The sequence below is a fragment of the Dyella sp. M7H15-1 genome, from assembly GCF_004114615.1.
Lineage (GTDB): Bacteria > Pseudomonadota > Gammaproteobacteria > Xanthomonadales > Rhodanobacteraceae > Dyella_B.
Window position 1 is genome coordinate 1,899,088 of the sequence record NZ_CP035300.1, and the last position, 461,373, is coordinate 2,360,460.

Below are 461,373 nucleotides of genomic sequence, written 5' to 3' on the forward strand. Positions count from 1 at the left end.
GAGCTTTTCCAATCCCTGCGCCAGCAGTTGCACCGTGGATGTCTTGCCGTTGGTACCGGTCACGCCGATCACGCGCATCGACTCGGACGGACGGCCAAAGAAGCGCGAAGCGATCTCGCCTACAAAGGTACGCAGGCTGTCGATCCACAACACCGGTACGCCAGGATCATTGTCCAGCGCAGACGGCGGCGCTTCAGCCAGCACGACGCTCGCGCCGCGCTGCACGGCGCCATGCACGAATTCAATGCCGTGCCCACGCGTACCGCGCAATGCGAAGAATGCATCGCCACTGCGCACCTGGCGCGAGTCGAGGGCAAGTCCGGATACGACCATCGGCCCTGTGGCCGTTGTCTCAGCGATGCCTTGCAGCAGATGGTCCAGACGTTGGCCGGTCATGGGTCGACGGCCTCCACGGTGGATCGGTCATCTGGCGTGTTTTGCGCTGGAGCGGTACCGGCCAACCCACCGCCGGCCTGCAACGGACCGCCGGCATACCAGCGACCAATGTTATCCGGTGGCACATCAAGCAGACGCAGCGCGCCAGTCATCACACGCTGAAACACCGGCGCGGACACCAGGCCGCCGTAGTAAATGCTGGACTTGGGATTGTTGATCACCACCACGCCGACCAGACGCGGATCGGTGGCCGGCACAATGCCAGCGAACAGCGAGTTGTAGTTGTTCTTCGCATAGCCGCCCCCCAACACCAGATGCGCCGTGCCAGTCTTGCCGGCGACGATGTAGTTGGCGATCTGCGCACGCGTGGCCGACCCGCCCGGCGCCGTCACCGTTTCCAACATGTTGACAAGCTCGCGCGCGATAACTGGCGAGATGATCTGCATGCCCGCATCGGCGCCACCCTTAATGAAGGTAGGCGTATGCCGTATGCCATTATCCGCCAGCGTGCCGTAGGCCACGGCCAGTTGCAGCGGCGTAACGTTGAGGCCGTAACCGTAGCCCATGGTGGCTTTTTCGATCGGACGCCAGCCGCGACTGGTCTTGAGAAAGCCTGCCGATTCACCTGGGAAACCGCTGCTGGTGCTCTCGCCGTAACCGAAGGCGCGATAGGTGTCGTAAAGGAATTTACTATCCAGCGACAGTGCAATTTTTGCCGCACCGATATTGCTGGACTTGGTCAACACGCCGGTGGGCGTAAGCACACCGTTGCCGCCCGATTCGACGTCACGGATGTCCTTGCCCATGAAATACCAGTGTCCGTTGCCGGTATCGATCATCGGCGCGGTGGGCGTGTATTTGCCACTGGACAGACCTGCCGCCATGGTGAACGGCTTCATGGTCGAGCCCGGCTCGACCACGTCAGTCACGGCGCGATTGCGACGCTGCGCGGGCGCACTACCGGTGACCGCGTTGGGATTGTAGGTAGGCAAGCTGACCATGGCGAGGATCTCGCCGGTGTGTACGTCCAAGATCACCATTTCACCGGAATCAGCGCTGAGATCCTCCAGTTGCTTCTTCAGCTCGCTGTAGGCGAGGAACTGAATGCGGCGATCGATGCTGAGCGTGAGATTCTGCCCCGGCTGCGGCGCACGCACCTGCTCCACATCTTCCACAATGTGGCCCATACGGTCGCGAATCACACGCTTGGCGCCCGGCTTGCCCGCAAGCCAGCTATCGAAGGCCAGCTCCAGACCCTCCTGGCCGTGATCGTCGATATTGGTGAAGCCGAGCACGTGTGCGGTCACTTCACCGGACGGGTAATAGCGCTTGTATTCACGCTGGCCGTTGACGCCGGGCACACCCAGATCGAGCACGGCCTGCGCCGCGTCCGGGCTCATCTGCCGGCGCAGATAGGCGAATTCGCGATCGGCGCGTTGTTCGAGATAGTTCTTCAGATCATCGGGATGAGTGCCCAGCGCCTGCGCGAGTGTGGGGATACGATCGGTGTTATCGAGCACTTCCGACGGCACGACCGTGATCGACACCATCGGCGTGGACACCGCCAGCGGCTCGCCGTTGCGATCGAAGATGGTGCCGCGCGACACCGCAATCGGCACCACGCGCAGGAAACGCGCATCACCCTGGTTCTGATAGAACTGCTTGCGCACCACCTGCAGGTCGAAGGCTCGCGCGACCAAACCCAACGATGCGGCACCGAGGATGCCGACCACCAACAGCATGCGGCGGCGTGCACTCGGCCCCATGCCTTGGCGGCGCGCGGCGGGTTTGGCGCTGGGACGTGGAAGCCAGTTCATGGCTGTCGCACCAGTTGCACGTCCTGCGGACGCGGCATGAGCATGCCAAGCTTGGTGCGCGCTTCATTATCAATGCGACGCGGTTCGGCCCAGGTTGCCTGCTCCAGTTCGAGCTGGCCGTATTCAATATTCAGGGCGTCACGCTGGCCCTGAAGCTGGGTGAGCTGCACGAACAGCACTCGACTCTGATGTCGCGTCCACACCACGGCAATCGCGCTCACCAGCACGGCGATCAGCAGGATCATCAGGAACAACAGACCGACCACTCTCATGCGCGGCCTCCCTCTGGGAGCTTTTCCGCCACGCGCAACACCGCGGAACGGGAACGCGGGTTGTCCGCCTGCTCGGCTGCAGAGGGAAACTGGGCCTTGCCGACCGCGGCAAGACGTGCAGGCGCTACCATCAACGGAGGTCCACGACGACTGCCTTGCACACGGCCGGAATGATCGCGAATAAACAGCTTCACGGCGCGATCTTCCAGTGAGTGGAAACTGATTACCGACAAGCGGCCAGCGGGCTTGAGTCGATCCAGGGCCGCATCGAGACCGCGCTGCAACGCGTCCAGCTCACCATTGACACGGATGCGCAGGGCCTGAAAGCTGCGCGTTGCCGGATGCTTGCCCGACTCGCGACGGCCCACTACACGTTCGATCAACGTCGCCAGTTCACCCGTGCGAGTCATCGGCGATTCGTTGCGATGCTCGACGATGACGCGGGCGATCTTGCGACTGAAGCGCTCCTCGCCATAGGTCCACAACACATCGGCGATCTCACGCTCATCGGCGTGGGCAAGGAAGTCAGCGGCACTCTCGCCCTGAGTGGTGTCCATGCGCATGTCCAGCGGCGCATCCGCCATGAAGCTGAAGCCGCGGGCAGCTTCGTCTAATTGCGGTGAGGAAACGCCCAGGTCGAGCAGCACACCATCCAAACCCTCCGAGGTCTCATCCCATTCGGCCAGCGTAGAGAAATTGGCATGGCGGATCGACACGCGCGAGTCACCCGCGAATTCCTTCTGTGCCGCAGCAATGGCCTGCGGGTCGCGATCCATCAGCAGCAAGTGTCCGCCAGAGCCCAGGCGCGACAACACGGCGCGGGCGTGACCGCCGCGTCCGAAGGTGCCATCGAGATAACGCCCGTCTTCCCGCACGGCGAGACCCTCCACCGCTTCATTCAGCATCACAGGGATGTGTTGCGGTACTTCGGAGCCTGAATTCATGTGCCCAATGGCCACTGAACACATGAATTCAGGTTCTTAGCCATACCGCACTCCCGCTCTTGTTCGCATTCATCCCGCACCCTGCCCGTCACCGGTCAGAGCCGCAGGTCCGTCATGTCGTCGCTGATCTCGTCTTCGCCGATGGTCTGGCGGATCTTGGCCAGGTGGGCCTGTTCGCTCCACAGCTCGAACTTGTTGCCCATGCCTAACAGAACTGCCTTCTTCTCGATCCCGGCCGCCATGCGCTGGCTGGCCGGCAACAGGATGCGCACCGCATTGTCCGGCTCAACCATGGCAGCCGCACCGACCAGCTTCATCTGCAAGGCGCGATGCACGGCCTTGACGCTCGGTAACGCATTCACCTGGTCGCGCACCCGCTCCCATTCGGCATGCGGGAACAGCCACAAGCAACCCGACTCGAACGGGTTGTAAGTGATCACCAACCGATTGGCACAAGCACCTGCGACTAGCTCCCGATACGCAGTCGGGATAGCCAACCGGCCCTTGTCATCGACGGTGATGGCGGTTTCGCCCTGAAACACAGCCCGTGAACTCCACGAAATCCCACGATTTCACACAGGTACCCACGATAGTCTCGACCCATGCGACTGTCAAGGATTTTTTGCTTGTGAATCAAGGAGAAAGGCAGCAGTGCAGCTAAATTTCCAGCAATTTCTAGGAAGCACACAGAGGTGCTTGATCGCTGTGATTTTTTTGTCTTAAAGCCGGGAACTGGGAATCGTCAATCGGGAACCGCGGGAAGCACCGATCGGGCAGCTGGGCACTCAGTCGATGTATACGGCTTTATGCGCTGTTTACCTACGGAAGGATTTCAGGGAAGGAAAGCTGCGGAATCGGACCGGGAACCGGGGGAGGCGCTCTTAACCATTCCCGATTCCCGATTGACGATTCCCGCAGAAAGAGGTGGAGTCAGCCTGTAAGCCGGGTTCTGTACGCCTTGCGACGCGACAGTCATTCCTCTCGGCCAGGCGTCACCGCCTGGCTCCAGCGACCTACCCGGGAACAACGCGGGCCGCGTTATCGTTCCCCTATTTGGTCTTGCTCCGGGTGGGGTTTACCGTGCCACGCGACGTTGTCCCCGCGCGCGGTGCGCTCTTACCGCACCGTTTCACCCTTACCTGTGCCCTTGCGGGCCATCGGCGGTTTGCTTTCTGCTGCACTGGCCGTCAGCTCACGCTGCCCAGGCGTTACCTGGCACCCTGCCCTGCGGAGCCCGGACTTTCCTCGATGCGCTTGCGCGCGACGCGACTGTCCGGCCGACTCCGCAGGCGATTATAGCGGGACAAGGGAAAAGCACGCCATGCACGTGCGCAGCGTCACCCCGAATCCCGCTCATACAACGCCTTGCGCGAAGCCCCGGTGATCGCCGCGGCCAGCTTAGCCGCCTTCGCCGGCGACAATTCCTCGCGCAAGATCGCAAACACACGCTGACCCTCGGCCAGTTTTTCATCCGCCTCTTCGCCGCGCCCGGCTATCAGGATCACGCATTCGCCGCGCTGTTGATTCGGATCCTCTTTCACGCGTGCCGCCAACCGCGCCAGCGGTTCGCCGATCACCGTTTCGAACAGCTTGGTGAGTTCGCGCGCCAACACTGCCTCGCGTTCGGCACCCAAAACATCCTGCATATCGGCAAGGCTTTCCGCCACGCGATGCGAGGATTCGTAAAAAATCAACGTGCGTAGATCACCCGCAAGCGCCTCGAGCCGACTGCGGCGAGCCGCCGATTTGGGCGGCAGGAAACCTTCGAAGACAAAACGATCGCTGGGCAAGCCTGCGACAGAAAGCGCAGCAATCGCCGCACAGGCACCCGGCACCGGCACACAACGGATGCCCGCTTCACGCGCTGCCCGTACCAGACGAAAACCGGGATCGCTGATTAACGGCGTACCCGCATCGGAAATCAGCGCGACAGACTCACCCTGCTCCAAACGACGCACGATGGCCGCCACCACTTCACGCTCATTATGTTCATGCAAAGCAATCAACGGCGTATCGATGTTGTGTTGGAGCAACATGGGGCGGCTGTGCCGAGTGTCTTCCGCCGCAATCACAGTGACATGGCGCAAGATTTCAATGGCACGCGCAGAGATATCGTCGCGATGCCCGATAGGCGTGGCCACCACCCATAGGCAGCCAGTCTGTTCTAAAGACATTGTGAAACCCCCTTGCGACGACACAGCAATACGATCGGCTATGATCGCCTAATCCCCCCTGTTCGCGAAGATTCGAGGAAGTCCATGCGCTTGAGTCGTCTTGCCCTGTCAGGACTGCTGGTTTCGCTCGTATTGAGTGGCTGCGTTCCTTCGGTGGCGCCTCGTTCACCTGCTGAAATCACCGCGGCCCAAAACGCCGCCGACCTGGCCAGGCAAGGACAATTCGACAGAGCCGCGCAAGCCTATCTGACCCTGGCCACGCAAGCGCCGCGTCGTGCCGACCACTACAACCTGCTCGCCGCGGAGGCCTATCGCGAGGAAGGCGCACTGGATCGCGCCGCACCGATCACTGCCGGCATTCAGCGCAATGAACTCACCGAAGACGAACCGGCACGCCTGGATCTGCTGCGTGCGGAGATTGCATTGCGCCAGCGCGACCCGGCCAAAGCACTGCAACTGACCACGCAGCCCGACGTCACCTTTCCGGCCAACCTGCAACCACGCATGTTGATGCTGCGCGCGGATGCCCAGGCCGATACCGGCGATTTGTGGGACGCCGCTCACACTCGCATAAGCATGGATAGCTTGCTGCAGGGCGCCGATCGCGCGCAAAACCGTGATCAAGCCGTTTCGCTACTCGCTAGACTCGGCGCCGCACCACTGCAGCAACGCGCAGCCGCTATGCAACCCAACGACCCGATGCTGCCGTGGATCAATGAAGCACTGGGCCGACTTGGCGTGACCGTAGCCCAGGCGCTGCCCAACCTGACCCAGCCGGTGGGCACACTGGTACCGGGCAACGGCGCCAACGTGCACGAAGGCTATAAAATGCCTGCCCAGGTTGCGCTGCTGCTGCCCAATAACGATGGCTTGGTTGGCATAGGCGCGGCGATTCGCGAAGGCTTTTTCGCGGCCTACTATCAGGCATCCGACACGCATGCCCCACGAGCCACTGTTCGCGTCTACGACAGCGGCGGCAGTGCCGCCAGCGCCATCAAGGCCTATAACCAGGCCGTTTCGGATGGCGCGCAACTGGTCGTAGGGCCGCTGACACATTCGGAAGTCATGGGCGTACTGGGCCAGTCGTCGCTGCCGGTTCCCGTGCTCGCACTCAATCATTCGGAAAATAAGAGCCTGCCCGCGGGCACTGCCAGCGAATTCGCGCTGATGCCCGAGGACGAAGGTGCGCAGGCTGCCGATCACATGATTGATCGTGGCGTGCGCAGTGCGTACCTCCTCACCTCTCATGATGACTTCGCCAGGCGCGCGGGCGCGGCATTCAAAGCTGAATTCGCGACTAAAGGAGGGCAGGTTGCCGGCGCTGCCCAGATTGCCTCCGGCAACGTCAACTATGGTGGTGCCATCAACGCATTGAACGCTGATAATGCAAGCGCTGATGCCGGCATTTTCATCAGCATGCGTACCGAGCAGGCGCGCTTGTTGCTGCCCCAATTGCGCGTCGCACGCATCAATCTGCCAGTGTTTGCCACCTCGCATATCTATGGCGGTAGCGATAACCCCACGGCAGACCGCGATCTGGAAGACGTCGAGTTTTGCGATGCTCCATGGTTATTCGACGCACAGACTGGCCTGCCCAATTACCAGGATGTCGCTTCGCAATTGCCAGCGGCACGCGGGGCAACCGCCCCATTGTTTGCCTTTGGCATGGATGCGTGGAATCTGGTTCCTTACATCGACTGGATGCGCAATCATCCCGGCAGCTATCTGTCGGGCGCCACCGGCCAGCTTGCCGCTGATACCTTCGGTCACGTCAATCGCGTGCTAACCTGGCTGAAATTCCAGGACGGCGTTGCCCGCCCAATGGATGGTAGTCTGCAAATGGACAACGCACCCGGCGACCCAGCACCTGCAGGCAGCGCACCAGCGCCAGCCAGCAGCGACCCCATGCAGCCGGCCGACTGATGCGGGTTACCGGAGCGGTGTTCGAGCAACTGGCGTGCCGTGAACTCGAACGTGCCGGGCTGAAACTACTCGAGCGCAACTACACCACCAGATATGGCGAGCTGGATCTGGTGATGCGCGATGGCGATATGCTGGTTTTCGTTGAAGTACGTCATCGAATCCGTGCCAGCCACGGCGATGCGCTGGCATCGATCACGGCGACCAAGCAAATGCGACTGATCCAGACAGCCCAGCTCTGGCTGGCTGCGCATCCGCAGCATGCGCAGCGCGCTTGCCGGTTCGATGTGGTCAGCTATGACGGACCTGCAAACCGCGCACAGATGAATTGGTTGCGGAGTGCCTTCGAAACCGGCTGACGGCTTTGGCATCCCTAGCGATTCTGTTGGGTTACGCTGCGCTAACGCAACCTATGCCGCACGCCGCGAGAAGATCAGATGCACACCAAATGCCATGAACACGGCACCGGCACAACCATCGATCCAGCGACTGATGCGCAGATAGCCGCGACGCATCACCGGCAAGGCGAAACATCCCGCTACGAACGAGAACCACAAGAAAGTCTCGGCTACCACCATCGCCCACAGCGCCCAGCGCGCATCCGAGCTGACACCCGTGCCGACGAAGGCCGAAAAGATGCTGCCGAAATAAATCACCACCTTCGGGTTGGCGAGATTGGTGAACAGACCATTGCGCATGGAGCGCCATGCACCCACGAACACCTGAGCGGGCTCTGTTGCCTGCGTTGGCGAGGATTTGGCCAGTGCCGCGCGCAACATCTTCACCCCCATCCAGCACAGATACAGACCACCGGCGACGGCAATCAGGTGCTCCAGCCAGATCAGCTTGTGCAGTAGTAATTGCAGCCCAAGCAACGCCAACGCCGACCAGATCGTCACACCCAGCGTAATGCCGGCCACACCAGCCATCGCCTCATGCCGGGAACGGCTGACCGCGGTCTGCGACACGAAGAAGAAATCAGGGCCAGGCGTGATCAGGGCGATGATCTGGACAATCGCAATCGTGATGAACAGGCTCATGGGCGCACTCCAGGCAAACAGGTGTGCAGTTTAAGACAACACGGATCAAGTATCGCTGGTCATGATGTCTGGAAGGCCCACGAGGTGTGCAGATCAGCATGGATGGTCGCGGACGCGCATTGGATAATATTTTCGTCGAACGGCTGTGGCGCACGGTCAAGTATGAAGACGTATATCTGAAAGGGTATTCCACGATGGCCGAGCTGATGATCGGCCTGACGAACTACTTCGCGTTTTACAATGCGGAGCGCCCGCACCAGTCCCTTGGCTATGAGTCGCCGGACACGGTGTACGCCACGAGGAATGGCGGCGGTGCGCTGATCATCGACAAGTACGGCAAGGATGATGTATCCATGTCGAAAACAGGGCAGCGCTGTTCCGCTGCGGATGAGGTTGTGGAAGCAGCTTAAACTGGACTAAAAACTGTCTTGACAGTGGGGTCCACTTTAGGCTTGATGCCGCCCAGGATAATAATGCTGCGACGCCCCCCCTGGAATGCGTCTGCTGGCATGAAGAACGTTATGCTGCAGGAGCTCGACGACCTAGTCAGCGGTTGTCGGATACTGAAGGGAGGCGTTATTGGATAAATCAATTTTTCGGTCCGAAGGCATGCGATCTGAGGCGTGGTTCAACCTTGCGTTACACGATCTGACGAGGAAGGGCGTGAAGCGATAATAGGACTCTGTTGCAATAAGAGCCTGTTCATAATCGTTTCTCCATCTCCGAAACGATTGGATCAGTGGAAGTCTCAACGCCAAACGCTTTTGCTCGTCGTCCCGGCACAGGCCGGGACGACGAGCAAAAAAACGAGCATTTCGCGCCTGAGGAAATGTGATTAAGAGACAGGCCTGATCCGGGGAAAATCCATGTGGGAAACCTGCCCATGAGCCTGAAGTTGCGACTCATCGCCATGAACTTCCTGCAGTTCTTTGTCTGGGGCGCATGGTTGATCACCATCGGCGCCTACTGGTTCCAGAATCGCCACTGGTCGGGCTCCGAGTTCGGGGCGATTTTCTCCACCATGGGCATCGCCTCGCTGTTCATGCCCTCGATGACAGGCGTGATCGCCGACAAGTGGATTCGCGCCGAACGCCTCTACGGCACCTTGCACATCTTCGGTGCGGGTGTGCTTTGCCTCATGCCAATGATCGACAACCCGCAAACGCTGTTCTGGGTGATGTTGATCAACATGATGTGCTACATGCCAACCATCTCGCTGGCGATCACCGTGGCCTACAATGCGCTCAAGCAGGACGGCGTGGACGTGGTGCGCGTGTATCCACCAATCCGCGTATGGGGCACGGTGGGTTTTATTGCCGCCATGTGGATGGTGAGCCTGCTACATCTTGAAACCACCACCGGCCAGTTTTACGTCGCTGCGGCAGCCGCGCTGATACTCGGCATCTACGCCTTTACCTTGCCGCCCTGCCCACCTCGCCTGCGCGGCAAAGATTATCACTCATGGCTGGATACGTTTGGCCTTACCTCGTTCACGTTGTTCAAGCACGGCAAGATGGCGACCTTCTTCATCTTCGCCATACTGCTGGGCGCAGCGCTGCAGCTGACCAACGCCTACGGCGACACCTTTCTGCATGATTTCGCCCACGTCGATGCATACAAAAACTTGGTGGCAGTACGCTACCCGGCCATCATTATGTCGATTTCGCAGGTGTCCGAAACGCTGTTCATCCTGGCCATTCCGTTCTTCCTGAAGCGCTTTGGCATCAAGACAGTGATGCTTATCAGCATGCTCGCCTGGACCCTGCGCTTCGGCCTGTTCGCCTTTGGCGATCCTGGTCTAGGCCTGTGGATGATCGTACTGTCGTGCATCGTCTACGGCATGGCCTTCGACTTCTTCAATATCTCCGGCTCGTTGTTCGTGGAAAGCCAGAGCGATCCAGCCATCCGCGCCAGCGCACAAGGTCTGTTCATGCTGATGACCAACGGCATCGGCGCCGTGCTGGGCAGCTCAATCAGCGGCGTGATCATCGACCAATACTTCACCCGCCTGGATCACTCGCTGGACTGGCACGGCATCTGGATCACCTTCGCCACCTATTCGCTGGCGGTGGCGGTACTGTTCATGCTGCTGTTCCGGCACAAGCATGAGCCGGAGACTTTGGCTAGCGCTATTGTGCACTAGCCCGACTTTCGCAACTGGCCGCCAATTTTCCCGATTTTTCTGGGTCCGGCAGCATGCGCCGTGAGGGAGATCAACACGTTACAGAGGCCCGAAGGGGCAAAACCGCGTGTAGTGGCGACCTTGCCTATTCCCTTGTCCGCCGCCGTACCTACCATCGATAACCATGTACCTCAAATACAGCCGGCAGCAGTGGGTGGGAGCTCGAGTCCCGCAAGGGACGCATGGGCCGACGATGGCCGGGCGGGAGTAGTGGAGCCAGTCCGTGGCTCCTTTTGCCGATCATGAAATGGCTCTATTGGGGCGATCACTGACACTCCATTTCGCTTGCTGTGCAAGCAGCTTGGCAGGAGGAATAATCAGCGATAGTAGACGCTCAAAACCCTGTTGCGGGTGCGCCAAGGCGCACAAAGCAAAACGCCTTCCCATAAAGGAAGGCGTTTTTAGGATAAAATCCCTGGCGGTGACCTACTCTTGCATGGAAGTCCACACTACCATCGGCGCAGCTGCGTTTCACTTCCGAGTTCGGGATGGGATCGGGTGGGGCCACAGCGCTATAGCCGCCAGGGAAGGGGTAGAAGCAGCGCATGTGCGCCAGCTTCTGTCTGGTTTGACGCCCTTTTGAAGAGTCCACCATGGATGGCAGAGTTTGCTCTCCGCGACAAGGACGTCGCGTCTAATAAAGCGTAAACGAGTGACAAGCGTCTGGTGAAGTTCGTCGAGATGGTTCGTTAATGGTCATGCTCTTTTGAAAAACCTGGCCAGGGATGGCCAGGCTCGTCACAGAAGGGCCTGTATACGAAGCGTCTTGGGGTTATATGGTCAAGCCGCACGGCTCATTAGTATGCGTTAGCTCAATGCATTGCTGCACGTCCACATCGCACCTATCAACCACCTAGTCTTGATGGGGCCTTTAGGAGACTAAAGTCTCGGGAGATCTCATCTTGGGGCGTGCTTCCCGCTTAGATGCTTTCAGCGGTTATCACTTCCGTTCATAGCTACCGGGCAATGCCATGGGCATGACAACCCGAACACCAGCGGAACGTCCACTCCGGTCCTCTCGTACTAGGAGCAGCCCCCCTCAAATCTCCAACGCCCACGACAGATAGGGACCGAACTGTCTCACGACGTTCTGAACCCAGCTCGCGTACCACTTTAAATGGCGAACAGCCATACCCTTGGGACCGGCTACAGCCCCAGGATGTGATGAGCCGACATCGAGGTGCCAAACACCGCCGTCGATATGAACTCTTGGGCGGTATCAGCCTGTTATCCCCGGAGTACCTTTTATCCGTTGAGCGATGGCCCTTCCATACAGAACCACCGGATCACTAAGACCTACTTTCGTACCTGCTTGATCCGTCGATCTCGCAGTCAAGCACGCTTATGCCTTTGCACACAGTGCGCGATGTCCGACCGCGCTGAGCGTACCTTCGTGCTCCTCCGTTACGCTTTGGGAGGAGACCGCCCCAGTCAAACTACCCACCATACACGGTCCCCGATCCGGATTACGGACCTAGGTTAGAACGTCAAGCACTTCAGGGTGGTATTTCAAGGTTGGCTCCACCAAGACTAGCGTCCTGGTTTCATAGCCTCCCACCTATCCTACACAAAAGAACTCAACGTTCAGTGTAAAGCTATAGTAAAGGTTCACGGGGTCTTTCCGTCTTGCCGCGGGAACGCTGCATCTTCACAGCGATTTCAATTTCACTGAGTCTCGGGTGGAGACAGCGCCGCTGTCGTTACGCCATTCGTGCAGGTCGGAACTTACCCGACAAGGAATTTCGCTACCTTAGGACCGTTATAGTTACGGCCGCCGTTTACTGGGGCTTCGATCAAGAGCTTCGCCTTGCGGCTGACCCCATCAATTAACCTTCCAGCACCGGGCAGGCGTCACACCCTATACGTCCACTTTCGTGTTTGCAGAGTGCTGTGTTTTTGATAAACAGTCGCAGCGGCCAGGTTACTGCGACCCGCTAGTGCTCAGTCACGCATGTGACCACACCGGCGGGCGCACCTTCTCCCGAAGTTACGGTGCCATTTTGCCTAGTTCCTTCACCCGAGTTCTCTCAAGCGCCTTGGGATTCTCACCCTGCCTACCAGTGTCGGTTTACGGTACGGTTGGCTGTAGCTGAAGCTTAGTGGCTTTTCCTGGAAGCGTGGTCTCAGTCACTTCGCCCAATTGGGCTCGTCTCGGTGCTCGGTGTATGGATGCCCGGATTTGCCTAAGCATCCCACCTACCGCCTTTCCCCGGGACAACCAACGCCCGGTAGACCTAACCTTCTCCGTCCCCACATCGCACTACAGTCCAGTGCTGGAATATTAACCAGCTTCCCATCGACTACGCTTTTCAGCCTCGCCTTAGGGGCCGACTCACCCTGCGCCGATGAACGTTGCGCGAGGAAACCTTGGGCTTTCGGCGTGCGGGCTTTTCACCCGCATTATCGTTACTCATGTCAGCATTCGCACTTCTGATACCTCCAGCAGGCTTCTCAACCCACCTTCGCAGGCGTACAGAACGCTCCTCTACCGCGCACATTGCTGTGCACCCCGAGCTTCGGTGTCATGCTTAGCCCCGTTAAATCTTCCGCGCAGACCGACTCGACCAGTGAGCTATTACGCTTTCTTTAAAGGGTGGCTGCTTCTAAGCCAACCTCCTGGCTGTCTATGCCTTTCCACATCGTTTTCCACTTAGCATGTACTTGGGGACCTTAGCTGCGGGTCTGGGTTGTTTCCCTTTTCACGACGGACGTTAGCACCCGCCGTGTGTCTCCCGTACAGTCTGTCCTGGTATTCGGAGTTTGCCATGGTTTGCTAAGTCGCGATGACCCGCTAGCCATAACAGTGCTCTACCCCCAGGAAGATTCATACGAGGCGCTACCTAAATAGCTTTCGAGGAGAACCAGCTATCTCCGAGTTTGTTTAGCCTTTCACTCCTATCCTCAGCTCATCCCCATCTATTGCAACAGATGTGGGTTCGGTCCTCCAGTGCGTGTTACCGCACCTTCAACCTGGCCAAGGATAGATCACTCGGTTTCGGGTCTACTGCCAGAGACTATGCGCCCTATTCAGACTCGGTTTCCCTTCGCCTCCCCTAAACGGTTAAGCTCGCCACTGACAGTAAGTCGCTGACCCATTATACAAAAGGTACGCAGTCACCCTTGCGGGCTTCCACTGCTTGTACGTATACGGTTTCAGGGTCTATTTCACTCCCCTCTCCGGGGTTCTTTTCGCCTTTCCCTCACGGTACTTGTTCGCTATCGGTCAGTCAGGAGTATTTAGCCTTGGAGGATGGTCCCCCCATGTTCAGACAAGGTTTCTCGTGCCTCGCCTTACTCAATTTCATGCAACCTGCCCTTTCGCCTACAGGGCTATCACCTGCTATGGCTGGCCTTTCCAGACCCTTCGGCTAAAACATGCTGCACTTTTGGGCTGCTCCGCGTTCGCTCGTCGCTACTGACGGAATCTCGGTTGATTTCTTTTCCTCCGGGTACTTAGATATTTCAGTTCCCCGGGTTCGCTTCCAACACCTATGAATTCAGTGCTGGATACTGCTTACGCAGTGGGTTTCCCCATTCGGACATTGCCGGATCAAAGCTTGTTGCCAGCTCCCCGACACTTTTCGCAGGCTGCCACGTCCTTCATCGCCTCTGACTGCCAAGGCATCCACCGTATACGCTTGGTCGCTTGACCATATAACCCCAAATCGCCTCGCAGCCATTCGTGTCATACGCCAATCAACTCTTCGTCGTTTGCCTCAACGACACATCTCGGTTTGGCGACATAAGTCTTGACTTATGTCATCCAGGTTTTACCAAGACGCTTGTCACTCGTTTACTTTTTCAAAGAACACAATGCCGGCCTCAACGCCGTACCGTTTCAAAATCTTTTGTGTGCGCTACACATCCGCTTGCTTTTCGCGAAACTGGTGGAGCCAGTCGGGATCGAACCGACGACCCCCTGCTTGCAAAGCAGGTGCTCTCCCAGCTGAGCTATGGCCCCGTAACCATGGGTTCTTCAAGTTTGCAGTCGCTTTGTTCGAAGCGGCTTTTCCTTGAAGAGTCCGGCCAGGGATGGCCGGGCTGTTGCCGATGGATCAGCACCCTAGTAACTGGTGGGTCTAGGTGGACTCGAACCACCGGCCTCACCCTTATCAGGGGTGCGCTCTAACCACCTGAGCTACAGACCCATAAAGCTGTCACGAACTTCTCCTTACGGAAAAAATCGTTCACGCCGTCGGCGTGCGGATGTGCAGGTGTCTTGTGTGGACGTCTTGCGGGGATGGTTCTGTCGTTCTCGAAAGGAGGTGATCCAGCCGCACCTTCCGATACGGCTACCTTGTTACGACTTCACCCCAGTCATGAATCACTCCGTGGTCGTCGCCCTCCTTGCGGTTAGGCTAACGGCTTCTGGAGCAACTCACTCCCATGGTGTGACGGGCGGTGTGTACAAGGCCCGGGAACGTATTCACCGCAGCATAGCTGATCTGCGATTACTAGCGATTCCGACTTCACGAAGTCGAGTTGCAGACTTCGATCCGGACTGGGATCGGCTTTCTGGGATTGGCTTCACCTCGCGGCTTCGCAACCCTCTGTACCGACCATTGTAGTACGTGTGTAGCCCTGGCCGTAAGGGCCATGATGACTTGACGTCATCCCCACCTTCCTCCGGTTTGTCACCGGCAGTCTCCTTAGAGTTCCCACCTTTACGTGCTGGCAACTAAGGACAAGGGTTGCGCTCGTTGCGGGACTTAACCCAACATCTCACGACACGAGCTGACGACAGCCATGCAGCACCTGTGTTCGAGTTCCCGAAGGCACCCTCTCATCTCTGAAAGGTTCTCGACATGTCAAGGCCAGGTAAGGTTCTTCGCGTTGCATCGAATTAAACCACATACTCCACCGCTTGTGCGGGCCCCCGTCAATTCCTTTGAGTTTCAGTCTTGCGACCGTACTCCCCAGGCGGCGAACTTAACGCGTTAGCTTCGACACTGATCTCCGAGTTGAGACCAACATCCAGTTCGCATCGTTTAGGGCGTGGACTACCAGGGTATCTAATCCTGTTTGCTCCCCACGCTTTCGTGCCTCAGCGTCAGTGTTGATCCAGATGGCCGCCTTCGCCACTGATGTTCCTCCCGATCTCTACGCATTTCACCGCTACACCGGGAATTCCACCATCCTCTATCACACTCTAGCGACTCAGTATCCACTGCCATTCCCAGGTTGAGCCCGGGGATTTCACAGCAGACTTAAGCCACCGCCTACGCACGCTTTACGCCCAGTAATTCCGATTAACGCTTGCACCCTTCGTATTACCGCGGCTGCTGGCACGAAGTTAGCCGGTGCTTATTCCTCAGGTACCGTCAGCTTCACCGGGTATTAACCGGTAACATTTCGCTCCTGATAAAAGTGCTTTACAACCCGAAGGCCTTCTTCACACACGCGGCATTGCTGGATCAGGCTTGCGCCCATTGTCCAATATTCCCCACTGCTGCCTCCCGTAGGAGTCTGGGCCGTGTCTCAGTCCCAGTGTGGCTGATCATCCTCTCAGACCAGCTATCGATCGTCGCCTTGGTGAGCCATTACCTCACCAACTAGCTAATCGAACATCGGTCCATCCAACCGCGCGAGGTCTTGCGATCCCCCGCTTTCTCCCGTAGGACGTATGCGGTATTAGCGTAAGTTTCCCTACGTTATCCCCCACGTCTGGGCAGGTCCCGATGCTTTCCTCACCCGTCCGCCACTCGCCACCCGGTATTGCTACCTGTGCTGCCGTTCGACTTGCATGTGTTAGGCATGCCGCCAGCGTTCAATCTGAGCCAGGATCAAACTCTTCACTTAAGTTTTCGACCATCCGAAAATGGTCTATCTTTCTGAAGCGTTGTCCTAACCTTAAAACGTCAAGCTTTTGAATTGACTCTTAGGTTAGACGCTTGCATTGGTTTGGACAGATCGTCCATCCACCACAAGGCGCCCACACAAGTCACCTGCGCACACTGTCAAAGATCAATCTCTTGCGACCTTTTCTTCAGATCGCTACCTGAACATTTCGTCCCGGGTGAGCCGCTCATTCTACATCCCTTTCGACTTCCGTCAACACCCAACTTTTGGAAAGTTGCTTCGAGCGGAGGGCGCCTTCAACGAAGAGCTGCTCGTTGAATGGGGATGGAATCATAGCGCCTGTCCGGGGAGCTGTGAAGGGGCAAAGCGAACTCAATGACGAATGAGTGCCCTCCCTCACGACCACAATCCATCCACACATGGTCTCAGCGAGGCTGGGAATTTCGGCAAGCCCCTTCGCTAGGGGGCATCTTGCAGACCGCCCCGACTCGCACAATGAGGGCACTAAATCGGTCCATTTCCCGAGACGCGCTGCTATCAGGGAGGTGGAGTGGAATAGCCGGACTGAAGGGATTCCAGGCCCCGAGGCCCTCCCAACTGACCCTCACCAGGCTCATGAACCGGCACCAGGCCTGCGCGATAGGGAATCAGTGCTTCAGGACATAGCTTTTCGAGAGCGTCCCAGTCGTCTTCAAAGGGAATGAATTGCAACATGACTGCTCCTCGGGGGAAAGGGTTCACGCTAGGATCATTCCAACAGGAGAAACAGCCTGCGCACTGGCGAAATCGGGCGATTTGCAGGCAGCTCGCGGCGATTCAGTCAATTTCGATCATCTCGAAGTCGTCCTTGGTCGCACCGCAATCCGGGCACGTCCAGGTATCAGGCACATCACTCCAACGTGTACCGGGATCAATGCCTTCCTCCGGTAACCCCAGAGCCTCCTCATAGATGAAACCGCAGACTACACACATCCATTTGCGCAGTGCGGTGTCGGTAGAAGTTTGATTCATGGATTGCGTCACCAGAGCTTAGGTTAATGCAGCATTCTCGCAACTCCTTTGCCAACACGAAAGCGGGGCAGATCAAACGCCTGCTCACGTAGCCACACTCAATGCGACACAGCGTCACGTGCGACAGGTAGCAGTAGCGATAGACAGCATCAGGCCGGACAATGGCACGACATCGGCGGTAGGAACGAACGATGATTCATTGCCATTTCGACGCCATGCCCCCAAGCCTCAGCTCACTTCCTTCCCTGATTGAGTTATCCATGACGAATCACGAACTGTTCCAGCGCGCCTTGTACCGGATACCCGGTGGCGTGAACTCACCGGTGCGCGCCTTCAAGTCGGTGGGCGGTGAACCTTTTTTCACCAAACGTGCCGACGGCGCTTATTTGTGGGATGTAGAAGGAAACCGCTACATCGACTACGTCGGCTCATGGGGCCCGATGATTGTGGGGCACAATCATCCGAAAGTACGCGAAGCCGTCGAACGGGCTGTGCGCGATGGCCTGTCGTTTGGCACGCCGTGCCCAGCCGAAGTCACCATGGCGGAAACCATCATCAAGCTAGTGCCGTCCGTAGATATGGTTCGTATGGTGAATTCCGGCACAGAAGCAACTATGTCCGCCATCCGCCTCGCTCGCGGTGCCACCGGCCGTAGCAAGATCGTGAAATTCGAAGGCTGCTACCACGGCCATGGCGATAGCTTCCTGGTGAAGGCCGGCTCGGGCGCACTCACCTTCGGCATACCCACATCACCGGGTGTCCCCAAAGCCAATGCGGATCTCACACTGACGCTGCCCTACAACGATCTCGCCGCAGCGCAAGCACTTTTCGTCGAGCATGGCGCGGACATCGCCGGCCTCATCATCGAACCGGTCGCTGGCAACATGAACTGCATTCCGCCCAAAGAGGGTTACCTGCAAGGTTTGCGAGAACTGTGTACGCGCCATGGCGCTTTGCTGATTTTCGACGAAGTGATGACGGGTTTTCGCGTCGCGCTTGGTGGCGCGCAGGCACATTACGACATCACTCCTGACCTCACCACTTTCGGCAAGATCATCGGTGGCGGCATGCCTGTGGGCGCCTACGGCGGTCGTCGAGACCTGATGGAACAGATTGCACCGGCCGGGCCGATCTACCAGGCAGGCACCCTGAGTGGAAATCCCGTCGCCATGGCCGCTGGTCTGGCCATGCTGGAATTGGTGCAAACGCCCGGCTTCTACGACACACTGGCGGCACGCACACGCCTACTCACGGACGAATTGCAAGCCGTAGCCGATGGCGAAGGCGTTCCCTTCAGCACCAACCGAGTGGGCGGCATGTTCGGAATGTTCTTCACACATGAAAAAGTGGGCAGCTACACTCAAGCTATCGCGGCAAATTTGGCAATGTTCAATCGCTTCTTCCACAGCATGCTCGAACGCGGCGTGTATCTAGCACCCAGCGCTTTCGAAGCCGGGTTCCTTTCATCGGCGCACAGCGATGAAGATATCGCCGCGACGCTGGATGCAGCACGTGCAGCGATGCGCCTGACCCGTACCGGCTGATCACAATGAACAACCGCACGCCCTTTGCCGATCAGTTCAATCCCGCTGCGCAAACAGGATGGCGTGCGTGCTGGTTCCATATCATTTTCGGACATGAGGATGCAGCAGGACGCCGTTTTGATGTATTGCTGATCATCGCTATCCTGGGCAGCATCACCGTGGCAGTATTCGATAGCGTCGCCCAGGCCCATGTACAATACGGTAAATTTTTCTACACACTTGAATGGCTGTTTACGCTGGCTTTCACACTGGAATACGTGATGCGCATTTTGGTGGTCGATCGACCGTGGCGTTACGCGCGAAGCTTTTTCGGCATCGTCGACATGCTTGCAGTGCTGCCCACATGGATCAGCCTCGTCGCCGCGGGAAGCCAATATCTGCTGGTTGTGCGCGCGCTGCGCATCCTGCGCATCTTCCGCATCCTGAAACTCACGCGCTACGTCGGCGAGGCGGATCTACTGTGGTATACGCTGATCCGTGCTCGCCGCAAGGTCTTGGTGTTTTTCAGCACAATTGTCACGTTGGTGCTGATCTTCGGCGCGCTGATGTATTTGATCGAAGGACCCGAGGACGGCTTTACTTCTATCCCCACATCAATGTACTGGGCGATTGTCACCATGACTACGGTGGGCTTCGGCGACATTACGCCGAAGACCACGCTGGGCAAGATGCTCACTTCCATGATCATCTTGATTGGCTACAGCATCATCGCTGTGCCCACCGGTATCTTTACCGCGGAGTTGGCTGCGGGTATACGTACCAGGCGCAAATATCGGCCTTGCACGCAATGTGGTCAAGCTGATCATGAGGGCGATGCGCGTTATTGCAGAATTTGCGGCATCGAACTACCCGCCGAAAACAACTGACCTTACGCCAAGGCGCGCCATTACCACACGCCAGTATTCCGCATCGACACCCACGGCTCGCGCGGTGGCATGTGGCCGTCCTGCAGCAACTCAATCGAAATAAGATCCGGCGAACGGACAAAGGCCATGTGACCATCGCGCGGCGGCCGGTTGATGATGTAACCCATCGATTGCAAATGCTCGCAGGTAGCGTAGATATCCTTGACGCGAAACGCGAGATGCCCGAAGTTTCGCGCCGAACCATAATCCTCTTCTGAGTCCCAGTTATGGGTCAGTTCCACTTCGGCCTCAGGATTTTCCGGCGCCGCTAGATAAACTAGGGTGTACTTTCCTTCCGGCACATCCAGTCGGCGCACTTGCTTGAGCCCAAGGCCCTCGCAGTAGAAACGCAGCGAAGCATCAAGGTCACGCACGCGGACCATACTGTGCAGATATTTCATTGTGATACTCCTAATCGTTGTTGCTTGGACAATACCAATTATTGCGCCACAAACGCGTTCAATGCTGCGCGAAGGCGCGTCAGGCCATCAGCCATCTCTTCGTCCGTAATGTTCAATGGCGGCACGAAGCGCAGTACGTTCGGCCCTGCCTGCAACACAAGCAAGCCGTGCGATGCGGCGAAATCAAGAACTTCGCCAGCCTTACCACGATACTTTTCCGATAGCACAGCACCTAGCATCAAACCACGTCCGCGAACATCCGAGAACAAATCTAGCTCTTTGCCAAGCGACGCCAGCGCTTCGCGAAGCATTGCGGATTGATGCCGCACATTTTGCAACACTTCGGCCGACGCCAATTTGCGCAGTGCAACGCGTGCTACCGCAGCAGCCATCGGGTTGCCGCCAAAAGTGGTGCCATGCACGCCAAACTGCATGATCTCCGCCACTTTCGGACCCGCCAGCATCGCCCCAATGGGAAAACCGCAACCCAGGGCCTTCGCCAAGGTCACGATGTCCGGCTTCACATCGTCCTGCATGTGCGCAAACAAAGTACCGGTACGCCCCATGCCACATTGGATTTCATCCAGCACCAGCAAGGCGTCATACGCATCGCATAGTTCGCGCACTCGCTTCAGAAAGCCAGGCGCCACAGGCTGCACACCACCCTCACCCTGCACTGGCTCCAGCATTACTGCCGCAATGTCACCGGCAGCAAAAGCATGCTTGAGCGCATCGGCATCGTTGAAATCCAGATAGCGGAAACCACCTGGTAGCGGCTCATAACCTTCCTGATATTTCGATTGCGCGGTCGCAGTAACCGTGGCGAGCGTACGTCCGTGAAAAGAACCGCGGAACGTGATAATGACGCGCCGATCCGGCGTACGCCTTTGTGCGGCCGCCCATTTGCGAACCAGCTTGATCGCTGCTTCATTGGCTTCAGCACCCGAATTACACAAGAACACACGTTCGGCAAAACCGGAGACCTCAACCAGTTCTTGTGCGAGATGCAGCGGTGGCTCGGTATAGAACACATTGCTGCTATGCCAGAGCTTGCCAGCTTGTTCTGTCAACGCAGCAAGCAGATCGGGATCATGATGACCGAGTGCGTTGACGGCAATGCCTGCGCCGAAGTCGATGTAATCGCGCTTCTCTGTATCCCACACCCGCGCCCCCTTGCCATGATCGAGCACGAGTTCGCGCGGCTTGTACACCAGCAGCCAATAGCGTTTGCCGAGATCGATGAGAGATGGCACGGGAGACTCCTGCATTTAATACATGACGTACTTCTGGCGCGACCGCAATGACCGTGCCACGGGATGAGTTTTGGGGTGATCTTCATCCTAGTCAGCACACCTGACTAACGCCAGCCTTTCCAACATACGCCCGCGTTGTGCACCCTGACACGACCTGTATCACCGTTGCTACTCCCGAAAAAATCGCGTCACAGCAAGGCTTGCGGGCATCTCTCAACCATGTCAGCTGTCACTGCCTGTTACAACCGCTCCGCGCCACTTAGACGATCTGTCTACGTTAGACCGTGATTTTGCAGGGTTTTCGATGCCTGGCACGGTGTTTGCCGTTTATTTAGCGACACGAAGGGGAGGTTCGCCCATGGAAAGCACTCACCCGCTGATCCAAAGCAAAGCATGCCGTTGCGCATCCATCGCTGGATTGATTGCGATAGCGATGATGCCCGCCATCTCGTTTGCCGACGGCGCGCATGTTGGCCAGAAAGCCGGCCCAGGTGACATCGTGCTGATCCGCAATGTCGCGGCTCGCCCCGCCGATCGGAACCCGATCGCGCCGGGTATGGCCCTGATGGTCAATGCATCGCCCAACCCCCAACTCAACAATTCGCTCAATGGCGGTGGGGGCGAGATGAGCGATAGCGAGATCGCCGACCTCACCGCCAGCGTCAGCGCCCGCGGTGCCAGCCCGGGTCAAAGCAGTATGCAGCGCTCATTGAACGCGGCACTCGGCATCAATACCGGTGGCAACAGCGCAGGCGCGGCCAATAACGGTGTCAGCAACGTGGTGGGCAGCCCCGGGCCGGGAGGTGCAGCCGCGACCATCACCGACAACACGCGAGCTATTGGCGACCAAGTCACCAGTGCCGTCTCGCAGATTTCGCTGGTCGGCGGCCACTGAGGGCGGGGTGATGAAACGTACTCTCAGTCGCCTTGTCTGGTGTGCGGCCAGTCCGCTAACTGTCGGCATGTGCGCCAGCGCATTCGCGCAAAGCACCCCACCGGAGAGCTATGCGGCGATGCTCAACTACCTCGACAACGACACCATCGGCGGCAATGCTCTGCAAGACACGTCTGGTGTCAGCTCGGTCAACACGGCGGCTGGCAACGGCAACCTGCAGGGCAATTTGCATGCGTTCGCCACAGGCACGCAATCCGACGCACTGATTCAAGCTCAGCAACACGCACGCAACTATTCACCCGGCGCAATGCTTTACGCGAGCGCCATCATCGGCGGCCATGCTTATGACAACGGTCAAGGCATCGCTTCCATCAACCAGGTCAGCGGCAACAGCAATACCCAATTGAATGGGGTGGCCGTGGCGCTGGCCAGTCAAGGCATACGCGAGGCGACGGACAGCAGTCTGTCGGCCGCCGTCTCCGCGTCGGCAGAGGGGCAATCACCGTCGAATCCGCATGCGCAGGCCAGCGGCACGCGGAGCGTGGAAGTCGATCCGTCCGCAATGGAAGGGTTCAACGGTGTGATGCAACTCAACCAGGTCGCGGGGTCCGGCAACGCATCGGACAACTTGCTTTTGCTGTCCGCACCACCTTCCTCGCATTGATTAAAACCTGAAATACCCAGTCATCTGGAGAGAACACCATGAACGCAAATTTTAGAAGGACTTTGATCGCATTGACCGTGTTGAGCGCCTTCAGCGCATCGATGGCGTATGCGGATGACAGCGGCACCAGCGTGCAGATCACCAAGAAGGTGTCGCTGACGTCCAATATCAACATCAACGGCAGTCCGACCGTCAACGGCAGCATGAGCATCAAATCGGCAGCGGTTGCACTTTCCCAAGGCACGCAAAGTTCGAGCGACAACTCGGTCACCAATAAGGTCGGGGTCGTCAACGATTCCAACATCAACGGCGACGTCGGCAACTCGGCATCGGGCAATCTTGGTGTGAACCAGGCCGCAGGCGACTTCAACGCCCAGGGCAACAGTGCGGCCATCTCGGCGGCCGGCTCTGATGCAGACTTCACTTTCGGTTGCGAGGGAAGCGGTTGTGGGGGCGACGATTCCAACAGCGCAGGTGAAATGGCAGATGCTGAAACATTTGCCAGTCAAACTTTGTCGCATGTCAACACGTCAAATCAAGGCACCACCAACAACACCAGCATCAGCGGCAATGCCTTTAACGGTGCGTCGGGCAATATTGGTGTGAACCAAGTTGCAGGCGATAACAACGAGCAACTGAACCAGCTTGCCGCCGCCACCACGTCGAACAACGTGTATGCGCTGGCAACCTCAACGCTTGACCAGGAATGGTCCGGCAACAAGGTCTCGAACGACCCATACGACGAATTCTGCTTCAGCCAGCAAAACACCAGCAACAACGCCAACCTGTCGGGTGATGTACTCAGTGGCGCCAGCGGCAACATCGGCCTGAACCAGGCTTCAGGCACTGGCAACCTGCAGAGCAACAGCCTGTCGATGGCAGTGGCAAACACTAAGTAAGAAGTTGGTCTAGCGGAATGTGCCGTCACTAGACGGCAACGAGGGCGGTAACCCGGCGACATGCCGCCGGGCACCATGTGGAAGCCCCCTGCCCGTCCCCTGCGGGCAGGGGGTCTTCCCTTCGCAAGGACAAGGGGACGGGAAACATGCGACTTGCCGGCTTGAACATGATTGGCTTGCTCGGGCTCGCCACGGTTTGCCTGAGCACACAGGCTTACGCAGGCGACGTGAGTTTCTCCGGTGTGCTGCCGAATGGTGCGCCATACACCACGCGCGTCAGCAGCATGCAGGAACTGCATTACACCAACATCGTGCGCCAGCACACCGACTACAGTTGCGGTGCAGCGGCACTGGCAACCATCCTGCGCTACGGCTATCACCTGGACGTCGACGAAAACGTCGTCATTGACGGGATGCTTGGTGTGGCCGATCCGGTGCTAGTCAAGCAGCGCGGTTTTTCCATGCTGGACATCAAGCACTATGTCGAGCTGCTTGGCCTTCGTGGACGTGGCTATCGTGTCGACATCGCACATCTTCGCTCATTGCGCGTGCCAGTGATCGTGCTGATGGATGTCCGTGGCTATCGCCACTTCGTTGTTCTGAAGCAGATACGCGATAACCAAGTCGAGCTCGCCGACCCCATTCTCGGCAACCGCACCATGCGACTTGACGACTTCATGAAAGCATGGCCATCGCATGTTCTGTTTGTGGTGATAGGAAGTGATTTTGACCGGCATACCGTTCTTCTTCAGTCGGTCGACAAGCCTAGTGCAAGAAGCCTTTTTGCACGCCAAGGTAGCGGCGCCATCACCGACGCCGAATTGCTTGATTTCGGCTTCACCAACGCCGATCTGAATATGTTTTGAGGGATCCGGTCATGTATAAGCGTTCACTCATCTTTGTCGCCATCGCACTCGTCATGAGTTGCCGATGCGTTTTCGCGCTTGCCAACGACACCAGTGGGAGTCGCCTTGGCGCGGGCATCCACGATGTCACCGATGAAGAACTGTCCACCATGCGTGGACGCTACATCGTAGGCGACAACACCGTAGTGTGGTTTGGCGTGGAAATGATTTCCACCTTTCAAACCAATACCGGGCAGGTGGCGCAAGGCACCATGACCGTGGGCATGAACTTCAGCAAGAACCCCAATTCACCCCAAGTGACCTTTGTTCCAACAGTCACCATCACGACACCGAATACTCCGCTTCCGACAGCTTCTACGGTGCAATCCACGGTCAGTCGAAGCGTGCAGAGCGGCGGCCTCGCGAATGTCGGCGGCTTTGTTCAAAGCGTGCAAGTTGCCGGCGACAACAACGCCACGGCCAACGTCACCCGTCTGAACATCCAGAGTGGCGGTGGTGCGCCAAACGCTTCCACCACCAACACTACCAGCACCACGACAGGCTCAACCAATGGATCATGGTCAGCCGCCAGCGTCAACACCAGCGGACCGATGGCCAACACAAGTTCATCAACGACGAATATCGCACCAGACAGCAACACCGCGTACACCAGCAACACTTCTTCGAACGGCACGACAACTAACACGGGCATAAGCACGCCCACGGGTCGCTCAGCGACCGTCGGCGATGCATCGGTGTCATCCACCTATTCAAACGATAGTGCCGAGATGACCACTACGATCGCAGGCCAAGGCTCCGCGTCGCAATGGATTCATGCGGGAAGCCTGGGCCAGACCATCGTACTGACCACCGATAACGCGATCGTCACCAATCAAATGATTGTAAATCTGGTAACGCAACAGATGAATTCGACCCAACAGCTCGCGCATACGCTGGCACAGTCGGCCACTCTGACCCATCTCAACGGCCACTGAGCGCATGCCCTAGCCCAACATGCACTCCCACACAGGGGACAGCATCATGTGCAAGACACTTTTGACCACAGCGGTGGCGTGCAGCTGGATTTCCGGTTTCGTGAGTTTTGCCGCCTTTGGACAGGATGCCCAGTCCACCGCGCCCGGTCAGGCGACGAGTGCCAAAAATCAGGCGGATGTACAGGAGCTCGTTCGCCAATTGCAGATGCTCAAGGTCAGTTACGCACAGGAAGTGCGGCGACTGCGTGTACTCGATGCCGAAGTACAGACATTGCAGTCACGCCTGGCCGGCAAGATTCCGGTTGCGCCATTGCCGGCGGAAGCGGCCTCCAGCAACGAATCGCCATATGCGGCAGGCACCGGCAATAACCCATCGATAGAAAACACACAGGCCGCATCGACCACGCAATCGGCACAAGTCAGCAGCTCGACGCAAAGCCGCAGTGTCCAAGACGTACTGGAGCAGCAACAGAATGCCTACTTCAGCCGCAAATTCACACTTGAGGATGACCTGACCTACAACCACTACGATCGCGCCGAATTGACGCTCAACGGCTTCCTGGCGCTGAACGCGATTTTTCTCGGCAATATCGCGATTGACCGCGTCACCTCTGATTCGCTGACCAACGACCTGATCGGACGCTACGCCATTACGCCTAGGCTCAGTGTCAACCTGGACGTACCTTTCGTCGGGCGCGCCACGGATTACCAACAGGGCGGCGCAGGCGGTTCAGCCGCCACGCTGGATGAGCACAATTCCACCGGCAAGGGTTTGGGTGACGTCAATTTCTCAGTCAATTACAAGATACTCACCGAGACAGCGCATCGCCCCGATACTGTACTGACGCTGGGTGTCACTGCGCCAACCGGCCAGGCACCTTATGGCATCAAATGGGTGAACGTTGCCAGCTCGCAATACGAAGAATTCGCGATTCCGACCAAGCAACCTACGGGCAATGGCGTGTGGCAGGCTACGGTGGCCTCGTCATTTGTGAAGACGATGGATCCGGCGATCGTCTTCGGTAATGTCGGCTTCATCCATTCCTTTACGCGCAGCTTCAACGATATCGATACGGATCCCGAAGTCGTTACGCCAGGCAGTGTAAAATTATCCAATGTCTATTATTTCGGCGCGGGCATTGCTTTTGCGTTCAATGATCGCGCCAGCTTGAGCATGTCCTTCAGCGATCGCATCAATGGCAAAGATTCCCTGCGCGCAACCGGCGGCCCATGGACGAAAATTATCGGTAGCCAAGCCAACGCAGCAACATTGAACCTGGGCTTCACGTATGCGCTCAGTCCGCATACGACGATCGTGACGATCCTAGGCATGGGTATGACGCCGGACGCACCGGATTTCACGCTGACGTTCAAGATTCCCTATATGTTCTAAGAGCCAAAACAGCAGCGTGGGCCCCTGACCTGCGCACGGCTCTTTTAATGCATGTCTTCCAGAACAAGCTGATGCTTCTTACATAGTCTATAGATCGTGACGCGTGACACCTTGAGGCGACGCGCGCATTCGCTGATGTTGAAACGGGTCTCGCGCAAACAAGCCACGACGGCATCACGCTCGGCCGAGGTGCGGGTAAGGCCGAGGCTGGAGTGACCGGAACGGGTGGCGACGGCATCTTGCAGATCGAGGTCGGCTATGCTGATTTGCGCACCCTCCGCCACCACCGCCGCACGCTGTACGCGATTCAACAATTCACGCACATTACCGGGCCAGGCGAAGTCGCGCAACGCCTTGCGCGCTGGTGCGCTGAATGTGCGCGCATGGCAATCATGCTGTTTGCGGAACGCATCCAGGAACAGTTGCGCGAGCTGCAACACGTCGTCTGCGCGCTCGCGCAGTGCCGGCATGCACAGGCGAAGCACGTTGAGGCGGTAATATAGATCTTCGCGAAAACGTCCTTCTGCAACGGCTTTTTCCAGATCCACGTGAGTCGCCGCCAGCACGCGCACGTCAAGCTTGATCGATTGTGTGGAGCCGACACGCTCCAAAGTGCCCTCCTGCAGCAATCGCAGCAAGCTGATCTGCGCATCCGACGGCAGATCACCCACTTCATCGAGGAACACGGTACCGCCTTCCGCGGCCTCGAAGTGGCCGATCCGGCGCGCATTAGCTCCCGTGAACGAACCACGCTCGTGACCAAACAATTCCGACTGCACCAGGTTCGCCGGCAGTGCGCCACAATTAATCGCCGCGAAAGGGCGGTTCCGACGCGGCGACAATTTGTGCAAGGCCCGTGCGGCGACTTCCTTGCCGGTACCGGTCTCTCCGGTAATCAACACCGGCAAGGCCACCGGCGCGTATTTACGCAGGCTCGCTACCACAGTCATCATCGCCGGACTCGAACCAATCATGCCGGGCACATCGGAGTAGGCGATGGGCAGCGGGGTATCACCCGCCAGATTGCCTAGCGTCTCTATCAGGCGCTGCATATCGATCGGCGCCGTGAAGAAATCGATGCACGCACGCAACACGCGCTCCACTTCCGGGGTCTGCACTACGGTGTCGACCGAAAGTAGGACGAGCCAGGGAAGCCGTGGATGATTGGCCATGAGCTTCGCCATTTGACTCAAGGTATCGACATCAGCCTTGCGCAGATCCGCCATCGCAACGACGATGTCGCCACGCCGGATGCCAACGCCAGCTCCCTGGGCATTCGCATCCGCTACACGCGTATGCCAACCTGCCTGTGCCAGGCAGGTTCTTTCAACGCCGATAGGTTCACCGAACCACACCACACACCGAATCGACGTGTCGTCCGTCATCACAACGCCCCCTCTAGGATTGCTGGTCTATAGCCCTGTCCATCCCAGATAGGCCTGCCCCAACCTCTAACCAGCCTGCGCCAAGAAAATGTGATGCAGTTCGCGTAATGTACACCAATTCCTTCTCAAGAATTATGTCTTGAGCAGGTATATGCATTGACGGCAATACCCAACGACAAGAACTCCGCAGTTATAATCTTGATCACAATGAACACATTGGCGCCGTCGCGCGCCGCACGCAACGCGATCGCCAGGCCCGTGCCACGCAAAGCGCCGGTGATGAATAGGATCTTGCCGCCAGATGGCTCATGTCATCTCCTATCAGGCTTTCTGGAAACGCGGCAGGATATCGCGCAACACGGCCAGTCGCCGGATCGGGTCAGTCATTTCCAGCAAATGCTGTTGCTCATCCCCAGCCAGCGGCAACAGCTCGGCAAGACGAAAACCAAGCCAGCCCGCGTCGCCATACGAAGCGCGCGGTGCGTGCCGCCATTGCGTCCCCACGGTCTCGATCAGGCGCTCCAGGATGGTCTGCAGCAAGGCAAACTCCACCGGCACCTGCTGCGTACCCTCATCCGGCCAGAGCGCTACCTCGCCACGCAGCAGACCATCCGACCGTACCCGTGTGTGCAGTACGCGAAAGCGCCCGCCTCCTTCAGTCACTATGCCGAGCAGGCCGTCGGCGCGGTGATTGAAATCGGTAATCTGCGCCAACGTTCCGACCGCGGCGGGACTCGCTGGAGCCCCCACTTCGTTACCGTCCAAAATCAAACACACACCAAAAGACGACTCTGCTCGCGTGCATTCGCGAACCATGTCGAGGTAGCGCGGCTCGAAAATGCGCAATTGCAGTTGTCCTCCTGGATAAAGGACAGTGCTGAGGGGGAACAACGGTATTTCGGTGTAGGGAAGCAGAGCAGCCATGGAGCTCATGATAGAGCCTGTCAAAAGCAGAAGCTCGGTGAGCTGTCACAAGCTCAGCACCAGTATGTACTCCAACTAGTTTAACGGATGCAGGCCAACCTTACGTAAAGCAGCCCAAAGTGCAGCTTCATTGCCTTCTTTAGGCCAGCCAGCAACGATGTCAACCACATTTCCATCTTTGAGAAAGTAAAACGTGGGCGTATCCCAGGATGTAATCATGGACCAATCCTCGCGGCCGTATGCGAGCATTGTCGAACCACCTTGGTGATTCGAGCTCCACTCTCGAACGAGGTCGAACTCTATTTTGCGAGATGGAGGCACGAGCCAAATAGCATGCTGATCGAAATAGTTTTTCAATAACGCATTGGACTCAATATAATCGGATGCATTTCTAGAAAAATGACACAATGGATGAGAAACGATAACGATTTTCACACCATCATTTATGTTTACTGACTGCAGCTTTAAGCCGCATCTCTCCTTATCTACGATAAATGCCCTTGATCCCTTAATTTTTGGCGATACAATCACATGAGGAATTTTCTCAGCATACCTTAAATTGTGATTTTTAATTAATTCACTCGCCTCATCAAACATCCTTAGTGAAATATAAGATTCATACAGATCCAAATAATGCCTATCGTGCGCAAGACCTCTTCTTTGCAAAACATCAACATCCATCCTCATATATTTAACATACCTAATATTTTGCGTGAAAAATGCAGCTACATTTGATGACCTGTACAACAACTCCAAATCATCACTCGATAGATGCTCAAGACGAGCATCGTTTTGATATTCAAGAAAAAAAGAATCATATTTGCTTTTTATTTCTCTTATATTCACATTACTATCTTTATCTGAATTTGCGATACTTATTAAATAATTGTACTCATCACTCATAACGCCATCAGCCGAACCGGATTTAACATTAATCGGAAATAGTGAAATAACTAGCACCAACATAATTACACATCCAAATTTAATCCTTTCCATAATTGCACCGTAGCTTGATCATGAAATGAATTCGCGCATATGTCTAAAACGCAATGGGCATTCGAAACATACGCGCGAAATGGACTCGCAAGAAAGATCAGCAATTGCTAGTGCAAATCATGCTCATCGACTGAGCGCACGAGCCATGCCCCACACATCGATATCCGTCATGATCGCAACCTGGCAAAGGAAGACCTGGCATGTTACCTCCATTACATTGACCGAGGGGTGCATTAGGCATCCCCATAATTAGCCTATCCGTATCATTCATCACTCGAGCCCTTTTCATGAATGACACCGTTCGTTGAATGCCGAAGAGACTCAACACCTCATATATTTGAGATGGCGTCATCTCTGCCTCGAGGTCGGCATAGCTAAACGATGAAACCCCTTTTTCATTAAATTGAAGACTGGATAGAAAACGGCTCTTTGCCGCAGGACTTAGATAATTAAGCGGCGAGCTGTCCACGGGGGTTCTTGCAATACATGCTTTTAAATCATCGATAGCCTTAACAGGCGCCAGCTTTGCAGCAATTTCATTACTTTGCATCACATACTGGCTTGCACTTACGTCCACTTCTAAGGCAGAGACTTCAACGTTCTTCTGTGCGTAAGCTGAGAAACTTACGCTCCCTATAACCACTCCAACTACCAGTGCCGATGCTTTTATCCACGACGCTTTCATGTTTCCCTCCTATCCCTTGCAATGCATTTCAACGGAGTCACTACATCTGGCACAGACGTACGCCAGAGAGAGGCGATTAAGAGCGGAGATCACATTCTCAAACGCCTAGCGAGCAAGCTGCTCCTGAAGCATCAATTAAAAAAATAGGGAAGAACCTAAAACGTTGTCAGAAAAACCTCAATTGCTCAATGAAACGACGCGGCGCGTTTTCGAAACCGCCGTTGGACATGAACACCACATGGTCACCCACGCGTGTTTGTGATTTCAGCGTAGCAAGCAAGGCATCGACAGTGGACGCCGTGCTGGCACGGCCATGCAGCGCGTCGGTGACGCGGCTGGCATCCCATGGCAATTCAGGGCGATGCAGAAACATCACCACATCCGCATTACTCAGCGACGGCGCAAGCGCTTCGGCGTGCGCACCCAGGCGCATGGAATTGGAGCGTGGCTCAAGCGCAACTAGAATGCGTGCCTTGCCCACTTTCGCGCGCAAACCAGCCAGCGTGGCGGCAATGGCGGTAGGGTGGTGCGCAAAATCATCATAGACGCGCACGCCGCCGACTTCGCCCACCACTTCCATGCGACGCTTTACGCTTTCAAAAGTAGTGAATACCGGCAGCAAAGCGCGCGGATCAGCACCCGCCGCTGTTACAGCCGCCAGTGCGGCCAACGCATTCATCACGCTGTGATCGCCCAATAACGACCACCTGATCTCGCCGATCGCCTCGCCCTTGTACTGCACAGCAAAGCTCGAACCGTCCGAAGCAATCAATGTGGCCTGCCAATCACCCTTGCCGATGCCGAAGGTTTCCACCGGCGTCCAGCAGCCCATCGCCAGCACTTCGCTCAAATATGCATCGTGCGCGTTGACGATCAACTTGCCGTTGCCCGGCACGGTACGCACCAGATGATGGAACTGACGCTGGATCGACGCGACATCCGGGAAGATGTCCGCATGGTCGTATTCGAGATTGTTGAGAATGGCGATGCACGGACGGTAATGCACGAACTTCGAGCGCTTGTCGAAGAACGCACTGTCGTATTCATCCGCCTCGATCACGAAGTGCCGACCCTGCCCCAGCCGCGCGGAAATGCCGAAATTGCCGGGCACGCCGCCGATCAGGAACCCCGGCGCGAGCCCCGCGCTTTCCAGCAAATGCGCCAGCAGACTGGTGGTGGTGGTCTTGCCGTGCGTGCCAGCAACCGCCAGCACCTCGCGCTCGACCAGCAAGCGCTCGCCTAGCCATTGCGGGCCGGAAACGTAGCGCAGTCGCTGGTCGAGCATGTATTCGACGGCAGGATTGCCGCGCATCATGGCATTGCCGACGATGACGAGGTCAGGCGTGGGTTGCAGATACTCGGTTTTATAGCCCTGCATCAGCTCGATACCGAGTGCTTCGAGCTGCGTGCTCATCGGCGGGTAGACGTTGGCGTCGGAGCCTTCCACCGTTTCGCCGAGTTCGCGCGCCAAGGCAGCGACGCCGCCCATGAAGGTGCCGCAGATACCGAGGATGTGCAGACGCATGCTATGTAAGTGTGCCTAGGCCAGATGTTACCCCCTCTCCCCTCCGGGGAGAGGGTTGGGGTGAGGGGTCAATCGTGCGATACAGGCGCGCCTTTGTGATGAAGGACTACGAAATCGCCTCGAGGTGAGCTTGAAGATCATGGCAAGCGTAGCCCCTCACCCCAACCTTCTCCCCATTCTTGATCAATAACGGGGAGAGGGAGCTAAAAGCATCAGCCGCTCGCCGCCACCGTCTCGTTCGCCAGCACGCACTTCACGCGCGCGGTGACTTCATCCAGCTTACCCACGCCGTCCACCACCTGCAGCTTGCCGCGGCGAGCGTAGAAATCGGCCACCGGCGCGGTCTGTTCGGCATAGACCTTCAGACGGTCGCGGACCACGACCGGATCGTCGTCCTTGCGGTGCTCGGCGGCGAAGCGGATTTCGCAGCGCTTGATGATCACTTCGCTCTGCACTTCCAGCTTCACCACGGCATCCAGCGGCTGGCCGATCTTGGTGAGCAGGTGATCCAACGCGTCGGCCTGCGCGAGGTTGCGCGGATAGCCGTCGAGGATGAAGCCGGCTTTGGCGTCCGCTTGCGCGAAGCGCTCTTCCAGCATGCCCAGCAGCAGGTCGTCGGAAACGAGCTGGCCGGCATCCATGACCGCCTTGGCCTTGAGGCCAAGTGGCGTACCCGCCTTGACCGCTGCACGCAGCATGTCGCCGGTCGAAATGTGCGGCACGCCGAGTTCGTCTTTCAGCCGGATTGCCTGGGTACCCTTGCCCGAACCGGGCGCACCAAGGAGGACAAGTCGCATATGACTCCACAAGATCCCAAGTTCTGCCGCACACTGCGGCAGTTACGTGAGGACTACTTAGATGAATGCAGGTCAAGGTAACGTCTGTGTTGAGCGACGTCAAACGACGCACGTCCCGATTTCACGCCAAGTGGCTGATAAATATCCGATCCGTGACTGGAGTCATGTTGTCACATACCACCTGAAAATCGCCCGGAGAATGCCTGATGAAATCCAAAGCCCACCCTGCCACTGGCCGCCTTCTGTACGCCCAATCCGGCGGGGTGACTGCCGTGATCAATGCGACAGCGGCGGGTGTCATCCAGAACGCCCGCGCTCATGGCATCAGGGTCTATGCGGCACGCAACGGCATCCTTGGCGCCTTGCGCGAAGATCTGATCGACACCGGCAAGGAAACCACCGCTGCCATCGAAGCCCTTCGCCACACGCCGGGTGGCGCCTTCGGCTCCTGTCGGTACAAGCTGAAATCACTGGAAACCCATCGCGCCGAATACGAACGACTGATCGACGTGCTGCGCGTGCACGACATCCGCTGGTTTCTTTATAACGGCGGCAACGATTCGGCTGATACCGCGCTGAAGATTTCCCAGCTCGGCAAGGCCATGGGCTACGACATTCGCTGCATTGGCGTCCCCAAGACGGTGGACAACGATCTCGTCGTCACCGACTGCTGCCCAGGCTTTGGCTCGGTGGCGAAGTACACCGCCGTGTCCACGCTGGAGGCCAGCCTGGATGTGGCCTCGATGGCGGATACCTCGACCAAGGTATTCATCCTAGAAGTGATGGGTCGCCACGCAGGCTGGATCGCCGCTGCCTCGGGACTTGCCGGCGAAGGTGCCGACGCACCACCACACATCATCCTGTTCCCGGAACGCGTGTTCGACGAAGCCGCCTTTCTCGCCAAGGTGAAAGCCACGGTCGAACGCGTGGGTTGGTGTACGGTGGTTGCATCCGAAGGTATTCGCAATACGCAAGGCCAATTCCTGGCCGAAGCTGGCACGCACGATGCGTTCGGTCATACCCAGCTCGGTGGTGTCGCACCGGTGCTCGCGGCGCTGGTGAAGGAAAAACTTGGCTACAAGTATCACTGGGCCTTGCCAGATTACCTGCAACGCTCGGCGCGCCACATGGCTTCCAAGACGGATGCCGACCAGGCGTATGCGGTAGGTAAGGCTGCCGTGGACTACGCGCTGGCGGGCATGAATGCGGTCATGCCTGTCATCGTGCGAACGTCCGATTCGCCTTATCGCTGGAAAATCGAATCCGCTGCGCTGGACAAGATCGCCAATCGCGAGAAAAAGATGCCAATGGGTTTTCTCACACGTGATGGCTTCGGCATCACTGCCGCGGCGCGGCGTTATCTCGCACCCTTGATTCAAGGGGAAGCGTCACCGCCTTATGGGCGTGATGGCTTGCCGAAATATGTGCAATTGAAGAACGCAGCCGTGTCGCGCAAGCTGCCCGTCTTCAACACGTAAGGACTTTAGGCCGGCATCATCGACGATACCGATTTCGGGCTTGCCGAAGATAGCGCTGATTGCGCTGGAGCGACTCGTCGTCGCCGTATTCCATCCAGCGGTGATGCGCTTCACGCCATGCGTCAAGCCATGCTTCCGGGAAGTTATTGTCGGCCCTCAGCCATGCCGCCTCAAAATCAAGGCAGGCTTCGGCGAACTGATCATCGCGATAGGCACTGATTGCCAGCAGTCCAATCAGCTCTACGTCGCCCGGGGCAATCACTCGCAGGCACTTGGCATAGACGCGGCGTTCCTCATCTTCATGCATCCCCAACAATGCCCTCAGCGCGCAACCCAGCGCAGGTATGGAGAGTGACGGCACCGCGGTAAGCGGGCGTGCCAGTTTGAGCGCGCGAGCATAGGCACTCCCTTGCTCGACTGGTCCCTCGGCCAACTCCGCTTGTTGCAATGCTAGCTTGCTGGCCTGCAGGCGCAGCGTGTCGCTGGCCATATCCAGTCGCGGCTCGAGAACGGCAGTCGTTCGCTCCAGCAAATCTCGCTTGCCCGACTCACTCTCGATCGAAAGTCGACCATTCACCATCTTGATCCATGCCATGGCGTAGAGGCTGTCGGCCGAATCGCTCTCGATGAGTCTCCCAAGCACCTGATCTACTTCATCGTAACGCTCCCGCGCTGCGCTACCGACCAACGGCTCAGCCATCGCGCATAGTAGCTCGACCCACGCCGTCAGCACATCAGGCGATTGTTCGCAGGACATCATCTCCGCATAATCGGCATGCAGTTCGCGCAAACGCAGTCGTCGAGCGGCGACATTGGGATGCGTGTAATGCACCTCTTTCAGCTCGGCCCGCAACAAGGCTGCCTGCCAACGCGGACGATCCGGCGTACCGACGCATGCAGCCAGACCGAGGCGCAATATGACGATGCATTCCTGCAAGCGGCTGGATATTTCCGCAGCGGTCATTCCCGGAATCTCCGCGCCCAGCAACTTTTGCAGCGACCATGCAACACCCGAATCTTCCGTTGCATCCATAGCTAGCGCTTCGCGCAGCACGTTCTCCGCCTCGGCAATGGCATTAGCGTCCACAGTCGGTTCCAGCAGGGCATGTCGACTCATGGCATCCCCAAGCATGCCTAGCTGGATCAGGCGCATGGCGTTGTTCGTCATGTCGAAGCCGTTCAAGGCATTGATGCAGGATTGAAGCAGCATCCCTTGCGCTATTTCGTCAAGTTCGCGGTCGACCTGCGCAATCAGGCAATGCCCAAGACGCAGCCGTGCTATGGCAGCTTCCGGCGTGATGGCCAGATATGCCTCCAACGCACGGGCGGCCGCCGCATAATCCGCACCGTGCCGATTGAGGTGGATCATTTGCCAGCGGATATCCGCGTGAAGCTCAGCAAGCTCCAACGGCGCAGGGTGGGGATGATCAAGGTAATAGACATCCACAAACGGATGCCACTGCTCAGCGCACATCGATATCTGCGGCTCGCCATTCAGTCCTTTTTCTTGGAGATAGGGTTCGATTATCGCAAGCGCCTGTTCTGGCTCGCCTTGCTCCAACAACACGGTGGCGCGCCGCAAATCCCTGGCGGGTGAATGGCCATGGTTCTCCGCCCGGGTCGAGGAGACAGGCATGGCATCGAAGGCTAGCGGCTTCATATCAATCACAAGATCGATGTCGAGCACGTGCTGTGTACCAGCAGAATCGTCCGGTATTGGCTCGGTTACAGGAGCGATGCTGTCATCCCGCGATGCAACTACCGTATCCACTGATGGATGTTGAGATATGTCGCGCTCATCTGGATCTGTGAGTGTCCACTCCGAGGTCGTGAAGGGATCTACATGGCGCTCTCTTGATGCAGATGGCAAGTTCGCCATACGCTTGTGGCGTTTAAGCAGCACGACGCTCAATAAGACGCCAAGCGCCAATCCGATTAAAAACATCAAAGTCAACAACACGTATGAAGTCCTCGTAACAACAGGCGTTATCCGCTCCTCCGACGCGGGCGTTGCGTAACTCGTGAGAGCACGCTGCTGACCCGGAGCCGACACATTCGCTGCCATCGGCTCGCCCGGCGATGACGTTACAAAGGCCGGACTGCTGGAATCAGCAGACCCATTGTTGGAAGCCGTTTCAACAGGCGCTTCTGCGAGGGTGTTCGCTACATGCCTGGCAGCCGGATCGGCTGTGTTGGCCGCACCCGAAGCAACGGAATGACTCTCATCATCGACCTCCGTTTGCGTATCCGCAGGGCGCCACCCTGTCTGCTCACTCGCGAACGGCGAGTGCAAGCTTGCGATGTCATCGTCCCGCCAGGCTGCAACCTGAGGCAGTTCGGAATGCTGATCCGTTTGTTTCCTCGCCGAACTGGCTGGCGGGACAACGCACGCTGCGATGCCAATACTGAAAGCCGCAACGATCAGTATCGGGATGTACAGCAAAAACCGCGATGACTTCGGCCGTGCCTTGTCGCTTTCAGGGCATTGCCTTGTGTTGTCGCAATGCCCCATGGCACGTGCTCGCTCAGAGTTCTGGCAAGTGTCCAAACTCGGCTGGCGCGTCGCGATCACGTTCTGGTGCGTCCAGCCTGGGAAGATATTGAGCTTGTTACCGGAGAGATTGGCCGAGTTATACAGGTAAGGAAGATGCGACCAGCAGCGATAACCGTGTGCCTTCAACGTTTCAATCTCGGTTACGGCCAACTCCATCGTCGACAGTCGAAAATAGATGGCAGGCTTGTGCTGACGCAGCGCCTCGACCGCGCCAGCAAGTACCGAAATCAGCGTACCTGGTGCATTCACCTTCAAAAGATGCAAATTGGGCAGCTCCAGCGAATCCACTGCAACCATATGCGTGCGCTCTTCCGGCTGATCATTCGAGGATGCGAGCTCCAATTTCCCGGAGCGTTCGCCCAGACCGACATGGTGCGGATAGACATTGCGCAAGTTATTGAGGCCCACGGCGTTGCACAATGCAATATGCTCCAGGCGACGCGGCTCGGCCACATGCACTTGACCGCTGTCGCCAACCAGGGCCGACAGATACAAGGTATGCACGCCATACTCGGCTCCATACTGCAATGCCACGCTGCCTTCGTCCAACAACATACCGATGACATCCAGTTCCTGTTCCATCCATTCGCCGTATTTGGAAAGCGAACGGGTCACTACATCGTCCGATTTACGGGTCTGCAAGATGCCATAACGCGTACTCCAGAGAGGGACACTCCCCACCCTGGCAGGCGCCTTGGCTGATGTCTGGGTCGCAACGACTATCTCGGACACCGTAGTTTCGCTCGCGTCGATTTCTTCATGGCTCATGAAATGGCTCCCCATTGAAGTGAAAGTATGGATGATAGGAATGCATCGAAACACCAGCCGGCGCTGGACGGCGCGATGGCCAATCGAAGCCTTGCAACAGGCAGCCGCCCATCACGCTACTGAAAGGACGAAAGCAGGTTAATCAGCCGCCCTGACATGGCATATGGGACGATGCTTAAATGATTTTTTAGAATTCTTTATGGATTTTCCTTGCAAGGTGCGAGGCCCAGACCTGTCACGGCAGTCAGCTGCATCAGCTTCCCATAACGCTTCTTTCTAGATGAAGCCCCATGCGGTATTTAGTCGCTCCCTTCCTCGTGCCATAGGACACTCAATAAGGAAGGAGCTCAGACAGGATGCACACGCCGGGCTACATCAGCGCTTTGCGCAGACCACTGCCAGCCGCTGCGCCGCACAACACGAAATCCGCATGCCTCTGCCTATACTCTGGCCAACACCTGCAATGAGGTGATGACGCTGGCTGCACGCCGCAGCCGGCACGATGGTTCACAACTGATGGGGAGGCAACGATGCTGCAGCAGTATGGCTTGTGGATCGCGTTGGCTTGCGCGATCGTGGCAATTTTGTACGGGGCGTTTTCGGTACGTTGGGTGCTGGCGAAGTCGCCAGGCAACGAACGGATGCAACAGATTGCCTCGGCTATTCAGGAAGGCGCACGCGCTTATCTCAATCGTCAGTACCGCACGATCGCCCTGGTGGGGTTGATACTGCTGATCATCATTGGCTTTGCGCTGGATTGGGGCACGGCGATTGGTTTTGCCATCGGCGCGATCCTTTCAGGTGCCACGGGCTACATCGGCATGAATGTCTCGGTGCGGGCCAATGTACGCACCGCCGAGGCAGCACGTGGCGGCCTGGCATCCGCGCTGAATGTCGCTTTCCGGGGCGGCGCGATCACCGGCATGCTCGTCGTAGGACTGGCGCTGCTCGGTGTCACGGGCTACTACGCCGCGCTGATTCACTTCGGCTATGACACGGAACGTGCCTTGCACGCCATGGTAGGCCTGGCCTTCGGCTCCTCGTTGATCTCGATCTTTGCGCGTCTGGGCGGCGGCATTTTCACCAAAGGTGCCGATGTTGGCGCGGATCTGGTCGGCAAGGTCGAAGCCGGCATTCCGGAGGATGATCCACGCAACCCCGCTGTCATCGCCGATAACGTGGGTGACAACGTCGGCGACTGCGCCGGCATGGCGGCGGACTTGTTCGAGACCTATGCGGTCACGCTGATCGCCAGCATGTTGCTGGGCGGCGTGCTTGGTGATCAGGCTGGGTCGAATTCGGTGTTGTATCCGTTGCTGCTCGGTGGTGCTTCGATCATCGCGTCAGTGATTGGCACGTTCTTCGTACGCGCCGGGGTCGGTGGCAAGATCATGAGCGCGCTTTACAAGGGCGTGATTGTATCGGGCGTGCTGGCTGCGCTCGCGTTCTGGCCGATCACGTCCATCCTGATGGCCGATGCCACGTTGGGTGTCACCCGCCTGTACGGCAGCGCGCTGATTGGCTTGGTGCTGACAGCGGTGATCGTGGTGATTACCGAGTACTACACCGCCACGGAATATGGCCCCGTGCGCCATGTAGCCCAATCATCCACGACTGGTCATGCCACCAACATCATCGCCGGTATTGGTGTCTCCATGAAATCGACGGCACTGCCGGTGCTCGCTGTGTGTGCAGCGATCTGGGGTGCGTTTGTGCTGGCAGGCCTGTATGGCATCGCGGTTGCCGCCACCGCCATGTTGTCGATGACAGGCATGATCGTCGCGCTCGATGCCTACGGTCCGATCACCGATAACGCCGGTGGCATCGCCGAAATGGCCGAGCTGCCTGCAGAAGTGCGCGGCGTAACGGATCCGCTCGATGCCGTAGGCAACACCACCAAGGCGGTCACCAAAGGTTACGCGATCGGTTCGGCAGGTCTGGCGGCGTTAGTGCTGTTCGCCGACTACACGCACCGTCTTGCGCTGGATCATCCAGGACACACATTTACCTTCGATCTCTCCGATCACCGCGTGATCGTCGGTCTGCTGATCGGTGGCTTGATTCCATACCTGTTCGGCGCCATGGCGATGGAGGCGGTCGGTCGTTCGGCGGGTGCGGTGGTGGAAGAGGTGCGCCGTCAGTTCCGCGAAATCGCCGGTATCATGCAAGGCACGACCAAACCCGATTACTCGCGTGCGGTGGACATGCTGACCAAGTCGGCGATCAAGGAGATGATGATTCCGTCGCTGCTGCCGGTGCTGATCCCGATCCTGGTCGGGTTTCTGCTGGGACCGGTGGCACTGGGCGGCTTGCTGATCGGCACCATCGTCACCGGCCTGTTCGTGGCGATCTCGATGACCACTGGTGGCGGTGCCTGGGACAACGCAAAGAAGTACATCGAAGACGGTCATTTCGGTGGCAAGGGCTCCGATGCCCACAAGGCCGCTGTCACTGGCGATACGGTGGGCGATCCTTATAAGGATACTGCCGGTCCTGCAGTAAATCCGCTGATCAAGATCATCAATATCGTGGCACTGTTGCTTATCCCGCTGCTCTAGGGATGCTCTGATTTATTCCACGTACCCGTCACCGCATTGTCCGCGCGTGTGGCTACGGCCCAACGGTGAAGGCAGACTGGCTGTCTGTCGAGACGTTGGGCCGTAGCCACACGTGCAGACAATGCGGCCCCCACATCTTGAATTTAAAGGACAGGGTGACGTCCAGAAGGACCGCAGGCTGTGCCGCGCGTCTTGCACAGACGGCCAGCCCTGCGACACGCAGCACAGCCTGCGGGCCTTCTGGACGTCATGCCGGGGGCGTGGAATAGATCAGAGCATCCCTAGATGCCTATCTGCCGCATCAGGGCTGTAAGGCAACGCTGAATAAGCATCGCCGTCGTCACCAGCCCTGATGCGATTTTGGCCGTGCATGTCAATGATGATTGACGGTAACCATGACCGCCGACTCATCCGCGTACTTGACTTCCCTCACTGGCATTTTCCCGCCGGATCGGCATGCTAGCCATTCCGCGTACTTTTCCATGCGCGTCCAACCACGGAGCGGCAACATGCGTTTGAAGACAATCATCCGGCTGGCATGGGGGCTTGCCGCCATAATAGGTGGCATGACTCAGGCACACGACACATCCCCAGCACCCAGCGCAGCCGCCAGCAACGACGATCCTTATCTTTGGCTGGAAGACATCCACAGCGAACGCACCATGAACTGGGTCAAAGCCCAGAACGCCGTGACACAGAAGCAGTTCGCCGACAGCCAACCATTCACGCAAACGCGCGATCGCATCCTGGAAGTGCTCGATTCGGACGCACGCATTCCCTACGTCACGCGTCGCGGCGAGTATCTCTACAACTTCTGGCAGGACAAAACGCATCCGCGCGGCCTCTGGCGCCGTGCCACACTCGCCGAATACCGCGAGCCTGATCCCAAATGGGAGTTGCTGCTCGATATCGATGCGCTGAACAAGACCGAAGGCAAACACTGGGTATTCAAAGGTAGCGACTGCATGAAGCCCGACTACAACCGCTGCCTGCTCAGCCTCTCGCCCGACGGCGGCGATGCGGTGGAAGTGCGCGAGTTCGATATTCCCAGCAAATCCTTCGTGAAAGATGGCTTCCGGATTCCGGCCGCCAAGACCCAGGCAAACTGGATCGACGAAAATCACCTCTACATCGGCACCGATTTCGGCCCTGGCTCGATGACCACCTCAAGCTATCCCCGCATCGCCAAGCTGTGGACGCGTGGCACGCCGCTCACTTCGGCAAAGACGGTCTACGAAGGCAAGGCCGAAGATCTGGTCGTCAGCGCCGCGCACGATCGCACTCCCGGCTTCGAGCGCGATTTTGTCACCGTAGCCACCGATTTTTTTCATAGCGACACCTATCAGCTCAAGGATGGCAAGCTGATCCATCTCGACGTGCCTACCGACGCCAATGTCGACCCGCATCGCGAATGGCTGCTGCTGCAACTGCGCAGCGCGTGGACTGCCGGCGCCACCACCTATCCCTCAGGCGCGCTGATCGCCACGAAGTTCGACGACTTCATGGTCGGCAAGCGCCAGTTCACTACGCTGTTCACGCCGGATGACCACACTGCGTTATCCAGCTACTCATGGACACAACACCACCTCATCCTGGACATCATGGACGATGTGAAAAGCCGCCTGGATGTGCTGACCCCGCAAACCCATGGCCATTGGACCCATGAGGATATGCCCGACGCCCCCCAATTCAGCACCGTCAGCGTGATCGACACCGATCCGGACCACAGCGACGAATACTGGCTCAGCGTTACCGGCTTCCTTGCACCGTCCTCGTTGCAGCGAGGAGTGCTTGGTGAAGGGCCGGCGCAAATCATCAAGCAAAGCCCGGCCTTCTTCGATGCGTCAAAATTCGGCGTCAGTCAGCATTTCGTCACCTCGAAAGATGGCACCAAAGTGCCTTATTTCGAAATCGCGCCGAAGAACCTAAAGCTGGACGGCAGCAACCGGACCCTGCTCTATGGCTACGGTGGTTTTGAGATTTCACTGCAGCCCGTCTACAGCGGTAGCGTGGGACGTAGCTGGCTGGAACGCGGTGGCGTGTACGTGATCGCCAACATCCGTGGCGGCGGCGAATATGGCCCGCGCTGGCACCAGGCCGCGCTGCAGGAAAATCGCCTGCGCGCCTATGAAGACTTCGCTGCCGTGGCGCAAGACCTGATCAAGCGCGGCGTCACCTCGTCGGCCCACCTGGGTGCGGAAGGTGGCAGCAACGGCGGACTGCTGATGGGCAATATGCTCACCCTATATCCGCAGTTGTTCGGCGCCATTGCCTGCGAAGTGCCGCTGTTGGATATGAAACGCTATGTTCACCTTTCGGCCGGCACGTCATGGATTGCCGAATACGGTAACCCGGACGATCCCAAGCAGTGGACCTTCATCAAGAACTTCTCGCCCTACCAGAACGTCAAATCCGGCATGACGTATCCGGATGTGCTGTTCTATACCGCTACCAGCGATGATCGCGTAGGCCCCGTGCAGGCCCGCAAGATGGCCGCGAGGATGCAAGCCATGGGCTACGAGAACGCATGGTTCTTCGAAAACACCGAAGGTGGCCATGGCGGCGGCGCAGACAATAAGCAGACCGCCTATATGCACGCACTTGCCTACGATTTCCTCTGGGATCGCTTGAAGTAACCGCTTGGTGCATAAGGGCCGGGTGGCGAGGGATAGAATAACCTCGCCATTCTCTCTTCACTTGCTTCCTTGCCATGACATCGCGCCCCACGATTCGCCCTGAACTTCGCGAGTGGATCCTTTCCACCACCCACGCCGGCCATAGCGTCGAAACCGTCCTCAAGCTGATGCAGGAAACCGGCTACGATCCACGCCAGAGCCGCAGTATTGTCGCCAGCGTGCTCAACATGCCGATCACAGCACTCGACGTCCATGTCCATGCGCCTAAGCAACCGCAAGGCCGTCGCACGCACCATCCGGAGGCGCCGCAAGTTGCGGTCGATGGGCGCATCATCGATGTCCCCCTGAGCGTCGATTCACCCGCATTGCGGATACTGGGCAATCTGCTTTCCCCCGAGGAATGTGACGCACTGATCGAAGAAGCCAAGCCTCGCTTGCAGCGCGCGAAAACCGTTGACACTTCCGGCAAACAGCAGATCGATGCACGCCGCACCAGCGAAGGCATGTTCTTCACGATCGGCGAATCACCGCTGATCAGGCAGGTCGAGCAGCGCATTGCAACCCTGCTCAGCATTCCAATCGATCATGGCGAGGGTTTGCAGGTGCTGCACTATCTGCCAGGCCAACAGTACGAGCCCCATTACGACTGGTTCGATCCGCAACAACCCGGTTTCGCGGCCATCACCGCTAAAGGTGGCCAGCGTATCGCCAGCCTGGTGATGTATCTCAATACACCCGCGGCAGGCGGTGGCACAGCGTTTCCGGAGGTCGGACTGACCGTAACGGCGCTACGCGGCTCAGCCGTTTATTTCTCCTACGACACAGGCGATACAGCTTCCTTGCATGCCGGCCTGCCTGTGCAGAAGGGCGAGAAATGGATCGCGACCAAATGGCTGCGGGAACGTCCGTTCCAGAAATCATTGTGATGAGAACTTGCGAAACCCGATCTTGGTGCGCCGCGACAAGCTTTGCCGTATCCTGAGAGGCTTTCCACATTTTTGGATACACGTAAGGAGTGCCCGATGGGCTTGGATCTGGTTAGCGCCGGCCGCGATGTGCCGAATGAAATCAACGTCGTCATCGAAATCCCGAAGGACGCCGAGCCGGTCAAGTATGAAGTTGACAAGGCCAGCGGAGCCATCTTCGTGGATCGTGTCCTGTCCACCCCCATGCGCTATCCCTGCAACTACGGCTACGTGCCAGGTACCCTCGGTGGCGATGGCGACCCGCTGGACGCGCTGGTGATCTTGCCGTTGCCGCTGGTACCGGGCTCGGTGATTCGCTGCCATCCGGTCGGCATGCTCAAGATGACCGACGAAGCCGGTTCGGATGAGAAGCTGGTGGTCATTCCGTCGAAGAAAATCTTCCCGGGCTACGCTCACATCGAAGACATCAAAGGCGTGTCGGGCCATTGGCTGGAGCGCATCGGCCACTTCTTCGAGCACTACAAGGATCTGGAAAAGGGCAAGTGGGTGAAGATTGAAGGCTGGGCCGGCGCCGCTGAGGCCAAGGCCGAGATTCTTGCCGGCGTGGAACGCCACAAACAGCACAAAGACTGATTCGATCTTGTTCATCACGTAAAAGCGGCGCATCACCCCTGGGTGATGCGCCGTTTCTTTTTGCCAGCGGTTCGCCCCCTGTCTTGTTTCAGGGTGTAGTCGACCTCTGGCGAGCGCTGGTAATGGGAACACTGTTCCCGTTCTTCTGCTTGCCAGGCTCAGGACGTCCCCACTCTGGACCTTGATCCAGCCCCTCCCCAATGAGGAGGGGAGAGAATGCGGGTATTACGCTTTGTGATAAACCTCAGCGCCCTGTGCGCGGAATTCCGCCGCCTTTTCGGCCATACCTTCATCGAGCGCAGCAGCTTCATCCACGCCATGCTCAGCCGCATAATCGCGTACATCCTGGGTGATCTTCATCGAGCAGAACTTCGGACCACACATCGAACAGAAGTGCGCGGACTTGTGCGCATCCTTCGGCAAGGTTTCATCGTGGAATTCACGCGCCTTGTCCGGATCCAGGCCAAGATTGAACTGATCATCCCAGCGGAATTCGAAGCGCGCCTTGCTGAGTGCATTGTCGCGCACTTGTGCGCCAGGATGCCCCTTGGCCAGATCGGCCGCATGCGCAGCAATCTTGTAGGCGATGATGCCATCACGTACATCCTGTTTGTTAGGCAGACCAAGGTGTTCCTTCGGCGTGACGTAGCAGAGCATGGCGGTGCCGAACCAGCCGATCATCGCCGCACCAATGGCGCTGGTGATGTGGTCGTAACCAGGCGCGATGTCGGTGGTGAGTGGCCCCAACGTGTAGAATGGTGCTTCGTGACACTTCTCCAGCTGGCGCTCCATGTTCTCCTTGATCAACTGCATCGGCACGTGGCCGGGGCCTTCGATCATCACCTGCACGTCGTGCTTCCAGGCAATCTGAGTCAGTTCGCCCAACGTATCCAGCTCACCGAATTGCGCGGCATCGTTGGCATCCGCCACGCAGCCGGGACGTAGACCATCGCCCAGACTGAAGGACACGTCGTACACCTTCATGATGTCGCAGATTTCCTCGAAATGCGTGTAGAGGAAATTCTCCTTGTGATGCGCCAAGCACCACTTGGCCATGATCGAACCGCCGCGCGAAACGATGCCGGTGACGCGCTTGGCCGTGTGCGGTACGAAACGCAGCAGCACGCCCGCATGGATGGTGAAGTAATCCACGCCCTGCTCAGCCTGCTCGATCAAGGTGTCGCGGAACAGTTCCCAAGTAAGTTCTTCGGCCACGCCACCGACTTTTTCCAGCGCCTGGTAGATCGGCACGGTGCCGATCGGCACCGGCGAGTTGCGGATGATCCATTCGCGTGTTTCGTGGATGTTCTTGCCGGTAGATAGATCCATCACGGTGTCGCCGCCCCATCGGATCGACCACACCAGCTTTTCCACTTCTTCCGCGATACCGGAGGATACGGCACTGTTGCCGATATTCGCGTTGATCTTGGTAAGGAAGTTGCGGCCGATGATCATCGGCTCGCTTTCCGGATGGTTGATGTTGGCCGGAATGATGGCGCGGCCGCGCGCTACTTCGTCGCGCACGAATTCCGGTGTGATCAGTTTCGGCAGCGAGGCGCCAAAGGATTCGCCCGGATGCTGCTTACGCAGCACGCTGTTCTGCAAGGCTTCGATGCGCTGGTTTTCGCGGATGGCGATGTACTCCATCTCCGGCGTGACGATACCGCGACGTGCGTAGTGCATTTGTGTAACGTTGGCGCCGACCTTGGCGCGTAGGGGCACGCGGATATGGCTGAAACGCACCTCGTCGAGCTTGGCATCCGCGGCGCGCTGGCGACCGAAAGCAGAACTCAGGCCCGTCAACTGTTCCACATCACCGCGCTCGGCAATCCATGTCGCACGCAGAGCCGGAAGACCGCCGGCCAGATCGACAGCGTAATTCGGATCGGTGTATGGACCGGATGTGTCGTAAACCGTGATCGACGGGTTGGTTTCGCCACCAAACAAGGTGGGGGTCTGCGCCTGATCGACCTCGCGCATCGGCACCTTCAGATCGGGACGACCGCCCTGCACGTAGATCTTGCGCGAACCAGGAATCGGGCGCGTCACTGCTTCGGAGAGTTCTTGTGCGGCACGCACGAGATCGGAGGGCAAGGCATTCATCGGCATTCGTCCAGTGCTGAAGTGGAATCCTGAAGCGATGGCGCCAATGCACGATGTTCTGTGTGGCGAAGCTCCCTCCACCGGTGCTAACCGGATCAGGTTCGAAGGGACTCTCTCAGCCGACTGCAGCCGGCACCCCCGCTTCCAGGAGGCTATTTGACCACGAAGGTGGGTGGGAAACGAGTACGACGATTCAGCGCGGCGCGTAGGCGCGCAAGAACATGACCACGCCGGCGCGGGCGTTTTCCTCGATTTCGCGGACATAGGTCTGCACGCATTCAGCGCAGCCGAACATGCGGCGCATCATCATGTCGCCCTTAATCAGCGAGATGAACTGGACAACAGCACGCGATACGTCTTCGATATCCAGCTTATGGGCATCAACCGCCTGCTGCATAAGACGCTCTAGCAGTGCGCGGCTGCGCATGGGGCCTTCTTCCCACATCAACTTGCCGTAGCGCGGATTGCCCTGGCGGCAGTCGCTGAGAATGGCGCGGAAGGTGCCCACGGTTTCCGGATCGCAATCGAACCGGGCATGCACTTGGGCAATGCGGTGAAGCGTGTCGCCGATATCAACGCTCGGATCAAAGCCGTAGGTCTCTTCGGGGAGCAAGTCCTGGACACGTGCGCGAATCACTTCGCGGAACAAGTTGTCTTTATCACCAAAGTGACTATAGACGGTCAGCTTGGATACACCGGCTTCGGCGGCAATGGCATCCATGCTGGTGCCGGCGAAGGCGTTGCGTATGAACAGAGCCTTGGCGGCGTCGAGAATCGCCGCACGCTTTTCCATGTCCTTCGGACGGCCAGGCCCGTGCGGTTTAGTCAGCAGGATCGAGTTCATGGAAGCACCTTCACAAATCAAAAAACTCAATTTATTATACGGATCGGTTTAATTATTTTTTGGATCATACCGAATAATTGTCCGATGTGCGCAACTACCCCAGAAATGGCGCTTAGCGCCGCTTATCACAAGGCCCAGCGCCTGCTGCTGGTCATGTGGCTGGAACGCGGCCGGACAACCCAGAGATTTGCATGACTTACATCAGATCATTGCGATGACTTCCGGCACTTCATGCAACAGGGCCCTGCCCGCACCCTAAACCATTGTCGAAACAGGGTCTAAACGCTTATCCTTTTTGATCTTTTTTCGATCCACATAGGCTTGTCTTTCATGGCGATGAACTTCGATCAGGCGCGTCAAAACATGGTTGAAAACCAGGTCCGCCCCTGGGAGGTGCTGGATGGCCGCGTGCTCGACGTACTGGGTCGCGTTCGCCGCGAAGACTTCGTCGCACCCGCACATCGCCAGCTCGCGTTCGCCGACTTGTGCCTACCCATCGGGCATGGCGAAGTGATGATGAAACCCGTTCTCGAAGGACGTCTGTTGCAGGCGCTGGCGTTGAAGCCGAAAGAGCACGTGCTGGAAATCGGCACCGGCTCTGGCTTCTTCACCGCCTGCCTGGCCAGCCTGGCCGCACGCGTCACCAGCGTGGACATCCACGCCGCTTTCACCGCCACGGCCGGCCAGCGCCTGCATGCCGCCAGCATCCGTAATGTGCTGCTCACCACCGGCGAAGCCATTAACGCCTGGCAACCGCAAGGTACGTTCGATGCAATGGTGGTAACCGGCGCCGTCTATCGTATTCCCGATCGTTTCCTGGGCTGGCTCAAACCGGGTGGCCGTCTGCTCGCCATCCGCGGCGAGTCGCCGGTGCAGCAGGTTGTGCTGCTGACGAACGAAGGTAATGGCCGTTATCAGGAGGAAAGCATGCTGGAGACGGATCTGCCGTATCTGGCCAATGCCGAACCTCCCCGCCGTTTCGTTTTTTGATTTTGCCACCGACCCCGATACCTACGAGGCGAACCATGCGCTTGAAGCTTCTGACCCTTGCCCTGTCCTTGGCTGCAGTATCCCTGCCCAGCCATGGCGAGGATTTGCTGGATGCATACCGTCAGGCGCGTGCGAACGACCCTGTGCTAGCGCAGGCCGACGCTACCCGCCTTGCCGTGCACGAAGGTATTCCGCAGGCACGTGCCCTGCTGCTACCACAACTTAATGGCACTTACAGCCTGCAGCAGCAGAGCAGCGCCGGCTCGCTCAGTGGGCTCACTACCCAGAACCCGGGACATCTGCGCACCCGCTCCGTTGGCGTGGAGCTGGATCAAACCATCCTCAATCTGGCGGACATTGCCAATTTGCAAGCCGCGCACTCGACCGCCGATGCGCAACAGCAGACTTACGAAGCCGCCACACAGGATCTGTTTGTCCGCGTCATCACCACCTACTTCACCATTCTCAATGATGAAGAGCAGCTCAAATACGCCAAAGCCAACGAGGAAGCCTATCGGGTTACTTACGATCAGGCCGAGCAACAGTACAAGGTAGGTATTGCCGCGATCACCAACGTGTACCAAGCCAAGTCGTACTACGAGGCGGCAAAAGCGACCACCATCAGCACGCAGAACACGCTGGACAACGATCGCCAGGCACTCACCGTGATCACCGGTCAGCCAGTCGGCGAGTTGAAGAAACTGCGCCCCGAGCTACCGATGGATACACCCGTGCCAGCCGATCCGCAGCAATGGGTGGACAGCGCACTGAAGAACAACCCAACCGTGTTGTCGGCGCAGTACTCCGTCGATGCCGCCGAACATAGCGTCAATGCGGCACGCGCAGGCCACCTGCCGACCATCACGGCCAGCTTGAGCCGCGCCAAGAGCACCTCCTGGCTGGAAAATGGCAGCTACAACGCCATCGGTAACGGCCGCTATGGCAATACCATCGGCGTGACGCTGTCGGTGCCGATTTTCGCTGGCGGGGCCACGCAGTCGAAGGTCCGTCAGTCGATCTATCAACGCGACGAAGCACAGGACTCGCTAGAGCTGACCCGCCGTCAAACCCAGCAGAACACAATCAATTACTACAACTCGGTGATTGCCGGCATCAGCGAGGTGAAGTCGGGCAAGGCCGCGGTGGAGTCCGCGCAAGAAGCACTGGATGCCACCAAAGCCGGCTTCCAAGTGGGTACGCAGATCATGCTGGACGTGCTGACCGCGATTCAGCAGTTGACCCAGAACGAAAGCACCTACTCGGCTTCGCGTCATCAACTGGTATTGAACCGCCTGCTGCTGCGGCAGTCAGCCGGCACGATCGATTACAAGGACATGGAATACGTCAACTCGCTGTTGCAGTAAGCCAACGCAGAAAAAAGCCGGGGAAACCCGGCTTTTTTCATCCAGCGAGGAAGCAGACAATGCTGGACAAGCTCGCGGCGTTCTTCGAGCGTCATTTCGGGCTGAATTGATACCATGACTGATACCGCATCCCAGACCGCACTGTTCGAGGACGACTACCTGCTGCGCGAACTTGGGCAGGTCGCGCACGTGCCGCAGGTAGCGCTGACGGAACTGGTGGCGAACGCATGGGACGCCGGCGCTACAAAGGTGGATTTGATTCTTCCTGCCGTCGCTGGCGGCATGCTGACCGTCACCGACGATGGCCATGGCATGACCCCTGCGCAGTTTAAAAAACGATGGATGACGCTGCGCTACGACCGTGAAAAACATCAGGGATCGAACGTCGAGTTTCCGTCCGGTCGAACCGCTCGCCCACGCCGGGCCTACGGCCGCAACGGCGTTGGGAGGCACGGACTACTTTGCTTTGCCGACGAATACAAGGTGCAAACGTGGCGGGGCGGCGCACTGGCAACCTTCGTCGTCGGCACCGAATCCGGCCCCAGTCCCTTCGTGCTGCGCAGTGAAACCTTTGGTCAGCGGACTGGCAGCGGCACGCGGCTTTCAGTGCAGGTGACGAGAAAACTGCCGGACGCCGATGAAATCTTGACTGTACTGGCCGCGCGATTCGTCCACGACCCGGAGTTTGAAATCCGAGTCAACAACACGCAGCGTTCGTTTTCCGAAATCGCAGGCCGCGTCAGCGAAGAAGCACTTGACCTCGGGAACGGTCGCAGCGCCACGGTCATCGTGATCGACTCAACCCGACTGAACCATTCTTCGGTACATCAGGGCGTGGCTTTCTGGGTGCAACAAAGGCTTGTCGGCACGCCATCGTGGTCTATCGGGCAGGTTGCGTCTTTCGATGGACGCACCCGTTTCGCGCGTCGCTACAAGGTTATAGTCGATACGCAGGGCTACGAAACCGATGTGGAGCAGGACTGGACGGCATTCCGCTCGACCGATGCCGTCCGCGAGCTATACCGCTCCACTGCCGAACATATCGACAACGTGGCCCAAACGCTTGCTACAGAAGTCGTCGAGGCGACATCCGAGGATGCTCTGACACAAAACCGGACGGAACTGGCAACCTTAGGACAAGGTGCACGACTGGAAGTCGCAGAATTCACCAAGCTCGTAGCACAGGAACATCCGACCGTTTCACCGGACTTCCTCGCCACCGCCGTCAAGGCCGTCATTCATCTTGAGAAAACCAAGAGCGGTACGGCGCTGCTTCAAAAACTCTCGGAATTACCTGCCGACGACGTCAATGGCCTGGACAAGCTACTCTCCGAATGGACGGTCAAAGATGCTTTGCGCGTTCTTGATGAAATCGACAGCCGCATCAGCGTCATCGAGACTATCCGGCGCTTGGCGGATGATCCGAATACTGATGAACTGCACACGCTGCATCCGTTGATACTGCGGTCACGGTGGCTGTTCGGGCCTGAGTTCGAGTCACAAGAGTATTGCTCGAATGTCACACTGAAAACCGTAGCCAATGAGCTATTCAAGAATGCGGAAGCGCACTTCATCAATGACCGCAATCGCCCCGATATCGTCGTCTTGCCGGACAAGACGACGTGGCAGATGACGGGAGTCGAATCCTTCGAGCCTTCGGACAGCACGCTCACGCAGATGCAACACGTGCTGGTGATCGAGTTGAAAAAGGGTGGATTTGAGCTGACTCGCAAGGAAATGAATCAGGCGGATGGCTACGTGCAGGATATCGCTTCATCTGGAGCCATGTCTGGCACCCCTTTCATCTCTGCATGGGTTGTGGGGCAGAAGGTCGCAGCGGGTGTTGCCCGTGAGAAAGAGATTAGCAACGAAAATCGAAGATATGGCCGTGTCCGTGCCGTGACATTCGGATCGCTGGTGGATACCGCCAATGCCCGGTTGCTCAAGTTGCGTACTACGCTGGCTGACCGCTACGGCGATGTATCCACGGACAGTCTGCTCGCGCGAGTTTTCTCGACGCAGGAACAAACAGGCTGGACGTTTCAAACGAATGTCACCGATGCCAGCCGCAAGTAACGATTCACGCCCTGGGTTTGACAACCGCCTGATCATGAGAGCGGAGCCAGCGAATGGTTAACCTCTACCCGAACCTCAATTCTAAAAAGGCGCTGATCTGGCGCATCGTGCACCGCGACAATCTGCCGTGGATTTTGGATAACGGCCTTCACTGCGGCAATGGCGGTGTGCAGGCTCCGAATTGGGTGAGCATCGGAAACCCGGAACTGATCGACAAACGCGCAAACCACCCCGTGCCCCTGCCACCCGGCGGCTTTCTAAACGACTACGTACCGTTCTACTTCACTCCCTTTTCGCCGATGCTGCGCAACATCCATACCGGTTGGGGAGGTATTCAAAAGAGGCTCAACGAGGAGATATTGATCCTCGTTTCTAGCCTGCATCACGTTGCAGCAAAAGGATGGCCGTTCCTGTTCACCGACAGTCACGCCTACTATCAGTGCGCGAACTTCTATTCCAATCTGAACGATCTTGACAAGATCGACTGGCCACTGATTCAGGCGAGGGATTTCCGGCGCGATCCGGACGACCCTGCCAAATTCGAGCGGTATCAGGCCGAAGCGCTGGTTCATCGACACTTGCCGATCACTGGCTTGCTAGAGCATGTCGTCATAAGATTCTGAGCCACATGACGAGGCAGCGAATTTGCACAGCGGCAAGGAAAGAGGACAGATTCTTCGCGTAGCGTGTCGCCACACCACGCCACTGTTTCAGGTACAAAAACGCATTCTCAACCAGGTGGCGATGACGATACAGGTACGTGTCGTAGTCGCGCGGCTCTTTTCGGTTTTTACGTGGCGGAATATGCGCCTGCATGCCTTGCTCATGAGCCTGCTCAACAATGGCATCACTGTCATAACCTTTGTCGGCCATGAGATGCTCAGCAGGAATGTCTTTGATCAGTTCCGCAGCCTGCGAACAATCTGCCCGGGTACCCTCTGTAACAAGAATTCGGACTGGCATACCATGCGCATCCACGGCCAAATGTATCTTGGTGTTGCGCCCCCTTTTGTGAGACCTATGCCCTGATTGCCGCCACGAGCTCCCGCTGCATGAGGATGAACCTTGCAGTGACTGGCATCGATCATCAGCCACTCAAAGTCCGGCTCATCCATCACACGTTCCAACAGACCTTCCCATGTGCCGTTATCGCGCCAGCGACAAAAGCGCCGATGGGTATTCTTCCAATCGCCGTACTCGGGTGGTAAATCTCGCCACGGCGCTCCGGTGCGAAGTATCCAGAACACTGCGTTGATGAATTGCCGATTATCTTTGGCTACACGCCCCCATCGGCCCGCTTGACCCGGCAAATGGGGTTCAAGCAAACCCCATTTTTCATCGGAAATGTCATGGCGTCGATAGGCTGCAGTCACAGAGGATTCCATCCAGCAAGATTCGATGGCGGGTAGTTAACCATATTTCAACACCTCATGACGACAGGCTCTAGGCATTGTGTGTTATGCAGATAAATTGATGCGAACCATCGAGCAGCAGCTTCAGGCTCGAAACCTGAACCTGCCGGTTTATGTCCGCACCGGGTGGTATTTCTGATGATCACGTTCACGCAAGGTAACCTGCTAGAGGCCCGCGCCGAAGCGCTGGTCAATACTGTCAACACCGTTGGGGTGATGGGCAAGGGCATCGCGCTGATGTTCAAGGAGCGTTTTACCGAAAACTTCCGCAGCTACGCCACGGCCTGCAAAGCCAAGGAAGTGCGCACAGGCAAAATGTTCGTCACCGAAGTCAACGAACTGAATGGCCCGCGCTGGATTATCAACTTCCCCACCAAGCAGCACTGGCGGGGTGATTCGAAGATCGAATGGATCGCCGAAGGACTGCAAGACCTACGCCGCTTCCTGATCGAGAATGAGGTCAAGTCCATCGCCATCCCTCCGCTGGGTGCAGGCAATGGCGGGCTAGACTGGGCCGAGGTGCGCCCACAAATCGAGGAGGCTCTGGCTGGCCTCGATACCGAAATCATCGTGTTCGAGCCAACCCAGAAGTACCAGAACGTGGCCAAGGGCAAAGGCGTCGAGAAATTGACCCCGGCCCGCGCTCTGATCGCCGAGTTGGTGCGCCGCTACTGGGTATTGGGCATGGAATGCAGCCTGCTTGAAATCCAGAAGCTGGCGTGGTTTCTGGAACGTAGCATCGAGCGCGCAGGCCTGACACCCCTGGATCTGCGCTTTGTGTCACACAAGTACGGTCCCTACGCCGACCGTCTGCGCCACCTGCTGGAAGGGCTGGATGGCAGCTACCTACATTGCGACAAGCGGATCGGCGACGCTGACCCCCTAGACGTGATCTGGTTCGACGACGGGCGCAAAACCTTCGTCCAGACCTACCTTAAGAGCGAGGCCAAGGAATACGCCCCCGCACTGGAAACCACAGCGGCCTTGATCGACGGTTTCGAATCGCCCTTTGGTATGGAACTGCTGGCGACGGTGGACTGGTTGCTGACGAGGGAAGGTGTCCAGCCGACGCTGCCCGCCGTGCGTGAGGGCCTGCGCCACTGGCACGGTGACCCTGATGCGGCTGCGCGCAAAGACAGGCTGTTCGACGACCGAGCCTTAGGCATCGCGTTGAAACGGCTCGCACCAAATGCAACCCTGTCGCCCTGAGTTTCCATGCAACCCTGTTCTACAACACGCTGTCGCTTCGACTACATCGACCCTTATACGGTTTTCAAGTACAAGGATTGCAGTTAAGACAAGAAGTGAAAATACCCCTAACCTCTTGTTTAGCTTGAAGTTCACCTGACAGCTTTTTACCGTAACATCGTGGCAGCAGACATTTTTCATTCCTGCAGCATGTGATCAATCAGCTGCATCACCCGGCCTACCGCACCGCGTTCACTGTCGAATACCACACGCGCCTGCCGTCCCATATGTTTGCAGCGCGTTTCGTCCAGCAGCAGCTCCAACACTTCCGCACCCAGCGCTTCGCTTTGCAGCACGCGCTTGGCGCCATCACCGCGGATCAGGGTCAGCGTAATTTCCTCGAAGTTAAAGGTATGTGGCCCTACCAGCACTGGTCTGGATAATGCCGCAGGCTCCAGTACGTTATGACCGCCAATCGGCACCAGACTGCCACCGACAAAAGCGAGATCCGACGCCGCGAAGAACGGCATCAGTTCGCCCATGGTGTCGATCAGGAAAACCTGATGCGCGGATCCCGGCACACGATCGGCACTACGCGTTGCCGTGGCAAAACCAAGCCCGCGCACCGAATTCTCGACCAGGCGAAAGCGTTCCGGATGGCGTGGCGCGATCAGCAGCAAGGCATCCGGTATGCGCTTGAGTATGCCCAGATGCGCTTCCAGCACGGCCAATTCTTCGCCTTCGTGCGTGCTGGCCGCAATCCACACCGGACGCAAATGTCCCCACTGCTGACGGAAAATCTCGCCACCTTCCAAGGCGGCCTCTGGCACCGGCATGTCGAATTTCAGATTGCCGCTGACCGTGACCAGCGCAGGATCAGCCCCCAGCAGTCGATAACGCGCCGCATCGGTGCGTGACTGCGCGGAAATCTGGCGCACGCAGCGCAAAGCCGAACGCAACAACGCACGCATCGGTGCATAGCCTCGCAGTGAACGCCCAGACAGGCGCGCGTTGACGATCATCAAGGGAATATCCCGCCGATAGCAGCCGAAATACAGGTTCGGCCAGATCTCGGTTTCCACGATTAGCGCCAGGCGCGGTCGTACCTGCCGCAGGAACCGATGCACGGAAAACGGCAGGTCGTAAGGCAGGTACACATGAAACACACCATCGCCAAACAACTGCTGCACGCGCGCCGACCCGGTCGGTGTCACGGTGGTCACCACCAGCGGTGCATTGGGGTAACCCTCCCGCAATGCTTTAATCAGCGGCTCCGCCGCATTGACCTCACCGACTGATACGGCGTGCACCCAGATGCTGCCATGCAGATCTGGCGCCTTGAAAATGCCGAAGCGTTCCGGCCAGCGCTGGTGATAATTGCCGTAGCGCATGCCACGCGTCAACAGCCGCATCACGATGATCGGCGTGGCGAGGTACATGAGTATCGTATAAAGGTAGCGCAACGGACATTCCTAGCTGGGACGCGGAAGTATACGGGCCCAGGGACGAGGGTTGAGTGGCAAAGATGCAAGCTCTTACACGTCGGCCATTGTTTGGACGCTCACCCTGCTCCTTCGTTCCAGCCACTACAATGCATCGGATGCCTGGAACGCCCCGACCTGTCTTTACTTGCGCCCTGCTCTCCCCACACCTCTGGCCAGCGTGGATCGGTGTGAGTGTCATGAAACTGCTGGCCATGCTGCCCTTCAGCATGCTGATGGCGATGGGCCGCGGGCTGGGTGCGGTAATCGAACGTTATCCGTCGCCACGGCGCAAGGTGGCTACCACCAATATTGCGCTTTGCTTTCCCGAGCTTGATGCCAAGGCGCAAGCCAAGCGGGTGGATGCGCACCTGCGCGACATCGGCCTGATGCTGATCGAATTCGCATTGGGCTGGATGGGTTCTGATCGCGCCATGGCGAAAATTCCAGTGCGGTTCGAAGGTCTGGAACACCTCGAAGCTGCACATGCCGCTGGGCGCGGGGTACTGCTGGTGGGCGGTCACTTCTCGCACCTGGAGCTGTGCGCGCGGCTGGTCTCGCAGCGCATCCGCATTGCCGGCATGTACCGGCGCATGGACAACCCGGTATTCGAGTGGACCGTGCTGCGCGCGCGCCTAGGCTATGCTCGCGCCATGTTTGAGAAGGACGATATCCGCGGCACGGTGAAATACCTGCGCACGGGAGGCACGCTTTGGTATGCGCCGGATCAGGACATGCGCAGCAAGGACAACGTCTTCGTACCTTTCTTCGGCGTCCCTGCCGCGACCATCACCGCCACCCACCATCTGGCGCGCATGTCCCATTCGGTGATGATCCCCTTCTTCCACCGCCGCCTGCCCGGCAGTCAGGGTTACGTACTCAAACTCGGTGCGCCACTGGAGAACCTGCCCAGCCAGGATGCCGAGGCCGATACCGCCCGCGTCAACCGCAGCATCGAGCAGATGGTGCGGGAAGCGCCGGAGCAATACCTCTGGGTACACAAGCGCTTCAAAACGCGGCCCGAAGGCTTTCCGCCGATTTATTGAATATCGACAGGCAAGCGACAGCCTTGCCCGGTAGATAAGCAGGTTGGCTTGTTCCCGCACCTGTCTGCATGCCCAACCACCGTTCCACCAAGTGTCCGGCCATATCAGCTCGTGGCACCGATTGCCGTAAGCTTTTGTGTCCGAATGACAGGGGGTGCGCATGAGCGCTACTGAGGGATCAAAGGCACAGACCTGCCCGATTTTCATGTACCACAACATCGCCCAGGCGCCGAACGACCTGCGACGCTGGCGTAGCCTGTACGTGAGTCCTGGCGCCTTCACACGACAGATGTGGCTGCTCAAGCGGATGGGCTACATGGGCCTCTCCATGACCAACGCCATGCCTTACCTGCGCGGCGAGAAGCTAGGTCGCATTGCTGTCATCACGCTGGACGATGGCTACGCCGACAACCTCGAATCGGCGCTGCCCGTGCTGCAGCGCTATGGCTTTACCGCCACCTGTTACGTCGTGAGCGGCAGTATCGGCCGCTACAACAATTGGGATGCGGACAAACTCGGCATCCGCAAACCACTCATGACGCCCGAGCAACTCCGTGCCTGGCACGACGGCGGCATGGAGATCGGTGCGCATACCCGCAGCCATCCGCACCTGACCCAATGCAGTGATGCGCAACTGCGCGATGAGATCGCCGGCAGCAAGGCGGATCTGGAAGATCACTTGGGCGTACTGGTTACCCAGTTTTGCTATCCCTATGGCGACATGGACGACCGCGTTGCCGACGTCACTCGTTCGACTGGCTACGACGCCGCCACCACCACCCAGCGCGGACGCGCTGCCGCAGGCATGGACCTGTGGCGCCTACCACGCGTGCAAATAGCACGACACCACATGCTGCCGCAGTTCGCCATGCGTGCCTTTACCCATTACGAGAACCGTCGCGCATGAAATTTCTCTTCGTCGGCACCAACCCGGAGAACACCGGAGCGGCCACACACTTCGTTGCCCTCGTGCAGGCCCTGATCGAAGCAGGACATCAGGTCAGTGCCGTGGTGTATCCGGATGGATTGATCGCCAATAACCTGGCCGATTCGGGTGCACGGCTCTATCCGGCCAAATTCCGCAACGCGTTTGACCTGCGTGGTTACTACGCCACGCTCAAGGCGGCGCGTGATCTCGAGCCGGATTGGCTGGTTGGCAATTTTGGCAAGGAATACTGGCCATTGATCCTGACGAGCCGCTTGCTAGGGGTACCGGTCGCACTGTTCCGTCATCGCACTCCGGCGATGGGCCGCTTCTCCGGCTATCTGGTGCCACGCCTGGCGCAGCGTTTTTTTGCAGTCTCCAACCATGCTCGCCAGGCGTACCTCGATCGCGGCGTGCCGCCACAACGGGTGCGTGTGCTGTACAACCCGGTGAACATGGCGTGGTGCCAACCCGATGTGGAGCGGCGCAAAGAGATCCTGCACAAGCAGGGCATTGCGCAAGATGCGATCGTGCTCGGCTATTTTGGCCGCATGCACGAAACCAAGGGCATTTTTACCCTGCTCGAAGCACTCGATGGCGCGATGGCACAGGAACCGCGGCTGCATTGCATGTGGCTGGGGCACGGCACGGGTTCGCAAGCACTTGGCGAACGCATCGAAGCCGGCTCGTTCGCACACCGGCATCACATGCTTGGCTGGATCGACGACGTGCATCCGTATTACAGCGCCATCTCGATGCTAGCTTTCCCCTCGATCGCCTCCGAAACCTTCGGCCGCGTCTCCGTCGAAGCACAAGCGGCTGGCGTGCCGGTGCTCGGCAGCCATGTTGGCGGCGTTCCCGAAACCCTCTCGCCAAACGTCACCGGCCTGCTGTTGCCATCCGGCAATGTCGTGGCATGGCGCAATGCCATTCTGCGGATGTGCGATCCGGAAGTGCGTGAACCCATGGGCGTGGCTGCACGCGACTTTGTCGACCGCCACTTCAACACCCGGGTGATTGCGGATGAGTTTGTCCGCATTCTCAATGATGGTTGAAATTGGTTCACGCGCCATGGAGCGGTCCCTCTCGCACAGCATAAAGCGCCGCACACCACAGGCCCAGCAGCCAGGCGAACAGCAAACCCCACCAGGCCGAATAGAAAGCCAGGTGGGTATTGATGGGAAACAGCATCACAGTCAGCGATACCGTCACCGGAAACGCCGCGGCGCGCCCGGCTTTGCCTGCACGCCGCCACGCTCGCCAGGCCAGACCAACGCCTGACAGCCATAACAGCAAGCCGACGATGCCCGTCTCGGTAAGAATTTCCAAGACGATCTGATGCGCGTGACAGGCACCCGCGCCCTCACCGCAACTTTCCGCCACCAGGAAGTGATCATTGGCGGGCGCGAATTGCGGATACGCGTAACGGAAGTCCCGCACACCGACACCCGTAACAGGATGGGCCGCAATCATCACCACGCTGTTGCGCCAGATCTCCAGCCTGCCGGTCGTCGCTTCATTGAGATCCTGCGCGTTGCCGCCCAGAACGGCCAAGGTACGCTGCATGCGCGCGTCGAAGCGTGTCGAGGTTTTCCAGGCGATACCACCGGCCGCCAGCAAGACCAAGGCCACCATTGCGCAGGCCGCGACAAAGCGCAACGGCGAACCAACCTCGCGCCACAGGAAAATCAGGCTGGCCAACCCAAAACAGATCCATGCCGCACGCGACCCACTGAGCATCACCGGCCCCAGCAACAGCAGGAATGCGATCAGCAAACCACCCTGCCGCCAGCGCTCCCGTGCGGCCCACAATGCAAAGGGTGAAAGCACGGCCAAGGTCGGGCCCAGCTTGGGATCGTCCGCGCCAAAAATGCCGGAGATACGTTCCAGCTGGGCGTGGCCGCGAAGGCTCCACCCCGTGAGCATCTGCATCCAGGCGTCTAGCATCCAGAAAGCGATGACAACCGCGATCGCAAGGTAGAAAGCATGAAGGCGCGACTGATCGCATACGACATAACAGGCATACACGCCCAGCGGGACATAGCGAAGCAAGCCCAACACGGTGGCCCAACTCTTGCCCGGCATGATCGCCATGAACGCCGAAAGTAGCGCCGCACCGATATAACAAGCCAGCAATGGCACCAACAGACGAACTCCAGCGTTCGCACGCCATCCCCCTGGATCACGACGCACTGCCAGCAGCAGGCCGACTACACACAGGAAGGTACCCAGCTCGGCGCTCCGCCCGAACGGCAGCAACGCAACCACCACCCACAGCGGCAGCCATGGCGGGTGCAACAGGGTCTTCAGCGTGGAGGAAAAGGAGTTCATGCCGAATCCGGAACTGGGATCCATGCATTGTAGGCGAGTCCCTTTAGGCCGCTACTTCCTCATAAAGCGCCAGGGCGGCGCGCTGCATGTCGATCAGGCGATAGCGTTGCAGCGGAGGAATAGGCGGTGCCACGCGCAGCAATTCAGCCGCACGCTCTACCAGACGCTCACGATCACCCGGCGGCACACGGCCGGCAGGATAGAGTTCGGCCAACAACTCGCCAACACCACCATGAGCGTAACCAAGCACCGGGCGGCATAACGACAAAGCTTCCACGACGGTGCGGCCAAAAGCTTCCGGCTTGTTCGACAACTGCAAGATTAGCGAGGACATGGGGTAGATATCGCGCACGTCCTCACGCGGTGCGGTCAGCACAACCTGTCCAGCGATGCCGCGGGCATGGATCAGGCCCTGCAATTCGCGCACATAGTCCGCGCGACCGGCCTCGATCACACCTAGCAGCAGTAGGCGCGTTTCGATGCCGCGCTGCTTGAGTTCGGCGACCAGCTCGATCGCGTCGTGATGGCCTTTCAGGCGCGTGCCGCGAGCAGGCAAGGTGAGCAGCGGCGCACCAGCCAGACTGGGAAATTCGGTGAAGAAAGCCTTTTGCCAGGCTTCGTCCGGGCGGTGACCATAGGGGAAGACTTCCGGATCGATGCCACGCGGAATGATGCGGATACGCGCGATATCCAACGTCTGGTAATGGCTGATCAGGTAATCGCGGACCGTCTGCGAGACCACCACGATGCGCTCGCCGCGCAGCATGATGGCGCTATAGCTTCCGGGCGAGTTGAGTCCATGCACAGTGGTAATGAAATGGGGCCGGGGCGACAGGCCCCTGATTGCCCACCAGCCCATCCAGGCCGGCAATCGCGAACGGACGTGGACAACATCCGGCTTCAATTCGCGCAGCAGATGCCGCAACCGTCCAAGCTTGACCAGCGTGGACAGCGACTTGCGCCCTATATCCAAGGTGATGTGCTCGCTGCCTTCCGCTTCGAGCTGGGCCGTCATGCGACCACCGGCGGAGATCACAACGGAACGATGGCCGGCCTGCACCAGCGCCTGTCCCACCTCCAGCACTGAACGCTCCGCCCCACCTGCGCGCAGCGCAGGGATGAGCTGCACAACAGTCAGCACCCTGACCGGCGTGGCGGCAACGGACATGGTTCCCTCATTCGCGACTCTCATCCAACAGAACAAGCACCAATCGTGCCGTGTAGCGCCTTATGCACCAGGATGTCCGCCCGCGCTTCAGTCGCGCAGAACATAACGTGCACCGCAGTAAGGACATACAGACTCGCCGCCATCCTCAGCGACAGGCAGATAGACCTTCGGATGGGAATTCCACAACGCCATGCCAGGCATCGGACATGACAACGGTAGGTCCGAACGCGTCACTTCGTAACGATTTTCGGCATTCGCCAGTATGGGCTTAGCGTTGGTGAGGAAACCCGACATGGGCACGCTCCGGATGAAACTTGGGACTAACAATGGTAGCAGGGCCTTGACGGCATTTGCCCCTCTGCCATCACAGGGTGCACCCCGATCTTGTTACGCTACCATACCGGCGAAGGCCCACTGCTGCCCAGGGAAGATCACACTAATCGATAGCTTGCAAAACATCGGATGGATGAACCCCTCTCCCGGGAGAGGGTGCTTGCAGGCCTGAGGGTCCGTGCGAAGCGAGAAATTCAGTTCTCGCACAAGTCTTTGTTTTCGCGCGCTGGTCGCACCCTCACCCCTCTCCTGAAGGGAGAGGGAGAAAGGACGCTTACTGCGCAGCGTCAGCCTCTGGCGCCTGGCCTTCGGTAGTAATGGTGAGCTGAATCTCGTCGCTCACCTTCGGCACATAGGCGCCCAGACCGAAATCGGAACGCCTCAAGGAGCCGGTGGCATTGAAGCCGATCGCCTGCTGACCGGTCATGGGATGTGTGCCTACGTTGTTGAGCGTGGCATTGAGCACGACCGACTTGGTCACGCCGCGAACAGTCAAGTCACCCGTCACCTTGTAGTGCTTTCCGTCCACCGGCTGCACGCTGGTGCTCTTGAAGGTGATGGTCGGGTACTTGTCAGCATCGAAGAAATCCCGCTGCTTCAGATGCTTGTCCAGCGCCGGCACGTGCGTATCGAGGTTGCTCAGCGGTAGGGTCACTTCCACCGTGGATTTGGACGGATTCTGCTGGTCGAACACCAGCGCGCCGTCGCCAAGGCCGATATCCGCAACGGGGTTGGAGAACCCGAGATGGCTCCAACTGAACAGCACCATAGTGTGACCGGGATCGAGCTTGTACGTTACCGGCGCGGCCTGGGTCGACATCGCTGCGCCGAGCAGTCCGGCCAGCATCACATAGCGAAAATTACGCATTGAAGAATCTCCTGCCTCAATCAATAGGGGGTCAAGATGGTGTCCGCAGTGATTTCGATCATCGCGGACGAATAGCCCGGGTGGCGCCCTGCGAAGCTTCCATTTCAGGAAGCTCTGCAAGAATCAGCATTATTCCACCTGGCAAGCTTCGTCAAACGACAGCCGCGGGCTACGCGGGAACAGATCGCGACTGGCGTCGCCGTAGCCGATATTAATCAGGAAGTTCGACTTGATCTTGGTACCGGCAAAGAAGGCGTCGTCCACGCCGGCATTGTCGAAGCCTGACATCGGGCCGCAATCCAGACCCAGCGCACGGGCTGCCATGAGCACATAAGCACCCTGCAGGGTCGCATTGCGGAATGCGGTACGTTCGATCAGCTCCTGGTTGCCAACGAACCAGCTACGTGCATCGGCGTGCGGGAAAAGTTGTGGCAGCTTTTCGTAGAACTCGTGGTCATTGGCGATGATCGCCGTGACGGGTGCGGCCAGTGTCTTGGCTCGATTACCCTCGGAAAGCCACGGCTTGAGCTTCTCCTTGGCCGCCGCCGACTTCACGAACACCACCCGCATCGGCGAGCAGTTGGCACTGGTCGGGCCGAACTTCGCCAGTTCGTAGAGCGCGTGCAACTGCTCATCGCTCACCGGCTTGGGCAGGAAGGCGTTGTAGGTACGTGCGTTGCGGAACAACTGGTCCAGTGCCACCTCGGCAAGCTTATCGCTCATCGGTATCCTCTGTGTGAAGCGCGCCGGTGGCGCGTGAAGTACAAAGTGTAAGCGGAAGCGGGATGACCCAGCGGTAAACCAGGCGGAACGAACTGTGCACAATCCGACGACAATCGTCTTAACCGGGATGGTCCTTATCATGAAAGCGAGCCGCGCGTGAACGAGACAGCACCGGCAGGCGAATGCTGGGCCATCACCGACCACGCTGCCGGCAATCAGCGCCAGGCGCTGGCTTTAGCCGAGCGGCTAGGCATGCCAGTGCGCCATCTGGTGCTATCGCCCCGCGCACCCTGGTCCTGGTTTTCGCCCCACTTCGTGCTCGGCGGCCGACTGGCCCTGCCCCGCGCACAACGTGACATCTTCGCACCGCCGTGGCCTGACGTGGCGATCGGTTGCGGCCGCAGTGCCGCCCTACTCACGCGGATGCTGCGCAAACTGGCGAGCGGCCATTGCCATGCTGTACAGATTCTCGATCCACGCATCACCCCCACGCATTGGGATACGGTCATAACACCCCGCCACGACCCGCTTAGCGGCACCAACGTGCTGCAACCGCTGGGATCACTGAACCCCATCGACGATGCCTGGCTGGAAGATGGCCGCGAAGCCTGGCCAACGCTTGGCAAACTGCCCTCCCCCCGCGTTGGTGTGTTGATCGGCGGACCGCGCAGCGGCATCCGTATCGACGCTGACTACGCACGGCATTTGGTGGCTCGATTGTTGGCGCGTCAGCACGCAGAGGGCGGCAGCCTGCTGATACTTGCCTCTCGCCGCACCCCGGATGCCGTCATGGAAGTGCTACGTGCAGCAGTACGCGATGTTCCCGGACTGTTCTGGTCGGGGGCGGACGACAGCAGCAATCCTTATCCCGGCGTGTTGGGTTGGGCTGATCGGCTAGTGGTGACACCCGATTCCGTGAATATGCTCAGCGAAGCCTGCTCGGTTGGCTGTACAGTGCAAACGCTGGTGTCCTTACCGCTACCGGGCAAGCTTGCACGTTTTCATCAAAGCCTTCGCGAGACCGGGTTGCTGCATGATCTGGACAGCCATTCGCCAGTGCGTCAGACGCCGTTTCGTGAAACCGAAGCCATTGCGGCAGAAGTGCGCAGACGGATGCTTGCCGTTTGAGCAACGCCCTGATTTATTGAGAGCCTAGGAGCAACACCACCCTACCTTCCATGCTCCGAACTTAAGGCACCACTAAAAATCAAACCCAAGCGTTCGCGTCACCGTATTCACATCGCTGCATAGCGTATCCAACGCCTCATCACGTGACGCGATACGCGAACGCAAATCCAGCGTGCATAGCAATGCACGTCGCAGGAACTCCGCATGAGCACGGCTGAAGCAGTTGGCCTGCGTTGCATCCAGCAAACCGGCTCCTCGGCAAGCCTCGATCAAGCCAACATTGGCAGTAATGGACAACAGGCCCGGCGCGTGATCGGCGTGGGCCAGCACCATGCCCTGCAGAGCGAACTCTATATCCAGCAAGCCACCATGGCCTTGCTTCAAGTCAAATTGCAGCGCATCCGATCGGTCCCGCTCGGTACGCCAGCGTTGCCGCATGCTGCTGACCTCGGCGAGCACCGCGTTACGATCACGCGGCACGACAAGCGTGCGGCGGCGGACTTCGGCGAGTTCGGCATTCAGCACCGGATCACCCGCCACCGGCCTTGCACGCAATAACGCCTGATGCTCCCAAGTCCAGGCCCGGCTTTCCTGATAAGCCACGAACGATTCCAGGCTCCCCACCAGCAAGCCTTTCGAACCATCCGGCCGCAGGCGCGTATCCACTTCATACAAGCGCCCTGCGCGCGTCAACACAGTCAGCCAGTTCATCACTCGCTGGGTCAGGCGCTGGTACCAGCGCGAACCATCGAGCGGGCGCGGACCGTCGCTCATGGCCTGCGCACGCTGGCCATCGAAGACAAACACCAGATCCAGGTCGGAGGCAAAACCCAGCTCTTCGCCACCCAGGCTGCCGTAGCCCAATACCGAAAACCCTGAGCCCTGACCGGGAAGCCGGCCATGCTGAGCAATGATTTCGCGCTCGGCCAGCGCGGTCACCGCATTGACCACCGATTCGGCCAGTGCACCCAGGCGGCGCGCCGTGGCCACTGCATCCGCACGACCGTCGTTGAAAGCCAACCCTAGTCGAAACGCAATGCTCGATTTGAATTCATTGATGCGTTCCAGCTCCGCCTCGGCTTCGCGCTCATCCAGTGTCGTTAGCACATGCGCGATCTCGGCACTGATATCAGCACGCTTGAGTGGCAACTGGTCGATACGCGGATCCAATACGTCATCCAAAAGCAAGGGCTGGGCGATCACCCGCTCCGCGAGAAAGGCGCTGTCGGCAAAAAGCTGCGCCAGACGTTTGCGTGCCGCGGGTTGCTCCTCCAGCAGTGACAAATAAGAAGGACGGCGCGCTACGGTCTGCACAAGCCGACACAAACGCAACAGACAAGGCACCGGAGCGGCTGTATCGCGTGCGACGGCGAGCAACTTCGGCATCAGATGATCGAGCCATTCGCGCGCGCGCGCCGACATGGCACGTAATGAAGCGCCCTGCTGCAACTTGAGCAAAGCCTCGACGGCATCCCCGCCAGGCACGAAACCGGATGCCTCCAGCACGCGTGCATCCAGCGATTCGTCGCAAGCGCGCTGCCACAACACGGCATCCGCCGCTGGCACGTTAGCCTTCGCACCACCCTCGGGCATCAGCATGGCAGCAAACTCCGTAGCGACAATCTCGCGATGCCTGGCCAATGCTTCCACCAACGGCTCCCACGCAGGGTAATCCAATCCCAAGGCAAGACGTTCGCGACTAAGGTCATCCTCGGGCAGGTCATGTATTTGCGCATCGCGCATCATCTGCACGCGATTTTCCATACGACGCAAGAACACGTACGCCTCACGCAGCGCACGCGCACGCACGGCGGGGATATGCCCACGTGCCTCGCAAGCGGTGAGTGCCGGCAGCAAGCCACGCACGCGCAGACTTGGTTCGCGACCGCCGCGGATAAGCTGCACCAATTGCACGATGAACTCGATCTCGCGAATGCCGCCCGGTCCAAGTTTGAGATTGTCAGCTAGGTCCTTGCGTGCGACTTCGGCATCGATCAACGCTTTCATTTCGCGCAGTCCGGCGAAAGCGGTGTAATCGAGATATTTGCGGTAGACAAAGGGCCGCAGCATTTCCTGTAGTTGTTTGCCGGCGCCACGATCACCCGCCACGGTACGCGCCTTGATCCAGGCGTAGCGCTCCCAGTCGCGACCTTCGCGCTGGTAGTACTGTTCCATGGCGCTGAAGGGCAAAGCCAGGCGACCAGCATTACCAAAAGGTCGCAAGCGCAAGTCTACGCGTGCGCAAATGCCATCGGTCGTCGGCTCATGCAGCAAGCGCACGAGCTGGCGCGCCAGGCGCACGAAATACTCGCTGTTGTCCAACGAGCGCGTCCCGTCACTCTCGCCACCATGCGGATACGCCAACACCAGATCAATGTCTGAAGAGAAATTCAGCTCATTACCGCCCAACTTGCCAAAGCCGATCACGATCAATCGCTGCAAGCTCCCATCCTCACCACGCGCACGACCATAGCGCGAGGCGAGCGTGCGCTCGGACCATTCCAGCGCACTGCCAAGCAAAGCTTCATAGAGCACACTGGTGGCGGAAAGGATTTCCGGCAACTCGTCCAACTGATTGACGTCGCGAAACACCAGCCGCAATGCCTCGGCGTGCCGGAAGCGGCGCAACACCGCCATGCTAGCTGCTTCGTCCGCGCCAAGTTTCAAAGCAGCGATGCGCGACGCCGCATCGCTGCCCAAGCGCAAGCGCTCCAGACCTTGCGGAGCCAACAATTGCGGCTGGCTCCGCAAGGTCTCGAAGGCAAAGTCACTGGCCAGCAAGGTACGGCGGATGCGCTCCGCCACACCAGCATCGTCATGCAACGGCACACCAGCGGCACGGCAACAGGCGGCCAGTTGCGCGTAACGATCATCGATCAGGGCGCGCAAGTCGAGGGATTCGGTGAGAACAGTAGTCACGGCCATGCGCTCATTATGACCGGATCGCACGGCGCCACCGAATAGATCGACGTCCGTCTGTAGGTTATGGTGAAAACCCCAACATCGTCACTCTGATCGACATGGCCATGCTTGGGTTTTCACCTACATCAGCGCATCCCCACGCTGCGATCCTGCCCCATGATGGCATCAACACCGACGCTGCACTGGCACGGCGTCACGCCATTCGCTTACAGTTCTCCCGCCTTGATTGATGCAATTTATCGACATGGCAGTCCAGCGAGCGTGAGCATGTCTAAACAGCACAAACCCGAACAAGAGCAAGCAACCACCCATCCGCTCAAGCAAGGCGAAGCCGGCGACGAGGTCATGCAACTACAGCAGCAGCTCGGCCGGATCGGCTATCACGACATCGATCGCAAGCTGCATGCCGATGGTGTTTTTGGTAAGCGTACGCGCAACGCGGTCGAGGCATTCCAATACGATTACGGCTTGGTCGTCGACGGTGTAGCGGGCAACAAAACGCAAACCGCTTTGAAGCATGCAGAGCGTCGGCAACAACATCTGTCTGTGCGAGCTTTCAACAATGATGCCGATTGACTCATCCGCAGCGGATCGGGGTTAGTGCCATTGGGCTAATAGATGACCCTCTGATTGATTCTTAAACACCCGTCACTACGGAGTGTGTCACGTGGCTTGCAACACGCTTTGCGAACCTTCTAGACGTCATGCCGGGTGCGCAGGAATCAATCATAAGGTCCCTAGCAACCAACTACCGGCGGACTGCGGGGCCTCGTCGAAGTAGTAATCGTGAATTGCCTTCAGGATATCGCGCCGCTCGATAAACCCGTCATTATCGCCATCCAGTCGACGCGCAATCTCCTGTGCGTCATCGGTGGACACATTCATCAACGAAGTAATCCAGCGTACATGCTCGGCGCGACTGAGCCGCCCATCGCGATCGCTGTCGGCAATATCCATGATGGCATCGAGAAAAGGCTCATACCCCTGCTCGAAGTTGGCTGGAGTCTCCAGCAAGCCAGACGCGAACGCTGCCTTGTACTCGCTTTCCGTTAGCTTCCCGTCACCATTGCTATCGGCGGCAACAAGCTGGTGATCCCATACGCCCAGACACAATTCGTTGAGCCTCTTCCGGGCCGCATCGCCTGACTTCAGCCCGAACTCGTCACTCATACGCTTCGCAGCTTCCTCAAAGTCGGAGCGTTCGACATAGCCGTCCTTGTTCAGATCATAGGTGCGGAAGCGGCGAGCAAGTTTTCGGTTCAGGAAGTCGCTGATTTTCACGGAATGCTCCACTCTGGCACGCACCTTATGCGCTATGGCGCGTTGTTTGCGAATGGTGACGATCCTAACGTGAATATTCAGTGTTGCCTTAACCGCAATGGCACTAACTTAAGCATCGTCGCCCCGACAAAGGCCGGGGCCCATGACTTTGCGAGGCCAAAAGTCGCTGAGTCCCGGCCTTCGCCAGGATGACGGCCATAAATTTTCGCAGTATTCGAGCGATGTGCGGCTTAAGTTAGTGCCATTGGCCTTAATCGTTCACCCCGTTTTCAATCTTTACACCTGAGTAGTTGGCGAAGTCGCGCTCGTTATGGGTGACAAGTACTACGTCGAGCGCGACCGCATGCGCTGCGATCAACTTGTCCAGATAGTCCTTTTTCGCTCACAGGTTGCTTCGCGTATGGGGCCGTAGGTTACTGCCGCTGCCGCACCGAACGGCATTACTGGAATGTCCTCGATAAGTGCTGCCAGATTGAAACAGACAATGGAACTTACTTGCTGGCTGCAGGCTTCTGGGCCTCGGCATTTGGTTTGGTCTGCTCGGCGGGACGAACGACGTAGCCGATCGGCTGCCAGTTGGAACCGCTCTTGGCCATCGATACGGTTTCGACTGTGGCTGCATTGGCGAACTTAGTGGCATAGACCACGTTGAGGTATTCGCCCGCCGGCATGCCCTGTGGGTTGTCCACCTTGGTCACGGCATACCAGGAACGGCTCTGCTGAGCGCCAGCTTGCTTGCGCACCTCGCCGATGTACTTGGTCCAATTGGCCTGATTGACATTACTCTGCATCGCGGGGGCGCTAGCCTTCCACATGGCGTCCGCTTGATTGGCATCTGCCTGTGCAGCCCACTTGCCCGCTGTGGCAATGGCTTTTTCAAGTCCCGAGGGGGCCTGTTGGGCGAACGCTGAACCCGCACCAAGCAGCGCAACCGACAAAATACATCCACGGATCAGGCGCCCGGACAGCGAGGGCTGGTTGATGGTGCTGAGCGTCATATGAAATCTCCTGTCAAAAGAGTGAAGCCATTCATCTTGAATAGCCTGCTATGCGAATGAAATTGCGCGCTGGTGTGCGCGCAATTCATCATGTCACAGCATCCCTTTCCTAACCCTCAGATTTGGCCGAAAACCCGGTCCGAATACAGCTTCGTTCGTTAGTTACATGCAAACTGTCCTGAATCCGCCCTGACATCAGGGTGCAGTCCGACAACCGATTCATGTCAACCACGTTACAGTCCACATCCCTGGCATGACAGGTCGCTGGACTGCATGGCCCTCGCCACCTTCTCAACCTCGAAACGCAGTATCGCCATCCGGGCAGCCCTGGTGGTAGCAATGACGGCCGCCTTCATCCTGCTTACCGGCTTGATGGACGGCAATGATGGTGTGTCGGCCTCGCAACTGCTCGCACAGCCCGTCTACCCGCTGGCCAACGCCATGCCGGGACTGCTGTTGGCCTTGGTGTTGCTGGTGCTGACTCGCCGTGTCCTTTTTTCATTTGGGCTGGCCTACCTAACCCAGGCTGTGATGTACAGCGTCAACGCGCTCAAGGTTGCCAACCTCGGCACACCACTGCTACCGGCGGATTTCCGCATAGTCGGCCAGTTGAGCAAGGGCGGGATGCATGTGCTTGGCAGTTATCTGCCGCACAGCTCATGGCCGTACCTCGCCATCCTCGGCGGGATAGCTGCAATCGTGGCGACATGGCGCCTGGAGCCGCCGCTGTTTGCTCGCCGGACGGGCGGCAAGCGCATCGTCGCCGGCAGCCTGCTTGGCGCCACCTTGCTTACCCTGCTGGCTGGCATGCCAGGTTGGGGCAATGTGTACAACGGTCGCGAACTCTGGCTGGAGCCGTGGTCGGCAGCGGCAACCACCAGCCATTCCGGCCTGGTCAGTTCACTGATGATGTTCCATTTGCAGGATCGTCGCAGCAAGCAAAAGGCCGACCCCCATGCGGCAAGCCAGTTGCTTGCCTCCACCAGCGATCAGGTGCGCGCCCGCATGCAGACACCCGTGGATGAAGGTTGTGCCCTGCCCGACATCGTGGTGGTGCAAAGCGAATCGTTCTTCGACCCGAGCATCATGCGTGGTTATCAGAACGCCAAGCTCACACCCAACCTTTCCCGTCTTGCGGCACAAGGCATGAGCGGCCCACTGCATGTGCCGACCTTTGGCGGCGGCACCATTCGTACCGAATTCGAGGTACTCACCGGTCTGTCACTGCGCTACTTCAGCAACATGCAGTTCCCATATCTGCAGATGTACGACAGGGTTGTACCAAGCATGGTGCGCACCTTGCGTTCGCATGGCTATGAAACCGTAGCGATCCATGGCAACGACCCTACCTTCTGGAACCGTAACACCGCATTCAAAACGCTTGGCTTTGATCGCTTTGTTTCGCAATCCGACTTCCCGACCCATGCGGCGATGGATGGCAAATACATGGCTGACAGCGCGATGACCGACGAAATCATGGTGCAGCTCAAGGACTACGGCCCACCGCAATTCCTGTTCGCGATCAGCCTAGAAGCACATGGCCCGTATGACGTCACGCCGAAAGACCCTGCCGCACGCAACGCTATCCCCGTGCCCGCCTCGGTGGATGTCAAGGACAAGGTTGAAGTCCAGAACTACATCTATCACATGCAGCACGCCGACCAGGAGCTGGGACGCCTAGCAGCATTGCTCGCCAAGCGCAGCCGTCCGACCTTGCTGCTGTTTTACGGCGACCACTTGCCGGGCTTGAACGACGCCTATCGCGCCATGAACTTTATCGATGGCCAGGACATGCTGGGCCAGGCCGGCACATGGCTGCTAATCGATCCGCGCAACCCGGGCCATCCGCAGCGTGTCGACATGGCCTCGTGGATGTTGCCGGGCTTGCTGCTTGAACGCGCCGGCATCCACGACGATGCATACTTTGCACTGAGTCAGGTGCTGGCCCCCTCACTGGCAATGCTGACCCGCGCCCCCGGCGCGGTGCCGCCACCCATCGATGCGCAGCAGAAACAGTTCGATAACGACATGGCCAGCGTCGCCATGCTGCGCATGAACGGCAGGCTGGACAAGCTGTTGCCGGCAAGCCTGCTACCCGCCAACACCGCCGTGGCGAAGCAGGATGACGAAGATCAAGGGGTACCTGCTTCGGCAGCGATGGGAGTCCATCACTGATTCGATAGCGGGTGGGTTTGCTGCAGAAAAAACGGCGTCTTGGCAGGCGCTTTTTTGGGGTGTTGTAGGTAAGCTTGCCGGCTCGCGCGTCGCCGGTCATCAGCTTGTCGTTGTCGTCAAGCTGCTGGATATGTGCGGGATTACCCTTCATCACGATGCGGCTGACCTGCGTGTCGGCATCGAGATAAACACATACGCGATGTCACCGGTAGCCTTCATCGTGCCCTGCGTGACGACCACATGCCCGGTCAGTGTGGTCATCGTATTGGGCGCATTGAATCCATTCACCGAATCTTGCGTGGCGTTCATGGGTTGGTTGCGATCGCCCGTCTTCGCATGCGCACAAGACAGGAAAAGGATCAGCATGAACGCAGCGCACGACCGGACAACAAGGTCGCCATGGCGAGGGCCCGCATCACGCACAGGCTTCATGCAAGCTGTCTCCGATTCGGTAATGGAACTCATTTTACGGCCAGCCGAGCGTAAAGCGAGCAGTCTGCGCCCATTTCGTGCCAGTCTAATGTTTGCTTGCACAAGCCTTGTGCCGGAAGCACTCCACCAGATGGTCGTTGACCATGCCAGTGGCCTGCATGAAGGCATAGCAGATGGTGGTGCCGATGAAGCGGAACCCGCGTTTTTTCAGATCCTTGCTCATCTGGTCCGATACGTGCGTGCTGGCAGGTACCTCGCTCCGGGTCCGCCAGCGGTTATGAACCGGCTTACCGCCGACGAATGACCAGAGGTAGGCATCCAGACTGCCGTGCTCGTCGATGGCCGCCAGGGATGCCTTGGCGTTATCCCGCGTGGCGGTCATCTTGAGGCGATTGCGAATCAGGCCGGGATCGAGCAACAGCTTTTCCAGATCCCGGTCTTTCATCGCGGCGACGCGGGCAATGTCAAAGTCGTGGAAGGCTTTCCGGTAATTGTCGCGCTTGTGCAATACGGTCCGCCATGACAGCCCGGCCTGCGCGCCCTCCAGACACAGGAATTCGAACAGGACCTGGTCATCGTGCAACGGCACACCCCACTCGGTGTCGTGATAGTTCTGCATCAACTCACCATCGGCTGCCCAATGACAGCGAATACGCGACGCCATTGCCGCTCTCCTTTTTCCACACACCGTCGTGTTCGGGGATAGGCAGCATAACGCCACATCCACTGACGCAGTGATGGTTTTTTTCAAATACTGATGCCAGATCGATAGCGTTGGAGCCAGTCATGCAGCACAAAATAGATTCACGGAAGCGACAGGCGTAGCGACTACCAAGGTAGTACGTCGATATCCACGTTACCGCCCGTCAGCACCAAACCTATGCGGCGACCCGCGAAACGCTGGCGTTGCTTTAGCACTGCCGCCAATACCGTGGCACTTGATATCTCCACGACCAGCTTGAGGGTCTGCCAAAGCAATCGCATCGCCTGGATGGATTCCTCATCGCTGACAGTGATGATCTCCACCTGGTGTTCACGCAGGGCATGAAAGTTCGGTTCGCCGATCAAGGTGCGCAGCCCGTCGCAAAGGGTATTTGGCGTGAATGAGTCGATGCGGGCGCCGCGCGCCAGGGATTGCGCAGCATCATCGGCGCCGGAGGGTTCCGCGCCAAACATGGCAATGGCCGGGTCAATGCCGTGCGCGGCAATCGAACACCCTGCCGATAGACCACCGCCACCCACGGGCGTGATGATAGTGTCCAGTCCTCGACTTTGCTGTAGCAGCTCCAGCACCAGCGTGCCCTGTCCGGCTATCACGTGCGTATCGGCATAAGGATGAACCAGCGTTGCACCTGTAGTCTGCTGCACTTGGGCTGCCTTCGCTTCGCGCGCAGCAATCATTGGTGCGCAGCGATGAAGGATCGCGCCAGCCTTTTCGATCGCTTCGAGCTTTGCACGCACAGCGCCGTCCGGCACCACGACATGAGCGGCGATACCACGTGTGGCGGCCGCCATGGCAAGTGCGTTGCCATGATTGCCGGACGAATGCGTCACCACGCCGCGCACAGCCTGCTCCTCTGTCAACGACCACACAGCATTGCATGCACCACGAAACTTGAAGGCACCACCACACTGCAAGTTCTCGCATTTGAAATAGAGCTGCGCACCGAGCATCTCGTCGAGTGCCGAATGACGCAGCACTGGCGTGAGGATCGCATGCGGCGCAATGCGCGCCGCTGCATCATGAATCTGGTCAAGACTCGGCAGCGACACGCTCATACTGGCTCGATCTCCACGCCGCAAAGAAATTGCCTTTCTGTCCCGGGCTCCAACCGAATGGCATCCGCACAGTCGGCTACGACAACCTCATACGGCCCCAACCGCGTCCTTTCGATACTGAATGCACTCATTCGGTTGTCCTGCTAGAAAGATTCACATGTTAGCCTGATATACCCCTGCTCTTCCTGCACATCCATGACTCTTGCCAACAAACCTACTTCCAGTCCGATCCGCCTGCGTGACTATCGACACCCCGCCTGGTCGGTGGACAGCGTGGAACTCGATGTCGACCTGGGCATCGATACCACGGAAATCACCTCGCGCCTGACTTTGCGCCAGGACATCGCGCAGGCGTTGCCGCTGCGCCTGGATGGCGAAGGTTTGGAGCTGCTGGCGATTTCACTCGATGGTCGTTCGCTCGATGCCACGCAATACCGCCACGAACACAATGTGCTTGAAGTGCCGGGAGCACGTGATGGCAGTGTGCTGGAAACGCGCGTGCGCATCCGGCCTGCAGCGAATACAGCGCTCGAAGGCCTGTATTTGTCGGGTCCACGTGAAACCGGGTTTCTGCTGACCCAATGCGAAGCGGAAGGTTTTCGACACATCACCTTCTTTCCGGATCGGCCAGACGTGCTTGCTCGCTACACCGTCACGCTGCGGGCCGATCGCGAGCGCTTTCCAGTGTTGCTCGCCGGCGGCAACCCGGATGGCGCAGGCGAGCTTGCCGACGGTCGCCACTGGGCACGTTTCATCGACCCGCACCCCCGACCCTGTTATCTGTTTGCCCTGGTTGCCGGACAGCTGGACAGCATTCGGCGTGATTACGTCACCGCCGAGGGCCGCAAGATCACGTTAGTGATGTGGTCCGAAGCCCATGTCATTGACCGCTGCCATTATGCGCTCGATGCACTGGAACGGTCGATGCGCTGGGATGAGCGCAGCTACGGACGCAACTACGATCTGGATGTCTTCCATGTCGTCGCCACGCATGATTTCAACATGGGCGCCATGGAGAACAAGGGGCTGAACATCTTCAACGCGAAGTATCTGCTTGCCAACCCGGACAGCACCACGGATGAAGAATATCGCGCCGTTGAAGCCGTGGTTGCGCACGAATATTTCCACAACTGGACGGGCAATCGCGTCACTTGCCGCGACTGGTTCCAGCTTTCGCTCAAGGAGGGCTTGACGGTTTTCCGCGAACAGCAATTTTCCGCAGAGATGAACTCGCCATCGTTGAAGCGCATCGAAGACGTGTCGCTGCTGCGCCGCACGCAGTTCCCGGAAGACGCGGGCCCGCTCGCCCATCCGGTACGCCCCGCGGAATACCGCGAGATCAACAATTTCTACACCGCGACGGTCTACGAGAAAGGCTCCGAGCTGGTGCGCATGCTGGCGGGACGCCTGGGCCAGGACGGTTTTCGCCGCGGCATGGATTTGTATTTCGAACGCCACGACGGCAACGCAGCCACACTTGAGGATTTTCTTGCTGCATTGGGCGACGCCAACCACATCGACCTGATGCCCTATCTGGCGTGGTACGCCCAATCGGGCACACCGCGACTGCACGCCAAGGGAGAATATGATCCAGCACGGCACGAATATGCGCTGACACTTTCGCAACAGACACGCGCCACACCCAGACAATCCGAAAAAATACCCCTGCCGATTCCGGTCAAATTGTCCCTGTTCGATCACAGCGGCCAGATGCTGGCTTTGCATCTGGACGGCCACCATGCCGGCACGGAAACGGTGGTGGTGGCCGACAAGGCTTCGCAGCGCTTCGTTTTCCATGATGTGCCATCGCCACCGGTGCCTTCGTTGTTGCGGGGGTTCTCCGCACCCGTGGTGCTGGAATGCCATTACACGCCGGCAGAGCTGGCCTTGTTGCTGACGCACGATGCCGATGGCTTCAATCGCTGGGAGGCCAGCCAGCAACTGGCGACACTCGCCTTCGATACCTTGCAGGACGCCACCGACTCATCCGCCTGCAAGGCCTGGTGCGACGCGTTGGCCGCCTTGTTCGAAAATCCCGGCATCGACGATGCCTTGCTGGCGGACCTAATGACACCTCCGGGAGAAATCGAATTTGCTGATCGGCAAAGCGAGGTGGATCCGGCAAAGATTCACGCGCTGCGCCGGAATCTGGAACATCATCTGGCGCGACGCCTTGGCGTATCGGCGCTGCTTGATCGTTATCAGGCACTCCATGCCGACGTCGGCCAGCAACTCGATGCTGCCAGTCAGGCAAAGCGCCGCCTGAAACGACGTGTGCTGGAGCTGCTTGCCTTGGTCGATACCGATCAGGCACACACACTGGCAGCACGCCAGTACTCGTCCGCAACTGGCATGACCGACCGCCTTGCGGCACTGGGCGTATTGGTACGCGCTCGTGCGCCGCAGGCTCCCGCCGCGTTAGCCGACTTCCGCCAACGCTACGCCGACAATCCGCTTGCACTGGATAAGTGGTTTGCAGAGCAGGCGAAAGTGCCCGGCGACGACGCGCTCGCCGGCGTCATGGCGCTGGAAAGCGATCCGGCTTTCACCTTGAAAAATCCAAACCGCGCGCGCGCTCTGTTCGGCAGTTTCGCCAGCGCCAACCCCAGCGGATTCCACCGTACCGATGGTGCCGGTTATCGCTTGCTTGCCGAGCGGCTGGCGCAATTGGATGCGCTCAACCCTCAGATTGCCGCGCGTCTGGCCACAGCGTTCAACGGATGGCAGCGCCTGGAATCCGTACGTCGCGAGGCGGCACGCGCTGCATTGGAAAAGCTGGCCCGACATGAAGGCCTATCACGCAACCTCAACGAGATCATTGGTAACGTGTTGCAGCGTTAAACACAGATACGCAACAGACATGCCAGTTTGTGAGGTAGATCACGCAACATTTCACCCCATCACGCTATGACCTTTTGTGTCACGAGCTGCCGTTTACAGGCATATATTTGCGTTTCAGTCACCCCATGTTCACGCGTGCGGGGTGATGATTTCCTCTCGTGTGGGGGAGCGGCGTAGCTGCGCTGCCCGTAGAGTCACCAGTTTCTGGCGCCCGGCAATACGGTCACACTGGATTCCCCCTGTTCCTGAGACCGCCGGGCGCCAGATCTCTCTCGCTACCAGAGATCGAGATCACTAAAGAACGACGGCGCCCAATGGGCGCCGTCTTGCTTCCTATCCCGGTACGCGAATGGACCCCTGCCGTCCTATCTCAGCGCGCATATCGCGCGGCATCTGCCCGTGAGAGTGCACTGAACTTGAAGCAGAAAACATGCCATCGCTGCGTCAGTCATGCCTGATAACAGTGCTGGAGGTATCATAACCCTTTGTCTATCCCTGCATTTCGGGCCATCCCATGCTTCACCCCAACTCTTACGATGTCATCGTGATTGGCGGCGGCCACGCCGGTACTGAGGCCGCCTTGGCTTCGGCACGCTGCGGCGCCCACACCTTGCTGCTGAGCCACAACATCGAAACGATCGGCCAGATGAGCTGCAATCCAGCGATCGGCGGCATTGGCAAAGGACATTTGGTCAAGGAAATCGATGCCTTGGGCGGTGCCATGGCCCAGGCTGCTGATCACGCTGGCATCCAATGGCGTACGCTGAACGCATCCAAAGGCCCTGCCGTGCGCGCCACACGCTGCCAGGCGGACCGGACGTTGTACAAAGCAGCGATCCGGCGCATGGTCGAGAGCCAACCCAATCTGGATCTGTTCCAGCAAGCGGTGGATGACCTGCTGATCGAGAACGGCCGCGTTACCGGTGTAGTGACACAAATGGGCCTTTCTTTCCGCGCCAGGTCCATAGTGCTCACGGCGGGCACTTTTCTGGCCGGCAAGATCCACATTGGTCCAGCTCACTACGCGGGCGGGCGGGCCGGTGACCCGCCCGCCACCACGTTGGCCCAACGCTTGCGCGAGCTGCCGGTGGCAGCCGACCGTCTCAAGACCGGCACTCCGCCACGCATTGACCTGCGCAGCATCGATTTCACCCATCTGGAAGAGCAGCCCGGGGACGACCCCGCCCCGGTCTTCTCCTATCTCGGTTCGCGTGCACATCACCCGCGCCAAGTGAGTTGCTGGATCACCCATACCAGCGGACACACCCACGAGATCATCCGCGGAGCCCTGGATCGCTCACCGCTATACACCGGCCAGATCGAGGGCATCGGTCCGCGCTACTGTCCGTCGATCGAGGACAAGGTGGTGCGGTTCGCCGAAAAGAACTCGCACCAGATCTTCATCGAACCAGAAGGACTGGAGAGCTTCGAGATTTACCCCAACGGCATCTCCACCTCGCTGCCGTTCGACGTACAGCTCGACCTAGTGCATTCGATCAAGGGTTTTGAGAAAGCGCACATTACTCGTCCTGGCTATGCGATCGAATACGACTACTTCGATCCGCGCGGCCTGCATCCATGGCTGGAAACCAAAACTATTCCGGGCCTGTATTTCGCTGGCCAGATCAACGGCACCACCGGCTATGAGGAAGCGGCGGCACAGGGCCTGATTGCCGGCCTGAACGCCGCGCTTGCCGTGCAGGGCAAGGCACCGTGGTATCCGCGCCGTGACGAAGCTTACATCGGCGTGCTGATCGATGACCTGACCAGCAATGGGACGATCGAGCCCTACCGCATGTTCACCTCGCGCGCGGAATACCGCCTGCATCTGCGTGAAGACAATGCCGACCTGCGCCTGACCGAAACCGGCCATGCGTTAGGTGTGGTGCCACGGGAACGTTTCGACGCGTTGCGCACCAAGCGCGAGGCGGTGGAGCGCGAAGTGCAGCGCCTTGGTGCGTTGTGGGCTGCTCCGAACAACGCACTTGGCGCGGCCATCGAGCGCCAGCTCGGTATCGCCGTCAGTCGCGAAACCAACGCGCTGGATCTGCTGCGCCGCCCTGAACTGGATTACGCGAAGCTGACCACGGTCACCGAACTCGGCCCCGCGGTGGAGCATGAAGACATCGCCGCCCAGGTCGAGGTGCAGACCAAGTATGCCGGCTACCTGGAACGCCAGCGCGAGGAAATCGAACGTCAGCGCCGTCACGAGAATACGATGATTCCAGCTAGCTTCGATTACGACAAGGTACGCGGCCTGTCCGCCGAAGTGCTGCTGAAACTCAAACGCAGCTTGCCGACCACCATCGGCCAAGCGGCACGTATCAGCGGTATCACGCCTGCGGCGATCTCGTTGTTGTTGGTGCATTTGAAGCGACGTGATGCGGCGTGAAGCCCCATCCATCGCCCTCACATGGCATCATGCGCACCTGCTTAGCGAGGAGCGCCTAGATGGAAGTCTGGATCGGTCGGCAGGGCGAACGCCACGGCCCCTATCAGGAAGAACAAATCAAGGAATGGCTGCGTAGCGGCCAGCTCAGCCGCGACGATCTGGGCTGGTACGACGGCCTGGCTGACTGGCAACCGCTGTCGGTGCTGTTTCCGTTGGAGAAGCCCACGCCACCGCCTGCCCAGGATATCTACGCGCCACCTCCGTTGCAGCAACCACAGTCCAGTGCGCCGGCGTTCGCCTACGCCGGCTTCTGGAAGCGCGCACTGGCTTATTTCATCGACGCTTTCGTGCTGTATTTCCCGTTCTCACTGCTGGAAATACCCTTTCACATGCGCACCGCATACGAGGCGCTGGCTCAGCAAATCTCTCCCGGCACGGATCCACAAGTCGCGCTTTTGGCCTATCGGCACTTCTATAGCGAGCAGTGGCCGTACTTCCTGACTACGCTGGTGATGAGTTGGCTGTATTTCGCCATTTGCGAAAGTTCGTCCTGGCAAGCCACCGTCGGCAAGCTGGCGCTGGGCATGCGTGTTACCGACCTGAACGGCGCACGCATTTCATTGGGGCGTGCGCTGGGGCGTTATGGCGGCAAGTTCATCAGTGGTCTCTTGCTCTGCATGGGTTTCCTGATGGTCGCCTTCACGCAGCGCAAGCAAGGACTGCACGATATGTTCGCCAACACACTCGTACTCAATGGCCGCGCCAGCGATGTGAAGCACAACACCCCACCACCGAAGGACGACGAGGGATCATTCCACGCTTGATTTTGCGCGTGAATCTGGGCGTTGGAACCGCGCATCACCGTTTTCTGCTGATTGAGCGCATCTTGCTATCATCCAGCCCTTCGTAAACCATACGCCGGCACTCTGCCGCTGGTGCAAGGAAGTATTGCTTCATCATGCTCAACATCGAACAACGTATTGCCCAGGACATCGCCGCCAAGCCAGAACAGGTACACGCCGCGGTGGATTTGCTTGACAGGGGCGCGACCGTGCCGTTCATCGCACGCTATCGCAAAGAAGCCACGGGCGGTCTCGACGATACGCAATTGCGCCTGCTTGAAGAGCGCCTGCGTTATCTGCGCGAACTGGAAGAACGACGCGAAACGATTCTTGCCAGCGTCACCGAACAGGGCAAACTCACCGATGCATTGAAGGCAGACATCCTTGGCGCCGATACCAAAGCGCGCCTGGAAGATCTTTACCTGCCCTTCAAACCCAAGCGTCGCACCAAGGCACAGATCGCACGCGAAGCCGGCCTGGAGCCGCTGGCGCTCGGCCTGCGCGAAGATCCCTCGCAAACACCAGAAGCCTTCGCCGAGCAGTTTGTCGACGCCGAAAAGGGCGTGGCGGATGTGCGCACCGCACTCGACGGCGCACGCGCAATTTTGATGGAAAGCATTGCCGAAGACGCACAACTGCTGGGCGAACTGCGCGACTGGCTATGGGAAAAAGGGCAAATCCGCGCCAAGGTCGTCGAAGGCAAGGAGCAGGGAGGCGCGAAGTTCCGCGACTACTTCGATCACATGGAAGCGATTGGCAAGATTCCCTCGCACCGCCTGCTTGCACTGATGCGCGCACGCAACGAAGGCGTCATCGAACTGGAACTGATTCCGAATGTCGATGCCGAACAAGGCCATCTGGAAGGCGAAGGACGCGTCGCCTCGCAGGCGGGCATCATTGATCGCGGACGCCCTGCCGATGCGTGGCTGCGCGAAACCGTGCGCCTGACCTGGCGCGTGAAACTACACCTGCATCTGACACTGGACCTGTTCGGCCGCGTACGCGAAGGCGCGGAAGATGAAGCCATCCGCGTATTTGGCGACAACCTCAAAGACCTCATGCTGGCTGCGCCAGCAGGTGCGAAAACGGTGATGGGCCTGGACCCAGGCATTCGCACCGGCGTGAAAGTGGCAGTGGTCGATGCCACCGGCAAACTGCTCGCCACCGACACGATTTATCCGCACGAACCGCGTAATCAATGGGACCAGTCACTCGCGCGCCTTGCCATGCTGAGCAAGCAGCATGGCGTCAACTTGATTGCCATTGGCAATGGCACGGCGTCTCGCGAAACCGATAAGTTGGCCGCTGAATTGATCAAGAAGCATGCGGATCTGAAGCTTTCCAAAGTCGTGGTGAGCGAGGCTGGCGCATCGGTGTATTCCGCATCCGAGACAGCCGCCAAAGAATTTCCCGATCTGGACGTGAGCTTGCGTGGCGCGGTGTCGATCGCACGTCGCCTGCAGGATCCTCTGGCAGAACTGGTAAAGATCGAACCGAAAGCGATCGGCGTTGGCCAATACCAGCACGACGTCAACCAAGTGAAGCTGGCACGTGCGCTGGACGCCAAAGTGGAAGACTGCGTGAACGCAGTCGGCGTCGATGTGAATACCGCTTCTGCTGCACTGCTTTCGCGCGTGGCTGGCCTTACATCCAGTGTCGCTGAAAATGTAGTGAAACACCGCGATGCCAACGGCCCGTTTGCGAATCGCAAGGCATTGCTGAAAGTACCGCGCCTAGGCGACAAGGCCTTCGAGCAGTGCGCAGGCTTCCTGCGCATTCCCCATGGAGACAATCCACTGGATGCCAGCTCGGTGCACCCGGAAGCTTATCCGGTGGTGGAGCGCATCATTGCGCAATGCGGCCGCGAAGTGAAAAGCATCGTCGGCGATATCACTTTCCTACGCAGCCTGAAGGCCGAGCAATACACCGACGAGCGCTTCGGCGTTCCAACCGTGCGAGATATCCTCAAGGAATTGGAAAAGCCCGGCCGCGATCCTCGTCCCGAGTTCGTTGCGCCGAGCTTTGCCGAAGGCGTGGAGGATCTGAAAGACCTCAAGCCCGGCATGATCCTCGAAGGCCGCGTCACCAACGTGGCCGCATTCGGTGCGTTCGTCGATATCGGCGTACATCAGGATGGCCTGGTGCACGTCTCCGCGCTTTCGCACACCTTTGTGAAAGATCCGCGCGACGCGGTGAAAGCCGGCGACATCGTCAAGGTGAAAGTGATGGAGGTGGACATTCCGCGCCAGCGCATCGGCCTTTCCATGCGCCTGGACGACGAGCCTGGGCAGGTGCGTAGCGGACGCCCAGCGGGTGGCAACGACAGCCGTGGCGGAGCACGCGATAGCCGCGGCCCGCGTCCGGGTTCCACCGCCGCACCAAAGCCTGCTGCAACACCAGCCAATAGTGCATTTGCAGACGCCCTAAACCGCGCTCTGAAGCGTTAAATGCGCGAGATTAGGCGTTTCAAGCGCCTAATCCATGGACCCCATCATCCGCGAAAGCACAAGACACGCGCTTTCAAGTTCCTGCGATGCGCGGCTTGTTTGCGGCGCAGCATGCGCCAACATATGGCTTGCATTAACGTAACTCGACTATAACAAACGCAGGAGCAGGACCCACATGCTTTACTCGCGCAAGCTTGCCGGCGCCGTTGCGCTGGCCCTTGGTCTCGTTAGCATCACCCACGCCACTGGAAATCCAAATTCGACCTTCAGCAACGTCATCGCATTCGGCGACAGCCTGAGCGATGCTGGCAATATTTCCTTGTCGGAGGTACCGAGCTTTCAACCTCCACAGAAATTCACCACCAACCCCGGTACGATCACCGTGCAGAACATCGCAGCCGGCCTGGGCTACACGCTGACGGCCTCGCTCGCGGACGGTAACGACTATGCCTGGGGCGGTGCGGGCATCAACAACAATTCGCCTGGCACGCCGGCGGGTGTCCCGACCATCACCACGCAGGTCAATACTTATCTCGCCGGTCATCCCTCCTTGGATAGTCGCGCGTTGTACACGATGTGGGGCGGCGCCAATGATATTTTCTACGCAACCACCACGCCAGCCACCGCACAGACGCAGATCATCGCGGCGGCTCAGCAGGAAGTGAAACTGCTTGGCGAACTGCAAGCCGCTGGCGCGAAGAACATCCTGGTGTTCAACCTGCCCAATGTTGGCCTGTCGCCTGAAGCCACGGAAGCTGGCTCATCGGCGGCTTCCGCACTGACGACACTCAGCATTATCTACAACGGCCAGCTCAACTCGGGCCTCGGGCAGCTTGGCAAAGGCATTATTCCAGTCAATGCCTTTGCCCTGCTCAACCAGGTCATTGCCAATCCCGCAGCCTACGGCTTCAGCAATGTCACGGAGCCTGCCTGCGGCGTAGGTTCCAACTCGGTGTTGTGTGGCCCGCAAGGTTCCGGCCTGCCTTACACCTACGCACCAGGTACAAATAACAGCTATCTATTTGCCGATGGTGTGCACCCCACCACCGGCGCCGACCGTATGCTGGCGCAGGTGGTGTTGTCCGAGTTGGCCGCACCTCAGCAGATTTCGTTGCTGCAAGAGGCTCCGCTGGCGGCCATCACCACGCAGACCTCGACCGTGCGCACCCAAATGATGGCCGATAATTTCGGCAGTCCCACGCGCGCCTTTGCCAGCATCAACTATTCGAACCAGCAATTCGATCAAAGTGCCGGCGCCCCGAAGACCACCAGTAACAATGTGGATCTGACGCTTGGTGTGGATGTACACGCCAACGACTACATCTCGACCGGTGTCGCACTGGGCATCGGTGAACACTATGCCGACGTGAGCGGCGGTGGTGGTTATGACTTGCAGGCCCTCACCGGACTCGGCTACCTGACCTGGCACGATGCAGGCGCCTACGCCGGCATCTACGGCGATTTTGGTCAGGCCAGTTATACCAACATCAACCGTGTATTCATGGTGGGGGACTACCGCACGCATGAATCCGGCAAGACGGATGGTTCGTATTACGGGCTCGGCCTGCATGGCGGTTACTGGTTCGATGTTGGCAGCTTGAAGACGGGCCCGTTCGCGAACTTCGAATACCAGAACATCCACATCGACGGTTACAACGAAAGTGGCAATGATGCCACCGCCATGTGGTTTGGTCGCCAGGAACGCAATGCACTGATCAGCACACTCGGCTGGCGCCTGCAAGGACATTGGCAGTACAACGCGGTGAATCTGCAGCCCTATGTCGAACTGGGCTGGAATCACGACAGCCGCGCCAGCACCGACATGGTGACGGCAGGTCTCAACAGCATGAACGGCAGCTTCGAAATGGCCGGCTTCACGCCTGACAAGAACTGGGGCTCCGCCAATGTGGGTTTGGTAGCACAGTTCACACCAAACTTGTCCGGCTGGATCGCCTACAACGGCCACTTCAGCGACAACAGCCAGCGTTACAACGCCATCAACCTGGGGATGAAGTTCGGCTTCTAAGCCGGTATCGCTGGCAACAAAAAAGCCGTCCGCAATGCGGGCGGCTTTTTTGTTGCCACGCTTGGCGTGACCGGCTTATTTGCCCTTGCCGCCTGTCGCGAGATTGAGGATGTCCTTCGCCTGCTGTCGCAGATTGGCGGCATCGCTATCGCTCAACGCTTCGGTACTGCCGCCAGCTTCGTGCGTCTTCAACACCAGCGAACCATCATCATCCCAACCGGCGGTATCCACCGAGGTAGGCTTGGCCGACTGGTTGGCTTTCTTCTGCTGCTGCGCCACCCACGGCTTACCGTCCTTGTAGGCGAAGTCGGTCTTGGTGAAGCCCTTGTCGCCGTAGTCGACCAGTTCGCGGATGAATTTCAGTTCGGTGCCGTCACGGAACACCTGCCAGGAGCGCGATGCATTCGGCTCAAGCTTGGTGCCGCTGGAAACCTTCATGCCACCGATCTGCTTCTGCACGCCCTGGAAGGCCGCAAGCAATTTTTCACCAGGGGTCTGCTCAGGAGCCAGCTCGATCGCGATGTTCGACGTAGGGTGACCCTGCGTGAGCACCGGCGCCTGCAACGGCATGGTGTAGTGACGATCACCGTCGGTCAGCTCGGCCTGCACGATGTACATGTCGTTGGGCGCCACATTCGACGGATTGAAATTCAGCTCGAACGGCTGCGGAAAGGTGGTAGCCGGGGCGACCATCTTGGTCGCCAGCGGAGCCGAGCCCTGGGCCGTCACATCAACCAGACTGATCACCAGCTTGCCTTGATCGGAGGGCTTGATGTCGCCACGAAGAGTGATCGTGCCTGAAACGCTGGTAGCGGCGGCGACAGCCGCCGTAGCCGCCTTGCCGTCCGTGTCAGCCGAAGACGACGGGCTGGAAGAATTATTGCAGCCGGCCAGTGCAACCGCTGCCACTGTCATCAGCGACCAAACAACGCTGCGCATGGGATTGAAACCTCAGGTATGGATCGAATCGAACGATTTGTCTGCATACGCACGCGCAGCCGACATTCACAGGGAACTCAGAGAATAGCCCAAACTTAAAGCGTGGAAAAGTCAACGCAGTGTGAATTCCATTCGCATGCGTATGTAATTATTGGATTTAATTCTCCCAACTCTCCCCTGCCCCTTTTGAACACATCCGTAACATCGGATGGGCGAGCCCTTCTCCATCCGGGAGAAGGTGCCGATCGCCAGCAGCAGGTAGCACGGATGCGTATTTCGGCCCATCGTGACCGCCCATTTCGGTAAGGCGTGACCGGTCATTTCGGTAAGCCGTGACCGCCCGTTTCGGTTGATCGTGACCGATTTTCGACGGTCACCGAAATCAGCGGTCACGGCTTACCGAAACGCGCCCCTCGTTGTGCATAACTTCAACGCAACGGCATCCTCCACGGCTTTTTGGAGTGGCGATGCCGACCCCGCGAGTAGCTATGCGCAAGATCAAAGAATGTCTTCGACTGAAGCTGGAGTGCGACCTCTCGCACGAACGCATCGCCTTGGCCTTGGGTCTGTCCAAGGGCGTGGTCAGCAAGTACGTGAAACGTGCCACGGCCGCCGGACTGGACTGGCCCGGCCTGTCCGCCATGGACGACAACGCGATTGCCGCCCAGTTGTGTATGTCACCACCCGCCGTGCGTGGCGAGCGGGCACCCATCGATCTGCCATGGGTGCATCGGGAGTTGCGCCGCAAAGGCGTCACGCGACAATTGTTGTGGCAGGAATACTGCGACGCGAACGCTGGCCGTCTCACGTACCAATACACCCAGTTTTGCCAGCACCTCCACGACTACACGGCCTCGCTGCGCCGCTCGATGCGTCAGTTGCACGTTGCCGGTGAAAAGCTGTTTATCGACTACGCCGGCCCCACCCTTGGCGTCGTCAACCCCGACACCGGCGAGCTGCGGCGAGCGCACATCTTCGTGGCCGTGCTGGGTGCGTCCAGTTTCACCTATGCCTGCGCCACACCGGGCGAAACGCAGATCGACTGGCTGCGCGGCTTGACGCAGGCGTTGGCATTTTTTGGTGGCGTGCCGGCGCTGGTGGTACCTGACAATCCGCGCGCGCTGATCACCCAGCCGGATCGCTACGAGCCCGTGCTCAACCGTGCTACGCAGGCGTGTGCAGAGCATTACGGCATGGCGATCCTGCCGGCCCGCCCACGACGCCCGCAGGACAAGGCCAAGGTCGAGGTCGGCGTGCAGGTGGTCGAGCGCTGGATCCTCGCGCGCTTGCGCCATCCGTGCTTTTTTACCTTCAGCGCTCTCAATCACGCCATCGCCGACCTGCTGACGGACTTGAATGCACGGCCGTTCAAGAAGCTCGACGGCTCGCGCCGTTCGTGGTTCGAGACGATCGACCGTCCCGCCCTGATGCCCTTGCCGGCGCAACCCTATGAGCCGGCGCGCTTCAAGCCGTGCAAGGTCAACATCGATTACCACATCGAGGTCGATGGCCATTACTACAGCGTGCCGCATAGCCTGGTACGCAAGACCGTCGAGGCGCGCATCACCGACACCACCGTCGAGATCCTGCATGCCGGCCAGCGCATCGCCAGCCACGTCCGCTCCCCGGCGCGCGGACGCCACACCACCGTCGCCGACCACATGCCGGCCGCACATCGTGCGCATCGGGAATGGTCACCCGGTCGCTTCCTGCACTGGGCCGACACGATCGGCGCGGCAACCCGTCAGTTGGTCGAGCACCTGCTGACCGAGCGCCCGCATCCGGAGATGGGCTATCGCAGTTGCCTGGGGCTGCTGGCGCTCGCGCGCCAGTACGGCGACGACCGCCTGGAAGCGGCCTGCGCACGCGCGTGGGCGATCGGTTCGCGCACGCGCAAATCCGTGCAGTCGATCCTGCACAACAAGCTCGATCAACACCCCTTGCCCAGCGCCATCGCCCAAACCGACTGGGTCACACCCGACCACGTCAACCTGCGTGGCCCCACCTATTACCGCGATCCACCCACCACTCACTGAAAAGGAGACCACCTTGTTGATCCATCCCACCCTTGAACACTTGCGTGCCCTCAAGCTCGACGGCATGGCACAGGCGCTGGAAGAACAGCGCCTGTTGCCGGCCTGTCACGATCTGCCGTTCGAAGATCGGCTCGGCATGCTGGTCGATCGCGAACGCCATTGGCGTGACGGTCGACGGCAGGAACGATTACTTCGTGTGGCCAAGCTCAAACACGCCCAGGCCTGCCTGGAAGATGTGCAGTACAGCGCCGACCGCGGTATCGACAAACGCCTGATCGCCACCTTGTCCGGCGGCGACTGGATCCGGCAGGGGCAAAGTGTGTTGCTGACCGGTCCGACCGGGGTTGGTAAAACGTGGCTGGCGTGTGCGCTTGGACAACATGCCTGCCGCCAAGGCTTCCCGGTGCTGTATCAGCGTGTGCCACGCCTCGCCGAGATGCTACGCATCGCCCACGCCGACGGCAGCTTCGGTCGCGTGTTTGCTCAGTTGGCGCGCATCGACGTGCTAATCCTTGACGATTGGGGCATGACACCGCTCGATCAGGCGGCGCGCCATGATCTGCTGGAGGTCATCGACGATCGCGGCAACGGCAAATCGACCCTCATCACCAGCCAGCTACCGATCGAACACTGGCACGCCTGGCTCAACGATCCCACCCTCGCCGATGCCATCCTCGACCGTCTCGTACACCGCTCTCATCGCATCGTGTTGAAGGGCGAATCGATGCGCCGAAAGTCCTCCGCCAAGCCAGCCGCCGATACCTCATCGTGACCGGTCCAGTTACACTCGAGTGCACCGCACAATGACTGGCGCTGACCGGTCACGATCAACCGAAATACGCGGTCACGATCGCCGAAATCCGCACACGGATGCATATCGTCATCTTGCAGGCAAAACCGCCCGTACGAGCCACTTGCCTCGATGGTTCCACCCAGCTCAAGCCTGCTCAGCAGCTTGGTCGCCGCGCCACCATCCACGTAGCTCACCGCAATGTCGATGCATTACACCGGCGAACTACCGTCGCCTACGGCCGCCATCGATTAGCTGCGCTTGGTCGCCGTACCGTTGTCGTACTTGAGGGCTTTGTAACCGCCAAAGCGTCGTGGGATATGTCTCAGGCGTGAGGTCTTGCTCACGGAGTGGCAGGTTCAATGAGTTACTGATCTGGATGATTAAAGATTGTGCCGAGGGATTGGCGAGATGGTTTCTCACGCTGAAGATACATTCTGTCAGATACGTTTTCGGAGGGATATCGCCTAAGCCGTCAACGCTGATGTCTTCCGCACGCTCAACCAAGGCATCCAGCACCGCTTGAGTGCCCGCCGTCGGCTGCATGTTTTGCAACCCAGACAAAGCGTTGCCGATGTTTTGGGCACCTAAGGCGGGTGCCTGGAGAATGTACCGTTCCATGGCCTGCAGCACCGCCTCGGTGCCGTCCGTCTGCGACATGTTTTGTAGCCCGTATAGGGCGTTACCGATGGCTTTGTCAGATAAAAAGGGGATGCGGGAAATGTGCAGGACTATGGCCCTCAGCACTGCCTCGGTGCCAGCCGTCTGCGACATGTTTGCAGCCCGTACAGGGCATTGCTAATGTCTTTGGCATCTAAGGAGGCTGCCGGGGAAATGTGCGGGGCTATGGCATGAGTGTGCGTGGGTTTGTCGGCGCAGCAAAGCGATAAGAGGTGGCTGGCGCTGCACTAGGATTTGCATGGAGGCTTCTAAACGCGGCGCCGTCAATTCCGCGAGCGGGAGACCGATTTGTGCAGTAAAACGGTCTCGGTATGACTATCCACGGCGAGCGTGGCGCCTACCGTGCCATGCTCCAGGCAATTGAGGTGCAACAGTTGTTCCAGATAAGCCTGGCGCGCTTGTCCTTGGGGAAGGGTGTCCAACGGGACGTAGACAAACAACTTCGCGGCGGTTTCCACTACTTCCAGGAAAACTTCCATGCCATCTGGCAGGCGCAAGGCAGCGGTGCCTTCATGGCTTAAGGTAAACCCGGCAATACCATGGTGGTGGGCAAACTCAGTCAACACGGCCTGGGCCGAAGGAGCAGGGAGAGTCATGTGTATGTACCAGAGATGAGTGTTAGAGCGCCGCTAAGACTATCTACAAGATGAAAATTCGATATCAGGTAAACACCTTAGCTGGCGACGAGCGTCTGCTTCGCTCACCTCATCGGTATCAGCGCGAAGAAATGTATTTCTCGCGACGAATCTGCGGAATCGGCAAACCGAATTCCTTCAGTGCATTGAAAGCGGCATCGACCATGTTGGGATTGCCACACAGATAAGCGATGTCCCGCTCCGCGGCAGGAGCGATTTCGACCAGCAGGCTCTACACATGACCGATGATCTTGTGCGAAAACTGAATCGCTCACTTCGCCCGGACCTTCAGGCCTGCCGGCCCACCCATCTAATGTTACGGATGGGTAATCGGATGCCTTGGAGGCCCGAGACGGGAAAACATCCTTGAATACCCCACATGAATACCCCTACACCTCGTCAGAAACATCCTTCTATATAGGTCAGACATACCTCCTTGAGCGCTAGGCATCCTTCAAGGAACCTATGTTTCGGCGGGAAAGATGGCTTTTTGGGAGGTCGTTCTTTCTTGCCTCGCGAAATCTTCTGGTTTCCCTTCATTACACAGGTTGGAGGCACCTCGCAGTTTTCTGCACCGAAAGCACCTACGTGTCAACCCAGTCAAAGCTGACGCGTTTGTGCGAACGAGGATGATGTTGGCGTGATTTTTCGCAACTTTGTGCGACATCCATCAAAGAACCACGCCAAACAACTTTTCTCTAACACTTGCTCCACAGGTCCGTGCAAGACGTTCCAGTAAGAATCTGCCGGCAGGCGCCCTCTGAATTACTGCGGAAATTTGCGATGAATCTGCTACCCAATACCCATCTCGAATCTACTTCCACGTTTGCCGACCGCATTAAAGTGCTGATTCAGCGCGTTGGCAGCGTGACGGAAATCGCACGGATGTGCGGCTTTTCGGAAGGCGTCGTACGAAGTTGGCGAGACGGCAACACCGATCCCTCACGTGCACGCTGCGTTACCTTGGCACACACGTTGGGCATATCCCTGGTATGGCTGGTCGCCGGCGAAGGTTCAATGCAGATCGACCCGAATGACCTCGTGCCTGATGACAATGCCACCAACAGCGCGGAAGCCGCCTCACCCCCCAGACATCGCTCCAAGTTACGCATGGCGGTAGATAGCCTGGAAACCCGTGGTAGCTTGATGGATGCACAGCGACTCAACACCGCGCTGCACATTCTGCAATCGGAGCTGGATCTGGCCGAAAGCAGCGTGACACTAGCGGAAAATTCGGACATGTTAGCTGAGTTGTACGACATCCTCGGCCCAGGCGGCAACGATGTGGACGCCACGGCGATGGTGGCTTTCAATCACCGCCTCGCTGAGCGTTTGAAGGTCAAGCGCAGTATGCCCAGTCGCTTGTCGGCCTGAAAACACGCTAATCCCATCCTGAAAACGGCGGCCTCTGGCCGCCGTTTTTTGTCTGCGTGTCCTCCAAAACTATCTTCGCGCCCTCCAGCCTCGCCTATGCCAGGACGGGATCATCAGCGTGCGAAGGCATCGTAAATAATTGTTTTATAACAATAATATCGCAAGTTATGGCGAACTTATGACATGAAATTCACATTTCATCTTGCGTTTTCGTATGAACCTGCCTTAACGTGGAAATGACGTCGCCCCAGTTTGACGGCCGGCGACACAAAACGGTGCACCCACTCAAGACAGTCACGCGTGGGGGCCATTTCCATAGTTCCAGGTGGTTTAGCCAAAGGGAGATAGGACGGCTAGCTATCTATTTGTAAGGGTGTTTGTTTTGAAGAAGCAAAAAACGATACTGGCCGCCGCGATTGCGACGGCACTTATGTTGCACACCTGGGCTGTTTCCGCACAGGACATCGCCCCGACGCAAACGGACCAGGCCGATTCGAAAAAAGCCAAGAATCTGGAAGCCGTCACTGTTACTGGCTCGCATATTCGCAGTGTGGACGTGGAAACATCCCAGCCAGTTTTCACCATGGACCGCCAGGCCATTAAGGCTACTGGCTTGACCAATGTCAGTGACATCCTCGCTCGGATGCCGTCGGTTGGCACGCCGGATATCACCCCACAAGACACGCTTGCCAGCGGCTCCGATGTAGGCGGCACTTACGTCAACATGCGTTACCTCGGTTCGCAGCGCACGCTGGTGCTGGTCAACGGCCATCGCTGGAGCACCACTCTCAGCGGCATGACGGATCTCTCGACCATTCCGGTGTCTATGATCGAGCGCATCGACGTGCTGAAAGACGGTGCATCGTCCGTGTATGGATCAGATGCGATCGGTGGCGTGGTCAACATCATCACCCGCGATCGCTACAACGGCGGCGAAGCCAACGTTTACTTCGGCGAGAACGGCGGTGGTGACGGCCAGCAGAAGAATGCCGACTTCACCTGGGGCCATACCACCGAGAAGAATTCGTTTATCGTCAGCGCTGCATATCAGGATCTGTCCCCCGTATGGGACAACAAGCGCGAACTGACCAAGTATGCCAACGGCCCCCGTCATCCTGACGATGGCTGGGGTATTGGCCCCTGGGGGCGCGTGCTCGATCCAAATAATGACAACACCTATGTCATCAATCACGGCGCTACCGATACGGCGAATTTCGGCAATTATCACCCCTACGACTCATCCAGCCTCGCGGACAAATACCGCGTATCGCAGGACATGACGTTCCGTGCAGGCAACAAGCTGAAGAACCTATATGTGCAGGACAGCTACAAGTTGACCGACAACATCACGCTGCGTGGCTCGGCCACCTACAGCACGCGTGACAGCTCCAGCCAGCTTGCGGGTTATCCGCTTTCCACGGATGCCACTGGCCTGACCATCAATCCGAACAATGCGTACAATCCGTTCCCCGGCAACGCTACCGAATTCTGGCGCCGCACGGTGGAAATGCCGCGCATCACCTGGTCCAACTCCCGTCTGGCGCATGTGGACGTAGGAGCGGAAGGTTTCTTCACCTTTCTCAATCACGATTGGAATTGGGATGTCGGTTACATCTTTTCGCAGACGCATGTTCGTCAAATCAGCTCGGGCAACATCTATCTGCCGAATGCCGAAAAGGCACTGGGGCCGACCACGATCATTAACGGCCAGGTCGCTTGCGCCAATGCGGCTGATCGTGCTGCAGGCTGCGTGCCATGGAATGTGTTGGCCGGCCCTGGTGGAACGCCACAGTCTGTCTGGAACTACGTGAACTCGATCGGTACCAGTCGCCAGTTCGCCCAGACCGACGATATCACCGCCAACGTGGGTGGTGGCCTGTTCGATCTCCCGGCAGGTACGGTCAACATCGCCGGCGGTATCGAGCATCGTCGTGAAAAGGGCTCCTATCACCCGGATCCGAATGACTCGGCTGGCCTGACCACCAACCTCGCTAGTGCGCCGACGAATGGCCGTTACGACGTCAACGAGGCTTACCTGGAGCTCGACGTGCCAGTGCTGCGCGATCTGCCCGGCGCCCAGGAATTCGGAGTCAACGTCGCCAGCCGTTATTCGCATTACAGCAATTTCGGCAGTACCGTGAACAACAAGTACAGCGTGCGTTGGCGCCCGATTGAAGATCTGTTGATTCGCGGCACATATGCCGAAGGCTTCCGTGCACCGACCATCAATGATCTGTACAGTGGCACCGGCCAAAGCTTCGAAACCTTCTTGGACCCGTGCGACACCGCGTTCGGCGCAGCCGCGACCAATTCGACTGTAGCAGCACGTTGTGTGGCGGCGGGCGTGCCCGCTAACTATCGCCAGAAGGATCAGGCAGGTAATAACATCACCAGCAACGCCGGTGGCCAATCACCGACTGCCTTCCTCTCGGGTTCCAACTCGAAGTTGAAACCGGAAACCTCGGTGACCCGCACGTTTGGCCTGGTATACAGCCCGCACTATGTGGAAGGCCTGGATTTCACGCTGGATTACTACAACATCCGCCTGACCAACGCGATTGAAGCGGTGGATGCCAGCGACATCCTTTCCTATTGCTACATCCAGAACGATCCGAGTTTCTGCAATCGCTTCACCCGCAATCGTGCAGGCGTGATCACCAGCCTCAACGAGAGCCTGGCCAACCTGGGTTCGATCACTACCGAAGGCTATGACGTCGGCATCCACTATCGCCTGCCGGAAACGCGCTTTGGCAGCTTCCGCATCGCGTCGGACAGCACCTACCTCAGCAAATACGACACCACCAGCGGACCAGGCCAGGCACCCCATACGTTGGCCGGCTATATGGACAATGAAGTGGGTTTGTATCGCGTCCGCTCCAATCTACAAGTGGATTGGGCGTACAAGCAGTTCGGTGCGAGCTGGACGGTGCGCTACTACTCCGGCCTGAAGGATAGCTGCTGGAGCGTGAGTCCAGCGGTGGAATGCAGTAACCCGACCTACACTAATCCGTGGATCGGCAGCTTTGGCATTGCACAGAAGGGCTCGGTAGCATTCAACGACCTGCAGTTGCGCTACACGGCTCCGTGGAAGGGCACCTTTACGTTCGGCGTGAACAATATCTTCGACAAGAAGGGACCGTTCTACTACAACGTGACGCTGTCGGGTACGGGCAGCCCGCCGTACAACCCCGCGTTCGACTACGATCGTTACTTCTACGTGTCGTACAACCAGAAGTTCTGACTTACGCTGCAAACTCCCTCCCCTACTTGTGGAGGAGGGAGTTCGCGTTTGAAAAGTCTGACGAAAAGTTACAGGCGCGCAATATCCGCAATCGCGGTGAATTGCGCCTTCAGACGTCCCAACAGAGCGAGTCGATTGGCTCGCACCACCGGATCCTCGGCATTGACCAATACGCCATCGAAGAACGCATCGACCGGCGCCTGCAATTGCGCCAGTCGTACAAGCACCGCGGTGTAATCGCGGCGCTGCAGCGCAGTGGCATTATCTGACTGTGCCGCTTCCAGGGCCTGTAACAACGTGCGTTCCGCATCCGCCTCGAAATGAGCCGGATCGACATGGCCTCCGATGCTCTGCGCACCGTGTTCTTCTTGTTGTTTGCGCAGGATGTTCGCCACACGCTTGTTCGCACTTGCCAAGCTTGGCGCTTCGGGACAGCGACCGAATTCGACCACAGCGCGCAAACGATGATCGAAATCCACCAGGCTGACAGGCATCACCGCTAGCACGGCTTCGTATTGCTCGGTGGTGAACCCCTTTTCCGCGTAGTAGCCACGCAGGCGCTCCAGCACAAAGTCATTGAGCTCGGACACAAGCGTGGCACGACGCTGGCCAGCATCGAATGCCGGCACCTTCCCATCTTTGTCCGGCTTGATACCTGCGACAAGTGCAGTCTCCGGCAACCACTCGAGTGCCTCGACAAACAACGCCTTGTGATCGAGATCGAGGCCGCCTTCGATCAGCGTACGCGCAAGACCCAACGCCGCGCGACGCAGCGCGAATGGATCTTTGTTGCCGCTAGGCTTCAGGCCGACCGCAAAGATGCCGGCCAGTGTGTCGACACGCTCGGCTACCGCTAGCACCTGGCCCACCTTGCCTGCCGCAATCGTGTCACCCGCAAAACGTGGCTGGTACACGCCATCCAGTGCATTGGCCACTTCGGCCGGCTCATTTTCATGCTGCGCGTAGTAGCGCCCCATCACACCCTGCAATTCCGGGAACTCACCGACCATGCGCGTCAACAGATCGCATTTGGCGAGGCTGGCCGCGCGAGTGGCCTGCCCGGCATCTACGCCTACACGATTAGCGGTGATGCGTGCTAGCTCAGCCACCCGCATGCTCTTGTCCCATAGGCTGCCGAGGGTTTGTTGGTAGGTGACGTTCTTGAGGGCTTCCTGATAGCTCGCGAGCGGTGCTTTCAGATCCTCATCCCAGAAGAATTTCGCATCGGCAAAGCGTGGGCGAATCACGCGTTCGTAGCCTTTGCGAATCTCACCGGGTTGCATGCTTTCGATATTAGCAATGCCGATGAAATGCTCGGTCAATGCACCTTGCGCATCGAATATCGGTACGAATTTCTGGTTCGCCTCCATGGTGGTAACCAGCGCTTCCGGAGGTACGCTCAGGAATTCACGCTCGAAGGTGCAGGCAATGGCAACCGGCCATTCGGTGAGGTTGGCGATTTCATCGAGCAGCGCATCGTCAAGGCGCGGTACTCCACCGGTCTCTTTTGCGGCACGCGTTACTTCATCGCGAATACACTGACGACGCTCTACCGGATCGGCCAGCACCTTGGCCATGCGCATGGCGTCCAACCAGCTATCTGCATCCGCGACATGCACCGGCTGCGGATGCATGAAGCGATGCCCGCGTGACTGCCGCCCACTGCGCAAGCCAAGCACTTGACCATCGACGATATCCGAACCATGCAGGATGACCAACCAGTGCACCGGACGTACAAAGGTGTAATCATGATTTGCCCAGTGCATTGGCTTGGGGATGGGCAGGTCTTTGAGGGCTTCGTCGATGATTTCCGGCAACAGTGCAGCCACCGACTGACCCGGTTTGATCGTGCGAAAAACGAACCATGATCCTTTGTCGGTTTCCAGTTTCTCCAATTGCTCAACACTGACCCCACACGACTGCGCGAAACCGATCAGCGCCTTGCCCGGATTGCCGTCGGCATCCAAGGCTGCATTTACAGCGGGGCCGCGACGTTCCAGCGACTGCTCCGGCTGTGCCATCGGCACATCGGGAATATGGACCGCCAGACGGCGAGGCGTGACATACAGACTGGCCTGTTCCAGCGACGCAGCAACACCACGTTTGCTCAAGCCGTCGCAGATACCGCGCAGGAACGACATACCCAGTTCATCGAGCGCTTTCGGTGGCAGCTCTTCCGTGCCTAGTTCGATGAGCAATGACTTGACGGTGCTCATGCGGCCTGCTCCTTCCGCTGATTCTTGAGACCCGGAAAACCGAGCTTTTCACGTTGCGCCACGTAAGTCTCTGCCACTGCACGCGACAAGGCGCGTACGCGCAGGATGTAGCGCTGACGCTCGGTCACGCTGATCGCGCGCCGTGCGTCCAACAGGTTGAATGTGTGGCTGGCTTTCATGACCTGCTCGTAAGCGGGCAAGGGCAAACCTGCTGCGATCAATTTGCTTGCTTCGCTTTCGCACACGTCGAACCAGCGCAGCAGTTCAGCAACATTGGCGTGCTCGAAGTTGTAGGTGCTCTGCTCCACTTCGTTCTGATGGAACACGTCACCGTAGGTGACTTTGCCGTGAGGACTTTCGGTCCAAATCAGGTCGTAGACGTTATCCACGTTCTGCAGGTACATCGTCAGGCGCTCCAAACCGTAGGTGATTTCCCCGGTAACTGGCTTACACTCCAGACCGCCTGCCTGCTGAAAGTAGGTGAACTGAGTGACCTCCATGCCGTTCAGCCACACTTCCCAGCCCAAGCCCCACGCACCAAGGGTGGGCGATTCCCAGTTGTCCTCCACAAAGCGCAGGTCGTGCACTTGCGGGTCTAGGCCCAACTCCTTCAACGAGTCGATGTAAAGTTCCAGAATGTTGTCGGAGTTGGGCTTCATCACTACTTGGTACTGGTAGTAATGCTGCAAGCGATTGGGGTTTTCACCATAACGACCGTCGGTAGGCCGTCGCGAGGGTTGCACATAGGCGGCCGCCCACGGCTCGGGCCCCAGCGCACGCAGGAAGGTAGCAGGATGGAAGGTGCCTGCGCCCACTTCGGTATCGAGGGGCTGTAGCAGCACGCATCCCTGCTTCGCCCAGTAGTGATTGAGGGTCTGGATCACATCCTGAAAGGTAGGGGCAGACATGGCTTTCCTAACCTAAGTGTAAAGCGCGGTAGTATAGCCGCAGCGCATCATTTCGCTGTTTTTCCCAGCAATCGGTGCTCATTCGAGAGATTCCTGCTTATGGCCGCAACTCAACAAATCGCTTCCCTGCTTGGCCGCCGCGGTCGATTGGCCCTGGACGATGTGCTGGCCGCCCTGGTGGTGGACGGTCATCTGTCCGCCGAGGACGCCAAACAACTGCGCATGGGCAACCGTGTGGGGCGCAGTTCGGTCGAACTGAATCCGCTGGTGGTGATCGCCAACGCCAAGTTTGTCAATCAGCGCGATCCGGGTCGCCCGCTGAGCCTGGAAGGGCTCACCGAATGGTTGGCCGGCCAGGCCGGTCTGCCTTACCTGAAAATCGATCCGATGAAAATTAATGTGGCGGCGGTCACGCAGGTGGTTAGCCACGCGTACGCCCAACGGCATCGCATCCTGCCAGTGGCCTCATCCACTGGCGAAGTGACGTTCGCGACCGCCGAGCCTTTCGACAACACGTGGTCCAAGGATCTGGCGCAGATGTTGCGCCGGGATGTGCATCGGGTGGTCTCCAGCCCGATCGACATCAACCGGTACTTGCAAGAGTTCTACGGGGTCCAGCGCTCGATTCAGCTTGCCAAGGATGCCAAGAACCAGGGCGGTTATGACACCAGTGCGCTGCTCAACTTCGAGCAATTGCTGGAGTTAGGCAAGGCAGGGGAAGTCGGCGCTGATGATCGCCACGTGGTGCATATTGTCGACTGGTTGCTGCAATACGCATTCGAGCAGCGTGCTTCCGATATTCATCTGGAGCCGCGACGCGAGGCGGGCCTGATGCGTTTTCGCATCGACGGCGTGATGCATAAGGTGTTCGAGCTGCCGCCACCGGTAATGACTGCAGTCACCTCGCGTATCAAGATTCTTTCGCGCATGGACGTGGCGGAAAAGCGCCGTCCGCAAGACGGCCGCATCAAGACACGCGCTATGTCTGGACGCGAAGTGGAGCTGCGTATTTCCAGCATGCCGACCGCATTCGGCGAAAAGCTGGTGATGCGTATTTTCGATCCGGATATCGTCGCCAAGGATTTTTCGCAACTTGGTTTCTCTCCTTCTGAAGATGCGTTGTGGCGTAGCCTGGTCGAGCGGCCGCACGGCATTGTGTTGGTGACGGGGCCGACAGGTTCGGGCAAAACCACCACGCTGTATTCAACGCTGAAACATCTGGCCACGCCGGATATCAACGTCTGTACGGTGGAAGATCCCATCGAAATGGTCTCGCCGGAATTCAACCAGATGCAGGTGCAGCCTTCGATTGATTTGGATTTTGCGGCAGGAGTACGTACGCTGTTGCGTCAGGATCCAGACATCATCATGGTCGGCGAAATCCGCGATCTGGAAACCGCGCAGATGGCAGTGCAGGCATCGCTGACCGGCCATTTGGTGCTTTCCACCTTACATACCAACGATGCACCGAGCGCCGTGACGCGTCTGCTCGATCTTGGCGTGCCGCATTACCTGATCCAGTCGACGGTGAGCGGCATCGTTGCGCAACGCTTAGTGCGTACCTTGTGTCCGCACTGCAAACTGGAAACGCAGCAAGATCCACATGAGTGGACGGTGCTCACGCATGGTTGGTCGATCCCGGTTCCTGAGCGCGTATTCCGGCCGGTGGGCTGCCTGGAATGCCGCAACACCGGCTTCCTCGGACGCACCGGTATCTATGAAATGATGCAACTGAGTCCGCGATTGCGCAGCTTGATCGGTGCCCAGCTCGATCTGATCAAGTTCGGTCAAGCTGCGTTGGCGGAGGGTATGCGTCCATTGCGCATCTCGGCAGCCGACCAGGTCGCACGTGGTTTGACCACAGTGCAAGAGGTACTCACCGTCTTGCCACCGGTTGAGCATATTGAAGATTCCCCACTTGAATGATTTCGCCTGACTTGTCAGCCACTCCATGAAACCTGTTCTGATGAAACCTGTTCTGATCATCCGTACCGGCCAAGCTCCCGACAACATCCGTGCCCGCCACGGTGATTTCCCCTACTGGTTTCGACTGGCCGCACAACTGGAACCGGAGCAGGTACGAGTGGTCAACGTGGCCGCAGGTGAGCGCCTTCCGTCTCCGAAAGAGGTGGCCGGCGCCTTGATTACCGGATCTGCTGCGATGGTGACCGAACGTGCCCCGTGGAGTGAGAACACGGCAGGTTGGATCCGCGATGCCATGGATGTCGACCTGCCACTGCTCGGTGTCTGCTATGGCCATCAGCTCATGTCCCATGCCTTGGGTGGACGTGTCGATTATCTGCCTGGAGGGCGAGAGATCGGCACTGTGTCAATCGAATTGCTGCCCGATGCCAGACAGGATCCATTGACGGAGCACGTGCAGCCCACATTCCGCGCACATGCCACGCATGAGCAGAGCGTTCTGGAGATTCCCCTGAGTGCCAAGGTGCTGGCAGGTTCCGAACGTGATCCGCATCATCTGCTCCGCTACGGACGCAATGCGGTCAGTGTGCAATTCCATCCGGAGTTCAACGCAGACATCATGCGCGCTTATATCAAGCGGAAGCATCACGATATGCGACGGGAAGGGTTTGATCCGCAGCATACTTTCCGCCAGGTTGCCGCAGCGCCGATCGCCCGGCGTCTACTGAAGATGTTTTCGCGACATCACGGACTGAGTCGCGGCGCGCGTTGATCGATTCAGCGATGGCGCGGCGGCATCGGAAATGGTGTCACCTTTTGGCCATCCGCCGCATCGCGAATCGCCAGTGCGCCCTTGCGTTGTAAAGTTTCTTGTTACGCATGACGCCATTTTACCGACGCATGCGGCGCATGATCGCGCCGCGTGACATCAGGGCAAAAACCACCCCGAACAGAAATCCCGCCAAATGAGTCCACCATGCGTAACCGCCATAGCTCGGACCCACATAGCTGAATAGCAATTGCAGCAACGCCCAGATACCGATCAGCAGGAACGCTGGTACCCGCACGAATTCCAAGTAAAAGCCCAGCGGAAGAACCAAGCCCAAACGGGCGTGCGGAAACAGCGATACGTAGGCACCGAGCACGGCGGAAACAGCTCCACTGCAGCCGATGATGGGCCTTCCCTCGCCTGCCAGCGACAGCGCACCGGCAAAATTGGCCACCACGCCTCCCAACAGAAACAGGATGAGAAAGCGTACTGACCCCAATGCACGCTCAGCCGGAACGCCAAAGATCATAAGGAACAGCAAATTGCTCAGCAAATGCAACCAGGCCACATGGATAAAGAGCGCCGTCACCAAGCGCAACAAGGCTGGATCGCGCAATTGCTGCCAAATTGGCTGATGAGCATCGAAGATATGGGCCGGGACCGTGCCCCATTCCAGAAGAAACGTGTTCCGGCGGGGCTCCGGCATCAACGCGAGCACCATGAAGGTAACGACACAGACGAAGATCAGCAGCGCCGCAGCCCAGTGCAAGCGCGGTTGACGTCGGGTCTCAACGTTGACGAACACGCCCTTCTCCTCGGCAAGTGTGTCGGTCGCACTAATCTAGCGACGCATCATATCGGCGATAAACGTGCCCGACTCCGTTCCTGCTTCTGCACGTTCCTGTGGTGGTATGGAACATCCTAACCCGACTTTCGCAACTGGAACGCCAAAAAAACATAACGTGTCGATCTCATTCGCGGCGCATGCTGCCGAACTCAGAAAAATCGGGAAAATTGGCGACCCGTTGCGAAAGTCGGGTTAGAAATCCATGATTGAACGACCCAAGAAGTAGAAGCCCCGCACGAGGCGGGGCTTTGTTTTGCTGTAGCGAGTGCGAGAGGCGGACTTAGAAGTCCATGCCACCCATACCGCCCATGCCGCCGCCCGGGGGGTTGGGCTTTTCTTCCTTCGGCAGCTCGGCCACCATCGCTTCGGTGGTGACGAGCAGGCCGGCCACGGAAGAAGCGTTCTGCAGAGCCAGGCGGGTGACCTTGGTCGGATCCAGGATGCCGAACGCGATCATGTCGCCGAACTCGCCGGTGGCGGCGTTGTAGCCGAAGTTGCCCTTGCCTTCCTTGACCTGATTGACGATCACGGACGGCTCGGCGCCCGCATTGGCGACGATTTCGCGCAGCGGCGCTTCCAGCGCGCGGCGCGTGATGGCGATGCCGTGGTTCTGGTCTTCGTTCTCGCCCTTGAGCTTTTCAATCGCCGTCAGCGTGCGGATCAGCGCCACACCACCGCCAGGCACCACGCCTTCTTCAACGGCGGCGCGAGTCGCGTGCAGGGCGTCTTCCACGCGGGCCTTCTTTTCCTTCATTTCGACTTCGGTGGCAGCACCGACCTTGATCACCGCCACGCCGCCAGCCAGCTTGGCCACACGCTCCTGCAGCTTCTCGCGGTCGTAGTCGGAGGTGGTTTCCTCGATCTGCGCCTTGATCTGCTTGATGCGGGCTTGGATCTTCGCCGCTTCGCCGGCACCGTCGATGATCGTGGTGTTTTCCTTGGTGATCACGACCTTCTTGGCGCGACCCAAATCTTGGATAGTGGCCTTCTCCAACTGCAGGCCCACTTCTTCGGAGATGACCTGGCCGTTGGTGAGGGTGGCCATGTCTTCCAACATCGCCTTGCGGCGGTCGCCGAAGCCCGGCGCCTTCACGGCGGCAACCTTGACGATGCCACGGATGGTGTTGACCACGAGGGTGGCCAGTGCTTCGCCTTCGACTTCTTCGGCAACGATCAGCAGCGGCTTGCCGGCCTTGGCCACGCCTTCCAGCACCGGCAGCATTTCGCGCACGTTGGAGATTTTCTTGTCGTGCAGCAGGATGAAGGGGTCTTCCAGTTCGACCTGCTGGCTCTGCTGGTTGTTGATGAAGTATGGCGAGAGGTAGCCGCGGTCGAACTGCATGCCTTCGACCACGTCGAGTTCGTTCTCAAGACCCGAACCTTCTTCCACTGTGATCACGCCTTCCTTGCCGACCTTCTTCATCGCGGTGGCGATGATGTCGCCGACGGCGACGTCGGAGTTGGCGGAGATGGTGCCGACCTGGGCGATGGCCTTGTCGTCGGCGGTGGGCTTGGAGAGCTTCTTCAGCTCGTCCAGCGCCGTGATCACGGCCTTGTCGATGCCACGCTTCAGATCCATCGGGTTCATGCCGGCTGCCACGGCCTTCAGACCCTCGCGCACGAACGCCTGGGCCAGCACGGTGGCGGTGGTGGTGCCGTCACCGGCGTTGTCGGAGGTCTTGGAGGCGACTTCCTTGACGATCTGGGCGCCCATGTTCTCGTAGGGATCGGCCAGTTCGATTTCCTTGGCGACGGATACGCCGTCCTTGGTGATGGTGGGAGTGCCGAAGCTCTTCTGGAGCACGACATTGCGACCCTTCGGACCCAGGGTGACTTTCACGGCGTTGGCAAGGGTGTTCACACCCTTAAGGATGCGTGCACGGCTGTCTTCACCGAAGCGAACTTCTTTAGCGGCCATAATTTTTTTGCCTCAAAAAAATTGAATTAAGTACGAAAAATCTTGCGAAAGAACTGCGGAAGGAGCCAAAGGCGACTGGTTACGCACTTTTTGCTTCCACGCCTATCGCGCCAAATCAACCCTCGATCACCGCAACGATGTCGTCTTCCTTCAGGAAGACCAACTCTTCGCCATCGATCTTGATATCTTGTCCGGCGTACTTGCCGAACAGCACCACTTCATCCGTCTTGACTGACATCGGACGGACCTTGCCGTCGTCCAGGATCCGGCCTTCACCGGCAGCGAGGACCTTGCCGCGGGTCTGCTTTTCGGTGGCGCTATCGGGAATCACGATGCCGCCGGCGGAGACGCGCTCCTCTTCCAGGCGCTTGACGATGACACGATCGTGCAACGGACGCAGTTTACTCATGGGAAAAACTCCAGCTTTGGCTTGAGGTTAGAGATGGTGGCGACCCCGGCGGCCAGCCTCTTGAAGGCGACTGCTAGCACTCGGGAATTATGAGTGCCAATTCTAGCCTCCAAAAAAACCCCAGGTACAGGGGCCGGCTCGGGTTCCGCAAACCGGAATAGGGGTGGGTGAACCGCTTTCAAGGGTTGTTGTGAAAATTTTTCTGAAGTGCCGCCTACTGCTCCACTCGCCTATCGACAGCGAGGCCCGGAACGTCAACGATTACACCTTGCATCATCAGAAGGCATTGGCCGTGAGTAACGAGCGCTCGCTTCGCGAGGAAATAATCGCCTACGGGCTGAAGCTGACGCCGTCCGGGCTGAGCCAGGGCACGTCGGGCAATCTGAGCATCCGCTTCGAAGGGGGATTCCTGGTCACGCCCAGCGGCGCGCCCTACGAAGACATTATTCCCCAGGACATCGTTTTCGTTGACATGAATGGCTGTTACGACCACCCCCGACGTCCATCGAGCGAGTGGCGCTTCCACCGCGACATTTACGCCGCACGACCGGACGTGGGCGCCGTGGTTCACGCCCATCCACCCTACAGCACCGCGCTTGCGATGTGCCGGATGGATATTCCGGCAGCGCACTACATGATTGCAGTAAGTGGCGGAGATTCGATCCGTTGTGCCAGCTATTACACCTACGGCACGCAGGAGCTGTCCGATGCAGTCATGCAGGCCCTAGATGGACGCCTGGCCTGCCTGTTGGCAAATCACGGCATGATCGCAGCAGGGGCCACGTTGGAGCAGGCTATGTGGCGCGCAGTGGAAGTGGAGACGCTGGCGCGGCAATACGCGCTAGCGCTGCAGATTGGCAAACCTTCACTGCTCAGCGACACGGAAGTGACGCAGGTGTTGGAAAAATTCAGCAACTACGGCCTGATGTCACGCAAAGAATCACCCGACTGAGCATTATTTCCTTTCGTAACCGGCGCCGCTTTTAACTTGACAAAGCCGTTGTTTCGGTACAATGCATACCAAACCCTTCTTCTCCCCCTGGCAAAGCGAAGCATTTATATGTTCTCGCAACCATCGATTCCCGCTGATCAAATACGTACGCATTATCTTGCGCCATTTGGCCTTACTGTCTTGTTAAGACAAGGCGCGCCTGGGCAAGCGGTTGACTCGTTATTAATCGGCACACCTGAACAGTTTGGGATGATCCTATTTGTGTCGTCACTCGATGCCGAAATTTATCGATTGCATGCGCAAACGCTAGGCGAAAATTGGATACGGCACCCTTTTGAGACTATTGCGTTCCAATACGCAGTTCAGCGCCTAGGAGTGGCTTCAATTTATCTTGCCTTTGGTTTCTTTGGAAATAGCCATAGGCAACTCATACTAGGAGCATCCGGATGTTTGCTGTTACCGTATTTCGCACAATTATTCGGTCCGCTAGAGCAACCGAACGAACCGACGACTTTTCAGTTTTCCACGCAAATCTTTAACGCCATCGAGCATGAATGGGCATCCATCGGCGAACCTTATTACGCACAGACCGTCGATAAACTCAATCGTATGGCGATAACGCAGCATGGTGCGAACGAGCTGCGAAAATTGGCAGAAAAAGCTTTGTACAAGGCTAGTTTCAGTCTTCGCACGACAAACGAAGAATCTCCAACCTGGGCTTTATATGTACCCAATGCCGATTCATGGCAAATCGGCTCAAAAGAAGACCCATTCGACTTACACTAAATACGCCATATTGTATTCATTTCCGATCATACTGAAAAATTCATATTCAATCGGAAGCATCCCAAAACGTTCGCCTCGCGATCTGTAACCATGACATCCACATGCGCATCTACGGCGCCATGGGACAGCACACAAGTTCCCCAATAACAATCGATCACTTGCTTTTCTTCTAATAGGCTTGAATCCTCCGTCGCGGGGCGACGTATAGTGATATCGTCATCTACTTTCAGCTCCGGCTTGGTCAACGTGTTCTCGTTAGCTAACTTTATATTAGTCAGCATGGCCGAATACTCAGCCCGCATAGACATCGTAGTTGGCCGTATCCGTAAATAGGTACCGTTTGGAACATTCAATAGAATCTCGCCGCTGTTACGTCCCATTTGCTTTGGCGCATTTGGCACGATCACATAACAGCACTTTGCCTCCGCCACCGTGGGTGTATCTGGTTCGCGACTAGGCTCAGCGCCTTGAGAAAGCAGTGCATGAGCATCAATAACCATAATCACATCAGTCACTGATGCCGCCGTCTTATCATCATGATGTGTTCGTGAGGTTAACAAAGACATAGACTCTAGCCTCGTAGAGTTGGTTCGCCCACAGGCGAACCAACCTAAATGACGAAAATGAAGTATCAGGAATTTCTAATGGTGATAAATGGATCCCATTGATAGCAGCCTTTAAGGTTTCCATCACGATCCAGGATCTGGAATTGAAAATGATAAGTTACTCTCCCGGTTGATAGCGTTTCAGCCGTCCAGAAGTAATTCTTAACCGTCTGCTTGTTGGGCTTTTTGGGGTCTTGAGCATTAGGTACAGGCACAGTGACCGTAGCTTCGCGTGGCGCAGGCGCCGTGATGAGCTCTTTGTTCGCGGTACCCACAAATTTATAGAAAATAACTTGCTGTTCGAATCCGAGCGACATGGATGCTTCACGCCACCTAACCACATCGCCTACAGCTGCTTTAACGTCAAGCTCACCACCTGCTTGACCGCTAACGACTTGGCCTTGTGTCACTGTCATATAGATATACTTCGGGTCGATGACTGGTGGATTGTCCATACTGTTGTTCGGACCATATTTGTCGAGTATGGCTTTGGTATCAATCGATGCAAGGACGTCTGTTACTATAGACATAAACCCTCCTAGTAGTTGGCTTTGGTATTAGCGGCTTTCCACAGATATGGCCAAATCGCTTAACTATTTATAAGCAATTACATCAACCGTCTACCGGCGGCATAGCTAGTCACATCTGTCACGCTCCATAAATTTACTTGCACCCTGATATGCCTAAACGCGATAGCTGTGGTTACCACTATTATTAGACTGCTACTTTTTATGTGATTAGTATGTGACTACTTGGCTGGCCCTGAAGAATTGGAAGTCATGGGGGCATGGTCGAAAAAACATAAGGCCGCAGTACGAGCGTCGAACGCCGACTGAGCCATAATCGTCTTCATGCCCGCGTGTGCGCCCCTGATGCTGGAGTTGGAATGCGTTTGCCTCGTTACAGCCGTGCCGCTGCGCACCTGCTAGTCCTAATGATCTTGTTGCTGTGCGCTTCTGTCACCGGGGCCCAGGAGGACACCCATAACCTGCTACCTGTGACGGAGGCCTACAAGCTCACTGCCGACAGCAGCACGCCCGGCGTGGTGAAGCTGCACTGGGCCATCGCACAGGACTACTACCTCTATCGCGGACGAATGAACTTCAAGGGTGGCGATGACGTCACCCTCGGTGCCGCGCAACTTCCCGATGGCGAAAAGCACGATGATCCGTATCTCGGTCCAGTCGAGATCTATCACCACCACGTCGACGCCACCATTCCCTACACACTCGCGCCCAGTGCCATCAGACTCACACTGAGCGTACGCTATCAGGGCTGCCACGAAATCGAACCGAAGATCTGCTATCCGCCGCATACCGAACAGCTCGACCTGCCGATTCCCGCCAGCGCAGCAAGCCCGGGTAATAAACTGAGTGACTTGCTGGATTCACGTCCTTCAGCACTCACCGGCGACAGCAATGCCCCGCTGCCGGCCGAGCAGGCCTTCCAGTTCAGCGCCATTGCACAGGACTCGCGCCACCTGCTGTTGCGCTGGACGATGCCCAAGGGTTATTACCTGTATCGCGACCAGACCAAGCTGTCGCTCAAAGATGCGCCGCAACTCACGCTCACGCCGACGTGGCCCGCTGGCACACCACACCAAGATGCGCATTTCGGCAATACTACGGTGTATTTCGATGATGTGACCTTGCCAGTGACAGTGAACGGCGAGGTGGCATCATTCAAGACCCTTGCCCTGATCGCCAGCTTCCAGGGGTGCCAGGATGGCGGTCTGTGCTACCCGCCGATGACGCGCGAAGTGAATATCGATTTGGCCAGCGGCAGCTCTGCGACGGTTGAAACCGTGCAAGACCCTGCTCCGCAGAGGCCACTAGCCAGCGCAAAAGCCGACTCGCTCAACGTCAGCTTCTGGTCCGCACTGCTACTCGCCTTTGGCGGGGGTTTGATTCTGAACTTGATGCCGTGTGTGTTGCCGGTGCTTTCAATCAAAGCGCTTGGCTTGCTGGAGAGCGCCGAGAACCCGGCACGTCGCCGCATGCATGCGCTGATGTATACGGCCGGCGTGCTGGTCAGTTTCGTCGCGTTGGGCCTGGTGATCATTGCACTGAAAACCGCATGGGGCGCGCATTTGCAAAGTCCGCTGGTGGTGGCAGTGTTGTCGCTGATGATGCTGGCCGTCGCTCTATCAATGTCAGGCGTCGTGCAATTTGGGGCCTCTTGGGGCAATACCGGCAGCACGCTGGCGAATCGCTCGGGGCCAGCCGGCGATTTCTTCACCGGTGTATTGGCTGTTGTAGTGGCAAGCCCGTGCACCGCGCCTTTCATGGGCACTGCCCTGGCCTATGCGTTCGTTGCCCCGGTGCCAAGCGCCATGCTGGTTTTCCTGGCGCTCGGTCTCGGTCTGGCCCTGCCTTTCCTTGCGGTAGGCTTTATTCCCGCGCTCTCGCGGCTACTGCCGCGCCCTGGCCGCTGGATGGAAACGCTGAAGGAAGTGCTGGCGTTTCCGATGTACCTCACCGCCACATGGCTGGCATGGGTGCTGGCAAATCAGCGCGGCGCAGATGCCGTGGGCCTGCTGCTGGTCACCGCCGTGCTGCTGGCGATGACGCTATGGTGGTTTGAGCGTAGTCGTGAACGCGGCGCATTCAGTCGCGTGCTGGTTGTGCTGCTGGCCCTGATGACGCTGGTTCCGCTGTACTACCTCAAAACCCTTCCGCCAGCTGCCCGAGTTTCGGGCGGCAATGCCACCACGGTCGCTTTTTCTCCGGAAAAACTCGACGAACTGCGCAAAGCCGGCACGCCCGTTTTCGTGGACATGACCGCGGACTGGTGCGTGACCTGCAAGGCGAACGAACATGCCGTGCTCAGCGGCGATGGCTTTCAGGCGCTGCTCAAGCGCACCGGTACGGTCTACATGAAAGGTGATTGGACCGATGAGAACCCAACCATCACGGCCTTCCTGCAGGCATACCACTCGCCAGGCGTGCCACTGTATGTGGTGTTCCCCAAGAACGGCCCGGGACGACAGTTGCCGACAGTATTGACGCACTCACTGGTGGAAGAGGCGTTGGTGGAAGCGGCCAAGTAGGCCGCTCCATCCGTGCGGTGAGGCTCTATGACTTTGGTTTAGGCCATGGAACCGTGCGCTTCATGTACTCATCGAACAGCGGCACGGTAAATTCCGTATCCCCATGCGCTGGGCTGTAGATCATGCCTTTCTTGATGAGGCCATTGCGCACCGGCCCGATACTCTGCACTTTCACACCGAGCATGTCCGCAATGTCGCCAGAGCGCTGTGGACCAGACCCAAGCTCGGCCAGTGCACGCATATAGTTTTTTTCCGCGGGCGTCGTGCGGTCGAAGCGCACTCGAAAAAAGCCGGTATCCAGTCGCCGTATGGCACGCAAGGTCGCCTCGCGCACGTCGTCAAGATCAATCATCGGACCATTGGACACATTCCAAGCCTGATAACCCCATTCCTGCAGGAAGTAGGCATAGCCTTTGGTGACGCGCCGAATCTCGTCGATGGCGTCAGCGGTAAACGCTGCGTTCTCGCGTTGCACCGGCCCTTGCAGGGCATCTGTTGCCGCGTCCGCGTCCAGGGCATCAATAGGTGGGTAATCGAATAAACGTTCCGCGTAGGATTTCGATTTGCCCGCCAAACCGACTAACTGAGGCAAACCGGCGCCAATGAACGCGACCGGCAATTGATGCTGCGACACTCTGTGCATCGCCATGATCAGCGCACTAAGCTCTGTCTCTCTGAGGTACTGCAACTCATCCATGATGAGCACGACAGGCGTGCCGCGATCGGCACCCGCTTCGCCTAGCGCCTCGATCAAATCCGGCAGATCGTGTTCGAGGTCACCACTGTCCCCAGTTCCAACTTCCGGGTCGACGTCAAGGCTGATTTCGATGTCGCCTGCTTTTACCTTGACGTTGCCAAGAAAGCTGCGCAGTACGCGCAGACCGCGTTTCACCTGCGTGCTTACTCGCCCCATCATGTCCATGGTCAACAGCGCCTGTCGCAGTTTCGGCGCAAGCAGTGCGGGCAGCGTCTTGTTCTCGTGGACTTCGATGTAGATAGCCACGTAGCCTGTGTTTTCAGCCGTGGCACGGATACGGTTCAGCAGAACGGTTTTGCCCACACCGCGCAGGCCGACCATCAGCAGGCTTTTTTCGTATCGCCCTTGCTTGGTCCGATGGAGCAACAACTCAGCCTGGTCGAGCAAGGCGGAGCGGCCGGCCAGCTCAGGCGGCGGCGTGCCGGCTCCGGGCGAGAAAGGATTGCGGTTCTTGTCCACTGACTAAAATTGTATGGCGAGTTTACGCGAGTATACAGATGAGACTATAAACTTCCTACACATCCCCGGCTCGACGCAAAGCCATCCCCTACAGGAAGCCACCTAGGACGCGATCTACGCATGCTCAGCCGCACCCATCTCCTGATCCTCTCCCTAGCCTTGCTCGCCGCCATTGCCGGTGGCTGGCTGCAGCGCCAAAACCATCCGACACGCGCTCCGACTGGGGTTCATGTCGCGAACGTCGGCGATCTTCGCCCGGACCTGGCGCTGCTGGACCTCCACGGCAAGGAGCACCGACTATCGGAATTCCAGGGCAAGCGCGTACTGATCAACTTCTGGGCAAGCTGGTGCGCTCCTTGTTTGGCCGAGATGCCTGAGCTGGACGCTGCCCAGCACAAATTCCGCGATCAGGGAGCAATCGTGCTGGGTATTGCCATGGATGCGCCGACCCGCGTACAGGCCTTCCTTGCCAGCCATCCGGTTGATTACCCGATCCTGATCGGCCAACTGGATACGCCCAGCACCTCTCTTCGCTTCGGCGACACCGACGAGGTGTTACCTTTCAGCGTGTTGCTGGACGAACAGGGCCACGTACTCGCCACTCACCGTGGCCCGCTCGACCATGCATTGCTCGCCAGGTGGCTATCACCCGCAGTCGCGCTGTGAAGCGGCTTTCGGATTGCATACGCCCACGCACGGTTCAGCTCGCGCTTCTCCTTCAAACATCGCCGAACTACGTCGAACTGGACAACATCCTCGACAGAGCGCACACTGCGCGCGTTCTGAGGCGCCCGGGGGCGGCCTGGAGTCCATCATGGCGAAGCTGCTGGTCCTGCACGGACCCAATCTCAACTTGCTTGGCGTGCGCGAACCGGAGATCTACGGCCGGGACACACTCGCTGATATCAACCATCGGCTGGCGCAACACGCACAAGCGGCTGGGCACGCGCTGGACTGGTACCAGTCCAATGCCGAGCATGAGCTGATCGGGCGCATCCATCAGGCTCGCGACGAACAGATTTCCTACATCCTGATCAATCCGGGTGCCTTTACCCACACCAGCGTTGCCCTGCGCGATGCCCTGGCCGCGGTAGCCATTCCATTTATCGAGCTACACATGAGCAACGTGCACGCCCGCGAGCCGTTCCGCCGCCACTCCTACCTGTCCGACCTGGCGATGGGTGTGATCTGCGGCTTTGGCAGCGACAGCTATCGCCTGGCACTAGATATCACCCTGACCAAGCTTGAAGCAAAGCAGGCCGGCCAGTTCACCCGCACCCCTTAATCTTTCACCTTCCGGCCACCCAAGCTGCGGCCCCCAAACCCTGAGAAGGCAAGACCTATGGATCTGCGCAAGATCAAAAAACTGATCGACCTGCTCGAGGAGTCCAACCTCGCCGAACTGGAAATCAAAGAAGGCGAGGAAGTCGTCCGCCTGTCGCGCGTCCCCAAGGGCAGCGTCACCGTCGCTGCTGCACCGACTGCCGTGCATGCTCCGGCCCCAGCAGTCGTCACTCCGGTCGTGACCCCTGCCGCAGCACTCGTCGCCGACCAGGTCGCCAACAACCTGCCAGCCGGTCACGTGGTCAAGGCGCCGATGGTCGGCACCTTCTATGCCTCGGCCAGCCCGGGCGCCCCAGCCTTCGTGAATGTGGGCCAGCAAGTGAAGGCCGGTGAGACGCTTGGCATCATCGAAGCGATGAAGATGTTCAACCAGATCGAAGCCGATGTCGGTGGCACCGTGCAAGCGATCCTGATCGATAACGGCCAACCGGTGGAATTCGATCAACCGATGTTCGTGATCGCCTGAAAAGCTGGGAATCGTGAATCGGGAATCGTTAAAGCGTCCCCACGAAGGCTTGGACGTTTGGCAAAGGGCGATGGCTCTCGTCGAACTCATTTATGCGTGTTCCTCGAAGTTCCCGGATGCTGAAAGGTTTGGACTGACTGCGCAGATACGCCGCGCAGCAGTTAGCGTCCCTTCGAACATAGCCGAAGGCGCCGCACGCCGCTCGACCCCTGAACTCCTCCGATTCCTTTCCATCTCGCGTGGATCACTTTCTGAACTTGACACTCAATGGCGTATCGCCACCCGACTTGGTTATATCAAACCTTCAGCCGATATCGATGAGCACATTGACGATGTCTTTTCCATGCTGACCGGCCTGATGAATTCGCTCCAAGCACGAGGATCCGCCCGATGACACGGCTTTTTCCGATTTGCGATTCCCGATTTACGATTCCCGGCGACCTATTCCCATGAAGCTAGAAAAAGTCCTCATTGCCAATCGCGGCGAAATAGCACTACGCATACTTCGCGCATGCAACAGTCTTGGAATCAGAACTGTCGCAGTGCACTCCACGGCAGATCGCAATCTCAAGCACGTGGGTCTTGCCGATGAAGCCATCTGCATTGGCCCTGCACCCTCGACCGACAGTTATCTCAATATTCCGCGCATCATCGCGGCCGCGGAAATCACCGACGCCAATGCGATTCATCCGGGCTACGGCTTTCTTGCCGAGCGCGCGGATTTTGCTGAGCAAGTGGAACAATCCGGCTTCATCTTCATTGGCCCGACGGCCGACGTGATTCGCATGATGGGCGACAAGGTCGAGGCCATTCGCGCGATGAAATCCGCAGGTGTGCCATGCGTGCCCGGCTCGGGCGGGCCACTCGGCGACGATGTCGAAGAGAGCATGCACATTGCGCGCGAGATCGGCTATCCCGTAATCATCAAAGCATCTGGCGGCGGCGGCGGCCGCGGCATGCGCGTGGTGCGCACCGAAGCGCATCTAAGCAATGCCATCACCATGACCAAGCAGGAGGCCAAAGCAGCCTTCGGCAACGATCAGGTGTACATGGAAAAATTCCTGGAGAATCCGCGTCATGTGGAAATCCAAGTGCTTGCCGACGGCCAGGGTAATGCCATCCATCTGGGCGAACGCGATTGCTCGATGCAACGTCGCCACCAGAAGGTGGTGGAAGAAGCACCCGCACCAGGCGTTACACCCGAACTGCGCGCACAGATAGGCAAGGTGTGCGTGGATGCCTGCCTACGCATCGGTTATCGCGGCGCGGGCACGTTCGAATTCCTGTTCGAAAACGACCAGTTCTACTTCATCGAAATGAACACGCGTATCCAGGTGGAGCATCCCGTGACGGAATGGATCACGGGCGTGGATCTGGTACGCGAGCAGTTGCTGGTCGCCGCCGGCGAAAAGCTCTCGATTCGACAGGAAGACATCAAGATCCACGGGCATGCGATCGAATGCCGCATCAATGCGGAAGATCCCGAGACCTTCATGCCCTCGCCGGGCACGGTGAAGCGTTTCGAAGCACCAGGCGGCCCCGGCGTGCGCGTAGATACGCACTTGTATGACGGCTACAAGATTCCGCCAAACTACGACTCGATGATCGGCAAATTGATCGTGCACGGCCCAGATCGCGAAACAGCGATTGCACGCATGCGCCTGGCGCTGGCCGAAACGGTGATCGAAGGCGTCAAATGCAATATTCCGCTGCAGCAGCGCATCATGAACGACGTCGGATTCCAGCAAGGTGGACAGAACATCCACTATCTGGAAAAGCGCATGGCGGAGCATTAAGGAACATCCGCACAGCGGCCATTAAGGCAACGCGCTTCTCACCCCACCCTACGGAACGCCGATGCCCTGGCTCGAACTCTCCCTGATCGCCCGCGCCGAACAACAACCTCGCGTGGAAGAAGCACTGGACGATTTGGGTGCGCTCTCGATCACACTCCAGGATGCCGACGCGGAAACACCTGACGAACAGGCCATCTTTGAGCCCGGCGTGGGTGAACTGCCGTTGTGGCCGACGATCACCCTGAATGCATTGTTCGACGCCGATACCGACCGGCGTGGTCTCGCCAAAACACTGAGCGAACGGCTGCCCTGGCTGGAGCCCGATCAGCTTAGCTTCCGCGATGTTGCCGACGAGGACTGGGAACGCGCGTGGATGGACCAGTTCAAGCCGATGCTGTTCGGTCGCCGACTGTGGATCTATCCATGGAACATCGAGCCGCCCGAGGACGACAGTGTCGTCGTCCGCCTTGACCCGGGCCTGGCCTTCGGCAGCGGCACGCACCCGACCACAGCACTATGCCTGGAATGGCTCGATGGCCTCGACCTGGCCGGCAAGCACGTGATCGACTACGGCTGCGGCTCGGGCATCCTGGCCATTGCGGCGCTCAAGCTTGGCGCCGCCTGTGCAGTGGGCGTGGACAACGATCCGCAGGCACTCACCGCATCGGCCGACAACGCCGAGCGCAATAACGTCGCCGAGCGGCTGACGCTGTTCTTGCCCGAAGATTTCGCCGACGAACCGGCCGATGTTTTCATCGCCAACATTCTTGCCGGGCCTTTAGGCGAACTGGCGCCCACGTTTGCCGCAACCACAAAACCCGGAGCACCGTTTGCTATCTCCGGTATTCTGCAAGGCCAGCAGGATGAACTGCTTGCCTGTTATGGCGAATGGTTCGATGCACTGCGCGTGGATACGCGTGAAGACTGGATCCGCATCAGCGGGCAACGACGCCCTATCCCCTTCGGGAAGGGGCTGGGGTAAGGGACGCAATCGTGCGTCAACGGTGATTCGAAGTACGCTCCGATATCGCTTGGTGCAAGCCCCGACCCCTCACCTCAATCCTCTCCCCCAAGGGAGGAGGCGAACGCAAAAGCCACATGTATACACAATGCCCCGAATGCCTGTCCGTATTTTCAGTGGATGCGCGCACGCTCGCGCAGGCACACGGCTTTGTCATGTGCGGACATTGCAGTGCAAGCTTTGATTGCATCAGCACACTGGCTGATCACTTGCCGCCGGAACCGTTTGCCGAGCTTCCCTCGCATGAGCCCAGCGTGGAGCCCCCGACAGTCGGGCGGGTGGTGTATCGGCCACAACCGACGTCGCCGGAAACGGCTACGTCGGAAGAAACATTGCAGCCCCTGCGCGACGAATTCGCCAATCTCGTCGTTACGCCACGTTTTGCCTGCGATCAACGCATCAACAAGCCGCACCGCTGGCCGTGGATCATAGCTTGCACGCTTTTGCTACTCGGCCTGCTCGCACAGCTTGCGTGGGCCTTGCGCGATAGCCTGATTGCTGACGCTACCGTCGGCCCCCTGCTGCAACAGGCATGTACCGCACTGCCATGTCAACTGCCACCCGTACGCGATCTCGACAAGCTGCGCTTGTTGGCACGCGACGTGCAATCGCACCCCACCGTTCCCGGCGCCCTGCTTATCAGTGCGACGCTGCGCAACGATGCAGGCTTTACGCAGCCATGGCCTGTTGTCGTTATTCACCTTTCCGATGGCAATGGCAAAGTCATTGCCATGCGTCGCTTGAATCCGTACGAATACCTCGATGACACCGACGCATTGCGTCGCGGACTTGCCCCCGGTGCTAGCACAGCTTTGGTCTTTGAGGTAGAGGATCCGGGTCATCAAGCCGTCGCCTTTGAACTGGGTTTTGAATAGACCCGCTTAGTGCCTGTTCGGCATAGCCTTATGATTTTTCTTGCCCGAAGGCTCTTAATTTTGTCGCCCGTCGCGAGTACACTCGATCCCTCGCGTAAAAGTAAAGCGCGACTGCCGACCCGCCGCGAAAGCGGTAACTGCCATAAACATGGCAACGGCCACTGCAGCCGTTGCGAGAGTACGTGAGGGGAAATGTCCTTGAACGCCGTCAGACTGCCTGTCAACGAGGCCGCTCGTGAAACCTCGTCGCAGAGCGCACTGAGTGAATGCGTCAGCCGCACCGTACGCCGCTATCTTGCGGACATCGGCGACACGTCATGTGACGAAGGTCTGCACGCACTGGTGACTCGTGAAGTCGAAGGTCCGCTACTGCGTGAAGTACTGGCATTTCACGATGGCAACCAGAGCCGCGCAGCAACTGTGCTCGGCATCAATCGCGCTACCTTGCGCAAGAAGCTTGCGGCCCACGGCCTGCTCTGACGCTTCGGTTCTGCACGTCGTTTAGACGTCCAAACAACCTGCCCCAAAACCCAGCCAAGCATGGCCGGCCGCGCTATACTGTTCGGCTTCAAAGCACTGGAAGCCGCCATGTCCGCACCTACCGTCACCCCCATCCGCCGCGCCCTGATCAGCGTTTCGGACAAAACCGGGCTGATTGAACTGGGACGCCGCCTGGCCGCCGCCAAGGTAGAACTGCTCTCTACTGGCGGCAGCGCCAAGGCTCTGCGCGAAGCGGGCATTGCAGTCAAGGATGTCAGCGAGCTCACCGACTTTCCCGAAATCATGGACGGTCGCGTCAAGACCTTGCACCCCAAGGTTCACGGTGGTTTGCTGGGCCGTCGCGGTATCGATGACAAAATCATGGCCGAACTGGATATCGCTCCGATCGACCTGCTGGTGCTGAACCTTTATCCGTTCGAAGCCACCGTCGCCAAACCCGATTGCACGCTGGAGCAAGCCATCGAGAACATCGATATCGGCGGCCCGGCCATGCTGCGTTCCGCAGCCAAGAACTGGAGCGATGTCGGCGTACTGACCTCGCCCGACCAATATGAGGAAACTCTAGCCGCCATCGAGCAGCACGGTGGCTTGAGCCGAGCAACACGCTTCAAGCTTGCCGTCGCTGCCTTCAATCGCGTATCCAACTACGACGGCGCCATCAGCGATTACCTGTCGGGTCTGCATCTCAATGACGCGCAGGATGCCATTGCCAGTCGCGATGCATTCCCAGGTCAGGCTAATGGTCGCTTCGTGAAGCTGATGGATCTGCGCTACGGCGAAAATCCGCATCAGCAAGCGGCGTTCTATCGCGATCTGTATCCGGCGCCAGGCACGCTCGCCACGTTTCGCCAGTTGCAAGGCAAGGAGCTATCGTTCAACAACATCGCCGATTCCGACGCTGCGTGGGAATGCGTGCGCAGCTTCAGCAAACCGGCCTGCTCGATCGTCAAACACGCCAATCCGTGCGGCGTCGCGGTAAGCCTCGATGGCATCGGCCGTGCTTACGATCTCGCCTATCAAACCGACCCCACCTCGGCCTTCGGCGGCATCATCGCCTTTAATCGTGATGTGGATGGCACGACAGCGCGCGCTATCGTCGAGCGTCAGTTCGTGGAAGTCGTGCTGGCGCCGGGCTATGCGGATGATGCACTGAAAGCCTTCGCGAAGAAGGGCAATGTGCGCGTATTGGTGATCCCATCGCCGGCCAGCAATGATCTGAGCCAGGCACATCCGGGCAATGATTCACGCCGTGTCGGCTCGGGCCTGCTGATCCAGACGGCCGACCGCGGCATGGTTACCACCGACGACCTGAAAATCGTCACGCGCCGCGCACCGACTGAGGTGGAGATCAACGATCTGATCTTTGCCTGGAAGGTAGCCAAGTACGTCAAGAGCAACGCCATCGTCTACGCCCGCGATCGCCAGACCATCGGCATCGGTGCCGGCCAGATGAGCCGCGTCTACAGCGCGCGCATAGCCGGTATCAAAGCAGCGGATGAAAAACTGGAAGTACGTGGTTCGGTGATGGCGTCCGACGCCTTCTTCCCGTTCCGCGACGGTATCGATGCCGCCGCCGCAGCAGGCATTTGCGCGGTGATCCAGCCAGGCGGCTCCATGCGCGACGCGGAAGTGATTGCCGCTGCCGATGAGCACGACATGGCCATGGTGTTTACCGGCATGCGCCATTTCCGTCATTGACGTAGGGGTGCAAACCCCAACGTCACCATCGTCATCGACATGACAGAGTTGGGGTTTGCATCCCAACCTACGAATCATTCAAGCGACTCGGCAAGCACGAGCCTCTCGCGGCGTTGTGCATAACGCCGCGCCAGCACCACACACGTCATCAGACAGGTTCTATCACGGCATTGAATCAGGATCCGCTATCTTCCGACGACGAGGCCGAGGCCGGTTTACTGCCTCCCCATTGCATGATCTTGTACATCACGGGCTTGATGGGAGGCTGGCCGTTTTGGTCCAGAATCTTGCCATCCGGGTCCACGTTGTAGATCTGCTGCGGACCGAACTTGGGCGTCACCACCACCATGTAGACCTTGCCGTTCTCGCGGTATTCCTGGATGGTGTTGTCACCTTCCTGGCGTACTTGCACGTCCGGCACCGAATGACCCTTTGCGTCCTTGTTCGCTGGCGTACCCGGCATCTTCGGCATCGGGATCGGCTTGCCGGGGAGATGGCTGGGTTTAAGCTCGGCGGGGCTGGTTGCCGGTTCGGCCATGGTGGCGGCTTCGACCGGCGGGGCCGTTGCCGGATTCACACCCGGATCGTTCATGCCAGGCGGCGGCGGGGCCGGAGCGAAATGAGGGGCCGCTGACGAGGACGAAGAGGTCTGCGCAAAGACCGGCGAGGCAGCCAGGATAGCCAAGGCGTAAAGACAGGCAGCGTATTTCATGTCGATGACCTCGTTGGGGGTTTGAATAATAACAGCGCTGGACGCACCTGCCTGTGAACCAGCCCCGGTCGCGACCGTGCAAGAATACAAGGATGCCAAACCTTACGCTTATCGACGGCTCCTCCTATCTGTTTCGCGCCTTTCATGCGCTACCGCCATTGAGCAATTCGCAAGGCGAGCCTACCGGCGCCTTGTTCGGCGTGGTCAACATGCTGCGCTCCATACTCAAGGCCAAACCCGACTACGTGGCTTTTGTCAGCGACGCCTCGGGGCCAACATTCCGCAACGTGCTGTATGACAAGTACAAGGCCAATCGGCCACCGATGCCCAATGAACTGCGGGCGCAGATCGAGCCGATGCTAGCGATTGTCAGAGCGTTGGGCTTTCCAATCCTGCGCGTCAGTGCCGTGGAAGCGGATGACGTCATCGGTACGCTCGCCAAACAAGCCCATGAGCAAGGCATCGACGTACTCATCTCCACCGGCGACAAGGATCTCGCCCAGCTCGTGCGCCCCGGCATCACCCTGGTCAACACAATGACCAACACCATCATGGATACGGCCGGCGTAGTGGAAAAATTCGGCGTGAAGCCAGAGCAGATCATCGACTTCCTCAGCCTTACCGGCGATACCGTCGACAACGTGCCGGGTGTCAACAAGTGCGGCCCCAAGACCGCCGCGAAATGGCTGGCCGAATATGGTTCGCTGGATGGCGTGATCGCCAACGCGGACAAGATCAGCGGCAAAATCGGTGAATATCTGCGAGAGGCACTGCCGGAATTGCCGTTGTCGCGCGAACTGGTCACCATCAAAACCGACGTGACTCTGGAAAAGACAGTCGAGCAACTCACGCTGCATGAGCGCGATACGAATGCGCTGCGCGAATTGTTCACGCGCTACGAATTCAAGGCGGGGTTGAAGGAGTTGGAGGGGGAAGGAGCGGGACTCGGGACTCGGGACTCGGGACTCGAAAAAGCCGCGCCATCTCCGCCACCCCGCGAAGGGGTTCCAGGATCTTCAGCTCTTGCTAGTCCCGAGTCCCGAGTCCCGAGTCCCGCTCAATACGAACTCGTTATCACCGAAGCGAGGTTCGATCAATGGATATCGCGCCTGCACGACGCACTCCTTATCGCTTTCGACACCGAAACCACCAGCCTTGATTCGATGCAGGCGGATATCGTCGGTCTGAGCCTGTCGGTCCAGCCAGGCCATGCCTGCTATATCCCGCTAGGCCACGACTATCCCGGCGCCCCCACGCAACTGTCGCGCGACAAAGTGCTGGCAGCACTGAAACCCATCTTCGAAGACCCCAAACGCCCCAAGGTCGGCCAACACGCCAAGTACGACATGAACATCCTGTCGCATTACGGCATCGTGGTGCAGGGGCTGAAGCATGACACCATGCTCGAATCCTATGTGTGGAATGCGACCGCCACGCGCCACGACATGGATTCGCTGGCCCGCAAATACCTCGGCTACGAGACCGTGAAATACGAGGAAGTCGCCGGCAAGGGCGCCAAGCAGATTTCCTTTTCGCAAGTCGATCTGGACACTGCCTGCCGCTACGCCGCCGAAGATGCGGATATCACCTTGCGCTTGCATCGCGCGTTATGGCCGCTGCTGGAAAGCGAACCGAAGCTGCTTAAGGTTTACGAAGATATCGAAATTCCGCTGGTGCCGGTGCTGGCCGGCATGGAACAGCACGGCGTATTGATCGACGTGAACGAACTGCGCAAACAAAGCCAGCAACTCGGCAAGCGCATGCTCGAATTGCAGCAGGAAGCATGGAAATCGGCAGGACGCGAATTCAATCTGGACTCGCCCAAACAACTGCAAGCGATTCTGTTTGACGAACTTGGCTTGCCGGCGAAACTGAAAACACCGACCGGGCAACCATCCACCAACGAAGAGGCGCTGGACGCCATCGCCGACGACCATCCCCTGCCTCGCCTGATCCTGGAATACCGCGGTCTGGCCAAGCTGCGCTCAACCTATACGGAGAAGCTGGCGGAGATGGTCAATCCGCGCGATGGCCGCGTGCACACCAGCTATCACCAGGGCGCCGTCGCAACCGGACGCATCTCTTCCAACGATCCCAACCTACAAAACATCCCGGTGCGCACCGAGGAAGGCCGACGCATTCGCCAAGCCTTTATCGCGCCGAAGGATTGGCTGGTGATGGCCGCCGACTACTCACAGATCGAGCTACGCATCATGGCGCATCTCTCGGGCGACGAGGGTTTGGTGCGCGCCTTCCAGGAAGGCGGCGACATTCATCGCGCCACCGCAGCGGAGGTGTTCGGCCTTGATCCCAAAGATGTCACCAGCAATCAGCGCCGCGCGGCCAAGGCCATCAACTTCGGCCTGATGTACGGCATGAGCGCATTCGGCCTGGCGCGCCAGCTCGGCGTGGATCGCGGCGAGGCCAGCGATTACATGGCGCGCTATTTCTCGCGCTATCCCGGCGTGCATGCCTTTATGGAGACCACGCGCGAACGTGCGCATCGTGACGGCTACGTGGAAACACTCTTCGGCCGCCGCTTGTATCTGGAAAACTTGAGTGCCCGCAATCAGGCATTGCGCGCCGGCGCCGAACGCGCCGCCGTCAATGCGCCAATGCAAGGCACCGCGGCGGACATCATCAAGCGCGCCATGATCACCGTCGCCGCGTGGCTCAAGGACCGCGACGATGCGCACATGCTGATGCAGGTGCACGACGAACTCGTGTTCGAAGTACGCGCCGGTGCCGTCGACAGCGTGCGCGAGGCCGTGAGAGAGCGCATGTCCGGCGCGGCCACCTTGCACGTGCCGCTGATCGTGGATATCGGTGTCGGCAAGAATTGGGACGAGGCGCATTGATCAGGGCATTCTTCCGACGACGTCGATCCATTTGGACGTCTGTATGCCGAAGGTCATGGGGCGTTGTCACGCAGATGAATCGCGGCTGACCAATTCCGAATTTTTATACCCGCTCGCGCAACTTTTCGCTCTTGCCCGCACTCCAACGTTTCGGATGCACGCAACGGCATCCCCGGCGCCCACCTCCCTGGGTTGCCATCCGGAATCGGACCTCTCCCCTGGGCTCCGCTTCCACCAGCCCCGAGAACTCCCCCTAGTTCTCGGGGCTTTTTCTTTTTACGCGTTCTATACGCGGACCGGCTTTTTCGCTACCCGCTTCTTATGCGTCGGTGCCTAGAGTACGTAGCTGTGAGGCACTGAGTGACGATGATGGACGTTATCTACCTACTTTTCAGCTTCGTGTTGGCTGCTGCCACGCTGGGCTTTCTGTTGCTCTGCGACCGGCTGGGATCGCATAGCTAACGGCACGCGACCCAGCCACACAGCTCTCTTCAAGCTCGTCTTAGCGGAGCAAATCCCATGAACTTCTTCTACGGACTGGCCGCCGTGATCGCAGTGGCGCTGACGGTCTATTTGTGTGTGGCGCTGTTGAAACCGGAGTGGTTCGAATGACTGCCAACGACTTTATCCAGATTGGCATTTATCTGGTCGTCCTCCTGCTGCTCATCAAACCGATGGGCAGCTACATGGCGCACGTGTATGCCGATCAACCCCATCGCATCACCCGGCTAGGTGGTGGCGTGGAGCGGTTTATCTATCGTCTTTGCGGCGTGGACGCTAGGGAAGACATGGGCTGGAAACGTTATGCGCTCGCCATGCTGCTGTTCAACGTGTGTGGCATGTTGATGGTGTACCTGCTGCAGCGAGTGCAGCAGTGGCTGCCGCTGAATCCCCAGCACTTCCCGGCCGTCGCCCCGGACCTGTCCATCAACACGGCGATCAGCTTCATCACCAACACCAATTGGCAGGCGTACTCGGGCGAGTCCTCGCTGAGCTACCTGACCCAGATGATGGGTCTGGCGGTGCAGAACTTCATGTCCGCCGCTTGCGGCATTGCCGTGGCGATCGCCGTGATCCGTGGCTTTGTGCGTAAAACGACCCAGCTTATCGGTAATTTCTGGGTCGACCTGACGCGCACCACGCTGTATGTGCTGATACCGATTTCCTTCGTGCTGGCCCTGCTGCTGGTGTCGCAGGGTGTGATCCAGAACTTCAAGTCGTATGTCGATGTGCCGGTGATGCAGACCACCACCTATGCCAACCCGGTGACCGACGCGGCTGGTAACCCCGTCAAGGATGCGTCAGGCAACCCCGTCACCAAACCGGCACAGCTCACCTCGCAAACGTTGCCGATGGGGCCGACGGCCTCGCAGGTGGGGATCAAGATGCTGGGTACCAACGGTGGCGGTTTCTTCAACGCGAACTCGGCGCATCCGTACGAGAATCCCACGCCGTTCTCCAACTTCCTGGAGATGCTGGCGATCTTCCTGATTCCCGGTGGCCTGTGCATCACCTTCGGCGACATGGTGGACGATCGCCGGCAGGGCTGGGCGATTCTCGCCACCATGCTGGTGATCTTCATCCCGTTGACGATGGGTGTGACCGCCGCAGAGCAGGCCGGCAACCCGATCATGCACGGCTTGATGGTTGATCAGCACGCGTCGGCCTTGCAGCCGGGCGGCAATATGGAAGGTAAGGAAACGCGCTTCGGTATCGTGGCCAGCACGCTGTTTACGGCGATCACCACCGGTGCATCCTGCGGTGCCGTGAACAATATGCACGATTCGCTCACCTCGCTTGGCGGCCTGGTGCCGATGTGGTTGATCCAGCTCGGCGAGGTGGTCTTCGGCGGTGTGGGTTCGGGCCTGTACGGCATGCTTGCCTTCGCCGTGGTGGCGGTGTTCATCGCCGGCCTGATGGTGGGGCGTACGCCGGAATACATCGGCAAGAAGATCGAGGCGCACGAGATGAAGATGGCCAGTCTGGCCGTGCTGATTCCCTGCGCACTGGTGGTGATCTGCACGGCCATTGCAGTGCTGGTTCCTGCCGGTACGGCGGCGGTCGGCAACCCCGGGGCGCACGGCTTCAGCGAAATTCTCTACGCAGTGAGTTCGGCGACCAACAACAACGGCAGCGCGTTCGCGGGTCTTTCCGCCAATGTGCCGTTCTGGAACGTGTTGCTCGGCGTGTGCATGTTCCTGTCGCGCTACACCCTGGCGATCGCGATGCTGGCGCTGGCTGGTTCGCTGGCGGCAAAGAAGCATGTTCCCGAATCGGCAGGCACCTTGCCAACCCACACGCCACTGTTCGTCACCCTACTGGCAAGCGTAGTGATCATCGTCGGCGCACTTACCTTTCTGCCCGCGCTGGCACTCGGCCCGATTGCCGAGTTCCTGATGTCCGCGCACTAAGTTTTTTCACTCCCTCTCCCCTCTGGGGAGAGGGTTGGGGTGAGGGGTAGGGCTTGTGGGAAACAACGAAACCTCGTTGGACCCCAATGCTTACTTCTTGCCAATAGATAGATCACGCGAGGCTTGCCCCTCACCCCGACCCTCTCCCCGGAGGGGAGAGGGAGCAAAAGCAAAACCTGGAGTTCACTAATGACTTCCCATGCCCACGCTGTCCGCACTTTCGACCGGACCTTGATTCTGAAGGCCGTCGCGGACGCTTTTCGCAAGCTGTCGCCGCGCATGCAATTTCGCAATCCGGTGATGTTCGTGGTGTTCGTGTGCAGCGTGCTGACCACCTTGCTGTGGATTCAGGCGTTGACCGGTCACGGCGAAGCGCCCACCGCCTTCATCTTCCTGGTCAGTATCTGGCTGTGGTTTACGTTGTTGTTTGCCAACTTCGCCGAAGCGCTGGCGGAAGGCCGCGGTAAGGCGCAAGCGGCAGCCCTGCGCAGCACGCGCAAGGACGTGATCGCCAAGAAGCTGGCCGAAGCCAAGCGCGATGCTGAAATCACCTTCGTGCCTTCCAACGAATTGCGCGCCGGCAACGTCGTGCTGGTAGAAGCGAACGAGCAGATTCCCGGCGACGGCGAGGTGGTGATCGGCGCCGCCAGCGTGGACGAAAGTGCGATCACGGGTGAATCCGCGCCGGTGATTCGCGAGTCCGGCGGAGACCGTAGCGCCGTTACCGGCGGCACCCGCGTGCTGTCGGATTGGCTGGTGGTCAAGATCACGCAGAACCCGGGCGAAAGCTTTCTGGATCGCATGATCGCGATGGTGGAAGGCGCGGCGCGGCGCAAGACGCCGAACGAAATCGCGCTGACCATTCTGCTGGCCAAATTCACCCTGATCTTCCTGCTCGCCTGCGCCACCCTGCTGCCGTATTCGATTTACAGCGTGCAGGTGGCCGGCAAGGGCAATCCGATCACGCTGACCGTGCTGGTCGCGCTGCTGGTATGCCTGATTCCCACCACGATTGGTGCCTTGTTGTCGGCGATTGGTATTGCCGGCATGGACCGCATGATCCGCGCCAACGTGATCGCCACGTCCGGTCGCGCGGTGGAAGCCGCCGGTGACGTGGACGTGCTGTTGCTGGACAAGACCGGCACCATCACCCTCGGCAACCGCCAGGCTGTCGCGTTTCATGCAGCGCCGGGCATCGAAGAACACACCCTGGCCGATACCGCACAGTTGGCCTCGCTGGCCGACGAAACGCCGGAAGGCCGCAGCGTGGTGGTGCTGGCCAAGGAGAAGTTCGGCCTGCGCGGACGCGATCTGCAATCGCTGCACGCTGAATTCGTACCGTTTACTGCGCAGACGCGTATGAGTGGTGTGGACATGGGCGAGCGCCGTATCCGCAAGGGCGCACTGGATGCGGTGGAGCGCTATCTGACCAGCCTTGGCAGCCATCTGCCGCCGGCGGTCAAGCGCATGGCCGAAGACATCGCTCGCCGTGGCGCCACGCCGCTGATCGTCACCGAAGGCGATCGTGCACTGGGTGTGATCGAGCTGAAGGACATCGTCAAGGGCGGCATCAAGGAGCGTTTCGCCGAGCTGCGCCGCATGGGTATCAAGACGGTGATGGTGACCGGCGACAACCCGCTCACCGCCGCCGCGATTGCCGCCGAAGCAGGCGTGGACGATTTCCTGGCCGAAGCCACTCCCGAAGCCAAGCTCAAATTGATCCGCACGATGCAGGGCGAAAGCCGCCTGGTAGCGATGTGCGGCGACGGCACCAACGATGCGCCGGCACTGGCCCAGGCCGACGTAGCGGTAGCGATGAATACCGGTACACAGGCGGCGAAAGAAGCCGGCAACATGGTCGATCTCGATTCCAACCCGACCAAGCTGATCGAGGTGGTGGAGATCGGCAAACAAATGCTGATCACGCGCGGTTCGCTGACCACGTTCTCGATTGCCAATGACGTGGCCAAGTACTTCGCCATCATCCCGGCAGCCTTCGCCACCACCTACCCGGCCCTCAATGCGCTGAACGTGATGAAGCTAGCCACACCGCAGAGTGCCATTCTGTCGGCAGTGATCTTCAACGCGCTGATCATCATCTTTCTCATTCCATTGGCATTGAAGGGCGTGAAATACCGCGCGCTCGGTGCCGGTGCGCTGCTGCGCCGGAACCTGCTGATTTATGGCCTGGGCGGCATCGTGGTGCCGTTCATCGGTATCAAGCTGATCGACATGCTGCTGGTCCTGTTTGGACTCGCTTGAGGAGATAAGGAAGGTATGTTTTCCAAGAAGGCTCTTGTCACATCGATCCTGCTGACCGTCGGCCCCATGTCGCAGGTACTGGCGCAATCGACCAACGTCAGCACTATGCCGACCAGCAGCCTGCCTGCTTCACCGGCCGCCACGCTAAGCGGTGATTGCACCCATGGTTTTTTTACCCGCCTGATGGCCGCCTATCGTGAAGACGCGCAACCGTCCGATCCGAATGCCCCTGCACCGGCACGTCGCGGCATGGATTCGCCGTTTGATTCGCCGCCGTTCCCGAATTCCGAATGGCAGCTCGGCGGCGTGGATGAACCGATCGGGGTGCCGGATACGAACTCCCCATATCCGCTGGAAAAAGCGCTGGGTTGCACCAAGTTCGGCCAATGGATGCAGCTCAACCGCATCGAGATGTACGGCTGGATCAATCCGTCCGCCAACATCAGCTCGTCCAGCTTCACCAACTATCCGTTGTCGTACGCAACACGCCCGAATCGCGTGGAGTTTGACCAGTTCCTGTTCCGCATCGAACGTTTGCCCGACACGGTGCAGACCGATCACATCGACTGGGGTTTCCATTTCGATAATTTGTGGGGCTACGATTACCACTACACCACGATGAAGGGTGTTTTCAGTAATCAGTTGTTGAACAACTCCAGCGTCAATCAGCCGTTGCCCGGCAAAGTCTACGGTGACGATCCAATGATCTGGTATGTCGATCTGTATATTCCCTGGATCGCCCAGGGCATGCAGATCACGGCCGGGCGTTATCTGTCCCTGCCGGATATCGAAGCGCAGTTCTCGCCGGAAAACTACCTGTTGACGCACTCCATCCTGTACACGGCGGACGCATACACCAACGTCGGCATCATCACCACCACCAAACTCAACAACCGATGGACGCTGCAGCTTGGCATACATGGCGGCGACGACTCGGCGCCCTGGAACAGCTCCAGCCGCGCCAGCCTGCAAGCGTGCGTGCGCTGGGTATCTGCGTCTAACAACGACATGCTCTATCCCTGTGTCGAGTCTTACAACAACGACAAGCAGACCTATAACAACCTGCAGGAATTCGTCACCACGTGGGGCCATCGCTTCAGCCACCGCGTCCATATGCTGACCGAGGCTTACTACATCTACGTGAAGGACCAGCCCGGTGCGCCCATGGGCGTGCCTGGCTATCCGCTGGGCCAAGCTCCGAACTTCCCTATTGGCAACAATCCGGCCTACGGCGTCGTGAACTATTTCAACATCGAGTTGAATCCCAACAACATGATCTCGATCCGCAACGAGTTTTACGATGACAAGCAGGGGCAGCGCACCGGGTTCGCCACGCGTTATTCCAGCCACACCATCGGCCTGACGCATTGGGTCACGCAGGATCTGGAGATCCGGCCGGAGCTCCGCTACGAGCGCGCCTACGATTTCCCCGCCTACAACGGCGGCAAGAAAAACTATCAGGTGACCGCGTTGATCGACGCGATCCTGCACTACTGAGGTGACAATCATGAGCCGGTTGATTCGCAATGCCCTTTCCATGCTGCTGGTGATGACCGCCATCACCGGCGTGGCCTATCCACTGGTCGTCACTGGGGTGGCGCAGGTGCTGTTCCCGCACCAGGCCAATGGCAGCCTGATCATGCGCGACGGCAAGCCGATCGGCTCGGAGCTAATCGGCCAGAGCTTCGACGACCCCAAGTATTTCTGGGGTCGTCCGTCTGCCACGACGCCACAGCCGTATAACGGCACAGCTTCCAACGGATCCAACCTGGGGCCGACCAATCCGGCGCTGCACGATGCCGTGCAGCACCGGATCGATGCGCTGCATAAGGCAGACCCAAGTAACAATACTGCGGTGCCGACTGACTTGGTCACGGCTTCGGGCAGCGGCCTTGATCCGGAAATCAGCCCGGCCGCGACGCAGTATCAAATTGCCCGCGTGGCACGTGCACGCAAGTTGAGCGTGGATCAGGTGCAACGGTTGGTAGCGAAACATACGCAAGGGCGCCAGCTTGGTTTGCTAGGCGAGCCACGGGTGAATGTGTTGCAACTGAATTTGGCGCTGGACAAGTTGCAGGCGAAGTGATGTTCGCGATTCTTCGTAGGTTGGGGTGCAAACCCCAACATTGCCATACGCACATACAACCCGATGTTGGGGTTTGCACCCCAACTTACGTAAGATGCCATGGCCATGACCGAAGCCTCCCGTGACGCGCGTGCCGATGCCCTGCTCGATGTCGTGCAGGAAGACAGCAATCGTCGCCTGAAGATTTTCCTCGGTGCCGCACCTGGCGTGGGCAAAACCTACGCCATGCTCTCGGCTGCGCGCGAACTCAAACGCCAGGGCGTGGATGTGGTGGTGGGACTGGTGGAAACCCATGGTCGCGCCGAAACCGCCGCCTTGCTTGAAGGTTTGGAAGTCCTGCCGCGCCTTACCCTGAATTACCAGGGACGCGATTTCACCGAGTTCGACGTGGACGCAGCGCTGGCGCGCAAACCGGCGACTCTGCTGGTCGATGAGCTAGCTCATCGCAATATCCCGGGCAGTCGCCATGAACGACGCTGGCAGGATATTGCCGAGTTGCTGGATGCCGGTATCAAGGTTTACACCGCGCTCAACGTCCAGCATTTGGAAAGCCTCAACGACCAGGTGCGGCGCATCACCGGCATTACCGTGCGTGAGACAGTGCCGGATGCCTTCCTCGACCGCGCTCGCGATATCGTGCTGGTCGACCTGCCCCCGCGCGAGCTGATTGGCCGCCTACGGCAGGGCAAGGTCTATGTGCCGGAAACGGCTGCCGCCGCGCTGGATGCGTTCTTCTCGCCCACCAACCTCGGCGCGTTGCGCGAACTCGCCGTGGATACGATGGCAGGCCATGTCGACAACGATCTGCGCGAACACATGCTGGCCCGCGGCAGTGCCATGCCGGTGCGACGCCGCGTGATGGCGGCGATCGACGGTCATGCGCAAAGCGAGTACCTGGTACGCATTGCCAGGCGCATTGCAGAACGACGTGGTGCGCCTTGGAGTGTGGTCTTTGTCGATACCGGTGTCGCGCTGGATCATACCCGGCGCGAACGTATCGACACGGCGATGCGCCTGGCGCGTCGACTCGGCGGTGATGCCACTGTACTGCGCGGCCATGCCATTGCAGATGAACTGCTGGTGCATGCTGATCGCGAAGGCGTCGGTCAGATCATTCTCGGCCGTACGCGTGAGCGCGTGCTGGCACGCATGCTGGGCCGTTCGCTGACACAACAACTGCTGCGTCGCGGTGCGCATCTCGAATTGACGATCATCGCAACGCCGACGGAACGGATACGCGCACGCAAGCGCCTACACCTGATGCCTGCGCATGGGCGACGAGACGAATATGTGTTCGCCACCGTCGTGATTGCCGCAGCGATCGGATTGGCGTTTATCGCCGACCGTTATCTTTCGGTCGCCAACCTTGCGCTGATTTTTCTTACCGCGGTCATGACGGTCGCGGTGCGCACGCGCATGGCGGTTGCGGTCTACACCGCAATACTCTGTTTTATCGGCTACAACTTCTTCTTCGTACCGCCACGTTACACACTGGCCATTTCCAATCCAGACGACGTGCTGGCAGTGACCTTGTTCTTGCTGGTTGCGCTCATCTGCAGCCGGCTTGCCACACGACTGGCCAGCCAGGTGGAGTCATTGCGTGCGGCCCATGACTATTCGCATACGCTATTGACCCTGGGCCAGCGACTGGCCTCGAGCCCGGATGCGGACACCGTGCACGAGGTTGGCGCTGCGGCACTCGCCCATGGCTTGCGCTGCGAAGCGGCGATTCTGTCGCGCGATGTGGAACATCACCTGCAAGTAACCGCCAACAGTTCGCGCACGCTGAGCTTGACCACGCAGGATATGGCCGCTGCGGAGTGGTGCGAACAACACACCGAGCCCGCCGGGCGCTTTACCGACACGCTCAACGCGGCGCGTTGCTGGATATTGCCGTTGGGTACCGATGATCGTCATCTTGGCGTAGCCGCTTTGCGCTTTGAAAACGGCATCTCGCCGGATATCGATCGACGCAGCCTCGCGCTCGCCATGGTGCAGGATATCGGCCAGGCGCTGGAGCGTGCGCGACTGGCTTCCGAGCTTGAAGGCGCGCGCGTGCAGGGCGAAACCGAGCGTCTGCGCAATGCCCTGCTCTCTTCCGTGTCGCACGATCTGCGCTCACCGCTCGCTTCCATGATCGGCTCGGCGGGCACACTATCCAGCTACTGGGGGCAGTTGCCAGTGGACGAGCGCCAGGAACTGCTCGACGCCATTCTTGGTGAAGGCCAGCGGCTGGACCGCTATATCCAGAATCTGCTGGACATGACACGGCTCGGCCACGGTACGTTGAAACTCAATCGCGACTGGACGGATGCCGCTGAAATCATCGCTTCGGCGATCACGCGCTTGCGCAAGCTATTTCCCGAACTGCGGGTGGATACGATCCTGCCGAACGAAACGGTGCTGCTGTTCGTGCATCCGGCATTGATCGAGCAGGCACTGTTCAACATCCTGGAAAATGCTGCACGCTTCTCCCCACCAGGCGATGCGGTGCGCGTGATCGTGCGCGTAGCAGGTGACCGACTGTTTATCGACGTGGTGGATCGCGGCCCCGGCATTCCCGAAGAAGAACGTGCACGCATCTTCGACATGTTCTACTCCGTCGCGCGTGGCGACCGCGCCCCGCAAGGCACCGGTCTGGGGCTGGCGATCTGCCGAGGCATGATCGGCGCCCACGGCGGCAGCGTAGAAGCCTTGCCCGGCGAAGGCGTTGGTACCACCATTCGCATCAGTCTGCCCTTGCCCACCCCTAAACCATGACTGCCGCCCATCCATGCGCTCTAGTCATTGACGACGAGACGCAGATCCGCAAGTTTCTCGATATCGGCCTGCGCGCCGAAGGTTATGACGTGCTGCTCGCAGGCAACGCCGCCGACGGTCTGGCACTGGCCGCGACGCGCAACCCCGATGTAGTGATTCTGGATATCGGCCTGCCCGATCGTGAAGGGCACGACGTGCTGGCCGAGCTGCGCCAGTGGACCCAGGTGCCCGTATTGATGCTGTCGGTACGCGATAGCGAGCAGGAAAAAGTGAAGGCGCTCGATGCCGGCGCGAACGATTACATGACCAAACCGTTCGGTATCCAAGAATTGATGGCTCGTCTGCGCGCCTTGTTGCGCAATCGCGTGGTTGGCACCGAAGCACCGCCACGCTACGAAGACGAACGCTTGCACATCGATCTTGGCTTGCGCGAAGTTACGCTGGATGGTGCACCGCTTTCGCTGACTCGCAAGGAATACGCTGTGCTCACCATGCTGGTGCGTCACGCCGGACGCGTGGTGAGTCAGCAACAGCTATTGCGCGAGATATGGGGCGGCACGCATGTGCAGGACACGCACTACCTGCGCATCGTGCTGGGCAAATTGCGGCAGAAACTTGGTGATGATCCGGCGACGCCGAGATGGCTGAGAACCGAACCTGGCGTGGGTTATCGATTCTTGCCGGGCGGCGGATAAAAACATGCTGGTATCGCTGCCTTTGGCGGGTAGTTCCAGCCGATTGACGCACATCCCGTTGATGGCGATGTCACTGCGATGACCCAAACCTCCTGTTTTCATCACGGCGGTTACATGCCTGGGCATTTCCAGGAGTCGTAAGGGATGGAGTGTGTCTTGAGGTACTCTCTGACTTGCGGATCCAGCTTTACGTATTCCCCGTTGTATTCCCCTTGATATGACCCCTTCGGCTCGATGTGCGCGCGAGTGCAAAGCACTTCCACCGGTTCGCTGGTAGTGCCCATGACCCACACCTTGATCCATCCCCCGGGCGCAAGGCCAATGCTCAGGAATCGTTGATAGTCGTAACGGTCTGCCACCAGTATCGAAGGAGCCTTGCTTAGCATCTGCTGTCGCACGGTTTCTGGAATGTCGATAATCGCGCTGTACGTTTGCGGTTCCACCAGCGATTGCCAGCGCACGTAGATGCGCTTGGGCAAGCCGGCGTTGTAGATGTCTCGACCCGATCCTGAACTGATCCGCGTGCCCCAGCCTTCCGGATCGCCACGATAAGCCAGCGAAACGATGCCTTGCATCATGCCGAAATAAAAGCGTCCCTGCGTGTCTTCAATATCGGCCGTCTCTAGCCATACCTCCATGCGAGCTGGTGCGCGAAAACCTAAATACCAACTTTCGTAAGGCAAGCCGTTGCGCGATGCATGCTGCGCCAGTGCGCAACCGCTCAGCAACAGCACCAGCGAAGACAACAGATACTTGAACATCAGCGATCCTCGTTGGGTAGCACTACGCGCAGGCTGGTATCGCTGCCATTGGCGGGTGGTTCCGGGCGGTTGATGCAGAGCCAATCGATGGTGCGGTGGCCGCGAGAATTTCAACTCACCTTCCTTTCTCACAAGGCACTACATGCCTGGGCATTTCCAGGAATCGTAGGGTAGCGGAGGGTGACCGCTCATGTATTTGGCGATTTCCGGTGACATGGGGCGGTATTTGCCTTGGGATTGTCCTTGATACGGCCCCTTCGGCTCGACATATCCGCGGGTGCAAAGCACTTCCACCGCGTGACTGGCTGGACTCTTTACCCACACCTTGATCCATCCGCCCGGAGCAAGACCGATGCTTAAGTCGCTTCGATAATCGTATTCCTTTGCATTGAGTACCGATTGCACCTTGGTCAGCATCATGCGGCGCACCGACTCGGGAACGTCAATGATCGCGCTGTACGTTTGCGGTTCCACCAGCGACTGCCAGCGCACGTAGATACGCTTGGGCAAGCCGGCGTTGTAGATGTCTCGGCCTTTTCCAGAGGGAATCTTGCTTCCCCATCCTTCCGGATCACCATAGCGGGCTAGCGAAACAGTGCCCTGCATCATGCCGAAATAAAAACGTCCCTGCGTGTCCTCAATATCGGCTGTTTCCAGCCATACTTCCATGCGATCCGGTGCTTGAAAACCTAGATACCAACTGTCGTAAGGCAAACCATTATGCGATGCGTGTTGAGCCAATGCGCAACCATTCAGCAACAGCACAAGCGAGGCGAACAGATACTTGAGCATCAGCGATTCTCGTTGGGCAGCACTACGCGCTGACTTGTATCGCTGCCTTTGGCGGGTGGTTCCGGCCGGTTGATGTAGAGCAGGTCGATGGTGCGACCGCCGCGATAATCCGAGCCTTCGCTTGCTTTACCGAGATTCCAGTTGGCGGATTGATGCAGATAGGCACGGGCTAACAGCGTTTCTTCGTCCTGGAGAAGTGGCTGGCCTGCCAGAAGCTTGACGGAGATGGACATCAACTCTGGTGGCAACGCATAGGCGGGCTCACTGTCATCAATGGCATCCAACGGAACGCCCGCTTCTTCAGCCAGCTTGTACATCACCCGCAGCGGGATCAACTGGTAGCGCCAGTCGATCGGTCGATCCAGCCCCAAGGTGGCGTAGGCGACCGGTTGACGCGTCCGCACCACGCTGCCATGGGCGGGGGGCGCCTGTTCCATCTCGATCCAGGCGTTGGTCGTCAGACAGCGGTCTTCGATGTCGCCCAGGCGCGCTTTCCAGCGTGAGCGTTCGGCCTGCGCCTGTTGCCAGGCGCGGGTGTGTTCGGGGAGCGGCCGATAGCTACGGCCGTTGATTTCTATCGGTGTTTCCACGCTGCGCAGTGGCTTGATCAGCATCAACGGGCCTTCGTGCATGTCACGATAGCCGCCGCCGATGTCCGAATGGACGCCTGGCAAGGCGATTTCGCGGTGTTGCGGCGCGACGGTGGTGAGCATGAAGTTGGCACGGTGTTCATCGCGCGCGGTCAGTTGCACCACCTGGCGGGCGCAGCCGGCTGGCAGGGCGACGTTGATCGGGTCGCTGCGGCCACTGCGCACATTGAAACCGTCTGCCAGGCTGGCGTGCGCAACGACAGTGTCGAACAGTCCCACGAAACCGACGCGAATGTCCTTGCTGGCATCGAAGCCCTGGGCCAGCCTAGCCTGGGTGGCCGGCAGCTTTTGCGCTAATGGGCTGGGCTGTGCGTGGTGGATCTGGTTGACGAAATGGCGCGCTGCCGCGGCGCCACGACTGAAGCCGAATACGTCGAATTCCAGTGCGTCGATGGACAAACTTGGTTCAAGCTCAGCGAAGCGTTTGACGGCGTTTGGAATGGCTTGTACTAACGTCTGCTCCACCTTGGCCAGAATACCCGTGCCTCCAATGCCGAAGCCCATGCCCAGCAGATCGTCGCGCTCACCGGTGACGGTGCCGATGCCTTCGACGTAGATAGGGATGAAATATTCCCGCTGGCCCTCAATCAACGGCTCTTTCGTACTGTCCTGATACAGGTTGTACAACCGCCACACATTGGTATATCCCCCGCCGTAACTGCTGCCGGCATCGGCCATATACGACTGGCAGTGATCGGCAATCGCCGCCTGCTCCTGCGCGCTCTGCCCCAGCGCACTGCCGGTGGAAGCACGGCATTGCGTGGACAGGTCGGTGTTGCCGGCGTTGTTGAGGGTGCCATCGAAGAACACGCCGATGCGCAGCGTACAGCGGCGTTCGGCCGCCTTTTCTCTCTCCATCTCCTGTTCCGGCGGCGGCGGTCCGGCAGAAGGGCGCGCGGGTGGCACTGCCATGGGTGCCTCGAAGGCGGCCTGGACAAACCCGCTCACCGAGTCGGCGTCACCGCTATTGTCCCAGATGGATGAGATGCGCCCATACACGGCCACCAGTTTTGGTGGGCGCTCGCAATTGCACAAGACGATATCGCCTTCCACGGCTTCGTGCGCCTGAATGGTGTCGTCGTACATGCGCAGATTGAACCCCGGAGTGCCAGGGCCGGCTGCTATTTTCCCTGCGATTTTGCATACACCGCACCATGCGCTGTGCCCGAGAAAGGCTTGATTGCGCATCCGTTGATCCGGGCCTTCGATCCGGCACTCGGGTGATCCTCGCATGACTTGGCTGTCATGGCCGTTGTCGAGCGGGTCGCCCTCAACGATGTGATAGAACCTGCGCATGGCCCTTCCGTATATCTGTTTGGACAATGGGAAGCAGATATTGCGCTCACCAGGAAGTCATCGGAATCCCGCTTGCTTCCTCGTAGGGAAATGCTTTTTCGTGGAATTCGGCGCTGCCGCGCTCGCCCTTCCTCGCCAAGAAAGGCAAAAACCGATTCGCGGCTACCATAGTCCGGTGCAGATCGGACCCTACCGCATCGACCCGCCGGTGGTGCTGGCCCCATGGCCGGTGTCACCGACAAGCCCTTTCGCCTGCTGTGCAAACGGCTGGGTGCGGGGCTTGCCGGGCGGCGGGTAAAAACATGATGGAATGGCTAAACGTTAAACCACCCAGAGAAAGGGTGGAAGGCGAGGGTAATTCCCTCTATTTTTACGATTTCGACAATCATCTATTTGAACTGCACACAGGGACGTTGGAAGGCCGGCTCGTGCGCTATCGTGTAGGCGGTTAGAGAGACGTATCAGCGAATCATGTCACGTTGTGGTTCGCATGCGCTCACCCCTACACAACCGTTCGATGCGTTCAACACATCACGGCCGCAAGCGTGGCACACCATGCTCATCGCGCTCTTCCATCGCCATGGGGCGCGTATCGAGTCGGCCGCCCACCACGTTGCCGGCGGGCAATGATTCAGTGGCTTCACCACGTGTTGTGGCCATGGCATTGCGGTAGCAGCGCTGCGCCAACGTCGCGTCACCCAGCCCAGCGTACATAGCGCCCAGCGCTTCCCATGCGTTGGCACTGGGCGCTAATGCAAAGGAGCGTTCCAGATACTGCCGCGCCTTGCCCCACTGGCTCAGGCGCACGCACATGCGTCCCAGCGCCAGCAGCAGGCCGGGATCGTTGGGATGGGCTTCCTGCCAGGCTTCCGCGCGGCGCAGGCGGGCTTCGAGATCGCCGCCCGGCAGCGAACCGTAGGTTTCGGCCAGTTGCGAAGACCACTCGCGGCGTAGCGCCGATTCCACGACATCCATTGCCGGCAGTACCTGGCCAACGCTTGCGGCTTTGCGCGCGTAGGCATCAATGACAGCTACTGCGCGGCGTTGCCCTTTCGGCCATTGCGACCAAAGCGTATTCAGGGCTGCGCCGTCCGGCGCCGCGTTGACACTCGCCACCAGCACTTGTGTTTCCAGCGCGTTGTACGCCCGTGCGCCAAGCACACCGCTTTTTTGCAGCGGCTCGAGCGCTTCGTATGCACGGCGTGTATCGCCAGCGTCCAACGCAGCGAGCGCGTATTCGCGCCAACCACCGGGACTCAGGCTGCCGCTGTCGGCTTCCGGCGTGAGCAAGGTCAATGCCTCCGCAGGTTTGCCATCTCGACGCAGAACGCGTGCCCGCAGTACCCGTGCTGCGCGCGGTGCAACTTGTGCGGCGTCATCCAGCAATCCGAGCGCACGGCCATGCTCGCCGCGACGCGATGAAGCTTCCGCAGCGGCAAGCAAAGACGGACCGCGCAGCTTGTCCAGTCGCGAGGCGCGGCTGAGATCGCGCTCCGCTTCGCTGTGACGCCCTTCCATCAAGGCCACCAGGCCATCGGCGAGACGTTGTTGACTCAGGCGACGATGGCGGCGCGAGACCGCCCCGAACGGCCAGCGTGCGAGACGCCACAGCATGCTGATGACGATCCACGCAAGTAGCAGCAACACAACCGCCGCCAACAGGCTGGTCTGCGCAGTAACGCCGCGGAAACGCACCAACACATATCCCGGATCCTCGGCGACCCAATGCCAGCCGAAGGCTGCCACCGCGGCGGCTATCACCAGCAGCAGAATCCATCGCCACAGTTTCATGGCTTGGTCCCGGCAGCGGGTGTGGCGGTATCGGTTTTCGGCTTGAGTACATGCACAGCGCGCAGGTTGCGCAGTTCGCTCAGCGCTGCACCCAACTTCATTGGCATGGCCGGCTTAAGCTGGCCACTGAGTGTGGCGATACGATCACGCGCTTGTTGCACCGTCGGCGATGATGGATCGAACTGCGCGGCAAGACCCGCATCGGCGCGCTTCAGCGCGCTGGCGCAGGCATCGTCGTCCCACGCGATCAACGCCGCTTGCGCTTGCGCGAGATCAAGCGCCACCATTTCACGCGCAATACGCGCGTCGCCGATATCGATCGGTGTGCCGTTATCGCGCTGAATCTGGATCACGCTGGACAGCGCGTGGCGGATACGCGCCCATAACCCGTTGTTGCCGGAAGAAGGCTGATCCAGTGGTTTCAGCGGCAGGCCGGGGAGGTCGTTGCGCAGTTGCATCACGCTATCAAGCATCTGTTGGCGATCGCCGGACTGGCTCTTCACCAGCGCTTCATGCTCGGCGTCGATGCTTTGGCGCACGTCATTGAAGGCGCTGTCACTGACGGCTGCCAAAGTCTGGCTGGCCAGCGCATACGCCTGGGCCGCGCCTTGGGTGTCATGGAACAAGGTGTTGCGTTCGGCACCCATGCGCAGCAAGGCTTCGGTTTCGTCCAGGCGCATCGCATCCTGGCTGGAAAGTGTTTTTTCGGAGAGATGGCCAACCGCTTCTTCCAGATCCCGCACACGCTGGTCTTGCGAGAGCAATGCTTCGCGCAGGGAACGATTGACCTGGTCGACATCATTGAGACGCTGCATCAGCTGATTGTTCTGCCCGGTGGCACCAGAAAGGGTGTGCTCCAACGTGGTCACCCGGTCTTGCAGGCTTACGGTGGTGCGCAGTGCTGCCGAGCCAATATGGGTGAGCTGCCATTGGCGCCAAGCGATATAGCCCACGCCGACGATGGCCATCAGAGCCAGCAGCAAGGACAACGCCAGAGCTCCGCCGTTGGAGCGGGCAGGTGCCGGCGGCTGACTCGTACGCGGGGTCTCGGAGGGCACGCCAGTAGGCGCGGCGTTGCGTTCGGGGGGGAGTTCGTCCTGGCTCATGCGCGCATGCTAACAGCCCGCGCGGTCCGCTTCGTAGCGCGTGTGTGAACAAACCTTCATGGCCGTGGCCAACATGTCGGCCGGCCCGGCCGATGCAGCCATCTGCACCTGTTTGAAACCTGCCGCGCGGGCCTGCTCGGCCAGGCGCTCGCTGCTGACGATGGTGGTGAGGTGGCACAAACGTTGCCATGCCACATCAGGCAGGCGCTCCATCAAATGCTGCATGGCTTCGCCGCTGGACAGTAGTACACATGCCGAAGACGGCAGATGCAGAACGGCATCGATGTGACGCCGATGAAGGCGTGGCGCACCCCGGCGATATACATACACTTCGCGCAGCGAGGCACCTCGCGCGGCGATTTGTTCCTGCAGCAAACCACGCCCGCCGGGTGCGGTGACAAGCGCGACATGCCTTCCCTGTAAGTGCTCCATGACGGGCAACTGCAACACGCCCTCACTGGCCTGCCGTTCCGCAGGCATCTGCGCATCCATGCCATGGCGGCGCAATGCGCCTGCTGTGCCCTGCCCGACTGCGATTACCACACCATGTGCATCGCATGGTCCCAACGCCATGGCGTAACGCACCGCCGCAGGACTGGTGAAAATCATGAATTCATCATGCTGCGCGGCACGCCATGCCGCGCGTAGCGCTTCCGAAACGGGTACCGCATGCAGCGACAGCCCAGGCAATAGCAGGGGCGTTCCACCCAGCCTGCGAACCTGTCGCGCCAGCGCACTTCCCGTCCCTGCCGGACGTGTGATGACCATCGTGCAACCGGCCAGGGTGGCATAGGGCAGCATGGGTGGATTTACGCCGGATTTCATCGGAATCGCATGGTTTTTGGGAGGGCTGGATCGGGAGTCTAGCCTTACACTGTCGCCTTCCCCTCCCCGATGACGACGGCGATACTTATTCAGCGTTGCCTTTATTCACGCTTGCGGCATAGTTCGAAGCGAAGCGTCGCGTCGCTGCGGCAGAATAGGATGATTTGGGGAGAGAGTGAGCTTATGCGTCGTCTTGTTGTCGGCCTGATTCTGCTATCGACCGTGCTGCTGTCCGCTTGTGCCACCGACAAGCGTGATTACGCCCTCAGCCACACCATGATCGCGTACGCCAATGCCGTGCGCTGGGACGGTCTGGAGGCAGCCGAGCCATTCGTTGATCCCAAGGTGCGCGAAGCCCACCCGATCACCGACCTGGACCGCGCGCGCTTTAAGCAGGTGCAGGTCAGCGACTACGACGATGGCAATGGCCCGGTCCCCTCGGGGGAAAACGAGGTACGCCAGAACGTGCAGATCAGCCTGACCAACGTGCATACCCAGACGGTCCGTACCATCGTCGACCGGCAGTTGTGGCGGTATGACCCGAAAAAGCAGCGCTGGTGGCTGGAGAGCGGTATTCCGGATATCACGCAGAGGAACTAAGCCGCCCCGCACAGAGGTTTTTCACCTCTGCCCGCTCTGTCTGGCGACTCGCCTATAATTGCCGTTTGCCTGCAACCAGCCCGGCCTCTTCATGAACGATTTCCTGCACAAGCTGCCTCAGTTCCTGGGCAACCACCTCGAGCTTTCCCTGCTATTCGCCGCGCTGGTAGTCGCGCTGATCGTCACCCAGATCTTGGTGCTGCTGCGCAAGTACAAGGAGCTGACCCCGGCCGGCCTGACCCAGCTCATCAACCGCGACAGCCCGCTGCTGATCGACCTGTCGGCCATTGCCGATTTCGAGAAAATGCACGTGCCGGGCGCCAAGCACGTGGCCATGAGCCAGTTCGATCCAGAGAACAAGGACCTGGCCAAAGCGCGCGAGTTGCCGGTGGTGGTCATGGACAAGGATGGTCGCAACAGCAACGGCGCCGCACAGCGCCTGATCAAGGCAGGCTTTACCCATGTCTACACACTGGGCGGCGGCGTACTGGCTTGGCAGCAGGCGCAGTTGCCGATAGCCAAAGGCAAGAACTGATCAGGCTTCGGCAATTCCTGCTCGTCCGACAAGAATCTGCGCCAGTACATCTGGCGCGTAATCGAATGAATCGTAGTAAAGCCGATCTTCGGGCAGCCCCGCATCGATAAACAGCTTGCGTCCGGCATCGATCATCGCCGGCGGTCCGCTTATGTAGACATCGTGGCCGGAAAGGTCCGGCCGGTCTTCCAGCACGGCCTCATGCATCAGCCCCTCGCGCATACTCGCCAAGCGGGCCTGTTCCGGATCGGAGAGCACCGCGTGGAAGCGCAAGTTGGCGGCGGTCGCCGCCCATTTTTCAGCGAGCGTGCGCAGGTAGAGATCCACCTCGCTGCGCGCGCCCCAATACACATCGATCGAACGGCGGGTGCCGAGCGCCAGGAAGTGCTCGAGAATGGCTTTCACCGGCGCGAAACCCGTGCCCCCAGCCATAAAGACCATCGGCCGCTCCGAATCCTCGCGCGGCACGAAGGTGCCCAGTGGCCCCTCGATGCGCAGTGTGTCGCTCTCCTTCAGCACATCGCTGACCCACGAAGTGAAACCGCCACCGGCGACATGACGAACATGCAGTTCGATCACACCATCCGCCTGCGGTCCGTTGGCGATGGAAAACGGCCGGCGACGCCCACCGTCCAACAGCACATCGAGGTATTGCCCGGGCAACCAGTTGAGGCGCAATTCGTCCGACGCAGGCTGCAAATGCAGCCCGATCACATCCGGGGCAAGCTGCCACTTGCGGCGGACCCGCACCGTAAGCCGGCGGCGCGTCACATCTTCCACCGAAGTCACTTCGCGCGCTTCCAGCACAAGATCACTGGCAGGCACGGCCTGGCACAGCAGCACCGCATGATGCACACGATCGTGCACATCCAACGCCATGGGCGGATTGCGCGGGTACTCGCAACGACCTTCCATCAGCACCGCCTTGCAGCTACCACATACGCCGGCACGACACGAGTATGGCAAGGCAATGCCAGCCCGCTGCGCGGCTTCCAGCACGGTTTCGCCGGACATCACGTCGAAACGGCGGCCGGAAGTCCTGAGAGTAACGGTAAACACGGAGCGCATTGTCGCCGCTGGGCGGGTCAGCGGACAATGCAGGCTCTCTGTACAGGTATCAACCCTATGCGCATCTGGAAGCAGGACACCGACCTCGCCCGCCTCAATAGCTGGAGCAAAAATACGCTGATGGAAGCAATCGGCATCCACATGACCGCCATCGGCGACGACTGGCTGCAGGGGACGATGCCGGTGGACCCGCGCACGCAACAGCCCTACGGCCTGCTGCACGGTGGCGCATCCGTAGCGCTGGCGGAAACGTTGGGCAGCAGCGCGGCCATGTTGACGCTGGATCCGGAAAAGGAACGTGCGGTGGGGCTGGACATCAACGCCAACCATGTGCGTGGCGTGACGAGCGGCTTCGTCACCGGCACGGCGCGTCCGCTGCATCTTGGGCGCTCGACCCAAGTGTGGGAAATCCGAATCGAGGACGAGGCGGGCAAGCTGGCATGCATCTCGCGCTTGACCATGGCAGTGGTACCGGCGACGGCGGTAGGTACGCGTTAGCGCATGAGTGACGAAACCCCATACACCCGCCTCACCCCCGATCTCGTGCTCGACGCCGTCACCGCCTGCGGCTTGTGGCCAGACGGCCGGCTGCTGGCGTTGAACAGCTATGAAAACCGCGTGTGGCAAGTGGGCCTGGAAGAGGTATCCCCAGTGATCGCAAAGTTCTATCGGCCAGGCCGATGGAACGATGCCGCGATCCTCGAAGAGCACGCGTTTGCGCGAGAACTGGCCGAAGCAGAATTGCCGGTTGTCGCACCCAGCACATTCGCCGGTCGCACATTGCTGCATCACCATGGTTTTCGCTATGCGTTATCACCGCGACACGGCGGCCGTGCGCCATCGTTGGAATCGGCCAGCCAATTGGAATGGCTCGGCCGGCTGATCGCACGCATGCATAACGTTGGCACGCGCACGGCATTCGCGCATCGCGGACGCATCGATCGCGACACGCTCATTGCGCACCCCATGCAGGCGGTGCTCGCTTCCTCTTTGCTGCCTGTCACGCTCCACGAACGCTATCGCCACGCCGTCGAGCGCGTGGATCGCCTTGTCGCTACCCGCTTCGAGACCGCCGGCCCGGTGCGCATGCTGCGCCTGCATGGCGACTGCCATCCGGGCAATGTGCTGTGGACGGATACGGGGCCGCATTTTGTCGACCTCGACGACGCACGCATGGGCCCTGCCGTGCAAGACTTGTGGATGCTGGCGCATGACGAACGTGCGATGGGAGCACTGCTCGAAGGGTATGCTTCGATGCGCGATTTCGACGATGCGGAACTTGCGCTGATTCCTGCCCTGCGCGCCATGCGGCAGGTCCATTACGCAGGCTGGATCGCAGCACGCTGGCTTGACCCGGCATTTCCGGCGGCCTTCCCGTTCGCTGCCGAGCCGCGCTGGTGGGAACAACACATAACGGACCTGCATGAGCAAGCGGATGAACTCGAAAAATGCGAGTAAGTGAATAAATGAGTACCGTTGGCCTTGATCTGGACTTTCGGGGCTCGCGTGTGCCACGTGCATGTTGCAGCGGCTATGCCGTACAAGTAGGAGGGAATTCATGGATCGCGTTGGATGCATCTTGGCAATGGCGCTAAGTGACTTAGAAAAGTTCGGACAAAAGTAGACTTCCGAGTCGCGAATTGGATCGAGGAGTTCGAGATTTCGCCGATTTTTCGCACCTATCACTACGACGGCCTGTCGGACGAAACGACGCTCACCGGCCCCGACACCGGCGTGACGGCCAAGACCTATGACGCCGCCGGCAATGTACTGACCGCCACCAACTCCTGAGCATCACGCATCCCAGCGGCAACCAGGTGAGTTACAGCTACGATGCGGACGGCCACATCAGCGGCGTCACCGCCACCACCGCCAACGGCACCACCACCCTGGTCAGCAACGTCACCTATCTGCCGTTCGGACCGATCAGCGGCTATACGCTGGGCAACGGGCAAATGATCACGCGCAGCTACGACGCCAATTACCGGCTGACGGACCTCGTCGGCCCGGCGTTCACCTTGCACGTGGCGCGGGATGCGATGGGCAATATCACGGCGACCGGCAACAGCCCCGGCGCCAACCCGGCCACCGAGACGTACAGCTACGACCCGCTGTATCGCCTCACGGCCGTCACGGAAGCCGATGGCAGTACGCTGGAGAGCGTGACGTATAACCCGACCGGGGATCGGTTGAGCAAGACGGGCAGCGGCCTGGCGACGGGCGCTTACGGCTACAACCCTGGCACCCATCAGCTCATTGCCACAGGGAATGCGGCGCGCAGTGTGGATGCCGGCGGCAACACCACCGCGATCAACCAAGCTGGCAGCACGTATGGATTTGGTTACAACGCGCGCAACCGAATGGCGCTCGCTCAACTCAACCAGAGCACGGTTGCGAACTACGCCTACAACGCTGCAGGCGAACGGGTGACCAAGACAGCGAGCGGGTCGACGGAGCGCTTTAATTACGACGAAGGCAGCCAGCTACTGAGCGAGTATGGGGCGACCAATCGGGAATACGTCTATCTCAGCGATATTCCGGTGGCAAATCTCGACACGCAGGGAACTACTACGTCAGTAGCCTATGTCACGGCGGATCAGCTAGGCACGCCGCGAGCTGTCACCGATAGCAGCGGCAACGCGATGTGGACGTGGGTCTATCGGGGGAATGCGTGGGGTGAACAAGCACCCACAAGCAGCGGCTATACATACAACCTGCGCTTCTCGGGGCAGTACTTCGATGAAGAAACGAGTCTGAATTACAACCTCAATCGTGACTATGATCCGAGCACGGGACGATATATCGAAAGCGATCCGCTTGGGTTGAGGGCTGGACTGAACACTTACGCCTACGGCTTAAATAGTCCGCTGAGCAACGTGGACCCTCTTGGACTTTCAACCATGGTGGTTTGCAGGCCAATTGAAGACTGGCGAGTGAAATGGGCTGGTCTCGTTCACTGCGCTGTTTTTGTTTGGCACCTAGATTGCAACGGACATCGCGTTATTGATCGGCAATATAGTTTGGCTGGCAATACACAGCCTTTTAAGCAGGGAAGTAACGCTCCCACTGCCGTTGATGATCGAGCTGCTTCTATCAAGGAGACGGAGGGGCAAATGGTGTATCTGATTGGAACATACCGCCACCCCCGGGTATGACCAACCAGCAATTTGATCAAGCTGTGACGCAGTCTGAAAACTCTTACCCTGATTCCGTGAGCTCCCAACGCGCAGTGCACATGGCCTCTGGGTTTGGGAGTGATCTTTGACTCACCCGGCGGGTGAGTGGACGTCTTCGATACGCCACTCCCATGGCATCCCGCGATCGATTACGCTGACGCACCACCCGTCGACACGATCGCTTTCATGCAGCCCACGTCCTTCGTTGTTCGTCAATCCACCCGCGACCTAACCGCGATGTCGGGTTTGGCCTTTGTGGGCATCGCACTGCACCGCTTTGCCCAGATCGCGCAACACATAGACCCGAAGTTTCCCACGCGCCAGGGTTTGCCAAGCAGCCAGATTCTGGCCGGTTACATCGGCTTGCTGGCCGAAGGCAAAAGCGACTTCGAGGCGATCGAAGGCAAGCGTGGCGATCGATTCTTCGCGCAATCGCTGGGCCTGTCCGGTGTGCCGTCGGCGGCGACCTTGCGTCAGCGCATGGACGCGCTGGGCGTGGCCGGTTCGGAAAGCGTCGATGCGTTCGCTGCGGGTGCCGCTGCTCAAGCGTGGCCGGGCGCATTTCTCGCCCGTGATCACCGGCCATGTGCCGCTCGATCTGGACGTATTTTGCCTGGACAATTCCGATAGCAAGAAGGAAGGCGTCGGACGCACCTATGCCGGTTACGACGGGTTCGCGCCCATCGCGGCCTATTTGGGCGGGGAAGCCGGCTATTGTCTGGCGCTGGAGCTGCGCGATGGCACCCAGCACAGCGCCAAGGAAACCCAGTACGTGCTGGAGCGGGTGATTCCACGGGCGCGGGCGTTGACCAGCGCGCCGATCCTGCTGCGCTGGGATTCGGGTTTCGACAGCGAGCGCATGTTCGTCACCGCGCTCGAACAAGGCCAAGGCCGCGTCGATGTGTTGGGCACATGGAATCCACGCAGCTTCGATGTCGAAGGCTGTGCGGCGGACAAGCGTGCCGATGCCACGACGGCGTGGGTGTCGCCCCACGAGGGCAAGCGCATCACCACCTGGGAAACCCAAGGGCGAATGCTCACCTTGGCCGATGGCCGCAGCGTGCGCTTGCGGCGCATCCTGCGTCTGACCGAGCGCACGATCAAAGCCGACGGCACTGCACTGTTGTTTCCCGAAGTGGAGATCGACGGTTGGGAAACCACCCTGGCCGAGCCGATCGAAACGATCATCGCGTTGTACCAGGATCACGGCACTCACGAGCAGTTCCACAGCGAGTTCAAGAGCGACCTGGACCTGGAGCGCTTGCCGAGCGGCAAATTCAACACCAACGCTCTGGTGCTGAGCTTGGCGGCAGTGGCTTACAACTTCCTGCGTCTGATCGGCCAGCAAGCGCTGCTGGGCAAGGATGTCCCGCTGCGTCATCCGGTCAAACGTCGACGCTTGAAGACGGTGATGCAGGAGATGATGCGGATAGCCGCGCAACGGACCCTGCACGCGCGACGGGTGACGCTCAACTTCGACCGGCACTGTCCCGTGTTCAAGGTGTGGCGGACGCTCTATGTCACCTGGACCGCCGACGACTGGCTGCCGCCTGTGGCGGCGCGCTGCACCTAGCCCGGGCCTGGCCAGCAACTCATCAATCATCCCTACGCGCGAACGATCGCGAGGTGTGCGGCTGCACGCAAGCATGGAAATGACCCCGGCGATGCCTGCAAGCGGCGGTGTAAAAGCCCGCGCGCCGCGGTGAGTGGTTCTTTTCCTGACATCCGATAGCCGAATGCGGCATCACCATCGCGCTGATTGCCTCCTTGGACGGCCAAGCGGAATCATGCCGAGGAGGGGTCACGGAATCAGGTACAAAATCGTTTTCTTGCAGATATTTGTTTCCGTTAGAGGCATTAATGGAATCCCCCACATTTGCACTACCTGCCGGATTACCCGGGGTCCCAGAGCAAGAGCACGGCCTGCCTTCACCGCCGTCCGTAATATCGCCCGTTCCAGTATTTACAGTCGGATCAGCGGAACAGTAGTACTCCGCAGAAAGCCACGGGGAATTGGACATCCAAAAATGCCAGTAATACGAATACCCTGTGGTATAGAGCCCTGTCATGCCAGGATAATTCGGCACAGGAGCAGTGAAGCAGTAATAAATGATCTGCGATTGGGTATCAACCTGACCGCTACTGCATTGGAATGCAACAAGCGCTTGTTCAAGCTGGAGGCATGCAGCGGCATCTGCATACACATTGTTCGACATTCACGGCGCGCTAATAAGCAGCAATAGTGCAAGCGTAACCCGTCGTTTCGTATTGCGGGAGGAACGTGAAGGGACATTATCGGTGCAAGCATCCTCCAGAGAAGGGTGTAGGCACCTAGAACTTTCACTAGGCTCGATCATCCACGCTTTATAGAAGTAGGCGACGAAGGAAAAAAACACCTGCAAAACGCCACAAAAGCGATTCAGTGCAATCACAGCAACCGGGATCAGGTTGAACGATGAATAATCAACCCGGCCCCGATAGTTCGAATGGGATGTCTGTACGGCATCCATGGCCAACGTCCCCATCAGTTCGTACCGTTGTAGTTGTCGATCGTCTGTACCAGGCGATGTATGGCGCTGTTCAAGCGCCTGTTGATCCCACTTACGCATACGGCAATACGATGCGGAAATCCGTACCTTGTCCTGGCTGACTGATGACGGTGATGAAGCCGCCATGCCGTTCGACCACCGTTTTCACGAACGGCAAACCCAGCCCGACACCCATGTCCGCGCTGCTTCCGCTACCACCCACCTGGAAGAACGGGTCGAACAGATGAATCAGGTCGTCTTCGGCAATACCGATACCCCGATCGATGATATGCAACACCATGCCTTCCTCGCCTTGGTCAACGATGCGCACGGTAATGGCGGTATGCGAAGGCGAGTATTTCAGCGCGTTGTCGATCACATTAACCAGGGCACGGATTAGCATGTCCGGGTTACCCATCAGCAAGGTGTCTTCCAGGTCGCACTCCGGGCCGATCAGTTCGATGGTCTTATGCTCGGCTGCCATCCATAGCTGATCGACCGCTTCGGTGGCTATGTCCAGCAAGGCAATCGGTGCAAAGGTCTCGTACCGGATCTGTTCGGCGCGCGAAAGCTGCAGGAAATCTTTTGCGACACGCAGGGAATAATCGGCTTGCCGACGCAGGTTTTCGAGAAAGGCGGGGTCGTTCGGCGCTTCGCGACGCTGGCCTTCTGCGCGTTCCTCAATCAATGAAAGAATGGTGGAAAGCGGGCTGCGCAGGTCATGCGCGATATGGCGCAAGGCCGCCTTGTCATGCGTGACGCCTTCCTTGATACCGGCGATGTCGATCAAGCAGACCAGAAAGGAGGCGCGACCTTCTTCCACGCCGGGATACAAGGAAGTATCAACACTGGCATAAGGCACGTAGAGCAACATGTGTTCGCGTCCGCCGAGCGTGACCTCTTCACTGGCGCTCTCTTCGCCATGGCAATACGCGACTACCAGCTGCTGCACTTCGTCCAGCGAAAGGGCGGCATCGTCTTGACGCGCATCCGCAGCCAGCAACTCCGCGGCCTTGGCGTTCCACACTGAGATCTTCTGGTCGACCACCACGAACACGGGATACGGCAACTGGTTGATCATGCTGACGAAGGTGTTCTGCAAACTGCGAATTTCCCGCAGAGCCTGACGCACTTCGCGCAAGGGATCGCGCTTGCGCTCCAGCGCGATCGGCTTGGCATCAGGCAGCTCCGTCACACCCATCGTGGCGGCCACCGCCCGCAATTTGCCAATCTCGCGCTTCAGCAGATTCTGAGTGCGACGCAAACGCTCCCACGCAAAGTGCGTATAAATGAAAACGCATACCAGCGGCAGCAATCCAAGGCCCATCCAGCGATGCAGTCCAGCCAGCAGTGCCATCGGAAACAGGAACATCAACACGAACCAGCCGAACGCTGCGACATGCATCCAGTAGCCGGGCACGCGCAGGCAGATAAACACCATGCCTAGCGCGATGGCAAGGTAGATCGGCACGGCTACCGCACCCGGCAACTCACTGGCCATGTTGCCGCTGACGACGGCATCCGCCATCAGCGCATCCAGTTGTGCACGCGATGCTGCATCCATATTGAGGGAAGAAATCTGAAAACCCGCGTCCTCACCCATCACCTCGCCCACAAACACTATGCGGCCGGCGAAGGTTTCAGCGGGCACTTTGCCATCTATGACATCGGCAAAGGAGTAGGAGGGAATTTGTTGCGAATGGCTCAACATCACCAGCACGGCGTGCGTACGCATGGAGGCCAGCGATAACGTATAGGAACGCAGGTGCACGTGTGGCAGTTCAAGCACGTGCTGCACACCTGCCACCCGAACGGCTTCCATGACGATGTTCGGATGTCCACCCAAGGTTTCCGGAAGCCGTGGCACAAACCCGGTCACCACGCCATAGTGCCCCAGCGTGATATGACGCTGGCCGCGTCCCGCCGCTGCCTTGCTCAAGGCAGGCGGCCATAGGTCTACGCTGGAACCTGACGTATTGGCGGAAATCGGCAGCACCACACGACTATTGCGCGTCATGGCCGTCGCCAGTTCATCGGTATGCAGGTCTGCCGCCAGCGTGTAGTCGAGGGTGATGCTTGCTGCGCGATCGAGACGCTGCAACAAGGTGGCAGTGCGTGACGTCAAGCCATCCGTGCCGTATTCACTCAGTGTCTTGTCGTCGATCAGCACCACTGCAACCTGATCGGAGCTTGGGTACGCGAATAAGCGCGTTGCGGTATCGAACAACACCTTGTCGAGAGCTCCGGACATGGAGGCACCCATTGGGTGCCAACTGAAAGCAGCCAGCAACAGCAGCGCACCGACGATGAGAATGCGCGCCTGGGTAGTGCGCGAGAGGCGTCGCATATTGGGCTTGCTCGATAACAACTGACGCCCCCGATTTCCTGTGATGGAAGCCCGGACATGATTGGCACACCACCACCCTTGCCGCGCAAGGATGGTGTCCGGTCATGCATCAGATAAGAAGAAAGCCGCACTCAATATAGCGGGGAGGCATGCGGAGCAGAAGCCCGCAAACCACGTGCCGGCGCCCGTTTACGCCCTGCTTGCAGCAGTTCTTCCAAGCGATAGCCGCGGTTGTAGACGGTGGAAATCAACATACCGTTCTTGGAGCGCAGATGCAGCGATTTGCGCAGCTTGCTGACATAGGTAGCAATCGTCGCATCATACTTAGAATCGTTTTCGCCCCAGATATTTTCGCGCAGTTCTTCCTTGGTCACCGCGCAGCCGACGTTGCGGAAGAAATGCATGGCCAGCGCAAATTCGCGGTCCGACAGATTATTCACCAGAACCTGTCCATCCACACCGTCCACCAGCACGCTGCCTGCATCGGCATCGAGGGTGTAGCGCCCGACCTTGATCTTTCGTTCGCGCAAATGCTCGGGGTAATACTTGCGTGCCTGCGCGCGGATGCGTGCCACCAGTTCGGCTTCGCGGGCGGGCTTGACGATGTAATCGTCCGCTCCGGCATCCAAACCCTGCACGATGCTTGCCTCGTCGTCGTGCTGGGTCAGCATGATGATCGGCACATGTTGATGCTCGGGGGTGGTACGCGCCCATTTCAGGACATCGATGCCGCATTTGCCTGGCACATCCCAATCGAGCAGCAGCATGTCGGCCGGCTCGCTCTGGAGCATGCTCACGAAACTGTCGCCATCATGGCGGATCACGCTTTCATAGCCCGCCTTGTGCAACCAATTGGAAACGGAATGGGCAAGTTTGACAGTGTCTTCGAGAATGGCGATGCGCACGGTCGTGTCCTCACGCAATGAAAGATTCTTTCCGGATCGGCCCTTGCAACCACTGGCGCTGTTCTCACTGGCGCCTTCGTTCTGATGGCGCCGGCTGAGTCTGGCATCCCCTGCGAGGATGGACAAATCATACGAATCCTAAAGCCATTCAGGGATAGGACTAGGCTTAAATATTCTCAATGAAATGTGAAAAAACAAGTGGTTATACGTAGAAAATGGCAACGCCTTGTTATTTCACATCATCTTCACGGACTGGATCCCCACCTCCTATCTCTGGACGTCCCGAAACCAAGCAGGGACGAGTTACCTCCGCTTCTCTCTCGGGATTAGCGTCGAATCTCAACTGTGCGATTCGACTCAGGTGTTCCACGGAGGAACAGGCACATTGACGTTGCAGAGCAAAAAACGGGGGATACCTCAAATGCCCCGGAGAGCTCACGAAGTCAAGGTTTGGGCGTAAAAACCTTTTTGACATCATAACCATGCATGTGCCTATGCTCGCTTCCATCAGATAATTCGACGATGGTCCTGCGTGTCCTCCCATTTTCATCTGCAATGACCGAACCTATGTACCCCTTGACTTCAGGCGCTACAAACCCATGCTCTGATAGCTCGTTGGCCAAGGTTTGTGCGTAAGCTTCCTGCTTATCCTCACCCTTACCCCCCGTTTTGGTAGTGTCATCCAATGTGCCACTATCGAATAAAGTAAGTCTGCGCGCCTCAGCCGAATGACAAGTAAGCGTCTCAAATTTGCTAAAACCTGCAGGCAGCGTTCCTTCCAGTTTGGCTGCAATTTCTTTCGCAGTAATAAACTCAAGCATTCCTTGCTCTACGACCCGTCGCCGGGCCGGCTACAATGGGTGGATGCAGATCACTTTGAATGGCCATCCGCACGATTGCGGCCAAGGCGCCACCGTCATCCAATTGCTCCTCGAAACCGGTTATGCCGGTCGCCGTGTCGCGGTGGAGGTCAACCACGAGATCGTGCCGCGCAGCATGCACGAGAGTCATGAACTGCGCGAAGGCGATCAGGTGGAGATCGTCCACGCCATCGGCGGCGGCTGATCCGATCCGACACCTTCTTCCTCGCGCCCAGATGTGATGTAGCCCTATGAATATCAAGACGCTTGACAACACCGACCCCCTGATCATCGCCAGCAAAAACTACGGCTCGCGCCTGCTGACCGGCACCGGCAAGTACAAGGACTTGGACGAAACTCGCCGCGCCACCCAGGCCGCGGGCGCCGAGATCGTCACTGCCGCCATCCGCCGCGTGAACCTTGGCCAGGATCCCAACGCACCGAGCCTGCTCGATGCCCTGCCCCCGCACGAATTCACCCTGCTGCCCAATACCGCCGGCTGTTATAACGCGGTCGATGCCGTGCGTACCTGTAAGCTGGCGCGCGAGTTGCTGAATGGCCACAAGCTGGTGAAGCTGGAAGTGCTGGGCGACGAACGCACGCTGTTCCCGGATGTGGTGGAAACCCTGAAGGCCGCCGAACAGCTCGTCGTCGACGGCTTCGACGTGATGGTCTACACCAGCGACGATCCGATCCTGGCGCGCAAGCTGGAAGAGATTGGCTGCGTGGCAGTGATGCCGCTGGCCGCACCCATCGGCTCCGGCCTTGGCATCCAGAACCGCTACAACCTGCTGGAAATCATCGAGAACGCCAAGGTGCCGATCATCGTCGACGCTGGCGTGGGCACCGCTTCCGATGCGGCGATCGCGATGGAACTTGGCTGCGACGGCGTACTGATGAATACCGCCATTGCCGGCGCCAAGGATCCGGTGCTGATGGCCCATGCGATGAAGCTGGCCATCGAAGCCGGCCGTGCCGCATTCCGTGCTGGCCGCATTCCGCGCAAACGCTTTGCCTCGGCTTCCAGCCCGATCGACGGCACCATCGGCTGATGAGCGATCGCGCCGACCACGACGCCACCCCCTACATGCGCCGCATCCGCAGTTTCGCGCTGCGCGAAGGCCGCATGACGCCAGCCCAACAGCGTGCGTTCGATGACCATTGGGCGCGTTTCGGTATCGACTACTCAGGCACTGCGCAAGATTTCAACGCGCATTTCGGTCGGCATGCCCCGCTTGTGCTGGAAATCGGCTTTGGCAATGGCGAAGCGCTCGCCTGGGCCAGCGAGCATGACCTGGTACGCGACTACCTCGGCGTGGAGGTGCATGGCCCCGGCGTCGGGCGGCTGATGAATGCCCTGGCCGCGCGGGATGCCGCCCATGTGCGCATCTACAAGCACGACGCCGTCGAGGTGCTGGAACACGAGATTCCCGCCGGCACGCTAGCCGAGGCCCGCATCTGGTTCCCCGATCCCTGGCACAAGAAGCGCCATAACAAGCGTCGCATCATCCAGCCTGATTTTGTTGCCCTGCTCGCCACGCGCATGACACCCGACGGATTGCTGCACCTGGCCACCGACTGGGAGCCCTATGCGCAGCATATGGTCGCGGTGATGGAAGCCTCGCCAGGCTGGCGTAATACAGCCGGCCCCGGGCAGTACACCGAAAAGCCGGATTGGCGTATCGAGACCCACTTCGAACGACGTGGCTTGAGGCTCGGCCATGGCGTTTGGGATCTTCTGTACCGCAAGGCCTGAGCCCCGGGCTGGGTGACCCCAACCATCCACCGACGCCCGCAATGCGGCAACGGTTCACCAGCTAAGCACCCCACACGCTTATACTTTCCTGTCAAACAGGGACGAGTCCTCGCGTGAAGCAACTGCTGCCCAACTTCCAGCCTTGTCCAGCGCCCGACAGGGATGATCGATAGTGGCGCTAACCCTCACCCCCGAAATGATCCTGGTACTCGGGCTGGTGTGTTTCACCATGCTCATGTTGGTGCTGGAGTGGGTCCGCGCTGACATGGTGGCCTTGCTGGTGGTGGTGGTGATCGGCCTGACCGGACTGATCCCTTCTGACCGCGTTTTCAATGGTTTTGCCGGTAACGCCGTGATTGCGATCATCGCGATCATGATCATGGGCGCCGGACTCGACCGTGCCGGCGTGCTCGGCCTGACCGCCCAGTTCGTGATGCGCATGGCACGCGGCAAGGAATCTCGGCTGGGTGTGGTGATCAACTCGGTGACCAGCCTTTTCAGCGCGGTGATTCCGAGCCAGGCGCTCGCCGCCCTGATGATCCCGGTGACCAGCCGTCTCTCCGCACGTACCGGCGTGCCGATCTCACGGCTGCTGCTGCCGATGGCGTTCTGCATCCTCACCGCCACCAACACCACGCTGATCGCCAACTCGCCGCTGATTGTCCTCAACGACCTGATCGCCAGCGCCAACGCCAACCTGCCACCGGGTGCGCAAACCGTGCCCAAGTTCGGTCTCTTCAGCGTGACGCCGATCGGTTTGACCCTGGCGGTGGCAGGCATCCTGTTTTTCTACTTTTTCACCCACAAACTGCTGCCAGATCGCGAGGACGAACGGCATAAAGTAACGCCGGGCCGTACCGAAAGTTACTTCGCCGAGACTTACGGCATCGTGGGTGAAACCGCCGAACTGACCGTCACCGCGGAAAGCCCGCTGGTCGGCATGAGCATCGGCGAAGTCGAGCAACTGCACGGCGCACCGCTGATCCTGGCGATCAAGAGCGGCAGCGAAGCGCGCATGGCACCGCCGGCTGACCAGGTGATCTGGGTCGGCTCCATTCTTGGCGTGCTGGGGCCGCGCGAAGAACTCAACCGCTTCGCCAACAACCAGCTCTGCAAGTTGTCGCCGCGCATGCGTCAGTTGGGCGAGCTGTTCAACCCCACGCGCGCCGGCATTTCCGAGGCGGTGATTCCGCCCAGCTCGCGCTTCCTCAAACAGTCGGTGGGCGATCTGCGTTTGCGCAAGCGTTATGGCATTTCGGTACTGGCGATCACGCGCGGCGATCACGTCTATCGCGATGATCTGCGCGCCGTCAGCCTGCGCACCGGCGATACATTGGTACTGCATTCGAGCTGGAAAGCCTTGCAGGAAGTGTCGGAAGACAAGGATCTGGTCGTCGTCACCGACGTCCCGCGCGAAGAACAGCGCCCCAACAAAATCTGGCAGGCGGTGGGCTTTTTCCTGCTGGCGAAATGCCTCGCCCTGTTCACCAACCTCGATCTTTCCGTGGCGATGATGACCGGCGCCATCGGCATGCTGCTCAGTGGCGTGTTGAATATGGATGAGGCGTACAAGGCCGTAAACTGGAAGACGATCTTTGTGACCGCCTGCCTTATTCCACTGGGCTGGTCGATGGACGCCACCGGCACCGCTGCATGGGTTGCACAGGAAGTGTTGCTGCACCTCGGCCGCGCCTCGCCGTGGATCCTGCAAGGCTCACTGGCCATTCTCACCTTGCTGTTCTCACAGGTGATGTCAAACGTGGGCGCCACGGTGATGATGGTGCCGGTGGCGATCAGTGTGGCGGTTGCCACGGGTGGCAACCCTTCTGCCTACGCGTTGATCGTTGCGGTGTCCTCGTCCAACACCTTCCTGCTGAGCTCCGGCCACCCGGCCCTGATGATGGTGACGGGGCCTGGCGATTACAGCAGCAGGGATTTCATGCGTGCCGGCATTCCGCTGACGTTTATCGTCCTGGTGATCACGTTAATCGCCATTAATCTGATGTATCGCTAAAATCGGCGCTTGTGTGCGCGGATGGTTTGCGGGAATGCTCCGCGCAGTCATAGCCCGCGCCAGCGGGAATATCGTGCGGTCGGGTTAACAGGGATTGACTAGCCTCGCTGTTGTGAAAATGTCTCCGCTTGCGCGGGCATGACGGTCATATTCAATCAGTTATCTGGGAGCTCCCGTGACAACCCATCATCGCGACCCTCGCCTTGCCGTCATCGGACTTGGCTACGTCGGCTTGCCGCTCGCCGTGGAGTTCGGCCGTTTGTTCGACACTGTCGGTTACGACATCGATGCCGCACGCATCGATGCGCTGAAGCTCGGGACGGACGGCAATCAGGAAACCACCGTCGAGGAACTTGCCGCAGCGAAACAACTACGCTTCGCTACCGACCTGGAATCCCTGCGCGACCGCAACGTCTTCATTATCACCGTGCCGACGCCGGTGGACGAGCACAAGCGACCGGACTTCACTCCGCTGATCCGCGCCAGCCAGATGGTCGGCGCGGTGTTGAAGCATGGCGATATCGTGATCTACGAATCGACTGTGTATCCAGGCGCTACCGAAGAAATCTGCGTGCCAGAACTCGAACGTGCTTCCGGCTTGCGCTTCAATCTCGATTTCACCGTGGGTTATAGCCCGGAGCGCATCAATCCCGGTGACACGCTGCGTAGGCTCACCACGATCCCCAAGATCACTTCCGGTTCCACTGCGCAAGCGGCGGATTTTGTTGACGCGCTGTACGCGCGCATCATCACCGCCGGCACACACAAGGCGCCGAGCCTGAAAGTGGCCGAAGCGGCCAAGGTCATCGAGAACACCCAGCGCGATGCCAATATCGCTTTGATCAACGAATTCGCGCTCATCTTTCACCGCCTTGGCATCGACACGCAGGATGTGCTAGCCGCCGCGGGCACCAAATGGAACTTCCTGCCCTTTCAGCCTGGATTGGTTGGCGGGCATTGCATCGGCGTCGATCCGTACTACCTGATCCAGAAAGCGCAATCCACCGGCTACTACCCGGACATCCTATTGGCCTGCCGCCGCATCAACGATGCGATGGGCCAGCACGTCGCCAGCGAAGTGATCAAGCTGATGGTCGGCCAGGGCCACGCGATCCGCGGCAGCCGCGTGCTGGTGCTCGGGCTTACCTTCAAGGAAAACTGCCCTGACCTGCGCAACACGCGTGTGGTCGAGCTGGTGCGCGAGCTGGAAAGCTACGGCGCATCGGTCGATGTGTACGATCCGTGGGCCGATGCGAACGAGGCTCACGACCATTACGGGCTGAGCCTGCTGCCGGAGATCGAGTCAAATGGCAGCTATGCCGCGGTGGTGCTCGCTGTCGCTCACCAGCAATTCAAACCGGGCGGCGATTACGACATGCGTGCGCTGACCATGCCCAACGGGGTGGTTTACGACATCAAAGGCATGCTGCCCAAGGATCAGGTCGACGCACGGCTGTAACGCCGGAGCGAGGTGATCCTTAAGGCAGCGCTACCTTAACGGTCGAGCATTATCTCTCCCTGCTCCACTCGCACCGGTACGTCGTGCAGGCTTTCACCCTTGCATGGGCCGCCGATGCACTCGCCGTTGTCGACACGGAAGCTGGCGCCGTGTGCCGCACACACCAATACGCCCTTGGAAACCAGGAATTTGCCCGGCGCCCAGTCCAAGCGACGACCGGCATGCGGACAGATGTTGAGCCAGGCGTTCACGCGCTCGCCCTGGCGCAGCAGGATCACGCTTTCCTCGCCTTCTGGCATCAGCACATCCACCGCTATTGCTTCGCCGTCGTGCATATCATCAAGCCGGCAAAGACGGCGCAGGGAGGTTGCTGTATCCATCGGCACTTGCCTTGGAGGCCAGAAGGCCTCATTGTCACACACGTAAGTCATTGATTTTACCACACGGATTTTTAACATGCGCATTGTTTTACCGCTGATGCATCGTCGCCGTAATCCGCTAGCCCAGGCATTGAGTCTGGTCCTGGGCCTGCTCGTCATCGGTGTCCTGATGGTGTTTGGGCTGGCCGTGGCGGGCGTGCTGATGGTCGGCGGTGCGTTGTGGCTGGGGTGGCGTCAGTGGAAGCGCGGCGGCCTGACGCGCTCGTCTGCCCGCCAGGCACGAGAGCCGGAAGTGCTGGAAGGCGAGTACGTGGTGATCCACCATTCGCGTCCTGCCACCCATCATGGAAGCCGGTAAAGATCAGAGCATCCCTAGCTCCATGCGAGTAACTCACAGCTCGCGCAATGCCGTGGTAACCGGCAAACGTGCTGCCCTGAGTGCCGGGAATAAGCCGCCGACAAAGCCGATCGCCAGCGCCCACTTCAAACCTTCCCACAACAGTCCCGGCGTCACCTTGAAAGTAAACGCCAGTTGCCCGGTGGTACCGGTCGCCAAGGTGGAAGCCGTCCAGCCGTTGAAAATCAGCCAGGCCAGCAAGCCGCCGATAAGACCACCAAGCAGGGCCAGCAACATGGTTTCCAGCATCACCGCGACGACCACTGGCACGCCACGGAAACCCATGGCACGCAGCGTGGCAATTTCCCGCGCGCGGGCAGCCACAGCGGCGAACATGGTATTGAGTGCACCAAAGATGGCGCCGATCGCCATGATCAAACCCACGGTAATGCCCATCACGCGCATCACCTTGCTCATGCCTTCGGATTGCTTGCTGAAGTAGTTGAGCGTGGTGTCCACATCCACTTGCACGCGCGGATCGCTGGCCAGCGTCGCCTTGAACGTATCCATCGCTTTGGCGTCGGTGAGCTTGGCGAACACGGAAGTGCGACTGCTGCCACGGCGATAGGTTTCCGCCACGACCCCGGCATCGCCCCAGATTTCCGAATCGTAGGCATCGCCGGATGCAAACACGCCCACCACATTCCAGGTTTGCGCGCCGAGCTTCACTTCGTGCCCAGGCTGCAGACCCACGAACTGCCGCTGCGCCCCCTGTCCGACCACCAGCTCGCGCATGCCAGACTGGAAGGCACGACCTGCAATGATCTTTGCATTGGGACGTATCGCCCACGCCTGATCGTCGACACCACGCACTTGCACACTGCCCTCATCGTCTGGCCCACCGCCTCTCACCGGCAGATTGGCCGCCACCACGATCTCGCCCGAAGTCATCGGCTTGCCCTGTTTGTCGCGCGCTATGCCTGGTGCCTGTTCGATGACCAGGATGCTGTCATGCGTCAACACCGAACTGACTTCACTGGCCGAGCCGCCACGCAATACGATGGCCGTATCGTCACTGCCGGTCTTGCGCAACGTTTCGCTATAGCCCTCGCCCATGGCTAGCAACGCCACCAGCACACCTACCACGCCGGCAATGCCAATCACCACCACCGATGAAGACCCCAGCCGCTGCCTGAGCGTGCTGATACCTACGCCTGTCACCGAGGCCGCCTGCCGACCACGCCGGCTCAATCCCATCCATGCAGCGAACAGCACCACCAGGGCCAGCACGGCATACCAGGGCAACTGCGCCCATACCAGCAGCGCCACCACCAAGACCACTAACACGAACAGATTGAATAGAAATCTCATGATCACGACTCCCGTCACCGACCGGCCAGTGCATCGACAATATTCAGGCGCATCGCCCGCCATGCGGGGATGGCACCGACCACCGCACCAATGGCCAGCATCAATGCGATACCCAGCAGCCAGCTATCCGCGCCTACCGTAGGCAGGTTCAGCATGCCGCCACTACCCGCGCTGACAACGGGAATGAGCATTGCCGCCAGTGCGATGCCGACTACTCCTCCGAGCAGCACCAACAACACCGACTCCGCCAACACCATGGCCAGCACATCACGATCGGAAAAGCCCAAGGTTTTCAACACCGCCAATTCCGACGTGCGCTCGCGCACCGCCTGCATCATGGTGTTGCCCGTCAACAGCAGCAGCGTGAAGAACACCGCGCCCATGATCGAACCGACGATCAGGCCGATATCGGCCAGTTGCTTCATCCACGACGCTGTTGCCGCCGCTTCGGTCTGCGTGCGGGTTTCATGATCTGAATTGATCGATATCGCATCAATGGCCTTGGCAATTTGATCGGCCTGGTTGACGTCGTTGACGCGCGTCACGTACCAGCCCACATGACCATCGTTGTAGCCTTTCATCACGGCATCATCGAAATATTTCCAGTGCATCAGGATCATCTGGCCATAGAAAGCCACGCTCTGGTCGGCGGGATGCATCACACCGACAATGTCGAAGGTCCAGTTCTTGCTGCCGTCCTGCTGCGGAAAAATATTCGACTGCAACGGAATCTTGTCACCTACTTTCCAGTGGTATTTTTCCATCAGCTTTTCGCCCACCAGAATGCCCGTCCGCGTGTTCAGATAGGCCTTTCGCGCGTCGTCACCGACCTGCACTTCCGGATACTGATCGATGTAGTTGTCGCTCACGGCAAAGGTGAATACCTGATTGTGCGGATCCTGATACGCACCGCCAAACCAGTTCGCATAGGCGACCGACTTCACACCATGCACCCCGGCGATCTTGTCACCCAGACCCTGTGGCAAGGTATCGATGAAGGACAGCTTGGAACCGGTCTGCAGGCGCTGCGCACCGTTGGCACTCTTGCCAGCCTGATCGAACGAAGTACGCACCGCGTCGAGCATGCCAAACAGCAAGAAGGCCGCTGCGATCGAGACCAGGGTAAGCACCGTGCGGGTCTTGCGCCGGAATAATGCTGCCCAGATGAGATGAAAATATTTCATGGAAAAACTCCTCTGCGACTTCCCTTCTACCCGTCATGGAGACGGCACCCGAAGGGCGGATGAGGGGTCAAGGCTGGCGGCAAACTACGCCACCACTTGTTCGACCAGGGTGCCCTTGTCGAGGTGCAAGGTCTGGTCCGCATATTCGGCTGCCTTCGGATCGTGCGTGACCATCACGATGGTCTTGCCATGTTCACGATTGAGCTGACGCAGCAGGCCAAGCACTTCTTCCGCCGATTGACGGTCCAAGTCGCCCGTCGGCTCGTCACAGACCAGCAAATGGGGATCCGACACAATGGCCCGAGCAATCGCCACGCGCTGCTGCTGGCCGCCCGACAGTTCAGCCGGCTTGTGCGAGGCACGCTCGTCCAGGCCCACCAGTTGCAACGCGATGGCGGCATTCTTGCGCCGTTGTGCTGAAGAAAGCTTGGTCAGCAGCAGCGGCAGCTCAACATTCTTCTGCGCGCTCAACATCGGCATCAGATTGTAGAACTGGAACACGAAACCCACGTTCGACGCACGCCAGCGCGCCAGTGCACCGGCGCCGAGTTGGTCGATGCGCTGGCCAGCTACGGTAATGCTGCCGCCGGTTGGCGTATCCAGGCCACCCACCAGATTCAACAAGGTAGTCTTGCCTGAGCCCGAGGGTCCCATCAGGGCAAGGAAATCACCCTCCGCGATGTTGAGATTGATGTGATGCAGCACCTCAACTCTCTGTTTGCCGCGCTCATACACTTTGGAAAGATCGCGAATTTCGATCAACGTAACCATAGCTACAACCTCCTAAGTGGATCTCGCAGTGCCGACGCATCAGAAGCCGGCTGTCATTCGTGATTAATGGACTTGCACGTTTACATCCGAACCGTCATGCAGGGCATCTGATGGCGACACCACCACGTCATCGCCTGGATTGACCGCAGCGGGAACCAGACGCATATCGCCGTAATGCTGCGAAGACGGCTGCACGGCCTGACGATGTGCCTTGCCATTCGCAACGATGAAGACGCTGTCGCTACCGTCACGCTGGACGATCGCCTTCGCCGGCACCAGCACGCCTTTGGGCGCCTGTGCAGCAGAAACAGTCGGCGCGTTCTCCAGGAAAGATACGCGCACACCCATGTCCGGCACGATGCGTGCATCCTTCTGCTCCAGCGCCACGCGCACCTTCACGGTCGCCTTGCCGCGATCGGCTGCCGGCACGATGGCAATCACGTGCGCGGGAATCTTCCAGTCCGGATACGCATCGAGCACCGCTTCTGCCGGCATCTTCGGGACGACACGGCCGATATAGGCTTCATTGACATCGGCATCCACTTCCAGCGAATCCATGTCCACGATGGTGCCGATACCCGTGCGCGTGAAACCGCCACCGGCTGAGAACGGCGAAATGATTTCACCGACCTGTGCATCCTTGGTGGTAATCACGCCATCGAATGGTGCACGCATGGTGCAGTAGTCGAAATTCACCTGGGCCTGCACGGTATTGGCATCGGCCGCCACCGCTTGCCGCTGTTGCGAAACCCGTTGTGCGCGCGTGCTGTCGGCAAGCGTACGCGCCTGTTCCGCCGCCTGCTTGGAAACCAGGCCCTGTTTGGCAAGCGCCTCATCGCGTGCCGCATCGCGCAGATTCTGCGTGAGCTGGCTCTGGTACTGGTCAACCAGTGCATGCGCAGCCTTGGCCTGTGCCGCGGCGGTATCCAGCGCGGCCTTGTACGCGCTGTCGTCCAGACGTGCCAGCACCTGATCTTTCTTGACGCGATCGCCTTCTTCAATCAACACCGCGGTCAAGGTGCCAGTGATCTGCGCGGATACGGTGGCCTGCCGACGCGCCGTAACGTAACCCGTCGCCTGCAATACGGCACCGACGGATGGATCGCTGCCTGCCGCGATGGCCTGCGCGACATGCACGGGTATAGTGCGATGGCTGAACCACCAGCCGCCGCCGGCACCGAGCACCAGCAACACGGCCACGATGCCGCCAACGATCCATCGCCAAGACCCTACTCCGCCCGCCGAATGTTCATCGCGCTGATGGCGCTCAATCTTCAATTCCTTCAGTAGATCGGTATTGGCCACGCTATGGTCCTGTTGTCCCCGATGTTTACACGATAGTAGCCCCGGTTATGTCCCCTCCACTGGCGCTCATCAATCTATGTCAATGACACCTGTCATGTCCCATGACGTACAGGCAGCCGCCGAATAGACAATGAGTGGGTCCGCCGTGAAATTCTCATGGAGGGCACGCCGATGCTTGCGCGTCACTGTCTCCGCCGCGAGCAGCGCGTGTTGAATACCTGTCATGACTAGCTTCTTACCGGGGAACATATTCAAAAAAGGTATGCCGATGGCAGACTCCACCGAACCGTATCACAGAAAAACGGAACGTCATCAGCCAGGCCACCGTGTCTGACTCATAAACCGCAACGTTTCCCGAGCGAGTAAAAGCGGCAAGATCAAACCTCAAACATTCGACCCCACGGACTTCTGTCAACCCCACCGTGCGTGAGAAGCAACTCTCTGTCACCGCTCCAACCACTAATCCGCTCTCCGCATAATGGAACACCTACGTCGCCATAGAGAAATCTGACACATAAAGAGCATCTTTCCCTCGAGTTGCTGTCATCCAAGTTGCATTGATCACTCGGCACATTGCGAACCAGTTTATTTCAAGGCGGCCTCACCCCATGAGGTTCGCCTTGAACCCTAAGCTCGCCTTGAACCCTGCTACGTTTTAAGGAGCATCCGTCAGTGAAGGCATTTGGCATCCCTGGATCGTCTGATTACGACATCACTCTCGATCATGCACATGGCGCTGACTTCTCTGTCAGTGAAGGTATGACTGTTTACGAGGCATGGATTCTCTTTTCCCTTCCATTGATAGGAGACGTGACGAAGCTACATAGAACACATGGGTGCGACGGTTTTAGGCAATAAGGGGATATAACTGATGGCAATAACGACAACACGCCAAGGAAAGGGGATACAGCGAAATGTCTTACCGCGAGTGCGTCATCCTGAGCCACCGCGGGTTCTTGCTGATGACTGTACCGTCAACATTTCGCTGAGATTGGCGTCACCCATTGTTCGCTTGCTGGATGGATTGCTCTCGGGGCAGGAATGCGACGGTTTGATCGCCCTAGCCACCCCACGCTTGCAGCGATCACTGGTCATTGCCGGGAGCGGCCGCGATAACATTCATCGTGCCCGTACTAGCGATGGCGTATTTCTTGATATTGGCGAGACGCCACTCATCAAACGCTTGGAGGAACGCATCGCCGCACTGCTTCGCATCCCAGTGAGCCACGGTGAAAAACTCCAGATACTACGTTACCTGCCCGGCCAGCAATATCAGCCACATCACGATTGGTTTGATCCCGACAGCGCCAGCTACGAGGCCGTGACGTCGCATGGTGGGCAACGCGTGGCCAGCCTCGTGATGTATCTCAACACCCCGGAAATGGGCGGTGGAACTAACTTTCCAAATATTGGCCTTGCAGTCACTCCGATAAAGGGATCCGCTGTGTATTTTGCTTACAAAGAGAGAGAGCAGGCGACTTTGCATGCAGGCATGCCAGTTCTCAAGGGGGAGAAATGGATAGCGACGAAATGGCTGCGCGAAAGACCGCTTGACGCCGGCTGATACGAGAAAAGCATCGTTTAAAGCCAAATCCAGGTGATTGCAAAGGAGGGGGAATGGAAGCTGAGTTGGAGACCGAGCATCTGTCCATCGAACTCAGGCGCGGGATGATAACACTGGCCGTCCTGATTCAGCTCCGCTCTGAAAATCATGGTTACGGCGTGAAGCAGGCTCTATCGCAGCTAGGTATGTCGTTGAAGGAGGGCACGCTCTATCCCATGTTGCGTCGATTAGAAGCGCAAGGGGCATTGAAGAGCCGTTGGGATACGAAGGGGGACCGCATGCGTAAGTATTACTCTCTTTCGGAGCAAGGTGTTGTCATGCTCAACGCTATGCAAAAACAGCGCGCACTGCTTGTTCAAATCATCGAAGAGTTGGAAAAATCGGCCTTCGATGAGTTTGCGAGTGCGCGTTCTAAGACACAACCGGAGCTGGAATGAGTCCTTTCGACAAATACGCCAAAACGCTGTCCTATTTTCTGCCCGCGAGGATGCGCGACGAGGTTGTTCGTGAAGTCATGAGCAATCTCTATGAAGAGTTGGAGGCTGAAGCGAAAACGGATCAAGAAGGCGATCGCGAGCAGATGATGAAAAGGATATTGACGCGAAAGCCCCCGGCTCGTGCGCTTGCCGGATCTTTTGTCGAAAAACGTCACGAACTGATTGGTGGGCGTGTCTATCCCGTATATAAATGGACGCTCTGGGCATCCCTGATCACCACGCTAATAACTATTTCTTCGCTTTCGCTGATGGATGGCTTTCGATGGGAAATGCTTGGTGAACTTGCGATCAGCTCGGTAGTGGTCTTCACCATCATCACTCTCATATTCGTGGCGATAGATCAACTCGAGCCCCTTCGCCATGTGGCCGAATCCATGTCAATGATCCGGACTCAGGAGTTTACGCAAGTCAAAACCGCCGTTCTGGATGTCACCAACCTGCCGCCACGCTACCGGCTTCATCGCCGCGTGCTGGCCATCGTACTTTTGTTCTGTCTTAACGTAGTGCCAGATCAGGTAGGTCTGGTTATGCTGATCAGCGAGCCGCATTTTCGGGTGTCAACGTATCCGATCCTGTCCTTGCAGTTTCTTGGCGTGCCAAGGCTGGTTATTAGCGCTTGGTGTGTCACCATCATACTGGTGGATGCGTTTTTGGCGTGGAAGAAGTCTTCGCGCTTCGAATTGATGACGGATATGTTCTTGCAATGTGCCGGCCTCTTGGTCGGCCTTTTCCTGCTTATCAATGGTCATATTTTCGCCATACCACATCCAGCGCAAGTCGCTAGCTATCCGAATGATTTGCGCATTGCAATGAATACTGTGGTCGCGCCGCCTTTGTTTCAGTCGCTGATGATCATCTTTTGGCTGGGTTGGCTGGCAAGGGCCTGGGGATTTTTTCAGAGATTTAGGCTCCATGTTTTATCCAGCGTGCTGTAAGCCAAGGTGTCTGCATTTTCTAGCGCGAACAAAAGGAACCAAGGAACGAACGATGGGCTATATGGGGCTGGTGGTGTCGGGACTTCGTTATAAGCAATCACAAATAGTAGTAACCTTTGTATGCATATCGATTGCGTTCTTACTGTTTGGGGTGCTGATTAGCGTGCAACAAACTTTTACAGCGAGTCGCAGCGAGGCATCATCTCATCGCGTGCGAAGCCAGGGCAGCAGTGCCATGACCGCGCCTATCCCCGTGAGCTATGCACAAAAGATTGCTTCCGTACCAGGTGTCGCTTCGGTGCTCTATGTCAATGCGGAGCCGGCCGCCTACCAAGACGATCCGAGGCATCTGTTATTGCAGGCGGTCTCCGCGCCTGATCTATTTGGGACTTTTCCCGAGCTGAAAGTGCCGGATGACCAACGCAGGGCATTCTTTAACGATAAGCAGTCGCTGTTGGTCGGTCCGGACATACTCAAGCGTTATGGCTGGCAATTGGGCCAGACGGTGACACTTCAAACCAACGTGCTGGACACAGCCGGTTCGGCGAGCTGGTCTTTTCACATCAATGCGGTCTATCACAGTGACGATCCAAAAGTGCCTGGCGATCTCACATTCGTTCACTACGCTTATTTCAATGACGCGAGAATAGGTAACAAGGATGTCGTGATCGGATTCGTCACTTCCATTGACGCACCTGATCAAGCTACGCGTATTGCATCCGAGATTGATCAACTCTTCGCCACATCGTCACCGAGACTCATTACGCATCCAGAAAATCAAGAAATGGAAAATCAGCTCACTCAACTCGTTGATTTCAGCAAGATCACCGTGATGGTGGCAGGACTCGTATTCATGTCCATGTTGCTGCTTTCGCATAACGTATGGCATGAACGGGTGCAAATGCGTCGGGTCGAGCTAGCCACGATGAAGGCCCTTGGGTTTCAGCCAGGTAGCGTATTAGCGCTAGTCATTGTGGAAGCGATGACACTCACCTTCGCCGGCGCATTTTGCGGACTGGCAATGGCGATGGGCTTGGTAACCGCGCTTCGTCCGCATGTGGAAAATTTCCTTCCAGGATTTCATTTCCCCCTCCCTGGCATTGCTTTTTATGCCGCCATGGCGATCGGATTTGCCGTGCTTTCGTCCGGGCTACCCGCGTACAAGGCCAGCCGCCTTCCGCTTCGCCCAAGTTCTCGCGATTAAGGGGGAGACACTGTGAAAGCCGTGTTGAGTCGATTCTTGTCGTTGCTCGTCATGTCGATCCACTCGCTTCCGTCAAGGACATCGTCGTCGATCGTCGCGGTCGTTGGATTTGCTGTGACGGGAGGCGTGTTGGTGTCCGTCCTTGCACTTGCCAGCGGCCTGTCTGGCTTCTGGCGGTCGGCTGGATCGGATGATGTCGCCATCATCCTAGCCAGAAGTTCGTTTTCCGAAGTTGGAAGTCGCTTCGCTCGAAACACGGCCGCATTGGTCCAGCAAATGTATTTCGAGAACATGATTATCTCGTGCAGCAGGCGGATCGTTTCAGGAAGTTGGCACTGATTCCAGGATTGGCGATCGTCCTGGTAATGGGAATCGCAGCGATGCTCGCTGCGGTCAATACCATGTTGTCGGCCATCCAGAGCCGACTGAGGGAGTTGGCAACGCTTCGAGCCATTGGATTCGACCCCATCACTGTTGCCGCGCAGTTACTGACCGAGGCGCTGATACTTGGCTTTCTGGGAGGAGCAATTGGGGCATTGACCTCAGTCAGTTTTCTGCATGGTCAGTCTGTGCTTACCTCCAACGGCTTTAGCGCCATGGCGATCAGCTTATCCGTACGCCCCGAAGCGGCCCTTGCTGCGATCGGCGCGGTGCTCTTATGCGCGCTAATCGCTGGTGCGTGGCCGGCGATCCTCATATCTAGAATTTGTATCGCGGATGCGTTGCGCAAGACCTGATATTTGGCATCAGTTACGAAGAGGCGTGAGTATGCGAGAGCTTGAGCATGTTCGCGATTGAGCTGACAACGATTTCCGTGGGTCACTATTCGCTTCCTTGCCACCATTCGCTGCTAACTTTCCTATATGCGCTACGTCATCGATCCCCCAACCCTCCCCAGTATTCCTGTCATCGGACGCGAAGAACGCTTTCCTGTCCGCCGTGTGTTCTGCATCGGCCGCAATTACGCCGAGCATGCACGCGAAATGGGCGCGAGTGTGGATGCTTCGGCACCCATGTTCTTCTGCAAGCCGGCCGACGCGGTGGTTACTGATGGTGCCGACCTGCCCTACCCCCAAGCCACTGTTAACCTGCACCACGAAGTGGAAATGGTGGTGGCGCTGAAGACAGGCGGCCGTGATCTGGATGCTCACCAGGCCGCCGAAGCAATCTTCGGTTACGGGGTGGGACTGGATCTGACTCGCCGCGATCTGCAGGCCATCGCCAAGGCCAAAGGCCATCCCTGGGATGTCGCCAAGGGCTTCGACCATTCCGCGCCGGTATCCGCGCTTCGCATGGCCAGCGAGGTCTCCCCCGGTGCGGAGACCGAAATCAGCTTGCAAGTGAATGGCACGTTGCGCCAGTGCGGACATCTGGGCGAGATGGTGCATAGCGTGGTCGACATCATCAAGACATTGTCCACGCTGTTCGAGCTCAAGCCTGGTGATGTGATCTTCACAGGCACACCGGCCGGGGTGGCGGCGCTTGAACGCGGCGACCGCTTTCATGCGGAACTACAGGACATTGCCACGCTGGATGGCAAAGTCGCCTGAGGGCCACCGTAACAAGCACTTCTAACAGCCTGTTAAAGTCCACACCGCCATCAGGCGCACAACCTTGGGGAGACAACAATGGGCATGCTGCAGGAATTCAAAGCATTTGCGATGCGTGGCAATGTGGTCGACATGGCGGTCGGTATCGTCATTGGTGGCGCGTTTGGCAAGATCGTTTCGTCGCTAGTCAGCGACATCATCATGCCGCCCATTGGCTGGATCACGGGCGGCATCGACTTCTCGGCGATGAAGTGGGTGATACGTCCGGCCGACAACAGCAACCCCGCGCACAAGGTCGCCGAGATCTCCGTCAATTACGGCAGTTTCGTCAACACGGTGATTGCCTTTGTAATCGTCGCGTTCGCCATCTTCATCCTGGTCAAGATCATCAATAAGATGCACATCCGCACCACCTCAGCGACTCCGGCGGAAGTGGCCCTGCTTACCGACATTCGCGATCTGTTGAAAAATCGGCAGTAAACCCTTGCAGCTATGACTTCCGGCCTAAGCATCAACTGGGACGGGCTCCATAATGGAGGTTGGTCATCGGGAGTCTTTCATGCGCCGTCCTGCTCTCACCTTGCTCGCCGCCAGCCTGATGCTGGTCTATGGATTTGCCGGCGCCACGGATGCGCCCACCACGATTCCCGCCGCCGCCGTGCAGACTGCCGAGCAGCTACGCGACAAGGCGTTGCATGATGACACCGCCTACACGACGGTCGAGGCCCTGACTACCGAGATCGGCTCGCGTCTGGCCGGTGGCGTGAACGATCAACGCGCCCGGGAATGGGCCATCGCACGCTTCAAGGCACTTGGCTTTGACAAGGTCTATACCGAACCGGTGACCTATCCGCTGTGGGTGCGTCGCAGCGAGCACGGCGCCATCGTCGCCCCCTTCCCGCAACCATTGACGCTGACCGCGCTGGGTTACTCCCCGGGTACGCCCAAGGGTGGGCTGACCGCGGAGGTGATGCCGTTCGCCAGCCTGGATGCCTTGAAGGCCGCCGATCCGGCCACGGTGAAGGGCAAGATCGTCTATATCGGCTTTCGCATGCACCGCACCAAGGACGGCCGCGACTACGACCTCGGCTCCGGCATCCGCATGCAAGGGCCAGTCGTGGCCATGGGCAAGGGAGCGGCGGGTTTCCTGTTGCGCTCGGCGGGAACGGATGCCAGCAGCCGCACCCCCCATACGGGCCTGACCGGCTTTACCGATCCAGCCAAATCGATTCCAGCGGCAGCGCTCTCCAACCCGGATGCCGATCAGCTCGAGCGCGTGCTCGCCTACGGCAAGCCGGTCACGGTGAAGCTGGATCTGGACTGCGGCATCGAAGGCCAATACACCGGATACAACGTGATCGGTGATCTTGTTGGCCGCAAATATCCGGATCAAGTGGTCGCCATCGGCGGCCATCTCGATTCCTGGGATCCGGGCACCGGCGCCATCGATGACGGTGCCGGCGTGGCGATTGCCCTGGGTGCCGCCAAACTGATTCACGATCTGCCGCAGCGCCCGGATCGCACGGTGCGGGTGATCGCCTTCGCCAACGAGGAAATGGGTTTGTGGGGCGGTCGTGCGTATGCGGACAAACATGCCGCCGCCGTGGGCAGCTTCCAGCTCGGTTCCGAATCCGACCTCGGCGCGGCGCCAGTCTGGCAGATGAGTGCCAGCGTAAAACCGCAAGCACGCGGCGCTATCGAGCAGATAGCCAAGGTGCTTCAGCCAATTGGCGTAGCCTACGACGCCAAGCAGCCGGGCGGAGGCGGCTCCGATCTTTCACAGATGCACCGCAAGGGCATGGCTGCGTTGACGTTGGCCCAGGACGCCACCTACTACTTCGACTGGCACCACACCGCGAACGACACTCTGGACAAGATCGATCCAAAGCAGCTTGCGCAGAACGTGGCGGTGTATGCCGTATTCAGTTACATGGCCGCACAAGCGGATGGCGACTTCGGTTCGGCGCCGGGCGCGTTTGCCCACGATGGCGCGGAGGAATAAGCGCGCCGGTCAGGTCGCGTTCAAAAGCAGGTGCGGCCTTAATCCTCTTTGAGGGGTTCGACCGGCGCTTCGGTGACATCGAGCGCCTGCAGGTTTTCCTTGATCCGGGTCATCACGTCCATGGCCTGGGACATTTCCTCGTAGGTAACGCCCGCCGTACATTCACGGCGCAGCTCATAGGCAATGCGCTCCATATCATCGATCACGTCGCTGGCCTGTGCCGTGATGTAAAGACGCCACGCCCGTCGATCCTTGGGATCCGGCCGACGCTCGACAAAACCCGCCGCCTGCAGCCGGTCGATCACACGCCCCACGGCGATGGGCTCCATTTCCAGGAAGTCGGCCAACTCGGTCTGACGCAGGCCCTCGCGGTGGTGCAACATCTTGGTGGCGCGCCACTGGGCGCGTGTCAGGCCGAATTTCACCGCGCGCCGATCGAAATGCTTGCGGAACAACAGGGTGACGTCATTCAGCAGGTAACCAAAGGAAATATCTTCCGTTTTTGGCATGATTCAGCACTCTGGGTGTCACCGTTCACATAAGCTAAGCATAAGCCCAAAGATGCCTATGATTGTCATCACTGCCAACCTTACCCGACTGGCCCTTGACGCCATCGTGAATGCTGCCAACCCGAGGTTGCTGGGTGGCGGCGGTGTGGACGGCGCCATCCATCGTGCAGTCGGACCAGCGCTGCTGGCAGCTTGCCGCACATTGCCCGAGGTCGCGCCCGATGTACGCTGCCCTGTTGGCGAGGCTCGCATCACACCGGGCTTCAATCTGCCGGCCCGCTATGTCATCCATACCGTAGGGCCAGTGTGGCACGGTGGCCATGCCGGTGAAGCCGCCTTGTTGGCGAGTTGCTATCGCTCAAGCATCGCATTGGCGATGGAGCACGATCTGCACAGCATCGGTTTTCCGGCGATCAGTTGCGGCGTGTACGGCTATCCCCCCGAGCAGGCTGCGCGAGTGGCGGTTGCCACCTTGCTGCGGATTTCGGCGATCGTGACCGCGTATTTCGGTTGATCGTGACCGGTCAGCGCCAGTCATTGTGCGGTGCACTCGAGTGTAACTGGACCGGTCACGATGAGGTATCGGCGGCTGGCTTGGCGGAGGACTTTCGGCGCATCGATTCGCCCTTCAGCACGATGCGATGAGAGCGGTGTACGAGACGGTCGAGGATGGCATCGGCGAGGGTGGGATCGTTGAGCCAGGCGTGCCAGTGTTCGATCGGTAGCTGGCTGGTGATGAGGGTCGATTTGCCGTTGCCGCGATCGTCGATGACCTCCAGCAGATCATGGCGCGCCGCCTGATCGAGCGGTGTCATGCCCCAATCGTCAAGGATTAGCACGTCGATGCGCGCCAACTGAGCAAGCACGCGACCGAAGCTGCCGTCGGCGTGGGCGATGCGTAGCATCTCGGCGAGGCGTGGCACACGCTGATACAGCACCGGGAAGCCTTGGCGGCAGGCATGTTGTCCAAGCGCACACGCCAGCCACGTTTTACCAACCCCGGTCGGACCGGTCAGCAACACACTTTGCCCCTGCCGGATCCAGTCGCCGCCGGACAAGGTGGCGATCAGGCGTTTGTCGATACCGCGGTCGGCGCTGTACTGCACATCTTCCAGGCAGGCCTGGGCGTGTTTGAGCTTGGCCACACGAAGTAATCGTTCCTGCCGTCGACCGTCACGCCAATGGCGTTCGCGATCGACCAGCATGCCGAGCCGATCTTCGAACGGCAGATCGTGACAGGCCGGCAACAGGCGCTGTTCTTCCAGCGCCTGTGCCATGCCGTCGAGCTTGAGGGCACGCAAGTGTTCAAGGGTGGGATGGATCAACAAGGTGGTCTCCTTTTCAGTGAGTGGTGGGTGGATCGCGGTAATAGGTGGGGCCACGCAGGTTGACGTGGTCGGGTGTGACCCAGTCGGTTTGGGCGATGGCGCTGGGCAAGGGGTGTTGATCGAGCTTGTTGTGCAGGATCGACTGCACGGATTTGCGCGTGCGCGAACCGATCGCCCACGCGCGTGCGCAGGCCGCTTCCAGGCGGTCGTCGCCGTACTGGCGCGCGAGCGCCAGCAGCCCCAGGCAACTGCGATAGCCCATCTCCGGATGCGGGCGCTCGGTCAGCAGGTGCTCGACCAACTGACGGGTTGCCGCGCCGATCGTGTCGGCCCAGTGCAGGAAGCGACCGGGTGACCATTCCCGATGCGCACGATGTGCGGCCGGCATGTGGTCGGCGACGGTGGTGTGGCGTCCGCGCGCCGGGGAGCGGACGTGGCTGGCGATGCGCTGGCCGGCATGCAGGATCTCGACGGTGGTGTCGGTGATGCGCGCCTCGACGGTCTTGCGTACCAGGCTATGCGGCACGCTGTAGTAATGGCCATCGACCTCGATGTGGTAATCGATGTTGACCTTGCACGGCTTGAAGCGCGCCGGCTCATAGGGTTGCGCCGGCAAGGGCATCAGGGCGGGACGGTCGATCGTCTCGAACCACGAACGGCGCGAGCCGTCGAGCTTCTTGAACGGCCGTGCATTCAAGTCCGTCAGCAGGTCGGCGATGGCGTGATTGAGAGCGCTGAAGGTAAAAAAGCACGGATGGCGCAAGCGCGCGAGGATCCAGCGCTCGACCACCTGCACGCCGACCTCGACCTTGGCCTTGTCCTGCGGGCGTCGTGGGCGGGCCGGCAGGATCGCCATGCCGTAATGCTCTGCACACGCCTGCGTAGCACGGTTGAGCACGGGCTCGTAGCGATCCGGCTGGGTGATCAGCGCGCGCGGATTGTCAGGTACCACCAGCGCCGGCACGCCACCAAAAAATGCCAACGCCTGCGTCAAGCCGCGCAGCCAGTCGATCTGCGTTTCGCCCGGTGTGGCGCAGGCATAGGTGAAACTGGACGCACCCAGCACGGCCACGAAGATGTGCGCTCGCCGCAGCTCGCCGGTGTCGGGGTTGACGACGCCAAGGGTGGGGCCGGCGTAGTCGATAAACAGCTTTTCACCGGCAACGTGCAACTGACGCATCGAGCGGCGCAGCGAGGCCGTGTAGTCGTGGAGGTGCTGGCAAAACTGGGTGTATTGGTACGTGAGACGGCCAGCGTTCGCGTCGCAGTATTCCTGCCACAACAATTGTCGCGTGACGCCTTTGCGGCGCAACTCCCGATGCACCCATGGCAGATCGATGGGTGCCCGCTCGCCACGCACGGCGGGTGGTGACATACACAACTGGGCGGCAATCGCGTTGTCGTCCATGGCGGACAGGCCGGGCCAGTCCAGTCCGGCGGCCGTGGCACGTTTCACGTACTTGCTGACCACGCCCTTGGACAGACCCAAGGCCAAGGCGATGCGTTCGTGCGAGAGGTCGCACTCCAGCTTCAGTCGAAGACATTCTTTGATCTTGCGCATAGCTACTCGCGGGGTCGGCATCGCCACTCCAAAAAGCCGTGGAGGATGCCGTTGCGTTGAAGTTATGCACAACGAGGGGCGCGTTTCGGTAAGCCGTGACCGCTGATTTCGGTGACCGTCGAAAATCGGTCACGATCAACCGAAACGGGCGGTCACGGCTTACCGAAATGACCGGTCACGCCTTACCGAAATGGGCGGTCACGATGGGCCGAAATACGCACTTGCGCGCTGTGCTTGCTACACACCCCCATATGGATGTGCGGCTTTGTTGTTTCGACGATCGCATGGCGACGATCTGGCGGAATGCGCTTAATCAAGCTTGAAGGGGTAGAGCGGAGGCAAGGGTGAGTCCTCGCTTGACTCGCCTTCGCGGCGCCATACAAATCCCTGCGCAAAAACTTCTGCCAGAGGAGTGGTGTCTTCGGCGGACGCCCCGGCGTACTGCAGGCGTTGCAAGCCATCGATGGCTGCCCGTTGTTGTTCCGAGGCAAGCGCCTGGGACACCTGTCCAAGGTTTTGCAGACCGGGACGCTCGCTGCGCGCCCAGGCCAAAAGACGCCGGGCTTGCGCCGTGCGGTCCTTGCCGCGTGCTGCTTGCATGAACGCGTGACGCGAAGAACGCACTGAATCGCTGTGCCCAGAGCCCTCACGCAGCGCATCGGAAGGAACTGTCTTGCGTCGACGCCACCACCCGAAGGCGACGACGCTAATTACCCACAAACCGATGCTGCCGATCGCAATCCAGCGCCAAAGTGTAGGCGACGATGGCGCTGCGACATTCCCAACAGCTCCAACACTACTGGCTGTTGCGGGGACGACATTCGCCACTGCAGTGTGTGCCACCGATGCGGGGGTCGCCGGTGCGTTGTTTGCTGACGGCAACACGGTTAGCGTATGCGCAGGTAGTGAGGCGACCTGCTTCTGGCCGGTCTGCACGTTGAACCAGGTCAAGGTCATCGCCGGAATGGTCAACGTGCCCGTACGCTGCGGAAAGATCGCAAAACTGCGTTCGCGATGCCCAGTCAGCCACTGGCCATCGTCATGGGTGGTGTCGATGGTTTGATCGGGATACACCGTTCCGCCATCGATGGTGGGAAGGCTCAGTGGCGGCAAGCTATCGGCTGGCACGCCAACCGCCTGGATGCTCATGTGCAAATTGATCGGCTGTCCTACCTGCGCCTTGTCGTCACCTGGCAAGCCTTCCAGTTTCAGCGTCAAGGCGCGTGCCGGCAACCATGTTGTCGAACCCCAATCCGACGGTGGCGCCTGCACATTCACAATAAGTGGGGACGAATCGGCGGTGACCGGCGAGGTATTTCCAAACAGCCCGCCCTGACCGAAGAAGCTGCCCGGATCATTCGGATTAGCAGGGTCAACGGCTTCGCCTTGGAACTCGATCGAAGGAATCGTCAGCGAACCGGCTCGTTGTGGAATCAACGCGTAACGCCGCTCGATGACGTGATAGCGCCTGCCATTGCGCACGGCTTCATCATTGGTATCGGCACCGAGTTTGCGTATGTCCGTACCATCGGGATGCGGGTCGGGCAAAGAGCCGCTGTTCAAATTGACATCGAAGAACAGACGCACGGTGTATAGCAATTGCTGTCCGACATAAACATGATCTGGATTAACGGCAACTTCGATAAAGATATCTTTGCGTGTATCCGCGCTGGCAGCGTTATCTGGCGAACCGACATGCAAGGTCAGTGGCGCTGTCTGACTGCCTGCTATCGATAGCGATGGAATCTGCAGATCACCCATGTGTTTGGGGCGCAAGGCGATGCCGATTATCAGCTCCGCACTTGGCCGACCATTCATGACCGTGAGCGTGCTGTTGGTGGATGTGCCCAGCACTTCGAAATCGTTATCCAGCACACTTAGATCCGGCGTATTGGCACTCATGCTGCCGTCGATGCGCAGATTGAGCGTTACCGTTTCGCCAAGGTGCACGTCATTGCGGTCCAACGAGGCTTGCACGCTGGCTGCCACCGCGCTGAGCGGCAACAACAGGCAAAGCAGCAGCAACCAGCGATAACTCATGGTTGATCTCCAGCTTCCGGTTGCTCGCCCATGCGCTCCCGGTATTCCAGCTCAAATTTGCGGCGCAGCAAGGCGCCCGGGTCGTCGGGCACGCGCTCCAGAGCGTGGCGCACATCGTTGGGGAGCTTGGACAGCGGGTCATCGCTATCGACGGCTCCCAGCTCGTGCGCTTGCGGCGCTTTTTGCGTCTTGCGTCCCTCTTGGGCGAGCGCCTGATTCATCTGCTGCTGCAAGCCTTGCTGTGCTTTGTCCGCCTGCGCTCGTTCGCTGGACGAGGGCGGTGCAGGAGCCTGCTTCGACGCATCCTGACCGGATGAATTTTGCTGGCCTTGTTGCGAATCCTGGTTTTGCTGCTTATCGGTTTGCTGCGAACCTTGCGACGCATTCGCACTGTTCTGCCGCAGGTTGGCCTTGCCTTGATCCTGTTGGTTGTGGCCTTGCTGATCTGGGCTGTTTTGCTGGCCGTTGTTCTGTTGCGGTCCGGATGATTTGTCACCCTTCCGTGGCTGATTCTGAGGATTGTCGCCCTGCTGTTGACCGGACGATTGTCCTGCATGGCCTTGCTGGCCACCTTGCTTGTTCTGATTGCCCTGCCCACTGCCAGCGCGCTGTTGCTGCTGCGATGAGCCATTCTGCGGCGGCTTGCGCATGGCTTCTTCCACGGCCTTGCGATTCGCCCTCGCATCGTCGTTGTGCGGATCGAGTTTCAGCGCTTGATCGTAGGCCTTGATGGCATCGGGATAACGTCCCAGCTTGGCAAGCGCGTTACCCAGATTGTATGGGGCATCCGCGCCCTTGGCTTGTTCGAGTGCTTGAGCCGCGGCGGCATAATCTTTGGCGCGATAGGCCGCTGCGCCACGCAACGCCGGATCTTGCGCCAATCGCTGGGCTTTGGCAGCGTCGCCGCGCTGCAAGGCACGCGCGGCTTGCTGATCGGGACGCTGCCACCAATCTTGCCAGCTCATAGCCTGCGCGGGACTGGACCAAAGCGGCAGCAACGCCAGCGGCACCAGCAAAACCCAGCCGCGCCGGAAAGCCATCGCCGCCACCAGCAACAACGGCAGGAGCAGCCATGGTCCGCGATCCTGCCACGCGTCACCACTGCGACCTTCGGCTACCAAGGCATGCTGGATCGGCTGTAGCGCGGCGTGCAATGCGGCGATATCGCTACCATTGTCGTTCATGGCCACGTAGACACCACCGCCTGCCCGAGCAAGGGCGCGCAAGTTTTCATCGTTACGGCGCGCCACAACCATGTTGCCTTGGTCATCATGCAGGAAGCTGCCATCGGCCTGCGGAACCGGCACGCCCTGGTCCGTTCCTATGCCCAAAACGGACACACGCACTCCGGATGACAGAGCCTTGCGTGCCGCGGCCAGTGCCGCGGCGTTCGCATCATCGGTCAGCAATACCAGTGAGGCGCTGCCCGATTTGGCGTTCTGGATCAGTTGCACGCCTTGCTCGATAGCAGCGGCCGCATCGTTGCCATCGACTGGCATGGTGTCCGGCCCCATAGCATTGAGCAAGTCATCCAGGCTATGCGCATCGCTGGTCAGCGGCGCGACGACAAAGGATTGCCCCGCATAGCCGATCAGCGCGTTCAAGCCATCTTTGTTTGCAACGAGCAGGTCGCGTGCCTTGTAGCGAGCCCGCTCCATGCGGCTGGGCTGCACATCCCGTGCTTGCATATGTTGCGACAGTGAAATAGCGATGACTTGCGCGGCATGATGGGTGTACAAAGGCTCGGTAACACGACTCCAGGTAGGGCCAGACAGCGCCAACACACCTAGCGTCCAACCCAAGGCGAACAAGCACGAGGGCCAACGCGTACGCTGAGTGCGACCGCTCAGCAGATGGGGAAGCAACTCTGCATCAGCCAGACGACTGAGTTCACGCTCAGCGGTATCCCAGCGCGAATCGAACCACAGCACCAGCGGCGGCGCCAACAGACCCCATAGCCACTGTGGCTGCAGGAAATGGAATTGATTCAGGACCTCGCTCACGCGGCAGTGCTCCGCAAACGTGGCCACAACATGCCCAGCAACAAGCACAGCGCCGAAGCGATAAGCGGTAGCCGGAACAGCTCATGCCGCAAGCGCAGACGGGGACCCTGTTGTGGCATCGGTTCCAGTGCATCAATGGCGCGATAGGCATCGGCAAGCTGATTGCCATCTGTCGCACGATAGAACTGCCCACCCGTCTCGCGTGCGATGTAGGTCAGCATATCGGCATCGAGATCGGCAGAGGGATTGATCACGCTGTCACCAAACAGTCCCGGCACGGTCATGCGGGTAGCTCCAATGCCGATGGCATAAATGCGCACGCCGGCCGCTTTCGCTGCTTTCGCTGCATCTTGGGGCGAGATGCTGCCGGAATTGTTGACGCCGTCAGTGAGCAGGATCAGCACGCGCGCTTGTTCCGGTAGCGCGGCAAGGCGCTTGACGGCTACGGCGATGGCGTCGCCAATGGCCGTTTCGGTACCCGGCAAGCCTACTGTGGCACTCTGCAGTTGCGCACGCACGGCATGGAGGTCATACGTTATCGGCGTAACAAGAAACGCCCGGGTCCCGAACAGCACCAGTCCCAGTTCATCACCTTGACGACGCGAAATGAAGTCACCCGCAATGGCCTCGACCGCGCCGAAACGGCTGAGTTGTTGACCCCCCAGTTGCATATCTGGCGTTTGCATGCTGCCCGAAAGGTCAACGGCAAACATCATGGCCCGGCCACTATGTTGCTGGGGTTGCGGTGGCCCCAGTGTCTGCGGCCGTGCGGCCGCGGCGAGCAGGCACAGCCATCCCAAAACCAGCAACCACGACCCCGCACTGCGGGTTGTAACGCCATCACCAACACGCCATGCCAACGACGCGTGAGGCAAGTGCAACGCCCGCCCTGGCTGCGCTGGTTGCAACGCGCGCCACGCAAACCATGGCAACGGCAAGAATGCGAAAACCCATGGCCAGGCGAACTCAGACATCTCCCCTCTCCATGACCTTCATGCGGCGTAGCGCGACATCCAGCCATCGCTGAGCTGCTGCCTGAACCTGCAGACGATCGAATTCGGCGTGTGGTTGATACATGCGCGCGTCCAACGTCATCAGCGCATCCAGTGTTGCGTCATCCACCGGTATGTACGCCAGCACCTGTCTCCAGCGATCACCCTGGATGAGGTGCGCATCGGCGGCATAACGCCGCGCGGCACGGCGCAATAGCTGATGCAGGGCTGCTGCATACGTCGCATCATCATCCGCATGGCGTTTCGCAAGCAGCTCGATCTCAGCGAAAACGCGGCCACGAATCGCTCGCCTTCCGTGAGTGCGCCGATAGAGCAACCAGCCAGCAATAGCGATCAGGCAAACTATGCCCAAAAGCACCCACCATCCAGGCGCGGGCGGCCACCATGGTGGCCCGGGAGGCACGTGGATATCTCGCAGAGCCAGACTATCTTGTGCCTGCGGAGGAACACCGATCATCGCTTGCCTCCCGCATCACGCAACAATGCAGATACCGATTCGAGGGGATCGGCAGCCGTATCGATCATGCGATACGGGATGCCAAGCGACTGCGCCATCGCCGCAAGCCGGACTTGCCCTGCCCCCAAACTTTGCTGGAAGGACTCGCGCTGACGCGCCGACTGGAGTACGAGCGTGCGACGTTGCCCATCATGTTCGATCGGATAGTGTCCCGAAGGAATCGGCGTGAGCTCAAGCACATCAGCGACGATCAACACCCGCACCGCGGTGTGCCACATCATTTCCGCCAGACGATTGCGCGAGATCTCATCACTGCTTTGGCCATCCGTTATCAACAACACGCGATTGGCGCCACGCTGGAGCCGAATCACATGCTGCAAAGCTTGCGAGAGCGACTCGGACGCACCAAAGAAGCCGTCCCTTTTTGCCAGTGCACCGCACACATCCAGCGCACCGTGCACACCGGCTCGTGGACGTTGCAGGTGCCGGTCACCACCAAACTGCATTAATCCGACACGCTCGCCCGCATGGACGGCATACCAGGCGGCCAAGGCGGCAGCGCGCGCCGCCTGGACGGATTTGAAGCGCACGCGGGTTCCGAAATGCATGCTGGCGTGCTGGTCCAGCAAGATCAACAACTGCCCTTCGCGCTCTTCCTGGAACAGCTTGGTATGCAAGCGGCCACTGCGCGCCGTCAATCGCCAATCGAGGCGACGCACATCGTCGCCCGGCTGGTATGCCCTCGATTCGGCGTAATCCATGCCGCGACCATAAAGGCGGCTCGACTGAATGCCGACCCGGGTTGCGCGACTGTCCTGCGGAGGCAATCGCAAACGCTGCACGCGGCCGCACAACGCGATCAGCTCAGCCAGCGATACGCGCACCCGGCCATCGCCATCCTTATGATGCTGGACCACGGCATTCACGGCAGCGGCACGAGATCCAGCAAACGGCCGATGACTTTTTCGCTGCGAACACCTTCGGCTTCCGCTTCGTAACTCAACAACACGCGATGACGAAGCACTTCGTAAACAATGGCGTGAACGTCTTCCGGCAACACAAACTCGCGCCCCGCCAGCCATGCGTGAGCACGCGAGCAGCGATCAAGTGCGATGGTGGCGCGCGGACTCGCACCCCAGGCGATCCAGCGCTTCAACTCCGGGCCATAACGACCCGCATCTCGCGTTGCGAGCACGAGCTGCGCCAGATATTGCTCCAAGGCTGGCGCCATATGCACGGCCAGCGCGGCTTCGCGTGCCGCAAAAACATCCTGCTGAGCCACCACTGTTTCGACATGTGCCGGCTGATGTAACGGCCTGGTTGCCTGCTCACGCGCCAGACGCAGAATGGCGAGTTCCGATGCCGCATCCGGATAACCGATGGTTACATGCATCACGAAACGATCGAGCTGTGCTTCCGGCAATGCGAAGGTGCCTTCCTGCTCGATCGGATTTTGCGTGGCCATGACCATGAACAGTTCAGGCAAGCGCCAGGTATTGCGCCCGACCGTGATTTGCCGTTCCGCCATCGCCTCCAGCAACGCAGATTGCACTTTTGCCGGGGCGCGGTTGATTTCATCGGCCAACACGATGTTGTGAAACAGCGGGCCACGCTCGAATTCGAAGCTGCCCGTCTGGGGCCGGAAGATATCCGTGCCGGTCAGGTCCGCCGGCAACAGGTCTGGAGTGAACTGAACGCGATGGAAGTCCGCTTCGATACGCCCGGCTAAGGCTTTCACTGCCGTGGTCTTGGCCAACCCGGGGGCGCCTTCGACCAGCAAGTGCCCATCGGCGAGCAGGGCGATCAGCAGGCAATCGATCAACCTTGGCTGACCTATGATTTGGCGCTGCAAATCGTCACGGAGTCGGGAAAACGCTTGTTGCAGACGTCCGGGAACGGGGACTTGGGGCATATCCATCCGAAAATCCTGTACTGCTTCGTGCCAGGTCAGACCACGACGAAGTAGGAAAGTTTGGTGGTGAATGTTGTTTTAACGGCAAGGGGCAGCACAGAGGCCGCCCCTTGCTTCATACCGATCCGGCCTGAGTTATTGCAGGCTATCGCTCAGGATGCGTGGCGTCACGAAGATCAGCAATTCATCCTTGTCGTTGATGCGCTGCGTGCTGCGGAACAGGAAGCCCACGCCAGGGATATCACCCAGCCACGGCACCTTGTTGATGTTGTCGGTCTTGGTAATTTCATAGATGCCGCCCAGCACAACCGTCTGACCGTCATCCACCAGCACCGAGGTATTGAGCGAGCGCGTGTCGATCACCGGCACCTGACCGCTGCCCGGGACGGGGATGTAGTTGTGCAACGAATCCTTGTTCACATTGATCGCCAGATACACGCGGTTGTCGGCGGTAATGGTCGGCGTCACCTTCAGTTCCAGCACCGCGTCCTTGAAGGCTACCGTAGCCGTACCGCTGGCACCACCGCCGCCCACCGAGTTCTGATACGTGACGTAGCCGATTTCCTGACCCTGACGGATATCCGCTTCCTGCTGGTTAGCGGTGATCACACGTGGACTGGAGACGAGCTGACTACGACCTTCGGCCTGCGCGGCGGACAGCTCCAGGTCCAAGGCGTAATTCTTGCCTAGGATACCGGCGGCAATGGTTGAGACGGTGCCGGTTGTCGGTGTGGCCGGCAGATTGACCTGCTGAAAGTTCTGCAATCCGTTGTAAGTCGTAGTGGTGGTGCCACTGCCAGTCGACGCCGCCGGCAGAAGGCCGCTGCCCAGTGACAGTGTCTGGCCGCTTGGGTTGACGTGCCTGCCATTGATACCCCACCGCACGCCCAGGTCGCGCTCGAAGTCGTCCGTCGCAATAACGATGCGCGATTCGATCAGCACCTGCTGCACTGGTCGATCGAGCTGGGAAATGATGGTGCGTAGTTCAGCCGTCTTTTCGGCCGTATCGTTGATGAGCAGCGTGTTGGTGCGCTGATCGAAGGTAACGCTGCCGCGCGGCGAGAGGAACCCGCGATGTTCCGAGGCAGCACTATTAATGCCGCCACCAGCCACGCTTTGCATGCTGCCACTGGTCAGCAACTTGGCGATGTCCTGCGCCTTGCCATAGCTAATCGGCACATAGGTCGTAATCAGCGGCGCCGTGTCTTCCGCCTTGAAGCGTGCATCAGCCAAACTCTGCTCGTAATCGGCCAATTCCTTCTGCGGCGCAATCCAGATCACGTTGCCGTCGCGGCGCTTGTCCAGATCCTTGGCGCGCAAGATCACGTCGAGCGCCTGATCCCAGGGCACATTGACCAGTCGCAGCGTAACACTGCCACCTACCGTATCCGAAGCCACCAGGTTCAGGCCGGAGTAGTCGGCCAGCAACTGCAGCGCAGAGCGCACAGGGATATCCTGAAAGTTGAAGGTCACGCGGTTACCCGTATAGACAGGTTGAGCGAAAGAACCGGGATGGGTGTTCCTGTTGCTCTGCTTCTTCGGCGTTACTTCGATCACATACTGGTTACCCGTCTGGTACGACGAGGTTTCCACATCGCCGCTGTAGGCGATGTCCATATGTACGCCATTGAGTGTGGAACGCGGCGAGATGGATTGCACCGGCGTCGCAAAATCGAGCACGTTCAGACGCTGGGCCTGACTGGCCGGCAACTGTACGTTGTCGATGTCCACGGCAATGTTGTTGCCCTGGTTGTGCAGGCTGGCGTTGGCGCCGGCACCGTTAAAGTTGATCAGCACACGCCCGGAACCATTGGTGCCGCGCTGGAAGTCGATGTTGGTGATCGCTGGACCATTCAGTGCCGAGGGTAGCGCTTTGGACGGATCAATCGTCGATGCCGTAGTGACCGGCTGGGTCTGTGCGCCATTGTTTACCACCAACACCAAGCTGTTGCCTTCTACGTGCGACTTGTAGGTCGAGGACTGCATCAGCTCAACCACAACACGGGTGCGACCACCCGCGGAAACAGCCGATACCCCGGTTGTGGCACCGACACCGATGTCCTGGTGACGTGCCGCATCGTTGGTCGTATTCGGGAAGTCGATCGCGATGCGCGGCGGATTGTTCGTGGTGAAAATATTGGGTTGCGGAAGCTGATTGTTGTCGAAGCTCATGCGCAGCTCGACACGACCGCCAGGCAAGCTCTTGTAGGTAATGTTTTGCAGCGTGCTGGCCGCTGCCGTTGTGTTGGCCCATGCAGCAGCGCCCAACACCATCATTGTCATCAGGCAACGGCTCGCCAGGTGCATGGCACGGCTCCGGACTGGTTTGATTGGATTAGTCATTGCATCAGCCCCTGTTTTCTATTTCGCGACAAGCGCGATGCTGGCCGGACGTTCCATCCAGCCGCCATTGCCGTTTGAAACCAATTCGACCAGATCGACGTGATCGCTACTGATGGCAGTGATGCGACCATAGTTCTGGCCCATGTATTCATTTGCGTGCACGCGATGAATCACCCCACCTGGGTCCTTGATCAGAGCCTCCATGGTGGCACCAGCACCGATCGTGCCAACCATCCTCAGGCTATCCAGCGCGTAAGCCTCAAGCGGCTGTCGGGCGCGGCCTTCATCCGGACGAGGACCATTGCTCTGATTCAACTCATCCGGACTCGGACTGAACGGATCACGCTTGTCCTGGTCGCTGTAGGTAAATGTTTCGAAGGTCTTGATCACCGGCAGCGGCGGAATCGGAGCGCCACGCCTGGCCTTTTCCTGCGCAACCCATTCGCGCAGATCCGACATGCCACGGGTGCAGCCCGCGAGCGCCAGCACGGCCCCCATCAACAGCAAGGCCTTAGCCAAGTGCGCGAGCTTCATGACAGACGGGTTGCTCATTTCTGCTCCCCCACTTTTTTGCCCTTGGCGCTCGTTTCGCCCGTTTCGGAATCATCCAGGTAGCGGTACGTCTTCACTGTGCCTTGCAGTACCAGCAATTGATTCGGTCCGGGTTCGCCACCCTTGGCAGACGGGTTGAGCGGTGCCAACGACACATCGTGCATGGTAAGGATCACCACGCGCGGCAGCGAAGCCACGCCACTGATGAAGGTACCGAACTGATGGTAGGTACCGATCATCTTGAGCTGGATCGGCTTCTCAGCGTAGAAGTCCTTCAGTATTTCAGTACCCGGCTGGAACAGCTCTTGTTGCAAGCCGGCCGACAATGCCGTTTGCGAAACATCCACCAGCAGTTCCGGCATTTCGGTCTTGCTGGGGAGCTGGCGCAGCAACTGGCGCAGCATGTCTTTCATTTCGTCGAGCTGCTGTTGCAGCGCTTCGAGATTGACTGACTTGGCCTGCTTCTCCGAAAACTCCTGCTTGAGCTTTTCTTCCTTGGCGGCCAGGTTTTGCAAGGTGTCCTGCTGGTCGTTGATAAAGACATACCAGCCGATAAAGCCGATCACCAGGAACAGCAGTACGGTAAACAAGGTCTTGACCGACTTCGGCCAGCCGCCGATGTTGTTGCGATCCAGACTGCGCAAATCGTTGAGGAGTTTCATTATTTGGCTCCTCCCTTGATCGACACAGCGTTGGGTTGAGTCGGCGCCTGCGCCGCGGCCGGAGGTGTCGGTGTCATGGCCGGCTTGGCCTGGGGATTCACCGGTACCACCGGAGCTGCATGGATGCTGCTGGTGCTGGACGAGGCAGGTACCGCCCCACCCTGTGCCGCACCATCATCCTTCGGCTTTTGCAGGACCACGGTCAGCCCAAAGCTGTAGGGCATGCGCGAGGCGTCATGACTGTTCTCGGTCTTGCTCAGATCCGTCTGCCCCATCCATGGCGACGCTTCGATGTTGCGCATGTATTCGGCGACGCTGGCGTTCGATTGCGCCACGCCACCCAGCATCATCTGATCGCCGGTCTGCTTGATCGAGGTGAGGCGCGCACTGCCTGGAATGGTCTTCACTAGTTCGTCGAACAGATGCACCATCTGCGAGCGATTGGCCTGCAGTTGCTCGATGATCTGTTTGCGGGCTAGCAACTGCGCGCGCACTTTTTCCAGATCATTGATCTTGGTCAGGCGTGCATCGACCTGTTTGATTTGGTCCTGCAAATAGGTATTGCGCTCATTCTGGTTGTCGATGCGCATGCTCATCCACAGACCCCACAGCAGCAGGAATCCGATCGCGGCCAGCGCTGAGGCGCCAAGCTGCGTGAAAAACTCGCGCTGACGCTGTTTGCGACGCTCTGCGCGCCAGGGAAGTAGGTTGATGCGTGCCATCAGTCGAAACTCCTCATGGCGAGTCCGACCGCGATCATCAGAGCCGGTGCATCCTGGGTGAGCGACTGTGCCTGCACCCGGCTGGACAGCGACATGCGGGCCAGCGGATTGGCGACGATGCAAGGCAGGCCAAGCTGCTCTTCCAGCATCGCGCTGATGCCTTCGATCGACGCACAACCACCCGCCAGCACGACCTGGTCGACCTTGCTGAATTCGCTACCGGCGTAGAAGAACTGCAGCAAGCGACTGATCTGCTGCACCAGCGACTCCTTGAACGGCAGCAATGTTTCGGTCTCGTAGGATTCCGGCAGACCACCTTTGCGCTTGGCGCGACCGGCTTCCTCGTAAGAAAGGCCATAGCGGCGCATGATTTCGTCGGTGAGCTGCTTGCCACCGAACACTTGCTCGCGCGAATAGATGGTGCGCTGGTTCTTGAGCACGGAGAGCGTGGTCATGGTGGCGCCGATATCGACCACTGCCACCAGCGCATCGCGGCCGACATTCAACTGATCGGCGATCAGCGTGAAAGCGTTCTCCATCGCGAAGGCTTCCACGTCGATCACCTGCGCGGCCAAGCCGCCCAGATCGAGCGCGGCCACGCGCATATCGACATTCTCCGTGCGCGACGCAGCCAACAGCACGTTGTTCATTTCGGGACTGTCGCGCACCGGACCCAGCACCTCGAAATCGAGACTGACTTCCTCGATCGGATACGGGATGTACTGGTTGGCCTCGACCTGGATCTGACCCTCAAGATCCTCGTCAGAAAGCTCCACCGCCATCGGCACAATGCGCGTAATCACGGCCGAGCCGGCTACTGCCGCCGCCGCATGCTTGATCTTGGCGCCGGAGCGCGTCAGCGCGCGGCGTACCGCCTCACCGACCGCCTCGACCTCGACGATGTTTTTCTCGACGACGGCATTGGGGGGCAGCGGCTCGATCGCGTAGTGCTCCACGCGATAGCGGCCTCCAGTCTGGCTGAGCTGCAGCAGCTTGACGGCGGTCGAACTGATATCGACACCAACAAGCGGCGGCTTCTTGGGTGTAAAGAGCCCCACGATGATTCCCCCTTGACCCCTGGCGCTTCCGCCAGTACCCGGCAGGATTGCCGGGTCATTTAATCCAAAAATTAACGCAATAGCAACGGCCTACATGATCTTCTTCGAGACTTTTGGCGTGATGGCCTGCACATTTGGACTAACCCGACGGATACCGCGATTAAGGTTTTGCTAATCCATCGCTAATGTCGCACATACTGCAACATCTATACTCTTAACCGTTTTGACTCAAGTCTCGATTGGAATGATCTGATTCGTTTTGCGCAATGGCATGATGCCCGACAGCTTGCAAGGTGTAGCGCAGCGATAACGTGAGTGAGGATTACCAGATCGCGCGGCACATCTGCCAAAACCCTCCTGGCATCGCACCACTCTTTTATAATCAATACGTTGGGACTGACCCCGTCTGTCCGCATCACATAAATCAACATGACGCGAATTCTGAAAGCCCTTCTGCGCTGGTTCCTGATTCTCGGTTTCAGCGGGCTCCTGCTGATCGCTGCGGCCGCCGGTGTGGCTTACTGGCTGGTCGCCCCCCGACTCCCCTCGGTGGCGGTGCTTAAGGATTACCACATGCAAGTGCCGCTGCGCATCCTGAGCGCCGATGGCAAGTTGATTGCAACATTTGGTGAGACGCGACGCATCCCTGTGTCCATCGACCAGGTACCGGACATGGTCAAGCACGCCGTGCTGTCGGCGGAGGATGCGGATTTCTACACCCACCCGGGTGTGGACTGGCGCGGCGTGATGCGCGCCGGCTTCCATGTGCTGGCTTCCGGCGGCAACAAGACCCAGGGCGGCTCCACCATCACCCAGCAGGTGGCACGCAACTTCTTCCTGAGCCCGGAAAAGCTGTATTCGCGCAAGCTGATCGAGATGTTCATCGCCCTGCGCATGGAAGGCGAGCTCAGCAAGGACCAGATCCTGGAGCTTTACCTCAACAAAATGTTCCTGGGGCACCGCTCCTACGGCATCGCCGCGGCGGCCGAATATTACTATGGCAAGCGCCTGGATCAGCTCACCGTGGCCCAGTCCGCAGCGATCGCCTCTACCTTCCAGCTCCCCTCGGCGGTCAATCCGCTGACCAATACGCAGCGGCTGATCGCTCGCCGCAATTGGGTGATCAGCCAGATGCTGGAGCACAAATACATCACCCAGGCGCAATACCAGGAAGCCATCAACGCGCCGGATGACGCCGCGCCACATGAGCAGCCGATCCAAGTGGAAGCGCCCTACCTTGCCGAGATGGCGCGCCTCCAAGCGCTGGACCGCCTTGGCAACGATGCGTTGACCGAGGGGTATGTGGTCAAGACCACCATCCTCAGTACCCGCCAACAGGCTGCCGTGACTGCCGTGCGCGATGGCCTGTCCATCTACGATCACCGTCACGGCTGGCGTGGCCCCGAAGCGCATCTGGAACTGTCCACGGGTGCTAGCGATGCGGACTACGGCAACCTGCTGTCCAGTTACTACGATCTCGCCGGCCTGACGCCGGGACTGGTCATCGCCTCCTCGGCCAGTGAGGCCTCCGTCTACCTGCCTGATAAACAAACCATCAAGCTCAATCTCGCCACCGTGGCTTGGGCCCGCCCTTATATCAATGAGAGCCGGGTCGGCGCTGCGCCTAAGACTGTCAGCGAGGTACTCAAGCCCGGCGACATCATCCGCATGATTCGCGACGACAAGGGTGTGTGGCAGCTCACCCAGATTCCCAAGGCACAGGCTGCCATGGTGTCACTGAGTCCTGAGGACGGCGCCATCCAATCGCTGGTAGGTGGTTTCAACTTCCAGCGCAGCAAGTTCAACCGTGCCGTGATGGCCGCACGCCAGCCGGGCTCAAGCTTCAAGCCATTCATTTATTCGGCGGCCTTCGAGCGCGGGTATACAGCCGCGTCGATCATCAACGACGCGCCGCTTGCCTTGCCCGATCCCTCCCAGCCGAATGGCCTATGGACACCCTCCAACGACGATAACAAGTTTGCCGGCCCCATCCGCTTGCGCGAGGCGCTGATCGAGTCGAAGAACCTGGTTTCGGTACGTTTGCTCGACGCCATCGGGGTGCGTTATGCACGCGACTACATCACCCGCTTCGGCTTCCCACTGGATGCCTTGCCAGCCAACCTGTCGATGGCGCTGGGCACGGCCTCGGTGTCGCCGTTGAGTATGGCGCGCGGCTATGCCGTGTTTGCCAACGGCGGCTATCTGGTCACCCCGTACTTCATCAACGAGATCGATGATCGCGACGGCAAGCCCGTCTATGTCGCCAACCCACAACGCGCCTGCGCCAGCTGCCAGGCACGCCTGCTGCAAAACACCCCGCCCGCGCCGCCGCCAACCAGCATGTTGACGAATGGTGTTCCAGCCAGTTCATCCAGCGCTCCGCCGCCCGCCGTGGCCACGGCGGGCGAAACGTCGCTGCCGGCGGATGCGCACAATGGCGAGACCTCGCCCATGCTGGCACCGCACGTGATCGACATCCGCAACGACTATCTCGTTACGTCCCTGATGAAAGACGTGATTACCTCCCCAATGGGCACCGGCTACGCAGCCAAGGTGCTCAACCGCCCGGACCTGGCCGGCAAGACCGGTTCCACCAATGATCATCGCGATGCCTGGTTCGTGGGCTTCAACGGTGACCTGGCGACTGCCGTGTGGGTGGGTTTCGACGATTTCACCTCGTTGGGCAAGGGCGAATTTGGCGCCAAGGCGGCACTACCGATCTGGATCGACTATATGGGCAATGTCCTCAAGGATCTGCCAGAAAGCAGCCTGCCCATGCCACCCGGTATCACCACGGTACAGATCAACCGTGAGAGCGGCTTGCCGACCGGACAAGGCGATCCGGACGCCATGTCGGAAATCTTCAAAGTCGAGGATGTCGACCGCCTGCATAACCAGGCCATGCAACAACAAACCCAGGATCAACAGCAGGCCAATGACATCTTCTGACGCCTGACGAGCCGTTCAGCAACAGGCTTGCTGCAGAAACCTGTACTCCAGGGGTCGAGGAAGTGCAACAAAGCATCTTCTCAACATCCTGATCATTTTCCGGTAGTCTTGCCTCGGACGCGCAACAGAGGGCCGGGACAATGGCACGAGGCGAGCACCATCGCATCCACGCACACGACCGTGTGCAGCGCAACCGGCTACGCGTCGCTCAGGAGGCGGCGCGGCTGATGAGCGAACACGGTATCCGCGACTTCCATCACGCCAAACGCAAGGCCGCCGAACGATTGGGCGTCCTTGACGAACAAGCCCTTCCACGCAATCACGAGATCGAACAGGCCCTACGCGAACACCAGCGTATTTTCCAAGGCGAGAGCCAGCCACTATTACTGAAAAGCCGCCATCGAAGCCATGCACTTTCTGCAACGTTTCGAGCCCCGGCTGGTGGGCGCTGTATTGGAAGGTACGGCAGATGCCCATTCCGCTGTTTGCCTGCATGTGTTCAGTGACGATCCGGAAGCCGTCGGCATCTATCTGCGCGAACACGGTGTACCGATAGAAACGCAGACCCGTCGCTTACGCGTGAGTCGTGAGGAGCAGGTGGAATATCCCGTACTGCTGTTCGCAGCCGACAAACTTCCGTTCGATCTCACCGTACTTCCGCTCAATGCATTGCGTCAGGCTCCATTCGATCGCATCGACGAGAAACCCATGCGTCGCGCCTCGCTACCCATGGTCGAAATCATGCTGGCCGAGGAAGAAAACGAGCAGATGGCATGAGCGTAACCATGATTCAGAACCTGCCGGCCCTAGTCACCCTACTGACGGTTATCCTGCAATTTGGCACCATGTTTGCCGTGGGGCACGCACGCGGGAAATACCAGATCCATGCACCAGCGATCAGCGGACATCCTGCCTTCGAGCGCGCCTATCGCGTGCAGATGAACACGCTGGAATGCACCTTGATGTTCCTGCCCACACTGTGGCTGGCCGCGCATTACGGTTATGTGATATGGGCAGGGGTGGCAGGTCTGGTATGGGTCGCGGCACGCATCTGGTACGCACTGGCCTACCTGCAGGACGCGAGTAAGCGCGGGCCAGGATACATGGTCAGCATGGTGGGCTGGGGCGCGTTGGTGATCATGGCCGTGTTGGGATTGGGCCGTGCGATGCTGGCCGGTTGACGCTGCGTATCATGGTTGTATGGCCGATCAAGCCAGGCGAAAACGTTTTGCCCTCATCACCGGATGACACAGCAAGCGCGCCTGGCGTGCTTTACGCACTTGGCCTGATCGTGGTGTATTTCCTGCTGCAGGTAGTCGCAGGCGCAGCCGTCAGTCTGGTGGTTGGATGGCTGGAGAAATCGCGGCATCCGAACCTCTCGCAGGCTCAAGTACATGAGCATGTGATGACCTTGCTGCAGCGGCCGGACAGCAATGCCTTGCTGGTTATCCTTACTTTGCCGGTGATCGTCTTGCTGATGCTGTGGTTCGTGTATCGCACTTGGCCTGCGCTATGGGCGCGCCCTCATTCGCCTGGTTTCGGCTTGACGACACCCTCATCGGCAAGCTGGTATCCGGTTGCATTGCTGATCGGACTGGCGATGCCGCCCCTCGGCGCTTTGCTCACGCAACTGCTGGCACATGGTCACGCGGTAACGCAAAACGTCGAGGAGCTCAGCCGCCATGCTTCCGGCAATCTGCACCTGCCACTGGCGATCATCGCCGTCACCGTCGGACCGATCATCGAAGAGGTGATGTTTCGCGGCGTGCTGCTGTCGGCGCTGATGCACCGGCTATCGACGCGCTGGTCGGTGGTCATCTGCGCCGCGTTGTTCGGCGCCGTGCATCTGGGGGGACTGGATTTCCAGTGGTATGCGGTGCCGAACCTGATCCTGCTGGCCGTAGCGCTGTGCTGGCTGCGCCTGAAATCGGCGTCGCTATGGCCAGCGATTCTCACGCATGGCGTTTACAATCTGTTCGCACTGATCGCGTTGTTTGCCGCTACGTAAACCCTCATCGTCGTCCCGGCCCGCGCCGGGACGACGAGCGAAAAGTGGACATGTCGCGCTCACGCAAATGTGATCAAGAGACAGGCGCAAGCGAGGGCTAAATGTCTTTTGCAGGGTCGCTAAGCCCCGGCATGTACCAGGTCGGTGGAGTGGAAGTTCTTCAGCAAACGGGTTGTCTCGAACAACGGCAAGCCCATCACCCCGGAATAGCTACCCTCCAGGTATTCGATCAAGGTCGCGCCACGCCCCTGTATGGCATAGGCTCCCGCCCGGCCAAAGGGTTCATCGCTGGCGACATAAGCGGCAATAGCCGCTTCATCGAGTTTTGTAAAGCGTACGCGCGATATACACACATCACCCTGTTCGCGCCCAATCGCCACCAGCCACACGGCGGACATCACCTCATGCGTGCGCCCGGACAGGCGTTGCAACATCGCTACCGCATCGTCGGCATCGCGTGGCTTACCAAAGACGTCGCCATCCAGCACCACCTCCGTATCCGAGCCGAGCACTACCGCATTCACGCGACCAACCGCGGTCAGATGTGCCAGTCCCGCCTGTGCCTTGTCGCGTGCGACACGAGAGACGTAATCCTGTGGTGACTCGCCTGGCTCCCTCTGTTCTGGCACATCGACATGCAATACCGAAAAAGCGATGCCCACCTGTTCAAGCAACTCACGACGGCGCGGTGATTGCGAGGCCAGATAAAGCACGGAATATCTCCGTCGTCGAGGGTGAAGACAAGCATGGCCGCAAGATGCTGCGAAAAAATGGCATATAACGCATTGTGATGAACGAGAAATTGCGCAATATCTCAATCATAATGCGATCCATGCCAAGCCGGGATAACCGGCGCGTTATCACCCTTTCCAGAGAGACCATTCATGCGCATCGGTGTGCCGAAAGAGATCAAAAACCACGAGTACCGCGTAGGCCTTGTCCCGTCATCTGTGCAAGAATTGATGCACAACGGCCATCAGGTGATGGTTCAGAAAGATGCGGGGCTCGGTGCGGGCTTGACCGATGCCGACTACATAGCTGCTGGCGCCACGATCGTGGATTCTGCTGACCAGATCTTTGCCGACGCCAACATGATCGTGAAGGTGAAGGAGCCGCTGGCGGCGGAGCGCAAGAAGCTCCGCAACGGCCAGATCCTATTCACTTACTTGCACTTGGCCCCCGACGCGGAACAGACTCACGACCTGGTCGCCTCCGGCGCCATCTGCATCGCTTACGAAACGGTCACCGCATCCAGTGGGTCACTGCCGCTGCTGACGCCGATGTCAGAAGTGGCCGGGCGCCTGGCACCGCAAGTAGGCGCACATTCGCTGGAAAAAGCCCAGGGCGGACGCGGTGTGCTGCTCGGCGGCGTACCGGGTGTGCCGGCGGCGGAAGTGGTGATCCTGGGCGGCGGTGTTTCCGGTACGCATGCGGCCACCATTGCGGTGGGCATGGGCGCCAAGGTGACCGTGGTCGATCGTTCAGCAGAAGCGCTGAAGCGGCTCGCCACGCAATTTGGCACATCCATTTCCACGGTGTTCTCCACCCGCTCGGCCATCGAGGAGCTAGTGCGCCGCGCCGACCTCTTGATCGGCACCGTGCTAGTGCCGGGCGCCGCCGCTCCCAAGCTGGTAACGCATGACATGGTGCGCACGATGAAGCTAGGCTCGGTGATCGTGGACGTGGCCATCGACCAGGGCGGCTGTGTGGAAACCTCGCACGCCACCACCCACTCCGATCCCACCTATGTGGTCGACGGTGTAGTGCACTACTGCGTGGCCAACATGCCGGGTGCGGTAGCGCGCACCTCGACGTTCGCGCTCAACAACGTCACCCTGCCGTTTGCACTGTCGCTGGCCAACAACGGCTGGAAGAAAGCCCTTGCGCAAGACATGCATCTACGCAACGGCTTGAACGTGTGCGAAGGCAAAGTCACCTGCGAACCGGTGGCCCAGGCGCATAACCTGCCCTACGTGAAAGCCGAGACGCTGATCGGGCTGTAATGTCGACCATGCGAAATCCGCGTCCTCCCCTGCCATACGCCTGTCTCTTGATCACATTTCCTTTGGCGCGAAATGTTCGTTTTTTCGTTCGCCGTCCCGGCCCAGGCCCACTGCGGTAGCGGATGCGGAGACTTGCGAGACATCGGATGGGTGAACCCCTCTCCGGGAGAAGGGGCTCACGCCCTACTCCCTTGCGCACATCACGCGACCGCCTGTGCGCAATCCATCCTTGCAGCGATACAGATAGCGCCAATTCAAGACATCCGGCATGTAGGTCTGAGTTTCGCTGAAGCCCAGTTCCAGCAACTGCTTTTAACCATCAAACAGCGGCACCCGTATGTCGAGATCGCGAATGCTGGCCTGGTGAATCGTGAAGTTCATGCTCATTCCGATGGCAGGGCATCCCACCGTGTCGACTTGCGTTACGCGCGATGGTAAGGATGGCCGGCAAGCAAGGTCGTTGCGCGATACAACTGCTCGGCCAGCACCAGCCGTACCAGCATATGCGGCAAGGTCAGCGGGCCCAATGACCACTTTTGATCGGCGCGTGCCAAAACGTCAGGCGAGTGGCCATCCGGTCCACCGATCAGAAACGCCAGATCACGCCCAGCCATGCGCCATGTCGCAAGCTGCCTGGCGAGCTCTTCGCTGGACCACGTTTTGCCATGGCCATCGAGAGCAATCACATGGATATCGCGCGGCAATGCGGCAAGGATGGCGGCGCCTTCATCGTGCATGGCCCGCGCATCATCACGGCCCTTGCCGCGTGCGCCGGGCTTCAGTTCGATCAATTCGAGGGGCAAATCGTGGGACAGCCGTTTACGGTATTCGGCAAACCCTTCTGCAACCCATGTAGGCATACGTTCGCCGATGGCGATCAGACGGGCACGCATGCCAGATTTTATCAACCCGTAGCCAGGGCAGCTTCGCCCTCGGCGTCGCGGTCACCCACGGTCCACAGGCGTTCGAGCCCATAGAACTCGCGGATGCGCGGCAGCATAACGTGCACGATCACGTCGCCCAGATCCACCAGCACCCACTCCGCTTCCTGTTCGCCTTCGACACCCAGTGGCATCACGCCCGTCTGTTTGGCGAACTTGACCACTTCGTCGGCGATGGATTTGACGTGGCGTGCCGAGGTGCCGGAAGCAATCACGAGCAGGTCGGCGATGGAGGTTTTGCCGCGTACATCGATCTCACGGATGTCCTTGGCTTTGAGATCTTCGAGGGCGGCGATAACGGACTTGCGCAGGTCAGCCGTGGTGACAGCCTTGGTATGGCGGATGGTGGTCAAGAGTTGGGGCCTCTTCGGCGTTTCGGCAGCACGGGATCGCGCAAGCGCAGTATATCCGCCTTGTCATGACGGAACGTCAAGCGCTTATTACCGTTATGTCTTCGAACGTTTGATCCGGGTAACCTACGGCCGAGAGTGCGCTGGTGACAGCAGCCGCCCGCCCATGGCGGCATTCAGGCCAACCACGATCACCACCGCCAGCGCGTGCACCAGCAGGTCCGACGCCGTGGCATCGAAGTTATGCACGATCTCCAGCAGGCAGGCTGACGCCGAAGCGCTGGCCAAACCCACCAGCACCGCCGTCAGCACTGGTCGCAGCGGACAGGCGCGTCGCAGCAGCCAGATCAACAGGCCCGACAGCGGGATCGAAAAGCCAACGATGAAGATTAGGCAATCGTTGGCGCCGTGCAGATCCATCACAGGCATGCCGGGAATGTGCGCACGCAGACAACCCAGGCCACTGGCGCCGACCCACAACAAGGCACCCGGCACCGGTACCCATGCCCATAACAAGGAGCGCCCCGGCACCGCGAGTACGAAGGCTGCGATGGTCGCCGTGATGGCAGTGAGCACCGCGCCGCAGGCAGCCCAACCAAGATCCGGCGCAACCACCCAACGATGCAGCATGGTGCGGGCGCCATGATGCATAAGCAGCACCCCGGCCATGACCACCACCACCGCCAGCCAGCCGAGCGCGCGCCGCCACGGCGGCAGCAAGCGCCGCACCGGCGTCAGCTCGGCGCCGAGCGCGTCGATCAGAGCTTGATGGCGTGATGCATTAGACATCGGGTTCAGGCTATCCATTCAAACGGTCACGCAAGGTTTTCAGTGCGCGGTGCAGATTCACTTTCAAAGCACCAGTCTTGCGGCCGGTGCTTTCGGCGGCCTCGGCCAGCGAGCGCTCCTTTAAACCAAGCTGCTCGACCGCCTCGCGCTGACCGGGCGGCAAGGTGTCGATCGCCTCGCGCAAGCGCTTGGCCTCCTGCTCGCGTTCCGTACCAACACTGGCATCGTCGCGATCAGCATGGGTCTCGTAGGCTAGCTCATCATGCACTTCGCGCCGGCCGTGCCGGCCATGGCTGCGCAGCACATCGATGGCGCGCCGGCTGGCAATGGCCGACAGCCAAGCATCATAAGAACGTGCCGGGTCGAAGGTATGGCGTACGCGATGCACGGTCAGCAGGGTTTCCTGCACCACGTCATCCAGCGCATCCACGGCCACGCCCTGCCGCCTTGCCACCGCACGAATCAAAGCCACCGAATCGCTCAACAGACGCGAGTAGGCGCGCTGGTCGCCGGCTTGCGCGTCGGCCATCCACGCTGCCCGCTGCCGGTCAGCCTGTTCGTTGGCACGGATGGATTCGGTGGACACAGCCTTGACAGTACCCGCGGCCCTGTTTGGAAGCCCGCGTAGTAAGGCCCACGGACCTTCAAAGGTCAAGGCATCGACGGTCAGGGACTGCGGCATGAACGATCCAGCACACTGCTACAAAGCACCTATTCGCCACACTAGTGACCGGGGTTACACCGCAGGCAGAGCGGGGCACACTTTGTAACGGCTTCGCACCAAGCAGCGAATACTCACTAGAAGCCGAAGCCAGAGCCGATTTCATGATCTTGCTGATCCTTGCTTTCCTGGGTGGCGTGCTGACCATTCTCAGCCCGTGCATCCTTCCCGTATTGCCGTTCGTATTTGCCCGCGCCGACCGGCCGTTCGCACGCAACAGCCTGCCGATGCTGCTCGGCATGGCGCTCACGTTCGCGCTGGTTGCCACTTTGGCTGCCGTCGGCGGCGGTTGGGCAGTGCGCGCCAATCAATATGGACGTTACCTTGCACTGGCCATGCTGGCGGTGCTTGGCTTCACACTGCTCTCCACGCATGTCGCCGAGTGGACCACCCGTCCTTTTGTAAAGCTGGGCAATCGACTGAGCGCACGTTCGGAAACGCAACACGATTCCATATGGTCCGCCGCAGGATGGGGTGTAGCCACCGGCTTGCTGTGGGCTCCCTGCGCCGGCCCAATTCTGGGATTGCTATTGACCGGCGCGGCTATCCATGGCGCCAGCGTGCAAACCACTTTATTGTTGCTTACCTATGCAGCCGGCGCGGCCGTTTCCCTGGCACTCGCACTACTGATTGGAGGCCGCGTATTCGCCTTGATGAAGCGCTCGCTCGGTGCGGGGGAATGGATACGTCGCGCATTGGGCGCACTGGTGCTTGCTGGCGTGGTTGCCGTTGCAATGGGGGTCGACACAGGACTGCTTACACGCATCTCGTTGGCGAGCACCAGCGACATCGAACAGACACTGATCAACGCTGTGCGCCCCACGCCCGTTGCAGCATCACCCACTCCCAAAGTGGGCGACGCATTGCCGATCGAGGGCGAATTTCCATCACTCGCCGGCGCCACGCAGTGGTTCAACAGTTCGCCACTTACCCCTGAATCGTTACGCGGCAAAGTGGTGCTGGTGGATTTCTGGACCTACTCCTGCATCAACTGCATCCGCTCACTACCTTATGTGAATGCCTGGGCGAAGAAATATCGTGATCACGGACTGGTGGTGATCGGCGTGCACTCACCGGAATTCGCCTTCGAGAAAGATCCTGCCAATGTTGCCAGGGCGATCAAAGATTTTGGCATTGGCTACCCGGTCGCCGTGGATAGCGACTACGCGATCTGGCAAGCCTTCCACAACGAATACTGGCCGGCACATTACTTTATCGACGCGCATGGGCAGATTCGCGCGCACCATTTCGGCGAAGGCGACTACATGGGCAGTGAAGACATGATCCGCCGCCTGCTAACGGACGCAGGCTACAAAAATCTGCCTGGCGGCCATGTACAACCTGGCGCCACCGGCGCGGAAGCGGCCGGCTCCGGCGATGCCATCCGTTCACCGGAAACCTATGTAGGTTATGCCCGCAGCGAGCATTTCATCGGTGGACAGATGGCGCACGACGATAGCTGGCAGTACCGCGCACCCAACACATTGCAAATCAACCAATGGGCGCTCAACGGCAACTGGACAGTCGGCGCACAAAGCGCCGCGCTGGATAAAACCGGTGGCGGCATCGTGTATCGCTTCCGTGGCCGCGATCTGCATCTTGTGCTTGGCCCAGGCAAGGATGGCAAGCCCGTGCGCTTCCGCGTCACCCTCGACGGTAAGGCACCGGGCGACGATCACGGCGCGGATACCGATGCCGATGGCAACGGCACCGTCACCCACCAACGCTTGTATCAGCTCGTGCGCCAGGCACACGGCACGGGTGAGCGCGTCTTCGAAATCACCTTCCTCGACCCAGATGTACACGCTTACGCCTTTACCTTCGGCTAAGAGATGCTCTGATCTATTCCACGCACCCGTCACCGCACTGCATGAAACAGGAGATTCCCATGTCTTCCACACTCGACCCCAAGACCATGGATCGACGCTTTTTTTTGCTGACGGCATTGGGCGGTGGCGCCGTGCTTGCCGTGGGCGGCATATCAGCCATACGTCTGCTCGGCGGCAAGAGCAACGGCTCGATGACTGCTGCGATACCCGCCGCCGCGCCGATGCAGGATATGCTGCTGGAATGCTTTTCCGACGACGATGGCCACCGTCTTGCGCCGTGCCACGTACGCAAGCTGGTGCTGACGGAAGCGCAATGGCATCAGCGTCTTTCCGATGCGGCATTCAACGTCATGCGCCGAGCCGGCACTGAGATGGCATTCAGTGGCCCGCATGAAAAACCGCAAAGCAAGGGCATCTATCGGTGTGCCGGTTGCAACACAGCGCTGTTTGATGCGGCAACGCAGTTTGATTCCGGCACAGGTTGGCCGAGTTTCTGGCAGCCGATGGCGAAGCAGAATGTGATTGAAAGTCACGACACCCGTTTTGGCATGATTCGCACAGCAGTCAGTTGTGCGGGATGTGACAGCCATCTTGGGCATGTATTTGACGACGGGCCGGCGCCTACCGGGCTGCGGTATTGCATGAATTCGGTGGCGATGAATTTTGTAGCGTTTCGGGTGAGCTAAGTCGATCAACATATTTCACCCATCGAGCAATATCAGGTATTTGCCGTAGGAAATATAGATTTCGAGGTGAGAACATGCTTCAGCAGAAGAGCTGCATCTCAAGCTATAGCTTTCGGATGACTCAGCGACAGGATAAATCGCCGACCCTTGATCGCTTCAGACACATTATTGCAACCACAAGTGCTTGCATAGAAAGAGTTATTTAATAAATGAACCCCGCAATTTCAACTGGACTTACTGGCACTTATCAGGTAGCGCAAGCACTGGCATCAAAAGAGCCGGCTCCATCGACAAATAGTGAACCCCAAGGATTGAAGGCTCTCTCGGATCCAAAAATATTCGCATTGGATGCCCATGACATAGACCGTCGTAATTCGGTCATGGAAACATGTCGATCCCTAACAAATCATTCAGATGCCCCGCATCGTATATGTGAGATAAATATTGTTAAGGCACATGACAATCTAAGTCTAGAATTCAGCGACGATCCGTCGACAAAACCAATAGCTACCCTAACCGATATTCAGGCCGACTTTAAGAACGACGCCCATGCGAAAGCGCAGATCGTTGATCTGGCAGAAAACGTATTGCAGCAGTCAGGTCAACTTCAATATCTCAATGATAATATCGATTCCTTCACAAAAGAAGGATTCCATCCGGTTATAACCATCGATTATTATGGCGATAGAAAAACCGACGTAAATACAATAGGCTTCCATAGAGATTCCACGGATTCGACGCTTTTTGTGGATTTGATATATAATACTAACCACCCCATTGATGGTCCTGAATATTTAAAAAGCGGAACGTTGGATCAAGACTATTTCAAAGAATTTGTCCAACCCAATATGCCGACCACCGCATTAGAGCACATCAACGCGGAAAGCATTGAGCATGATGGCGCGAATCAAAAAATTAAGTTGTGCCGAATTCCAGCAGACGGAGTGGTCGGCTTCACTGATGCACTTGTTTTTCATTCAACACCCCAAGAAGCGAGTCGAGCCGTTCTTAAAGAAGATCTCTTCGGTCATTTGAACAATGATTCAGGCAACAATTCCGATATTAATGAATATGCATTCAAACACGCATATCGTTTAGAAAACCCTGGATCAATTAAAGGTGAAGAATTAGAAAATCTTGAAGAATACGTGGAAAATATTTCTCCATGGAATAAGAGAAATTTCGATGAAATTTCAGAAACATTCAGGCCTATTGCAAAGCTTATACTAAACTCGCGTGACGGTGATAAGATATATAAAATTGACGTACAAGAAGCCATGATCGAACATGGTTTTGGTGTGGAAGCTGCTCAAGACTACGCAGATACACTTTATCACAGGACCCTTCGTCAAAACCCACTAGATGAAGTAGCGCTAATCAATTGTGGAAACACCTGTCATTCGCGATTGACCTCTACATCTTTTCCGCTCCCCGGAAAAATGGAAAGAGAGAAGAGTCTTGAGCGCACTGGTGCTCAGGGACGCAACCAAGCGCCATTAAATAACGGTGCACAACCCAGAGAATTTTTACGTCTTTGGGTACAGTTCAAAAAGAGTGATCCTACGTAAAGCGCAAGCACATTCAATGCATCAACGCCCCACGATACGGCGCCAACAACGCTGGATCATCAAACAGACCCGCTGGCAACAGATAGCGCGGATCTCGCCCTTCCGCCAGCAATTCGCGAATGCGCGTCGCGGAAACCTCCAGCGGCGTCACCATCAATTCGATCACGCGTCCCGCAGGCTGCCCACGAATCACGTTCAAGTCTTCGGTACGGCGCGGTGCCACAGTACGCTCCAATTCCACTGGCATGCACGCATCAACGCCTGGCCGGTTAATCATACCGATATGTGTCACATCAAAAAGATCTCGCCAGCGATGCCAACTGCGCAATCCGGCGAAAGCATCGGCGCCAAGCAGCAGCACCAGCGGACGATCACCCAACTCCCGGCGAAATTCGTACAACGTGTCGATGGTGTAGGAAGGCCCGTGGCGATTGAGCTCGCGCGTATCCAGCGTCAGGCGTGACTGCCCGCACAATGCCGCCCGCAGCATCCCGACGCGTTGTTCCGCACTCGCCGTAGGAGGGGAGCGGTGCGGCGGCACGCTGGCCGGCATCAAGCGCACCTCGGCATCAAGCAGTTCAGCCGCTTCCCAGGCAACGCTGAGGTGACCGATGTGGATCGGATCAAACGTGCCGCCAAAAATCGCGAGCGGTTTCATGCAGACGCGTCCTGCTTTTTACGCCCTCGCCCCTACGGGGCGAGGGTTGGGGTGAGGGACTGGGGTTCGCCTTAAACGGTAACCAAGGCCGCAGTGCTGCTGAAAAGCACGCATTATTACGACATCTCGCAAAATTGCCCCCTCACCCCAACCCTCTCCCCAAAGGGGAGAGGGAGAAAAACGGGGGTTGCGTGCTTTCATGTCAGCACCTGCGCTGCCCGTGCCTCGGCCATCGCCGCGATCAAGCGCTGCGCTTCCAGCCACGCATCGCCCGCCTCACGCCCTTTGGCAATGCGGTCGATGCGCGCGGCGCGCGCCAGGCATTGCATCCAGTGTTCGCGTGGCGCTCGGCGAAGCGCCTTGCGAAAAAGCTGCTCGCGTGCCGGCCACAAACGTTCCGCGCGCGCTTGCGCGGCGAAGTCGTGGGCGTTGGCCAGACGCAAGGCGAGCTGAAGCTGGTTGACCAACCAGCCCATCAACGCAATCAGTTCATCACCTTCGGCGCGCAAGCCATCGAGGATGCGCAAGGCGCGTGCGCCGTCGCCACCCAAGGCGGCATCGGAGAGTTTGAAGGCATCGTAACGGGCGCTGTCCGCAACCAGATGCTCCATCTCGTCGGCATTGATTTTGTCCTGCCCGTGCAATATCGCCAGCTTGTCGATTTCCTGCGCGGCGGCAAGCAGGTTGCCTTCCACGCGCTCGGCCAGCAGCGACACCGCCTCGGGTACGGCAGTCAGTCCGCGCGAAGCAAGGCGTGCGCCGATCCACGCTCGCCATTCGTTGGGGCGCGGTGCATTGAACACCACCATGCTGCCAGTGCTGTCTACCTGTTTGGTCCACGCGCCTTCATGCTTGTTGCTCCATTCCGCCGCGGTAATCAGCAAAGTGACATCGGGTGGCGGGTTGGCGCAGAACGCGGTGATCGCCTTGGCGCCTTCGGTGCCAGGGCGACCGGAGGGAAGACGCAAATCAAGCAGGCGCCGGGTAGCGAACAAGGACATGCTGACGGCAGAACGCGCCAGTTCGTCCCAATCAAAATGCGCACTCACGTCCAGCACATCGCGCTCGGTGTAGCCAAGCTTGCGTGCTTGCGCACGCAAGGCGTCGGCGGCCTCCAGTACCAATAATTCCTCACCGGCGAGCAAGTACACGGGACCCAAACTGTTGCTAGCCAGGACCTTTTGCCACTGCGCGTGGTTAAGTGGCATACGGTTTATTGATTATCCGCAGGTGTGGTGTTGTATTGCGTCGGCTCCTGCGTGGTACTGCCCGTTGCCGGCAGAGGACCGGCAGCCTTTGCCGCAGCCTCTTCACCGTGCTTGGCAACGGCTTGCAGGCGGAACAGCAACGCCTGCACGGCGTCGTCGACCAGACTGCCCTGAATCTGCTCCATCTGCGACTGCGTGCCGACCGGCTGGCTGGCGTCGTAGCTGTATTCACGCTGGAAGTCCATGGTCTCCATCGGCACGATCGTGTCGCCCTTCGCATCCGAGGCAGTAAACGCCACGTGGTAGCGCACCGCGAATTCAGTCACCTGCGCAATGCCGTTCACAGTCAGGCTTTGCACGTTGAAGTTTTGTGCCGGGACATGAAGTTCGGCAATGCCAGGGCCCGATTTGTCTTCCACCACCACATTCGAAGCCAACAGGGCACGCGCCAGCTTGCGCTGAAAGTCGCCGCCACCACCGACCGTAAGGTGCACGCGCTCCATGCCTTTGGGCAAGGCGGCACTACCGCGCAAGTGGAACCCGCAGGCGGTGAGTGCGAACACGGACAGCAGCGAAACGATTTTCAGCGTGCGGTTCATGAAGTCATCCTGCAACGATGTTGACGATCTTGCCGGGTACTACGATCACCTTGCGCACGGTCTGCCCTTCCAGAAAAGCCGCCACATGGGGATTGGCGCGCGCCAAGGCTTCGGCTTCTTCTTTCGAGGCACCGGCAGGCACGTCGATGGTACCGCGCAGCTTGCCATTGACCTGAACGGCTAGGGTCAGCGAATCGCGCACCCGCGCAGCTTGGTCCACCTTCGGCCATGACTGGTCATCCAGCACGCATTGCGGATGGCCCAGCGCCTGCCACAGGGCATGGCTGACGTGCGGCACCACCGGGTTGAGCAGCAACACCATGGTTTCCAGCACTTCGTGGCGCACGGCACGCCCCTGGTCGCTTTGGTCAGTGAACTTGCCGACGGCATTGAGTAGTTCCATCAACGAGGCGATCGCCGTGTTGAACGCGTGGCGGCGACCGAAGTCGTCACTGACCTTCTGGATGGTTTCGTGCAGCTGGCGACGAAGGGCTTTCTGACCGGCGTCGAGCGCAGCGGGATCGACTTCCGGATGATTCAGTTGCCTGACGTGCGTGAGCACTTCGCGCCAAAAGCGACGCAGGAAGCGCGCCATGCCTTCCATGCCGGCTTCGCTCCATTCCAGCGATTGCTCCGGCGGTGCGGCGAACATGGAGAACAGGCGTACGGTATCGGCGCCGAATTTTTCCACCATGATCCGCGGATCGACGCCGTTGTTCTTGGACTTGGACATCTTTTCGGTGCCGCCGATCCGCACCGGTTTGCCGTCCGCCTTCAGCACTGCGCCGGTCACACGCGCCTTTTCGTCACGATGGATTTCGACGTCGGCGGGATTGATCCAATCCTTCGAACCATCGGCGTTTTCGCGATAGAACGTCTCGGCAATCACCATGCCCTGGCACAGCAGATGGGTGGCCGGCTCATCCGATTTCACCAGTCCCGCATCGCGCATCAGCTTGTGATAGAAGCGGAAGTACAACAGGTGCAGGATCGCGTGTTCAATGCCGCCAATGTACTGATCCACCGGCAGCCAGTCGTTGGCGCGCTCGTCCACCTGGCCGTTAGCACCCGGGCTGGTGTAGCGCGCGTAGTACCAGCTCGACTCCATGAAGGTGTCGAAGGTATCCGTTTCGCGCTCAGCGGCACCGCCACATTGCGGACAGGTGGTCTTGCGCCATGCGGGATCGGCCTTGATCGGCGATTGCACGCCTGAGAACGCAACGTCTTCCGGTAGCACCACTGGCAGTTGCTCTTCCGGCACCGGCATCGCCTCGCACTTGGGGCAATAGATCACCGGAATCGGGCAGCCCCAGTAGCGCTGGCGACTTACGCCCCAGTCGCGCAGACGCCAATTAACGCGGCGCAGACCCTTGTCCTCGGCTTCCAGTTTCTTGGCGAGGAAAGCGAAAGCTTCGCGATAGTCCTTGCCATCGAGATCGCCTGAGTTGACCACGCGCATGTCGGCACGGGTCTTATCGGCATACCAATCTTTCCAATGCTGCGGATCGTAGTCGGCGTCAACGCCTTCGACCGCGATCACCTGCCTGATCGGCAAGTTGTATTTGTGGGCGAACTCGAAATCGCGTTCGTCGTGACCGGGCACGGCCATGACCGCGCCGGTGCCGTAGCCCATCAGCACAAAGTTGGCGACCCACACCGGCACCTTGTCGCCGGTGACCGGATGGATGGCGAACAGGCCGGTGGGCATGCCACGCTTTTCCTGGGTTTCCAGCTCGGCTTCGGACACACCGCCGTGCTTCAGTTCATCCAGAAACGTAGCCAGTTGTGGATTGTTTTGTGCAGCCTTCAGTGCCAACGGATGCTCGCCGGCGATCGACACGAAAGTCACGCCCATCAGCGTGTCCGGGCGCGTGGTGAACACGGTCAGCGGCTCGACTTCCGTCTCTGCTGCAAGATGTTCCACCGCAAAATGGATTTCCAGACCTTCGCTGCGACCGATCCAGTTGCGCTGCATGGTCTTGACCGCATCCGGCCAGCCGGGCAGCGTGTCCAAACCATCGAGCAATTCCTGCGCGTAATCGGTGATCTTGAGGAACCACTGTGGGATCTCGCGCTTTTCCACTAGCGCACCGGAGCGCCAGCCGCGGCCATCGATCACCTGCTCGTTGGCCAGCACGGTCTGGTCGATCGGATCCCAATTCACCACCGCATTCTTGCGGTAGGCCAGGCCCTTTCTCATCAACCGCGTGAACATCAACTGTTCCCAGCGGTAGTATTCCGGACGGCAAGTGGCGAATTCACGCGACCAGTCGATGGCATAACCCAGCGACTTGAACTGGTCACGCATGTGGTCGATGTTCTTGTAGGTCCACTTGGACGGTGCGGTGTTGTTCTTGATCGCAGCGTTTTCCGCCGGCAGACCGAAGGCGTCCCACCCCATCGGCTGCAGTACGTTCTTGCCGTTCATACGCTGGAAGCGGCTGATCACATCGCCGATGGTGTAATTGCGCACATGGCCCATGTGCAGCGCGCCGGACGGGTACGGCAACATGGTCAAGCAGTAGTATTTAGGACGGGAGGGATCTTCCTTCACTTCGTACGCGCGCTGCACAGTCCAATATTGCTGGGCAGCAGACTCCACCGCCTGCGGGTGGTAATCGTTGGGGGAACCCTGGTCTTGATTGTCCTGCATGATCCGGCGCCGTTGTGCGTTTTCGCCAGCGCAAGGCGTCTATCGCCCTGTGCTACGTTGAACGCGGCAGACTAGCAGAAATGTGTTATCAGGGCGCGCGCTCACCATCAAGGACAGACCGCCGAGCCGCCAGCCGCCCATGCCGGTGCAACGGCCGCGATTTGCCCAGCCAAGTCGGACAGGGCCTGCTGATGGGCGGCAACCAATCCATCGTAACCCTGCCCGGGAGTTTCGCTGATACGGCTACTGCAAGTGAGTACGGCATTGCCTTTCAGCAGGCGGATCGACCAGGTCGCGTCGATCAATGCGTAGTTGCCCGGGGAAGATTCAAAACGGTGTAGCTCGACTTTGATGCGCAGCACCGGCTTGCCGCCCACCGGTAAGCCGCTGCCGATGTCCCGCGCATCCAAGCGATGCGACAAATCGATGGACAGCGCGCCGCGCACCTCGTCAGCTAGCGGCCCGATCCAGCGCTCGCCATCCAACAAAGCCACGGCCTGGCCACCTTGCCGCACCACCAACTGCGGCACATCCACCTGCGCGGGAATACCCACCGGCAGCAGTTCGAACTGGAAGCTGGCCGGTGGCACTACCGCATCGGCCTGCGTGTTGTCCGGTGCAGGGACCAGCGTGTAGTAGTGCACCGGCGCCGATGCGCAAGCCGACAACACTGCCGCACCAAACACCACCAGCAGGTGTCGCATACGAGTCATGGCTTGCTCCCTTGCTGCGGCTTGGTGGTGGAGGAACCGGTGTCCGCCGCGGGTGGTGCGTCTGCACTGCGCCCACGGATCAGCGAACTGGGATGCGTACCCAGGTAATCGGTCAGCGTGCGTAGTGAACGGGCCATGCGTTGCAACTCCTGCAGCGTGCTGCCGAGGTTCTGTTGCAAGGGTGAATCGGGCGAGAACGCGTTGTTGGCCGTACCGAGGGTCTGGTTGGCCCCCTTCAGCGTGTCCTGAAACTGCGGCAATACTTGGTTGTTGACCTGGTTGAGTGTCTTGTTGAGCGAGACTAGGGTCTGGTTGAGGTTGTTGCCGATGCTGTCAAACGGGATCTTCCGGATCTTGTCCACGATCTCCGCTAACTGCTCCTGCAACTTGTCGAAATTACCTGGTGCGGTGGGAATTTCCAGTGGACGCACACTCGGATCGTAGGTGGCCTTGGGCGCGTTCTTCAGGAAATCCAGCGAAATGAAGAGCTGGCCGGTCAGCAGATTGCCAACCTTCGCCTGCGCGCGCAGGCCATGCGCCACCAGCGTACCTATCAGATGGGACATGTCGTCGTCGTCACCCTGCGAACGGGCTTGCGCCATCAGTTTCTGATGCGCCCGACCAAGGCGATCCGGATACACCACCGCCCCTACGTAGATCGGAAAGTGCCCGGTCTTTTCGTCGTAATCCATGCGGATCGACACCACGCTGCCGATGTTCATGCCGAGGAACTCCACCGGCGCATCCACGGCCAGGCCACGTAGCGGCTGGTCGAAACGCATGCGGATGTAATGCGGCTCGCCATCCGGCGGCGCCATCGCATGGGCCTGCGTGTCGAATAGCGTGAAGACCGCATCTTGCGGCGCAACTTCCGCAGTAGGATGGGGCCCCGGCGCATCCAGGAAGGCCACGCCACCGGCCAACACGGTGGCCAGTGATTGGGTATTGAGCTTCAGACCATCCGCACCCAGCGACACATCCACGCCGCTAGCATTCCAGAAGCGCGAGTCGGTGGTTACGAATTTGTCGTAAGGACGCTCTACGAAGACTTGCAGGGTCACACCTTTACCGTCGTCATTGAGTTTGTAAGAGGCCACGCGTCCCACTTGCAGGCGGCGAAAATAGACCGGCGAGCCGATATCCAGCGAGCCCAAATCGCCGCTATGCAAAATGAAGCTCTTGCCTTCCGCATCGTGCGTGACGGAGGGCGGCGTCTCCAGACCAGCGAAATCCGTCTGTTTCTGCTTGGAGTTGCCTACGTCCACACCGATAAAGGAACCTGACAGCAGGGTATCGATGCCGGATACACCACCCAGCCCGATGCGCGGGCGGACCACCCAAAAGCGCGAATCGGCGACGGCGATGCCAGCCGCTGTCTTATCCAAATCCACGTTCACCACCACCTTGCGGCGATCGGAATTCAGGCGAATGGTGCTGACTTTGCCGATCACTACGTTCTTGTACTTCACCACTGTCTTGCCAGGGTCCAGCCCTTCGGCCGTCTGGAAGGTGATGGCGATGGTCGGCCCCTGCTGCATCCATGCATGGATGACTAGCGACAGGCCCACCAAGGCCGCCACGATCGGCACTAGCCAGATCAGCGACGCATTGACGCGGCGATGCCGTATCACCGGCTCCGGTAGGCCATCGCTCATGGGGGTCTTGCTTTCGTCAGTCATCTTCGTCCTTGCCATCCCAAATAAGGCGTGGATCAAAATTCATCGAGGCCAGCATGGTGAGTACAACGGTAAGACCGAAATACACGACTCCGGGCAACGGCTCCACCGCGCTGAAGAAACCAAACTGCACCAGGGCCGTGAGCAGCGATACCACGAACACATCCAGCATCGACCAGTAGCCGATGAACTCGACCAGACGATAAAGCCTGGCTCGCTGCGCACGAGCCCAATGGCTGCCGCGGTGCACGCTGAGCAACAAGGTGCCCATCACCAGAAATTTCATCATCGGCACCACGATACTGGCGGTGAAGACGATCACCGCAAGATCCGGCGATCCTTTCACCCATAGCTCCATCACGCCACTGAGGATGGTGTTGTCATCGACACTCCCCAGACTTACCGTGCGCATGATCGGCAACACATTGGCCGGAATGTACAGGATGAAGGCAGCAATCAGCAGCGCCCAGGTGCGTGCGCAGCTATCGGGCTTGCGCCGGTGCAGCGAGGCGCCACACCTGGGACAGGCCGCATCCGGAACCTGCGTGTCACGGCAGACCAGTCCGCATACGTGACAGCCGATCAGGCCTAACTCATGCGCACGCGGCATGGCGTTCATGGCGCGTCTTCCGGAATCTTGTCCCACAACTGGCGCACATCGATGCCGGAAAAGATGGTGATCAGGATGGCCAGTACCGCATAGGCAAACACACCGGCATCCGGCGTCACATCGAAATAGAGCTGCGCCTTGACAATGGATACCAGCACACCGAGCACAAACACCTCGCTCATGGTCCACGGCTGGATGTAGTGCAATACCACCATCACCTGTCTGAACCCGGGCGCCCGGCGCCCCCATCGCGCATAAATGAGCAGCCAACCCAGCGCCAGCATCTTGCACAGGGGGAAAAAAAACAGCGTGCCGGCCGCCAGCACCGCCACCACCTGCGAGTGCTCGCGCCACATCATCATGATGATGCCCCACAATCTGGCGTGAATCTGCTCGCCATTGAAACCCAGCGTAATGATGGGCCAGACGTTGGCCTGCACGAACACCACCATGACGGTGGCGACCAAGGCCAGCATCGCGTCAAGGCTCAGCCGCTGATGCCACTCCAGCACCGCATGGCAACGCGCACAACGGGCCACATCGCCACGCACCAGCGGGCGCCGGCGATGCACTGTGTCGCAATGCTCGCAAACCAGCAGCGACGAGGTGAGTGCCGGCTGGATTTGCCCGTTACTGGAAGAAGGCAGGGTCATGCCGGTAATTCTCGCAAATCCGAGGCAACCGTGGCGCACTTGATATGCTCCGCGCAGCCCCGACCTGTGTGGGAATCATCTTGAGGAGCCATTTGTGAACGCCGCTGTCGCCGCCTCGCCTGTTTTCGACGTGACCCCGGACAATTTTGAAGCCGATGTGCTGCAAGGCTCGCTCAAAACCCCGGTGCTGGTGGACTTCTGGGCCACGTGGTGCGGCCCCTGCAAATCCCTCGGCCCGTTGCTGGAAAAGCTGACCACTGAATACAACGGCGCCTTCCGCCTGGCCAAGGTCGATGTCGACAAGAACCAGGAACTGGCGGGCATGTTCGGTATCCGCAGCATTCCCACGGTGATGCTGGTGAAGGACGGGCAGATTGTCGACGGTTTCGCCGGTGCCCTGCCGGAAGGGCCGTTGCGCGAATTCCTATCCCGTCACGTGCAGCCAGTCGATCGCGATGTGGATGAAGCACCCGAAGATATCGCGCCGGAATCGCCGGAGCAGGCCATCCACCGTTTGCAACAAGAACTAGCGACTGACCCGAGCCGCCCTGAACTGAAGCTCGACCTGGCGGTTGCCCTGGCGCAGGCGGGTCACGCTTCCGCCGCGGAAATCGAACTCAACGCCCTGCCCGCCAACCTCGCGACCGACTCCCGCGTGGTTCGACTGCGCAGCCAGCTCGATTTGGTGCGTTCGCTAGAAGGCCAGCCTTCGCTCAAGATCTTGCAGCAGCGCGTGCATGCCAATCCGCAGGATTGGGAAGCACACGATCTGCTGGGCGTACGTCTGCTGCTAGGCAACGACCCCACCGCGGGCCTCGAACACTGGTTGCTGTTGCTGGAAAAAGCGCGCGACTGGAACGAGGGGCAGGCGAAAAAGCGTTTGTTGGCCGCGTTCAATACGCTTGACGATGCCGAACTGGTTGGCCGCTATCGTCGCCGGATGGCCTCGCTGTTGTTCTGATCATGGTTGGACCACTGAACATAAGTCGTGCAAGGCTGGAATTCTTTTTCGAACGGTCGCCGTGGTACAGCCTGCACGGGCAGGCACAGGGGCCTGCCCCTACGACCCGTCATGCGGGCACCACCTCAAACGGCCGCATCATTTCATTCGCCTCGTGTTCCAACAGGTGGCAATGCCACACATACTTGCCCACGTAACCGTCGAAGCGCACGATGATGCGTGTGATCATTCCCGGCCACGCCTGCGCCACATCTTTCCATCCCGCCTCTTCCGGCCCTGGCGGCTGCGCCGGACCGGTGTAGCGAATGGTTTTCGATTCCAGCCATTCGCCCTGATCGAACGGCCGGCGATCCAGAATCTGGAAACGCACCAGATGCAGATGGATCGGATGCGTATCGTCGGTGAGGTTGATAAAGCTCCAGGTTTCGGTGCTACCCAACACCGGCTTTTCGGTGACGGGTTCGTGCCAACGCTTGCCGTTGAGCAACATCATCATGGGTTCGGCGACGCAGTCGTCATATTCGTCCAGCGTCATCAAGCGCTGGTGGGTTGCCACGGATTCGGGCATGCGCGGCACGTCGCGTAGTACGGCCGGCACAACACTGGCGTCGCGCACACGACTGCTGCCGACGCGAAACTGCATGATCGGCAGCGCGTCGTTGATTAGCTCGACCTGTTGCCCGGCCATGGAAGAAAAATCGATCACCAGATCGACGCGTTCGGCCGGCGCCACCAGCGTGCTTTTCTGCGTCACCGGCGCAGCAAGCAGTCCCTGGTCGCTGCCAATCTGCTGGAACGGCCGGCCACCCGCCAGTTTCAAATGGAAGAAGCGCGCGTTGGCGGCATTGAGCACGCGGAAGCGATAACGGCGCGGCTCGACATCGAGATACGGCAGCAGCGTACCGTTGATCAGCATGGCATCGCCGAACACTTCCGACACCCATGGCGCTTGACTGTTGCCGGATACGGGGTAGTAAAGTTGCGCATCTCTGGTGAGCAGGCGATCGCTTAGCGTCAACGGAATCTCGTATTCGCCATGGGGCAGGCCCAGCGATTGCTCGTGATCGTCACGCAGGATCAAGTTACCGAACATACCTGCATAGATATTCAGGCGATTGATGCCCATTGCGTGATCGTGATACCAAAGCGCGGCCGCATCCTGCTTGTTCGGATAGGTGTGCAGGCGCGACTGGCCTGGCACATACCAGTCGTCCGGATAACCATCGCTTTCCGTTTGCACGCGTGCACCATGCACGTGCACAATGGCGCGCACTTCGGGCTGGTCTTTCTCGGCGCCATGGATGTTATGGTCGATGGGCAGGAAATGTCTGGTCGGCAACGCGTTGCGCCACTCGATGCGCATAGGCTTGCCACTTAGCGCCTCGATCGTCGGCCCCGGCATGCTGCCGCCGTAGGTCCACACACGTGTCGACGGCAAATCGCGATGCAGGCGCTGCTCCGTTTCCTTCATGTCGACGCGTACCCGCTTGCCCTGATCGGCTCGCAACACCGGCGGCAAGGGCAAGCGATCCACAAACGGTTTCAGCTTGGTGGGATCGAGCAGCAACGGCACCTTGGCCTCGTCCGCCACCCTGTGCTTGCACAAGGCGCCGCCACCCATCTTCGGCCTCGACATGGACGGCATGTCGTGCGCCGGCATGCACATCGGCCAGGCGCTTGCACCCAAGCCGAGCATGGACCATTTCAGAAAATCGCGACGGGAAGAAGACACGATGGATTTGTCTCTCAATCAGTTGGGGACAACCGGCTCGCCCGTCTGCTCATTCAGGAACAGGCGGCGATTGACCGGGAACGGCAGGTTGAAATCGAACATGCCATTGATCGAGCCGGACACGGCATCGAAGGAACCGCCGCCTAGGCGCTGGCGATCCAGCCAGTTGTCTTCGATGAAGCGGGTGATCGAGGTTTGATCGGTCAGTGTGTGGTCGACGTAGTTATGCCGTGCCCACGGCGAGATCACCAGCAACGGCAAGCGCGGACCGAAGCCGCAGCGGCCTTGCACAGGCTGGCCGTTGCTGTTCACGCCCGGCAGCGTACCGTGACCATTGCAGATGCCCGAACCGTTCAATGCGTCCTGGCTGGTCTGCGAGGCATTAGCATGCGGGGCAGCCTGATGGTCGTACCAGCCGTCGGAGTCGTCATACGCGATCACCACGGCGGTATCGCGCCACTCCGGTTGCTTCTGCAGGAAGTTGATCACGGTGGTGACGAAGGTCTGTTCATCGAGCGGATCGGAATAACCCGCATGACCATCCTGATAGCCCGGCGCCTTCAGGAAGCTCACCGCTGGCATGTTGTGCGCCTGCACCGCCGCGTAGAAGTCGTTGATGTCGTACTGGTGGTTGGCCACATCACCGTGGTGACCGATCATCGCCACCGACGTCGGACGCACGTGGTTCGGGTTGGCGGTGCTGGTGTAGTACTGGAACGGCTGGTGATGCGGAATGTAGTCCGCCTTCACCGTTTGCGTCACGGTCGACAGCGTGCTGCGCTTGCAACCAGTCGTGTTGTTGGCATTGACCGTACTCAGATCGAAGCCACCTTCGAAGAAGCCCCAGGTGATGCCCTTGGCGTTGAGCAGGTCACCGATGTTCTTGCCACTGAAGTGCACCCGAGCGCCGCTGGAGGTGGAGCACACGTCATCGGTCGGGTCCGCATCGCTCAGCAGCGTATAGCCACCCTGGCCATCCGCCACGATATCGCCACCGGCGGCAATCTGGTCGACTACACCGTTGGTCTGACCAGAGATCAGATTGATCGCCCCCGGCGTGGACGGGCCAAACGTGCTGCCATAACTGTTGTCATTCAGCGCGAAATGCTGCGCATAGTTCCAATAGGCGGTAACGGTGTTGCCGTCGTAATAACCCATCACCTGGCCATTGCCTTCTTCGTCCATGGGAGCACCCGGCAGGGTCTCGCCCGAACCGGTGTATTCCGGAAACAGGTCCATCGCGCCGTTATCGAAAGCCTGCTGTTCCGGCTGGTAATCATGATCCTGGTCGGCTGTCGCGGCCTGCGTGCGATCCAGGCGGAACGGATTGATCGCGCCCGTGCCATTGCCCGTGTTGGAAGCGTTCGAGTTGTTGCTTAGCAGTTGCGACGTCAGCCCGTTGACTCTGGGCGTGAACGGCGCGGGGTAGAAGGCCGGCTCGCCCGGCAGGTTCTGGGCGTACGGGTAGGTGCCAAAGTAATGATCGAAGGAAACGTTTTCCTGGAAGATCACCACCAGATGCTTGATCGGGGTGGCAGCGCGCACATAGCCATCGTGATGGAAATCGGCGGAATCGGGCCCCTGAGCAGAGGATGCAACAGACAGCGTAAGCAAACTTGCGGCAAGACAGACAGCAAGACGAGTGCGCATGGCAGTCTCCGGTGACGGTCGATGGGCACGCTCCCCTAAGCGTGATAACCCGCGAACATACGCAGCTCGAATGACAGCCTTGTAACAACCAGAAGACGAACATGCCTTCCGATGTAACGCCCGCCGCCAAAGCGCATCAAACGCAAAGGCTTGCTGCCGACACAAACACCTCATCAGTGCCAACCCCATGAAGACGTTGGCACAGCCCTACATCCACCCCTGACCTTTGACACTATGTCCTTCCATGACCTTTGACCTAGCGTGGAGGGTCATGGCCGGAATCGGGGAGTGTCCACAAGAACGGCCAGCATGACCGGAAGCCACTCGCGGGCGATCCACTAAACACACAAGAGGGATATCCATGACCTACAAGCATTTGAAGCCGCTATTGCTCGCCGCGAGCGTCACGTTCGCCCTGGCCGCGTGCGGCAAGCAGGAACAGACGCCAGCACCAGCCCCGGCACCTGCCGCCAGCGCACCGGCTGCCGCCACCACAGCCAGTGCTGTCGCCAAGCCGACCAGCATTTTCGACGTGAGCGAACTGGACAGCAGCATCAATGCCTGTCAAGACTTCAATGGCTTCGTGAATGCCAAGTGGATCGCCGCCAACCCGATTCCGAATGACCGCACGAGCTGGGGCGCCTTCAACGAACTGGCCGAGAAAAGCCTGAACATTCAGCACGACATCGCCGAAGCGGCCGCCAAGGACGCCGCGCAGGCCAAGCCGGGTTCGATCGAGCAGAAGATCGGTTGGTTGTACCAAGCTGGCATGGATCAGGACACCATCAACAAGCTTGGTTACGACCCGATTAAACCGAAGCTGGATCAGATCGCCGCGCTGAAGACGCCGGCCGACATCGCCAAGTTCATCACCGACCGCTTCGCCGATGGCGATCAGCAAGTGTTCCAGTTCGGCTCCGGCGCCGATTTCAAGGATGCCAAGCTGCAGATCGGCTTTGCCAACCAGAACGGCCTGGGCCTGCCCACACGCGACTACTACACCGATCCCAAGCAGGCGGGACTGCGCGACGCGTACAAGGCCTATATCGCCAAGTCGCTGGAATTGGCCGGCGTGGCCGAGGCCGATGCAAAGCAGCAGGCCGACGAGGTGCTGGCCTTCGAAACCCAGCTCGCCAAGGCTTCGCTCTCGCCCACCGAGATGCGCGACCTGGACAACCAGTATCACTTCATCACCGTCGACGCCGCCGACAAGATCACTCCACACTTCCATTGGCAGGAATTCTTCAAGGCGCAAGGCCTGACCATCGACAAGGGCTTCTCGCTGTCGCAGCCGAAGTTCTTCGCCGAATTCGACAAGCTGCTGGCCACCGCGCCGATCTCGCAGTGGCAGGCCTACCTGCGCTTCCACGCGATTGACGACGCCTCGCCCTACCTCAGCACCGTCTTCCAGGACAATCACTTCGATTTCTACGGCAAGACGCTCTCTGGCCAGCCGGAACAGAAGCCGCTGTGGAAGCGCGTGCTGGGCGCCGTGAACGGATCAATGGGCGAAGCGCTGGGTCAGCTCTACGTCGCCAAGGAATTCACGCCTGACGCGAAGGAGCATGCGCAGGAACTCGTCACGAATGTGCGTGAGGCATTGAAGAACCGCATCGCGCATCTGGACTGGATGAGCGAGGAGACCAAGCAGAAGGCCATCGACAAGTGGAACAAGTTCCTGCCCAAGATCGGCTATCCCGACCATTGGCGTAGCTGGGATGGCCTGGACATCAAGCAAGGTGACTACTACGGCGACGTGCTGGCTGCCGCCAAGTTTAACTACCAGTACGACATCGACCATATCGGCAAGCCGACCGACCGCACCGAATGGGGCATGACCCCGCAGACGGTTAACGCCTATTACGACCCGAGCACCAACACGATCAACTTCCCGGCCGCGATCCTTCAGCCACCGTTCTTCTATGCCAATGGCGATGACGCGATCAACTACGGCGGCATCGGTGCGGTGATCGGCCACGAATCCAGCCACGGCTTCGACGACCAGGGCGCGCAGTTCGACGGTGACGGCAACAAGGCCGACTGGTGGAGCGCGAAAGACAAGGCGCAGTTCAAGGACCGTACCGGCAAGCTGGTCGCGCAGTTCAACACCTATGCACCGCTGAAGGACAAGCCGGACTTGCACGTCAACGGCCAACTCACCCTAGGCGAAAACATCGCCGACCTCGGCGGCCTGAACGTGGCTTACGACGCACTGCAGGAAGCACTGAAGAAGAACCCGACCGAAGCGCAGGAGAAGATCGACGGCTACACCCAGGATCAGCGCTACTTCCTGAGTTGGGCCCGCGTGTGGCGCAACAACATCCGCGAGAAGCAGGCCGAGCTGTACCTCAACATCGACCCGCACGCTCCCGCCAAGCTGCGCGCGATCGGTGCGCCGTCGAACATGACAGCCTTCGCCGAAGCGTTCCAGTGTAAAGCCGGCGATCCGATGGTTCGCGACGACGACAAGCAGGTGAAGATTTGGTAATCGATCGACACATCGCAACTTGAAAGCGTTGCGACATACAAAACCTAAAGGCCCAGCATGCCCATGCTGGGCCTTTCTTTTGCGAGGCGTATCGCAAATTCCCCACGCGAAAAGCTGCCCATCCGCTTCACAACCTCGTAACAAGATGTGATAATAAAAACGATTCGCATTTACTGAACTCGAAATAGGGGCAGCAAGCGGGATTGAGGCGCCGCCGCGGAGCACCGCTCCAGCAGCGCACTTAAGCAAGCCAACCACCTGTTCGGTATCACTTTTTCCTTTTGCTGACTTGGTTACCATGCCCGCTAACTTCCGCATCTCTCCCCTGCACGCCGCCCTGCTGGTTGCCCTGACCCTTCCCGCCGCCGCGCATGCGCAATCCGTCACTTCCGTCGATACCTCCAGCACCCCGCAAGCCACGCAAAACACAAACTCCCAGAACACCCTCAAAAAGCCCCAAACCCTGGGCTCGGTGCACGTCACCGGCAGCATCGTCAGCAACGACTATGACACCGACACGTCCACCGTCGGCGCGAAGATGCCGACGTCACTGCGCGACATTCCGCAGTCCGTCGTGGTGGTGAACCGCGATCTGCTCGATGCACAGGGTGCTACCTCGCTGCAGGATGCGCTACACAACGTGCCCGGCATCACCATCGGCGGTGCGGAAGGTGGCCAGATCGGCAACAACATCAACCTGCGCGGCTTTACGGCGCGCACCGATATCTATCTGGATGGCTTCCGCGATCCGGGCCAGTACTACCGCGATGTGTTCGACCTGAATGCTGTCGAAGTGCTCAAGGGCCCGTCGTCCATGTTGTTCGGTCGTGGCTCCACGGGCGGCGTGATCAATCAGGTCACCAAAGAGCCGGAGCTGAAGTCCTTCGGTCAAGTGACCGCCACCGCCGGCAGCAGCGATCGCTATCGCGCTACGGCCGATTTCAACCAGCCACTTTCCGACACCGCTGCCGTACGCGTGAATATCTACGGTCAGGACATGCACACTACACGCGATGTGCAAAAAAACCAGGATGCTGGCATCGCCCCTTCGGTGCGCTTGGGTATCGGCACGCCCACGCAGATCACGCTATCGGCCTTGATCCAGCGCAACCACGACATGCCTGATTACGGTTTGCCGCCTATTAACGGCCGGCCGGCCGACGTGAGCTACAAGAACTGGTACGGCCTTACCGACGATCGCACCAACCAGAGCGTCAACGAATTCAACGGCCGCCTGGAGCATGCCTTCTCGGACAACGTGAAGCTGCGCACGCAGTTGATGTACAGCCACTACACCACCGATGCGCGCGAAACTGCTGCAAACAGTGTGGTGACCACCACCGGAGTGATACTCAACAAGACCCTGGGCAATCCCACCCCCCTGCCGCTGCAGGATCTGTATGTGCAGCTCGCCAGTCACGATCGCGTGATCCACGACAAGATCCTCGACAGCCAGACTGACCTCTCCACCCAGTTCGACACCGGCAGCCTGCAACACACGCTGATCACCGGCGTGGAATTGGCGCGCGAAACCTACAACAACCAGGGCTACACGCGTAACGGCCTGCCCTTGCTCTCACTGTTGAATCCGGTGCAGGAGTCGACACCTTCCAACGTCACCACCACGCTGGGCAATTACGCCCAATCCGTGGCTAAAACGGCAGCGATCTACGCCAACGATACGATCAAGTTCAACGATCAATGGATGGTCGTAGCCGGCGTGCGTCGCGATGAATTCGATGCACATATCCGCAACACCATCTCCCTGCCCGGCTACGCACAACAAACGGTGTACTTCACCAGCGTGCGCGGCGGCCTGATCTATCAGCCGGATGAAAAGCAGTCGTACTACGTGTCGTATGGCACGTCATTCGATCCCTCATTGGAACAACTCACTCTGACCAACGGCACACAGAATCTGCAGCCCGAGAAAAACCGTTCCTACGAAATCGGCGGCAAGTGGAACCTGATGGACGACGCGCTGGCCATCAACGCTGCGCTCTACCATCTTGAGCAGACCAACGCTCGCACGCAGACATCCTCCGGCGAATACACACTGGACGGCAACATCCGTGTGCGCGGCGCGGAGTTTGGCATGGTCGGCCACCTGACCAAAAACTGGCAAATCTTCTCCGGCTACAGCTATATGGATGGCAAGATCGTGAAAGCGCTGGACGGCACGCAGGGCAACATACCCGCCAATACCCCACGCAACACCTTCACCACCTGGACCACCTACACCTTCGCCGAACACTGGGAAGCCGGCGGCGGCCCCACCTACATGTCGCAACGGTATGCCGCGAATACCAACAAGGTGAGCGTAGGTGGCTATACCCGCTGGGATGCCACCGTGGCCTACCATCAACCCAGCTACGACATCCGCCTCAATGTGCTCAACCTGACCAACAAGCGTTACTTCGACGCCTTGATCCCGTCCGATGGCGGCCGTTCGGTGCCGGGTATCGGACGCACGGAAATGGTCACGTTTACCTATAAGTTCTAAAGTTGCTCCACCGTCGCCCCGGCACAGGCCGGGGCCCAGCGTCTTTTTTCATAAAGACGCAGAGCCTTGCACGATGACGCCTGAAAACCATGTGAGACCTTTGCATGCTGGTGCACACACCCTCTCTGCTCAATAGCGAACAAGTCGCGCATTTCCATCGGCAACTCAACACCGACAACGCGCCATGGGTAGATGGCCGTGTCACCGCAGGCCATCAGGGCATCCATGTCAAACAGAACCAGCAGATCGCCGAAGGCTCGGCCCTGGCGATCGAGCTGGGCAACATCGTGCTCGCCGCGCTGGAACGACATCCGCTGTTTATCAGCGCAGCGTTGCCGAACCACGTCTACCCACCGATGTTCAACCGCTACCAGGGTGGCATGCATTTTGGCAGCCACATCGACGGCTCCATCCGTTTGCTTCCCAGCACCGGTCAGAAAATTCGCACCGATCTCTCTGCCACCCTCTTCCTCGCAACGCCCGACAGCTACGACGGCGGTGAGCTGCTGGTGGAAGACACCTACGGCACCCAAAGCGTCAAGCTCCCCGCCGGCGATATGATCCTCTACCCCGCCAGTAGCCTGCATCGCGTGAACCCCGTCACACGCGGCACCCGCCTCGCCTGCTTCTTCTGGGTGCAAAGCATGGTGCGCGACGACGGGCAACGCACATTGTTGTTCGATCTGGACAATGCCATTCAACGACTGACAACAACGAATGCCGATGAGGCTTCGCGGGTGAAGCTCATGGGTTGCTATCACAACCTTTTGCGGATGTGGTCGGACGTTTGAGCGTCCCTCCATATTTTGACGACAAGTGGCGCGAATCTGCCGATAGGCGGTCGTTCCATCAAGGCATTCTCCTACAAGATAATTAGCCCGTCATCCGAGGGAATGCGTGGGTGAATGGGCGTGTTCCGGAGTATCGCCGGCGCAAAGCTGACCCGGATGAATAGAGGGGTTCCGGACACCGTCCGGCAGTGCGGTCAGTTGCTATTTTCAGGCACGACAGGGGCAATCCATGAAACCGATGCATGTGCATCGCAGGCAGACGAAGGGATTCACGGTGGTGGAACTGGTGGTGGTGATTGCCATCATCGCCATCATTACGGTCTTTGGCATTCCCTCTTACAAGAGTGTCATCACCCAAAACCGCATGGCGGGCGAGATCAACGATCTGGCTACTGACGTCGAGTTGGCGCGTTCTGCCGCGGTCAAGCAAGGCTTGACAGTGACCATCTGCCCATCGACCGATCCTACGGTCAGTCCTTCCGGTACAACACCGTCGTGCACCGCCAATACCGAGTGGAACACTGGATGGATCGTGTTTACCGACGTCAGCGGTAATCAAACTTTCAATACCAATACAGGCGACGTGCTGCTGCACGCCCACGGCCCTTTCACCGGTACCGACACACTGGTTTCTACCTCGACAAAGGTGACGTTGCAATTCGTTACCTTCAACCGCATGGGCGGCACGGGCAGCTTTAGTACATCGCCCACGGATGCCAACACCGGCACGCTGACCTTGCATGACGCCACCAACAACGTGAACTGGCGCCGCTGTGTGCAGTTGTCCGAAGCGGGCACCATCACCGTGAATTCACCGCAAAACAGCACCCAGAGTCAGTGCCCATGATTAAGGCAACGCTGAATAAGTATCACCGCCGTCACCAGCCCTGTCTGTCCGCATCCCTTCGGTCCGCCGTCTCGATAGACAGCCAGTCTACCTTCGCCGTCGGCCCTATGGCCTGCGAACAGACAGGGCTGGTGACGGCGGTGATACTTATTCAGCGTTGCCTTAATCTTGCCTCTCATCGGACGCGCGGCTTCACCTTGTTGGAAGTGCTGGTCGCACTAGTGATTCTTTCCATCGGCCTGCTTGGCTTGGCAGCGATGCAGGCTTCTGCGTTATCCAGTACGCACGGCTCGCAATTGGAATCGATGGTGGCGATTCAGGCGCGCAGCCTGGCCGATGCGATGAGCGCCAATCCCGACTATTGGGCCAACACCTCGCCGACGTTTACCGTTACCGGCACAGGAAGCGCCTCCGACTCATCCAGCGGCCTGACCTTTACGGGCAGCCCGCCTACCTACTCGGGAAGTTGTTTCAACACCATTTGCCCAACCTCTGCCGACGTAGCGGGCTACGACGTGCAGCTATGGGCAAACCAATTGCTGCTGCAGGTGCCGGGCTCCAAGGCCAGTATCGTCTGTTCGGCAAGCGCCCCAGTGGGTTGCAGCATCACGATCACCTGGACAGAGAAGTCGGCCGCCGCCGTCAACCAGGGCACCACCAATGCATCGGCTACCACAAACATGTCCTACACGCTGGTGAACCAGATCTGAGCCATGAACATGCATCGTCACAACCAGCGCGGCTTGAGTCTTATTTCATTGATGATCGCACTGCTCATCGGCAGCTTCCTGCTTGCCGGCCTGTTCGACGTCTGGTTCCAGACACGCACGACGTTCAAGACGCAAAATCAGATGTCACAAGTGCAGGACAACCAGCGCATGGCACTGATCGTCCTGGCTAACGCGGTGCAAACGGCGGGGTATTACCCATTGTCAGCGAACTATGGCACCAACCCACCCACTCCGCTCTATACCCAGCAGAACGTCTTCAACGCCAGCTCGCCCTTCACCGTCGCAGGGCAAGCCGTTTACGGTACCCATTCGAGCACAACCCCGACCAACGATACGCTGCAAGTGCGTTTCATGGCCGATACCGCCGCCAACGCAGGCAATACATTGGACTGCATGGGCCAGGTTGATACGGCGCAGACAGTGGTCACCGAAACCTTCGCGATCACCAACAGCAACTTGACTTGCCAGCTCAGCACCCAGACCTCACCCGCAACGATCATAAGCGGTGTCGAAGGCTTGGAGGTGTTCTACGGCGTCGCTACTAACCATGACAATTCGGTCACCGAGTACCTGACGGCCGATCAGGTAACGAGCCATGCCATGTGGGCCTATGTGCAATCGGTCAACCTGCAACTCACGTTCGTCAATCCGCTCTACGGCCAGTCCGGCGTACCCGGCCAGACATCGGCAACCCTGTTACCGATTAGCCGAATCGTTTTGTTGACGCAGAACGCCAAGTGATGGCAGTGCAGTGATACTCAAGAGAACGTCCATGACTACCGCATCTCCAACCCTAATTCGGAAAGAAGGCGGCTTCGTATTGATCGCGAGCCTGCTGATGCTGCTCGTAATGACCATACTGGCCGTGAGCATGTATCACAGCTTCAACGAGCAGGAAAACATCGCCTCCAATACCAAAGAAAAAGGCCGTGCCTTCCAGCTTGCCCAGAGCACACTGCAGTATGCGGAATACATCTTGGTACATAACTCGGCAAGCCTTGCTGCTCCGATCAACTGCCCGGCCAGCACGCCACTGACCACGCTTACGATCTGCTCGAACTCAGTCAACATTGCGAACCCCTCATCGTCCAGCAATCCCATGACGCTGAGCAACGGCATGGCGTACAGCAGCCTGGCTCCCGCGATCACCCTATCGACAACGGGCGGCAACAATACGTATTACGCCGACCCTCAGTTCTACCTTGAGTATCTGGGCCCAGCAGCGGGTGGTCTTGGCGGCCAGGTCTATCAGGTGACGGCACTCAGTTATGGCAGCACGCCCAATGCAGTGGCTGTGGTACAGAGCACTTACGAGCTGTCATCCAGCACCAAATGCCTGTCTTGCACGGAATAAATACGGAGCGCGAACAAGATGAAACCCGTACGAATAGTTGCGAGCTGGCTGGCGCTTATCGGGCTTGCCGCATGGCTGCCTGCAACCCATGCGCAAACGTCCACCGTCAGTGTGCAAGACAGTTTCACCGGTACATCGGCCAACCTCAACTGGATCCCGTCCAGGGGGGCGTGCCTGACAGCCGGCAATGGCACCGGCAGCATTCCCGCCTGTAACGGTCTGGCCTATTACGGCAATCAGATCCAGGCCGGCCTGACCAATAATGCTGACCCGGTGGGCAGTGGTGCACTGCGCCTGACCAACGGCTGTGCCGGCGGCCCCACGGGCACGTGCTATGGCAACTTGAGCGGGTCCATCATTTCGAATACACCTTTTTCCTCGAACCAGGGCATCCAGGTGACCTTCACCACTTACGCCTATAGCGGCAACGCAGGCGGTACGGCGGGTAACGGTGCGGACGGTATCGGCTTTTATTTGCTGGATGCCTCCAAGGTGTCATCCAGCACCAGCGGCGGCACCACCACCTATGCCCCGCAAATTGGCGCATTTGGCGGTAGCCTTGGCTACAGTTGCTCGAACGTCAACAATCCCTATGACGGCATGGTGGGCGCATACATCGGCCTGGGCATGGACGAATACGGCAATTATCTCAATGGTGCGGTGACCGGCCTTGGTTATACCTATAACGGCGACAACACGGCGACCGGCCAGCAAGCTACGACCAGCAATGGCGGCAATGGTGTGCAGTATCAGCCGCAGCGCATCGGCTTGCGCGGTTACGGCGGCATTTACCTGAGTGAGCTACAGGCGCTCAACTCCCAAGCCACGGAAAACGACGTAAAAAACACCTGTGAGAACGGCGGCAGTTACAGCTATACGACGAACGGCGTCAACCAGTACTCGTACACCTATACCTATCCGCCCCACGGCAATTACACCACGCTGACCACGACCACCTACCAGTACACACCCACGCTTAGTTCAGGCTCACACAACTATCAAGCAAACAAAAATGCCTGCCAGTCGGCCCAGCCCGCCAATACCTCCAGCGGTGGCGCCGGCTCCAGCTCAGGGACAGCTATCAGCGTCCCCGGCGGAACAGCACTCTTTCAGCAAACTCCCTCCACGACCAGCACAGTCACGAATGGCACGGTGCAAGCGGGCGGCTACACCTGCAATACAACAACGACCGTCGCCACCACCACGTATAGCTATGCGGCTACGACGCCTACAGCAAGCGCAACGGTATTGGGCACGACAACCACCAACAATGACGGTTGGAATGGTTCAGGCACACCTTTTGTGATGGTCAGTGGCATCTACTATCCGGTATCGATATCGACCTCGACATCGCATACGGCCGTCAAAATATTTCCCGACTACGCCGCCATCCCTAACGCGTATGTCAACCTTCCCAGCACCTCGCCCATCGCCGATGAAAATGCGTTGACACGCTCGGCGGCGATACCCATTGCCTACAAGCTGCAAATCACCCAGACCGGCCTGCTGAGCCTGTGGTACAGCTACAACGGTGGCAACTACGTGCCGGTACTGACCTCACAGGATATTTCTTCGTCCAACGGCACCATGCCGGCGAATTTCCTGCTCGGCTTCGGCGCCTCCACCGGCGGCAGCCAGAACGTCCACGAAATCACCTGCTTCCAGGCCACGCCCGCAAACCTGTCGGCCAGCTCGGCTGGCATCAACACCCAGCAAACCGGTGAAGTGCAAACCGGTACGCAGGTGTACCTGGCGTACTACCACCCCAACAACTGGTGGGGTGAGTTGAATTCGCAGAACTTAGTCGTCAACAGCAGCGGCACGGTATCGATTTCCAGCACGGCCAATTGGGACGCTTCGTGCGTGCTTACCGGCGGCAACTGCACGGCAACGGGCATAAACAGCATGACGGCGCAAGGACCGAGCAGCCGCACCATGGTCACTTGGACCGGTGGTCCAAATGACAATGCCAGCAGCCCGAGCGCGGCACTCTTTAGTTGGGGTAACCTGACCTCGAATGAAAAGGTGTGGCTAGGATCCAACGACAGTGGTGTCACGAACGCCAGCACGGTGGCGCAGGATCGTGTCAACTATCTGGGCGGTGATCGCACCAACGAGGTCACACAATCTGGTTCGTCGGTCGTCAACTCTGCCGGCTCCTATGATGATTTCCGTGCGCGCACCAGCGTGCTGGGTGACATCATCGATTCCAGCCCCACCTGGGTGGGAGCGCCCTCGGCACCGTATCCGAACACATGGTCGGATTTACTTTACTCTTCGATGACACCATCAGAGAACAGCACGGGTGCGACCACCTATGGGACGTTCACGAGCAACGAAGCCTCACGCCTGAACGTGGTCTACGCCGGCTCGAACGATGGCTTCATGCATGGTTTTGAATCGGGCTACTACGCCGCCAACGGCACTTACGCATGCTCGGGAACCACCAGTAACGGACTCGACAATCTCTGCACCAACGGCACCGCGAACGATGGCAAGGAAGTGCTTGCCTACATACCGGGAGCCGTGCTTTCGACCATTCACAACGCGACCACCTCGACCCTGGATTACTCCTCCGTCAACTACGCGCACAATTTCTTCGTGGACGCCACACCGGGAACGGGTGACCTGTTCTACAACAATACCTGGCATACGTGGCTGGTGAGTGGCTTGGGCGCCGGCGGCAACGCCATTTTCGCGATCGACATCACCGATCTTGGCACCAACCCCTTTGGCACCGGCAACGTGATCGGGGAGTGGAGTACGGCGGTTACCACCACCCCAGCCAACGGAAGCACGCCGGCAAGCACCTCCGTCGCCACCACGCTTGTGTGTGCCACCGACACCTCCACCAGCAAATGTGGCAAGGACCTTGGCCAAACCGTCAGCACCCCGGAGATCCGCCGCTTGCACAACGGGCTATGGGCGGTGATCTTCGGCAACGGCTTCAATAGCGTCACGGGCCATGCCGGCATCTATGTGATGATCGTCAACAGTAATGGTGTCATCAACACCAGCAGCGCAAGCACATCCACCGTGTATTTCCTGGATACCGGCGTGGGCAGTACCAGCAACCCCAATGGTATTGGCTCGGTCTCCGCGGTCGATCTCGACGATGATCACATCTCCGATTACGTTTACGCGGGTGATGCCTACGGCAACGTGTGGCGTTTCGACCTGACCGCCAATACCCCTTCGGGATGGGCGGTGTCCAACTTCGGCAACAGCTCGGCCACGCCCTTGTTCACCACGCCACCCACCAAGACGGTGTACACCGTCACGACCCATAGCAACGGCAGCACAAGTACATCCTCGCCAACGATCACAACCCTGTCGACGGTGCCCGTGTCGCAACAGTCAACCTACCCCTACGGTACCACCAGCACGACCAGTGGCAGCACGACAACGTACACGGTCATCAGTCCACAGCCAATTACCACCCAAGTGGCCGTGGTGGCCACGGTGGAACCCAGCGCAAACTCCAGCATTCCTTACATATTGGCGGAATTCGGCACTGGTTCCGTTCAGTCTCAATCCGTGACGTCCAGCGCCGTCTATTCACCCGGACCGCAAACGCTGTATGGCATCTGGGATTGGGACATGGGCATCGCGGGCACCCCGGGCTCCAGTTATGCCGGCCTGACCACATCGACAGGCGTCCCCGCCAGCGGCGCGCCGACGGCATCTTCGCCCATCACGCAAAACACGTTGCAACAACAGACGGTCACCAGTACCACGATCGCCTCCGGCTCCACGACCATCCTGGGCTATCGCACGATCAGCGAAAACGTGGTGTGTATGGTCGGCATGACATGTACTACGGTCAATTCAAGCGGCAGTACCGTTACCGCAGCCGGTACCGACTACGGTTGGTATCTGCCTCTGCCCGGGTATAACGGCGTACCCTGGGTGGGTGGCAACAACCAGACCGAACAGGTTGTCTACAACCCCATCGTGGTCGAGGGCGCCTTCATCGTGAACACAACGATCCCGGCAAACAACTCGCCATTGACCTGTAACGTGGTCACGGCATCGGGCTGGACCATGGCCTTGAACCCAGCCACGGGTGGCGGCTTCACCCAATCGTTCTTCTCCGACACCACCGGCAATGTCATCAGCGGGTCCATCAGCGGCATCGCGCTCAATGCAGTGGGCAGTCCGTCGGTGGTCACGGCAAACGGCAAGCCTTACCTGGTCAACCAGACCGTTAGCACCATCCCCACGATCAATCAGATCAACCCCCCAGGTGCGCAAAACGGGCAGCGCCTGACGTGGCTGCAACTGCATTGAGACAAAGTGAAACTGTCATGGCCAAGACATTCGACAAGGCAAACGTTTATCGCGGCTTGATAGGTGCTGCGAGGCGTCGTCCCGATGGCTTCACGCTGATCGAAATGATGATCGTGGTGTGCATCATCGCGATCCTCGCCGCCATTGCCATTCCTGCTTACAAGAAGCAGATCATGCAGTCGCGTGAATCATCCGCCAAGTCGGCACTGCTCGATTTGGCGCGTCGCGAGGAAACGTTCTATTCCACCAATAACTACTACACCGCCGAGATGGCGACTCTTGGTTACGCCGGCGTGACCAGCAATGCCATTAAGGTTCCCAACAACAGCAACGAGGCCTATTACAGCGTGACGATCACCGCGCCAGCCTCCGGCGGCACCACGGCCGCGACCTTCACTGCCACCGCCGCTCCGGTTGCGGGCAGCACTCAAACCAGCGATCCATGCGGGACATACCAGATCGATTACCTTGGTAATCAAACGAACTCGGGAGGAACCGGGACGACCAGTGGCGGGCTCAGTTGCTGGTAACGGCAAAGCGTGAGCTTCATCCGTCAATGCCCACTGTGAATAGGTCAGCACAGCCTGCCATTCCGCGAAACAATCTTCACGCATCACCTACTCGATGTAGCCGGCACTGTCCAGGACAAAACGGGGTGGAACAAAATAGGGCTGAACAGGCGACATGGCGCCCACCTGCCTTAAGCATGCTTGCGGAAGTAGTACCAACCCATAGTCGCCAGCAACAATGCAGGCAGGATATTGGCCACCAGCGGCGGGATGCCGTACACCGTGCCAAAACTCACGATCGCCTTCTGCACGAAATACCAACTGATCGCCAGGATCATGCCCATGAAGATGCGCTTGCCCAGGCCACCCGAACGCAAAGCGCCGAAGGCAAACGGCATCGAGCACAACACCAACGCCAACACATTGAACGGGTAGGTGATGCGACTCCACAGCGGAATTTCGTACGGTCGCGTGTTCTCGCCGTTTTTCTTCTTGTATTCGATGATGTGCTGCAAATCGCGTATGGCTAGATATTGCGGCTGCACGAGTGACTGTTGCAGCACTTCCGGATCCAGCTTGGAATCCCAGCGTTCGCTGCTAGAGGTAGTGCTATATACGCCCTTGTCGTCGAGCGTGGTGGTGCGCACGTGATCCAACACCCATTCCTTGCCCACTTGCTCGGCCGTGTTGGCTTGGTCGAAGCGGCTCAACTGCTGGCCATCGGGCGTTAGGGTGAAAACACGCACGTCCATGAGCTGCACATAGGAGTGATCGCCCGCATTGCGCAAAGCGCTGTTCTTGGCATTGATGATGCGGTCACCATCACGCGCCCACAAACCGCTGCTGGTTAGTCCCAAATTGCCGCCGGACCGCAGGCGCAACTGCAACGCCTGGGCCTGCTGATCGCCCCATGGACCAATGGTTTCGCCCATGATCACCACACCGACAATCAACACCGCCACCACACCTACCGCCGACACCGCAATACGCAGGCGCGACATGCCGGCTGCACGCAATGCGGTCAGCTCGCCCGTGGAAGCCAGGCCACCGAGACCAAGCAATCCGCCAATCAGCGAAGCAAAGGTGAACATCTCGTACATGCGGCGCGGGATCGTCACTACGATGTAGAAGATCGCGTTGCTTAGCGTATAGCCATTGCGGCCGATGTAGCCGAGCTGGCGCACGAACTGGATCATCGCATCCAGGCCGATCAATACCAGCCACACCAGCAGCATCGAGCCGAGTACGGTCACGCCGATCAGCCAATCCACCCGCTTGATACGCACAACCGCCATCAGGCGCTCGGCTTACGCGGCTTACGCGCGACATAGTGGTTACGAAATGCGTTTGCGGCAATCACAAACAAGGCCAGGCTGAGCAGCCACATCGGCCAGGGATGATGCCAATGACCTTTGGCGAGCTGCCCCCGACAAAGCGCCAGCAGGTTGTAATACAGGAAGAAACCGAGCACCGCGATCAGTATACGCCCATAACGCGGTTCACGCGGCGTTTGACGCGACAGCGGCATCGCCAGCATCAGCAGCGCCAGCGTCATCATCGGTACCACCGTACGCCAGGCGAACTCGGCGCGCGCATCCGGCGTGGGATTCTTGATCAGGTCGATCATGCCCAGGTTGTGGATGGGATCGGTTTCGTCATCGGACTGGATCGCCGACAACGCGTTGTCATTACGCACATACCGCATGCGGCGCCAGTTGTCCGCACCCAGCTGAATTTCATACTGCCAACCGGTGTTCAAGGCGAGGTAGCGGTTGCTGGAGTCGCTGTTGGAATACAGGTGGCCATTCTTGCCGGTGGCCATTTTCATGGTCAGGCTGCCGTCCTTGTTGGTACGTTCCTGGGCAATGAAGGTGTTACCAAGCTTCTGGCCATCACGGCTGAGGTAATCCACCAGGATGATGCCACCTTTGCCCGGCAGCTCGGTAAAGCGGCCTGCATCCAGGCCAGCCGCAATGATGGAGCGGTTGGCGGCCGCGACCAGATTGTCTGACGTGTGCGACGCCAACGGCCCCAGCCACATCGCCACCGTGCTTACCGCCGCGATCATGAGCACGGCGATGATCGACATCGGACGCAACAGGCCACCCATGCCCATGCCGGACGAGGCCAGCACGTGCATCTCGCTTTCGCGATACATGCGACCAAAGGACTGCAGCACGCCCAGGAAGCCGGCCAGCGGCAGCATGGTGGACAAACTGTCCACCATGTTCAGGCCCAGCACCTGGAACATCACGCTGGCCGGAAAGCTACCTTTGGCCACCTGCTCAAGCACGTGCGCAAAGGAAGTGCCAGCCATGATCACCAGCAGCACGATGACTGTGGCGCCTACAGTCTGGCCCAGCTCGCGCAGGAAGTATCGGTCTAGGATGCTCAGCATGCGATAGAATAGTGGGTTCCATGCCCCTTCCGTGTTGGAGAGGCAAACCTTAAGTCTAGCCGGTTCAGCGCGCGCCGGCTTCCCGCAGGAAATGACGATGACGCTTCAATTCAGCCTTGACACCGCCGCTCCCGAAACCGCCGAAACCCCTTGCATAGTGGTCGGCGTCTACGAAAACGGCCTGCTGACCAGCGCTGCAGCGCGCGTGGACAGTGCTACCGGCGGCGCCATCAAACGCCAGGTGGAAAGCGGCGATATCAACGGCAAGGCCGCCAGCACCACCGTGCTGTTCGCGCCAGAAGGCATCAAGGCCAAACGCGTGCTGGTAGTTGGCCTGGGTTCGCAGAAAACCTTCGACGCTGCCCGCTTCCAGAAGGTGAACCTGGAAGCCGCCCGTGCGCTGACACGCCTGCCGATCGGCAGCGCCATGTCGTTTCTGGCCGACGTGGACGTGCCCGGCCACGATGCCGCATGGCGCGTGCGCACCGCCGCGCTGGCCGCCGATCACGCCGCCTACCGCTACACCGCCACGCTCAAACCGCGCGAGAAAAGCAGTCAGCCCGAACTGGGCAGCATTGCCTTCGCTAGCGCCGAGAACGCCCCAATGGGTATCGACCAAGCCGCCGCCATCGCCGAAGGCGTACGCTTTGCCCGGGAATTGGCGAACCTGCCGCCGAACATCTGCAACCCCGCCTACATCGCAGAACAAGCCGTGACATTTGCCGAGGCGCATGACAGCGTGAGCTGCACCGTGCTCGACCACGAGGAGATGGAAAAACTCCGCTTCGGCTCCCTGCTTGCCGTCGGTCGCGGCTCGGCCAACAAGCCCAAGCTGATCGCGCTTCAATACAAGGGCGGCGCGGCAGATGAAAAGCCCTACGCCTTCGTCGGCAAAGGCATCACCTTTGACACCGGTGGCATCAGCCTCAAGCCCGGCCCGGGCATGGAAGAAATGAAGTTCGACATGGGTGGTGCCGCAGGCGTGCTGGGTGCCTTTGTCGCGGCCGTGAAGATGGGCCTGAAGCTCAATTTGGTATGCGTGGTGCCCGCCGTGGAAAACATGCCCGACGGCGACGCCTATCGTCCGAGCGACGTGCTTACCAGCCTGTCCGGCATCACCATTGAAGTACTCAACACCGATGCCGAAGGCCGCCTGATCCTGTGCGATGCCCTCACCTACACCGCCCAGACCTTCCAGCCGAAGGCGCTGATCGACGCTGCCACATTGACCGGTGCCTGCGTCATTGCCCTGGGCAAGCACGCCAGCGGCCTGATGAGCAAGCACGACGATCTGGCCGAAGAACTGCTCAGCGCCGGCGAAAACACGCTTGATCGCGCCTGGCGCCTGCCGCTATGGGATGACTATCAGGCCCAACTCGACTCCGGGTTCGCCGATGTCGCCAACATCGGTGGCAAGCATGCAGGCGCCATCACGGCGGGCTGCTTCCTGTCGCGCTTCACCGAGGGTCAACGCTGGGCACACCTGGATATTGCCGGTACCGCATGGGACGAAGGCCGCAAAGGCCTGGCCACCGGCCGCCCGGTGCCGCTGCTGGCGCAGTGGCTGATCGACCGAAGCGAGAAGTGAGTGGTGAGGAGTGAGAGAAAAGCAGCCACGTACCGCTTTATCCTCTTCTCTTATTTCTCACTTCCTAGTCGATCTCTTTAAAACATGCCTCGCGCCGACTTTTATCTGATCGCCAAACCACGCTTCAGCGAACAACCCTTGTTGCTCGTGTGCGAACTCGCGCGCAAGGCGTATGTGGCGCAGCAGCCCACGCTGATCCTGACGCGCGATTTCGCCCAAGCCGAAGCACTCGACGAACTGCTGTGGTCGTTCGACGAAGACACCTTCATCCCGCATCAGCTTGCCGGTGATGACGACGACGAACACACCGCCGTGCTGATCGTGCCACCCGGCGTGGATACGCCCACGCGTGCACTCTTGATCAACCTGCGCGAAGAATGCCCACGCAGTTGCGGCGACCGCGTGCTGGAAGTGGTGGCCGCCGACCCAGTGGAGCGCGATGGCTCGCGTGTACGCTGGCGGGAGTACCAACGGCTCGGATTCGACGTCAACAAATTCGACATGTAAGGAACATCCATGAGCCTGCGCAGTGACAACCGCCAATGGGGATCGGTGGCCAAGTTTTTCCATTGGATCGTTGCCTTGGGAATTCTAGGCAATGGCGTGTGGGGGCTGCTGATGACCGGCATGTCGCCATCCATGAGCAAGATCAACATCTATGCCCTGCACAAGTCGATCGGCCTGACGGTGCTGGCGCTGTTCTTTCTGCGTGTGGCCTGGCGCCTGTTCGATCGCGCCCCGCCGGATGAACCCGCGCCGCGCTGGCAGCGTATCGCCGCGCATGCCACGCATGTCTTGCTGTATGGCTTCATCATCGCGTTACCGTTGAGCGGCTGGCTCTACAACTCGCTACATGGTTATCCGCTGCAATGGTTCAAGCTGTTCAACCTGCCGGCGCTGGCGGACAAGAATCCGGACATGGCGCATACCATGCACGCCGTACATGAATACCTGTTCTACCTATTACTGTTAGTGTTGATCGGCCACGTCTGCGCAGCGCTGAAACATCATATTTTGGACCGGGACAACGTATTGCGCCGCATGCTGCCGTTTGGTCGCGTACGCTCCGGCAAGCCTCCCTCAGGAGAAACCCCATGAACCGCAGCTATTCTCTTTTGCTTGTATTGTTGCTGGCACTTGCCCTTCCCTGCGCCGCCAAGGCGGCCGATTACGCGGTGCAGCCCTCGGGCAGCACATTGGGTTTCGCCAGTAGCTTCCAGGGCAGCAACTTCGATGGCCAGTTCGGCAAATGGACGGCCACCATCAACTATGACGCCGCCAAGCTCGCTACCTCGAAGTTCGATGTCACGGTTGACCTGTCCAGTGCCAAGACCGGTGACAGCGATCGCGACAATGCTCTGCCTGGGTCTGACTTCTTTGACGTAGCCAAATACCCACAAGCGCATTTCGTCACTACCGGCTTCCGCCAGCAGGGCGGTCAGGTGATCGCCGATGGCACGCTGACGCTGCGCGGCGTTACCAAGCCGCTGAGCCTGAATGTGACCTTCAAGCCGCAAGGTAGCGGCGCCACACTGGACGTCAGTGGCTCAGTGAATCGCCTTGACTTTGGTGTCGGTGGTGGGGAGTACAAGGACACATCGGTGATGGGTGCGGATGTAAAGGTGACCGCACACTTGATTCTCACTGCGAAGTAAGCACCGGCCAGTACCCATAGATGGGGTTATACCCAACCCACTGCTACGGCTGCTCGATGAAATCGCGCACCGTGGTTTCGTCGAACGGCCAGTCCAGTTCCCTTCCGTCGCGCAGATCACGCAATACCGGCACCCGCGTGCCGTAGCGTTCCGCCAGCTCGGTGCTATCGTCCACCCAGACACTATCGAAATCCGGCGCGCGCGCCTGGGCCAGCACCTCCAAAGCCTGGTCGCACAGATGGCAATAGTCACGTTGATAGAGCACCAGATAAACCATACGTGCGCTTGCGGAATGCCCTTCAGGGAATGCCCGCGTAGAATACTGAATTCATCCCCGTCACCGCAGTGCACCCATGGCCGTCAGCGCTTTCGACATCTTCAAGATCGGCATAGGCCCGTCGTCCTCCCACACCGTCGGTCCCATGCGCGCGGCAGCCCGTTTCTCCGAGCGCTGGCTGGAAGAGAAAGGCGTGCTTGACCGCGTTGCGCGGGTCCGTTCAGAGCTGTATGGATCGCTGGCCATGACCGGCCGTGGGCACGGCACGGACAAGGCGGTGCTGTTGGGCTTTGAAGGCGAACATCCCGATACGGTGGACCCGGACCGGATTCCAGAAATCCTCAGACGCGTGCGCACCAGCCAACGCATCCGCATCCTGGGCAAGCACGAGATCGATTTCGAAGAGAAGCGCGACCTCATCTTCAACAAGCGCCAAAAGCTGCCCTTCCACACCAATGGCATGCGCTTCTCCGCCTACGATGCCGACGGCAACGAACTGGCCACGCGTGATTACTACTCCGTGGGCGGCGGGTTTGTGGTCAATCACGATGAAGCAGCGGAAGACCGCATCGTGGCCGATACCACCGAGCAACCTTATTCGTTCGGCACTGGCGAGCAATTGCTGGCGTTATGCGCACAGCACGGGCTGACCATTTCCCGGTTGATGATGGAGAACGAGAAGGTCTGGCGTACTGAAGCAGAAATCCGCGTGGGCCTGCTGAATATCTGGAAGGCCATGCAGAGTTGCGTCGAACGCGGCTTGCGCTCACCCGGTGTGTTGCCCGGCGGCTTGAAGGTCACGCGCCGCGCACCCGCCATGGCCGCCGAGCTGCGCAACCAACCGGAGGCATCTCTGAAAGATCCGCTGACCATTCTCGATTGGGTGAATCTCTACGCGTTGGCAGTGAATGAAGAAAATGCCGCTGGCGGCAGGGTGGTCACCGCGCCAACCAACGGCGCGGCAGGCATCGTGCCGGCGGTGTTGCATTACTACCACCGTTTCTGTCCCAAATCCGACGAAAACGGTGTGATCGACTTCCTGCTCACCGCCGCCGCGATCGGCATTCTTTACAAAGAAAATGCCTCCATTTCCGGCGCCGAGGTCGGTTGTCAGGGCGAAGTCGGTGTGGCCTGCTCCATGGCCGCTGGTGGACTGACTGCCGCACTGGGCGGCAGTGTGCTGCAAATCGAAAACGCTGCTGAAATCGGTATGGAACATAACCTGGGACTTACCTGCGATCCGATTGGCGGCCTAGTGCAGATTCCCTGCATCGAACGCAATGCCATGGGTTCGGTCAAAGCCATCAACGCCAGCCGCATGGCGCTGAAGAGCGACGGCAAGCACCGCGTTTCGCTCGACAAGGTGATCAAGACCATGCGCGATACCGGACGCGATATGAAAGATAAATATAAGGAAACGTCGCGCGGCGGTTTGGCGGTGAATGTAATCGAGTGTTGAGAAGCTTTAGCACCCTCAATTGACCAACATTTCCGCATTCGTTGCAATAGCTGCAAGAAATCGTCATAGCACGCGTGCACCGCCTCCATATGAGAGCCAATCGCACCGTCGGAGGACTTGAGAAAAAACATGGGCTTATGGGCATCCATCGCCATCGGCATAAGACTTCGATAATGCTTGAGCAATGCCAATGCATAGGGGTGCCGCTCAGGAGTTAAGAATTTAGACCCAGGGGACTCAATCTAATACCGACTCACGATAGACTGCGGGAATCCTATTTAGCCAACGCTGGTAGGCCTTGACTGGACGACTATCGCGAACGCCATGTTGCATAACCACATAACCGCCGGGCGCCATCTGTCCAGAAGGAGCCTGTATATTTGCAGCCTGTGGTAACTCGAACAGCCGTTTCTGCCAGCCTTTACGCCACTCGCGCAGCGTGGGCCCCAGATTTTTCAAACCTTGTAGCGAAAACAAATCGGGGGCGAGCGGTAGAATCACTCGCTCTGCGGCAATGAGTGCCGAACGATTGATGGCCCCCAAATTAGGGCCTACGTCGATCAACACCAGCTCCGCTTTTGTTGCATCTGCTGCATGAAGAATGATTCGGTAAAACGCAGTAATGACCCGGAACGCCGCCTCCTCACCATCCAAGCATTTGGGCCAATTCTCCGAGAGTAAATCTTCAAAACGTGACAGAGCGAGATTTCCCGGCAACAAGGCCAACCCCTCTCGAATGCGCTCGACTGCGGGTGGTGCTATGTCCCCGGTACGACCCATCAATGGTCGCAAGTTACCGGAAACTGTGCCTTCGCCATCATTGCTCCAGAGCTGCTCAAGACGCTCCTCGTCCAAGAACATCGCACTCAAATTGGCTTGAGGATCAAGATCAACCACTAGAGTCTCCATTCCCCGATCAGCACTTTTTTATGTCCGCGCAATGCGCTTACTGGCGCAAGCATATGACGTTATGTCGACACATCGTTTTGAAACGCGTTTCGCCCTATTTCTCAAACGTAATGCTGGCCACCGCACCATTGGTATCCGTCCGTGGCCGCATCGATACATCCCAGCCATAGAGTTCGCACAATCGTCGCACGATGGCCAGGCCCAAGCCCGCACCGCTGCCACCCGCGCCTTCGCCACGCACACCACGCTGAAACAGGCGCTCGGCATCTTCCGGCTTGATGCCCGGCCCTGTGTCAATGATGTCGACCCGGCCTTTTTCCACTTGCACGGTAACGCGACCTTCCAGCGTGTACTTGATGGCATTGCCGATCAGGTTGGTCAGTGCCACGGACAGCACCGATGCGGGTGCGTTGACACTGACGGGATTCTTTTCGATCAGCTCGATCTCGATCGGCTTGTCCCGCACTTGCGGACGCTGGCTTTCGATGACGTCGGAGGCAACTTTGACCACCTCCGTGACTTCACCTCGCGTCGGACCGCGGCGTTCGGCTCGCGATAGCAACAACAACGCCTCGATCAACTCAGTCGCCTGACGCGACGCGCGTTCGATGCGCTTGAGGCGTTCACGCAGCTTGTCAGTGAGATCGGGCGATCCCTGCAACAACTCAGTGGTGCTGGAGATGACCGCCAATGGCGTGCGCAACTCGTGGCTCACGTCCGAATTGAATTCGCGATCGCGCTCGACTATCGCCGTAAGGCGAGTGGAATACTCATCCAGCACTTGGGCCAGCTCGCCGACTTCGTCGTCCGCGAAATGAGGCGCCAGCGGCTCCGCGCGACCTGTCCTGCGGAAATCGCGCAAACGGTTGGCCAACTCGCTGACCGGCTTGAGCACTTTGCGCGATAGCCATAGGCCGATCGCCAGCGACAGCAAACTAAACAGGATGACCGCTGAGACTAGCGAGGTAATGAGTTGCCGTTTGCCCAGATCTTCGCGGCTGATGTCGTAGCTGATGAAACCGATCAGTCCATACTTGCGCGCAACGGCCAGCTTGTAATGACGTGGACGGCCATCCTTGCCCATGTCCTGCATGTCGTAGACACCGGACGCAAGGTTCTGCCAGTCAAGCCGCGCCTTGTAGATAGTGCGGTCACTAAACATCCATGCATCGATCAACCTGGATCCGACCGGTTTGCTCGGGTCGGCGTGCGTAGATTCAACGGCTTGGTCAACGTCGCTTTGCAGGCTTGCATTGACCAACTGGTTTTCGACCTTGGCGCGCACATACAACGACGCGATAGCAAACAACGCACTGAGACCGAATCCAAACAGCGCGAAGGAGACAATGAGGCGAAAGCGCAGCTTACGCCGGGACTGCATCCGGATCGACCATGCGGTAACCGATGCCATGTCTGGTGTGGATCAACGCCTTGTCGAACGGCTTGTCGATCGCGGCACGCAGGCCATGGATATGTACGCGAAGGCTGTCGCTATCGGGCAGTTCCTCACCCCACACCTTCTGCTCGAGGTCTTGGCGGGTCACCACCGAAGGGCTGGCTTCCATCAGCGCCTGCAGCAGCTTCAGGCCGATCGGGTTGAGCTGGATCGATTTGCCCTCGCGGCTCACCGTCAGAGTGTCCAGGTTGTAAGTGAGATCAGCTACCTTCAGCACTCGGCTCTGCGGGCCTTTGCCGCGGCGTGCCAGTACTTCGAGGCGGGCAGCCAGTTCCTGCAGGGCGAATGGCTTGGTCATGTAGTCGTCGGCACCGGACTCGAAGCCTGTGAGCTTCTGCTCTAGGGCATCACGGGCGGTCAACATCAACACCGGGGTTTGTTTGTGGGCCTCATGGCGCAGCTTGCGGGCGACATCCAAGCCATCCATACCCGGCAGGGTGAGGTCTAGCACGATCACATCGAAATCGTGCACCACCGCCAGATGCAGGCCGGTGACGCCATCTCCGGCGAAATCCACTACATGGTCCCGACCCTCCAGATAATCACCAATATTGGTCGCGATATCGCTGTTGTCTTCAATCACCAGAACGCGCATGCGTCTCTCCCGCTACGCAACCGGCGCACAGGCCGGAGGAGGCACAAGCTTAACGAGTGCGGACGGCAAATGTTAAGCCGGATACTGAACGAAGGTTGGCGACCTGCTCGCCGCCCGGACTCGCCGACTGGAAAGAGGCAAAGAAAAAGCCCGGACGCTACGACCGTAAGTCGCTGCATCCGGGCTGAAGCTACTGCCCCGATACCGTCGTCTGCTGTCACCGGACCTTACGATTGAAGTGGCGAGCAAACAAACAGTGCGACCTTTATAAGGGTGAGGGGGTTACGTGATAGTTAACCGGCGCTCATTGCTGAGTTAACGTCGAAAAAATCAAGGAAAGGCGAACTCATTTCGCCCGATTCCCACTCTCCTTGCTGCGCTTTGCCGCTCTCCCGGCATGCCGTTCAAGATGCTTGATGATGTGCTCGGAAACGTTCACACCGGTTGCCGCCTCGATCCCTTCCAGTCCCGGGGAGGCATTCACTTCCAACACCAGCGGGCCACGGTTGGAACGCAACAGGTCGACACCCGCGATACCCAACCCAAGCGCCTGTGCGGCATTCACCGCGATATGCTGTTCGTCAGCAGTCAACTTGGCCGCCACAGCCGTGCCGCCGCGATGCAAATTAGCGCGGAACTCGCCAGGAACCGCGTCGCGCTGCATGGCCGCCACCACGTGGCCACCGACCACGAAGCAGCGCAGGTCGGAGCCCTTGGCCTCGGCGATGAACTCCTGCACCAGAAAGTTGGCGTACAGGCCGCGAAACGCCTCGACCACACTTTGCGAAGCACTGCGTTTTTCCGCCAGCACCACGCCGGTCCCCTGGCTGCCTTCATTGAGCTTGATCACGTGCGGCGGCTCGCCCAGCATGTCGAGCACATCGGTGGTGTCATCCGGGTTGTCACCAAAGACCGTCACCGGCATGTCCAGCCCTTTCGCGGCAAGAATTTGCAGACAGCGCAATTTGTCGCGCGCGCGCAGCACTGCATCGGAGGAGTTGGGCGTGTAAACACCCATCATCTCCAATTGACGCAATACGGCGGTACCGTAAAACGTGCTCGACGTGCCGATGCGCGGAATGGCGGCATCGATGTCGTGTAGGGTCTTGCCCTTGTAGCGAATCTTCACTTCACCCGGCGCAATGCGCACATAGCAGCGCAACGGATCGAGCACCCGCACGACATGGCCGCGCTCGCGCGCTACATCAACCAGGCGCTGCGTGGAGTAAAGCCGCGCATTACGCGACAGGATGGCGATTTTCACGGTTTGTCCACCATCGTGTGCGCAGGCCTGGGAAGGGTATAGGAAAGAGCAGGGTCGACTGTAAAGCGTCCGATCAAGGCGGTTCGCCCCAATAACATAGGAAATAACATATGTCGGCGATCGGTCAGATTTATGTCAACGTCGAAACGTTGGCCGGCAAGCATCACCTCGGTACGAATGAACCACCGCTCGCTGCGGCCACCACCGGTATCCACTACCACACGCCGGTCGCAGGCCGGGGCTTCGCACTGCACTTGATGCGCGGAACGCCGGCCAAGCCCCACCACAAAGCGCAGCCATGTATCACCATCGCGCGTGAAGGTTTCCAATTGGTCCACATGCAGTGAACTGCTGCGCGCACCGGTATCAAGCTTGGCTTTGAGTACAGGTATGCCGAACTGAGGCAACGCCAGCCGCTCCCGCCAACCAAGGGTCATCACGTTCGCCATGTCAGCTCACGCTGTTGGATTTGGAAGATCCCGGTGGAGCCGAAGGTGGTGTGGAGCAGGTGAAAGGAACAATTCATTCACCCTAAGCCCATGACAACATTTAATTTTTCTATCAATGGCTGAGCGAACGTAACCTATAACGATACCGACAAAGCTTAACATTCAACCTGAGAAAAACACCATCCTGCCCTTCCATCCTCTCCTCTGTTGGCTAGGTGGCATCAACCGTTTCGATCGGCTCGGCGAGGATGGCGCGCCAGGAGTTCACGGAATCAGGTAAGCAGTTCCCGGTGAGCGATTACCAAAGCCTTTCCCATACGAAAGGGACTGGCGGCGGTGGCGTACAACATCCTGCGACTGATGGGCCAGCAAGCGCTGCTTGGCAAGGATGCGACGCTGTATCAGGTATTCACCTGATGGATCGCGATGCCCGAGTACCGAAAATGACTACTTATGCAACGCAATAGCCAGGCACAAACAAACGCCCGGCAATCCATGGCTCCCTATCCATCACTCATGTAACCCGCATGCACGCTTAATTTTGCAACTGATCTCCACCTCACCCACCGGGTGATCGGTTGCCATGGGTGATCGCTATTGAGCGACTACTTTCAGAATTTAGTTCAGCGATCGGGCTGCCTGAATTGTCGTTTGATTAAAGATCCCATGGCCTATGTCAAGGATAGATGATCACCATCCCAACATCTGTAGAACAAATTTTCACATTCCCACTAATGTAAGGAGCATTACATGACCACAACATCCAACGGAGGACCAGGGGGACCGCGCCTGTCTCGGCGCAGATTCCTGGTTGGAACAGGTTCCGTCCTGGGCGCAGCGGCGCTCGGCGGCTTCAGTGCCCCACGCGCTGCCGCCGCCGGCACCCGGTACAGCACCTCCATCAGCAACGGCGCCCACACCCAGGCGCTGGTCATCGGCACCGGCTACGGTGGCTCGGTCGCTGCGCTGCGACTGGCCCAAGCGGGCGTCGGCGTCGAGATGATCGAGATGGGCATGGCCTGGGACACCCCAGGCTCGGACGGCAAGATCTTTTGCGACATGACCAGTCCGGACTACCGCTCGTACTGGCTGCGCACGCAGACCAAGTGCCCGGTGAACCACTTCCTCGGATTCCCCATCGACCGGAGCATCCCAAAATACACCGGGGTCCTAGACGCCGAGGATTTCGCCGGCATCACGGTGTATCAGGGCCGAGGCATCGGCGGTGGCTCCCTGGTGAACGGCGGCATGGCCGTGACGCCGCAGCGTGAGAACTTCGGCGCGATCCTGCCATCGGTCAACGCCGACGAGATGTACAACGTCTACTACCCGCGGGCCAACGCCGGGCTCGGCGTCGGGCTGGTGGACCCGACGTGGTTCAACACCACCGACTGGTACCAGTTCGCGCGCGTGGGCCGGAAGCAGGCCGATCGCTCCGGGTTCCCGTTCGTGTTCGTGCCGGACGTGTACGACTGGGACTACATGAAGCAGGAGGACACGGGCACCGTCCCGCGCTCGGCCCTGGCGCAAGAGGTGATTTACGGCAACAACTACGGCAAGAAGTCGCTGCAGAAGACGTACATACGCGCGGCGCTGGCCACCGGCAAGGTGAACATCTCGCCGCTGCACAAGGTAACCTCCGTGTCCCTAGCCCCCAACGGCGGCTACGTGGTTCTGATGGACCAGCTAGACACTTCCGGGAACGTCATTACCAGCAAGATGGTCACCGCCGACAAGGTGTTCTTCGCCGCCGGCAGTGTCGGAACCAGCAAACTGCTAGTACGCCTCCGCGATACCGGCGAGTTGCCGAACCTGAACGGGCAGGTCGGCCAAAACTGGGGCGACAACGGGAACATCATGGTGGGGCGCGCGAACCAGATCTGGGACCCCACTGGAGCCAAGCAATCCACGATCCCGTGCGGTGGCATCGACAACTGGGTCGCTGGCGGGGCATTCGCCGAGGTGGCCCCACTGCCTGCCGGCCTGGAGACGTGGGCGTCGCTGTATCTGTCGATCACGAACAACCAGCACCGCGCGCAGTTCACCTGGAACGCCGGCACGCAGCAGGTGGATCTGAGCTGGCAGCGGGCGTGGAAACAGCACGGAATCACGATGGCGAAGTCCATCTTCGATCGCATCAACCACACGGAGGGCACCATCTACCGCACCGACCTGTTCGGGGTCCACAAGACCTGGAACGACACCCTGACCTACCACCCCCTCGGCGGCGCGGTGCTGAACAAGGCCACTGACAACTACGGGCGGCTCGTCGGTTATCGGGGCCTGTACGTCATAGACGGCGCGCTGATCCCCGGCAACACCAGCGTCAACCCGTTCGTCACGATTACGGCGCTGGCCGAACGCAACATCGAGAACATCATTGCCAACGATGGTTGAGTGATGACCTGAACCGTGGTCTTTTGCGGTCTTCTGAGTAAAACCTGATTCCGTGAGCTCCTGACTCGCACCCCGCATTGCCCGCTTGCTTTGCGTGAGATCACCCACTCACCCGCCGGGTGAGTCAAAGATCACTCGCAAACCCAGACTCCATGCGCACTGTGCGTTAGGAGGTTACGGAATCAGGTAAAAATCTGGAGCGGGTGAAGGGAATCGAACCCTCGTCAGTAGCTTGGGAAGCTACAGCTCTACCATTGAGCTACACCCGCAACGCGTCCGTCGATGGTAACCGGCGGATGCCGCTTTTGGAATCCTGGGCGCGCAGATGAACCGGAGACCTGATTAGTACTGAGCATTGGAGAGGGCCGATGTCACTTGGTCATACTGGGGTAACTGTCCTTGCGGGCCTGTAGCTCCAGAACAACTGTTGATCGGCACCGTTAACGGATGAACCAAGAATGGTTGTGATGGGTTATCCCAGCGTGCCTACAATACTCACTTCCTTCGTCTCCGGAATTTCGTTGTACGACAACACATGCAAGCCCGCTGCAAACAGACGTGCGTAACGCGCAAGAATCGGGCGCAGACGCGGAATCACCAGCAGCAACGGCGAGATGCCCTGCTGCTTCAACTGCTCGCGTACAGCCGGCATGTTGAGTTGCATTTGGCCCAGTACATTCGGGTCGATCGGATAGTTGTCTAGCACGATGCGCCCGCCGCCCGCCTGTTCGGCACGACTGAGGTCGGCAAGCAACATGCGCTCCAGCTCCGGCGTCAGGCTGAAGCCCTTCACCTCTGGCTGCACGCCGGCAATGCCCGCGACGATTTGGCGGCGCAGCGCGCAACGCACCTCGGCCACCAACAACACCGGTTCCTTGGTGGTTTCGGAGGCTTCCACCAGGGTCGCGGCAATCGCTCCGATATCTTTCAGCGACACATTTTCAGTCAGCAACAAACGGAACACCTTGCGCAACTGGCTGTGCGTCATACATTTGCCCAACGCATCGCTCAACGCAGGGGCCAGTGCCGTCAAACGCTCCAGCATCGCCGTGACATTGTCGAAACTGAAAAGCTCCGATAGATGATCGTGCACCACTTTGGAGACATGCGTGGCGATGACCGTGGCGCAATCCACCACCTGATAACCCAATCCCAGGGCGTGTGCCTTTTCGCTCGGCTCGATCCAGGTGACGCGCATGCCGTAAGCCGGGTCCACACCTGGCACGCCATCCAGATCACCGTAAACAGATGGTGATGGAATCGCCATCAGGCGATCGGCATGCACCTGTGCCTGCTCGACCACCGTGCCGCTGAGGATGATGGAGTATTGCGCAGGCGGCTGACCGAGATCGTCACGTGCACCTATCGGGGGCACCAGAAAACCCAGGGTTTCGGACAGGCTCTGGCGCATGCCGCGCAAACGCTTGGTAAGCGGCGAACCTTGTGCCTCGTCGATCATGCCCACTAGCTTGTAACCCAGCGACACGGATACCGACTCCACGTACGGCAAACTGGCCCAATCCAGCGCGGGCTGGTTGGGGGCGAGCGGCGCCGCCTCCACCTCGCGCACCGAAGTGTCTTCGGGCTGTCCCTGCTTGCGCTGCAAGCGCCAGCCGATGAAGCCCAGCAGTGCGGCAAAACCAAGGAAGGTAAGCGCCGGCATGCCCGGCAGCAGCGCCAGCAGGAACAGCAGGCTCGCACCGCCGAACAGCACATTCGGCGAAGCCAGCAACTGCTTGCTGAGCTGCTGGTCGAGATCACCATCCGAACTGATACGCGTGACGATGATCGCCGCGGCGGCCGACAACAGCAGCGCCGGAATCTGCGCCACCAGGCCGTCACCGATGGTGAGCAGGCCAAACAGGTGGAATGCTTCGGATGCACTCAGGCCGTGCATCAGCATGCCGATCGCCACACCGCCGATCAGGTTGATGATCAGCACCAGGATGCCGGCGATGGCATCACCACGCACGAACTTGGACGCACCGTCCATCGACCCGTAGAAATCCGCTTCGGTGGCGATTTCGGCGCGACGCTGCTGCGCCTGCTCCTGGGTGATCAGGCCAGCGTTAAGATCGGCGTCGATCGCCATCTGCTTGCCGGGCAGCGCATCCAGGGTGAAACGCGCCGACACTTCGGAAATACGCTCCGACCCCTTGGTCACCACCACGAAGTTGATGATCATCAAAATGACGAACACCACCAGGCCGACCACGAAGTTGTTGCCGATCACTACGTTACCGAAGGCTTCGACCACGTGACCGGCCGCATCGGTGCCGTTATGGCCGTTGAGCAGCACCGCGCGCGTGGAGGCCACGTTGAGCATCAGGCGCATCAAGGTCGCACCCAGGATCACGGTGGGGAAAGCCGAAAAATCCAGCGGCTTCTTCACCGTCACGCTGACCAGGATCACCACCACCGCCAAGGCGATGTTGAACGTGAACAGCACGTCCAGCAACATCGGCGGCAACGGCAGGATCAGCATGCCGAGGATGATCAACAGCGCGATCGGTGCGCCGAATTTCTGCTTGCGCAGGTGGATCATGAAAGCGGTCATCATATTCATGGCTGATGTGGATCGGATAGGTTTTGGGGAATGTCGAAATCAGTGGGCAACAACGGCTGGGCCGAACGCTGCCCCTTGCGGAACGCCTTGATCTGCAGCACGTAGGTCAACACCTGCGCCACCGCGCGATACAGCACCGCGGGAATCTGCTGGTTGACCTGGCTGCTGCGGTAGATGGCGCGTGCCAGCGGTGGCATCTCCAGCACCTCGACCTTGTGCTCGCGCGCCACCTGGCGGATGAACAACGCGGTCTCATCGATGCCCTTGGCCAGCACATAGGGCGCTTGCGCCTTGTTTTCGTCGTACTTCAGCGCCACGGCATAGTGGGTCGGATTGACTACCACCACATCCGCATCCGGCACCATCTTGCGGATGCTGCGGTGAGCCATCTGGCGCTGCAACTGACGAATGCGGCTCTTCACTTCCGGCCGGCCTTCGTTGTTCTTGTGTTCTTCCTTCACATCTTTCTTGCTCATGCGTTGTTCGCGCATGTACAGCATTTTTTGCAGCGGCACGTCGATCAGCGAAAAAGCGATCAGGATCGCGCTGAGCACCAGCACCGAATCCATCAACAAGGTTGTGCCGCCGTGCAGCGCGTCGACCATGGGCACGCCCTGCAGGCGCGCGAAACCATCCAGATTGGCACGGCATAGGTACCACAGCACCGCACCGACAGCGATCACCTTCACAAGGGTGGTGCCAAGCTGCGCATAGTGCTTGCCCGACACCAGCCGCTTCAGATTGCTCAGCGGATTGAGCCGGTTGAACTTGGGCGCGAAATTCTTCGGCACGAACATCCAGCCGCCCGGAATCATCGACGCCGCGATCACGCATAAAGGCACGGCCAGCAGCGGCAACACCATCTTCGCGACCAGGAATAGTACGCTCGGAAACATCAGCGAGCTGGCGTTGTTCACGGCATCCAGCCCGTCATCCAACCCGTCGAAACGCGCCAGCGACAGCGCGAACAAGTGGCGTAAGTCAGCCAGCCAACTCGGCATCAGCATGATCAGGATCTTCAGCGCGACAAACAGCCCCGCCGCCGTGCCGATATCCTTGGAACGTGCAACCTGCCCTTCTTCGCGTGCCTTGCGCAGCTTTTGCGGGGTGGCCTTTTCAGTCTTGTCGCCGGTGCTAGCCTGCATTTCTTACACTCCTTCGTAGCGAGGGCGTCGAGCCGCCGGCCTGAGGCACGATGCGGGCCGAGGGCGAGTGCAGGCGTACTCGACCGTACGTCAAGCTCGCCCTCGGTTCGCAGCGCGCCTCAGGCCGAGTGGATCGGCGGCCGCAGTAGAAGGAGTGTGAGAAATGCAGGCTCATCTGACTCATACCTTGCCTCCCCGCGCGGCCATGCTATCGAGCAGGTCCAGTACGTGCGCCATCATGCGGCTGAAATGTTCGGGCACCGCCGGTACCAGCACGATCACCAGCAGCAAGCCAAACAGCGTGTAGATCGCAAAGCCAAGCGAAAACAGATTCAGCGTTGGCGCGACACGGCTGAGAAAGCCCATACCCACCTGCACCACCATGATCGCGAAGACGATCGGCAAGGCCATCATCAACGCCACCGCAAACACCCAGCCCACGGCGTGCGCCATGTGTTGCAACGATGCCGCGTCCACGCCACCGCTGCCGATCGGCCAGATGTGGAAGCTGCGCGACAACACCTGCGTCACCACCAGATGGCCGTCCATCGAGAAGAACAACAGCATGAACAGTACATACAACAGGCTCGACATCGCATCGCTCTGTGTACCGTTGACCGGGTCGTTCAACATCGCCATCGATAGGCCCATCTGCGACGAGATCAAGGTACCCAGCACCATCAGTCCAGCCAGCACCAGATGGAAAGCGAAACCCAGCACCGCGCCGACCATGATTTGTTCGGCCATCGCCGCGATGCCCGGCACCGAAATCGGATCGACCTGTGGCATCTCCGGCAAGGCGGGTTGCGCCACGATCGCCAGCGCCAGCGCAATCAAAGCGCGGGCGCGCATCGGAATCATCGCTTCACCCAACACGGGCGCGGCGGCCAGCGTCGCCATGAAGCGGCAAAACGGCCACACAACAGCCGCGACCAGCGCAGGTAGCTGTTGTATGAGCTGTTCCATGGCTATCCCACCAACTGCGACGCTTTCTGGAAAATGGTCACGGTGTACTGCATCAGCTTGTCACTGACCCAGTACCCCGTCAGACCAATCGCCGTGAGCGTCACCATCAGGCGCGGCAGAAAGCTCATGGTCTGTTCGTTGATCTGCGTGGCGGCCTGGAACAGGCTGACCAGCACACCCACCACCAGACCCGGCGCAATTAGCACCATCAGAATCAACATCACCAGGCGCAGGGCGTCGGCAATCAGCTCAGCGGCAATATCCGGCGTCATGGTAAGAGCCTCTTTAGGGTCTCGGCGTAGCCCGCGTTGCTACGGTGCGTCCGCCAGGTGGTAGTGCGCGGCGCAGCGCTTGCCTGGCTGGCAAGCCAAGCCGCGCACTGCCGCATGGTGGATGCACCGTGGCAACCCGAAGGGCCGGGTCGGTTTGCCCGCCGGGCTGCGTCCTCACTCAGTTGTGTATCGACATACACGCCTTCGTTCCTCCTTGCCCGTCAGGCAAACAGATCCCGGCGCGGGCCACGCCGAGACCCTAAAGCGGCTCTAAAAGCTCTTGATGCTGGTGATCAGCGTACTAACCGTGAGCGACCAACCGTCCACTAATACGAACAACAGCAGCTTCAGCGGCAGCGATATCACCAGTGGCGACAACATCATCATGCCCATCGCCATCAGAATCGACGCGACGATGATGTCGATTAGCAAAAAGGGGATGAACAGCATGCATCCGATCTGGAAGGCTGTCTTCAGTTCACTGAGCAGGAACGCTGACAGCTTCACCACGAAGGAATGCTCCATCGGGTCTGCCACTTCCGGCGCATTGGCCAGCTTGGCAACGTGTGCCAAGGTGGCCTTGCTGGTCTGCGCCAGCATGAACTTGGACAGCGGGTCTTCCGCTTCGCGCAAGGCGTCCTGCATGCTGATCTGATCCTGGTCGTAAGGCACCACGGCCTTGTCCCAAACCTGTTTGGCCACCGGCTGCATGGTCAGCATGGTCAGTACCAGCGCGACGCCGGTGATGATGCGTGGCGGCAGTCCCTGCTGCAGGCCAAGGCCTTGGCGCAACAGCGACAACACAATCGTGTAACGCAGAAAGCTGGTCATGGTGAGCAACAGCGCGGGCACCAACCCGAGCAGCGTCATCAACACCAAAATCTGGGTCTTCACCGTAAACGGCTTGTCGCTGCCATCGTTGATGGAGATGCTCAGCGGTTCAGCCAGTGCAGGCTGCGCAATCAACAATCCAGGTACCAGCACAGCCAGAGTCACCTTGACGCTCTTGCGCAGCCAAATCTTCATGACGTGAGCGCCTCAAGATCTTCCAGCTCGACGATCTTCAGGCCGTAGTTCTCGCCCGAGACCACCACTTCGGCACGACCGATCTGCGCGCCATTCACCTTGATCGCCAGTGGCTCGCCGGCGAGGCGATCCAGTTCGACCACCGAACCCTGCTCCAACGCAGCCAGCTCGGATAGCGACATGCTAGCGGCGCCTACTTCCAGGGTCAGACGCACGGGAATCTTGCGCAGCATGCGCATGGAGGGGCGGCGCGGTGTTTCCAGCGCGGCGGGCGCTTCCAGCATGTCCAACTCGTCCAGGTTCAGGTCAAGATCGTCCACGTGTTCAAGGCTCATATCGGTTTCACTCAGCGTTTTCGAAAGAAGTAAGGCAAAGGGTGCCGCCATGTTCGGCAACAGCGGCATGGAACAAACAGGTGTCGCCTACCATTACCTCGGCGGTATCAGGCATGCGCACCGGCAATACATCGCCGGGTGCCAGACGCATCACGTCGTCCAGCAACCATTCTTTGGTCAGCATGCGTGCCGACAGCCTGATCGGCAGACGTTCGGCCAGTGGCGTTTCGTTTTTCGCCACGGGTGTGGCCGTAGCGCGGCGCGGTGCGGCAGCGGCAAAGATCAGACCCAACCAGGCGTCATCGACAGCGATTTCGAGCAGGCCGGCGATGCCAAGATGGCGTTCCTCCATCTCGATACGGATGATGCGATCACTCATCGCCGGCATACGCAGGGGTTCCGGTACAAAGCCGACATCCATCGACGGCATCACGCAGGTGCGCAATACATCGAGCAGCGCCAAGCCCGTTGCGGCACCAAAGCGGCGCTCGGTTTCGATTTCAGGCGAGTTCTCGTCGATCTTCATCGCGCCTTTGTCGCCATAGTGATAACCCAGCATGGCGAGCAACAGACGACGCTCCAACCGCACCGACAACGTGCCCGCCGGCGTGATGTAAGTACGCCATGACGCGTCACCCTGACCTGCCACATACGAACCGATAGCAACGTGGTTGATGACAAACCCCGCGCCATGGCGATGATTGAAGCGGCCCGCCAGATGGCGATCGAGCTGGCGCCCGAGGCGTTGATTGAAATCTTCCAGCAGATGGAACGGCCGACCCAGCGTGCACGGGTCCAGTACCTGATGACGGCGCTCTGCCGTGGAAGAAGGATGGCGGCTGGACATCGACACGGCGTGCTTACCCTCGATAGCTCGACTAGGACGCCATTCTCGGTGGCTCAGGGCGAGGGGCTAAGCAATCTCAAAGCAATCAAAATCAAAGCGTTCACATCGCGTAGGTTGGGGTGCAAACCCCAACATCGTCATCCATCACGAATCTCGATGTTGGGGTTTGCACCCCAACCTACACAAGCTAAAAAAAGCCGGTTCTTGCGAACCGGCCCTGGCCTTCCATGGAACCTTGTTGCTCCCTGATTACTGGATCAGCGACAGCACCATCTGGTTCATGCTCGAAGCCTGCTTGAGCATCGCCGTGCTGGCCTGCAGCAAGATCTGCTGCGAGGACATGTTCGCGCTTTCCGAAGCGTAGTCCACGTCCATGATGCGGCCCGTGGCGTCGGTGGTGTTGCCCACCATGTTCGCCAAGTTGTTGAAGGTGTGCTCAAGGCGGTTCTGCACCGCACCCAGCGCGGAGCGGATGCCACCCACAGACGCCAGCGCGTCGTTGATCAGGTCGATCTGCCCGTTCGCGTCATCGGTAAGCTCTGTACCCGCAATACCGCTGGTGTAGGAGGCCGAGATCGCGCCGAAAGATGTCTTGACGCCAGTCAGCTCGGTGCTGACGTCCACGTCCATCGTCTCATCGCTGGTGGCGCCGATCTGGAAGGTGATGGCAGCGGTCAGCTTGCCGGCGGTGTCAAATAACTTCTCGCCACCGTACGACGTGTTCTTCACAATGTTGGCCAGTTCCTTGCCCAATGCATCGTATTCGGCCTGCAGCGCGTCGACGTCGGCTTGTGTCGAAGAACCGTCCGCCGCCTGCGTGGCAAGGTCCTTCATGCGGTACAGGATATTGGTCACTTCATTGAACGCACCTTCAGCCGTCTGCAGCATCGAGGTAGCGTTCTGGGTGTTCTGCATCGCGACCTTCATGCCGCTGGTCTGCGCCTGCAGACGGGTGGCGATCTGAAGACCGGCCGCGTCGTCCTTGGCGGAGTTGATGCGGTAACCCGTACCCAGGCGGGTCATCGAGGTGGAAAGAGCGCTCTGCGTGTTCGCCAAGTTCTTCTGGATCGTCAGCGCGGAAGCGTTGGTATGCAAGCTCAACATGGTCGTATGTTCCTCTAAGGGAGTGTTTGGTTCGATTAGGGGTTTGATGCGACCTCGGTGGGCCACGATGAGTAAAGACGACAGTTGAGGAGGAGGTTTTAAGCGGTTCGAGAAAATTTTTTGCGAGCTTCTGATGTTGGGGTTTGCACCCCAACCTACGAACCGCTTTGCACCATGCGTTGAATTTGCTTGGCCACGTTGACGAGTTTGTCCTCGTACGCGGCATCGGTGGCGTAACCGCCCTGCTTGAGACCACGACTGAATGCACGCGCATCGTGTCCGGCGTTCAACGCTGCCGCGTAGCGTGGGTTGTCTTTCAGCAATCGCGTGTAATCGTGGAAGGCGCTGTCGTAACTGGAGTAGGCACGAAAGTTCTGGGCAAGCCGGACATCCTGGCCATCCAAGTGTTCGACCGTCATCGCGCTAACGGATTTACCTTGCCAACGCTTGCCGGCCTTGATACCAAACAAGTTGTAGACGCTACGGCCTTCCGACTTCACCGGCTGCAGGCCCCAGTTGGATTCCAAGGCGGCATGCGCGGCGATGATGTGCGGCGAAGTGCCAAGCTGCGCGCCAGCCTGTTCGGCCCAGGGCGCGATTTCTTCCAGGAAGGCCAGGCGCTGTGCTTCGTTGGTATACACGGATGCCGATCCTGCCTTATGCACGGAGGCCGAGTGATCGCCCGCCAGATATGCCGCCAACCATGCCTGCCCACCTGCATGGAGCTGCGAGGGAAGCGATGCCATCGCCAGGGTGGACGATGATGATTGAGCGAAACCGTTTTCGATGGTGTCGCGGATCTCGGCATGCAAGCTGCCGTATGCAGACGAAAATCCGGCCCCGCTCGCAGCGGGCCGGATCGGCAAGGCCATGTCGTCAAAACGATGGCTGGCGGAAAAGGCCGCTGATTCAGCCCGGAGCATAAGTGTGCTGTTCCCCACGCAGTACGCGCTGCATGATGTCGTATTGGGAGGCCAGCAGCTGTCCATTGCGCAAGGTCGATGCCTTGCATTGCATAGCCAGTTGTTTCAATTCGGCGCAACGCTTTTCCAGCGCCTGACGCGCCAATTTGCTCTTGGCCGCCGGCAGGCGATTGGCAAGCGTGGTCGCTACGTGGAGCAGTTGCATGCGCGCGCGGCGGCGCTGATCAAGCCGCGCTACTTCCTGGGCGATGGCATCGCCAACCTGCACCAACGACGTAGTGTCCAGCCGCTTGGCTGTCTGGAATTGCTCGTCGAGCATGCCGGACAGTTTGCGATAGGCGGCCAATTCGCTATCGAGATCTTCGAGCGCGCGCTTCAACATGGTGGCTTACCTTTTGCCACCGTGGATAGACATGATCAGACTGGACAATTTGTCGGCGTCGAAACGAATCGCGCCGCTTTGCATGGCTGCCTTGATCTCGGCGATGCGGGTCACATCGAAGTCCGGCGCGGCTTGGCGCAGGGCATCGTGTGCCACCTGCAGCGTGGCGAAATCCTCGCCCGCGCGAATCTCAGGCTGCGCTGCGGTCGGAGTCGCCACCGGCATGCCAACCGGTGTCTCGGACGATCTGACCGAAGCATTCTGGATTGCTGCGATGTTGGGGATGTTGGTGATTTGCATGGTGATGACCTTGCCCACCGGGCATTGGAACAGGTAAAAAGTTGGTTGGTGACGGTAGTAGACGACCTTTCAGCGTGTTTCGTTAAATCCTTTTGTAGGTTGGGGTGCAAACCCCAACATCGCCATCTCTCACAAACCACGGTGTTGGGGTTTACACCCAACCTACGAGGCGGCATCGATCCCCTCCATCAATGGGACGACCGACGTTGGCCTGCCGAACATCTGCTCCATCATCCGCGCCCGCTCCTGCGTCAGCACCAGGAACTCAATGCGGCGATTGAGTGCGCCACGGGGATCGACGGGATCCAGCGGAGCTCGGTCAGCCATGCCAACCACCTGCAACAGTTGATCGATGGATAACCCACCCTGCAGCAAGCTATTGCGAGCAGCCATGGCACGCTCGCTGGATAAATGCCAATTGGAACGCAGCATGGGATGGGGATATTTCCGCGCGTCGGTGTGGCCGACCACCAGCATAGGATTCCCAACCTGGGTCAACAACTGTCCGATGCGCTGCATCAAATCATGGAAAACCGGGTCTGGCACCGCACTACCCAGTTCGAAGATGCCGCGCCGGTGGGTATCGTGCAGCATAATGCGCAAGCCGGAAGGCGTGATGACAGCCTGCAGATTGGCCTGCAGATTGGCATCGCGCGCCGCCTGTTCCACAGCGGCTGCCAAGGCCCTCAATTCATCGTCGGAGCCGTACTCCATCGGCACGCCATCGCCCTCGTGGCCATCTTGCGCCTGCGGCATGGCTACCAGCGGCTCCATCAGACTGGGCTGTTCCGGTCGCGGCACATCGGCCTCGAAAATGCCCGTGCCACCGTCATACATCGCGCTGATGTGAAGCTTGTGGATCGCTTCTTCCTTGTCACGCGTGGTGAGAATCCACAGCACCATGAACAGGCACAGCAAGGCCAGGCAGAAATCGGCGAAAGCGACTTTCCAGTTACCGCCATGGTCCTCATGATGGGCACGGCGGGAAACCTTCTTGACGATAGTTTCCTCCTGGCGTCGTCCCGGCTTTGCGGCAGCGGTACTCACGCACGTGCTCCGTCAAGCTGATTGATCCAGCCTTCCATCTGCACGAAGCTCGGCTTGCTGCTCAGCGGCACCAGACGGCGACCTGCATCCACCGCCAGCAACGGCGGCTTGCCGCCCGCATAGGCCACCAGCACCACTTTGACGCATTCCAGTTCGGACACTTCATTCTTGACCACCTGCTGGATCATGTTGCTGAGCGGATCCAACACGCCGTAGCACATGAACACACCCAGGAAGGTACCCATCATCGCCGCACCGACCTTGTGCGCGATGATGCCGGCGGTGGCGCCATCGGCCACGCTGCTCATCGCCATCACCACGCCGAGCACGGCGGCGATGATGCCGAAGCCTGGCATGGCGTCGGAAATCTTGCGCAGGGATTTGGACGGCTGTTCCAGGTCGCCATGGATCGCTACCAGCTCCTGGTCCAGCACGCCTTCCAGTTCGTGCGCGTTGATCTTGCCCATCGCCATCAGGCGAAAATTGTCCACGATGAAGGCCAGCAGCTTGGGCGAAGCCAGCACCATGGGATAACGCTTGAACAACGGGCTTTCGTGCGGCGCTTCGACGTGGGCGTCGAGTGCTTTCAGATCGCGACCGACCTGCAGCAGCTCATACATCAATGTCAGCAACTGACGTTCGAACGCCTGCTTGGCGGTGGACTTGCTGCCCGTCATGATCTTGCACAACTGGCCCATCAACTCTTTGAGTACATGGGGAGGATTACCCAGCACCAGCGCGCCGGTCGCCGCACCGATGATGATCAGGATTTCGATGGGCTGCCACAGGATGGCGAAGCTGCCGCCCATGAAAAGAAAGCCGCCGAAGACGCAAACCAACACGATAAAAATGCCGATGAGCTGCTGCATGGTTCTTTCCTTATCACACTGCGCGATCAATCGCGCATCAGGAACGCCCGCATCTTGCCGAGCGCTTTCTTGTTGATCTGGCAGATGCGGGCGGTTGTCAACTCAAGTACTTGCGCAATCTGACTCAAACTCAGTTCGTATTCGTAGTACAACTGGATCACTTGCTGCTCGCGCGTATCCAGCATGCGCAGGGCTTCGGCCAGGCTTGATTGGTCGATCACGGCTTGCTCTGGACTAGCCTGCATACCTGCTACGTCACCTTGCGTAGCAACGATTTCATCGAAGCTGGCGAACGCCTGTGCGTTATCGGCCAACTCCAGTTCGTCGTATTGCTCAGCGGAAATGTCCAGCGCGGTGCAGACTTCCTCCCGCTTCGGTTCACGCCCCAGCTTGCGGCGCAATTCGCGCTCGGCCTGACGTAGCTTGTGCGCCGACTGGCGTGTCGCGCGTGAGCGCCAATCCAGACGGCGCAATTCGTCCAGCACCGCGCCACGCACGCGCAACGAGGCGTAACTACCGAAGCCTTCGTCCGGCTCGCCGTAACGGCGCAGTGCTTCAAGCAGTCCCATCAAACCGATCTGCTCCATGTCTTCGGCATCAAACACGCCGCTGACCTGCGAGGAAAGGCTGCGCACTACACGCTTGACCAGCGGCGCATACGTCACCAGCCAACGCTGCTCCTGGGCCTTGCTCATCTTTTGCGCCGAACGCTGGACACGCGTGTAATCCGTGTCCGGAAAACCGGCCGGCGCCGATTCGGTGTTACTTAGCATCGCGTAAAATTCCATAAGGCTTACTCAAGCATCTGTCTGCCGATTTGCACACTGGAGAACGGCACTTTGCCGACTTCGCCATATGCGTTGACATAGGCTTCCTGCAGTACGGAAGTAAGTTGGTCCACGTCCATGCCACGCATGTCATCCATGCTGTAATCGGAAAGCGCGCGGTAAGCCGTGCTGCGCAACAGCGGAAGCTGGTCTTTCACTTGCTTCTCACGCTTACCGTCTGTCTGAAAGATCAAATCCAACGCCAGGTAGCGCGAACGCGCTGCGTCAGGGGCATTCAGCATGACGATCAGCTTGTCCAGCGTCACGAAGCGCGAGTCCGGTGTGGCAGCCTGCGCCTGGCCTTCGATCTGCTTGGCTGGCGTGGTAGCGGCTGCATGATGTTTGGCGAACGGACCAACACCCGACAGCCACGCGGTAACCCCGCCGCCCGCAACCACTGCAAACGCTATTGCGCCAAGAATGGCCAGTTTCGTTTTCATGCTCTGTCACCTCGTGATTCCGTGGCACGCTTCCACGCGGCATCAAATCCTTCGTCGGTGGCATCGGCGGCCAGGGCGCGCCCCGGCGTCTGCTGAGGGGACGAATCGCCATCGCGGCCTTGCTGCTGTCCGCCGCGCTCACCGTGGTCGGCGTGGCGGCCATGACTGATCTGCACCGTCACATCATTGAATTGACGGCTGTTCAATTCCTGCCGCAGGCTGTCGCTGATAACCTGCAACTGTTGTGCAACCTCCGCCTGGCTTGCGCTGATACGCACATGCATAGCGCCGACTTCATGTCTCAATTCAATGCGTACACTGCCGGATAAATGAGGATCCAAACGAATGACCGCGCTTTGGATGCCCTGACCCGCCTGCACGCTGATGCGTTCGCCGAGCGCGCCGAGCAGCTTTTGCTCGGGCGTATTCGCCACGGGTACCGGCATCTGTTTTGCGGACGCCGTTTCCAGCGATGTCGTTTGCGGCATGGCCTGCGTCAACGTGGCTGGCGTGGATGTGGCCGCGTCGGTGGATACTGCACGCGCCATCGGCGCCGCGAGTAGTGGTTCGGCGTGATCACCACCCTGCTGCGGCTGCGTCACCACACGTGCCGTCCATGCCTGCATCACGGGATACGCGGCTTGCTCCTGACGCGCCACCGTATCGACAAGCAACGACGGCGCCACGGCCAGCGGTGCATGATCGTTCGCCAATGCCACCCGTCTAACCATCGTCACGGGCTGAGACGGCTGCGCCGGCGAGGACAGCGCGAGCACGGATGGCACCGCCATGGACGGAGCACGCACCTCGCCAAAACCTTGCACCCACTCATCCATCAACGCTGCGTGCGACGGGCCCCACATCTGCGCAGCCACTTGTTGCGGATCGATATCAGCCAGCGCGGGCTCCGCCTCGGTCTGCTGATCCGGCAACCGCTCAAACAACTCTGCAAGATCAGCATTCGCAACAACTTCCTCCATCGGCCATGGCACCTGCGCATCGCGCCATGCGATGGCGTCGATCGGAAGATCACCGATGGGCGGTACGATGGCGTTGTCTGGCAACACAGCAACAGGGGTCGCAACCATGGAAGCCAACGACAGGTTCATGACGTCATGTCCTGCGCATCGTCGTACTTGGCATAGGCCACCCACGCCGAACGATGGCGGTTAAACTCCGCCATCTCGTCGGCAAGCTTCTGCTTTTCCTCGGCGATCATACCCAGCGTGGCGCGGATCTCCGCCTTGACGCCATCGAGCGCGCGGTATTCGGCAGCCTGCCAGTTGGCATGCGCGGTCAGTTGGTCGGCCAGTGCGCGAAGCTGGCGGTCTTCTCGGGCCAGGGCGACCCAATCGTGAGCTTTGCAAGCAGCGCGTAGACGCGCCGCGCTAAGATTCAGGCGGCTGGACATCGATGTGTGCTTCATGCGGTGCGATCCTCTACTTTCTGCCATGCATCGCGCAGCGTGGTGACCAGTTCGATCACTTCATCCACGATGGTCGGATCCAACGAGCAGCCGGCTTGATTGAGGCGTGCCGTACCGTAATCGTAAAGACGGCCAAGCTGTATCACGGCCTCGCCACCTAGCTCGAAATCGAGCGAACTGGTCAGCGCGGCGAACATGTCGATGCATTTGTTGATGCTGTGGCCCTTGGCCTCGAAACGCGAGTGCTCGATGTGCGCGCGGGCGCGCACCATTTCATCAAGCAAACCATTCATCAGCACCAGTACCAGTTGTACCGGTGACGCGCCTGCAATCTGGGCATTCAGAGTGGCCGCGCGATAGGTTCCGTAGCCAACGTGATCCATGATCATTTCTTTCCAGTATCGGGTTTCAGCGCCTCTAGCAAATCCAGCGTGTAGTTCATTTGCGCGTCGATCACGTAAAGGCGATTGAATTGATGGAGGTAACGCTCATAAACACGAGTGTATTGAGCCTCCAGAGCGGTCTCGCGCTTGCTCAATTGATCCTGAATCTTTTCCATCGAATCCTGGCGAGACTGAATCTGACCGTTGGTGGTGGACAGCCAGCTATCCAGATAGCCCTCGAATTTACCCAGCAAACCAGTGCTGCTGTCACCAAACAGCTTGTCCAGCGCGGCTGGGTCGGCCGCCAATGCTTCGTTGAACTTGACAGTATCGAACTTGAGCACGCCGGTGCGATCAGTGGAGATGCCGAAGTCCAGCAGCTTTTGGCCCTCTACGCTCTGGCGCAGCATGTCGCTCAAGCGTTGCTGCAAGGTGCGAATCCCCGCATCGCCCGCCATGGGGCCGGCCGAACCCGGTGTACCGTTACCGGCATAAGCCAGATCATCCAGAATTTTCTTGAGCGCGTTGTAGGCGTCAACGAAGGACTTCACATTCTCTTCGGTTGAGCTTCCGTCGCGCGAAATGGTCAGCATCAGCGCGGGGTCGCCCGCATTCATCGCCTGAGTGAAGGTGACGCTGACACCCTGGATGCCGGTGAAGGTATTGGCGCTTTGCTCCACTCGCGTGCCGCCTTCGCCACCGATATAGAACACCGCATTGCGCGCCGCGGTCATTTCGTTGGCGCCATCCAACGCATTGCGTAGTCCGGCATGGCCAATGCCGTTGGTATTGAGGCTGATTTCGCCCTCTGTGCCGGCCTGGCCAGAACTGAGCACTAATTGCTGTTCGCCGTTGACCGTGACCACCGACGCACTGACCTTGCCACGGTTGCCCACCGCTTCATTGATGGCGCGCGCCATTTCGGCCGAGGTGAGGTTACCGTCGGCATCGGCCCTGGCGTCGGTCAGATCGACCTCGAAGCTCTCGCCATGACCCAGTTCGACGACCAGCGTCCCCGCCTCATCCACCGGCACCGCGGGAATGCCCTGCACGGAAAGCTGGTGCGATGTCGCTAATTGCTCGACAAAGAAGGCGTAGCTTCCTGGCTGTGCGCTGCTGCCGACGGACACGGTGCCCATGTTGGTATTCGACAGCACGCCCTGGTACTTGATCATGCCACCCGCCGAGGATAGGCCCGTCAAGGCGGCCTGAAAACCGCTCAGCGCGCTGCGCAGCTTGGTCAACGCATCGCTGGCACGGGTTGCGTTAGCCTTCTGCGCATCCAGCCGGTCAAACGCATTCATCATGAACAGCTCAGCGAAATACAGCGCGTTTTCAGTAGGTTTTTGTGGATTGACGATCATGACGTGCTTCCGTTTGCTGGATAGTGGATTCCATGTGCATGGAGACGGGCGCGGGACCATGCCTGCGTGGCAAGCTGATCTTGTTGCTTCTGTTCGCGCGTGTGCTGTTGTTGATGCAGCGCGTGGCGCTTGTTTTGCAGTACATGACCAAGGCTGCGATGCTTCAGGGCGGCCGTGATCAGAGCCTGCCGGCTGACCTCGATGTCCGCATCGTGGCAGGCCAGGTCGCGGCGATGGTGGCTGATCAAATCGATCAGCGATGCCTTGTAATGCGCACTGTTGCTGGACAACACCGGGCAGCCCATGTCCGAGGCGGCGGCGGTGGCCAGCAGGTGCTCCATGCGCTCCAGGTTATTCACATAGCGCACGCGCACGGCCTGCTGGCTCGCTAGCTCGCTGGTGAGCCGATCCACGTCGCGTTCGCGCAGTTCGACCAGCCGCGACAGACTGTTTACGGTGCGCTCCGTGTTCATATCAGCAGCGCTTCCATCTGCTCCATCGACGTGGCAAACGGCGCGGCTTCGTGCATGCCTTGCTGCAAATAGGCCGCCATCTGCGCGTGAAGTTCGACCGCGCGGTCGGTCCGTGGATCGGCGCCGGCCACGTAGCCGCCCAGCGGGATCAAGTCGCGCACCTGCGCGTACCGGCTGAGCAGGTCACGCCATTCGCGCATGCTGCCAAGATGTGATGCCGACACCACGTGCGTCATGCAGCGACTGACCGAACGCGTGACATCGATCGCGGGATAGTGACCTTGCGCAGCAAGATCGCGCGATAACATGATGTGGCCGTCGAGAATCGCTCGCGCGGTATCGACCACCGGATCCTGCTCGTCATCGCCTTCGGCCAGCACGGTGTAGATCGCACTCATACTGCCTGGTCCTTCGCCGTTGCCAGCGCTTTCCACCAGTGACGGCAACAGGCCGAACACCGACGGTGGATAGCCGCGTGTCGCAGGCGGCTCGCCCAAGGCCAGTGCCATTTCACGCTGCGCCATGGCGTAACGGGTCAGCGAATCGACCAGCAGCAACACATTGCTGCCATGGTCGCGGTAATGCGCGGCAACGGCATGACACAGTTCGGTGGCCATCAGGCGCATCAGCGGCGATTCGTCCGCCGGCGCCACCACGACCACCGCTTTCTTCAAACCTTCCGGACCGAGCGAATGTTCGATGAACTCGCGCACTTCGCGCCCACGCTCGCCGATCAATCCGACGACGACCACATCGGCTTCGGTCTGCCGCGTGATCATACCGAGCAAGACACTCTTGCCCACGCCACTGCCGGCGAACAGACCCACACGCTGCCCGCGACCCAGGGTAAGCATGCCGTTGATGGCGCGCACACCGACATCCAGCACACCCGATACAGGTTGCTTCTTCATCGGGTTGACGCGTGGCGGATGCAGGTTGAGCGGCTGATCGCCAAGCAATGGCCCCAGGCCATCGATCGGCTCGCCCAATCCGTCGATGACGCGACCGCGCCAGGTGGGGCCGATATGCAGACGGCGCTCATCCGAATCGGCCACCACGCGTGCGCCGGCCACTAGGCCGTGCTGCTTGCGGAAAGGCATGAGGTACGACACGTCGTTGCGGAAACCCACCACACGCGCATCCAGCCAGTCACCAGACGTGGTTTCGATACGCGTGCGCTGTCCGGTCTCGAATGCGTAACCAGTCGCTTCCAACAAGATACCGGATACGCCACTGAGCCTTCCTACTTCACGGGCGACCGGAACGTCGTCGAGTTTAAACGCCTGCCCTAGCATGTCGCGCGGACTACGCGACATGCTAGGGCAGGCGTTTTGGTTCAGTGAACGGATCATTCAACCCCCGTCTCCGCGAACATCACGGCGTGGATCTGTTCAATGCATGCGGCAAGGCGTTGCGCGCAACCGACATCCAGTTCGCGGTCGCCCGCGCTGATGCGGCATTCGCCGGCTTCCAGTTGCGGATCGGGAACGAGTCCGTAGCTTTTGGCGCGTCGTGGCGCAGCCTTCAACACGCGCTGATAGTCGTTCGGATGCAGGCGCACCTCGACCGTTTCCGCCGGCTTGGGGAGTTCGGCCAGCGCTTCGTCGATCAAAGCCAGGATTTGCTTCGGCGCGGTTTCCAATTCCGCACGAACGACCTGCCGAGCAACCTGCTCGACCAACGTAACTAACTGCTCCCGCGATGCGGCTTGAAAATCTTTCTGCATCTGGCCGAAACCAGCCACCACCGTTTCCAACGGTTCGCTGATAGCGTCGAACGCCGCACGCGCTTCACGCGAAGCACGTTCGCTGCCCATCTTACTGCCCTCGGCATAACCGGCCGTATGACCCTCGTCGTAGCCGGCCTTACGGTATTCCTCCAGCACCTCTTCCGTCAGTGCCGAATCGGCGGCTTCGGCCTCGACCAGCGCGTGCGGATCGGCTTGCAGACGTGCAAGCGACGGAAAGTGATGGGTGCGATAGGCTTTCATCACACCACATCCTCCGCCAACAGTTGCAGGGTCACTTCGTCTTCGGCCGCCATGTCGCGCAGCCGCGCCATGATCTCGCGGCGCGCTTGGTCGACGCGACTGAGCGGCATGGAAGGTGTACGACGCAGCATGTCTTCGAAGGCCTGCACCTGACGGCCCGGCATGGCGCGCATGAGCGCTCCTTGGATTTTCGGATCGGCACCCTTGAGCGCGACGCCCCACAGCTCGAAATCGGTCTGTTCGAGGATGGCGGCAATAGTGGCGTCGTTCTGGTAGGCGAGGATCGGGAATTGGTAGATGCGGTCTTCCACTTGCGACACCACCTCCGGATCGTGCGCGCGCAGCAGCTCCACCACCTGGGCGCGGTCGCCTGGCATGCGGTTGATAATGTCGGCGGCCTGGCGCACGCCTTCCACCGCCGTGCTCTGCGTGCCGAGGTTGTCGATGCAGTCATCGACCACGGCCTCCAGGTCACGCAGCAGTTCGTGGTCGATTTCTTTCAACTTGGCAATCTGCAACAACACCAGATCGCAGCTTTCCGACGGGAGCGCATGGATGACCTGGCTAGCCTGTTCTGATGGCAGGAACGCCAGGAACATGGCCTGCATTCGCACGTGCTCGCGCGACAAGCGTTCAGCCAGCCATTGCGGTTGCGCCCACTGCAGGCGCGCCATCTTGGGACCGATCACATCACCATAAATGTGGTTGAGCACGCTGTTGGCGATCACGCTGCCCAGCGCCATGTCCAGCGAACGTTGCAGGAATTGGCGGGACGCGCCGCGCACGCTGCTCTGTTCGCGGAAGGCGTCGAAAAAGTTGCCGAGGGTGTCCTGCACCGCATCCACCTTCACGCCGTTCATGCGGGCCATCACCAAGGTGACATCCAGCAGTTCTTCGCGTGACAGGCAGCGCAGGACAGCGGATGCCGCTTCTTCACCCATGCTGAGCAAGGTGATCGCCGCACGCTCGACCGGACTCAATGCCACGCCGCGGGCCGGCGCATCGAACAGATTGCCGAATTTGTGGTTGATCGAGTTATCCATGTTTGCGAATCCACGGTTTGATGACGTCAGCGACACGCTCGGGGGCCTGCGCGGCGAGTACCTTCAGATGCTCGACCAGCACGTCGGCGCTGGAACCAACCGGCGGCAATGGGATCTCGTCTTCGGTCAACAGCGAGGACGTCTGTGCAGTCGTCGCTATGTCGGTCTTGAGCGCGTCGCCCTCAGCCACGTCTACGGAGTTGTCGTGGATTTGTGGGTTCTGATTCACCACCCATTGACGCAGGATCTTGATCAGCGGACGCAGCACCAGCAGGAAGATCAGCAAGGCGAGCAGCGCATAACCCGTGTAACCACCCATGGTCAGCATGTGCTCGGGCTGCTTCCACCACGGCAAAGGCGCATCCACGGCGGGCATGTGGAAATCGAGCGCGGAGACGGTGAGTTGGTCTTCGCGTGCTTCGTCCCTGCCGATACCGCTTTGCAGGATGCTTTCGATCTTGCCGAGCTGCTCGGACGTCCACACCTTGCCATCCGGCGAAGCCGCATTATTCAACACCACGGCGACGCTGACACGCTTCACACGGGTCGGTGCACGCTTGATCTGCACCACGTTGCGGTCATACACATATTGGCGCGTGATGGCATTGCGCTTGGAAGTCGGCTCTTTCTTGTCGTCCGCCGCTTGCACGTTGTTGCTGGTCGGATTGGGGCGATTGGAAAGCGAACCGGGCACCCCCAAGGCCATCTGGCTGTTGTCCTGTTCGTCGCGTGTGGCTTCGTTGGTGATGCGCGGATCTTCGCCGTACTGCTCGTGCATTTCCTCAATGCGGTCGTTATCGGTTTCCACCATCACGCTGGCTTTGAAATTGCCTTCGCCCAAGCTCTGGGCGAGCAGGTCGCGGATATTGCGCAAGGTCTCTTCGCGCACGCGCGCGCCGACTTCACCATCCATCACGGACAAGTCGTTGGGATCGATGGTGGAAGAAAGGTAATTGCCATGCTGGTCGATCACTGCCACTTTCGCGGGATCGAGATTGGCCACGCTGCCCGATACCATGCCGATGATGGCACCGATCTGCTCTTTGCTAAGCTTGCGCCCCGGCTTGAGTGTCAGCACGACCGACGCCGAACTCTTGTCGCCGTCGCTGAAAATGAAAGAAGAAGACTTGGCGATCGACAGATGCACGCGCGCCGATTCCACCGGATCCAGGCTCATGATGCTCTTGATCAGCTCACCTTCCAGGCCGCGGCGAAAGCGCACGTCCTGCACGAACTGACTTACGCCGAGCGGATCACTCTTGTCGACCTGCTCAAGCCCTTCCGGCAAGCGCGCCACGACACCCTTAGCGGCGAGCAGCATGCGCGCACGGCTGAGCTTGGATTCAGGCACCAACACCTGGCCGCTTTGCGGGTGAAGGCGAAAGGGAATGTTTTCCGATTCCAGCACCGACATGGTTTCCGACGCGGACACATCTTCACGCGCACCGAACAGCGGCTTGTAGCTGGCATCGCTACGCCACATGAACATCATGGCAAGCGCGGTAAGACCCATCGCCAGCACGAAAATCGGCAGCAGCTTCACCAGCGTGGCGGAAGAAGGCAGCTTGACGCCCTTGCCAAACCCGGAAGCCATGGTTTTGAGTTTCGCGATCATGCTTCAGGCCGCCCCTTAGACCTGCATCTTGATGATGTCATCGAAAGCAGCCATCAGCTTGTTGCGCACCTGCATCATCATCGAGAAGGACAAGTTCGCTTCCTGGCTGGCCAGCATGGCTCCGATCAGGTCGTCACTTTGTCCGGATTCGACCGCCGAAACCTTGAGATGGGCCGCGTGCTGCTGGCCATCCATATGCGAAACGGCATGCTTCATCGCCTGCGCGAAACCCACACCCGACTCACCGTTGACGCCCGGCGTAAAACCCGAGGTCAAGCTCATACGCGAGGCGGTAATGGCTTCCAGCATCGGACTGGACAGTTCGATCTTCATGAGGAATCCCGGCGAAAAATAGGCGATTTGAGGTAACGGAGCGCATTGTCCCGGCCGGGATACCGGGTCGTTAGCAATCTCAAACGAATTTCAACCCTGATATGCGGGCTGATCTGATGATCGCGCTCGAGAAACAGATGAAGGCCCAAGGATTGACGCAAACCGCAGCAGCCAAGGTTCTCGGCGTCAGCCAGTCGCGGGTATCCGACATTGTGCGTGGCAAGGCTGAAAATTTCAGCCTGGACATGCTGGTCACCTTCGCCGCTCGCATGGGCAAACCCGCACGGATCGTGCTGTCACCCTAATCGAATCGCTTAAGCGAGTGACACACGCGTGACTGTGGTGTTGTTTGGCCTTGCGCGTCACGCCGAGCCTCGCGTTGAGAAAGAATCGCCCGTTGCGCCCTTCCTCGATTGGGGTGCACTCACTTCACCGGCGCCATCCATGAACGGCTTGGAGATTCGCCTCGATCTGGGTGCCGGTCTGGCGTTGACGATCGCGAGGCGCTGATGTTTTTCCCCGAAGGTCAGATCCGGATCACTTTCCACATCGCCGACTTTGAATGGCAGACAACGTCCGTAGGAAGCTTATATGTGTCCTGTTGGGACTCCGTCTTTGCCATGCTCTGTGCGCGGACACCACATGCCACACTGCACAGAGCCAAGCCAAAAATTTGAATGAAGCGGTGCATATCAATTTCCTCGCATCCTATAGGGCATCCGATTACACACAGGAGGCGAGTGCCTCTTAAAAAGGCCCCGCTTCGCGGGGCCTTCGCTTGGTGTAAGCGAATATTCAAGACCTTCGCCCGTCACCGCGAACATGTGCCCTGCTTCTTCATTGCGCCGGGTACGGATATCTAATTTCCCGAACGAAACGAGAATCCCACGGACACCAAATACCCTTCTGCAGAAAACCGCTACCGGGAACACCTACAAGGTCCAAATGCTCTTCGACTTCAAACGCTGTCGCGCTACAGTGTTCAATATTATTACTGAAAAGCTTGAGAGAGTCTGGATTGAGGTGAAAAGGGTATTCCTCATTGTAAGCAACCCTTCCTCTTACAATCTTCCCTTCTATATGCACCGGATCACCATGCCAAGTGTTACCTTCAATAATGCTTGCAATTTGATCCGCCAAAACCGGATTGTTGACAGCCACGACAAATTCATGAGGACCAAATGCAGTCGATGCGGAATTCGTGGCGTTAGGAGTTACAAAAGAAAAATAGCGCGTCTGCGCCTGTGTGATACCCGAAAAACTCGTCGCTGCTATAGCTGATGCCAATGCTACCAGTAGCATTTTCTTCGCTTTCATACATTCCTCCTTGGAGAGAGCACAAAGTTTTCGTCACTACTCGTAGGTCTACGAGCCGCCTTAGGCTAGGATGCACGACGTAGTCACATCGTGATCGATCGCACGCATTTTTTAAGAGCACGCGCATCAAGCCGTCCTAAAAGCAGAGAGCCCGACCGGAACATATGTCCACTGGTGTGGCAAATGGGTGAAGTCGGTCAAGACGAGCTGGAGGAAACTCAGGGATGTGGCAGGGCTGTCCAGATGGTTCGCGCCAAAGGTGATCCGCCATACGATGGCCACCGAGATGAGGCGCCGTGGCGTGCCTTCTTGGGAGGTCTCGGGCCAGATATCAGCCACAAGCGCGCCGGCACTTCGGAGATCCATGCCAAGTTCGATCCGGATTATTTAGGGAAAGCGGCGACGGCGCTGGAAGCGATGATGCAAGACCTTGCCGCGCTTGTACCCAAATTAGCCTGGGTCATAGCGGGGCCAGTAAAAAAAGCCAGCTTCCCAAGCGTTGACACAACCTCTTGAAAAGACTGGCTTTGAATATGGTGGGCGGTACAAGGATCGAACTTGTGACCCCTTCCATGTCAAGGAAGTGCTCTACCGCTGAGCTAACCGCCCGGGAGCCGCGAAGTATACGGGAACGAAATAGGGCTGAAAAGGCTGCTCACCGCGCCGCCCGTTCCCGCAACTGATGGATCTGATCGCGCAGACGCGCAGCCTCCTCGAATTCCAGATTTTCTGCATGCTTGCGCATATCGGCCTCCAGCCGCTTGATCATGGCCGAAGCCTGATCGGCACTGAGTCTGGCGTAATCGGCGGCTTCCTCGGCCACGGCCAGGGCCGCACGGCCGCGAGTGGATTTGCCCCGGCCACGGCCAGTGACTTCGCTGCGGGCACCTTCCATGATGTCGGCGATCCGCCGCACCACCGATTTCGGGGTGATGCCGTGGGTTTCATTCCAGGCTTGTTGCTTCTCGCGGCGACGCTGGGTTTCCTCCATCGCCGCCTTCATCGAGCGGGTCATTTCATCCGCGTAGAGAATCGCTTTGCCACGCACATGACGAGCGGCACGACCGATGGTTTGAATGAGCGAGCCGGTGGAACGCAGGAAGCCTTCCTTGTCGGCGTCAAGGATGGCAACCAGCGAGACTTCAGGCATGTCCAAACCCTCGCGCAACAGGTTGATGCCAACCAGCACGTCGAATTCGCCCAGGCGCAGATCGCGGATGATTTCCACGCGTTCGACGGTTTCGATGTCCGAGTGCAGGTAGCGCACTTTCACATCGTGCTCGCTGAGGTATTCGGTGAGGTTTTCCGCCATGCGCTTGGTGAGCGTGGTAACCAACACGCGGTCGCCCATCGCAACGCGTTTTTTCGCTTCGCCGAGCAGATCGTCGACCTGGGTGCGCACCGGACGCACTTCCACTTCCGGATCGATCAGTCCGGTGGGACGCACCACCAGCTCGATCACGGCATCACCGGATTTTTCCATCTCGTACTTGCTCGGCGTGGCAGAGACGAAAATGGTGCGTGGTATGCGTCGCTCGAATTCCTCGAAACGCAGTGGCCGGTTATCCATCGCAGACGGCAGGCGGAAACCGAATTCGACCAAGGTTTCCTTGCGTGAGCGATCGCCTTTGTACATGGCGCCGAGCTGCGGCATGGTGACGTGGGATTCGTCTATCACCAGCAGCGCATCGGCCGGCAGGTAATCGAACAGGGTCGGCGGCGGCTCGCCCGGCGCGCGGCGCGTGAGGTGACGCGAGTAATTTTCGATGCCCTGGCAATAGCCGACTTCGGCCATCATTTCCACGTCGAAGCGGGTGCGCTGATCCAAGCGCTGCGCCTCGACCAGACGGTTTTCCTTGTAGAGATATTCCAGGCGATCTTTCAGTTCTTCCTTGATCGTATCGATCGCATTGAGAACACTTTCGCGTGTGCTGGCGTAATGGGTCCTCGGATAGACGGTGTAGCGCGGCACCTTGCGGATGGTTTCACCGGTCAGCGGATCGAACAACGCGAGATTTTCCACTTCACCATCGAACAACTCGATGCGCAATGCTTCGGCTTCCGATTCGGCCGGGAACACGTCGATGATTTCGCCGCGCACGCGGTAGCTGCCGCGGCGCAGTTCCATTTCGTTGCGGGTGTACTGCAGTTCGGTCAGTTGGCGGATCAGTGCACGCTGGTCGATGCGCTCGCCACGCGCCAGGATCAAGCGCAGCGAAAGATAATCCTCCGGGTCGCCCAGACCGTAGATGGCCGACACCGTGGCAACAATCAGCGCATCCTTGCGCGACAGCAGCGCCTTGGTCGCGGCGAGTCGCATCTGCTCGATGTGATCGTTGATCGAGGCGTCTTTCTCGATATAGGTATCGGACGCGACGACATAGGCTTCCGGCTGGTAGTAGTCGTAATAGCTGACGAAGTATTCCACCGCATTACGCGGAAAGAACTCCTTGAATTCGCCATACAACTGTGCCGCCAGGGTCTTGTTCGGCGCCAACACAATGGTAGGGCGCTGCACCTTCTCAATCATGTTGGCGATGGTGAAAGTCTTGCCCGAACCGGTGACACCGAGCAGGGTTTGCGCGGCCAGTCCCGCATCGAAGCCTTCGACGAGACGCTTGATGGCCTCGGGCTGGTCACCGGAGGGTTGGTAGTCGGAGACGAGTTCGAAGCGGTCGCGGTCGGTCATAGGCTTACTCTGCGGGCGCGGAGGGGCATTTTAAATACTGGATGCTGACAGGAGCTGTCAGCAAGGGCTCACCCGGCTGGTGGCCAGTGATGACTGGCATCCGGAGAATGGCGGTCTAGCATGGCCCGTATGACGTTAAAGAAGGGCTTTGGACTGATCGAACAGATCGTGGCACTGGTCGTGCTTGCAGTGCTCACGGCCATCGCCATTCCGGCCTTTCACGACCTCGTTGGCCGGCATGAACTGCACGTAGCGCAAACCGACTACATCGCCGCGCTTCAGCACGCGCACGATCTGGCCGTGAATGATCAGATGCGCATTGTTTTTTGCCCGAGCAGCAATGCGCTTACCTGCAATAACGACAGCGTATGGATCAGCGGCTGGTTGATCGGTCGCGATCCGCAGAACAACGGGCAACCCGATGGGGTGCCGCTATACGCAGGCGGCAGATATTCCAGCAGACTCAACATAGTAGGGAGCGACAGCAAGAAGAGTATCCGCTTCCAACCGGATGGTACCGTGGGCAGCAGCAATCAGACGCTGACAATCTGTCTGCGCAACGATGCATCGCAGGCGCTGAGTGTAGTGATCGCACGGCGTGGACGTGTGCGCGGCGAAGTGGCGACAGCGGCTAATGCGGAAAAATGTGTCGGCGTTGATTAAAAGCATCCGATTACACACATCCGAAACATCAGATGAGTGATCCCTCTCCCTCCGGGAGAGGGTGTCGGCAGGCGGGTGAGGGTCCGGACGAAGCGAGCGATTCAGTTCTCGCACAAGTCTTTGTTTTCGCGCCCTGGCCGCACCCTCACCCCAACCCTCTCCCGGAGGGAGAGGGGCTCACGCCCACTCATCCAGCCTGACATCGAAAAAAGATGTGTGTGATCGGATGCCCATGGGTCCGGGCACTATTCATTTTTTGCAAGGCCCTTCACCGCTTCCATTATCAGAATGAAATAACCAAGGCGATGATCGAGATATTTGACATGAACGGTCGCGCCAGCACGACCGACGTCAAACTAACCACTCAACCAATTGGCCATTTGAAATCTACGAGCGTATCGTTGTAATCGTTATCGGTTCCATCTTCAGCGCCAACCGTGATGAAATTTGTGTCACTCGCGATCATTGATCGCGCCATCTGCATATCACATGGCTTTCCATTGGCAGTGACCGTAACCTTGATTTTTCCGCTCCCGGAGTTCAGGGTCTGATCGCCTATCAACTTGTAAATGCCTGACCCGGTGAATTGGGCCTTTTGACTGCCGTCCACATAGATGGTCGCCAATTGATTGCCTGACGAACAGGCATGCGCAGTCACACCAAACTGGGTATTCGGCGGAATGCTGAATTCATATTGCTGAGGCATGGCTCAATCTCCTTAAAGTTAGCGTCATCTGCCCTTCTCCACGGACTCAAACTCTCCACACTCGCCCGCGAAAAACCCTGCAGAAAAGGGCCATCGCAGTTGCCGATTTGATGCTGCACTGCGGGGATATTTAGTGTATGGATCTATTCGTCTAGCGGTGGTGACGAATCTGTTTGCGCACTTTTCACGAAACAGGCATGCCTAGTCACTTGCGCGGAAGGAAGTTCCTCTAGCTGCCAAGCTCGATTTAGAGATGCTCTGATTTATTTGTATTACACGTCTGCAAGACGGACATATCCTGTCAATGGCAACATCGCGCGCCGTACCATCCACACCTTCGATAGCGCAAACAGTGTCAGTACCTGCGCGGTGTTCTTGATCCATCCCTTCCCCTTTTTCGCCGCTACCGGCAGGCGACACACCCACCTCGATAAGGCAGAATGGATGCATCCACGGCATCGTTCCCGCCATGTCCACCCAACCCTATTCGCTACGCGCCAGCGTGCTGCAAAGCCTCACCGCAACCAAGCGTCCGGATGTGCCGCTGTGGGTGGTGATACGCAATACCACAGCCGTGGTGTTGCCCCTGGCGATCGGCATGCTCACCGAGCATCCCGAAGCCGGGCTGGCGGTTGCCGCCGGCGCACTGAACACCATGTTCTCCGACCAGCCCGGCCCTTATCGCCAGCGGCTATGGCAGCTTTTCCTCGCATCACTGGCAGCAGGGCTTGCCTCGTTGTGCGGATTCTTGATCGGTGGAGATCTGATTCCGATCACCCTAGCTACGGCGGCCTTCGGTTTCTTCGGCGGTTTGCTGGTGATGTTTGGTACCGACATCGCGCGCGTGGGTATGACCAGCATGATCTTGCTGGTCGTGACTGCGGCATCCCCATCCTCGTTTCATGAAGCGCTGACCGGCGCGGCGCTGATCTTCACGGGTGGTTTGTTGCTGGCCTTGTTCTCGGTTGCCGCATGGCCATTGCAACGTTATCGCCCGGAACGTTACGCATTGGCCACCGTTTATCGCGGCCTGGCTACTTTCGCCAAAGAACCTTCGCAGGATGATGGCGACGTACCAGCATTGACCGACGCCATGACTACGCTGCAACAGACCTTGCTCGGCCGGCATCACGCACGCGGCCGTGCGATGGAAGCCTTTGCCGTGTTGCTGGAACTGGCCGAACGCATCCGGCTTGAACTCATTGCGATGACCGACATGCATGGCGCTACCCACATCATCGCGATGTTCCGCGCCGATGCCGCACGCGTGCTGGTCGCGATTGCCGAAGCACTGGAAGCCGGCGAGTCACCTGAACAAGCAGCGCGCGCCTTGCAGACACTGCAAACCAGCGAGCGCGCCCTGCTCGACCATCACACGCGCAACGACAGTGTCGCCACGCATATCCATGCCCTGTCCGGACAGTTGGCCGCGGCGGTGCGCAATGCGAACTGGGCCGGTTCGCGCGGTGAAATACGCGCCGCCGCGGCAGAAACACGTTTGCCCAGTGCACTGCGCGGCAACTCGGCACTCGGCGCCTTGCGCGCCAACCTCACCACGCATTCGATGGCTTTCCGCCACGCGATGCGCTGCGCGGTATGTCTGAGCATGGCGCTGCTTGTTTCACGCATCTGGCAACTGCCGCACGGCTATTGGTTGCCCATGACCACCGCCATCGTGCTGCGCCCGGATTTTGCCGCCACCTTCAACTTCGGCTTGCTACGCGTACTGGGCACCATCCTCGGCCTGGTGATAACGACGACACTGCTGCGCGTCACGCCGCATGATGTCTGGACGCATCTGGCCTTGATGGCTGTGTTGTGCATGGCATTTCGCTATCTCGCCACTGCACACTACGGTATCGCCGTGGCGGCACTGACTGGCACGGTCGTGATTTTCCTTTCCTTCGAGGGTGTGAACTCCGACACCGCCATGCTGGACCGTGTGCTCAACACGGCACTTGGCAGCGGCATGGCTCTGCTTGCCTACGTGATATGGCCTACGTGGGAACGCCGGCGCGCACGCGCCGCACTGTCCGTCATGCTGGAAGCCTACGCCGGATACCTGCATGCACTGGCCCAACCGGAACGTCGCGACAGCCATCGCGAAACTCGCACCGGCGCGCGCACCGCACGCACCAACGCCCAGGCATCACTCGATCGCATGGCGGCTGAACCGGGCACGCCGCTGTCATTACTGGAGCTGGCCAACGCGCTGTTCCTCAACGGCAACCGGTTGGCGCGTACCGCAATGACCCTTGAAGCCTTGCTGCACGATTGCGACAACCTGCCCGAACAGGCGGAAGTCACCCACTTCGTCGATCGATCCGCTGCGCAGCTGCGCGCCCTGGCCGTTGCTCTGCGTGACAACCAGTTGCCGCCACCCGCACCGGAGCTGCGCCAGCTTCAGCGCAGCCTTTCCACGTTGCTGACGATGGCCGATGACAAGCCGCGTGCGGAGCAACTAGTGCGCATCAGTGATCGACTGGCCGACAACATCAACACGCTTGCCTATGTGGTGGGACGCGGGCCGCAGGAAGCGGCTGCGGCGCGGGGTAGCAAGCACGTGCATCCGTGCCCCCCTCAGGGGTGAGCGCAGCGAATCATCCCATGTCTTCGATGCACTAAAGGCACGGGACGAATCAGGATGAGTGCGTGTTTCATGGCAACCTACAAAAGCAGAAAGGGCCGTGTTACCACAGCCCTTTCCATGATCACTGCAACGCAGCCGATTACTTCTTCAACAAACCAGACAGCGTCTTGCCGAGATCCGCCGGCGACTTCACCGTGGTGACGCCTGCCTTCTCCAGCGCCGCGAACTTGGCCGCGGCCGTGCCCTTGCCGCCAGAGATGATCGCACCGGCGTGACCCATGCGCTTGCCGGCCGGAGCCGAGGCGCCGGCGATGAAGGAGACCACCGGCTTCTTGACGTATTCGCCGATGAATTCAGCGGCTTCTTCTTCGGCGCTGCCGCCGATTTCGCCGACCATGATGATGCCTTCGGTCTGCGGATCGTCCTGGAACAGCTTCAGGCAGTCGATGAAGTTCAGGCCGTTGATCGGGTCGCCGCCGATGCCGATGCAGGTGGACTGGCCCAGGCCTTCGTGGGTGGTCTGGAACACGGCTTCATAGGTCAGCGTGCCGGAGCGCGACACGATGCCGACCTTGCCCGGCTTGTGGATGTGACCGGGCATGATGCCGATCTTGCATTCGCCCGGGGTGATGATGCCGGGGCAGTTCGGGCCGATCAGCACGGTTTCCGGATGCTGCGCCAGCACGTTCTTCACGCGCAGCATGTCGAGCACCGGGATGCCTTCGGTGATGGTGACGATCACGCGCACGCCCGCGTCGATCGCTTCGAGGATCGAATCGGCAGCGAACGGCGGCGGCACGAAGATCACCGATGCGTCGGCGCCGGTGCCTTCGACGGCTTCGGCCACGCTGTTGAAGACCGGCAGACCGATATGCTCGGTGCCGCCCTTGCCCGGGGTGACGCCACCGACCACCTTGGTGCCGTAGTCGATCGCCTGTTCGGCGTGGAAGGTGCCCTGCTGGCCGGTGAAGCCCTGCACGATCACCTTGGTGTTCTTGTTGACCAAAACGCTCATGGTTTACTCGCTCCTCACTTCGCGGCGGCCACGGCTTTCTTCGCCGCGTCGTTGAGATCGTCAGCCGGCGTAATGGCCAGGCCGGAGTTGGCCAGCAGCTCGCGGCCCTTCTCGACGTTGGTGCCCTGCAGGCGCACCACCACCGGAATCTTCAGGCCCACTTCCTTCACTGCGGCGATGATGCCCTCGGCGATCATGTCGCAGCGGACGATGCCGCCGAAGATGTTGACCAGGATGGCCTTCACCTTGTCGGAAGAGGTGATGAGCTTGAATGCCTCGGTCACGCGTTCCTTGGTGGCGCCGCCGCCGACGTCGAGGAAGTTGGCCGGCTCGCCGCCCGCCAGCTTGATCACGTCCATGGTGGCCATGGCCAGGCCCGCGCCGTTGACCATGCAGCCGATGTTGCCGTCCATGGTCACGTAGTTGAGGTTGTGCTGCACGGCCGCCGCTTCGGCGGCGTCTTCCTGGGTGAGGTCGCGCATCTTGGCCAGGTCCGCATGACGGAACTCGGCGTTGTCGTCGGAATTGACCTTGCCGTCGAGCGCGGCGAGGTTGCCGTCTTCGAGAATGGCGAGCGGGTTCAGCTCGACCAGCGACAGGTCTTTCTCGTTGAACAGCTTGTACAAGCCCAGCATGATCTTGGTGAGCTGGGTGACCTGCTTGGGGTTCAGGTCCATCGCGAAGCCGAGTTGGCGGCACTGGTACGGCTGCAGACCTTCGACGAAATCCACCACGATGGTGTGGATATCATCCGGCGTTTCTTTGGCAACCTGCTCGATGTCCACGCCACCGTGTTTGGAGGCGATGAAGGTGACGGCCTTGCTGTCGCGGTCGACCAGGATCGACAGGTACAGCTCTTTAGCGATATTGGTGGCATCGGTCACCAGCACCAGATTCACCGGCAGCGCACGGCCAGCCGACTGGTAGGTTTCCATGTTTTTGCCCAGCATGCCCTTGGCGGCGGCATGGACATCGTCCAGGCTCTTGCAGAACTTGACGCCACCGGCCTTGCCGCGGCCACCTGCGTGGATCTGGGCCTTGACCATCCATTGCGAACCGCCAAGGTGCTTGGCGGCGTCGACAGCGGCGTCGGGGGAGTTGGCGACTTTGCCCGGCGGCACGGCGATGCCGTAATGCGCGAACAGCTCTTTGGCCTGGTACTCGTGGAAATTCATTCGATACCTCGAGTGAATGGGGAAGAATCGAGCCTATACGGTAGCCACAGCACAGGCTTGGGAGGGCGGACGGCGGTGAAACGGCACTGCCGGCGTGCAGTGCGCTGAAGCCATGGGGGATGCTCTGATCAATTTTTTGTGGGTGCCACCGCTGCTGTCCGATTGCAGACCACAGGACCATCGGCGAAGGCAGGCTGGCTGGCTGGCTGTCGAGACGATAGTCCGAAGGCATGCAGTCGGACAGCAGCGGTGGCACCCACAAAAAATTGATCAGAGCATCCCTCGCATGGCGAAAACCGCGCAATACGGCTAGGTATTTTCGCGGAAGCAGCCTTCGATGGAAAGGGGCGGATCATGAGATTTACTTCCTCTCCCCTTGAGAAGAGGATTGAGGTGAGGAGGCAATCTTGCGAAAGTGGTGCATCGAAGTTCGCTTCGATGTTGTTCTGTTGCAAGATTGTCCCCTCACCCCAACCCTCTCCCCAAAGGGGAGAGGGGCAACCAACCTCTCTCCCGCGAGTGTCCAAACCCGTGTCCAGCCGCGCGATGTCCGACTCGCCCAACAGCACGACGACCCACCACGAACTGTTGTTTCTGAATTATTTCAGGCTGGCCCAGGCACTGGTCTATATCGGGCTGGCCTTCACTCCGACCAGCGTGGGTTGGCCTCATCAAGTCAATAGCGGCATGGCCCACGTCATCGCTGCGACCTACCTGATGTTCGCACTGGTCGTCGTCTCGATCACCCACCGAAACCGCACACTGGGCTGGCCGGGAATCCTGGGCACCTTGCTGGTGGATATCGTCGCCGCCGTGCTGGCGATTGCCGCCATGAACGACGCCCACATCGGCATCGCCATGATGCTGGCTGTCAATCTGGCCGCTGGCGCCCTATTGCTGCCCTTGCGCCTGGCGTTGTTTCTTGCGGCGCTCGCCACGCTGGGGGTCTTGGGCCGCACACTTTTTTCCCTGCCTCATCTGGCCTTAGCCGATGATCGGGACCTTCTCGAATCCAGCCTGTTCGGCATGGCCTATTTCGCGATCGTCGTACTCTGCAACGTATTGGGTCGCCAATTGCGCGCCAGCGAAGCGTTGGCCGAGCAACGTAGCATCGACCTGGTCAATCTCTCGCAGGTCAACGAGCTGATCATCCGGCGCATGAAAACCGGCGTGATGCTGGTGGACGATGCCAATCGCATCCATCAGATCAACGAATCGGCGTGGATGTTGCTGGGCAACCCTTCGTCCGACCAGCGCGATCTCGGACGCGTGGCGCCCGAACTGTCGCGTCGTCTATATCACTGGATGACCTCCGGCAAGCTGGACGAAACCGCTACGCAACTGGCCGACGGCATGCCGGAAGTGATTCCGCGCTTCAGCCGCCTTGCGCCGAATGACGATTCGCTGGTGCTGATCTTTCTCGACGATACGTCGCTGGTGTCGCGTCGCGCGGAAGAACTGACGCTCAGTTCGCTGGGCCGGCTTTCGGCCTCGATCGCGCACGAAATCCGCAATCCGCTGGCCGCCATCCGCTACTCCGCGCAGTTGCTGGCCGAATCGGAAGAGATGAATCCCACCGACCTGCGCATGGTCGAGATCATTAACAACCACTGCCGCCGCCTCAACGAAATCATCGAGAACATCCTGCAATTGTCGCGACGCGAACGTTCGCGCCCGGAAACCTTGAATCTTGGCGACTGGGCGCACGGTTTTGTCGACGAATACAAACAAGGCAATGATCTGGGCGGCGATTCACTGCGCGTGATCGACAACAGCGCCGCGCCCGTGGCTGCCGTGGCCGACCCGCAGCAATTGCAGCAAGTCGTCTGGAACCTCGTGCAAAATGCGCTGCGCTACGGACGCATGCCTGGCGAACCGGCGCGCGTGATGGTGGTAATACGGCATGGCGAACATGGCGTGCCGATTCTGGAAGTGATCGATCGCGGCCCCGGCATTGCGCCGAAAGTGGCGGCACAAATCTTCGAACCCTTCTACACCACCCACGAATACGGCACTGGGCTTGGGCTTTATCTCGCCCGGCAGATGGCAGAGGCAAATCAGGCGGCGCTGGAATATGTGCGCGTGGCGGGTGGGGGGAGTTGCTTCAGGCTGGTGTTGACGCCGCCGGTGAGGATTGAGGCGGCTGGCTGATGGCAAGTTCAGATGAAGAAGATCAAGCAGAAGATGCCAAGGAGTGAAGGCGTGCCAAGTCACGATGCGCCAGCCATCGCCATGGACCCGGCACACCAAGGATCCACCGATCCGTGGCGCCTGATGCACACGCATCGCCCCATGGTCATCGAACAACCCACGCTGGAAAGCCTGTTTGCCCTGGCCAACGGCATGCTAGGCGTGCGCGGTGGCCTGGAAGAACAGTTCAGTCCAACCCAGGGCAGCTTTCTGACCAGCGTGTGGGAGCGCACTCCGATCGAGTACCACGAGCGCTTTCCTGGCTTCGCCCGCACCAGCGATACGCGCATCCCGGTGCCGGATGGCACGCGTATCGGGCTGCGGCTTGGCGAATCCCCGGTCGACCTCGACGAAGGCGAATGGCTGGACTTTGAACAGACGCTGGACCTGCGCGCCGGCTGCCTGCAACGCAGGCTGCAGTGGCGCTCCCCCACAGGTGTCACCCTGCGGATCAACGCGGAACGGATCGTTCCCCTGCACACACCCCATCTGCTCTGTATCCGTTACCGCGTCACCTCTATCGACTACAGCGGTCCGATCGCCCTCGAATCGGCGCTGATAGCGAACAGCAAAGCTACCGAGCAAGGCGATGATCCGCGCATGGGCGCACACGTTGCCGGCGGCTTGAGTATGACCATCGCCGATGCGGACCACACCCTTGCGTCGATCTGCCAGCGCACCCAAAACAGCCACATCCGGCTCGCCAGCGGCCAGCGCCATCGCATCCCCGAGTCGGGCCTCGGCTTTGCCCGCGCCATCATCGAAGACATACAAGGCGTGCAGCAGCATTACGCTGCCGAACTGCGCCCTGGCAGCAGCGTGGTACTGGAAAAATATGTCGCTTATGCCTGGAACCATCCTGAAGGCGGCGACACGCAAGCATCCTTGCTCGATAGCATGGCGATCACCCTGGAGAACGCGCTAAAGCAGGATTTCGATGCGCACCTCGCCGATCAAGCCAACGCCTGCGCTGTGTTCTGGCAAGAAGCTGATCTGCATATCGACGGCGACGCTGCCGTCGAGCAGGCCCTGCGTTTCAACCTGTTCCACATCCTGCAATCCACCGGGCGTGACGGTAGCGGCAGCGCGGCGGCGAAAGGCCTCACCGGCGAAGGCTACGAAGGCCATTATTTCTGGGACGCCGAAGCCTTCATCCTGCCCGCACTGGCGTTGACCTCGCCGGAACAAGCACGCAGCATGCTCGATTATCGCGTGCACACGCTGGATCGAGCACGTAACCACGCACGCGAAATGAATCACCCGATTGGCGCGCTTTACGCGTGGCGCACCATCAGCGGCAACGAATGCTCGGCCTACTTCCCCTCGGGCTCCGCGCAATATCACATCAACGCCGCCATTGCCTTTGCGATACAACTATACGTGGATGCCACCGGCGACGTGGATTTTCTCGCACAAGGCGGCGCGGAAGTGCTGTTCGAAACCGCACGCCTGTGGTTGCACGCCGGCAGCTACAACCCGCGTCGCCATAACGCGTTCTGCATCTGCCAGGTCACCGGCCCAGACGAATACACCGCGCTGGTCGACAACAATTACTACACTAACCATATGGCGCAGCAACACCTGCGCCATGCCGCCGCGGCGGCATCGCAACTGGCGAAAGAGCGTCCACACGATTACGCCCGCATCATCACGGCGATCGATCTTTCGCAGAAAGAAATCGCCGATTGGCTGGCCGCCGCCGACGCCATGTACCTGCCCGTGGATGCGGAATTGAACATTTTTCCGCAGGACGACGGCTTCCTCAACAAACCGCGCCTGCCCATCGCCGATCACGGCGAACGCGAACATCGCCCGCTATTGCTGCAGATGCACCCGTTGACGATCTACCGCCACCAAATATGCAAGCAGGCCGATGTACTGCAAGCCTTCGTGCTGGCCGGCCACGCGATCGACAAGGCCACCAAGCGACGTAACTTCGATTACTACGAAGGCGTCACCGTGCACGACTCCACCCTGTCGGCCTCCACCTTCAGCATCGTCGCCGCGGAAGTGGGCTACGCCGACAAGGCTTATCGCTACTTCCTCGATACCTTGCGGGTGGATCTCGACAACCTGCATGGCAATACCTCGCATGGCCTGCACATGGCGGCGATGGCCGGTAGCTGGTTGGCGGTAGTGTGGGGCTTCGGTGGCATGCGTCCGGTCAATGGGCGTCCGGCTTTCGCACCGATGCTGCCTGCAGCATGGCGCAGCTATCGATTCGGCTTGTGCTGGCGGGGGCAGCACATTCGTGTAGTGGTGGATGCTGGCGGTGTCACGTACACACTTACGCAAGGCAGCCGTGTGGAAATCCTGCACTGCAACGTACCGTTTACCTTGAACGCCGGACACCCCCTTCACATGCCGCGGACGTCCATTTCGTCCAACCGCAAGCTAAAGGGCGTCATCTTCGACCTGGATGGTGTCATTGCCGATACCGCGATAATCCACCACGCCGCGTGGAAAAAACTTGCCGCGGAAATCGGCATTCCGTTCGACGATGCCGTTGGCGAACGATTGAAGGGTGTCGATCGCCGCGCTTCGCTGGATATCCTGCTTGAAAAAGCTTCACGACCCTACTCCGAAGGGGAAAAAGAAGCGCTGGCGACGCGCAAGAACGCGTATTACCGACAGCAGATCGAACGCTTCGGCCCTCACAACCTGTTGCCTGGCGCGCGCGCCGCGATCGAATCCGTGCGCCGCGCCGGCTTGAAAATCGCACTGGCGTCGGCCAGCCGCAATGCACCGCTTTTGCTGGAAAAACTCGGCATCGCCGATTTGTTCGACTATGTGGTCGACGCCCATCACATCCACCGTGCAAAACCCGATCCTGAGATTTTTCTGACCGCCGCACGTGGCCTCGGTCTGGCACCGAGCGAATGCCTCGGCGTGGAAGATGCCGCAGCGGGGATTGCCAGCATTCACTCTGCGGGAATGACCGCGGTGGGCATTGGCCATCCGCAAGCCTTGGCTGACGCAGACATGCTTTTGCCGGACGTCGCCGCATTCGACATCCGCCGATTGACCGCGACATCATGAACTGCCTGAGTCCAAGGATGCCTGCCGTGTGATCACTCGGTTTTTCCTACGTCATCCTGGGCATTGACACCACGTACACATACAGTGCTTTGCGACTTGCGAGTGTGGCGAGTATCCTGCACGTCAACCCACCCTCGCCTTCGAATCATGAGCCAACAGACCGTACTGGTCATCGACGATGAACGCGACATCCGCGAACTGTTGACTATCACGCTAGGCCGCATGGACCTGAAGGTCCATGCCGTCGGTACAGTGGCCGAGGCGCAAAGCGCCCTGGCCGAGCACCACTACGATCTGTGCTTTACCGATATGCGCCTTCCTGACGGCAGCGGCCAGGAAGTCATCGAGCTGATTGCCGCCGATTACGACGACACGCCGGTAGCGATGATCACCGCCTACGGCAACGTCGACGCCGCGGTGACCGCATTGAAGGCCGGCGCCTTCGACTTCGTATCCAAGCCGGTCGACATCCAGATGTTGCGACGGCTGGTGCGCACAGCACTGAAACTCGCCGAGGAAAAGCGCACCGGCACCAGCCCCAGCAGCGTAGCCACTGGCTCCAGCTCCCGCCTGATCGGCGACTCGCCCATCATGCAACAGGTGCGCGGCACCATCGGCAAACTGGCACGCAACCAGGCCCCGGTGTACATCGCCGGCGAATCGGGCGTGGGCAAGGAACTGGTCGCACGACTGATCCACGAGCAGGGACCGCGTGCCACGGGTCCGTTTGTGCCGGTCAACTGCGGCGCCATTCCTTCCGAGTTGATGGAAAGCGAATTCTTCGGCCACCACAAAGGCAGCTTCACCGGCGCCGTGGCCGACAAGGAGGGCCTGTTCCAGGCCGCCCACGGCGGCACACTATTCCTGGATGAAGTGGCCGAGCTGCCGCTGCATATGCAGGTGAAGCTGCTGCGCGCGATCCAGGAAAAGGCGGTGCGCCCGATCGGCGCCCGCGAGGAAATCGCCGTCGACGTGCGCATCCTGTCGGCCACGCACAAGAACCTTGCCTCGCTGGTCGACCAGGGACAGTTCCGCCAAGACTTGTTCTATCGCATCAACGTGATCGAGCTGCGCGTGCCGCCGCTGCGCGAGCGCCGTGGCGACGTACCGTTGCTGACTGACTTCGTGCTGCGCCAGTTGGCCATCAAAAGCAAGAGCGACACGCCGACCCGCCTGCTACCAGAAGCCCGCCAGGCACTGGAAGAATACGACTTCCCCGGTAATGTGCGCGAATTGGAAAACATCCTCGAACGCTCCGTGGCGATGTGCGATGGCGATCGCATCGATGCCAGCGACCTGATGCTACCGCAACGTCCACCACGCCATGGCACGGAAGCACTTGCCGCCGCTGCCGCCAATGCCCATCACACACCGCCTGGCCACGCGCACACGCCCATCGCCGCATCACCGGCACAAACCTCATCCAGCGAGCTGGGATTGGACGACTACATCAGCAATCTTGAGCGCACCGCGATCATGAAAGCGTTGGAAGAGTCGCGCTACAACAAGACAGCAGCGGCACGGAAGCTGGGCATTACCTTCCGTGCATTGCGCTACAAGCTGAAGAAACTCGGGATCGATTGAGAGACTCATCGGCGAAAAGCACCCCATTGATCTCAAACCGAGTCTCGAGTCCCGCGCCTCGAGTCCCGCTTCAACGCATCACGCACCGCTTGCAGCAATGCCTTGGTGCTTACCGGCTTGTTCAAGCGACGCACGTGGCCCGGTATCTGGAAAATCGGCGGATCATCCGCGCGGCATAGCACCAGCACATCCTTGCGGTAGCCATATTCACTCAACGCAACAAGAGTCCGCTCGCTGGTGTACAAGCTCATGTCGGCGTCCATCACCACCAAATCGGGCAGGCCACAGGCCTCGATCCACTGCAAGGCCGCGGTACCGCTCTGGCTGGCATGCACTTCGTAGCCCCAGGTATCGAGTGTATCGGTCAGTAATGTGAGCTGCCCGGCTTCTTCCACCACCAACAGCACATGCTCGGCATTGCCGTGCAGGCTGATATCACCATCGACAAGAGCCGATGCATCGGCCGCCGGATGCGATACCGGAATGTACAGATCAAAGCAACTACCTTCACCCGGAATGCTGTCCAGACGCATCACGCCACCGTGGCTGTAGACGATACGGCGGCAGGAAAGCAGCCCCAGTCCGGTACCACCCTCCTTGGTGGTGAAGAAGGGTTCGAACAGCCGCTTGCGCACGTCTTCGGACATGCCCTGACCGGTGTCGCTCACTGACAGACGCACGTAGTCGCCTACCTGGGCTTCTTCGTATTCCAGAAAGAAATGGCTCTCCAGCTTCACCTTGTTGGTGACGACACGCAGCACACCACCATGGGGCATGGCCTGTATCGCATTCAGACACAAGTTGAGCAGGCATTGCTGCAACTCGGTGTGGTTGCCTTCAAAGCTCAACTCGGGATCGACCACCTCGATATCGAGCTGCACCGAGCGCGGCACGCTTCCCTGCAGTAACAGCGCCAGCGCATCCATCAATGCCCGCGCCCTAACGTGTTCGGCACGACGTGCACCGCGCGCGAACGACAGCATGGACTGCACCATCTCCAAGCCACGCCGGCCACAGTCGCGCACAAGCTCACCGAGCCGCGCCAAACGCGGATCTTCCTGGTAATCCAGCAAACTGTCGCCAGCCAGCAACAAGGGTTGCAACAGATTGCGCAAGTCGTGGCTGAGACCGCCGGCCAGCATGGCTAGGCTTTCGAAGCGCTGCACTCGGATCAGTTCGGCCTCGGCATGCGCGCGAGCACGCTGCTCCTCGGCTTCATGCAGGGCACGGCGCACGGCGCTGGCCAGTCGCGCCGGGTTCTGCTTGAGGATGTAATCGGTCGCCCCCTCACGCAGCGCCGCAATGGCCGCTTCTTCGCCAAGCGTGGCCGATACGTAGATAAAAGGTGTTTCCGGGCTGTGCGCGCGCAACAACTCCAACGCACGCTGCCCGGAAAAACCGGGCATGCTCAGATCCGACAGCACGATATGCGGCTGGAATCCCTGCAGGCTGTCGACAAAGGCCGACTCGTCATCGACCAGGCGAACGTCGTAATCGATGCCATCAGCCTGCAATTCGGTGAGGATCAGCTCGGCATCAAGCGTACTGTCTTCCACCTGCAGGATACGTATGCGCGGCAACGATCGTTGGTGGTTGGACTTGTCCGGCATCCCTGAGCCTTCTGGGTCAACCTGAACATCATAGTTCAGGAGTGGTTGGAGAAGCGTGGAAAGAGAGAGAGTAAAGCCAAAACCGCGATGCTCTTCTCACCTGTCCTCGCCTGGCTCCTCATTCCTGCCCTGGCGCCTGGTTCAACACCGCCCAGAATTGCCCCAGGGTGCGAACCGCCTGAAAAAACTGTTCCACATCCACCGGCTTGATGACGTAGGCATTCACGCCCAGGTCCCAGCTCCGCGCAAGATCGCTTTCTTCACGCGATGATGACAGGATCACCACCGGCGTACGCCGAAAGCGTTCGTCCGCGCGCATCTGCTTAAGCACGTCCAAGCCAGTCATGCGCGGCATCTTGATATCCAGCAAGACCACCAGCGGATCATCGCCCTGGCGGCCGGCAAAGGCGCCGCGGGCGTAGAGCCAGTCCATGCATTCCTCGCCATCCTCCACGTGCGTCACCGGGTTGGCCAGGTTGGCTTCGCGCAGGGCGTCCAACGTCATTTCGGCATCGAAGGGGCTATCCTCGACAAACAAGATGGTGCGCAATGGACTGTGCTTCATAGTAGTGATGGTTATCCATTTACTGACGGCGGCTCCACCGCCGGCAGCGTGAAATGAAAGCGCGCACCGGCCCCCGGCTCGCCCTCTGCCCAGACCCGACCGCCATGACGCGTCACGATGCGGTGCACATTGGCCAGACCGATACCGTTGCCAGGAAAATCGCTAGCCTTGTGCAAACGCTGGAATACACCGAACAGCTTGTCGACGTAACGCATATCAAAACCGGCGCCATTGTCGGCAACGGTGAATTCAAAATCGCCGGCATCATCATGACGCGCGGTGATATCGATTTGCGCCGTGTCGCGCTGGCCGGTGTATTTCACCGCGTTGCCGACCAGGTTCTGCCAGACAGTGCGCAACATGTTTTCGTCGCCGACGACGATCGGCAACGGATCGATCTGCCAGACGATATGCCGACCGGGCGCCTCCCATTCAGCCAGCGCGCGCGCCTCTTCAACCAGCGAATGCATGTCCACGGCCTGCAGTCGCAGCGCACCACGCCCCAGACGCGAGAACACCAGCAAATCATCGATAAGCTGCGCCATGCGCTGGGATGCATCGCGGATCACGCCTAGATAGTGATGCGTGGTCAAGTCGGCTTCCGTGCCCAGGTGAGTTTCCAACTTCTGTGCAAACGCCGTGATATGCCGCAGCGGCGCGCGCAGATCGTGGGACACGGAGTAACTGAAGGCTTCCAATTCGCGATTGACATCGGAAATCTGCGCCACCTTGCTTTCAAGCTGCTGGTTGAGCTCCTTCACCTGCTGTTCGACCAGGGCACGCGCGGTCACATCGTTGACCGTCAGCAACAAGGCAGGACTTTCGCTGTCCTGCTGCTGCAAGCGGCGTGCATTGATCACCACGTGACGCTCGACGCCGTCAACGGTGCGCTGGCTCAGCTCGTAATCCCAAAGTTCGCGGTCGCGCAGCAGCACGTCGCGCAGGCGCCGCTGCAGCACTCCGTTGGTCCACGCGCCCTGGCCGAGGTCATCCAGGTATTCGGCACGACTGTCTTCGGATACCCCATACAGCTCGCTGAAGGCCGCGTTCACCAACAAGGTGCGCAGACTATTGTCGAGCAAGGCAATCGGTTCGCGCACCGCCTGCAGGATCATTTGCGAACGCTGCACCGCCTGACGCTCACCCACTTCGGCGCGCAGGCGCTGGCCAATCTGCCGTTCCGAGACCACCACCACGATCGCCAACATCAACACCTGCGCAACCGCCGTCAGTGCTAACACCATGCTGTTGTTGTAAGACTGATTTCTGGCCGCTTCATGCCGCAACTGCAGTTGCTGCTCGGCGTTCGCGACGATCTTGTCCGCGATGTCATTAATACGGAACAGCGTGCTCGCGTCGCGCAGCGCCTGCTCGGCGCCGATAGGATCGTTCTGCTTGTAGCGCTGCAAGGCTTGGTGCAGCAAAGCAAGGTGGCCGTTTTCGACAGCGTTGAACCGATCGACCAGGTGCTCCTGCTCAGGATTATCCATCGTCATGCGATGGAGCCGCTCCAGCAGGCCCGCCACCGTCCGCTCGACGTTCTGTACGATCGACTCCGCGCGGCCATAGGGATCATTCGACAGCAGGTGCTGGATGGCCGATTCGCTGCTGTAAGTCTGGTTGGCAATGCGGTAGACCAGCGTCTGCACCTCGGCCGAGCGCGTGACAAGCTCACCCGCCGCCAGCGACTGCTGCGCGCCGCCACGGGTAATCATGTGGGGCAAAGCGACAATAACCACTACGGCAAACAGCAGACCGCCGGTGCGCCAACGCAAAGCAGCTACTTGTTGCACCCTCCCACGGATCATCGACGGCCCTTGATCGACATGCGCTCCGGCATGATGCATGCATTCTGCGCATGTTTATCCCTACTGACTAGTCCAAAATGCCCTCTCTCCCTCTGCCCGAGAGTACTTGGCATGCTGCACTGCGTAATTCCATTTTCGCCGATTCGGGTAAATTTGGATCGTTCCAAACATCGAAAATCAAGCTACGTAAGGACAGACTCTTAAAATGGGGAACACACCGCCGGTCGGCCGCAAGGTCACCCTCAGTGACATCGCCGCGGGCTGCGACGTCTCCCGCGCTACCGTTTCGCTTGTCCTGCGGGGTAGCCCGTTGGTCAACAAACACACGCGCGCCCGCGTGGAAGAAGAGTTGCGGCGCCAAGGCTATGTCTATAACCGCGCCGCCGCCAATCTACGCCGGCGCACCTCTTCCAGCATTGCACTGGTACTCAACGACCTAGCCAACCCGTTCTTCGCGGAATTTGCCGCCGGCGTTGACGACGTGTTGGGCAACGCCGGTTATGTCACCTTGTTGGGTAGCAGCAGTGAATCCACGCAGCGCGAGGTCGCGGTGCTGGGCTCGTTGATGGAGCACGGTCCGGCCGGCATCATCCTCTCGCCGGCGGAAGACAGCGATGCACAACAGGTGCTTGCCGCGGTCGGCGCGCAAACACCGTTGCTATTGTTCAACCGCGAAGTCAGCGGCGACGTCAGCATGTGCGATCACTGGGATCGCCTGTTCCTGGACAACCAGCACGGCGCACGTCTGGCGACTGAGCATCTGATCGAGCAAGGTCACCAGCGCATCGCGTTCTACGGTGGCCACCGTCATTCCAGTTCATGCCAGGAACGCCGCACCGGCTACACCGAAGTGATGAAGGCAGCAGGCGTGCCAGTGGAACCACACTGGATGGTGGAATGCATGCCCAACCGCCTGGATGCGGTGGCTCAGTGTGAACACTTGTTCGCCAACGGCGCGGCGCCGACAGCAGCGGTTTGCTACAACGATGCCGTGGCACTCGGCCTGATGCTTGGCCTTCATCAACGCGGACTGCAGCCAGGCCGCGATTTTGCATTGACCGGCTTCGACGATATCGCCGAAGCCGCTGTCAGCGCACCACCTCTGACGACACTGGCGGTCACTCCTCGCGCCCGTGGACGCCAGGCGGCCGAGCTGATCATGCAGCGTTTGCAGGAGCCCTCCGCCTCGCCCCGTCAGACCATTGTTCCGGTGCAATTGCTGGTAAGAGCCAGTAGCTGTCCACCGCACGCCTAACCTACTGGAAATTCATCATGGCTCTTACCGCACCTACTGCGCCGTCCTCAGCAACGACGACGGCTTCCGACAACCGCTACACCTATTACCCGCTGACACTGAGCGTGATGACAGCGGTGTTTTTCATGTGGGGGTTTCTAACCTGCCTGAATGACATCCTGATTCCACATCTGAAAGCCGTGTTTGAGTTGAACTACGCCAAGGCGATGCTAGTGCAGTTCACGTTTTTCGGCGCCTACTTTCTGATGTCGGTGCCGGCTGGTCGCGTGGTAGCCCATCTTGGGTACAAGAAAAGCATCGTGGCCGGCTTGATTGTCGCCGGGATCGGCTCGGTAGGTTTCTGGCCTGCCGCCAGCTTGCGCTTGTATCCCGCTTTTCTCGGTGCGCTGTTCGTGCTGGCTACCGGCATTACCCTGCTGCAGGTGGCGGCCAATCCCTATGTCGCGCTACTTGGACCCGAAAAAACCAGTTCCAGCCGCCTTACGATGGTGCAGGCGCTGAATTCGTTCGGCACCTTTCTCGCCCCCTGGTTTGGCAGCCTGCTGATTCTCTCCACCCAAGTGAAGAGCAGCACCGAATTGGCAGAACTTTCGGCCACCCAGCAAATGCTTTACCGCACCCAGGAAGCGCAAGCCGTGCAGATGCCATACATCGGCCTTGCACTAGTGCTGGTGCTGCTTGCGATAGTCGTCTGGCTGTTCCGCATGCCCGTGCTGGCGGAAAGCACGGAACAGGCCGATACCAGCAAGCACACCGTGCTCCATGCCATCCGTTATCCACATGTACTCTTTGGCGTGCTGGGCATCTTCTTTTACGTGGGTGCCGAGGTATCGATCGGCAGCTTCATGGTGAACTACCTTTCACAGCCCAGCATCGGTCACATGAGCGAGCAGAACGCCGCGCACTATGTGTCGCTGTATTGGGGCGGTGCGATGGTAGGCCGCTTCCTGGGTTCCGCACTGCTTGCTGCGTTCTCGCCACGCAAACTGCTGTCGACCTTCGCCGCCATCAACATCCTACTGTTGCTCACCACTATCACGACCAGCGGCGCAGTGGCGATGTACAGCATCGTCGCGATCGGCCTGTTCAACTCGATCATGTTCCCCACCATCTTTGCACTTGGCATCGAACGCATGGGACCGCTGACCGGCAAAGCTTCGAGCCTGTTGATCGCGGCCATCGTCGGCGGGGCGCTGGTGCCTTATCTGCAGGGCCTGTTAGCCGACCAGATCGGCATCCAGCACGCCTTCTTCCTGCCGTTACTGTGCTACGCGTACATCGTTTTCTACGGGCTGAACGGATCGAAGATTCGCAACGCCCCCGTACAAGCCCCATAGCCGCCTTGCATCTAGGGATTTCTTGATGACACGTTCCATCCTCTGCTTCGGCGAGGCCCTGATCGACATGCACGGCGAAGGCAGCGATGGCCATGGCTTTGCGCGGCACTTCCTTCCTTTCGCGGGTGGCGCACCCGCCAACGTTGCGGTGGCATTGGCCAAACTAGGATGTCATGCACGCTTTGCCGGCATGCTGGGCATGGACCGCTTTGGCGATTTCCTATTGCACAGTCTGCAACAGGCTGGCGTGGATACCGCCGATGTCGCACGCACTGGCGAAGCGAATACAGCACTGGCATTCGTGACGCTGGATGCGCGCGGCGAGCGCAGCTTCAGCTTTTACCGCTCGCCGTCGGCCGACCTGCAGTTTCGCGCCGAGCATTTCCGTGCCGAAACCTTCGACGACACCGCCGTTTTCCACATCTGCTCCAACAGCCTGACCGACCCAGGCCTGGCTGCTGCAACACGGGAAGGCATGCAGCGCGCGCACCACGCCGGCGCACTGGTGAGTTTCGACCTCAATCTGCGCCCGGCCCTGTGGCCGCACGGCAGCGAACCACGTGCGCAAGTGTGGCCAGCGCTGCTGCAAGCCGATGTGGTGAAACTCAGCGCCGAGGAATTCGACTGGTTGGCCGTCGATGGCGAACAGGTACTGCTCGATCGCTTGTGGACCGGCAACGCACGCCTGTTGGTGGTGACTGACGGCGCGCACCCGTTGCGCTGGTATCACCCAGACGCGGATGGCGAACTACCCTGCTACAACGTGCCGATGGTCGACAGCACGGGTGCTGGCGATGCCTTCGTTGGCGGCTTGCTGTATCAATTGACCGAACAGCACATCACCCGCGATAACATCGGCGCCTGGCTCGCCACCCTGCCGCGCCTGCACGCGGCGCTGCGCTACGCCAGTGCCTGCGGCGCCATCGCCGTAACGCGGCACGGCTCGTTCGCGGCGATGCCAAACACCACCGATGTAGAGCAGTTCATGGAGATTCACGCGTGAGCACGCCCCCCTTGCCAAACTTTCGCTCCGAAGCCTTCCTGCGCGAACACATCGCCAAGACCATGGCGTTCTACCATCCGCGCTGCATCGATCCGGCAGGCGGTTTTTTCCACTACTTCCGCGACGACGGCACCCTCTACGACACCCACCATCGCCATCTGGTGAGCAGCACGCGCTTTGTCTTCAACTACGCGATGGCGGCGATCGAATTTGGTCATGAGGATTACCTCAAGGCCGCATACCACGGCCTGCACTATCTGCGCGACGCACATCGCGATGCGTCCACCGGCGGTTATGCGTGGACCCTCCGCGATGGCAAACCCGAAGACCGCATGAACCATTGCTACGGCGTAGCCTTCGTGCTGTTGGCCTATGCCACCGCCGCCAAGGCCGGCATCCACGAAGCCAAAGCATGGATGGACGAAACCTGGGACTTGCTTGAACATCGCTACTGGGATGCGCAAGCCAATCTGTATCGTGACGAAGCCGACGCACACTGGCACTTCAGCAACTACCGCGGCCAGAACGCCAACATGCATATGTGCGAGGCGATGCTAGCCGCCTATCAGGCCAGTGACGAACCGCGCTACCTGGACCGCGCATTGACCCTCGCCCACACCATGACGCAGCGCCAGGCCAAGCTCGCCGATGGCCTGGTATGGGAGCACTACAAGGTCGACTGGAGCGTGGACTGGGATTACCACCGCGACCATCCCAAACACCTGTTCCGCCCCTGGGGCTTCCAGCCCGGCCATCAGACCGAATGGACCAAACTGCTGCTGATCCTCGAATCACTGCTGCTGGAACGCCATCGCGAGGAAAAGTGGCTGATACCTACCGCACGACACCTGTTCGACACCGCGCTCAAGCACGCCTGGGATCCAGTACACGGTGGCATCTGCTACGGCTTTGCGCCGGATGGCAGCGTCTGCGATGGCGACAAATATTTCTGGGTACAAGCCGAATCGCTGGCTGCCGCCGCACTGCTGCACGCACGCACCGGCGATACGAAGTACGACGAGTGGTACGGCAAACTCTGGGCCTACGCCTGGGAACACTTCATCGATCACCCATACGGCGCCTGGTACCGCATCCTTACCCAGGACAACAAGAAGTACAACGATGAAAAAAGCCCCGCCGGCAAGGTGGACTATCACACCATGGGTGCATGTTACGAAGTAATAGCACTGATCCGTGCGGGTGGAACGCCGTAACCCGATTCGGGTTGCTTGCGCCAGAGTTCCGGTTATCCATGTCTGAAGAGGGCCAGTCTTGCAACGCGATCCGCGTAGGTTGAGGTGCAAACCCCAACAACACGTTTACGGTGAAGTGAATAAATAAAAAAAGCCCTTGGTCAAAGACCAAGGGCCAAAAGGAACCTAAGACGTGTGGAAGCGCCTAGGGTAGTTCAGATGCCGCATCCGGCACGATCAGGCCTTGGTATGCCGCGGGAGGTGTCCGGCAAGGACTCTTTGTAGCATCCACCGTGCAGGTTGCCGTACTGGATGTCAGCGTATAGGTGAAACGGTTGTTATTCACGTCAATACCTCTGAACGTGCACGTACTGCCGTTGGGTTGCGTGAAGCCGATCGAACCTGGCGTGCCTCCAATGTTGTTGCTGGGGGCGTTACTACCATTGACTTTGTCATTCAATGCGCAAACCTTGTCGACGCTACTGAATGCTTGCCATCCATTTGCAAAGGCCAAGTTCTCCTGAGTACCACCGCCACCGCCACCGCCACCGGCACCCGGATTGGGGATGACCAAGATAAATGGATTATTGGCGTCCGGCTTAATGACACTACAAATATCGGGCCCGATCTTATTGTCGTCATTATGACTAATGGCGCAGTTTTTGAAATCCAGCCCCGTGCTGGAAGGAACTACATCCACCGACAAGGAGGCATCGCCCAACGAGGCGACGACATGATTGAAGACACCGTCTGTGTGTTTACCATCAATGCCGACAGGGCACGAGGCAGCACCATTGCCATCCAATTTACAGCCGCTCAATGCGCCAGGCTCACCCTGACTTCCGCTCGAAATGTTAGTCCAACCCGCACCGAAAATAACAACCTGCTGCTGGTCAGGATTAAACATTTCGTCATACGACAGCCCCTTCGAGCCACCAATGGTCATGATCAATCGGGTGCCTGGTGAGCGGATATTGGCTCGATCATCGTCAATGGAGAAGCCGTAGCCGTAAAAGCCCATCACCTTATGCACAAACCAATCGATGACATTAAGGTTGTACTTGGCGTTCGGGCCGGCTGGATCAGGATGCAGCAGCTCCGTGTTTTTCTCATCGGCAGGGGTCGGCACACCGCGCATGATGGACTTGTAAGTGTCGCGGATGTCGTCCGGCAGATAATTGGGCAGTGTCGGATCACTAGAAAAGTTGTAACCCAGCAAATTTTCAATGACGACTTTAGCGCTGGCAAAATTGTCAACGCCGGAAATCACACCCCGCTGCTGCAGATTGCTCGCCGCGGCAGCGAACACTTTCTGCACGGACTTAGCAAAATCATTGCAGAACGTATCGCCTTGGCAACCGGTGGCGAATTGGCCTGGCACAACCACCTGCTCGACACCATCTGCCGCAGGTACGTTGAAATGACCGGCGCCATTGTTCACGTTCAACCACGCTAGCCAACGCTCAGTGAGTACGTCGGACACCCACGGCGTACCTACAATGGGTTGGCCGTCAATAGAGGTAACCAACATGGTACCGTTTTTGGGTGGATTGACGAGATATGATGATGAATCCGCCAAGACAAAGCTGTTATAAGCCGTTGGGATCTTAATCAGCGCACCCACGTCTTGTTGGTAGAAGTCCCAGCCCACCGTTTTGTCGTTGGAGAAATAATGACCCGTCAAAGTGCCATTCACGAGCTTCTGCAGCTTTGCTTGCATATCAGCAACTGAGCTGGTGGTACCCGAATATCCCATGACCGCCACATCATTGTCATCCGTAGCCTGCAGCGTGACAGGTAGACTTAAGTGATTCACGCCAGAATAGTCATAATCAATATATCCGGCGTCTTTTCCACCATCAATGGTGTATTCCATCAACTGATTTGGATGATCTTCGCGAAAAGCATCCGGCGTGGGCGTAATCAGTACAACATTCCCATGCGGGGTTTTCGAGCCATGCGCTTCAAGATCCGCCGCGCTTGGCTCCTGTGGCAGATTGGTAGGCGCCTGGCTAAATACAAGAATTTGTCCGGCATCGCCCATATCACCGGGAATGGTCACGGTAGCCTGGCTGTTGGCAGCAACACCGTTTGCGCCATGAACATAGATGCGCTTTTCTTGGCCGGAGCTCGCATTTCTCACCACGGGATACATGGTTTGACTGGTATTATTGAAAATAGTCATGTCCACGTCAGGACGTGTATCAGCCGCATAGACGGCACCCACCGAACAGTAAGCGGCGCACGCCAGCGCCAATGAAATTCTATTAAGCTTTTTCACGCAATTAAGACTCCTAAAGGATGGTCTGAACCATTTACATTACAATTTACATTATCTCCCCATTTAACGAATACCGCTAAGGAGGGGGCGCCCCTTTCCCGATTGCTTCATCATGACCGGCCTTACTAAGTGTCGCAAGTTTGGCCTCAGTTTCCGCCAACTTTTCCTGAAGATTCTTGTACTCGTCGCTCATCTTATCGATCTGTTCTTTCTGACTAGAGATCGTTTGATGTTGACGCTCAATCTTGCTTTCTTGCTCTTGGTTTTCTTTGCCGAGTTTGCTGTTCCGTTCTACTTCAGCACTGATCTTCGCATTCTTATTGTCAATATCCTTGCGCAAATATTTATTCTCATCGCGTAAGTCTTTATTCTTACCGCGCAAGTCTTTTTTATCACCGATTAATTTCGTGTTCTGATTGCTAAATTCCGTAATAGTCGCTTCCTGTTCCTTGATCAAAGCTTCGGATTTTTCCTCAGCTTCCTTGGATTCGGCAGTGGAAGCGAAGGTCGCCATTCCATTCACAGCAGCGCCTACCATCGCACATGCGGCACTTATTTTACTAGCCGTAGTGCCGACCTGCCTCATCATTTCAAACGCGGGAACAGTCGCTTCAACAGCACAAGCTACAATACGAAAGGCGCCCCCCCCATATGTTCCATACTTTTGCGCTGATTCGTCGTTGGTAAAGCACTGGGCCATGCCATAAATCATGTTACCGAGCGAATCCGAGCCGCATGGAAATGGAGTATCTTTACATAGATTGGCGATAGCGAGTCCGACATCCGCCATCGCAATGCCAGTCAACATGCCTGGAGTAATGACCTCGGCCACGGTTAGTGACTCCGTGGTCGTGCTACCAAGGGCGAAATAAGCGGCACCTACCATCGCAGCGTTTACGCCAAGCGTGCCGAGCCTTATTAAAAAATCGCGTTCTTGCCTCGTACAGCCGCAGCACTTTTCGTCACCCCTTCCCCCAGATATCTGGATCGCAACCTCACTTTCAGAAGAAGAAGAAGAAGAAGGAATCACTAAACCCGCAACGTCATGACGCTGATCGACCTGCAAGGACTGACCAGAGCCCGTAGACAAAGAAGTAGAACCGTAATGGGTAGATGGCCCTGAAGGATTAAGTGAGTTGCGCGGACTAGGATTTACCGAATGCATAATAATTACTTCTAACTATTTATTTCCAACAAAAGACTCTTTGCGCAGGCTAACAGAACGTCGTCCCGGCTATTCTCATTACGGTCGTGGCATAAGGTAATCACCATATCCAAAGCATCACGCGCACCATTGATCTCACCAAGCGCTTGCATGCACTGTGCCATTCGATAGATAACGCGCGGATTGCTTTGCTGCATAAACATGGCACGCGTATAGAAGTTCAGCGCATGCTTGTATTCACCTTGTTGATGAAATACGTAACCCAATGCAAACATATACGTTGGATCGTTGGGTTGATGTATGACAAGAAAGGCAAAATCACGCGTGGCGGCTTGCCAGTCACCCGCATGCCACGCATCAAAAGCGCGGCGATAGACCGCTTCCAGATCCGAAGCGCTTAAGCCACGCAAAGAGGCCAGCGTTCCGCGGCCTTCTATAATTTCCCGGCACCAATGCAGTAAGACTTCGGCATCTTGCACCGGCATCGATTTTAAGATGGTCATGCCTGATGCTTCGTTCACTTGCGTACCATTCACTTGCGTACCAACCTTTTAAGCTTGCCATTTACATTTTTTACGCAGCCCACCAAGGCTTACCTTGTCAATGTTGAGCATCCGTGGCAACCGGCGCCATCCGGCAAACACCTGAGCTGAAGCCTCGGGATAATCAGGTCACACTTCATTCAGCACAAGCGAAGGATTTACTCAAGCATCTTGAGTGCGGTTAATTCCTCACGTAATGCCTCATATGCTTGGACCGCCTCGGTATGGCCCTCTTCCAAGGCTATGGAAAACCCCGATATGCCGTCCGCATCTTTTGCTTCAAGCAGCGTGACGAGGGACTGGACTCGAGCTTCCTCGGGTAATTGCTTAAGCAGCTCTCCGTAGGCGCGGATCGCCTTCGCATGGCCCTCTTGCAAGGCCATGAAAAGCCCTGGTGTACCGTCCAGATCTTTTGCCTCAAGCAGCGTGACAAGGAATTGGTCTCGGGCTTCCTTGGTTAATTGCTTGAGGAGTTCCCCGTAGGCGCCGATCGCCTCGGCATGGCCCTTTTGCAAGGCCATGAAAAGCCCCGGTATGCCCTGCGCATTTTTTGCTTCTAGCAGCGTGGCCAGGAATTCGGTCTGGACTTCCTCGGGTAATTGCTTGAGGAGTTCCCCGTAGGCGCGGATCGCCTCGGCATGACCGCTTAGCAAGGCCCTAAGAAGTCCCGGTGTGCCTTTCGAAGCTTTTGCTTCAAGCAGCGTGCCGAGGAACTTGGTTTGGTCTTCCTTGGGTAATTGCTTGAGGAGTTCCCCGTAGGCGCGGATCGCCTTGGCATGGCCATTTTGCAAGGCCATAAAAAGCCCCGGTGTGCCGTTCACAGCTTTTGCTTCAAGCAGCGTGATGAGGGACTGGGTTCGAGCTTCCTCGGGTAGTTGCTTGAGGAGTTCCCCGTAGGGGCGGATCGCCTCGGCATGACCGTTTTGCAAGGCCATAAGAAGCCCCGGTGTGCCGTTCGCATCTTTTGCTTCAAGCAGCGTGATGAGGGACTGGACTCGGGCTTCCTCGGGTAGTTGCTTCAGGAGTTCCCCATAGGCGCAAATTGCCTCGGCCCGACCCTCTTGCAAGGCCATAAAAAGCCCCGGTGTGCCGTTCACAGCTTTTGCTTCAAGAAGCTTGACGAGGGCCTGGGTTCGAGCTTCCTTGGGTAGTTGCTTGAGTAGTTCCCCGTAAGCACGGATCACCTCGACATGACCCTCTTGCAAGGCCATATAAAACCCCGGCGTACCATTCATATCTTTTGCAGCGAGTAGCCTTACTTGTGTTTCCACATCTAACTTAGCGAAGTCCTCAGACAGGCCGGCCAGATCCACCGAGAAGTTGCCACTCAGCAGGTGCCACATCACCGCTGGCGAAAGTCCTTCACAGCGACTGGTCAATGCCCTGCCTTGGCTTGTTTGCAACGGCGGTTGCTGAGCAGCCTGAGGGCTGCACACGTGCACTAACGCACAATCCTCATCGTTCCTAAAATAGGATGAGTAGTACGAATCATGTTGACCATCCCCATCGATATATTGCCGTAAGGTCTGGCCGTTTAACTTACTTAAGTCATCCACCTCGCAGCGTACGGTGGCGTCCGTCATGTTGGGATCATAAAACGTGACGACATAGATTTTTTTGTTGTCGTCCTGCGGATGCGGTTTCACACGCAGCCGAATGGCCATCGAATGGTTGCTCGACTCGACTAGCAGGCCACGCACACCCGCGCCACTCGGAGAATCACTTTCGATCTTTTTGAATTGCTCCATCAGCAAGCTATCCAAATGATCGGTCTTGATCAGGTGCGCTTCCTGGGCATCGCGCCGCATCGTTTCATAATCGGCGTCGGTCCCATTTTCGGGCACATGCTGAGCGATTTGTTCGACCGATTCGAAAGGGTTTAAGTCGACTTTGCCAGCTTCATCATGCAAGCAGTCGTAGAGATATTGGACCGCTAAGTGGCAGCATTCGATGTCTATCTCCGGCGCGCCGGCTGGTGTGGGAAAGGTGGCAACGCCGTTTAGGTTCGCTGGCGGGTACGCGTTCTTTTTAGACAGATACGGCACGCTTTTACCAAACGGCAGGTCCGGTCGTTGCACCTCATCGTTATAGACAGGAAACGCCGCATGGTGTCCGGGAGAGGGGCTAATCGTGCGGATCATCGTCATGCCTTCGCCTGGCTTGACCACCCGAACCGAACCGCCGTCCACCGTCAGCATCCCGTTCTTTAGCGTTAAGTCCGTATCGCCGGTGACGGCCACCACGGCGCCATCGGGCAAGTGCACGACAGCGCCTTCCGCCGCGTGAAGTTGCGTATCGTCTTCTTTGAACATCGCAGTAGCGCGCGCACCCACCGTGACGTGTGAATGCCGATACACCATGATGGTGGACTCACCCTGCGCATTAACCGTCGCATCGCGATGCGCGTGTACGGTGGACCTACCAAAGGCATTCACCGTTGCGCCTGGATTAGTCCATACGGTCGCATCGTCTTGTACCGTGACCACGGAACCCCGTTGGGCCGTCACCCGCGCGTGATCCTTGACCAGGGCTAGACCCTTGACGGCCTTCTGATTGCAGCCTTGTACCGTTTCTTGCGGTACAGCGTGTTCCTGCGAGCTCAATGAATCGCTGGGCGGGGAAAGATTAAAGGGATTTATGTTCATGTCATGGTTAGTTTAGTTCTTGGATTAAATATCTTCCTGATTCCCCATATCACGCATCCAAGGTTGCGAGGTGGCAGTGCAGAAATGGCGTATTCGCTGCGGCCACAATGCGCCATGGCATCAACCCAACCAGATCAAAGCGACGGCTGAAGCAGTAGCAGAACTCAAGCAGATAGCGTTGCAGGCATCAACTCCTTGAGTAATGCCTCATATGCTTGGATCGCCTCGGTATGGCCCTCTTGCAAGGCTATGGAAAGCCCCGATGCGCCGTCCGCATCTTTTGCTTCAAGCAGCGCGACGAGGGACTGGACTCGAGCTTCCTCGGGTAACTGCTTGAGCAGCTCCCCGTAAGCGCGGATCGCCTCCGCATGGCCCTCTTGCAAGGCCATGAAAAGCCCCGGTGTACCATCCGCATCTTTTGCTGCAAGCAGCGTGACGAGGAACGGGGCTCGGCCTTCCTCGGGTAATTGCTTGAGCAGCTCCCCGTAGGCGCGGATCGCCTCCACATGGCCCTCTTGCAAGGCCATGAAAAGCCCCGGTGTACCATCCGCATCTTTTGCTTCAAGCAGCGTGGCGAGAACCCGGGCTCGGGCTTCCTCGGGTAGTTGCTTGAAGAGTTCCCCGTAGGCGCGGATCGCCTTGGCATGGCCCTTTTTCAAGGCCATGAAAAGCCCCGGTGTTCCCTTCGCACTTTTTGCTTCGAGCAGCGTGGCCAGGAATTCGGCCTGGACTTCCTCGGCTAGTTGCGTGAATAGTTTCCCGTAGGCGCGGATCGCCTTGGCATGACCCTGTTGCAAGGCCATACAAAGCCCCGGTGTTCCCTTCGCATTTTTTGCTTCGAGCAGCGTGGCCAAGAATTCGGTCTGGACTTCCTCGGGTAGTTGCTTGAGGAGTTCCTCGTAGACGCCGATCGCCTCCGCATGGCCATTTTGCAAGGCCATATAAAGCCCCGGTATACCGTCCGCATCTTTTGCTTCAAGCAGCGTGGCGAGGAACTGGGTTCGGCCTTCCTTGGGTAGTTGCTTGAGGAGTTCCCCGTAGGCGCGGATTGCCTCGGCCCGACCCTTTTGCAAAGCCTTGAAAAGCCCCGGTATACCGTCCGCATCTTTTGCTTCAAGCAGCGTGACGAGGAACTGGGCTCGGCCTTCCTCGGATAATTGCTTGAGCAGCTCCCCGTAGGCGCGGATTGCCTCCGTATGACCCTCTTGCAAGGCCATGAAAAGCCCCGGTGTACCATCCACAGCTTTTGCTTCAAGCAGCGTGGCGAGGACCCGGGCTCGGGCTTCCTCGGGTAGTTGCTTCAGGAGTTCTCCGTAGGCACGGATCGCCTCGGCATGGCCATCTTGCAAGGCCATGAAAAGCCCCGATGTGCCGTCCGCATCTTTTGCAGCGAGTAGCCTTACTTGCGTTTCCATATCTAACTTGGCGAAGTCCTCGGACAGGCCGGCCAGATCCACCGAGAAGTTGCCAGCCAGCAGGTGCGACATCATCGCTGGCGAAAGTTCTTCACAGCGACTGGTCAACGCCCTCCCTTGGCTTGTTTGCAACGGCGGTTGCTCAGTGGCCTGATGGCTGCACACACGCACTATCGCACAGTCCTCACCGCCACTAAAATAATCCTGATAGCGCGGATTATGCTGGCCATCCCCGTCGATATATTGTCGTAAGGTCTGGCCGTTCAACTTGCTTAAGTCATCGACCTCGCAGCGTACGGTGGTGTCCGTCATGTTGGGATCATAAAACTTGACGACATAGATTTTTTTGTTGGGGTCATCCCGATCCTGTTTCACCCGCAGTCGAATGGCCATCGAATGGTTGGTCGACTCGAGCAGCAAACCTCGAACACCGGCGCCTGCCGACGACGTGTTTTCGGTTTCGATCTTTTCGAATTGCTCCATCAGCAACTTACCCAAATGATCAGTTTTGATCAGGTGCGCTTCCTGGGCATTGCGCCGCATATTTTCATAATCGGCTTCGGTCCCGTTTTCGGGCACATGCTGAGCGATTTGTTCGACCGATTCGAAATGGTTTAAGTCGACTTTGCCGGCGTCATCATGCAAGCAGTCGTAGAGATATTGGGCCGCCAAGTGGCGGCATACGATGACTTCCAGCGGTGAGTCGGCTGGTGTGGGAAAGGCGACGTCGCCGTTTAGGTTCTTTGGCGGGTACGCGTTCTTTTTAGACAGATACGGCACGCTTTTATCAAACGGCAGGTCCGCTCGTTTCACAAAAAAGTTATAGACAGGGAACGCCGCATGGTGTCCAGGAGGGGGACTAACCGTGCGGATCATCGTCGTGCCTTCGCCTGGCTTGACCACCCGAACCGAACCGCCGTTTACCGTCAGCGTCCCGTTCTTTAGCGTTAAGTCCGTATCGCCGGTGACCGCCACCACGGTGCCATCCGGCAAGTGCACGACAGCGCCTTCCTCCGCGTGAAGTTGCGTACCGTCTTTTTCGAGCACCGCGGTGGCATGCGCACCCACTGTCACGTGCGAATCCGTACGCACTATGACAGTGGACTCGCCCTGCGCATTAACCGTCGAATAACAATGCGCGTGTACGACGGCCTTATCGAAGGCATTTACCGTTGTGTCTGCATGGGCCCACACGGTCGCATTGCCTTTCGCCGTGACTGCGGCACCCCGAAAGGCCATAACCTCGGCGTGGTCCGTGACGAGGGCTGGACCCCTGACGACCTTCCGATCGTGACCCTCTACCGTCTCCTGAGGCACGGTGTCTTCCCGCGCGATTAACGCATCGGTTTGCGGGGGAAACTTAAAACGATTGATGCCTTCCATATGTTCATCTCACAGCTAGTTCTTGGATTAAATATCTTCCTGATTCCCCATATCACGCATCTAAGGTCAATGGCACTAACTTAAGCTTGTCTCGCCATCACTCGCCGCAGGTGAGAACGCGTAGGTTGGGGTGCAAACCCCAACATCGGGATGCATGTACGCATGGCAATGTTGGGGTTTGCACCCCAACCTACGCGGATCGCTTCGCAAGACTTGCCCGCTTCAGACATTCGACCTTTCCTGAATAGTCGTGCGCGAAAACGGGAATAACGGCGAGACAGGACTTTCCCAGGAACTTAAAGGGCGCTTAAGTTAGTGCCATTGCATCTAAGGTTGCGAGGCAGTGCAGAAATGGCGTATTCGCCGCAGCGACAATGAGCCATGGCATCAACCCAACCAGATCAAAGCGACGGCTGAAGCAGTAGTAGAACTCAGGCAGATAGCATTGCAGACATCAACTCCTTGAGTAAGGCCTCATATGCCTGGATCGCCTCGGTATGGCCCTCTTCCAAGGCTACGGAAAGCCCCGATGTACCGTCCACATCTTTTGCTTCAAGCAGCGTGACAAGGACCTGGGCTTGGGCTTCCTCGGGTAATTGCTTGAGTAGCTCCCCGTAGGCACGAATTGCCTCGGCATGGCCGTTTTGCAAGGCCACTTGAAGCCCTGACACACCGTTTGCATTTAGCCGCTTGACCAGAAGCTTGGCTCGGGCTTCCTTGGGTAGTTGCTCCAGTAGCTCCCCGTAGGCACGGATCGCCTCGGCATGACCGTTTTGCAAGGCAGCATAAAGCCCCGTCGTGCCGTCCGCACCTATTGCGTCAAGCAGCTTGAAGAGGGACCTGTCCCGGGCTCCCTTGGGTAGTTGCTTGAGGAGTTCTCCGTAGGCACGGATCGCCTCGGCATGGCCAGCATGCAAGGCCATGAAAAGCCCCGATGTACCGTCCGCACTTTTTGCTTCAAGCAACTTGACGAGGCTCACGTTCCCGACTTGCTTGAGTAGTTCCCCGTAGGCACGAATCGCCTCAGCATGACCGTTTTGCAAGGCAATATAAAGCCCCGATGTGCCATTCGCAATTTTTGCTTCAAGCAGCGTGACGATAGGCTTGGTTGGCGTGACGATAAGCTTGACTGGCGTGACGATAAGCTTGACTGGCGTGACGATAGGCTTGGCTGGCGTAACGATAGGCTTGGCTGAGACTTCCTCGGGTAATTGCTTGAGGAGTTCCCCATAGGCACGGATCGCCTCGGCATGACCGTTTTGCAAGGCCATATAAAACCCCGGCGTACCATTCATATCTTTTGCAGTGAGTAGCCTTACTTGCGTTTCCACATCTAAATTGGCGAAGTCCGCGGACAGGCCGGCCAGATCCACCGAGCAGTTGTCGCGCAGCAGATGCCACATCACCGCTGGCGAAAGTCCTTCACAGCGGCTGGTCAATACCTTGCCTTGGCTTGTTTGCAACGGCGGTTGCTCAGTGGCTTGATGGCTGCACACATGCACCATCACGCAGTCCTCGTTGCTACTAAAATAGTGCTGGTAGTACGGATCATGTTGACCATCCCCATCGATATATTGCCGTAAGGTCTGGCCGTTCAACTTGCTTAAGTCATCGACCTCGCAGCGTACGGTGGTGTCCGTCATGTTGGGATCATAAAACTTGACGACATAGATTTTTTTGTTGGGGTCATCCCGATCCTGTTTCACCCGCAGTCGAATGGCCATCGAATGGTTGGTCGACTCGAGCAGAAGACCTCGAACACCGATGCCTGCCGACGACGCGTTTTCGGTTTCGATCTTTTCGAATTGCTCCATCAGCAACTTACCCAAATGATCGGTCTTGATCAGATGCGCTTCTTGGGCATCGCGCCGCATATTTTCATAATCGGCTTGGGTCCCGTTTTCGGACACATGCTGAGCGATTTGTTCGACCGATTCGAAATGGTCTAAGTCGACTTTGCCGGCGTCATCATGCAAGCAGTCGTAGAGATATTGGGCCGCCAAGTGGCGGCATGCGATGACTTCCAACGGTGAGTCGGCTGGTGTGGGAAAGGTGGCGACGCCGTTTAGACTCGCTGGCGGGTACGCGTTTATTTTAGACAGATACGGCATGCTTTTATCAAACGGCAGGTCCGCTCGTTTCACAAAAAAGTTATAGACAGGGAACGCCGCATGGTGTCCAGGAGAGGGGCTAACCGTGCGGATCATCGTCGTGCCTTCGCCTGGCTTGACCACCCGAACCGAACCGCCGTTTACCGTCAGCGTTCCGTTCTTTAGCGTTAAGTCCGTATCGCCGGTGACCGCCACCACGGTACCATCCGGCAAGTGCACGACAGCGCCTTCCTCCGCGTGAAGTTGCGTACCGTCTTTTTCGAGCACCGCGGTGGCATGCGCACCCACTGTCACGTGCGAATCCGTACGCACTATGACAGTGGACTCGCCCTGCGCATTAACCGTCGAATAACAATGCGCGTGTACGACGGCCTTATCGAAGGCATTTACCGTTGTGTCTGCATGGGCCCACACGGTCGCATTGCCTTTCGCCGTGACTGCGGCACCCCGAAAGGCCATAACCTCGGCGTGGTCCGTGACGAGGGCTGGACCCCTGACGACCTTCCGATCGTGACCCTCTACCGTCTCCTGAGGCACGGTGTCTTCCCGCGCGATTAACGCATCGGTTTGCGGGGGAAACTTAAAGAGATTGATGCCTTTCATAGATTCATGTCACGGTTAGTTTAGTTCTTGGATTAAATATCTTCCTGATTCCCCATATCACGCATCCAATGCGCTCCTTTTATCGGCTGACGCTTCCCTTCACTTGCCGGAACCCTGCAAGGCATCCCACAAATTCTGCGGAAGAACCATAAAAAGCCCAGGTGTACCCTTCGTATCTTTTGCTTCAAGCAGCGTAACGAGGAGCCGGGTTCGGGCTTCCTCGGGTAATTGCTTCAGGAGTTCCCTGTAGGCGCCGATCGCCTTGACATGACCGTTTTGCAAGGCCATGAAAAGCCCCGGCACCCCGTTCGCAGCTTTTGCTTCAAGCAGCCTGGCGAGGAGCCGGGTTCGAACTTCCTCGGGTAATTGCTTGAGCAGTTCCCCATAGGCGCCGATCGCCTCGGCATGGCCGTTTAGCAAGGCTATGAAAAGCCCCGGCGTACCCTTCGCATCTTTTGCTTCAAGCAGCCTGGCGAGGACCTGGGCTCGGGCTTCCTCGGGTAATTGCTTCAGGAGTTCCCCGTAGGCGCGGATTGCCTTGACATGGCCGTTTTGCAAAGCCATGAAAAGCCCCGGCACCCCGTTCGCAGCTTTTGCTTCAAGCAGCCTGGCGAGGAGCCGGGTTCGAACTTCCTCGGGTAATTGCTTCAGTAGCTCCCCGTAGGCGCCGATCGCCTCGGCATGACCGTTTAGCAAGGCTATAAGAAGCCCCGGTGTACCGTTCGCATCTTTTGCTTCAAGCAGCCTGGCGAGGACCTGGGCTCGAACTTCCTCGGGTAATTGCTTCAGTAGCTCCCCATAGGCGCCGATCGCCTCGGCATGGCCGTTTAACAAGGCTATGAAAAGCCCCGGTGTACCCTTCGTATCTTTTGCTTCAAGCAGCGTAACGAGGAGCCGGGTTCGGGCTTCCTCGGGTAATTGCTTCAGGAGTTCCCTGTAGGCGCGGATTGCCTTGACATGGCCGTTTTGCAAAGTCATGAAAAGCCCCGGCACCCCGTTCGCAGCTTTTGCTTCAAGCAGCCTGGCGAGGAGCCGGGTTCGAACTTCCTCGGGTAATTGCTTCAGTAGCTCCCCATAGGCGCCGATCGCCTCGGCATGGCCGTTTAGCAAGGCTATGAAAAGCCCCGGCGTACCCTTCGCATCTTTTGCTTCAAGCAGCCTGGCGAGGACCTGGGCTCGGGCTTCCTCGGGTAATTGCTTCAGGAGTTCCCCGTAGGCGCGGATTGCCTCGGCATGGCCGTTTTGCAAGGCCATGAAAAGCCCCGGCACCCCGTTCGCAGCTTTTGCTTCAAGCAGCCTGGCGAGGAGCCGGGTTCGAACTTCCTCGGGTAATTGCTTCAGTAGCTCCCCGTAGGCGCCGATCGCCTCGGCATGACCGTTTAGCAAGGCTATAAGAAGCCCCGGTGTACCGTTCGCATCTTTTGCTTCAAGCAGCCTGGCGAGGACCTGGGCTCGAACTTCCTCGGGTAATTGCTTCAGTAGCTCCCCATAGGCGCCGATCGCCTCGGCATGGCCGTTTAACAAGGCTATGAAAAGCCCCGGTGTACCCTTCGTATCTTTTGCTTCAAGCAGCGTAACGAGGAGCCGGGTTCGGGCTTCCTCGGGTAATTGCTTCAGGAGTTCCCTGTAGGCGCGGATTGCCTTGACATGGCCGTTTTGCAAAGCCATGAAAAGCCCCGGCACCCCGTTCGCAGCTTTTGCTTCAAGCAGCCTGGCGAGGAGCCGGGTTCGAACTTCCTCGGGTAATTGCTTCAGTAGCTCCCCATAGGCGCCGATCGCCTCGGCATGGCCGTTTAGCAAGGCTATGAAAAGCCCCGGTGTACCCTTCACATCTTTTGCTTCAAGCAGCCTGGCGAGGACCTGGGCTCGGGCTTCCTCGGGTAATTGCTTCAGGAGTTCCCCGTAGGCGCGGATTGCCTCGGCATGGCCGTTTTGCAAGGCCATGAAAAGCCCCGGCACCCCGTTCGCAGCTTTTGCAGCGAGTAGCCTTACTTGCGTTGCCACATCTAACTTAGCGAAATCCTCAGACAGGCCGGCCAGATCCGCCGAAAAGTTCCTGTTTAGAAGGTGCCACATCACCGCTGGCGAGAGCCTTTCACAGCGATTGGTCAACACCTTCCCTTGGCTTGTTTGCAACGGCGATTGGTCAGTGGCCTGATGGCTGCACACGTGCACACTCACACAGTCCTCGTTGTTAAAATAACGCTGGTAGCACGGATTATGCTGACCATCCCCATCGATATATTGCCGTAAGGTTTGGCCGTTTAACTTGCTTAAGTCATCGACCTCGCAGCGTACGGTGGCATCCGTACAGTTGGGATCATAAAACTTGACGACATAGATTTTTTTGTTGGGGTCATCCCGATCCTGTTTCACCCGCAGTCGAATGGCCATCGAATGGTTGGTCGACTCGAGCAGAAGACCTCGAACACCGATGCCTGCCGACGACGCGTTTTCGGTTTCGATCTTTTCGAATTGCTCCATCAGCAACTTACCCAAATGATCGGTCTTGATCAGGTGCGCTTCTTGGGCATCGCGCAGCATATTTTCATAATCGGCCTGGGTCCCGTTTTCGGACACATGCTGAGCGATTTGTTCGACCGATTCGAAATGGTTTAAGTCGACTTTGCCGGCGTCATCATGCAAGCAGTCGTAGAGATATTGGGCCGCCAAGTGGCGGCATGCTATGTCTCTCCGCGGCGCGCCGGCTGGTGCGGGAAAGCTGGCCTTGCAGTTTAGGTTTGCTGGCGGGTACGCGTTCTTTTTAGACAGATACGGCACGCTTTTATCAAACGGCAGGTCCGGTCTTTGCACCTCATCGTTATAGACAGGGAACGCCGCATGGTGTCCGGGAGAGGGGCTAACCGTGCGGATCATCGTCGTGCCTTCGCCTGGCTTGGCCACCCGAACCGAACCGCCGTTTACCGTCAGCGTCCCGTTCTTTAGTGTTAAGTCCGTATCGCCGGTGACGGCCACCACGGCGCCATCGGGCAAGTGCACGGCAGCGCCTTCCTCCGCGTGAAGTTGCGTACCGTCTTTTTCGAGCACCGCGGTGGCATGCACACCCACTGTCACGTGCGAATCCGTATGCACCATGACGGTGGACTCACCCTGCGCATTAACCGTCGAATAGCAATGCGCGTGTACGATGGCCTTATCGAAGGCATTTACCGTTGAGCCTAGATAGGCCGACACGGTTGCATTGTCTTTCGCCGTGACTGCGGCACCCCGAAGGGCCAGAACTTCGGCGTGGTCCGTGACGAGGGCTGGACCCCTGACGACCTTCCAATCGTGACCCTCTACCGTCTCCTGAGGCACGGTGTCTTCCCGCGCGGTTAACGCATCGGTTTGCGGGGGAAACTTAAAGAGATTGATGCCTTTCATAGATTCATGTCACGGTTAGTTTAGTTCTTGGATTAAATATCTTCCTGATTCCCCATATCACGCATCTAAGGTTGCGAGGTGGCAGTGCAGAAATGGCGTATTCGCCGCAGCGACAATGAGCCATGGCATCAACCCAACCAGATCAAAGCGACGGCTGAAGCAGTAGTAGAACTCAGGCAGATAGCGTTGCAGGCATCAACTCCTTGAGTAAGGCCTCATATGCCTGGATCGCCTCGGTATGGCCCTCTTCCAAGGCTATGGAAAGCCCCGATTCGCCGTCCGCATCTTTTGCTTCAAGCAGCGTGGCGAGGAACCGGGCTTGGGCTTCCTTGGGTAGTTGCTTGAGTAATTCCCCGTAGGCACGGATCGCCTCCGCACGGCCCTCTTGCAGTGCCATGAAAAGCCCCGGTGTATCGTCCGCATCTTTTGCTGCAAGCAGCTTGAAGAAGTTCCAGACCTGGACTTCCTTGGGTAATTGCTTGAGGAGTTCCCCGTAGGCACGGATCGCCTCGGCATGGCCCTCTTGCAAGGCCACGAAAAGTCCCGGTGTGTCGTTCGCATCTTTTGCTTCAAGCAACGTGACGAGAGGCTTGGCTCGGGCTTCCTCGGGTAATTGCTTGAGGAGTTCCCCGTAGGCACGGATCGCCTCGGCATGACCCTCTTGCAAGGCCACGAAAAGTCCCGGTGTGCCGTTCGCACCTTTTGCTTCAAGCAGCGTGACGAGAAGCTTGGCTCGAGCTTCCTCGGGTAATTGCTTGAGCAGCTCCCCGTAGGCACGGATCGCCTCGGCATGACCGTTTTGCAAGGCCATGAAAAGCCCCGGTGTGCCGTCCGCATCTTTTGCTGCAAGCAGCGTAACGAGGAACTTGGCTTGGGCTTGCTCGGGTAGTTGCTTCAGTAGCTCCCCGTAGGCACGGATCGCCTCGGCATGACCCTCTTGCAAGGCCATGAAAAGCCCCAGTCTGCCGTTCGCACCTTTTGCTGCAAGCAACGTGGCGAGGAACTGAGCTCGGGCTTCCTCAGGTAGTTGCTTCAGTAGCTCCCCGTAGGCACAGATCGCCTCGGCATGACCGTTTTGCAAGGCAACATAAAGCCCCAGTGTGCCGTTCGCACCTTTTGCTGCAAGCAACGTGACGAGGAACTTTGCTCGGGCTTCCTCGGGTAGTTGCTTCAGTAGTTCCCTATAGGCGCGGATCGTCTCGGTATGGCCATCTTGCAAGGCAATGAAAAGCACCGATGTACCTTTCGCATCTTTTGCAGCGAGTAGCCTTACTTGTGTTTCCACATCTAACTTAGCGAAGTCCTCAGACAGGCCGGCCAGATCCACCGAGAAGTTGCCACTCAGCAGGTGCCACATCACCGCTGGCGAAAGTCCTTCACAGCGGCTGGTCAATGCCCTGCCTTGGCTTGTTTGCAACGGCGGTTGCTGAGCAGCCTGAGGGCTGCACACGTGCACTAACGCACAATCCTCATCGTTCCTAAAATAGGATGAGTAGTACGAATCATGTTGACCATCCCCATCGATATATTGCCGTAAGGTCTGGCCGTTTAACTTGCTTAAGTCATCCACCTCGCAGCGTACAGTGGTGTTCGTCATGTTGGGATCATAAAACTTGACGACATAGATTTTTTTGTTGGCGTCCTGCGGATGCGGTTTCACACGCAATCGAATGGCCATCGAATGGTTGCTCGACTCGACTAGCAGGCCACGCACTCCTATGCCGTTCTGAGACTCCTCTTCGATTTTCTTAAATTGCGCCGCCAGAAAGCCACCCAAATGATCGGTCTTGATCAGGTGCGCTTCCTGGGCATTGCGCCGCATATTGTCATAATCGGCTACGGTCCCGTTTTCGGACACATGTTGAGCGATTTGTTCGATCGATTCGAAAAGGTTTAAGTCGACCTTGCCGGTTTCAGTTTCATCATGCAAGCAGTCGTAGGCATATTGGACCGCTAAGTTGCAGCATGCGATCTTGCTCTGCGGCACGCCGGCTGGCGCGGGAAAGGTGGCGACGCAGTTTAGGCTAGCTGGCGGGTACGCGTTCTTTTTAGACAGATACGGCACGCTTTTATCAAACGGCAGGTCCGGTCGTTGCACCTCATCGTTATAGACAGGGAACGCCGCATGGTGCCCGGGAGAGGGGCTAACCGTGCGGATCATCGTCATGCCTTCGCCTGGCTTGACCACCCGAACCGAACCGCCGTCCACCGTCAGCATCCCGTTCTTTAGCGTTAAGTCCGTATCGCCGGTGACGGCCACCACGGCGCCATCGGGCAAGTGCACGACAGCGCCTTCCGCCGCGTGAAGTTGCGTATCGTCTTCTTTGAACATCGCAGTAGCGCGCGCACCCACCGTGACGTGTGAATGCCGATACACCATGACGGTGGACTCACCCTGCGCATTAACCGTCGCATCGCGATGCGCGTGTACGGTGGACCTACCAAAGGCATTCACCGTTGCGCCTGGATTAGCCCATACGGTCGCATCGTCTTGTACCGTGACCACGGAACCCCGTTGGGCCGTCACCCGCGCACGGTCCTTGACCAGGGCTGGACCCTTGACGGCCTTCCGATCGTGGCCCTGTATCGTTTCCTGCGATACGGCGTGTTCCTGCGAGTTCAATGAATCGCTGGGCGGGGAAAGATTAAAGGGATTTATGTTCATGTCATGGGTTCATTCCACGGTTAGTTTATGGATGCCTGGGTGGAGCGTGCCATCCCCAGAAACTTAAGGGGCGCTTTAGTTCGTGCCATTGAGCCTTAATTCCTCCTAATCAGTGTCAAATCTCAGCCAGGTGCGTTGGCGAGTGCCGCTGAATGTTTAGTTCGTCGTCCCGGCGAAGGCCGGACGGAGTGCTCAGCGCGAAGAACGTCCGAAGGGGTGAGCGAAGCGAACCACTCAGTGTCTTGGGCTTTAAAAGTCGCTGGGCCCCGGCTTTCGACGGGGCAACGGATGTGAAGTAAATCGCTTGGCTGAAATTCGACACTAATCAGGTAATTCCTTGAGTAATGCCTGAGTAGGCCTGAATTGCCTCGACATGACCCTCCAGCGAGGCCACCTGAAGCCCCGTCATACCGGTGGCATCTTTTACTTCAACCAGCGCGACAAGGAACGGCGCTTGGGCCTCCACGGGTAGTTGCTTGAGTAGCTTCGCGTATGCGCGGATCGCCTCGGCATGGCCGTTTTCCAAAGCCACGTAAAGCCCTGGTTTACCGTTCGCATCTTTTGCTTCAAGCAGCGTGACGAGGTACTGGTCTCGGGCTTGTTCGGGTAGTTGCTTGAGGAGTTCCCCGTAGGCGCCGATCGCTTCGGCATGGCCTTCTTCCAAGGCTATAAGAAGCCCTGGCGTACCGTCCAGATCTTTTGCCTCAAGCAGCGTGACGAGGAATTGGTCTCGGGCTTCCTTGGGTAATTGCTCGAGGAGTTCCCCGTAGGAGCGGATCGCCTCCGCATGACCATCTTGCAAGGCCATGAAAAGCCCTGGCGTACCGTCCAGATCTTTTGCCTCAAGCAGCGTGACGAGGAATTGGTCTCGGGCTTCCTTGGGTAATTGCTCGAGGAGTTCCCCGTAGGAGCGGATCGCCTCCGCATGACCATCTTGCAAGGCCATGAAAAGCCCTGGCGTACCGTCCGCATTTTTTGCTTCAAGCAGCGTGGCGAGGTACTGGACTCGAGCTTCCTCGGGTAATTGCTTGAGCAGCTCTCCATAGGCGCGGATCGCCTCCGTATGACCCTCTTGCAAGGCCATGAAAAGCCCCGGTGTACCGTTCGCTTTTTTTGCTTCAAACAGCATGGGAAGGAACTGAACTCGGTCTCCCTCGGGCAGTTGCTTGAGGAGTTCCCCATAGGCGTGAATCGCCTCAACATGACCATCTAGCAAAGCAACATAAAGCCCCGGTGTACCATCCGCAGCTTTTGCTTCAAGCAGCGTGACAAGAGACTGAATTCGGGCTTCCTTGGGTAATTGCTTGAGGAGTTCCTCGTAGGCGCCGATCGCCTCGGCATGACCCTCTTGCAAGGCCATATAAAGCCCTGGCGTACCGTCCAGATCTTTTGCCTCAAGCAGCGTGGCGAGGTACTGGACTCGGACTTGCTCGGATAATTGCTTGAGGAGTTCCCCGTAGGCGCGGATCGCCTCGGCATGACCCTCTTGCAAGGCCATATAAAGCCCTGGCGTACCGTCCGCATCTTTTGCTTCAAGCAGCGCGGCGAGGTACTGAACTCGGTCTTTCTCGGGTAGTTGCTCGAGCAGCTCTCGGTAAGCACGGATCGCCTCGGCATGCCCCCTTTGCAAGGCCATGAAAAGCCCTGGCGTACCGTCCGCATCTTTTGCTTCAAGCAGCGCGGCGAGGTACTGAACTCGGTCTTTCTCGGGTAGTTGTTCGAGCAGCTCTCGGTAAGCACGGATCGCCTCGGCATGCCCCCTTTGCAAGGCCATGAAAAGCCCTGGCGTACCGCTCGCATCTTTTTCCTCAAGCAGCATGGCGAGGTACTGGACTCGGGCTTGCTCGGATAATTGCTTGAGTAGTTCCCCGTAGGCGCGGATCGTCTCGGTATGGCCCTCTTGCAAGGCCATGAAGAGTCCCGGTGTATCATCCGGACCTTTTGCAGCGAGCAGTGTTATTTGTGTTTCCACATCTAACTTAGCGAAGTCCTCAGACAGGCCGGCCAGATCCACCGAAAAGTTGCCATCCAGCAGCTGCCACATCACCGCTGGCGAAAGTCCTTCACAGCGACTGGTCAATGCCCTGCCTTGGCTTGTTTGCAACGGCGGTTGCTGAGTGGCCTGAGGGCTGCACACATACACTAACGCACAATCCTCATCGTTCCTAAAATAGGATGAGTAGTACGAATCATGTTGACCATCCCCATCGATATATTGCCGTAAGGTCTGGCCGTTTAACTTGCTTAAGTCATCCACCTCGCAGCGTACGGTGGCGTCCGTCATGTTGGAATCATAAAACGTGACGACATAGATTTTTTTGTTGGCGTCCTGCGGATGCGGTTTCACACGCAGCCGAATGGCCATCGTATGCTCGATCGATTCGACTAGCAGACCACGCACACCCGCGCCACTCGGAGACTCGCCTTCGATCTTTTCGAATTGATCAATCAGCAACTTACCCAAATGATCAGTCTTGATCAGATGCGCTTCCTGGGCATCGCGCCGCATCGTTTTATAATCGGCTTCGGTCCCGTTTTCGGACACATGCTGAGCGATTTGTTCGACCGATTCGAAAGGGTTTAAGTCGACTTTGCCGGCTTCATCATGCAAGCAGTCGTAGAGATATTGGGCCGATAAGTGGCGGCATGCGATGTCTATCTCCGGCGCGCCGGCTGGTGCGGGAAAGGTGGCGACGCAGTTTAGGCTAGCTGGCGGGTACGCGTTCTTTTTAGACAGATACGGCACGCTTTTACCAAACGGCAGGTTCGGTCGTTGCACCTCTTTGTTATAGACAGGAAACGCCGCATGGTGTCCGGGAGAGGGGCTAACCGTGCGGATCATCGTCATGCCTTCGCCTGGCTTGACCACCCGAACCGAACCGCCGTCCACCGTCAGCATCCCGTTCTTTAGCGTTAAGTCCGTATCGCCGGTGACGGCCACCACGGCGCCATCGGGCAAGTGCACGACAGCGCCTTCCGCCGCGTGAAGTTGCGTATCGTCTTCTTTGAACATCGCAGTAGCGCGCGCACCCACCGTGACGTGTGAATGCCGATACACCATGACGGTGGACTCACCCTGCGCATTAACCGTCGCATCGCGATGCGCGTGTACGGTGGACCTACCAAAGGCATTCACCGTTGCGCCTGGATTAGCCCATACGGTCGCATCGTCTTGTACCGTGACCACGGAACCCCGTTGGGCCGTCACCCGCGCACGGTCCTTGACCAGGGCTGGACCCTTGACGGCCTTCCGATCGTGGCCCTGTATCGTTTCCTGCGATACGGCGTGTTCCTGCGAGGTTAACGCATCGGTTTGCGGGTGAAACTTAAAACGAGTGATGCCTTCCATATGTTAAAGATCATGTCACGGTTAGTTTAGTTCTCTGAAGGTCAATGGCCCTAACTTAAAGAAATTAAGGATCTCAACAAGCAAGCGCCGTCTGTAACTCATCCACGCGTGGTGCGGCGATAGCACGCAAGCGTGCGTTGTCCGAGCGGAGCAGTCCATAGCACTGCACATCACAATGCCTGCCCTCGTGATGAAACAATTCGCGCAGCGTCCCCTCATGGCGAAAGCCAAGTTTTTGCAGCAAGCCGCTAGAACGCCTATTGTCGACCAACACCCACGCCTGGACCCGGCGCACAGGTTCGGTCATGGCACCCGCGAATACGTCTGGCAACACCGCAGCCAGACATTCGTACATGAAACCCTGCCCCCAGCAAGCTGGCGTCAGCGCGTAACCTAAGGTTACGTGCTGAGCCAGGTGATCCCATTCCGTAAGACGCAGGACCCCGATCAGTGTTCGCTTTCCCTGTGGACGCAACGCGAGAATGCGACCTTGTTCGGCAGGCAGATCACGGGTCTGCTCGAACCATTTACGCGCCGCTCCACGCTCACCAAGCGGCTGCAAACCGGTAGGGAGCGCCACGCGAGGGTCGGCGTACAATGTGTAATAGCTCTCGAAATCCGCATCACACAATGCATTCCATTCGAGCCGCTCGGTGCCTCCAATCACATCACTCTCCCACTCAACGGCGGCTATAGCGCAGCCACGGCTGCCCGTCTATTTCCACGGGCTTGGCGCCTTCGGCCACAAACAACTCGGCCAGCCGGCGCCGCGTCCGATCAAGCTCGGGCTGCCTGGAAGCAGGCAGGATCAGAGCTTCCACAACCCGTACCGCAGGCACACTTTTGAGCAGTCGCTTGATCAGCGCTAGCATCGAACTCACCGCCTGACCATCCTCCGAGCGTGTGGCGAAGTCGCACAATACCAGCCGCTCCTCTTCCTGCCGGTAGGTCAGCGAAAAGCGCTCGGTGACGATCGTCTGGCCTAGCAGAAAATCGCTACCTAGGAACCGTTCGGGCTTGGGATCGAATCCGGCGGCCTGCAGATAACGGGTTACGGCGTCCAAGAGCGTCTCCGTCAGCGATGCAACGCGCTGGTCAATTTATCGTGAATTTGCGCAACCATTTCCAGCATCTGCTTGAGGTCGGACGATGCCTGACGGGCCATCTCCAGCGTTTGGTCCGAACGCTTTTCTGCGCCATCAGCAAGACTGCGCTGGAAATCGGCCAGGCTAGACAGCTCCTGGCCTTCCCTGGACAGCTTCTTGGCATCCCGATCAAAGCCGCTCTTAACCGCTTCACCAGAGGCGTTGCCAAGTTGGCCCCAGAGCGTGTTGCCTGTCTTCAAACCGAACACACTCAAAAAAGTCCCGATAAGGCCTGCCGTGAGCTCGCCGTTAGCACTCTTCATGCCAGCCTCGTAGTCCTTTTCGATACCGGTCATTTTGGTGTCGTACGAAGTCAATGCGATCTCGTAGCTATTTTTCTGCTGATTTTCGTTGTACTGACGCTGCGTGTCGCGCAACTCGCGAAAAAGCGCGGCCATCTTGATCGCGAGATCATTGATCAAAGCGAAGGCGTCCACGCCCTGCGTAGAAGCGCTGCTCGACGATGCCGCATAGGTACGGTCGACGCTCTCCGTGGTGCCCGTGTTGGAGCGATCGCTGCTGGTGATAGAAGTATTCATATATGTGTTTCCTAGTAAAAAGTGAATGTGTTTACGTGGTGGCCTAATGACATCTGTCATCGCCCTCCCGCGAAGCGCCTCGGATTAACCGGGCGCCTCGCCGGAACGGCTCTTTGCCAAACATGGCCTTAGGCAACTTGAGCAGCGATATTGCTAAGCAATGCGCCCGTTTTCTGTATCTGATTCGAGGCGTCAGCCTGTGCTTGGCCGGCGCTGTCGAGCAAGTCCTTCATGCTCTCCAGTTGACGCTTCTTCATTTTCTCGAACTCATCGAGCAGGAATTGCATGAAGTCGCCTTGGGCCATCAACTCCTTGATCAGCTTCTGTAGCTCTGCCCTCTGCTTGTTGATGTCCGCCATGGCGGCGGTATTTACAATGTTTGTAGTCACACCAGCTGCGGCCTTGATTTGGTTACCGGTACTTTCATACACCAACTTCATCGCATTCATACCGAACGTCCGGGCGATCTGCTTGGCGATCTCCTTACTCAGCGATTCGACGGCCACTTCGGCGCCGGACTCTACTGCTTTTTTGACGACCTTTTCGGCCGCCTTAGTCACCAGCTTCGCCATCTCCTCCTTGTTAAAAGCCAGAAGCACTTGGCTGAAGAAGCTTTCTTGGAGTTCCTTGGTCGCTTGCTTGACTACCTTTTCGGTAACGTCTTTGCCGAACTGTTGGAGCAGGGTTTGGAAAGCCGGTCCGCTAATATCCTCACCTATTTTCACCGCATACGCGATCATCTTGCCCCAACCATAAGTCGACGCCTCTTCCACTTTCTTGGCTGCCACCTCGGCGACCTTTTTGCCCACCATCACGGCCTTGCCAACGCTAAAGAGATCGACGGCAGCACCCAAGATTTCGAAGGAAAGCTGAACCTTGCCGGCGTCCTCGGCGAGCTTTTTCCACTTCTCAGCATTGTCAGGGTCTGCCAATGCCATGGTCTCTCCAAATGCCTTGACGACGCCTGCGCAACCCGCCGTGAAATCCGCGGCGCCGCCGGCAAAATCGCCAAAGGCCATCTTGACGACACCGCTGATGATTTCAGCCACCGCGATGATCCAATCGACGATCACGGCGAAGATGCCAGCCTTCTGCGCCTTCTGTTGATCCTGGATCGACGTGTCGATTTCTTTGCGGAGATCTTCGTTCTGGCGCAGACGCAATGCCTGGGCACCCTCTTCGCGAATTTTAATAGCCTCGCTCTTCAGCTTCACGACGTCACCCAGCCCCGTTACGCATAACTGCGTCAACGCCAGCTTCATCGCTTCCGGTGTCATGTTCTCGAAGTTGGACAGGCTGTAACCCTTGCCACCTGCCGAGCCCGTGACCGCCGGACTGTTGGCGGTGCTTGCCGCCAAAGTTCTACTACCATAGCTAACAAGTGTGCTCACCACCTGATCGAATGCGTATTCCGCCGCGCGAAGCGTCGTGGACTCACGCGGCTTGGCGGGTGCGTGGTAATCCTGTGTCTTGGTGCGACCGTCGCGCTCCTGCTTGGCACGCCCTTCAACCTGCTGAAGGCGCGCGCCATGGACCCGCTTTTCGCCTATCGGGGACAGCTCAATATCGCTGTCGTCCTGGAATCCCCCGACCGATAGCGGGGAACTTGTAAAATCAATAATTTTCTTATCAAAGACTGTATTCATTGGATGCTCCTGCTTGCATGATTTTCTACCTCGCGCTTCAACTCGGCATATTCCGGCTTGTCCGAACACCACTTCATGGAGGCCGAAAACGCTTTGGCCGCCGCCTCGCCATGACCCATCAACTGGTAGCTCAAGCCGGCCAGATAGGGTGGACGTGGATCGCTTAGCCGCAATACCCCGGCCCGGCCAAAACACCTGGCCGCTTCGCCATGCTCGCTGAGCTTCTGGTACGTCAAGCCCAGCGCGAACCAATAGTCGAACTGCCAATGGCTCAAGCGGACCAGCAACTCGTAATAGCACTTGGCTCCCACATAGTTCCCCGCCTCGAACAACTGCGTTGCATAGGCATAAAGCTTATCGAGATGATTGGGATCGATATCCATCAGCGCCTGCAAGGTGCCACCCTCGGCAAAAAAACCGCGTATAACTTCAATATCATCAATATCATCATTCATAAGATTTACCTGCTCTCGGTGAAACGTGGTTTCGCCATCAGACATGGGGCATACCGCCTTGCAAGCTCGTGCGAGTCACTGTTCGCATGCGCTAAAAAGCTTCGTCGTCGACGACAGCGCCGTGTAGAACATTCTCCTGTAGAACAGAGTGTTCCGCGTACGGAGAAATGCCCTTTATGCCGGACCGAATCGAACACCCCAAGCTGTCCCGGAAAACCGCAACAGCCTGGGGATGCACTCGATCGATTAACGAACGCCCTGCACAACGCCCTTCAAGGCTTCGTTTTGCGACTGCTGTCCGCTGCTGATCGCATTGATGCACAGGTTCCAGTTCTGCATGATCTTCTGGCCCTGCAACTGCAGCGTCGAGGACTTGTCGCTACCGGCCGACGCATCGGCGGTCAGCGCTGACTTGATGCTGTCCAGATCGCCCTTGCTTATGCCTGCACCGTTTTCGTGCCCGATGCTCGCCAGGAAGTCCTTGATGTTCATCGGCTTGCCGTCGCTACCGACGGTGACGGTGATGCCGTGGTTGTACATGTACTCGACCACTTCCGTCGGCAAGTCAGCCGTACCATCAGCCTTGATGATCTTGGCGATCGCCGCGTCCACCAAATTGGCGATCCTGGTCGATTCGCGCGCACGGGCGTTGGACGTTTCCATCTGGTTGAAGACATCCTGCATCTGCGTCTGGATAAGATTCATCCAGTCAAAGAACATGTTCTTGAAGGGGGTGAATACCGCATCGCCCTGGCTCGACTTTTTATCCAGATAATCGGCATAGTCGCCATTGGTAGCGGCCGCGCCGTAGACCTGAGCGTTGGCAGAAACAGCGTTGTTATTGACTTGTTGTGACATAATAATTTCCTCGTAATGATTTAAATGAACTTCCGCCCCTTAATCGGGACCTTTCTACTTTTCAATGATGCCGGCGATGCCGGCGTGGTTCGCACTCCTTGCGTAAACGATGCCTTGAGCGCACTGAAGCTTGTGTGCAGACGCTCAATATTTCCATTAATGTGTTGCGCCAGCTCGCCGATATCACTGCCCGCAACGCGTTCGAGCTTGGCGATACGCTGGCGCGCTTCGGCGCTGGTGGACGCACGCTGACGTAGCTCGGCGATGGCGTCCTGCAAATAATGCAGATCGTGGATCATCTGGCCAAGCGGTTGCTTGCGCTTCTCCAGGTCCTGCATGATGTTTTTGATGATGACATGATCCGCTACGGCCATGTTGTCCTCGTCGTGGAAGCACGCTTCCGGTTTAATGGGGTGGTTGGCATGCCCGCATAACGGGCTTCCAGAAATACGCCATTCCATGGCTGGTTGATGTCCACATCGCCTTTGTTGATCACGCATCCATGCATGGGATGGAGCGTTGCGACGTGATACATTGTTATAGCTAGCTACCCGACAAGGTGATCAGGTGAAGACCTGAAATGCAGCGTTGTTTTAAACCCAGGGTTAAACCTTGGCGTCCACGCACACGGCCCATCCGTCGTCCCATCCGATCAGCCGGCCTTGCGCCACCAGTTGGTCCCCGTGCATCAGTCGTAACTGGGGATGGCGGGCGCATTGCAGGGTCACTGGCTCTTCCGGTGCCCAGTGGGCCAAGTCGGTACGGGGTATGTCGGCATAACCCACTTCCACATCGATGCGTAACATGTGGCCGGGCACATCACTGACGCCGGTAGAGCAATCCAGCACGCATGCCGTGCCGTCTTCCTGAATCTGGATGCGGCCAGGACTGCGCAAGGGATGCAACCAGAACGTATCCAGACCGCCTCCGCTGCCGTCGATACGCAATGCGTCGCCGATCGCCACCTCGGACCATTCATCCTCGTGCAGCGTGCACCAACCCAGGCTCAGTGCCAGGGTATGGGCTTGGTCCTGCGCGGGCTCCAGCGCATGCAGCAGTGGCTGAATCCAGTCCCACGGTGCATCCAGGATCGTCAAGGGCAAACGCCGCGTGTCCGCACTCATGATGAACTGCCAACGCACGTCGATCGGTGCCGTGGTCGCGTGAATACTGGCCACATCGCAAGGCGGAAGGCCCACCCTTTGGAGCAGCTCGTTGAGAGGGATCAGCGTCCAGTTGGCAAGCACCGCTGTCCACGCCGGCCCGACGGCAGCGAAGTTGGGAATATCCAACTGTGGGGCGAGCCAGGCGCACCAGCTTTGCTCCGGCATCCAGAACGACAGCGGCCTGCCGTCACACTGCGTGTCCAAGCGAAGTCCCGCACCACCCACGCTTTGGTAGGCCGCGCACAAACGTGTTTCATCGAGGTCGGCGAACGCGCCGATACGGCTCAATTGAAAAGCATCCAGGGTGTTGTGTAGACGATTAAGCATCGGTAGGCTCAACCTCCACCGCTACCGAAACGCCGAGCGCTTCGCTCAGTGTTTCCGTCAACGCATCGCCATGCTGCGCGATGCGTTGCCGCAACGCTTCGGTGGGCGCTTTCACACGCAAATGCAGGCGGTTATCGTACCAGTTGGCCTGCACGATCAATCCCGCCAGCGGACCGGTGCTGGCACGCAGGGCCAAGGCTTGCGTGCCGACGGACGGCAGTGGTGCTGCCACCGGCGGCGGCGCATCGGGCACCTTCGGCCGTGCGTTGACGGCGGCACGGCTTGTATCGTCATCATGCTGAGGCGGCGTAGGCGGCAACCATGACTGGGCTGAAGCCGGCGCAGGACCTGCCAACGCGACGGCCTGGTCGAACATGGACTTGAAACGATTGACGTTATGTTTGTCGGGCGAACGTTGCCGCTCACGCTCGTCGCCGCGCGAGGCGGGAATATCACGAGATCCTACGGATACCATTAACTTGATTCCACCATATAGGCGAGCTTTTCTTGCTCGCGCAGGTTTTTGCGCAAGATGCCTTCTTGTTCGGTGCGGCATTGCGCAAGCCGATCTTTTTCGGTGTCGATGTCCGCCACCTGTTGCTGCAGACGTTTGTTTTCGACTTCCGTCTTGGACAGGGCGATGCGCAACTTACCCAATTCGCTCTGACTGAACTGGCCTTGACGCGCGGACAGTTCCCGCCATTGTTCGTACAACGCAACACGCTTGGCCTTGACCTGCTCCAGGCGCGTCATCAGCTCATCTTTTTCCCGGTCCAGCCGAGCTAGCTGGGCGCGCAGCCCCTGCTCACGCCGCCGCTTGATTTCCAATAGGCGCATCAACATGGCCCACCTACCGCTTTCTGGAGTGCCTTCAGCGTTTTAGTAAAATCGCAGTACTCCTCCACCGGCTGACGCAGGAATTCGTTGATCTGGCCACGCCTCCGTACTGCATCGTCCACATCGGGATCCTGACCTTCGCGATATTCCCCCACGCGCACCAGCAATTCGATGTCTTGCCAGGCGCTGAGCAGGCGACGCAGCCGCGCGGCGGCCGCGCGGTGCGGTGCTTGCGTCACCTGGCTCATGACGCGGCTGATGCTGGCCAATACATCAATGGCCGGGTAGTGATTGGCTTCAGCAAGCTTGCGCGAGAGCACGATATGACCATCGAGGATGGAGCGCACTTCTTCGGCCAGCGGGTCGGATTTGTCTTCCATCAGCACGGTGTAGAAAGCGGTAATGCTGCCGCGGGCGGCCGGCCCGGCACGTTCCAACAGACGCGGCAAGCGGGCGTACAGGCTGGGCGGATAACCACCTGCCACCATCGGCTCGCCAGCGGCCAGCGCGATCTCTCGCACAGCGCGCGCATAGCGCGTGAGCGAGTCCACCAGCAGCAGTACTTTTTTGCCTTGGTCGCGGAAATATTCGGCGATGGTCGTGGCGGTGGCGGCGGCTTTCAGGCGCTCCAGCGCGGGCCGGTCTGAAGTAGCCACCACCACCACGCTGCGTGCTCTCGCCGAAGCGGGTAGCACATGTTCCAGAAACTCGCGCACTTCGCGGCCGCGTTCGCCAATCAACGCAAGGACCACCACGTCGGCATCCGTACCCCGGCAAAGCATACTGAGCAAGGTACTTTTGCCACAGCCCGCGGGGGCGAAAATGCCAAGGCGTTGCCCTTCGCCGACCGTGAGTGTGCTGTCGATCGCCCGCACGCCCATGGGCAAGGCGGTATCGATGATGCTGCGCTCCATCGGGTTGGGCGAATCCGCATCGATGCCGCACCATTGCTCAACCGGCGGCATCGGCAAACCGTCGATCGGCCGGCCGAGTGCATCCACCACTCGGCTGAGCAATTCAGCACCGACCCCTACTTCCGCGCAACGCCCGCTAGGTTGCACCAGCATGCCGATATTGAGTCCGCGCGGCTCTCGATAAGGCGAAAGCAGGGCCTCCTGCCCCACCACCGCGACAACCTCGGCCAGCGTCTGGTTGGGTAGCTCGCACAACTCGCCCAGGCCCACGCCGGGAAGGTGGGCGCGCAGCAGCGTGGGGTTCACCTCTTGCAGGCGGCCTATCGTTCGTACGCCGCGGGTTATCGACAGCGTCGGCACTTCCAGGGCGTCGAGGATCCGATCGTAATCAGGCAAGCGCATAGTCATCACCTATCAATTCGATATGACCCAACACTTTGAGTTCGGCTTCGTCGTCTAGCTCCTGGAACGACAAGACGGCCAAGCCGGACAACTCACGCTCGATCAGTTTGCGTACAAAACGTCGCACATCAATGGCCGTGACCAGTGCGGTGGCGGATCCGTTCTTGGCGACGGTGGCTTTGATTTCTTGCAGGATGGACTGACTCTCTTCCGCACTGAGCGCCGAGTACGAACCCGCAGCCGTCTGCCGGATGGATTCGCGTATCGTCTGCTCGATCTGCCCGCCCAGCACCCAAGCGCTGATCCACGGCTGCCCACGCCGATGACGACCCACGATGTGCCGGCGCAACGCCATGCGCGCATATTCGGCCAGCATCACCGGATCTTTCTCGCGCGGCGCCCATTCCACCAGTGCCTCGAAAATGGCGCGCAAATCCCGGATCGATACCCCTTCGGCCACCAATCGCTGCAATACATCGGCAATGCGCCCAATCGGCAGTTGGCGCTGCAATTCTTTGATCAGCTCGCCATAGCTGGACTCCATCTGATCCATCAGATAACGCGCCTCCTGCACACCGATCAGCTCGGAGGCGTAGCGGTCCAGCGCCAGCGACACCACGTGAGTCACCGCATCGTGATCGCGATACACCTTCACTCCCGTCGCCTCAAGCACCGGCTGTTGCTCCACCGGCGCCCATTGCAAGCGATGCCCGCCAAAGGGCAGCGTGTCGTGCGCGACCGCCTGGGACAACCTCGCCGAACTGGCATCGGCCAGCAGCAACGGCTGCATGGTCAACGTCAACACCGGCTCCTGATAGAGCAGAAAACTAAAGCTTTGCGGCGACAGTCCGGCATGTGCTTGCAGGACAATTTGTGGCAAAGGCAGACCAAGCTGCTCGAGCTTGCTTTGACGCAGCTCGATCAGCGCCTGGCCAAGGCGGCCGCCACGCGCGAGGTCTGGGTGCACGCGCAACAACAGAGGTGTTGCACCAACGGCGGGTAGCTCGGCGGCGCCTTCATCACCCGCATGACCCTCTGCCGCCGCGCCAGTGCCCGCCCCCGCGCCACCACCGCCTGCCTTGCGGCCCGACATAAACGCACCACCGCCGATCATCGCGGCAATCGCCAGAAAGATCAGCGTGGGAAAGCCCGGCAAACAAGCGAACACCACCAGCACCGCCGATACGATCCACAGCGCGCTACGATGCCGCATGAGCTGGCTCGACAGATCGCTGGCCAGATTGCGGCGCTCCTCGCCCGGCACGCGCGTGACGATGATGCCGGCGGCAATGGAGATCAGCAGCGCCGGTATCTGCGCGATGAGTCCATCACCCACCGACAGGATGGCATAGGTGCTGGCCGCCTCGCCGGCCGTCATACCGTGCATGAATACACCCACGGTGATGCCGCCGAAAATATTCACCAGAATGACGATGATCGACGCAATCGCATCGCCCTTGACGAATTTCATCGCACCATCCATGGCACCGTAGAGCTGGCTTTCCTTCTGTACCATCTGGCGCAACCGACGCGCTTCATTGGCATCGATAATGCCGGCGCGCATATCGCCGTCGATGCTCATCTGCTTGCCTGGCATGGCATCGAGCGAAAAGCGCGCCCCCACCTCGGCCACACGTTCGGAGCCTTTGGTGATCACGATGAACTGCACCACCGTGATGATGGCGAACACGATCAGGCCAACCGCCAGATTGCCACCGACCGCAAAGTTACCAAACGTATAAACGATCTCACCCGCATCATGCTGCAGCAAAATCAAGCGACTGGTGCTGATGGTTAGCGCTAATCGGTACAGTGTGGTGATCAGCAGCACCGACGGAAAGCCAGAGAACTCCATCGGCTCACGGATATACACCGCCATCATCAACAGCACGATGGACAAGGTGAGATTGAGCGCAATAAGCACGTCGACCAGCACGGTCGGCAACGGCACGATCATCATGAAGACGGCGACCAGCAGCATCGCTGCCAGTATCAGATCCTGCCGCGACTTGAGCGCGCCCAGCCAGTTATTAAGTGTTTGCATGAATACCCACGGTTACGCGGTTGAGCAGCCGTTGCTGCAGTTTGCCCAACTGATGCCAAAGTTCGGCGCCGCTCCCCGCCGGAGCGGTTGCGGCCAGCCATAGTTGATTGCGTGCCAGCCACGTACGCATCGGTACGCCGTTGGCGGCTTCGGGTTGAAGCAGCAGCATCAGGCGCAACAAGGTAGGCACGCTCTGCGCGTCCGGCACTTGCCTAGCAACAGTGAGCTTGGCGCGTCCATTCTCCCGCTCCAGATAAAACACATCCTTACCCTGCTGCACCATCATATTTTCGCGGGCGGCCACCCGCTCCACGCTCATCAGGCGGAGCCAATACTCCACCTGACGCTGCCATTGCAACTCCATGAGGGGCTCCATCAGATCACGATGGTGGCATCTTGCGATCACCATGGCAGCGCACCCATCGGGTCAATACCTGAATTGCCGAACCTGCCAAACCTAAACGGCTATTCAGGTATTCACCGGATGGAGGCGCCGTGCCCAAGTACCAATAATGGCCACTTTCGCAACGCGATAGGCAGCCACAAATGGCCGGCAGCCTATGGCTCTCGTTACATCACCATGATTGAAACTAAAAATGGAACCTAAAATTAAACCATTCCTATCCCATTTTACTCCAGCCACATGCGGCCATTCGGGAGGCGACAAATCACTCATGGCCGAGCCATTAGCCATGTTAGAAACGTTAAATGACGTGAAACATCATAATGATGAACTCATCAACAAGGCTAGGAACTTGACCAATAAGCTGTCCTGTAACAAATCCTTGGACAAAGAGAGCCGGATTCTTCTGTCCTGCGAGATAACCCCATACTCAATAGCCGCGGACAAGCTCGCTAATAAACTCGATGGACAAGTATTGGGTGACAATACAAACAGGATCAAACCTAAACTCGAGAATCTCAATAAAGAACTGGATCGGACGTCGCAGAATATTGTTAACCTGCATCATGCCGCCAGCGATTCAGACAAAGCCGCCGAGGCACTCAAATGCGTTGCAACGACAGCAGCGACATTCGTTGTTTCGACCACTGTACTGTATGCGCCCCAGTTGAGGGACTTGCTTAAGCCGGAAACCCTGCATTCGGACTACTTAAGCGCAATCGACGCGGCCAACGAGGCCTCCAACCATTTCAGTGCAACACCCTGCAAAGACGAGCTTACGAATTTGACTCGTTCGCTGAACGAGGTAAACCGTAAAATTGAAGGGCTTGAGCGTGGGCTACACCTCCCGGTGCGCCGTCCCATCGGCGACGCACGGCCCAAGACTTTACCCTTTCACGATGAACTTTAAGCGTCCTCGTCATCAGAGTAGATGGCGGGGGAATTCGTCCGCAACGGCGGTAGGCCGGCACCTACAAACGGCCGGCAGCCTATGGCTTGCATCACATCACCCATGATTGAAATTAAAAATGGAACCTAAAGTTAATTCATCCTTACCCAGCAATTGTCCATCCTTACCCAGCCATTGTCTAACTAGACTCACCGGCCATTCGGCCGGTGAGACGCTCGCCTCGTTAACGTACATGAAGAAGCGTAATATCAAACTCATCGACAAGGCTAGCGACTTGGCCCAAAAGATGGTCGGGAACGAAGGCCAGGACAAAACAAAGCAACATAGTCTGACCTATGCGACGGGCTTATACAAACAAGCCGTGACTGACTGCTATGAACAATTAGATAACCGATCATACCTAGAGAGAGTGGGCAAACTCAGTGCTGGACTCAAGCGAGTTAATAACGCACTGAATGAATTGTCGCAGAATATTGTTAACCTGCATGATCCTAACCTCGATTCAGACAAAGCCGCCCTGGCACTCAAAGACATTGCAACGTCAGCAGCGAATTTAATTGCTTTGACCGTCCTGCATGAATTAAACTCGACGAACTCATATAAGCCGGTCTACATGCACCCGAACTACTTATCAGGTGACTACTCAGACTCGGTCGCCCAGGCCAACGAAGCCCCCCAGTCCAGTGAACTCTACAAAGACGAACTTACGGATTTGACTCGTTCGCTGAACGAGGTAACCCGTAAAATTGAAGGGCTTGAGCGTGGGGAATACCTCCCGGTGGGCCATCCCACCGGCAACGAACGGCCCAAGGTTTTACCCTTTCACGAAGATCTTTAATGGATTCACCTTCGTGCTGAGACGATGTTGCCAACAGGCCAGGCAGGGGCTATTCGCCTGGCTAACATTCATAGCGTGAATACTGTGTTTATCACCGTCAGCACGCCCAAAAAACGTGGGCCAGGCGATGGAGTACGTCTGGTTCCTGCCCTTATTCAAGTACAGTCCATGCCTACCTCTGCCAGTAAAAGCTCTTCGCCGATAGAACCAAGCAAACGTGCGCCAGCCGAGCGTGAACGTGTTATAGCAGACGCTTATTTCTGTGGGCTTATGGTATCGGAAGGATGCTTTGCGGAGGAGCTGAGCAAAATTATTCGCAAATATGGCGCAAAGGATGAAGACATGGTGCAAGCCTTTTTCAAAGGCTACGAGCTAAAGCAGCGAGTGAACGGTCTCAGCGCATAAATACCTTCCTGTCAAGGTTTAGTATGCGAGTGCTCGGCATGCTAACACCCAAACGAATCGGGTGGTCCGCAGCGACGTTGAGCATGACTCCAACCTGCCCTCTCACCATCATTGCTTCCTCTATACGGATGGCCGCAGGGCAGGCTGGAAAGCTAATCAGGTCATTTAACGAGTTCCATCCGGATCAGGCAGATTAACGTTTTTGGTTTGTTGATTAAGTACAGGGGCTACCCGACACGATTGCTTGGAGGCCGTAAGCACGCAGGTCACATCACTAGGCAGCAGCTTGAACGTAGCATCTGCAGGCGCACTGGACGAAGAGCCCGAATTACTGAGTTCAAGTACGCAACCCTGTGCCGTTTTGAAAGAGATTGAAAATGACGAAGGATTGAAGTTGTCAACCTTACAGGTGGTGGCGGGCCCTACACTGGTCCATACGGCACCACTCTGTGATCGACCCAGATATATCTGAAATGTACCTCCGCCGCCGCTTGGAGTGCCTGCTGGACCTTCCTGCTGGGGCTGAGGGAAGGTAACCGTAACGGTCTTTTTATCGGTGCTAAATGTCACAGGCGCTGCACTACTTATACAGCCCTGAGTACATGTCAGAGCACCGGAAGCAGTCGTAAACGATGCCTTATAACTAAAGACATTATTAGACGTATCCATGGCTTTAAAAGAGCAAGACCCATTCTGTGACAATTTGAAACCAACTGCACCCGCGATACCGCCAATCTTGGTACTGGGAATGGATTCGCCATTGATATTTGTATTCAATGGGCAATCGCTGCTGCTAAAGCTTCCCCATCCGGTCGGGAAAAAGATCGTGGATGGGTTATTGCCACCACCACCATTACTGCCACCACCAGCACCCGGGTCAGGGATTGTTAGAAAGAAGGGGAAAGTCGGATCATGGTTAATGACGCTACAGATATGGGTATTAATCTGAGCGCTGCCATGGTTGTTGACTTGGCAATGAGTAAAGCCTAGATCTGTTGATGAAGACACCAGATCTAGCGACAGCGAAGACCCTGAGCTACCTCCTAGCCAAGCTACAACGTGGTTGAACTTACCATTTTGGTGAGTTGCGTCAACGCCGACGAAACATGATCCGGCGCCCGCGGAACCTAGTTTGCAGGTACTTAGCGCCCCGGTCACATCGCCATAGTTATCGCTACCACTGGATATGCCAGACCAGCCTGCACCAAAAATGACGGTTTGCTGATGAATAGGATCGAACGGTTGGTTAAATGGCAACCCGTTGGGGCCGCCGATAGTGATGATTAGCTTGGTTCCAGGTGAACGGATGTTGCCGCGATCGTCATCGATGGAAAAGCCATACCCATAAAAGCCTAGAAGCCTATGTACGAACCAGTCAATTACATTTAGGTTGTATTTGGCGCTGGAACCAGCCGGGCTGGGATGCAACTGGGACGTTAAATTAGGATTCCTTTCATCAGCCGGTGTTGGCGCCCCTCGCATAATAGCTTTGTAGGCGTCACGTACGTTATCGGGCAGGTAGTTGGGTAACTTTGGATCGCTGGAAAAGCTGTAGCCCATGAGGTTCGTCATAACGACCCTGGCGTCAGCAAAATTATTAACGCCATGGATAATAACTCCACGATGTTTTAGGTTCGCTGCTGCAGCATCGAATACCATTTGCACGGTGCCAGCAAAGCTCTGACAGAAGCTGTCGCCCGTACACCCGGTAGCAAATTCACCAGGTACGATGACTTGTTCGACTTGATCCGTGGCAGGCACATTGAAACTGCTGCCCGTATATTTACTACTCAACCATCCTAACCAACGTTCAGTTAGCACATCGGAGGTCCACAGCGTACCAACTCGAGGGGCACCGTCAACGTTAGCGACCAACTTCGTGTTGTTTTGCGGCGGATTGACCAGATACGATGAAGTGCCAACCTCGGCAAAGCTGTTGTAAGCGGTGGGAATTTTAATCAATGCTTGCGGGTTCTGGCCGTTATAGTAATAGTTCCAGCCCACTTTATGATTCTTGGAGAAGTAATGACCGGTCAAACCGCCGCTAATCAAAGCGCTGAGGTTTGATTGCATTGTGTCCAGGTCAATGGTGGTTCCTGCGTAACCGCGGACGGCCACACCGTTGTTATCCGTGGCCTCTATGGCAAAGGGTATGGTTAGCTCATCAACACCCGAATAATCGAAATCGATGTTGCCTGTATCCACACCGCCATCGATGGTGTACTCAAGCAATTGGCTCGGCTCATCAGCACGGAAGGCGTCGGTCAGCGATTGGGTGTATATGATATTGCCTAAATCGGAGTCCTTAATACCTTTGCTATGGAGTATAGCTGCCGTGGGTTCGCCCGGCATATTTGTAGGTGGCTGGCTAAATATAAGAATTTGACCAGCGTCCCCCATGTCCCCGGTGATAATGGCTTTTGCTTGGCTATGGGCAGGAATACCGGATGCGCCACGAATATAAATTCGCTTTTCCTGATGATTGACCACATCGCGAATAACAGGATACATGACCCTGTTAGTGTTGTTGAAAATGGTCACAGGTACATTAGGACGCGTACTTTCTGCATGTGTCATAGCCGTTAGGGTGTAAGCGATGCACAGCGCCAAGTATGAAGGTAGCGCAACCGGTTTCATGACTGAAATCCCCTGTTTTGTAAATGCGAAGAGAGCCGATGCCTTCTAAGAGTTGCACAATAGCCAAGACGAGTGGGTTGAGATTTCAATTCAAACAGGCCATTTAAATACCTGTAAAAAGAAATCTACCTTAGAGATGCTACCTCCTTTTTTAAAAAGGGAAGCAATAGTTGCGATAGTTAAGATACTCACTCGGTGACGATGGCACAAGAACCCGGAGCCTATCGTTTACGCCGTGTATTTGATCCTTGATGCTCACAGTCCCGGCCGAAAAATTGTTACAAAAGTGATACACCTGCAGCTGATGGGTGACTCGATTCCGTGAGCTCTTTCGCCATCCGATTACACACATCCGAAACATCATATGAGTGATCCCCGCTCCCCCCGGGAGAGGGTGCCGGCAGGCGGGTGAGGGTCCGGGCGAAGCGAGCGATTCAGTTCTTGCACAAAATCTTTGTTTTCGCGCGCTGGCCGCACCCTCACCCCAACTCTTTACCGACCTCCTGCAAAGTGCGCAGCACATGGAAGAGATCGATCGACCCATCCATCTGATATTGCGCCCACCCTTTGGCGAGTGCCGCCGATATCGGGGCTGTCTCTTGATCACATCTTTTAGTTTGCAGTTTGTTGCAAATAACCAACAAAACGAGACGGACCCGTCCCCTCTCCCCTCTGGGGAGAGGGTGAGGGGCCGGGCTTGAGGGAAACTCCAATGGCTACGCGCAAGCTTCGCTGCGGATTTCGGCGATCGTGACCGCGTATTTCGGTTGATCGTGACCGGTCAGCGCCAGTCATTGTGCGGTGCACTCGAGTGTAACTGGACCGGTCACGATGAGGTATCGGCGGCTGGCTTGGCGGAGGACTTTCGGCGCATCGATTCGCCCTTCAGCACGATGCGATGAGAGCGGTGTACGAGACGGTCGAGGATGGCATCGGCGAGGGTGGGATCGTTGAGCCAGGCGTGCCAGTGTTCGATCGGTAGCTGGCTGGTGATGAGGGTCGATTTGCCGTTGCCGCGATCGTCGATGACCTCCAGCAGATCATGGCGCGCCGCCTGATCGAGCGGTGTCATGCCCCAATCGTCAAGGATTAGCACGTCGATGCGCGCCAACTGAGCAAGCACGCGACCGAAGCTGCCGTCGGCGTGGGCGATGCGTAGCATCTCGGCGAGGCGTGGCACACGCTGATACAGCACCGGGAAGCCTTGGCGGCAGGCATGTTGTCCAAGCGCACACGCCAGCCACGTTTTACCAACCCCGGTCGGACCGGTCAGCAACACACTTTGCCCCTGCCGGATCCAGTCGCCGCCGGACAAGGTGGCGATCAGGCGTTTGTCGATACCGCGGTCGGCGCTGTACTGCACATCTTCCAGGCAGGCCTGGGCGTGTTTGAGCTTGGCCACACGAAGTAATCGTTCCTGCCGTCGACCGTCACGCCAATGGCGTTCGCGATCGACCAGCATGCCGAGCCGATCTTCGAACGGCAGATCGTGACAGGCCGGCAACAGGCGCTGTTCTTCCAGCGCCTGTGCCATGCCGTCGAGCTTGAGGGCACGCAAGTGTTCAAGGGTGGGATGGATCAACAAGGTGGTCTCCTTTTCAGTGAGTGGTGGGTGGATCGCGGTAATAGGTGGGGCCACGCAGGTTGACGTGGTCGGGTGTGACCCAGTCGGTTTGGGCGATGGCGCTGGGCAAGGGGTGTTGATCGAGCTTGTTGTGCAGGATCGACTGCACGGATTTGCGCGTGCGCGAACCGATCGCCCACGCGCGTGCGCAGGCCGCTTCCAGGCGGTCGTCGCCGTACTGGCGCGCGAGCGCCAGCAGCCCCAGGCAACTGCGATAGCCCATCTCCGGATGCGGGCGCTCGGTCAGCAGGTGCTCGACCAACTGACGGGTTGCCGCGCCGATCGTGTCGGCCCAGTGCAGGAAGCGACCGGGTGACCATTCCCGATGCGCACGATGTGCGGCCGGCATGTGGTCGGCGACGGTGGTGTGGCGTCCGCGCGCCGGGGAGCGGACGTGGCTGGCGATGCGCTGGCCGGCATGCAGGATCTCGACGGTGGTGTCGGTGATGCGCGCCTCGACGGTCTTGCGTACCAGGCTATGCGGCACGCTGTAGTAATGGCCATCGACCTCGATGTGGTAATCGATGTTGACCTTGCACGGCTTGAAGCGCGCCGGCTCATAGGGTTGCGCCGGCAAGGGCATCAGGGCGGGACGGTCGATCGTCTCGAACCACGAACGGCGCGAGCCGTCGAGCTTCTTGAACGGCCGTGCATTCAAGTCCGTCAGCAGGTCGGCGATGGCGTGATTGAGAGCGCTGAAGGTAAAAAAGCACGGATGGCGCAAGCGCGCGAGGATCCAGCGCTCGACCACCTGCACGCCGACCTCGACCTTGGCCTTGTCCTGCGGGCGTCGTGGGCGGGCCGGCAGGATCGCCATGCCGTAATGCTCTGCACACGCCTGCGTAGCACGGTTGAGCACGGGCTCGTAGCGATCCGGCTGGGTGATCAGCGCGCGCGGATTGTCAGGTACCACCAGCGCCGGCACGCCACCAAAAAATGCCAACGCCTGCGTCAAGCCGCGCAGCCAGTCGATCTGCGTTTCGCCCGGTGTGGCGCAGGCATAGGTGAAACTGGACGCACCCAGCACGGCCACGAAGATGTGCGCTCGCTGCAGCTCGCCGGTGTCGGGGTTGACGACGCCAAGGGTGGGGCCGGCGTAGTCGATAAACAGCTTTTCACCGGCAACGTGCAACTGACGCATCGAACGGCGCAGCGAGGCCGTGTAGTCGTGGAGGTGCTGGCAAAACTGGGTGTATTGGTACGTGAGACGGCCAGCGTTCGCGTCGCAGTATTCCTGCCACAACAATTGTCGCGTGACGCCTTTGCGGCGCAACTCCCGATGCACCCATGGCAGATCGATGGGTGCCCGCTCGCCACGCACGGCGGGTGGTGACATACACAGCTGGGCGGCAATCGCGTTGTCGTCCATGGCGGACAGGCCGGGCCAGTCCAGTCCGGCGGCCGTGGCACGTTTCACGTACTTGCTGACCACGCCCTTGGACAGACCCAAGGCCAAGGCGATGCGTTCGTGCGAGAGGTCGCACTCCAGCTTCAGTCGAAGACATTCTTTGATCTTGCGCATAGCTACTCGCGGGGTCGGCATCGCCACTCCAAAAAGCCGTGGAGGATGCCGTTGCGTTGAAGTTATGCACAACGAGGGGCGCGTTTCGGTAAGCCGTGACCGCTGATTTCGGTGACCGTCGAAAATCGGTCACGATCAACCGAAACGGGCGGTCACGGCTTACCGAAATGACCGGTCACGCCTTACCGAAATGGGCGGTCACGATGGGCCGAAATACGCACTTCGCTGTTTAAATCGCGCACGAAACAAACTATTTCGCAAGATTTGCCCCTCACCCCAGCCCTCTCCCCGGAGGGGAGAGGGGGCCGCGACGTCAAACTTGTGATCAAGAGACAGGATATCGTGGGGGACGTGCCATCGTTATGGTACGCATCGTTCCTCCCTGCCCCCTTTCGCCAGCACTTAGGCATTGACATATCGAGCAGCGCCGCCGATCCAGCGTTCGATCAACCGCCCCGCCCGTTCGGGATAACGCGCCAGCATCTGTTCACCGACATGTTGCACGGCTGGCAGCAAATGTGCATCACGCGCGAGATCAGCCATGCGAAAACTAAGTTGACCGGTTTGACGCGTACCCAACACTTCGCCAGGTCCGCGCAGTTCCAGATCTTTTTCGGCAATGCGAAAACCATCGTTGGTTTCACGCATGACCTGCAATCGCTCGCGCGCAAGCTGCCCCAGCGGTGGTTGATAGAGCAACACACAATTGGACGCAACAGCGCCTCGGCCTACACGTCCACGTAATTGATGCAATTGGGCCAGGCCGAGGCGTTCGCTGTTCTCGATCACCATCAAACTGGCATTGGGAACGTCCACGCCTACCTCGATCACGGTGGTGGCGACCAGTACGGCCAGTTCGCCTGCCTTGAACGCATCCATCACCGCCTGTTTTTCCTTGGGCTTCATGCGTCCATGGATCAAACCGACCTTGCAGTCGGTCAACGTGTGCGTGAGTTCGGCATGGGCTGCCTGGGCTGCCTGCGCGCGTAATTGCTCGGACTCTTCGATCAAGGTGCAAACCCAGTAGACCTGACGCCCCTCCATGCAAGCCGCGTGAATGCGTTTTATCACGTCCATACGACGTGCACTGGAGATGGCGATCGTCTGCACGGGCGTACGCCCCGGCGGCAATTCGTCGATTGCGGAAATATCCAGGTCAGCATACGCGCTCATCGCCAGGGTGCGCGGAATCGGCGTAGCAGTGAGCACAAGCTGGTGTGGCACCCGTTCGCCCTCCAGCCCCTTGTCACGCAAGGCAAGACGCTGCTGCACACCAAAGCGATGCTGTTCGTCGACAATCACCAAGCCCAGTCGCGCGAATTCAACGCCTTCTTGCATCAAGGCATGCGTACCGATCACGATCGGTGCACCTTCCGCAATGCGTTTCATCGCTTGCTGGCGCGCCTTGCCCTGTTGTTTGCCTGCCAGCCATTCGACGGCGATATCCATCGGCGCCAACCAGTGGCGGAAATTTCGCAAATGCTGTTCGGCCAGCAGTTCCGTAGGCGCCATCAGTGCCACCTGATAACCCGCTTCAACAGCCGACAACGCGGCCGCACACGCCACCGCCGTTTTGCCTGAACCGACATCGCCCTGCACCAGGCGAAGCATCGGGCGTGGCTGCGACGTATCTGCCGCCACTTCTCCGTTCACACGTTGCTGCGCCGAGGTAAGCTGGAACGGCAAAGCTTTTAGCCAGCGCTTTTGCAATTCACCGCGACCGCTCAGCACAGGCGAGCGACGTTCGCGCATGGCTGCACGCAGTCGCTTCAGGCTCATGTGCTGGGTTAGCAATTCTTCAAAAGCAAGGCGCTGCTGAGCAGGATGCCACCCCTGCGTGAGTTGATCCATCCGCGCATCCGGCGGTGGACGATGCACGTACAACAACGCTTCACGCAGTGACGTGAGCCCATATTCCGCACAAAGCGACGGTGGAATCAACTCAAGCTCCGCCTCGACGGGCAAGCGTTGCAACGCCTTGGCCACGACGCCTGCCAGACGCTTTTGTCCAAGCCCTTCCGTGGTGGGATAGACCGGCGTGAGGCGCTCCTCGAGTACAACTGCCGCGTCATCAACCAGGCGCTGATATTGTGGGTGCACCATTTCGAGACTGTCCGGCCCTTGACGCACCTCGCCGTAGCACAACAATCTGACGCCCACCCGAAACTGCTCGGCTTGCGCGCGATTAAAATGAAAGAAGCGCAACAGCAATGTCTGCATCACACCATCGCCAATCGCCACCTTCAACTGCGGGCGATAGCGAAAACCTTTCTCGACCGCCTCGACCGCTCCTACCACCTGCACACGCATGCCCGGACGTAAATCGGCCAAAGGCAGCAGATGCGTGCGATCCTCATAGCGTAAGGGCAGGTGAAACCACAAATCCTGCACGCGATGCAGCCCCAGGCGAGCCAGCGTTTCGACCAACGCAGGTCCGACACCCACGAGTTGGGTCACCGGAAGATGGCCCGGATCGGCAGCGGTTTCGGTCAATGTTTGAGGTCTGTAAGCGGCCATCGGTGCAAGACTAACCGAGCAGGCTCGTGATGGTTACCAGACTGCCGACAATAGCTGTCAGCCGTTTGCGCAAACGTCGATCAGTCCAGCACCATCACAGCATCGACCTCGACCTGCGCACCTTTCGGCAAGCCGGAAACTTCGATGGTGGAGCGTGCTGGATACGGTTGCTGGAAATATTCGCCCATCACCGCATTGACCGCAGCGAAGTTCGCTAGATCGGTCACATAGATGCCCACGCGCACGATCTGCGCCAGTGAACCACCGGCGGTTTCGGCGACGGCCACCAGGTTGTTGAACACACGACGCGTTTGCGTGCTGATATCCCCTTCGACCAGGCTACCCGTGGCGGGGTCGAGCGGAATCTGCCCGGAGAAATACACGGTATTGCCTGCACGCACGGCCTGCGAATACGGGCCAATGGCGGTGGGAGCGTTGTTTGTGCTGATGATGGTGCGGGACATGGGGAGCGTCCATGGTGGCTAAACCATGAGTTTAAGGCAACGCTAAATAAGTATCGCCGTCGTCATGACGGCGATACTTATTTAGCGTTGCCTTAACGGGGAACAGAAAAACCTGCATGGCCAAGTCAGCCATCTCTACGCCGTTACAACGGGTACCGATACGCCCCGCTCACCACCCCTGTGCGCCGCACGCGCCGGATCACCTCGGCTAGGTGTTTGCGGTTCTTCACCTCGATGGTGAATAGTAGCGTGGCGGCCGCCATGTCGCGCTCGACGTATTCCACGTTCTCAATATTGGAATTGGCTGCCGCAATGGCCGCCGCCACCGTCGCCAGCACCCCCGGTCGGTTGATGACTTCGATGCGCAGCTCGGCACGGTAATCGCCCTGTACGTCACGATCCCATTCGATCGCCACGCAGCGTTCCGGCGACTTGCGCAGCTCGGCCACATTGGGGCATTCGATGCAATGCACGACGATGCCTTTGCCAGGCGAGAGATAACCAATGATGTCGTCGCCCGGCAGCGGGTGACAGCAATTGGCGAAACTCAGCACGCCACGCTCGGCGCCGGTGATGCGGATCTTTTCCGCTGCATGCGCCACCTGTGTGCCGCGCGCGGCGGGACCGCGCGAAGCAAGCAACTGGCTGGCCACCTGATCAGGCATGCGATTGCCCAGCGCGATATTCGAAAGCAGCTCTTCCAACCGCTTGAACTTGGATTTCTGCAGGAATTTCTCTAGCACTTCCGGCTGGATCGAATCGAGACTGGCGCCCTGGGCATCGAGCGCGCGATCGAGCATACGGTGGCCGAAATCCACGGCGTCCTCATGCTGCAGATGTTTCAGGTACTGGCGGATGGCTGTGCGTGCCTTGCCCGTAACCACGAATTCCAGCCACGCCGGATTGGGGACGGCCGACGGTGCGGTGATGATTTCGACCTGCTGGCCCGATTCCAATCGCGTGCGCAACGGCAATAGTTTCTTGTTGACGCGCACTGCCACCGCGTGATCGCCTACATCGGTATGCACCGCGTAGGCAAAATCCAGCGCCGTGGCGTTGCGCGGCAAGGAAAGAATGTCGCCGCGGGGGGTAAACAGATAGGTTTCATCCGGGAACAGGTCGATCTTGACGTTCTCGATGAATTCCGCCGCTTCCGGCGTATTCGCCTGGCTGTCCGCCAGCGCGGCAAGCCACTCACGCGCACGCGCCTGCGCGCTGTTGGCAGGACCACTTTCGGTCTTGTAGGCCCAGTGTGCCGCCACACCACGCTCGGCAACCGAATCCATTTCCTCGGTACGGATCTGCACCTCGATCGGCGCACCGAATGGTCCAAGCAGCACGGTATGCAACGATTGGTAACCATTGGCCTTGGGAATGGCGATGAAATCTTTGAAGCGCCGATCGACCGGTTTGTACAGCGCATGCGCCACGCCAAGTACCATGTAGCAGCTCATCGCACTATCGGTAACCACACGAAAACCGTACACGTCCATCAACTGCGCAAAGCTCTTGTGGTCGCTGCGCATCTTCGAATAGATGCTCCATGGTGACTTGATTCGCCCGACCACACGCACCGGAATGTGATCTTCGATCAGCCGTGCGGAAAGTGCACCTTCAATGCGACTCATCGCTTCACGACGATTACCCAGCGCAGCGCGGATACGTTCGCTGATCACTCGGTAACGATCGGGATACAGCGCGTGAAAGCCAAGATCTTGCAGTTCCGCCTTGATCTTGTTCATACCCAAGCGCTGGGCGATTGGTGCGTAGATTTCCAGCGTCTCGCGAGCAATGCGCCGGCGCGAATCCGATTCCTTGGCACCCAACGTACGCATGTTGTGCAGGCGGTCGGCTAGCTTGATCAGGATCACGCGCAGGTCGCGCGCCATCGCCAGCAACATTTTGCGGAAGCTCTCCGCATCGGCTTCCTGGCGACTGGAAAAGCGCATCTTGTCCAGCTTGGTGACGCCGTCTACCAGCTCAGCCACCGTCTCGCCGAATTCACCGGACAAGGCGGTACGGCTTAGCGACGTATCTTCCAGCGTATCGTGCAAGATCGCGGCGATGATGGTTTCGGCATCCATGCCCATCTCGGCCAGAATGCCGGCCACGGCGATGGGATGGGTGATATAGGGCTCACCACTCTTACGCACCTGCCCTTCGTGCGCTACCGCACCCATTTTGTAAGCGCGCAGCACGCGTGCGACGTTCTGCTCGGAGAGATAGGCAATGCGCTCTTTCAGCGCCAACACGTAGGGCGGTAGCACGGGCGTATCCTCGGGAACCGGATGCGTAGCCGCCGTCATGGAATCATGCCGCCCGTTCAGGCGATCGCCTCGATGGTTAGGTAGGAGCAGGATGGATCCGTGCATATCAGGTGCACAGCGCAGCCCCTTCGTCTGGTATTGCCAGATCGACGAATGTGCTGTCGACAGCCACCGCCGTCCATCAGTCGTCTCCAACCTTGGAAAGATCGTCATCCACTTCCTGCGCAGCCCATTCCAGCGCTTCGCGTTCGGCACGCTCGCGATCGGCACGGTCGATCTCATCGATGGTGACCTGATCAATGCGGCGGTCGGCGATTTCACGCAGCGCCAGCACGGTCGGTTTGTCGTTGTCGGGGTTGACGGCAGGTTCGGCACCGTTGGCGAGCTGGCGAGCACGCTTGGTCGCCATCAGCACCAGTTCGAAACGGTTATCGACTACTTCAAGGCAGTCTTCCACGGTAATGCGGGCCATGGGAAATCCTTAGACAATAAAAGACTTATGCGGTCGTACAGTTTATCGAGCAGCCACTTGGCTGGCAACGCGATTGACTCTTATCATGCCAGACCGTTGCGCGCCAGTTCGAAGTAACGGCATAAGTTCGTGCACAATATAAAACTAAAAAGTACAATTTTTCCAACCATCCACCTTTTCTGCAGCGGACCCCTCTAGATGCCCTCCCTGCCCCGCCGTCTACTAAGCCACATCCTTCCCTTGGCCACCGTCACCCTGCTTGCGGGCTGTGCTATTGCCCCTCCGCGCACGGATGACCCATTGGAGAAGTTCAACCGCAAGAGTTACGCCTTCAACATGGCGCTGGATACGCACGTACTACGCCCGGTCGCCGTGGGCTACACCAAGGTCACCCCCAAGCCAGTCCAGACCGGTATCAGCAACTTCTTCACCAATATCAAGCTGCCGATCAGCATCGCCAACAGCATGCTGCAAGCGCGCCCAAGCGATGCGATCACCGATACGGGCCGCCTCCTGATCAACATGACGGTGGGGCTGGCCGGCTTCTTCGACCCCGCCACGCACATGAAAATCCCGTTGAAGGAGACCGACTTTGGCATCACCCTCGCCCGCTGGGGCGTGCCGGAAGGCGACTTCCTGATGGTGCCCCTGCTTGGCCCATCCACCATGCGCGACGTGCTGCAGTACCCGGTCGATGGCTACCTGTTCGATCCACTCAGCTATTTCGAGCGTAACCATAAGTTCCACTGGGGCCAGTACTACATCCCTGAGGTGGTTTATTTCATCCAGATGCGTGCACAGTTGCTGGACGCCGATAGCTTCCTGAAGTCGGCCTACGACCCGTATGCCTTCGTACGCGACGCCTGGCGCCAGACTCGCCTGAACAAGCTCTACGACGGCAATCCGCCGGCGGACGTGATGCTGAGGCTGCAGCAGGGCCAAGGCTCGAACAGCCAGAACAACAACTTCGACCCCGCCGAACTGCTGAAAGAGCAGCAGCAGTGGGAGCAAAAGCAAAAGCAGCAGAACAATTCGGGTACGCCTTCCGGCAACCCGTAAATACGGGGCGTCTGTCGAAAACAAAAACGGGGCTGAAAGCCCCGTTTTTGTTTATGTCCGGAAGGCTGCGAACAGACAGGGCTGGTAACAACGGCGATACTTATTCAGCGTTGCCTTAATGCAGGAAGGATTCCACACCGCAGACCTGCGCCAGCGCCTGCATACCCGCCGGCACGTGCCGTACAGCAATCCGCAGCCCGCCCTGGTCAGCCTCCGATAGCGCCGCCAACAAACACGCCAGACCAGCACTGTCACACAGGGTGACGCCAGACAGATCCAACGTATGGCGATCATGCGCGGCGAAGGCGGTGCGCATGGCAACCAACGCATTCGCGGCCGTGGCGAAATTCAACGCGCCCGTTACGGATACCGTGTCCGGCACCTCGGAAGTCACCCGAAACTCGCCGGTTTTACTTGGCGCCATTGCCCTTGTTTTCCTGTTCCATCTGTTGCAGTGCCTTGTCGCCGCCTGTTTCCAGATTACTGATCAGCTTGTCGAGACCTTCCTTCTTGATCTCGGCATCAACCTGGTTGCGGTAATTAGTGATGTAGGAAATACCCTCGATGATCACGTCATACGCCTTCCACTGACCGTCGGCGGCCTTGTGGAACACGAAGTTCACTGCGATCTGCTTCTTGTCGTCGGTAATCGCTTGGGTCTTCACCACCGTGTACTTGTCGTTGAGTTCACCCTGGAACGGCAAAACCTTCACCGAGCCCTTGGAGTAATTCAGCAAACCGTCCGCATAGCGGTTGGTCAGCGAGGTGTAAAAGGCCTTGGCGAAGCGCGCACGCTGTTCCGGCGTGGCTTGGCGCGCATGCATGCCAAGCACCAGGATCGACGCCCAATCGGTATCGAAGTGCGGCAGGAAGATCTGGTTGATCAACGAGATCAGCTTGGGTTTATTGTTCTGCAACTCGGCTTTGTGATCGGCGATCTGGGTGTTGAGCTGAGCAACGACATTTTCCAACACCGCCTGCGGGGTCGATGCATGGGAAGCCTGTGCGCTCGATGCATCCTGCGCGAAGGTCGGCGCGGCGATCATGACGCTGCCCAGGGCGATGGCGGTGGCAATAGCCAGGTGACGCAACATGGATGACTCCTAGTAAGGCCGGCTCAATGTTTGCCGGCAGGGGTATTGGATGAACCGTTGCCATCGGCGTTGTTGCCACCGCTGGACGAGCCATTGACCAGGAACTTGCCAATCAGATCTTCCAACTGCATGGCTGACTGGGTCAGCACGAGCTGGTCACCATCCTTCAGGGAATTCGGCGAGCCACCGGGCTGGATCGCAACATACTGAGTGCCAATCAAACCACTGGTGAATATCGCGACCGACGAATCATCCGGGATCTGGTTGTATTTCTTGTCGATGGACAACGTCACCGTGGCATCGAGCTTGATCGGGTCGGCCTTGATCGAGGCCACGCTGCCGATGGCCACACCGGCCATCTTCACCGGCGCACCCACCGAGAGCGTCCCCACGTTGGTGAAATTGCCACGCACCGAATAAGTACCGCCAATCGCATCGACCGCACCGCTCGCGCCCATGAACTTGCTGAGCAGCTCCTCCAGCGGCGCCGACGACTTGGTCAAGCCAAGATGACCACCGTCGGTGACATACGTTTTCGCACCACCGTACTGCACGCCTACGTATTGATCGCCCAGCAAGCCGCTAGTAAAAATCGTCGCGACGGAGTCGGTCGGGATCTTGCTGTTTTTTTTGTCGATCGAGAGTCTGACGTCGGCGACATCCCTGCCTGATGCGAGGGTGATCGACTGCACTTGGCCAATACGCACACCAGCCACCCTCACCGGAGCACGCTCCTTGAGCTGGCCGATGTTGGCGAACTGCGCGTCGACCGTGTAGCTGGCACCCTGATGGCTGTTGGCCACCGAACTGGTCTGCGTTGCGAGATAAGCCAGTGCGGCAAAGCCGAGCACGATAAACAGGCCAGTGCCAACGGCATAGGATTTTCTCTGGCTCACGGCAGAATCCTCAAAAAAAAGCGGTTAGTCATGACGATCATCCGTCCATTCACATCAGGAACGCAGTGAGCACGAAGTCCAGTGCAAGAATCGCAATCGACGAAGCAACCACCGTGCGCGTCGTGGCATACGCCACCCCCTCACTGGTCGGCGGCGTGGTGTAGCCCTGGAACACGGCGATCAACGCGATAACCGCACCGAATGCGGCACTCTTCCACATCACGCCATTAACGATGTCCTGCCACACATCCACGTTGGCGGTCATGTTCGACCAAAACGTGCCGTTATCGATGCCCAGCCAGCTCACGCCAACCACGTGACCGCCGAAAATACCCATGGCACAGAACACGCAACACAGCAGCGGCATGGCAATCAGGCCGGCCAAGAAGCGCGGTGCGGCCACATAAGCAATCGGATCGACCGCCATCATTTCCATCGCGGCGATCTGGTCGGTAGCACGCATCAGGCCGATTTCCGCGGTGATCGAGGTGCCTGCGCGACCGGCGAACAACAACGCCGTCACCACTGGCCCTAGCTCACGATAGATGGACAGCGCCACGACCGAGCCGGTGGCCGACGTGCCACCGAAAATCGCCAGTACGTGATAAAGCTGCAAGCCCAACACCATGCCGACGAACAGTCCGCAGGTCATGATGATGGTGAGGCTCATCGCACCGACGAACCAAAGTTGGCGCACGGTCTCGCGTGCGTAGCGCATGCTGGCCGGCACGGCGGAAAGAATGCGCAGTAGGAATAACCCGCAATGACCGATCTGCGCCAGCGAATCGAGCACCACATTGTTGCCGCGTCCCATTTGCGCGCTCATGCGGCACCTTCACTGAAACCGAGGGCCTGCGCGTAATCGCCAGCCGGATATTGGAACGGTACCGGACCATCCGCATCGCCACCGAAGAACTGGCGCGTCCACGGCGAGCCGTCGTCGGCGATGGTCTTGGGATCGCCCTGTGCCACCACCTTGCCGTTGGCGATCAGGTAAATGTGGTCGGCCACTTCCTTGATCGCGGCAAGTTCGTGCGCGACCAATACGCTGGTGATGCCCAGCGTGTCATTGAGCGTGCGGATCAGCTTGAGCACCTGGTTAAGGGCAATCGGGTCGAGCCCCACAAACGGCTCGTCATACAGAATAAGCATGGGATCGAACACGATCGCACGCGCCAGTGCGACACGCCGGGCCATGCCACCGGAAAGCTCGCTGGGCATCAGCGAAGCCGCGCCACGCAAGCCCACCGCTTGCAGCTTGGTGAGCACGATATTGCGAATAAGCACCTCCGGCAGCTTCGTATGCTGGCGCAGCGGAAATGCCACATTCTCGAACACGTCGAAATCGGTAAGCAGCGCGGAATTCTGGAACAGGTAGCCGATGCGCTCGCGGAGCTGAAACAGCTCGTCACGCGGCAGCTCCGGCACGTTCAGTCCATCCACCTGCACTTGACCCTTGCTGCCACGCATCTGGCCGGTGATGTGCTTGAGCAGCGTGGTCTTGCCGGTGCCACTAGGACCCATGATGGCCGTGACCTTGCCACGCGGGATGTCCATGTCCAGGGCATCGAACACGGTCTTGCCACTGAGCACCGTGGTGAGGCCACGGATGCGCACCAAGGTGCGATCGTTGGGCTTGACGAGGGCGGTTTCAATCATGGGCGGTGGGACGCAACCAAAGTGATCAAGTTAACTGAAGTGAGCAGGCAATGCTATACGGACCAGTGCAGTAATAGTTCGATCCAGAAAGAACCCGACACTAGGCCAGGAGTTCCCGGATCAAGGCCTCATGCCGCAGGCACTGCAGCCCGCTACGCTGACGCACCGCCCGCACAATGGCCTGAAGACCGTCCAACGCATCCTCGAAACGATCGTTGACGATGATGTAGTCGAACTCGTGGGCGTGGGCGATCTCTCCGCGCGAATTGTGCAAGCGGCGTTCGATGACCTCCACGCTGTCCGATCCACGCCTACGTAATCGACGTTCCAGCTCGGCCCGAGACGGTGGCAGGATGAACACGCTTACGCAATCAGGTTTGGCCTTGCGGATTTGTGCGACACCTTGCCAATCGATCTCCAGCAAGACATCACGACCCTGCCGCAGCAAATCTTGCACGGTCTTGCGCGAGGTGCCGTAAAAATTGCCATGCACTTGCGCGTGTTCGAAAAAAATGCCCCCAGCCACTTCGCGCTCGAACTCGGCGCGTTCAACGAAATAGTAATGCCGCCCGTATTCCTCACCGGTCCGCGGCGGACGCGTCGTATGCGAGATTGACAGCGCGATACTGGGCTCACGCTCCAGCAAGGCATTGACCAGCGTGGATTTGCCCGCCCCAGATGGGGCAGCAACCATAAACAATGTGCCGTCTTGATCAGTCGACATGATGCGAAGCTCCTTCGCCCCTTCTCCCCTCCGGGGAGAAGGTAGAGATGAGACACCAAGGCTTACGCGGAATAACTTGAGTGCGTGGCCTTTTCATTCGATTGCACTTAAACCTGCAGTAGAGCAGACAAACGGCTCCACTGCGCGGTTTTTCCACTTCGCTTTTGCGTGTGGGTACAGGCTTGGGTACAACCGAAATGGAGGATGGGCATAAGCGAGCCGGTCGATTGGCAAAGACAGAAGTATAGCTGGGACCGAGGGATGCTCGCCCCCCTGCTAGATCCAGAGGGTGCGATTCCTCGCGCGATGTGGGAAGGATGCGAACAACAAGAGACCGGCAGGAGGAGGGCCGAACCTCCAACCCGCCAATAGCTATTCACGTCGTAGTGGCCTGCCGCGGCAGGCCAGGCTCACATCCGCTCAATTGGCGGCGGGAACGCTCTCGAAGCGAGCACTCTCTCAGCTCGTCAGCCATAGCTTCAAGGCCGGGAACTCCATAGCAGGCTGTTAAGAAACCTTTTGACCACGCAGCATCGATAGTCAAAATCTATGAAATACCTCTTGCTACATGGCACAACTCTTTCATTTTCGCTGCTTTTTGCTGATTTTCTCGCTGACCAGGTCGTTCACGCGTGCCAGCAACACCGTATGCCCGAAAAAAGCTTGGGCAATGGTGTCATCGAACAAGCGATCTCGATGGAAGGAAAACGTGCTGTGGTCCCATACCGGAATCTGCTCCGCGCATTCATGCATTCCATCAACGATAGGCTGCGACCATGACAGCGCAGGGCACGAAGAGTTTCTCAACAACCTGCCAGACTGTTACGTGCCGTACACAGGCAGATTGGCTTAGGAAATGGAGTAAAGCCACATGGCAATCGCGTTACCAGGATCAACTTACAGCGACTATGTAGTTTTCATTGATGAAAGCGGCGACCATGGCCTTAAGAGCATCGATGCGAGTTACCCAGTTTTTGTCCTATGCGCAGCTCTCTTTAGTAAGAAGGACTACGTCGATGCGATATGTCCAGCACTGAATGCCCTGAAAATGGAGTTTTGGGGGCATGACGAAGTCATCCTCCACGAGCACGACATTCGAAAACCCAAGAATCAGTTCGCCTTCTTGCAGGACGCTCAAAATCGCGCTGCCTTCCAAGAGAAGCTGTCGGCGATTCTTGAACAGTCACCGTTCAAGCTGATCTTTAGCATCATCAACAAAGAGGAATACGTTCACCACTACCAAGTGCCGAGGAACCCATACGACGTGGCGATGAGTTTCGTTCTAGAACGTGTTTTTTTGGAACTGAACTCAATGGGTCAGGTTGCCAAGAGAACAAAGGTCATCGTTGAATGCCGCGGCCCCAACGAGGATGTTCAGCTTCGCGAAGCCTTCGCCAAGATCGTAGGCGGCAACAATGCTTGCGGCCGGCCGCTTCCTTTCGATCTTCTCATGGTCCCGAAGCTATCAAACTCCATCGGATTGCAGATAGCAGACTTGTGCGCTCGACCAATGGGCATTAAGTCACTGCAACCGAAGCAGCCTAATCGGGCATACGAAATCATTGCGGGTAAGATCCGGCGTAACCCGCACGGAAGAGCTGAAGGATGGGGTGTAAAAGTATCGCCCTAGAAAGCGAAAGGCCCCAAACCGAAGTTTGAGGCCCAGCGCCGACCGGAAATTTCCAGTCCGACTTAGAGCAAGTCTAACATAGGCCAGACTGTTTTTCCAGTTCATACCATGCGTTAGCTGGCCCTCTTCCGCTTGATCGGCACCACCTTGCCGGCGTCACCCGCTTCTAACTGCGCTAGCAGATCCGCCCAGACCTGCAGCGCCGCCTTCCGTTCCTCGAAGTAGTCGTGCCGGTTGTAGATGCCTACCACGCCCTTGAGCTTGTGATTGAGGCAGCGCTCGGCAACGTGTGGCAATACGCCCAAAGCTTCCAGATGCGTGCGTGCGGTGCGGCGCATGTCGTGCAGGGTGAACGGTTCGCACTCGCCCATAAGGGGAATGACACTTTTAGCCATCGCTGCGTTCACCGTACTTTCACTGATGTGCGGGATCATTCGAGCCTGCATCTTCCGGGCAGGCAGCAGCCACGCGCTGGCGCCAGCCAGACGGATCAGTTCGCCCAGCGCCTCGACGGCCTGCCACGGCAAGGGGATATCGATCGCCTGCCCAGTCTTGGTTCGGTCGGCGGGCAAGTGCCACACCGCATTGTCCAGATCGAACTCCTTGATGGGCGCGCCGATCAGTTCCGTCTTGCGGTTGGCCAGCATAAGCAGCAGCTTCACCGTGAGGGTGTTCTGGTAGGTCCAGCCTTTGGCATTGCGCATGGCTTCGAATAGGTGCACCAGCTCGTCACGGGTCAGCCAACGCTGGCGCGCTTCCTCAGTGCCGCCAGTGTCGGACGGGTCGAAGGCAGCCGCAGGATTGGTCAGCATCATCTCCCGCTTCACTGCATAATCGAACATGCGCTTGGACCAGCGTAGAACATCCGTGGCCATGGTAGGGACGCCACGTTTCACAATGGCCTTGAGCATGGTGTCGATGTGGGAGGGCCGGACATCCGCCAGCGCCAGATGCCCGATGGCGGGTTTGATATCCCGTTCGATGCGGCTGCGCACGATGTTGGGGTGCTTCCAGCGCCCAATGATCCGTTCGGCCAAGTATTCGTCAGCCAGCTTCGCCACCGCATTGCGGCCGGCCTCGATCCGGGCCACGGCGTCCTGCTTGAGCACCTGCTTCTCGGCGGCCAAGTCATGGCCCAGCGCCACCCGCGCCCGCATCTCCTTGGCGACCTTGCGGGCATCGGCAAGTGAGAGGGTGCTATAGCTGCCCAGGTCAAGCTTCTGGGGCTGACCGGCCAACTGGTAAAGCCCGCTACATGCGGGCTTTCGGGGAATGCAGGCTTTCAACTGGACGACGCTGGACGTCGTTAGACACTATTCGATGTTTTGCACTTGCTCGCGCATCTGTTCGATTAGCACTTTCAGCTCCACCGCCGCATTCGTGCTGCGTGCGTCGACCGATTTGGAACCCAACGTATTCGCCTCGCGGTTGAATTCCTGCATCAGGAAATCCAGTCGGCGCCCCACGGGCTCCTTGAGGCCCAACACGCGACGCGTTTCGGTGATATGCGTACTGAGGCGATCAAGCTCTTCATCCACATCAGAACGCGTGACCTGCAACACCAACTCCTGCTCCAGGCGCCCCGGATCGGCCGGCTGCTTGAGATCAGCCAGGCGCGATTCGAGTCGGGCGCGCAATGCGGTGCGGATTTCCGGCATCCAGCCACGCACATCGGCCACGATGCGCTCGATGCCGTCCAGGCGCTCACGCAGGATATCGCCCAGCTTGGCGCCTTCACGCTCGCGGGTCGCGGTCAGGGCATCCAGCGCACGGTCAAGCACGCCGAGCAGAGCAGCCTGTTGTGCCTCCTGATCCACCTCCGCATGCTGCAGCACACCCGGGAAACGCAACAGCTCGGTGAACTCGACGCGCATGCGCGGGAAGCGGGCCTCCATATCCAGCGCCAGCTCCGACAAGCGCGCGATCATGCCGCTGTCCACCTGCAAGGTTTCACCACGCGATTCGCCCCGCCGCACGATCACGTCCACCTTGCCACGCGAAAGCCGCCCAGCGATGCGTTCGCGCAAAGCCGGCTCGAAACTGCGCAAGTCTTCAGGCAATCGAGGGCTGATTTCGAGGTAGCGATGATTGACCGTACGCAACTCGCAGGTCAGCACCCCGGCAAGGGTGACAGTCTCGGCGGAGGCATAAGCGGTCATGCTGCGAATCATCGAATACGGTCCCGCACGATGGAGAAAGCGGCAATGGTAAACTGTCCCACCCCGACTTGCCCAACACGAACCTATGACAGTGTCCCGCCCGAGTGGCCGCGCCCATGACCAGTTGCGCAACATCACGATCGAGCGTCACTACACCCGCCATGCCGAAGGTTCCGTACTCGTTGCCTTTGGCGATACCCGCGTACTGTGCACCGCCAGCATCGAAGACCGCCTGCCACCGTGGCTGCGTGGCAAGGGTGAAGGCTGGGTGACAGCCGAATACGGCATGCTGCCACGCGCCACCTCTACCCGCACGCAACGCGAAGCCACGCGCGGCAGCCAGGGTGGCCGGACTATGGAAATCCAGCGTCTGATTGGCCGCAGCCTGCGTGCCTGCGTGGATCGTCAGGCGCTTGGCGAACGTGTCATCACTCTGGACTGCGACGTGCTGCAGGCGGACGGCGGCACTCGCACCACCGCCATCACTGGCGCCTATGTGGCATTGGTGGATGCCGTCAATCGGCTGATGAAACGCGAGAACCTGCGACGCAATCCGATCGTCGGCGCGGTGGCGGCGATTTCGGTCGGCGTGTATCAAGGCATGCCGGTGCTCGACCTCGATTACGCCGAAGATGCCAACTGCGATACCGATATGAACGTGGTGATGAACGACGGCGGCGGCCTGATCGAAGTGCAAGGCACCGCCGAAGGCCATGCCTTCCGCCGCAACGAGATGGACGCCATGCTCGATCTGGCCGAGAAAGGCATAGGCGAGCTGGTCCGGTTGCAGCGTGAGGCGCTGGAATCACATTGAACTCACCGACTGATCGCATGCAACGCATCGTTCTCGCCAGCAGCAATCGCGGCAAGCTTGCCGAATTCAACGCACTTCTTGCTGGCAGCCATTTCAAGGTGATTCCGCAAGCCGAACTAGGCGTTGAAGACGCCGAGGAAACCGGGCTCAGCTTTGTCGAAAATGCCCTGCTCAAGGCACGCCATGCCGCCCAAATTACCGGCCTGCCCGCGCTGGCCGACGACTCCGGATTGTGCGTAGCGCACCTGCTTGGCGCACCTGGCCTGTACTCCGCTCGCTACCACGGCAGGCATGGCGATAGCGCCGCGAACAATGCGCGCCTGCTAGGAGAACTGGAAGGCGTACCGGCCGAACAGCGCGGTGCGTTCTTCATCAGCGTACTGGCACTGCTGCGGCACGCGAACGACCCCGCCCCCATCCTTGCCGAAGGCCGCTGGCATGGCCGGATTCTGGAAGCGCCACGCGGCACGCATGGTTTTGGTTACGACCCATTATTCCTGCCCCATGAGCAATGGCTCAGCGCTGCCGAACTGGCGCCATCGCTCAAGAATCGCCTGAGCCATCGCGCGCAAGCCATGGCGCAATTGCATGCGCGCATCGCCGAACCGCAGCCTGATCCATGTCCTTGATCGCACCACCGCTGGCCCTGTACGTGCACATGCCGTGGTGCGTGAAGAAGTGTCCTTACTGCGACTTCAATTCGCACGGACTACGCGGCGAGCCTCCCTACGCTGCCTATGTCGATACCTTGCTGGCCGATCTGGACGCCGATCGCATGGATTTCGGCAGTGCACTGGCGAACCGGCCGATCGTCAGCGTGTTTTTCGGCGGCGGCACCCCCAGCCTGTTCGCACCGGACTTGATTGCCCGTTTCCTTGACGGCGCCCGTGCCCGCATCCCCTTTGCCGAACAGTGCGAAGTGACACTGGAGACCAACCCGGGCACCGTCGAGCACGGCCGTTTCGATGGCTATCTCGCCGCGGGGATCAATCGCATCTCCTTCGGTATCCAGAGTTTTGATGACGACAAGCTCAAGCGCCTCGGCCGCATTCATTCGGCCAGTGAAGCGGAAGCGGCAGTGAAGTCGGCACAGGACGCCGGCATCGGCAACATCAATCTCGATCTGATGTATGCCCTGCCCGAACAATCCCTCGACGGCGCCTTGGCCGACGTTACGCGTGCAGTGACTTTGCAACCCACTCACATCTCGCACTACCAGCTCACCCTGGAGCCCAACACGGTTTTCGCCGCACACCCACCCCCGCTGCCGGACGACGACACGGCCTGGGCCATGCAAGAAGCCTGCGAAACGCGACTAAGTGACGCTGGCTACGTGCAATATGAGATCTCCGCCTATGCCCAACCGGGCCGGCGCTGCGAACACAACCTCAATTACTGGCAATTCGGCGATTACCTTGGGATAGGTGCTGGTGCGCACGGCAAGCTCACGGACGCAAGTCGCGGCGACGTATTCCGCCGCTGGAAGACCCGCCACCCGAATGCCTACCTCGAAGCGGCAGGCGGACCGGGCCGGATCGGCGGCCATGCCGCGGTGGCGCACGCTGAGCTTCCCTTCGAATACATGCTCAACGCCTTGCGGCTGATCGGCGGGGTTCCGGCTGACGCCTTCCCCGCGCGCACTGGCCTGCCTTTGCAACACATCAACGACCGCCTAGCGCAAGGCCGCCAACGCGGCTGGCTGGATACAGACCCTCAACGACTGACCACGACCCCGCTAGGGCAACGCTTTCTCAACGACGTGATTGCAAGCTTCCTCGGTTGATCGCTTTGCCACCTCAGGCTCATGACGGCAACCCAGATCCGGCTTACACTTGCCTCGGGGATATTCTGGGATTGGGGTCATGGATGTCGAACCGAAGGTTCATCCGTTTGCCGCCCGCGACCGTCTTCGCCGTGCCAACCACGGCGAGTTGCCCGTACGTGCGCACCGGTTAATCGATGCTGCCTGCACACTTTGCGATCACTGGATCGAACCAACATTGCGCCTGTGCCTGGATCGTTTCGATAAACGCCTTTATAACCAAGCGGAGAAATCGCGCAACCATCTTGAGCAGCAATGTTGCTTCGACAGCCGCAGCCTGACGCAGCAAGGGCGTGACGGATTCATCCAGTCGTTCGGCGCGCGCCTGCGCGACAGCTTCGAACAGATGGGCGACGTCGACGAGGATGAAACGCCGCAACCGCTCAGCCTGCCATCGCTGACCCTGCTCGACCGCACCGAACACGAACTCACCGCCGCGCTCGACAACCTCGCCGCGCGCATCGAAGCCCACAACGGCGTGCTTTTATCCGAGCTATCCTATCGCCTGGCGGTGCTCGTGGGCTCGCCACCGCTGGAAGGGCCGAATCTGCCGCCCGGACCGCAGAACATGGCGCACATCCTGCGTGCAGCCAGCGAGCCACTCAATCTGCCGCTCGAACATCACCTGATGTTGCTACAGGTGTTCGAAAGCACCGTCGGTGCGGCGCTGGTCTCGCTTTACGAAGATCTCAACGCCAAGCTGCTCGCCGACGGCATCCTGCCGCAGCTCCGTGCCTTCGCCGCAGCCCGCCCCACGCACGGTCCAGCGCAAGCTGCGTCACCCGGTGTCGCACCCGCAGCGCCGACGACAGACACAGCGGAACGCAGCGAACCCATCGTCGTACTGGAAACCCTGCGCGACCTGCTGGCGCGACAGCGTATGGGCACCGCCGTCCCGGCACCCAGCGACAACGGACGAACCGCCACGCATGATGAATTGCAACTTGCGCTGACGACCCTGCAGCAGTGCATGATCCAGGTCACCGACCAGACCAGCCGCGAACTATGCAGCGCCCAACGCCTGCATGAAGAATTGTTGCTGCAACTCAATGTCGGCCTGCTACCAGGCGCCACGCGCATGCAGCTCAGTGCCGAACAAGGCGACACGGTGGAGCTGGTGGCCATGTTGTTCGAGCAGCTCGCCAACCAGTTGCATCACGGCCCCGGTGCACGCCTGCTGCTGAACAATCTGCAATGGCCCCTGCTGCGTCTGGCTATGACGGATCGTGATTTCTTCAACCAGCGCGAACATCCTGCGCGCCAGTTGCTGGGCAAGCTGGCCGAAGCCGTCAACAACTGGCTCGACGGCCCGGATAGCGAAATCGACCATCCATTGCTGACCAAGCTGGGGCAATGGGTGGCACGCGCACAACAGGGGCCGCCCACGGCCGGGCTCTATACGAGCCTGTTGGCCGACATCGAGCATCACCTTGCGCAACTGGCCCGCAAAGCCCAAGCCGCTGAGCGCCGCCACGTCGAAGCCATGCAAGGCCACGAACGCCTGGAACAAGCACGTCATCGCGCCGATGAATTGATCGCCGAACGTTTTGCCATCGCCTCGCCACGCGGGCTGCTGCGCACACTCCTGGAGCGTGCGTGGACCGATGTACTCGCGCTCAACCTGCTGCGTTACGGTGAACACAGCGATGCTTTTCGGCAACAGTTGCGCGTCACCGATCAATTGCTTGGTCAGTTCCCAGTCAACGATCCGGTACTGCTGCGGCACGAAGTGGAAACCAGCTTGCAGCAGATCGGCATGAACGCCGAAGAGGCCGAGCAAGTCGCACAACGACTGATTGGCGTCGAAACAACGATCACCATCGAACCGGAAGCAGCCGCAACGGAAACTGCTTCTTCCGATATCACTCATCTCGAACCTATCGTTGAAGTACAAACAACACCGATACAATCACCACCGCAACCTGAACCAAGCGCGCCTCCGACAAAGCCCAGGACAGCCGTTACAGCACGCGCCGCTGACGCCCCAAGCGCCACCGATCTGGCCATTCGCCTCAAGCAGCATCAGCGCCTGGGCGAGCAGCGCGTGCACGAAACAGCACTGGCCAAGGATGCCTCCGCGGCGCCACCGCTGGGACTGCGCGAGGCACGCATCTACAACCGCTTACGCCAAATGCCTTTCGGTAACTGGTTCGAATTCATCGATCCTGCGACCGGTGAGGTCACCCAACGCAAGCTCGCCTGGTTCTCGCCACTTTCCGGCAACAGCCTGTTCGTCAATCGCCGCGGCCAGCGCAGCGATGTCATGAACTTGCAGGAACTGGCCCGTGCCATCGCCAACGGCAAGGTGCGCGAACTGCCGCCACGGGAAGAAAACCTGCTCGACCGTGCCTGGCATGCACTCACCACCCGCCTGCTGCACCCTGCATCGCCTTTGCCGAAAGTCCACTCATGAATACTCCTGAACAGCGCCGCGCGCCGCGCAAGCGTCCGGATGCCCGCATCACCGTCACCGATGCCATCACCGGCCAACTGCTCGGACATCTGGGCAACCTATCCAGCAACGGCATGCTGCTGATTGGTCAGCGCGTACCACGCAACGATGCGATATACCAGGTGAACCTGCCGTTGCACCGGCACGACGGCAGCGTATCGACGATCGAGATCGGCATCCAGGAACAATGGCACGAATCAGCCGCCACGCCAGGGCAGACCTGGGCGGGGTATCGGATCATTGCGATCAGCAATGCGGAGGCCATGCAATTGGATCATTGGCTGCAGCAGGCGTGATGGCACTGCTTCAGGCACGTGCGAGGGGAACGGAAAAGCCGCGCTACACTGAAGGACTCCCATCCCCACCGGAATACCGCATGAGCCACGATCTCACCTCGCTGTATGCTCAGCACATCGCCACGTTGCGCGCACGCGCAGACAAAGCTCTGTCCCTGGGTGGCTTCGACCATCTGCTCGTGGCTGCAAGCACGCCTTTGCGCAAGTTCCTCGATGATCAGGATTACCCCTTCGTCGCCAATCCGCATTTTCGCCATTGGCTGCCGCTCACCGATACGCCGGGTAGCTGGGTGATCTACACACCCGGCCACAAGCCCAAGCTCATCTTCGTGCAGCCACGCGATTACTGGCACGTGGTGCCGGCTGCACCGAATGGTTACTGGGTCGATGCATTCGACATCCGCATCGTGCGCACGGCTGCCGAAGCCGTGGCCGCCCTGCCGAAAGGTAAGCGGGCAGTCATCGCACCCCATTGCCCGGAAATCGAAGGCATGGAGGTCAACCATCCGCAAGCGGTAACGGATTACCTGCACTGGCATCGCAGCTACAAAACGCCTTACGAACTGGCGCTGATGCGCGAAGCCAACCACGTTGGCGCACGCGCCCATCGCGCCGCTGAAAAAGCCTTCCGTGCTGGCGAGAGCGAACTTGGTATTCACCTGGCCTACCTCGCGGCAGCGCGCCAGACCGATGCAGAGCTGCCCTATTCCAGCATCGTGGGCCTCAACGAGCACAGCGCGGTGCTGCACTACACGAACTTCGACCGCACGCCGCCCAAGCAGCAGCACTCCTTCCTGATCGATGCCGGCGGCAGCGCGGCGGGTTACGCCAGCGACATCACGCGTACCTATGCCGCGGCCGGTCATTCCGACTTTCAGGCGCTGATCGACAGCGTGGAAAAAGCGCAACTCGGTTTCGTCGCGAAGGTGAAAGCAGGCCAAAGCTATCCTGACCTGCATATCCATGCCCATCATGTATTGGCTGATGTACTGCGCGAACACGGCGTCATCGACATGAGCGCCGAAAGCGCCGTGCAATCCGGTGTCACCGCCACTTTCTTCCCGCATGGCCTGGGGCATCCGATTGGTTTGCAGGTGCACGATGTCGCCGGCTTCCAGGCCAGCGAAAGCGGCGGCTATATTCCACGCCCCGAAGGGCACCCCTATCTACGCATGACACGCGCACTGGAACCCGGCATGGTGGTGACCATCGAACCGGGTCTGTACTTCATCGACATGCTGCTGGAAGAACTGCGCAACACACCGGCCGCCAAGGATATCGACTGGGCCAAAGTCGATGCATTCCGACCGTACGGCGGCATCCGCATCGAAGACGATGTGGTGTGCACCCATGATGAGCCGGAAAATCTTACGCGCGATGCTTTTGCCATGCTGAACTGATCACCGGACAATACGTCAAACGTTTTTCAGATTCCGCCAGCGCGGCTGGGCGATAGCCGGATCGGTCATGCCCGGTTCGCCCGTTTCCACATGTCCGGCAAAACGTTGCACACATCCATTTTCCACATCCGCGCGCACGATCAGGTCGTACCAGCCGTAGCTCTCACCCAGATACCAGGTTTTTCGCTGACGCTCCCCAGGCTGAAGCACATAAGCCACGGATTCGCCGTTGTACAGATTTTCGACAGACACGTTACAGAAATCGTGCCCGTCATTGGCGAGTTCCAGCATGATGCTTCCTTCACCGATGTCGTAGCGAACGATAGCGAGCAAGGCGGTCTTCGGAGACGAACGATCGCCCTTGAAATGCCGCATGAAACCGTTTGGGCCATAGACGCTGTAGTCGTAGGCAGCTTGTGCCGGCAATGTCGCGAACAGCGACTTGCCAGACTCCACCGTGTAGTACCACGGCCCATTCGATCCATGGGCCGCACGCACCTGGAAACACGCCCCCACCTTGCCCGTGTTCTCAAGCATGATGCCGAACGCGCCCTGCGGTTGGGAACGCGCCGTGGCATGCAGTTCGTACGGCAACGCGCGTGCCAGCTTCATGCCCGGCTCCTGATCCGGCAGGCTCTGGTCCGCCGGCACCGTCGGCACATAATCGGGATAGCGTTGATCATTAGGCGGCTGATAGTCACTGGTACTGGGCAGCGAAAGCTGGCTGCCATCCGGCTTGGAGAAATCGAAAGCGGAGGTGAGATCGCCAGCAACCGTCCGGCGCCATGCGGTGATATTGGATTCCCGCAGGTCCGGATACTGCCGTTCGAAACGACGCTCGATAAAGCGGATGAGCGAGGTGTGATCAAACACTTCCGAACACACCCAGCCACCTTTGCTCCATGGCGACACCACGATCATCGGCACGCGCGGGCCCATGCCGTAGGGGCCGCTGCCGTCACTACTGCTGCCTGGGAAGATTTCGTTGGCAATCGAGACGGTCGATTCACCCTGTGTATGCGATGGCGGCACGCAAGGCGGCACCATGTGATCGAAGAAACCATCGTTTTCATCGAAGATAATGAACAGGGCCATCTTGCTGAATACGTCGGGATTACTGGTGAGTGCATCCAGCACCTGCGACACGTACCAAGCGCCGTAATTGGCAGGCCAGTTGGGATGCTCCGTGTAGGCTTCCGGCGCAGCGATCCAGGAAACCTTGGGCAAGGTGTTGCCTATCACATCGGCACGCAGGATGTCGAACAGCGTGCCGCTTTGCGAAATGTCGGTGCCGGTGCGCGCACCTTGGTACAAGGGGCTGCCTGGCGATGCATTGCGGTACTGGTTGAAGTACAGCAATGCGTTGTCGCCGTAGTTGCCCATGTACGCATCGTTGGTCCAGCCCCAATGGCCATCGGCATTCAGGCCGGTGCCGATGTCCTGGTAGACCTTCCACGAAATACCCGCCTTCTCGAGCACTTCCGGGTACGTGGACCAGTCATAGCCGGCTTCGGCATTGTCGATCACCGGGCCACCACCGGCACCGTCGTTACCGACCCAGCCTGTCCACATGTAGTAGCGGTTAGGATCGGTCGGCCCCATTACCGAGCAGTGATAGGCGTCGCAGATGGTGAAGGCATCGGCGAGCGCGTAGTGGAACGGGATATCGTCGCGCGTGAGATACGCCATGGTCGTCGTGCCCTTGCTAGGCACCCATTGGTCATACTGCCCCTGATTCCATGCCGCGTGCGTGCTGGTCCAGTCATGCGCAAGGTCTTCCAGGAACTGCAGACCCAGATCCGGCGCCGTGGGACGGAACGGCAGCACGTAGTCCGAGCCATTCGGCTGATACCACACGGAATTTCCGGTAGTCAGGTTCACGGGGCGTGGATCGCCAAATCCGCGCACACCCTTCAGCGAGCCGAAGTAATGGTCGAAGGAGCGGTTCTCCTGCATCAGGATGACGATGTGCTCGATATCCTCGATCGAACCCGTGCGGCGATTAGCGGAAATTTCCAGGGCTCGTGCAATGCTGGCAGGAAGTGCCGAAGCAAGTGCTGTGCTTCCGAGTAACTGCAAAAACCTGCGGCGATTCATCGACATCGTCATGGTGCTCTCTTCCTAGCTGCGTAGATGCGCTGCGCAATGTTCCTTCGCTAACGTTTCAATCGTACGACATCATGGCGAATACTTTGAGCCTGGTCATATTCGCGCGCTTCATGCATCGATGATGCATTCGCCATCACTGTGATGTTGTGGCGCATGTGCGTGGAAACATGGCTGTATAGACAACTGTATCGATCGTTGACGTTACATGCACGAATAGGGGATGCCTACATCTCAACAGGCGCGTAGTGCGAGCAGACCTAATACCGTTGCACCCGCAAAGCCTCCAGTGCTTCCGGGGCCTTGGGCACACCCGCTGTCAGTACCTCATGCCCATCACGCATTACCGCTACGTCGTCCTCAATGCGGATACCCATGCCACGCCAGGCCTCCGGCACTGACATATCATCCGGCGCGATGTAGATACCCGGCTCCACCGTAAGCACCATGCCGGGCTCCAGCACACGAGGTTCACCATCGATCCGGTAATCGCCCACGTCGTGCACATCCAGGCCAAGCCAATGGCTGGTTTTGGCGGGATAGAAGCGCTTGTAAGTACCCTGCGCCACGGCCTCGGCAGGATCCCCCTTGAGCAAGCCCAGCGCGCATAACCCTTCGGTAATCACATGCAGGGCGACATCATGCGCGGCGCTGTAGGAGCGCCCCGGCTGCACTTCATCGATAGCCGCTTGTTGGGCGGTAAGCACCACCTCGTACAACGCGCGCTGTTCGCGGCTGAAGCGTCCGTTGATGGGAAAAGTACGGCTGATATCGGACGCATAGCATTCCAGCTCGGCACCGGCATCGATCAATAGTAGATCACCGTTTTTCAGCAATGCCCGATTGGCCACGTAATGCATGGTGCAAGCATTGACTCCGCCAGCGACGATCGGTGGAAATGCCGCCACTGCGCCACGGCTATGCATCACGCGCAACAGTTCGGCTTCCACTTCGTATTCATGGCACCCTGCGCGCGCGAGGGACATGGCCGCCAGATGCGCCTCGGCCGCGATGTCGGCGGAGGCACGCATCCATTTCAGTTCGGCACGCGACTTGTACAAGCGCAGATCGTGCAGCAAATGACCTAACGCGACAAACTCCTTAGGCACCACGCCACCGCCACGCAACTGGCGCAGGCGACGCATCCAGCCCAGCAATTGTGCGTCGAATTGCGGTTCGCGACCGAAATGACAATAAACGCGCCCTCTGCCCTCGATCATGCCAGGCAGAATGTCGTCGATGTCATCGATGGGAAAAGCATCATCCATGCCGTAACCGGCCACGGCGCGTTCCGTGCCGATGGACTCCCCGTGCCAGCGCTCGTGCTCCGGATCGCGCTCTCGGCAGAACAACACGACCTCGCCATGCTGGCGGCCGGGCAGCAGGGCCAGCACTGCATCGGGCTCGGGAAAGGCGCTCAGATAATGGAAATCCGAATCCTGACGGTAAGGCCAGGCTGCGTCGGCGTTGCGCATGCGTTCGGGTGCGGTGGCAATCAGCACCACGGCATCTTCCCCCGCCATTTTCATGAGCTGGCGGCGCCGGCGCGCAAATTCTTCAGGGGCCATGATCGGATCAGGATGTTTCAATGCAAGGTGTCGCTGGAAGACTGGTTGGGAATGTGGCATTCGGTAAACAGCAACATGGCGCCCATGCGCACGAACTCGTGCACTTCGATCAGGGCGTCCTCGTCTTCATCTTCATTGCCGAAATCCAGCGAAGCAGATGCGATCGACCCTAGGTCGCGCAGAATTTCCTTGCTCTCATCCGACACGTTGGCCAACGCGTCCGGACCGCCAAGGCCGAAACCGCCAAGGAATCCGCGACACCAATCGACCAGGGCGTCCGCGCGCTCGTGCAAGGGGCGATCATCAGCCGGCAGCAGCGGTTCAAAACCCAGTTCGGGATCGGCCAGTTCGACTTCGCTTTGGCGAACCAGTTGATCCAGAACAGCCTGATCAACCGGAGGAACCGTCACACCGCCGCCATCCAGGTGCAGCACTTCCAGCAAGGGTCGCCGGCCCAGCCGGCCGTTCCCGGTGAGGAACCCGCACAGGGAGCCATGCAACTCGCTAGGGCTGACGGCGAGGCGCAAGTGCGCGATGACATCGTCCAGTTCGTCGTGACCGATCAGTTCGGGGGCGGTCATCGTGGTGCTCCTAAAGCTGCCAAAGCATCAAGTTTAATGCACAGCCACACCCTGACGGTCTGGTCCGCGGATTTCTATCGGCGTCCTGATATAGTTCAGGCCATGAAAACACCCGATTCTGCCCAGTACGAGCTTGCCGCCCTAAGCCAGCAGCTTGATCGGTTGCTTGAGCACGTACATCGGTTAAGCGAAGAGAATCGCAGCCTGCGCCACAGCCAAGAACAATTGGCAAGCGAACGCGCAGGCCTGCTGTCACGCAACGAACAGGCGCGCAGCCGCGTTGAGGCCATGATCCAACGACTCAAGGCGCTCGAGAACAATGGCTGACATCATCAGCACACCCGCCAACGAGCCGATTGCACTGCGGCTGATGGATCGCGAATTCCTGATCGCGTGTCCGCCGGAAGAGCGCGAAGGCCTGTTGGAGGCAGCGAGCTTTCTTGATCGCAAGATGCGAGAACTGCGTGCGCATGCAAAGACCCCGGGCTTTGATCGCCTGGCTGTGCTTGCCGCTATCAGCATCACGCATGAATACTTGCAATTGCAGAAGCGTGCTCACGCCCATGCAGACAACAACCTATCTGAACCTGGCATCGCCGAGGGGCTAGCCATTTTGCGTCGCAAGCTTGAAGCCGCACTGGGCACGCAACTAAAATAGTCAACGGCGTTTTCTGCGGTGTGCGCCAGCACACTCTTACATATTGCCTTGTTCCTATTTACGACCCGGGTCGGTTACTTAAGGCTGTTGTGCAAGTCCGCCGCGAGCGGAAAGCCTGAAGGCCTTGATCTCCCTCCCACCTGATCCCATTGGATCAAGGTCGTTTGGTGGGTAGCGGCATCGCGGTTGACGCCACCTTATTCCCAGCCTGGAAGCCGTCCCAGACGGCTTCCAGGAGCGGATCGCCAGTGTTGGTCGCCCCCTCAGGAGACGCGCGACGTGAATACCGCCGCACGACGCCATGAATTGCGCCAGCGCCTGGCTGAACGCCGCCGTGCGCTTTCCCCGCCCGAACGTATGACTGCCGCCCAGGGGCTGCGGCGCAGCCTCGAACACTTACCTGAATATCATACGGACCACCGCGTGGCCGGCTACTGGGCCTGCGACGGCGAGCTGCCCCTAAACCTGGTGATTCCTCCCCTGGCCACCCGTGGTCAACAGTTCCTGCTACCGCTGATCAGCCAGGACGACCTACTACGCTTCGCCCCCTGGGCATCCGGTGACGCGGTCCAGCCCAACCGTTTCGGTATTCCTGAACCGGTGACGCCACGTGAATGGTTCGCCCCGTTCCAGCTCGACCTGGTATTGGTGCCCCTGCTTGGCTTCGACCGCCGTGGCAACCGGATCGGCTACGGCGGCGGCTACTACGACCGTAGCTTCTCCTTCCTGAAGGATCAGCTCCGCCCCACCGAACCCCTGCTGGTGGGGATTGCTTACGATTTCCAGGAACTCTCGGAGATCGCCCCGGAAAGCTGGGATGTAACGCTGGATTTCATCGCTACCAACCGTGAGCTGATCGATTGCCGCGCCGACGCTACTGGAGATACCAGCGCATGAGTTACTGGTTGATGAAATCCGAACCGGATGCGTTTTCCATCGACGACCTCAAGCGCAAGAAGCGTGAAGCCTGGGATGGCGTGCGCAATTATCAGGCCCGCAACTTCATGCGCGATGGCATGCGCGTAGGCGATGGCGTGTTTTTCTATCACTCCCGTTGCGCCGAGCCGGGAATTGTCGGGGTCGCCGAAGTAGCGAGCGACGCCTATCCCGATCCCAGCCAGTTCGACCCCAAGAGCAAGTACTTCGATCCCGGCAGCTCGCGCGACAACCCGCGCTGGATGCTGGTGGACGTGAAGTTTGTGAAGAAGCTCGAGCGCACCATCACGCTGGATGAGCTGAAGAATCATCCAAAGTTGGAAGGGATGATCCTGCTGCGCAAAGGCAATCGACTGTCGGTGATGCCAGTGGATGCGGCGGAGTGGAAATATATCCTTGGGCTTGAGTGAGCCCAACATTCTGCATGGTCGACATTGACTAGCTGAGCCCCTCTCCCGCCGGGGGTTGGGGTGAGGGTGCGACCATCGCGCGAAAAGACTTGTAAGAGAGCTGAATCGCTCGCTTCGCCCGGACCCTCAGGCCTGCCGGCACCCTCTCCCGAAGGGAGAGGGACACCCATCAGATGTTTCGGATGGGTGTCATCGGATGCCTGTGGAAGAGGGGCAAACTCAGATATTTACCTGATAGTGAAATGTCATTAATCCATGCAAAGTAGTGACGGCAAAAACGCACACGTCTTCACTAGCGAACAGTACATGCCCAGCCGATACCTATCACAGCTGTCCCAGATCCATGGGTCGCTTGCTCAATATGGATCAACCGCAGTCATGCCACACATAAGTCAGATATTTATTGATGCCGGATCAGTAAAAAATGGCATCTCCCGTGCCGCCCGCATGCGGAGGGACAATCCTTCAAGCATGTTGCACCCACCCCAGGCATCCGTGAACTAACAGCAGAATAAAAACGTGACAGTCATAGCTTCCCTCAACTTTTCTCCGCAGATCTATTCAGTAACTTCGGGAGAACACGCGGTACCCGAGGAGACGATACAGGGCCACGATCATAAAACCGTCGCGGGACCAACCACGATCACAGCACTCAACCATGCAACCATATCGGCCGAGCAGGGCTCAACGGTGAACGCCTTCGATAAGGCCACCGTACATGCGTATCCCGGTGCGACGGTTAACGCGGAAGGCGAGTCCACCGTCACGGTGTATCAAGGGGCACACGTTACTGTAGGTGCACACGCCACTGCGGTGTTGAAAAACGGTGCGCAGCTTGACGCGAAAGAAGGAGCCGTCTTGCACTTGCCCGATAACACCATCGTAGCCGTCACCGGCGATACGCACTTAATGTTCGAGGTAACGGGCATGGCTCAGACGATAACGGTGAATGGCGGCGCGATTCGGATGGCCAACCCAGGCTCTGATACGACGATGATCCGCACCATTAGCCCATCCGATGACACCCATCCGAAACATCTGGTGGGTGAGCCCCTCTCCCTCCGAGAGAGGGTGCCGGCAGGCGGGTGAGGGTCCAGGCGAAGTGAGGGATTCAGTTCTCGCGCAAGTCTTTGTTTTCGCGCGCTGGTCGCACTGATCTTGCCCCTGAATCACGGACACTCGCTTAAGCAACATGTCGTCAGCTCGCCTCACTACGTATTCCGACGAAATCGGCTACCCGGAATGGCGCCACCCTGGCAAGCCGCCAAGGCACTGCCAAATCTTCCAGGGGTGCGGCAGCGTGTCAAATCAAGGATCATTACCCTTTTGCATATTCGGGGTAATGTCATGAGCAGTGAAGAAAAGCGCATCGCGGGCGAAACCGCTATCCCGTATGTGGAAGACGGCGCGATAGTCGGCGTGGGTACCGGTTCGACCGTCGCCTTCTTTATTGATGCACTGGCCGATATCAAGGATCGTATCCAGGGGGTGGTGTCCAGCTCGGAACAGTCGACGGCTCAGTTGAAGAGGCACGGCATCCCCGTGTTCGACCTCAACGCCACTGGCCCGCTCGCGCTTTATGTAGATGGCGCCGATGAATGCGATCCATACAGGCACCTGATCAAGGGCGGCGGCGCTGCGCTTACCCGCGAGAAGATCGTTGCCGAAGCCGCACAAAAGTTCGTCTGCATCATCGACTCCAGTAAGCGCGTCGACCTGCTGGGCAAATTCCCACTGCCGATCGAAGTGATTCCGATGGCGCGCAGCCTGGTCGGCCGCGAGATCGTGAAGCGTGGCGGCAATCCGGTGTGGCGCGACGGCGTGGTCACCGACAACGGCAACTGGATCATCGATGTGCACGGCTGGCGAATTGCCGATCCAGTGGCGCTGGAGAATGATCTGAATCAGATTCCCGGGATCGTTACGGTGGGATTGTTCGCACGGCGCCCGGCAGACGTGGTGCTAATTGGCGACAAGGTAATGTAAACCCTTCCCCTTACCAGGCGAGTTGCGGACTTTCGCCGGTTAGTCATTCCTCTCGCCACCACAGTGAGACAAACAGCGCCGAGCGATCAGCGCTCGTCCTTCGCTACGTAGTCACGCTTGTCGGACCCGACATAAAGCTGACGCGGACGACCAATGCGCGAACCTGGGGTTTCGTGCTGTTCGATCCAATGCGCGATCCAACCGGCGGTACGCGCGATGGCGAACATCACCGTGAACATTTCAGTGGGGATGCCCAGCGCCTTGTAGATGAGGCCCGAATAGAAATCCACGTTCGGGTACAACTTGCGCTCGACAAAGTAGTCGTCCTTCAGCGCGGCTTCTTCCAGCTTCATCGCCACGTCCAACAACGGGTCGTTGACGCCCAGCTCGGCCAGCACTTTGTGGCACATCTCGCGGATGATCTTCGCGCGCGGGTCGAAGTTCTTGTACACGCGGTGGCCGAAGCCCATAAGACGGAAATTGTCGTTCTTGTCTTTGGCGCGCTTGACCGCGGCCTCCACCTTGTCCGGCGCGCCAATCTCTTCGAGCATCTTCAGCACGGCTTCATTGGCGCCGCCATGAGCAGGTCCCCACAGCGCAGTGATGCCTGCGGCAATCGACGCATACGGATTGGCACCGGTGGAACCAACCAGGCGCACGGTCGACGTGGAAGCATTCTGCTCGTGATCGGCGTGCAGAATAAACAGCAGATCCAGCGCCTTTGCTGCCACCGGGCTCATCTGCAGCGGCTCGCTCGGTACTTCGAACATCATGTGCAGGAAGCGGTCGACGTATTCGAGGTTGTTGCGCGGATAACGGAACGGCCAGCCGATCGAATAGCGGTAGCACGCCGCAGCGATGGTCGGCATCTTGGCGATCAGACGGATCGCCGCCAACTTGCGGTCGGCGGCGTCATCGACATCCAGATCGTCGTGATAGAACGCCGACAACGAAGCCACCGAAGCGGCCAGCATGGCCATCGGGTGCGCGTCGTGGTGAAAGCCCTCGAAAAAGCGCTTGTGCGACTCGTGCATCATCGTATGATGCGTGATCTCGTTTTCGAAGCCTTCGAACTGACTCTTGTTCGGCAACTCGCCATTCAACAGCAGATAGGCCACTTCGAGGAAGCTGGACTTCTCAGCTAACTGCTCGATGGGATAACCGCGATACATCAGCACACCCTGGTCACCGTCGATGTAGGTGATGGCACTCTTGGTGCTCGCGGTGCTGCCGTAGCCAGGGTCGTAGGTGAAGTGCCCGGTGTCCTTGTAGAGCGGGGCAATGTCGATGCAGACGGGGCCCATCGTACCAGTCATCAACGGGAGTTCGCTGCTGCGGCCGTTGAACTCATCTACCAGCTTGACGGACTTGGAATCGGACACGGAAACCTCCTGCACATGGGTCGCCACCGTGGCAACCGCATAACGGCAACCAACCAGCGAAGGAAAGGTGCATCGCGATGGGGAATCGGCGATGCACCTTATTTATTATCGCACATCGGCCTATGACAATCTGACCGCACATGGTCCCATTGACATGCGCAAAAAAACACAGGGCAGGCGCAAAGCCTGCCCTGTGTCGTATCAACAACCTGCTGATGACAGCAGGTATGCAGAACGATTACTTCTGCGCGTAGCGACGACGGAACTTGTCCACGCGGCCGCCGGCATCGATCGTCTTCTGCTTGCCGGTATAGAAAGGGTGCGAATGGCTGGAAATATCCACCTTGATCAGCGGGTACTCGTTGCCGTCTTCCCACTTGATGGTTTCCTTGGTCGCAATCGTCGAACGCGTTAGGAACGCGAAGTCAGACGAGAGGTCCTGAAACACCACCTGGCGGTAATTCGGATGGATATCGGGTTTCATGACAGGCTCAAAGCGGTGGGTGAAAAGAACGGCATTATATTGAGCAACCAAGGGCCTGGTCAACCCAACCTCACCCCCGTAGAAAGAGTTCAACATGGCCTTCTTGCCCGCTTTATCGCAACTTTTCGGCGCCCAGGGCCCGGCGCACCATGGCGGCAAACTTAGGCTGATCCAGCTCCAGCACCACGTTAGCCCGAGCCGGCAGCTTCAGGCGACTGTTCCAGTCCACCACTGTCGCGCCGCGGGTCAGGCGGCCATCCAACTCCACCCCCACGTGGCGACGCTCGCTGCGCACCACCACGCTCGGATCTATCGCCACCGCCATGGCCAGGGCGTCGGCCACGATGATTCCATGCCGACCACTCCGGCGACTGGTCTCTCGTGCCACCTGGAACACACGAGCGAAGAAGGCAGCCCGGCGATCTCCTTCGGCCAGCCATTCGTCGAATTCCGCTTCATCGAAGGCGTGGCGTAGGGTCAGTTCCCAGTCGACCAGATCGAAGTCCGAAAACCCCTCGAACACGATGTGTGCCGCTTCTGGATCGAAACCCACGTTGAACTCGGCCGGTACCCGGCCGGTATTGCCATGTCCCGTCACAGCGCCTCCCATCACCACCAGGCGCTTCACACGCTGGGGCAAGCCGGGATCAAGCTTCAGCGCCAGGGCAAGATTGGTCAGGGGAGCCAGGGCAACCAAAGTGATTTCACCAGGACGTGCACACGTCAGCCGTAGCAAGGCAAGCGCGGCGTGCTCACTCTCCACGCTTGTTACCGGCTCGGGAAAACCAACGTCACCCAAGCCATCCCGACCATGCACAAACGCGGCATCTTCTTCAGGCAAGCGCACCAGCGGCGTTGGACAACCGGCAAAGATGGGCGTCGACGCACCCACCAGATCGACCAGCGTGCGCGCATTACGCACGGTATGGGAGAGTCCGACATTGCCAGCGGCAATGCTTAAACCCAATACGTCGGCATGCGCATGCGCCATCAGAGTCGCTAACGCGTCGTCCACGCCGGGATCGGTATCGATCAAGAGTTGTGGTTTGCTCATAGCTTTGGGAATCGGGAATCGGGAATCGGAGGCTAACACGTAGTTCGAGCGCGCAAAGGTTTGTGCTTTTACTCATACGCCAGTAATACAGGCGATACTGGGGGTCTGAAGAAAGCGCGCACCAAGTCTGGCCAAGAGGCCATGTCAGCCAGTTGCGCGTGCACACGATCAATCAGTTTCTCGCCCGCACGCAGTGGACTCCGCGCAACGCAGGTACGTACTGCCGGTTAACGCTAAGACCCGGATCGACCACCCTCACACCAACTCGGTCCTCGACCTGGCCAACATGGCGTGAATGGGTGGCCGGCTTACGTGGAATACGCAAAGGGAGAGATGAGTGCGAGCTCATCTCTCCCCTATCGATCTTGATTCAGTATTGCTTTAGTACAGGCAATCCAGCAACCCGTCGTAGATCGTTTTGTTGGTGTGCGGTAGCGTGGTTGTCAAAGGGTTCTGGTTATGGCTCAAGGTCGCGACCAGATCTTCGGCGCGAGTGCCTGCTGCAAGAGGGCTGACGCATTGCCATACCCTGGGCTGCACCAGAACCTTGCCGCTCTCTGCATCAATCTCTTCTTCACTGGCGGCAAACGTCCAAACACATTCGCCGACATCACCGGTGCCGACTTGCACTGAGCAGCGATAGCTGAGTGCCTCGATATTGGTGTACTCGCCTGAGCAGAAGGTGTCCATACATACGTCGTTGAAGTTTTTCTTCAGCAAGTAGGTAGTGTTCCACCAGTCGTCTTGTTGCTGCCAAGTGGGTAGGTAGTCGACCATATTTACGTAGTTTACGCCGCCCGATGCTACCTGTTGCGATGGAGTAGCAAGAGTGGGCAGTGTCGTGAAGCAGGCGGCGAGCAGAAGCATGCTTTGAAAGATGTTCGAACAGATAATCGAATGCTTATTCATGAGTGTCTTTCTCTCTGAATCAAATGGATGCATCATGGCTGACGCCACTCTATTGAGCACGGGCGCCGCGTTACCCAATAGAAGCTAAGGACTGAAAGCCAGGTAGGAATGTCGATCGTCCATTCCGCGTCAGCGACATGCGTGATGTCAGCGAGAACTGGCAGCGAAATCAGCGCCCCGTTCGGGTGAAGGTGTCTGCGAAGGACTCATTGGTAGGTGGCCCCGAATCCCAGACCCTGTCCGAGGGCGCCACCACTGGAGCATGCGTACGCTGGCTGCCAAGTTGGGCATCTCCGATACCACAGCCGTCGCTACGTGATTCGGCGTGCTCACGCCGTCAATGCAAAAGGCCGCGCTCTGGCAACTGAGGCGAAGGCGCACCTTCACCGCACACGTCAATGACGTCACTGTAATTTCGTAACTATTCAGCCCTGGGTAGGCACGAGCGAAGGTTTGACGTCGGCGCCGCCGAAGTCATATAGCGAAAGGTGTCGCAGTAGAACGCCAACACGGAGCGCTGCTGCTGGATGCAGGTATGCACGACGGAGTAGGCCCGCTCAAGGAAGCGCATGCCACGGCCCGAACGCGTTACGTAGGAGATCTTTCGACGCACGACAAGCGCGCGTTGTCAGTGATCGGCACAAAGGAGCCAGTGCAGGATCGCCGTCATGGAGCCACCTGAAGATCGGCGCAATTGGGCCACTTCATGATCGTAAGCGCTAACTCAGCGGCGTTATAAAACCATCCCCCTTCCACCACCACACTGTCCCCACGTTCAGCCCAGTGGAGATAGTTATGATCAAGCGGGAAAAAACGGAAGCGGCCCTTCAGCGCGAGGCGTTGTGGCGAGATCGATTGGAACGCTACGCGACAAGCGGAAAGAAAGCATCTGATTTCTGCCGAGCCGAAGGCATACCGGTGTGGAGCTTCTACTCATGGCGTCAACGCCTTGCGCGTCACGCCGAGCCTCGCGTTGAGAAAGAAGCGCCCGTTGCGCCCTTCCTCGATTGGGGTGCACTCACTTCACCGGCGCCATCCATGAACGGCTTGGAGATTCGCCTCGATCTGGGTGCCGGTCTGGTGTCGACGATCGCGAGGCGCTGATGTTTTTCCCCGAAGGTCAGATCCGGATCTTTCTGTATGGCGAGCCGGTCGATAAGGCGCGCGCGGCGACAACGCCGATTCGAAACTGTTTTTCGACGAGACAAAAGTCCCGGTCGAAACCATCCACGTACCCAACCCAGACATGGAAGGCTTGTCGCCCGACGAATACGAGGTGATCGGCGAGAAGATCAGTCATCGCCTGGCGATGCGTCCGTCACGTAGTGCCGCGCTACGTGCGCACGCTGAGCGCCGCGATACCCAAGCCCTGTCGTGCCCACCGGCACCCACAGGCGTCCTGGAAGGCAGTCGCGCCGATGTGAGTTTCATCGCCGGCACGCGGGGGAACAAATGCCGTTACCACGTGCCGCTGCATCGGCAATGGCAGCATTTGAAGGACACTGGCATCGACGTCAGCCGTGGCTGGCTGACCCAACTCTCCAGACACTGCTGGACATGATCGGCCGACTGTATGCGGTAGAAAAGACCATCCGCGACGAGGGCTTGATCGGTGAGGCCAAGCGTCAACGACGCCAAGCCGACGCGGCGCCAGTGATGCGCCGGCTCTTCGAGTGGGTGGATGAAAACATCCAGGCACAAGCCTTTTTGCCCAGCAACCCGTTTCTCAAGGCACTTGGCTACATCCAGGAGCGCAAGGATGGTTTGATGGTATATCTGGATGATCCGGATGTACCCATCGATACCAACCATGTGGAACGGGTGATTCGTGCCATTCCCATGGGAAGAAAAAACGGGACCTTCTGTTGGACTGAGCTGGGCGCCCAGCAGATCGCCATCGTGCAAAGCTTGCTGGCGACCTGTCGCTTGCACGACGTTAATCCCTACGACTACCTGGTCGATGTCTTGCAGCGCGTGGGCGAGCATCCGCAGGCGCGCGTCCATGAACTGACTCCACGCGTCTGGAAGACGCTGTTTGCCGATAAGCCGATGCGCTCTGATCTACATCATGCACATGGGGGCATCAAGGACGCCGGGTAGCGAGCGCTTACCGCCTTCTTGCCACTTGCCTCGCAGCGTTGCAGCCGATCGCGCCACATCGCTTCCGTCGTTGCCCGTTTGCTCATGCCGGTCTCCACTGTGATGAAGGGAGACCAGTGTGACCGCGCAGAGCGGCTGCTTCTATAACGCCGCTGGGTTACCGCTTACAGGCGTACTGCGTGCCGTCCTTCATCGTCACGATCCAGTGGGCGGCGCTGGGCGTGGTGTCGTAGACGAACTGCAGGGTGGCGCCATACAGCGACGAATCGGTGTCGGTGTGCTCCCACACGGTACCGGCCGGGAACGGCCAATTGGCCGAACCGCTGACCAAATGGAAGTTCACCCCCTCGCCGCACGGCAACACCATTTGCACCGTGTTGAAGGTGTGATCGTTGTTGGGTGATCCTAAATAAGGCAACCTGACCCCGATGTTGCCAAAACCGGGGGATTACCTCAGAGATTTATCAGTCCGTCGAGTCGTAAATGTCCAACGCCAACTCGATGCCACGCTCACCTAGAACCTGAAGGTGCTCCGGCGGCAGAGATATTCCATCATTACCTGATCCCATAAAGAGTCCACAGAAGAGATCTACGCTGAAACTCCGGCGAATATCCGCCCAAACTTCTCGATCATTCGTCAATTTGCCCAAGATCTCATCGATCTGCCCACATAGATCTTCCGGTTCGCGAGTCTGCGCCTCTAACCACCACATGCCCGTTTTAGCGATCCGCACTTGGCCGGTAGACCGCCCAAGAATCTCGTCACCCTTTTGCTGAGAGCCAGTGGGTTCACTCCCCAGCACTTGGCTGACCTCGTCTGGTACGAGTAAATCACCAGCGATACGCAAGGTGGCACGAGAACGTTCAAAAGATGGCATATTTCACCTGTCCATCGTCAGAGTCACACCGGCCTTCTGGCCCGGCATCCAATTTGACATATCACTTGGACTTCACGTCATCCAAGTTGCCTAGAGCATGTCGTCATAAGATTCTGAGCCACATGACGAGGCAGCGAATTTGCACAGCGGCAAGGAAAGAGGACAGATTCTTCGCGTAGCGTGTCGCCACACCACGCCACTGTTTCAGGTACAAAAACGCATTCTCAACCAGGTGGCGATGACGATACAGGTACGTGTCGTAGTCGCGCGGCTCTTTTCGGTTTTTACGTGGCGGAATATGCGCCTGCATGCCTTGCTCATGAGCCTGCTCAACAATGGCATCACTGTCATAACCTTTGTCGGCCATGAGATGCTCAGCAGGAATGTCTTTGATCAGTTCCGCGGCCTGCGAACAATCTGCCCGGGTACCCTCTGTAACAAGAATTCGGACTGGCATACCATGCGCATCCACGGCCAAATGTATCTTGGTGTTGCGCCCCCTTTTGTGAGACCTATGCCCTGATTGCCGCCACGAGCTCCCGCTGCATGAGGATGAACCTTGCAGTGACTGGCATCGATCATCAGCCACTCAAAGTCCGGCTCATCCATCACACGTTCCAACAGACCTTCCCATGTGCCGTTATCGCGCCAGCGACAAAAGCGCCGATGGGTATTCTTCCAATCGCCGTACTCGGGTGGTAAATCTCGCCACGGCGCTCCGGTGCGAAGTATCCAGAACACTGCGTTGATGAATTGCCGATTATCTTTGGCTACACGCCCCCATCGGCCCGCTTGACCCGGCAAATGGGGTTCAAGCAAACCCCATTTTTCATCGGAGATGTCATGGCGTCGATAGGCTGCAGTCACAGAGGATTCCATCCAGCAAGATTCGATGGCAGGTAGTTAACCATATTTCAACACCTCATGACGACAGGCTCTACGACCTCTCCCGTCGGATCAACGACATCTCCTGTTTTCGGGTCAACGCCGAATACGTCTGTCGCCTTGCTCCCTGGACAACTCTGTTTGATTCCGTGGAACCGACCTTTTCCTTCCCTGGCGCCCACGCCTGTACGACGCCCCCATTCCGCAGCACCGGTATCAGCAGGCCAGTATCCAGGGGGCAGCCCAGTCGATTGTTGAGTGTTGTCCGTAGCCCAATCCAGCGCACTGCCAAGCAAATAACCGACGCCACCACCGATAGCTGAGCCACCTGCTATTTCAGCGGGAGTGGCTGCGATATTTAGCCCACCCGTAAAAGCATCTACTACAACGGACCCTCCAGCGGTTACCGCTCCCCCCGCCACCGCACCACCGGTGGACCAAGACTGTGCGTAGCTCATCAACCCTAATAGATCGATGTAGCTCAGTGGATTTCCACCCACATAGGCATAGAAGCTCAACTGCCCACCACCAAACGTGATAGGGTCCTCACTGATGAACCCACTCATCATCGGGCTGTAATAGCGTGCTCGATAGTAGTAGAGGCCCGGGCTGTCGGCTTCTCGCCCCGTGTACTGGTACGGATTCGTGAATCCCGTTGTCGTGTCACTTGGTGTCACGTTCCCATACGGGTCGTAGCTGTAGCGCTGCCTGATTGCACCAGTCGGATCAGTCAATGCAATCGTGCTGTTGAGCAAGTCCGTCAAGAAGTACGTTCGTCCCGTGACATCGTTGCGCGCAAAACGCTCGTCGATGCCTAGAGCCTGTCGTCATGAGGTGTTGAAATATGGTTAACTACCCGCCATCGAATCTTGCTGGATGGAATCCTCTGTGACTGCAGCCTATCGACGCCATGACATTTCCGATGAAAAATGGGGTTTGCTTGAACCCCATTTGCCGGGTCAAGCGGGCCGATGGGGGCGTGTAGCCAAAGATAATCGGCAATTCATCAACGCAGTGTTCTGGATACTTCGCACCGGAGCGCCGTGGCGAGATTTACCACCCGAGTACGGCGATTGGAAGAATACCCATCGGCGCTTTTGTCGCTGGCGCGATAACGGCACATGGGAAGGTCTGTTGGAACGTGTGATGGATGAGCCGGACTTTGAGTGGCTGATGATCGATGCCAGTCACTGCAAGGTTCATCCTCATGCAGCGGGAGCTCGTGGCGGCAATCAGGGCATAGGTCTCACAAAAGGGGGCGCAACACCAAGATACATTTGGCCGTGGATGCGCATGGTATGCCAGTCCGAATTCTTGTTACAGAGGGTACCCGGGCAGATTGTTCGCAGGCTGCGGAACTGATCAAAGACATTCCTGCTGAGCATCTCATGGCCGACAAAGGTTATGACAGTGATGCCATTGTTGAGCAGGCTCATGAGCAAGGCATGCAGGCGCATATTCCGCCACGTAAAAACCGAAAAGAGCCGCGCGACTACGACACGTACCTGTATCGTCATCGCCACCTGGTTGAGAATGCGTTTTTGTACCTGAAACAGTGGCGTGGTGTGGCGACACGCTACGCGAAGAATCTGTCCTCTTTCCTTGCCGCTGTGCAAATTCGCTGCCTCGTCATGTGGCTCAGAATCTTATGACGACATGCTCTAAACCAATCAGGATCGGATTGATCGTGCCACCTTGGGTTTCCTGCACCGCATTCATGCCGTCATACAGGAACTGCGTGGCTGTACCTTGCACCGTTTTGCTTGTGCGACGCCCAAATGCGTCGTAACTGAAACTGAGTTGGACCGCGCCGCCCTGGCTGATCTGCGCAAGCTGATTGCGTGCATTCCACGTATACGTGTTCGTCCCATCACTGGTCAGGTTGCCGTTCGCGTCGTAAGTCAGCGCCTGCCCGTTGAAGCTCGTCTCCCGATCATTGAGGTTGCGTATTTCGGCCCATCGTGACCGCCCATTTCGGTAAGGCGTGACCGGTCATTTCGGTAAGCCGTGACCGCCCGTTTCGGTTGATCGTGACCGATTTTCGACGGTCACCGAAATCAGCGGTCACGGCTTACCGAAACGCGCCCCTCGTTGTGCATAACTTCAACGCAACGGCATCCTCCACGGCTTTTTGGAGTGGCGATGCCGACCCCGCGAGTAGCTATGCGCAAGATCAAAGAATGTCTTCGACTGAAGCTGGAGTGCGACCTCTCGCACGAACGCATCGCCTTGGCCTTGGGTCTGTCCAAGGGCGTGGTCAGCAAGTACGTGAAACGTGCCACGGCCGCCGGACTGGACTGGCCCGGCCTGTCCGCCATGGACGACAACGCGATTGCCGCCCAGTTGTGTATGTCACCACCCGCCGTGCGTGGCGAGCGGGCGCCCATCGATCTGCCATGGGTGCATCGGGAGTTGCGCCGCAAAGGCGTCACGCGACAATTGTTGTGGCAGGAATACTGCGACGCGAACGCTGGCCGTCTCACGTACCAATACACCCAGTTTTGCCAGCACCTCCACGACTACACGGCCTCGCTGCGCCGCTCGATGCGTCAGTTGCACGTTGCCGGTGAAAAGCTGTTTATCGACTACGCCGGCCCCACCCTTGGCGTCGTCAACCCCGACACCGGCGAGCTGCGGCGAGCGCACATCTTCGTGGCCGTGCTGGGTGCGTCCAGTTTCACCTATGCCTGCGCCACACCGGGCGAAACGCAGATCGACTGGCTGCGCGGCTTGACGCAGGCGTTGGCATTTTTTGGTGGCGTGCCGGCGCTGGTGGTACCTGACAATCCGCGCGCGCTGATCACCCAGCCGGATCGCTACGAGCCCGTGCTCAACCGTGCTACGCAGGCGTGTGCAGAGCATTACGGCATGGCGATCCTGCCGGCCCGCCCACGACGCCCGCAGGACAAGGCCAAGGTCGAGGTCGGCGTGCAGGTGGTCGAGCGCTGGATCCTCGCGCGCTTGCGCCATCCGTGCTTTTTTACCTTCAGCGCTCTCAATCACGCCATCGCCGACCTGCTGACGGACTTGAATGCACGGCCGTTCAAGAAGCTCGACGGCTCGCGCCGTTCGTGGTTCGAGACGATCGACCGTCCCGCCCTGATGCCCTTGCCGGCGCAACCCTATGAGCCGGCGCGCTTCAAGCCGTGCAAGGTCAACATCGATTACCACATCGAGGTCGATGGCCATTACTACAGCGTGCCGCATAGCCTGGTACGCAAGACCGTCGAGGCGCGCATCACCGACACCACCGTCGAGATCCTGCATGCCGGCCAGCGCATCGCCAGCCACGTCCGCTCCCCGGCGCGCGGACGCCACACCACCGTCGCCGACCACATGCCGGCCGCACATCGTGCGCATCGGGAATGGTCACCCGGTCGCTTCCTGCACTGGGCCGACACGATCGGCGCGGCAACCCGTCAGTTGGTCGAGCACCTGCTGACCGAGCGCCCGCATCCGGAGATGGGCTATCGCAGTTGCCTGGGGCTGCTGGCGCTCGCGCGCCAGTACGGCGACGACCGCCTGGAAGCGGCCTGCGCACGCGCGTGGGCGATCGGTTCGCGCACGCGCAAATCCGTGCAGTCGATCCTGCACAACAAGCTCGATCAACACCCCTTGCCCAGCGCCATCGCCCAAACCGACTGGGTCACACCCGACCACGTCAACCTGCGTGGCCCCACCTATTACCGCGATCCACCCACCACTCACTGAAAAGGAGACCACCTTGTTGATCCATCCCACCCTTGAACACTTGCGTGCCCTCAAGCTCGACGGCATGGCACAGGCGCTGGAAGAACAGCGCCTGTTGCCGGCCTGTCACGATCTGCCGTTCGAAGATCGGCTCGGCATGCTGGTCGATCGCGAACGCCATTGGCGTGACGGTCGACGGCAGGAACGATTACTTCGTGTGGCCAAGCTCAAACACGCCCAGGCCTGCCTGGAAGATGTGCAGTACAGCGCCGACCGCGGTATCGACAAACGCCTGATCGCCACCTTGTCCGGCGGCGACTGGATCCGGCAGGGGCAAAGTGTGTTGCTGACCGGTCCGACCGGGGTTGGTAAAACGTGGCTGGCGTGTGCGCTTGGACAACATGCCTGCCGCCAAGGCTTCCCGGTGCTGTATCAGCGTGTGCCACGCCTCGCCGAGATGCTACGCATCGCCCACGCCGACGGCAGCTTCGGTCGCGTGCTTGCTCAGTTGGCGCGCATCGACGTGCTAGAGCATGTCGTCATAAGATTCTGAGCCACATGACGAGGCAGCGAATTTGCACAGCGGCAAGGAAAGAGGACAGATTCTTCGCGTAGCGTGTCGCCACACCACGCCACTGTTTCAGGTACAAAAACGCATTCTCAACCAGGTGGCGATGACGATACAGGTACGTGTCGTAGTCGCGCGGCTCTTTTCGGTTTTTACGTGGCGGAATATGCGCCTGCATGCCTTGCTCATGAGCCTGCTCAACAATGGCATCACTGTCATAACCTTTGTCGGCCATGAGATGCTCAGCAGGAATGTCTTTGATCAGTTCCGCAGCCTGCGAACAATCTGCCCGGGTACCCTCTGTAACAAGAATTCGGACTGGCATACCATGCGCATCCACGGCCAAATGTATCTTGGTGTTGCGCCCCCTTTTGTGAGACCTATGCCCTGATTGCCGCCACGAGCTCCCGCTGCATGAGGATGAACCTTGCAGTGACTGGCATCGATCATCAGCCACTCAAAGTCCGGCTCATCCATCACACGTTCCAACAGACCTTCCCATGTGCCGTTATCGCGCCAGCGACAAAAGCGCCGATGGGTATTCTTCCAATCGCCGTACTCGGGTGGTAAATCTCGCCACGGCGCTCCGGTGCGAAGTATCCAGAACACTGCGTTGATGAATTGCCGATTATCTTTGGCTACACGCCCCCATCGGCCCGCTTGACCCGGCAAATGGGGTTCAAGCAAACCCCATTTTTCATCGGAGATGTCATGGCGTCGATAGGCCGCAGTCACAGAGGATTCCATCCAGCAAGATTCCATGGCGGGTAGTTAACCATATTTCAACACCTCATGACGACAGGCTCTAATCCTTGACGATTGGGGCATGACACCGCTCGATCAGGCGGCGCGCCATGATCTGCTGGAGGTCATCGACGATCGCGGCAACGGCAAATCGACCCTCATCACCAGCCAGCTACCGATCGAACACTGGCACGCCTGGCTCAACGATCCCACCCTCGCCGATGCCATCCTCGACCGTCTCGTACACCGCTCTCATCGCATCGTGCTGAAGGGCGAATCGATGCGCCGAAAGTCCTCCGCCAAGCCAGCCGCCGATACCTCATCGTGACCGGTCCAGTTACACTCGAGTGCACCGCACAATGACTGGCGCTGACCGGTCACGATCAACCGAAATACGCGGTCACGATCGCCGAAATCCGCAATTGAGGTCAAACGTCGCCGGCTGCGTGGTCGCCGTCGGCAGCACGTCCGTGGCGAAGCTGCCGCCTTTGCTGATGATGCGTCCGTCGGCATCGTAGGCATACGTCAGATTGCCCAGCGCGGTGCCGTTGCCTTGCGCGTAGCTGAGTCCGGTCAGTTCGCTCGCGGTGTCATAGCCGTAGTTGACGGTGATGCCGTTGGGCAGCGTCAGCGTGGCTCGTCGGTTGTCGGCGTCATACGCCAACTGCACCGTTTCGCTGCCTTGGGTGATGCCGGTGAGGCGATTGGCGTTGTCGTAGCCGTAGTTGGCGATCGCTTGCGCCGCTGCGGTCATGCTGGTGCGCCGGCCGGCGGCATCGTAGGTGTAGCTGACGCTGCCTTGCGGCGCACTGGTGCTGGTGACGCGATCCAGGCCGTCGTAATCCCAGCTCAGCGTGCCGCTGGTCGAGTCGGTCAGGCTTGTGATGCGGTTGCCGGCGTCGTAGCTGGCCTGGATGCCGGAGCCATCCGCGTAGGACACCAGGCTTTTGCGGTTGAGCGCGTCGTAGCTGATGTCGGTGGCTTGGCCTTTGCGATCCGTATGCGTGAGCACGTCACCCATGCCGTCATACGTCCATGACTCGCTCTGGTTCATCGCATCGGTGCGCGTGACCAGCCGGTTGCGGTTGTCGTAGGCGTAGTGGATCACGCCCGTGTTGGGCAGCGTCACGCTCAGCAGGTTGCCGTTGCCGTCGTAGTTTTGCGTGGTGGTCTGGTTGAGCGCATCGGTGGCCGATACCGCCCGATTGTTGGTGTCGTACTGCGCAAGGGTGACGTTGCCCAGCGCATCGCGCGTGGCGATGCGGCGGCCCAGCGTATCGACCACGTAGTTCGTCGTGCGGTTGAGCGGATCGGTGAGGCTCTGCAGGTCGTAGCCCTGATAGGCAAAGCTCATCGTATGGCCCAGCGCATCTTGCACCGTCGTCGGCTGGCCGGCGGCATTGCACTGGATCGTGGTGCCGTGACCCAGCGGGTCGGCGACCTGGGTGAGGCACACGTTGAAACCCAGGGCATGTGCTCTTTCCGTCGTTGGATGAAAGTGCAACCTGACCCCTGTTTCCGTGATCATCCCATCAGCGTCATAGCTGACATCAATATTAGAAGATGCAGTCGAAAGAGGTACATCGGCCGCGGGAGCAAGGGCTAGTCTTCAAAATACGGTTCACCATCGTCGAAATAGAGATCATATTTTTTGCTCAATCTACGCAAATGATCTTCCATATGCTGAATAGCCAGCTCGACTGCTTGAACTTCGTCGGCTCCGTACGTGACCCATTCCTTCTCATCAAGTCCGTCGAAGCTCATAAGACAGCCTGACGTCCACCCAGAGACATCGAAGTCGACCGACCCTGGTTCAACAATCAATGGCTCATGAAGACGAACGGTGAACGCTCTTCGCGTCGGATCATCTTTGAAGGCGTAGGCGAGCCTACGCGTGGCGATAACGCGAGGTGATGATGTGCCCACTATTCTTCCCCCATACACTGTTCGTAATTTTTACGCACTGCCGCCATGCACATAAATCGCTTCTTTCCCGTCAAACATGGCGCATGTAGCTAACCCGCTTTTATAAAGCGCCGCACAGCGGTCGTCCTTTCCATCTTCATCTTGTGGACATTGGTTGGGAATAGGCCGCACCTTATCCCCCGGAAATGGGATGACATTGTCGTCGGGAGTAGAGTTAACGGTCGTTGCACCCGGCGCTACGCCAGTATCGGAGTTATTGCCAATTATGCCGCCAACGGCAGCGCCCACCGTTGTTCCTACACCGATCGTCCATGCAACTTCTGGCGCTATGAGCGGCGCATTGCCACCAGCGGTAACCCATGTGGCTCCTATAGCACCCACCGTACCGATGGTCCCTCCGATTGCCGCACCCCATGCAGCACCAGTCGAGGCTGCACTAAAGCCCAGAGGGTCATTAAAGTCCACGGGATCGCCCCTGAATCCAGCATAGAAACTTAGCTGTCCACCAGCAAAACCCGCAGGATCTTCACTAATGAAGCCACCCATCATCGGGCTGTAATAGCGCGCACGGTAGTAGTAGAGCCCTGCCGTATCAGCTTCCCTTCCCATGTATTGGTACGGATTCGTAAACCCCGTCGTGGTATCACTTGGCGTCACATTGCCATATGGGTCATAGCTGTACTGCTGCCTGATTGCTCCGGTCGTATCGGTCAACGCAATCGTGTTGTTCAATGTATCAGTCAAGAAGTATGCGCGCCCTATAACGTCATTGCGCGCATAGCGTTCATCAATATCCAATCCATTGAAGATCGGATTAACTGTGCTGCCCTGGGTCTCCTGTGCGGCGTTTTGGGCATCATAGAGATATTGCGTCGGCGGTCCGGCTTGTACTGCCTTGCTCGTTCTACGACCGAGCGCGTCATACGTATAACTCAGCTGCACCACACCGCCTTGGCTCACTTGGATGAGTTGGTTTCGCGCATTCCACGTATACGTGTTGGTCCCATCACTGGTCAGGTTGCCGTTCGCGTCGTAAGTCAGCGCCTGCCCGTTGAAACTCGTCTCCCGATCATTCAGGTCAAACGTCGCCGGCTGTGTGGTCGCCGTCGGCAGCACGTCCGTGGCGAAGCCGCCGCTCTTGCTGATGATTCTTCCGTCGGCGTCATATCCGTAAGTCAGGTTGCCAAGCGGGGTGCCGTTGCCTTGCGTATAGGTCAGCCCGGTCAGTTCGCTGGCGGTGTCGTAGCCGTAATTGACGGTGATGCCATTGGGCAGCGTCAGCGTGGTCCGTCGGTTGTCGGCGTCATACGCCAGTTGCACTGTTTCGCTGCCTTGCGTGATCGTCGTGAGGCGGTTCGCATTGTCGTAGCCGTAGTTGGCCGTCGCTTGCGCCGCTGCGGTCATGCGGGTGCGTCGGCCGGCGGCGTCATAGGTGTAGCTGACGCTGCCTTGCGATGTGCTGGTGCCGGTGACGCGGTCCAGGTCATCGTAGCCCCAGCTCAAGATGCCGCTGTTGGAATCCACGAGGTCCGTCAGGCGGTTGCCCGCATCGTAGCTGGCCTGGGTACCCGAGCCGTCGGCGTAGGACACCAAACTTCTGCGGTTAAGCGCGTCGTAGCTGAGGTCGGTAGTTTGGCCTTTGCGATCCGTATGCGTGAGCACGTCGCCCATGCCGTTATAGGTCCACGACTCGCTTTGCTTCATCGCATCGGTGCGCGTGATCCGCCGGTTGCGGTTGTCGTAGGCGTAGTGGATCACGCCGGTGTTGGGCAGCGTCACGCTCAGCAGGTTGCCGTTGCCGTCGTAAGTTTGCGTCGTGGTTTGATTGAGCGGGTCTGTCATAGCCGTTACACGATCGTTGTTGTCATATTGCGTGAGCGTGACATTTCCCAATGGATCGCGGGCGGCAATCCGACGTCCCAAAGTATCGACCACGTAGTTGACCGTGCGACCAAGCGGATCGGTAACACTCTGCAGGTCGTAGCCCCGGTAAGTAAGACTCACGGTATGGCCCAACGCATCCTGCACCGTCGTCGGCTGGCCGGCGGCATTGCACTGGATCGTGGTGCCGTGGCCCAGCGGGTCGGTGACCTGGGTCAGACAACCATTGGTGTAACTGAAGCTGGTGGTGTGATTCAGCGGGTCGGTGATCGAGGCGAGCTGGTTGTAGTCGCTGGTGTAGGTGAACTGGGTGGTGACGGCGTTGGATGTGCCGGATAACCGCGTGATGCTGGTGACGTTGCCCAGCGCATCGTGGGCGTAGGCGGTGGTGCGGCCCAGGGCATCCGTTTGGCTGTCGAGTAAGCCCGACGACTCACGGTTGAACGTGGCGGTCTGCGCCAGCGAGGTACCGTAAGCCTCCGTGATGCTGGAGGGATAACTGCTCACTGGATCGAAGGCGACCTGCTCCTGGTTGCCATTCGGGTCGGTCACCGTGGTCGCCGTGACGACGTTGTTGCTGTCAGTGATATAGGCAAACTGATAGGACGTGTTGTCGGCGTAGGTTTGCTTGGTCACTCTTCCATTGGCGTCGTACTGATTGGTCACCCACACATGGCCGCGCCGATCCTGCATGGTGAGCATGTGGTGGTTGGCGTCGTAGGTGTATTGCTCGGTGGTGTTGTCCGGGTACGTGACCGTGGTCAGGCTTCCGGCGCTGTTGTAGGCATAGCCGAGGGTGCGACCGCTGTGGTCGACGGCACTAGTGACGCGGTTACCGCTGTCGTAGTTGAAGGTGAGGGTGCGGCCACTGGGTGAGAGGGCTTGTTCGAGCAGGCCGCCGTTGTAGGTGTATTGAATCTGGTTGCCGTAGCGGTCTTGTATCCACGACAGGCTGTTGGGCACATGACGGGTGAAGGCGTACTGCGTGCCGTCCTTCATCGTCACGATCCAGTGGGCGGCGCTGGGCGTGGTGTCGTAGACGAACTGCAGGGTGGCGCCATACAGCGACGAATCGGTGTCGGTGTGCTCCCACACGGTACCGGCCGGGAACGGCCAATTGGCCGAACCGCTGACCAAATGGAAGTTCACCCCCTCGCCGCACGGCAACACCATTTGCACCGTGTTGAAGACGTGATCGTTGTTGGGTGATCCTAAATAAGGCAACCTGACCCCGATGTTGACCCCGATGTTGCTGACACCGATGTTGGCACTCCTTGACGGTTCCTCCAACGTAAATCAGTGATGCGACTGAGTGAGCATGTCAGCCGCTTCCTTGCTGCCGCCTTTCGCGGCTAGTTTCAGCCATTTGAGACTTTCGGCAGAGTCAGCCTTTACTCCCTCTGCACCACTGGCATAAGCCTTTGCAACGGCAAGCTCATAAGGGGCTGCGGGATCAACGCCTTCCTCGACAACTACCGACCCGAAAGAACCAAGTCGATGGAACCAGTAAATCGCGTCCGCGTCGCTTTTCGGAATGCCGCCGCTCCCATACGCATAGATCGAACCAACAAGCATCTGAGCTGTTTTATCGCCAAACTGCGCAAGTGGTTTCAATCGCGCCAATGCCGCAGCGCCGTTTCCCTCCTTTAACGCGTGCACGCCTCTATCCATTTGATCGTTTCGCAAAAGGAGCAATCCCACCCCAATCACCACCAACGCCACAACAGCACCCAGGAGGCGAACAAGCAGCTTAGTCATGGCACGACTCTCAAATGATTGTCGCCATTCTCTCGGTTTAGGAGATCATTGACGTTCTGGTACTGCTTCATTGCGTCCTGGCTTTTTTTGTCAGCCGTAATGCATCCCAGCGAAATTCCGCCAGGGTGCAATTCGAATCCACAGCGCTCAAGACCAAGACGGCATTTCCAACCGGGGATTTTTGGATTGGGTTCGAGACGCCAGAAACCTTCATGCCCAGGTCTATCGTCCTGATTCATGTTGTAGTTTCCAGGAACAATCGGCCCGATTTCGTTATGGCTTGCGCATCCTGGGTCGTTAGCACAGGGGCCAACACCAGACCAAACGCCATTAGGCCCAAGGGTTGCAGGATCGCCGCCGGCATTGGGCGTACAAGTCAGGGTGTGCGAAGAAATCGAGTAGGTGCAAGACGCCAAACCGTAGGGGTCAATGCGGCTAAGGGGATTCCCCCCAACATAGGCATAGAAGCTCAACTGCCCACCACCAAACGTGATCGGGTCCTCACTGATGAACCCACTCATCATCGGGCTGTAATAGCGTGCTCGATAGTAGTAGAGGCCCGGGCTGTCGGCTTCTCGCCCAGTGTACTGGTACGGATTCGTGAATCCCGTTGTCGTGTCACTTGGTGTCACGTTCCCATACGGGTCGTAGCTGTAGCGCTGCCTGATTGCACCAGTCGGATCAGTCAATGCAATCGTGCTGTTGAGCAAGTCCGTCAAGAAGTACGTTCGTCCCGTGACATCGTTGCGCGCAAAACGCTCGTCGATGCCTAAACCAATCAGGATCGGATTGATCGTGCCACCTTGGGTTTCCTGCACCGCATTCATGCCGTCATACAGGAACTGCGTGGCTGTACCTTGCACCGTTTTGCTTGTGCGACGCCCAAATGCGTCGTAACTGAAACTGAGTTGGACCGCGCCGCCCTGGCTGATCTGCGCAAGCTGATTGCGCGCATTCCACGTATACGTGTTCGTCCCATCACTGGTCAGGTTGCCGTTCGCGTCGTAAGTCAGCGCCTGCCCGTTGAAATTCGTCTCCCGATCATTCAGGTCAAACGTCGCCGGCTGTGTGGTCGCCGTCGGCAGCACGTCCGTGGCGAAGCTGCCGCCTTTGCTGATGATTCTTCCGTCGGCGTCATATCCGTAAGTCAGGTTGCCAAGCGGGGTGCCGTTGCCTTGCGTATAGGTCAGCCCGGTCAGTTCGCTCGCGGTGTCATAGCCGTAGTTGACGGTGATGCCGTTGGGCAGCGTCAGCGTGGCTCGTCGGTTGTCGGCGTCATACGCCAGTTGCACTGTTTCGCTGCCTTGCGTGATCGTCGTGAGGCGGTTCGCATTGTCGTAGCCGTAGTTGGCCGTCGCTTGCGCCGCCGCGGTCATGCTGGTGCGCCGGCCGGCGGCATCGTAGGTGTAGCTGACGCTGCCTTGCGGCGCACTGGTGCTGGTGACGCGATCCAGGCCGTCGTAATCCCAGCTCAGCGTGCCGCTGGTCGAGTCGGTCAGGCTTGTGATGCGGTTGCCGGCGTCGTAGCTGGCCTGGATGCCGGAGCCATCCGCGTAGGACACCAGGCTTTTGCGGTTGAGCGCGTCGTAGCTGAGGTCGGTAGTTTGGCCTTTGCGATCCGTATGCGTGAGCACATCGCCCATGCCGTCATACGTCCACGACTCGCTCTGGTTCATGGCATCGGTGCGCGTGATCCGCCGGTTGCGGTTGTCGTAGGCGTAGTGGATCACGCCGGTGTTGGGCAGCGTCACGCTCAGCAGGTTGCCGTTGCCGTCGTAAGTTTGCGTCGTGGTTTGATTGAGCGGGTCTGTCATAGCCGTTACACGATCGTTGTTGTCATATTGCGTGAGCGTGACATTTCCCAATGGATCGCGGGCGGCAATCCGACGTCCCAAAGTATCGACCACGTAGTTGACCGTGCGACCAAGCGGATCGGTAACACTCTGCAGGTCGTAGCCCCGGTAAGTAAGACTCACGGTATGGCCCAACGCATCCTGCACCGTCGTCGGCTGGCCGGCGGCATTGCACTGGATCGTGGTGCTATGACCTAACGCATCGGTGCGTCCCGTGAGGCAGCCATGGGTATAGCTGAAGGTGGTGGTATGCCCTAACGGATCGGTCACCGAGGCGAGCTGGTTGTAATCGTTGGTGTAGGTGAAGCGGGTGGTCACCGCATTCGACGTACCGGACAACCGCGTAATGCGGGTGACGTTGCCTAGCGCATCGTGGGCGTAGGCGGTGGTGCGGCCCAGGGCATCCGTTTGGCTGTCGAGTAAGCCCGACGACTCACGGTTGAACGTGGCGGTCTGCGCCAGCGAGGTACCGTAAGCCTCCGTGATGCTGGAGGGATAACTGCTCACTGGATCGAAGGCGACCTGCTCCTGGTTGCCATTCGGGTCGGTCACCGTGGTCGCCGTGACGACGTTGTTGCTGTCAGTGATATAGGCAAACTGATAGGACGTGTTGTCGGCGTAGGTTTGCTTGGTCACTCTTCCATTGGCGTCGTACTGATTGGTCACCCACACATGGCCGCGCCGATCCTGCATGGTGAGCATGTGGTGGTTGGCGTCGTAGGTGTATTGCTCGGTGGTGTTGTCCGGGTACGTGACCGTGGTCAGGCTTCCGGCGCTGTTGTAGGCATAGCCGAGGGTGCGGCCGCTGTGGTCGACGGCGCTAGTGACGCGGTTACCGCTGTCGTAGTTGAAGGTGAGGGTGCGGCCGCTGGGTGAGAGGGCTTGTTCGAGCAGGCCGCCGTTGTAGGTGTATTGAATCTGGTTGCCGTAGCGGTCTTGTATCCACGACAGGCTGTTGGGCACATGATTGGTGAAGGCGTATTGCGTGCCGTCCTTCATCGTCACGATCCAATGGGCGGCGCTGGGCGTGGTGTCGTAGACGAACTGCAGGGTGGCGCCATACAGCGACGAATCGGTGTCGGTGTGCTCCCACACGGTACCGGCCGGGAACGGCCAATTGGCCGAACCGCTGACCAAATGGAAGTTCACCCCCTCGCCGCACGGCAACACCATCTGCACCGTGTTGAAGGTGTGATCGTTGTTGGGCGTGGTGCCGGCCAGATGCATGCCGACGTTGCTGTTGCCACCGATGCCGAACATCTGCGAGGCCGTACTCGCCGAGTTATACGTACGGGTCAGCGTCAACGGCAGGATGTCGCGAATGGCCAGATCGTCCCACTCGTGAAACAGGATGCCGGTTTGCAGGTCGATCGGCTCGCCCCTTTGCGCATTGCAAACCTTTTGCTCCGTCCCTCCGGCGGCGCTGCTGATCGACGCACCCGCACCCAAGGCAAGCGTCAGCGCCACGCCGGGATCGGGTGCGAGATGTTGGGTGTCGGTAGAAACATGTCCAGTGCCGTACATCTGCCAGCCGTCTTGGGCGCTATACACCCAGAAATCAGCCGCCGTGTTGGCCTTCGCTTGGCCATAGTTGGGGTAGACCACGCGGATGCCCTTGGCGGCTTCCGGCGTCAGCCCTTGCATCACCGCATCGCCCGGCTGGAGGGTGAAGTACATCGGGAAGTTGTCGGGCAACGGGAACGGCGCGTGATCGACCGGCGTAGGCACCAGCGCAATATGCGTGAGCACCTTGCCTTGTCGATCCTTGAACACCGCACCGGCAGGGATATGTAGCTCCAGTCCCGGCATGTCCGGGTGCTCAAGCACCACTTCGCGCGGGGTCGGTGTCGGCAATGCGATCTCGTCGCGCGGCAGGATGCGTGGTAGGTACATCACGAATGGCATGTGGCTGATGGCGTGGGCCTTCACGTCGGCGCCGACCACAAAACGACCGTATGTCACATGACCATGGTTGGCCGAGTCGCCATCCACGAAGAGTTCCTGCCGTCCGGCGGGAAGATCTTTCAGCACGAATATACCTTGCGCATCCGTCTTCACGATCTGATCGCCAATGCTCACCGCCACGTTGGCGACAGGCGTTTCGTCGATCTGGCGCACTTGGCCGATGAATGCGGTGATATTTTTTGGCAGTGCCGCTTCCAGCGCACGCGTGTCGGGCAGGTGTTGGTACTTGGCATACAGGCGCCAGTGGGCGCCTGTTGCATCCGGCGCATTGTTCTTGCCGGGATAGAACGCCCCGTCGCGTACGAAGCCGTGATCTCGGCAAAGTTGATCGCCCGTGCATGTCGCATGCCCGCCACCGGCCATCACATAGAGCGGGGGCAGAGCGGTTTCCGAGGACGTCGGCGTGTTCGCTGCCGGACGCGCCCCCGACCCAGCCAACACCACGCCAGTGACATCGTGGCTGGCGGTGGTAAAGCCCACCGCGGTGTACGGCACCGCCTCGCCGGTTGCGGTGTGCAAGCCCTTCACGAACAGCGTATAGCGCGAGCCGGGATACAGATCATCCGGCAATTGCACGAAGGCCAGGCGGCCACCCTCGGTGCCTATCGCCTTGACTGGCACCGCGCCTTCCGGACCGAGCAAGGTCACCGCGCCATCGTTGAGTTGGCGCACGTCGACAGGGGCTGCAAAGCGCATCACCAGCGGGCCGTGAAGGGAAGCGGACGTGGTGTTTTGGTCGGGGGAGGTTTTTGTGATCAGCGATGCCGGTTTGGCCGGCGCGGTGACGCCGACCCACCATCGTGACGTTGTGGGATCGTATTGCCACGCTTCGTGGATCGGCAGGCCGTGCTCATCGACCCCCTCTTCGATCACGACAGAGCCGTCGCTTTGCAAGGTGGCCTTGGCTTCCATGCGCGGTGATACAGCCTTGCTCAGCAGCGTGATCTGACGGGTTTGCGGCTGCCACACCACAGACAGGGTCGCGGGTTTGCCGTCGACCGACCAACCGCCCGTCATCAGCACGCTGCCATCCGTCAGCACGGTAAGCGTGTGGCCGGCACGCGCCGGCAAGTCCAACGCGCCCGTGCGCACGAAATGCTGCGTGGATGGATGGAACCATTCGCCGTTGTCCAGCATGTGGCCTTGCGCATCGACACCGCCCCAGAGCAGCACGTCGCCACCGGGCATCACCGTGACCGAGCCGAAGCGACGAGCTTCCGGCAGTTTCACGGGAAGGCGCTGGCCCTCATCAAGGAGATAAGCGAGACCTTCTCCGCCATGCACCTCAAGCAAGCGCCCGTCGGGCAGGAGCGTGCGACGGATGTCGGCCGAGGCGGGTAGCACGTATGCGTGATGATGGGTCGTGACCCGTTCGGGCGACGATGCCTTTGGCAACGACACGGCGACCACGCTCAGCAGGATGACACTCGCCATCATCCCGACCACCCGTGCGCCACTCCAGCGCGTTTCCCTGACTTTCATCATCAATGTCCTTTTAGGCATGCCGTGGCATGACCACTCATCGCTCGATCCGTGTTGATCCGTTTTACTGGGGTATTAGCGTTAATTGCGCATGGGCTGGAATGCCTATGGCGGTGTAGAACACCACCGTATACGTGCCCGTCGCGGGGAGATTGGCCAGGTTGCTGGTTGTGGAGTTCCTTTTCTTGCCGCTCCTTGGGAAACGGTCAGCCTGATCTCAACGTCATGAACCTCTTGAACCCCGGCGCCCCGTCCCAGCGTGAAAGGGGGGTGAAGTTGCTTGCGAATGGCACCAGAATCGCCATAAAAAATCCGTGAATATTTTTACAGTAGGCAGACGTAACTTCCCCTGTGGGGAGGACTCCTATAGCGGGCGCTCTTACGAGCACCGAAAAGCCTGGGTGGAACAGCGATTGCTGACGTTGGCCGAATGCTTCGCTGTGGGCGTTGGCGGTGATGGCAATGTATTTTGCGGCAGGATTGATTGAAGTGGCGTAAGCGCCAGCGTTGCTGCCTGATCAAACCGACATCCTTGTAGTTGTACTGTCAGGTACAATTTTTTCATCCCCCCCCCCCCCTTTTCATGGCGGTGCCGCACCACCATAGTCGAAGGCTCCCTCCGTGAGGCATGCCACGTGTCCATACCCAGTGCCGTCAAGAGCACCCCGATCCACGGTCGCCAGCAACTGATCGACTACCTAGCCGCCGGCGAGAAACCGCGCGACGCATGGCGAATCGGCACCGAACACGAAAAGTTCGGCTTCCGCACCGATGCCCCTGGATCAAGTTCTGGGCAGGCTCTGTGCCCCCCTGAGTTCGAAGGCGAGCGTGGCATTCGCGCCCTGCTGGAAGGTATTGCTGCGCGCTACGACTGGGAAATCACCCGCGAGGGCGAAACACCGGTCGCATTGACTCGTGGCAAAGCCAACATCACCCTGGAGCCGGCCGGCCAGTTGGAGCTATCCGGTGCACCGCTGGAAACCATCCATCAAACCTGCTGCGAAGTGAACTCGCATCTGGAAGAGGTGCGCTCCGTGGCGGACGGCCTCGGGATGGGCTTCCTCGGGATGGGCTTCCAGCCCAAATGGCGCCGCGATGACATGCCGTGGATGCCCAAAGGACGCTACAAGATCATGCGCGAATACATGCCCAAGGTCGGCTCGCTCGGCCTAGACATGATGACGCGCACCTGCACGGTGCAAGTGAACCTGGATTTCGGCAACGAAGCCGACATGGTGCGCAAGTTCCGCACCAGCCTCGCGCTGCAACCGGTCGCCACGGCACTGTTTGCCGATTCGCCGTTCACCGAAGGCAAACCCAACGGATATCTTTCGTATCGCTCGCACGTGTGGACCGATACCGATGCCGATCGCACTGGCATGCTCGACTTTGTGTTCGAAGACGGCTTCGGTTACGAGCGCTATGTGGATTACATCCTCGACGTGCCGATGTATTTCAGTTATCAGGATGGCCGCTACATCGATCTGGCTGGACAGGACTTCAAGCGCTTCATGGCTGGCACACTGGATGCCCTGCCCGGCACGCGTGCAACAATGAAAGATTGGGCCGACCATCTCACCACCGCCTTCCCGGAAGTGCGTCTGAAACAGTATCTTGAAATGCGCGGCGCGGATGGCGGTCCGTGGAACCGCCTGTGTGCTCTGCCCGCGTTGTGGGTGGGTCTGCTCTATGACGACGATGCATTGCATGCCGCGTGGGATCTGGTGAAGGACTTCACGCACGTGGAACGCCATGCCCTGCGCGACGGCGTGCCGAAGCACGGATTGAAACTCCCATTCCGCAACGGAACCGTGCGCGATCTTGCACGCGAAACCTTACAGATCGCCGCGCACGGCTTGAAGCGCCGCAACCGGCTCAACCGCCATGACGCGGACGAAAGCATTTTTCTCGAGCCACTGATCGACATCGTGGACTCCAACCAGACGCCCGCCGAACGCAAGCTGGAGCTCTTCCACGGCGAATGGAACGGCAGCGTCGATCCGGTGTTCAAGGAATTCGCATATTGATCGCGATAGTCATGTGGGGTATTGCCATCAAATGGCTACCGTCGTTCTTGGCACACTGATCAGGACTGGGTACGGATACCCAACCAGCGTGCGACCAGCGTATCCAGGCTAACCTTGCCCGGCCCTGCTACCAGGAACCAGAAGAAGATCAGCGTATAGACCACCTCGTCGGCCTCGACATAGTCATCCAGCCCCATCAGATTGCTCGACACCACCAGCGTCACCGCGACGATCATGTTGATGATCATCGGAATGGTGACCAGACGCGTGAACAGGCCGAGCATCAGCAGCAGGCCGCCCAGCAATTCCGTCCAGGCCGACAACGCAGCGCTGAAAGCCGGGAAGGGAACACCCCAGCCAACGAAGCGTTGGGTGAACCCATCCAGGTTATGCACTTTGGCGATGCCCGTCTCCAGCCAGAAGTAACCGAAGACCACACGTACCACCAACGGCCCCAGCCAGCGCCCGGCGTGCAAAATCTCCAATAGGCGGGATGCCTTCGCTGCCATAAATTGACGCATTGCATATATTCCTTTGAATGAAGTGAGTGCATCATGCCGGTACCCCGCTCATGCCTGCCATGTCCAGGCATCCAGGGTTTCTTGCCCAAGATCCAAATGATGCCAGGCATGGACCGGATGATCGGGCATAAAAGCGGGACTCATGGATGCAGCCGTCGACGGACCGAAGCAACACAATGAGCCGGTCGAAACCAACACACGGGCCATGCCCATGTAGCGGATACGACGTTCTTTCGCGCCGCACCGCGGCGACCAAAACCTTTTAGGAGCCATAGATATGAAGATCAAGACAGTCAACGCCAGCGCCATGGCCGTCATGGTGGCCGGTCTGTTCGCCGCCGCTGCAGTGAATGCTGCTCCTGTGGGCACTGCTGCCGGTGACCAGGCCCCAGTGAAGTGCATGAACTCTTCATCCTGTAAAGGCCACGGTGCCTGCAAGCAGGCCACTAATGCATGCAAGGGCCAGAACTCGTGCAAGGGCCAAGGCTTCACAATGCAGAAGACTCAGGCTGACTGCGACGCAGCGCAGGCCGAGGCCAAGAAGTAATGCTCCCGGCGGGTTGCATACCACCCGTACGCAACCCGCTTTTCCAAGCTGGCGAATATCGTCATGGTTATGACATCCATCGAGCACACTGATTCGCGGCCGTACCTCGGCTATGGACTTGGTTTGCGCGTTGAACATTATGAAGCGCTGCTCGCCGATCCCAGCAAGGTGGAATGGCTGGAAGTGGTTTCGGAAAATTACATGGTGAACGGCGGGCTGCCGCTGGTGTGGCTGGAACGTTTTCGTGAGCGCTTCCCGCTGGTCATGCATGGCGTTTCATTGTCCATTGGAAGCACCGACCCGCTCGACGAAGACTATCTAGCACGACTCGGCGCGCTGGCACGGCGTATCGAACCCGCATGGATATCGGATCACCTGTGCTGGACCGGTGTGCAAGGCGTCCATTTGCACGACCTGATGCCACTGCCTTATACCGAGGAAGCACTCGATCACGTGGTGAGTCGCATCAAGCACGTGCAGGATACGCTCAAGCGCCGCATCCTACTGGAGAACGTTTCCAGTTACGTAAGCTTCGCCGATTCACAACTAACGGAGTGGGAGTTTCTCGCCGAAGTTGCCGAGCGTTCTGACTGTTTGATCCTACTCGACGTCAACAATGTGCATGTCAGCGCTACGAATCATGGTTTCTCATCGATGGATTACTTGCGCGGCATCCCTGTATCGCGCGTGCAGCAATTCCATCTTGCCGGTTACGAGCAAGGCGAACCATTGATTATCGACACCCATGACGCGCCTGTTTCCAACGCGGTGTGGGACTTGTACATCGAGGCCGTGCGCCGCTTCGGCCGCGTCTCGACCATGATTGAACGCGACGATAATTTCCCACCACTGGCCGAATTGATGACCGAACTGGAGCATGCCCGTGCGTTGGCGGAACCATTGTTGCAGGCGGCCGCATGAGTTCACTGCAGGCTATCCAGATGCAGATGCTGCAAGCGGTGCTGGCCGAGAAACCCTTGCCGCTGACGAGCATTCGCGACGATCACATCGCCGACACCGACAGTCGCCTGGCGGTTTACCGGCAAGGCTATCGCATTCGGCTGCGTGATGCGCTGAAGGCGGAGTTCGCCGGCCTGCAATGCATGGCGGGGCGGCAATTCGACACGCTATTGAACAAATACGTTGAAGCACATCCGTCCGGGCACTACAACATTCGCTGGTACGGTGCCGGTCTTGCTGCTTTCCTCGACTACGCCATGCCCTGGCGGGACAAGCCTCAATTGGCTGAGATGGCGCGCCTGGACTGGGCCATTTCCACTGCGTTCGACGCGGCGGATGAATCAAGCAAAAACATCGCCGATCTATCCGGAGTCCCGCCGGATGCATGGGCCACATTGGAGTTATCGCTGCAGCACAATCTGCAGGTCGTCACCTGTAGCTACCACACCGACGCATTCCGGCGTGCCGCCGATCGTGGCGATGCACGCCCTCGCCTACGCCGCTTTGCCAAGCAGCGGCAGATTCTGGTTTGGCGCAAGGCCATGACCGTGCACTATCGCTGGTTGGAAGACGATGAGTGGCAAGTGCTGGGAGCGGCCATACGTGGGGAATCCGTTGCGACGCTCTGTAGACACCTAGCCCACTACCATGGCGAGGAAGCCGCCATACTCCGCATAGTCAGCCTGCTGCAGAACTGGCTGGAATTCGGACTGATTCGTGGCTGGACACTTGTGCAGTAACCCGTGCCAAGGGTGCCTCGGCGCCATGTAACCCTTGCTGGCTTTCTGCGAATAACAAGCATAACGTCAAGCCACGGAAGCCCCAGATATGTATATCGAACCTTCGCCAGCACTTGGCGGAATCGCACACCCCACGTCTGTGCCGCCAGCTCTGGAGTCCCTACTCAACCAGTCGATGCTGCGGGTCGACGTCGTGGCCGAGCAGCACTATTGCGGCGAGTGGTTTATGGACGAGCCGCGCTATGAATGCGGGCTGTTCCATCTCGTAGGCGCGGGGGAATGCCTGATCGAAAGCAGCGCGCTGACTGAAGCCTTGCACCTCAAAGCCGGTGACCTGGTCGTTCTTCCGCACGGCGATCCACATCGACTTAGTGCACACCATGAGCAGGAAGGAATCCCTACCAGCCTGATCTGTGGCGAACTGCATTTCTCCAACCGCACCCAGCATCCGCTCAGCCATGCGCTACCTACATGCCTTGTGGTTCGTGCGGCCGAGGCTGACAAGGTATTCCGGCACCTCACCTCCATGATGGTGGACGTGGTCAATTCCGGTGTAGCAGGTCGCCAGGTGTTGCTGAATAAGTTGGCTGACACGCTTTTCACGCTGGCGGTATGCGACTACGCCAACCGCAATACCGATCACCGCGGTCTGTTCGCCGCATTGGTCGACGGCCGCATCTGCAAAGTGCTGCAGGCCGTGCACGAAAACCCCGGGCGCCCGTGGACCATGCAATCGATGGCCTCGCTGGCCTGCATGTCGCGCTCCGCGTTTGCCGAACGTTTTGCGCAATTGATGAAGATGCCGCCCATGCAATACGTAACGCAGTGGCGCGTCAGCATCGCCGAGCGTTTGCTGCGCGATCGGCAACTGTCGGTGGGCACCATTGCCGAGCGGCTTGGCTACAGCAGCGAGGCTGCATTTCGCAGGCTGTTTAAACGCGTCAGTGGCCTATGCCCCGGAAGCATACTAAAGTGAGCGTGGCGTGCTCGTGCTGCCAACGGCGAATCGATGTTCCAAGCTGTCCACGCTAAAAAAGGCCCAGCATTTGCTGCCGGGCCTATCGACGTTCTCGTGTCGGTTCCTCTGGTGTGTTACTGCACCAGATTCGTGATCAGGGCAGCCCGTGGACTACCCCAGCCGGTGACCAGGTCATAATCGGTTCCGGCAGAGTACTTCGCGTTCTTGCCGCTGGTGATGTCGTGGAAGGTCGTCGTGTAGGTCGAGCCTCCAGGCGCGTTGTTGGCATAGATGGTCGGGTTGAGGAACCCCACGTAAGCCGTGCTTCCGTTACTGGCGATCTGCTGGTTGGCCAGCGCAATAAAGCCTGCCCACATCGGCGCCGCAAAGCTGGTGCCACCATACTCGTTGGCTTGGCAGCTACCCATGGCGCAGGTGTAGAAGGTGAAGTTCGCATTGGCGGATACGTCCGGACCGTTACGGTACGTCGTCGAACCCTTGTTGGTGGAAGTGATCACACCGGAGATCTTCTGCCACGAGGGAATCGCGATGTCATTCGGCGAGATACCACCCGATGAATCGCTCCACGCGGTTTCCGACTTCCATGCGCCAGCGGCGCTGGCCGTGGTGAGATCGGTGCCACCCACGCTGATGATGTGCGCATCGTCAGCTGGCCACGATTCGGCATTGCCGCTCTTGGTCCACTCGCCGGAGTCGCCGGACGCGACGAAGAAGCTCTGGCCCTGCGCAGCCATTTTTTCAAAATAGGGATCGAGCGTCGACGCGTCTTCTGGCGTCCAGCCCCACGAGCAGCCAATGGTCAGCGGCAGCGGGCTGTAGGTGGTCATGTCGCTGATGATCGCGGTATCGGTGGCGCCGACAAACATAATCACGTGTGACAGGCCCGGCGCCATGCCCTGCGCCTGCGTTACATCGAGGGTTTGCTCGCCGTCGGAGGAGCAGGTTGCGCTGTCAGTGCAAGTGGTGGAGGTGCCATCGGTGGAAACGACGGTGAGGTTATTCGGATTCGTCTCCTTGGCATTCGTATAGTACAACTGCACGTCGGAGGTGTTGATGCCCTCGTATTCGAACAGGCCCACGGTCTGGCCCGCACCGGTAAGCGAACCATTACCGTAATAGGCCGCACGCATGTCGCTGCCCAGGAAGGAAGCCGATGGACCCGAACCGGTCGTGGCATGCGAAACCACCGCATCTGGCGACATGCCGTGGGCAGCGGCGTATTCGCCCTTCTTCACGAACTGCGGGTGCGGCATGGAATAATTGTCCAGACCCGACACGTGCCATAACGGAATCGCCAGCGCGGTAGTCGGTTCGCGATCAGGACTGAAAAAAATGCGATTCTCGGTGGGATGCTGGTAGGTGTGCATCTTCACGTTGAAGGCTGCTTCCACAGCCGAAACGGGGCCGACAACCTTGACGTCCATGCTATCGCGGCTACCGCCGGTGATGGTGAAGCCATACTTGGTCAGGTAGTTCTTGACGGTATCGTAGTCATTCTGCGTCGGGCCAAACCGAGCGGTGAACTCTTGCGGCGTGACGTACTGGCGATATTGCAGGCTAAGTGGATTGCTGACGTTCGCCACGAACTGATCGAGGCTGGCCTGATCGCGTACCGGCAGCACCACATCGATGGCCATGAGCTTGTTGGCGGGCAAACTGCCCGCCTGGTGCGCAGTCGCCTGGCTCACCGCCTGACGCACATGGTGCGTCATGAACTGAGCAGCATGCGCCGCACCGGCGGCACCCAATGCCATGGCGATAACAAACGAAAGGCCGCGTGTTTTGCGGCCCAAGCTGGAAATTCTCCGTGTTGAATATTTTCCCATCGAATCTGGTCTATTCATCGGAAGCTACTCCCAAGTAGTCAATGAAAAACAGACCCAGGAATAGACCCGGGCCTGGCAAGATGCCAAAGAAACTCAGTGCGTTTACGGATAGAACGTGTTGATCAAACCCGCTCCCTTCATGCTGCCCCAGCCAGTGACCAGGTCATAGCCCGTTACGGCGGAGAATTTACCGTTCGATCCACTGGTAATATCGTGGAAGTTGGCCGTATAGGTGCTGGTCAGCTTGCCGCCGGACTCATTCTCCGCATAAACCGTGGCGTTGAAGGTTCCAAGATACGCTTGGCCATTCGTTTTGGCCTGTTGATTGGCCAGTGCCATATACGCTGCCCACAGTGGTGCGGCGAAGCTGGTTCCGCCGTATTCGTTGGCGGTACAACTGCCATTGCCGCACGCATAGTAGGTGTAGTTGGCATTGGCCGATACATCCGGACCATTGCGATATTTCGTCGACCCCTTGTTGCTGGCATTGATCACGCCTTTGATCTGTTGCCAGCTCGGAATGGGGATGTTATCCGGCGAAATGCCGCCACCGCTGTTTGACCAGGCTGTTTCGGATTTCCACGCGCCGCCAGCGCTTGCCGTGGTGAGGTCGGTGCCGCCCACGCTAATGACGTAAGCCGCGTCTGCCGGCCATGCTTCGACGCGTGATGACCAATTACCGCTGTCACCGGATGCCGCAAAGAAAGTTTGTCCCTGCGCCTGCATTTGTTTCCAGTACGGGTTAAGCGTGGTCGGATCATCCGGCGTCCATCCCCACGAGCAACTGATGGTCTGCGGCAACGGGCCATCCGCATTCGTGACCATCGCACCGATGATGGCCGTGTCGGTGGAGCCCACATACATCGTCACCTGACTCAGCTTCGGCGCCATACCTTGGGCCTGTGTCGTGTCGATGGTCTGTTCGATGTCGGTACAACTGCCCGTGCAAGTGGTCGCCGTACCATCGGTGGAGACTACCTTGAGGTTATTTGGATTGGTTTGCTTGGCACCTGTGTAATACAACTGCACGTCGGAGGTGTTGATGCCCTCGTATTCCAACAAGCCCAGGGTCTGGCCGGAGCCAGTAAGTGTTGTGCCGCCGTAATAGGCTGCGCGCATATCGCTGCCCAGGAACGAAGCGGAAGGACCCGAGCCAGTAGTGGCAAGCGGTACCATGGCCTCCGGCGCGGCGTAGTCGCTCTTTTTCACGTATAGCGGGTGCGGAATGGAGAAGTTGTTCAGACCCGATACGTGCCATAGTGGAATCGCCAGCGAGGTGGTCGGTTCGCGATCCGCGCTGTAGAACATGCGGTTTTCGGTGGGATGCTGATAGATGTGCATCTTTACGTTGAACGCCGCTTCCACCGCGGAGACCGGCCCCACCGCCTGCACGTCCCTGCTCTCAAGACGACCGCCTGTCACGGTGAACCCATACTGCTTCAGATACTGCACCACCGTGTCGTAGTCATTCTGGGTGGGGCCGAAGCGAGCGGCGAACTCTTCCGGCGTGAGGTATTGGCGATACTGCAGACTCATCGGATTGGCAATATCAGCCACGAATTGGTCAAGACCTGCCTGATCGCGTAGCGGCAATACAACATCGATGCTCATCCGTTTGTTGGCGGGCAGATCGCCCAGTTGCTTGGTGGTTGCCTCACTCACTGCGTCACGCACATGATGCGTCATGAACTGCGCGGCATGTGCAGCGCTGGCCACCCCCATGACCATCGCCAAGGAAAAAGAAAGCCCACATGTTTTGCGAGCCAGCCCGGAAATTCCCTTTGTTAGATATTTTCCCGTCGAATCTGCTCTATTCATGGAAGCAACTCCCAGGTAGTCAATGAAAGTGAAAGAAGAGATTGTGAGGAAACTAACGAAGTGCTCCCCTCCCCAGGGGTTGCCAAATGGCCGCGGAAGCGTAGGACGGTGCTCGTTGTTGCCGAGTGAAAAACCAAGAAAGAAACGGGAAAAAGGCAATTTTTTCTGAGTGATCGCGATTGCCGCGAATTCGCAAGTAAGTATCCCCCGGCAAAGCCGGGGGCTTTATTGGGTGAGCCCCTCAAAGGGGCGATAACAGCGTGAGCCGCCTGAAGGCGGCGGGCTACACGCCCAGCTTCATCTGGTCGTAACGTTCATCCTCTTGCTCTTGGTTTCGGATGTATGCCCTCACCATCGCTTCGTCCAAGCCCACCGTCGAGACGAAATAGCCTCGTGCCCAAAACGACTCCCCAGTGAAGTTTCGATTCCGTCCTCCGAACTTGCACGCAATGGTGATGGCACTCTTACCCTTGAGGTAACCCACCACGTTCGACACTGCATACTTCGGCGGAATGCTGATGCACATGTGAATGTGGTCGCTCATCAGGTGGCCTTCCACAATCTGCGATTCCTTGTGCGAAGCCAACTCGTGGAAGACCTCGCCCAAGTGCTTGCGTAACTCTCCAAACACCTGCTTCTTTCTCCGCTTGGGAATGAACACCACGCGGTACTTACAGTCCCAACGGGCATGACTCAAGCTTTGATACTCTTTCATCGTGAACCTCGTCTCTTGGTCGAGATTTCAGGTTCACTACGACCGCCGTATAGGTCAAACCTTGGTGAGTCCCCCGGCAAAGCCGGGGGCTTACCTCATTCTGAGTTAATTGGATTGCGCGAACGTTCTTGCGTTGAATGACGAGCGTGTTTCACCTAAAGGCCGCGTTCACCTGTAAGACATCCGGCGGGCAGGAAACTATGCGACCGCCGTCACCGAATGATTTCGGGTCCAGGAGCCGAAGTGCAGCATCGTTACGCCGATACATATTCCATCCGCTGGATAAAACATCGCCGCTACGCCTGGTTTGGCGTGTTGCCACTGTTGGCTTGCCTAGCGCCAGCGCGGAACCTCCTCGCAGAAAACGCGGGTACGCCCACGTACAAAAGCAACCAGAGCCAGAGTCAGCTCACCATTCAGGTCAACAACGATCGTCTTACGCTGACCCTTGCCAAAGCACCGCAGGTTTATCTCTCCGGCGTCATCGATGCCGACGCGTCGCAACGTTTCGAGGCGATGGTGAGGTCAGGCAAGATCGCCACCGGCTCCGATGTCTATCTGAATGCCTCCGGTGGCGATATCGCCGCAGGCATGGCGTTGGGTCGGCAGTTTCGCGAAGACTCGATGGTGACGCATCTGGGCACGCCTCGCTTGCCTCGACATGTGGGGGCAGGCAAACCTGCCACATGTATCGATGCATGCGCCTATGCCTACCTGGGTGGACTGTATCGCTGGGCGCCGACAGGTGCCGACCGCATTGGCTTCCCCACCCATCAGGTCAGCGACCCTAAGCCGGCCGGTGCGGGTTCCGCTCCGCAGACGCCGGATGACGTGACGACCTATCTGAAAGACATGGATATCGATGCCGCCGCACTCACGTCGATGTTGACGGCCTCGCGCGACGGGCTGGCGTGGCTCAGCGCCGACCAGATGATTTCAACGCGCCTAGCGAACAACGGGCGCCTTCCGCTCATGGCTACCTACCAGGTTCAATCCGGAGCGCCTTACCTAGTGCTCAACGAAGTAAAGCGTGGCGGCGAACATCGCATGACTTTGCAGTGCAAGCAGGGAAACGTAACGCTCACGGCCTACAACACGGTTGGGGCGGATCATGCCAGGCAGATCGTTGCGCGCGCCGCCCGTTCTTTCTTCGAGATCAATCGCAACGAGAGTCTCCCGCAGCAGCAGGAGAACGCGACCGTCCATGACCAGTCCGTGGTGATCACGCGCGATTACCCTTCCACGCAACTTGGCAATCTCATCACTGCGCATAGCATTGGCGCATGGGTCCGCGACAAGAACAGCACACTTCGTTATGGCTTTGAATTCGAACTCCATGGACTCGATCGCATCCTGAAAACGTATTACCAAAGCTGCTGGCAGTACGCGCCGTGGCAAATGCCTCAGAAGAGCTGAGGTACGCGCCAGCAAACGGCGCGTCACTGTGATGATTCATGCGGGCAACACTTATTACGCGGACTGATTGGCACGGCCCGATTTCCGTAGTGGCGAACGCGCAAAATCCCACGCCCTTAACCCGCGAAGTGCCAGGCCGGCCATGGTGGGAAGGAGCCGCGGCTGCATCAGTTCCGGGTCGAATTCGCTCATGCGGCGTGCATTTTCGCGATAGCAGTCTTCAACGAAACCGCGGAACGAAAACCCTTCGAGGAACAGGTTGGCTTGCGTCACGGCAAAGTCCTTGCCGTCGTTCGGCTCCTGGCCGCGCTTGACCATCCCCATCAGGCGACCGCCGGCCCTGGCGTAGAACCGTGTCGATTTGAGAGCGCGCCGGACGCTGCCCAGGCCGCGTTGCCGTTCGCGCCACGCCATATAGTTGATGAAGAAGACGATATGTCGCGTTTCTTCGAACATCAGCGTGTCGAAAATATCGAACAGACTGGCAGGCAGGAATTCGGATTGGCGTGCTGACTTGAATGCGCCAAAGCCCAGAAACGCATCCAGGCATTCACCAAAACCGAAGTCGATGAACGCCGTTTCCAGATCGTCGGGAAAGGCTTCCAGCGACTGCGGCGTGGCATCGATACCGTAACGTTCGATCATGACCCGGATCAGGTCTGCGTGACGTCTCTCTTCCAACCCCTGCAGTGCGATGGCCTCACGAACGACCGGATCGGCCACGTGCGGCGTAAACGCATCGACGATCGCGCCTGCCCGGCGTTCGGTGTGATACACCTCCTGCCAGAACGGTACGCCACGCAATCGCTCAAGATCCGCATCGCTTAAAGTCGGCCATGGCAGCGTTTCGGGATCGTAGTGCTGATACGTGTCCATGAACTGCTTGCAAAAAAGAGCCTTGTGGGCTTCCGAGCCTGCTTTGATTTTGGTGGTCATGGATCGTGACCTCGTAAGGTGTGGGCGCGCGCCTCAAGGCGGCAATGTCAAAGTTCGATCAAGCGATCACGCCTTTCAGCAAGGCCGCTTCACGCGCCAGTTGCTCGATCCCGCTCCAGTCGCTGCTTTTCAACTTTTCATTCGGCGTAAGCCAGGAGCCGCCGACACAAAGCACGTTGGGCAGGACCAGGAAGTCCGGTGCGCTGAGAAGCGAAATGCCACCCGTGGGACAGAAGCGCAGTTGCGGCAGCGGGCTGGCCCACGCGCCCAGCAATTTGGCGCCACCGGCAGGCACCGCGGGGAAGAACTTCAGGTGACGATAGCCACGCTCCAGCAAGTTCATCGCTTCGCTGGCGGTTGCCGCACCGGGCAACAGCGGCAATGCGCTGTCGTCCGCGGCGGCGAGCAGGTTGGGCGAGACACCGGGCGATACGGCAAAGCGTGCGCCCGCCTGTTCGGCGGCATGCAGGTCTTTGGCCGAAAGCACCGTACCGACACCTACCACGGCGCCTTCCACTTCACGGGCGATGGCGCGAATGGCATCGAGTGCGGCAGGCGTGCGCAAGGTGACTTCAATGGCGGGAATACCACCCGCCACCAGGGCGCGCGCCATGGGCACGGCATGCTTCGCATCATCGATGATGACGACCGGGATCACCGGTGCGAGGCGCATGGTGGTTTCGACTTGCTGTTGCTTTGCTTCAATGTTCATGATTCGGCCTGCATGTTATCGAACGTTTTGCCGTGGCGAAGGGCTAGCCCCCTCCCCGAAGGGGGGAACGAACCTGCGTTACAACACGCCAGCGCCGAGATCAGCCGCCATCGCGTTACGGCGGAACATGCCGAACAATTCACGTCCCATGCCGCGCTGATGCCTGGATAGGTCCTCGATGGCTGGCGTGCGTGCGGCGAATTCGCCCGCATCCACCAGCACATCAAGCTGACCGTGCATCGCATCGAGGCGGATGATGTCGCCATCGCGGATCTTCGCGATCGGGCCTCCATCATCCGCTTCCGGCGTGACATGGATCGCTGCCGGCACGCGGCCACTAGCGCCGGACATGCGTCCGTCGGTCACCAAGGCAATGCGATGGCCGCGATCCTGCAAGACAGCGAGCGTCGGCGTCAGTTTGTGTAGCTCCGGCATTCCGATCGCACGCGGCCCCTGAAAACGCACCACCGCTATGAAATCCCGATCAAGCTCGCCACGATCGAAGGCACGCTTGATGTCGTCCTGATCGTGGAACACCACTGCCGGCGCTTCGATCACCAAGCGATCCTCCGGCACCGAGGACACCTTGATCACAGCGCGGCCGAGATTGCCGTGCACCATGCGCAAACCGCCATCCAGGCGGAACGGTTCATCGATACCGCGCAGCACGCCGCGATTGCCGCTTTGCTTGAGCACCGGCGTCCAGATGAGATGGCCGGATTCATCCAGCGCCGGCACCTTGCCGTAATCAGCCAGCGTGCCGCCGGTAATCGCACGTGCATCACCGTGCAACAGGCCGGCGCTGAGCAATTGGTCGATCAGGAAGCCCATGCCACCAGCTTCATGGAACTGGTTCACGTCGGCATAGCCGTTGGGATACACACGTGCCAGCAGGGGCACCACGGATGACAATGCATCGAAGTCTTCCCAGCGCAGCGCGATACCTGCCGCCGCCGCAATGGCGACCAGATGCAACAGATGATTGGTAGAGCCGCCGGTAGCATGCAGGCCGATCACGCCGTTGACGATAGCGCGCTCATCCATGATGTGGCCAATCGGAAGATGGTCGCCGTGCTTGCCTAGCGAGGCGCTGCGACGCACCGCTTCGGCGGTGAGCGCATCGCGCAGCGGCGTATCCGGCGCAACGAAACTCGCACCCGGCAGATGCAGGCCCATGATCTCCATCAGCATCTGGTTGGAGTTGGCCGTGCCGTAGAACGTGCAGGTGCCCGGCGCGTGGTAGGAGCTGGCCTCTGCTTCCAGCAATTGCGCGCGGCTTGCCTTGCCTTCTGCATAGGCCTGGCGCACTTTCGATTTCTGTTCGTTGGTGATGCCGCTGGGCATGGGCCCGCTGGGCACGAATACGCCCGGCAAATGACCAAAGCTCAGCGCGCCAATCAACAGGCCCGGCACGATCTTGTCGCAAATGCCCAGGTACAGCGCACCGTCGAACATGTCATGCGACAACGACACGGCCGTCGCCATCGCAATCAGATCGCGCGAGAACAGCGACAGCTCCATGCCGGAACGCCCCTGCGTCACGCCATCGCACATCGCCGGCACACCACCGGCGACCTGGGCGGTGAAGCCGGCATCGCGCGCTATCTCACGGATAAAGGCAGGGTAGCGCTCGTACGGCTGATGCGCCGACAACATGTCGTTGTACGCGGTAACGATGCCGATATTGGGTGTGTGGCCTTCGCGCAGCGCGGCCTTGTCCTGCACACCGCAGGCAGCAAAGCCATGGGCAAGGTTGCCACAGGATAGACGTGCGCGATGTGTGCCTTCGATGGCGGCACCATCGATGTGATCCAGATAGGCAGCGCGCGTGTCGCGACTGCGTTCGCGGATGCGTTCGGTGACTTCGGCTACGACAGGGTGCAAACTCATTTCAGACTCCAGCCGAAAGGATTCGGCGTTGACGCGCGTAGGTTAGGGTGCAAACCCCAACATCGAACAAGCATGGGTATGGCGGTGTTGGGGTTCGCATGCGCTCACCCAACCTACGTGAAGGATGCGATGCCAGATGCATTACGGACACCAATAGATGTCCAACTGCTTCGCATTGCGCAGCACACTAGCAATCGGCAAATTACTGCCTGGCCGTTCGGCCTGGTCAAGCACGACACGTTTGTCGTCGCCTTGGATGTGCAGGTAAAGAGCATGCGCCTGCAACAGTTCGCGCAGCGTAAACGTTATACGCGGCTCGCCCGCGCCCGGCGCACGCATCGGCAACACCTGCGCGGTGTTGGACAGATCCAGCGTTTCGCCGAGGCGATCGCCACCGGGAAAGAATGATGCCGTGTGACCATCCGACCCCATGCCCAGCACCACCACATCGAGCGGCTGCTTCAAGGCACGGATGCGCGTACGCACGTCGGCAATGCCAGCCTCCGGGGTGGCGGTTTCCACATACAGCGGCACGAATTCCGCATCGGCGGCTTTGTGCTGCAACAGCAAGGCTTCCACCATGCGTGCGTTGGAGCGCTCGTCGGTGTCGGGCACCCAGCGCTCATCGACCAGCGTGACGGTAACGCGCGACCAATCCAGTGCTTCATTGGAAAGCACTTCAAACAGACGCTTGGGCGTGCTGCCGCCAGAGACGGCAATCCATGCTTCGCCACGCGCTTCGATGGCCGTGCGCAGCTTGTCGGCAATACTCGATGACAAGGCCATGGCCAGTGCCTGGCCATCTTCGAAAACATGAAGCTGTTGCTGGGCAGACACTATTCGTCATCCTCATCCCAGGTGCGGCCGTCACGCTCGATCAGCGCTACCGCTGCGCTCGGCCCCCAGGTGCCGGCGGTATACGGACGCGGTGCTTCACCGCTTGCCATCCACGCGGCAAGGATCGGGTCGGCCCAGCGCCATGCGGCTTCTACTTCATCGCGACGCATGAACAACGTGGGGTTGCCGCGCACCACATCAAGCAGCAGACGCTCGTAGGCATCCGGCTGTTGTACGCCGAACGCTTCGGCAAAGCTCATATCCAGCGGCACATGACGCAAACGCAAGCCACCCGGACCCGGATGCTTGATGGTGAGCCACAGTTTCACGCCTTCATCCGGCTGCAAACGCAGCACCAGGCGATTTTGCGCCAGCGGACCAGCCGCAGCGGTGAAGATCGAGTGCGGCACGGGCTTGAAGGCCACCACGATTTCCGACACGCGATCAGCCAGGCGCTTGCCGGTGCGCAGATAGAACGGCACACCGGACCAGCGCCAGTTGCCGATTTCGGCTTTCAGGGCCACGAAGGTTTCGGTGTTCGATTTCTCGACTTTGACCTTGCTGTCAGCATTCAAGTCTTCGATATAACCGGGCACGCTATGACCTTGTGCCGCACCCGCGCGGTACTGGCCACGCACGGTGAACTGGGAAGCGTTGCCACCATCGATGGGCTTGAGTGCGTGCAGCACCTTCAACTTTTCATCACGCACCGAATCAGGCGACAACGAAGCCGGCGGCTCCATCGCCACCATGCACAGCAATTGCAGCATGTGGTTCTGCACCATGTCGCGCAGCGCGCCAGCGGTGTCGTAATACGGACCACGGCGTTCCACGCCCAGTGTCTCGGCCACGGTGATCTGCACGTGGTCGATATGGCCGGCGTTCCACAGCGGCTCGAACAGGGCGTTGCCAAAGCGCAACGCCAGCAAGTTCTGCACCGTTTCCTTGCCAAGGTAATGATCGATACGGAAAGTCTGCGATTCGTCGAACACGCGGCCGACGTCATCATTGATGCGGTTGGCGCTGGCCAGATCTTTGCCGATCGGCTTTTCCAACACGACGCGCGACTTGTCCTGATTGAGACCGCAGTGACCCAGGCGTTGGCAGATATCGACAAACAGCTCCGGCGAGGTGGAAAGGTAGAACACGCGCACGTGACCAGGTTGTTTGGCCAGCAGACTGGCGAAATCGTCCCAGCCTTCATCCTTGCGCGCATCCAGCGAGCAGTAATGCACTCGCTTGAGGAAAGCGTCCAGCTTGGCCGGTTGCGATATCACCGCGCCGCTGAGCGCGGAACGAATCTGGTTGCGGTAACCGTCCTCGTCCAGCGCTTCGCGGGCTACGCCGATGATGCGGCTGCCATCTTGAATCTGGCCATCGACGTAGCGGTGGAACAATGCGGGGAGCAATTTGCGCACGGCCAGATCGCCGGTGCCGCCGAAAATCACCAGGTCGAACAAGTCGACCGGTTGAGCAGGTGCAGTCACATCTCACCTCGATGAATGCTGGCAGCCACGGAGGTGCGGCCACCCGGGGGAGTTTTGATGGTACCAATGACATACCAGGCAATACCAGTCTTTTGTGCGTTGCCATCGTATGTAGTGCCGGGAATCGTCAATCGAGAATCGAGAATCGGGAATCGGGAATCGTAAAATGCGTCACCCCGGCCCTAGTCTGTGTACCGCTCTTCCCGATTCCCGATTCCCGATTCCCGATTCCCGATTCCCGATTCCCGATTCCCGATTCCCGATTGACGGCCTTCGATCCCGACCCATTGTCCCAGTGGTTACGCATTGGTATGGTTTGCAACTATGCAAAATGCCCTGGCTGACGAATACCGGCGCCTTAGCCGCGATACGACCACCCACCAACCGCTGGCCTACCTGCGGTTGCGCCGAGCTATCCGCAATGTGATCCAGCACCGGGACATCGAGCCAGGTTATACCCTGCCCAGCGAACGTGATCTGTCACAGGCCCTGGGTTTGTCCCGGGTAACCGTGCGCAAAGCCATTTCCGGCCTGGTCGAGGAAGGTCTGTTGACCCAGCGCCACGGCGCCGGCACCTTTGTGGCCGAGCGCATCATCAAGCCGATGTCACGTCTGACCAGCTTTACCGAAGACCTGCGCGCCCGCGGTCTGCATCCACGCTCGGAGTTCTTTGAGCGCAGTGTGGGCGAGGTTACGCCCGAGGAGTCGATGGCGTTGAACCTGTCACCCGGCGTATTGGTCGCCCGCCTGCATCGCGTGCGCTATGCGGAAGACGAACCGCTGGCGATCGAACGTACGGTGGTACCCGCCAGCATCTTGCCGGACCCGCACGAAGTGCACGACTCGCTCTACGAAACGCTGGAGACACACAACTGCCGGCCCGTTCGGGCCTTGCAGCGCTTGCGCGCGGTGCTGCTTGGTGCGCGGCAAGCGCGTTTGCTGCACGTAACCGTGGGTAGCGCCGGGTTGCATATCGAGCGCCGCGGATTTCTGGATGATGGGAGGGTAGTGGAGTTCACCACGTCTTGGTATCGCGGGGATATTTACGATTTCGTGGCGGAGTTGCAAACGGATTGAGCCTCCCTCGCCCGTCATCCCGGCGAAGGCTGGGATCCAGTCAAAACATGACATAAATAAAAGGTTGGAGTGCTTCGTCCTGTTCGTGCCGAACGCGCGGGGACCACGACACCATGCAGCTCAGGTATTTACCCGATACAATACCCTTCGGTTTTTCCCATACTCATAACCTTAGGGAAGTTCTAAATTTATTCCCTATCCAAGGCATAACGGTGCTGTGAAAAACGAACGTAGGTGAAGCGGTCCAATACGAGTCCAACGAGAATCCGTTCAAATTCACATTGCCTGCATGTCCAAATAGCGCGATACCCGGGCTTATAGACCGTATCGATGAAAATTTTGCCGCCATTCGTTTCTCAACACTTCTTGAGAACTCAAAATAACCTTGAACACGGATCAACATGACGAACCCTATCAATACCACCTCATACGTAAACGTAGTCCGCGCCGAACCCGAAAAAACTAGTCTCGATGAGTTTTACAACAAGTTGCGCCCCTCTGGCAGCGGCACCAATTCCTCTCAACGCACCGCCAAACTTGCTATCGATCCAGCGTTCGCGAAGGAATTACACCAACATGCCTTTGGTGATATTCCCGCAGACGTATTACAAGTAGCTAAAGATATTAAAAATATTAGGAGTGATGATCCTTCCACGCGACTGGCAAGTTTAGTAAGCCTTGCTTCCGCACCAGTCGGCATACGACCTTTAATTATACAAGAGATGAAGAACCTATCCGAGAAAGACACGCTGAGGCTACCGATTCCTGAATTTATCGGGACAACGGCCCAGCAAGGTCCTGATGCAATACGCCAGGCGGTTGATTTTTTGAACGCGCTTGGCCTGCCCGGCGAGACTTTCCACGTCCGTGATTTTAGCAATCTGTCCACGTCTGTCACTGCTGATCCTAGGAACTGAGAGATTCGGCAGCTCATGCGACCTCGCCCTGAGTCGGTGAGTGAGTAGGCGAGAACAGTTATCCGATCAAAACATCCATCGCCTTACTCATTGACACTCCCAATCGGGTAGGGAGCTGGGATAACCCGGCCCCACCGGGTCGCCGGAGGCGGTCGCCCGCCTCCGGCTCCCACAGAACGTAGCGTGCGGTTTTCCCGCACTACGCTCTTCGGAGGTTGCTTCACAGCACTGCGAGTGCTTGCAGCTCCCGATAAGAGAGGTACAGGCGTGGCCGCAGTAGTGGTAATCGTTGCTTGATCTGGTGGTAACTATTCACCCCTCCCCCTTGACGACAGAATTTTGGCCAAAATTTGACCAAAATGACCAGCTTAGGGCACGCAAATACCATTTCGTACTCATTGAAAATGCCAGATTTCACGTAGGAGGCTTTTCAGCGGGGGAGGGGTGAATAGTTACGGTTCGGAAGCCATACGCTTTTCTCATGGTGACTTTGGCTTTGTTGTTCAAACCCTCGACGATTCCGCTGGAAAACTGCTTGCGCGCCCGGAAGTAGTTGAGGATCAGCTCCCGGTGAGCCCGCACCGTCTTGGCAAACTTCTTCATCGGTTCGATGCGCGAGCGCATGACCTGAGTACACCAGTCGCCAAGGAATTTGCCGGCCCAGGTCGGCGAGACGTAATCCCATAATGGCTGGAATTGCTCTTTGAGCAACCAGACACGCACCGTACGCAAATTGTATTAATGGCCAGTCTCCTGGTGCATCGAACAAAACGACCTGCTCGTTGGCCAGGGTATTGTCGAGCACTTGCGCCCCCTTCCTTGTCGACCTGCTGCATCAATCCATCACGGACAAGACCTGTCGCCGTCACCGCGATCATCTTTGGATGCTGGGTGGCGAACTCATCCGTCGCCGCCATGAAGATCCCGTGCACATGCGCCGGTCAGCGTTAGTTCTGTTGCAGCACTATCTCGAAGAGGAAGGCGGACCCTTGATATGGCCTGACATCACTGAGGCTCAGCAAAGAGCTTTCGATACTACCTGTCGCAAGCTCTACCGCTTTCTCTTTGCCACCTAAAACCTCAAATCATGGGTGGAATCACCCACAGATTCCACCGACGATCCATTATTTTTCGTGCTCCAACCTGCTATGCCGCATGCCATACCCAAAGTAGACCAGGCCGCCCAGACCCATCCAAATGATGAATCGCTCAAAGGTAATCCACGGCAGGCCGCCGATCACATGCCAACCCTCGGCATCCTGCATGGGCACACCGAAAATCAACAACAGGGAAAACAGCACGCCCAACGGCGCGACAATGGCCAGCGCCGGCGCACGGAAACTGCGTGCGACATGCGGCTTGCGCACACGCAGTACCAGCACCGCCGTGCAAATGATGATGAAGGCACTGAGCGTACCGATGTTGACCAGCTCGGCCACTTCGCCAATCGGTAGCAGGCCCGCCACCAGTGCGGTAAATACGCCGATGATCACGGTCGGCCGTGCCGGCGTGCCGAAGCGCGGATGGATATGTGCAAACCACGCTGGCAGCAAGCCATCCCGCGCCAGCGCAAACCAGATACGTGCCGCACCCAGCATGAAGGCGAACAGCACGCTGGTCACACCGATCACTGCAGCGGCAGCGATGGTCACGCTCAACCCGTGTAGGCCGATGGATTCAAAGGCATCCGAAACCGAGGCATCGCCGCTGAGATGGCTGTAGTGGGTAATACCGGTGAGCACCAGTGATACCGCGATATACAGCGTCATGGCCACGGCAAGTGACAACAACACCGCGCGTGGAAGATCGCGCTGTGGGTACTTGGCTTCTTCCGCGGCCGTGGTCAAGGTGTCGTAGCCAAATACGGCGAAGAACACCACACTGGCACCAGTCAACACGCCGGCCCAACCGAAGTGTCCTACGCCTTGCGCATCGAAAACGCGAGCAGGAATGAAAGGATGCCAGTTTGCGGTGTTCACATAGAAGGCGCCGACACCCACCACCAGCAGCACGCCGATCACCTTGATCGTCACCACCAGCGTATTGAAACGCGCGCCCCACTCGGTGCGAATGGTAAGCAGCGCAGCCACCAGCAATGAAACTCCCGCAGCGATCACGTTGAAGCGATGACCGTCGCTGGGCCTAGCGATGGCCTGGGTGCCATGCGCGCCGAAGATCTGCTGCAGGTAATACTCCATCGTCTGCGCGCTCATGCTCTGCTGCGCCCACTCCGGCAGGTGCACGCCGGCCGAGCCAAGCAACACTTGCACATAGCCGGACCAGCCGATGGCCACCACGGCCACCACCAGTGCGTATTCCAGCAACAAATCCCAGCCGACGATCCAAGCTACGAATTCGCCCAGCACCACATAACCATAGGTATAGGCGCTGCCAGTAACCGGAATGAGCCCGGCGAATTCCGCGTAGCACAGTGCGGCGCAAGCACTGCCAAAACCCGCGATAACGAAGCTGAGCGCCACGGCAGGTCCCGCGTTCATCGCGGCCTGCTGCCCAGCCAGCACGAAGATACCCACGCCGATGATGCCACCGATACCGATCGCGGTGAGCTGCCACAGGCCAAGCACGCGCCGGAAATCACCACGCCGGCCCACTTCCGCTTGTAACTGCTCGACGGATTTGTGGCGCAGCATCCTGCTCAAAAAACTCATCAGCCTGTCTCCGCAATGCAAACCGCCGATAAATACCACAGACACACGGACTGATACATGGCGTCGCTGACTTATCACTTATGTTTGGATGAAGTACGAGAGTCGAGCTTGATCCGTTCTTCCAACTCACTCACACGCGCCAGTAGCGCTTGCTTCGCTTGCATCAGCTCGCCGATAAGCGCATGGCAACCATCTACCGTAGTTCGGCAGTTCACTCGCGACGACGAGGGTGCTTAGCTTCGGATGCATTGGCTGGAGTTTATCCTGATTCCGTGAGTTCCTGACTCGCACCCCGCTTGCTTTGCGTGAAATCACCCACTCACCCACCGAGTAAGTCAAAGATCACTCGCAAAGCCAGAGGCCATGTGCACTGCGCGTTAGGAGATCACGGAATCAGGCATAGACTCAATCTCACGAAATTGTACAAAATGATTGATTGTTCTTTTGTGAATCTATATATCGTTGAGTACTTTTTTTCATTTCGTCCGTCCTTTCCTTGTGCTGGATGTGGAGGAGGTTTATTCGTTCAGGATCGAACATAGGATGATACTTAGGATTTTCCTTTTTCATCCTATCATCTCGTTCGTATAACTTTCTTTTGTCTGAATCTAAAAATGTATCCGGGGGAGCCTGAATGATGACGTTTGAACTCTCTTTTGAATAACTTTTTCCATTTATCTCGAACGATCCGGTAAAACTTTTATATTGGATGGTTTCTACGTCGGGGTTGACGTTAATTCCAACTGCCGGAAGGTCTGTTAATCTAGACAAGATGCCACATTTTTCAGATGGATAATCATATATGTGATGAGCTCCTGTAAGGACCAGGATGGGTTTATTATTTTCTTCAAATTCACTTCTAATGCTTTCTGCAAAAGATTCATTTACTTCATAGCGCATTGGTATATGTCTTTTAGTGTGAGTAACTATTTCCATATTTAGTCTATTGAGGAATCTCATATCAATTAGATTGCTTCTTTCTACTCCACTTGATGACACAAATTCACTTAATAAATCTTTAAATTGAGAATCACATTTTTTATAGTACTCTAACTGCTCGGGATCATTATCATCAACATGTTCCATTTCTTTTTCAATGTGAGGCATTAGTTCTCCTATGTGCTCAGCAAAAATATTAAGCCTGTCTTCCAACTTATTACTACCTTGACCTTCCAATATTTTTAAATCTATTGCGAGCTGATTGACTTCCGAATAAAGTTCAGCAGATTTTTGGCACTCAAGGCCAACAATGCGTATGTCGTTCTCTAAAAGTTTGCACTCCAATCTGGCATAAGAACCAGAAAAGCACTTGCCATAGATTGCCTTGCTGATATCTTTCGTGTCCTTGTGTACGGATTCCATCATTACTGAAACACCTTTAAGATCAGCCATATTTTCGATTATCCATTCATAATGATCTTTATCATAGTGATTTTCACCTAAAATCACTATTTTATTTTCTTTAAATAAATCAGATAAGCGCAAAGATTCACTTGGTTTAGAGGATAGCAGACCAAATAGCGCTTGATGGGCAACCTTTTCACTATGGCTTGATTGCTCGACGATAACTCGAGCAATCGATAACCTGAGCAAAAACTAAGCGGAGTCGGAGGTAGTCCCCGTTAGACGAAGCGGGACGGGGCAACACCTGGCGCGTGCACAGATGGCCGCAAAAAATGGAACGCTTAACCCATCGCCGCCTGTGCCGCGCCCGGACGCCGCCGCTCATAACCGGCCACGAACAGCGCTGCGACCGCACTGATGCCAAATACCGCAACGATCGCCGTCGCAATACGCGTATCGAGCTGTGCCACGCCATACCAGCGACCAGCCCACAACACGCCGACAGATGTACCTGCCGTGCGCAGCAAATCCAGCCACAAACCGATGCGGTGGCCTTCCATCAGAATGCCGATGGTCCAAACGCTATAGACAAGATAGATGGCGTAAGGCGCCGCTTGTGTCAGTTCCAGCTTGGGTGCCGTGCCGAGAAAGTTCACGCTGATCAACAGCAGCAAACCGCATTGGGTCAGGCTGTACAACTTCAATGCCCAGGACATCGGCGGATTGTAGCGCGCATGGGTGATGTCGAACGGCTCTTTGGGAAAACGCGCGGCCACGTCGGCGGGGCGCCAGCCTGGCGGCTTGATCCATACACGCAGTTTGTCCAGCCAGTTCCGCGCGTGCCAGCTATCCTTACAGGCTGCCCAATACACCTCGGCGTTCGCCCATAGCGGATTCCAGCTTTGCAGCGGTGCGCGTGTGCCGTAGATCGGCGGATCTTCGTCGTTCTCTTCGACGAAGGTGCCAAACAGGCGATCCCAAATGATCAGGATGCCGCCATAGTTGTGATCAAGATAACGATCATTCACCGCGTGATGCGCACGATGATTGGATGGTGAGCAGAACACGCGATCGAACCAGCCCAGGCGATCGATCAATTCGGTATGTGCCCAGAACTGATAAAGCAGGTCGATCAGTGCGACTACTGCAAACAGTTCGGCGGGATAACCGAGCAACGCCATCGGCAGATAGAATAACCAGCTCAGCAGGAAGCCGCTGCCGGTCTGTCGCAGCGCGGTGGTGAAGTTGTAACTTTCGCTCTGGTGATGTACGACGTGTGCAGCCCACAGCACGTTCACTTCATGTCCGAGACGGTGCAGCCAGTAATACAGCAGGTCGTACAGCAGCAAGCCGCTCATCCACACCCAGACACTGTCGGCCGGCAAGGTCCACAAGGCCAGATGCGTTGCACACCAACCATAGATGCCGATCGCGAACAGCTTGGTGAACACGCCGACGATCTGCGACATCACGCCAAGACCAAGGCTGTTGATCGCATCGTTGCTGTAATAGACGTCACGGCCACGCCATCGGGCCACTGCCAGCTCGATACCAATGAGGACAAAGAAGCCCGGTATTGCCCAGGCCATGATGCGTTCCGGAGTCACCATCTGAGCCTTCCCTACCTGCAAGAGCCCGTTCGACCGATCGGGCAATCAGCCACAATGCCGCATCATACGTGACCAGTATATACGCAGTCAGAAACAGCCGATCACTAAAACACCGGTTGCGCCGACGCCGAGGTGTTCAAAACCATCCACTTCTCCGCACCAGGAAAAAAGGACCTGGCAAGATCGCCAGGTCCTTGGCGGGGAAGAAGAAAGTGTTGTTACAACAAAATCAGAACTTGAAATGTGCCTCAAGCATGAACTGACGGCCCGTCACATACTCTTCGGACAACTGCGTCTTGCTTCCCAGGTACGCGTAGTACTTGGAATTAAGCAGGTTCAGCATGTCGAGCGTGACCGATAAATTTTTGCTGAACTGATAACCTGCGGATGCATCAAGCTCTTTGAAACCGTCAACATAGGTAGAGGGCGCGCCAGCCACGTAACCGCCCGCCAGGTAGGCGCTGCGATAGTTGTACGAAACGCTCGCGCTGTACGGCCCCTTCTCGAAATAGGGCCCGATGTTGTAGGCGTTCTTCGAGTTGTAGGGCAGCCAGCCACCACTGCGAGTGGAACCGTCCGAATAGGTGTAGTTAGCGCGCAAGCCGAAACCACTGTCACGGAAGGCTTGCTGGTAGCTGAGCGTAGCGCCCTTGACTTTGGCGCGACCGCCATTGATTGGCGCCGTCACGTCGTATTGGCAGATGCCTGCCGCCGTACAAAGTCCTGCGGCTACCTGCGCATTGCCTTCGCTCTGGAGGTAACCCGGGATGGTCCAGGATCCGTTGACACGCGTCTGTGTGGTCGCCGCGTTCACGATATAGTTCAGAACATCCTTATAAAACACCGAGGCCGCAAACACGGAATCGGGGTTGAAATACCACTCCGCCGATGCGTCGACATTGACCGAACGATACGGTTTCAAGTTCGGGTTGCCGCCGGTTGCAGTCAGCACCGTATCATTCGCCTCAAAGTACGGAGCCAACTGGTTGTACGGAGCGTAGGCCACGGTTTCCGAAGCTGCTCCGCGCAGAATAAAATTCTGCGTGATATTCCAGGCGATGTTGAATGCTGGCAGCCAGTTATTAAACGACGTCTTCGAGGTCACCCAACCATAACCCGTGGGGAAATTACAGTCGAATGTATCAGCTGCCGCGCAGTCACCCGGAATGTTGTAGCCGGACGAGGTGAACTGGGTGTGCACGAAGCGTATGCCGAGGTTGCCGTGGACATCATCGTTGCCGAAATTGGCCTGCAGATAAGCGGCACTGTTCTGCTGCTGCACAGCCCACGTGTTGTCGAAATAGACGTTTGCGTCCTTGGCTTGACCAAAGCCCGGCGTGCTGAGCACGGCGTTCTTGATCGCATCCAGACCACTGGTTTGCACGTGGGTAATGAAGCTGTTGGTAAGACCCAGATCACTCAGGCCCGACAGGTTGGTCAGCCCACCGTAGCCGATTTGGTTCAAGGTTAGCTGCTGCGGGCCGGTAAAAGCGTTTTCCACCTGGCTTTCCCAGTGACTCGCATAACGCGCACCCACCAGCACCTCGTTGACGAAACCAGCAAAATCCTTGCTGAAATCGAGCTGGCCGTACGTATCGCGCGCCTTGTATAGAATGGTTTCCTCGTTGCCACCCCAACCATTGTCGGCCCAGTAGTTGGGGTTGTTGGCAGTGCTCGGGTCCGTGAACTGCACGCCATTGTAAATGTTCCAGTTAAACCCGCCTCCGTAATAGATTTCCTTGACAAAGGACGTCATCGGGTTGCGCGAGCTGCTCACGCCAAGATCCGCGGCAAGACGCCAACCATCGCCGAAGTACGTGCCCTTCCAGTCCGCGCCTTTGGTGGTAACCATCGACTGGCGAGCATAGTTGTCGGCGAAGGTGGATGCCGTGCTCGTGCAGGTGGTCGTGTTGTAGCAAGGCTTACCTACCGACGAGCCGCCGACAATGATCCCGTTGGGCCCCTCGGTCAGCGAAGTGATGCCAGCAGGCTGGTTGGTCGCCCATGGGTACATGGACTGGTTGACATTGTTGAGCCCATCTTTCATGTACATCAGGCTCAACGTGCTTTCGAAACTTTGGTTCGGACGGTATTGCAGATTCACCAGCAGGCTGTTGCGCTTTTCCGTCTGCTGGAAATTCGCCGCGCTCAGTTCATTCGGAATCTGATCTGATGGCTTGATCAGCCCTGCATTGATTTCATTTTGGATGACATTGTTACCGGCCTTTACAGCGGCAGCGTTCACCGTGGCGACACTGCTATACCCGTAGTTCTCCATACCTTCGCGGGACGTGAACAACTCATAGTGCTGCGCGGATACGTCTACGCCGAAGGTCTTGTCGCTGTTGTGCCAGGAGTAGAAGACCGATCCATTGAGACGCTGACTGCCAACCATGTCGTTGTAGTTGACACCGAAGGAGCCGCTCAGCGTGCCAGACGCCACATCCAGCGGTTGTACCGTATGCATCAGCACTGTGCCGCCCAAGCTGCCTTCGACAATGCGTGCCTCCGGGCTCTTGATGATTTCAAGCTGGCCAAGGATTTCAGCAGGCAATAGCGAATAGTTGAAGCCGCGGTTTGGATTGTCGCCGAACAGCCAGATGGCTTGCGCGACAGGATGTCCATCAAGCAGGCTCACGTTGAGGCTCGGATCCATGCCATCGATACTGACGCGCTGGGTGCCAGGGATGCTGCGATCCAGCGTCACGCCGGGAACCTGCGCCAATGCCTCGGCAACGTTGGTGGCCGGGAATTTGCCGATGTCCTCGGCCGTGATGGCGTCGACGATGGCATCCGCGTTGCGCTTTGTATCCATCGATGCCTGCAAGCTGGCTCGAATACCCGTTACTGTCACCGTCGCCAACTGCTTGGCGTTGGAAGCGTTGGAAGCATTGGCACCGTGCGTCTGAGCCGTATCCTGTTGGTTCTGGGTAATGGCCCCGACGCCCGCATTGGTCGTGGTGTTTTGAGTCTGGTCCTGCGCATGCAGCGCACCGGACAGACATAGGCCGGCGAAGATGCTCGCGGCGAGCAGGGTCTTGCAATGTGACATGGTTTCCTCCCCTCAGAGGCGTTTCAGCGACGGAAAATGTTCGCGGCATGCCCGTGCTGTGTGGCGATGGGCTTGCGCCCGGTTGGGTTCAAAAAACCTCGTTCTGTGTTATCCGTATTTCGGCTCACTCGTCACTCGTGTGGTGACCGTCCAAATACAGGCCAGCAGCCCCGATCACTCCGAGCTGGCCGTGCTCCATCAGTCGTACAGGTACTTGCTGCAGAAAAGGGCGCATCACGCCCTTGTTGAAAAAGCGCTCGGCGAAGGTGCTCGCCAACAACAGATCGCGGATCTGCGGCAGAATGCCACCGGCGAGAAAAACCCCGCCGCGTGCGCCGTAGAGCAGCACTAGATCACCGACAAAACTGCCGAGCAACCCGCAGAACACATGCAAGGCTTCCACGGCGGCGGCGTCGGAGCGTTCCAGTGCGCTGCATGTCACGTCAGCCGGTATCCGCAAGCCCGGTATCGCGCCGCGCAAGCTGCAGATGGCGTTGTAGAGATTGACCAGGCCCGGACCAGACAGCGCATGCTCGAAAGAGACATGCGCACGATCACGCGCCAGCCATCGCAGAATCTCGATTTCCAGCTCATTGCCGGGCGCGAGCGCGACCTGGCCCGCTTCGGTGGCCAGCACCGTCGCATGCGATTTGCCCGGCAAAAGAACCGCCGAGCCGAGGCCTGTACCCGGCCCCATCACCAACACCGGCCCTTCCACCTGCGATGCACTGGTTTCGATTACCGATATGGTGTCGGCCTGGGGCATGAATTGCGTGGCGTAGGCCACGGCTTCGAAATCGTTGATCACCGCCAGGCTGGCGATGCCGAGCGATTCGCGGATATTGCGGATTGATACCGGCCACGGCAGGTTGTCGTTGACGATGGCATCGCCCAGCACATAACCGGCACTGGCGACCGCGCAATGTTTCACCTGGATACCGGCGCTGAGCTGGGAAACGAAGTCCTTCAATACGGCGGTAAGGCTGGGCCATTCGGCGCAGGCGTAGCGGTGGTATTCGAGCACTGTGACCGGACGCTGGCCGTCGGGGCGGGAGCTAACCAAGCCGATGCGCGCATGGGTACCGCCAATGTCGGCGGCCAGAAAGGCCGGTTCCGGTGACGGCACCGTTTGCGCATTGCCACGTATGACAGCCTGAGCCACACCCCCTCCTTACTTTTTTTGTCGCGTTTCCCCTACGAAATTCAAAGCACCCTTCCCACGCATGGCTTTATTGGCGGAGTCTGGTCACGAATGACAACGCTGTCAACAGATCGTAAAAGTGACCGTCAACGCGTGCTCGCGGCGTTACGAGACGCAACCGCGAGACATTCGCATTAAATTATTTAAATAATTGAAAAAAATGAATTTTTCGTGATGGCGGATAGATCGAAAGACCTATCCGCACAGGTACTGCAACGCAGCACGCTTCATAGCAAGATGCCCTGATGCCACACGTTGTCGGCGACGCGCCTTCCCATCGATTGACAACGTTATGCCTTGGGGACAATAAAGGTCGACACGGTAGATGTCGCACGGCGGTCGTCGGCATCCGGTTTCTCACGGGGAGAGTTCATGTCGTCCACCACGTACACCTTCGACGCGCAGCGCACGTCGACACTGCTGCCGATGATGATCATCGGCGTGTTGTTTTTCATCATGGGATTTTTCACCTGGCTCAACGGACCGCTGATTTCGTTCGTCAAGGTGGCTTTTACGCTGGACGACATCAACGCTTTCCTGGTGCCGTTTGCGTTTTACCTCTCCTACTTCGTGCTCGCGCTACCGGCAGGCGCGGTGCTCAAGCGCACAGGCATGAAAAAAGGCATGGTACTGGGCCTTTTCATCATGGCGATCGGGGCAGCACTGTTCGGCGAGTTTGTGCGCATTCGCATTTACTACGGCGCCCTGACCGGCTTGTTCGTGATCGGCGCGGGATTATCTTTGTTGCAAACCGCCGCCAATCCGTACATCAGCATTCTTGGCCCGATCGACAGTGCCGCGCAGCGCATTGCGCTGATGGGGATTTGCAACAAGGTGGCCGGCGCACTCGCACCACTGGCATTCGGCGCCTTGGTGATGACAGGTATTGATGCGTTCCTGGACAGGATCACCGACATGGCTACCGGTCCGTCACGCGAGGCCATGCTCTCTGAATTCGCCGCGCGTGTTTTCTGGCCTTACATGGGCTTGGCTGGGTTGCTGGTGGTGCTAGCCGTCTGGATCCTTGTTTCCGCGCTGCCGGAGATCAAGCCTTCTGGCGCCAACAGCGAACGTTCGATCGGTCATGCCAAGGGCGGCATTTTCAGTTTTCCGCATTTGTGGCTGGGTGTGCTGTGCCTGTTTCTTTACGTGGGCGTGGAAGTGATGGCGGGCGATGCCATCAACACCTACGGCCAGGGTTTCGGTCTGCCGTTAGCGGTGACATCGCATTTCACCACTTACACCATGCTAGCCATGCTAACCGGCTACCTGCTGGGTTCAGTACTGATTCCACGCTTCATGTCGCAGCAGAGTTACCTGGCTGTTTCCGCCGTGTTAGGCGTGGTGTTCGCCATCGGCGCCTACGTGACGCATGGCTATGTCTCGGTCGGCTTCGTAGCTGCACTGGGCTTTGCCAACGCGATGATGTGGCCAGCCATTTTCCCGCTGGCGATCAAGGGCCTGGGCAGCCATACCGAACTGGGCTCGGCCGTGCTCATCATGGGCATCGTGGGTGGCGCGCTGCTGCCACAGGCCTTCGTGCATCTGAAGCAATACATCGACTTCCAGCTCGCGTTCCTGCTTGTCATCGTGCCGTGCTATCTCTACATCCTGTATTACGGCGTGCGTGGCCACCAAGTGGGTACTCATGCAGACTGAGGCAGCATGGATGTACGGCACCCTTGCGGTTATCACTCAATCCGTTGACTGGGCCCGTGGCTTCTCTAGGATGCCCACCCAACACTCGGGAGGATCCTTCGTTGCACAGCCCCACCATCAAGGATGTCGCCAAGCACGCGGGCGTGTCGCTGAAGACCGTTTCCCGCGTCATCAATCACGAGGCCGCGGTGCGTTCGGAAACCCGCGAAAAGGTAGCGCGGGCGATCGAGCAGCTCGGCTATCGCCCGGATCCGTCCGCTCGCAGCCTGCGCAGCAGTACGCACTCCTATGCGATTGGCCTGGTCTACGACAATCCGAACGCGCACTATGTGATCGACATGCAGAACGGCGTGCTGTCGGCGTGTCGGGAACGCGGCTTCGGCCTGCAGATCTATCCCTGCGATTCCACTGCGCCGGGACTGGCCGAAGAGCTGGTTTTGGTGGTGCGGCGTGCACGCCTGGCCGGCCTGATCCTGGCCCCGCCGATGTCGGAACAATCCGCCTTGCTGGCCACACTGAGGGAACACGATGTGGATTTCGTCCGCATTATCGCTGCACGCGAGGATCCCAAAGACGGCATGCCGTGCGTCTACGTGGACGACCACGACGCGGCCTACGCGATTACCGAGCATTTGATCCAGCTCGGTCACACACGCATTGGTTTTCTCTGGGGCGAGCCGCATCACCGCTCCAGTCCGGAACGCTACCAGGGCTATGCGGACGCCTTGAAGGATTACGGCATTGCCATCCATCGCAAGCTGATCCTGCCGGGACGCTACGCTTTCGACGATGGCTTTCGAGGCGCGCGCAAATTGCTGGCGCTGAAGGAACCGCCCACCGCGATTTTCGGCTGCAACGACGAGATTGCCGCGGGCGTATTGGCCGCCGCGCGCTCGGCCGGATTGGATGTGCCGTGGGATCTTTCCATCGCCGGTTTCGAGGACAGTCCGTTTTCCAAGCAGGCGTGGCCAGCACTCACCACCGCGCGGCAATCAACCAGCGAGATCGGCCGGCATGCGACCCTGCACCTGATCAGCAGCCTGCAAAACCAGCATGCGCAGCCTGCCAACGAAGGCTTTATGCCAGAACTGGTGGTGCGTGGTTCCACGGCACCGCCAAGGCAGACCTGAAGCACAGGAGTGAGCACAGCGGAGTGGGAGGCAAGAGACATCAAGCCATTCAGGCACCTTCTTTCCTCCTGCCATGTCTTTGCACCGTTTCAACCAGTCGCTGGTGACGCGGCGCACCGTTCAGTGCATCCAGGTATTGCCTTAACCTCTCACTCCTCTCCACTCCCCCTTCCTATCCAGCGCCCATGAAAGTTTCCTCCGACACCCTGATGTACAACGAGGCGCAGGAAAGCGCCGCCACCGTCGAACGACAGTTGGCGCAGAACGCCTCCTTGCTGCAAACGCTGGGCGAACACTTGCGTGCGCATCCGCCGCGCTTCATCGTCACTTGCGCACGCGGCAGCTCCGATCACGCGGCGGCTTATGCGAAATATGTATTCGAGACCCGACTGGGCCTGGTGACCGCTTCGGCATCGCCCTCGATTTCCTCGATCTACGATGCCCATCTCAAGCTTGACGACGCACTGTTCATCGCCATCTCGCAATCCGGCAAAAGCCCCGATCTACTGCGTAGTGCACAAGCTGCAAAAGAAGCCGGCGCCTATGTGGTCGCGATGGTCAACGTGGAAGATTCGCCGCTCGGCGGCCTGGCAGATACCGTCATTCCGCTACGTGCCGGCCCGGAGCAAAGCGTCGCCGCCACCAAGAGCTACCTCGCCACGCTGGCGGCCGTACTGCAACTGACTGCGCACTGGAGCGGAGACCAGCAACTTCATCACGCCATGGCGCGTTTGCCGAGCGACTTGCGCCGCGGCTGGGAAGGTAATTGGAGCGCGCTCGAAACGGGCCTGGTCGACGTCAACAATCTTTTTGTGGTCGGTCGCGGCTACGGCTTCGGCGCCGCACTGGAAGCCGCGCTGAAATTGAAAGAAACCTGTGGCTTGCATGCGGAAGCTTTCAGCGCGGCGGAAGTGAAACACGGCCCGATGGCGCTGATCGGCGCCGGCTTCCCAGTGCTGTTCCTTGCGCAGGACGATGGCACGCTGGAAAACACGCTTTCCGTCGCTGCCGAGTTCCGGGCGCGCGGAGCACGCGTATGGGTGGCCGCACCCGGTGCGGAAGACCCGGATGCCTTGCCGCTTCCCACCGGCATCGAACCCATCGTCACGCCACTGCTAGCGGTGCAGAGTTTCTATCGCGCCACCAGCACCCTTGCCCTAGCTCGTGGCTACGATCCGGATGTGCCGCCGCATCTGCGCAAGGTCACGGAAACCGTGTGATGACGGCCAACCCCCTGACCGCCCTCGTCAACGGCCGCGTACTCGGCGACCACGGCCCGCGTGAAGGATTTGCGGTGCTGGTGCGCGGTAAACGCATCGTCGCCATCGTCGCCGACAACGATCCGCGCCTTGCCGATGCGCAGCGGCATGATCTGCATGGCCATTTGCTGTTGCCCGGCTTTATCGATGTGCAGGTCAACGGCGGTGGCGGGCTGCTCTTCAACGATGCGCCGAACGTCGAAACGCTGCGCGGCATCGCCGCCGCGCACCGCAAGTTCGGCACTACCGGCATGCTGCCCACCCTGATTACCGACACCGCCGAAAAGATGCGCGAAGCGCTCGCTGTGGTGGACGATGCGATGGAACAGCGCGTACCTGGCGTACTGGGCATTCATGTGGAAGGCCCTTTTCTTGCCACCGCGCGTAAGGGCATTCATAACGCCGATCTGTTCCGGCATCCCAATGACAGCGACATCGAAGCACTCACGGCACCCCATCGTGGTGTCGTGATGCTGACGCTCGCTCCCGATCAGGTATCGCCGGTTACAATTACCCGCCTTAGTGAAGCCGGTGTCATCGTGGTGGCCGGCCACACCGCGGCCGATTACACCACCACGCGCACCGCGCTCGATGCCGGCATGTGCGGCTTTACGCATCTGTACAACGCGATGACACCGCTCAGCAGTCGCGATCCGGGTGTGGTCGGTGCGGCACTGGACGATCCACATAGCTGGTGCGGACTGATCGTCGACGGACATCACGTGCACCCGGTCACACTGCGCGTTGCCATCGCCGCCAAGGCGCATGGCAAGTGCGTACTGGTGACGGATGCCATGCCACCCGTGGGCAGTGACAAGTCGGACTACGTGCTCAACGACCAGACCATCGTCATGCGCGATGGCATTTGCCGAAGCGAAGCCGGCGTATTAGCCGGTTCCGGGCTAGATATGGCCACGGCGGTACGCAATGCGGTGCAAATGCTGGGATTGCCGCTAGCCGAAGCGTCGCGGATGGCGAGCAGTTATCCCGCCGCGTGGATTGGCCTGGAGCACACACATGGACGAATTGTGGCGGGTTATCAGGCGGATTTTGCGGTGATGGATGAGGCGTTGAAGGTGCGGGAAACCTGGGTGGCCGGTGTGGCTTACCCGGTAACTTAAGGCAGGTTGGGTTCCCCCGGACTTTAAGGCAACGTCACCATAGGCGTTCCTGCCAACGTCAGATGCGACAGGACAAGTCGTCGGTGGTTTCCAGACGCACACGCCGCATGATGGAATGCGCATCTTGCAGGGACAAGCCTCGCAGGTAGGCATTCCCGCGCCGGCTCATCTTTCCTAAGCACACGCGTCCACCGGTGCTGTGTTGTTCCGACATGTGATGACGTGTTTCCGAAAAACCGGGACGTAGTCGGCTTACAAGTCGCCACCGCAATCTTCACGGCGCCTTACACACACAGCGCTACAGTCTTGCCGTTTCGCTGATCCTGCTCGCGCGAAGCCCGTAGGGGGAATACGGAAACGCTCGCATCCAACAGCCGCTTTCCATTGTCGCTAGCGCAACGTTATCGCTTCCTGATTGAAGCATTCGGGGGCTGTACTTCGATCACGTCCACTATGGAGGGCTCATCATGAAACGCACCTATCGTCACTCGTCTCGCGTCAGAGCGACACGCCTGTCGTTCGTACTCGCCGCCTTGTGCACGGCATTGCTCGGCGGTTCGAGCTTTGCCGCACAAACCAGCCAGCCGTCATTCGTTCCGTTCCAGCAATTCTTGAACAGCGTCAAGACCGCCAACGCCGCCACGTTCGTGGCGCAGAAGTCTAGCGCAGTAAAAGATTCTGCCTCGTTCGATGAAATGCAGCAGTACGTGCTCAATTTGTATAAAGACGCACACGTTTCGCAAAGTTTCCTGCTAGGAAACGATCACTTCGATTGCATCCCGATGCAAGAGCAACCAAGCGTACGCAAGCTGGGGATAGCGCATATCGCCACACCACCACCTGCTTCCGTATCATTACCGCAAGCATTTTCCAGCGGTAGCGCGCACAACCAGGCGATACCGATCACCTCGCAATTAGCAGAGAACGATCAGGTCGATGCGCTGGGTCATTCACGCACCTGCGCAGCAGGCACCATTCCGATGCGGCGTATTACGTTGGAAGAACTGTCGCGCTTCCCGAATCTGAAAACCTACTTCCAGAAAACACCGGACGGCGTGGAACATTTGCCCAGCAACAAGATCATTCCGCCGCAGGTGTACACGCACAAATACTCCTACACCTATCAATACGTCACCAACATCGGCCAGACCGACACCATCAATCTGTGGTCGCCCTATGTAAACACCGGTGCGAACCAGATCTTCTCGCTGGCGCAGTCGTGGACAGTCGGCACCACCGGCACGACGCAGACTGCGGAGGTGGGATGGCAGAACTATCCCGGTCTTTACGGTGATGAGCGCTCCCGTCTTTTCATCTACTGGACCGCTGATGGCTATCAGAACACTGGTTGCTACAACTTGAGTTGCTCAGCCTTCGTGCAGACCAACGGCAATTGGTACTTCGGCGGCCCGTTCACCAACTACAGCACCGTTGGCGGCGCCCAGTATGAATTCCTAGCACAGTATTACTTATATGCCGGTAATTGGTGGCTGGGGCTGGGTACGCCCGGCAATGTCACGTGGGTGGGGTATTACCCGGCATCGCTGTATGGAAGCGGACCGATGGCCACGTCCGCGCAGTTGATCGAGTTCGGCAGCGAATCGGTGGGATTGACCTCATGGCCAGGGGAAGGCGATGGCAATTTCGCGAGTTCCGGTTGGACTTACGCAGGTTATCAGCGCGAATTGTGGTACTGGGCGCCTGGTGGTGCGGCGTACTGGGTCTCGCTGAGCGTCGGCCAACCTTCGCCTAGCTGCTACACCATCGCTGGACCGTATTGGGGCGGCTACACCCCGCCATCCAATTATTGGGGCTATTACTTCTATTTCGGCGGCCCCGGCGGCACGAGTTGCTGATGCCATCGGAAGGGAGCCAGCTACCCGGCTCCCTTCCACACCAACGTACGTGCGGTTCCGCATACGGCGATTCCTGTCGAACAAAATGTCCTCTTCGGAGGCTATCCAGGAAATGGATCCGGTCCAAAGAGAATTTGGTCAGGAGTGCATTATCACTTCTATCTGCTAGGTTCATGGGCGGTAAGCCTTCACCCGGAACCCTCATGACCCTACGCTCTAGCCACCTCACTGCTATCGTCACTGCTGTTTTGCTGGCCGGCTGCGCCAGCCAGCCCCATCCGGCCGCACAGGCTCAGAAACTCCCGGAGGGCCTACGCGCCGATGTCGCGGTGCTTGAAACCACCGACCTGCATTCGAACATCCTCAGCTACGACTACTACAAGCAGAAAGCCGACCCCACGCTCGGCTTCGAACGCACGGTGACTTTGATACGCAAGGCACGGGGCCAATTCACCAACAGCTTGCTGTTCGATGCCGGCGACACTATCCAGGGCAGCGTGCTGGCCGACTACCAGGCGCAGGCGCAGAAGATCGACTGCAGACAGGAGTTGGCCATCTACAAATCGATGGATGCCATCGGCTACGACGGCGGGACCATCGGCAACCATGAATTCAACTACGGCTTGCCCTTCCTCTCACAGGTCACCGGTACACCGATGAATGTGGATGGCGCGGGCCAGCAGGCTTGCGCCGGCCCACACTATCCGCTGGTGCTGGCGAACGTGAACAGTACGCGCGACGGCAAGCCCATCTTCAAGCCCTGGACGATGATTGAACGCAAGGTGGCCGCCTTTACCCCTGATGGCAGCCAGCTCAGCGTGCCGTTGAAGATCGCTATCATCGGCTTCACGCCACCGCCGATCATGCAGTGGGACAAACAGAATCTTGAGGGCAAGATCACCGTGACTGGCGTGGTGGAAGCCGCGCAAAAATATATGCCGCAAATCCAAGCGCAGCATCCGGACTTGGTGATTGCGATCCTGCACGGCGGCATGAACAACTCGCCCTATACGCCAGACATGGAGAACGGCGGCTGGTATCTGGCGGGCGTGCCTGGCATCGATGTGTTGCTGATGGGCCACGAACACACTGACTTTCCCGGCCCGCGTTTTGCCCATCTGCAGGATGTGGATGATCAGCACGGCTTCGTGCGCGGCGTACCTGCTGTCATGGGAGGATTCTTCGGTAAGGATCTGGGTGTGATCCGGCTTGCGCTGGTGCGCCAGCAGGGTCACTGGGTGATCGACAAGGGCAAGACCTTCAGCCAGGTGTGGCCGATCTGCCCACCAGTGATGGTGGGCGGCAAACCATCCATTTCCCCATCGAACTGTGTGCCTGCCGATCCGCAGATTCCGCTGGTGGTGGGCAAGGTGCAGCAAGCGGCCATCGACTACGTCAACACGCCAATCGGCCAAAGCCGCGTGCGCATGAGCAGCTATTTCGCCGATGAAGGCGATATGAGCGCATTGGCGCCAGTGAATGCGGCGCAGATCGACTATGTGCAGCAAGAACTGCCCTCCACACACCCTGAGCTAGCCCATGTGCCGGTGCTGGGCTCGGCGGCAGCGTTCCGCACGGGCTTCGTCGGGCCTGACGACTACACCGACGTGATGCCTGGCCCGCTCACCTTGCGCAATGCCGCGGATCTGTACTTCTATCCGAACACGCTTACCGCCGTGAAAATCGATGGTCATGGATTGAAGGCGTGGCTGGAGCAATCGGCGCGACGCTTCAACCGCATCGACCCGAATGCGACCGGCGAACAGCAGCTCATCAACGAAAAGTACGTCGGCTACAACTTCGACCAGATCCAGGGTGGCATCGCCTACGTCATCGATGTATCGAAGCCTGCTGGCGAGCGCATTGTGAAGCTGACTTACCACGGGAAGCCGATCACGCCCTCGCAGACCTTTGTGGTGGCCACCAACAATTATCGCGCCAGTGGCGGCGGCCATTTTCCGGGACTGGATGGCAGCAACGTCGTGCTGGCAGCACCCGATGGCACGCGGGAAATCCTGGCGCGCTGGCTACAGCAGCATCCTTCGCTTGGCGACAAGGATTTGCCGCGTGCTTCATGGCACTTCGCCCGTCTGAAAACGCGCGGTCCGGTGGTGTTTACTTCAGCCAGCGACAAGCAGGCCGTGGCAGAGGCCGATGGGCTGCATAACATCAGGCAGGAGCGTGACCATGGGGATGGCACAGCGGTTTATACGGTTGATCTGTCGCACTAAGGTGACAACCCCGCGTTACCGCGATAATCCGCTACTGGTGCAAGGCCCTGGCGCCGGTCCAGAAGTGACGGCAGCCGGGATATTTGCCGATCTGCTGCGCATCGCCGAATCGCTGGAGGCGCGCGCATGAATACACCCTTTGCCGTGAAGTCGCCCATGTCCCCACCACGCCTGCAATCTGCCTCCGCCGCCGCCTATGCCAGTGTGGGCAATGTCGGGGTGGGCTTCGACATTCTCGGGCATTGCATAGCCGGCGCCTGCGATCGGGTTGAAGTGCATCGCATCGATACACCTACCGTGCGCATCGTCGGCATACACGGCTGCGTAGAAGTACTGCCCACCGATGCCGCGCAGAACACGGCGGGAGTCGCCCTTATGGCCTTGCGCAAGGCGCTTGGCTTGCAGCATGGTTTCGAGCTTTCCCTGCACAAAGGCATTGCGCTGGGCTCGGGGATGGGCGGTTCGGCGGCCTCTTGTGTAGCGACGCTGGTCGCGGCCAATGCTTTGCTGGAACGTCCGCTGTCGCGCGAATCGCTGTATAGGTTCGCGATGGAAGGCGAGGCCGTCGCCAGTGGCGGGCGTCATGGCGACAACGTCGGCCCCATGCTGATGGGTGGCCTGGTGCTTGCCTCACGTGATCGTCTGGTGCGCATCCCCGTACCGCCGACCTGGCATTGCGCACTGGTGCATCCGCATGTCGTGCTGGAAACGCGAAAAGCGCGTGCGGCGCTTGCCGGTGACTACGCTCTGGACGAATTCGTGGCGCAATCGACCAATCTTGCCTTGGTGCTGGCCGGCTGCTGGCGTGGCGAAGCCGAACTGGTGCGCGAAGGTTTGAAGGATGTGCTGATCGAACCGCGCCGTGCGCCACTGGTGCCGAACTTTGCACGGGTGAAACAGGCCGCGCTGGATCATCGCGCCTTGGGCGCCAGCATTTCCGGCGCGGGCCCCAGTGTATTTGGCTGGTATGAACATCGCGCCGAAGCGGAGGCCGGCGCACAAGCCATGCGTGACGCCTTCGCCGAAACGGGCCTGGAAAGTGACACCTTTGTTGCTCCTGTGGATGGCCCTGCCGCCTCACTACTCCCCGTTGTCGACACAGGTGAACGCATATGACCGTGGCTTTGCGGTATCACAGCACGCGCGGCAGCAGCCCGGTAGCCACACTCAGTGAAGCGATGGCCGCAGGACTCGCACCCGATGGCGGCCTGTATGTACCGGAACATTTGCCACGACTGCGGGTCGCCGATTTCCGGCAAGGCGAAACACTGGCAGAAACGGCAACCACACTGCTCGCCCCTTTTTTTGCTGGCGACAAGCTGGCGAATGAGCTGCCCGCGATCTGTGCCGAAGCGCTGACTTTCCCCACGCCATTACACGCGCTGCCACAGCACCCCAACACATCCGTGCTGGAGTTGTTCCATGGACCGACTGCCGCTTTCAAGGATGTCGGCGCACGTTTTCTCGCCGCGTGCCTGCGCAGACTACGTGGGGACGACGCACGGCGCCTGACGATCCTGGTCGCCACATCCGGCGACACGGGGGCTGCGGTGGGTGCAGCTTTTCATCGGCAGCCTGGCATTAACGTGGTGATCTTATATCCCGATAGCCGCGTGTCGCCGCGACAGGCCCATCAGCTTGGCTGTTTTGGCGGCAACGTGCAGGCACTGCGCGTGCAGGGCCGGTTTGATGATTGCCAGCGCATGGTGAAAGCCGCTCTGAACGATACGGCACTGCAAACCCAATCACCGCTCTCATCCGCCAACAGCATCAGCCTGGGGCGACTATTGCCGCAAATGAGCTATTACGCGCATGCAGCGCTGGCATGGTGGCATCAATATGGGGAAGCGCTGAACCTAATCGTCCCTACCGGAAATCTTGGCAACGCGCTGGCCGCCGTGTGGGTGCGCCAGATGGAACTGCCGATCGGACTGATCCACCTTGCCTGCAACGCCAACACGACACTGCCTGACTTCTTCAACGGCAACGACTACACACCACGACAAGCCGTAGCCACGCTTGCCAATGCGATGGATGTCGGCGCACCCAGCAATTTCGAACGCCTGCGCTGGACCTTTCCAGACCCCGACGATCTGCGCGCGCAACTACACGTCGAGAGCGTGGACGATCGCACCATACGCGAGGTCATCGCCAGGCATGCCGGCGAACACGGTGAAGTGTTCTGTCCGCATACCGCCACGGCCGTGCATGTGCTGGACAAACTGCGCGCCACAGGCGATGACTTGCCGTGGGCTATTGTCGCGACCGCTCATCCGGCGAAATTCGAGAGTGTGGTGGAGCCGCTGATCGGGCGCGCGGTCGATGTTCCTACGTCGCTGGCTGCGATGCTGCAACGCCCTGCTGAAGCCGAAGCGCTGGATGCAGAAGATGACGCATTGCGCGAATGGTTATTGCCGCGTGCAGATGAAGGCAGCGCTTTATTACCTACGGTTTAGCCCCGTTTTCGTAACACTTGATGCTTGCCTCACCGTCATTCCGACGAAGGCCGGAATGACGGTGAGGCAACTCAATCAGCCCAACATCTCCAACACCTGCTTCGTCGAACGCACCCGTCCCAACCGCGGAAAAATATGCTCCACCGCAAATGCATGCTGCTCACCACCAGTAGCGCTCATCGCATCCTCGGCAAAGACCAGGCCAAAGCCGAGTTCCCACGCATTACGCGCGGTGGATTCCACACCGATATGGGTGGAGATGCCACCCAGCACGATGTGTTCCATACCGCGACGACGTAGCTGCAGTTCCAGCTCGGTACCGTAGAACGCACCCCATTGGCGCTTGATGATGCGGATATCGCTATCGATCACACCAAGTTCATCAGGGAATTCCCACCAATCCGCCGAGAAACCTTTGGTCGGCGGCGCACGATCCACGATCTGCCGCGGCGCATCGCTGCCGTCGGGCGACCAGCCCACGCGCACCAATATCACTGGGGCACCCAGCGCATGGAACCGCTTGATCAGCGAAGCGGCCTTGCTCAATACGTCATTGGCACTATGAGGGCCGCCAGCAAACGGTAGGATACCTTTCTGCAGGTCGATAAGAACCAGCGCCGTACGACGCGGATCGAGTGTTTCCATGAAATTCTCCGGCTTAGATAAGTGGAGTCAACCGCCCTTGGCGGGATAGGTCTGGAAACCGCCGCCCTGCTGCGGCGGTACTTGTGGCAATGGTGATGGTTGCGAGGAAGGTTGCTGCGGCGAGTTGCCCTGGATCGGCGGCGGCGCATACGGTTGGGGCGTGCGATTGGCGCAGTAATAGGCTTCCCACGGTTGCGAACCATCCACCGGATCGGCCAGCGGCTTGATGGTGTCCGCATGCATGCTGATGGCACTGTTGCGTGCCTGCACCTGCAGTTCGTCGCGCACCTTGATGTCATTGCGATTGAAGGGGCCGACACGATCCTGCACGCTGACCGTGATCTTGCCGATATCGCGACAGCCGGAAACATCGCCTGTCCATACAGTACGTACACTGTTCGATCCCGGATCCGGATTGATGCCCCAGGAACAACCGCCAAGCAGCGCGACGGGTGCGAGCAACAGCAGGGTCTTGCGCATGAGTAACTCCATGAAGAATGCTCTGATCAATTCTGTGGGGAATGCGAAGCGTAATCGCTTTGGCATGGCATGCCTAACGCGTCGCCACCGTCTGTCGCCAAACGCCGGCTTAGCGTGTCTGCGCTCACGCCTGTCCAGACACTGTCCGGGGCGAGGTGTCCGATGTCCGCGGACAACTTCGCACTTATCGAGACGCTCAAATTAATCTATTAATTTCAAAGTCTTGAAGTATTTTCCAAGGCTGGCACAGGGATTGCTGAGTATTCATGCGACAGCCTTACTGATCCTTTCCTGAGGAACGAGCATGAAACTCACTGAGACGAAATTCGAGGCACTGGTCCTGCATGGTCTGTTCACGGCATGCATCGTGGTTTGCGGAATGATCCTGACAGCCATGGTGACCACCAAACCGACGCCAGTGCAATGGATGTCGGGCGGCCGCGTCAGTACCCTGCTTGCGTCAGCACCTTCCTCCTGCGCACTGCCGAATGTCGGCAACATTGTTTGCATTCGCGCCAAAGGCTGATCACCGCCACTGATGCATCATCACGGGAGATCCGGACATGACTTTTGAAACAACGATTCGCAAGCACCGGCTTGGCACAAATCGATCGAGGTATTTGACGAGCATACGCATGGATGCGGCCAAACACCCATACCCAGCCACCTGGTGGCTGGTCGAGGTCACGCCGGCCTCGGCGGCCATCTGATGCAAGCGAGCCAATCGTTGGGCTGCTGCATCGGTGTGGCCGGACGAGCGAACGGCGCGATCGCGTGGTAAGCGCTTGGTGAGAAAGAAAGGTTTCATGGTGAACGCAGCTCCGGCGGCAGGGGATGCATGACGGGCGACGCGCCGTTCTTGCCGACGATAAAAATCCGCTCGGGCAGTGTGAAGCCGCGCAGTGCCAACAGATCCAGCGGCCCCGCGCCCACCTGCGTGCGCAGGACATAGCGCAGCGATTCGGCGTCGGGGTGCGTCCAGGTGAGTTCATAGCGGGTGCTGTCGAGCGGTTTGACCTCGGCCGTGGCGAGCAGGCGCAGCCACGCCCAATCGCCGGTGGCATCGAAGACTTGCCGCACGCCGGCATCGAGCGTTTGCCAGGTGAGCGCCGCATGGCCGTTCAAGCCGTCGCCGGGCCAGGCGATCGGCGTCCAGGTTTCCTGCTGGTTGAAGTAGATGACGGCATGCTTGTCGATGGTCAGCTCCGAGCGCGTCACGTTGGGCGTGGGCTGCGGCATGATCTCGAAGCGATAACTGGCGTCGCCGGACGGATACAAGCGCGTGCCGAGTAGCGACATCTGCTGGATGGCTTTAAGGAAGGCCGGGTCGAACGCCAGCGTTTGCGGCGCCAGCCCGTTGGGTGCCCACATATCCCCTTGCTGGGCGAGCACACCGGCCAGTTCAACGGTGAGGAAGCGGTTGATCAAGCCGCTGGTGGGACGCACGTAACGGCCCAGTTCCGCGAACGAGGCGTCGGCGTTCGTGTCGTAAAACGGATAGCGGCCATCGAACGCACTGTTGAACGGCGCCGCGATGCTGGCGCGCCAGAGCTCGTTGAGGCTGGCGGCGGCCGGTTGCAGAATCGTTTGCCACGCGCCGTCGAGCGGACGCAGGAACAGCGCATCGCCGAAACCCGCCCAGGCGGAACCCAGACTCGCGGCGGTCAAGGCCGCCTGTTCGCGCACTTGCGACAGATCCGAGAGCTTGCCCTGAAACACCGCCTGCGCGAGCGCGCGGGCCATGCTCTGCGCATCGGGGCTATGGCCGATCTGCTGCAGCTTGAGCCGCATCGTGGTGGCCACGGTGATATAGCTTTGCAGACTCACGCCGCTCAGGGTGGCGGGCGCGTTGCCGTTCGCGGCGTTCGCACCGTTGCCAGTCGTCACACCGCTGTCGCCCATCAGCGCGAGCAGCGGGCCGAACGACTGATCGAGCGGGTTGGTCACCGCGCTCGCCGGGGTGTCCTCCTTGCCCACCAGACTCTGCGCACGACGCACCAGCGTGTCGCCAAGCGCCTGCGAAGGACGCCCCGCCTGGGCCTGATGCTGCACGGACTTCATCAGGGCGATCAGCGGCGAGGTCTGCGCATCGGTCAGCCGCGTGAGTTGATCGACGGCCACGCTGAGGTTCGTCGCCGGCTGCCAATGCAGGCTATTGAGCAGGCGTTGCCACGCGGCGGCGTACTCGGCGAAGTAGCGTGCGGTCAGGCGTTGCTTCAGATCGCCGGCCCGCTGCGCATCGTGCTCGGGCAAGGCGATGGTCTTGCCGTCGGTCAACACCCCATCGCTTTCCACCTGGCGTTCGCCCGCCTGGTCGATCGCCGCGGCGATCATGCCGTCCCAGGCGGCGCGGGAATACACGCCCGGCACGCTCGCGCTCGTCCCGAACAGCCCTTGCGCATCCGTGCCGTTGAGCAATGCCGGCAACGACAGGTCGGCATACTTGCCGCGCACGCCATCGAGGATCGACTGGTAGACCGTGTCGTCCGCGTTCGCCAGACCGATCTGATTGACCAGCGTCGAGCGTGCCGTGGCAATCAGCGGCGCCGACGGCTGGATACGCCAATCGGGGTGTGCGTGCAGGTGCTGCGCGAAAAAGCGGGCCAGACGCTGTGAGGTGTCCTGCCATTCGCCGGGCGGCATGCGCGGGATGACCGGCCAGACGGTGGCGAGTTGTGTCGCGAGGAAGTCGGGATCGGTGTGCGCCGGATCGGCCAGCATCAAGTACGTCTTCAGCACGTTGTAGTCGCGCTGCTGCGCGTCGCGATCCTGCAAGGCATCGGCGCGCACCTTGCCGAGGGCGGCGAGCGATGCTTCGAGACTGCGCTGCACGGGAATCGTGAGCAACGCGCGGCTGGCGTCGGCATAACGCATCCAGAGCGTGTCGAGCGTGACTCGGTTGCGGTTGAGGCCGAAGCCGTGCACGCCGGGGGCGCGGCGTCGCACGCGTGCTTCATACACACCGATGCGTTGTTGCAAGGCCAGCAAGGCGCGAACGCGCGTGGCGTCATCGCCCTGATCGAGTGACCGCACGACGGCCTGCGAGCGTTGAAGCTCATGCGCATTGGCGAAGGCCGAGACCAGCGTGCCGACGGTGCCAATGCCGACCAGGGCCAGTGCGATGACCGACCACACGGTGATCGGATGCCAGCCGACACGGCGGCCGCGATCGCGGCGGGTCAGATCGCCAAGGTGCGACCACAGTGCAGGCAGGACGGTGCCCGAGGCGGCGCCGCTTTCGACGGACTTCGCGGGGAACGGCGTGAAAAACACACCGCGCACCGGCAAGCGGCGCGCCACGAGGCTGGCCATCCAGGCTGACAAGGGTGCGGCGCGCCCATCGAGGCGTTCGGACAGCTTAGCGATATAGATATCGCGCGGATTGGCGCCCAGGCGATGCACGCCGAGATGGGCGAGCTGATCGCGCAGCGTCCGCACCTCGGTGTCCATCGACGGCGCAACGCGGCCTTGGGGGAATTCGCAACCGGCGATCGGCGTGGTGCCGTCGTTCACCTCATCGACCTGGGCGGCATCGAGCACGTAGACCGGTGCTGACCAATGCAAGCTTTGCGCGACACGGGCCAAGTGGATGCCGGGGGTGCCGCGTGTCGGCGCGAGCGTGTCTTCGACACCGTTGACCACCAGCACGAGACCATCCACCGGACGACGGCGGCGCAGGCGGTAGAGCTGTTGCAGCCAGGCGTCGTTGGGTTGGCCGTTGTCGTCGTTGGCGTGCCACAGCAGCACGGCCTCGTCGGTGATCAGGTGACCCTGCTCGACGAGCTCGGGCAGCAGGCGTGCGATGGTTTTGTCGTTGCCGGTGAGCAGTAGCCAGGGTTGGCGATAGCGCCAGCGTAGGCCGTGCCGTTCCCGGAGCGTTTGCTTCAACCAGGTGAACCATGGCGTGGCGATGCGGGTGGACGATGCGCCCGTCACGACAATACGGGCTCGTGCATGGCGCGCATATCGGCCAGCGTCGCGGTGTGGGGCGTAGCGTGCCACGCCGCGCCAAGCACGGGCGAATACGACGCGGCACAAGAGCAACAGCGCGCCCATCAGCAAGACGGCCAGCACGCGCGTGACCGGCGAGGGCGAAACGTGACTGCCTTCAAACCAGGCGGCCACGGCAGCCGTCAGCGTCAATGTGCCGATGACGAGCCAATATCCAGAGACGTTCATCCTTGTGATCCTGCATTGTCCGAGCGCATGGCGGGTTGCACGACAGCCATGCACAGAGTGGGGCAGCGTGTCGTCACTGCTTGGGGTGCGCCGGTTCGCGCCGCGTGTTCGGCCGCGAAGGCGAGTGCGAGCCACGGTGCGGCGATGCCGGCGTCGCCAAGCACATGGTCGATATCGTGCACGCCTTTCAGGCCATCGGTCGTGCAAGCGGCGACGCTCAGATCGGATGCCGCCTTGACCACGTCGGTCTTGGTGGCGCCATCGAGCGTGGCTTGCCATAGTCCGGCGACGTCAGCGGCTTCGGCGTGGCCCCATAACAGCGCCGTCGCCACGGTGTCGGGGAGCGTCCCGTCGTTCATCGCCATGGGTCGATGCAACAAGGCGTCGATGGGGAGGGCCTTGCGCTGCGCGAGCGGCGCCCAGCCAAGCAGGAGCGCGACCGCCGCTTCCGCGCTGTTGGCCGGTGGGCTTGGGTGCAGTTGTACGGCGACGACAAGGGCAAATTTTTCCAGTGCGGGACCGCCGTGCTCATCCAGCCACGCGTCCAAGGCCATCATGCTGTCGTGCGACGGGAGCGCGTGGGTCGGCACCTCGCGATGACCAAATCCGGTCCAGCATCGCTGCCAGATCGCCAGGATGTTCAGACGCCCATCCTGATTGTTCTGCGTGAGGGCGTCGTTGTGCTGGCGTGGCGCGGGCGTCGGCTCGATCCCTTGGAGATACACCTCCAGAGGAACGCCTGCAGGCAGCGCGCACAGCGCGTCGTCCAGGCGCTCAAGCAGATCGATAAAGCAAGTCTCGTAACGGGCTTCCAGTGGGCCTTCGAGCATCGTCAGCCGGGTGTGCGGGATGGCCGCGATCCCTTCGTCCGGTTGGTGCGCGGCGATGGATTGGCGGCCTTGCGCCATGGTTTCCGACACGGCGCGACTACCCACGCCGCACTGGTAGGCCGTGCCCAGCAGGGCCAGTGGTTCCTGCGCGAAACGCACGGCGTCGCCGCGATCTTCCTCCCACTGGTCAAGCTCGGCGCGCATGCGATCGGTTTCCTGCTCCACGTAGAGCAACCGCAGACCCAGTAATAAAGACCACGCCATCGCCGGAAAGAACAGCAACCGCAGCCAGAACCAGACGGCATCCGTCGGCGCGCCCTTGGGCCAGGTCAGCAAGGTATAGGCAACACCCATGGCCATGATTGCGACGAACAGCGCCGCCCACACGAACGGATAGGGCATGGCAGGTGGTGTGGTGTCCGACGGCGGCGTCGGCAGGATAACGGGCATGGCGGTCAGCGCAGGCTGGAGATCAATCGACAGCCGCAGCTGACGCGGTGGTTGTGTCGCGCCAACGGTACGCCGTCCTCGGTCATCGTTTCGTCGCCTTCGAGGATGAGGTTGGGTTGTACGTCGGGGTGCTTTTGGCAGGTCACGCGATCGCCTTTGCGTGCGATCAGGCGTTCGTCATAACGCATCGTGCCGGAAGCGCTGATCACTTTGCCGCCGCCGGTGGTGGTGTCGTTGATTCGAATAAAGTCCATGGCTGTGATTTCCTTGGTTTGGGTGTGCCGGAGGGATAAAAGAATCCGCGCTCCGTGTTCAGGGCGGTCATGCGGATCGGGACGATCGCGTTCGTTTCAACGCCTTTTCGCCCGGCGTTTATTTTGAGCTTGGATGGCTGCCCAAACCTTGGGGTCTTTGGCCAGTTCGCCGCTCACGCCAGGCTCGGCATGACGATAGGGGTCGTCGGGCTCAATGACTGACTCGGACGCAATCTCCGCCGGCCATACGGGGTCCTTGCAGCTTTTAATGATCAGCCAGCGGACGACGGTAATCAGCGCAACGAACCCCCATTTGATCAACGGCACGCGTGCAAAGTTGTTGCAAAAAACATTCGCCCAAAGAAAACAATTGAGCCATCGCCTGCTGGTGGACGTTGCGATATACGTATCCTTGGGCAGCGCCTGCGGGCCCTGCTCCATATAAGTGACAAGAAACTTCCAGACCTCCCGGACACGTTTCTCGGTATCGGTCATGTTGCCGACGGCGAAGGTATCCACCACGGTATCGCCATCCATTACGCAGCCGCGCAGATCAAAAATGTCACGGTCTTCCGTGCCGTGTCCGATATAGAAAAACGCCTGATCCCAGGGTACCGACAGCACGCCACCCGGCCCGTTGTGGCGGAACACGTGGATCATGCGGCTTTGGCGGTTGAAGCGGATGGGGAAGTGGGTGTAGGTGAAGAACTCACGGCCAAGAATGGGTTTCATCACATACTTGATGCATATCCACCCCATGGGGATAAATATGCATATGATTACTCCAGCAAAGGTGATTGATACTTCCTGCCGAACAGCAAAGAAAACAAACAGACTTATCACAAAGATCACGACACCAATAATTACAGGTGATAGCAGCGCTACCAAGGCGCTTCGAAACCCGCCGCGAATCATGTACCACCGATCGATGATGTCGACGTAGGTCGAATTGAGATGGATCACGCTGGCACGCTCATCCGCCTCTATTCCGCCAAGCTGCTTTAAGTTGCGCGGCAGTGCCCATAGCGCTCGCTTGCCCGCATCGATCTGCGCGGGTGTGTCGAACGGATAAAAGAAACCACTTTCCATGTAGTTATCCCTGCGCCAGTTTCAGCAAAGCGTTTTGTTGAGTCAGTACATCGGCATAACGTTGGTCTTTATCGAGTTTGCCGAACCTGGAACGAGCCATCCATTTCTCTACATCGTTGGGTTTGTAGGTCTGTATGCAGTAGGTGCCGGCGGCGACGAGTAGACCAAGGGCCAGACCGATGCCGATCACTGCAGTGGATCCGCTTAGCACCATAAAGGTTGCGATGATTGCCCCGCCCCCAAGAGCAATCATTCCCGAGCCATATCCTTTATCGTATTTCCATTCCATGCCTCCCTCCCACATTTCCACGACTCCAGCCAACACGCCCCCCGCCACCCCCAGCAACTTGCCGAGTTTCACTAACTTCGCCGCGCTGAATTCAGCTCCGCCCCCCAAGTGGGCTATCAACTTCTGAATGATCGACTCCGCCCACGGCGCCTTTTCCAGTAAATGCCCGCTGGTTTCCATGGATACGCCCAGGAAGGCCGTGACGCTGGTGCCAAATCTCATGCTCTTGATGGTCTTGTCTTCGGACTTCACCAAGTCCCGATACGACGCGATCACGGACGCGGCAGCGAACAGGGTTCCGATCATGCAAGCATTGACCTCGGCATTGAAGATCGTGCGGATGCTTTGCGCCTGTAATGCCTCGTAGGTTTCCGCGCGAACGGTTGCAAGGCGCGTTGCGTTGTCCGCTCCCTGCAAGGAGGCCAGCGCGCGCTTATCGATCAGAAACAAGCCGCGCGCGGCATGCTGAGAAGAATGAGTTTCATCGCGAATCAAGGTCTCCGCGCTCTTGTAAAGATTCTGCTCGCCGCCGCCGGTGACCTCGTTGATCGCCCGCGCGAGCGCCTTCGCCGCCTGGCGGGGCGATCGCATGCTGCGTACGTCCAGCAGTTCCAGTTCGGGGTTTTCCGCGTGCAAGACCCCCATCATCAGGATCATCACGCGGCGCTCGGGAAGCTTTGAGACCGCCATGTTGGCGACATCGTGCCGGAAGCGCTGATGACTTGACCGCCGCCGGTGATGGTGTCGTTGATTCGAATAAAGTCCATGGCTGTGATTTCCTTGGTTTGGGTGTGCCGGAGGGATAAAAGAATCCGCGCTCCATGTTCAGGGTGGTCATGTGGATCGGGACGATCGCGTTCGCTTCAACGCTTTTTCACCCGGCGTTGAGCTTGGACTTGGGTGGCCGCCAAATTTTGGGATTTATTCTCAAATTCACCCGTTACAGCAGGCTCCTTCAGGCGATAGGGGTCGATCGGCTCGATGACCGATTCCGCTTCGATGTCGGCAGGCCATGCCGGTTCTTTGCAGCTTTTCATGATCAGCCAGCGGGCGGCGGTAACTAGCGCAGTGAACCCCCATTTGATGATAGGAACGGGTGTAAATATGCTGCAAAAAATACGTGCCCATAAGAAGCAATTGCGCCAGCAGCTACGAGTGGATGTCGAGATGGACATATTCTCAGGTAGCGCTTGCGGCCCTTGCTCCATGTAAAGAACAAGAAATTTCCAGCCTCCCCGGATCGATTGCTCGCTATTGGAGAAGTGCCCCACGGCGAAGCTATCCACCACGGTATCGCCATCCATCACGCAGCCGCGCAGATCGAGAAAGTCGCGATCTTGCGTGCCTTGTCCGATATAGAAAAGCGCGTCGTCCCAGGGAACCGACAGCACGCCGCCCGGCCCGTTGTGGCGGAACACATGGATCATGCGGGTTTTGCGGTTGAAGCGGATGGGGAAGTGGGTGTAGGTGAAGAATTCACGGCATAGAATGGGTTTCACCCCATACTTGATGCAAATCCACGCCATAGGGATAAGTAGGCATACAGCGATTCCAGCTAACGCGATGGGTATTTCCTGCCGAACAGCCAGAAAAACGCTGAAACCACTTAGAAAGATCTGGCCAGGAATCAGTGCCGGCAATAGGAATGCCAGCATGGCGCTTCGCGCCCCGCCGCGAATCAGGTACCACCGATCGATGATGTCGACGTAGGTCGAATTGAGATGGATCACGCTGGCGCGCTCATCCACCTCTATTCCGCCAAGCTGCTTTAAGTTGCGCGGCAGTGCCCATAGCGCACGTTTGCCCGCATCGATCTGCTTGGGTGTGTCGAACGGATAAAAGAAGCCACTGTCCATGTAGTTACCCCTGCGCCAGTTTCAGCAAAGTGTTTTGTTGAGTCAGCACATCGGCATAACGTTGGTCTTTATTGAGTTTTCCAAACCTGGATCGAGCCATCCACTTCTGGATTTCGTTGGGTTTGTAGGTCTGTATGCAGTAGGTGCCGGCGATGACGAGTAGACCAAGGGCCAGACCAATGCCTGTCAGTGCGAACGCTTCGAACACAACCAATGCCGCGGCGGTGGCTCCACCAATGCCAAGAAGAATCATTCCTAAGCCATATGTTTTATCGTATTTCCATGCCGCGCCTCCCTCCCACATTTCCACGACTCCAGCCAACACGCCCCCCGCCACCCCCAGCAACTTGCCGAGTTTCACCAGCTTCGCCGCGTTAATTTCAGCGTTGATCCCTATCTTGGTTATCAACTTCTGAATAATCGACTCCGCCCACGGCGCCTTTTCCAGTAAATGCCCGCTGGTTTCCATGGATACGCCCAGGAAGGCCGTGACGCTGGTGCCAAACCTCATGCTCTTGATGGTCTTGTCCTCGGACTTCACCAAGTCCCGATACGACGCGATCACGGACGCGGCAGCGAACAGGGTTCCGATCATGCAAGCCTTGACCTCGGCATTGAAGATCGTGCGGATGCTTTGCGCCTGTAATGCCTCGTAGGTTTCCGCGCGAACAGTTGCAAGACGCGTTGCGTTGTCCGCTCCCTGCAAGGAGGCCAGCGCGCGCTTATCGATCAGAAACAAGCCGCGCGCGGCATGCTGAGAAGAATGAGTTTCATCGCGAATCAAGGTCTCCGCGCTCTTGTAAAGATTCTGCTCGCCGCCGCCGGTGACCTCGTTGATCGCCCGCGCGAGCGCCTTCGCCGCCTGGCGGGGCGATCGCATGCTGCGTACGTCCAGCAGTTCCAGTTCGGGGTTTTCCGCGTGCAAGACCCCCATCATCAGGATCATCACGCGGCGCTCGGGAAGCTTTGAGACCGCCATGTTGGCGACATCGTTGAGTGCTTCGCCCAGTCGGCTGGTGACCGGGCCGGCGAGCTGATAAAGCAGCTTGGAAAGATTGGACAACGGACCATGGATGTCCTTGCCCAGACTGATGTCGATGAACGTATTCTTGACGGCGTTGTAGAATTTCTCGCCGACCTCGCGCCACGACCGGTCGACGTCGTTGCCGCGTTCTATGGCAGCCTGGGCCAACGCCATGGCCAGTTTCTGCTGATTGAAGATCAGCGCGCGCAGGATGACCTGGCCCGGTTGCGTCGGGTCGTTACCCAGGCACTCCTTGAAATACGCCGCCGCGCCGCGCCGCCCGCTGGCCTGCTCGATGCAGGCATGCACGACTCGCTGGTAGATCAGCCCATGGTTGGCATCGGCGTCATCGAAGTTGTGCGTGAAGGATCGGGTGAATCCATCGCTCTTTAGCCAGGCCACGTAGGCCTCGTCGAGCGGGGCGATGATGGTTTGATCGAGCCGTTGCAGGTCGCTGGGGTATTTATTCTTGAAATCCGACCACGCGACCGGGTCGAGCTGAGCCTCGTATTTCGGCCATGCTTCCTGATCCAATGCGGCTTTCTGCTCGGGAGACAGCAGGCGGGCCTGTTCGAGGTTGTGATGGATCGTTTCAGTATAGCCGGCGTTGCGCACCAATCCATGGGGCACGAATAGACCCGTCGCCATGGCGGCCGCTTGGTTCGCATCGCTACGCTCGCTCATCGCGCCGTTGAGCACTGCGTGGTGGATGGCATCGATCGCACTCACGGTTTCGAACTGCCATCTCCACTCGGGTTCTTCCAGGAACTCGACACCGCTTTGCAAGGCCAGCCCGTTGAGCTCCATGGCGATGCCCACGGGATCGGCGAGCCCCACGATGGCCGGGCGATAGGGTTTGGCCGATTGGTTGCCCCACGCCGTCATCGGTGCGGTTTCCTCACGCGACAGATGGAGTTGCTGCGGCGAGAATTTCCACGCGGCAGTGTTCACTAGTCCACTGGTGTGTGGCGTGCCGACCGCGCCCACGAGCAGCTCGTGAACATACGGCGATAGCGTGCCGAACGCCTTTCGCGCGGTGTCGTTGTAGGCAGTGATGTCCTCCGGCAGCGGGTGGGTCGCGGGAAGGAATTTCATAACATGCTTGCGCGTTTCCCAGTACAGCGCGGCACCGTCGGCGGCAAACTCCGCCACCTGCGGCAAGGCATCGAAGGACGTTACATGCGGTTGCATACCGCCATCGCGCCACGCGGCGATATCGATGCACTGCATATTTGCCTGGCGGTAATCCGCCGACGTGTGCTTGGCCAGTACCGCTTGCGTCCAGGCGACGTCGCTGAAACCCAGCCACACCTTGGTGGCACGGGCGGCGCGCTTGACCGTAAAGCAGCGGGCCACATACGGGTCGCTCTTGCCTCGGCAAGCCGCATTGAACTCGATGGTGTTATTCACCTTCGGCGGCGTCTTGGCGTAGATATCGAATTCCCACAGATAACTTTGCTTGTTGACGACGAAGGCGCTCCACTCGTTGCGATGTTCGTCGTAGACGTAGAGGAAGCCGGGCCGCAACAGGCGCAGCGTGTACTTGGCGATGTCGCCAGGCAACGCGATGTCGGTGACGCCCTGACCAAACGAGGGTGGCAGGGATGGGGCGTTGCCGAGATTCGTGCGCGCAACGGCATAGCGCACCGGCAGAATCGGCAGGCCCTGCTTATCGCAGAAGGGGCACGTGGGTAACGAAGAAGCGGTGGTGGTCATGGCAGGTTGCTTGCCTTTTTTTGTTCCATCTGCCGGTTGCGGGTGGCTCTGGCCTCCGCGCGTTTCAGTACGCCGGGAATGGTGGCGGCGAATTCGCCGGATGATGGGGGAATGGGCCAAACGTTCGGATCGTTGGGCTCCACCTTGCAGGTGGCCTCGATCTCGGGCGGGAAGATGGGCTTACGGCAGGTGTGCAGCACCACCCAGCGCGTAAGCGTGTACAGCAGCACGAACGGCCACACCAGCACTTGGAGCGGCGCCGGTACGCCGGCAGCATAGTAGTTGCGCATGATGAGCCAGCAGTTCTTCCAGGTGGGCGTGACCGACAGCTCCACGTAGCGATCGAGTGGATCTTGACCGACGGCTTCGGAGCCTTCGTCCATATAGCGGCGGATGAATTCCCACATTTCCAGCAGTGCGCGGCTGGTTTTTGGCACGGCATGGCCGAGTGCAAACGTGTCCTTGACGATGTCGCCATCGAGGACTTCGCCGCGGATGTCGATCAGGTCTTTGCGTGTGGTGCCTTGGCCGATGTGGAAGAACACCTTGTCCCATGGCACGGACAGCACGCCGCCGGGGCCGTTGTGACGGAAGACGTGCACCATGCGGGTCTTGCGGTTGAAGCGGATCGGGTAGTGGGTGTAGGTGAAATATTCTTTTAATAGAACGAGTTTGAAGATAGGAAATATGGAGACAAGGAAAAATGAAGTAAGACCAATTAAATCTATATATCCTTCATATTCGGTTGCTACAAAAATAATTAGAAAAACAAATAGGACAACAAAACAAACGCCAATCGATGTCCCTAGGAAAATAGGAAAATTCCCACGGAACAGATAGCGACGGTCAATCCAGTCGAGATAGGTGGAGTTGATGCGGATCAATCCCATCCTCTGCGAAGGTTCGATGTCAGGTTCCTGCTTGCGTGACAGAGCTGTATCACGTTCTTCTTGTAATAATGGACCTTTGCGGCGAAAAGGTTGTAGCCATCCGGTATACATCTCAGCTTCCTTGCTGAAGCGCTTGAAGCGCCTGCAGTTGAGTTAGTGGGTTGTCGAACCTGCTCTTTCCGGTGCCGAAGTCACTTGTGCGCTCCAGCCAATCCTGCACGGCATTGGGTTTGAGGTATGCCGCGATAGCGAACACGATTGCCACGATGAAGCCAGCTACACCAAGCATGAGCGCGCTTGCCCCCGCCCAAACAATCGATATAAAAGCGATCGCAATGCCGGCGCCGCCTGCAATCAAACTAAGCCACGCTAGACCTCGATGGTTTTCTCGAAGTTCCCAACCATCCTTGATCGCCAAGGCCCCCGCGATGATTCCACCCACGGCACCAAACAGCTTGCCGACACCTGTAAACCATCCCGCCCGCGTTTCGATTTCAACGGCGAGAAACTTGTACTGCTTCGCCAAGCGCGCGGCGCCCCAGGACGTGCTCTCCAGCCCCTTGCCGATCGTGAAACTGGCGCCGCCGATGATGCCGATCACACCACCGGCGAAATTCACGGTTTTGCTTGCAGCTTCGCCCGGCTTGGCGTCCATCATCTGGCCATAAGCATTGACCAGTGTTATGCCGGACAACAGCAACTGCACGACACCCGCCTTGACGTCCAGCTTGCCAAGCTTGCCGACGCTCTCCTGCAAAATCTCGTCGAACTGCTGAGCAGTGAGCAGTTCGCCGATGGCCGCATCGCGCTGCGCCTTGGATAGCCCAGCCAGGGCCTTGGCCTTGGCGGTATCGATCAGCATGACGCCGTGATAAGGACGCGGCGTGCCTTCGGCTTTGGCCAATGCGTCCAGGGCGGTACGCGCGCCGCTGCGGTAGGCATTGGCCTCCCCGCCCGACAGATGGGCCAGCATGCCGGCCAGGGTGCGTGCGGCTTCCTTGCGATTCCACATACCCCGCAAGTCCACCACGACCATGTCGGGGTTACCGACTTTGGCGACCGTGCCCAACACGCCCATGTGAAAGCGTGCGGGCAGTGTTGCGGCGATGCCCTTATCAAGCTCCGTGCTGATTCGGAGGGTCAAGGGGCCGGTGATCTGATACACCAAGCGCGCGACCTTGTCGGCATAGGTGGTGCCGAGTGGCTGGTTTGGCGCAAAGTCGATCGCGTTACCGACAACGTCTTTGTAGGTGTCGAGGAACCTGTCGGCGAGGTGGGCCCACGAAAACGCCGCCGCCGTGGCCTTGTCCAGTGCGGCGGCAGACCAGGCTTGGATCAGTGGTTCGTGATTGAGTGCGAGAGCACGCATCAACCAGGCCTCCGGCTGGCGCGGATCCTGTTGGACGAGATCGGCCAACAGCTGGAAGACGGCACTGCGGCCGCTCGCTTCGGCAATCAGATGCCGGACGACGTCCAGATACACCTCGCCGCTGCGTGCATCGTGCGGATCGAAATTGTGTGCAAGGTAACGCTGTAGCGCCTGACTTTGCAGCCAAGCGACATACGGCATGTCGAGCTGTTTTAAGGTCTGGTCGGCAAAGCTGTTTAGTTCCTTCTGGTAGGTGCCTTCCTGGGCATCGGTGCCCAGGTAGTCTTCCCATGCTTTCCTGTCGATGTACTTCGCGTAATCGCTCCAGGTGTCGCGCGCGACCGCGTCCTGTTCGGTATCGGTGAGATGTCCTGCTTGTTCGACGCGGGCTTGGTGGGCGTCAAAAGCGGCTTGTGTGGGAAAGCCCACCTTGGCCACCATCCAGGCATCGCCTATTTGGGCGGAGAAGCGTCGGCTATCGGCTTTACTCTCGACAGCGTCATGTTCAATGGCCTCTTTAAGCCCCGCGATAAGTTGTGCGGTCTCGTATTTCCATCGGCGCGACTTGTTATCCGTGAATTCGACGCTGCGTTGAATGGCCAGTCCGTTGAGTTCCATGGCGATGCCCACGGGATCGGTGAGTCCCACGATGGCCGGGCGATAGGGCTTGGCCGACGCGTTGCCCCACGCGGTCATCGCGGTGGTTTCCTCGCGCGACAGATGGAGTTTCTGCGGTGAGAGCGCCCATGCCGCCGTGACCACGAGTCCGCTGGTGTGGGGTGTGCCGGTCGCACCAACGAGGAGGTTTTGAATCATCGGCGAGAGCGTGCGCAGCGCATTCTTGACGTCGTCGTTGCGCGCGAGGAAGTCTTCGGGAAGTTTGTACGAATCGGGAAAGAAGTTCTTTACATAGGCACGGGTTTCCTGATGGAGCGTGCTGCCATCGGCCGCAAATTCGGCCACGCGTTGGAGCGCGTCGAACGAGGCCACGTGCGCTTGCAGGTCCCCGCCGCGCCACGCGGCGATATCGATGCACTGCATATGCGCTTGGCGGTAATCCGCCGACGCGTGTTTGGCCAGTACCGCTTGCGTCCAGGCGACGTCGCTGAAACCCAGCCACACCTTGGTGGCACGGGCGGCGCGCTTGACGGTGATACAGCGCGCCAGATACGGATCACTCTTGCCTCGGCAAGCCGCATTGAACTCGATGGTGTTATTCACCTTCGGCGGCGTCTTGGCGTAGATATCGAATTCCCACAGATAGCTCTGCGCATTGACGACATAGCCGCTCCACTCGTTGCGATGTTCGTCGTAGACGTAGAGGAAGCCGGGCCGTAGCAGGCGCAGCGTGTACTTGGCGATGTCGCCAGGCAGCGCGATGTCGGTGACGCCCTGACCAAACGAGGGTGGCAGGGATGGGGCGTTGCCCAGATCCGTGCGCGCAACGGCATAGCGCACCGGCAGAATCGGCAGGCCCTGCTTATCGCAGAAGGGGCACGTGGGTAACGAAGAAGCGGTGGTGGTCATGATGGATTCGTCCTTGAGGTTTCAAGTTCGCTTGCGAGTTGTTGCATGCCGGCGTCGTCGAGTCCGGTGCACAGTTCGACATAGCTTGGGCCGTCGTCATCAATCTGGTTTAAGCGCTGCCGAAGCAGGGGATGCGTGTGAATGGAGGGATGAAAGCGCGCCGCCTGCAGGGCATACAGAAGTCGATCGGCGCGGTCATGCATGCCATGACGGGCCTTGGCTTCGCCAAGTAGCGCGTCGATCCGTTTGGCGGTATCTGGTTGCCAGGCGAGTAATGGATCGAGCCGCGCGAGCGTCGTCAGCGCGAATTGGAGTTCTGCCATGCGTCGCAGTGACGGCCATTGTTCGGCAGTCAGGCGCAAGGGGCGCAAGCTTGGCGCTACGCAGTTACGGGTGTGCGTGTGCCACGTGCCGTCGGGTTCGCGCCAATGCCAAGCCTGAATCGGGCCGAGCAGGCTGTCCATTTGTTCGGGGGTCAGTAGCCAGCCACGGAGATGCCGGAATACCCACGGATCGTAATAGCGCAGCACGTCCTCACGGCCGTCAGCATGACGCACGCTCATGCGGTGTACCAGGTGAGTCACGATGGACGATGCGGGTCCAGCGGCGCTCATCCATGCCACGGCATAGGGGGTTCCTTCCTGCCGTTCCCAGGCGTGGGCACGTTCCCGCAAGTGCGCGCGTTGCGCTTCGTCCCATGTTTGAGCGTCGAGCAGCGCGGGGAAGAGCGACGCCTGGTGCTGATGCGATGCCGGAACGACCCGCGTTGGATGGAAATCTTCCCAGCATGCCGGTTCTATCTGAGCGGCGTTGATCAGCACGAACCGTGCGGATGACCAGGGGTCTGGATCACGTGAGACGAATGGGGTGAGCATGTTCATGTCAGCCGTCTCCACCCATCAGCGCCGCGTGACCGGCGTTGGCCGATGCGGCCTGAGAGGCGCACGAGACGATCGCTCCAGGGGGTATGGCGGTGGCCGTGATCACCTCGGAGGCGGCGCCGACCTTTTTCCATGAGGCGCACTTTTCGGTGATGTCACCGGGCGTGACGTTCTGAATGCCGTTGCCGTTGATAAGCACATACGAGCCACCGGCGCCGATGCGCACTTCGTTCTTGGCGGTCAGGGTCAACGTGCCGTCCATGCTCTCGATGGTGAAATCCTTGAGCGCCCGCAAGGCCATCGCGTCGTTCTGCGCTTGCACCGTGACCGGTCCCCGATTGGCGATCTGCTGGATGCCCTGTTGCGCGAACAGGCTGATCTGTTCAACCGCGGCAATGTTCACGTGGCCCATCGCATTGACATCGGTATGCTGACCGGAGGCGAAGGTGAGGTTCTCGCCGGCGCTGTGCAGGATGGTGTTGGGCGACGTGACAGCGATGGAGGCGTTGGCGGCAAGCACCATCACGGCCTGCTTGAGATCCTTGAGTTCGTTTTGCAGCACCTGGTTCACCGCTTCGACATCCGCCGCCTTGGCTTCGGCCGCCGTGGCGCGCTTGGCCAATTCCGCGATCTGGTCACGGGAGGCTTGCAATTGGGCCATGGCATGCTGCATGTCCGTCTGCACGCCTTTGGCCTTTGGCTGGTCGTGCGTGGAGAGCAGAAGGCCCTTGCCGCTGCGGATCGCACCATAAGCGGACGTGCGCAATTCGAAGCCCTCGCCGCGTTTTTGCCGCTGCCCGTCGACCATGTGACCCAGCGTGAGCTGTGTTTTGCCCGAATGCTCCGTACTGAGCTTGACGTGCTCCTGGTCCTTCCAGTCTTCCATCTGCAGCTTGTTGTCGCTTTGCGTGCGGATCACGTTGCGCGACAGCCAGCGGTCCTGGGTGGTGATCAGGTCGACGGCTTGGCTGTGGTGGTGGAAGGCGGCGATATAGGGCTTGTTCGGGTCGCCGTCGCGGAACTCGATGACGGCTTCGTCGCCATCCAGCGCGGGGAAGTGCATGCCGGTCTGCCGCTTGCCGGCGAAGGGTTTGGCAAGACGCAACGGCACGCTTTCGCCACCGGGATTCCAGGCATCGAAATCCAGATCGAAGCGCACCACGTAGTAGCCGGCCTTGGTCAGGTAGGCGTACTTGTATTTGCTCGGCGAGGTGACGCGCGCGGATAGCGTGCCGTGGATCTTCGGCCACGACGCCTCGTCGAGCGGCAGGCGGAAGCGCCGGTCGGCCGGTATCGCTTTGAAGCTGTTGCGATACGCCTGGTCGCGCGCGCCGCGGTGGATCACCTCGGTGATCACCATGCCGTTCGGTGCATCGGGCAAAGGCTCGGTGGTGTGGGTGATGCGCGCGCAGCGCAGGCCGGGATGGGTGGTCTCGCCCTGATAGCGCACCTGCCCGCTGATGGCGGCTTCGTGGCGCAGTTGTGCTTCCCATTGGGCTTGTTTCTGATCCAGATGACCGGTGCCGTAGATATACGGCTGGCCGTAAGTCGTGGTGTCCTTACTCGCGACATTGGCTTCGGCCTGGATACGCTCCCACGCCAGATCCGGGTTATAGTCGGCCACCCGGAACGACTGCGGCACGGTTCGCGCGTGCGTTTCGAGTGCAAGGATGGCGTCACCGCCGGCATTCAGGCCAGCGGGTTCACGGAAAGGCAGGGTCAGCGTGGGGAGGTATATATAATGGTCGATGTCGTCCCCGAGCACGAGAAGATCCCCGTGTTCGCCTTCTTCGACGTAGGAAAATAAGCCTTCCTGTTCCATGAGTATTTTCATGAAACATGCGTCGCTGCACTGATACTGAAATCTAAAAGTATATTCCGGGTACTTGCGGCGCAGCTTGAAGATGAACTGGTGCCCCTTGAAGCCGTGACGGCGCAGGATCGCCTCGATGATCTGCGGCGCGGTCTGATGCTGGAAGATGCGGCTGGCGCGCGTGAGACGCAGGCGCGCGACGTGCGGTTCGATCACGATGCGATAGGTGTATTCGTCCTGGCTGCGCCGCAGTTGACTGAAGGCGGTGATGCAACCGGCGAAGCGGCGCGGCGTGCCGTCGGCGGACAGCATGCGGAAGCTCGCATCCTTGCCGACCATCTCCGCGCGCGTGAGCGCCTCGGGATGCGTGAGCGTGATGCGGTAGTAATGGCCGAGCTGTTCGTGTACTTCGAACTCGCGCACGGACGACGCTTCGTTGCGCGCAAAGCCGGTGACGTCGACGAAGTAGCGCTGATGGAGCGGCGGCGCGATGGCCGCCACGATATCGTTCGGGTCGTGCATTGATGACTCCCTGCGGAATGCTTGACCGGCGCGCTAGCGCGCGGGCAGGGCACGACGTTAGCCGCTTGGCATGTCAGGGTATGTCGTCGAAGCCAGGCTCGATGCGTAGGCATACATCGCTATGGCTGTGGTGGTTATCCGGGGTGTGACGAAGGATGGCGGCCATGCGCCGTTGCGCGTTCGCCGCCCCACCTTCCGCGTGCGCGGCGCTATCGGCCATCGGCCGCGTGCAGTTCCAACAGATCCAGCGGCCCCGCGCCCACCTGTGTGCGCAGGACATAGCGCAGCGATTCGGCGTCGGGTTGCTTCCAGACGAGTTCATAGCGGGTGCTGTCGAGCGGCTTGACGTCGGCCTTGGCGAGCAGGCGCAGGAACGCCCAGTCGCCCGTGGCATCGAACGCCTGTCGCACGCCGGCATCGAGCGTTTGCCAGGTGAGCGCCGCATGGCCGTTCAGGTCGTCGCCGGGCCAGGCGATCGACGTCCACGTTTCCTGCTGGTTGAAGTAGTCAGCGGGTTCCGATGTGGAATATCAGTGCATGGCGCTGAGCGCATGAACCTAAAAGGCTTGCCCGTGTGAGCGCCTAATTCGCCACGGTACCGGCGGTTACCCACGCCTATCCGGCAGGCTGATCACGAGACACGATCGGCCTCGCCATCCGATAATCGCGAAATGTTGAATGTCATCCTGTTCCGACCCGAGATCCCACCCAACACCGGCAACGTGATCCGCCTGTGCGCTAATACCGGCGCTGGCTTGCACCTGATTCGCCCGCTTGGCTTCGAACTGGACGATACGCGCCTGCGTCGCGCCGGCCTGGATTACCACGAATATGCGTGCGTCGCCGTACACGACGATCTCGATGCCTGTCTTGCAGTGCTGAACCACCCTCGCGTGTTCGCTTTCTCCACCCGTGGATGCACCATGCATATCAACGCCGGTTTCGCCGATGGCGACGCCCTGTTGTTTGGCTGCGAAACGGCAGGATTGCCAGAAGCTGTGCTGTCGACATTGCCACCGGAGCAACGGTTGCGACTACCCATGTGCCCGGATAGTCGCAGTTTGAATCTTTCCAACAGTGTGGCGGTTGCGGTCTACGAAGCATGGCGGCAACTTGGCTTTCCCGGGGCCGCCGGTTTTTGATCGGGCGTTGAGCAAAGCACCCATGCCCGTCAGGCATCATCACGGCCAGCACGGCACGCAGGCGGCTACAATCTGAGAATGAATGCCCCCGCCGCCCCCAACCTGCTGCCACAGCCGCTACGCAAACTCGCGGGCCGCGCGCTGGAAACTGCACTGAACCAGGCGCTGTCGCTCGATCCGGATACCCAGGCCAAGCTCGCCGCGCTTGAAGGCCGCAGCGTGCAGTTGCACCTGCGTGGAGTCGAGCTCGCACTGGCTGTCACGGTCGAGCAAGGTCGACTGAAAGTCGGCCCCGCTCCTGAAAACAGCGACCTGCGCGTGGCTGCAACACTAGGCAGCCTGCTCTCGATACTGTTCCGCCGCGGCGACGAAGGCATGGCCCCCGGCAAGGTCGACATCGCAGGCGATGCGGAACTGGCCCGCCGGCTGGGAAAGCTCGTGAGCGGCTTCACCCCGGATTTTGAAGAAGCCTTTGCGCGCAGCTTCGGCGACGTGCTGGGTGTGCCGCTGGCGAAGGCGCTGCGCAATGGCATGGCTCACGCACGCGAAACGGCTTCCCATCTAAGCCAGGACGGCGCGGCATGGCTGCGTGATGAAGCGCATATGGCACTGGCGCCGAGCGAAGTCGAAGGATTCCTCGATGACGTCGATGCGCTGCGTGAGCGCACCGAACGCCTAGAAGCACGACTCAATCGGCTAGAACGTCAACGGAGATCGAATCCGTGACGCCGTTGAAAGCCGTACCAGGTCTGTTGCGTGTCGCCGTGGTGCTATTGCGCTATCGGCTAGATGAGCTGATCGATGCGACCCATCTGTTCCGACCGCTGAAACTGGTGCGCCCTTTCCTTGGTCGTCCGGTGGTCGACGTGCGCCCGCTTTCGCGCGGTGCGCGCATCCGGCTGGCTTTGAACGAACTGGGGCCCATCTTCGTCAAAGCCGCTCAGGTGTTGTCGACCCGGCGCGATCTGGTACCGGGCGATATCGCCGACGAGCTGGCCCTGCTGCAGGATCAGGTACCGCCCTTCCCCGGCGAAGAAGCGCGCACCATTGTGCAGCGCGAACTCAAGCAACCGCTGGACCAGCTCTATGCGAGCTTCGATCCACTACCGCTGGCTTCCGCCTCGATCGCACAGGTGCACGGGGCTACACTGTACGACGGTCGTTCGGTGGTCGTGAAAGTATTGCGCCCGGGCATCGACAAGCGCATCGCACGCGACGTCACCCTGATCCGCTCACTGGGCGAACTCGCGGAACGCTGGCATCCCAATGCCGACAAAATCCGTCCGCTCGATGTAGTGAGCGAAGTCGAGAAAATGTTGGAGCATGAGCTGGACCTGCAGCGTGAAGGTGCCAATGCCAGCCTGCTGCGCCGCAACTTCGCCAGCGGCGTCGATATGTATGTGCCGGAAGTGCACTGGGAACTGACTACTGCCAAGGTGCTGACCCTGGAGCGCGTCTCGGGCGTGAGTTGCGACGATATCGCCGCCATCGACGCTGCCGGCATCGATCGCAAACGGCTCGCGGCCAAAGGCGTGCGACTGTTCTACGAGCAGGTCTTCCGCGACAACTTTTTCCACGCTGACGCGCATCCCGGCAATATCTGGGTCGATCCCACACGCGTGCAGGAACCGCGTTTTATCGCGCTGGATTTTGGCATCATGGGTTCGCTGCCAGAAGCGGACCAATATTGGCTGGCGCAAAATTTCATTGCGCTGTTCGAGCGCGATTACGCGCGCATCGCCAAGCTGCATATCGATGCAGGCTGGATGCCAACCAGCATCCGGCTGGATGAACTCGAAGCCGCGGTGCGCACGGTCTGTGAACCCTACTTCACGCGTCCGCTCTCACAAATTTCCCTAGCGGAACTGGTGGTGAAGCTGTTCCAGACCGCGCGGCGATTTGAACTCACCATGCAGCCGCAACTGATCCTACTGCAAAAGACCTTGCTCAATATCGAAGGTGTCGGCCGCATGCTCGATCCGGATATCGACATCTGGGCGGTGGCGCATCCGGTGCTCAAACGCATCCTGCGCGAGCGTTACAGTCCGCTACGCACATTGCGTGAAATTCGCAAGCGCGTACCAGAGTGGTTCCACAACGCACCGCAGCTACCGGAACTGGTGCGCGATGCGATGCGGCAGATCGCCGTGGGCGAACAGCGCGTGCTCACTGACATTGAAACACTCAGTCACCAGCGCAACCTGGTACGGCACTTGATGCGCATGATCGCCTGTGGCTTATTCGGTGGCACACTGATCGTCAGCGCCACGCTGATGTGGACGTTGGCGCCACACCACGGCGCCCTGTTGCCGCTGGGCATGGGCGCAGGCGGTTTGTTGTCGTTTGTGTACGGCTGGATGCGGCGCTGATTCATCTTCCGTATTGCCTTAAACTTCACGCCATGTTATCCGTGAGCCGATCTATCGTTCTGCCGGAATCCGAGCTGGTCGTACGCTTCCTGCGTGCCGACGGGCCCGGCGGGCAGCATGTGAACCGTACCGAGAGCGCGGTCGAACTGCGCTTCGACGTGCTGCATTCACCATCGCTGCCTGACGAGGTACGCGCACGCGTGCTGGCCCGCAGTGATCGGCGTCTTACCGATGATGGCGTACTGGTAATCCAGGCCCGCCGCTTCCGCGACCAGGGGCGCAATCGCGAGGATGCCCGCGAGCGCCTGACAGAAATCTTGCGCAATGCACTGGTCGTACCCAAAAAGCGCATTGCCACCAAACCCACACGTGCCTCTCAACAGCGTCGCCTAGAAGGGAAGCAACAGCGAGCCAAAGTCAAGCAGACCCGATCACGATCCTGGAGCCACGAATGAGCGAGCCCATTCTGCCGCCAGTGCCAGCGCAAGCCCCGCTGCTCAACAGTCGCTTCTGGCCTTGGTTGATGCGCTGCCTGCTGCGGCTCTCCGGTTGGCGTTTGCTCGGTCAGCTACCCGATCTGCCGAAGCTGATCCTCATCGGCGCACCACATTCGTCTTATTGGGACGGCATTTGGGGGCTGATGATGAAGATCGGACTTGGCGTCAACATCAACATCATGATCAAGCGCGAAGTGCTGGACGGGCCACTCGGTATCGTCTTGCGTCCGATCGGCCTGATTCCCATCAACCGCAGCGCCGCACTGAACGTGGTCGGCCAAATGGTGAAGCGTTTTCAGGAGCACGATCGCATGTGGCTGGGCATTACGCCCGAAGGCACGCGCAAGCATGTTAAACATTGGAAATCGGGCTTTTTGCGCATTGCGCACGATGCGCAGGTGCCGATCCAGACGGTGTTTATCGATTATCCCAGCAAGACCTTTACGCTCGGACCGCTGATCCATGCCAGCGATGATCCCGATGCAGACATGGCCACGATTCGTGCGATGTTCCAGCCCTATCGCGGCAAATATCGCAATACGGAATAACCGTCATATTCCAGGGGAATTTCGCGAATGCCGCACCACCCACAAGAAACGCAGCGATAAGCGCCAGCCCTGCGTGCTGAATAACATTCATGCGATGTCTCTACTTACGCGTTGTAGCAGGCCTGTCGCGAGCTTGGCGCGGCCCGTGCACATGGCACGATTGAGCCTCTGTGCGGAAGCGTTACAGCTTCTAGAGCCGGCTGCCAGTGCCGGCCATATCCGGGAACGTGTGCATTCCACTGATCTATCCACGCACCCGGCCCACAAGTCAAAATCCCACGGCTTCTGGCGGCACCAGCACAATAACCGTCCAACCAGGCCGTGGCTCCAATACACGCCGCTCCACTGCCACACGCAGCACGTGTTTTTCATCCACCCCAAACAGCAGCAACGAATTTGAGCCATATTGCTCAACAAAATGCGGCCAGTCGAAGGTTGTGGTCAGCCCAGTGGATTTGATACGCCAACCGCGTATCAGTAACTCCGCAAATCGGGCATGTGTCATGCCCTCTTCAAACAGCGCGGGCACTAGCAAACGATCGCTCAGCGCCTTGCGATGATTGGTATCCTGCGGTGCCAGGTTGCGTAGCCGATACACTTTCTCGCGCCCGAATTCTTGCTGATAGTGCAGACACGCCAGCGAATTGCGCTCGCGCTGCGTGCAAAGCCCCAGCATTTGCCCGATGCCGATCAGATCTAGATTGAGATCGGCATGCGCCGAAACCGGATTGCCATAGAACGTGCCAAAACCTTCCATTCGTGCACGACGAATACCGTCCCAATCATCATCTGCCAGCAATACATGAAAGCCAGCTTCCTTGAGGGCTCTCCCGATCGCACGAGCGACAGCATCGGAGCCGTAGATCAACACGCCATGTGGTTCCGGCTCGGCAACTTTCAACCAACGCGCCAGCGGGCGTGAGGTGGCGCTTTGCAGAATCACCGTACCGATGATGAGGATAAACACCAGCGGCACCAGCAGCTCACTGCCGGACACGCCAAGATGCGCCATGCGCAGCGAAAACAATGCGGAAACCGAAGCGGCCACAATTCCGCGCGGCGCCACCCATGAAATAAGTGCGCGTTCGCGCCAGGTCATGCTGCTGCCGATACTGGAGACGATCACGCTGATTGGACGTACGACGAATTGCGCCGCCAGGAAGATGGCAATACCCGCCCACAAGGTTCCGGACGGTAAAGGCCAGCTCAATCGTGCCGCCAGCAGGATGAACAGCATCGATACCAGCAATATGGTGAGATGCTCTTTGAAATCCAGGATGTCGTCGATATGCACATCGCGCATGTTGCACAAGGCTATGCCCATCACAGTAACTGCCAGCAAACCGGAGTCATGGGCAAACTCGTTTGACAGCGTAAACGACAGCAGCACCATGGCCAGTGCACCGAAGTTTTGCAGGTACTCGGGGATAAGCTGGCGGCGCAGAAAAAAAGCCAGCACCAGCGCCGCAATACCACCACAAGCAACACCGACAAGCACCGTGGTGAGGAACACGCCGATCGCGTGCCCCTGATGACGCGACACGATGGCTTCGTAGATCAACACGGCGAACAGCGCGCCGAGCGGATCGATCACGATGCCTTCCCAGCGCAAGGTATTGGCAATGCGCGCATTCGGCCGCAGGGTGCGCAGCATCGGCACGATGACGGTGGGGCCAGTCACGCAGGTTAGCGCACCAAAAAGCAGCGCCAGATCCCAGCCCATGCCGGCGAAGTAGTGCCCGGCAACGGCAAGCAGCAGCAAGGCTACCACGGCACCATAGCTGACCAACCCGCGCACGACATGGCTGATGCCCGACAATTCGTGGAAACGCAGCGTCAGACTACCTTCGAACAGGATCAGCGCGACCGAGAGCGAGACAATAGGAAACAACAACTGGCCAAGCAGCTTGTCTGGATCCAGCACATGGCTGACCGGCCCTAGCAGGATGCCGGCCAGCAACAGGAACAGAATGGCCGGAAGCTTTACTCGCCACGCCAGCCATTGTGCGAAGAATCCAATGGTTAGCATGCCAGCTAGCATCAGTCCAAGTTCGATACTCATGCGCGCACCCCTCGCGGCACATCCGGATGGCCGTTTTGTAACATAAACATAGGGGAAGGTTCGGGTCTAATCTGAGAGCAGGGACAAACGCCGGTACTGCAAGGACTCAGCCAGATGTTGGCGATCAAGCGCGGCAGCGCCGTTGTCTAGGTCGGCAATCGTACGGGCAACGCGCAGTGTCCGGTGGTAGGCACGTGCCGACAAACCTAATCGTTCGAGCGCGCCATCGAACCAGCGACGCTCGGCCGGGCCTAGCGCACAGTCGCGCTCCAACTCCCGAGTACTGATTTCGGCATTTGGTCGGCCGGCACGCGCAAGTGCATGCTGGCGCGCGCGGATGACGCGTGTGCGGATGGTGGCGGAATCTTCGTCCTGGGTGGTACGCGGGGAGCTTAATTCGCTTAGCGGCACGATGGGGACTTCCATGCACAGATCGATGCGATCCAGCAACGGCCCGGAAATACGCGAGCGGTAGCGCAAGACTTGGTCCGGCGTGCAGCGGCAGCGCTGACGAGTATCCCCTGCATATCCGCAGGGACAGGGATTCATGGCCGCAACAAGCTGGAACTGCGCGGGGAAGCTCAACTGGCGCGCCGCACGTGAAATAAGGATATGCCCAGATTCCATCGGCTCGCGTAGCACTTCCAGCACGTGACGGCTGAACTCGGGAAATTCGTCAAGGAACAGCACGCCGTTGTGCGCCAGTGAAATCTCGCCCGGCCTGGGCTGCGAGCCACCACCTACCAGCGCTGCGCCCGATGCTGTGTGATGCGGCGCACGAAAGGGGCGGCGTCGCCATTGCGCAGGGTCAACAGGCTGGCCGGCGACAGACATCACGGCGCAAGTTTCCAGCGCTTCGGACTCGGTCATTGGCGGCAAGATGCCTGGCAGTCGCTCGGCGAGCATGGTCTTGCCCGTGCCAGGCGGCCCCATCAGCAACAGGTGATGACCGCCTACTGCGGCAATTTCCAGCGCACGGCGCGCTTGTAACTGACCACGTACATCGATCAGGTCGAGACTGGCGTTGTCACTGGTCAGGGTGAAGGATGAAGTGGGCTGCGGCAGTTCCTGCGCCCCCCGTAGCCAGCTGCAGACATCGGTGAGCGTGTCCGCCACGCGGACGTCGACCTCGGAAATCAGCGCAGCCTCATCGGCATTGGCTCGCGGCACGACCACCCGTCGCCCGCGAGCCCTTGCCCTAAGCAAGGCGGGCAGCACCCCCGAAACCGGCCGCAGCTGGCCGGAAAGAGCCAGTTCGCCGAGGAATTCGCAATCGTCGAGCTTTTCGCGCGGTACCTGGTGACCAGCCGCCAGGATACCCAGGGCGATGGCCAGATCGAAACGACCGCCATCCTTGGGCAATTCGGCAGGGGCCAGATTCACCGTGACCTTGCGGTTGGGGTATTCGAATGCGGCGCTCTGGATGGCCACCCGCACGCGATCGCGCGCCTCGCGGACAGCCGCCTCGGGCAAACCAACGATATGGGTACTGGGCAAACCACCAGAAAGATGCACTTCCACCATCACCTGTGGAGCTGCGACGCCCTCCTGGGCACGACTTAGCGTGACAGCCAAGCTCATCTGGAACGGGGACGTTGCATGCCAACGGAGTCGCTGAGTGATCGGTCCATCGCGCGACTCCCTGGCAATCAGTGCGGAAGAAAAACGGCCGCCCCCGACTCCTTGGGGTGATGGTGACGAATCGGGGGCGGCTACCGGAACTGGGGCTATGCCCCTTGAGGTGGCGCGCCAGCCTCCAACTCCGCTACGCGCCTCTCGAGTTCCTCAACCCGGGCGCAGGTTCGCGCCAATACCTGGGTCTGAACGTCGAACTCCTCTCGGGTAACTAGCTCGAGATGGCGCAGTCCCTGCGCCAGGATATCGCGAAAATTGGCGCGCAGATCCTTGTGCGCGTCTGCCAGCCCTGGCGGTACCAACGAAACAAGTCGAAGGGCAATTTGATCGATATCCTGCCTCCCCATCATGGTAGGCACCTCGAACTCGTCGAATGGAAGTCTATGAAGAATCTAAAAAGGGGCGCCATCGGTAAAATCCATCAAAATATGCAGGCATATTCCTACAAAAGTGGGACAGGCTGCTTTCAGCTAGGCAGAATGTATGCTGCGCATCGCAAAACCAGGCCATTTGGGTCTGACGAGGAAATTCCATGAAATGGGTTGTGGCAGTGATCAAGCCGTTCAAGCTGGACGATGTCCGTGAGGCCCTGGCCGAGATAGGCGTACAGGGCATTACAGTAACCGAGGTCAAGGGTTTCGGACGCCAGAAAGGTCATACCGAACTTTATCGCGGAGCCGAGTATGTGGTCGATTTCCTACCCAAGATCAAGCTGGAAGTGGCGGTATCGGACGATCAGCTCGAGCGAGTCGTGGAGGCTATTACCCAGTCGGCCCGCACCGGCAAGATCGGCGACGGCAAGATTTTCGTCAGCCATCTGGAACAGGTGATCCGCATTCGCACCGGCGAACTGGATCACGACGCGTTGTGAGTCACACGGACTCTACGCAACAAACGCTGGTGATGAATGAGCATGCCTGCGAAATAGCAGATGCTGAGGTGAGGTGCCATGCTTGCTACGCGTAGCGTGAGAATGTCACTGGCAGCTTAGCAACTAACTGGCCCGATGACAGGCGACTGACGCTTGTCATGCATTTCGTACGGGATTACTTGGCCTTACCCTGATTGGCCACCGCAGCCATTTTCGCTGCAATGGCAGCGGCATCACCCAGATAATAATGGCGCAGCGGCTTGAGCTTATCGTCGAATTCGTAAACCAGTGGTACACCGTTAGGAATGTTGAGCTCGACGATGTCCTCATCAGAAATACCATCAAGGTATTTCACCAGTGCGCGGATCGAATTGCCGTGCGCGACCAGCAGTACGCGCTGACCAGCGCTGATTACCGGTGCTAGCACCTCATTCCAGTACGGCATGACGCGGGCCACCGTATCTTTTAGGCATTCGGTATCCGGAATCAGCTTGGGATCGAGTTCGGCGTAGCGCGGATCGCGCAATGAAGGGTTTGCATCACACCCCAATGCCGGCGGAGGAATGTCATAGCTGCGGCGCCAGACCTTCACCTGATCCTCGCCGTATTTCGCAGCCGTTTCGGCCTTGTTGAGACCGGTCAGGGCGCCGTAATGACGCTCGTTGAGACGCCACTCGGTCACCACCGGAATCCACATCAGATCCATCGCATCCTGCACATGCCACAGAGTGCGTACGGCGCGCTTGAGCACCGAGGTATGCGCCACATCGAACTGATAGCCATCCTGGACCAACAGCTCACCAGCCTCACAGGCCTCTGCCGCCCCCTGTTCAGTGATATCGACGTCGGCCCAGCCGCTGAAGCGGTTTTCGAGGTTCCACTGGGATTGGCCGTGACGGATCAATACGAGCTTGTGCATGGAGTCGGTTCAATGAAAGACGGGATAAGTGCGGAATGGTGAGGCCCCACCCTACCCCCGTCAATTCCCGATCCTGTCGAAACCTTCCATGGTGCAAATCCATCCATGTCATGCCGCTTTTGCGAAACGGATTCAAACCCAATCGCGCGGCTTGAGGTACTCCGCAAGCCGCGCTTCAGCCGAACCCTCCTCCGGCTGATACGCATATTCAAAACGCACGCGCGGCGGCAAACTCATCAAGATGGATTCGGCGCGTCCGCCCGATTGCAAGCCGAATAAGGTGCCACGGTCGTACACCAGGTTGAATTCCACGTAGCGACCGCGCCGGTAGAGTTGGAATTCACGCTCGCGCTCACCATACGGCGTGTCCTTGCGGCGCTCGACAATCGGCAGATAGGCATCCAGAAAACCCTGTCCCACTGCCTGCGTGAAGGCAAAGCAGCGCTCGAAACCACCTTCGTTGAGGTCGTCATAGAACAGGCCACCGACACCACGTGTCTCGGTGCGATGCTTGAGATAGAAATACTCATCGCACCATTTTTTGTACCGCGCATAGACATCTTCACCATATGGCGCGCACAGGTCTCGCGCCACGGCATGCCAATGCCGCACATCATCGTCAAAAGGATAGAACGGTGTAAGATCGAATCCACCGCCGAACCACCACACAGGTTCGACCCCAGGCTTGCTCGCCTCGAAATAGCGAACATTGGCATGCGTAGTGGGCAGGTAGGGATTGCACGGATGCAGCACCAGCGACACACCGATCGCGACAAAACTTCCGCCCGCCAGCTCAGGCCGATGCGCGGTAGCGCTAGGCGGCAACTTGTCGCCGTGCACCCGCGAAAAATTCACCCCGCCCTGTTCGAACACCGTGCCATCACGCAAGACACGGGTACGACCACCACCACCCGCGGGACGTGTCCACACATCCTCCATAAACCGAGCCTGCCCATCGTTTTGCTCGACCGCCTGGCAGACCTGATCCTGCAAACCCCGCAAAAAGTGCTCGGCCCGCTCGACTTGGTCGCTGCTCATCATTCCTGTCTATCAGCATAAAATGTTCGTAGAGAGCTTAACAAGGTCACATTCGCATGAAGATGCAGTGACGTGTCACGTATAGCGTGAACACCAGCCACTGCGGGTTTGAGACGCCATCTAGGCAAGCCCCAGAGTCATCGCTAGGCTCATGACATGCGTGTGACATCTTTCCCTCTCGCAGTCACGGCCTATACAGCCACTTCCGCATTGGGCCGTGGCCTAGACGCCCATTTACAGGCACTTCGACAGCAGCAGAGTGGACTCCATCCTAACGCTACCATTTCCACCGCATGCTCTTCCAGTGCGTTGGCCACGGCTGCGGATCCCCCTAGACATTCGCTGCTACCGGCTGCCTGTGACACCTGGATACGCATCAATCCATCTGCAGCTTGCCTGCCGCTACTGGCCATGCTTGCCAAGGGTGGAGGTGAATGCATATTGGCAGCTTCCGAAAGACTGGGCCTGCGAGTAAAGATGGAGGGCATTGCGTGAACGACGTGCCGCGCTGGTGTGTGCTGATTCCTTGCCTCAATGAGGAAAAGGCAATTGGTCACGTAGTGAAATCAGCCCTGGGGCTTGGCGTTCCGGTGATCGTCATCGATGACGGCTCGAATGATCGTACACCTGCGATCATCCGCACATTGCCAGTGACTTTTCTGCGCCATTGCCGACGGCAAGGCAAGGGTGAAGCATTGCGCACGGGTTTTCGCGAAGCCTTACGCCAGGGATTCGACGCTGTCGTGACCATGGATGGCGACGGCCAGCACTTAGCCGAAGACATTCCACGCCTGGTCGATGTCGGCAAGCGCTATCCGAATCACATCGTCATTGGCGCGCGCCTGCTGCAGCGCGAACAGCAGCCGAAGGGCCGTCGTCGTGCAAACGCCTTTGCCGACTGGGGTATCTCCTGGGCCTGCGCGCAACCGGTAGCCGATACCCAAAGTGGTCAGCGCTGGTATCCGCGCAGTGCGCTGGATCTGGTGGAGTTGAACGCCGAGAATTTCGTGTTTGAAGCCGCTGTACTCATCGCGGCGTCACGCGAAAAGGGACTCGGGATTGTCTCGATCCCGATCGCTTCGCGCTATGAAGGCTTGTTCCGGCTCAGCCATTTCAACCCCGTGCGCGATGTGTTGCGCATTACGATATACACCGTCGGTCGGGTCTTTCATTACGGCAGTATCTTTGCCAGCTATAACCGCTCGCGCGCCCAGCCGCTGGTGATTGACGATAGCTATTCACAACGTACCACCTAGGGCGTCAACATCCACTGTACATCACAGCGACGCGCCCGGATGCAAGCGTTTGCCCGCACTGATCGACCCTGAAGGCATACTGCGCGCCGCGTGCGTCAGCAAACAAGCATTCCGCAAAAACATCCAGTCGACCCTTTGAAAGATCGACGTATTCGATGGTCAACCGCACGTCACGGAGACTGACGAGCCGGCCTGATCGCACGCGGCTTTCATCGGCATCCGTTGCCAGCAAGGCAGCATGAACGGCCGAAGCCTGAGCGCCGTATTCCGCCAAGTGCACCGCGTGCAACTTCCTGGCATCGCGCAAGGGATGATCATGCGGACCATGCCTTTCAGCGATGGCGTGCACGGCCTTATCGCTCCAGTCCATCACGCGATCGAGCAAGCGCATGTCTCCGGCATGCGGAATCAGCTCGGACCAATGTGGCTGCACCAGTGTGCTCACGACTCAGGCACTGTGTTTGCACGTGGCAGCGCGACCTGCGCTTCGTCCTGCCGCCAGAAGTCGTAAAAGTTGAACCAGTTGTACGGCTCAAGGCGCGCGTAGTGCTCAAGACGCTGTGCGTAACGCTGAAGCACCACGTCGAGCGCATGATGTCGGCCATCCCGCGGAATCTCCACGCGCTCGGCAAACAGCTCGAAGCTGAGTGCGTAGCGGCGCCCCCCGCGATAAAGGCCAAAACAAAGCACTACAGGTACCTGCAGTGTATTGGCAAGCAGCCAGGGCCCGATAGGAAACGGCGCGGGTTTCCCGAGGAAGTCCGCCTTGCGCAGGACTTCGTGCGCGCGGCCTCGATCAGCCAGCAAGGCCACCATGCCACCGGCCTGGCACGTCTCTGCCACGGCAAGCGTGATGGCGGCACCGCCACGCGAAACATCAATCACCGCTTCACCTACTTTGGGGGCAAGTGCTTCGAACAACTCGGTCATCGCCGGCGTCTTCTGCTTGTCCAACAAGACGCGTAGCGGCACTTCCGGGCTACGCCCGCTGAGTGCGCGCAATACTTCGAAACTGCCTTGGTGCGAGCCGACCAGCAATACACCGCAACCTTGCGCGACGCATTGCTGAAGCTGCTCAAGCCCGTGGACTTCAATATCGAAACCCTGCTCACCCCCTGCCAGCAGATAAATGCGGTCCGCCATGGTCACGGCAAAACAATGCAGGTGCTTGAGTACCTGCCAGATCGAAGCTGGTCGGCCAAACAAGCGCGTAAGATAGTCGCGCGATGCGCGACGCTCCGGCCCACGCTTCAGGAAGTAGTAGAGCGTGATCGGGTAAAGGCACCACTGGATGAATCCACGACCGCAACGCAGGGCGACACTCATTAACAGGCCGATGGAAGCCCGGCTACCACCTTCGCGTTGTGCTTGCCAATGCGTGCTCATACCACGCCCTCGATCAGACCACGCGACAACACCTGACCATCACTCAAGATCTCAAAACGAATACGCCCAGCATTTTCGTCCAGTATCAGCTCCGCCCGTTCACCCGGATGCAACGGCGCCATGAACTTGGCTTCCAGCACGCGGACAAGGCGTTGGTCGCGCCAGGCACGCAAGGCCTTGGCGACATACTCCAGCAACACGACGCCAGGCACCAACGGCTGGCCTGGGAAATGTCCGGGCAGGCATGGGTGTTCCGGAGATACGCAGAGCACCGTTCGATAGCGGCTGTCGCTCACCTTGTGCTGGTCCACGTGAAGATACCGGTGGGGATACGCTGCTGATGATGCTGAGGACACCTGTCACGGGCCTTAAGGCAACGCAGAATCAGACGGTTCGCTCCTGTTCGATATGCGCGGACAGCATCTGCAAGTTGCTGAAAATGCGCTGGTTGTCCGGATGATCTGAACGTAGTTGCATGCCGTAGCGCTTGGAGACAGCAAGGGCGATTTCCAGGGCATCAATCGAATCCAGCCCCAACTCGCCACCGAACAACGGCGCTTGCGGATCGATCTGCGCGGGATCGACCGTCTCCAGGTTGAGGGCGTCCACGATCAGGATGGCCAGTTCGTGTTCGGCGGCGGTCTGCATGGGCATGGGCATGGGCATGGGCATGCGCGTTTCGGTGCTCCGGCTTGCATGGCCAACCCCGGCTGGGGCGGCCGTCCAGTGTAACATAGGGTCCATATGGTCCCCGGTTACAAGCATGGCTCAGGCAAGCGAAAATCTGCAGGTCCAGACAGGCCTGATGCGCAGTCCACGCGTCACCTACCGGATGGCCAATCCACAGGCACCGCTGGCCGAACCTGGCACCCTGGCCGCCTTCGGATTTGGTTCCGGAGCGCCCGACTGTAGCGACCCACGCTGGCTGCAAGTCGCCCTCGAGTGCTTCGATGCCCCCGCTCCATTTGAGCTGTGGCAGGTAGACGGCGAAGTCATCTGCGGCCGCCAGGACGCCGTGCGCTGGTCCGCCGGTGGCGGTTGGCTGTTCGTCGCCATCGAGCTGGACGAGCGTGATTTCGACGATCCCGAAACCACCGCGCGCCAGGCTTATGCGACGCTGCGTCAATTCATGCAGACACGCAACGAACGCTGTGTGTTGCGCATCTGGAATTACATCAGCGATATCAACGATGGCGAAGGGGACGCGGAGCGCTACAGGCAGTTCTGCGACGGCCGCGCCGCAGGCCTCGGTGACTTCTTCACGAATGGTTTTCCAGCCGCCACGGCAATCGGTCATCACCAGCGCAGGCACCTGCTGCAGATCTACTTGCTGGCAAGTACTGAAGCTGGACTGGCTATCGAGAATCCACGCCAAGTGAGTGCTTGGCGCTATCCGCGTCAGTATGGCCGCACGTCACCTGGCTTTGCGCGAGCCATGCTGATGCCCGCTCGTGATGCCCTGGCAATTTCCGGCACCGCGGCCGTGGTAGGCCATGCATCGGCGCACGAAGGTGATCTGGAAGCACAGCTCAACGAGACGCTGACCAATCTGGAAGCATTGCTCGCAACGGCGGACATGCCAGCCGGCTTCGATACCCATTCACCACTCAAGGCATATGTGCGCCATACCGTCGATGCGCCACGCGTGCGCGACATCCTGCATCAACGTCTGCCGGGAGTGCCGGTGCTGCTTATGCACGGCGACGTTTGCCGTCGCGAGCTGCTGGTGGAAATCGACGGCTGGCGCTTTGTCTGAAAACGTGGCTTGATCAGCGTGTCGACGTCGCAGCGTGCAATGACTGATGTAGCCCTCCGGACCGATATCTCCCACGACAAGACCTGCACGCATCAGCGCCTGTTTATGGTATCGATGCGAAGATGCATGGCGTTGTATCGGCGGGCAAGCTTCCGTGCAATGGACGTCTTGCCGGTTCCTGGCAATCCACCCAGTGCGATCAATATACCTGCTGCGTGCGGCATCAGGGTGACTTGGTTTTTTTCAGCGGACGCTTCCAGTCCGGAAACGTGACCTGGCGAGCTCGCGCAACAGTCAACTCATCGGCTGGCGCATCTTTGGTAATCACCGAGCCTGCGCCGATCGTTGCTCCGGCGCCAACCGTCACCGGCGCCACTAAAGCCGTGTTGGAACCAATGAAAACGCCATCCTCGATGGTCGTGACAAACTTGTTCACGCCGTCGTAATTACAGGTGATGGTACCTGCTCCAATATTGACACCGCGACCGATCACCGTGTCGCCAAGATAGGTGAGATGGTTGGCCTTGCTGTCTTCACCAATGTGTGTTTTCTTGGTTTCCACAAAGTTGCCGATATGCACACCGGAGGCCAATTCCGTACCCGGACGTAGACGGGCAAACGGACCGATAATGCATGGACCGTGAGTGATAACGCCCTCCAGATCACAATGCGCGTGCACGACCGTACCTGCTGCGAGCCGCACGTCTTTCAGGCGTGTGTAAGGCCCGATGCGCACATCCTCACCGAGTTGCACACTGCCCTCGAAAACCACATCGATATCTATCTCCACATCGGACGCCACGTTGACATCACCTCGCACGTCAACGCGACGCGGGTCGGCCATTCGTGCGCCAAGCGCCATCAGTGCATGCGTGGTACGTTGGCGATAAGCATCCTCCAGTTCGGCCAATTGCCAAGGATTGTTGGCACCCGCCGCTTCCACTGGATCCTCGCATTCAATGCTTTGTGCGGCACGATTTTCCACTGCCGCCTGTTTGAAGATATCCGTGAGGTAATACTCACCTTGCGCGTTGTTGCAATTCAGGCTGCCGATCCAGCGTTTGAGTGAAGCGGCTTCCGCTGTGAGGATGCCGGTATTGATCAGATTAATAGCACGTTGCGTTTCATCTGCATCCTTCTCCTCGATCACGGCTCGCACATAACCATTGCCATCACGCAGCACACGGCCATAGCCATGCGGATTGGCAACGCGTGTCGCCAACATGGTCAGACTGCCTTCCGTTTGCACCAACCGCTGAAGTGTTTCCGCACGGGTAAGCGGCACATCACCATAAAGCACCAGCACTTGCGCGTTATCCGCTACGTTACGCAAGGCCTGGCCCACGGCGTGACCGGTGCCGAGTTGCTCCGCCTGCAAGGTCCACCGCAGGTCCGGCTGACCATCGAACGCTGCCAGCACCTGTTCGCCGTGGAAGCCATATACCATGTGGATGGCTTCCGGTCGCAATACTCTTGCCGTCGCCAATACGTGCGCTAACAGTGACCGGCCAGCCAGAGGCATCAGTACCTTGGCCTTTTTTGACTTCATGCGCTTGCCCTCGCCGGCAGCGAGGACGATGACATGGAGGGGCAGGCTATTCATGGCTTGGAAGTCCACAGATCGAAGCGGACAAGCTTAGCAGCCAAACGCTGACAGGCGGCCTCCTAACTGGGCCATGCAAGGGCGCTTGAAAGTCATGGCCGGATGCATGACCACGGCCATAAAAATGGATACCGTCCGTAGGCATTTTCACTAAAAAATAAAAGAAGTGCCAATTTAGGCGCTGTGCTACTTGTCCGACAGGCACAATGATTTCCCCTCCTTGTCGGGTTTCGATCATGACCAAGACGTTTTTCATTACAGGCGGCACCAGTGGTATTGGCGAAGCGACTGCGCGACTTGCCGTGGCGGAAGGCCATAAGGTCTACATCACAGGCCGCAGCCAGGATCGGCTACGTAGCTTTATTGAATCTTTTGGCGCGACAGCAAGCGAGCACGTCGCTGGCGACATTGTCGATGCGGGTTCGTGGGAAGACACGCAACGTGCGGTGGACGCGTGTGTAAAGCGCTTCGGCGGCCTGGACGTTGCCTTCGCCAATGCCGGCTTTTCTTCGCGCGGCAACTTGGTCAGCGGCGACCCAGAAAGCTGGCGCGACATGGTCATGACCAATGTGCTCGGCCCGGTGTTGTTGATCAAGGCCACAGTGCCGCATCTCACGCAAAGCCGAGGGCATTTCTTGTTCACCGGCAGTACGGCCGGGCGCAAGGTCTATCCGGGCAATCTTTACACGGCAACCAAATGGGCCGTAACAGGCTTGGCAGAAAGTCTGCGGCAACAGGTGGTGGGAACCGGCATACGGGTCAGTGTGATTTCACCCGGTCATGTCGACACACCACTATGGGCTGCAAAGGAGACGCACATGATGTCGCCCGACGATGTCGCACGCGCCATTATGTGGATCCTCGCTCAACCTGAGCACCTGGACATGAGCGAGATGATCATGAGGGCACTCGGACAGGAATTCTGAGCATCCACATTAATTTACATCGGGCAGGGAGCCGGTAACCTGACCACTCCCACCCCTGTACGTGCGGCTCCGCATACGGCGGCTCATACCAGACGCCGAAGATAGCGAGCGACGCTGGCTAAACTGACCACGCCCAACCCATCGAAGAAGGCTTTTGGAAAAGCGAGATTCAATAGGCAAAGCGTCACCGCAGCCGGCCTCCGCTTTGTGCAGCGTAACGCGCAACAGCGATCAAGCACTAGCTAAATGGCGCGCCCGGAGGGATTCGAACCCCCGACCAATGGCTTCGGAAGCCACTACTCTATCCAGCTGAGCTACGAGCGCATGGTGTGGAAACGCGCTGAAACAAGGCATTCAAGGAATGTGGACCAGCGGCGAATAAGAAGTATAGCGGAGTTGCGCGGTCACGCCCATGGATGAGTTTTATGGTAAGCGTGACCTCTCACTACACTCCTCTTCCTCACTCCTCAAAGCGGTGCTGTCCATGGCACCTTCCCGTGTCCCCGAAGGAGGGAGGGATAAAAGCGCAGAATCAGCGCGCCTTAATGAGCTGGCTCAGCATATCCGGCTTGCTGGTGTCGCGCTCTAGGTGCGGATACTTCAGGCCACCGTGGTAATCGATGCGCACGGTCTTGTACTCATCGA

Annotated in this window: 389 protein-coding genes, 5 tRNA genes, 3 rRNA genes, 2 other RNA genes, 15 pseudogenes and 1 riboswitch (2 of these 415 cut by a window edge); of the genes and pseudogenes, 170 read left to right on the plus strand and 244 right to left on the minus strand. The window is 58.9% G+C overall.

What is annotated here, in order from left to right; all coding sequences use genetic code 11:
* The 7 genes from EO087_RS08920 to rsmI all read right to left on the minus strand — a co-directional run.
* On the minus strand, positions 1–396 hold the start of the coding sequence (locus tag EO087_RS08920) for a UDP-N-acetylmuramoyl-L-alanyl-D-glutamate--2,6-diaminopimelate ligase (RefSeq protein ID WP_128898564.1). 1,083 nt of this gene lie to the left of the window's left edge; the window shows 396 of its 1,479 coding nt (coding positions 1–396); it begins with the start codon at positions 394–396; the stop codon falls past the left edge of the window.
* Positions 393–2,213, minus strand: coding sequence for a penicillin-binding protein 2 (locus EO087_RS08925; RefSeq protein ID WP_128898565.1), 1,821 nt, complete (start codon positions 2,211–2,213; stop codon positions 393–395). The genes EO087_RS08920 and EO087_RS08925 overlap by 4 nt, the downstream gene beginning before the upstream one ends.
* Complete coding sequence (gene ftsL / locus EO087_RS08930) at positions 2,210–2,485, minus strand: cell division protein FtsL (RefSeq protein ID WP_128898566.1); 276 nt, start codon at positions 2,483–2,485, stop codon at positions 2,210–2,212. The genes EO087_RS08925 and ftsL overlap by 4 nt, the downstream gene beginning before the upstream one ends.
* On the minus strand, positions 2,482–3,429 hold the full coding sequence (gene rsmH, locus EO087_RS08935) for a 16S rRNA (cytosine(1402)-N(4))-methyltransferase RsmH (protein WP_128898567.1): 948 nt from the start codon (positions 3,427–3,429) through the stop codon (positions 2,482–2,484). Before rsmH ends, ftsL begins: the two co-directional genes overlap by 4 nt.
* A gap of 95 nt (positions 3,430–3,524) precedes the next feature.
* Positions 3,525–3,971 carry a division/cell wall cluster transcriptional repressor MraZ gene (mraZ, locus tag EO087_RS08940; protein ID WP_128898568.1) on the minus strand — a complete coding sequence of 149 codons (447 nt, stop codon included), beginning with the start codon at positions 3,969–3,971 and terminating at the stop codon, positions 3,525–3,527.
* 380 nt (positions 3,972–4,351) lie between these two features.
* An RNA gene (gene rnpB, locus EO087_RS08945) (RNase P RNA component class A) lies at positions 4,352–4,714 on the minus strand.
* A gap of 52 nt (positions 4,715–4,766) precedes the next feature.
* Entirely contained in the window at positions 4,767–5,603 is an 837-nt protein-coding gene (rsmI, locus tag EO087_RS08950) for a 16S rRNA (cytidine(1402)-2'-O)-methyltransferase (RefSeq protein ID WP_128898569.1), read from the minus strand.
* An 84-nt stretch (positions 5,604–5,687) separates the two neighbouring features.
* Between rsmI and EO087_RS08955 the strand changes: the two genes are divergently transcribed.
* Positions 5,688–7,526, plus strand: coding sequence for a penicillin-binding protein activator (locus EO087_RS08955; protein WP_128898570.1), 1,839 nt, complete (start codon positions 5,688–5,690; stop codon positions 7,524–7,526).
* Positions 7,526–7,882, plus strand: coding sequence for a YraN family protein (locus tag EO087_RS08960; RefSeq protein WP_128898571.1), 357 nt, complete (start codon positions 7,526–7,528; stop codon positions 7,880–7,882). Before EO087_RS08955 ends, EO087_RS08960 begins: the two co-directional genes overlap by 1 nt.
* Positions 7,883–7,933: 51 nt before the next feature.
* Here the strand turns inward: EO087_RS08960 and rhtC are convergent, their stop codons facing one another.
* On the minus strand, positions 7,934–8,563 hold the full coding sequence (gene rhtC, locus EO087_RS08965) for a threonine export protein RhtC (protein WP_128898572.1): 630 nt from the start codon (positions 8,561–8,563) through the stop codon (positions 7,934–7,936).
* A gap of 83 nt (positions 8,564–8,646) precedes the next feature.
* Here rhtC and EO087_RS08970 point away from each other — a divergent pair.
* Together EO087_RS08970 and EO087_RS08975 are read left to right on the plus strand one after the other, a co-directional pair.
* A pseudogene (locus tag EO087_RS08970) lies at positions 8,647–8,973 on the plus strand (integrase core domain-containing protein); the annotation flags it as partial.
* Positions 8,974–9,446: 473 nt separating this feature from the next.
* Entirely contained in the window at positions 9,447–10,706 is a 1,260-nt protein-coding gene (locus EO087_RS08975) for a nucleoside permease (RefSeq protein ID WP_128898573.1), read from the plus strand.
* A 452-nt stretch (positions 10,707–11,158) separates the two neighbouring features.
* Here EO087_RS08975 and rrf read toward each other — a convergent pair.
* The 6 genes from rrf to EO087_RS09005 form a co-directional block, all read right to left on the minus strand.
* Positions 11,159–11,271 (minus strand): 5S ribosomal RNA (gene rrf / locus EO087_RS08980).
* A gap of 250 nt (positions 11,272–11,521) precedes the next feature.
* Positions 11,522–14,397: ribosomal RNA gene (locus EO087_RS08985) — 23S ribosomal RNA — on the minus strand.
* Positions 14,398–14,630: 233 nt separating this feature from the next.
* Positions 14,631–14,706 (minus strand) — tRNA-Ala (locus EO087_RS08990).
* Between the two features lie 110 nt (positions 14,707–14,816).
* Positions 14,817–14,893 (minus strand) — tRNA-Ile (locus EO087_RS08995).
* A gap of 110 nt (positions 14,894–15,003) precedes the next feature.
* Positions 15,004–16,544, minus strand: a 16S ribosomal RNA gene (locus tag EO087_RS09000).
* The 16S, 23S and 5S rRNA genes sit together here with 2 tRNA genes alongside, the layout of an rRNA operon.
* An 816-nt stretch (positions 16,545–17,360) precedes the next feature.
* On the minus strand, positions 17,361–17,555 hold the full coding sequence (locus tag EO087_RS09005) for a rubredoxin (RefSeq protein WP_128898574.1): 195 nt from the start codon (positions 17,553–17,555) through the stop codon (positions 17,361–17,363).
* Positions 17,556–17,815: 260 nt separating this feature from the next.
* On the opposite strand from EO087_RS09005, the gene hemL reads away from it, so the two are divergent.
* Both hemL and EO087_RS09015 read left to right on the plus strand, forming a co-directional pair.
* On the plus strand, positions 17,816–19,099 hold the full coding sequence (gene hemL / locus EO087_RS09010; RefSeq protein ID WP_128898575.1) for a glutamate-1-semialdehyde 2,1-aminomutase: 1,284 nt from the start codon (positions 17,816–17,818) through the stop codon (positions 19,097–19,099).
* A 5-nt stretch (positions 19,100–19,104) separates the two neighbouring features.
* On the plus strand, positions 19,105–19,965 hold the full coding sequence (locus tag EO087_RS09015; RefSeq protein WP_128898576.1) for an ion transporter: 861 nt from the start codon (positions 19,105–19,107) through the stop codon (positions 19,963–19,965).
* Positions 19,966–19,985: 20 nt separating this feature from the next.
* Here the strand turns inward: EO087_RS09015 and EO087_RS09020 are convergent, their stop codons facing one another.
* On the minus strand, positions 19,986–20,405 hold the full coding sequence (locus EO087_RS09020; protein WP_128898577.1) for a VOC family protein: 420 nt from the start codon (positions 20,403–20,405) through the stop codon (positions 19,986–19,988).
* Positions 20,406–20,443: 38 nt separating this feature from the next.
* Positions 20,444–21,673, minus strand: a complete 1,230-nt coding sequence (locus EO087_RS09025) for an acetylornithine/succinylornithine family transaminase (protein ID WP_128898578.1) — start codon at positions 21,671–21,673, stop codon at positions 20,444–20,446.
* 343 nt (positions 21,674–22,016) lie between these two features.
* Here EO087_RS09025 and EO087_RS09030 point away from each other — a divergent pair, with 343 nt between their 5' ends.
* The 6 genes from EO087_RS09030 (at position 22,017) to EO087_RS09055 (ending at position 27,349) form a co-directional block, all read left to right on the plus strand.
* Entirely contained in the window at positions 22,017–22,553 is a 537-nt protein-coding gene (locus tag EO087_RS09030; protein WP_128898579.1) for a hypothetical protein, read from the plus strand.
* A gap of 10 nt (positions 22,554–22,563) precedes the next feature.
* Positions 22,564–23,217: a hypothetical protein gene (locus tag EO087_RS09035; RefSeq protein WP_128898580.1), complete on the plus strand. Its 654-nt coding sequence runs from the start codon at positions 22,564–22,566 to the stop codon at positions 23,215–23,217.
* A 38-nt stretch (positions 23,218–23,255) separates the two neighbouring features.
* Entirely contained in the window at positions 23,256–24,116 is an 861-nt protein-coding gene (locus tag EO087_RS09040; RefSeq protein ID WP_128898581.1) for a hypothetical protein, read from the plus strand.
* A gap of 146 nt (positions 24,117–24,262) precedes the next feature.
* Entirely contained in the window at positions 24,263–24,982 is a 720-nt protein-coding gene (locus EO087_RS09045; RefSeq protein ID WP_128898582.1) for a C39 family peptidase, read from the plus strand.
* Positions 24,983–24,993: 11 nt separating this feature from the next.
* The gene (locus tag EO087_RS09050) at positions 24,994–25,956 is read left to right on the plus strand and encodes a hypothetical protein (protein ID WP_128898583.1); all 963 of its coding nucleotides are present in this window, start codon (positions 24,994–24,996) and stop codon (positions 25,954–25,956) included.
* 46 nt (positions 25,957–26,002) lie between these two features.
* Positions 26,003–27,349 carry a hypothetical protein gene (locus EO087_RS09055; RefSeq protein ID WP_240669005.1) on the plus strand — a complete coding sequence of 449 codons (1,347 nt, stop codon included), beginning with the start codon at positions 26,003–26,005 and terminating at the stop codon, positions 27,347–27,349.
* Between the two features lie 44 nt (positions 27,350–27,393).
* On the opposite strand, the gene EO087_RS09060 is transcribed toward EO087_RS09055, so the two are convergent.
* The 6 genes from EO087_RS09060 to EO087_RS09085 form a co-directional block, all read right to left on the minus strand.
* A complete protein-coding gene (locus EO087_RS09060; protein ID WP_128898584.1) occupies positions 27,394–28,734 on the minus strand; it encodes a sigma-54 dependent transcriptional regulator in 1,341 nt (446 codons plus the stop codon).
* Between the two features lie 321 nt (positions 28,735–29,055).
* Complete coding sequence (locus EO087_RS09065) at positions 29,056–29,658, minus strand: LON peptidase substrate-binding domain-containing protein (protein ID WP_128898585.1); 603 nt, start codon at positions 29,656–29,658, stop codon at positions 29,056–29,058.
* Positions 29,659–29,733: 75 nt separating this feature from the next.
* The gene (locus EO087_RS09070; RefSeq protein WP_128898586.1) at positions 29,734–30,624 is read right to left on the minus strand and encodes a hypothetical protein; all 891 of its coding nucleotides are present in this window, start codon (positions 30,622–30,624) and stop codon (positions 29,734–29,736) included.
* A 127-nt stretch (positions 30,625–30,751) separates the two neighbouring features.
* The gene (locus EO087_RS09075) at positions 30,752–31,339 is read right to left on the minus strand and encodes a hypothetical protein (RefSeq protein WP_128898587.1); all 588 of its coding nucleotides are present in this window, start codon (positions 31,337–31,339) and stop codon (positions 30,752–30,754) included.
* A 166-nt stretch (positions 31,340–31,505) separates the two neighbouring features.
* Positions 31,506–32,864, minus strand: a complete 1,359-nt coding sequence (mpl, locus tag EO087_RS09080) for a UDP-N-acetylmuramate:L-alanyl-gamma-D-glutamyl-meso-diaminopimelate ligase (RefSeq protein ID WP_128898588.1) — start codon at positions 32,862–32,864, stop codon at positions 31,506–31,508.
* Between the two features lie 212 nt (positions 32,865–33,076).
* The gene (locus EO087_RS09085; RefSeq protein ID WP_128898589.1) at positions 33,077–33,661 is read right to left on the minus strand and encodes an adenylate kinase; all 585 of its coding nucleotides are present in this window, start codon (positions 33,659–33,661) and stop codon (positions 33,077–33,079) included.
* 206 nt (positions 33,662–33,867) lie between these two features.
* Between EO087_RS09085 and EO087_RS09090 the strand changes: the two genes are divergently transcribed.
* A complete protein-coding gene (locus EO087_RS09090; protein ID WP_128898590.1) occupies positions 33,868–35,139 on the plus strand; it encodes a 6-phosphofructokinase in 1,272 nt (423 codons plus the stop codon).
* Positions 35,140–35,155: 16 nt separating this feature from the next.
* On the opposite strand, the gene EO087_RS09095 is transcribed toward EO087_RS09090, so the two are convergent.
* A complete protein-coding gene (locus EO087_RS09095; RefSeq protein WP_128898591.1) occupies positions 35,156–38,461 on the minus strand; it encodes a hypothetical protein in 3,306 nt (1,101 codons plus the stop codon).
* Between the two features lie 530 nt (positions 38,462–38,991).
* Here EO087_RS09095 and EO087_RS09100 point away from each other — a divergent pair.
* The 4 genes from EO087_RS09100 to ppa all read left to right on the plus strand — a co-directional run bounded on the left by EO087_RS09100 (position 38,992) and on the right by ppa (position 45,214).
* Positions 38,992–41,019 carry a sodium-translocating pyrophosphatase gene (locus EO087_RS09100; RefSeq protein WP_128898592.1) on the plus strand — a complete coding sequence of 676 codons (2,028 nt, stop codon included), beginning with the start codon at positions 38,992–38,994 and terminating at the stop codon, positions 41,017–41,019.
* 509 nt (positions 41,020–41,528) lie between these two features.
* Positions 41,529–43,655, plus strand: coding sequence for a prolyl oligopeptidase family serine peptidase (locus tag EO087_RS09105; protein ID WP_128898593.1), 2,127 nt, complete (start codon positions 41,529–41,531; stop codon positions 43,653–43,655).
* Between the two features lie 74 nt (positions 43,656–43,729).
* A complete protein-coding gene (locus EO087_RS09110; RefSeq protein WP_128898594.1) occupies positions 43,730–44,581 on the plus strand; it encodes a 2OG-Fe(II) oxygenase in 852 nt (283 codons plus the stop codon).
* Positions 44,582–44,677: 96 nt separating this feature from the next.
* Positions 44,678–45,214 carry an inorganic diphosphatase gene (gene ppa / locus EO087_RS09115; RefSeq protein ID WP_128898595.1) on the plus strand — a complete coding sequence of 179 codons (537 nt, stop codon included), beginning with the start codon at positions 44,678–44,680 and terminating at the stop codon, positions 45,212–45,214.
* Between the two features lie 225 nt (positions 45,215–45,439).
* Here the strand turns inward: ppa and thiC are convergent, their stop codons facing one another.
* Both thiC and EO087_RS09125 read right to left on the minus strand, forming a co-directional pair.
* A complete protein-coding gene (thiC, locus tag EO087_RS09120) occupies positions 45,440–47,317 on the minus strand; it encodes a phosphomethylpyrimidine synthase ThiC (protein ID WP_128898596.1) in 1,878 nt (625 codons plus the stop codon).
* A 55-nt stretch (positions 47,318–47,372) separates the two neighbouring features.
* A riboswitch (TPP riboswitch) is annotated at positions 47,373–47,467 on the minus strand.
* A 43-nt stretch (positions 47,468–47,510) separates the two neighbouring features.
* Positions 47,511–48,161 (minus strand): TetR/AcrR family transcriptional regulator, encoded by a 651-nt coding sequence (locus EO087_RS09125; RefSeq protein WP_128898597.1) that lies wholly within the window; start codon positions 48,159–48,161, stop codon positions 47,511–47,513.
* A gap of 330 nt (positions 48,162–48,491) precedes the next feature.
* On the opposite strand from EO087_RS09125, the gene EO087_RS09130 reads away from it, so the two are divergent.
* The 4 genes from EO087_RS09130 to EO087_RS09145 all read left to right on the plus strand — a co-directional run bounded on the left by EO087_RS09130 (position 48,492) and on the right by EO087_RS09145 (position 53,214).
* Positions 48,492–49,151, plus strand: a complete 660-nt coding sequence (locus tag EO087_RS09130; RefSeq protein WP_128898598.1) for a protein-L-isoaspartate O-methyltransferase — start codon at positions 48,492–48,494, stop codon at positions 49,149–49,151.
* Positions 49,152–49,186: 35 nt separating this feature from the next.
* A complete protein-coding gene (locus EO087_RS09135; protein ID WP_128898599.1) occupies positions 49,187–50,515 on the plus strand; it encodes a TolC family outer membrane protein in 1,329 nt (442 codons plus the stop codon).
* A gap of 114 nt (positions 50,516–50,629) precedes the next feature.
* Complete coding sequence (locus tag EO087_RS09140; protein ID WP_128898600.1) at positions 50,630–52,591, plus strand: ATP-binding protein; 1,962 nt, start codon at positions 50,630–50,632, stop codon at positions 52,589–52,591.
* Between the two features lie 53 nt (positions 52,592–52,644).
* Entirely contained in the window at positions 52,645–53,214 is a 570-nt protein-coding gene (locus EO087_RS09145; RefSeq protein ID WP_128898601.1) for a DUF4433 domain-containing protein, read from the plus strand.
* Here the strand turns inward: EO087_RS09145 and EO087_RS09150 are convergent.
* A protein-coding gene (locus tag EO087_RS09150) for an IS5 family transposase (RefSeq protein ID WP_240669003.1) occupies positions 53,201–53,976 on the minus strand; the annotation gives its coding sequence in 2 pieces (ribosomal slippage) (positions 53,201–53,607 and positions 53,607–53,976; 777 coding nt in all). The genes EO087_RS09145 and EO087_RS09150 overlap by 14 nt on opposite strands.
* Positions 53,977–54,141: 165 nt before the next feature.
* On the opposite strand from EO087_RS09150, the gene EO087_RS09160 reads away from it, so the two are divergent.
* Positions 54,142–55,212 carry a macro domain-containing protein gene (locus EO087_RS09160; RefSeq protein ID WP_128898602.1) on the plus strand — a complete coding sequence of 357 codons (1,071 nt, stop codon included), beginning with the start codon at positions 54,142–54,144 and terminating at the stop codon, positions 55,210–55,212.
* Between the two features lie 176 nt (positions 55,213–55,388).
* Here the strand turns inward: EO087_RS09160 and waaA are convergent, their stop codons facing one another.
* The gene (waaA, locus tag EO087_RS09165; protein ID WP_128898603.1) at positions 55,389–56,654 is read right to left on the minus strand and encodes a lipid IV(A) 3-deoxy-D-manno-octulosonic acid transferase; all 1,266 of its coding nucleotides are present in this window, start codon (positions 56,652–56,654) and stop codon (positions 55,389–55,391) included.
* A gap of 128 nt (positions 56,655–56,782) precedes the next feature.
* Here waaA and lpxL point away from each other — a divergent pair, with 128 nt between their 5' ends.
* The 3 genes from lpxL to EO087_RS09180 all read left to right on the plus strand — a co-directional run bounded on the left by lpxL (position 56,783) and on the right by EO087_RS09180 (position 59,698).
* Positions 56,783–57,718, plus strand: coding sequence for an LpxL/LpxP family Kdo(2)-lipid IV(A) lauroyl/palmitoleoyl acyltransferase (gene lpxL, locus EO087_RS09170; protein ID WP_128898604.1), 936 nt, complete (start codon positions 56,783–56,785; stop codon positions 57,716–57,718).
* Between the two features lie 160 nt (positions 57,719–57,878).
* A complete protein-coding gene (locus EO087_RS09175) occupies positions 57,879–58,625 on the plus strand; it encodes a polysaccharide deacetylase family protein (RefSeq protein ID WP_240669006.1) in 747 nt (248 codons plus the stop codon).
* A complete protein-coding gene (locus tag EO087_RS09180; RefSeq protein ID WP_128898605.1) occupies positions 58,622–59,698 on the plus strand; it encodes a glycosyltransferase family 4 protein in 1,077 nt (358 codons plus the stop codon). Before EO087_RS09175 ends, EO087_RS09180 begins: the two co-directional genes overlap by 4 nt.
* A 7-nt stretch (positions 59,699–59,705) precedes the next feature.
* On the opposite strand, the gene EO087_RS09185 is transcribed toward EO087_RS09180, so the two are convergent.
* The 5 genes from EO087_RS09185 to EO087_RS09205 form a co-directional block, all read right to left on the minus strand.
* A complete protein-coding gene (locus tag EO087_RS09185) occupies positions 59,706–60,974 on the minus strand; it encodes an O-antigen ligase family protein (protein ID WP_128898606.1) in 1,269 nt (422 codons plus the stop codon).
* A 43-nt stretch (positions 60,975–61,017) separates the two neighbouring features.
* Positions 61,018–62,142, minus strand: a complete 1,125-nt coding sequence (locus tag EO087_RS09190; RefSeq protein ID WP_128898607.1) for a glycosyltransferase — start codon at positions 62,140–62,142, stop codon at positions 61,018–61,020.
* Positions 62,143–62,229: 87 nt separating this feature from the next.
* Positions 62,230–62,436 (minus strand): zinc-finger domain-containing protein, encoded by a 207-nt coding sequence (locus EO087_RS09195; RefSeq protein WP_128898608.1) that lies wholly within the window; start codon positions 62,434–62,436, stop codon positions 62,230–62,232.
* A 313-nt stretch (positions 62,437–62,749) separates the two neighbouring features.
* Positions 62,750–63,343: a YceI family protein gene (locus EO087_RS09200; RefSeq protein ID WP_128898609.1), complete on the minus strand. Its 594-nt coding sequence runs from the start codon at positions 63,341–63,343 to the stop codon at positions 62,750–62,752.
* 129 nt (positions 63,344–63,472) lie between these two features.
* Positions 63,473–64,066 carry a malonic semialdehyde reductase gene (locus EO087_RS09205; protein WP_128898610.1) on the minus strand — a complete coding sequence of 198 codons (594 nt, stop codon included), beginning with the start codon at positions 64,064–64,066 and terminating at the stop codon, positions 63,473–63,475.
* Between the two features lie 156 nt (positions 64,067–64,222).
* On the opposite strand from EO087_RS09205, the gene EO087_RS09210 reads away from it, so the two are divergent.
* Entirely contained in the window at positions 64,223–65,194 is a 972-nt protein-coding gene (locus EO087_RS09210) for a mitochondrial fission ELM1 family protein (RefSeq protein ID WP_240669007.1), read from the plus strand.
* Between the two features lie 72 nt (positions 65,195–65,266).
* Here EO087_RS09210 and glnE read toward each other — a convergent pair whose 3' ends face one another.
* Positions 65,267–68,113, minus strand: coding sequence for a bifunctional [glutamate--ammonia ligase]-adenylyl-L-tyrosine phosphorylase/[glutamate--ammonia-ligase] adenylyltransferase (gene glnE / locus EO087_RS09215; RefSeq protein WP_240669008.1), 2,847 nt, complete (start codon positions 68,111–68,113; stop codon positions 65,267–65,269).
* A 270-nt stretch (positions 68,114–68,383) separates the two neighbouring features.
* Between glnE and EO087_RS09220 the strand changes: the two genes are divergently transcribed.
* Positions 68,384–68,692, plus strand: a complete 309-nt coding sequence (locus EO087_RS09220) for a peptidoglycan-binding domain-containing protein (RefSeq protein ID WP_164931805.1) — start codon at positions 68,384–68,386, stop codon at positions 68,690–68,692.
* A 150-nt stretch (positions 68,693–68,842) separates the two neighbouring features.
* Here EO087_RS09220 and EO087_RS09225 read toward each other — a convergent pair whose 3' ends face one another.
* Both EO087_RS09225 and EO087_RS09235 read right to left on the minus strand, forming a co-directional pair.
* Positions 68,843–69,397, minus strand: a complete 555-nt coding sequence (locus tag EO087_RS09225) for an EF-hand domain-containing protein (RefSeq protein WP_128898612.1) — start codon at positions 69,395–69,397, stop codon at positions 68,843–68,845.
* A 491-nt stretch (positions 69,398–69,888) separates the two neighbouring features.
* A complete protein-coding gene (locus tag EO087_RS09235; RefSeq protein WP_128898613.1) occupies positions 69,889–70,395 on the minus strand; it encodes a DUF4019 domain-containing protein in 507 nt (168 codons plus the stop codon).
* A gap of 339 nt (positions 70,396–70,734) precedes the next feature.
* Between EO087_RS09235 and EO087_RS09240 the strand changes: the two genes are divergently transcribed.
* Positions 70,735–72,570, plus strand: a complete 1,836-nt coding sequence (locus tag EO087_RS09240; protein WP_240669009.1) for a sulfatase-like hydrolase/transferase — start codon at positions 70,735–70,737, stop codon at positions 72,568–72,570.
* Positions 72,571–72,720: 150 nt separating this feature from the next.
* Here EO087_RS09240 and EO087_RS16245 read toward each other — a convergent pair whose 3' ends face one another.
* The 3 genes from EO087_RS16245 to EO087_RS09250 form a co-directional block, all read right to left on the minus strand.
* Positions 72,721–72,879 (minus strand): LptA/OstA family protein, encoded by a 159-nt coding sequence (locus EO087_RS16245; protein WP_164931806.1) that lies wholly within the window; start codon positions 72,877–72,879, stop codon positions 72,721–72,723.
* A gap of 208 nt (positions 72,880–73,087) precedes the next feature.
* Positions 73,088–73,666 (minus strand): DNA-3-methyladenine glycosylase I, encoded by a 579-nt coding sequence (locus tag EO087_RS09245; protein ID WP_128898615.1) that lies wholly within the window; start codon positions 73,664–73,666, stop codon positions 73,088–73,090.
* Positions 73,667–73,830: 164 nt separating this feature from the next.
* On the minus strand, positions 73,831–74,781 hold the full coding sequence (locus tag EO087_RS09250; RefSeq protein ID WP_128898616.1) for a pyridoxal-phosphate dependent enzyme: 951 nt from the start codon (positions 74,779–74,781) through the stop codon (positions 73,831–73,833).
* Between the two features lie 195 nt (positions 74,782–74,976).
* Here EO087_RS09250 and pepN point away from each other — a divergent pair, with 195 nt between their 5' ends.
* From pepN to EO087_RS09275, 5 genes are all read left to right on the plus strand, one after another.
* Positions 74,977–77,622, plus strand: a complete 2,646-nt coding sequence (gene pepN, locus EO087_RS09255; protein WP_128898617.1) for an aminopeptidase N — start codon at positions 74,977–74,979, stop codon at positions 77,620–77,622.
* Between the two features lie 514 nt (positions 77,623–78,136).
* Positions 78,137–80,014 carry a tRNA uridine-5-carboxymethylaminomethyl(34) synthesis enzyme MnmG gene (gene mnmG / locus EO087_RS09260; protein ID WP_128898618.1) on the plus strand — a complete coding sequence of 626 codons (1,878 nt, stop codon included), beginning with the start codon at positions 78,137–78,139 and terminating at the stop codon, positions 80,012–80,014.
* Positions 80,015–80,073: 59 nt separating this feature from the next.
* Positions 80,074–80,838, plus strand: coding sequence for an RDD family protein (locus EO087_RS09265; RefSeq protein ID WP_128898619.1), 765 nt, complete (start codon positions 80,074–80,076; stop codon positions 80,836–80,838).
* A 134-nt stretch (positions 80,839–80,972) separates the two neighbouring features.
* Positions 80,973–83,303, plus strand: a complete 2,331-nt coding sequence (locus EO087_RS09270; RefSeq protein WP_128898620.1) for a Tex family protein — start codon at positions 80,973–80,975, stop codon at positions 83,301–83,303.
* A 175-nt stretch (positions 83,304–83,478) separates the two neighbouring features.
* Complete coding sequence (locus tag EO087_RS09275; RefSeq protein ID WP_128898621.1) at positions 83,479–85,329, plus strand: autotransporter domain-containing protein; 1,851 nt, start codon at positions 83,479–83,481, stop codon at positions 85,327–85,329.
* Between the two features lie 75 nt (positions 85,330–85,404).
* On the opposite strand, the gene EO087_RS09280 is transcribed toward EO087_RS09275, so the two are convergent.
* Positions 85,405–86,268, minus strand: a complete 864-nt coding sequence (locus tag EO087_RS09280; protein WP_128898622.1) for a YbaY family lipoprotein — start codon at positions 86,266–86,268, stop codon at positions 85,405–85,407.
* Between the two features lie 467 nt (positions 86,269–86,735).
* Here EO087_RS09280 and istA (EO087_RS09285) point away from each other — a divergent pair, with 467 nt between their 5' ends.
* Together istA (EO087_RS09285) and istB (EO087_RS09290) are read left to right on the plus strand one after the other, a co-directional pair.
* Entirely contained in the window at positions 86,736–88,304 is a 1,569-nt protein-coding gene (gene istA, locus EO087_RS09285) for an IS21 family transposase (RefSeq protein ID WP_128897460.1), read from the plus strand.
* Between the two features lie 13 nt (positions 88,305–88,317).
* Positions 88,318–89,076: an IS21-like element helper ATPase IstB gene (gene istB, locus EO087_RS09290; protein WP_128898623.1), complete on the plus strand. Its 759-nt coding sequence runs from the start codon at positions 88,318–88,320 to the stop codon at positions 89,074–89,076.
* Between the two features lie 95 nt (positions 89,077–89,171).
* Here istB (EO087_RS09290) and EO087_RS16740 read toward each other — a convergent pair.
* From EO087_RS16740 to EO087_RS16745, 4 genes and pseudogenes are all read right to left on the minus strand, one after another.
* Positions 89,172–89,378: pseudogene (locus EO087_RS16740) on the minus strand (ferredoxin--NADP reductase); the annotation flags it as partial.
* Positions 89,320–89,868 carry a hypothetical protein gene (locus tag EO087_RS16250; protein ID WP_164931710.1) on the minus strand — a complete coding sequence of 183 codons (549 nt, stop codon included), beginning with the start codon at positions 89,866–89,868 and terminating at the stop codon, positions 89,320–89,322. The gene EO087_RS16250 and the pseudogene EO087_RS16740, both read right to left, overlap by 59 nt.
* Before the next feature lie 170 nt (positions 89,869–90,038).
* Positions 90,039–90,371 (minus strand): type III secretion system chaperone, encoded by a 333-nt coding sequence (locus EO087_RS09300; RefSeq protein WP_128898624.1) that lies wholly within the window; start codon positions 90,369–90,371, stop codon positions 90,039–90,041.
* Between the two features lie 118 nt (positions 90,372–90,489).
* Positions 90,490–90,654: pseudogene (locus EO087_RS16745) on the minus strand (ferredoxin--NADP reductase); the annotation flags it as partial.
* Between the two features lie 539 nt (positions 90,655–91,193).
* Here EO087_RS16745 and EO087_RS09310 point away from each other — a divergent pair.
* Together EO087_RS09310 and EO087_RS09315 are read left to right on the plus strand one after the other, a co-directional pair.
* Positions 91,194–91,784, plus strand: coding sequence for a helix-turn-helix transcriptional regulator (locus EO087_RS09310; protein ID WP_128898625.1), 591 nt, complete (start codon positions 91,194–91,196; stop codon positions 91,782–91,784).
* 382 nt (positions 91,785–92,166) lie between these two features.
* Complete coding sequence (locus EO087_RS09315) at positions 92,167–95,025, plus strand: TonB-dependent receptor (protein ID WP_240669010.1); 2,859 nt, start codon at positions 92,167–92,169, stop codon at positions 95,023–95,025.
* 68 nt (positions 95,026–95,093) lie between these two features.
* On the opposite strand, the gene glyS is transcribed toward EO087_RS09315, so the two are convergent.
* Both glyS and glyQ read right to left on the minus strand, forming a co-directional pair.
* Positions 95,094–97,241 (minus strand): glycine--tRNA ligase subunit beta, encoded by a 2,148-nt coding sequence (gene glyS, locus EO087_RS09320; protein ID WP_128898626.1) that lies wholly within the window; start codon positions 97,239–97,241, stop codon positions 95,094–95,096.
* A complete protein-coding gene (gene glyQ / locus EO087_RS09325; RefSeq protein ID WP_128898627.1) occupies positions 97,238–98,149 on the minus strand; it encodes a glycine--tRNA ligase subunit alpha in 912 nt (303 codons plus the stop codon). Before glyQ ends, glyS begins: the two co-directional genes overlap by 4 nt.
* Positions 98,150–98,248: 99 nt before the next feature.
* Here glyQ and EO087_RS09330 point away from each other — a divergent pair, with 99 nt between their 5' ends.
* On the plus strand, positions 98,249–100,075 hold the full coding sequence (locus EO087_RS09330) for a GspE/PulE family protein (RefSeq protein ID WP_128898628.1): 1,827 nt from the start codon (positions 98,249–98,251) through the stop codon (positions 100,073–100,075).
* Positions 100,076–100,115: 40 nt separating this feature from the next.
* Positions 100,116–100,844: a glutamine amidotransferase gene (locus tag EO087_RS09335; protein WP_128898629.1), complete on the plus strand. Its 729-nt coding sequence runs from the start codon at positions 100,116–100,118 to the stop codon at positions 100,842–100,844.
* A gap of 118 nt (positions 100,845–100,962) precedes the next feature.
* Here EO087_RS09335 and EO087_RS09345 read toward each other — a convergent pair whose 3' ends face one another.
* The 3 genes from EO087_RS09345 to EO087_RS09355 form a co-directional block, all read right to left on the minus strand.
* Entirely contained in the window at positions 100,963–101,646 is a 684-nt protein-coding gene (locus EO087_RS09345; RefSeq protein WP_240669011.1) for a rhomboid family intramembrane serine protease, read from the minus strand.
* 322 nt (positions 101,647–101,968) lie between these two features.
* Positions 101,969–103,606, minus strand: a complete 1,638-nt coding sequence (gene groL, locus EO087_RS09350; protein ID WP_128898630.1) for a chaperonin GroEL — start codon at positions 103,604–103,606, stop codon at positions 101,969–101,971.
* A gap of 115 nt (positions 103,607–103,721) precedes the next feature.
* Complete coding sequence (locus tag EO087_RS09355) at positions 103,722–104,015, minus strand: co-chaperone GroES (RefSeq protein WP_128898631.1); 294 nt, start codon at positions 104,013–104,015, stop codon at positions 103,722–103,724.
* 190 nt (positions 104,016–104,205) lie between these two features.
* Here EO087_RS09355 and EO087_RS09360 point away from each other — a divergent pair, with 190 nt between their 5' ends.
* Together EO087_RS09360 and EO087_RS09365 are read left to right on the plus strand one after the other, a co-directional pair.
* Positions 104,206–104,967: a class II aldolase/adducin family protein gene (locus EO087_RS09360; protein ID WP_240669012.1), complete on the plus strand. Its 762-nt coding sequence runs from the start codon at positions 104,206–104,208 to the stop codon at positions 104,965–104,967.
* 108 nt (positions 104,968–105,075) lie between these two features.
* Entirely contained in the window at positions 105,076–105,753 is a 678-nt protein-coding gene (locus tag EO087_RS09365; protein WP_128898632.1) for a hypothetical protein, read from the plus strand.
* Between the two features lie 26 nt (positions 105,754–105,779).
* Here EO087_RS09365 and EO087_RS09370 read toward each other — a convergent pair whose 3' ends face one another.
* Positions 105,780–106,319, minus strand: a complete 540-nt coding sequence (locus EO087_RS09370; RefSeq protein ID WP_128898633.1) for an AidA/PixA family protein — start codon at positions 106,317–106,319, stop codon at positions 105,780–105,782.
* Positions 106,320–106,384: 65 nt separating this feature from the next.
* The gene (locus EO087_RS09375) at positions 106,385–106,888 is read right to left on the minus strand and encodes an inclusion body family protein (RefSeq protein ID WP_128898634.1); all 504 of its coding nucleotides are present in this window, start codon (positions 106,886–106,888) and stop codon (positions 106,385–106,387) included.
* 356 nt (positions 106,889–107,244) lie between these two features.
* Between EO087_RS09375 and EO087_RS09380 the strand changes: the two genes are divergently transcribed.
* On the plus strand, positions 107,245–109,407 hold the full coding sequence (locus EO087_RS09380) for a protein-disulfide reductase DsbD (protein WP_128898635.1): 2,163 nt from the start codon (positions 107,245–107,247) through the stop codon (positions 109,405–109,407).
* A gap of 25 nt (positions 109,408–109,432) precedes the next feature.
* Here the strand turns inward: EO087_RS09380 and EO087_RS09385 are convergent, their stop codons facing one another.
* Positions 109,433–110,623, minus strand: a complete 1,191-nt coding sequence (locus tag EO087_RS09385) for an ATP-binding protein (protein ID WP_128898636.1) — start codon at positions 110,621–110,623, stop codon at positions 109,433–109,435.
* 120 nt (positions 110,624–110,743) lie between these two features.
* Between EO087_RS09385 and EO087_RS09390 the strand changes: the two genes are divergently transcribed.
* The 9 genes from EO087_RS09390 (at position 110,744) to purH (ending at position 118,324) form a co-directional block, all read left to right on the plus strand.
* Positions 110,744–111,289: a TlpA disulfide reductase family protein gene (locus EO087_RS09390; RefSeq protein ID WP_128898637.1), complete on the plus strand. Its 546-nt coding sequence runs from the start codon at positions 110,744–110,746 to the stop codon at positions 111,287–111,289.
* A gap of 148 nt (positions 111,290–111,437) precedes the next feature.
* On the plus strand, positions 111,438–111,908 hold the full coding sequence (gene aroQ / locus EO087_RS09395) for a type II 3-dehydroquinate dehydratase (protein ID WP_128898638.1): 471 nt from the start codon (positions 111,438–111,440) through the stop codon (positions 111,906–111,908).
* Positions 111,909–111,965: 57 nt separating this feature from the next.
* The gene (accB, locus tag EO087_RS09400; protein WP_128898639.1) at positions 111,966–112,433 is read left to right on the plus strand and encodes an acetyl-CoA carboxylase biotin carboxyl carrier protein; all 468 of its coding nucleotides are present in this window, start codon (positions 111,966–111,968) and stop codon (positions 112,431–112,433) included.
* Between the two features lie 70 nt (positions 112,434–112,503).
* Positions 112,504–112,827, plus strand: a complete 324-nt coding sequence (locus EO087_RS09405; RefSeq protein WP_343132802.1) for a four helix bundle protein — start codon at positions 112,504–112,506, stop codon at positions 112,825–112,827.
* 55 nt (positions 112,828–112,882) lie between these two features.
* Entirely contained in the window at positions 112,883–114,229 is a 1,347-nt protein-coding gene (gene accC, locus EO087_RS09410; RefSeq protein WP_128898641.1) for an acetyl-CoA carboxylase biotin carboxylase subunit, read from the plus strand.
* 61 nt (positions 114,230–114,290) lie between these two features.
* Positions 114,291–115,211: a 50S ribosomal protein L11 methyltransferase gene (gene prmA / locus EO087_RS09415; protein WP_128898642.1), complete on the plus strand. Its 921-nt coding sequence runs from the start codon at positions 114,291–114,293 to the stop codon at positions 115,209–115,211.
* A 116-nt stretch (positions 115,212–115,327) separates the two neighbouring features.
* The gene (locus tag EO087_RS09420) at positions 115,328–116,125 is read left to right on the plus strand and encodes a zinc-ribbon and DUF3426 domain-containing protein (protein ID WP_128898643.1); all 798 of its coding nucleotides are present in this window, start codon (positions 115,328–115,330) and stop codon (positions 116,123–116,125) included.
* Between the two features lie 192 nt (positions 116,126–116,317).
* Entirely contained in the window at positions 116,318–116,605 is a 288-nt protein-coding gene (locus EO087_RS09425) for a helix-turn-helix domain-containing protein (RefSeq protein ID WP_128898644.1), read from the plus strand.
* 108 nt (positions 116,606–116,713) lie between these two features.
* Positions 116,714–118,324 carry a bifunctional phosphoribosylaminoimidazolecarboxamide formyltransferase/IMP cyclohydrolase gene (gene purH, locus EO087_RS09430; RefSeq protein ID WP_128899879.1) on the plus strand — a complete coding sequence of 537 codons (1,611 nt, stop codon included), beginning with the start codon at positions 116,714–116,716 and terminating at the stop codon, positions 118,322–118,324.
* A 175-nt stretch (positions 118,325–118,499) separates the two neighbouring features.
* On the opposite strand, the gene EO087_RS09435 is transcribed toward purH, so the two are convergent.
* Complete coding sequence (locus EO087_RS09435) at positions 118,500–119,036, minus strand: DUF2782 domain-containing protein (RefSeq protein WP_240669013.1); 537 nt, start codon at positions 119,034–119,036, stop codon at positions 118,500–118,502.
* A 92-nt stretch (positions 119,037–119,128) separates the two neighbouring features.
* Here EO087_RS09435 and polA point away from each other — a divergent pair, with 92 nt between their 5' ends.
* The 8 genes from polA to EO087_RS09475 all read left to right on the plus strand — a co-directional run bounded on the left by polA (position 119,129) and on the right by EO087_RS09475 (position 132,108).
* The gene (gene polA / locus EO087_RS09440; protein ID WP_128898645.1) at positions 119,129–121,894 is read left to right on the plus strand and encodes a DNA polymerase I; all 2,766 of its coding nucleotides are present in this window, start codon (positions 119,129–119,131) and stop codon (positions 121,892–121,894) included.
* Between the two features lie 519 nt (positions 121,895–122,413).
* Positions 122,414–122,506: a K(+)-transporting ATPase subunit F gene (gene kdpF / locus EO087_RS09445; RefSeq protein ID WP_115496368.1), complete on the plus strand. Its 93-nt coding sequence runs from the start codon at positions 122,414–122,416 to the stop codon at positions 122,504–122,506.
* A complete protein-coding gene (gene kdpA / locus EO087_RS09450) occupies positions 122,503–124,305 on the plus strand; it encodes a potassium-transporting ATPase subunit KdpA (protein WP_128898646.1) in 1,803 nt (600 codons plus the stop codon). Before kdpF ends, kdpA begins: the two co-directional genes overlap by 4 nt.
* Positions 124,306–124,494: 189 nt before the next feature.
* A complete protein-coding gene (kdpB, locus tag EO087_RS09455; protein WP_128898647.1) occupies positions 124,495–126,567 on the plus strand; it encodes a potassium-transporting ATPase subunit KdpB in 2,073 nt (690 codons plus the stop codon).
* 15 nt (positions 126,568–126,582) lie between these two features.
* Complete coding sequence (locus tag EO087_RS09460) at positions 126,583–128,064, plus strand: outer membrane beta-barrel protein (RefSeq protein ID WP_128898648.1); 1,482 nt, start codon at positions 126,583–126,585, stop codon at positions 128,062–128,064.
* A 10-nt stretch (positions 128,065–128,074) separates the two neighbouring features.
* On the plus strand, positions 128,075–128,653 hold the full coding sequence (kdpC, locus tag EO087_RS09465) for a potassium-transporting ATPase subunit KdpC (protein WP_128898649.1): 579 nt from the start codon (positions 128,075–128,077) through the stop codon (positions 128,651–128,653).
* A 105-nt stretch (positions 128,654–128,758) separates the two neighbouring features.
* Positions 128,759–131,413 carry a sensor histidine kinase KdpD gene (locus tag EO087_RS09470; RefSeq protein WP_128898650.1) on the plus strand — a complete coding sequence of 885 codons (2,655 nt, stop codon included), beginning with the start codon at positions 128,759–128,761 and terminating at the stop codon, positions 131,411–131,413.
* Positions 131,410–132,108 (plus strand): response regulator, encoded by a 699-nt coding sequence (locus EO087_RS09475; protein WP_128898651.1) that lies wholly within the window; start codon positions 131,410–131,412, stop codon positions 132,106–132,108. Before EO087_RS09470 ends, EO087_RS09475 begins: the two co-directional genes overlap by 4 nt.
* Before the next feature lie 110 nt (positions 132,109–132,218).
* Here the strand turns inward: EO087_RS09475 and EO087_RS09480 are convergent, their stop codons facing one another.
* From EO087_RS09480 to EO087_RS09490, 3 genes are all read right to left on the minus strand, one after another.
* Positions 132,219–132,869 carry a DUF2931 family protein gene (locus tag EO087_RS09480; RefSeq protein WP_128898652.1) on the minus strand — a complete coding sequence of 217 codons (651 nt, stop codon included), beginning with the start codon at positions 132,867–132,869 and terminating at the stop codon, positions 132,219–132,221.
* A 138-nt stretch (positions 132,870–133,007) separates the two neighbouring features.
* Positions 133,008–133,661, minus strand: a complete 654-nt coding sequence (locus EO087_RS09485; RefSeq protein ID WP_128898653.1) for a DUF2931 family protein — start codon at positions 133,659–133,661, stop codon at positions 133,008–133,010.
* On the minus strand, positions 133,661–135,607 hold the full coding sequence (locus tag EO087_RS09490) for a PAAR domain-containing protein (RefSeq protein ID WP_128898654.1): 1,947 nt from the start codon (positions 135,605–135,607) through the stop codon (positions 133,661–133,663). Before EO087_RS09490 ends, EO087_RS09485 begins: the two co-directional genes overlap by 1 nt.
* Positions 135,608–135,782: 175 nt before the next feature.
* On the opposite strand from EO087_RS09490, the pseudogene EO087_RS09495 reads away from it, so the two are divergent.
* A pseudogene (locus EO087_RS09495) lies at positions 135,783–135,892 on the plus strand (tRNA dihydrouridine synthase DusB); the annotation flags it as partial.
* Between the two features lie 246 nt (positions 135,893–136,138).
* On the opposite strand, the gene EO087_RS09505 reads toward EO087_RS09495, so the two are convergent.
* Genes EO087_RS09505 through EO087_RS09515 form a run of 3 tightly spaced genes read right to left on the minus strand, consistent with a single transcriptional unit; the run spans position 136,139 to position 139,329 of the window.
* Positions 136,139–137,398 carry a heme biosynthesis HemY N-terminal domain-containing protein gene (locus EO087_RS09505; protein WP_128898655.1) on the minus strand — a complete coding sequence of 420 codons (1,260 nt, stop codon included), beginning with the start codon at positions 137,396–137,398 and terminating at the stop codon, positions 136,139–136,141.
* A complete protein-coding gene (locus EO087_RS09510) occupies positions 137,395–138,504 on the minus strand; it encodes a uroporphyrinogen-III C-methyltransferase (RefSeq protein WP_128898656.1) in 1,110 nt (369 codons plus the stop codon). The genes EO087_RS09505 and EO087_RS09510 overlap by 4 nt, the downstream gene beginning before the upstream one ends.
* A 9-nt stretch (positions 138,505–138,513) precedes the next feature.
* Positions 138,514–139,329, minus strand: a complete 816-nt coding sequence (locus tag EO087_RS09515) for a uroporphyrinogen-III synthase (protein WP_240669014.1) — start codon at positions 139,327–139,329, stop codon at positions 138,514–138,516.
* A 183-nt stretch (positions 139,330–139,512) separates the two neighbouring features.
* On the opposite strand from EO087_RS09515, the gene EO087_RS09520 reads away from it, so the two are divergent.
* Together EO087_RS09520 and EO087_RS09525 are read left to right on the plus strand one after the other, a co-directional pair.
* Positions 139,513–139,929, plus strand: a complete 417-nt coding sequence (locus EO087_RS09520) for a hypothetical protein (RefSeq protein ID WP_128898657.1) — start codon at positions 139,513–139,515, stop codon at positions 139,927–139,929.
* 91 nt (positions 139,930–140,020) lie between these two features.
* Positions 140,021–140,464: a rhodanese-like domain-containing protein gene (locus EO087_RS09525; RefSeq protein ID WP_128898658.1), complete on the plus strand. Its 444-nt coding sequence runs from the start codon at positions 140,021–140,023 to the stop codon at positions 140,462–140,464.
* On the opposite strand, the gene EO087_RS09530 is transcribed toward EO087_RS09525, so the two are convergent.
* Entirely contained in the window at positions 140,465–141,523 is a 1,059-nt protein-coding gene (locus EO087_RS09530; RefSeq protein WP_205744339.1) for a 2Fe-2S iron-sulfur cluster-binding protein, read from the minus strand.
* 66 nt (positions 141,524–141,589) lie between these two features.
* Here EO087_RS09530 and EO087_RS09535 point away from each other — a divergent pair, with 66 nt between their 5' ends.
* From EO087_RS09535 to EO087_RS09555, 5 genes are all read left to right on the plus strand, one after another.
* Positions 141,590–142,030, plus strand: coding sequence for a hotdog fold thioesterase (locus EO087_RS09535; protein ID WP_128898660.1), 441 nt, complete (start codon positions 141,590–141,592; stop codon positions 142,028–142,030).
* 3 nt (positions 142,031–142,033) lie between these two features.
* Positions 142,034–142,990: a serine/threonine protein kinase gene (locus tag EO087_RS09540; RefSeq protein ID WP_128898661.1), complete on the plus strand. Its 957-nt coding sequence runs from the start codon at positions 142,034–142,036 to the stop codon at positions 142,988–142,990.
* Between the two features lie 359 nt (positions 142,991–143,349).
* Complete coding sequence (locus EO087_RS09545) at positions 143,350–144,687, plus strand: RHS repeat-associated core domain-containing protein (RefSeq protein WP_128898662.1); 1,338 nt, start codon at positions 143,350–143,352, stop codon at positions 144,685–144,687.
* Positions 144,688–144,894: 207 nt separating this feature from the next.
* The gene (locus EO087_RS09550) at positions 144,895–145,338 is read left to right on the plus strand and encodes a hypothetical protein (RefSeq protein ID WP_128898663.1); all 444 of its coding nucleotides are present in this window, start codon (positions 144,895–144,897) and stop codon (positions 145,336–145,338) included.
* A complete protein-coding gene (locus tag EO087_RS09555; RefSeq protein WP_128898664.1) occupies positions 145,226–146,281 on the plus strand; it encodes an IS1380 family transposase in 1,056 nt (351 codons plus the stop codon). The genes EO087_RS09550 and EO087_RS09555 overlap by 113 nt, the downstream gene beginning before the upstream one ends.
* Before the next feature lie 643 nt (positions 146,282–146,924).
* On the opposite strand, the gene EO087_RS09560 is transcribed toward EO087_RS09555, so the two are convergent.
* The 4 genes from EO087_RS09560 to EO087_RS09575 all read right to left on the minus strand — a co-directional run bounded on the left by EO087_RS09560 (position 146,925) and on the right by EO087_RS09575 (position 151,309).
* The gene (locus tag EO087_RS09560; RefSeq protein WP_128898665.1) at positions 146,925–147,317 is read right to left on the minus strand and encodes a hypothetical protein; all 393 of its coding nucleotides are present in this window, start codon (positions 147,315–147,317) and stop codon (positions 146,925–146,927) included.
* The gene (locus EO087_RS09565) at positions 147,310–149,583 is read right to left on the minus strand and encodes an ATP-binding protein (RefSeq protein ID WP_128898666.1); all 2,274 of its coding nucleotides are present in this window, start codon (positions 149,581–149,583) and stop codon (positions 147,310–147,312) included. Before EO087_RS09565 ends, EO087_RS09560 begins: the two co-directional genes overlap by 8 nt.
* A gap of 131 nt (positions 149,584–149,714) precedes the next feature.
* Entirely contained in the window at positions 149,715–150,614 is a 900-nt protein-coding gene (locus EO087_RS09570) for a response regulator transcription factor (protein ID WP_205744340.1), read from the minus strand.
* A 317-nt stretch (positions 150,615–150,931) separates the two neighbouring features.
* On the minus strand, positions 150,932–151,309 hold the full coding sequence (locus tag EO087_RS09575; protein ID WP_128898667.1) for a hypothetical protein: 378 nt from the start codon (positions 151,307–151,309) through the stop codon (positions 150,932–150,934).
* Between the two features lie 43 nt (positions 151,310–151,352).
* On the opposite strand from EO087_RS09575, the gene thiS reads away from it, so the two are divergent.
* The 5 genes from thiS to EO087_RS09600 all read left to right on the plus strand — a co-directional run bounded on the left by thiS (position 151,353) and on the right by EO087_RS09600 (position 156,577).
* Complete coding sequence (gene thiS, locus EO087_RS09580; protein ID WP_128898668.1) at positions 151,353–151,553, plus strand: sulfur carrier protein ThiS; 201 nt, start codon at positions 151,353–151,355, stop codon at positions 151,551–151,553.
* Positions 151,554–151,599: 46 nt separating this feature from the next.
* Positions 151,600–152,400, plus strand: coding sequence for a thiazole synthase (locus EO087_RS09585; RefSeq protein WP_128898669.1), 801 nt, complete (start codon positions 151,600–151,602; stop codon positions 152,398–152,400).
* Complete coding sequence (trmB, locus tag EO087_RS09590; protein WP_128898670.1) at positions 152,400–153,104, plus strand: tRNA (guanosine(46)-N7)-methyltransferase TrmB; 705 nt, start codon at positions 152,400–152,402, stop codon at positions 153,102–153,104. Before EO087_RS09585 ends, trmB begins: the two co-directional genes overlap by 1 nt.
* Positions 153,105–153,300: 196 nt before the next feature.
* A complete protein-coding gene (locus EO087_RS09595; protein ID WP_128899883.1) occupies positions 153,301–155,118 on the plus strand; it encodes an SLC13 family permease in 1,818 nt (605 codons plus the stop codon).
* A gap of 175 nt (positions 155,119–155,293) precedes the next feature.
* Positions 155,294–156,577, plus strand: coding sequence for a nucleotide sugar dehydrogenase (locus tag EO087_RS09600; protein ID WP_128898671.1), 1,284 nt, complete (start codon positions 155,294–155,296; stop codon positions 156,575–156,577).
* Between the two features lie 35 nt (positions 156,578–156,612).
* On the opposite strand, the gene EO087_RS09605 is transcribed toward EO087_RS09600, so the two are convergent.
* A complete protein-coding gene (locus EO087_RS09605; RefSeq protein WP_240669192.1) occupies positions 156,613–156,912 on the minus strand; it encodes a Rieske 2Fe-2S domain-containing protein in 300 nt (99 codons plus the stop codon).
* Between the two features lie 121 nt (positions 156,913–157,033).
* Here EO087_RS09605 and EO087_RS09610 point away from each other — a divergent pair, with 121 nt between their 5' ends.
* A complete protein-coding gene (locus tag EO087_RS09610; protein WP_128898673.1) occupies positions 157,034–157,315 on the plus strand; it encodes a hypothetical protein in 282 nt (93 codons plus the stop codon).
* A 33-nt stretch (positions 157,316–157,348) separates the two neighbouring features.
* On the opposite strand, the gene EO087_RS09615 is transcribed toward EO087_RS09610, so the two are convergent.
* The 4 genes from EO087_RS09615 to EO087_RS09630 form a co-directional block, all read right to left on the minus strand.
* Positions 157,349–158,665 carry an ABC transporter permease gene (locus EO087_RS09615; RefSeq protein WP_205744341.1) on the minus strand — a complete coding sequence of 439 codons (1,317 nt, stop codon included), beginning with the start codon at positions 158,663–158,665 and terminating at the stop codon, positions 157,349–157,351.
* A 14-nt stretch (positions 158,666–158,679) separates the two neighbouring features.
* Positions 158,680–159,849 carry an ABC transporter permease gene (locus tag EO087_RS09620; RefSeq protein ID WP_128898674.1) on the minus strand — a complete coding sequence of 390 codons (1,170 nt, stop codon included), beginning with the start codon at positions 159,847–159,849 and terminating at the stop codon, positions 158,680–158,682.
* Positions 159,850–159,933: 84 nt separating this feature from the next.
* Positions 159,934–160,620, minus strand: coding sequence for an ABC transporter ATP-binding protein (locus tag EO087_RS09625; protein ID WP_128898675.1), 687 nt, complete (start codon positions 160,618–160,620; stop codon positions 159,934–159,936).
* A gap of 63 nt (positions 160,621–160,683) precedes the next feature.
* A complete protein-coding gene (locus EO087_RS09630) occupies positions 160,684–161,925 on the minus strand; it encodes an efflux RND transporter periplasmic adaptor subunit (protein ID WP_128898676.1) in 1,242 nt (413 codons plus the stop codon).
* A gap of 871 nt (positions 161,926–162,796) precedes the next feature.
* On the opposite strand from EO087_RS09630, the gene EO087_RS09635 reads away from it, so the two are divergent.
* From EO087_RS09635 to EO087_RS09650, 4 genes are read left to right on the plus strand one after another with little or no spacing between them, the layout of a single operon-like run.
* Positions 162,797–163,489 carry a 2OG-Fe(II) oxygenase gene (locus tag EO087_RS09635; RefSeq protein WP_128898677.1) on the plus strand — a complete coding sequence of 231 codons (693 nt, stop codon included), beginning with the start codon at positions 162,797–162,799 and terminating at the stop codon, positions 163,487–163,489.
* A 53-nt stretch (positions 163,490–163,542) separates the two neighbouring features.
* A complete protein-coding gene (locus EO087_RS09640; protein WP_128898678.1) occupies positions 163,543–163,926 on the plus strand; it encodes a PadR family transcriptional regulator in 384 nt (127 codons plus the stop codon).
* Positions 163,923–164,921, plus strand: a complete 999-nt coding sequence (locus EO087_RS09645; RefSeq protein ID WP_128898679.1) for a hypothetical protein — start codon at positions 163,923–163,925, stop codon at positions 164,919–164,921. The genes EO087_RS09640 and EO087_RS09645 overlap by 4 nt, the downstream gene beginning before the upstream one ends.
* Before the next feature lie 52 nt (positions 164,922–164,973).
* Complete coding sequence (locus tag EO087_RS09650; protein WP_164931808.1) at positions 164,974–166,125, plus strand: FtsX-like permease family protein; 1,152 nt, start codon at positions 164,974–164,976, stop codon at positions 166,123–166,125.
* Here the strand turns inward: EO087_RS09650 and EO087_RS09655 are convergent.
* On the minus strand, positions 166,122–166,418 hold the full coding sequence (locus tag EO087_RS09655; protein WP_128898681.1) for a hypothetical protein: 297 nt from the start codon (positions 166,416–166,418) through the stop codon (positions 166,122–166,124). The genes EO087_RS09650 and EO087_RS09655 overlap by 4 nt on opposite strands.
* Before the next feature lie 9 nt (positions 166,419–166,427).
* Here EO087_RS09655 and EO087_RS09660 point away from each other — a divergent pair, with 9 nt between their 5' ends.
* The 4 genes from EO087_RS09660 to EO087_RS09675 all read left to right on the plus strand — a co-directional run bounded on the left by EO087_RS09660 (position 166,428) and on the right by EO087_RS09675 (position 169,677).
* Entirely contained in the window at positions 166,428–166,862 is a 435-nt protein-coding gene (locus tag EO087_RS09660; RefSeq protein WP_128898682.1) for an ABC transporter permease, read from the plus strand.
* A gap of 126 nt (positions 166,863–166,988) precedes the next feature.
* Positions 166,989–167,675: a fumarylacetoacetate hydrolase family protein gene (locus EO087_RS09665; protein WP_128898683.1), complete on the plus strand. Its 687-nt coding sequence runs from the start codon at positions 166,989–166,991 to the stop codon at positions 167,673–167,675.
* Between the two features lie 78 nt (positions 167,676–167,753).
* Entirely contained in the window at positions 167,754–168,155 is a 402-nt protein-coding gene (gene mscL / locus EO087_RS09670; RefSeq protein WP_128898684.1) for a large-conductance mechanosensitive channel protein MscL, read from the plus strand.
* 79 nt (positions 168,156–168,234) lie between these two features.
* On the plus strand, positions 168,235–169,677 hold the full coding sequence (locus tag EO087_RS09675) for a M20/M25/M40 family metallo-hydrolase (protein ID WP_128898685.1): 1,443 nt from the start codon (positions 168,235–168,237) through the stop codon (positions 169,675–169,677).
* A gap of 38 nt (positions 169,678–169,715) precedes the next feature.
* On the opposite strand, the gene EO087_RS09680 is transcribed toward EO087_RS09675, so the two are convergent.
* Positions 169,716–170,186: a MarR family transcriptional regulator gene (locus tag EO087_RS09680; protein ID WP_128898686.1), complete on the minus strand. Its 471-nt coding sequence runs from the start codon at positions 170,184–170,186 to the stop codon at positions 169,716–169,718.
* Between the two features lie 52 nt (positions 170,187–170,238).
* Between EO087_RS09680 and EO087_RS09685 the strand changes: the two genes are divergently transcribed.
* Entirely contained in the window at positions 170,239–170,700 is a 462-nt protein-coding gene (locus tag EO087_RS09685) for an O-acetyl-ADP-ribose deacetylase (protein ID WP_128898687.1), read from the plus strand.
* Positions 170,701–170,755: 55 nt separating this feature from the next.
* Here the strand turns inward: EO087_RS09685 and istB (EO087_RS09690) are convergent, their stop codons facing one another.
* The 13 genes from istB (EO087_RS09690) to EO087_RS09750 form a co-directional block, all read right to left on the minus strand.
* Positions 170,756–171,514 carry an IS21-like element helper ATPase IstB gene (istB, locus tag EO087_RS09690; protein WP_128897459.1) on the minus strand — a complete coding sequence of 253 codons (759 nt, stop codon included), beginning with the start codon at positions 171,512–171,514 and terminating at the stop codon, positions 170,756–170,758.
* Positions 171,515–171,527: 13 nt separating this feature from the next.
* A complete protein-coding gene (gene istA, locus EO087_RS09695; protein ID WP_128897460.1) occupies positions 171,528–173,096 on the minus strand; it encodes an IS21 family transposase in 1,569 nt (522 codons plus the stop codon).
* Positions 173,097–173,384: 288 nt separating this feature from the next.
* Complete coding sequence (locus tag EO087_RS09700; RefSeq protein ID WP_128898688.1) at positions 173,385–175,115, minus strand: BatD family protein; 1,731 nt, start codon at positions 175,113–175,115, stop codon at positions 173,385–173,387.
* Positions 175,112–177,118 carry a tetratricopeptide repeat protein gene (locus tag EO087_RS09705; protein ID WP_128898689.1) on the minus strand — a complete coding sequence of 669 codons (2,007 nt, stop codon included), beginning with the start codon at positions 177,116–177,118 and terminating at the stop codon, positions 175,112–175,114. The genes EO087_RS09700 and EO087_RS09705 overlap by 4 nt, the downstream gene beginning before the upstream one ends.
* Entirely contained in the window at positions 177,115–178,092 is a 978-nt protein-coding gene (locus EO087_RS09710; RefSeq protein WP_128898690.1) for a VWA domain-containing protein, read from the minus strand. The genes EO087_RS09705 and EO087_RS09710 overlap by 4 nt, the downstream gene beginning before the upstream one ends.
* On the minus strand, positions 178,085–178,588 hold the full coding sequence (locus EO087_RS09715) for a DUF4381 family protein (RefSeq protein WP_128898691.1): 504 nt from the start codon (positions 178,586–178,588) through the stop codon (positions 178,085–178,087). The genes EO087_RS09710 and EO087_RS09715 overlap by 8 nt, the downstream gene beginning before the upstream one ends.
* A complete protein-coding gene (locus EO087_RS09720; protein WP_128898692.1) occupies positions 178,585–179,514 on the minus strand; it encodes a DUF58 domain-containing protein in 930 nt (309 codons plus the stop codon). Before EO087_RS09720 ends, EO087_RS09715 begins: the two co-directional genes overlap by 4 nt.
* Complete coding sequence (locus EO087_RS09725; RefSeq protein ID WP_128898693.1) at positions 179,511–180,506, minus strand: MoxR family ATPase; 996 nt, start codon at positions 180,504–180,506, stop codon at positions 179,511–179,513. Before EO087_RS09725 ends, EO087_RS09720 begins: the two co-directional genes overlap by 4 nt.
* Before the next feature lie 129 nt (positions 180,507–180,635).
* Entirely contained in the window at positions 180,636–182,807 is a 2,172-nt protein-coding gene (pilQ, locus tag EO087_RS09730) for a type IV pilus secretin family protein (RefSeq protein WP_128898694.1), read from the minus strand.
* A gap of 54 nt (positions 182,808–182,861) precedes the next feature.
* Entirely contained in the window at positions 182,862–183,395 is a 534-nt protein-coding gene (locus EO087_RS09735) for a pilus assembly protein PilP (protein ID WP_128898695.1), read from the minus strand.
* Entirely contained in the window at positions 183,392–184,057 is a 666-nt protein-coding gene (gene pilO, locus EO087_RS09740) for a type 4a pilus biogenesis protein PilO (RefSeq protein ID WP_128898696.1), read from the minus strand. The genes EO087_RS09735 and pilO overlap by 4 nt, the downstream gene beginning before the upstream one ends.
* Positions 184,057–184,779 (minus strand): PilN domain-containing protein, encoded by a 723-nt coding sequence (locus tag EO087_RS09745; protein WP_128898697.1) that lies wholly within the window; start codon positions 184,777–184,779, stop codon positions 184,057–184,059. Before EO087_RS09745 ends, pilO begins: the two co-directional genes overlap by 1 nt.
* A complete protein-coding gene (locus tag EO087_RS09750; RefSeq protein WP_128898698.1) occupies positions 184,779–185,837 on the minus strand; it encodes a pilus assembly protein PilM in 1,059 nt (352 codons plus the stop codon). Before EO087_RS09750 ends, EO087_RS09745 begins: the two co-directional genes overlap by 1 nt.
* Before the next feature lie 429 nt (positions 185,838–186,266).
* On the opposite strand from EO087_RS09750, the gene EO087_RS09755 reads away from it, so the two are divergent.
* From EO087_RS09755 to EO087_RS09770, 4 genes and pseudogenes are all read left to right on the plus strand, one after another.
* Positions 186,267–188,786 (plus strand): penicillin-binding protein 1A, encoded by a 2,520-nt coding sequence (locus EO087_RS09755; protein ID WP_128898699.1) that lies wholly within the window; start codon positions 186,267–186,269, stop codon positions 188,784–188,786.
* A gap of 140 nt (positions 188,787–188,926) precedes the next feature.
* Positions 188,927–189,563 (plus strand): annotated as a pseudogene (locus tag EO087_RS09760) (hypothetical protein).
* An 11-nt stretch (positions 189,564–189,574) separates the two neighbouring features.
* Positions 189,575–189,967, plus strand: a complete 393-nt coding sequence (locus tag EO087_RS09765) for an MAPEG family protein (protein ID WP_128899885.1) — start codon at positions 189,575–189,577, stop codon at positions 189,965–189,967.
* An 11-nt stretch (positions 189,968–189,978) separates the two neighbouring features.
* Positions 189,979–190,794, plus strand: a complete 816-nt coding sequence (locus tag EO087_RS09770; RefSeq protein ID WP_164931809.1) for a type II CAAX endopeptidase family protein — start codon at positions 189,979–189,981, stop codon at positions 190,792–190,794.
* Positions 190,795–190,913: 119 nt separating this feature from the next.
* Here the strand turns inward: EO087_RS09770 and EO087_RS09775 are convergent, their stop codons facing one another.
* Entirely contained in the window at positions 190,914–191,507 is a 594-nt protein-coding gene (locus tag EO087_RS09775) for a Maf family protein (RefSeq protein WP_128898701.1), read from the minus strand.
* Positions 191,508–191,678: 171 nt separating this feature from the next.
* Between EO087_RS09775 and ald the strand changes: the two genes are divergently transcribed.
* Complete coding sequence (ald, locus tag EO087_RS09780) at positions 191,679–192,797, plus strand: alanine dehydrogenase (RefSeq protein ID WP_128898702.1); 1,119 nt, start codon at positions 191,679–191,681, stop codon at positions 192,795–192,797.
* A 422-nt stretch (positions 192,798–193,219) separates the two neighbouring features.
* Here the strand turns inward: ald and rlmH are convergent, their stop codons facing one another.
* The 4 genes from rlmH to EO087_RS09800 all read right to left on the minus strand — a co-directional run bounded on the left by rlmH (position 193,220) and on the right by EO087_RS09800 (position 195,406).
* Positions 193,220–193,690, minus strand: a complete 471-nt coding sequence (gene rlmH / locus EO087_RS09785; RefSeq protein WP_128898703.1) for a 23S rRNA (pseudouridine(1915)-N(3))-methyltransferase RlmH — start codon at positions 193,688–193,690, stop codon at positions 193,220–193,222.
* A gap of 11 nt (positions 193,691–193,701) precedes the next feature.
* The gene (rsfS, locus tag EO087_RS09790; RefSeq protein WP_128898704.1) at positions 193,702–194,091 is read right to left on the minus strand and encodes a ribosome silencing factor; all 390 of its coding nucleotides are present in this window, start codon (positions 194,089–194,091) and stop codon (positions 193,702–193,704) included.
* A 123-nt stretch (positions 194,092–194,214) separates the two neighbouring features.
* Positions 194,215–194,877 carry an NrsF family protein gene (locus tag EO087_RS09795; protein ID WP_128898705.1) on the minus strand — a complete coding sequence of 221 codons (663 nt, stop codon included), beginning with the start codon at positions 194,875–194,877 and terminating at the stop codon, positions 194,215–194,217.
* A gap of 10 nt (positions 194,878–194,887) precedes the next feature.
* Complete coding sequence (locus tag EO087_RS09800) at positions 194,888–195,406, minus strand: sigma-70 family RNA polymerase sigma factor (RefSeq protein ID WP_128899886.1); 519 nt, start codon at positions 195,404–195,406, stop codon at positions 194,888–194,890.
* A gap of 296 nt (positions 195,407–195,702) precedes the next feature.
* Here EO087_RS09800 and EO087_RS09805 point away from each other — a divergent pair, with 296 nt between their 5' ends.
* The 3 genes from EO087_RS09805 (at position 195,703) to EO087_RS09815 (ending at position 199,681) form a co-directional block, all read left to right on the plus strand.
* Positions 195,703–197,427 (plus strand): cytochrome c biogenesis protein DipZ, encoded by a 1,725-nt coding sequence (locus EO087_RS09805; RefSeq protein WP_128898706.1) that lies wholly within the window; start codon positions 195,703–195,705, stop codon positions 197,425–197,427.
* A 59-nt stretch (positions 197,428–197,486) separates the two neighbouring features.
* Positions 197,487–198,113: a peptide-methionine (R)-S-oxide reductase MsrB gene (gene msrB, locus EO087_RS09810; RefSeq protein WP_128898707.1), complete on the plus strand. Its 627-nt coding sequence runs from the start codon at positions 197,487–197,489 to the stop codon at positions 198,111–198,113.
* A gap of 209 nt (positions 198,114–198,322) precedes the next feature.
* Positions 198,323–199,681, plus strand: a complete 1,359-nt coding sequence (locus EO087_RS09815; RefSeq protein ID WP_128898708.1) for a hypothetical protein — start codon at positions 198,323–198,325, stop codon at positions 199,679–199,681.
* Positions 199,682–199,694: 13 nt separating this feature from the next.
* On the opposite strand, the gene nadD is transcribed toward EO087_RS09815, so the two are convergent.
* The 8 genes from nadD to EO087_RS09855 form a co-directional block, all read right to left on the minus strand.
* On the minus strand, positions 199,695–200,339 hold the full coding sequence (gene nadD / locus EO087_RS09820; RefSeq protein WP_128898709.1) for a nicotinate-nucleotide adenylyltransferase: 645 nt from the start codon (positions 200,337–200,339) through the stop codon (positions 199,695–199,697).
* A 197-nt stretch (positions 200,340–200,536) separates the two neighbouring features.
* Positions 200,537–201,547, minus strand: a complete 1,011-nt coding sequence (gene holA, locus EO087_RS09825; protein WP_128898710.1) for a DNA polymerase III subunit delta — start codon at positions 201,545–201,547, stop codon at positions 200,537–200,539.
* A gap of 5 nt (positions 201,548–201,552) precedes the next feature.
* On the minus strand, positions 201,553–202,146 hold the full coding sequence (gene lptE / locus EO087_RS09830; RefSeq protein ID WP_128898711.1) for an LPS assembly lipoprotein LptE: 594 nt from the start codon (positions 202,144–202,146) through the stop codon (positions 201,553–201,555).
* 4 nt (positions 202,147–202,150) lie between these two features.
* Positions 202,151–204,799 (minus strand): leucine--tRNA ligase, encoded by a 2,649-nt coding sequence (leuS, locus tag EO087_RS09835; protein WP_128898712.1) that lies wholly within the window; start codon positions 204,797–204,799, stop codon positions 202,151–202,153.
* Between the two features lie 107 nt (positions 204,800–204,906).
* On the minus strand, positions 204,907–205,512 hold the full coding sequence (locus tag EO087_RS09840; RefSeq protein WP_128898713.1) for a PqiC family protein: 606 nt from the start codon (positions 205,510–205,512) through the stop codon (positions 204,907–204,909).
* Positions 205,509–207,191 (minus strand): MlaD family protein, encoded by a 1,683-nt coding sequence (locus tag EO087_RS09845; protein ID WP_128898714.1) that lies wholly within the window; start codon positions 207,189–207,191, stop codon positions 205,509–205,511. The genes EO087_RS09840 and EO087_RS09845 overlap by 4 nt, the downstream gene beginning before the upstream one ends.
* Complete coding sequence (locus EO087_RS09850; RefSeq protein ID WP_128898715.1) at positions 207,184–207,807, minus strand: paraquat-inducible protein A; 624 nt, start codon at positions 207,805–207,807, stop codon at positions 207,184–207,186. Before EO087_RS09850 ends, EO087_RS09845 begins: the two co-directional genes overlap by 8 nt.
* Positions 207,804–208,451: a paraquat-inducible protein A gene (locus EO087_RS09855; protein ID WP_128898716.1), complete on the minus strand. Its 648-nt coding sequence runs from the start codon at positions 208,449–208,451 to the stop codon at positions 207,804–207,806. The genes EO087_RS09850 and EO087_RS09855 overlap by 4 nt, the downstream gene beginning before the upstream one ends.
* A gap of 94 nt (positions 208,452–208,545) precedes the next feature.
* On the opposite strand from EO087_RS09855, the gene trxA reads away from it, so the two are divergent.
* Positions 208,546–209,412, plus strand: a complete 867-nt coding sequence (gene trxA / locus EO087_RS09860; RefSeq protein WP_128898717.1) for a thioredoxin — start codon at positions 208,546–208,548, stop codon at positions 209,410–209,412.
* Between the two features lie 109 nt (positions 209,413–209,521).
* On the opposite strand, the gene EO087_RS09865 is transcribed toward trxA, so the two are convergent.
* Together EO087_RS09865 and EO087_RS09870 are read right to left on the minus strand one after the other, a co-directional pair.
* On the minus strand, positions 209,522–211,144 hold the full coding sequence (locus EO087_RS09865) for a multicopper oxidase (RefSeq protein ID WP_240669015.1): 1,623 nt from the start codon (positions 211,142–211,144) through the stop codon (positions 209,522–209,524).
* A gap of 18 nt (positions 211,145–211,162) precedes the next feature.
* Positions 211,163–212,794: an alkaline phosphatase family protein gene (locus EO087_RS09870; protein ID WP_128898718.1), complete on the minus strand. Its 1,632-nt coding sequence runs from the start codon at positions 212,792–212,794 to the stop codon at positions 211,163–211,165.
* Between the two features lie 361 nt (positions 212,795–213,155).
* Between EO087_RS09870 and EO087_RS09875 the strand changes: the two genes are divergently transcribed.
* The 9 genes from EO087_RS09875 (at position 213,156) to EO087_RS09915 (ending at position 226,328) form a co-directional block, all read left to right on the plus strand.
* Positions 213,156–215,282 (plus strand): M13 family metallopeptidase, encoded by a 2,127-nt coding sequence (locus EO087_RS09875; RefSeq protein ID WP_128898719.1) that lies wholly within the window; start codon positions 213,156–213,158, stop codon positions 215,280–215,282.
* Between the two features lie 298 nt (positions 215,283–215,580).
* Complete coding sequence (locus tag EO087_RS09880) at positions 215,581–217,785, plus strand: TonB-dependent siderophore receptor (protein WP_128898720.1); 2,205 nt, start codon at positions 215,581–215,583, stop codon at positions 217,783–217,785.
* Positions 217,786–217,889: 104 nt separating this feature from the next.
* Entirely contained in the window at positions 217,890–218,576 is a 687-nt protein-coding gene (locus EO087_RS09885) for a Fe2+-dependent dioxygenase (RefSeq protein WP_128898721.1), read from the plus strand.
* Between the two features lie 229 nt (positions 218,577–218,805).
* Positions 218,806–219,423 carry a GspH/FimT family pseudopilin gene (locus tag EO087_RS09890; RefSeq protein ID WP_128899888.1) on the plus strand — a complete coding sequence of 206 codons (618 nt, stop codon included), beginning with the start codon at positions 218,806–218,808 and terminating at the stop codon, positions 219,421–219,423.
* Positions 219,420–220,133: a type IV pilus modification protein PilV gene (pilV, locus tag EO087_RS09895; protein WP_128898722.1), complete on the plus strand. Its 714-nt coding sequence runs from the start codon at positions 219,420–219,422 to the stop codon at positions 220,131–220,133. Before EO087_RS09890 ends, pilV begins: the two co-directional genes overlap by 4 nt.
* A gap of 3 nt (positions 220,134–220,136) precedes the next feature.
* Positions 220,137–220,895: a PilW family protein gene (locus EO087_RS09900; RefSeq protein WP_128899889.1), complete on the plus strand. Its 759-nt coding sequence runs from the start codon at positions 220,137–220,139 to the stop codon at positions 220,893–220,895.
* A gap of 31 nt (positions 220,896–220,926) precedes the next feature.
* Positions 220,927–221,508: a PilX N-terminal domain-containing pilus assembly protein gene (locus EO087_RS09905; RefSeq protein ID WP_128898723.1), complete on the plus strand. Its 582-nt coding sequence runs from the start codon at positions 220,927–220,929 to the stop codon at positions 221,506–221,508.
* 18 nt (positions 221,509–221,526) lie between these two features.
* On the plus strand, positions 221,527–225,798 hold the full coding sequence (locus EO087_RS09910; protein ID WP_128898724.1) for a PilC/PilY family type IV pilus protein: 4,272 nt from the start codon (positions 221,527–221,529) through the stop codon (positions 225,796–225,798).
* Between the two features lie 17 nt (positions 225,799–225,815).
* Positions 225,816–226,328: a type IV pilin protein gene (locus EO087_RS09915; RefSeq protein WP_128898725.1), complete on the plus strand. Its 513-nt coding sequence runs from the start codon at positions 225,816–225,818 to the stop codon at positions 226,326–226,328.
* Between the two features lie 170 nt (positions 226,329–226,498).
* On the opposite strand, the gene lptG is transcribed toward EO087_RS09915, so the two are convergent.
* Positions 226,499–227,602, minus strand: coding sequence for an LPS export ABC transporter permease LptG (gene lptG / locus EO087_RS09920; protein ID WP_128898726.1), 1,104 nt, complete (start codon positions 227,600–227,602; stop codon positions 226,499–226,501).
* Entirely contained in the window at positions 227,602–228,705 is a 1,104-nt protein-coding gene (gene lptF / locus EO087_RS09925) for an LPS export ABC transporter permease LptF (RefSeq protein ID WP_128898727.1), read from the minus strand. Before lptF ends, lptG begins: the two co-directional genes overlap by 1 nt.
* Before the next feature lie 97 nt (positions 228,706–228,802).
* On the opposite strand from lptF, the gene EO087_RS09930 reads away from it, so the two are divergent.
* From EO087_RS09930 to EO087_RS09945, 4 genes are all read left to right on the plus strand, one after another.
* Positions 228,803–230,293, plus strand: coding sequence for a leucyl aminopeptidase (locus EO087_RS09930; protein WP_128898728.1), 1,491 nt, complete (start codon positions 228,803–228,805; stop codon positions 230,291–230,293).
* An 84-nt stretch (positions 230,294–230,377) separates the two neighbouring features.
* Entirely contained in the window at positions 230,378–230,800 is a 423-nt protein-coding gene (locus tag EO087_RS09935; RefSeq protein WP_128898729.1) for a DNA polymerase III subunit chi, read from the plus strand.
* Between the two features lie 9 nt (positions 230,801–230,809).
* Positions 230,810–231,391: a cytochrome b gene (locus EO087_RS09940; protein ID WP_128898730.1), complete on the plus strand. Its 582-nt coding sequence runs from the start codon at positions 230,810–230,812 to the stop codon at positions 231,389–231,391.
* The gene (locus EO087_RS09945) at positions 231,388–231,948 is read left to right on the plus strand and encodes a YceI family protein (protein ID WP_128898731.1); all 561 of its coding nucleotides are present in this window, start codon (positions 231,388–231,390) and stop codon (positions 231,946–231,948) included. Before EO087_RS09940 ends, EO087_RS09945 begins: the two co-directional genes overlap by 4 nt.
* Positions 231,949–231,991: 43 nt before the next feature.
* Here the strand turns inward: EO087_RS09945 and EO087_RS09950 are convergent, their stop codons facing one another.
* The gene (locus EO087_RS09950) at positions 231,992–232,225 is read right to left on the minus strand and encodes a glutaredoxin family protein (RefSeq protein ID WP_128898732.1); all 234 of its coding nucleotides are present in this window, start codon (positions 232,223–232,225) and stop codon (positions 231,992–231,994) included.
* Between the two features lie 76 nt (positions 232,226–232,301).
* Here EO087_RS09950 and EO087_RS09955 point away from each other — a divergent pair, with 76 nt between their 5' ends.
* Complete coding sequence (locus EO087_RS09955; protein ID WP_128898733.1) at positions 232,302–233,684, plus strand: L-serine ammonia-lyase; 1,383 nt, start codon at positions 232,302–232,304, stop codon at positions 233,682–233,684.
* 237 nt (positions 233,685–233,921) lie between these two features.
* Here EO087_RS09955 and EO087_RS09960 read toward each other — a convergent pair whose 3' ends face one another.
* From EO087_RS09960 to EO087_RS09980, 5 genes are all read right to left on the minus strand, one after another.
* Complete coding sequence (locus EO087_RS09960; protein ID WP_205744342.1) at positions 233,922–234,581, minus strand: AAA family ATPase; 660 nt, start codon at positions 234,579–234,581, stop codon at positions 233,922–233,924.
* Between the two features lie 106 nt (positions 234,582–234,687).
* Complete coding sequence (locus EO087_RS09965; RefSeq protein WP_128898734.1) at positions 234,688–235,974, minus strand: HAMP domain-containing sensor histidine kinase; 1,287 nt, start codon at positions 235,972–235,974, stop codon at positions 234,688–234,690.
* The gene (locus EO087_RS09970) at positions 235,958–236,644 is read right to left on the minus strand and encodes a response regulator transcription factor (RefSeq protein WP_128898735.1); all 687 of its coding nucleotides are present in this window, start codon (positions 236,642–236,644) and stop codon (positions 235,958–235,960) included. Before EO087_RS09970 ends, EO087_RS09965 begins: the two co-directional genes overlap by 17 nt.
* A gap of 346 nt (positions 236,645–236,990) precedes the next feature.
* Positions 236,991–237,908, minus strand: a complete 918-nt coding sequence (gene rimK / locus EO087_RS09975; protein ID WP_128898736.1) for a 30S ribosomal protein S6--L-glutamate ligase — start codon at positions 237,906–237,908, stop codon at positions 236,991–236,993.
* Complete coding sequence (locus EO087_RS09980; protein WP_128898737.1) at positions 237,905–238,357, minus strand: RimK/LysX family protein; 453 nt, start codon at positions 238,355–238,357, stop codon at positions 237,905–237,907. Before EO087_RS09980 ends, rimK begins: the two co-directional genes overlap by 4 nt.
* Before the next feature lie 750 nt (positions 238,358–239,107).
* Here EO087_RS09980 and EO087_RS09985 point away from each other — a divergent pair.
* The gene (locus EO087_RS09985; RefSeq protein WP_205744343.1) at positions 239,108–240,754 is read left to right on the plus strand and encodes a GMC oxidoreductase; all 1,647 of its coding nucleotides are present in this window, start codon (positions 239,108–239,110) and stop codon (positions 240,752–240,754) included.
* A 195-nt stretch (positions 240,755–240,949) separates the two neighbouring features.
* Here EO087_RS09985 and EO087_RS09990 read toward each other — a convergent pair.
* From EO087_RS09990 to fliE, 26 genes are all read right to left on the minus strand, one after another.
* Positions 240,950–241,023, minus strand: a tRNA-Gly gene (locus EO087_RS09990).
* A gap of 203 nt (positions 241,024–241,226) precedes the next feature.
* A complete protein-coding gene (locus tag EO087_RS09995) occupies positions 241,227–243,320 on the minus strand; it encodes a flagellar biosynthesis protein FlhA (RefSeq protein WP_128898738.1) in 2,094 nt (697 codons plus the stop codon).
* Complete coding sequence (locus tag EO087_RS10000) at positions 243,317–244,465, minus strand: flagellar type III secretion system protein FlhB (RefSeq protein ID WP_128898739.1); 1,149 nt, start codon at positions 244,463–244,465, stop codon at positions 243,317–243,319. Before EO087_RS10000 ends, EO087_RS09995 begins: the two co-directional genes overlap by 4 nt.
* Before the next feature lie 180 nt (positions 244,466–244,645).
* Positions 244,646–245,431 carry a flagellar biosynthetic protein FliR gene (fliR, locus tag EO087_RS10005; RefSeq protein WP_128898740.1) on the minus strand — a complete coding sequence of 262 codons (786 nt, stop codon included), beginning with the start codon at positions 245,429–245,431 and terminating at the stop codon, positions 244,646–244,648.
* A gap of 2 nt (positions 245,432–245,433) precedes the next feature.
* Entirely contained in the window at positions 245,434–245,703 is a 270-nt protein-coding gene (locus tag EO087_RS10010; RefSeq protein ID WP_128898741.1) for a flagellar biosynthetic protein FliQ, read from the minus strand.
* A 270-nt stretch (positions 245,704–245,973) separates the two neighbouring features.
* A complete protein-coding gene (gene fliP / locus EO087_RS10015; protein WP_128898742.1) occupies positions 245,974–246,729 on the minus strand; it encodes a flagellar type III secretion system pore protein FliP in 756 nt (251 codons plus the stop codon).
* Entirely contained in the window at positions 246,726–247,064 is a 339-nt protein-coding gene (gene fliN, locus EO087_RS10020) for a flagellar motor switch protein FliN (protein WP_128898743.1), read from the minus strand. The genes fliP and fliN overlap by 4 nt, the downstream gene beginning before the upstream one ends.
* A gap of 7 nt (positions 247,065–247,071) precedes the next feature.
* A complete protein-coding gene (locus EO087_RS10025; RefSeq protein WP_240669195.1) occupies positions 247,072–247,911 on the minus strand; it encodes a FliM/FliN family flagellar motor C-terminal domain-containing protein in 840 nt (279 codons plus the stop codon).
* 249 nt (positions 247,912–248,160) lie between these two features.
* On the minus strand, positions 248,161–249,015 hold the full coding sequence (locus EO087_RS10030) for a flagellin (RefSeq protein WP_128898745.1): 855 nt from the start codon (positions 249,013–249,015) through the stop codon (positions 248,161–248,163).
* 155 nt (positions 249,016–249,170) lie between these two features.
* Complete coding sequence (locus tag EO087_RS10035; protein ID WP_164931810.1) at positions 249,171–249,938, minus strand: glucosaminidase domain-containing protein; 768 nt, start codon at positions 249,936–249,938, stop codon at positions 249,171–249,173.
* Positions 249,925–250,320, minus strand: a complete 396-nt coding sequence (flgN, locus tag EO087_RS10040) for a flagellar export chaperone FlgN (protein ID WP_128898747.1) — start codon at positions 250,318–250,320, stop codon at positions 249,925–249,927. The genes EO087_RS10035 and flgN overlap by 14 nt, the downstream gene beginning before the upstream one ends.
* A 6-nt stretch (positions 250,321–250,326) precedes the next feature.
* Entirely contained in the window at positions 250,327–250,620 is a 294-nt protein-coding gene (locus EO087_RS10045; RefSeq protein ID WP_128898748.1) for a flagellar biosynthesis anti-sigma factor FlgM, read from the minus strand.
* Between the two features lie 162 nt (positions 250,621–250,782).
* Positions 250,783–251,667, minus strand: coding sequence for a flagellar motor protein MotB (locus tag EO087_RS10050; RefSeq protein WP_128898749.1), 885 nt, complete (start codon positions 251,665–251,667; stop codon positions 250,783–250,785).
* On the minus strand, positions 251,664–252,536 hold the full coding sequence (gene motA, locus EO087_RS10055) for a flagellar motor stator protein MotA (RefSeq protein WP_128898750.1): 873 nt from the start codon (positions 252,534–252,536) through the stop codon (positions 251,664–251,666). Before motA ends, EO087_RS10050 begins: the two co-directional genes overlap by 4 nt.
* 26 nt (positions 252,537–252,562) lie before the next feature.
* On the minus strand, positions 252,563–253,309 hold the full coding sequence (locus tag EO087_RS10060; protein WP_128898751.1) for a FliA/WhiG family RNA polymerase sigma factor: 747 nt from the start codon (positions 253,307–253,309) through the stop codon (positions 252,563–252,565).
* A 20-nt stretch (positions 253,310–253,329) separates the two neighbouring features.
* A complete protein-coding gene (locus tag EO087_RS10065; protein ID WP_128898752.1) occupies positions 253,330–253,803 on the minus strand; it encodes a flagellar basal body-associated FliL family protein in 474 nt (157 codons plus the stop codon).
* On the minus strand, positions 253,800–254,912 hold the full coding sequence (locus EO087_RS10070) for a flagellar hook-length control protein FliK (RefSeq protein WP_128898753.1): 1,113 nt from the start codon (positions 254,910–254,912) through the stop codon (positions 253,800–253,802). The genes EO087_RS10065 and EO087_RS10070 overlap by 4 nt, the downstream gene beginning before the upstream one ends.
* Positions 254,909–255,229, minus strand: a complete 321-nt coding sequence (locus tag EO087_RS10075) for a hypothetical protein (RefSeq protein WP_128898754.1) — start codon at positions 255,227–255,229, stop codon at positions 254,909–254,911. The genes EO087_RS10070 and EO087_RS10075 overlap by 4 nt, the downstream gene beginning before the upstream one ends.
* Positions 255,226–255,612: a flagellar export chaperone FliS gene (gene fliS / locus EO087_RS10080; protein ID WP_128898755.1), complete on the minus strand. Its 387-nt coding sequence runs from the start codon at positions 255,610–255,612 to the stop codon at positions 255,226–255,228. Before fliS ends, EO087_RS10075 begins: the two co-directional genes overlap by 4 nt.
* 2 nt (positions 255,613–255,614) lie before the next feature.
* Positions 255,615–256,976, minus strand: a complete 1,362-nt coding sequence (gene fliD, locus EO087_RS10085; RefSeq protein ID WP_164931811.1) for a flagellar filament capping protein FliD — start codon at positions 256,974–256,976, stop codon at positions 255,615–255,617.
* A complete protein-coding gene (gene fliJ / locus EO087_RS10090; RefSeq protein WP_128898757.1) occupies positions 256,973–257,449 on the minus strand; it encodes a flagellar export protein FliJ in 477 nt (158 codons plus the stop codon). Before fliJ ends, fliD begins: the two co-directional genes overlap by 4 nt.
* The gene (gene fliI, locus EO087_RS10095; RefSeq protein WP_304988473.1) at positions 257,446–258,801 is read right to left on the minus strand and encodes a flagellar protein export ATPase FliI; all 1,356 of its coding nucleotides are present in this window, start codon (positions 258,799–258,801) and stop codon (positions 257,446–257,448) included. Before fliI ends, fliJ begins: the two co-directional genes overlap by 4 nt.
* Complete coding sequence (locus EO087_RS10100; protein ID WP_128898758.1) at positions 258,798–259,439, minus strand: FliH/SctL family protein; 642 nt, start codon at positions 259,437–259,439, stop codon at positions 258,798–258,800. Before EO087_RS10100 ends, fliI begins: the two co-directional genes overlap by 4 nt.
* Complete coding sequence (locus tag EO087_RS10105) at positions 259,439–260,482, minus strand: FliG C-terminal domain-containing protein (RefSeq protein ID WP_128898759.1); 1,044 nt, start codon at positions 260,480–260,482, stop codon at positions 259,439–259,441. Before EO087_RS10105 ends, EO087_RS10100 begins: the two co-directional genes overlap by 1 nt.
* Positions 260,475–262,097 carry a flagellar basal-body MS-ring/collar protein FliF gene (fliF, locus tag EO087_RS10110; RefSeq protein WP_128898760.1) on the minus strand — a complete coding sequence of 541 codons (1,623 nt, stop codon included), beginning with the start codon at positions 262,095–262,097 and terminating at the stop codon, positions 260,475–260,477. The genes EO087_RS10105 and fliF overlap by 8 nt, the downstream gene beginning before the upstream one ends.
* 15 nt (positions 262,098–262,112) lie before the next feature.
* Positions 262,113–262,430, minus strand: coding sequence for a flagellar hook-basal body complex protein FliE (gene fliE / locus EO087_RS10115; protein WP_128898761.1), 318 nt, complete (start codon positions 262,428–262,430; stop codon positions 262,113–262,115).
* 137 nt (positions 262,431–262,567) lie between these two features.
* On the opposite strand from fliE, the gene EO087_RS10120 reads away from it, so the two are divergent.
* The gene (locus EO087_RS10120) at positions 262,568–262,735 is read left to right on the plus strand and encodes an XRE family transcriptional regulator (RefSeq protein ID WP_240669016.1); all 168 of its coding nucleotides are present in this window, start codon (positions 262,568–262,570) and stop codon (positions 262,733–262,735) included.
* Between the two features lie 28 nt (positions 262,736–262,763).
* On the plus strand, positions 262,764–262,940 hold the full coding sequence (locus EO087_RS16255; RefSeq protein WP_164931812.1) for a hypothetical protein: 177 nt from the start codon (positions 262,764–262,766) through the stop codon (positions 262,938–262,940).
* A gap of 327 nt (positions 262,941–263,267) precedes the next feature.
* Here EO087_RS16255 and EO087_RS10125 read toward each other — a convergent pair whose 3' ends face one another.
* Complete coding sequence (locus EO087_RS10125; protein WP_128898763.1) at positions 263,268–263,747, minus strand: hypothetical protein; 480 nt, start codon at positions 263,745–263,747, stop codon at positions 263,268–263,270.
* 183 nt (positions 263,748–263,930) lie between these two features.
* Here EO087_RS10125 and EO087_RS10130 point away from each other — a divergent pair, with 183 nt between their 5' ends.
* Positions 263,931–264,263: a hypothetical protein gene (locus tag EO087_RS10130; protein ID WP_128898764.1), complete on the plus strand. Its 333-nt coding sequence runs from the start codon at positions 263,931–263,933 to the stop codon at positions 264,261–264,263.
* Between the two features lie 18 nt (positions 264,264–264,281).
* Here the strand turns inward: EO087_RS10130 and EO087_RS10135 are convergent.
* A tRNA-Val gene (locus EO087_RS10135) sits at positions 264,282–264,356 on the minus strand.
* A gap of 46 nt (positions 264,357–264,402) precedes the next feature.
* Positions 264,403–266,436, minus strand: a complete 2,034-nt coding sequence (gene uvrB, locus EO087_RS10140) for an excinuclease ABC subunit UvrB (RefSeq protein ID WP_128898765.1) — start codon at positions 266,434–266,436, stop codon at positions 264,403–264,405.
* A gap of 120 nt (positions 266,437–266,556) precedes the next feature.
* Between uvrB and EO087_RS10145 the strand changes: the two genes are divergently transcribed.
* On the plus strand, positions 266,557–267,099 hold the full coding sequence (locus EO087_RS10145; RefSeq protein WP_128899892.1) for a GspH/FimT family pseudopilin: 543 nt from the start codon (positions 266,557–266,559) through the stop codon (positions 267,097–267,099).
* A 364-nt stretch (positions 267,100–267,463) separates the two neighbouring features.
* Here EO087_RS10145 and EO087_RS10150 read toward each other — a convergent pair whose 3' ends face one another.
* Positions 267,464–267,805: a fucose-binding lectin II gene (locus EO087_RS10150; RefSeq protein WP_128898766.1), complete on the minus strand. Its 342-nt coding sequence runs from the start codon at positions 267,803–267,805 to the stop codon at positions 267,464–267,466.
* Between the two features lie 272 nt (positions 267,806–268,077).
* A pseudogene (locus EO087_RS16755) lies at positions 268,078–268,200 on the minus strand (IS5/IS1182 family transposase); the annotation flags it as partial.
* Between the two features lie 74 nt (positions 268,201–268,274).
* On the opposite strand from EO087_RS16755, the gene EO087_RS10155 reads away from it, so the two are divergent.
* Positions 268,275–270,395: an FUSC family protein gene (locus EO087_RS10155; RefSeq protein WP_128898767.1), complete on the plus strand. Its 2,121-nt coding sequence runs from the start codon at positions 268,275–268,277 to the stop codon at positions 270,393–270,395.
* Positions 270,396–270,534: 139 nt separating this feature from the next.
* On the opposite strand, the gene sucD is transcribed toward EO087_RS10155, so the two are convergent.
* Both sucD and sucC read right to left on the minus strand, forming a co-directional pair.
* A complete protein-coding gene (gene sucD / locus EO087_RS10160; protein WP_128898768.1) occupies positions 270,535–271,410 on the minus strand; it encodes a succinate--CoA ligase subunit alpha in 876 nt (291 codons plus the stop codon).
* 14 nt (positions 271,411–271,424) lie between these two features.
* Entirely contained in the window at positions 271,425–272,585 is a 1,161-nt protein-coding gene (gene sucC, locus EO087_RS10165) for an ADP-forming succinate--CoA ligase subunit beta (RefSeq protein WP_128898769.1), read from the minus strand.
* 546 nt (positions 272,586–273,131) lie between these two features.
* On the opposite strand from sucC, the gene EO087_RS10170 reads away from it, so the two are divergent.
* From EO087_RS10170 to EO087_RS10180, 3 genes are all read left to right on the plus strand, one after another.
* Positions 273,132–274,736: a HAMP domain-containing sensor histidine kinase gene (locus EO087_RS10170; RefSeq protein WP_128898770.1), complete on the plus strand. Its 1,605-nt coding sequence runs from the start codon at positions 273,132–273,134 to the stop codon at positions 274,734–274,736.
* A gap of 12 nt (positions 274,737–274,748) precedes the next feature.
* Positions 274,749–277,814, plus strand: a complete 3,066-nt coding sequence (pgmB, locus tag EO087_RS10175; protein ID WP_240669017.1) for a beta-phosphoglucomutase — start codon at positions 274,749–274,751, stop codon at positions 277,812–277,814.
* Between the two features lie 147 nt (positions 277,815–277,961).
* The gene (locus tag EO087_RS10180) at positions 277,962–279,398 is read left to right on the plus strand and encodes a sigma-54 dependent transcriptional regulator (RefSeq protein ID WP_128898771.1); all 1,437 of its coding nucleotides are present in this window, start codon (positions 277,962–277,964) and stop codon (positions 279,396–279,398) included.
* A gap of 32 nt (positions 279,399–279,430) precedes the next feature.
* Here the strand turns inward: EO087_RS10180 and EO087_RS10185 are convergent, their stop codons facing one another.
* The 3 genes from EO087_RS10185 to EO087_RS10195 form a co-directional block, all read right to left on the minus strand.
* On the minus strand, positions 279,431–281,008 hold the full coding sequence (locus tag EO087_RS10185) for a response regulator (protein ID WP_205744344.1): 1,578 nt from the start codon (positions 281,006–281,008) through the stop codon (positions 279,431–279,433).
* A 118-nt stretch (positions 281,009–281,126) separates the two neighbouring features.
* Entirely contained in the window at positions 281,127–281,573 is a 447-nt protein-coding gene (locus EO087_RS10190; RefSeq protein WP_128898772.1) for a response regulator, read from the minus strand.
* 11 nt (positions 281,574–281,584) lie between these two features.
* Positions 281,585–283,366 carry an ATP-binding protein gene (locus EO087_RS10195; RefSeq protein WP_343132817.1) on the minus strand — a complete coding sequence of 594 codons (1,782 nt, stop codon included), beginning with the start codon at positions 283,364–283,366 and terminating at the stop codon, positions 281,585–281,587.
* A 220-nt stretch (positions 283,367–283,586) separates the two neighbouring features.
* Between EO087_RS10195 and EO087_RS10200 the strand changes: the two genes are divergently transcribed.
* From EO087_RS10200 to EO087_RS10215, 4 genes are all read left to right on the plus strand, one after another.
* Positions 283,587–284,636 carry a LacI family DNA-binding transcriptional regulator gene (locus tag EO087_RS10200; RefSeq protein WP_128898773.1) on the plus strand — a complete coding sequence of 350 codons (1,050 nt, stop codon included), beginning with the start codon at positions 283,587–283,589 and terminating at the stop codon, positions 284,634–284,636.
* A 107-nt stretch (positions 284,637–284,743) separates the two neighbouring features.
* Positions 284,744–285,973, plus strand: a complete 1,230-nt coding sequence (locus EO087_RS10205; RefSeq protein ID WP_240669196.1) for a sugar MFS transporter — start codon at positions 284,744–284,746, stop codon at positions 285,971–285,973.
* Between the two features lie 25 nt (positions 285,974–285,998).
* Positions 285,999–286,976 (plus strand): carbohydrate kinase, encoded by a 978-nt coding sequence (locus EO087_RS10210; RefSeq protein ID WP_205744345.1) that lies wholly within the window; start codon positions 285,999–286,001, stop codon positions 286,974–286,976.
* A 62-nt stretch (positions 286,977–287,038) separates the two neighbouring features.
* Complete coding sequence (locus EO087_RS10215) at positions 287,039–288,190, plus strand: AGE family epimerase/isomerase (RefSeq protein ID WP_128899896.1); 1,152 nt, start codon at positions 287,039–287,041, stop codon at positions 288,188–288,190.
* A 184-nt stretch (positions 288,191–288,374) separates the two neighbouring features.
* On the opposite strand, the gene EO087_RS10220 is transcribed toward EO087_RS10215, so the two are convergent.
* From EO087_RS10220 to EO087_RS10325, 24 genes and pseudogenes are all read right to left on the minus strand, one after another.
* Positions 288,375–290,450, minus strand: a complete 2,076-nt coding sequence (locus tag EO087_RS10220) for a hypothetical protein (RefSeq protein ID WP_128898776.1) — start codon at positions 290,448–290,450, stop codon at positions 288,375–288,377.
* A gap of 76 nt (positions 290,451–290,526) precedes the next feature.
* Complete coding sequence (locus EO087_RS10225; RefSeq protein WP_128898777.1) at positions 290,527–291,516, minus strand: hypothetical protein; 990 nt, start codon at positions 291,514–291,516, stop codon at positions 290,527–290,529.
* Between the two features lie 110 nt (positions 291,517–291,626).
* Positions 291,627–292,151, minus strand: coding sequence for a SycD/LcrH family type III secretion system chaperone (locus tag EO087_RS10230; RefSeq protein WP_128898778.1), 525 nt, complete (start codon positions 292,149–292,151; stop codon positions 291,627–291,629).
* Positions 292,152–292,315: 164 nt separating this feature from the next.
* Positions 292,316–294,400 (minus strand): ShET2/EspL2 family type III secretion system effector toxin, encoded by a 2,085-nt coding sequence (locus EO087_RS10235; protein ID WP_164931813.1) that lies wholly within the window; start codon positions 294,398–294,400, stop codon positions 292,316–292,318.
* A gap of 451 nt (positions 294,401–294,851) precedes the next feature.
* Positions 294,852–294,986: pseudogene (locus EO087_RS16760) on the minus strand (IS1595 family transposase); the annotation flags it as partial.
* Positions 294,967–297,600 (minus strand): ShET2/EspL2 family type III secretion system effector toxin, encoded by a 2,634-nt coding sequence (locus EO087_RS10240; protein WP_128898780.1) that lies wholly within the window; start codon positions 297,598–297,600, stop codon positions 294,967–294,969. The pseudogene EO087_RS16760 and the gene EO087_RS10240, both read right to left, overlap by 20 nt.
* A gap of 431 nt (positions 297,601–298,031) precedes the next feature.
* Positions 298,032–300,314, minus strand: coding sequence for a ShET2/EspL2 family type III secretion system effector toxin (locus tag EO087_RS10245; RefSeq protein ID WP_128898781.1), 2,283 nt, complete (start codon positions 300,312–300,314; stop codon positions 298,032–298,034).
* 99 nt (positions 300,315–300,413) lie between these two features.
* Positions 300,414–303,509, minus strand: coding sequence for a ShET2/EspL2 family type III secretion system effector toxin (locus EO087_RS10250; protein WP_128898782.1), 3,096 nt, complete (start codon positions 303,507–303,509; stop codon positions 300,414–300,416).
* Positions 303,510–303,755: 246 nt separating this feature from the next.
* Positions 303,756–303,887: pseudogene (locus EO087_RS16765) on the minus strand (IS1595 family transposase); the annotation flags it as partial.
* Positions 303,871–306,363 (minus strand): ShET2/EspL2 family type III secretion system effector toxin, encoded by a 2,493-nt coding sequence (locus tag EO087_RS10255; protein ID WP_128898783.1) that lies wholly within the window; start codon positions 306,361–306,363, stop codon positions 303,871–303,873. The pseudogene EO087_RS16765 and the gene EO087_RS10255, both read right to left, overlap by 17 nt.
* Positions 306,364–306,688: 325 nt before the next feature.
* Positions 306,689–309,712, minus strand: a complete 3,024-nt coding sequence (locus EO087_RS10260; RefSeq protein WP_128898784.1) for a ShET2/EspL2 family type III secretion system effector toxin — start codon at positions 309,710–309,712, stop codon at positions 306,689–306,691.
* Between the two features lie 73 nt (positions 309,713–309,785).
* Entirely contained in the window at positions 309,786–310,379 is a 594-nt protein-coding gene (locus EO087_RS10265) for a GNAT family protein (RefSeq protein ID WP_164931816.1), read from the minus strand.
* Positions 310,380–310,392: 13 nt separating this feature from the next.
* On the minus strand, positions 310,393–310,776 hold the full coding sequence (locus EO087_RS10270; RefSeq protein WP_128898786.1) for a type III secretion protein: 384 nt from the start codon (positions 310,774–310,776) through the stop codon (positions 310,393–310,395).
* An 11-nt stretch (positions 310,777–310,787) separates the two neighbouring features.
* Positions 310,788–311,396, minus strand: coding sequence for a hypothetical protein (locus EO087_RS10275; RefSeq protein WP_128898787.1), 609 nt, complete (start codon positions 311,394–311,396; stop codon positions 310,788–310,790).
* A gap of 128 nt (positions 311,397–311,524) precedes the next feature.
* Positions 311,525–313,042: a type III secretion system translocon subunit SctE gene (gene sctE, locus EO087_RS10280; protein WP_128898788.1), complete on the minus strand. Its 1,518-nt coding sequence runs from the start codon at positions 313,040–313,042 to the stop codon at positions 311,525–311,527.
* The gene (locus EO087_RS10285; protein ID WP_205744346.1) at positions 313,039–313,542 is read right to left on the minus strand and encodes a SycD/LcrH family type III secretion system chaperone; all 504 of its coding nucleotides are present in this window, start codon (positions 313,540–313,542) and stop codon (positions 313,039–313,041) included. The genes sctE and EO087_RS10285 overlap by 4 nt, the downstream gene beginning before the upstream one ends.
* Positions 313,543–313,743: 201 nt before the next feature.
* On the minus strand, positions 313,744–314,355 hold the full coding sequence (locus EO087_RS10290) for a secretion protein EspA (protein ID WP_128898789.1): 612 nt from the start codon (positions 314,353–314,355) through the stop codon (positions 313,744–313,746).
* Positions 314,356–314,375: 20 nt separating this feature from the next.
* Positions 314,376–314,729: a hypothetical protein gene (locus EO087_RS10295; RefSeq protein WP_128898790.1), complete on the minus strand. Its 354-nt coding sequence runs from the start codon at positions 314,727–314,729 to the stop codon at positions 314,376–314,378.
* A gap of 231 nt (positions 314,730–314,960) precedes the next feature.
* Positions 314,961–315,848: a hypothetical protein gene (locus EO087_RS10300; RefSeq protein ID WP_128898791.1), complete on the minus strand. Its 888-nt coding sequence runs from the start codon at positions 315,846–315,848 to the stop codon at positions 314,961–314,963.
* Complete coding sequence (locus EO087_RS10305; RefSeq protein WP_128898792.1) at positions 315,841–316,323, minus strand: MFS transporter; 483 nt, start codon at positions 316,321–316,323, stop codon at positions 315,841–315,843. Before EO087_RS10305 ends, EO087_RS10300 begins: the two co-directional genes overlap by 8 nt.
* Positions 316,323–316,691 carry a type III secretion protein gene (locus EO087_RS10310; RefSeq protein WP_128898793.1) on the minus strand — a complete coding sequence of 123 codons (369 nt, stop codon included), beginning with the start codon at positions 316,689–316,691 and terminating at the stop codon, positions 316,323–316,325. Before EO087_RS10310 ends, EO087_RS10305 begins: the two co-directional genes overlap by 1 nt.
* Positions 316,685–318,007 (minus strand): FliI/YscN family ATPase, encoded by a 1,323-nt coding sequence (locus EO087_RS10315; RefSeq protein WP_304988476.1) that lies wholly within the window; start codon positions 318,005–318,007, stop codon positions 316,685–316,687. The genes EO087_RS10310 and EO087_RS10315 overlap by 7 nt, the downstream gene beginning before the upstream one ends.
* Positions 317,988–320,045, minus strand: a complete 2,058-nt coding sequence (locus EO087_RS10320) for an EscV/YscV/HrcV family type III secretion system export apparatus protein (RefSeq protein WP_128898794.1) — start codon at positions 320,043–320,045, stop codon at positions 317,988–317,990. Before EO087_RS10320 ends, EO087_RS10315 begins: the two co-directional genes overlap by 20 nt.
* Complete coding sequence (locus EO087_RS10325) at positions 320,032–320,409, minus strand: type III secretion protein (protein ID WP_128898795.1); 378 nt, start codon at positions 320,407–320,409, stop codon at positions 320,032–320,034. Before EO087_RS10325 ends, EO087_RS10320 begins: the two co-directional genes overlap by 14 nt.
* A gap of 232 nt (positions 320,410–320,641) precedes the next feature.
* Between EO087_RS10325 and EO087_RS10330 the strand changes: the two genes are divergently transcribed.
* The 3 genes from EO087_RS10330 to EO087_RS10340 all read left to right on the plus strand — a co-directional run bounded on the left by EO087_RS10330 (position 320,642) and on the right by EO087_RS10340 (position 322,601).
* Positions 320,642–321,358 (plus strand): hypothetical protein, encoded by a 717-nt coding sequence (locus tag EO087_RS10330; RefSeq protein ID WP_164931817.1) that lies wholly within the window; start codon positions 320,642–320,644, stop codon positions 321,356–321,358.
* Positions 321,359–321,590: 232 nt separating this feature from the next.
* A complete protein-coding gene (locus tag EO087_RS10335) occupies positions 321,591–322,196 on the plus strand; it encodes a hypothetical protein (RefSeq protein WP_128898797.1) in 606 nt (201 codons plus the stop codon).
* A 24-nt stretch (positions 322,197–322,220) separates the two neighbouring features.
* Complete coding sequence (locus EO087_RS10340; protein WP_128898798.1) at positions 322,221–322,601, plus strand: hypothetical protein; 381 nt, start codon at positions 322,221–322,223, stop codon at positions 322,599–322,601.
* A gap of 165 nt (positions 322,602–322,766) precedes the next feature.
* Here the strand turns inward: EO087_RS10340 and EO087_RS10345 are convergent, their stop codons facing one another.
* The 7 genes from EO087_RS10345 to rpoZ form a co-directional block, all read right to left on the minus strand.
* The gene (locus EO087_RS10345; protein WP_128898799.1) at positions 322,767–325,238 is read right to left on the minus strand and encodes a hypothetical protein; all 2,472 of its coding nucleotides are present in this window, start codon (positions 325,236–325,238) and stop codon (positions 322,767–322,769) included.
* A gap of 826 nt (positions 325,239–326,064) precedes the next feature.
* Positions 326,065–326,823 (minus strand): IS21-like element helper ATPase IstB, encoded by a 759-nt coding sequence (gene istB / locus EO087_RS10350; protein WP_128897459.1) that lies wholly within the window; start codon positions 326,821–326,823, stop codon positions 326,065–326,067.
* A gap of 13 nt (positions 326,824–326,836) precedes the next feature.
* Positions 326,837–328,405, minus strand: coding sequence for an IS21 family transposase (gene istA / locus EO087_RS10355; protein WP_128897574.1), 1,569 nt, complete (start codon positions 328,403–328,405; stop codon positions 326,837–326,839).
* A gap of 381 nt (positions 328,406–328,786) precedes the next feature.
* Complete coding sequence (recG, locus tag EO087_RS10360) at positions 328,787–330,877, minus strand: ATP-dependent DNA helicase RecG (protein WP_240669018.1); 2,091 nt, start codon at positions 330,875–330,877, stop codon at positions 328,787–328,789.
* 104 nt (positions 330,878–330,981) lie between these two features.
* A complete protein-coding gene (locus tag EO087_RS10365) occupies positions 330,982–331,365 on the minus strand; it encodes a RidA family protein (RefSeq protein ID WP_128898801.1) in 384 nt (127 codons plus the stop codon).
* 143 nt (positions 331,366–331,508) lie between these two features.
* Positions 331,509–333,671 (minus strand): bifunctional (p)ppGpp synthetase/guanosine-3',5'-bis(diphosphate) 3'-pyrophosphohydrolase, encoded by a 2,163-nt coding sequence (locus EO087_RS10370; protein WP_128898802.1) that lies wholly within the window; start codon positions 333,669–333,671, stop codon positions 331,509–331,511.
* Between the two features lie 142 nt (positions 333,672–333,813).
* The gene (rpoZ, locus tag EO087_RS10375; RefSeq protein ID WP_128898803.1) at positions 333,814–334,104 is read right to left on the minus strand and encodes a DNA-directed RNA polymerase subunit omega; all 291 of its coding nucleotides are present in this window, start codon (positions 334,102–334,104) and stop codon (positions 333,814–333,816) included.
* Positions 334,105–334,302: 198 nt separating this feature from the next.
* Between rpoZ and EO087_RS10380 the strand changes: the two genes are divergently transcribed.
* Positions 334,303–335,163 (plus strand): VacJ family lipoprotein, encoded by an 861-nt coding sequence (locus EO087_RS10380; RefSeq protein ID WP_128898804.1) that lies wholly within the window; start codon positions 334,303–334,305, stop codon positions 335,161–335,163.
* Between the two features lie 115 nt (positions 335,164–335,278).
* Here the strand turns inward: EO087_RS10380 and EO087_RS10385 are convergent, their stop codons facing one another.
* The 7 genes from EO087_RS10385 to EO087_RS10415 all read right to left on the minus strand — a co-directional run bounded on the left by EO087_RS10385 (position 335,279) and on the right by EO087_RS10415 (position 340,289).
* Positions 335,279–335,587 (minus strand): STAS domain-containing protein, encoded by a 309-nt coding sequence (locus tag EO087_RS10385; protein WP_128898805.1) that lies wholly within the window; start codon positions 335,585–335,587, stop codon positions 335,279–335,281.
* Positions 335,574–336,257 (minus strand): ABC transporter substrate-binding protein, encoded by a 684-nt coding sequence (locus EO087_RS10390; protein WP_128898806.1) that lies wholly within the window; start codon positions 336,255–336,257, stop codon positions 335,574–335,576. The genes EO087_RS10385 and EO087_RS10390 overlap by 14 nt, the downstream gene beginning before the upstream one ends.
* Positions 336,258–336,280: 23 nt before the next feature.
* The gene (gene mlaD / locus EO087_RS10395; protein WP_128898807.1) at positions 336,281–337,153 is read right to left on the minus strand and encodes an outer membrane lipid asymmetry maintenance protein MlaD; all 873 of its coding nucleotides are present in this window, start codon (positions 337,151–337,153) and stop codon (positions 336,281–336,283) included.
* 49 nt (positions 337,154–337,202) lie between these two features.
* Positions 337,203–337,979, minus strand: coding sequence for a lipid asymmetry maintenance ABC transporter permease subunit MlaE (mlaE, locus tag EO087_RS10400; RefSeq protein ID WP_128898808.1), 777 nt, complete (start codon positions 337,977–337,979; stop codon positions 337,203–337,205).
* Entirely contained in the window at positions 337,976–338,812 is an 837-nt protein-coding gene (locus tag EO087_RS10405; RefSeq protein ID WP_128898809.1) for an ATP-binding cassette domain-containing protein, read from the minus strand. The genes mlaE and EO087_RS10405 overlap by 4 nt, the downstream gene beginning before the upstream one ends.
* A gap of 100 nt (positions 338,813–338,912) precedes the next feature.
* Positions 338,913–339,536, minus strand: a complete 624-nt coding sequence (gene gmk, locus EO087_RS10410; protein WP_128898810.1) for a guanylate kinase — start codon at positions 339,534–339,536, stop codon at positions 338,913–338,915.
* Between the two features lie 582 nt (positions 339,537–340,118).
* Positions 340,119–340,289 (minus strand): hypothetical protein, encoded by a 171-nt coding sequence (locus EO087_RS10415; protein ID WP_205744347.1) that lies wholly within the window; start codon positions 340,287–340,289, stop codon positions 340,119–340,121.
* Between the two features lie 118 nt (positions 340,290–340,407).
* Between EO087_RS10415 and EO087_RS10420 the strand changes: the two genes are divergently transcribed.
* Positions 340,408–341,166 (plus strand): DUF3800 domain-containing protein, encoded by a 759-nt coding sequence (locus tag EO087_RS10420; RefSeq protein ID WP_128898811.1) that lies wholly within the window; start codon positions 340,408–340,410, stop codon positions 341,164–341,166.
* 113 nt (positions 341,167–341,279) lie between these two features.
* Here EO087_RS10420 and EO087_RS10425 read toward each other — a convergent pair whose 3' ends face one another.
* Together EO087_RS10425 and EO087_RS10430 are read right to left on the minus strand one after the other, a co-directional pair.
* Positions 341,280–342,404 (minus strand): site-specific integrase, encoded by a 1,125-nt coding sequence (locus EO087_RS10425; RefSeq protein WP_240669019.1) that lies wholly within the window; start codon positions 342,402–342,404, stop codon positions 341,280–341,282.
* Positions 342,405–342,479: 75 nt separating this feature from the next.
* Positions 342,480–343,337 carry a YicC/YloC family endoribonuclease gene (locus EO087_RS10430; RefSeq protein WP_128898812.1) on the minus strand — a complete coding sequence of 286 codons (858 nt, stop codon included), beginning with the start codon at positions 343,335–343,337 and terminating at the stop codon, positions 342,480–342,482.
* A gap of 73 nt (positions 343,338–343,410) precedes the next feature.
* On the opposite strand from EO087_RS10430, the gene rph reads away from it, so the two are divergent.
* The 6 genes from rph to pepQ all read left to right on the plus strand — a co-directional run bounded on the left by rph (position 343,411) and on the right by pepQ (position 350,109).
* Positions 343,411–344,139 carry a ribonuclease PH gene (gene rph, locus EO087_RS10435; protein WP_128898813.1) on the plus strand — a complete coding sequence of 243 codons (729 nt, stop codon included), beginning with the start codon at positions 343,411–343,413 and terminating at the stop codon, positions 344,137–344,139.
* Positions 344,140–344,156: 17 nt separating this feature from the next.
* Positions 344,157–344,768, plus strand: a complete 612-nt coding sequence (gene rdgB / locus EO087_RS10440) for an RdgB/HAM1 family non-canonical purine NTP pyrophosphatase (protein ID WP_128898814.1) — start codon at positions 344,157–344,159, stop codon at positions 344,766–344,768.
* Entirely contained in the window at positions 344,759–345,922 is a 1,164-nt protein-coding gene (hemW, locus tag EO087_RS10445; protein WP_128898815.1) for a radical SAM family heme chaperone HemW, read from the plus strand. Before rdgB ends, hemW begins: the two co-directional genes overlap by 10 nt.
* A 79-nt stretch (positions 345,923–346,001) precedes the next feature.
* Positions 346,002–348,374, plus strand: coding sequence for a DUF1631 family protein (locus tag EO087_RS10450; protein WP_128898816.1), 2,373 nt, complete (start codon positions 346,002–346,004; stop codon positions 348,372–348,374).
* Positions 348,371–348,709 (plus strand): PilZ domain-containing protein, encoded by a 339-nt coding sequence (locus EO087_RS10455; protein ID WP_128898817.1) that lies wholly within the window; start codon positions 348,371–348,373, stop codon positions 348,707–348,709. Before EO087_RS10450 ends, EO087_RS10455 begins: the two co-directional genes overlap by 4 nt.
* Before the next feature lie 80 nt (positions 348,710–348,789).
* Entirely contained in the window at positions 348,790–350,109 is a 1,320-nt protein-coding gene (gene pepQ / locus EO087_RS10460) for a Xaa-Pro dipeptidase (RefSeq protein ID WP_128898818.1), read from the plus strand.
* A 15-nt stretch (positions 350,110–350,124) separates the two neighbouring features.
* Here the strand turns inward: pepQ and EO087_RS10465 are convergent, their stop codons facing one another.
* The 3 genes from EO087_RS10465 to EO087_RS10475 all read right to left on the minus strand — a co-directional run bounded on the left by EO087_RS10465 (position 350,125) and on the right by EO087_RS10475 (position 354,364).
* The gene (locus EO087_RS10465; protein ID WP_128898819.1) at positions 350,125–352,218 is read right to left on the minus strand and encodes a phospholipase C, phosphocholine-specific; all 2,094 of its coding nucleotides are present in this window, start codon (positions 352,216–352,218) and stop codon (positions 350,125–350,127) included.
* A 257-nt stretch (positions 352,219–352,475) separates the two neighbouring features.
* A complete protein-coding gene (locus tag EO087_RS10470) occupies positions 352,476–353,783 on the minus strand; it encodes an aminopeptidase P N-terminal domain-containing protein (RefSeq protein WP_240669020.1) in 1,308 nt (435 codons plus the stop codon).
* 17 nt (positions 353,784–353,800) lie between these two features.
* Positions 353,801–354,364 carry a UPF0149 family protein gene (locus EO087_RS10475; RefSeq protein ID WP_128898821.1) on the minus strand — a complete coding sequence of 188 codons (564 nt, stop codon included), beginning with the start codon at positions 354,362–354,364 and terminating at the stop codon, positions 353,801–353,803.
* Between the two features lie 102 nt (positions 354,365–354,466).
* On the opposite strand from EO087_RS10475, the gene EO087_RS10480 reads away from it, so the two are divergent.
* The 7 genes from EO087_RS10480 to rpiA all read left to right on the plus strand — a co-directional run bounded on the left by EO087_RS10480 (position 354,467) and on the right by rpiA (position 358,354).
* A complete protein-coding gene (locus tag EO087_RS10480) occupies positions 354,467–354,691 on the plus strand; it encodes a TIGR02449 family protein (protein WP_128899899.1) in 225 nt (74 codons plus the stop codon).
* The gene (locus tag EO087_RS10485) at positions 354,684–355,022 is read left to right on the plus strand and encodes a cell division protein ZapA (RefSeq protein ID WP_128898822.1); all 339 of its coding nucleotides are present in this window, start codon (positions 354,684–354,686) and stop codon (positions 355,020–355,022) included. The genes EO087_RS10480 and EO087_RS10485 overlap by 8 nt, the downstream gene beginning before the upstream one ends.
* Positions 355,023–355,029: 7 nt before the next feature.
* Positions 355,030–355,215, plus strand: a non-coding RNA gene (ssrS, locus tag EO087_RS10490) — 6S RNA.
* A gap of 86 nt (positions 355,216–355,301) precedes the next feature.
* Positions 355,302–355,919, plus strand: coding sequence for a 5-formyltetrahydrofolate cyclo-ligase (locus EO087_RS10495; protein WP_128898823.1), 618 nt, complete (start codon positions 355,302–355,304; stop codon positions 355,917–355,919).
* On the plus strand, positions 355,916–356,368 hold the full coding sequence (locus EO087_RS10500) for an EVE domain-containing protein (protein WP_128898824.1): 453 nt from the start codon (positions 355,916–355,918) through the stop codon (positions 356,366–356,368). Before EO087_RS10495 ends, EO087_RS10500 begins: the two co-directional genes overlap by 4 nt.
* 690 nt (positions 356,369–357,058) lie before the next feature.
* A complete protein-coding gene (locus EO087_RS10505; RefSeq protein ID WP_128898825.1) occupies positions 357,059–357,457 on the plus strand; it encodes a hypothetical protein in 399 nt (132 codons plus the stop codon).
* A 258-nt stretch (positions 357,458–357,715) separates the two neighbouring features.
* Complete coding sequence (rpiA, locus tag EO087_RS10510; protein ID WP_128898826.1) at positions 357,716–358,354, plus strand: ribose-5-phosphate isomerase RpiA; 639 nt, start codon at positions 357,716–357,718, stop codon at positions 358,352–358,354.
* Between the two features lie 86 nt (positions 358,355–358,440).
* On the opposite strand, the gene EO087_RS10515 is transcribed toward rpiA, so the two are convergent.
* The 5 genes and pseudogenes from EO087_RS10515 to EO087_RS10535 form a co-directional block, all read right to left on the minus strand.
* The gene (locus EO087_RS10515; protein WP_128898827.1) at positions 358,441–359,736 is read right to left on the minus strand and encodes a citrate synthase; all 1,296 of its coding nucleotides are present in this window, start codon (positions 359,734–359,736) and stop codon (positions 358,441–358,443) included.
* Between the two features lie 238 nt (positions 359,737–359,974).
* Positions 359,975–360,220 carry a type B 50S ribosomal protein L31 gene (locus EO087_RS10520; RefSeq protein ID WP_128898828.1) on the minus strand — a complete coding sequence of 82 codons (246 nt, stop codon included), beginning with the start codon at positions 360,218–360,220 and terminating at the stop codon, positions 359,975–359,977.
* Between the two features lie 112 nt (positions 360,221–360,332).
* Complete coding sequence (locus EO087_RS10525; RefSeq protein ID WP_128898829.1) at positions 360,333–361,274, minus strand: nucleoside hydrolase; 942 nt, start codon at positions 361,272–361,274, stop codon at positions 360,333–360,335.
* Positions 361,275–361,342: 68 nt separating this feature from the next.
* Positions 361,343–361,483 (minus strand): annotated as a pseudogene (locus EO087_RS16470) (IS630 family transposase); the annotation flags it as partial.
* A 172-nt stretch (positions 361,484–361,655) separates the two neighbouring features.
* Positions 361,656–362,183: a hypothetical protein gene (locus tag EO087_RS10535; RefSeq protein WP_128898830.1), complete on the minus strand. Its 528-nt coding sequence runs from the start codon at positions 362,181–362,183 to the stop codon at positions 361,656–361,658.
* A 795-nt stretch (positions 362,184–362,978) separates the two neighbouring features.
* On the opposite strand from EO087_RS10535, the gene EO087_RS10540 reads away from it, so the two are divergent.
* On the plus strand, positions 362,979–363,287 hold the full coding sequence (locus EO087_RS10540) for a hypothetical protein (protein ID WP_128898831.1): 309 nt from the start codon (positions 362,979–362,981) through the stop codon (positions 363,285–363,287).
* 58 nt (positions 363,288–363,345) lie between these two features.
* A pseudogene (locus EO087_RS16770) lies at positions 363,346–364,283 on the plus strand (transposase); the annotation flags it as partial.
* Positions 364,284–364,440: 157 nt separating this feature from the next.
* On the opposite strand, the gene EO087_RS10555 reads toward EO087_RS16770, so the two are convergent.
* From EO087_RS10555 to EO087_RS10570, 4 genes are all read right to left on the minus strand, one after another.
* Positions 364,441–364,701, minus strand: coding sequence for a hypothetical protein (locus EO087_RS10555; protein ID WP_128898833.1), 261 nt, complete (start codon positions 364,699–364,701; stop codon positions 364,441–364,443).
* 46 nt (positions 364,702–364,747) lie between these two features.
* Positions 364,748–365,161 carry a DUF4279 domain-containing protein gene (locus tag EO087_RS10560; protein ID WP_128898834.1) on the minus strand — a complete coding sequence of 138 codons (414 nt, stop codon included), beginning with the start codon at positions 365,159–365,161 and terminating at the stop codon, positions 364,748–364,750.
* 103 nt (positions 365,162–365,264) lie between these two features.
* Positions 365,265–366,040, minus strand: a protein-coding gene (locus EO087_RS10565) for an IS5 family transposase (RefSeq protein ID WP_240669003.1) whose coding sequence is annotated in 2 segments (ribosomal slippage) — positions 365,265–365,671 and positions 365,671–366,040 — 777 coding nt in all. Because the reading frame shifts where the segments join, the coding sequence is not laid out codon by codon here.
* A gap of 35 nt (positions 366,041–366,075) precedes the next feature.
* Positions 366,076–366,810 (minus strand): RHS repeat-associated core domain-containing protein, encoded by a 735-nt coding sequence (locus tag EO087_RS10570; protein WP_240669021.1) that lies wholly within the window; start codon positions 366,808–366,810, stop codon positions 366,076–366,078.
* A gap of 112 nt (positions 366,811–366,922) precedes the next feature.
* Here EO087_RS10570 and EO087_RS10575 point away from each other — a divergent pair.
* The 3 genes and pseudogenes from EO087_RS10575 to EO087_RS10590 all read left to right on the plus strand — a co-directional run bounded on the left by EO087_RS10575 (position 366,923) and on the right by EO087_RS10590 (position 370,289).
* Positions 366,923–367,698, plus strand: a pseudogene (locus tag EO087_RS10575) (IS5 family transposase).
* 490 nt (positions 367,699–368,188) lie between these two features.
* Positions 368,189–369,757, plus strand: a complete 1,569-nt coding sequence (gene istA, locus EO087_RS10585) for an IS21 family transposase (protein ID WP_128897460.1) — start codon at positions 368,189–368,191, stop codon at positions 369,755–369,757.
* A 13-nt stretch (positions 369,758–369,770) separates the two neighbouring features.
* Positions 369,771–370,289, plus strand: coding sequence for an ATP-binding protein (locus tag EO087_RS10590; protein WP_128898837.1), 519 nt, complete (start codon positions 369,771–369,773; stop codon positions 370,287–370,289).
* Here the strand turns inward: EO087_RS10590 and EO087_RS10595 are convergent.
* Positions 370,276–371,051 (minus strand): IS5 family transposase gene (locus EO087_RS10595; RefSeq protein ID WP_240669003.1). Its coding sequence is split into 2 segments (ribosomal slippage): positions 370,276–370,682 and positions 370,682–371,051, totalling 777 coding nucleotides; the frame shifts between segments, so codons are not numbered across the junction. The genes EO087_RS10590 and EO087_RS10595 overlap by 14 nt on opposite strands.
* Before the next feature lie 58 nt (positions 371,052–371,109).
* Here EO087_RS10595 and EO087_RS10600 point away from each other — a divergent pair.
* Positions 371,110–371,376: pseudogene (locus EO087_RS10600) on the plus strand (ATP-binding protein); the annotation flags it as partial.
* Positions 371,377–371,448: 72 nt separating this feature from the next.
* On the opposite strand, the gene EO087_RS10605 reads toward EO087_RS10600, so the two are convergent.
* The 5 genes from EO087_RS10605 to EO087_RS10625 form a co-directional block, all read right to left on the minus strand.
* Complete coding sequence (locus tag EO087_RS10605; RefSeq protein ID WP_205744348.1) at positions 371,449–372,504, minus strand: RHS repeat protein; 1,056 nt, start codon at positions 372,502–372,504, stop codon at positions 371,449–371,451.
* A 146-nt stretch (positions 372,505–372,650) separates the two neighbouring features.
* Positions 372,651–372,974, minus strand: coding sequence for a hypothetical protein (locus EO087_RS10610; protein ID WP_128898839.1), 324 nt, complete (start codon positions 372,972–372,974; stop codon positions 372,651–372,653).
* A 30-nt stretch (positions 372,975–373,004) separates the two neighbouring features.
* On the minus strand, positions 373,005–376,079 hold the full coding sequence (locus EO087_RS10615; protein ID WP_205744349.1) for an RHS repeat domain-containing protein: 3,075 nt from the start codon (positions 376,077–376,079) through the stop codon (positions 373,005–373,007).
* A 72-nt stretch (positions 376,080–376,151) separates the two neighbouring features.
* Positions 376,152–376,613: an SEL1-like repeat protein gene (locus EO087_RS10620; protein WP_128898840.1), complete on the minus strand. Its 462-nt coding sequence runs from the start codon at positions 376,611–376,613 to the stop codon at positions 376,152–376,154.
* On the minus strand, positions 376,610–381,916 hold the full coding sequence (locus EO087_RS10625; protein ID WP_128898841.1) for an RHS repeat-associated core domain-containing protein: 5,307 nt from the start codon (positions 381,914–381,916) through the stop codon (positions 376,610–376,612). Before EO087_RS10625 ends, EO087_RS10620 begins: the two co-directional genes overlap by 4 nt.
* Positions 381,917–382,548: 632 nt before the next feature.
* On the opposite strand from EO087_RS10625, the gene EO087_RS10630 reads away from it, so the two are divergent.
* Complete coding sequence (locus EO087_RS10630; protein WP_128898842.1) at positions 382,549–383,940, plus strand: glutamate--cysteine ligase; 1,392 nt, start codon at positions 382,549–382,551, stop codon at positions 383,938–383,940.
* Positions 383,941–383,999: 59 nt separating this feature from the next.
* Here the strand turns inward: EO087_RS10630 and EO087_RS10635 are convergent, their stop codons facing one another.
* Positions 384,000–384,461, minus strand: a complete 462-nt coding sequence (locus EO087_RS10635; protein ID WP_128898843.1) for a DoxX family protein — start codon at positions 384,459–384,461, stop codon at positions 384,000–384,002.
* A 277-nt stretch (positions 384,462–384,738) separates the two neighbouring features.
* Here EO087_RS10635 and EO087_RS10640 point away from each other — a divergent pair, with 277 nt between their 5' ends.
* The 4 genes from EO087_RS10640 (at position 384,739) to EO087_RS10655 (ending at position 387,684) form a co-directional block, all read left to right on the plus strand.
* Complete coding sequence (locus EO087_RS10640) at positions 384,739–385,008, plus strand: hypothetical protein (protein WP_128898844.1); 270 nt, start codon at positions 384,739–384,741, stop codon at positions 385,006–385,008.
* Positions 385,009–385,071: 63 nt separating this feature from the next.
* Positions 385,072–385,929 (plus strand): DUF692 domain-containing protein, encoded by an 858-nt coding sequence (locus EO087_RS10645; RefSeq protein WP_128898845.1) that lies wholly within the window; start codon positions 385,072–385,074, stop codon positions 385,927–385,929.
* A complete protein-coding gene (locus EO087_RS10650; protein WP_128898846.1) occupies positions 385,926–386,708 on the plus strand; it encodes a DNA-binding domain-containing protein in 783 nt (260 codons plus the stop codon). Before EO087_RS10645 ends, EO087_RS10650 begins: the two co-directional genes overlap by 4 nt.
* Positions 386,709–386,796: 88 nt before the next feature.
* Positions 386,797–387,684: an AraC family transcriptional regulator gene (locus tag EO087_RS10655; RefSeq protein WP_128898847.1), complete on the plus strand. Its 888-nt coding sequence runs from the start codon at positions 386,797–386,799 to the stop codon at positions 387,682–387,684.
* A gap of 116 nt (positions 387,685–387,800) precedes the next feature.
* Here the strand turns inward: EO087_RS10655 and EO087_RS10660 are convergent, their stop codons facing one another.
* The 3 genes from EO087_RS10660 to tnpA form a co-directional block, all read right to left on the minus strand.
* Positions 387,801–389,480, minus strand: coding sequence for a S53 family serine peptidase (locus EO087_RS10660; RefSeq protein WP_164931819.1), 1,680 nt, complete (start codon positions 389,478–389,480; stop codon positions 387,801–387,803).
* Between the two features lie 135 nt (positions 389,481–389,615).
* Positions 389,616–391,235 (minus strand): S53 family serine peptidase, encoded by a 1,620-nt coding sequence (locus tag EO087_RS10665; RefSeq protein ID WP_164931820.1) that lies wholly within the window; start codon positions 391,233–391,235, stop codon positions 389,616–389,618.
* A gap of 379 nt (positions 391,236–391,614) precedes the next feature.
* Positions 391,615–392,046, minus strand: coding sequence for an IS200/IS605 family transposase (gene tnpA / locus EO087_RS10670; RefSeq protein WP_128898850.1), 432 nt, complete (start codon positions 392,044–392,046; stop codon positions 391,615–391,617).
* A 243-nt stretch (positions 392,047–392,289) separates the two neighbouring features.
* On the opposite strand from tnpA, the gene EO087_RS10675 reads away from it, so the two are divergent.
* On the plus strand, positions 392,290–393,462 hold the full coding sequence (locus EO087_RS10675; RefSeq protein WP_240669022.1) for a hypothetical protein: 1,173 nt from the start codon (positions 392,290–392,292) through the stop codon (positions 393,460–393,462).
* A gap of 54 nt (positions 393,463–393,516) precedes the next feature.
* Here EO087_RS10675 and EO087_RS10680 read toward each other — a convergent pair whose 3' ends face one another.
* The 5 genes from EO087_RS10680 to zwf form a co-directional block, all read right to left on the minus strand.
* A complete protein-coding gene (locus EO087_RS10680; protein WP_128898851.1) occupies positions 393,517–394,398 on the minus strand; it encodes a ferritin-like domain-containing protein in 882 nt (293 codons plus the stop codon).
* A 58-nt stretch (positions 394,399–394,456) separates the two neighbouring features.
* Entirely contained in the window at positions 394,457–395,110 is a 654-nt protein-coding gene (eda, locus tag EO087_RS10685) for a bifunctional 4-hydroxy-2-oxoglutarate aldolase/2-dehydro-3-deoxy-phosphogluconate aldolase (RefSeq protein ID WP_205744350.1), read from the minus strand.
* Positions 395,111–395,188: 78 nt separating this feature from the next.
* Positions 395,189–397,000: a phosphogluconate dehydratase gene (gene edd, locus EO087_RS10690; protein ID WP_128898853.1), complete on the minus strand. Its 1,812-nt coding sequence runs from the start codon at positions 396,998–397,000 to the stop codon at positions 395,189–395,191.
* A 141-nt stretch (positions 397,001–397,141) separates the two neighbouring features.
* Positions 397,142–397,786, minus strand: coding sequence for a 6-phosphogluconolactonase (gene pgl / locus EO087_RS10695; RefSeq protein ID WP_128899901.1), 645 nt, complete (start codon positions 397,784–397,786; stop codon positions 397,142–397,144).
* Positions 397,787–397,836: 50 nt separating this feature from the next.
* Positions 397,837–399,324: a glucose-6-phosphate dehydrogenase gene (gene zwf / locus EO087_RS10700; protein WP_128898854.1), complete on the minus strand. Its 1,488-nt coding sequence runs from the start codon at positions 399,322–399,324 to the stop codon at positions 397,837–397,839.
* A gap of 324 nt (positions 399,325–399,648) precedes the next feature.
* Between zwf and EO087_RS10705 the strand changes: the two genes are divergently transcribed.
* On the plus strand, positions 399,649–400,401 hold the full coding sequence (locus EO087_RS10705) for a GntR family transcriptional regulator (protein WP_128898855.1): 753 nt from the start codon (positions 399,649–399,651) through the stop codon (positions 400,399–400,401).
* Positions 400,402–400,802: 401 nt separating this feature from the next.
* Positions 400,803–401,318, plus strand: coding sequence for a hypothetical protein (locus EO087_RS10710; RefSeq protein ID WP_128898856.1), 516 nt, complete (start codon positions 400,803–400,805; stop codon positions 401,316–401,318).
* Positions 401,319–401,732: 414 nt separating this feature from the next.
* Here EO087_RS10710 and EO087_RS10715 read toward each other — a convergent pair whose 3' ends face one another.
* The 6 genes from EO087_RS10715 to glk all read right to left on the minus strand — a co-directional run bounded on the left by EO087_RS10715 (position 401,733) and on the right by glk (position 411,155).
* A complete protein-coding gene (locus EO087_RS10715; protein WP_205744351.1) occupies positions 401,733–402,029 on the minus strand; it encodes a transposase in 297 nt (98 codons plus the stop codon).
* Positions 402,030–402,442: 413 nt separating this feature from the next.
* Positions 402,443–403,987, minus strand: a complete 1,545-nt coding sequence (locus EO087_RS10720; protein ID WP_128898857.1) for an amino acid permease — start codon at positions 403,985–403,987, stop codon at positions 402,443–402,445.
* Positions 403,988–404,398: 411 nt separating this feature from the next.
* Positions 404,399–405,580, minus strand: a complete 1,182-nt coding sequence (locus tag EO087_RS10725) for a hypothetical protein (RefSeq protein WP_128898858.1) — start codon at positions 405,578–405,580, stop codon at positions 404,399–404,401.
* A gap of 92 nt (positions 405,581–405,672) precedes the next feature.
* Complete coding sequence (locus EO087_RS10730; protein WP_128898859.1) at positions 405,673–406,941, minus strand: sterol desaturase family protein; 1,269 nt, start codon at positions 406,939–406,941, stop codon at positions 405,673–405,675.
* 229 nt (positions 406,942–407,170) lie between these two features.
* Complete coding sequence (locus tag EO087_RS10735; RefSeq protein WP_128898860.1) at positions 407,171–409,993, minus strand: TonB-dependent receptor; 2,823 nt, start codon at positions 409,991–409,993, stop codon at positions 407,171–407,173.
* Between the two features lie 124 nt (positions 409,994–410,117).
* A complete protein-coding gene (gene glk / locus EO087_RS10740; protein ID WP_128898861.1) occupies positions 410,118–411,155 on the minus strand; it encodes a glucokinase in 1,038 nt (345 codons plus the stop codon).
* 411 nt (positions 411,156–411,566) lie between these two features.
* Between glk and EO087_RS10745 the strand changes: the two genes are divergently transcribed.
* The 4 genes from EO087_RS10745 (at position 411,567) to nagA (ending at position 416,363) form a co-directional block, all read left to right on the plus strand.
* Entirely contained in the window at positions 411,567–412,853 is a 1,287-nt protein-coding gene (locus EO087_RS10745; RefSeq protein WP_128898862.1) for a sugar MFS transporter, read from the plus strand.
* A 101-nt stretch (positions 412,854–412,954) separates the two neighbouring features.
* Complete coding sequence (locus tag EO087_RS10750) at positions 412,955–413,983, plus strand: LacI family DNA-binding transcriptional regulator (RefSeq protein ID WP_128898863.1); 1,029 nt, start codon at positions 412,955–412,957, stop codon at positions 413,981–413,983.
* A gap of 185 nt (positions 413,984–414,168) precedes the next feature.
* A complete protein-coding gene (locus tag EO087_RS10755) occupies positions 414,169–415,203 on the plus strand; it encodes an SIS domain-containing protein (RefSeq protein ID WP_128898864.1) in 1,035 nt (344 codons plus the stop codon).
* Positions 415,203–416,363 carry an N-acetylglucosamine-6-phosphate deacetylase gene (gene nagA / locus EO087_RS10760; RefSeq protein WP_128898865.1) on the plus strand — a complete coding sequence of 387 codons (1,161 nt, stop codon included), beginning with the start codon at positions 415,203–415,205 and terminating at the stop codon, positions 416,361–416,363. The genes EO087_RS10755 and nagA overlap by 1 nt, the downstream gene beginning before the upstream one ends.
* A 58-nt stretch (positions 416,364–416,421) precedes the next feature.
* On the opposite strand, the gene EO087_RS16260 is transcribed toward nagA, so the two are convergent.
* Positions 416,422–416,577, minus strand: coding sequence for an IS110 family transposase (locus EO087_RS16260; RefSeq protein ID WP_164931821.1), 156 nt, complete (start codon positions 416,575–416,577; stop codon positions 416,422–416,424).
* A gap of 253 nt (positions 416,578–416,830) precedes the next feature.
* Here EO087_RS16260 and EO087_RS10765 point away from each other — a divergent pair, with 253 nt between their 5' ends.
* From EO087_RS10765 to thrC, 5 genes and pseudogenes are all read left to right on the plus strand, one after another.
* Complete coding sequence (locus tag EO087_RS10765) at positions 416,831–418,219, plus strand: neprosin family prolyl endopeptidase (protein ID WP_128898866.1); 1,389 nt, start codon at positions 416,831–416,833, stop codon at positions 418,217–418,219.
* Between the two features lie 203 nt (positions 418,220–418,422).
* Positions 418,423–420,450, plus strand: coding sequence for a bifunctional 2',3'-cyclic-nucleotide 2'-phosphodiesterase/3'-nucleotidase (locus EO087_RS10770; RefSeq protein WP_128898867.1), 2,028 nt, complete (start codon positions 418,423–418,425; stop codon positions 420,448–420,450).
* Between the two features lie 4 nt (positions 420,451–420,454).
* Positions 420,455–420,580, plus strand: a pseudogene (locus EO087_RS10775) (homoserine dehydrogenase); the annotation flags it as partial.
* The gene (locus EO087_RS10780; protein ID WP_240669024.1) at positions 420,577–421,566 is read left to right on the plus strand and encodes a homoserine kinase; all 990 of its coding nucleotides are present in this window, start codon (positions 420,577–420,579) and stop codon (positions 421,564–421,566) included. The pseudogene EO087_RS10775 and the gene EO087_RS10780, both read left to right, overlap by 4 nt.
* On the plus strand, positions 421,563–422,906 hold the full coding sequence (gene thrC, locus EO087_RS10785) for a threonine synthase (RefSeq protein WP_128898868.1): 1,344 nt from the start codon (positions 421,563–421,565) through the stop codon (positions 422,904–422,906). Before EO087_RS10780 ends, thrC begins: the two co-directional genes overlap by 4 nt.
* Positions 422,907–422,981: 75 nt before the next feature.
* Here the strand turns inward: thrC and EO087_RS10790 are convergent, their stop codons facing one another.
* The gene (locus EO087_RS10790; protein WP_128898869.1) at positions 422,982–423,551 is read right to left on the minus strand and encodes a hydrolase; all 570 of its coding nucleotides are present in this window, start codon (positions 423,549–423,551) and stop codon (positions 422,982–422,984) included.
* A gap of 27 nt (positions 423,552–423,578) precedes the next feature.
* Positions 423,579–424,031, minus strand: a complete 453-nt coding sequence (locus EO087_RS10795; protein WP_240669025.1) for a DUF4156 domain-containing protein — start codon at positions 424,029–424,031, stop codon at positions 423,579–423,581.
* 304 nt (positions 424,032–424,335) lie between these two features.
* On the opposite strand from EO087_RS10795, the gene EO087_RS10800 reads away from it, so the two are divergent.
* The gene (locus tag EO087_RS10800; protein WP_128898870.1) at positions 424,336–424,557 is read left to right on the plus strand and encodes a hypothetical protein; all 222 of its coding nucleotides are present in this window, start codon (positions 424,336–424,338) and stop codon (positions 424,555–424,557) included.
* Here the strand turns inward: EO087_RS10800 and EO087_RS10805 are convergent, their stop codons facing one another.
* The 14 genes from EO087_RS10805 to EO087_RS10865 all read right to left on the minus strand — a co-directional run bounded on the left by EO087_RS10805 (position 424,558) and on the right by EO087_RS10865 (position 443,196).
* Positions 424,558–424,839, minus strand: coding sequence for a hypothetical protein (locus EO087_RS10805; protein ID WP_128898871.1), 282 nt, complete (start codon positions 424,837–424,839; stop codon positions 424,558–424,560).
* The gene (locus EO087_RS10810) at positions 424,836–428,210 is read right to left on the minus strand and encodes an ImcF-related family protein (RefSeq protein WP_205744352.1); all 3,375 of its coding nucleotides are present in this window, start codon (positions 428,208–428,210) and stop codon (positions 424,836–424,838) included. Before EO087_RS10810 ends, EO087_RS10805 begins: the two co-directional genes overlap by 4 nt.
* Complete coding sequence (locus tag EO087_RS10815; RefSeq protein ID WP_128898872.1) at positions 428,207–429,490, minus strand: hypothetical protein; 1,284 nt, start codon at positions 429,488–429,490, stop codon at positions 428,207–428,209. The genes EO087_RS10810 and EO087_RS10815 overlap by 4 nt, the downstream gene beginning before the upstream one ends.
* A 5-nt stretch (positions 429,491–429,495) precedes the next feature.
* On the minus strand, positions 429,496–429,744 hold the full coding sequence (locus tag EO087_RS10820) for a PAAR domain-containing protein (protein WP_128898873.1): 249 nt from the start codon (positions 429,742–429,744) through the stop codon (positions 429,496–429,498).
* 96 nt (positions 429,745–429,840) lie between these two features.
* On the minus strand, positions 429,841–430,833 hold the full coding sequence (locus EO087_RS10825; protein WP_128898874.1) for a DUF6708 domain-containing protein: 993 nt from the start codon (positions 430,831–430,833) through the stop codon (positions 429,841–429,843).
* 4 nt (positions 430,834–430,837) lie between these two features.
* Positions 430,838–431,812, minus strand: coding sequence for a hypothetical protein (locus tag EO087_RS10830; protein WP_128898875.1), 975 nt, complete (start codon positions 431,810–431,812; stop codon positions 430,838–430,840).
* 173 nt (positions 431,813–431,985) lie between these two features.
* Entirely contained in the window at positions 431,986–432,978 is a 993-nt protein-coding gene (locus EO087_RS10835) for a DUF6708 domain-containing protein (RefSeq protein ID WP_128898876.1), read from the minus strand.
* Between the two features lie 4 nt (positions 432,979–432,982).
* Positions 432,983–435,718, minus strand: a complete 2,736-nt coding sequence (locus tag EO087_RS10840) for a T6SS effector BTH_I2691 family protein (protein ID WP_128898877.1) — start codon at positions 435,716–435,718, stop codon at positions 432,983–432,985.
* Positions 435,715–436,719, minus strand: a complete 1,005-nt coding sequence (locus tag EO087_RS10845) for a DUF6708 domain-containing protein (protein WP_128898878.1) — start codon at positions 436,717–436,719, stop codon at positions 435,715–435,717. Before EO087_RS10845 ends, EO087_RS10840 begins: the two co-directional genes overlap by 4 nt.
* A 1-nt stretch (position 436,720) precedes the next feature.
* Positions 436,721–439,504 (minus strand): T6SS effector BTH_I2691 family protein, encoded by a 2,784-nt coding sequence (locus EO087_RS10850; RefSeq protein WP_128898879.1) that lies wholly within the window; start codon positions 439,502–439,504, stop codon positions 436,721–436,723.
* Complete coding sequence (locus tag EO087_RS10855) at positions 439,501–440,385, minus strand: DUF4123 domain-containing protein (protein ID WP_128898880.1); 885 nt, start codon at positions 440,383–440,385, stop codon at positions 439,501–439,503. The genes EO087_RS10850 and EO087_RS10855 overlap by 4 nt, the downstream gene beginning before the upstream one ends.
* A 1-nt stretch (position 440,386) precedes the next feature.
* Complete coding sequence (gene vgrG, locus EO087_RS10860) at positions 440,387–442,720, minus strand: type VI secretion system Vgr family protein (RefSeq protein WP_128898881.1); 2,334 nt, start codon at positions 442,718–442,720, stop codon at positions 440,387–440,389.
* A 73-nt stretch (positions 442,721–442,793) separates the two neighbouring features.
* Positions 442,794–442,940 (minus strand): hypothetical protein, encoded by a 147-nt coding sequence (locus EO087_RS16265; RefSeq protein WP_164931822.1) that lies wholly within the window; start codon positions 442,938–442,940, stop codon positions 442,794–442,796.
* Positions 442,930–443,196 carry a type VI secretion IcmF C-terminal domain-containing protein gene (locus tag EO087_RS10865; RefSeq protein WP_128898882.1) on the minus strand — a complete coding sequence of 89 codons (267 nt, stop codon included), beginning with the start codon at positions 443,194–443,196 and terminating at the stop codon, positions 442,930–442,932. The genes EO087_RS16265 and EO087_RS10865 overlap by 11 nt, the downstream gene beginning before the upstream one ends.
* A 195-nt stretch (positions 443,197–443,391) precedes the next feature.
* On the opposite strand from EO087_RS10865, the gene EO087_RS10870 reads away from it, so the two are divergent.
* From EO087_RS10870 to EO087_RS10890, 5 genes and pseudogenes are all read left to right on the plus strand, one after another.
* Positions 443,392–443,862, plus strand: a complete 471-nt coding sequence (locus EO087_RS10870) for a tRNA (cytidine(34)-2'-O)-methyltransferase (protein WP_128898883.1) — start codon at positions 443,392–443,394, stop codon at positions 443,860–443,862.
* Positions 443,863–443,940: 78 nt separating this feature from the next.
* Complete coding sequence (locus tag EO087_RS10875; RefSeq protein WP_128898884.1) at positions 443,941–444,588, plus strand: SCP2 sterol-binding domain-containing protein; 648 nt, start codon at positions 443,941–443,943, stop codon at positions 444,586–444,588.
* A 5-nt stretch (positions 444,589–444,593) separates the two neighbouring features.
* Positions 444,594–446,141: pseudogene (ubiB, locus tag EO087_RS10880) on the plus strand (ubiquinone biosynthesis regulatory protein kinase UbiB); the annotation flags it as partial.
* A 122-nt stretch (positions 446,142–446,263) separates the two neighbouring features.
* Positions 446,264–446,686 (plus strand): alternative ribosome rescue aminoacyl-tRNA hydrolase ArfB, encoded by a 423-nt coding sequence (gene arfB / locus EO087_RS10885; protein ID WP_128898886.1) that lies wholly within the window; start codon positions 446,264–446,266, stop codon positions 446,684–446,686.
* Positions 446,683–447,276 carry a 1-acyl-sn-glycerol-3-phosphate acyltransferase gene (locus EO087_RS10890; RefSeq protein ID WP_128898887.1) on the plus strand — a complete coding sequence of 198 codons (594 nt, stop codon included), beginning with the start codon at positions 446,683–446,685 and terminating at the stop codon, positions 447,274–447,276. Before arfB ends, EO087_RS10890 begins: the two co-directional genes overlap by 4 nt.
* A gap of 268 nt (positions 447,277–447,544) precedes the next feature.
* Here the strand turns inward: EO087_RS10890 and EO087_RS10895 are convergent, their stop codons facing one another.
* The 3 genes from EO087_RS10895 to EO087_RS10905 all read right to left on the minus strand — a co-directional run bounded on the left by EO087_RS10895 (position 447,545) and on the right by EO087_RS10905 (position 451,323).
* The gene (locus EO087_RS10895) at positions 447,545–449,338 is read right to left on the minus strand and encodes a sodium:proton antiporter (protein ID WP_128898888.1); all 1,794 of its coding nucleotides are present in this window, start codon (positions 449,336–449,338) and stop codon (positions 447,545–447,547) included.
* Positions 449,339–449,404: 66 nt separating this feature from the next.
* Positions 449,405–450,919 (minus strand): YifB family Mg chelatase-like AAA ATPase, encoded by a 1,515-nt coding sequence (locus tag EO087_RS10900; RefSeq protein ID WP_128898889.1) that lies wholly within the window; start codon positions 450,917–450,919, stop codon positions 449,405–449,407.
* A gap of 146 nt (positions 450,920–451,065) precedes the next feature.
* Positions 451,066–451,323: an accessory factor UbiK family protein gene (locus EO087_RS10905; RefSeq protein ID WP_128898890.1), complete on the minus strand. Its 258-nt coding sequence runs from the start codon at positions 451,321–451,323 to the stop codon at positions 451,066–451,068.
* 182 nt (positions 451,324–451,505) lie between these two features.
* Here EO087_RS10905 and glnK point away from each other — a divergent pair, with 182 nt between their 5' ends.
* Complete coding sequence (gene glnK / locus EO087_RS10910; protein ID WP_128898891.1) at positions 451,506–451,844, plus strand: P-II family nitrogen regulator; 339 nt, start codon at positions 451,506–451,508, stop codon at positions 451,842–451,844.
* 175 nt (positions 451,845–452,019) lie between these two features.
* Here glnK and gpmA read toward each other — a convergent pair whose 3' ends face one another.
* Positions 452,020–452,763, minus strand: coding sequence for a 2,3-diphosphoglycerate-dependent phosphoglycerate mutase (gene gpmA, locus EO087_RS10915; RefSeq protein ID WP_128898892.1), 744 nt, complete (start codon positions 452,761–452,763; stop codon positions 452,020–452,022).
* Between the two features lie 132 nt (positions 452,764–452,895).
* On the minus strand, positions 452,896–453,801 hold the full coding sequence (gene hemF / locus EO087_RS10920; RefSeq protein ID WP_128899904.1) for an oxygen-dependent coproporphyrinogen oxidase: 906 nt from the start codon (positions 453,799–453,801) through the stop codon (positions 452,896–452,898).
* A gap of 156 nt (positions 453,802–453,957) precedes the next feature.
* Here hemF and EO087_RS16775 point away from each other — a divergent pair.
* Positions 453,958–454,077: pseudogene (locus EO087_RS16775) on the plus strand (beta-ketoacyl-[acyl-carrier-protein] synthase II); the annotation flags it as partial.
* 215 nt (positions 454,078–454,292) lie between these two features.
* A complete protein-coding gene (locus EO087_RS10930; protein WP_240669026.1) occupies positions 454,293–455,057 on the plus strand; it encodes a glycosyltransferase family 2 protein in 765 nt (254 codons plus the stop codon).
* Between the two features lie 4 nt (positions 455,058–455,061).
* Here the strand turns inward: EO087_RS10930 and EO087_RS10935 are convergent, their stop codons facing one another.
* The 4 genes from EO087_RS10935 to EO087_RS10950 all read right to left on the minus strand — a co-directional run bounded on the left by EO087_RS10935 (position 455,062) and on the right by EO087_RS10950 (position 457,097).
* Positions 455,062–455,502, minus strand: a complete 441-nt coding sequence (locus EO087_RS10935) for a phosphotransferase (RefSeq protein WP_240669027.1) — start codon at positions 455,500–455,502, stop codon at positions 455,062–455,064.
* The gene (locus tag EO087_RS10940; RefSeq protein ID WP_128898894.1) at positions 455,499–456,443 is read right to left on the minus strand and encodes an acyltransferase; all 945 of its coding nucleotides are present in this window, start codon (positions 456,441–456,443) and stop codon (positions 455,499–455,501) included. The genes EO087_RS10935 and EO087_RS10940 overlap by 4 nt, the downstream gene beginning before the upstream one ends.
* Positions 456,440–456,754, minus strand: a complete 315-nt coding sequence (locus tag EO087_RS10945; RefSeq protein ID WP_240669028.1) for a hydroxymyristoyl-ACP dehydratase — start codon at positions 456,752–456,754, stop codon at positions 456,440–456,442. The genes EO087_RS10940 and EO087_RS10945 overlap by 4 nt, the downstream gene beginning before the upstream one ends.
* Before the next feature lie 73 nt (positions 456,755–456,827).
* Positions 456,828–457,097, minus strand: coding sequence for a phosphopantetheine-binding protein (locus EO087_RS10950; RefSeq protein WP_128899907.1), 270 nt, complete (start codon positions 457,095–457,097; stop codon positions 456,828–456,830).
* A gap of 109 nt (positions 457,098–457,206) precedes the next feature.
* Between EO087_RS10950 and EO087_RS10955 the strand changes: the two genes are divergently transcribed.
* On the plus strand, positions 457,207–458,199 hold the full coding sequence (locus EO087_RS10955; protein ID WP_128898895.1) for a pteridine-dependent deoxygenase: 993 nt from the start codon (positions 457,207–457,209) through the stop codon (positions 458,197–458,199).
* Positions 458,200–458,422: 223 nt separating this feature from the next.
* Here the strand turns inward: EO087_RS10955 and glmU are convergent, their stop codons facing one another.
* The gene (glmU, locus tag EO087_RS10960) at positions 458,423–459,802 is read right to left on the minus strand and encodes a bifunctional UDP-N-acetylglucosamine diphosphorylase/glucosamine-1-phosphate N-acetyltransferase GlmU (RefSeq protein ID WP_128898896.1); all 1,380 of its coding nucleotides are present in this window, start codon (positions 459,800–459,802) and stop codon (positions 458,423–458,425) included.
* A gap of 236 nt (positions 459,803–460,038) precedes the next feature.
* Here glmU and EO087_RS10965 point away from each other — a divergent pair, with 236 nt between their 5' ends.
* Positions 460,039–460,728, plus strand: a complete 690-nt coding sequence (locus EO087_RS10965) for an SDR family oxidoreductase (protein ID WP_128898897.1) — start codon at positions 460,039–460,041, stop codon at positions 460,726–460,728.
* 247 nt (positions 460,729–460,975) lie between these two features.
* Here the strand turns inward: EO087_RS10965 and EO087_RS10970 are convergent.
* Positions 460,976–461,052: transfer RNA gene (locus tag EO087_RS10970), tRNA-Arg, on the minus strand.
* Between the two features lie 208 nt (positions 461,053–461,260).
* Positions 461,261–461,373: the final stretch of a M61 family metallopeptidase gene (locus EO087_RS10975; RefSeq protein WP_205744486.1), read on the minus strand. It continues 1,762 nt past the right edge of the window; 113 of the gene's 1,875 nt are visible here — the last part of the coding sequence; its start codon lies beyond the right edge, outside the window; the stop codon is at positions 461,261–461,263.

Excerpts from the sequence above, each read along its gene's own strand:
- EO087_RS10890 (WP_128898887.1), top strand. The coding sequence starts at position 446,683 with ATGAGCGAGCCCATTCTGCCGCCAGTGCCAGCGCAAGCCCCGCTGCTC.
- EO087_RS10810 (WP_205744352.1), bottom strand. The coding sequence starts at position 428,210 with ATGAACGTCTCTGGATATTGGCTCGTCATCGGCACATTGACGCTGACG.
- istA (WP_128897460.1), top strand. The coding sequence starts at position 86,736 with ATGCCGACCCCGCGAGTAGCTATGCGCAAGATCAAAGAATGTCTTCGA.
- EO087_RS10420 (WP_128898811.1), top strand. The coding sequence starts at position 340,408 with ATGGCAATCGCGTTACCAGGATCAACTTACAGCGACTATGTAGTTTTC.
- EO087_RS10205 (WP_240669196.1), top strand. The coding sequence starts at position 284,744 with ATGACAGCGGTGTTTTTCATGTGGGGGTTTCTAACCTGCCTGAATGAC.
- EO087_RS10470 (WP_240669020.1), bottom strand. The coding sequence starts at position 353,783 with ATGGCCCCTGAAGAATTTGCGCGCCGGCGCCGCCAGCTCATGAAAATG.
- EO087_RS10620 (WP_128898840.1), bottom strand. The coding sequence starts at position 376,613 with ATGACTAAGCTGCTTGTTCGCCTCCTGGGTGCTGTTGTGGCGTTGGTG.
- accB (WP_128898639.1), top strand. The coding sequence starts at position 111,966 with ATGGATCTGCGCAAGATCAAAAAACTGATCGACCTGCTCGAGGAGTCC.
- EO087_RS09045 (WP_128898582.1), top strand. The coding sequence starts at position 24,263 with ATGCGACTTGCCGGCTTGAACATGATTGGCTTGCTCGGGCTCGCCACG.
- EO087_RS08960 (WP_128898571.1), top strand. The coding sequence starts at position 7,526 with ATGCGGGTTACCGGAGCGGTGTTCGAGCAACTGGCGTGCCGTGAACTC.
- EO087_RS09735 (WP_128898695.1), bottom strand. The coding sequence starts at position 183,395 with ATGAGCAACCCGTCTGTCATGAAGCTCGCGCACTTGGCTAAGGCCTTG.
- ftsL (WP_128898566.1), bottom strand. The coding sequence starts at position 2,485 with ATGAGAGTGGTCGGTCTGTTGTTCCTGATGATCCTGCTGATCGCCGTG.
- EO087_RS10475 (WP_128898821.1), bottom strand. The coding sequence starts at position 354,364 with ATGACCGCCCCCGAACTGATCGGTCACGACGAACTGGACGATGTCATC.
- motA (WP_128898750.1), bottom strand. The coding sequence starts at position 252,536 with ATGCAGCAGCTCATCGGCATTTTTATCGTGTTGGTTTGCGTCTTCGGC.
- EO087_RS09995 (WP_128898738.1), bottom strand. The coding sequence starts at position 243,320 with ATGAATATGATGACCGCTTTCATGATCCACCTGCGCAAGCAGAAATTC.
- EO087_RS08925 (WP_128898565.1), bottom strand. The coding sequence starts at position 2,213 with ATGAACTGGCTTCCACGTCCCAGCGCCAAACCCGCCGCGCGCCGCCAA.
- EO087_RS09470 (WP_128898650.1), top strand. The coding sequence starts at position 128,759 with ATGACCGAAGCCTCCCGTGACGCGCGTGCCGATGCCCTGCTCGATGTC.
- EO087_RS10240 (WP_128898780.1), bottom strand. The coding sequence starts at position 297,600 with ATGGAAGGCATCAATCGTTTTAAGTTTCCCCCGCAAACCGATGCGTTA.
- EO087_RS09020 (WP_128898577.1), bottom strand. The coding sequence starts at position 20,405 with ATGAAATATCTGCACAGTATGGTCCGCGTGCGTGACCTTGATGCTTCG.
- edd (WP_128898853.1), bottom strand. The coding sequence starts at position 397,000 with ATGAGTTTGCACCCTGTCGTAGCCGAAGTCACCGAACGCATCCGCGAA.
- EO087_RS10190 (WP_128898772.1), bottom strand. The coding sequence starts at position 281,573 with ATGAAGCACAGTCCATTGCGCACCATCTTGTTTGTCGAGGATAGCCCC.
- EO087_RS09105 (WP_128898593.1), top strand. The coding sequence starts at position 41,529 with ATGCGTTTGAAGACAATCATCCGGCTGGCATGGGGGCTTGCCGCCATA.
- EO087_RS10380 (WP_128898804.1), top strand. The coding sequence starts at position 334,303 with ATGCCCTCCCTGCCCCGCCGTCTACTAAGCCACATCCTTCCCTTGGCC.
- ald (WP_128898702.1), top strand. The coding sequence starts at position 191,679 with ATGCGCATCGGTGTGCCGAAAGAGATCAAAAACCACGAGTACCGCGTA.
- rlmH (WP_128898703.1), bottom strand. The coding sequence starts at position 193,690 with ATGCGTGCCCGTCTGATCGCCATCGGCGAACGTATGCCTACATGGGTT.
- nagA (WP_128898865.1), top strand. The coding sequence starts at position 415,203 with ATGACGGCCAACCCCCTGACCGCCCTCGTCAACGGCCGCGTACTCGGC.
- EO087_RS09745 (WP_128898697.1), bottom strand. The coding sequence starts at position 184,779 with ATGGCACGCATCAACCTACTTCCCTGGCGCGCAGAGCGTCGCAAACAG.
- EO087_RS09680 (WP_128898686.1), bottom strand. The coding sequence starts at position 170,186 with ATGCCAAAAACGGAAGATATTTCCTTTGGTTACCTGCTGAATGACGTC.
- fliD (WP_164931811.1), bottom strand. The coding sequence starts at position 256,976 with ATGATCGTCAATCCACAAAAACCTACTGAAAACGCGCTGTATTTCGCT.
- EO087_RS10125 (WP_128898763.1), bottom strand. The coding sequence starts at position 263,747 with ATGAAAGCGAAGAAAATGCTACTGGTAGCATTGGCATCAGCTATAGCA.
- EO087_RS10100 (WP_128898758.1), bottom strand. The coding sequence starts at position 259,439 with ATGAAAGCCTATCGCACCCATCACTTTCCGTCGCTTGCACGTCTGCAA.
- EO087_RS10485 (WP_128898822.1), top strand. The coding sequence starts at position 354,684 with ATGGCTGACATCATCAGCACACCCGCCAACGAGCCGATTGCACTGCGG.
- EO087_RS09605 (WP_240669192.1), bottom strand. The coding sequence starts at position 156,912 with ATGCACGACGGCGAAGCAATAGCGGTGGATGTGCTGATGCCAGAAGGC.
- EO087_RS09365 (WP_128898632.1), top strand. The coding sequence starts at position 105,076 with ATGTTCTCGCAACCATCGATTCCCGCTGATCAAATACGTACGCATTAT.
- EO087_RS09900 (WP_128899889.1), top strand. The coding sequence starts at position 220,137 with ATGAACATGCATCGTCACAACCAGCGCGGCTTGAGTCTTATTTCATTG.
- EO087_RS09330 (WP_128898628.1), top strand. The coding sequence starts at position 98,249 with ATGGCCGCAACTCAACAAATCGCTTCCCTGCTTGGCCGCCGCGGTCGA.
- pgl (WP_128899901.1), bottom strand. The coding sequence starts at position 397,786 with ATGGCCTTGTCATCGAGTATTGCCGACAAGCTGCGCACGGCCATCGAA.
- EO087_RS10340 (WP_128898798.1), top strand. The coding sequence starts at position 322,221 with ATGTTGCCAACAGGCCAGGCAGGGGCTATTCGCCTGGCTAACATTCAT.
- EO087_RS09480 (WP_128898652.1), bottom strand. The coding sequence starts at position 132,869 with ATGTTCAAGTATCTGTTGTCTTCGCTGGTGCTGTTGCTGAGCGGTTGC.
- EO087_RS09145 (WP_128898601.1), top strand. The coding sequence starts at position 52,645 with ATGGTTAACCTCTACCCGAACCTCAATTCTAAAAAGGCGCTGATCTGG.
- EO087_RS09420 (WP_128898643.1), top strand. The coding sequence starts at position 115,328 with ATGTATACACAATGCCCCGAATGCCTGTCCGTATTTTCAGTGGATGCG.
- EO087_RS09335 (WP_128898629.1), top strand. The coding sequence starts at position 100,116 with ATGAAACCTGTTCTGATCATCCGTACCGGCCAAGCTCCCGACAACATC.
- EO087_RS09770 (WP_164931809.1), top strand. The coding sequence starts at position 189,979 with ATGGTTGTATGGCCGATCAAGCCAGGCGAAAACGTTTTGCCCTCATCA.
- gmk (WP_128898810.1), bottom strand. The coding sequence starts at position 339,536 with ATGTCGACTGATCAAGACGGCACATTGTTTATGGTTGCTGCCCCATCT.
- lptF (WP_128898727.1), bottom strand. The coding sequence starts at position 228,705 with ATGCTGAGCATCCTAGACCGATACTTCCTGCGCGAGCTGGGCCAGACT.
- EO087_RS09640 (WP_128898678.1), top strand. The coding sequence starts at position 163,543 with ATGGAAGCTGAGTTGGAGACCGAGCATCTGTCCATCGAACTCAGGCGC.
- EO087_RS09795 (WP_128898705.1), bottom strand. The coding sequence starts at position 194,877 with ATGTCTAATGCATCACGCCATCAAGCTCTGATCGACGCGCTCGGCGCC.
- fliE (WP_128898761.1), bottom strand. The coding sequence starts at position 262,430 with ATGAAGATCGAACTGTCCAGTCCGATGCTGGAAGCCATTACCGCCTCG.
- EO087_RS10170 (WP_128898770.1), top strand. The coding sequence starts at position 273,132 with ATGTCCGACTCGCCCAACAGCACGACGACCCACCACGAACTGTTGTTT.
- EO087_RS09185 (WP_128898606.1), bottom strand. The coding sequence starts at position 60,974 with ATGAACTCCTTTTCCTCCACGCTGAAGACCCTGTTGCACCCGCCATGG.
- EO087_RS09250 (WP_128898616.1), bottom strand. The coding sequence starts at position 74,781 with ATGAGCGTGTCGCTGCCGAGTCTTGACCAGATTCATGATGCAGCGGCG.
- EO087_RS10480 (WP_128899899.1), top strand. The coding sequence starts at position 354,467 with ATGAAAACACCCGATTCTGCCCAGTACGAGCTTGCCGCCCTAAGCCAG.
- rpoZ (WP_128898803.1), bottom strand. The coding sequence starts at position 334,104 with ATGGCCCGCATTACCGTGGAAGACTGCCTTGAAGTAGTCGATAACCGT.
- EO087_RS09375 (WP_128898634.1), bottom strand. The coding sequence starts at position 106,888 with ATGTCTATAGTAACAGACGTCCTTGCATCGATTGATACCAAAGCCATA.
- EO087_RS09870 (WP_128898718.1), bottom strand. The coding sequence starts at position 212,794 with ATGCGCACTCGTCTTGCTGTCTGTCTTGCCGCAAGTTTGCTTACGCTG.
- EO087_RS10150 (WP_128898766.1), bottom strand. The coding sequence starts at position 267,805 with ATGCCTCAGCAATATGAATTCAGCATTCCGCCGAATACCCAGTTTGGT.
- fliP (WP_128898742.1), bottom strand. The coding sequence starts at position 246,729 with ATGAAGATTTGGCTGCGCAAGAGCGTCAAGGTGACTCTGGCTGTGCTG.
- EO087_RS10290 (WP_128898789.1), bottom strand. The coding sequence starts at position 314,355 with ATGTCACAACAAGTCAATAACAACGCTGTTTCTGCCAACGCTCAGGTC.
- EO087_RS10730 (WP_128898859.1), bottom strand. The coding sequence starts at position 406,941 with ATGGTGACTCCGGAACGCATCATGGCCTGGGCAATACCGGGCTTCTTT.
- ppa (WP_128898595.1), top strand. The coding sequence starts at position 44,678 with ATGGGCTTGGATCTGGTTAGCGCCGGCCGCGATGTGCCGAATGAAATC.
- EO087_RS09805 (WP_128898706.1), top strand. The coding sequence starts at position 195,703 with ATGATCTTGCTGATCCTTGCTTTCCTGGGTGGCGTGCTGACCATTCTC.
- EO087_RS09610 (WP_128898673.1), top strand. The coding sequence starts at position 157,034 with ATGCGCATTGTTTTACCGCTGATGCATCGTCGCCGTAATCCGCTAGCC.
- EO087_RS10635 (WP_128898843.1), bottom strand. The coding sequence starts at position 384,461 with ATGCGTCAATTTATGGCAGCGAAGGCATCCCGCCTATTGGAGATTTTG.
- EO087_RS09245 (WP_128898615.1), bottom strand. The coding sequence starts at position 73,666 with ATGGCGTCGCGTATTCGCTGTCATTGGGCAGCCGATGGTGAGTTGATG.
- EO087_RS10305 (WP_128898792.1), bottom strand. The coding sequence starts at position 316,323 with ATGGTATCCGTAGGATCTCGTGATATTCCCGCCTCGCGCGGCGACGAG.
- EO087_RS10655 (WP_128898847.1), top strand. The coding sequence starts at position 386,797 with ATGTATATCGAACCTTCGCCAGCACTTGGCGGAATCGCACACCCCACG.
- EO087_RS16245 (WP_164931806.1), bottom strand. The coding sequence starts at position 72,879 with ATGAACGCCACGCAAGATTCGGTGAATGGATTCAATGCGCCCAATACG.
- fliF (WP_128898760.1), bottom strand. The coding sequence starts at position 262,097 with ATGATCGCGAAACTCAAAACCATGGCTTCCGGGTTTGGCAAGGGCGTC.
- EO087_RS09540 (WP_128898661.1), top strand. The coding sequence starts at position 142,034 with ATGAGTGACGAAACCCCATACACCCGCCTCACCCCCGATCTCGTGCTC.
- EO087_RS10185 (WP_205744344.1), bottom strand. The coding sequence starts at position 281,008 with ATGCCGGACAAGTCCAACCACCAACGATCGTTGCCGCGCATACGTATC.
- EO087_RS09380 (WP_128898635.1), top strand. The coding sequence starts at position 107,245 with ATGCGTTTGCCTCGTTACAGCCGTGCCGCTGCGCACCTGCTAGTCCTA.
- EO087_RS10025 (WP_240669195.1), bottom strand. The coding sequence starts at position 247,911 with ATGTCCAGCCGCCATCCTTCTTCCACGGCAGAGCGCCGTCATCAGGTA.
- EO087_RS09370 (WP_128898633.1), bottom strand. The coding sequence starts at position 106,319 with ATGTCTTTGTTAACCTCACGAACACATCATGATGATAAGACGGCGGCA.
- rhtC (WP_128898572.1), bottom strand. The coding sequence starts at position 8,563 with ATGAGCCTGTTCATCACGATTGCGATTGTCCAGATCATCGCCCTGATC.
- EO087_RS10070 (WP_128898753.1), bottom strand. The coding sequence starts at position 254,912 with ATGAACCTGTCGTTGGCTTCCATGGTTGCGACCCCTGTTGCTGTGTTG.
- EO087_RS09270 (WP_128898620.1), top strand. The coding sequence starts at position 80,973 with ATGCTCAACATCGAACAACGTATTGCCCAGGACATCGCCGCCAAGCCA.
- pepN (WP_128898617.1), top strand. The coding sequence starts at position 74,977 with ATGACTCTTGCCAACAAACCTACTTCCAGTCCGATCCGCCTGCGTGAC.
- EO087_RS09845 (WP_128898714.1), bottom strand. The coding sequence starts at position 207,191 with ATGACTGACGAAAGCAAGACCCCCATGAGCGATGGCCTACCGGAGCCG.
- EO087_RS10875 (WP_128898884.1), top strand. The coding sequence starts at position 443,941 with ATGAATGCCCCCGCCGCCCCCAACCTGCTGCCACAGCCGCTACGCAAA.
- tnpA (WP_128898850.1), bottom strand. The coding sequence starts at position 392,046 with ATGAAAGAGTATCAAAGCTTGAGTCATGCCCGTTGGGACTGTAAGTAC.
- EO087_RS09085 (WP_128898589.1), bottom strand. The coding sequence starts at position 33,661 with ATGCGACTTGTCCTCCTTGGTGCGCCCGGTTCGGGCAAGGGTACCCAG.
- EO087_RS09505 (WP_128898655.1), bottom strand. The coding sequence starts at position 137,398 with ATGAAACTGTGGCGATGGATTCTGCTGCTGGTGATAGCCGCCGCGGTG.
- EO087_RS10840 (WP_128898877.1), bottom strand. The coding sequence starts at position 435,718 with ATGACCACCACCGCTTCTTCGTTACCCACGTGCCCCTTCTGCGATAAG.
- EO087_RS09560 (WP_128898665.1), bottom strand. The coding sequence starts at position 147,317 with ATGCGTAAGTGGGATCAACAGGCGCTTGAACAGCGCCATACATCGCCT.
- EO087_RS09140 (WP_128898600.1), top strand. The coding sequence starts at position 50,630 with ATGACTGATACCGCATCCCAGACCGCACTGTTCGAGGACGACTACCTG.
- EO087_RS09645 (WP_128898679.1), top strand. The coding sequence starts at position 163,923 with ATGAGTCCTTTCGACAAATACGCCAAAACGCTGTCCTATTTTCTGCCC.
- EO087_RS09635 (WP_128898677.1), top strand. The coding sequence starts at position 162,797 with ATGGCAATAACGACAACACGCCAAGGAAAGGGGATACAGCGAAATGTC.
- EO087_RS09955 (WP_128898733.1), top strand. The coding sequence starts at position 232,302 with ATGGCCGTCAGCGCTTTCGACATCTTCAAGATCGGCATAGGCCCGTCG.
- EO087_RS16250 (WP_164931710.1), bottom strand. The coding sequence starts at position 89,868 with ATGTCGCAGACGGCTGGCACCGAGGCAGTGCTGAGGGCCATAGTCCTG.
- EO087_RS09880 (WP_128898720.1), top strand. The coding sequence starts at position 215,581 with ATGCCCGCTAACTTCCGCATCTCTCCCCTGCACGCCGCCCTGCTGGTT.
- EO087_RS10850 (WP_128898879.1), bottom strand. The coding sequence starts at position 439,504 with ATGACCACCACCGCTTCTTCGTTACCCACGTGCCCCTTCTGCGATAAG.
- EO087_RS10535 (WP_128898830.1), bottom strand. The coding sequence starts at position 362,183 with ATGAATAAGCATTCGATTATCTGTTCGAACATCTTTCAAAGCATGCTT.
- EO087_RS10405 (WP_128898809.1), bottom strand. The coding sequence starts at position 338,812 with ATGATTGAAACCGCCCTCGTCAAGCCCAACGATCGCACCTTGGTGCGC.
- rph (WP_128898813.1), top strand. The coding sequence starts at position 343,411 with ATGACAGTGTCCCGCCCGAGTGGCCGCGCCCATGACCAGTTGCGCAAC.
- EO087_RS10260 (WP_128898784.1), bottom strand. The coding sequence starts at position 309,712 with ATGGAAGGCATCACTCGTTTTAAGTTTCACCCGCAAACCGATGCGTTA.
- EO087_RS10560 (WP_128898834.1), bottom strand. The coding sequence starts at position 365,161 with ATGCCATCTTTTGAACGTTCTCGTGCCACCTTGCGTATCGCTGGTGAT.
- rpiA (WP_128898826.1), top strand. The coding sequence starts at position 357,716 with ATGAGCAGTGAAGAAAAGCGCATCGCGGGCGAAACCGCTATCCCGTAT.
- EO087_RS10315 (WP_304988476.1), bottom strand. The coding sequence starts at position 318,007 with ATGACTATGCGCTTGCCTGATTACGATCGGATCCTCGACGCCCTGGAA.
- EO087_RS09655 (WP_128898681.1), bottom strand. The coding sequence starts at position 166,418 with ATGTTCTCGAAATACATTTGCTGGACCAATGCGGCCGTGTTTCGAGCG.
- EO087_RS09685 (WP_128898687.1), top strand. The coding sequence starts at position 170,239 with ATGCCTATGATTGTCATCACTGCCAACCTTACCCGACTGGCCCTTGAC.
- kdpF (WP_115496368.1), top strand. The coding sequence starts at position 122,414 with ATGAACTTCTTCTACGGACTGGCCGCCGTGATCGCAGTGGCGCTGACG.
- EO087_RS09460 (WP_128898648.1), top strand. The coding sequence starts at position 126,583 with ATGTTTTCCAAGAAGGCTCTTGTCACATCGATCCTGCTGACCGTCGGC.
- EO087_RS09885 (WP_128898721.1), top strand. The coding sequence starts at position 217,890 with ATGCTGGTGCACACACCCTCTCTGCTCAATAGCGAACAAGTCGCGCAT.
- EO087_RS10215 (WP_128899896.1), top strand. The coding sequence starts at position 287,039 with ATGGCGTTCTACCATCCGCGCTGCATCGATCCGGCAGGCGGTTTTTTC.
- EO087_RS09265 (WP_128898619.1), top strand. The coding sequence starts at position 80,074 with ATGGAAGTCTGGATCGGTCGGCAGGGCGAACGCCACGGCCCCTATCAG.
- sctE (WP_128898788.1), bottom strand. The coding sequence starts at position 313,042 with ATGAATACAGTCTTTGATAAGAAAATTATTGATTTTACAAGTTCCCCG.
- pilV (WP_128898722.1), top strand. The coding sequence starts at position 219,420 with ATGATTAAGGCAACGCTGAATAAGTATCACCGCCGTCACCAGCCCTGT.
- EO087_RS09035 (WP_128898580.1), top strand. The coding sequence starts at position 22,564 with ATGAAACGTACTCTCAGTCGCCTTGTCTGGTGTGCGGCCAGTCCGCTA.
- lptE (WP_128898711.1), bottom strand. The coding sequence starts at position 202,146 with ATGAACCGCACGCTGAAAATCGTTTCGCTGCTGTCCGTGTTCGCACTC.
- flgN (WP_128898747.1), bottom strand. The coding sequence starts at position 250,320 with ATGTTGAAGCGCGCGCTCGAAGATCTCGATAGCGAATTGGCCGCCTAT.
- kdpB (WP_128898647.1), top strand. The coding sequence starts at position 124,495 with ATGACTTCCCATGCCCACGCTGTCCGCACTTTCGACCGGACCTTGATT.
- EO087_RS10455 (WP_128898817.1), top strand. The coding sequence starts at position 348,371 with ATGAATACTCCTGAACAGCGCCGCGCGCCGCGCAAGCGTCCGGATGCC.
- fliS (WP_128898755.1), bottom strand. The coding sequence starts at position 255,612 with ATGGATCACGTTGGCTACGGAACCTATCGCGCGGCCACTCTGAATGCC.
- EO087_RS09815 (WP_128898708.1), top strand. The coding sequence starts at position 198,323 with ATGAACCCCGCAATTTCAACTGGACTTACTGGCACTTATCAGGTAGCG.
- EO087_RS09710 (WP_128898690.1), bottom strand. The coding sequence starts at position 178,092 with ATGTCTGAGTTCGCCTGGCCATGGGTTTTCGCATTCTTGCCGTTGCCA.
- EO087_RS10650 (WP_128898846.1), top strand. The coding sequence starts at position 385,926 with ATGAGTTCACTGCAGGCTATCCAGATGCAGATGCTGCAAGCGGTGCTG.
- EO087_RS10255 (WP_128898783.1), bottom strand. The coding sequence starts at position 306,363 with ATGAACATAAATCCCTTTAATCTTTCCCCGCCCAGCGATTCATTGAAC.
- lpxL (WP_128898604.1), top strand. The coding sequence starts at position 56,783 with ATGCATCGGATGCCTGGAACGCCCCGACCTGTCTTTACTTGCGCCCTG.
- EO087_RS09875 (WP_128898719.1), top strand. The coding sequence starts at position 213,156 with ATGACCTACAAGCATTTGAAGCCGCTATTGCTCGCCGCGAGCGTCACG.
- EO087_RS09175 (WP_240669006.1), top strand. The coding sequence starts at position 57,879 with ATGAGCGCTACTGAGGGATCAAAGGCACAGACCTGCCCGATTTTCATG.
- msrB (WP_128898707.1), top strand. The coding sequence starts at position 197,487 with ATGTCTTCCACACTCGACCCCAAGACCATGGATCGACGCTTTTTTTTG.
- sucC (WP_128898769.1), bottom strand. The coding sequence starts at position 272,585 with ATGAATTTCCACGAGTACCAGGCCAAAGAGCTGTTCGCGCATTACGGC.
- glmU (WP_128898896.1), bottom strand. The coding sequence starts at position 459,802 with ATGAATAGCCTGCCCCTCCATGTCATCGTCCTCGCTGCCGGCGAGGGC.
- EO087_RS09135 (WP_128898599.1), top strand. The coding sequence starts at position 49,187 with ATGCGCTTGAAGCTTCTGACCCTTGCCCTGTCCTTGGCTGCAGTATCC.
- EO087_RS09945 (WP_128898731.1), top strand. The coding sequence starts at position 231,388 with ATGAACCGCAGCTATTCTCTTTTGCTTGTATTGTTGCTGGCACTTGCC.
- EO087_RS10465 (WP_128898819.1), bottom strand. The coding sequence starts at position 352,218 with ATGACGATGTCGATGAATCGCCGCAGGTTTTTGCAGTTACTCGGAAGC.
- EO087_RS09235 (WP_128898613.1), bottom strand. The coding sequence starts at position 70,395 with ATGACGCTCAGCACCATCAACCAGCCCTCGCTGTCCGGGCGCCTGATC.
- hemW (WP_128898815.1), top strand. The coding sequence starts at position 344,759 with ATGTCCTTGATCGCACCACCGCTGGCCCTGTACGTGCACATGCCGTGG.
- hemF (WP_128899904.1), bottom strand. The coding sequence starts at position 453,801 with ATGAGCAGCGACCAAGTCGAGCGGGCCGAGCACTTTTTGCGGGGTTTG.
- EO087_RS09525 (WP_128898658.1), top strand. The coding sequence starts at position 140,021 with ATGAACGATTTCCTGCACAAGCTGCCTCAGTTCCTGGGCAACCACCTC.
- EO087_RS10155 (WP_128898767.1), top strand. The coding sequence starts at position 268,275 with ATGTCCACCCAACCCTATTCGCTACGCGCCAGCGTGCTGCAAAGCCTC.
- EO087_RS09535 (WP_128898660.1), top strand. The coding sequence starts at position 141,590 with ATGCGCATCTGGAAGCAGGACACCGACCTCGCCCGCCTCAATAGCTGG.
- sucD (WP_128898768.1), bottom strand. The coding sequence starts at position 271,410 with ATGAGCGTTTTGGTCAACAAGAACACCAAGGTGATCGTGCAGGGCTTC.
- EO087_RS16265 (WP_164931822.1), bottom strand. The coding sequence starts at position 442,940 with ATGGCCGATAGCGCCGCGCACGCGGAAGGTGGGGCGGCGAACGCGCAA.
- EO087_RS09555 (WP_128898664.1), top strand. The coding sequence starts at position 145,226 with ATGCGTTCGCTGCGGGTGCCGCTGCTCAAGCGTGGCCGGGCGCATTTC.
- EO087_RS10820 (WP_128898873.1), bottom strand. The coding sequence starts at position 429,744 with ATGGACTTTATTCGAATCAACGACACCACCACCGGCGGCGGCAAAGTG.
- rdgB (WP_128898814.1), top strand. The coding sequence starts at position 344,157 with ATGCAACGCATCGTTCTCGCCAGCAGCAATCGCGGCAAGCTTGCCGAA.
- EO087_RS09965 (WP_128898734.1), bottom strand. The coding sequence starts at position 235,974 with ATGCAGTCCCGGCGTAAGCTGCGCTTTCGCCTCATTGTCTCCTTCGCG.
- EO087_RS10950 (WP_128899907.1), bottom strand. The coding sequence starts at position 457,097 with ATGCCCATGCAGACCGCCGCCGAACACGAACTGGCCATCCTGATCGTG.
- mpl (WP_128898588.1), bottom strand. The coding sequence starts at position 32,864 with ATGCGTCTGCACATCCTCGGTATCTGCGGCACCTTCATGGGCGGCGTC.
- kdpC (WP_128898649.1), top strand. The coding sequence starts at position 128,075 with ATGAGCCGGTTGATTCGCAATGCCCTTTCCATGCTGCTGGTGATGACC.
- EO087_RS10825 (WP_128898874.1), bottom strand. The coding sequence starts at position 430,833 with ATGGAAAGTGGTTTCTTTTATCCGTTCGACACACCCGCGCAGATCGAT.
- EO087_RS10325 (WP_128898795.1), bottom strand. The coding sequence starts at position 320,409 with ATGGAGTTGCAATGGCAGCGTCAGGTGGAGTATTGGCTCCGCCTGATG.
- EO087_RS09935 (WP_128898729.1), top strand. The coding sequence starts at position 230,378 with ATGCCTCGCGCCGACTTTTATCTGATCGCCAAACCACGCTTCAGCGAA.
- EO087_RS10835 (WP_128898876.1), bottom strand. The coding sequence starts at position 432,978 with ATGGACAGTGGCTTCTTTTATCCGTTCGACACACCCAAGCAGATCGAT.
- glnK (WP_128898891.1), top strand. The coding sequence starts at position 451,506 with ATGAAATGGGTTGTGGCAGTGATCAAGCCGTTCAAGCTGGACGATGTC.
- EO087_RS09550 (WP_128898663.1), top strand. The coding sequence starts at position 144,895 with ATGCAGCCCACGTCCTTCGTTGTTCGTCAATCCACCCGCGACCTAACC.
- EO087_RS10955 (WP_128898895.1), top strand. The coding sequence starts at position 457,207 with ATGGCTCAGGCAAGCGAAAATCTGCAGGTCCAGACAGGCCTGATGCGC.
- gpmA (WP_128898892.1), bottom strand. The coding sequence starts at position 452,763 with ATGCACAAGCTCGTATTGATCCGTCACGGCCAATCCCAGTGGAACCTC.
- EO087_RS09275 (WP_128898621.1), top strand. The coding sequence starts at position 83,479 with ATGCTTTACTCGCGCAAGCTTGCCGGCGCCGTTGCGCTGGCCCTTGGT.
- EO087_RS09940 (WP_128898730.1), top strand. The coding sequence starts at position 230,810 with ATGAGCCTGCGCAGTGACAACCGCCAATGGGGATCGGTGGCCAAGTTT.
- EO087_RS09125 (WP_128898597.1), bottom strand. The coding sequence starts at position 48,161 with ATGAACTCGATCCTGCTGACTAAACCGCACGGGCCTGGCCGTCCGAAG.
- EO087_RS09615 (WP_205744341.1), bottom strand. The coding sequence starts at position 158,665 with ATGAGATTTCTATTCAATCTGTTCGTGTTAGTGGTCTTGGTGGTGGCG.
- EO087_RS09850 (WP_128898715.1), bottom strand. The coding sequence starts at position 207,807 with ATGAACGCCATGCCGCGTGCGCATGAGTTAGGCCTGATCGGCTGTCAC.
- EO087_RS09190 (WP_128898607.1), bottom strand. The coding sequence starts at position 62,142 with ATGTCCGTTGCCGCCACGCCGGTCAGGGTGCTGACTGTTGTGCAGCTC.
- EO087_RS09005 (WP_128898574.1), bottom strand. The coding sequence starts at position 17,555 with ATGAATCAAACTTCTACCGACACCGCACTGCGCAAATGGATGTGTGTA.
- EO087_RS10805 (WP_128898871.1), bottom strand. The coding sequence starts at position 424,839 with ATGAAACCTTTCTTTCTCACCAAGCGCTTACCACGCGATCGCGCCGTT.
- EO087_RS10275 (WP_128898787.1), bottom strand. The coding sequence starts at position 311,396 with ATGAATACTTCTATCACCAGCAGCGATCGCTCCAACACGGGCACCACG.
- EO087_RS09715 (WP_128898691.1), bottom strand. The coding sequence starts at position 178,588 with ATGATCGGTGTTCCTCCGCAGGCACAAGATAGTCTGGCTCTGCGAGAT.
- EO087_RS09675 (WP_128898685.1), top strand. The coding sequence starts at position 168,235 with ATGCGCCGTCCTGCTCTCACCTTGCTCGCCGCCAGCCTGATGCTGGTC.
- EO087_RS10130 (WP_128898764.1), top strand. The coding sequence starts at position 263,931 with ATGGGTGAAGTCGGTCAAGACGAGCTGGAGGAAACTCAGGGATGTGGC.
- EO087_RS10035 (WP_164931810.1), bottom strand. The coding sequence starts at position 249,938 with ATGCTCCGGGCTGAATCAGCGGCCTTTTCCGCCAGCCATCGTTTTGAC.
- EO087_RS09725 (WP_128898693.1), bottom strand. The coding sequence starts at position 180,506 with ATGGATATGCCCCAAGTCCCCGTTCCCGGACGTCTGCAACAAGCGTTT.
- EO087_RS09485 (WP_128898653.1), bottom strand. The coding sequence starts at position 133,661 with ATGCTCAAGTATCTGTTCGCCTCGCTTGTGCTGTTGCTGAATGGTTGC.
- EO087_RS10285 (WP_205744346.1), bottom strand. The coding sequence starts at position 313,542 with ATGTCTGATGGCGAAACCACGTTTCACCGAGAGCAGGTAAATCTTATG.
- EO087_RS09575 (WP_128898667.1), bottom strand. The coding sequence starts at position 151,309 with ATGCTTGAGTTTATTACTGCGAAAGAAATTGCAGCCAAACTGGAAGGA.
- EO087_RS10780 (WP_240669024.1), top strand. The coding sequence starts at position 420,577 with ATGAATACACCCTTTGCCGTGAAGTCGCCCATGTCCCCACCACGCCTG.
- EO087_RS09195 (WP_128898608.1), bottom strand. The coding sequence starts at position 62,436 with ATGTCGGGTTTCCTCACCAACGCTAAGCCCATACTGGCGAATGCCGAA.
- EO087_RS10045 (WP_128898748.1), bottom strand. The coding sequence starts at position 250,620 with ATGCAAATCACCAACATCCCCAACATCGCAGCAATCCAGAATGCTTCG.
- EO087_RS10520 (WP_128898828.1), bottom strand. The coding sequence starts at position 360,220 with ATGAAACCCGATATCCATCCGAATTACCGCCAGGTGGTGTTTCAGGAC.
- EO087_RS10765 (WP_128898866.1), top strand. The coding sequence starts at position 416,831 with ATGAAACGCACCTATCGTCACTCGTCTCGCGTCAGAGCGACACGCCTG.
- EO087_RS10335 (WP_128898797.1), top strand. The coding sequence starts at position 321,591 with ATGAAGAAGCGTAATATCAAACTCATCGACAAGGCTAGCGACTTGGCC.
- EO087_RS10735 (WP_128898860.1), bottom strand. The coding sequence starts at position 409,993 with ATGTCACATTGCAAGACCCTGCTCGCCGCGAGCATCTTCGCCGGCCTA.
- thiC (WP_128898596.1), bottom strand. The coding sequence starts at position 47,317 with ATGAATGCCTTGCCCTCCGATCTCGTGCGTGCCGCACAAGAACTCTCC.
- EO087_RS09490 (WP_128898654.1), bottom strand. The coding sequence starts at position 135,607 with ATGCGCAGGTTCTATCACATCGTTGAGGGCGACCCGCTCGACAACGGC.
- EO087_RS10800 (WP_128898870.1), top strand. The coding sequence starts at position 424,336 with ATGAAACTCACTGAGACGAAATTCGAGGCACTGGTCCTGCATGGTCTG.
- EO087_RS10525 (WP_128898829.1), bottom strand. The coding sequence starts at position 361,274 with ATGAGCAAACCACAACTCTTGATCGATACCGATCCCGGCGTGGACGAC.
- EO087_RS10705 (WP_128898855.1), top strand. The coding sequence starts at position 399,649 with ATGCAAAATGCCCTGGCTGACGAATACCGGCGCCTTAGCCGCGATACG.
- EO087_RS10320 (WP_128898794.1), bottom strand. The coding sequence starts at position 320,045 with ATGCAAACACTTAATAACTGGCTGGGCGCGCTCAAGTCGCGGCAGGAT.
- EO087_RS09800 (WP_128899886.1), bottom strand. The coding sequence starts at position 195,406 with ATGGCCGACGCGCAAGCCGGCGACCAGCGCGCCTACTCGCGTCTGTTG.
- EO087_RS10905 (WP_128898890.1), bottom strand. The coding sequence starts at position 451,323 with ATGATGGGGAGGCAGGATATCGATCAAATTGCCCTTCGACTTGTTTCG.
- EO087_RS10200 (WP_128898773.1), top strand. The coding sequence starts at position 283,587 with ATGGGGAACACACCGCCGGTCGGCCGCAAGGTCACCCTCAGTGACATC.
- EO087_RS09180 (WP_128898605.1), top strand. The coding sequence starts at position 58,622 with ATGAAATTTCTCTTCGTCGGCACCAACCCGGAGAACACCGGAGCGGCC.
- EO087_RS10075 (WP_128898754.1), bottom strand. The coding sequence starts at position 255,229 with ATGAAGCACACATCGATGTCCAGCCGCCTGAATCTTAGCGCGGCGCGT.
- rsmH (WP_128898567.1), bottom strand. The coding sequence starts at position 3,429 with ATGAATTCAGGCTCCGAAGTACCGCAACACATCCCTGTGATGCTGAAT.
- EO087_RS09855 (WP_128898716.1), bottom strand. The coding sequence starts at position 208,451 with ATGACCCTGCCTTCTTCCAGTAACGGGCAAATCCAGCCGGCACTCACC.
- EO087_RS09700 (WP_128898688.1), bottom strand. The coding sequence starts at position 175,115 with ATGAGTTATCGCTGGTTGCTGCTGCTTTGCCTGTTGTTGCCGCTCAGC.
- EO087_RS09100 (WP_128898592.1), top strand. The coding sequence starts at position 38,992 with ATGCTGCAGCAGTATGGCTTGTGGATCGCGTTGGCTTGCGCGATCGTG.
- EO087_RS09620 (WP_128898674.1), bottom strand. The coding sequence starts at position 159,849 with ATGAAATATTTTCATCTCATCTGGGCAGCATTATTCCGGCGCAAGACC.
- mnmG (WP_128898618.1), top strand. The coding sequence starts at position 78,137 with ATGCTTCACCCCAACTCTTACGATGTCATCGTGATTGGCGGCGGCCAC.
- EO087_RS09090 (WP_128898590.1), top strand. The coding sequence starts at position 33,868 with ATGAAATCCAAAGCCCACCCTGCCACTGGCCGCCTTCTGTACGCCCAA.
- rsmI (WP_128898569.1), bottom strand. The coding sequence starts at position 5,603 with ATGTCTTTAGAACAGACTGGCTGCCTATGGGTGGTGGCCACGCCTATC.
- pgmB (WP_240669017.1), top strand. The coding sequence starts at position 274,749 with ATGAAGAAGATCAAGCAGAAGATGCCAAGGAGTGAAGGCGTGCCAAGT.
- prmA (WP_128898642.1), top strand. The coding sequence starts at position 114,291 with ATGCCCTGGCTCGAACTCTCCCTGATCGCCCGCGCCGAACAACAACCT.
- EO087_RS09980 (WP_128898737.1), bottom strand. The coding sequence starts at position 238,357 with ATGGCGAACGTGATGACCCTTGGTTGGCGGGAGCGGCTGGCGTTGCCT.
- fliN (WP_128898743.1), bottom strand. The coding sequence starts at position 247,064 with ATGAGCCTTGAACACGTGGACGATCTTGACCTGAACCTGGACGAGTTG.
- EO087_RS10000 (WP_128898739.1), bottom strand. The coding sequence starts at position 244,465 with ATGCAGGCTAGCACCGGCGACAAGACTGAAAAGGCCACCCCGCAAAAG.
- fliR (WP_128898740.1), bottom strand. The coding sequence starts at position 245,431 with ATGGAACAGCTCATACAACAGCTACCTGCGCTGGTCGCGGCTGTTGTG.
- EO087_RS09985 (WP_205744343.1), top strand. The coding sequence starts at position 239,108 with ATGACCACAACATCCAACGGAGGACCAGGGGGACCGCGCCTGTCTCGG.
- EO087_RS09075 (WP_128898587.1), bottom strand. The coding sequence starts at position 31,339 with ATGAAAGCGTCGTGGATAAAAGCATCGGCACTGGTAGTTGGAGTGGTT.
- EO087_RS10245 (WP_128898781.1), bottom strand. The coding sequence starts at position 300,314 with ATGAAAGGCATCAATCTCTTTAAGTTTCCCCCGCAAACCGATGCGTTA.
- EO087_RS09515 (WP_240669014.1), bottom strand. The coding sequence starts at position 139,329 with ATGAAATCCGGCGTAAATCCACCCATGCTGCCCTATGCCACCCTGGCC.
- EO087_RS10965 (WP_128898897.1), top strand. The coding sequence starts at position 460,039 with ATGACCAAGACGTTTTTCATTACAGGCGGCACCAGTGGTATTGGCGAA.
- EO087_RS10345 (WP_128898799.1), bottom strand. The coding sequence starts at position 325,238 with ATGAAACCGGTTGCGCTACCTTCATACTTGGCGCTGTGCATCGCTTAC.
- EO087_RS09915 (WP_128898725.1), top strand. The coding sequence starts at position 225,816 with ATGGCCAAGACATTCGACAAGGCAAACGTTTATCGCGGCTTGATAGGT.
- EO087_RS10830 (WP_128898875.1), bottom strand. The coding sequence starts at position 431,812 with ATGGCGGTCTCAAAGCTTCCCGAGCGCCGCGTGATGATCCTGATGATG.
- uvrB (WP_128898765.1), bottom strand. The coding sequence starts at position 266,436 with ATGACCGACCGCGACCGCTTCGAACTCGTCTCCGACTACCAACCCTCC.
- EO087_RS10370 (WP_128898802.1), bottom strand. The coding sequence starts at position 333,671 with ATGACGGCGGCTACGCATCCGGTTCCCGAGGATACGCCCGTGCTACCG.
- EO087_RS10500 (WP_128898824.1), top strand. The coding sequence starts at position 355,916 with ATGAGTTACTGGTTGATGAAATCCGAACCGGATGCGTTTTCCATCGAC.
- pilQ (WP_128898694.1), bottom strand. The coding sequence starts at position 182,807 with ATGCACCTGGCGAGCCGTTGCCTGATGACAATGATGGTGTTGGGCGCT.
- EO087_RS10625 (WP_128898841.1), bottom strand. The coding sequence starts at position 381,916 with ATGATGAAAGTCAGGGAAACGCGCTGGAGTGGCGCACGGGTGGTCGGG.
- EO087_RS09355 (WP_128898631.1), bottom strand. The coding sequence starts at position 104,015 with ATGAGTAAACTGCGTCCGTTGCACGATCGTGTCATCGTCAAGCGCCTG.
- istA (WP_128897574.1), bottom strand. The coding sequence starts at position 328,405 with ATGCCGACCCCGCGAGTAGCTATGCGCAAGATCAAAGAATGTCTTCGA.
- EO087_RS09625 (WP_128898675.1), bottom strand. The coding sequence starts at position 160,620 with ATGGTTACGTTGATCGAAATTCGCGATCTTTCCAAAGTGTATGAGCGC.
- EO087_RS09040 (WP_128898581.1), top strand. The coding sequence starts at position 23,256 with ATGAACGCAAATTTTAGAAGGACTTTGATCGCATTGACCGTGTTGAGC.
- EO087_RS09565 (WP_128898666.1), bottom strand. The coding sequence starts at position 149,583 with ATGCGACGCCTCTCGCGCACTACCCAGGCGCGCATTCTCATCGTCGGT.
- EO087_RS10680 (WP_128898851.1), bottom strand. The coding sequence starts at position 394,398 with ATGACCACCAAAATCAAAGCAGGCTCGGAAGCCCACAAGGCTCTTTTT.
- EO087_RS10640 (WP_128898844.1), top strand. The coding sequence starts at position 384,739 with ATGAAGATCAAGACAGTCAACGCCAGCGCCATGGCCGTCATGGTGGCC.
- EO087_RS09650 (WP_164931808.1), top strand. The coding sequence starts at position 164,974 with ATGGGCTATATGGGGCTGGTGGTGTCGGGACTTCGTTATAAGCAATCA.
- trmB (WP_128898670.1), top strand. The coding sequence starts at position 152,400 with ATGAGCGATCGCGCCGACCACGACGCCACCCCCTACATGCGCCGCATC.
- EO087_RS08955 (WP_128898570.1), top strand. The coding sequence starts at position 5,688 with ATGCGCTTGAGTCGTCTTGCCCTGTCAGGACTGCTGGTTTCGCTCGTA.
- EO087_RS10900 (WP_128898889.1), bottom strand. The coding sequence starts at position 450,919 with ATGAGCTTGGCTGTCACGCTAAGTCGTGCCCAGGAGGGCGTCGCAGCT.
- EO087_RS09050 (WP_128898583.1), top strand. The coding sequence starts at position 24,994 with ATGTATAAGCGTTCACTCATCTTTGTCGCCATCGCACTCGTCATGAGT.
- EO087_RS10120 (WP_240669016.1), top strand. The coding sequence starts at position 262,568 with ATGAAGGCCCAAGGATTGACGCAAACCGCAGCAGCCAAGGTTCTCGGC.
- EO087_RS10300 (WP_128898791.1), bottom strand. The coding sequence starts at position 315,848 with ATGCTTAATCGTCTACACAACACCCTGGATGCTTTTCAATTGAGCCGT.
- EO087_RS10645 (WP_128898845.1), top strand. The coding sequence starts at position 385,072 with ATGGTTATGACATCCATCGAGCACACTGATTCGCGGCCGTACCTCGGC.
- EO087_RS08975 (WP_128898573.1), top strand. The coding sequence starts at position 9,447 with ATGAGCCTGAAGTTGCGACTCATCGCCATGAACTTCCTGCAGTTCTTT.
- EO087_RS10430 (WP_128898812.1), bottom strand. The coding sequence starts at position 343,337 with ATGATTCGCAGCATGACCGCTTATGCCTCCGCCGAGACTGTCACCCTT.
- EO087_RS10940 (WP_128898894.1), bottom strand. The coding sequence starts at position 456,443 with ATGAGCACGCATTGGCAAGCACAACGCGAAGGTGGTAGCCGGGCTTCC.
- accC (WP_128898641.1), top strand. The coding sequence starts at position 112,883 with ATGAAGCTAGAAAAAGTCCTCATTGCCAATCGCGGCGAAATAGCACTA.
- EO087_RS10030 (WP_128898745.1), bottom strand. The coding sequence starts at position 249,015 with ATGTTGAGCTTGCATACCAACGCTTCCGCGCTGACGATCCAGAAGAAC.
- EO087_RS09065 (WP_128898585.1), bottom strand. The coding sequence starts at position 29,658 with ATGGCTGCTCTGCTTCCCTACACCGAAATACCGTTGTTCCCCCTCAGC.
- EO087_RS10540 (WP_128898831.1), top strand. The coding sequence starts at position 362,979 with ATGATCAAGCGGGAAAAAACGGAAGCGGCCCTTCAGCGCGAGGCGTTG.
- EO087_RS09205 (WP_128898610.1), bottom strand. The coding sequence starts at position 64,066 with ATGAGCGATAAGCTTGCCGAGGTGGCACTGGACCAGTTGTTCCGCAAC.
- EO087_RS10755 (WP_128898864.1), top strand. The coding sequence starts at position 414,169 with ATGAAAGTTTCCTCCGACACCCTGATGTACAACGAGGCGCAGGAAAGC.
- EO087_RS09025 (WP_128898578.1), bottom strand. The coding sequence starts at position 21,673 with ATGCAGGAGTCTCCCGTGCCATCTCTCATCGATCTCGGCAAACGCTAT.
- lptG (WP_128898726.1), bottom strand. The coding sequence starts at position 227,602 with ATGGCGGTTGTGCGTATCAAGCGGGTGGATTGGCTGATCGGCGTGACC.
- EO087_RS09905 (WP_128898723.1), top strand. The coding sequence starts at position 220,927 with ATGACTACCGCATCTCCAACCCTAATTCGGAAAGAAGGCGGCTTCGTA.
- EO087_RS09890 (WP_128899888.1), top strand. The coding sequence starts at position 218,806 with ATGAAACCGATGCATGTGCATCGCAGGCAGACGAAGGGATTCACGGTG.
- glyQ (WP_128898627.1), bottom strand. The coding sequence starts at position 98,149 with ATGTCTGCCCCTACCTTTCAGGATGTGATCCAGACCCTCAATCACTAC.
- EO087_RS10105 (WP_128898759.1), bottom strand. The coding sequence starts at position 260,482 with ATGGATAACTCGATCAACCACAAATTCGGCAATCTGTTCGATGCGCCG.
- EO087_RS09240 (WP_240669009.1), top strand. The coding sequence starts at position 70,735 with ATGACGGCCGCCTTCATCCTGCTTACCGGCTTGATGGACGGCAATGAT.
- EO087_RS10065 (WP_128898752.1), bottom strand. The coding sequence starts at position 253,803 with ATGAAAACGAAACTGGCCATTCTTGGCGCAATAGCGTTTGCAGTGGTT.
- holA (WP_128898710.1), bottom strand. The coding sequence starts at position 201,547 with ATGCCACTTAACCACGCGCAGTGGCAAAAGGTCCTGGCTAGCAACAGT.
- EO087_RS09665 (WP_128898683.1), top strand. The coding sequence starts at position 166,989 with ATGCGCTACGTCATCGATCCCCCAACCCTCCCCAGTATTCCTGTCATC.
- EO087_RS10720 (WP_128898857.1), bottom strand. The coding sequence starts at position 403,987 with ATGAGTTTTTTGAGCAGGATGCTGCGCCACAAATCCGTCGAGCAGTTA.
- EO087_RS10665 (WP_164931820.1), bottom strand. The coding sequence starts at position 391,235 with ATGGGGGTGGCCAGCGCTGCACATGCCGCGCAGTTCATGACGCATCAT.
- EO087_RS09220 (WP_164931805.1), top strand. The coding sequence starts at position 68,384 with ATGTCTAAACAGCACAAACCCGAACAAGAGCAAGCAACCACCCATCCG.
- EO087_RS09015 (WP_128898576.1), top strand. The coding sequence starts at position 19,105 with ATGAACAACCGCACGCCCTTTGCCGATCAGTTCAATCCCGCTGCGCAA.
- groL (WP_128898630.1), bottom strand. The coding sequence starts at position 103,606 with ATGGCCGCTAAAGAAGTTCGCTTCGGTGAAGACAGCCGTGCACGCATC.
- nadD (WP_128898709.1), bottom strand. The coding sequence starts at position 200,339 with ATGAAACCGCTCGCGATTTTTGGCGGCACGTTTGATCCGATCCACATC.
- EO087_RS09055 (WP_240669005.1), top strand. The coding sequence starts at position 26,003 with ATGTGCAAGACACTTTTGACCACAGCGGTGGCGTGCAGCTGGATTTCC.
- EO087_RS10010 (WP_128898741.1), bottom strand. The coding sequence starts at position 245,703 with ATGACGCCGGATATTGCCGCTGAGCTGATTGCCGACGCCCTGCGCCTG.
- EO087_RS10330 (WP_164931817.1), top strand. The coding sequence starts at position 320,642 with ATGGAACCTAAAATTAAACCATTCCTATCCCATTTTACTCCAGCCACA.
- EO087_RS09390 (WP_128898637.1), top strand. The coding sequence starts at position 110,744 with ATGCTCAGCCGCACCCATCTCCTGATCCTCTCCCTAGCCTTGCTCGCC.
- EO087_RS09060 (WP_128898584.1), bottom strand. The coding sequence starts at position 28,734 with ATGACGGACGACACGTCGATTCGGTGTGTGGTGTGGTTCGGTGAACCT.
- mlaE (WP_128898808.1), bottom strand. The coding sequence starts at position 337,979 with ATGAGCGCGCAAATGGGACGCGGCAACAATGTGGTGCTCGATTCGCTG.
- polA (WP_128898645.1), top strand. The coding sequence starts at position 119,129 with ATGCCAAACCTTACGCTTATCGACGGCTCCTCCTATCTGTTTCGCGCC.
- EO087_RS10870 (WP_128898883.1), top strand. The coding sequence starts at position 443,392 with ATGTTGAATGTCATCCTGTTCCGACCCGAGATCCCACCCAACACCGGC.
- EO087_RS10310 (WP_128898793.1), bottom strand. The coding sequence starts at position 316,691 with ATGTTGATGCGCCTATTGGAAATCAAGCGGCGGCGTGAGCAGGGGCTG.
- EO087_RS10795 (WP_240669025.1), bottom strand. The coding sequence starts at position 424,031 with ATGCGCAAGACCCTGCTGTTGCTCGCACCCGTCGCGCTGCTTGGCGGT.
- EO087_RS10365 (WP_128898801.1), bottom strand. The coding sequence starts at position 331,365 with ATGTCCCGCACCATCATCAGCACAAACAACGCTCCCACCGCCATTGGC.
- istA (WP_128897460.1), bottom strand. The coding sequence starts at position 173,096 with ATGCCGACCCCGCGAGTAGCTATGCGCAAGATCAAAGAATGTCTTCGA.
- EO087_RS10295 (WP_128898790.1), bottom strand. The coding sequence starts at position 314,729 with ATGGCCGTAGCGGATCATGTCATCATCAAAAACATCATGCAGGACCTG.
- thrC (WP_128898868.1), top strand. The coding sequence starts at position 421,563 with ATGACCGTGGCTTTGCGGTATCACAGCACGCGCGGCAGCAGCCCGGTA.
- EO087_RS10790 (WP_128898869.1), bottom strand. The coding sequence starts at position 423,551 with ATGGAAACACTCGATCCGCGTCGTACGGCGCTGGTTCTTATCGACCTG.
- pepQ (WP_128898818.1), top strand. The coding sequence starts at position 348,790 with ATGAGCCACGATCTCACCTCGCTGTATGCTCAGCACATCGCCACGTTG.
- EO087_RS09160 (WP_128898602.1), top strand. The coding sequence starts at position 54,142 with ATGATCACGTTCACGCAAGGTAACCTGCTAGAGGCCCGCGCCGAAGCG.
- EO087_RS10895 (WP_128898888.1), bottom strand. The coding sequence starts at position 449,338 with ATGAGTATCGAACTTGGACTGATGCTAGCTGGCATGCTAACCATTGGA.
- purH (WP_128899879.1), top strand. The coding sequence starts at position 116,714 with ATGTCCGCACCTACCGTCACCCCCATCCGCCGCGCCCTGATCAGCGTT.
- EO087_RS09280 (WP_128898622.1), bottom strand. The coding sequence starts at position 86,268 with ATGCGCAGCGTTGTTTGGTCGCTGATGACAGTGGCAGCGGTTGCACTG.
- EO087_RS10415 (WP_205744347.1), bottom strand. The coding sequence starts at position 340,289 with ATGCATGAATGCGCGGAGCAGATTCCGGTATGGGACCACAGCACGTTT.
- hemL (WP_128898575.1), top strand. The coding sequence starts at position 17,816 with ATGACGAATCACGAACTGTTCCAGCGCGCCTTGTACCGGATACCCGGT.
- EO087_RS16260 (WP_164931821.1), bottom strand. The coding sequence starts at position 416,577 with ATGTCGGAACAACACAGCACCGGTGGACGCGTGTGCTTAGGAAAGATG.
- EO087_RS10745 (WP_128898862.1), top strand. The coding sequence starts at position 411,567 with ATGTCGTCCACCACGTACACCTTCGACGCGCAGCGCACGTCGACACTG.
- aroQ (WP_128898638.1), top strand. The coding sequence starts at position 111,438 with ATGGCGAAGCTGCTGGTCCTGCACGGACCCAATCTCAACTTGCTTGGC.
- kdpA (WP_128898646.1), top strand. The coding sequence starts at position 122,503 with ATGACTGCCAACGACTTTATCCAGATTGGCATTTATCTGGTCGTCCTC.
- EO087_RS09910 (WP_128898724.1), top strand. The coding sequence starts at position 221,527 with ATGAAACCCGTACGAATAGTTGCGAGCTGGCTGGCGCTTATCGGGCTT.
- EO087_RS10845 (WP_128898878.1), bottom strand. The coding sequence starts at position 436,719 with ATGTATACCGGATGGCTACAACCTTTTCGCCGCAAAGGTCCATTATTA.
- EO087_RS09405 (WP_343132802.1), top strand. The coding sequence starts at position 112,504 with ATGGCTCTCGTCGAACTCATTTATGCGTGTTCCTCGAAGTTCCCGGAT.
- EO087_RS09595 (WP_128899883.1), top strand. The coding sequence starts at position 153,301 with ATGATCCTGGTACTCGGGCTGGTGTGTTTCACCATGCTCATGTTGGTG.
- EO087_RS10710 (WP_128898856.1), top strand. The coding sequence starts at position 400,803 with ATGACGAACCCTATCAATACCACCTCATACGTAAACGTAGTCCGCGCC.
- thiS (WP_128898668.1), top strand. The coding sequence starts at position 151,353 with ATGCAGATCACTTTGAATGGCCATCCGCACGATTGCGGCCAAGGCGCC.
- EO087_RS09435 (WP_240669013.1), bottom strand. The coding sequence starts at position 119,036 with ATGAAATACGCTGCCTGTCTTTACGCCTTGGCTATCCTGGCTGCCTCG.
- pilO (WP_128898696.1), bottom strand. The coding sequence starts at position 184,057 with ATGAAACTCCTCAACGATTTGCGCAGTCTGGATCGCAACAACATCGGC.
- EO087_RS09130 (WP_128898598.1), top strand. The coding sequence starts at position 48,492 with ATGGCGATGAACTTCGATCAGGCGCGTCAAAACATGGTTGAAAACCAG.
- EO087_RS09930 (WP_128898728.1), top strand. The coding sequence starts at position 228,803 with ATGACGCTTCAATTCAGCCTTGACACCGCCGCTCCCGAAACCGCCGAA.
- EO087_RS10855 (WP_128898880.1), bottom strand. The coding sequence starts at position 440,385 with ATGAACATGCTCACCCCATTCGTCTCACGTGATCCAGACCCCTGGTCA.
- EO087_RS09070 (WP_128898586.1), bottom strand. The coding sequence starts at position 30,624 with ATGTTGGTGCTAGTTATTTCACTATTTCCGATTAATGTTAAATCCGGT.
- arfB (WP_128898886.1), top strand. The coding sequence starts at position 446,264 with ATGTTATCCGTGAGCCGATCTATCGTTCTGCCGGAATCCGAGCTGGTC.
- fliI (WP_304988473.1), bottom strand. The coding sequence starts at position 258,801 with ATGATCCGTTCACTGAACCAAAACGCCTGCCCTAGCATGTCGCGTAGT.
- EO087_RS10210 (WP_205744345.1), top strand. The coding sequence starts at position 285,999 with ATGACACGTTCCATCCTCTGCTTCGGCGAGGCCCTGATCGACATGCAC.
- EO087_RS09310 (WP_128898625.1), top strand. The coding sequence starts at position 91,194 with ATGAATCTGCTACCCAATACCCATCTCGAATCTACTTCCACGTTTGCC.
- EO087_RS10060 (WP_128898751.1), bottom strand. The coding sequence starts at position 253,309 with ATGCTAAGTAACACCGAATCGGCGCCGGCCGGTTTTCCGGACACGGAT.
- EO087_RS09425 (WP_128898644.1), top strand. The coding sequence starts at position 116,318 with ATGTCCTTGAACGCCGTCAGACTGCCTGTCAACGAGGCCGCTCGTGAA.
- fliJ (WP_128898757.1), bottom strand. The coding sequence starts at position 257,449 with ATGAACACGGAGCGCACCGTAAACAGTCTGTCGCGGCTGGTCGAACTG.
- mscL (WP_128898684.1), top strand. The coding sequence starts at position 167,754 with ATGGGCATGCTGCAGGAATTCAAAGCATTTGCGATGCGTGGCAATGTG.
- EO087_RS10450 (WP_128898816.1), top strand. The coding sequence starts at position 346,002 with ATGGATGTCGAACCGAAGGTTCATCCGTTTGCCGCCCGCGACCGTCTT.
- istA (WP_128897460.1), top strand. The coding sequence starts at position 368,189 with ATGCCGACCCCGCGAGTAGCTATGCGCAAGATCAAAGAATGTCTTCGA.
- eda (WP_205744350.1), bottom strand. The coding sequence starts at position 395,110 with ATGAACATTGAAGCAAAGCAACAGCAAGTCGAAACCACCATGCGCCTC.
- vgrG (WP_128898881.1), bottom strand. The coding sequence starts at position 442,720 with ATGCACGACCCGAACGATATCGTGGCGGCCATCGCGCCGCCGCTCCAT.
- EO087_RS09510 (WP_128898656.1), bottom strand. The coding sequence starts at position 138,504 with ATGAGCCAGGACGAACTCCCCCCCGAACGCAACGCCGCGCCTACTGGC.
- EO087_RS10180 (WP_128898771.1), top strand. The coding sequence starts at position 277,962 with ATGAGCCAACAGACCGTACTGGTCATCGACGATGAACGCGACATCCGC.
- EO087_RS10385 (WP_128898805.1), bottom strand. The coding sequence starts at position 335,587 with ATGGCGCCAAGTAAAACCGGCGAGTTTCGGGTGACTTCCGAGGTGCCG.
- leuS (WP_128898712.1), bottom strand. The coding sequence starts at position 204,799 with ATGCAGGACAATCAAGACCAGGGTTCCCCCAACGATTACCACCCGCAG.
- EO087_RS09110 (WP_128898594.1), top strand. The coding sequence starts at position 43,730 with ATGACATCGCGCCCCACGATTCGCCCTGAACTTCGCGAGTGGATCCTT.
- EO087_RS10390 (WP_128898806.1), bottom strand. The coding sequence starts at position 336,257 with ATGTTGCGTCACCTGGCTATTGCCACCGCCATCGCCCTGGGCAGCGTC.
- EO087_RS09200 (WP_128898609.1), bottom strand. The coding sequence starts at position 63,343 with ATGCGTAATTTTCGCTATGTGATGCTGGCCGGACTGCTCGGCGCAGCG.
- EO087_RS09840 (WP_128898713.1), bottom strand. The coding sequence starts at position 205,512 with ATGACTCGTATGCGACACCTGCTGGTGGTGTTTGGTGCGGCAGTGTTG.
- EO087_RS09520 (WP_128898657.1), top strand. The coding sequence starts at position 139,513 with ATGCGTCGTCTTGTTGTCGGCCTGATTCTGCTATCGACCGTGCTGCTG.
- EO087_RS09300 (WP_128898624.1), bottom strand. The coding sequence starts at position 90,371 with ATGACTCTCCCTGCTCCTTCGGCCCAGGCCGTGTTGACTGAGTTTGCC.
- EO087_RS09095 (WP_128898591.1), bottom strand. The coding sequence starts at position 38,461 with ATGAGCCATGAAGAAATCGACGCGAGCGAAACTACGGTGTCCGAGATA.
- EO087_RS10815 (WP_128898872.1), bottom strand. The coding sequence starts at position 429,490 with ATGCCCGTTATCCTGCCGACGCCGCCGTCGGACACCACACCACCTGCC.
- EO087_RS09585 (WP_128898669.1), top strand. The coding sequence starts at position 151,600 with ATGAATATCAAGACGCTTGACAACACCGACCCCCTGATCATCGCCAGC.
- EO087_RS09970 (WP_128898735.1), bottom strand. The coding sequence starts at position 236,644 with ATGCGCGTTCTGGTGATTGAAGACAACAGCGATATCGCGACCAATATT.
- EO087_RS09030 (WP_128898579.1), top strand. The coding sequence starts at position 22,017 with ATGGAAAGCACTCACCCGCTGATCCAAAGCAAAGCATGCCGTTGCGCA.
- glyS (WP_128898626.1), bottom strand. The coding sequence starts at position 97,241 with ATGAGCACCGTCAAGTCATTGCTCATCGAACTAGGCACGGAAGAGCTG.
- EO087_RS10145 (WP_128899892.1), top strand. The coding sequence starts at position 266,557 with ATGGCCCGTATGACGTTAAAGAAGGGCTTTGGACTGATCGAACAGATC.
- EO087_RS10770 (WP_128898867.1), top strand. The coding sequence starts at position 418,423 with ATGACCCTACGCTCTAGCCACCTCACTGCTATCGTCACTGCTGTTTTG.
- EO087_RS09755 (WP_128898699.1), top strand. The coding sequence starts at position 186,267 with ATGACGCGAATTCTGAAAGCCCTTCTGCGCTGGTTCCTGATTCTCGGT.
- EO087_RS09950 (WP_128898732.1), bottom strand. The coding sequence starts at position 232,225 with ATGGTTTATCTGGTGCTCTATCAACGTGACTATTGCCATCTGTGCGAC.
- EO087_RS09475 (WP_128898651.1), top strand. The coding sequence starts at position 131,410 with ATGACTGCCGCCCATCCATGCGCTCTAGTCATTGACGACGAGACGCAG.